This is a genomic window from Dehalogenimonas sp. W (genome assembly GCF_037094495.1).
GTDB lineage: Bacteria > Chloroflexota > Dehalococcoidia > Dehalococcoidales > Dehalococcoidaceae > Dehalogenimonas > Dehalogenimonas loeffleri.
Genome location: NZ_CP146612.1, coordinates 741,934 through 1,199,520 on the forward strand (window position 1 = coordinate 741,934; position 457,587 = coordinate 1,199,520).

General features: G+C 52.5%; 469 protein-coding genes, 5 tRNA genes, 2 rRNA genes, 1 other RNA gene, 5 pseudogenes and 4 riboswitches (2 of these 486 cut by a window edge). Of the genes and pseudogenes, 208 read left to right on the forward strand and 274 right to left on the reverse strand.

Annotated elements, in window-relative coordinates; genetic code table 11:
- The 7 genes from V8247_RS03805 to cysK all read right to left on the reverse strand — a co-directional run.
- Positions 1-155 carry the start of a sigma factor-like helix-turn-helix DNA-binding protein gene (locus V8247_RS03805; protein WP_338738932.1) on the reverse strand. It extends 211 nt beyond the left edge of the window, so 155 of the gene's 366 nt are visible here — the first part of the coding sequence; its start codon is at positions 153-155; its stop codon lies beyond the left edge, outside the window.
- Between the two features lie 307 nt (positions 156-462).
- Positions 463-1,071, reverse strand: coding sequence for an RNA 2',3'-cyclic phosphodiesterase (thpR, locus tag V8247_RS03810; RefSeq protein WP_338738934.1), 609 nt, complete (start codon positions 1,069-1,071; stop codon positions 463-465).
- On the reverse strand, positions 1,068-1,913 hold the full coding sequence (locus V8247_RS03815; protein ID WP_338738937.1) for an amidohydrolase family protein: 846 nt from the start codon (positions 1,911-1,913) through the stop codon (positions 1,068-1,070). The genes thpR and V8247_RS03815 overlap by 4 nt, the downstream gene beginning before the upstream one ends.
- Positions 1,914-1,936: 23 nt before the next feature.
- The gene (locus V8247_RS03820; protein WP_338738939.1) at positions 1,937-2,623 is read right to left on the reverse strand and encodes an endonuclease III domain-containing protein; all 687 of its coding nucleotides are present in this window, start codon (positions 2,621-2,623) and stop codon (positions 1,937-1,939) included.
- Entirely contained in the window at positions 2,593-3,066 is a 474-nt protein-coding gene (tsaA, locus tag V8247_RS03825) for a tRNA (N6-threonylcarbamoyladenosine(37)-N6)-methyltransferase TrmO (RefSeq protein ID WP_338738941.1), read from the reverse strand. Before tsaA ends, V8247_RS03820 begins: the two co-directional genes overlap by 31 nt.
- Positions 3,067-3,285: 219 nt before the next feature.
- On the reverse strand, positions 3,286-3,717 hold the full coding sequence (locus V8247_RS03830; RefSeq protein ID WP_338738943.1) for a DUF4395 domain-containing protein: 432 nt from the start codon (positions 3,715-3,717) through the stop codon (positions 3,286-3,288).
- Between the two features lie 176 nt (positions 3,718-3,893).
- Positions 3,894-4,898, reverse strand: a complete 1,005-nt coding sequence (gene cysK, locus V8247_RS03835; RefSeq protein WP_338738945.1) for a cysteine synthase A — start codon at positions 4,896-4,898, stop codon at positions 3,894-3,896.
- 267 nt (positions 4,899-5,165) lie between these two features.
- On the opposite strand from cysK, the gene V8247_RS03840 reads away from it, so the two are divergent.
- Positions 5,166-6,299 (forward strand): PLP-dependent aspartate aminotransferase family protein, encoded by a 1,134-nt coding sequence (locus tag V8247_RS03840; RefSeq protein WP_338738947.1) that lies wholly within the window; start codon positions 5,166-5,168, stop codon positions 6,297-6,299.
- 156 nt (positions 6,300-6,455) lie between these two features.
- On the opposite strand, the gene V8247_RS03845 is transcribed toward V8247_RS03840, so the two are convergent.
- From V8247_RS03845 to V8247_RS03860, 4 genes are all read right to left on the reverse strand, one after another.
- Complete coding sequence (locus V8247_RS03845) at positions 6,456-9,419, reverse strand: efflux RND transporter permease subunit (RefSeq protein ID WP_338738949.1); 2,964 nt, start codon at positions 9,417-9,419, stop codon at positions 6,456-6,458.
- Complete coding sequence (locus tag V8247_RS03850; RefSeq protein ID WP_338738952.1) at positions 9,416-9,913, reverse strand: MarR family transcriptional regulator; 498 nt, start codon at positions 9,911-9,913, stop codon at positions 9,416-9,418. Before V8247_RS03850 ends, V8247_RS03845 begins: the two co-directional genes overlap by 4 nt.
- 116 nt (positions 9,914-10,029) lie before the next feature.
- Positions 10,030-10,998: a calcium/sodium antiporter gene (locus tag V8247_RS03855; protein WP_338738954.1), complete on the reverse strand. Its 969-nt coding sequence runs from the start codon at positions 10,996-10,998 to the stop codon at positions 10,030-10,032.
- 185 nt (positions 10,999-11,183) lie between these two features.
- Positions 11,184-11,906, reverse strand: coding sequence for a DUF559 domain-containing protein (locus V8247_RS03860; protein ID WP_338738956.1), 723 nt, complete (start codon positions 11,904-11,906; stop codon positions 11,184-11,186).
- A 319-nt stretch (positions 11,907-12,225) separates the two neighbouring features.
- On the opposite strand from V8247_RS03860, the gene V8247_RS03865 reads away from it, so the two are divergent.
- The 5 genes from V8247_RS03865 to V8247_RS03885 are packed head-to-tail and all read left to right on the forward strand — an operon-like array spanning position 12,226 to position 14,789.
- Positions 12,226-12,552 (forward strand): PadR family transcriptional regulator, encoded by a 327-nt coding sequence (locus V8247_RS03865; RefSeq protein ID WP_338738958.1) that lies wholly within the window; start codon positions 12,226-12,228, stop codon positions 12,550-12,552.
- Complete coding sequence (locus V8247_RS03870; RefSeq protein WP_338738960.1) at positions 12,552-12,899, forward strand: DUF1048 domain-containing protein; 348 nt, start codon at positions 12,552-12,554, stop codon at positions 12,897-12,899. Before V8247_RS03865 ends, V8247_RS03870 begins: the two co-directional genes overlap by 1 nt.
- Before the next feature lie 9 nt (positions 12,900-12,908).
- Positions 12,909-13,250, forward strand: coding sequence for a DUF1048 domain-containing protein (locus V8247_RS03875; RefSeq protein WP_338738962.1), 342 nt, complete (start codon positions 12,909-12,911; stop codon positions 13,248-13,250).
- A 24-nt stretch (positions 13,251-13,274) separates the two neighbouring features.
- Entirely contained in the window at positions 13,275-14,030 is a 756-nt protein-coding gene (locus tag V8247_RS03880; RefSeq protein WP_338738964.1) for an ATP-binding cassette domain-containing protein, read from the forward strand.
- A gap of 3 nt (positions 14,031-14,033) precedes the next feature.
- Entirely contained in the window at positions 14,034-14,789 is a 756-nt protein-coding gene (locus V8247_RS03885; protein ID WP_338738966.1) for an ABC transporter permease, read from the forward strand.
- Positions 14,790-14,909: 120 nt separating this feature from the next.
- On the opposite strand, the gene V8247_RS03890 is transcribed toward V8247_RS03885, so the two are convergent.
- From V8247_RS03890 to V8247_RS03905, 4 genes are all read right to left on the reverse strand, one after another.
- Entirely contained in the window at positions 14,910-15,641 is a 732-nt protein-coding gene (locus V8247_RS03890) for an SDR family oxidoreductase (protein ID WP_338738968.1), read from the reverse strand.
- 44 nt (positions 15,642-15,685) lie between these two features.
- On the reverse strand, positions 15,686-16,135 hold the full coding sequence (locus V8247_RS03895) for a MarR family transcriptional regulator (protein WP_338738970.1): 450 nt from the start codon (positions 16,133-16,135) through the stop codon (positions 15,686-15,688).
- A gap of 274 nt (positions 16,136-16,409) precedes the next feature.
- A complete protein-coding gene (locus tag V8247_RS03900) occupies positions 16,410-16,934 on the reverse strand; it encodes a DUF4145 domain-containing protein (protein WP_338738972.1) in 525 nt (174 codons plus the stop codon).
- A gap of 497 nt (positions 16,935-17,431) precedes the next feature.
- On the reverse strand, positions 17,432-17,860 hold the full coding sequence (locus V8247_RS03905) for a MerR family transcriptional regulator (RefSeq protein ID WP_338738975.1): 429 nt from the start codon (positions 17,858-17,860) through the stop codon (positions 17,432-17,434).
- A gap of 150 nt (positions 17,861-18,010) precedes the next feature.
- Between V8247_RS03905 and V8247_RS03910 the strand changes: the two genes are divergently transcribed.
- Together V8247_RS03910 and V8247_RS03915 are read left to right on the forward strand one after the other, a co-directional pair.
- Positions 18,011-18,397 (forward strand): Rieske (2Fe-2S) protein, encoded by a 387-nt coding sequence (locus tag V8247_RS03910; RefSeq protein WP_338738977.1) that lies wholly within the window; start codon positions 18,011-18,013, stop codon positions 18,395-18,397.
- 187 nt (positions 18,398-18,584) lie between these two features.
- Positions 18,585-19,100, forward strand: a complete 516-nt coding sequence (locus tag V8247_RS03915; RefSeq protein WP_338738979.1) for a flavodoxin family protein — start codon at positions 18,585-18,587, stop codon at positions 19,098-19,100.
- 205 nt (positions 19,101-19,305) lie between these two features.
- Here the strand turns inward: V8247_RS03915 and V8247_RS03920 are convergent, their stop codons facing one another.
- Positions 19,306-20,934, reverse strand: coding sequence for a recombinase family protein (locus V8247_RS03920; RefSeq protein ID WP_338738981.1), 1,629 nt, complete (start codon positions 20,932-20,934; stop codon positions 19,306-19,308).
- Positions 20,935-20,942: 8 nt separating this feature from the next.
- Positions 20,943-21,755, reverse strand: a complete 813-nt coding sequence (locus V8247_RS03925; protein ID WP_338738983.1) for a hypothetical protein — start codon at positions 21,753-21,755, stop codon at positions 20,943-20,945.
- A 323-nt stretch (positions 21,756-22,078) separates the two neighbouring features.
- On the opposite strand from V8247_RS03925, the gene V8247_RS03930 reads away from it, so the two are divergent.
- The 14 genes from V8247_RS03930 (at position 22,079) to V8247_RS03995 (ending at position 32,132) form a co-directional block, all read left to right on the forward strand.
- Entirely contained in the window at positions 22,079-22,783 is a 705-nt protein-coding gene (locus V8247_RS03930) for a tyrosine-type recombinase/integrase (protein ID WP_338738985.1), read from the forward strand.
- The gene (locus V8247_RS03935) at positions 22,761-23,267 is read left to right on the forward strand and encodes a hypothetical protein (protein WP_338738987.1); all 507 of its coding nucleotides are present in this window, start codon (positions 22,761-22,763) and stop codon (positions 23,265-23,267) included. The genes V8247_RS03930 and V8247_RS03935 overlap by 23 nt, the downstream gene beginning before the upstream one ends.
- Before the next feature lie 481 nt (positions 23,268-23,748).
- The gene (locus V8247_RS03940; protein ID WP_338738989.1) at positions 23,749-24,267 is read left to right on the forward strand and encodes a hypothetical protein; all 519 of its coding nucleotides are present in this window, start codon (positions 23,749-23,751) and stop codon (positions 24,265-24,267) included.
- A gap of 243 nt (positions 24,268-24,510) precedes the next feature.
- Entirely contained in the window at positions 24,511-25,701 is a 1,191-nt protein-coding gene (locus V8247_RS03945; RefSeq protein WP_338738991.1) for a DNA polymerase III subunit beta, read from the forward strand.
- Positions 25,702-25,880: 179 nt separating this feature from the next.
- On the forward strand, positions 25,881-26,294 hold the full coding sequence (locus V8247_RS03950) for a hypothetical protein (RefSeq protein WP_338738993.1): 414 nt from the start codon (positions 25,881-25,883) through the stop codon (positions 26,292-26,294).
- A gap of 121 nt (positions 26,295-26,415) precedes the next feature.
- Positions 26,416-26,895 carry a hypothetical protein gene (locus V8247_RS03955; RefSeq protein WP_338738995.1) on the forward strand — a complete coding sequence of 160 codons (480 nt, stop codon included), beginning with the start codon at positions 26,416-26,418 and terminating at the stop codon, positions 26,893-26,895.
- Positions 26,896-27,323: 428 nt separating this feature from the next.
- Positions 27,324-27,944, forward strand: coding sequence for a CDGSH iron-sulfur domain-containing protein (locus tag V8247_RS03960; protein WP_338738997.1), 621 nt, complete (start codon positions 27,324-27,326; stop codon positions 27,942-27,944).
- A complete protein-coding gene (locus V8247_RS03965) occupies positions 27,899-28,006 on the forward strand; it encodes a CDGSH iron-sulfur domain-containing protein (protein WP_338739307.1) in 108 nt (35 codons plus the stop codon). Before V8247_RS03960 ends, V8247_RS03965 begins: the two co-directional genes overlap by 46 nt.
- Before the next feature lie 309 nt (positions 28,007-28,315).
- The gene (locus V8247_RS03970; protein WP_338738999.1) at positions 28,316-28,891 is read left to right on the forward strand and encodes an RNA polymerase sigma factor; all 576 of its coding nucleotides are present in this window, start codon (positions 28,316-28,318) and stop codon (positions 28,889-28,891) included.
- Positions 28,879-30,123, forward strand: a complete 1,245-nt coding sequence (locus tag V8247_RS03975; protein WP_338739001.1) for a DUF5667 domain-containing protein — start codon at positions 28,879-28,881, stop codon at positions 30,121-30,123. Before V8247_RS03970 ends, V8247_RS03975 begins: the two co-directional genes overlap by 13 nt.
- A gap of 64 nt (positions 30,124-30,187) precedes the next feature.
- Positions 30,188-30,604, forward strand: a complete 417-nt coding sequence (locus V8247_RS03980) for a hypothetical protein (RefSeq protein WP_338739003.1) — start codon at positions 30,188-30,190, stop codon at positions 30,602-30,604.
- Positions 30,605-30,659: 55 nt separating this feature from the next.
- Positions 30,660-30,821 carry a hypothetical protein gene (locus V8247_RS03985; RefSeq protein ID WP_338739005.1) on the forward strand — a complete coding sequence of 54 codons (162 nt, stop codon included), beginning with the start codon at positions 30,660-30,662 and terminating at the stop codon, positions 30,819-30,821.
- 29 nt (positions 30,822-30,850) lie between these two features.
- A complete protein-coding gene (locus V8247_RS03990) occupies positions 30,851-31,501 on the forward strand; it encodes a DUF2202 domain-containing protein (protein ID WP_338739007.1) in 651 nt (216 codons plus the stop codon).
- Between the two features lie 244 nt (positions 31,502-31,745).
- Complete coding sequence (locus V8247_RS03995; RefSeq protein ID WP_338739009.1) at positions 31,746-32,132, forward strand: NfeD family protein; 387 nt, start codon at positions 31,746-31,748, stop codon at positions 32,130-32,132.
- Between the two features lie 752 nt (positions 32,133-32,884).
- Here V8247_RS03995 and V8247_RS04000 read toward each other — a convergent pair.
- The 11 genes from V8247_RS04000 to V8247_RS09120 all read right to left on the reverse strand — a co-directional run bounded on the left by V8247_RS04000 (position 32,885) and on the right by V8247_RS09120 (position 44,638).
- Positions 32,885-33,754 carry a hypothetical protein gene (locus V8247_RS04000; RefSeq protein ID WP_338739011.1) on the reverse strand — a complete coding sequence of 290 codons (870 nt, stop codon included), beginning with the start codon at positions 33,752-33,754 and terminating at the stop codon, positions 32,885-32,887.
- A gap of 203 nt (positions 33,755-33,957) precedes the next feature.
- Positions 33,958-34,317, reverse strand: a complete 360-nt coding sequence (locus tag V8247_RS04005; protein WP_338739013.1) for a DUF6326 family protein — start codon at positions 34,315-34,317, stop codon at positions 33,958-33,960.
- A 59-nt stretch (positions 34,318-34,376) separates the two neighbouring features.
- Complete coding sequence (locus V8247_RS04010; RefSeq protein ID WP_338739015.1) at positions 34,377-35,363, reverse strand: NAD(P)-dependent alcohol dehydrogenase; 987 nt, start codon at positions 35,361-35,363, stop codon at positions 34,377-34,379.
- Between the two features lie 40 nt (positions 35,364-35,403).
- Entirely contained in the window at positions 35,404-36,111 is a 708-nt protein-coding gene (locus tag V8247_RS04015) for a DUF4386 domain-containing protein (protein ID WP_338739017.1), read from the reverse strand.
- Positions 36,112-36,143: 32 nt separating this feature from the next.
- The gene (locus V8247_RS04020; RefSeq protein WP_338739019.1) at positions 36,144-36,848 is read right to left on the reverse strand and encodes a DUF4386 domain-containing protein; all 705 of its coding nucleotides are present in this window, start codon (positions 36,846-36,848) and stop codon (positions 36,144-36,146) included.
- 55 nt (positions 36,849-36,903) lie between these two features.
- A complete protein-coding gene (locus tag V8247_RS04025; protein ID WP_338739309.1) occupies positions 36,904-37,584 on the reverse strand; it encodes an NAD(P)H-binding protein in 681 nt (226 codons plus the stop codon).
- A gap of 75 nt (positions 37,585-37,659) precedes the next feature.
- Entirely contained in the window at positions 37,660-38,334 is a 675-nt protein-coding gene (locus tag V8247_RS04030) for a DUF4389 domain-containing protein (RefSeq protein WP_338739021.1), read from the reverse strand.
- A gap of 134 nt (positions 38,335-38,468) precedes the next feature.
- Positions 38,469-38,741: a hypothetical protein gene (locus tag V8247_RS04035; RefSeq protein ID WP_338739023.1), complete on the reverse strand. Its 273-nt coding sequence runs from the start codon at positions 38,739-38,741 to the stop codon at positions 38,469-38,471.
- 225 nt (positions 38,742-38,966) lie between these two features.
- On the reverse strand, positions 38,967-41,480 hold the full coding sequence (locus V8247_RS04040; RefSeq protein ID WP_049760388.1) for a LuxR C-terminal-related transcriptional regulator: 2,514 nt from the start codon (positions 41,478-41,480) through the stop codon (positions 38,967-38,969).
- A gap of 433 nt (positions 41,481-41,913) precedes the next feature.
- Positions 41,914-43,866 carry a beta-propeller domain-containing protein gene (locus tag V8247_RS04045; RefSeq protein ID WP_013218933.1) on the reverse strand — a complete coding sequence of 651 codons (1,953 nt, stop codon included), beginning with the start codon at positions 43,864-43,866 and terminating at the stop codon, positions 41,914-41,916.
- 322 nt (positions 43,867-44,188) lie between these two features.
- Positions 44,189-44,638 (reverse strand): c-type cytochrome, encoded by a 450-nt coding sequence (locus V8247_RS09120; RefSeq protein ID WP_013218934.1) that lies wholly within the window; start codon positions 44,636-44,638, stop codon positions 44,189-44,191.
- Between the two features lie 388 nt (positions 44,639-45,026).
- Here V8247_RS09120 and V8247_RS09125 point away from each other — a divergent pair, with 388 nt between their 5' ends.
- The 7 genes from V8247_RS09125 (at position 45,027) to V8247_RS04075 (ending at position 52,464) form a co-directional block, all read left to right on the forward strand.
- Positions 45,027-45,275, forward strand: coding sequence for a helix-turn-helix transcriptional regulator (locus V8247_RS09125; protein ID WP_013218935.1), 249 nt, complete (start codon positions 45,027-45,029; stop codon positions 45,273-45,275).
- Positions 45,276-45,298: 23 nt separating this feature from the next.
- Positions 45,299-46,717, forward strand: coding sequence for a reductive dehalogenase domain-containing protein (locus tag V8247_RS04050; RefSeq protein ID WP_338739035.1), 1,419 nt, complete (start codon positions 45,299-45,301; stop codon positions 46,715-46,717).
- A gap of 180 nt (positions 46,718-46,897) precedes the next feature.
- Complete coding sequence (locus V8247_RS04055) at positions 46,898-48,361, forward strand: reductive dehalogenase (RefSeq protein ID WP_338739037.1); 1,464 nt, start codon at positions 46,898-46,900, stop codon at positions 48,359-48,361.
- An 18-nt stretch (positions 48,362-48,379) separates the two neighbouring features.
- Positions 48,380-48,598 (forward strand): hypothetical protein, encoded by a 219-nt coding sequence (locus V8247_RS04060; protein ID WP_013218939.1) that lies wholly within the window; start codon positions 48,380-48,382, stop codon positions 48,596-48,598.
- 769 nt (positions 48,599-49,367) lie between these two features.
- Positions 49,368-50,207 (forward strand): cation:proton antiporter, encoded by an 840-nt coding sequence (locus tag V8247_RS04065; RefSeq protein ID WP_338739041.1) that lies wholly within the window; start codon positions 49,368-49,370, stop codon positions 50,205-50,207.
- On the forward strand, positions 50,143-50,607 hold the full coding sequence (locus V8247_RS04070) for a cation:proton antiporter (protein ID WP_338739043.1): 465 nt from the start codon (positions 50,143-50,145) through the stop codon (positions 50,605-50,607). Before V8247_RS04065 ends, V8247_RS04070 begins: the two co-directional genes overlap by 65 nt.
- Before the next feature lie 213 nt (positions 50,608-50,820).
- A complete protein-coding gene (locus tag V8247_RS04075) occupies positions 50,821-52,464 on the forward strand; it encodes a cation:proton antiporter (protein ID WP_375340875.1) in 1,644 nt (547 codons plus the stop codon).
- 62 nt (positions 52,465-52,526) lie between these two features.
- Here V8247_RS04075 and V8247_RS04080 read toward each other — a convergent pair whose 3' ends face one another.
- The 7 genes from V8247_RS04080 to V8247_RS04110 all read right to left on the reverse strand — a co-directional run bounded on the left by V8247_RS04080 (position 52,527) and on the right by V8247_RS04110 (position 58,658).
- On the reverse strand, positions 52,527-53,009 hold the full coding sequence (locus tag V8247_RS04080; protein ID WP_338739047.1) for a CBS domain-containing protein: 483 nt from the start codon (positions 53,007-53,009) through the stop codon (positions 52,527-52,529).
- An 85-nt stretch (positions 53,010-53,094) separates the two neighbouring features.
- Complete coding sequence (locus V8247_RS04085) at positions 53,095-53,439, reverse strand: P-II family nitrogen regulator (RefSeq protein WP_338739049.1); 345 nt, start codon at positions 53,437-53,439, stop codon at positions 53,095-53,097.
- 5 nt (positions 53,440-53,444) lie between these two features.
- Positions 53,445-54,176, reverse strand: a complete 732-nt coding sequence (locus V8247_RS04090) for a DUF1538 domain-containing protein (RefSeq protein ID WP_338739051.1) — start codon at positions 54,174-54,176, stop codon at positions 53,445-53,447.
- On the reverse strand, positions 54,173-54,868 hold the full coding sequence (locus V8247_RS04095) for a DUF1538 domain-containing protein (RefSeq protein WP_338739053.1): 696 nt from the start codon (positions 54,866-54,868) through the stop codon (positions 54,173-54,175). The genes V8247_RS04090 and V8247_RS04095 overlap by 4 nt, the downstream gene beginning before the upstream one ends.
- Before the next feature lie 64 nt (positions 54,869-54,932).
- Positions 54,933-55,736, reverse strand: a complete 804-nt coding sequence (locus tag V8247_RS04100) for an ion channel (protein WP_338739055.1) — start codon at positions 55,734-55,736, stop codon at positions 54,933-54,935.
- Positions 55,737-56,043: 307 nt separating this feature from the next.
- Complete coding sequence (locus V8247_RS04105) at positions 56,044-57,027, reverse strand: hypothetical protein (protein ID WP_338739056.1); 984 nt, start codon at positions 57,025-57,027, stop codon at positions 56,044-56,046.
- A 14-nt stretch (positions 57,028-57,041) separates the two neighbouring features.
- Complete coding sequence (locus V8247_RS04110; RefSeq protein ID WP_338739058.1) at positions 57,042-58,658, reverse strand: DNA methyltransferase; 1,617 nt, start codon at positions 58,656-58,658, stop codon at positions 57,042-57,044.
- 208 nt (positions 58,659-58,866) lie between these two features.
- Between V8247_RS04110 and V8247_RS04115 the strand changes: the two genes are divergently transcribed.
- A complete protein-coding gene (locus V8247_RS04115) occupies positions 58,867-59,634 on the forward strand; it encodes an HNH endonuclease (RefSeq protein WP_338739060.1) in 768 nt (255 codons plus the stop codon).
- A 165-nt stretch (positions 59,635-59,799) separates the two neighbouring features.
- Here V8247_RS04115 and V8247_RS04120 read toward each other — a convergent pair whose 3' ends face one another.
- Positions 59,800-61,605, reverse strand: a complete 1,806-nt coding sequence (locus V8247_RS04120) for a fibronectin type III domain-containing protein (protein ID WP_338739062.1) — start codon at positions 61,603-61,605, stop codon at positions 59,800-59,802.
- 165 nt (positions 61,606-61,770) lie between these two features.
- Here V8247_RS04120 and V8247_RS09130 point away from each other — a divergent pair, with 165 nt between their 5' ends.
- Entirely contained in the window at positions 61,771-61,968 is a 198-nt protein-coding gene (locus tag V8247_RS09130) for a helix-turn-helix domain-containing protein (protein ID WP_375340881.1), read from the forward strand.
- 43 nt (positions 61,969-62,011) lie between these two features.
- On the opposite strand, the gene V8247_RS04125 is transcribed toward V8247_RS09130, so the two are convergent.
- Positions 62,012-62,677 (reverse strand): hypothetical protein, encoded by a 666-nt coding sequence (locus V8247_RS04125; protein ID WP_338739064.1) that lies wholly within the window; start codon positions 62,675-62,677, stop codon positions 62,012-62,014.
- Positions 62,641-64,035: a hypothetical protein gene (locus V8247_RS04130; protein ID WP_338739066.1), complete on the reverse strand. Its 1,395-nt coding sequence runs from the start codon at positions 64,033-64,035 to the stop codon at positions 62,641-62,643. The genes V8247_RS04125 and V8247_RS04130 overlap by 37 nt, the downstream gene beginning before the upstream one ends.
- A gap of 385 nt (positions 64,036-64,420) precedes the next feature.
- Between V8247_RS04130 and V8247_RS04135 the strand changes: the two genes are divergently transcribed.
- The 3 genes from V8247_RS04135 (at position 64,421) to V8247_RS04145 (ending at position 67,179) form a co-directional block, all read left to right on the forward strand.
- A complete protein-coding gene (locus tag V8247_RS04135; protein ID WP_338739068.1) occupies positions 64,421-65,599 on the forward strand; it encodes a hypothetical protein in 1,179 nt (392 codons plus the stop codon).
- Positions 65,600-66,095: 496 nt separating this feature from the next.
- Positions 66,096-67,010, forward strand: coding sequence for a hypothetical protein (locus tag V8247_RS04140; RefSeq protein WP_338739070.1), 915 nt, complete (start codon positions 66,096-66,098; stop codon positions 67,008-67,010).
- A gap of 16 nt (positions 67,011-67,026) precedes the next feature.
- Positions 67,027-67,179: a hypothetical protein gene (locus tag V8247_RS04145; RefSeq protein WP_338739071.1), complete on the forward strand. Its 153-nt coding sequence runs from the start codon at positions 67,027-67,029 to the stop codon at positions 67,177-67,179.
- A 255-nt stretch (positions 67,180-67,434) separates the two neighbouring features.
- Here V8247_RS04145 and V8247_RS04150 read toward each other — a convergent pair whose 3' ends face one another.
- Positions 67,435-68,235 (reverse strand): HNH endonuclease, encoded by an 801-nt coding sequence (locus tag V8247_RS04150; RefSeq protein ID WP_338739072.1) that lies wholly within the window; start codon positions 68,233-68,235, stop codon positions 67,435-67,437.
- A 516-nt stretch (positions 68,236-68,751) separates the two neighbouring features.
- Between V8247_RS04150 and V8247_RS04155 the strand changes: the two genes are divergently transcribed.
- From V8247_RS04155 to V8247_RS04190, 8 genes are all read left to right on the forward strand, one after another.
- On the forward strand, positions 68,752-69,273 hold the full coding sequence (locus tag V8247_RS04155; RefSeq protein WP_338739074.1) for a DUF488 domain-containing protein: 522 nt from the start codon (positions 68,752-68,754) through the stop codon (positions 69,271-69,273).
- Positions 69,274-69,298: 25 nt separating this feature from the next.
- Positions 69,299-70,099, forward strand: a complete 801-nt coding sequence (locus V8247_RS04160; RefSeq protein ID WP_338739076.1) for a hypothetical protein — start codon at positions 69,299-69,301, stop codon at positions 70,097-70,099.
- Between the two features lie 211 nt (positions 70,100-70,310).
- Complete coding sequence (locus tag V8247_RS04165) at positions 70,311-73,196, forward strand: SNF2-related protein (RefSeq protein WP_338739078.1); 2,886 nt, start codon at positions 70,311-70,313, stop codon at positions 73,194-73,196.
- 7 nt (positions 73,197-73,203) lie between these two features.
- Positions 73,204-75,054 (forward strand): DUF262 domain-containing protein, encoded by a 1,851-nt coding sequence (locus tag V8247_RS04170; protein WP_338739080.1) that lies wholly within the window; start codon positions 73,204-73,206, stop codon positions 75,052-75,054.
- Entirely contained in the window at positions 75,051-76,961 is a 1,911-nt protein-coding gene (locus V8247_RS04175; protein ID WP_338739082.1) for a site-specific DNA-methyltransferase, read from the forward strand. The genes V8247_RS04170 and V8247_RS04175 overlap by 4 nt, the downstream gene beginning before the upstream one ends.
- 24 nt (positions 76,962-76,985) lie before the next feature.
- Positions 76,986-78,002, forward strand: a complete 1,017-nt coding sequence (locus V8247_RS04180; protein ID WP_338739084.1) for a virulence RhuM family protein — start codon at positions 76,986-76,988, stop codon at positions 78,000-78,002.
- Entirely contained in the window at positions 77,999-80,977 is a 2,979-nt protein-coding gene (locus V8247_RS04185; RefSeq protein ID WP_338739086.1) for a DEAD/DEAH box helicase family protein, read from the forward strand. The genes V8247_RS04180 and V8247_RS04185 overlap by 4 nt, the downstream gene beginning before the upstream one ends.
- Positions 80,978-80,994: 17 nt before the next feature.
- The gene (locus V8247_RS04190; RefSeq protein ID WP_338739088.1) at positions 80,995-82,152 is read left to right on the forward strand and encodes a DNA recombination protein RmuC; all 1,158 of its coding nucleotides are present in this window, start codon (positions 80,995-80,997) and stop codon (positions 82,150-82,152) included.
- A 371-nt stretch (positions 82,153-82,523) separates the two neighbouring features.
- Here the strand turns inward: V8247_RS04190 and V8247_RS04195 are convergent, their stop codons facing one another.
- The 33 genes from V8247_RS04195 to V8247_RS04355 all read right to left on the reverse strand — a co-directional run bounded on the left by V8247_RS04195 (position 82,524) and on the right by V8247_RS04355 (position 104,717).
- On the reverse strand, positions 82,524-82,652 hold the full coding sequence (locus tag V8247_RS04195) for a hypothetical protein (protein WP_338739090.1): 129 nt from the start codon (positions 82,650-82,652) through the stop codon (positions 82,524-82,526).
- 49 nt (positions 82,653-82,701) lie between these two features.
- The gene (locus V8247_RS04200; protein WP_338739093.1) at positions 82,702-83,178 is read right to left on the reverse strand and encodes a hypothetical protein; all 477 of its coding nucleotides are present in this window, start codon (positions 83,176-83,178) and stop codon (positions 82,702-82,704) included.
- Positions 83,179-83,243: 65 nt separating this feature from the next.
- Positions 83,244-83,540, reverse strand: coding sequence for a hypothetical protein (locus V8247_RS04205; protein WP_338739095.1), 297 nt, complete (start codon positions 83,538-83,540; stop codon positions 83,244-83,246).
- A 76-nt stretch (positions 83,541-83,616) separates the two neighbouring features.
- Positions 83,617-84,030: a hypothetical protein gene (locus V8247_RS04210; RefSeq protein ID WP_338739097.1), complete on the reverse strand. Its 414-nt coding sequence runs from the start codon at positions 84,028-84,030 to the stop codon at positions 83,617-83,619.
- An 80-nt stretch (positions 84,031-84,110) separates the two neighbouring features.
- Positions 84,111-84,413: a hypothetical protein gene (locus tag V8247_RS04215; RefSeq protein ID WP_338739099.1), complete on the reverse strand. Its 303-nt coding sequence runs from the start codon at positions 84,411-84,413 to the stop codon at positions 84,111-84,113.
- A gap of 94 nt (positions 84,414-84,507) precedes the next feature.
- Entirely contained in the window at positions 84,508-84,720 is a 213-nt protein-coding gene (locus V8247_RS04220) for a hypothetical protein (RefSeq protein ID WP_338739101.1), read from the reverse strand.
- A 175-nt stretch (positions 84,721-84,895) separates the two neighbouring features.
- On the reverse strand, positions 84,896-86,041 hold the full coding sequence (locus V8247_RS04225; protein ID WP_338739103.1) for a hypothetical protein: 1,146 nt from the start codon (positions 86,039-86,041) through the stop codon (positions 84,896-84,898).
- 171 nt (positions 86,042-86,212) lie between these two features.
- On the reverse strand, positions 86,213-86,899 hold the full coding sequence (locus tag V8247_RS04230; protein ID WP_338739105.1) for a hypothetical protein: 687 nt from the start codon (positions 86,897-86,899) through the stop codon (positions 86,213-86,215).
- A gap of 374 nt (positions 86,900-87,273) precedes the next feature.
- Entirely contained in the window at positions 87,274-87,987 is a 714-nt protein-coding gene (locus V8247_RS04235) for a hypothetical protein (protein ID WP_338739107.1), read from the reverse strand.
- A gap of 2 nt (positions 87,988-87,989) precedes the next feature.
- On the reverse strand, positions 87,990-90,245 hold the full coding sequence (locus V8247_RS04240; RefSeq protein WP_338739109.1) for an MBL fold metallo-hydrolase: 2,256 nt from the start codon (positions 90,243-90,245) through the stop codon (positions 87,990-87,992).
- A 513-nt stretch (positions 90,246-90,758) separates the two neighbouring features.
- Complete coding sequence (locus V8247_RS04245; protein WP_338739111.1) at positions 90,759-91,532, reverse strand: DUF429 domain-containing protein; 774 nt, start codon at positions 91,530-91,532, stop codon at positions 90,759-90,761.
- 5 nt (positions 91,533-91,537) lie between these two features.
- On the reverse strand, positions 91,538-92,566 hold the full coding sequence (locus V8247_RS04250) for a DUF6236 family protein (RefSeq protein WP_338739114.1): 1,029 nt from the start codon (positions 92,564-92,566) through the stop codon (positions 91,538-91,540).
- Between the two features lie 112 nt (positions 92,567-92,678).
- The gene (locus tag V8247_RS04255) at positions 92,679-93,209 is read right to left on the reverse strand and encodes a hypothetical protein (RefSeq protein ID WP_338739116.1); all 531 of its coding nucleotides are present in this window, start codon (positions 93,207-93,209) and stop codon (positions 92,679-92,681) included.
- A gap of 9 nt (positions 93,210-93,218) precedes the next feature.
- Complete coding sequence (locus V8247_RS04260; protein ID WP_338739118.1) at positions 93,219-94,679, reverse strand: ArdC-like ssDNA-binding domain-containing protein; 1,461 nt, start codon at positions 94,677-94,679, stop codon at positions 93,219-93,221.
- A complete protein-coding gene (locus V8247_RS04265) occupies positions 94,679-94,984 on the reverse strand; it encodes a hypothetical protein (protein ID WP_338739120.1) in 306 nt (101 codons plus the stop codon). Before V8247_RS04265 ends, V8247_RS04260 begins: the two co-directional genes overlap by 1 nt.
- The gene (locus tag V8247_RS04270) at positions 94,962-95,675 is read right to left on the reverse strand and encodes a tyrosine-type recombinase/integrase (RefSeq protein WP_338739122.1); all 714 of its coding nucleotides are present in this window, start codon (positions 95,673-95,675) and stop codon (positions 94,962-94,964) included. Before V8247_RS04270 ends, V8247_RS04265 begins: the two co-directional genes overlap by 23 nt.
- Positions 95,675-96,145 carry a hypothetical protein gene (locus tag V8247_RS04275; protein ID WP_338739124.1) on the reverse strand — a complete coding sequence of 157 codons (471 nt, stop codon included), beginning with the start codon at positions 96,143-96,145 and terminating at the stop codon, positions 95,675-95,677. The genes V8247_RS04270 and V8247_RS04275 overlap by 1 nt, the downstream gene beginning before the upstream one ends.
- A 9-nt stretch (positions 96,146-96,154) precedes the next feature.
- Positions 96,155-96,757 carry a hypothetical protein gene (locus tag V8247_RS04280; RefSeq protein ID WP_338739126.1) on the reverse strand — a complete coding sequence of 201 codons (603 nt, stop codon included), beginning with the start codon at positions 96,755-96,757 and terminating at the stop codon, positions 96,155-96,157.
- Positions 96,758-96,766: 9 nt separating this feature from the next.
- Positions 96,767-97,153 (reverse strand): hypothetical protein, encoded by a 387-nt coding sequence (locus tag V8247_RS04285; RefSeq protein WP_338739128.1) that lies wholly within the window; start codon positions 97,151-97,153, stop codon positions 96,767-96,769.
- Positions 97,154-97,462 (reverse strand): hypothetical protein, encoded by a 309-nt coding sequence (locus V8247_RS04290; protein WP_338739130.1) that lies wholly within the window; start codon positions 97,460-97,462, stop codon positions 97,154-97,156.
- Between the two features lie 5 nt (positions 97,463-97,467).
- Positions 97,468-97,659 carry a hypothetical protein gene (locus tag V8247_RS04295; protein WP_338739133.1) on the reverse strand — a complete coding sequence of 64 codons (192 nt, stop codon included), beginning with the start codon at positions 97,657-97,659 and terminating at the stop codon, positions 97,468-97,470.
- Positions 97,660-98,916 carry a S8 family serine peptidase gene (locus V8247_RS04300; RefSeq protein ID WP_338739135.1) on the reverse strand — a complete coding sequence of 419 codons (1,257 nt, stop codon included), beginning with the start codon at positions 98,914-98,916 and terminating at the stop codon, positions 97,660-97,662.
- Between the two features lie 9 nt (positions 98,917-98,925).
- On the reverse strand, positions 98,926-99,681 hold the full coding sequence (locus tag V8247_RS04305) for a hypothetical protein (RefSeq protein ID WP_338739137.1): 756 nt from the start codon (positions 99,679-99,681) through the stop codon (positions 98,926-98,928).
- 13 nt (positions 99,682-99,694) lie between these two features.
- A complete protein-coding gene (locus V8247_RS04310; RefSeq protein WP_338739139.1) occupies positions 99,695-100,198 on the reverse strand; it encodes a hypothetical protein in 504 nt (167 codons plus the stop codon).
- Positions 100,199-100,669, reverse strand: a complete 471-nt coding sequence (locus V8247_RS04315) for a hypothetical protein (RefSeq protein WP_338739141.1) — start codon at positions 100,667-100,669, stop codon at positions 100,199-100,201.
- Positions 100,666-101,232, reverse strand: a complete 567-nt coding sequence (locus V8247_RS04320; RefSeq protein ID WP_338739143.1) for a hypothetical protein — start codon at positions 101,230-101,232, stop codon at positions 100,666-100,668. Before V8247_RS04320 ends, V8247_RS04315 begins: the two co-directional genes overlap by 4 nt.
- The gene (locus V8247_RS04325; RefSeq protein ID WP_338739145.1) at positions 101,229-101,405 is read right to left on the reverse strand and encodes a cytosine permease; all 177 of its coding nucleotides are present in this window, start codon (positions 101,403-101,405) and stop codon (positions 101,229-101,231) included. The genes V8247_RS04320 and V8247_RS04325 overlap by 4 nt, the downstream gene beginning before the upstream one ends.
- Complete coding sequence (locus V8247_RS04330) at positions 101,402-101,902, reverse strand: hypothetical protein (protein WP_338739147.1); 501 nt, start codon at positions 101,900-101,902, stop codon at positions 101,402-101,404. Before V8247_RS04330 ends, V8247_RS04325 begins: the two co-directional genes overlap by 4 nt.
- Positions 101,903-101,919: 17 nt before the next feature.
- Complete coding sequence (locus V8247_RS04335; RefSeq protein WP_338739150.1) at positions 101,920-102,507, reverse strand: hypothetical protein; 588 nt, start codon at positions 102,505-102,507, stop codon at positions 101,920-101,922.
- Positions 102,508-102,538: 31 nt separating this feature from the next.
- Positions 102,539-102,718: a cell division protein FtsH gene (locus V8247_RS04340; protein WP_338739152.1), complete on the reverse strand. Its 180-nt coding sequence runs from the start codon at positions 102,716-102,718 to the stop codon at positions 102,539-102,541.
- Between the two features lie 36 nt (positions 102,719-102,754).
- Positions 102,755-102,958 (reverse strand): cell division protein FtsH, encoded by a 204-nt coding sequence (locus tag V8247_RS04345; protein ID WP_338739154.1) that lies wholly within the window; start codon positions 102,956-102,958, stop codon positions 102,755-102,757.
- 142 nt (positions 102,959-103,100) lie between these two features.
- Positions 103,101-103,313 carry a hypothetical protein gene (locus V8247_RS04350; protein ID WP_338739156.1) on the reverse strand — a complete coding sequence of 71 codons (213 nt, stop codon included), beginning with the start codon at positions 103,311-103,313 and terminating at the stop codon, positions 103,101-103,103.
- Positions 103,314-103,619: 306 nt separating this feature from the next.
- Positions 103,620-104,717 (reverse strand): hypothetical protein, encoded by a 1,098-nt coding sequence (locus V8247_RS04355; protein ID WP_338739157.1) that lies wholly within the window; start codon positions 104,715-104,717, stop codon positions 103,620-103,622.
- 121 nt (positions 104,718-104,838) lie between these two features.
- On the opposite strand from V8247_RS04355, the gene V8247_RS04360 reads away from it, so the two are divergent.
- Positions 104,839-105,198: a hypothetical protein gene (locus V8247_RS04360; RefSeq protein ID WP_338739159.1), complete on the forward strand. Its 360-nt coding sequence runs from the start codon at positions 104,839-104,841 to the stop codon at positions 105,196-105,198.
- 10 nt (positions 105,199-105,208) lie between these two features.
- On the opposite strand, the gene V8247_RS04365 is transcribed toward V8247_RS04360, so the two are convergent.
- The 11 genes and pseudogenes from V8247_RS04365 to V8247_RS04415 form a co-directional block, all read right to left on the reverse strand.
- On the reverse strand, positions 105,209-105,436 hold the full coding sequence (locus V8247_RS04365; protein ID WP_338739161.1) for a hypothetical protein: 228 nt from the start codon (positions 105,434-105,436) through the stop codon (positions 105,209-105,211).
- A complete protein-coding gene (locus V8247_RS04370; RefSeq protein WP_338739163.1) occupies positions 105,426-105,671 on the reverse strand; it encodes a hypothetical protein in 246 nt (81 codons plus the stop codon). Before V8247_RS04370 ends, V8247_RS04365 begins: the two co-directional genes overlap by 11 nt.
- Complete coding sequence (locus tag V8247_RS04375; protein WP_338739165.1) at positions 105,671-106,456, reverse strand: C2H2-type zinc finger protein; 786 nt, start codon at positions 106,454-106,456, stop codon at positions 105,671-105,673. The genes V8247_RS04370 and V8247_RS04375 overlap by 1 nt, the downstream gene beginning before the upstream one ends.
- A 180-nt stretch (positions 106,457-106,636) precedes the next feature.
- On the reverse strand, positions 106,637-107,482 hold the full coding sequence (locus tag V8247_RS04380; RefSeq protein WP_375340882.1) for an ATP-binding protein: 846 nt from the start codon (positions 107,480-107,482) through the stop codon (positions 106,637-106,639).
- Positions 107,483-107,547: 65 nt separating this feature from the next.
- Positions 107,548-107,907 carry a J domain-containing protein gene (locus V8247_RS04385; RefSeq protein WP_338739170.1) on the reverse strand — a complete coding sequence of 120 codons (360 nt, stop codon included), beginning with the start codon at positions 107,905-107,907 and terminating at the stop codon, positions 107,548-107,550.
- Positions 107,908-107,909: 2 nt separating this feature from the next.
- On the reverse strand, positions 107,910-108,131 hold the full coding sequence (locus V8247_RS04390; protein ID WP_338739172.1) for a hypothetical protein: 222 nt from the start codon (positions 108,129-108,131) through the stop codon (positions 107,910-107,912).
- Positions 108,128-108,373 carry a hypothetical protein gene (locus V8247_RS04395; protein ID WP_338739174.1) on the reverse strand — a complete coding sequence of 82 codons (246 nt, stop codon included), beginning with the start codon at positions 108,371-108,373 and terminating at the stop codon, positions 108,128-108,130. The genes V8247_RS04390 and V8247_RS04395 overlap by 4 nt, the downstream gene beginning before the upstream one ends.
- The gene (locus V8247_RS04400) at positions 108,370-110,664 is read right to left on the reverse strand and encodes a DUF3854 domain-containing protein (RefSeq protein ID WP_338739176.1); all 2,295 of its coding nucleotides are present in this window, start codon (positions 110,662-110,664) and stop codon (positions 108,370-108,372) included. The genes V8247_RS04395 and V8247_RS04400 overlap by 4 nt, the downstream gene beginning before the upstream one ends.
- Before the next feature lie 7 nt (positions 110,665-110,671).
- Complete coding sequence (locus V8247_RS04405) at positions 110,672-111,772, reverse strand: hypothetical protein (protein ID WP_338739311.1); 1,101 nt, start codon at positions 111,770-111,772, stop codon at positions 110,672-110,674.
- Positions 111,772-111,993, reverse strand: coding sequence for a hypothetical protein (locus tag V8247_RS04410; protein ID WP_338739178.1), 222 nt, complete (start codon positions 111,991-111,993; stop codon positions 111,772-111,774). Before V8247_RS04410 ends, V8247_RS04405 begins: the two co-directional genes overlap by 1 nt.
- A gap of 19 nt (positions 111,994-112,012) precedes the next feature.
- A pseudogene (locus V8247_RS04415) lies at positions 112,013-112,219 on the reverse strand (helix-turn-helix domain-containing protein); the annotation flags it as partial.
- A 161-nt stretch (positions 112,220-112,380) separates the two neighbouring features.
- On the opposite strand from V8247_RS04415, the gene V8247_RS04420 reads away from it, so the two are divergent.
- The 3 genes and pseudogenes from V8247_RS04420 to V8247_RS09135 all read left to right on the forward strand — a co-directional run.
- Positions 112,381-112,782: a helix-turn-helix transcriptional regulator gene (locus tag V8247_RS04420; protein ID WP_338739182.1), complete on the forward strand. Its 402-nt coding sequence runs from the start codon at positions 112,381-112,383 to the stop codon at positions 112,780-112,782.
- The gene (locus V8247_RS04425; protein ID WP_338739184.1) at positions 112,779-113,711 is read left to right on the forward strand and encodes an ImmA/IrrE family metallo-endopeptidase; all 933 of its coding nucleotides are present in this window, start codon (positions 112,779-112,781) and stop codon (positions 113,709-113,711) included. The genes V8247_RS04420 and V8247_RS04425 overlap by 4 nt, the downstream gene beginning before the upstream one ends.
- A 9-nt stretch (positions 113,712-113,720) precedes the next feature.
- Positions 113,721-114,788: pseudogene (locus V8247_RS09135) on the forward strand (recombinase family protein); the annotation flags it as partial.
- A gap of 500 nt (positions 114,789-115,288) precedes the next feature.
- Here the strand turns inward: V8247_RS09135 and V8247_RS04440 are convergent.
- The 8 genes from V8247_RS04440 to ispD all read right to left on the reverse strand — a co-directional run bounded on the left by V8247_RS04440 (position 115,289) and on the right by ispD (position 119,953).
- Positions 115,289-115,364: transfer RNA gene (locus tag V8247_RS04440), tRNA-Ala, on the reverse strand.
- A 63-nt stretch (positions 115,365-115,427) separates the two neighbouring features.
- Positions 115,428-115,742 (reverse strand): YbjQ family protein, encoded by a 315-nt coding sequence (locus tag V8247_RS04445; protein ID WP_338739188.1) that lies wholly within the window; start codon positions 115,740-115,742, stop codon positions 115,428-115,430.
- On the reverse strand, positions 115,739-115,954 hold the full coding sequence (locus V8247_RS04450) for a hypothetical protein (RefSeq protein WP_338739190.1): 216 nt from the start codon (positions 115,952-115,954) through the stop codon (positions 115,739-115,741). Before V8247_RS04450 ends, V8247_RS04445 begins: the two co-directional genes overlap by 4 nt.
- Positions 115,955-115,977: 23 nt before the next feature.
- On the reverse strand, positions 115,978-116,646 hold the full coding sequence (locus V8247_RS04455; protein ID WP_338739192.1) for an SdpI family protein: 669 nt from the start codon (positions 116,644-116,646) through the stop codon (positions 115,978-115,980).
- Positions 116,636-116,935, reverse strand: coding sequence for an autorepressor SdpR family transcription factor (locus V8247_RS04460; RefSeq protein ID WP_338739194.1), 300 nt, complete (start codon positions 116,933-116,935; stop codon positions 116,636-116,638). Before V8247_RS04460 ends, V8247_RS04455 begins: the two co-directional genes overlap by 11 nt.
- Positions 116,936-117,267: 332 nt before the next feature.
- Positions 117,268-118,710, reverse strand: coding sequence for a cysteine--tRNA ligase (gene cysS / locus V8247_RS04465; protein ID WP_338739196.1), 1,443 nt, complete (start codon positions 118,708-118,710; stop codon positions 117,268-117,270).
- A gap of 69 nt (positions 118,711-118,779) precedes the next feature.
- The gene (ispF, locus tag V8247_RS04470) at positions 118,780-119,259 is read right to left on the reverse strand and encodes a 2-C-methyl-D-erythritol 2,4-cyclodiphosphate synthase (protein ID WP_338739198.1); all 480 of its coding nucleotides are present in this window, start codon (positions 119,257-119,259) and stop codon (positions 118,780-118,782) included.
- Between the two features lies 1 nt (position 119,260).
- On the reverse strand, positions 119,261-119,953 hold the full coding sequence (ispD, locus tag V8247_RS04475) for a 2-C-methyl-D-erythritol 4-phosphate cytidylyltransferase (protein WP_338739201.1): 693 nt from the start codon (positions 119,951-119,953) through the stop codon (positions 119,261-119,263).
- 128 nt (positions 119,954-120,081) lie between these two features.
- Between ispD and radC the strand changes: the two genes are divergently transcribed.
- Positions 120,082-120,831, forward strand: a complete 750-nt coding sequence (gene radC / locus V8247_RS04480) for a DNA repair protein RadC (RefSeq protein WP_338739202.1) — start codon at positions 120,082-120,084, stop codon at positions 120,829-120,831.
- Between the two features lie 53 nt (positions 120,832-120,884).
- Here radC and V8247_RS04485 read toward each other — a convergent pair whose 3' ends face one another.
- The 7 genes from V8247_RS04485 to V8247_RS04515 are packed head-to-tail and all read right to left on the reverse strand — an operon-like array spanning position 120,885 to position 123,860.
- Entirely contained in the window at positions 120,885-121,400 is a 516-nt protein-coding gene (locus V8247_RS04485; RefSeq protein ID WP_338739204.1) for a methylated-DNA--[protein]-cysteine S-methyltransferase, read from the reverse strand.
- A complete protein-coding gene (locus V8247_RS04490; protein WP_338739206.1) occupies positions 121,397-121,666 on the reverse strand; it encodes a hypothetical protein in 270 nt (89 codons plus the stop codon). The genes V8247_RS04485 and V8247_RS04490 overlap by 4 nt, the downstream gene beginning before the upstream one ends.
- 1 nt (position 121,667) lies before the next feature.
- Positions 121,668-121,844 carry a hypothetical protein gene (locus V8247_RS04495; protein WP_338739209.1) on the reverse strand — a complete coding sequence of 59 codons (177 nt, stop codon included), beginning with the start codon at positions 121,842-121,844 and terminating at the stop codon, positions 121,668-121,670.
- A gap of 7 nt (positions 121,845-121,851) precedes the next feature.
- Positions 121,852-122,346: a hypothetical protein gene (locus V8247_RS04500; protein ID WP_338739211.1), complete on the reverse strand. Its 495-nt coding sequence runs from the start codon at positions 122,344-122,346 to the stop codon at positions 121,852-121,854.
- 18 nt (positions 122,347-122,364) lie between these two features.
- Complete coding sequence (locus V8247_RS04505) at positions 122,365-122,901, reverse strand: HPF/RaiA family ribosome-associated protein (RefSeq protein WP_338739213.1); 537 nt, start codon at positions 122,899-122,901, stop codon at positions 122,365-122,367.
- A 20-nt stretch (positions 122,902-122,921) separates the two neighbouring features.
- Positions 122,922-123,614, reverse strand: a complete 693-nt coding sequence (locus V8247_RS04510) for a ComF family protein (protein ID WP_338739215.1) — start codon at positions 123,612-123,614, stop codon at positions 122,922-122,924.
- 21 nt (positions 123,615-123,635) lie between these two features.
- Positions 123,636-123,860, reverse strand: a complete 225-nt coding sequence (locus V8247_RS04515; protein ID WP_338739217.1) for a hypothetical protein — start codon at positions 123,858-123,860, stop codon at positions 123,636-123,638.
- Between the two features lie 232 nt (positions 123,861-124,092).
- Here V8247_RS04515 and V8247_RS04520 point away from each other — a divergent pair, with 232 nt between their 5' ends.
- From V8247_RS04520 to V8247_RS04535, 4 genes are all read left to right on the forward strand, one after another.
- A complete protein-coding gene (locus V8247_RS04520) occupies positions 124,093-124,734 on the forward strand; it encodes a GIN domain-containing protein (RefSeq protein WP_338739218.1) in 642 nt (213 codons plus the stop codon).
- A gap of 135 nt (positions 124,735-124,869) precedes the next feature.
- Positions 124,870-125,658, forward strand: coding sequence for a GIN domain-containing protein (locus tag V8247_RS04525; RefSeq protein WP_338739219.1), 789 nt, complete (start codon positions 124,870-124,872; stop codon positions 125,656-125,658).
- A 7-nt stretch (positions 125,659-125,665) separates the two neighbouring features.
- On the forward strand, positions 125,666-126,997 hold the full coding sequence (locus V8247_RS04530; protein ID WP_338739220.1) for a folylpolyglutamate synthase/dihydrofolate synthase family protein: 1,332 nt from the start codon (positions 125,666-125,668) through the stop codon (positions 126,995-126,997).
- 104 nt (positions 126,998-127,101) lie between these two features.
- Positions 127,102-127,947: a presenilin family intramembrane aspartyl protease gene (locus V8247_RS04535; protein WP_338739221.1), complete on the forward strand. Its 846-nt coding sequence runs from the start codon at positions 127,102-127,104 to the stop codon at positions 127,945-127,947.
- A 5-nt stretch (positions 127,948-127,952) separates the two neighbouring features.
- Here V8247_RS04535 and V8247_RS04540 read toward each other — a convergent pair whose 3' ends face one another.
- Genes V8247_RS04540 through fmt form a run of 4 tightly spaced genes read right to left on the reverse strand, consistent with a single transcriptional unit; the run spans position 127,953 to position 130,566 of the window.
- Positions 127,953-128,222: a LemA family protein gene (locus tag V8247_RS04540; RefSeq protein WP_338739222.1), complete on the reverse strand. Its 270-nt coding sequence runs from the start codon at positions 128,220-128,222 to the stop codon at positions 127,953-127,955.
- Entirely contained in the window at positions 128,170-129,249 is a 1,080-nt protein-coding gene (locus V8247_RS04545) for a GIDE domain-containing protein (RefSeq protein ID WP_338739223.1), read from the reverse strand. The genes V8247_RS04540 and V8247_RS04545 overlap by 53 nt, the downstream gene beginning before the upstream one ends.
- A 21-nt stretch (positions 129,250-129,270) precedes the next feature.
- Positions 129,271-129,615, reverse strand: a complete 345-nt coding sequence (locus V8247_RS04550) for a PAS domain-containing protein (protein WP_338739224.1) — start codon at positions 129,613-129,615, stop codon at positions 129,271-129,273.
- A 12-nt stretch (positions 129,616-129,627) separates the two neighbouring features.
- A complete protein-coding gene (gene fmt / locus V8247_RS04555; RefSeq protein WP_338739225.1) occupies positions 129,628-130,566 on the reverse strand; it encodes a methionyl-tRNA formyltransferase in 939 nt (312 codons plus the stop codon).
- A 208-nt stretch (positions 130,567-130,774) separates the two neighbouring features.
- Between fmt and dnaA the strand changes: the two genes are divergently transcribed.
- Positions 130,775-132,223, forward strand: a complete 1,449-nt coding sequence (gene dnaA / locus V8247_RS04560; RefSeq protein ID WP_338739226.1) for a chromosomal replication initiator protein DnaA — start codon at positions 130,775-130,777, stop codon at positions 132,221-132,223.
- 64 nt (positions 132,224-132,287) lie between these two features.
- On the opposite strand, the gene rpsT is transcribed toward dnaA, so the two are convergent.
- Positions 132,288-132,545: a 30S ribosomal protein S20 gene (rpsT, locus tag V8247_RS04565; protein WP_338739228.1), complete on the reverse strand. Its 258-nt coding sequence runs from the start codon at positions 132,543-132,545 to the stop codon at positions 132,288-132,290.
- A gap of 141 nt (positions 132,546-132,686) precedes the next feature.
- On the opposite strand from rpsT, the gene pyrF reads away from it, so the two are divergent.
- Genes pyrF through V8247_RS04590 form a run of 5 tightly spaced genes read left to right on the forward strand, consistent with a single transcriptional unit; the run spans position 132,687 to position 135,895 of the window.
- Positions 132,687-133,484, forward strand: coding sequence for an orotidine-5'-phosphate decarboxylase (gene pyrF, locus V8247_RS04570; RefSeq protein WP_338739313.1), 798 nt, complete (start codon positions 132,687-132,689; stop codon positions 133,482-133,484).
- A gap of 21 nt (positions 133,485-133,505) precedes the next feature.
- Positions 133,506-133,721 carry a DUF951 domain-containing protein gene (locus V8247_RS04575; RefSeq protein WP_338739230.1) on the forward strand — a complete coding sequence of 72 codons (216 nt, stop codon included), beginning with the start codon at positions 133,506-133,508 and terminating at the stop codon, positions 133,719-133,721.
- Positions 133,718-134,578 (forward strand): dihydropteroate synthase, encoded by an 861-nt coding sequence (gene folP, locus V8247_RS04580; protein WP_338739232.1) that lies wholly within the window; start codon positions 133,718-133,720, stop codon positions 134,576-134,578. Before V8247_RS04575 ends, folP begins: the two co-directional genes overlap by 4 nt.
- Positions 134,571-135,095 (forward strand): 2-amino-4-hydroxy-6-hydroxymethyldihydropteridine diphosphokinase, encoded by a 525-nt coding sequence (folK, locus tag V8247_RS04585; RefSeq protein ID WP_338739234.1) that lies wholly within the window; start codon positions 134,571-134,573, stop codon positions 135,093-135,095. The genes folP and folK overlap by 8 nt, the downstream gene beginning before the upstream one ends.
- Positions 135,092-135,895, forward strand: a complete 804-nt coding sequence (locus V8247_RS04590) for a patatin-like phospholipase family protein (RefSeq protein WP_338739236.1) — start codon at positions 135,092-135,094, stop codon at positions 135,893-135,895. The genes folK and V8247_RS04590 overlap by 4 nt, the downstream gene beginning before the upstream one ends.
- 125 nt (positions 135,896-136,020) lie before the next feature.
- On the opposite strand, the gene V8247_RS04595 is transcribed toward V8247_RS04590, so the two are convergent.
- Positions 136,021-136,644: a DOMON domain-containing protein gene (locus V8247_RS04595; protein ID WP_338739239.1), complete on the reverse strand. Its 624-nt coding sequence runs from the start codon at positions 136,642-136,644 to the stop codon at positions 136,021-136,023.
- 297 nt (positions 136,645-136,941) lie between these two features.
- On the opposite strand from V8247_RS04595, the gene V8247_RS04600 reads away from it, so the two are divergent.
- From V8247_RS04600 to V8247_RS04635, 8 genes are all read left to right on the forward strand, one after another.
- Complete coding sequence (locus V8247_RS04600; protein ID WP_338739241.1) at positions 136,942-137,718, forward strand: TIGR00282 family metallophosphoesterase; 777 nt, start codon at positions 136,942-136,944, stop codon at positions 137,716-137,718.
- Entirely contained in the window at positions 137,715-138,551 is an 837-nt protein-coding gene (locus V8247_RS04605; RefSeq protein WP_338739243.1) for a PHP domain-containing protein, read from the forward strand. Before V8247_RS04600 ends, V8247_RS04605 begins: the two co-directional genes overlap by 4 nt.
- Before the next feature lie 37 nt (positions 138,552-138,588).
- Positions 138,589-139,275 (forward strand): glycerol-3-phosphate acyltransferase, encoded by a 687-nt coding sequence (locus V8247_RS04610; protein WP_338739245.1) that lies wholly within the window; start codon positions 138,589-138,591, stop codon positions 139,273-139,275.
- A 503-nt stretch (positions 139,276-139,778) separates the two neighbouring features.
- Complete coding sequence (locus V8247_RS04615) at positions 139,779-139,997, forward strand: zinc ribbon domain-containing protein (RefSeq protein WP_338739247.1); 219 nt, start codon at positions 139,779-139,781, stop codon at positions 139,995-139,997.
- 217 nt (positions 139,998-140,214) lie between these two features.
- Positions 140,215-142,260 (forward strand): copper-translocating P-type ATPase, encoded by a 2,046-nt coding sequence (locus tag V8247_RS04620; protein ID WP_338739249.1) that lies wholly within the window; start codon positions 140,215-140,217, stop codon positions 142,258-142,260.
- Positions 142,261-142,319: 59 nt separating this feature from the next.
- Positions 142,320-142,739, forward strand: coding sequence for a hypothetical protein (locus V8247_RS04625; protein WP_338739252.1), 420 nt, complete (start codon positions 142,320-142,322; stop codon positions 142,737-142,739).
- 108 nt (positions 142,740-142,847) lie between these two features.
- A complete protein-coding gene (locus V8247_RS04630; protein WP_338739254.1) occupies positions 142,848-143,150 on the forward strand; it encodes a muconolactone Delta-isomerase family protein in 303 nt (100 codons plus the stop codon).
- A 132-nt stretch (positions 143,151-143,282) separates the two neighbouring features.
- Positions 143,283-143,657 carry a response regulator gene (locus tag V8247_RS04635; RefSeq protein WP_338739255.1) on the forward strand — a complete coding sequence of 125 codons (375 nt, stop codon included), beginning with the start codon at positions 143,283-143,285 and terminating at the stop codon, positions 143,655-143,657.
- Between the two features lie 59 nt (positions 143,658-143,716).
- Here the strand turns inward: V8247_RS04635 and ligD are convergent, their stop codons facing one another.
- On the reverse strand, positions 143,717-144,628 hold the full coding sequence (gene ligD / locus V8247_RS04640) for a non-homologous end-joining DNA ligase (protein WP_338739256.1): 912 nt from the start codon (positions 144,626-144,628) through the stop codon (positions 143,717-143,719).
- Between the two features lie 101 nt (positions 144,629-144,729).
- Between ligD and V8247_RS04645 the strand changes: the two genes are divergently transcribed.
- Positions 144,730-145,737, forward strand: coding sequence for an SDR family NAD(P)-dependent oxidoreductase (locus V8247_RS04645; protein ID WP_338736673.1), 1,008 nt, complete (start codon positions 144,730-144,732; stop codon positions 145,735-145,737).
- Positions 145,738-145,809: 72 nt separating this feature from the next.
- On the opposite strand, the gene V8247_RS04650 is transcribed toward V8247_RS04645, so the two are convergent.
- From V8247_RS04650 to V8247_RS04675, 6 genes are all read right to left on the reverse strand, one after another.
- The gene (locus V8247_RS04650; RefSeq protein ID WP_338736674.1) at positions 145,810-147,270 is read right to left on the reverse strand and encodes a B12-binding domain-containing radical SAM protein; all 1,461 of its coding nucleotides are present in this window, start codon (positions 147,268-147,270) and stop codon (positions 145,810-145,812) included.
- Positions 147,271-147,282: 12 nt separating this feature from the next.
- Positions 147,283-148,062 (reverse strand): radical SAM protein, encoded by a 780-nt coding sequence (locus tag V8247_RS04655; RefSeq protein ID WP_338736675.1) that lies wholly within the window; start codon positions 148,060-148,062, stop codon positions 147,283-147,285.
- On the reverse strand, positions 148,055-148,786 hold the full coding sequence (locus V8247_RS04660; protein WP_338736676.1) for a diphthine--ammonia ligase: 732 nt from the start codon (positions 148,784-148,786) through the stop codon (positions 148,055-148,057). Before V8247_RS04660 ends, V8247_RS04655 begins: the two co-directional genes overlap by 8 nt.
- Before the next feature lie 184 nt (positions 148,787-148,970).
- Positions 148,971-150,371 (reverse strand): reductive dehalogenase, encoded by a 1,401-nt coding sequence (locus tag V8247_RS04665; RefSeq protein WP_338736677.1) that lies wholly within the window; start codon positions 150,369-150,371, stop codon positions 148,971-148,973.
- A gap of 242 nt (positions 150,372-150,613) precedes the next feature.
- Positions 150,614-152,011 (reverse strand): reductive dehalogenase, encoded by a 1,398-nt coding sequence (locus V8247_RS04670; RefSeq protein ID WP_338736678.1) that lies wholly within the window; start codon positions 152,009-152,011, stop codon positions 150,614-150,616.
- A gap of 224 nt (positions 152,012-152,235) precedes the next feature.
- Positions 152,236-153,636 (reverse strand): reductive dehalogenase, encoded by a 1,401-nt coding sequence (locus V8247_RS04675; protein ID WP_338736679.1) that lies wholly within the window; start codon positions 153,634-153,636, stop codon positions 152,236-152,238.
- 289 nt (positions 153,637-153,925) lie between these two features.
- Here V8247_RS04675 and V8247_RS04680 point away from each other — a divergent pair.
- Together V8247_RS04680 and rlmN are read left to right on the forward strand one after the other, a co-directional pair.
- Positions 153,926-154,001, forward strand: a tRNA-Val gene (locus V8247_RS04680).
- A 93-nt stretch (positions 154,002-154,094) separates the two neighbouring features.
- On the forward strand, positions 154,095-155,198 hold the full coding sequence (gene rlmN / locus V8247_RS04685; protein ID WP_338736680.1) for a 23S rRNA (adenine(2503)-C(2))-methyltransferase RlmN: 1,104 nt from the start codon (positions 154,095-154,097) through the stop codon (positions 155,196-155,198).
- 3 nt (positions 155,199-155,201) lie between these two features.
- On the opposite strand, the gene mnmA is transcribed toward rlmN, so the two are convergent.
- The 11 genes from mnmA to V8247_RS04740 all read right to left on the reverse strand — a co-directional run bounded on the left by mnmA (position 155,202) and on the right by V8247_RS04740 (position 169,790).
- Positions 155,202-156,284, reverse strand: coding sequence for a tRNA 2-thiouridine(34) synthase MnmA (gene mnmA, locus V8247_RS04690; RefSeq protein ID WP_338736681.1), 1,083 nt, complete (start codon positions 156,282-156,284; stop codon positions 155,202-155,204).
- A 171-nt stretch (positions 156,285-156,455) separates the two neighbouring features.
- Positions 156,456-158,027: a nickel-dependent hydrogenase large subunit gene (locus V8247_RS04695; protein WP_338736682.1), complete on the reverse strand. Its 1,572-nt coding sequence runs from the start codon at positions 158,025-158,027 to the stop codon at positions 156,456-156,458.
- A 34-nt stretch (positions 158,028-158,061) separates the two neighbouring features.
- On the reverse strand, positions 158,062-159,111 hold the full coding sequence (locus V8247_RS04700; protein ID WP_338736684.1) for a hydrogenase small subunit: 1,050 nt from the start codon (positions 159,109-159,111) through the stop codon (positions 158,062-158,064).
- Between the two features lies 1 nt (position 159,112).
- Positions 159,113-159,910 (reverse strand): 4Fe-4S dicluster domain-containing protein, encoded by a 798-nt coding sequence (locus V8247_RS04705; RefSeq protein ID WP_338736685.1) that lies wholly within the window; start codon positions 159,908-159,910, stop codon positions 159,113-159,115.
- Positions 159,911-160,161: 251 nt separating this feature from the next.
- A riboswitch (molybdenum cofactor riboswitch) is annotated at positions 160,162-160,304 on the reverse strand.
- 152 nt (positions 160,305-160,456) lie between these two features.
- Positions 160,457-161,326 (reverse strand): PIG-L family deacetylase, encoded by an 870-nt coding sequence (locus V8247_RS04710; protein ID WP_338736686.1) that lies wholly within the window; start codon positions 161,324-161,326, stop codon positions 160,457-160,459.
- 27 nt (positions 161,327-161,353) lie between these two features.
- Positions 161,354-162,772, reverse strand: coding sequence for an acetyl-CoA carboxylase biotin carboxylase subunit (locus V8247_RS04715; protein WP_338736687.1), 1,419 nt, complete (start codon positions 162,770-162,772; stop codon positions 161,354-161,356).
- A gap of 149 nt (positions 162,773-162,921) precedes the next feature.
- Complete coding sequence (locus V8247_RS04720; protein ID WP_338736688.1) at positions 162,922-163,773, reverse strand: formate dehydrogenase accessory protein FdhE; 852 nt, start codon at positions 163,771-163,773, stop codon at positions 162,922-162,924.
- Positions 163,774-164,937, reverse strand: coding sequence for an NrfD/PsrC family molybdoenzyme membrane anchor subunit (gene nrfD / locus V8247_RS04725; protein WP_338736689.1), 1,164 nt, complete (start codon positions 164,935-164,937; stop codon positions 163,774-163,776).
- Positions 164,938-165,762: a 4Fe-4S dicluster domain-containing protein gene (locus tag V8247_RS04730; protein ID WP_338736690.1), complete on the reverse strand. Its 825-nt coding sequence runs from the start codon at positions 165,760-165,762 to the stop codon at positions 164,938-164,940.
- A gap of 3 nt (positions 165,763-165,765) precedes the next feature.
- Positions 165,766-168,852, reverse strand: a complete 3,087-nt coding sequence (fdnG, locus tag V8247_RS04735; RefSeq protein ID WP_338736691.1) for a formate dehydrogenase-N subunit alpha — start codon at positions 168,850-168,852, stop codon at positions 165,766-165,768.
- A 269-nt stretch (positions 168,853-169,121) separates the two neighbouring features.
- Positions 169,122-169,790, reverse strand: a complete 669-nt coding sequence (locus tag V8247_RS04740; protein ID WP_338736692.1) for a hypothetical protein — start codon at positions 169,788-169,790, stop codon at positions 169,122-169,124.
- Positions 169,791-169,897: 107 nt separating this feature from the next.
- On the opposite strand from V8247_RS04740, the gene V8247_RS04745 reads away from it, so the two are divergent.
- Together V8247_RS04745 and V8247_RS04750 are read left to right on the forward strand one after the other, a co-directional pair.
- On the forward strand, positions 169,898-170,371 hold the full coding sequence (locus tag V8247_RS04745; protein WP_338736693.1) for a ComEA family DNA-binding protein: 474 nt from the start codon (positions 169,898-169,900) through the stop codon (positions 170,369-170,371).
- Positions 170,372-170,374: 3 nt separating this feature from the next.
- Positions 170,375-172,738: a DNA internalization-related competence protein ComEC/Rec2 gene (locus V8247_RS04750; protein WP_338736695.1), complete on the forward strand. Its 2,364-nt coding sequence runs from the start codon at positions 170,375-170,377 to the stop codon at positions 172,736-172,738.
- A 4-nt stretch (positions 172,739-172,742) separates the two neighbouring features.
- Here V8247_RS04750 and V8247_RS04755 read toward each other — a convergent pair whose 3' ends face one another.
- From V8247_RS04755 to V8247_RS04765, 3 genes are read right to left on the reverse strand one after another with little or no spacing between them, the layout of a single operon-like run.
- The gene (locus V8247_RS04755; RefSeq protein ID WP_338736696.1) at positions 172,743-172,940 is read right to left on the reverse strand and encodes a ferredoxin family protein; all 198 of its coding nucleotides are present in this window, start codon (positions 172,938-172,940) and stop codon (positions 172,743-172,745) included.
- Between the two features lie 19 nt (positions 172,941-172,959).
- On the reverse strand, positions 172,960-173,550 hold the full coding sequence (locus tag V8247_RS04760) for a methyltransferase domain-containing protein (RefSeq protein WP_338736697.1): 591 nt from the start codon (positions 173,548-173,550) through the stop codon (positions 172,960-172,962).
- Positions 173,547-174,089, reverse strand: a complete 543-nt coding sequence (locus V8247_RS04765; protein ID WP_338736698.1) for a GNAT family N-acetyltransferase — start codon at positions 174,087-174,089, stop codon at positions 173,547-173,549. Before V8247_RS04765 ends, V8247_RS04760 begins: the two co-directional genes overlap by 4 nt.
- Positions 174,090-174,241: 152 nt before the next feature.
- On the opposite strand from V8247_RS04765, the gene V8247_RS04770 reads away from it, so the two are divergent.
- Positions 174,242-174,466, forward strand: a complete 225-nt coding sequence (locus V8247_RS04770) for a NifU family protein (protein ID WP_338736699.1) — start codon at positions 174,242-174,244, stop codon at positions 174,464-174,466.
- 139 nt (positions 174,467-174,605) lie between these two features.
- On the opposite strand, the gene V8247_RS04775 is transcribed toward V8247_RS04770, so the two are convergent.
- From V8247_RS04775 to V8247_RS04790, 4 genes are all read right to left on the reverse strand, one after another.
- Positions 174,606-175,823 carry an aspartate kinase gene (locus tag V8247_RS04775; protein ID WP_338736700.1) on the reverse strand — a complete coding sequence of 406 codons (1,218 nt, stop codon included), beginning with the start codon at positions 175,821-175,823 and terminating at the stop codon, positions 174,606-174,608.
- Between the two features lie 47 nt (positions 175,824-175,870).
- Positions 175,871-176,731: a hypothetical protein gene (locus tag V8247_RS04780; RefSeq protein ID WP_338736701.1), complete on the reverse strand. Its 861-nt coding sequence runs from the start codon at positions 176,729-176,731 to the stop codon at positions 175,871-175,873.
- Between the two features lie 27 nt (positions 176,732-176,758).
- Positions 176,759-176,968, reverse strand: coding sequence for a hypothetical protein (locus tag V8247_RS04785; RefSeq protein WP_338736702.1), 210 nt, complete (start codon positions 176,966-176,968; stop codon positions 176,759-176,761).
- A 111-nt stretch (positions 176,969-177,079) separates the two neighbouring features.
- Positions 177,080-178,267 carry a cofactor-independent phosphoglycerate mutase gene (locus tag V8247_RS04790; RefSeq protein ID WP_338736703.1) on the reverse strand — a complete coding sequence of 396 codons (1,188 nt, stop codon included), beginning with the start codon at positions 178,265-178,267 and terminating at the stop codon, positions 177,080-177,082.
- Positions 178,268-178,320: 53 nt separating this feature from the next.
- Here V8247_RS04790 and V8247_RS04795 point away from each other — a divergent pair.
- Positions 178,321-178,398 (forward strand) — tRNA-Pro (locus V8247_RS04795).
- 43 nt (positions 178,399-178,441) lie between these two features.
- Here the strand turns inward: V8247_RS04795 and mazG are convergent.
- Positions 178,442-179,215: a nucleoside triphosphate pyrophosphohydrolase gene (gene mazG, locus V8247_RS04800; protein ID WP_338736704.1), complete on the reverse strand. Its 774-nt coding sequence runs from the start codon at positions 179,213-179,215 to the stop codon at positions 178,442-178,444.
- Between the two features lie 399 nt (positions 179,216-179,614).
- Between mazG and V8247_RS04805 the strand changes: the two genes are divergently transcribed.
- A tRNA-Val gene (locus tag V8247_RS04805) sits at positions 179,615-179,691 on the forward strand.
- A gap of 330 nt (positions 179,692-180,021) precedes the next feature.
- On the opposite strand, the gene V8247_RS04810 is transcribed toward V8247_RS04805, so the two are convergent.
- Positions 180,022-181,356: a radical SAM protein gene (locus tag V8247_RS04810; protein ID WP_338736705.1), complete on the reverse strand. Its 1,335-nt coding sequence runs from the start codon at positions 181,354-181,356 to the stop codon at positions 180,022-180,024.
- Between the two features lie 936 nt (positions 181,357-182,292).
- On the opposite strand from V8247_RS04810, the gene V8247_RS04820 reads away from it, so the two are divergent.
- Positions 182,293-184,491 (forward strand): hypothetical protein, encoded by a 2,199-nt coding sequence (locus V8247_RS04820; RefSeq protein WP_338736706.1) that lies wholly within the window; start codon positions 182,293-182,295, stop codon positions 184,489-184,491.
- A gap of 140 nt (positions 184,492-184,631) precedes the next feature.
- Here V8247_RS04820 and V8247_RS04825 read toward each other — a convergent pair whose 3' ends face one another.
- The 7 genes from V8247_RS04825 to V8247_RS04855 all read right to left on the reverse strand — a co-directional run bounded on the left by V8247_RS04825 (position 184,632) and on the right by V8247_RS04855 (position 188,820).
- The gene (locus tag V8247_RS04825) at positions 184,632-185,060 is read right to left on the reverse strand and encodes a VOC family protein (RefSeq protein WP_338739315.1); all 429 of its coding nucleotides are present in this window, start codon (positions 185,058-185,060) and stop codon (positions 184,632-184,634) included.
- Positions 185,061-185,234: 174 nt separating this feature from the next.
- A complete protein-coding gene (locus V8247_RS04830; RefSeq protein ID WP_338736707.1) occupies positions 185,235-185,903 on the reverse strand; it encodes a class I SAM-dependent methyltransferase in 669 nt (222 codons plus the stop codon).
- Positions 185,887-186,168, reverse strand: a complete 282-nt coding sequence (locus V8247_RS04835; RefSeq protein WP_338736708.1) for a J domain-containing protein — start codon at positions 186,166-186,168, stop codon at positions 185,887-185,889. Before V8247_RS04835 ends, V8247_RS04830 begins: the two co-directional genes overlap by 17 nt.
- Positions 186,169-186,185: 17 nt before the next feature.
- Positions 186,186-187,340 carry a selenoprotein TsoY gene (gene tsoY, locus V8247_RS04840; protein ID WP_376797728.1) on the reverse strand — a complete coding sequence of 385 codons (1,155 nt, stop codon included), beginning with the start codon at positions 187,338-187,340 and terminating at the stop codon, positions 186,186-186,188.
- 77 nt (positions 187,341-187,417) lie between these two features.
- The gene (locus tag V8247_RS04845; RefSeq protein WP_338736710.1) at positions 187,418-188,119 is read right to left on the reverse strand and encodes a PIG-L deacetylase family protein; all 702 of its coding nucleotides are present in this window, start codon (positions 188,117-188,119) and stop codon (positions 187,418-187,420) included.
- Between the two features lie 38 nt (positions 188,120-188,157).
- Positions 188,158-188,490, reverse strand: coding sequence for a CGGC domain-containing protein (locus V8247_RS04850; protein WP_338736711.1), 333 nt, complete (start codon positions 188,488-188,490; stop codon positions 188,158-188,160).
- Between the two features lie 18 nt (positions 188,491-188,508).
- Positions 188,509-188,820, reverse strand: a complete 312-nt coding sequence (locus V8247_RS04855) for a metalloregulator ArsR/SmtB family transcription factor (protein ID WP_338736712.1) — start codon at positions 188,818-188,820, stop codon at positions 188,509-188,511.
- Positions 188,821-189,248: 428 nt separating this feature from the next.
- On the opposite strand from V8247_RS04855, the gene V8247_RS04860 reads away from it, so the two are divergent.
- Positions 189,249-191,156, forward strand: a complete 1,908-nt coding sequence (locus tag V8247_RS04860) for a propionyl-CoA synthetase (RefSeq protein ID WP_338736713.1) — start codon at positions 189,249-189,251, stop codon at positions 191,154-191,156.
- 89 nt (positions 191,157-191,245) lie between these two features.
- Here the strand turns inward: V8247_RS04860 and trpD are convergent, their stop codons facing one another.
- Positions 191,246-192,361 carry an anthranilate phosphoribosyltransferase gene (gene trpD / locus V8247_RS04865; protein ID WP_375340883.1) on the reverse strand — a complete coding sequence of 372 codons (1,116 nt, stop codon included), beginning with the start codon at positions 192,359-192,361 and terminating at the stop codon, positions 191,246-191,248.
- Positions 192,362-192,375: 14 nt separating this feature from the next.
- The gene (locus V8247_RS04870; protein WP_338736715.1) at positions 192,376-193,410 is read right to left on the reverse strand and encodes an alcohol dehydrogenase catalytic domain-containing protein; all 1,035 of its coding nucleotides are present in this window, start codon (positions 193,408-193,410) and stop codon (positions 192,376-192,378) included.
- 104 nt (positions 193,411-193,514) lie between these two features.
- Positions 193,515-193,702, reverse strand: a riboswitch (cobalamin riboswitch).
- A gap of 236 nt (positions 193,703-193,938) precedes the next feature.
- On the opposite strand from V8247_RS04870, the gene V8247_RS04875 reads away from it, so the two are divergent.
- From V8247_RS04875 to V8247_RS04915, 9 genes are all read left to right on the forward strand, one after another.
- Positions 193,939-195,879: a proton-conducting transporter membrane subunit gene (locus V8247_RS04875; protein ID WP_338736716.1), complete on the forward strand. Its 1,941-nt coding sequence runs from the start codon at positions 193,939-193,941 to the stop codon at positions 195,877-195,879.
- Positions 195,876-196,814 carry a respiratory chain complex I subunit 1 family protein gene (locus tag V8247_RS04880; RefSeq protein WP_375340884.1) on the forward strand — a complete coding sequence of 313 codons (939 nt, stop codon included), beginning with the start codon at positions 195,876-195,878 and terminating at the stop codon, positions 196,812-196,814. The genes V8247_RS04875 and V8247_RS04880 overlap by 4 nt, the downstream gene beginning before the upstream one ends.
- The gene (locus V8247_RS04885; protein ID WP_338736717.1) at positions 196,811-197,488 is read left to right on the forward strand and encodes a hydrogenase subunit; all 678 of its coding nucleotides are present in this window, start codon (positions 196,811-196,813) and stop codon (positions 197,486-197,488) included. Before V8247_RS04880 ends, V8247_RS04885 begins: the two co-directional genes overlap by 4 nt.
- Entirely contained in the window at positions 197,488-198,963 is a 1,476-nt protein-coding gene (locus V8247_RS04890) for a proton-conducting transporter membrane subunit (RefSeq protein WP_338736718.1), read from the forward strand. The genes V8247_RS04885 and V8247_RS04890 overlap by 1 nt, the downstream gene beginning before the upstream one ends.
- A gap of 10 nt (positions 198,964-198,973) precedes the next feature.
- The gene (locus tag V8247_RS04895; RefSeq protein WP_338736719.1) at positions 198,974-200,548 is read left to right on the forward strand and encodes an NADH-quinone oxidoreductase subunit C; all 1,575 of its coding nucleotides are present in this window, start codon (positions 198,974-198,976) and stop codon (positions 200,546-200,548) included.
- 2 nt (positions 200,549-200,550) lie between these two features.
- Positions 200,551-201,063 (forward strand): formate hydrogenlyase, encoded by a 513-nt coding sequence (locus tag V8247_RS04900; RefSeq protein WP_338739320.1) that lies wholly within the window; start codon positions 200,551-200,553, stop codon positions 201,061-201,063.
- A 165-nt stretch (positions 201,064-201,228) separates the two neighbouring features.
- The gene (locus tag V8247_RS04905; protein WP_338736720.1) at positions 201,229-201,501 is read left to right on the forward strand and encodes a PQ-loop domain-containing transporter; all 273 of its coding nucleotides are present in this window, start codon (positions 201,229-201,231) and stop codon (positions 201,499-201,501) included.
- A gap of 189 nt (positions 201,502-201,690) precedes the next feature.
- The gene (locus V8247_RS04910) at positions 201,691-205,077 is read left to right on the forward strand and encodes a PAS domain S-box protein (protein WP_338739322.1); all 3,387 of its coding nucleotides are present in this window, start codon (positions 201,691-201,693) and stop codon (positions 205,075-205,077) included.
- A gap of 114 nt (positions 205,078-205,191) precedes the next feature.
- Positions 205,192-207,162: an ABC-F family ATP-binding cassette domain-containing protein gene (locus V8247_RS04915; RefSeq protein WP_338736721.1), complete on the forward strand. Its 1,971-nt coding sequence runs from the start codon at positions 205,192-205,194 to the stop codon at positions 207,160-207,162.
- A 14-nt stretch (positions 207,163-207,176) separates the two neighbouring features.
- Here V8247_RS04915 and V8247_RS04920 read toward each other — a convergent pair whose 3' ends face one another.
- Complete coding sequence (locus V8247_RS04920; protein ID WP_338736722.1) at positions 207,177-208,010, reverse strand: glutaminyl-peptide cyclotransferase; 834 nt, start codon at positions 208,008-208,010, stop codon at positions 207,177-207,179.
- Positions 208,011-208,186: 176 nt separating this feature from the next.
- On the opposite strand from V8247_RS04920, the gene hcp reads away from it, so the two are divergent.
- Positions 208,187-209,752, forward strand: coding sequence for a hydroxylamine reductase (hcp, locus tag V8247_RS04925; RefSeq protein ID WP_338736724.1), 1,566 nt, complete (start codon positions 208,187-208,189; stop codon positions 209,750-209,752).
- An 85-nt stretch (positions 209,753-209,837) separates the two neighbouring features.
- Here hcp and V8247_RS04930 read toward each other — a convergent pair whose 3' ends face one another.
- The 4 genes from V8247_RS04930 to hrcA form a co-directional block, all read right to left on the reverse strand.
- Positions 209,838-210,827 (reverse strand): universal stress protein, encoded by a 990-nt coding sequence (locus V8247_RS04930; protein ID WP_338736725.1) that lies wholly within the window; start codon positions 210,825-210,827, stop codon positions 209,838-209,840.
- A gap of 171 nt (positions 210,828-210,998) precedes the next feature.
- Positions 210,999-212,921: a molecular chaperone DnaK gene (dnaK, locus tag V8247_RS04935; protein WP_338736726.1), complete on the reverse strand. Its 1,923-nt coding sequence runs from the start codon at positions 212,919-212,921 to the stop codon at positions 210,999-211,001.
- Positions 212,922-212,995: 74 nt separating this feature from the next.
- Entirely contained in the window at positions 212,996-213,514 is a 519-nt protein-coding gene (locus V8247_RS04940; RefSeq protein ID WP_338736727.1) for a nucleotide exchange factor GrpE, read from the reverse strand.
- 43 nt (positions 213,515-213,557) lie between these two features.
- Positions 213,558-214,604 (reverse strand): heat-inducible transcriptional repressor HrcA, encoded by a 1,047-nt coding sequence (gene hrcA / locus V8247_RS04945; protein ID WP_338736728.1) that lies wholly within the window; start codon positions 214,602-214,604, stop codon positions 213,558-213,560.
- A 156-nt stretch (positions 214,605-214,760) separates the two neighbouring features.
- Between hrcA and V8247_RS04950 the strand changes: the two genes are divergently transcribed.
- The gene (locus tag V8247_RS04950) at positions 214,761-215,210 is read left to right on the forward strand and encodes a hypothetical protein (RefSeq protein WP_338736729.1); all 450 of its coding nucleotides are present in this window, start codon (positions 214,761-214,763) and stop codon (positions 215,208-215,210) included.
- 53 nt (positions 215,211-215,263) lie between these two features.
- Positions 215,264-215,896 (forward strand): MBL fold metallo-hydrolase, encoded by a 633-nt coding sequence (locus tag V8247_RS04955; protein WP_338736730.1) that lies wholly within the window; start codon positions 215,264-215,266, stop codon positions 215,894-215,896.
- A gap of 58 nt (positions 215,897-215,954) precedes the next feature.
- On the opposite strand, the gene V8247_RS04960 is transcribed toward V8247_RS04955, so the two are convergent.
- From V8247_RS04960 to V8247_RS05020, 13 genes are all read right to left on the reverse strand, one after another.
- Positions 215,955-216,119: a hypothetical protein gene (locus V8247_RS04960; protein ID WP_338736731.1), complete on the reverse strand. Its 165-nt coding sequence runs from the start codon at positions 216,117-216,119 to the stop codon at positions 215,955-215,957.
- Positions 216,097-216,891, reverse strand: a complete 795-nt coding sequence (lgt, locus tag V8247_RS04965) for a prolipoprotein diacylglyceryl transferase (protein WP_338736732.1) — start codon at positions 216,889-216,891, stop codon at positions 216,097-216,099. Before lgt ends, V8247_RS04960 begins: the two co-directional genes overlap by 23 nt.
- A gap of 70 nt (positions 216,892-216,961) precedes the next feature.
- The gene (locus V8247_RS04970; RefSeq protein ID WP_338736733.1) at positions 216,962-217,864 is read right to left on the reverse strand and encodes a metal ABC transporter substrate-binding protein; all 903 of its coding nucleotides are present in this window, start codon (positions 217,862-217,864) and stop codon (positions 216,962-216,964) included.
- Positions 217,865-218,287, reverse strand: coding sequence for a Fur family transcriptional regulator (locus tag V8247_RS04975; protein ID WP_338736734.1), 423 nt, complete (start codon positions 218,285-218,287; stop codon positions 217,865-217,867).
- A gap of 82 nt (positions 218,288-218,369) precedes the next feature.
- Positions 218,370-219,773, reverse strand: coding sequence for an MFS transporter (locus tag V8247_RS04980; RefSeq protein ID WP_338736735.1), 1,404 nt, complete (start codon positions 219,771-219,773; stop codon positions 218,370-218,372).
- A 3-nt stretch (positions 219,774-219,776) separates the two neighbouring features.
- Positions 219,777-220,688 carry a dihydroorotate dehydrogenase gene (locus V8247_RS04985; RefSeq protein WP_338736736.1) on the reverse strand — a complete coding sequence of 304 codons (912 nt, stop codon included), beginning with the start codon at positions 220,686-220,688 and terminating at the stop codon, positions 219,777-219,779.
- Positions 220,689-220,797: 109 nt separating this feature from the next.
- A complete protein-coding gene (locus V8247_RS04990; RefSeq protein ID WP_338736737.1) occupies positions 220,798-222,177 on the reverse strand; it encodes a reductive dehalogenase in 1,380 nt (459 codons plus the stop codon).
- 400 nt (positions 222,178-222,577) lie between these two features.
- The gene (locus tag V8247_RS04995; protein WP_338736738.1) at positions 222,578-223,360 is read right to left on the reverse strand and encodes a metal ABC transporter ATP-binding protein; all 783 of its coding nucleotides are present in this window, start codon (positions 223,358-223,360) and stop codon (positions 222,578-222,580) included.
- Positions 223,353-224,207, reverse strand: a complete 855-nt coding sequence (locus V8247_RS05000) for a metal ABC transporter permease (RefSeq protein ID WP_338736739.1) — start codon at positions 224,205-224,207, stop codon at positions 223,353-223,355. The genes V8247_RS04995 and V8247_RS05000 overlap by 8 nt, the downstream gene beginning before the upstream one ends.
- Positions 224,208-224,291: 84 nt before the next feature.
- Positions 224,292-227,150 carry a fibronectin type III domain-containing protein gene (locus tag V8247_RS05005; protein ID WP_338736740.1) on the reverse strand — a complete coding sequence of 953 codons (2,859 nt, stop codon included), beginning with the start codon at positions 227,148-227,150 and terminating at the stop codon, positions 224,292-224,294.
- 88 nt (positions 227,151-227,238) lie between these two features.
- Positions 227,239-227,523 carry a DUF4342 domain-containing protein gene (locus tag V8247_RS05010; RefSeq protein ID WP_338736741.1) on the reverse strand — a complete coding sequence of 95 codons (285 nt, stop codon included), beginning with the start codon at positions 227,521-227,523 and terminating at the stop codon, positions 227,239-227,241.
- A gap of 118 nt (positions 227,524-227,641) precedes the next feature.
- Complete coding sequence (locus V8247_RS05015; RefSeq protein ID WP_338736742.1) at positions 227,642-229,021, reverse strand: reductive dehalogenase; 1,380 nt, start codon at positions 229,019-229,021, stop codon at positions 227,642-227,644.
- A 294-nt stretch (positions 229,022-229,315) separates the two neighbouring features.
- Positions 229,316-230,698 (reverse strand): reductive dehalogenase, encoded by a 1,383-nt coding sequence (locus tag V8247_RS05020; protein WP_338736744.1) that lies wholly within the window; start codon positions 230,696-230,698, stop codon positions 229,316-229,318.
- A gap of 313 nt (positions 230,699-231,011) precedes the next feature.
- On the opposite strand from V8247_RS05020, the gene V8247_RS05025 reads away from it, so the two are divergent.
- Together V8247_RS05025 and V8247_RS05030 are read left to right on the forward strand one after the other, a co-directional pair.
- On the forward strand, positions 231,012-231,299 hold the full coding sequence (locus tag V8247_RS05025) for a DUF370 domain-containing protein (RefSeq protein WP_338736745.1): 288 nt from the start codon (positions 231,012-231,014) through the stop codon (positions 231,297-231,299).
- 22 nt (positions 231,300-231,321) lie between these two features.
- On the forward strand, positions 231,322-231,900 hold the full coding sequence (locus V8247_RS05030) for a guanylate kinase (RefSeq protein ID WP_338736746.1): 579 nt from the start codon (positions 231,322-231,324) through the stop codon (positions 231,898-231,900).
- Positions 231,901-231,922: 22 nt separating this feature from the next.
- Here the strand turns inward: V8247_RS05030 and V8247_RS05035 are convergent, their stop codons facing one another.
- Together V8247_RS05035 and V8247_RS05040 are read right to left on the reverse strand one after the other, a co-directional pair.
- Positions 231,923-232,921, reverse strand: coding sequence for an inorganic phosphate transporter (locus V8247_RS05035; protein ID WP_338736747.1), 999 nt, complete (start codon positions 232,919-232,921; stop codon positions 231,923-231,925).
- The gene (locus V8247_RS05040; RefSeq protein ID WP_338736748.1) at positions 232,914-233,540 is read right to left on the reverse strand and encodes a DUF47 family protein; all 627 of its coding nucleotides are present in this window, start codon (positions 233,538-233,540) and stop codon (positions 232,914-232,916) included. The genes V8247_RS05035 and V8247_RS05040 overlap by 8 nt, the downstream gene beginning before the upstream one ends.
- A 98-nt stretch (positions 233,541-233,638) precedes the next feature.
- Between V8247_RS05040 and V8247_RS05045 the strand changes: the two genes are divergently transcribed.
- The 4 genes from V8247_RS05045 to V8247_RS05060 all read left to right on the forward strand — a co-directional run bounded on the left by V8247_RS05045 (position 233,639) and on the right by V8247_RS05060 (position 237,652).
- Positions 233,639-234,574, forward strand: coding sequence for a cation diffusion facilitator family transporter (locus V8247_RS05045; RefSeq protein ID WP_338736749.1), 936 nt, complete (start codon positions 233,639-233,641; stop codon positions 234,572-234,574).
- A 98-nt stretch (positions 234,575-234,672) separates the two neighbouring features.
- Positions 234,673-234,828 carry a hypothetical protein gene (locus V8247_RS05050; protein ID WP_338736750.1) on the forward strand — a complete coding sequence of 52 codons (156 nt, stop codon included), beginning with the start codon at positions 234,673-234,675 and terminating at the stop codon, positions 234,826-234,828.
- Positions 234,829-236,193 (forward strand): Trk system potassium transporter TrkA, encoded by a 1,365-nt coding sequence (trkA, locus tag V8247_RS05055; protein ID WP_338736751.1) that lies wholly within the window; start codon positions 234,829-234,831, stop codon positions 236,191-236,193.
- 7 nt (positions 236,194-236,200) lie between these two features.
- Entirely contained in the window at positions 236,201-237,652 is a 1,452-nt protein-coding gene (locus tag V8247_RS05060) for a TrkH family potassium uptake protein (RefSeq protein ID WP_338736752.1), read from the forward strand.
- 18 nt (positions 237,653-237,670) lie between these two features.
- Here the strand turns inward: V8247_RS05060 and V8247_RS05065 are convergent, their stop codons facing one another.
- Positions 237,671-238,606: a cation diffusion facilitator family transporter gene (locus V8247_RS05065; RefSeq protein ID WP_338736753.1), complete on the reverse strand. Its 936-nt coding sequence runs from the start codon at positions 238,604-238,606 to the stop codon at positions 237,671-237,673.
- Positions 238,607-238,758: 152 nt separating this feature from the next.
- Here V8247_RS05065 and V8247_RS05070 point away from each other — a divergent pair, with 152 nt between their 5' ends.
- A complete protein-coding gene (locus V8247_RS05070; RefSeq protein WP_338736754.1) occupies positions 238,759-239,259 on the forward strand; it encodes a rubrerythrin family protein in 501 nt (166 codons plus the stop codon).
- Positions 239,260-239,263: 4 nt separating this feature from the next.
- Here V8247_RS05070 and V8247_RS05075 read toward each other — a convergent pair whose 3' ends face one another.
- Positions 239,264-240,559, reverse strand: coding sequence for a CCA tRNA nucleotidyltransferase (locus V8247_RS05075; protein WP_338736755.1), 1,296 nt, complete (start codon positions 240,557-240,559; stop codon positions 239,264-239,266).
- Between the two features lie 119 nt (positions 240,560-240,678).
- Between V8247_RS05075 and V8247_RS05080 the strand changes: the two genes are divergently transcribed.
- The 8 genes from V8247_RS05080 (at position 240,679) to V8247_RS05115 (ending at position 247,731) form a co-directional block, all read left to right on the forward strand.
- Positions 240,679-241,284, forward strand: a complete 606-nt coding sequence (locus tag V8247_RS05080; RefSeq protein WP_338736756.1) for a hypothetical protein — start codon at positions 240,679-240,681, stop codon at positions 241,282-241,284.
- Positions 241,285-241,345: 61 nt separating this feature from the next.
- Positions 241,346-244,078 carry a DNA polymerase I gene (polA, locus tag V8247_RS05085; RefSeq protein WP_338736757.1) on the forward strand — a complete coding sequence of 911 codons (2,733 nt, stop codon included), beginning with the start codon at positions 241,346-241,348 and terminating at the stop codon, positions 244,076-244,078.
- 1 nt (position 244,079) lies between these two features.
- Entirely contained in the window at positions 244,080-244,679 is a 600-nt protein-coding gene (locus V8247_RS05090; protein WP_338736758.1) for a phosphatase PAP2 family protein, read from the forward strand.
- Between the two features lie 42 nt (positions 244,680-244,721).
- Positions 244,722-245,534, forward strand: a complete 813-nt coding sequence (mutM, locus tag V8247_RS05095; protein WP_338736759.1) for a DNA-formamidopyrimidine glycosylase — start codon at positions 244,722-244,724, stop codon at positions 245,532-245,534.
- Positions 245,531-246,439, forward strand: a complete 909-nt coding sequence (locus V8247_RS05100) for an EamA family transporter (RefSeq protein ID WP_338736760.1) — start codon at positions 245,531-245,533, stop codon at positions 246,437-246,439. The genes mutM and V8247_RS05100 overlap by 4 nt, the downstream gene beginning before the upstream one ends.
- Before the next feature lie 23 nt (positions 246,440-246,462).
- Positions 246,463-247,155 (forward strand): amino acid racemase, encoded by a 693-nt coding sequence (locus V8247_RS05105; RefSeq protein ID WP_338736761.1) that lies wholly within the window; start codon positions 246,463-246,465, stop codon positions 247,153-247,155.
- A 103-nt stretch (positions 247,156-247,258) separates the two neighbouring features.
- A complete protein-coding gene (gene rpsU / locus V8247_RS05110) occupies positions 247,259-247,462 on the forward strand; it encodes a 30S ribosomal protein S21 (RefSeq protein WP_338736762.1) in 204 nt (67 codons plus the stop codon).
- A gap of 134 nt (positions 247,463-247,596) precedes the next feature.
- Entirely contained in the window at positions 247,597-247,731 is a 135-nt protein-coding gene (locus tag V8247_RS05115; protein WP_338736763.1) for a hypothetical protein, read from the forward strand.
- A 107-nt stretch (positions 247,732-247,838) separates the two neighbouring features.
- On the opposite strand, the gene V8247_RS05120 is transcribed toward V8247_RS05115, so the two are convergent.
- From V8247_RS05120 to V8247_RS05150, 7 genes are all read right to left on the reverse strand, one after another.
- The gene (locus V8247_RS05120) at positions 247,839-248,828 is read right to left on the reverse strand and encodes a radical SAM protein (RefSeq protein ID WP_338736764.1); all 990 of its coding nucleotides are present in this window, start codon (positions 248,826-248,828) and stop codon (positions 247,839-247,841) included.
- A 21-nt stretch (positions 248,829-248,849) separates the two neighbouring features.
- The gene (locus V8247_RS05125) at positions 248,850-249,125 is read right to left on the reverse strand and encodes a hypothetical protein (RefSeq protein WP_338736765.1); all 276 of its coding nucleotides are present in this window, start codon (positions 249,123-249,125) and stop codon (positions 248,850-248,852) included.
- 71 nt (positions 249,126-249,196) lie between these two features.
- Entirely contained in the window at positions 249,197-250,672 is a 1,476-nt protein-coding gene (gene gltX, locus V8247_RS05130; protein ID WP_338736766.1) for a glutamate--tRNA ligase, read from the reverse strand.
- A 66-nt stretch (positions 250,673-250,738) separates the two neighbouring features.
- Entirely contained in the window at positions 250,739-251,254 is a 516-nt protein-coding gene (locus tag V8247_RS05135; protein WP_338736767.1) for an RDD family protein, read from the reverse strand.
- Between the two features lie 62 nt (positions 251,255-251,316).
- Positions 251,317-252,210 (reverse strand): RluA family pseudouridine synthase, encoded by an 894-nt coding sequence (locus V8247_RS05140; protein ID WP_338736768.1) that lies wholly within the window; start codon positions 252,208-252,210, stop codon positions 251,317-251,319.
- Entirely contained in the window at positions 252,203-252,664 is a 462-nt protein-coding gene (lspA, locus tag V8247_RS05145; protein ID WP_338736769.1) for a signal peptidase II, read from the reverse strand. Before lspA ends, V8247_RS05140 begins: the two co-directional genes overlap by 8 nt.
- Before the next feature lie 11 nt (positions 252,665-252,675).
- Positions 252,676-253,047: a TraR/DksA family transcriptional regulator gene (locus tag V8247_RS05150; protein ID WP_338736770.1), complete on the reverse strand. Its 372-nt coding sequence runs from the start codon at positions 253,045-253,047 to the stop codon at positions 252,676-252,678.
- Between the two features lie 309 nt (positions 253,048-253,356).
- On the opposite strand from V8247_RS05150, the gene argF reads away from it, so the two are divergent.
- From argF to V8247_RS05205, 11 genes are all read left to right on the forward strand, one after another.
- Positions 253,357-254,292: an ornithine carbamoyltransferase gene (argF, locus tag V8247_RS05155; RefSeq protein WP_338736771.1), complete on the forward strand. Its 936-nt coding sequence runs from the start codon at positions 253,357-253,359 to the stop codon at positions 254,290-254,292.
- Positions 254,293-254,466: 174 nt separating this feature from the next.
- Entirely contained in the window at positions 254,467-255,786 is a 1,320-nt protein-coding gene (der, locus tag V8247_RS05160; RefSeq protein ID WP_338736772.1) for a ribosome biogenesis GTPase Der, read from the forward strand.
- Positions 255,786-256,436, forward strand: coding sequence for a glycerol-3-phosphate 1-O-acyltransferase PlsY (gene plsY, locus V8247_RS05165; protein ID WP_338736773.1), 651 nt, complete (start codon positions 255,786-255,788; stop codon positions 256,434-256,436). Before der ends, plsY begins: the two co-directional genes overlap by 1 nt.
- A gap of 39 nt (positions 256,437-256,475) precedes the next feature.
- Positions 256,476-257,543: an NAD(P)H-dependent glycerol-3-phosphate dehydrogenase gene (locus tag V8247_RS05170; RefSeq protein ID WP_338736774.1), complete on the forward strand. Its 1,068-nt coding sequence runs from the start codon at positions 256,476-256,478 to the stop codon at positions 257,541-257,543.
- A gap of 202 nt (positions 257,544-257,745) precedes the next feature.
- Entirely contained in the window at positions 257,746-258,510 is a 765-nt protein-coding gene (locus tag V8247_RS05175) for a ubiquinone/menaquinone biosynthesis methyltransferase (RefSeq protein ID WP_338736775.1), read from the forward strand.
- A 1-nt stretch (position 258,511) separates the two neighbouring features.
- Positions 258,512-259,285, forward strand: a complete 774-nt coding sequence (locus tag V8247_RS05180) for a class I SAM-dependent methyltransferase (RefSeq protein WP_338736776.1) — start codon at positions 258,512-258,514, stop codon at positions 259,283-259,285.
- An 8-nt stretch (positions 259,286-259,293) separates the two neighbouring features.
- Entirely contained in the window at positions 259,294-260,388 is a 1,095-nt protein-coding gene (locus tag V8247_RS05185) for an iron-containing alcohol dehydrogenase (protein ID WP_338736777.1), read from the forward strand.
- Positions 260,372-261,298 (forward strand): prenyltransferase, encoded by a 927-nt coding sequence (locus V8247_RS05190; RefSeq protein ID WP_338736778.1) that lies wholly within the window; start codon positions 260,372-260,374, stop codon positions 261,296-261,298. The genes V8247_RS05185 and V8247_RS05190 overlap by 17 nt, the downstream gene beginning before the upstream one ends.
- An 11-nt stretch (positions 261,299-261,309) precedes the next feature.
- On the forward strand, positions 261,310-261,912 hold the full coding sequence (locus V8247_RS05195) for a methyltransferase domain-containing protein (protein WP_338736780.1): 603 nt from the start codon (positions 261,310-261,312) through the stop codon (positions 261,910-261,912).
- A 73-nt stretch (positions 261,913-261,985) separates the two neighbouring features.
- On the forward strand, positions 261,986-262,312 hold the full coding sequence (locus V8247_RS05200; RefSeq protein WP_338736781.1) for a hypothetical protein: 327 nt from the start codon (positions 261,986-261,988) through the stop codon (positions 262,310-262,312).
- Between the two features lie 124 nt (positions 262,313-262,436).
- Entirely contained in the window at positions 262,437-262,883 is a 447-nt protein-coding gene (locus V8247_RS05205) for a GatB/YqeY domain-containing protein (RefSeq protein WP_338736782.1), read from the forward strand.
- A 45-nt stretch (positions 262,884-262,928) separates the two neighbouring features.
- Here V8247_RS05205 and V8247_RS05210 read toward each other — a convergent pair whose 3' ends face one another.
- Positions 262,929-263,405, reverse strand: coding sequence for a MarR family winged helix-turn-helix transcriptional regulator (locus V8247_RS05210; protein ID WP_338736783.1), 477 nt, complete (start codon positions 263,403-263,405; stop codon positions 262,929-262,931).
- A 147-nt stretch (positions 263,406-263,552) separates the two neighbouring features.
- Between V8247_RS05210 and V8247_RS05215 the strand changes: the two genes are divergently transcribed.
- Complete coding sequence (locus V8247_RS05215) at positions 263,553-264,962, forward strand: reductive dehalogenase (RefSeq protein WP_338736784.1); 1,410 nt, start codon at positions 263,553-263,555, stop codon at positions 264,960-264,962.
- Between the two features lie 75 nt (positions 264,963-265,037).
- Here the strand turns inward: V8247_RS05215 and V8247_RS05220 are convergent, their stop codons facing one another.
- Positions 265,038-266,567, reverse strand: a complete 1,530-nt coding sequence (locus tag V8247_RS05220; protein WP_338736785.1) for a radical SAM protein — start codon at positions 266,565-266,567, stop codon at positions 265,038-265,040.
- A complete protein-coding gene (locus V8247_RS05225) occupies positions 266,554-267,300 on the reverse strand; it encodes an NYN domain-containing protein (RefSeq protein ID WP_338736786.1) in 747 nt (248 codons plus the stop codon). The genes V8247_RS05220 and V8247_RS05225 overlap by 14 nt, the downstream gene beginning before the upstream one ends.
- A 102-nt stretch (positions 267,301-267,402) precedes the next feature.
- Here V8247_RS05225 and V8247_RS05230 point away from each other — a divergent pair, with 102 nt between their 5' ends.
- Complete coding sequence (locus V8247_RS05230; protein ID WP_338736787.1) at positions 267,403-268,116, forward strand: C4-type zinc ribbon domain-containing protein; 714 nt, start codon at positions 267,403-267,405, stop codon at positions 268,114-268,116.
- 5 nt (positions 268,117-268,121) lie between these two features.
- Entirely contained in the window at positions 268,122-268,529 is a 408-nt protein-coding gene (locus V8247_RS05235) for a ribonuclease HI family protein (RefSeq protein WP_338736788.1), read from the forward strand.
- A gap of 39 nt (positions 268,530-268,568) precedes the next feature.
- Here the strand turns inward: V8247_RS05235 and V8247_RS05240 are convergent, their stop codons facing one another.
- The 9 genes from V8247_RS05240 to V8247_RS05280 form a co-directional block, all read right to left on the reverse strand.
- Positions 268,569-269,216 carry a metal-dependent transcriptional regulator gene (locus V8247_RS05240; RefSeq protein ID WP_338736789.1) on the reverse strand — a complete coding sequence of 216 codons (648 nt, stop codon included), beginning with the start codon at positions 269,214-269,216 and terminating at the stop codon, positions 268,569-268,571.
- Entirely contained in the window at positions 269,213-269,407 is a 195-nt protein-coding gene (locus V8247_RS05245) for a hypothetical protein (RefSeq protein ID WP_338736790.1), read from the reverse strand. The genes V8247_RS05240 and V8247_RS05245 overlap by 4 nt, the downstream gene beginning before the upstream one ends.
- On the reverse strand, positions 269,404-271,392 hold the full coding sequence (gene feoB / locus V8247_RS05250) for a ferrous iron transport protein B (RefSeq protein ID WP_338736791.1): 1,989 nt from the start codon (positions 271,390-271,392) through the stop codon (positions 269,404-269,406). Before feoB ends, V8247_RS05245 begins: the two co-directional genes overlap by 4 nt.
- 3 nt (positions 271,393-271,395) lie before the next feature.
- A complete protein-coding gene (locus tag V8247_RS05255) occupies positions 271,396-271,803 on the reverse strand; it encodes a transcriptional repressor (protein ID WP_338736792.1) in 408 nt (135 codons plus the stop codon).
- A gap of 222 nt (positions 271,804-272,025) precedes the next feature.
- Positions 272,026-272,760 carry a serine O-acetyltransferase gene (gene cysE, locus V8247_RS05260; RefSeq protein ID WP_338736793.1) on the reverse strand — a complete coding sequence of 245 codons (735 nt, stop codon included), beginning with the start codon at positions 272,758-272,760 and terminating at the stop codon, positions 272,026-272,028.
- Between the two features lie 42 nt (positions 272,761-272,802).
- Positions 272,803-273,147, reverse strand: coding sequence for a divalent-cation tolerance protein CutA (cutA, locus tag V8247_RS05265; RefSeq protein WP_338736794.1), 345 nt, complete (start codon positions 273,145-273,147; stop codon positions 272,803-272,805).
- Between the two features lie 34 nt (positions 273,148-273,181).
- On the reverse strand, positions 273,182-274,096 hold the full coding sequence (gene nadA / locus V8247_RS05270; protein ID WP_338736796.1) for a quinolinate synthase NadA: 915 nt from the start codon (positions 274,094-274,096) through the stop codon (positions 273,182-273,184).
- Entirely contained in the window at positions 274,086-274,865 is a 780-nt protein-coding gene (gene fdhD / locus V8247_RS05275) for a formate dehydrogenase accessory sulfurtransferase FdhD (RefSeq protein WP_338736797.1), read from the reverse strand. The genes nadA and fdhD overlap by 11 nt, the downstream gene beginning before the upstream one ends.
- A 3-nt stretch (positions 274,866-274,868) precedes the next feature.
- Positions 274,869-275,540, reverse strand: a complete 672-nt coding sequence (locus tag V8247_RS05280; RefSeq protein ID WP_338736798.1) for a methyltransferase domain-containing protein — start codon at positions 275,538-275,540, stop codon at positions 274,869-274,871.
- A gap of 353 nt (positions 275,541-275,893) precedes the next feature.
- On the opposite strand from V8247_RS05280, the gene V8247_RS05285 reads away from it, so the two are divergent.
- The 3 genes from V8247_RS05285 to aroF (V8247_RS05295) all read left to right on the forward strand — a co-directional run bounded on the left by V8247_RS05285 (position 275,894) and on the right by aroF (V8247_RS05295) (position 280,186).
- Positions 275,894-278,848 (forward strand): 23S ribosomal RNA (locus V8247_RS05285).
- 73 nt (positions 278,849-278,921) lie between these two features.
- Positions 278,922-279,039: ribosomal RNA gene (rrf, locus tag V8247_RS05290) — 5S ribosomal RNA — on the forward strand.
- A 130-nt stretch (positions 279,040-279,169) separates the two neighbouring features.
- Positions 279,170-280,186: a 3-deoxy-7-phosphoheptulonate synthase gene (gene aroF / locus V8247_RS05295; protein WP_338736799.1), complete on the forward strand. Its 1,017-nt coding sequence runs from the start codon at positions 279,170-279,172 to the stop codon at positions 280,184-280,186.
- 66 nt (positions 280,187-280,252) lie between these two features.
- On the opposite strand, the gene V8247_RS05300 is transcribed toward aroF (V8247_RS05295), so the two are convergent.
- The 4 genes from V8247_RS05300 to V8247_RS05315 form a co-directional block, all read right to left on the reverse strand.
- A complete protein-coding gene (locus V8247_RS05300; RefSeq protein ID WP_338736800.1) occupies positions 280,253-281,395 on the reverse strand; it encodes a GuaB3 family IMP dehydrogenase-related protein in 1,143 nt (380 codons plus the stop codon).
- 69 nt (positions 281,396-281,464) lie between these two features.
- Positions 281,465-283,291 (reverse strand): PAS domain S-box protein, encoded by a 1,827-nt coding sequence (locus V8247_RS05305; RefSeq protein ID WP_338736801.1) that lies wholly within the window; start codon positions 283,289-283,291, stop codon positions 281,465-281,467.
- Positions 283,292-283,409: 118 nt separating this feature from the next.
- Entirely contained in the window at positions 283,410-285,002 is a 1,593-nt protein-coding gene (locus V8247_RS05310; RefSeq protein WP_338736802.1) for an FMN-binding glutamate synthase family protein, read from the reverse strand.
- A 210-nt stretch (positions 285,003-285,212) separates the two neighbouring features.
- A complete protein-coding gene (locus V8247_RS05315; protein WP_338736803.1) occupies positions 285,213-285,572 on the reverse strand; it encodes a methionine-R-sulfoxide reductase in 360 nt (119 codons plus the stop codon).
- 70 nt (positions 285,573-285,642) lie between these two features.
- On the opposite strand from V8247_RS05315, the gene V8247_RS05320 reads away from it, so the two are divergent.
- The gene (locus V8247_RS05320; protein WP_338736804.1) at positions 285,643-286,848 is read left to right on the forward strand and encodes a PatB family C-S lyase; all 1,206 of its coding nucleotides are present in this window, start codon (positions 285,643-285,645) and stop codon (positions 286,846-286,848) included.
- 234 nt (positions 286,849-287,082) lie between these two features.
- Here V8247_RS05320 and V8247_RS05325 read toward each other — a convergent pair whose 3' ends face one another.
- Entirely contained in the window at positions 287,083-288,015 is a 933-nt protein-coding gene (locus tag V8247_RS05325; RefSeq protein ID WP_338736805.1) for a diacylglycerol kinase family protein, read from the reverse strand.
- 201 nt (positions 288,016-288,216) lie between these two features.
- Between V8247_RS05325 and V8247_RS05330 the strand changes: the two genes are divergently transcribed.
- The 4 genes from V8247_RS05330 to V8247_RS05345 are packed head-to-tail and all read left to right on the forward strand — an operon-like array spanning position 288,217 to position 290,612.
- Complete coding sequence (locus V8247_RS05330) at positions 288,217-288,693, forward strand: HIT domain-containing protein (protein WP_338736806.1); 477 nt, start codon at positions 288,217-288,219, stop codon at positions 288,691-288,693.
- The gene (locus tag V8247_RS05335) at positions 288,690-288,941 is read left to right on the forward strand and encodes a PLD nuclease N-terminal domain-containing protein (protein ID WP_338736807.1); all 252 of its coding nucleotides are present in this window, start codon (positions 288,690-288,692) and stop codon (positions 288,939-288,941) included. Before V8247_RS05330 ends, V8247_RS05335 begins: the two co-directional genes overlap by 4 nt.
- Entirely contained in the window at positions 288,919-289,854 is a 936-nt protein-coding gene (locus V8247_RS05340) for an ABC transporter ATP-binding protein (RefSeq protein ID WP_338736808.1), read from the forward strand. The genes V8247_RS05335 and V8247_RS05340 overlap by 23 nt, the downstream gene beginning before the upstream one ends.
- Complete coding sequence (locus V8247_RS05345) at positions 289,851-290,612, forward strand: ABC transporter permease (RefSeq protein ID WP_338736809.1); 762 nt, start codon at positions 289,851-289,853, stop codon at positions 290,610-290,612. Before V8247_RS05340 ends, V8247_RS05345 begins: the two co-directional genes overlap by 4 nt.
- 71 nt (positions 290,613-290,683) lie before the next feature.
- Here V8247_RS05345 and V8247_RS05350 read toward each other — a convergent pair whose 3' ends face one another.
- Positions 290,684-292,081: an MBL fold metallo-hydrolase gene (locus tag V8247_RS05350; RefSeq protein ID WP_338736810.1), complete on the reverse strand. Its 1,398-nt coding sequence runs from the start codon at positions 292,079-292,081 to the stop codon at positions 290,684-290,686.
- Positions 292,082-292,136: 55 nt separating this feature from the next.
- Positions 292,137-294,566 carry a DNA translocase FtsK gene (locus V8247_RS05355; RefSeq protein WP_338736811.1) on the reverse strand — a complete coding sequence of 810 codons (2,430 nt, stop codon included), beginning with the start codon at positions 294,564-294,566 and terminating at the stop codon, positions 292,137-292,139.
- Between the two features lie 647 nt (positions 294,567-295,213).
- On the opposite strand from V8247_RS05355, the gene V8247_RS05360 reads away from it, so the two are divergent.
- Positions 295,214-296,167 (forward strand): IS110 family transposase, encoded by a 954-nt coding sequence (locus tag V8247_RS05360; RefSeq protein WP_375340885.1) that lies wholly within the window; start codon positions 295,214-295,216, stop codon positions 296,165-296,167.
- An 80-nt stretch (positions 296,168-296,247) separates the two neighbouring features.
- Here the strand turns inward: V8247_RS05360 and V8247_RS05365 are convergent, their stop codons facing one another.
- From V8247_RS05365 to V8247_RS05380, 4 genes are all read right to left on the reverse strand, one after another.
- Entirely contained in the window at positions 296,248-296,712 is a 465-nt protein-coding gene (locus tag V8247_RS05365; RefSeq protein WP_338736813.1) for a universal stress protein, read from the reverse strand.
- A gap of 10 nt (positions 296,713-296,722) precedes the next feature.
- Positions 296,723-298,642, reverse strand: coding sequence for a cation acetate symporter (locus V8247_RS05370; RefSeq protein WP_338736814.1), 1,920 nt, complete (start codon positions 298,640-298,642; stop codon positions 296,723-296,725).
- Entirely contained in the window at positions 298,642-298,935 is a 294-nt protein-coding gene (locus V8247_RS05375) for a DUF485 domain-containing protein (protein ID WP_338736816.1), read from the reverse strand. The genes V8247_RS05370 and V8247_RS05375 overlap by 1 nt, the downstream gene beginning before the upstream one ends.
- Positions 298,936-299,544: 609 nt before the next feature.
- On the reverse strand, positions 299,545-299,985 hold the full coding sequence (locus V8247_RS05380; RefSeq protein ID WP_338736817.1) for a universal stress protein: 441 nt from the start codon (positions 299,983-299,985) through the stop codon (positions 299,545-299,547).
- A gap of 196 nt (positions 299,986-300,181) precedes the next feature.
- On the opposite strand from V8247_RS05380, the gene rnpB reads away from it, so the two are divergent.
- An RNA gene (rnpB, locus tag V8247_RS05385) (RNase P RNA component class A) lies at positions 300,182-300,550 on the forward strand.
- Positions 300,551-300,837: 287 nt separating this feature from the next.
- Here the strand turns inward: rnpB and V8247_RS05390 are convergent.
- Positions 300,838-302,616, reverse strand: a complete 1,779-nt coding sequence (locus tag V8247_RS05390) for a hypothetical protein (RefSeq protein WP_338736818.1) — start codon at positions 302,614-302,616, stop codon at positions 300,838-300,840.
- A 675-nt stretch (positions 302,617-303,291) separates the two neighbouring features.
- Between V8247_RS05390 and V8247_RS05395 the strand changes: the two genes are divergently transcribed.
- Together V8247_RS05395 and V8247_RS05400 are read left to right on the forward strand one after the other, a co-directional pair.
- The gene (locus tag V8247_RS05395; protein WP_338736819.1) at positions 303,292-304,695 is read left to right on the forward strand and encodes a reductive dehalogenase; all 1,404 of its coding nucleotides are present in this window, start codon (positions 303,292-303,294) and stop codon (positions 304,693-304,695) included.
- A 32-nt stretch (positions 304,696-304,727) separates the two neighbouring features.
- Positions 304,728-305,009, forward strand: a complete 282-nt coding sequence (locus tag V8247_RS05400) for a dehalogenase (protein WP_338736820.1) — start codon at positions 304,728-304,730, stop codon at positions 305,007-305,009.
- A gap of 100 nt (positions 305,010-305,109) precedes the next feature.
- Here the strand turns inward: V8247_RS05400 and V8247_RS09140 are convergent.
- Positions 305,110-306,041, reverse strand: a pseudogene (locus tag V8247_RS09140) (IS110 family transposase).
- 1,366 nt (positions 306,042-307,407) lie between these two features.
- Here V8247_RS09140 and V8247_RS05420 point away from each other — a divergent pair.
- The 3 genes from V8247_RS05420 (at position 307,408) to V8247_RS05430 (ending at position 308,288) form a co-directional block, all read left to right on the forward strand.
- A complete protein-coding gene (locus V8247_RS05420; RefSeq protein WP_338736825.1) occupies positions 307,408-307,635 on the forward strand; it encodes a hypothetical protein in 228 nt (75 codons plus the stop codon).
- 188 nt (positions 307,636-307,823) lie between these two features.
- On the forward strand, positions 307,824-308,045 hold the full coding sequence (locus V8247_RS05425) for a DUF4258 domain-containing protein (RefSeq protein WP_338736826.1): 222 nt from the start codon (positions 307,824-307,826) through the stop codon (positions 308,043-308,045).
- A 9-nt stretch (positions 308,046-308,054) separates the two neighbouring features.
- Complete coding sequence (locus V8247_RS05430; RefSeq protein WP_338736827.1) at positions 308,055-308,288, forward strand: DUF2283 domain-containing protein; 234 nt, start codon at positions 308,055-308,057, stop codon at positions 308,286-308,288.
- A gap of 243 nt (positions 308,289-308,531) precedes the next feature.
- On the opposite strand, the gene V8247_RS05435 is transcribed toward V8247_RS05430, so the two are convergent.
- Positions 308,532-308,840, reverse strand: coding sequence for a hypothetical protein (locus tag V8247_RS05435; protein WP_338736828.1), 309 nt, complete (start codon positions 308,838-308,840; stop codon positions 308,532-308,534).
- Between the two features lie 254 nt (positions 308,841-309,094).
- Positions 309,095-310,030, reverse strand: a complete 936-nt coding sequence (locus tag V8247_RS05440) for an IS110 family transposase (RefSeq protein WP_338736829.1) — start codon at positions 310,028-310,030, stop codon at positions 309,095-309,097.
- 417 nt (positions 310,031-310,447) lie between these two features.
- Here V8247_RS05440 and V8247_RS05445 point away from each other — a divergent pair, with 417 nt between their 5' ends.
- Positions 310,448-311,374, forward strand: a complete 927-nt coding sequence (locus V8247_RS05445) for a DUF2202 domain-containing protein (RefSeq protein WP_338736830.1) — start codon at positions 310,448-310,450, stop codon at positions 311,372-311,374.
- Positions 311,375-311,620: 246 nt separating this feature from the next.
- Here the strand turns inward: V8247_RS05445 and V8247_RS05450 are convergent, their stop codons facing one another.
- Positions 311,621-311,845 (reverse strand): type II toxin-antitoxin system HicA family toxin, encoded by a 225-nt coding sequence (locus tag V8247_RS05450; protein ID WP_338736831.1) that lies wholly within the window; start codon positions 311,843-311,845, stop codon positions 311,621-311,623.
- Positions 311,842-312,048: a type II toxin-antitoxin system HicB family antitoxin gene (locus tag V8247_RS05455; RefSeq protein WP_338736832.1), complete on the reverse strand. Its 207-nt coding sequence runs from the start codon at positions 312,046-312,048 to the stop codon at positions 311,842-311,844. The genes V8247_RS05450 and V8247_RS05455 overlap by 4 nt, the downstream gene beginning before the upstream one ends.
- A 744-nt stretch (positions 312,049-312,792) precedes the next feature.
- On the opposite strand from V8247_RS05455, the gene V8247_RS05460 reads away from it, so the two are divergent.
- The 5 genes from V8247_RS05460 (at position 312,793) to V8247_RS05480 (ending at position 317,048) form a co-directional block, all read left to right on the forward strand.
- A complete protein-coding gene (locus tag V8247_RS05460; protein ID WP_338736833.1) occupies positions 312,793-313,155 on the forward strand; it encodes a type II secretion system protein in 363 nt (120 codons plus the stop codon).
- A gap of 95 nt (positions 313,156-313,250) precedes the next feature.
- Positions 313,251-314,498, forward strand: coding sequence for a glycosyltransferase family 39 protein (locus tag V8247_RS05465; RefSeq protein ID WP_338736834.1), 1,248 nt, complete (start codon positions 313,251-313,253; stop codon positions 314,496-314,498).
- Positions 314,499-314,569: 71 nt separating this feature from the next.
- Positions 314,570-314,947 carry a type II secretion system protein gene (locus V8247_RS05470; RefSeq protein ID WP_338736835.1) on the forward strand — a complete coding sequence of 126 codons (378 nt, stop codon included), beginning with the start codon at positions 314,570-314,572 and terminating at the stop codon, positions 314,945-314,947.
- Positions 314,948-315,386: 439 nt separating this feature from the next.
- Positions 315,387-316,700 carry a glycosyltransferase family 87 protein gene (locus V8247_RS05475; protein ID WP_338736836.1) on the forward strand — a complete coding sequence of 438 codons (1,314 nt, stop codon included), beginning with the start codon at positions 315,387-315,389 and terminating at the stop codon, positions 316,698-316,700.
- A gap of 54 nt (positions 316,701-316,754) precedes the next feature.
- Positions 316,755-317,048 carry a hypothetical protein gene (locus V8247_RS05480; protein WP_338736837.1) on the forward strand — a complete coding sequence of 98 codons (294 nt, stop codon included), beginning with the start codon at positions 316,755-316,757 and terminating at the stop codon, positions 317,046-317,048.
- Positions 317,049-317,095: 47 nt separating this feature from the next.
- On the opposite strand, the gene V8247_RS05485 is transcribed toward V8247_RS05480, so the two are convergent.
- From V8247_RS05485 to V8247_RS05505, 5 genes are all read right to left on the reverse strand, one after another.
- Positions 317,096-317,533 carry a ferritin-like domain-containing protein gene (locus V8247_RS05485; protein ID WP_338736838.1) on the reverse strand — a complete coding sequence of 146 codons (438 nt, stop codon included), beginning with the start codon at positions 317,531-317,533 and terminating at the stop codon, positions 317,096-317,098.
- Positions 317,534-318,106: 573 nt separating this feature from the next.
- On the reverse strand, positions 318,107-318,463 hold the full coding sequence (locus tag V8247_RS05490) for a DUF1801 domain-containing protein (RefSeq protein WP_338736839.1): 357 nt from the start codon (positions 318,461-318,463) through the stop codon (positions 318,107-318,109).
- Positions 318,464-318,626: 163 nt separating this feature from the next.
- Positions 318,627-320,021: a HAMP domain-containing sensor histidine kinase gene (locus tag V8247_RS05495; RefSeq protein ID WP_338736840.1), complete on the reverse strand. Its 1,395-nt coding sequence runs from the start codon at positions 320,019-320,021 to the stop codon at positions 318,627-318,629.
- Positions 320,018-320,698, reverse strand: a complete 681-nt coding sequence (locus tag V8247_RS05500) for a response regulator transcription factor (protein WP_338736841.1) — start codon at positions 320,696-320,698, stop codon at positions 320,018-320,020. The genes V8247_RS05495 and V8247_RS05500 overlap by 4 nt, the downstream gene beginning before the upstream one ends.
- A gap of 105 nt (positions 320,699-320,803) precedes the next feature.
- Positions 320,804-321,418: a hypothetical protein gene (locus tag V8247_RS05505; protein ID WP_338736842.1), complete on the reverse strand. Its 615-nt coding sequence runs from the start codon at positions 321,416-321,418 to the stop codon at positions 320,804-320,806.
- Between the two features lie 331 nt (positions 321,419-321,749).
- Here V8247_RS05505 and V8247_RS05510 point away from each other — a divergent pair, with 331 nt between their 5' ends.
- Positions 321,750-325,130 (forward strand): PAS domain S-box protein, encoded by a 3,381-nt coding sequence (locus tag V8247_RS05510; protein WP_338736843.1) that lies wholly within the window; start codon positions 321,750-321,752, stop codon positions 325,128-325,130.
- Between the two features lie 128 nt (positions 325,131-325,258).
- Here V8247_RS05510 and V8247_RS05515 read toward each other — a convergent pair whose 3' ends face one another.
- Both V8247_RS05515 and V8247_RS05520 read right to left on the reverse strand, forming a co-directional pair.
- A complete protein-coding gene (locus V8247_RS05515; protein WP_375340856.1) occupies positions 325,259-325,552 on the reverse strand; it encodes a hypothetical protein in 294 nt (97 codons plus the stop codon).
- An 11-nt stretch (positions 325,553-325,563) separates the two neighbouring features.
- On the reverse strand, positions 325,564-325,848 hold the full coding sequence (locus V8247_RS05520) for a hypothetical protein (RefSeq protein ID WP_338736844.1): 285 nt from the start codon (positions 325,846-325,848) through the stop codon (positions 325,564-325,566).
- A gap of 636 nt (positions 325,849-326,484) precedes the next feature.
- Between V8247_RS05520 and V8247_RS05525 the strand changes: the two genes are divergently transcribed.
- The 3 genes from V8247_RS05525 (at position 326,485) to V8247_RS05535 (ending at position 329,660) form a co-directional block, all read left to right on the forward strand.
- Positions 326,485-326,805 carry a helix-turn-helix domain-containing protein gene (locus V8247_RS05525; RefSeq protein WP_338736845.1) on the forward strand — a complete coding sequence of 107 codons (321 nt, stop codon included), beginning with the start codon at positions 326,485-326,487 and terminating at the stop codon, positions 326,803-326,805.
- Positions 326,798-328,087, forward strand: a complete 1,290-nt coding sequence (locus tag V8247_RS05530; RefSeq protein WP_338736846.1) for a phage portal protein — start codon at positions 326,798-326,800, stop codon at positions 328,085-328,087. The genes V8247_RS05525 and V8247_RS05530 overlap by 8 nt, the downstream gene beginning before the upstream one ends.
- A 652-nt stretch (positions 328,088-328,739) precedes the next feature.
- On the forward strand, positions 328,740-329,660 hold the full coding sequence (locus V8247_RS05535) for a major capsid protein (RefSeq protein WP_338736847.1): 921 nt from the start codon (positions 328,740-328,742) through the stop codon (positions 329,658-329,660).
- A gap of 205 nt (positions 329,661-329,865) precedes the next feature.
- Here V8247_RS05535 and V8247_RS05540 read toward each other — a convergent pair whose 3' ends face one another.
- Positions 329,866-330,111 carry a type II toxin-antitoxin system HicA family toxin gene (locus V8247_RS05540; protein ID WP_338736848.1) on the reverse strand — a complete coding sequence of 82 codons (246 nt, stop codon included), beginning with the start codon at positions 330,109-330,111 and terminating at the stop codon, positions 329,866-329,868.
- Positions 330,108-330,314: a 2-oxoisovalerate dehydrogenase gene (locus V8247_RS05545; RefSeq protein WP_338736849.1), complete on the reverse strand. Its 207-nt coding sequence runs from the start codon at positions 330,312-330,314 to the stop codon at positions 330,108-330,110. Before V8247_RS05545 ends, V8247_RS05540 begins: the two co-directional genes overlap by 4 nt.
- A 476-nt stretch (positions 330,315-330,790) precedes the next feature.
- Between V8247_RS05545 and V8247_RS05550 the strand changes: the two genes are divergently transcribed.
- Positions 330,791-331,387 carry a hypothetical protein gene (locus V8247_RS05550; RefSeq protein ID WP_338736850.1) on the forward strand — a complete coding sequence of 199 codons (597 nt, stop codon included), beginning with the start codon at positions 330,791-330,793 and terminating at the stop codon, positions 331,385-331,387.
- 457 nt (positions 331,388-331,844) lie between these two features.
- Here V8247_RS05550 and V8247_RS05555 read toward each other — a convergent pair whose 3' ends face one another.
- The 3 genes from V8247_RS05555 to V8247_RS05565 all read right to left on the reverse strand — a co-directional run bounded on the left by V8247_RS05555 (position 331,845) and on the right by V8247_RS05565 (position 332,801).
- Positions 331,845-332,186: a helix-turn-helix transcriptional regulator gene (locus V8247_RS05555; RefSeq protein WP_338736851.1), complete on the reverse strand. Its 342-nt coding sequence runs from the start codon at positions 332,184-332,186 to the stop codon at positions 331,845-331,847.
- Positions 332,187-332,237: 51 nt separating this feature from the next.
- Positions 332,238-332,585 carry a type II toxin-antitoxin system RelE/ParE family toxin gene (locus V8247_RS05560; RefSeq protein ID WP_338736852.1) on the reverse strand — a complete coding sequence of 116 codons (348 nt, stop codon included), beginning with the start codon at positions 332,583-332,585 and terminating at the stop codon, positions 332,238-332,240.
- 63 nt (positions 332,586-332,648) lie between these two features.
- On the reverse strand, positions 332,649-332,801 hold the full coding sequence (locus V8247_RS05565; RefSeq protein ID WP_338739326.1) for a 2-oxoisovalerate dehydrogenase: 153 nt from the start codon (positions 332,799-332,801) through the stop codon (positions 332,649-332,651).
- Positions 332,802-333,298: 497 nt separating this feature from the next.
- Between V8247_RS05565 and V8247_RS05570 the strand changes: the two genes are divergently transcribed.
- The 3 genes from V8247_RS05570 (at position 333,299) to V8247_RS05580 (ending at position 336,002) form a co-directional block, all read left to right on the forward strand.
- Positions 333,299-333,538 carry a hypothetical protein gene (locus V8247_RS05570; RefSeq protein WP_338736853.1) on the forward strand — a complete coding sequence of 80 codons (240 nt, stop codon included), beginning with the start codon at positions 333,299-333,301 and terminating at the stop codon, positions 333,536-333,538.
- Positions 333,538-335,277 (forward strand): hypothetical protein, encoded by a 1,740-nt coding sequence (locus V8247_RS05575; RefSeq protein ID WP_338736854.1) that lies wholly within the window; start codon positions 333,538-333,540, stop codon positions 335,275-335,277. The genes V8247_RS05570 and V8247_RS05575 overlap by 1 nt, the downstream gene beginning before the upstream one ends.
- A gap of 518 nt (positions 335,278-335,795) precedes the next feature.
- Positions 335,796-336,002 (forward strand): hypothetical protein, encoded by a 207-nt coding sequence (locus V8247_RS05580; protein WP_338736855.1) that lies wholly within the window; start codon positions 335,796-335,798, stop codon positions 336,000-336,002.
- 10 nt (positions 336,003-336,012) lie between these two features.
- Here the strand turns inward: V8247_RS05580 and V8247_RS05585 are convergent, their stop codons facing one another.
- Complete coding sequence (locus tag V8247_RS05585; RefSeq protein ID WP_338736856.1) at positions 336,013-336,258, reverse strand: hypothetical protein; 246 nt, start codon at positions 336,256-336,258, stop codon at positions 336,013-336,015.
- 93 nt (positions 336,259-336,351) lie between these two features.
- Here V8247_RS05585 and V8247_RS05590 point away from each other — a divergent pair, with 93 nt between their 5' ends.
- The gene (locus tag V8247_RS05590) at positions 336,352-336,768 is read left to right on the forward strand and encodes a DUF6941 family protein (protein WP_338736857.1); all 417 of its coding nucleotides are present in this window, start codon (positions 336,352-336,354) and stop codon (positions 336,766-336,768) included.
- A gap of 87 nt (positions 336,769-336,855) precedes the next feature.
- Here the strand turns inward: V8247_RS05590 and V8247_RS05595 are convergent, their stop codons facing one another.
- The 11 genes from V8247_RS05595 to uppS form a co-directional block, all read right to left on the reverse strand.
- Complete coding sequence (locus V8247_RS05595; RefSeq protein ID WP_338736858.1) at positions 336,856-338,553, reverse strand: proline--tRNA ligase; 1,698 nt, start codon at positions 338,551-338,553, stop codon at positions 336,856-336,858.
- Positions 338,553-339,128: a hypothetical protein gene (locus tag V8247_RS05600; protein ID WP_338736859.1), complete on the reverse strand. Its 576-nt coding sequence runs from the start codon at positions 339,126-339,128 to the stop codon at positions 338,553-338,555. The genes V8247_RS05595 and V8247_RS05600 overlap by 1 nt, the downstream gene beginning before the upstream one ends.
- Before the next feature lie 31 nt (positions 339,129-339,159).
- A complete protein-coding gene (ispG, locus tag V8247_RS05605) occupies positions 339,160-340,212 on the reverse strand; it encodes a flavodoxin-dependent (E)-4-hydroxy-3-methylbut-2-enyl-diphosphate synthase (RefSeq protein ID WP_338736860.1) in 1,053 nt (350 codons plus the stop codon).
- 36 nt (positions 340,213-340,248) lie between these two features.
- The gene (locus V8247_RS05610) at positions 340,249-340,650 is read right to left on the reverse strand and encodes a four helix bundle protein (protein ID WP_338736861.1); all 402 of its coding nucleotides are present in this window, start codon (positions 340,648-340,650) and stop codon (positions 340,249-340,251) included.
- Positions 340,651-340,659: 9 nt separating this feature from the next.
- Positions 340,660-341,706, reverse strand: a complete 1,047-nt coding sequence (locus V8247_RS05615) for a site-2 protease family protein (protein WP_338736862.1) — start codon at positions 341,704-341,706, stop codon at positions 340,660-340,662.
- Positions 341,707-342,834, reverse strand: coding sequence for a 1-deoxy-D-xylulose-5-phosphate reductoisomerase (dxr, locus tag V8247_RS05620; protein WP_338736863.1), 1,128 nt, complete (start codon positions 342,832-342,834; stop codon positions 341,707-341,709).
- Positions 342,835-342,902: 68 nt separating this feature from the next.
- Positions 342,903-343,316, reverse strand: a complete 414-nt coding sequence (locus V8247_RS05625) for a PH domain-containing protein (RefSeq protein WP_338736864.1) — start codon at positions 343,314-343,316, stop codon at positions 342,903-342,905.
- A gap of 16 nt (positions 343,317-343,332) precedes the next feature.
- Entirely contained in the window at positions 343,333-344,031 is a 699-nt protein-coding gene (locus tag V8247_RS05630) for a YkgJ family cysteine cluster protein (RefSeq protein ID WP_338736865.1), read from the reverse strand.
- Between the two features lie 96 nt (positions 344,032-344,127).
- On the reverse strand, positions 344,128-345,492 hold the full coding sequence (locus V8247_RS05635; RefSeq protein ID WP_338736866.1) for a reductive dehalogenase: 1,365 nt from the start codon (positions 345,490-345,492) through the stop codon (positions 344,128-344,130).
- A gap of 323 nt (positions 345,493-345,815) precedes the next feature.
- Complete coding sequence (locus V8247_RS05640; RefSeq protein WP_338736867.1) at positions 345,816-346,607, reverse strand: phosphatidate cytidylyltransferase; 792 nt, start codon at positions 346,605-346,607, stop codon at positions 345,816-345,818.
- Positions 346,604-347,323: a polyprenyl diphosphate synthase gene (uppS, locus tag V8247_RS05645; protein WP_338736868.1), complete on the reverse strand. Its 720-nt coding sequence runs from the start codon at positions 347,321-347,323 to the stop codon at positions 346,604-346,606. The genes V8247_RS05640 and uppS overlap by 4 nt, the downstream gene beginning before the upstream one ends.
- Before the next feature lie 122 nt (positions 347,324-347,445).
- On the opposite strand from uppS, the gene rplU reads away from it, so the two are divergent.
- The 6 genes from rplU (at position 347,446) to V8247_RS05675 (ending at position 351,182) form a co-directional block, all read left to right on the forward strand.
- On the forward strand, positions 347,446-347,766 hold the full coding sequence (gene rplU / locus V8247_RS05650) for a 50S ribosomal protein L21 (protein WP_338739328.1): 321 nt from the start codon (positions 347,446-347,448) through the stop codon (positions 347,764-347,766).
- 17 nt (positions 347,767-347,783) lie between these two features.
- A complete protein-coding gene (rpmA, locus tag V8247_RS05655; protein ID WP_338736869.1) occupies positions 347,784-348,038 on the forward strand; it encodes a 50S ribosomal protein L27 in 255 nt (84 codons plus the stop codon).
- Between the two features lie 6 nt (positions 348,039-348,044).
- On the forward strand, positions 348,045-348,254 hold the full coding sequence (rpmE, locus tag V8247_RS05660) for a 50S ribosomal protein L31 (protein WP_338736870.1): 210 nt from the start codon (positions 348,045-348,047) through the stop codon (positions 348,252-348,254).
- 101 nt (positions 348,255-348,355) lie between these two features.
- A complete protein-coding gene (locus V8247_RS05665; protein WP_338736871.1) occupies positions 348,356-349,303 on the forward strand; it encodes a DUF1385 domain-containing protein in 948 nt (315 codons plus the stop codon).
- Positions 349,304-349,397: 94 nt separating this feature from the next.
- Entirely contained in the window at positions 349,398-350,291 is an 894-nt protein-coding gene (pdxS, locus tag V8247_RS05670) for a pyridoxal 5'-phosphate synthase lyase subunit PdxS (protein ID WP_338736873.1), read from the forward strand.
- A gap of 67 nt (positions 350,292-350,358) precedes the next feature.
- A riboswitch (molybdenum cofactor riboswitch) is annotated at positions 350,359-350,495 on the forward strand.
- Between the two features lie 480 nt (positions 350,496-350,975).
- Positions 350,976-351,182 (forward strand): molybdopterin-binding protein, encoded by a 207-nt coding sequence (locus V8247_RS05675; RefSeq protein ID WP_375340857.1) that lies wholly within the window; start codon positions 350,976-350,978, stop codon positions 351,180-351,182.
- Between the two features lie 29 nt (positions 351,183-351,211).
- On the opposite strand, the gene V8247_RS05680 is transcribed toward V8247_RS05675, so the two are convergent.
- The gene (locus tag V8247_RS05680; RefSeq protein ID WP_338736874.1) at positions 351,212-352,771 is read right to left on the reverse strand and encodes a DHA2 family efflux MFS transporter permease subunit; all 1,560 of its coding nucleotides are present in this window, start codon (positions 352,769-352,771) and stop codon (positions 351,212-351,214) included.
- 113 nt (positions 352,772-352,884) lie between these two features.
- Between V8247_RS05680 and V8247_RS05685 the strand changes: the two genes are divergently transcribed.
- Positions 352,885-353,637, forward strand: coding sequence for a YebC/PmpR family DNA-binding transcriptional regulator (locus V8247_RS05685; protein WP_338736875.1), 753 nt, complete (start codon positions 352,885-352,887; stop codon positions 353,635-353,637).
- Positions 353,638-354,138: a crossover junction endodeoxyribonuclease RuvC gene (gene ruvC / locus V8247_RS05690; protein ID WP_338736876.1), complete on the forward strand. Its 501-nt coding sequence runs from the start codon at positions 353,638-353,640 to the stop codon at positions 354,136-354,138.
- Positions 354,139-354,166: 28 nt separating this feature from the next.
- Here the strand turns inward: ruvC and V8247_RS05695 are convergent, their stop codons facing one another.
- From V8247_RS05695 to V8247_RS05705, 3 genes are read right to left on the reverse strand one after another with little or no spacing between them, the layout of a single operon-like run.
- A complete protein-coding gene (locus V8247_RS05695; protein WP_338736877.1) occupies positions 354,167-354,358 on the reverse strand; it encodes a hypothetical protein in 192 nt (63 codons plus the stop codon).
- Between the two features lie 35 nt (positions 354,359-354,393).
- Positions 354,394-356,037, reverse strand: coding sequence for a ribonuclease J (locus V8247_RS05700; protein WP_338736878.1), 1,644 nt, complete (start codon positions 356,035-356,037; stop codon positions 354,394-354,396).
- 37 nt (positions 356,038-356,074) lie between these two features.
- The gene (locus V8247_RS05705) at positions 356,075-356,713 is read right to left on the reverse strand and encodes a uracil-DNA glycosylase (protein ID WP_338736879.1); all 639 of its coding nucleotides are present in this window, start codon (positions 356,711-356,713) and stop codon (positions 356,075-356,077) included.
- 232 nt (positions 356,714-356,945) lie between these two features.
- Here V8247_RS05705 and secA point away from each other — a divergent pair, with 232 nt between their 5' ends.
- Both secA and V8247_RS05715 read left to right on the forward strand, forming a co-directional pair.
- Entirely contained in the window at positions 356,946-360,167 is a 3,222-nt protein-coding gene (secA, locus tag V8247_RS05710; RefSeq protein WP_338736880.1) for a preprotein translocase subunit SecA, read from the forward strand.
- Positions 360,168-360,245: 78 nt separating this feature from the next.
- Positions 360,246-360,959: a hypothetical protein gene (locus tag V8247_RS05715; RefSeq protein WP_338736881.1), complete on the forward strand. Its 714-nt coding sequence runs from the start codon at positions 360,246-360,248 to the stop codon at positions 360,957-360,959.
- Positions 360,960-360,986: 27 nt separating this feature from the next.
- On the opposite strand, the gene V8247_RS05720 is transcribed toward V8247_RS05715, so the two are convergent.
- Genes V8247_RS05720 through aroF (V8247_RS05780) form a run of 13 tightly spaced genes read right to left on the reverse strand, consistent with a single transcriptional unit; the run spans position 360,987 to position 373,497 of the window.
- The gene (locus V8247_RS05720; RefSeq protein ID WP_338736882.1) at positions 360,987-362,174 is read right to left on the reverse strand and encodes a hypothetical protein; all 1,188 of its coding nucleotides are present in this window, start codon (positions 362,172-362,174) and stop codon (positions 360,987-360,989) included.
- A gap of 54 nt (positions 362,175-362,228) precedes the next feature.
- The gene (locus V8247_RS05725) at positions 362,229-363,059 is read right to left on the reverse strand and encodes an aminotransferase class IV (RefSeq protein ID WP_338736883.1); all 831 of its coding nucleotides are present in this window, start codon (positions 363,057-363,059) and stop codon (positions 362,229-362,231) included.
- Complete coding sequence (locus V8247_RS05730) at positions 363,029-363,655, reverse strand: aminodeoxychorismate/anthranilate synthase component II (RefSeq protein ID WP_338736884.1); 627 nt, start codon at positions 363,653-363,655, stop codon at positions 363,029-363,031. The genes V8247_RS05725 and V8247_RS05730 overlap by 31 nt, the downstream gene beginning before the upstream one ends.
- Positions 363,648-365,069, reverse strand: coding sequence for an aminodeoxychorismate synthase component I (gene pabB / locus V8247_RS05735; protein WP_338736885.1), 1,422 nt, complete (start codon positions 365,067-365,069; stop codon positions 363,648-363,650). Before pabB ends, V8247_RS05730 begins: the two co-directional genes overlap by 8 nt.
- Before the next feature lie 19 nt (positions 365,070-365,088).
- Entirely contained in the window at positions 365,089-365,967 is an 879-nt protein-coding gene (locus tag V8247_RS05740; RefSeq protein WP_338736886.1) for a prephenate dehydrogenase, read from the reverse strand.
- 1 nt (position 365,968) lies between these two features.
- A complete protein-coding gene (gene pheA, locus V8247_RS05745) occupies positions 365,969-367,036 on the reverse strand; it encodes a prephenate dehydratase (RefSeq protein ID WP_338736887.1) in 1,068 nt (355 codons plus the stop codon).
- Complete coding sequence (gene aroC / locus V8247_RS05750) at positions 367,033-368,130, reverse strand: chorismate synthase (protein ID WP_338736888.1); 1,098 nt, start codon at positions 368,128-368,130, stop codon at positions 367,033-367,035. The genes pheA and aroC overlap by 4 nt, the downstream gene beginning before the upstream one ends.
- On the reverse strand, positions 368,123-369,379 hold the full coding sequence (gene aroA, locus V8247_RS05755) for a 3-phosphoshikimate 1-carboxyvinyltransferase (protein ID WP_338736889.1): 1,257 nt from the start codon (positions 369,377-369,379) through the stop codon (positions 368,123-368,125). Before aroA ends, aroC begins: the two co-directional genes overlap by 8 nt.
- Positions 369,360-369,890 carry a shikimate kinase gene (locus tag V8247_RS05760; RefSeq protein WP_338736891.1) on the reverse strand — a complete coding sequence of 177 codons (531 nt, stop codon included), beginning with the start codon at positions 369,888-369,890 and terminating at the stop codon, positions 369,360-369,362. Before V8247_RS05760 ends, aroA begins: the two co-directional genes overlap by 20 nt.
- A complete protein-coding gene (locus V8247_RS05765) occupies positions 369,887-370,717 on the reverse strand; it encodes a shikimate dehydrogenase (protein ID WP_338736892.1) in 831 nt (276 codons plus the stop codon). The genes V8247_RS05760 and V8247_RS05765 overlap by 4 nt, the downstream gene beginning before the upstream one ends.
- Positions 370,714-371,367 carry a type I 3-dehydroquinate dehydratase gene (locus V8247_RS05770; protein WP_338736893.1) on the reverse strand — a complete coding sequence of 218 codons (654 nt, stop codon included), beginning with the start codon at positions 371,365-371,367 and terminating at the stop codon, positions 370,714-370,716. The genes V8247_RS05765 and V8247_RS05770 overlap by 4 nt, the downstream gene beginning before the upstream one ends.
- Positions 371,367-372,443 carry a 3-dehydroquinate synthase gene (gene aroB / locus V8247_RS05775; protein WP_338736895.1) on the reverse strand — a complete coding sequence of 359 codons (1,077 nt, stop codon included), beginning with the start codon at positions 372,441-372,443 and terminating at the stop codon, positions 371,367-371,369. Before aroB ends, V8247_RS05770 begins: the two co-directional genes overlap by 1 nt.
- A 4-nt stretch (positions 372,444-372,447) precedes the next feature.
- A complete protein-coding gene (aroF, locus tag V8247_RS05780) occupies positions 372,448-373,497 on the reverse strand; it encodes a 3-deoxy-7-phosphoheptulonate synthase (RefSeq protein WP_338736896.1) in 1,050 nt (349 codons plus the stop codon).
- A 366-nt stretch (positions 373,498-373,863) separates the two neighbouring features.
- Here aroF (V8247_RS05780) and V8247_RS05785 point away from each other — a divergent pair, with 366 nt between their 5' ends.
- Together V8247_RS05785 and heR are read left to right on the forward strand one after the other, a co-directional pair.
- Positions 373,864-374,703 carry a porin PorA family protein gene (locus tag V8247_RS05785; protein WP_338736897.1) on the forward strand — a complete coding sequence of 280 codons (840 nt, stop codon included), beginning with the start codon at positions 373,864-373,866 and terminating at the stop codon, positions 374,701-374,703.
- Positions 374,704-374,840: 137 nt separating this feature from the next.
- Positions 374,841-375,611, forward strand: a complete 771-nt coding sequence (gene heR, locus V8247_RS05790; RefSeq protein WP_338736898.1) for a heliorhodopsin HeR — start codon at positions 374,841-374,843, stop codon at positions 375,609-375,611.
- Here heR and acpS read toward each other — a convergent pair.
- From acpS to nuoE, 4 genes are all read right to left on the reverse strand, one after another.
- Complete coding sequence (gene acpS / locus V8247_RS05795; protein ID WP_338736899.1) at positions 375,608-375,967, reverse strand: holo-ACP synthase; 360 nt, start codon at positions 375,965-375,967, stop codon at positions 375,608-375,610. The two genes, heR and acpS, sit on opposite strands and share 4 nt — an antisense overlap.
- The gene (fdhF, locus tag V8247_RS05800; RefSeq protein WP_375340886.1) at positions 375,964-378,639 is read right to left on the reverse strand and encodes a formate dehydrogenase subunit alpha; all 2,676 of its coding nucleotides are present in this window, start codon (positions 378,637-378,639) and stop codon (positions 375,964-375,966) included. Before fdhF ends, acpS begins: the two co-directional genes overlap by 4 nt.
- Positions 378,640-378,720: 81 nt before the next feature.
- Positions 378,721-380,589 (reverse strand): NADH-quinone oxidoreductase subunit NuoF, encoded by a 1,869-nt coding sequence (locus tag V8247_RS05805; protein WP_338736901.1) that lies wholly within the window; start codon positions 380,587-380,589, stop codon positions 378,721-378,723.
- The gene (gene nuoE, locus V8247_RS05810) at positions 380,577-381,080 is read right to left on the reverse strand and encodes an NADH-quinone oxidoreductase subunit NuoE (RefSeq protein WP_338736902.1); all 504 of its coding nucleotides are present in this window, start codon (positions 381,078-381,080) and stop codon (positions 380,577-380,579) included. Before nuoE ends, V8247_RS05805 begins: the two co-directional genes overlap by 13 nt.
- Positions 381,081-381,239: 159 nt before the next feature.
- Here nuoE and V8247_RS05815 point away from each other — a divergent pair.
- The 5 genes from V8247_RS05815 to V8247_RS05835 all read left to right on the forward strand — a co-directional run bounded on the left by V8247_RS05815 (position 381,240) and on the right by V8247_RS05835 (position 383,532).
- A tRNA-Met gene (locus tag V8247_RS05815) sits at positions 381,240-381,314 on the forward strand.
- Positions 381,315-381,478: 164 nt separating this feature from the next.
- Complete coding sequence (locus V8247_RS05820; RefSeq protein ID WP_338736903.1) at positions 381,479-381,649, forward strand: hypothetical protein; 171 nt, start codon at positions 381,479-381,481, stop codon at positions 381,647-381,649.
- A gap of 8 nt (positions 381,650-381,657) precedes the next feature.
- Positions 381,658-382,257: a LemA family protein gene (locus tag V8247_RS05825; protein ID WP_338736905.1), complete on the forward strand. Its 600-nt coding sequence runs from the start codon at positions 381,658-381,660 to the stop codon at positions 382,255-382,257.
- 51 nt (positions 382,258-382,308) lie between these two features.
- On the forward strand, positions 382,309-382,695 hold the full coding sequence (locus V8247_RS05830; RefSeq protein ID WP_338736906.1) for an NUDIX domain-containing protein: 387 nt from the start codon (positions 382,309-382,311) through the stop codon (positions 382,693-382,695).
- 39 nt (positions 382,696-382,734) lie between these two features.
- Positions 382,735-383,532 (forward strand): 2'-5' RNA ligase family protein, encoded by a 798-nt coding sequence (locus tag V8247_RS05835; protein WP_338736907.1) that lies wholly within the window; start codon positions 382,735-382,737, stop codon positions 383,530-383,532.
- A gap of 94 nt (positions 383,533-383,626) precedes the next feature.
- Here the strand turns inward: V8247_RS05835 and V8247_RS05840 are convergent, their stop codons facing one another.
- From V8247_RS05840 to V8247_RS05855, 4 genes are all read right to left on the reverse strand, one after another.
- Positions 383,627-384,496: a DegV family protein gene (locus V8247_RS05840; protein WP_338736908.1), complete on the reverse strand. Its 870-nt coding sequence runs from the start codon at positions 384,494-384,496 to the stop codon at positions 383,627-383,629.
- 75 nt (positions 384,497-384,571) lie between these two features.
- Entirely contained in the window at positions 384,572-385,465 is an 894-nt protein-coding gene (locus tag V8247_RS05845) for a cysteine synthase (protein WP_338736909.1), read from the reverse strand.
- A gap of 77 nt (positions 385,466-385,542) precedes the next feature.
- The gene (gene ispH / locus V8247_RS05850) at positions 385,543-386,397 is read right to left on the reverse strand and encodes a 4-hydroxy-3-methylbut-2-enyl diphosphate reductase (RefSeq protein ID WP_338736910.1); all 855 of its coding nucleotides are present in this window, start codon (positions 386,395-386,397) and stop codon (positions 385,543-385,545) included.
- Positions 386,394-387,041: a lysophospholipid acyltransferase family protein gene (locus V8247_RS05855; RefSeq protein WP_338736911.1), complete on the reverse strand. Its 648-nt coding sequence runs from the start codon at positions 387,039-387,041 to the stop codon at positions 386,394-386,396. The genes ispH and V8247_RS05855 overlap by 4 nt, the downstream gene beginning before the upstream one ends.
- A gap of 121 nt (positions 387,042-387,162) precedes the next feature.
- Here V8247_RS05855 and V8247_RS05860 point away from each other — a divergent pair, with 121 nt between their 5' ends.
- A complete protein-coding gene (locus tag V8247_RS05860; RefSeq protein WP_338736912.1) occupies positions 387,163-389,166 on the forward strand; it encodes a thioredoxin domain-containing protein in 2,004 nt (667 codons plus the stop codon).
- A 24-nt stretch (positions 389,167-389,190) separates the two neighbouring features.
- Here the strand turns inward: V8247_RS05860 and V8247_RS05865 are convergent, their stop codons facing one another.
- On the reverse strand, positions 389,191-398,016 hold the full coding sequence (locus tag V8247_RS05865; RefSeq protein WP_338736913.1) for a YDG domain-containing protein: 8,826 nt from the start codon (positions 398,014-398,016) through the stop codon (positions 389,191-389,193).
- Between the two features lie 15 nt (positions 398,017-398,031).
- A complete protein-coding gene (locus V8247_RS05870; RefSeq protein ID WP_338736914.1) occupies positions 398,032-398,439 on the reverse strand; it encodes a hypothetical protein in 408 nt (135 codons plus the stop codon).
- A gap of 333 nt (positions 398,440-398,772) precedes the next feature.
- On the opposite strand from V8247_RS05870, the gene V8247_RS05875 reads away from it, so the two are divergent.
- From V8247_RS05875 to V8247_RS05895, 5 genes and pseudogenes are all read left to right on the forward strand, one after another.
- The gene (locus V8247_RS05875) at positions 398,773-399,753 is read left to right on the forward strand and encodes a TerC family protein (RefSeq protein WP_338736915.1); all 981 of its coding nucleotides are present in this window, start codon (positions 398,773-398,775) and stop codon (positions 399,751-399,753) included.
- Positions 399,743-400,039, forward strand: coding sequence for a TfoX/Sxy family protein (locus V8247_RS05880; protein WP_338736916.1), 297 nt, complete (start codon positions 399,743-399,745; stop codon positions 400,037-400,039). Before V8247_RS05875 ends, V8247_RS05880 begins: the two co-directional genes overlap by 11 nt.
- Before the next feature lie 94 nt (positions 400,040-400,133).
- Positions 400,134-401,513 carry a 4Fe-4S binding protein gene (locus tag V8247_RS05885; protein WP_338736917.1) on the forward strand — a complete coding sequence of 460 codons (1,380 nt, stop codon included), beginning with the start codon at positions 400,134-400,136 and terminating at the stop codon, positions 401,511-401,513.
- A gap of 117 nt (positions 401,514-401,630) precedes the next feature.
- Positions 401,631-401,759, forward strand: a pseudogene (locus V8247_RS05890) (glutaredoxin family protein); the annotation flags it as partial.
- Positions 401,733-402,104: a PDZ domain-containing protein gene (locus tag V8247_RS05895; RefSeq protein ID WP_338739332.1), complete on the forward strand. Its 372-nt coding sequence runs from the start codon at positions 401,733-401,735 to the stop codon at positions 402,102-402,104. The pseudogene V8247_RS05890 and the gene V8247_RS05895, both read left to right, overlap by 27 nt.
- Here the strand turns inward: V8247_RS05895 and V8247_RS05900 are convergent.
- A complete protein-coding gene (locus V8247_RS05900) occupies positions 402,101-402,493 on the reverse strand; it encodes a nitrous oxide-stimulated promoter family protein (RefSeq protein ID WP_338736918.1) in 393 nt (130 codons plus the stop codon). The two genes, V8247_RS05895 and V8247_RS05900, sit on opposite strands and share 4 nt — an antisense overlap.
- A gap of 86 nt (positions 402,494-402,579) precedes the next feature.
- Here V8247_RS05900 and V8247_RS05905 point away from each other — a divergent pair, with 86 nt between their 5' ends.
- Complete coding sequence (locus V8247_RS05905; protein ID WP_338736919.1) at positions 402,580-403,320, forward strand: NAD(P)H-hydrate epimerase; 741 nt, start codon at positions 402,580-402,582, stop codon at positions 403,318-403,320.
- Positions 403,321-403,330: 10 nt separating this feature from the next.
- Here the strand turns inward: V8247_RS05905 and V8247_RS05910 are convergent, their stop codons facing one another.
- Both V8247_RS05910 and V8247_RS05915 read right to left on the reverse strand, forming a co-directional pair.
- Positions 403,331-403,585 carry a YtxH domain-containing protein gene (locus V8247_RS05910; RefSeq protein WP_338736920.1) on the reverse strand — a complete coding sequence of 85 codons (255 nt, stop codon included), beginning with the start codon at positions 403,583-403,585 and terminating at the stop codon, positions 403,331-403,333.
- 37 nt (positions 403,586-403,622) lie between these two features.
- The gene (locus tag V8247_RS05915) at positions 403,623-403,862 is read right to left on the reverse strand and encodes a YtxH domain-containing protein (RefSeq protein ID WP_338736921.1); all 240 of its coding nucleotides are present in this window, start codon (positions 403,860-403,862) and stop codon (positions 403,623-403,625) included.
- Positions 403,863-404,090: 228 nt separating this feature from the next.
- Between V8247_RS05915 and V8247_RS05920 the strand changes: the two genes are divergently transcribed.
- The 3 genes from V8247_RS05920 to thiE all read left to right on the forward strand — a co-directional run bounded on the left by V8247_RS05920 (position 404,091) and on the right by thiE (position 407,196).
- Entirely contained in the window at positions 404,091-405,224 is a 1,134-nt protein-coding gene (locus V8247_RS05920; protein ID WP_338736922.1) for a hypothetical protein, read from the forward strand.
- A 79-nt stretch (positions 405,225-405,303) separates the two neighbouring features.
- Positions 405,304-405,408: riboswitch (TPP riboswitch) on the forward strand.
- A 91-nt stretch (positions 405,409-405,499) separates the two neighbouring features.
- The gene (locus tag V8247_RS05925; RefSeq protein ID WP_338736923.1) at positions 405,500-406,561 is read left to right on the forward strand and encodes an AIR synthase family protein; all 1,062 of its coding nucleotides are present in this window, start codon (positions 405,500-405,502) and stop codon (positions 406,559-406,561) included.
- The gene (thiE, locus tag V8247_RS05930) at positions 406,561-407,196 is read left to right on the forward strand and encodes a thiamine phosphate synthase (RefSeq protein ID WP_338736924.1); all 636 of its coding nucleotides are present in this window, start codon (positions 406,561-406,563) and stop codon (positions 407,194-407,196) included. Before V8247_RS05925 ends, thiE begins: the two co-directional genes overlap by 1 nt.
- A 9-nt stretch (positions 407,197-407,205) precedes the next feature.
- Here the strand turns inward: thiE and V8247_RS05935 are convergent, their stop codons facing one another.
- Positions 407,206-407,781: a DNA-3-methyladenine glycosylase I gene (locus tag V8247_RS05935; RefSeq protein WP_338736925.1), complete on the reverse strand. Its 576-nt coding sequence runs from the start codon at positions 407,779-407,781 to the stop codon at positions 407,206-407,208.
- Between the two features lie 127 nt (positions 407,782-407,908).
- Between V8247_RS05935 and V8247_RS05940 the strand changes: the two genes are divergently transcribed.
- The 4 genes from V8247_RS05940 (at position 407,909) to coaBC (ending at position 412,126) form a co-directional block, all read left to right on the forward strand.
- Positions 407,909-409,552, forward strand: coding sequence for an NAD(P)H-hydrate dehydratase (locus V8247_RS05940; protein WP_338736926.1), 1,644 nt, complete (start codon positions 407,909-407,911; stop codon positions 409,550-409,552).
- Positions 409,536-410,303, forward strand: coding sequence for a type III pantothenate kinase (locus tag V8247_RS05945; protein WP_338736927.1), 768 nt, complete (start codon positions 409,536-409,538; stop codon positions 410,301-410,303). Before V8247_RS05940 ends, V8247_RS05945 begins: the two co-directional genes overlap by 17 nt.
- 264 nt (positions 410,304-410,567) lie before the next feature.
- Positions 410,568-410,948 (forward strand): hypothetical protein, encoded by a 381-nt coding sequence (locus V8247_RS05950; protein WP_338736928.1) that lies wholly within the window; start codon positions 410,568-410,570, stop codon positions 410,946-410,948.
- Positions 410,948-412,126 (forward strand): bifunctional phosphopantothenoylcysteine decarboxylase/phosphopantothenate--cysteine ligase CoaBC, encoded by a 1,179-nt coding sequence (coaBC, locus tag V8247_RS05955; protein ID WP_338739334.1) that lies wholly within the window; start codon positions 410,948-410,950, stop codon positions 412,124-412,126. Before V8247_RS05950 ends, coaBC begins: the two co-directional genes overlap by 1 nt.
- A gap of 569 nt (positions 412,127-412,695) precedes the next feature.
- On the opposite strand, the gene V8247_RS05960 is transcribed toward coaBC, so the two are convergent.
- The 3 genes from V8247_RS05960 to V8247_RS05970 all read right to left on the reverse strand — a co-directional run bounded on the left by V8247_RS05960 (position 412,696) and on the right by V8247_RS05970 (position 414,437).
- Positions 412,696-412,929 carry a hypothetical protein gene (locus V8247_RS05960; protein ID WP_338736929.1) on the reverse strand — a complete coding sequence of 78 codons (234 nt, stop codon included), beginning with the start codon at positions 412,927-412,929 and terminating at the stop codon, positions 412,696-412,698.
- A gap of 10 nt (positions 412,930-412,939) precedes the next feature.
- Entirely contained in the window at positions 412,940-413,587 is a 648-nt protein-coding gene (locus V8247_RS05965) for a hypothetical protein (protein ID WP_338736930.1), read from the reverse strand.
- A gap of 718 nt (positions 413,588-414,305) precedes the next feature.
- The gene (locus V8247_RS05970; RefSeq protein ID WP_338736931.1) at positions 414,306-414,437 is read right to left on the reverse strand and encodes a hypothetical protein; all 132 of its coding nucleotides are present in this window, start codon (positions 414,435-414,437) and stop codon (positions 414,306-414,308) included.
- Positions 414,438-414,675: 238 nt separating this feature from the next.
- Here V8247_RS05970 and V8247_RS05975 point away from each other — a divergent pair.
- Positions 414,676-415,025: pseudogene (locus V8247_RS05975) on the forward strand (cupin domain-containing protein).
- Positions 415,026-415,147: 122 nt separating this feature from the next.
- Here V8247_RS05975 and V8247_RS05980 read toward each other — a convergent pair.
- Positions 415,148-415,432, reverse strand: a complete 285-nt coding sequence (locus V8247_RS05980) for a helix-turn-helix domain-containing protein (RefSeq protein ID WP_338736932.1) — start codon at positions 415,430-415,432, stop codon at positions 415,148-415,150.
- A gap of 277 nt (positions 415,433-415,709) precedes the next feature.
- Between V8247_RS05980 and V8247_RS05985 the strand changes: the two genes are divergently transcribed.
- The 7 genes from V8247_RS05985 to V8247_RS06015 all read left to right on the forward strand — a co-directional run bounded on the left by V8247_RS05985 (position 415,710) and on the right by V8247_RS06015 (position 422,360).
- Positions 415,710-416,534 (forward strand): patatin-like phospholipase family protein, encoded by an 825-nt coding sequence (locus tag V8247_RS05985; RefSeq protein ID WP_338736933.1) that lies wholly within the window; start codon positions 415,710-415,712, stop codon positions 416,532-416,534.
- A gap of 59 nt (positions 416,535-416,593) precedes the next feature.
- Positions 416,594-417,304, forward strand: a complete 711-nt coding sequence (locus V8247_RS05990) for a helix-turn-helix domain-containing protein (RefSeq protein WP_338736934.1) — start codon at positions 416,594-416,596, stop codon at positions 417,302-417,304.
- A gap of 320 nt (positions 417,305-417,624) precedes the next feature.
- The gene (locus V8247_RS05995) at positions 417,625-418,044 is read left to right on the forward strand and encodes a hypothetical protein (RefSeq protein WP_338736935.1); all 420 of its coding nucleotides are present in this window, start codon (positions 417,625-417,627) and stop codon (positions 418,042-418,044) included.
- Positions 418,045-418,070: 26 nt separating this feature from the next.
- On the forward strand, positions 418,071-420,383 hold the full coding sequence (locus V8247_RS06000) for a hydrophobe/amphiphile efflux-3 (HAE3) family transporter (protein ID WP_338736936.1): 2,313 nt from the start codon (positions 418,071-418,073) through the stop codon (positions 420,381-420,383).
- A gap of 290 nt (positions 420,384-420,673) precedes the next feature.
- A complete protein-coding gene (locus V8247_RS06005) occupies positions 420,674-421,510 on the forward strand; it encodes a DegV family protein (protein WP_338736937.1) in 837 nt (278 codons plus the stop codon).
- A 114-nt stretch (positions 421,511-421,624) separates the two neighbouring features.
- Positions 421,625-421,909 carry a twin-arginine translocase TatA/TatE family subunit gene (locus V8247_RS06010; protein ID WP_338736938.1) on the forward strand — a complete coding sequence of 95 codons (285 nt, stop codon included), beginning with the start codon at positions 421,625-421,627 and terminating at the stop codon, positions 421,907-421,909.
- A gap of 109 nt (positions 421,910-422,018) precedes the next feature.
- Complete coding sequence (locus tag V8247_RS06015; protein WP_338736939.1) at positions 422,019-422,360, forward strand: cupin domain-containing protein; 342 nt, start codon at positions 422,019-422,021, stop codon at positions 422,358-422,360.
- Positions 422,361-422,368: 8 nt separating this feature from the next.
- On the opposite strand, the gene V8247_RS06020 is transcribed toward V8247_RS06015, so the two are convergent.
- The 3 genes from V8247_RS06020 to V8247_RS06030 all read right to left on the reverse strand — a co-directional run bounded on the left by V8247_RS06020 (position 422,369) and on the right by V8247_RS06030 (position 425,098).
- Positions 422,369-423,802, reverse strand: a complete 1,434-nt coding sequence (locus V8247_RS06020) for an ATP-binding protein (protein ID WP_338736940.1) — start codon at positions 423,800-423,802, stop codon at positions 422,369-422,371.
- Positions 423,799-424,482 (reverse strand): response regulator transcription factor, encoded by a 684-nt coding sequence (locus V8247_RS06025; protein WP_338739336.1) that lies wholly within the window; start codon positions 424,480-424,482, stop codon positions 423,799-423,801. The genes V8247_RS06020 and V8247_RS06025 overlap by 4 nt, the downstream gene beginning before the upstream one ends.
- 103 nt (positions 424,483-424,585) lie before the next feature.
- A complete protein-coding gene (locus tag V8247_RS06030) occupies positions 424,586-425,098 on the reverse strand; it encodes a hypothetical protein (RefSeq protein ID WP_338736941.1) in 513 nt (170 codons plus the stop codon).
- Positions 425,099-425,435: 337 nt separating this feature from the next.
- On the opposite strand from V8247_RS06030, the gene rsgA reads away from it, so the two are divergent.
- The gene (rsgA, locus tag V8247_RS06035) at positions 425,436-426,530 is read left to right on the forward strand and encodes a ribosome small subunit-dependent GTPase A (protein WP_338736942.1); all 1,095 of its coding nucleotides are present in this window, start codon (positions 425,436-425,438) and stop codon (positions 426,528-426,530) included.
- A gap of 87 nt (positions 426,531-426,617) precedes the next feature.
- A complete protein-coding gene (locus V8247_RS06040) occupies positions 426,618-426,812 on the forward strand; it encodes a hypothetical protein (protein ID WP_338736943.1) in 195 nt (64 codons plus the stop codon).
- A 62-nt stretch (positions 426,813-426,874) separates the two neighbouring features.
- Here the strand turns inward: V8247_RS06040 and V8247_RS06045 are convergent, their stop codons facing one another.
- Positions 426,875-427,981 (reverse strand): aminopeptidase, encoded by a 1,107-nt coding sequence (locus tag V8247_RS06045; protein WP_338736944.1) that lies wholly within the window; start codon positions 427,979-427,981, stop codon positions 426,875-426,877.
- A gap of 239 nt (positions 427,982-428,220) precedes the next feature.
- Between V8247_RS06045 and V8247_RS06050 the strand changes: the two genes are divergently transcribed.
- Both V8247_RS06050 and V8247_RS06055 read left to right on the forward strand, forming a co-directional pair.
- Positions 428,221-429,618: a reductive dehalogenase gene (locus tag V8247_RS06050; protein ID WP_338736945.1), complete on the forward strand. Its 1,398-nt coding sequence runs from the start codon at positions 428,221-428,223 to the stop codon at positions 429,616-429,618.
- A gap of 122 nt (positions 429,619-429,740) precedes the next feature.
- Positions 429,741-430,349 carry a hypothetical protein gene (locus V8247_RS06055; RefSeq protein WP_338736946.1) on the forward strand — a complete coding sequence of 203 codons (609 nt, stop codon included), beginning with the start codon at positions 429,741-429,743 and terminating at the stop codon, positions 430,347-430,349.
- Here V8247_RS06055 and V8247_RS06060 read toward each other — a convergent pair.
- Positions 430,346-430,969, reverse strand: a complete 624-nt coding sequence (locus tag V8247_RS06060; RefSeq protein WP_338736947.1) for a nucleoside monophosphate kinase — start codon at positions 430,967-430,969, stop codon at positions 430,346-430,348. The two genes, V8247_RS06055 and V8247_RS06060, sit on opposite strands and share 4 nt — an antisense overlap.
- A gap of 212 nt (positions 430,970-431,181) precedes the next feature.
- Here V8247_RS06060 and V8247_RS06065 point away from each other — a divergent pair, with 212 nt between their 5' ends.
- From V8247_RS06065 to V8247_RS06075, 3 genes are all read left to right on the forward strand, one after another.
- A complete protein-coding gene (locus tag V8247_RS06065) occupies positions 431,182-431,472 on the forward strand; it encodes a zinc-ribbon domain containing protein (protein WP_338736948.1) in 291 nt (96 codons plus the stop codon).
- 89 nt (positions 431,473-431,561) lie between these two features.
- Positions 431,562-431,948 (forward strand): fluoride efflux transporter CrcB, encoded by a 387-nt coding sequence (gene crcB, locus V8247_RS06070; RefSeq protein ID WP_338736949.1) that lies wholly within the window; start codon positions 431,562-431,564, stop codon positions 431,946-431,948.
- A complete protein-coding gene (locus V8247_RS06075; protein ID WP_338736950.1) occupies positions 431,948-432,292 on the forward strand; it encodes a DUF190 domain-containing protein in 345 nt (114 codons plus the stop codon). The genes crcB and V8247_RS06075 overlap by 1 nt, the downstream gene beginning before the upstream one ends.
- Here the strand turns inward: V8247_RS06075 and V8247_RS06080 are convergent.
- Positions 432,268-433,353, reverse strand: coding sequence for a dienelactone hydrolase (locus tag V8247_RS06080; RefSeq protein ID WP_338736951.1), 1,086 nt, complete (start codon positions 433,351-433,353; stop codon positions 432,268-432,270). The genes V8247_RS06075 and V8247_RS06080 overlap by 25 nt on opposite strands.
- A 183-nt stretch (positions 433,354-433,536) precedes the next feature.
- On the opposite strand from V8247_RS06080, the gene V8247_RS06085 reads away from it, so the two are divergent.
- Both V8247_RS06085 and V8247_RS06090 read left to right on the forward strand, forming a co-directional pair.
- Positions 433,537-434,076: a response regulator gene (locus V8247_RS06085; RefSeq protein ID WP_338736952.1), complete on the forward strand. Its 540-nt coding sequence runs from the start codon at positions 433,537-433,539 to the stop codon at positions 434,074-434,076.
- Positions 434,077-434,122: 46 nt separating this feature from the next.
- Entirely contained in the window at positions 434,123-435,637 is a 1,515-nt protein-coding gene (locus V8247_RS06090) for a PAS domain S-box protein (RefSeq protein ID WP_338736953.1), read from the forward strand.
- Here the strand turns inward: V8247_RS06090 and V8247_RS06095 are convergent.
- Entirely contained in the window at positions 435,634-435,915 is a 282-nt protein-coding gene (locus V8247_RS06095; RefSeq protein WP_338736954.1) for a DUF167 domain-containing protein, read from the reverse strand. The genes V8247_RS06090 and V8247_RS06095 overlap by 4 nt on opposite strands.
- Positions 435,916-435,992: 77 nt before the next feature.
- On the opposite strand from V8247_RS06095, the gene V8247_RS06100 reads away from it, so the two are divergent.
- Positions 435,993-436,493, forward strand: coding sequence for a CinA family protein (locus V8247_RS06100; protein ID WP_338736955.1), 501 nt, complete (start codon positions 435,993-435,995; stop codon positions 436,491-436,493).
- 16 nt (positions 436,494-436,509) lie between these two features.
- Here the strand turns inward: V8247_RS06100 and V8247_RS06105 are convergent, their stop codons facing one another.
- The 3 genes from V8247_RS06105 to V8247_RS06115 all read right to left on the reverse strand — a co-directional run bounded on the left by V8247_RS06105 (position 436,510) and on the right by V8247_RS06115 (position 440,122).
- Positions 436,510-437,844: a hypothetical protein gene (locus V8247_RS06105; RefSeq protein WP_338736956.1), complete on the reverse strand. Its 1,335-nt coding sequence runs from the start codon at positions 437,842-437,844 to the stop codon at positions 436,510-436,512.
- 231 nt (positions 437,845-438,075) lie between these two features.
- Positions 438,076-438,798: a ribonuclease PH gene (rph, locus tag V8247_RS06110; RefSeq protein ID WP_338736957.1), complete on the reverse strand. Its 723-nt coding sequence runs from the start codon at positions 438,796-438,798 to the stop codon at positions 438,076-438,078.
- A 52-nt stretch (positions 438,799-438,850) separates the two neighbouring features.
- On the reverse strand, positions 438,851-440,122 hold the full coding sequence (locus tag V8247_RS06115) for a glutamate-5-semialdehyde dehydrogenase (protein WP_338736958.1): 1,272 nt from the start codon (positions 440,120-440,122) through the stop codon (positions 438,851-438,853).
- A 137-nt stretch (positions 440,123-440,259) separates the two neighbouring features.
- Between V8247_RS06115 and V8247_RS06120 the strand changes: the two genes are divergently transcribed.
- From V8247_RS06120 to V8247_RS06145, 6 genes are all read left to right on the forward strand, one after another.
- The gene (locus tag V8247_RS06120; protein ID WP_338736959.1) at positions 440,260-440,688 is read left to right on the forward strand and encodes a DUF177 domain-containing protein; all 429 of its coding nucleotides are present in this window, start codon (positions 440,260-440,262) and stop codon (positions 440,686-440,688) included.
- 79 nt (positions 440,689-440,767) lie between these two features.
- On the forward strand, positions 440,768-440,995 hold the full coding sequence (gene rpmF, locus V8247_RS06125) for a 50S ribosomal protein L32 (RefSeq protein WP_338736960.1): 228 nt from the start codon (positions 440,768-440,770) through the stop codon (positions 440,993-440,995).
- A 36-nt stretch (positions 440,996-441,031) separates the two neighbouring features.
- The gene (fabD, locus tag V8247_RS06130) at positions 441,032-441,964 is read left to right on the forward strand and encodes an ACP S-malonyltransferase (protein WP_338736961.1); all 933 of its coding nucleotides are present in this window, start codon (positions 441,032-441,034) and stop codon (positions 441,962-441,964) included.
- Entirely contained in the window at positions 441,955-442,707 is a 753-nt protein-coding gene (gene fabG, locus V8247_RS06135) for a 3-oxoacyl-ACP reductase FabG (RefSeq protein WP_338736962.1), read from the forward strand. The genes fabD and fabG overlap by 10 nt, the downstream gene beginning before the upstream one ends.
- A gap of 14 nt (positions 442,708-442,721) precedes the next feature.
- On the forward strand, positions 442,722-443,132 hold the full coding sequence (nusB, locus tag V8247_RS06140; protein ID WP_338736963.1) for a transcription antitermination factor NusB: 411 nt from the start codon (positions 442,722-442,724) through the stop codon (positions 443,130-443,132).
- An 18-nt stretch (positions 443,133-443,150) separates the two neighbouring features.
- Positions 443,151-443,408, forward strand: a complete 258-nt coding sequence (locus V8247_RS06145) for an acyl carrier protein (RefSeq protein ID WP_338736964.1) — start codon at positions 443,151-443,153, stop codon at positions 443,406-443,408.
- Positions 443,409-443,537: 129 nt separating this feature from the next.
- Here the strand turns inward: V8247_RS06145 and V8247_RS06150 are convergent, their stop codons facing one another.
- Genes V8247_RS06150 through proB form a run of 3 tightly spaced genes read right to left on the reverse strand, consistent with a single transcriptional unit; the run spans position 443,538 to position 445,265 of the window.
- Positions 443,538-443,861, reverse strand: coding sequence for a hypothetical protein (locus V8247_RS06150; RefSeq protein WP_338736965.1), 324 nt, complete (start codon positions 443,859-443,861; stop codon positions 443,538-443,540).
- Entirely contained in the window at positions 443,858-444,130 is a 273-nt protein-coding gene (locus tag V8247_RS06155) for a hypothetical protein (RefSeq protein WP_338736966.1), read from the reverse strand. Before V8247_RS06155 ends, V8247_RS06150 begins: the two co-directional genes overlap by 4 nt.
- A 16-nt stretch (positions 444,131-444,146) precedes the next feature.
- Positions 444,147-445,265 (reverse strand): glutamate 5-kinase, encoded by a 1,119-nt coding sequence (gene proB, locus V8247_RS06160; RefSeq protein ID WP_338736967.1) that lies wholly within the window; start codon positions 445,263-445,265, stop codon positions 444,147-444,149.
- A 542-nt stretch (positions 445,266-445,807) separates the two neighbouring features.
- On the opposite strand from proB, the gene V8247_RS06165 reads away from it, so the two are divergent.
- Together V8247_RS06165 and V8247_RS06170 are read left to right on the forward strand one after the other, a co-directional pair.
- Positions 445,808-445,966: a hypothetical protein gene (locus V8247_RS06165; RefSeq protein ID WP_338736968.1), complete on the forward strand. Its 159-nt coding sequence runs from the start codon at positions 445,808-445,810 to the stop codon at positions 445,964-445,966.
- Positions 445,963-446,538 (forward strand): class I SAM-dependent methyltransferase, encoded by a 576-nt coding sequence (locus tag V8247_RS06170; RefSeq protein ID WP_338736969.1) that lies wholly within the window; start codon positions 445,963-445,965, stop codon positions 446,536-446,538. Before V8247_RS06165 ends, V8247_RS06170 begins: the two co-directional genes overlap by 4 nt.
- 356 nt (positions 446,539-446,894) lie before the next feature.
- Here the strand turns inward: V8247_RS06170 and V8247_RS06175 are convergent, their stop codons facing one another.
- Positions 446,895-447,755, reverse strand: coding sequence for a universal stress protein (locus V8247_RS06175; protein ID WP_338736970.1), 861 nt, complete (start codon positions 447,753-447,755; stop codon positions 446,895-446,897).
- A 121-nt stretch (positions 447,756-447,876) separates the two neighbouring features.
- On the opposite strand from V8247_RS06175, the gene V8247_RS06180 reads away from it, so the two are divergent.
- Positions 447,877-448,323, forward strand: a complete 447-nt coding sequence (locus tag V8247_RS06180; protein WP_338736971.1) for a YkgJ family cysteine cluster protein — start codon at positions 447,877-447,879, stop codon at positions 448,321-448,323.
- On the opposite strand, the gene V8247_RS06185 is transcribed toward V8247_RS06180, so the two are convergent.
- The 3 genes from V8247_RS06185 to V8247_RS06195 form a co-directional block, all read right to left on the reverse strand.
- Positions 448,301-449,392, reverse strand: a complete 1,092-nt coding sequence (locus V8247_RS06185) for a PilT/PilU family type 4a pilus ATPase (RefSeq protein WP_338736972.1) — start codon at positions 449,390-449,392, stop codon at positions 448,301-448,303. The genes V8247_RS06180 and V8247_RS06185 overlap by 23 nt on opposite strands.
- Before the next feature lie 341 nt (positions 449,393-449,733).
- Positions 449,734-450,057, reverse strand: coding sequence for an RNA recognition motif domain-containing protein (locus V8247_RS06190; RefSeq protein ID WP_375340858.1), 324 nt, complete (start codon positions 450,055-450,057; stop codon positions 449,734-449,736).
- Between the two features lie 97 nt (positions 450,058-450,154).
- Entirely contained in the window at positions 450,155-450,490 is a 336-nt protein-coding gene (locus V8247_RS06195) for a zinc-ribbon domain containing protein (RefSeq protein WP_338736974.1), read from the reverse strand.
- 459 nt (positions 450,491-450,949) lie between these two features.
- Between V8247_RS06195 and V8247_RS06200 the strand changes: the two genes are divergently transcribed.
- The 4 genes in view from V8247_RS06200 to V8247_RS06215 are tightly spaced (at most 10 nt apart) and all read left to right on the forward strand, a layout consistent with a single transcriptional unit that may run on beyond the window.
- Positions 450,950-453,835: an SNF2-related protein gene (locus tag V8247_RS06200; RefSeq protein ID WP_338736975.1), complete on the forward strand. Its 2,886-nt coding sequence runs from the start codon at positions 450,950-450,952 to the stop codon at positions 453,833-453,835.
- A 10-nt stretch (positions 453,836-453,845) separates the two neighbouring features.
- Positions 453,846-455,693, forward strand: a complete 1,848-nt coding sequence (locus tag V8247_RS06205) for a DUF262 domain-containing protein (RefSeq protein WP_338736976.1) — start codon at positions 453,846-453,848, stop codon at positions 455,691-455,693.
- Positions 455,690-457,567: a site-specific DNA-methyltransferase gene (locus tag V8247_RS06210; protein ID WP_338736977.1), complete on the forward strand. Its 1,878-nt coding sequence runs from the start codon at positions 455,690-455,692 to the stop codon at positions 457,565-457,567. Before V8247_RS06205 ends, V8247_RS06210 begins: the two co-directional genes overlap by 4 nt.
- Positions 457,568-457,569: 2 nt before the next feature.
- A protein-coding gene (locus V8247_RS06215; RefSeq protein WP_338736978.1) for a virulence RhuM family protein crosses the window boundary here: on the forward strand, positions 457,570-457,587 show its beginning. The gene runs 1,032 nt beyond the window's last position; the window shows 18 of its 1,050 coding nt (coding positions 1-18); it begins with the start codon at positions 457,570-457,572; the stop codon falls past the right edge of the window.

Below are 457,587 nucleotides of genomic sequence, written 5' to 3' on the forward strand. Positions count from 1 at the left end.
ATACGGCAGAGCTGAGAGCGGATCAGTTGGGAGACGCGCTGCTGGGAGAGGCCGTATTGCTCTCCGAGTTCAGCCAAATTTACTTCGGGGTGAGCCTGATGGTATTCAAATATCTCGCGGTTTCTTTTTCGGGTGTCGGTTTGGTAATTTTGCATGGCGGTTCTCCGTTTCTTAAGGACAACCTGCAAAAACTGACATTCACTTCCGGTTGAACCGGACGGTGTGAGGTGACGAAAAATCGGCAGCCGGTATTTGCCGAACTCTATTTGACGGCCCACGCCGGAAAGATCAAGGTTGTCCTTGTGGCAGATAATTGAGACGGGGGAAGGGGGCAATTTTCTTTTTTTAATGTGCTGTGTTTCTTCAGCACCTGCATTGTAACATGTTGCGATATATATATGTCAAGGTAAAATAAAACTAATTATTTAGCTGAAACGCCCAATCAGCCGGCCGGGTGCTACTTTAGGACCGCCCCTGGTTGCTGTCGCTTAATAAAAATTCAGCCAGCCGGGTGTAAATCGGGCCGGTCGGCGTCAACCGGCTTTGCATTAAACTTACTGTTTCCACTGTGAAAGCCGAACCACTGACGGGCAGGTTTTCTGAGAGCCGGGCGGCCAGTTGGTGACGCACATTAACTCCGGCGTCCCGGCGCAGGCGGGCCAGGGTCAGGTGTGGTGAAAACGGCTGGGTCTCTGCCGGGAATTCCAGTGGCCGCAGACTGTTTTCAATCTGTCGCTGAAGCTGAGTCAATTGGTAGGTCTCACCTTGCAGACCGCACCAGATAACTTCCGGCCTTTGGCGGCTGGGGAAGGCGCCCAGTCCGGCTAATTCAAGGCGGAAAGGCCTTGAGCGCGAGGTCGCTTCCTCAATGACTTTCTGCAGTTCGGGAATTCGTGTTACAGGTACATTACCCAGAAATTTCAGCGTCAGGTGGATGCTGTCGGGTGCTACCCATTTAATGCCCGGTTCCAGTCCCGGCGACAGCATATTCTGGAGGTCAGCTAATTCCTCGCGGATAGTGGCCGGCAGTTCAACGGCGATGAATACGCGAAGATGGTCCTCCGCCGTCATTCAGACAGCCCCAGCATGCCGGCTGCATTGCCGCCGGAGATACTGCGCATAGACCAGGTTGAGAGGTTGGTGGCGCGCAGTTCATCCAGGCATCGCCGCTGTTTCAGGAGCGGCCAGTCCGAGCCGAAGAGGATTTTATCTGCGCCGACGAGTTCACTCACCCGCTCAAATATCTCCGGCTGGTACAGAAAAGGTGAAGCGGCGGAGTCAAACCAGACGTTGGTCAGGGCTTTTTCCACTTCCGGCATCAGACCGTAGAAAGGCAGGCCGCCGCCCCAGTGCGACAGTATCAGCCGGAGGCCCGGATGGGCTTCAATGAAGGGAAACAGAACATCCGGGGTGAGGGTGCCTTTACCCGGATAGTGGTGTCCTACCGGTTCGTCGGCGTGGCAGGTCATGACCATACCCAGGTCGGTTAAGGTTTTAACCAGCGGCTTGATCAATCTTCGGTCGTTCAGGTCAAAGCCCTGTACATCCGGTCTCAGCTCTCCAAGCCCCCGGGCGCCGGCTACGGCACAGCGTTTGAGTTCAGCCAGCGCCGCTTGCCCTGCCGCAGGCTGGACGGAGACAAAGGGGATCAACCGGTCGGGATATCGGGATGCCGCCTCAAGAATGTAATCATTGGTGCGGACGCAAAGTTCGTGACTGCCCCAGCCGATATTAAGGATGACCGCTTTGTTCACGCCGCTGTCCTCCATCTCGGAGATCAAGTCTTCGGCCGTACGCAGTTTGGCTTTGGCGTTGCCGTACAGCTGCGCGAAACAGACATCATTAGCGGCGTATTCTTCCCGCCGCATGGTCACTTCCGGTGAAAAGACGTGGGTATGAACGTCAATAATCATCAGCTCAGTTTAACAGCCCGGAGTCACACCTTCAATGGATTTATTAATTTATCGGCGTCCCGGCAATCTATTCTCAGGCAACATTCGCTGCACCGCGGCCGGACTCGGCAGAAAGTCTTGGCATGGTTGACGATCAACGCGTGAAATTCATTGTAAAGTGCCGGGTCAGGCGTCAAGGCCGTGGTAAATAATTGCTGCCAGTCATCATAGCGGTCGGGGCATGGGGCGATACCCAGGCGGGAAAAGAGTCGTCGGGTATAAGCGTCAATCACAAAAAACGGCATCTCCAGCGCGTACAACAGAATGGAATCCGCGGTTTCCGGGCCGATGCCATGCACTCCCAGCAGTTCTTGTCGGAGTTCATTGGGGGCGACGGATTTTAAGGCCGTCGGGTCGTCATCAAGAGTTTCCAGCCATTCTGCCAGGGCCTTGAGCTTTTTAGCCTTGGCGTTGTAGTAACCTGAAGGGCGAATCAAAGCGGCCAGCTCGGCCACATCCAAATTCCGGAATGCCGCTGGAGACAATGATCCGGCTTTTTTGAGGTTGGCGACGGCTTTTTCCACGTTGCTCCAGGCGGTGGATTGGGTCAGGATAGCCCCGGCCATCATTTCAAACGGTGTTTCGGCTGGCCACCAGTTCTGAGGTCCGTAACACCTGAAAAGCGTATCGTAAACGTGGTTTAAACCTGCCGCTGGTGACGGGTCGCCCATTCCGGTGCGCTGGCTCCTTCCGCAGGCGAATCATAACCGGGGATAAAGGGTTTGATATCCAGTACCGGAGTGCCGTCAATGGCGTCCAGCCCCTGAACGAGCAGAATGTTATCCCGCCGCTCCAACAGCCGCACTGTTGCCCGCCCGATGGAGTTAGGGCGGTAAGGGCTGCGAGAAGCGAATACGCCTACCGGCGGCAGTTCCTTGCGGCCCCGCGGGTAAACCTTGAGCGCCATTTTCGCCGGGTCGGTAGCCTGATGCATCCACCAATACACCATGATATGAGAAAAGTCGGCCAGCCCGTCCAGACCCTCGGCCAATTCAGGCCTGATGACGATTTCCGCCACGATTTCCCGCCAGTTGAAGCCGTTCGCCGGCTTCTCTCTGATAGGGCTGTTAACCAGTCCTATCGGTTTAAGTTCCATTTTGAGTTCGTTATCCATTTTGCTCAATCCAGTTTACAGTATCCGGTTGTTAGTTGTCAGTGTTTCTACCGCAACCCGTTGCGATTGCTCCTGCCATAATACTGCCCTTTCGATTCTACAGCCCTATGAGTCAACGCTGAATCCGGACTTTATGGCAGAGTCTGCCGTTATCAACCGTTTGAGAACATAGGCAGGGAACAAAGTACACTGTTTTTATCGCCGGTTACGAACAGGTTTTTAGCTGGACGGAGTTTTAACCGAGATGCTGGATTTCAATAATTTATATTGATAGTACAGCACGCAACCGAGGCAGCGCCCGCCAAGGGCAAAGGACACGACCACGGCCAGCACTCCGGCCACCACGAAACCGGCAATCGTCAAACCCAGGGTAAAGAGGATGGCCGCCAGGCTTAAAAAGATAACCGCCAGGGTGTTGTTGAAGCGAGCCAGTTCGCGCGCTTCAGTCGGGGACCCGGCTATGAGGTTTTTAAGCAGAGGTTTGGCAATTTGGACAAATAGGTTAGCTTTGAGTCCAAATATCAGCCCTGCGAGTTCAATCAGCAGTAATGCTGTCAGGATCAAAGGGCTTTGGGTCACCACAGCCAGAACAACCAAAGCCACTATGCCGGTCTGATTCGCTCTTAAATAGGGGACGGGAATTTCTTTCATCATATATTCTTCGCTTTCATTAAATTCGTGCCGTTTATGTTGATTGCCGCTTACCAGCCTCTGTTGGCCGGCAGGAGTTCATCCGGCTGATTTCCTGTCCGGCGTGGACAACGATGGTTTCCAGTTTGTGAGCAGTCATTATCTTCTTATTTCCTTCTCTTTTTGTTAGCGGTTAACTATATTACCGGTGAATCCTGCGTCAGTCCCTGGAACAACCAGGTGCTTAAATAACGTTCCCCTGTGTCCGGCAGAACAGCTACGATAAGTTTGCCTTTGTTTTCTGGCCTTTTGGCCACCTGAATGGCCGCCCAGGCCGCGGCGCCGGAGGATATGCCGACCAAAATACCCTCTTCCCGTGCCAGTCGTCTGGCGGTATCGCCGGCATCTTCATTCGTTACCTGCACTACTTCGTCAACCAACTCTTTTTGGTAAATATCCGGCACAAAACCCGCCCCGATACCCTGAATCTTGTGGGGGCCGGGCGCCCCGCCTGAGAGAACTGGTGACAGCGTCGGTTCCACGGCTATGGTGTGAAAGCCGGGCTTGCGTTTCTTCAACACATCAGACACTCCGGTGATGGTTCCGCCGGTGCCGACACCGGCGACAAGAGTATCCACCCGGCCCTCGGTGTCCCGCCATATTTCCTCGGCCGTCGTCAACCGGTGGATCTCTGGATTGGCCAGATTTTTAAATTGTTGCGGAATAAATGAATTGGGGTTTTCAGCGGCCAGTTCCTCTGCCTTTTTAATGGCGCCTTTCATGCCCTCAGCACCTGGGGTCAACACCACCTGGGCACCGAAAATAGCCAAAAGCTGCCGTCGTTCAACCGACATGGTCTCCGGCATGGTCAGAATCAATTTATAGCCTTTGGCGGCCGCAGTGAAAGCCAGCGCAATACCGGTATTGCCGCTGGTTGGTTCTATAATCACCGTATCCTTGTTGATAAGGCCCTTTTCTTCAGCGGTTAACAACATCGCCACACCCAGACGATCCTTGACACTGTGCAGGGGGTTAAATGATTCAAGCTTGACTGCCACTTCAGCGCCGGCATCGCCGACAATTCTATTCAATCGGACCAACGGCGTATTACCGATGGTTTCGGTAATATCCCTGGCGATGCCCCGGGTGAGGCTGGGAATCTGGATTGATTTGTAACTGAGTTTTTCAATTTTGCCGGCCATGTTATTTCTCCCTTTCGTAAAGTTGACAAAAAAGATGTGATTTAACAACAAAGATATGATAGCAGAGGTAAAAATGTATTGTCAAATCCGGTGTGGTGAGTAGAAAGGTGATGACATGGTAGTGTATTCAGACCGGGCCGGTGTTCCGGCAAGATTTGACGCCATGGGGCTGGTTCTGGATAATATTGTGATTAAACAGATGAAAAATAACAACTATACGCGGGTGCAGTTCGCTGGTAGAACTGAAAAACCGTGTGGGAGGACTCAATGAATCTGGATACCACCGTCATCCATGCCGGCGACCGGCCGGATCGTCATTACGGCGCCTTATCGGTCCCCATCTATCAGACTTCGTCCTTCGTGTTTGAGGATGTCGGCAAGACCCGCGGTTATGACTATACCCGCTCCGGCAATCCGACCCGCAAGGTGCTGGAAGACACCATCGCCCGCCTGGAAGGCGGGCATGCCGGATTTGCCTGTGCTACGGGCATGGCGGCCATCGCCACCGTGCTACATCTGCTCAAGGCCGGCGACCACGTTATCTCCGGTGACGACATTTACGGCGGGACCTTTCGCCTGTTTGAAAGTGTCATGAGCCGCTTCGGGATTGAGGTCTCGTTTGTCTGTCTGAGGGATAAAGCAGCGCTTGAAGCCGCCGTCCGACCGAATACCCGGATGATCTGGCTGGAGACGCCGTCTAATCCATTACTCAATATTACAGATTTGGAGATGGTAGTAGCAGTGGCTAAGTCGCGGCATATCCTGACCGTGCTGGATAATACCTTTGCCTCACCGGTTTTCTTACAACCGGTTTCTTTCGGCATTGACCTGGTCGTCCATTCCACCACCAAGTATCTTAATGGTCATTGCGATGTGGTCGGTGGCGCTATTGTGACCACTACCCCGGAATTGTCGGAACGCGTGGGGTTCATGGTCAATGCTCTGGGGGTAGGGGAAGCGCCCTTTGACGCCTGGCTGGTGTTGCGGGGAATTGAGACTCTGCCGCTCCGGATGGAGCGGCATCAGGAAAACAGTCTGGCCGTTGCCCGGTTTCTCAAGGAACAGCCCGTCGTTGAGCAGGTCTATTATCCGGGACTGCCGGAGCACCCCGGCCATGAAATTGCCAAAAAGCAGATGACCGGCTTCGGCGGCGTCGTATCCTTTGAGGTCAAAGGCGGTCTGGAAGCAGCCTCAAATGTCTTACGGCGCCTGCGGCTATTCGCGCTGGCGGAGTCGTTGGGCGGCGCGGCGTCGCTGGCGGAACACCCGGCGACCATGAGTCATGCCTCTATGTCCGCCGAACACCGGGAGCGTGTCGGCATCAAGGACAATTTAATCAGGTTGTCAATCGGTCTGGAACACCCTGATGATCTGATTGCTGATTTGCAGCAAGCGTTGTAGCCTGTCGCAAATCAGCCGGTTACTCAGGCGTTAAGTCTGGCCGGACGACGCTCTTTGGGCGTCTCAATGGCTACGATGTTGGTGGGCAGAACTATCAGACTGGAAAAAAAACGGCGGGTGCATTGCACCCGCCGTTTTTGGTCATTAGTGTCAGACCTATTCCGCTTTAACCGGCACCCGGTTGAGCAGGCTGTAGACCACCGGTACCACATAGAGCGTTAGTGCAGTGGAACTTATCAGACCTCCAATCACCACGATGGCCAGTTCGCCGGCGATGATGGAGCCTTCACCGAATCCCAGCGCCAGCGGCAGCATGGCCAGTGCGGTGGATAGTGAGGTCATCAGAATCGGCCGCAACCGGATGTGACCGCCCTCCAGAATAGCATTGCGCGGGTTCATACCGCTGCGGCGGAGGTGTTCTATCAGTGTTATCAGAACGATGGCGTTGGTCAATACGATACCTACCAGCATTAAAAAGCCCATCATGGCTGAGATGCCCAGCGGATTGCCGGTGACAAGCAGCCCTGCCAGGGCACCGATGCAGGCCACCGGCAGGGACAACATGATGATGAAGGGATTGCGGAAGGAGCGGAAAGTAACGACCAGTACCAGATAGGCGATAATGATAGCTGCTCCGATGGCTAGAAACATCTGACTAAAGCCTTCGGTCATCTGCTCATAGACGCCGCCGATGGTGATTTCAACCCCGGATGGCAAGTTCAGGCCGTCCAGCTGGCTGATGATTTTGGCATTAACGGCGCCGACGTCCTTGGCGCTGATGGTGGCAGAGACGGTGGAAGCCGGCTGTTGATTGACCCGGAGCAGTTCAACCGGCTGGGGGACGAAAGAGACCGTGGCAATTTCACCCAACGGCGCGGTATGCAGCCCGCCGACCAATATTTGCTGCATCTGCTGAGGGCTTTGGACCCCGGCCAGCAGAGGTGACAGGAACAGGTCATAGTTATTATCATTTACTGTAACCTGGCCGACAACGGCACCGCGCGCCAGCAGGAAAAGCTCACCGCTCAGTGTCTCCGGATCAATGCCGTACTGCGCCGCGGCGGCCACATCCAGTTTAATATGAGGCTGCGGCACTACCTGAGTGACGGCCGACTGGATGTTGATCAGTCCCGAGATACCGGAGAGCATGTCAGTGATCGTGATCACCGCCTGATCCACCTCGGCCGGGTCACTGCCCCTGACGGTCAGTTCAAAAGCGCCGGAGCCGAATCCGGAACCCTGAGCCATACCCTCAATTCCGGAGGATACAGTGATTTCGGCATCAGGGGAGATGTTTTCGGTTAGAGTGCGCAGCATTTCGGCCTGAGTTTCCAGATCGGCATCCGGGTGCAGAACCACGGTGATGGCGGCGACATTGGAGTCACCGCCGGCGGCGGCCATACCGCCCATCATGCCGGCGGTACCGGCGGTGGTTTGGTAAGTCTGCCAGTCCAGATTGGTGTGGATTAGTTGTTCCACTTTACGGGCTGTGGCTGCGGTGGTATTCAGGTCCGTACCCAGTGGCATCTCCAGATTCACCACCAGCATTTTCTCGGAACTGGACGGCAGAAAGGTAGTGCCGATAATCGGTACCAGGCCGAAGCTGCCTACTACCAGCACGGCGGTGGTAATCATCGTAAAAGCGCGATGCCGTAGGGCCCAGTCCAGAGAAGGCCGGTAGGCCCGCTGGTACCAGGTGCCGCCCGACTCTATTTCCGCCTCCTTCTGAACCTCCTTGCGGCTGATGAAGCCCGACATGGCCGGGATTACGGTCATGGCAATAATCAGTGAGGCCAGCAGTGCGAAGGTAACGGTCAGGGCGAAGGGCGTGAAAAGCTCACCCACCATGCCACCGACAAACATTAATGGGATGAATACCACCACGGTTGAGATTGTGGCTGAGATGATGGGTGCCGCCACTTCTTTGATGCCGTCAATAGCGGCGGTTTTGAAGTCTTTGCCGTTTTCCAGATGCCGGAAGATGACTTCCAGCACCACGATGGAGTCATCCACCACCCGGCCGACGGCTAGGGCCATGGCGGAAAGGGTCAGCATGTTGATGGTAATACCGGCGGCATACATCATCAGGAAACCCGCTAGGACGCTCAATGGGATGGAGATGGCGGTAATCAGCGAAGCGCGCAGGACTCGCAGGAAGATAAAGATGGCTAACACCGCCAGGATGGCGCCAACGATGGCTTCCCGGTAAAGGTCGGCGATTGATTGTTCAATGAATTCAGATTGGTCAAAGATAGGCGTAATGGTAACGCCGGGCGGCAGGTTTGTGGAAATGAGGGCTATTTCTGCCATCACAGCGTTCGCCACCTCAACGGTATTAGCCTCCGTTGCCTTGGTGATCATGACACCGATGGAGGGACTGCCGTTGGTGGTGGTAACCGCGCTACCCGGGGCTGCGCCCAGGGAGATGAAAGCCAGGTCTCTCAGCAGCAGATCTGTCCCTAAAGGAGTGCTCAGTAACTCATCTAGTGAATTGAACTGGGAAGAGCCCAGTATGCCGGCAAGTTGTGCGGCGGAGACTCCAGCGTCTATCATGGCTTGAATGTCCGGGATTAGCACTGCCTGCTCTTCACCCCCGGTGACACTGGCGGAGAAGACACCATCAATAGAACTCAGTCGCGGGATGATATTATCTGCGGCGATATTTCTGAGTTCCGGCCCGGTCAGGTCGCCTGACAAGCTCAACATTACCACCGGCATGGCATCCAAACTGATCGGGAATAACTGAGGCGCCTGGGTTCCTGCCGGCAGGTTCAGGCCGGCCAGCTCACGGGAGATGGCTTCGGTAGCTGCCTCCATGTCAACGCCGTATTCGTAGGTGATGATCAGCATTGAAAGATTGGCGGAAGACACCGCGTTTATCTGCTTATAGTCACCGGCGCGGGCTACGGCCTGTTCCACCGGCTTAGTGACTTCCTCTACTACCTGCTCCGGAGTCGCCCCGGGATAAACAGTGATAACGCTGGTTACCGGCATCTCAATAGCCGGCATCAGCTCCACTTTCAGGTTTACCAGCGCCAGGACGGAAACGACGGTGATTACAGCCGCCAGGAAAAAGGTGGCCCAGCGGTTTTTTAGTGATAATCTGGTCAAAAAGCTCATTTAGTCTCCGTGATTCTTTTTGTTGCGGCTGGGCGGTTCCCGCCCTCTTCAAGGTTCAGTTCTGCTGCCGCCGCCAGCAGGTCGGCAATCCCCTGTTGCATATGTTCCAACTGGCCGACATTCATCTTTTCCAGGAGTTGGGTCATTCGGGCACTACCGATTTCCCACATCTGGCCGATAACTTTCTTTCCTTTAGCTGACAGATCGCAGATAACCGCCCGCCGGTCGGCGGGGTCGGCATATCGGACGATAAACTCGTGCTGGACAAGTCGGTCGGTGATACCGGTCATAGTGGCGGTGCTGACGCCCAGAAAGGCCGCCAGCGTGCTGACTCGTGAAGGTCCTTCAGTAGCCAGATACATGGCTGTCTTGAGCTGGGTCATCGTCAGATCCAGGTTAAGCCATTCCTGAGGCACGATCGGTCGAATGGTACGGAAAAAATGCTGGTGGGAATCCACCAACTGCTTGATGATTTCAGTCTTTTGTGACTCCATGACGCATGGCTCCGTTAATAAATATTACCTGTCGTGCTAATAGTTAGTAAGAAGCTAATTATAAATCAGAAAACGAAAGGCGTCAACTTGTAGCGTGATGAAGCGCGGGCGAAACCTTAAAACGCGGCGTTGACCAGATAGGCCATATAGCCTGTGAAAACCATCACTAACAGCGCCCCTTCAACTCGGTTGACCCGTCCCGGTCTCTTGCAGTTGTAGCCGATGGCGAATAACGACAGTGTCAGTAATCCCATGACCAGGAAATCCCGGGAAAGTACCTCAGGACCTACCGCAATCGGCTGAATCAATCCGGCGATACCCACTACTGCCAGGGTGTTGAAGAGGTTGGAGCCGATGACATTGCCCAGAGCCAGGTCGTGCTGGCCCTTGCGGACGGCGATTATTGAAGAAGCCAGCTCCGGCAGTGAGGTCCCGACAGCCACCACCGTCAGGCCGATGACCAGGTCGCTGACGCCGAAATTCTGGGCAATCTCCACCGCGCCATAGACCAGTAAACGGGAACTGACCACCAGCAGCACCAGCCCGGTCACCAGGCGGGTCAGCGCCTGACGCAGGGTGCACTGGCGGGTTTTCAGTTCCTGAGACACATCCTTGGTCAGGGCGTCGCCGGAGCCGGCGCGCCGGCCTTCCCTGATGGACCAGAACATCAAACCGCCGAAAACAGTAATAAGTACGATTGCGTTAAGACGGGATACCTCGTCGTCCCAGATCTGCCAGGCTGCCAGCGCGGTCACCAGAGTCAGTACGGGCAATTCTTTGCGCAGTATTCCGGAATTGAAAGGGATTGGGCTGATCAGCGCGGTCAGTCCCAGAATTAACGCGATGTTGGCGATGTTGGAACCGTAAGCGTTGCCGACGGCGATGCCCGGGTTCCCCTGTGCGGCCGACATGGCCGAAACCACCATCTCGGGTGCCGAGGTGCCGAAGCCGATTACCACCATGCCGATAAGCAGAGGCGCCATGCCGAAATGACGCGCGGTGGCTGACGCCCCGTCAATAAACCGGTTGGCGCTCCAGATGAGCAGTATCAGGCCGGATATTACGGCGATTATCGGAATGATCATAGTGCTGAATGTGCTTTGGGCTAACTGCTGAACTCTAAGATACCGAAAAAGCCTCCGTCGCCACTGAGGCTTTTTGGATGCCTATAAAAGATTTGATGGTGGAACCGGAGGGGATGATAGGTCGTACTTTTGAAGTGACCTTCAATCTAACTCAGTAACTTACGCTATTCTAATATTCGTTAATACTACCCGAGGCTTGGCGTTGCTGCGTCCCAGGCCAAATCGTACATCGCCTTCGCAACTTCATAGGCCATAGCTCCGGGGTGATTCCAGATTTCGCTCCCACTCAATCGGAATACACGAAAACCCTGACTGACTAATGCTCTATCTCTGGCTTTGTCACGGGAGGCTTGAGCCTTCGTCTTTTCATGAAACTCATGACCGTCACATTCTACAACAGCTCTGACTCTTGAAAAACTACTACCTGGTATTTCATGTCCCTTAAAGATTTCCCTAACATCAAAATTTGGCCACATCCCGTAGTGAGTTAGAGCAAAGTCTACTCTCATATCTGAGATTTGTGCTTGGGGGGCAACTAAAAGAGTTGGATCCGGTGTATTACTGATTCGTTCGTACTCCGCCCCTAGGTCAGGCTGAGGGGCGCCTAAATCAGGGACATAAGCAAGTGTAGTTAGCCAAAACGTGACTATAAAAACCCTTTCGATTGGTGACTCGCACTTCGCCAAGACTGTGTATAAACGTGAAAGTGCTGAATTATCAGAAAGACTCTGTATTGCAGCGCCTAATTGCGCGTGATATTCCCCTTCTTCAGGGGATATTTTCGGTAAACATGGCCAACTTGTCAGTGATTTAGTGTGCAAAACAAAATCAGCTGGTAGACCGCAATTATCAGCAAGCGCGTCAATTTGCACAAAGTCTTTTCTCAAAGCTTGAATAAGAGAATTCAACTGGTCTCCGCTATTGATTTGATATCATCTTAATTATTGTAGGCCAAAATGTAAAATCATTACAGAAAAGGACAATGTAAATAAAAGGTCGGTGCTACTTATTGGTACCTTAGGTCGGAAATCTTGAAGCTAAATTGAGCAGTGGGTATTTGACCCTCTGACCCTTGCGATGCGAACGCAATGCTCTTCCAACTGAGCGCATGCATACCGCTCCCAATTGCGGGAGAATTTTCGCTTGACAGCCCCGCTATAGAGTGATACTATATAGCGGTAGTAAGTGTCACAGCATACAAGTCTTACAATATAGCAAGGAGTCACTATGGGGGAGAACCTAACGGAAATGCTCAAAGGCGTGCTTGAGGGCTGCGTCCTTGAAATTATAAGTCGCAAGGAAACCTATGGCTACGAAATCACACGACGGTTGAATGCCCTTGGCTTCACAGATGTTGTGGATGGAACGGTGTACACCATCCTGATCCGGCTTGAAAACAGCAATCTGGTAGAGGTCACCAAAAAGCCTTCCATCATGGGGCCGCCGCGCAAGTTTTTCGTGCTCAACGACGCAGGGCGCAAGGAGCTACGGAAGTTTTGGGGAAAATGGGAGTTCGTATCATCAAAAATTAACGAGTTAAAGGAGAAAAAATAGTGAATTTCTGGGAACAAGTTACAGGTAGCGACATGACTAAAGGAATGAAAACTTTTGAATCGCGAGCCAAAAAGCTACCGGTGGATTATCAAGCGGCATGGGGGAAAATAAATGCTTATCTATTGACGCGCTCAGACTTTACAGGTCGCAATCTCATGCCGATTTTTGACGGTGTACTTGGCCTGCTTGAAGAAACGGCGGCGGAAGGTAAGAATGTCCATGAGGCTTTGGGCGACGATATCCAAGGCTTTTGTTCAGCTCTGGCCAGCGAGGAAGGAGCCAGGTCTTTTAGGGACAAATGGCGTGATCAACTTAACAAAAATGTCGCTAAAAAATTAAACAAATAGGAGGATAAAATGAGCATACAAGATATCATCGAAGGCAAAAAAGAGTGGCGAGCGCACATGGCGCGTGTCAAAAAGCTCCCTCAAGATTATCAGATTGTTTATAAAGAGATTCTAAAATATCTCTTTAAAGTCGGCCCTGTTGAGCTAACCGGCGCGACAGGGTTGCTCTCGGGGATTGTTGATCTTTTTGAAGAAGGGGCGGCTTTGGGAAAGGGTGTGCTTGAAGTGACGGGCAGTGATGTTGCGGCTTTCTGCGACGAGCTGATAAACGATTCAGAAACCAATGCCGACATTCTTCAAGAGACCGTTGAACAAGAAGTTATTAAGGCCATGAAAAAATCTTACGGATAAAACAAGTCAAAGGGGGATGTCGGAATGGAAATCGCAATCCAAGTAAAAGGGCTGCAAAAGTCATATAAGGAACTTCACGTACTAAAAGGGGTGGATTTTGAAGTGGAAAAGGGAAGTATTTTTGCCCTGCTCGGCCCCAATGGCGCAGGCAAAACAACCTTGATTAATATCCTTTCGACGCTTCTTAAGCCCGACAACGGTATGGCAACCGTCTGCGGTTTTGACGTTTTACAACAGCCGGATAAAGTGCGGCAATCAATCAGCCTGACGGGGCAGTTTGCTGCCGTGGATGGTATGCTCACTGGACGGGAAAACCTTATACTGATTGCCAAACTCCGCGATATTAAAACCCCCTCGCAGACGGCCGAAAGCTTGCTTGAGCGCTTTGGATTAAGCGAAGCGGCAAACAAGCGGGTAGGTAACTACTCCGGCGGCATGGTGCGCAGGCTCGACATCGCCATGAGTCTTGTCGGGACACCCTCTGTCATCTTTCTGGATGAGCCGACAGCGGGGCTTGACCCGGAAGGGCGGCTGGAAGTATGGAAAACCGTCAAGGAGCTTGCAGGAGGTGGAGTAACAATTCTGCTGACGACGCAGTATCTGGATGAAGCCGAACAGCTTGCCGACAGAATCGCCATCCTGCACAGTGGCAAAATCATCACCGCCGGGACCCTAGAAGAACTTAAAAAACAGTTCCCGCCCGCGAGGAAAGAATATATCGTAAAACAGCCTACTTTGGAGGAAATATTCCTCGCCATCGTCGGCAAAAAGGAGGAATAATAAATGATTTGTCAAACACGTATATTATTCGGACGCTTGGTGCGCCACATTCTGCGTAGCCCGGACACGATCATTACGGTTGCGCTCACTCCAATTGCTACGATGCTAATGTTTGTTTATGTGTTCGGCGGAGCGGTAAAAACGAGTTTGGGCGAAAATGTGAATTATGTGAATTACCAGTTGCCAGGCATACTACTGATCGCAATTGCCAGCGGCATAGCCTATACTGCCATGCGGCTTTTTATGGACAAGGAAAAAGGGCTTTTTGCGCGGTTTCATTCCATGCCCATCAAACGCTCGTCGGTGTTATGGAGCCATGTTCTGACCTCGCTTGTGTCCAACATGCTTACAGTCATAATAATTATACTTATCGGGTTCATTATGGGGTTCCGTTCAGGCGCAGGAATATTGGAGTGGCTCGCGGTGGCGGGGATTCTCATGCTGTTTACCCTGGCCTTAACATGGGCCGCGGTCGTTCCGGGGATTACGGGGAAATCAATGGAGGGCGCAACCGGATTTGCTTACCCGCTGATATTCCTGCCGTTTATAAGCTCGGCGTTTGTACCAACCGAGACGATGCCGTCGGCCGTTCGCGCTTTCGCCGATAATCAGCCGGTGACATCGATAGTGGAGTCTATCCGCGCTCTACTATCCGGTCAGCCGGTGGGCAACGATATTTGGGTTGCGCTTACATGGATGGTCGGGATTTTGCTCGTTGCTTATGTCTTTGCAATGAGGGCATACAACCAGCAGGTTTAAAAAGAGTAATTGCGGAAGTAGTGGTGGAGCCGGGGTATCAATAGGTAGAACTTCTGGCGACTTCAACCTGACTTTCAGCCTGAAACCGCTGTGATGGTTCGAGGATAAGCGCTACTCATGCTATAGGAATGACTTGTCCAGTTGATACATCGAGTAATCAATAGCGTCATAGCCGCCGTCAACAACCAGTTGTGTGCCGTTGATAAACCTGGCTTTATCCGACAGAAGGAATAGAATGGCGTCAGCAATTTCCTCTGGCTCAGCGTTTCTGCCTAGTGGTGTAATTTCAGCCGTCACCTCTGGTATGTACGGTTTGGCGCTCTCCGTATTCACCCAACCCGGCACAACCGCATTGACCCGCACGCCATATGGCCCAAAATTTGCCGCCAAGGATTGTGTAAGATTGATTTGTGCCGCTTTCGTGAGAGTGTAGGGGATGCTTGCGTAGGCCGCGTGGCGGCCGCCGTGGCTGGATATATTAACGATGGAGCCTCCCTTCACCAGATTTTTTCTGAGTCCGTGGCAAAGGCGTAATGGCGCGGTCAGATTTGCTTCGATTGCCTTGTCCCACTCATCGAAATTGAATTCTTCCCACGGTGAACCAAGTATCTCGGCAGCGTTGTTGATGATGCCAAACAATGGCTTATTGTTTAAACTCTTGATTGCATCTTCAACTTCATGTTTTTTTGATAGGTCAGTATGTAGCCAATTAATGCCGCTGAATTCAGGATTGCCGGCATCTATCTTCACTTTGTCCAGCCCATATACTTCATAGCCACTGTCACGGGCTTTTTGTGCGGTAACTTTACCAATGCCATTTGCGGCTCCGGTTATTATGATTGCCTTTGTCATGATTACTCACCTCATTTGACGCTAATATAGTTGCCCTATGGCAACTATATGGTTTTAAGCGACTCATTGTCAAGTGCGGCGGTAATCTTTACAGCCGTTCGGGCAAATTGTTCTGCTTCGTTGGTGGTTAAAACATTCAACGCGAGTTTTACATTATCGTGCTGACCTTTAAAGATGTTTTGAATTATTTGTTTCGAGAGACTCGTGAGATGGATTGTATATGAACGGTGGTCGTTTTTCGATGTGCTCGTCGAAATCAGTCCGTGGGCTTTGAGATATTTGAGGTATTTTGAGGTTGTCGGACGTGATAATCTCAATTCATCACTTATTTGCGAAGGTAAAATACTACCGTGTTCTTTGACAAGGGCCATGATATTAAAGTGGTTCCAGTTCAAACGAACCTGCTCATCACTTGCTAAGACACGTCGTGCGATAAGTACGTGCTGAAGATTGGTTAGAGCGTTTTCAAAGGCTTCTTCGTTTTTTGTATTCATGCGACTCTTAATTATAGCAATATTCATGATTCAATGTTATTAGAATATGGGCAAATGCCTTCCGCTTTCCTCATAGGTCTTCCTACACAAGATGTTGAGGAGGAAAAGCCTTGCGCGAAGGATGGCTAGAAGCGTCGTCGGATGTAGAGATTCAGTTGAGGAAAAGTTGCACAGAGATAGTAAAAGTGGAGCCGGGGTATCAATAGGTAGAACTTTCAACTTTGATTTCAGTTTGGCATAAAATTCGAATACGTGAAATAGATGAGAGCCAAAATCAGCTTATAAATAGTTCATTTAGCATTCGAACCGTGGTATAGATGACCAGCCGAGCTTCCTCAGGGTCTATTTTCTCTCGCCGATGAACGCCAATGTCACCGTAGCCTTTTATAGACGTGGCTAGGGCATAAATCTTCGCGCCAAGAAGGCCGGAACTTGTCGCTTCTTCCAGCATTTTTCCTAGAGGCTTGTCCTCAATACCTTTATCTATAAGCGAAAGCTGTAAAGCCCTACGACACATGGCAACGCAAGCTTTATAGCATTGGGAATAATTCGCTCTTTCTGCTTCTTCTATGTCCTCTTTAATATCGGCAGGGACTGAAGAATTGAGAAACTTAGATTGGGTGCCCGGTAGCGCTAAATCCAAACTTTGAATAAAGCCCTTATGCATTGTAATCGGTATTTCATGTTGGCACTCGAGGCAACGAATTATGCCGTGCAATTCTACATTTGTTTTGCACTCGATGTTAATCTGGTTGGAACTCTTCTTGCCGTAGCATTCTGGGCAGACTAATTGGGCCATCCTTACGACCTCCTTTCGCTTGAAGAAAAAATTATATCACATTGTTTATCTAGGTCTTCTTCGGAGAAGTCAAAGAATATTATTTGCCGCTGCTGTCGGGTCGGGCAGGAGTCCGGGTTTGGTTCTCGGTATCGTCCCTTCAAGCCCACCATTGATTTAGGTTCAGCCTGTTCACAAAAGTTTGTGAACAATTTACTGGAAAAGTTCATTGCCTCTCGTCCTGACGATTGTAGCCCGAGAACTATTGAGTTCTATCGGTTTACCCTTAGCAAGTATGTGGGCTATCCTCTAAGTCCCGAAGGTGTTAATGCCTATCTGAAATCTCTCACTTGTGTTAATGGCAAAGCTAGATACTACCAAGCTCTCAAAACACTCCTTTTATGGCTATATAGCAATGAGATTACTCATGAGAAGATCATCGACAAAGTACCTCCGCCTAAGATTCAAAAGAAGCTACTACCCGCAATATCCGGCCTCCGATAAAATGCACATATAAATCATAAAGCCTGTCCAAAATTTGGACAATCTTCTTGGCATGGTTCAATTTGACAATGGGAACACATTTCCACCTTCTTAATCGATGCTTCAATCTCCTTCTGAATATCATTGAGTTTCATTATCTCTGCCTTGGTTTTTACTTTTTGGATATTCAATAATTTCATTGTATGGTCCACGATACCCTGACGGGATTCAGCAGTCGCACCATATTTCATCAGTGTCTGAATTTCTTTAATAGGAAACCCGATGTGTCTAAGTCCTTTAATGAATTTAAGGCGATTTGCATCTTGAATGGTATACAGCCGCATACCACTGGCAGTATGCGAGGAAGGAGTAAGCAGCCCCTTCTCCTCATAAAATCCAATAGTCCGAACGCTCACTCCAACCTGTTTTGCAAGATCACCTATTTGAAGCTGTACAATAGCCAAAATCAACCTCCTGCTAATTACTACCGATTATAGTATTACATAATAACAATTGTCAATACCTTAGATGATATATATAACCTATGGTATTGACAACAACTATAAGTAGTGTTATAGTTAACCCCGAAACGAAAAATGAAACGGAGCAATAACATGGGTTTAATCCAGGCAATACTTGGTATCTGTGAAACACAGCCACTGAACAACGAGGTGTGGCAGGTTAAAGAAAAAAAAGCGTTAATCGACCTAGAAAAAGCAAGTGCTTTAAAGGGTAATAGTGCTGTCTATCTAAAAGGTAAAGGGTTAGCTAAGCCAATCCTTGTAATCCACACTGGTGATGAGTATCGTGCGTATACTAATCGGTGCAAACACATGGGCAGGAAAATAGACCTGGTACCCGGTGAGAACAAACTACGATGTTGTAGTTTAGGGCATAGTGAGTATGACCTTGATGGCAAAATACTAAAAGGACCCGCCAAAGAATCTATCAACAAGTATAAAGTGCGCACGAAAGATGGGTTATTGATTATAGACCTGTAATAAATAACCCTAGGAACTAAAAGAGTTGCCGGGGATATCCAAAACAGAACCCCAATAATAACTTAAGGAGGTTGGTAGGATGGCTGAAATGCCCAGCGAAGTGCTGGAACTGGTTAAAGATTAAGAATAATGTGGTAAGGAACGATGTCGAACTATTAATCATGAGTATATTTAAGGAGATCATAAAATGAAAGTATTAGTTACATATTTTAGTCAAACTGGAAATACGGAAAAGGTCGCTAAAAGTATCTACGAAGAAATATCCCAAGCAAATGATGTGGATTTGAAAAAGCTTGATGATGTCGGAGTTGAAGATTTTGCTGGATATGATTTCGTCTTCATTGGTTCGCCCCTCCATTCAGCCAATCTGGCTGCACCGGTCAAGAAATATTTGGCTAATATTCAGGCAGGTTCGAATCAAAAAATGGCTGGTTTCATAACCCATTTTTCTGCGGCTTATCCGAACCAGGACATGGAGGGATTTACAGAGCCTATCAAAGCAGTATGCAAGGAAAAAAAGATTGAATACAAAGGGTGTTTTGACTGCCAGGGATTTCTCGCTGAAGCCTTGCACGAACCAATAAAAACTGCTCTTAATCTATCTGACGAGGCATGGGGTGAAATGCATAAACAGATGACTGGACACCCTAACGAAGAAGACCTGATAAGCGCCAAAGCTTTTGCCAGAGAAGTTTTAAACTGATTTCAAATCCGTATACGCTAATTGTGTGATAAGTGAAGTTGGCTACTAAAACACAAATCTATCATAACGGAAAGGTGTGTGGTAAAATATCAGACACCTTTTTTTGAAGCAAGTTTTATTACCATTGAACAAACATAGGAACGTATAGATCTAGCCATAAGCAAGGGTGATGTACCCCGTATCAATAAAGAATGTCAAGCTATCTTCAATTGAGATATGACACCAAGAAATGTTGGAGCACCGGGATCAATTCCTTCTTGTCGAATAAGAGTTCGGGGACAGTCCCCCACGGCCCACCAAAGGTAACCATAGGCAGAACTGATACTTCCTCCTTTCCCCCGGATACCGGGATCGGCAAATTATAATAAATCGTTGCTGTTTCCTTGCCGACCTCGATCCTTTTTATGAACGAACGCAAGAAAGCTTTGCTTTCGGCAAAATCGGCCTCATCCAGCAACGTCTTTAACTCCTCAGCGAAAGCCTTGATTTTTACGGCATCAACATGGGTCACCCCTTGGGCAATGTCTTCAACTTCCACCACTAGTCTTCGCTTGCTCAGTTCTTCCTGCCGTTGACGCAATTCCCTGATCCGTGGAGCCAAGTCGTCAAGGCTCACTTTGCCTGTCTCCAGCGCTTCATACAGTTTGGACAGCCTGTTCTTGATCTCTTTTAATTCCACGTCAATCTGGACGAGTTGTTCTTTCAAGTTGCCGTGGTTTGAATCAAGATCTTCATTGACCAATTTCACCAGATCTTCTAACCAATCGTTGTTCAGGATTCGGCTTTTAACCTGATCGATGACTGCCTTTTCGAAGCGGTCTTTGGCTAGAGCCCGGGCGCTACAGGCTTCACTTCCCCTCTTGTTCCCTTGATTGCACATGTAATAGTAGTACTGGTGGGATTTAGCGCTCCTGCCGGTCATGGCATGACCGCAGGTGCAGAACAGAAAGCCGCTTAGAAGGTAGAAACTCGGCACAGTGCGCGGATGGATAATGGTTGGTTTTTTGGCACTCATCCGATTTTGAAGCTCAATAAAAGCTTCCTTACTGACAATTGCCGGTATCGCACTTTCTATTCTGACGCTATCGCTCTCTCTGCCCCGATGTCCACCCCAAACAAGGGTGCCACAATAGGCCTCGTTAGTCAGTATTTTATAGACGGTGGTTTTACCCCATAGCTGCCCGGTCGAAGTCTTTATCCCCTCACGATTCAGGGTTTTGGCAATTTCTTTGCTACCGATGTCTGTAAATGCCAGCTCAAAAATGCGGCGTATCGCACGCATGGATTGGCTTTCTTCGGCATCCGGTTCGAGCTTATACCGGGTTTTAGCTCCGTCCTGAACCGGCACTTTATGAAGGCCATAAGGCGGGTGGCTACCGTTATAGAAACCACGCTGGGTGTTTTCTTTTAAGCCCCGTTTAATGTCCTGAGCGAGGCTGGCGCTGAAAAATGAATCCATGGTTTCGATTACGCCTTCCAGAAGCTGACCAGACGGGCTGTCATCAAGTGGCTCATTGATCGAGATGACTTTGATGCCCCTACTCTTGAGTAGCGCCTTGTAGGTGATTGAGTCGAGTCTGTTTCGAGAAAACCTATTTAGCTTCCAAACTAGTACCACCTCAAAAGGTGGTTTGACAGATTTGGCCATGCCAATCATTCTTAAAAATTCTGGCCGGTCGGCGGTGCGGCCGCTCTCTGCTTCATCAACAAATTCCCGGACGATTTCATGCCCCTGCCTGGCAGCATAATCCCTTAGCGCCCGAAGTTGGGCTCCTATTGATAGATCAACGTCCTGAGAATCGCTCGAAACTCGGCAATAGATAACGACTTTCATCTTTCCTCCTAAATCGGGCAATAATCACAACGCCCTGGCAAAACACGCCGTAGCGTGATCGCCCACAAATCTTCGGCCAGATTTTTCTCAACCCGCTTCAGTTCGGAATGAGCTTTTTCCAACTCCAGATATTCGGGCCATTGCCGAACGCGCTTTTGCCACTTCTTAAGCATCAACCGCATGATAGGTATTTCGGTCGAGTCCATCTCGCCCATGCGGCTAAAACCCACCCCATAATTAACAAAACCCAGCTTGCTGGAACGTTCCTGAATCTCGTTTAAGTCCAGATCGAGTCCATGATACCCTTGAGCCCACTGCTCGGTTTGATGTTTAAAAAAGGCATCAACACCGCTCATTATCGCTGGGACTCGGTTACCGAATGGCCGCAGTTGCGGGTCAGATTTAAGTCCGGCAATTCTCTTCTCAATCCGATCATTGATATCGTTGATAGTCTTTTGGATGCCATCGAGTTTGGATAGATTTTCCCAGATGGGCGATCGTGGCAGGTGTTTCCGGAGAGCGATTTTGATGTGCTCTTCCTTGGGAGATAGATATTTGTCTTTAACCGGGGACTGCGGATTGAGTTTTTCAGCTACGGCGCACATATCTTGATAGTGGCTCTCGACCGCATCGCGCAGAACCGAACGCCGCATTTCTTTGGCTTCGATTTCCTGCCTGGCATGTTCAAGATGGACTTCCACTGTACGCTTGTCATAGCCATCTTTGTCGGCTATCTGTGCCGCAGATTCTCCCTGTTGGTTACGACGTAGCCAATCTTGGTCCTGTTCCGGGGTTACCGCCGGCTTTTTGATGCGTTTCAATTCGCTCCCTCCTTCGACAATTTCGCTTTACAGCTGAAACGATTCATATTGATAGGTGCAAATAAGTGCTGATTTACAAATGATAGTCTGCTTATAGGTGCTATATTGAAGGCGTCTAAATCTATCGAACATAGATTAATTGTAAATCTGGCTCAAAGATATGTCAAGAACCCAAGGGCCACAGACCCCAACCGATGCCAAGGTTATTTTGGCCAGCATCATCGCCAAGGCTATCAGGCGAGAATGGGCTGCGACAACTAGTACTGTGCCTCTGGCTCAATCTGAAAACGATCCCCTAGAAGCTACTGAAAATCGGTGTGAAAATGACCAAAGCATATCTTGAACTCGGAGAGGTCAGCCAATTGATCGAAGCCGCCACTAACCTGCGTGACCGGCTTCTACTAACGCTACTCTTTCACTTGGGCTGCCGGATCAGCGAGGCTTTGTCCATTAGCACCGATGATATCGACCTTATCAACGGGATCGTAACCATCAAGCACCTTAAGAGCCGAATCAAATTGAAATGCCCGAAATGCCAGGCAGCACTCGGGCTGAAGTCGGTATATTGCCCAAAGTGCGGCGAAAAAATCGAATCGGCGATCAAGGATCTAAAAGACTTCCGCAAACAGCGGGTTCTGCCTGTTGATGAAGAATTACTCGCCCTCATAAGTGAATATATCACCCGGGGCGGTCCGGTTAACCGTAACGGAAAAAGAATGCTATTCGGCATCAACCGGCACCGCGCCTGGCAGATCGTTAAGACTCTTGGCGAACAAGCCGGATTACCGCACATCGTCAACACCGAAACCGGCAAGGTACATAATGTCAGCCCTCACAAGCTCCGGGATGCTTTCGCCGTACATGCCGTGAAACACAATGATTCCGGGGACGGCCTCCGCATGCTCCAGGAGCATTTAGGCCATCAGAGCTTCAATACCACAGCCAAATACCGCAAGGTGGCCGGCGAAGAGCATCGGAAGTGGTACGACGATCTCTGGAAGAGCGATGGTAATTCAGCTAAGACCTAAGAAGGGTGGTTTCCTCCGGCCTTTCGGCTGCGGCTGGTTCATTAGAGAGTTCCTGTTAGGAAACGCGCCTTACGGATCGCCTACCGTCAACCCGATCGTCGGAGCTCCGCAGGCGGAGATATTCCATAGTTATAAGATCGCCATAATCAACGAAACGGCGATGGATCGGGCGGTGAGAATGGCGGAGAAAGTGGCGAAGAAACAAGACCAACGCTTTTCACCGGATCGGGTCGATGACCTGCTTAAAAAGATCACTCCAAGTATCCCCTATAAGACCACTGCCTGCCGCTATCATTCGTTTGTAGTTTACTTCTCAATGCTCAAAAGACTTGGCTGGGTAGAACCGTCAAGCCACACAGAGCGGTCGGCTTTTCAGGATAACTACCCTCAAGGTCCGGCACGGAAATACTATCGGTTGACACGGGTAGGGCTCGGGGCTGGAGACAGCGCCTGGGCGAATCCGCAGAAAGCCGAGAGGGGCTGAGCCAGTCGTCTCCTGAAACGAACAGCATCCGGCATTAATGGAATAGGCGGCGCAGTTTAAGTAAGCACCGCCGAACTGCCCAAACGGCCGACCATCAGGCCACCAAAGGCCGAAAGAGCCCCCAAAGGCGCCAAAAAGGTATTCCGGTATCCCCGCCGTTTGATTGCACAATTCACCTGGCCAATATCGGATTGTATTGTGGCAATTGGCGGTGAAACGCACTAAAAGGCCAATTCAGGCGCCATCCGGTGAGGAAAGAGCCCGAATTGTGTGATTAAGCCTTATCCGAAGCTAACCGATTTTTCTAATCCGCCATCGTGGATACGGGCATTGTTGTAAATAAAGGTTCATTTTGTAGCTGAACATAAGCGAAGATTGTTGGATGATGGGTGCTGGACTCTACCAGCACCTTAACAACTAAATTGCTATAAATCACTCACCTGAACGCTTGCCCCCTCTTTGAAAGGGGGTAGCAAACTACATGAAAGCACCTTCAGGATGTTCCGACGATCACAACAACCTTCCACTATCCTACAACCGCCTAACCGGAGACTGGCTTCTATATTATGCCGTCGCCAAACGCTTTGAATGGAAAATCCCGCCGCAAGACAAAGCGGACGTCCGGCACAGCATAATGATGGAGCTGGCAGACGCCCAGAACCGCAAGGGCGGCCTTCCCTTACCCGAAGCGGCAATGTACCGTATCGCCAGTTTCGAGGTGGCTGATTATTGGCGCAAGAAGAAACGGCAACCCGACCTTATCAGCCTCGACGAAGAGACCGCCGACAATGACACCGGCCTTGCCACAGTTCTACCCGATGATTCTGCCCTCGACCTCGATGCCTGGGTGGATGCCCGGACTTTCCTTTTGTCCTGTCCCAAGCGCCTAATCCAAATAGCCTTCAAAAAAGTGAACGGCATAACCCTCGAAAACGCCGAATATAAGTACATGAGCAAGTGGCGCAAACGTGAACAAAAAAAATTAGTGTTTTGTGGGTAAGGTTTTCACCCCTTTCAGCGGTTATATAAGTAGAAGCATTTAATTAGGCCAGCGAACGGCGGCTAGTTAAGGGCTTACTACTTTGCGAAGCCGATGGAGTTGCCCACTATCGGATAGCTAAAAGGGGGGAATACTATCGAACAACTTAATATCGAGGGCAAGCGTTCAGGTGAGGGTTTTATCGCACAGCGTCAAAGCCTTATAAGCGCCCTGAATAGAGCCTTAGCCGACAAGGTGAGCCTTATGGGCTTCACTTTAGGCCGCAAGGGCTTCCTTAGCTATCTTAGAGCCTTGGGCGGGAGCAACATCATCAAGATTGTCCCGTCAACCAGTGACGCCAGCGAATCGCGGGTCAGTGGTAAGTGCTTAAAGGTAGTCTGCGGCGCAAATCAGGCATACCTTACCAACAACGAATGGACCGGAGACAAGACGACTTCCGGCTACTGCGAGCTTAAGGTCAATCCGAGGTACTCGATTATCCCTAACCTCGGTGCTTTGGAGATGTCCGAGGCACTGGAGCGGGTACTTACTTTCACCTCAAGCCAAAGCTCGCGGCCAGTCCTTCAAGGCGTCTGCCTTAAGGCGGCAAACGGCAAGCTCGACCTTATATCCGCCGACGGCTATCGCCTCGCCATCGCCACACTCGACTTCAACGGCGAAGGGACAGCGGTTATCCATCGGGACGAGCTACGGGGTATCGCCCAGGCGCTTAAACGTGCCAGGCGGGTGCGCCTCGCCTTTGAAACGGACGAGGCAGCCAAGCGAACTTACCTTATCCTCGAAACGGAGCTTATCCGTTACCGATGGTCTGGAATGTCCGGCGACTATCCCGATCCTAAGCCGCTCATCCCAACCGCCTTCAAAACGTCGGTAAGCCTCGAAGCTACGGAAACGCTACGGGCTATCGCCAGTCTCAAAGTGCTGACCGATGTTAAAGGCTGTCCGGTAGACCTGTCCATCGGTGATGGTAAGGTCATTATGTCGGCAACCGACGACAAAGGCGTGACGGAGCTATCCGCCGAAACTTCCGGTGAACCAATACGGGTAAGGTTTGACGGCGGCTATTTTACCGACGCCTTGAAAGCCTGCGGCGGCATGGTGGAACTCAATATCACTGAGCCGCACTTGCCGACGCTCTTCAAGGCCGACGGCTTTCAACTTGTTGTCATGCCGATGGCGGTTGGTAAGCCGCAACCGAAGCCCGAAGCCTCGAAAGCGGTAGCGGCTAAGGCGGCGGAAGCGGTCAAGCCGGAAGCACCGAAAGAGGCGGAGACGAAGGCGCCAGAACCAGTTAAGGCAGAAACGCCGAAAGAACCGGAAGCCAAGCCGGATAAGGAAGCTGAAGCGGCTATAGCAGAGGCCAAAGCAATCACCGAGAAACCCAAGATGCCCAAGATTGCTAAAAAGATCGCCCGCGAAGCTGTCGCGGTTTAACCCAAAACTGAACGCTTGAACTCACAAAACAACCAACGCAATTAGCGGGGTGTGCGCCCCGCTTTTTGCTTTTTTAAGGGGGTATTCGTCTCCCCATGCGTGGGAACGGATACCCCCTTTTTTGTCTTAACGGGGTAGTTTCACCAATCTCAAATACAATTTTGAAGGAGACAATAACGATGAGGCAGGAATCATGCCAGGAACGGCTTAATTCGGAACTTCAGGATCGGCTGAAGGATATACGGACGCTTTGGCGGTTGTCTCAAAGAAATCCCGAGGTAACGCATCAGGAGTTAGGCAAGTTCGAGGAATACGGCTTAAGTTTCGACTATGTCGCCAAGGGCACTTTCCAAGACCAAAAGCGGGGGTATTTCCGCTGGCAATTATCTTGGGGCGGCCCCGCTGATGAGTTCCGCATTTACACGGATGAAAATCTCGACGCCGTTAATATCGAGTACTGGTTTCTGGATTGGAACGACGGAGCCAGTAAGAGGTTATCAGGGGGAGCCTTCAAACTACTCGATGAAATCTTCCAGTATTTCAAAGAGTTAGGCCTCGTGGAGGCCGAACGTTCCAAATCTTTAAGCTATTAGCTCTCAAACTACTTTGAGGATTCTTAAAGGGGATTTCCCGAAATCGGGAAGTCCCCTTTTTTATTGTCTCCATGCCGATGAAAAACCATCGTTTTTTAGACTCGAATGTTATAATTACATCATGGTTAAATCATTACTACTTAAACGTGAAAAAGCGTTGATCCACGAATGGATTACCAGGTTCATGGATTTCTCCGACATTATAGCCTATGCTTCGGGTTCAGATGTAGCTCCGAGTGAACAGGATCAAAACAAATACTCCGGGTTTCGTCACTGGTTCATCCAAAATGAAGCCGCATTTCTTCCACTTTGGTGGAAGTACCTTGAGGGCAAGAACCTGGAATCTGGTGGCACCACGGGCAATGATTTCGATTCAGATGGTGAAGAATCAGCCGCTTTTATCAATAATCCATTCGGCAATTACTACCACCCCAAAACCCTGGTGCAGACTTTCGTCCACTTAGGTTTACAAAAGCCCAACGTGAGTTGGGAGTCATGCGACGACCGGGCCGGAGACATGAGGACCGTTCTCATCGGCGTTTTGGGAATTGCTGTCGAGTTTTATCAGTGGGCGCTTGGGATGACGCGACCAGTAGACTAGTTCAATCGATAATTTCGAAGGTTGCCAGTTACACAACAACCTATCGTTAATGATCACACATAAGCAGAGAAGGTGTGATACTAGCCTGTATCGGGAAACAGAGGAGAGTCGGACTCTATCTAAATCGCAGGCTGGGATCTGGTCTTTTCTGGATATAACAACCGAGGGGCTTCATCAGCCCCTCGGTCAGTTTCGCAGAGAGCCACCCCAGGGTCTCCCGTGTTTCGGAGCGAGTTCGACGTCACGAGGAGGACTAAGACGGAAAGCCCTTGTTACAACCAAGGGACTTCCTCAGCCCCTCGGTAATTCTCGTAGAAACCCACTCCAGGATAAGTCGTGTTTCAGACCTAAATAAACTAGCGATTTACAAAGTACTATAATTGCATAAAGGCGATATTTATTTAACAAACAAATGAGAGGAGACCAGCATGGTGAAATCAACCGGTCAGAGATCCAAGAAATTTAAAATTGTGATCACCAAGGACGGCCCTTATGTGGTATCCGGAGGTGTGCCGCTTTCTGAACGTTTTACTTGCGTCGATAATGACGACCAGTGCCACGGCTGGAAAGAAGGGCAGAAATTTCCGATCCAAGAAAACTACGCACTCTGCAGATGCGGCCGATCTAGTACCAAACCCTTTTGCGACGGTACTCACGCCAAGATACATTTTAACGGTACAGAAACGACATCGCGCAGTCCGTACCTCAATCAAGCCGAGGAAATCACTGGCCCGGATCTGAAACTGACCGACGCGCAAGGTTTTTGTGCCAGCGCCAGATTCTGCCATCGAGCAGACGGGACCTGGACATTAGTAGAAAACTCGGATGACCCAGAATCCCGGAAAACAGCTATCGAAGAAGCGTGTGACTGTCCCTCTGGAAGGCTCGTTGTATGGGACAACGGTGGAAAAGCCATTGAACCTGAATTTGAACCGTCGATAGGTTTGGTGAAGGACACTCAGGCAGGTAAAATGGGCCCCCTTTGGGTTCGAGGGGGATTCCGATCGAGTCGGCTAATGGTCACACATACGAGGTCCGAAATCGAGTAACTCTTTGCCGATGCGGCAAAAGTTCGAACAAGCCGTTTTGTGATGGCAACCATCTGAAATAGTGGTTTATTGGATATCCACTCCATGAGCTCCCGTGTTTCAGGTATCATCTGACTCTCCCCCGTCTCCACCAGAAACATGACCGAGCCTTTAGGCGATGAGCCCACAGGCTCGTTTACTATGTGGATCTTGGATCTTCCTTAGTCGACGCGACCCATCGGTTATTTTTACTCCCGCCCGCTCAGTTATATCCCCATTTCCAAGCAGCGTTTCTTGCCCTTAATCCGGGAACCTCGTATAGTTCAGCTACTCTCCCTTTCCTGTAACAAATACCTTTCGAGTCCGTTTATCATTATGAATATGAGTATATAGTGGCAAATCTGAAATCCGAAGCTCATACATCTATCGCAGATATAGACTCCGCTGTTAAAGGGGATACGGCTGCGTTTGGTCGGCTATTTGATATGTATGTCGATGACATTTATAAGCATGTATATTACAGGGTCGGGTCGGCCCAAGACGCTCAGGACATAAGTCAACAGGTTTTCATCAATGCTTTTAAGGCTATCAGTCGATTCCGAAATACCAATACACCGTTCCTCGGCTGGTTGATGAGAATCGCTCATAACTTGATCGTTGACTATTATCGGTCCAAGAAACCCCAATCTAATTTAGACCCGGAATTGGATATCCGAGATGAAGCTGAGGATCCAACAAAAATATCCGAAAGACACGCAATTCAATCATTGCTGCAAAAAACCATTTTAAAGTTACCGGAGGCTCAACAACAAGTGATCTTATTTCACTTTATAGAAGGGTTTGATTATCCACTTATCGCCAAGATGATTGGTAAAAGTGAAGGTGCTGTCAGAGTACTGCAGCACCGGGGATTAAGCTCACTGCGTCGTTTGCTCGGCTCGAAGGAGACTATACTATGGGAAACATAGAACATATTCTGGCTAAATGCATTACCGATATTGAGTCCGGCAGTTCTGACATTAAAACTTGCCTGAACCGATATCCACATCACCGGCAGGAGTTGGAACATCTGCTTAAGCTCGCCGGTTCGATTCATCAGCCAGAAATCCCAATACCCTCGAATCAATGGAAGGCACTCACTAAAGCAAAAATATTTGAGGAAATTGCGCGGGAAAAACCCGTGCCTAATTTTTGGCAAAGATTTCCACCGTTACGATCAGTAGTAATGGCCGCCGTTGCTTTGATGCTGGTCACTTCAGGAGGTACTGTATATGCAGCCCAATCTGCTTTGCCGGGTGAAACGCTCTACGGTATAAAAACCGTATGGGAACAAGTCAGAATGGGTTTGACCTTTGGAGATGAGAGTCGATTTGACTATTCTTTGGTTCTGGCTGAAAAAAGGATTGATGAAATCAGGAACCTTGGTGTAGCTTTAACTGATCAGGTATCCCCCTCCTCTTCAAGATACCAAGAACACATCAGCATGGCAACCGATATCATGAATCAGGATGAAACGGGAGTACTGAGGGAGCGTTTCTGCCTAGCCCTGCAAACCCATTTATCAACCCTAGATTCAATCATAGATTCAACCGTCGGCCATATCAGGGTGGAACTCACCACAATGAGCGAGTTCCAATTTCAACAGCAGGCCAAAGGATTGGTCGCTTTTGCCGAAATCGACCCTGTGAAGGCTACCAAGCTCAATTTAGCTGCAATGGATTATCAATTGCTACGGGCGCAAATGATGGCTGAGCAAGGACACCAAGAAGATTCTTTAAATGCCCTCAACCGATATGGAGAACTCAAGCGGAATGGCCAGGGATTTGGTCGGGGGTCGGGACAAGAGACGATGGAGATAGATCGGCTGAACGCCGCCGCGACTAATGCCCAGCTTCAATGTCTAAGTGGTATGTATGCCAAGGCGTCAAATGAAAACATTTCCCTGATTGAGAAGGCGATGATTGGCGCCGCCGGAGATTATAAGCAAGCGGTGCAAAGTCTTAACGCTGCCGGGTATTCAGGAAAAATCCCCGATAGCCCGACCATACCATCCCAGATACCAGCAGTGCTCCAGCAACAGATCCAAACAGCCGCTTCCGAAGAACCATCCCAAGGTGGAGCAGATAATGATGACCAGGGTGATCAAGGGACTGGTTCCGGTGGTACGGGAGGTTCTTCTGGAGGTGGTAATGGTCGATAATAGTGTAACAAATTAGACTTTGTCCCCGTTAAACAGGATAGAAATATTAGAAAGGGGACAGACCATGGTCAACACACTCCTGGTAACACTGGCGGGGGCCGCAGTCCTGGTATCAACATCGGTGGGGGCGGTTGTTGCTTCAGAAAGTCAATCCAACACCACAACTGAGAGGGAACAAAACAGGTTGGTTGTTTGCGAAGAACCAATCCAAACCCAAGCTCAATTACGTGAAATGGAACAACTCCGCGATCAGTTACGTTCTCAGACGCAGACTCAAGACTGTCTTGATCTTGGGGCAGCGGAACAAAACCGGTTAGGCCAGAATGCCGATGTCAATGAATTAGGCGTCGGCTATCATGGATCAAGCGAAGTAGACCCCAGTTTAGCCTACCAATTGGGTGAACCTAAAAACGGTAATTCTTACGGTGAGTCAGGTGATGGCACTGGACCCGGCGACCAGCGTCAGTGGGGTAAATCTTAATTCCTGAAGACCAAGCATTTACCTCAATCAAAATAACACCTGGTAGGAGAAAACCATGAAAACAAAGGGAGCAATCCTAGTGATCGTAGGAGTAATAATCATCTCTATCGTAGCCGCCAGCCCCGTGGCCGCATCCGGTGACAAGGTGCGGGGTGAGAACGGCCAAGGTGAAGTTAATCAGTTACAGGTTGAGAACCCGTCGCCATTCCAGCCATAAAAACATATAAATATGAAAGGGCAACCAGTATGAATAAAATGACAAGAGTTGGTCTTGGTGCAACAACTGCGTTATTGCTAATCACATCCGTTGGAGCTATTGGACTGGCCGCAGGTAATGCCGGATACGGCAGGTATGGACAAGAGGCGCTAACCCAAGCTGTTGTTTGTGATTGCGTTTCTTCATTGTCCGACACTGAGGCACATGATGTGTTGTTTATGAGAGAAGAAGAAAAGGTCGCCCGAGATGTCTACCTGACTATGGCTAGTTTATGGACTTATCGGACCTTCAACAACATAAGCCAAAGCGAACAAAAACACATGGATGCCTTGCAAAACGTGATTGAACAATACGGATTGATTGACCCAGTGGGGAGCAACGGAGTAGGTGTTTTCACCAATAACGAATTACAGGGACTTTATGATGCTCTGATCGTTCAAGGGAGCGTTTCAGTCATCGATGCATTGAAGGTCGGGGCTGCAATCGAAGAAATCGATATTCTCGACCTCAGAGAATGCCTTGAAAGAACTGATAACATAGATATTCAAAGAGTGTACCAGAATCTTATCAGGGGATCCGAGAACCATCTTCGGGCATTCGTCAATGCTTTGGAGGTTCGAGGCCTAGTGTATGAACCACAGTACCTGTCAATAGCTGAATACAACTTAATCATCAATTAATTCGAAAAACAAGTAACTCTGAGCCTTAACGTCGTTTCCAGAGAAAATATCAATAACAACCGAGGGGCTGATGAAGCCTCTCGGTTGTTATTAAACCTCCTCCTCCTCGAAGCGGCGGACTCTGCTTAGAACACGACCTATCCTGGGGTGGCTCTCTGCGAAACTGACCGAGGGGCTGATGAAGCCCGAGGTACTGAATCACTCGCACGGCATGCTTTGGATCTAATGTCGTATAATTAATCTCATGAAGAAATTCAACTTTCGTCTATTCGCACTGGTTTTGGCCTCATTGGTGGATGAAGCGATATTGTTCATTATTGTATTGTGGCTTCTACCACTAGTCGGCATCGAGTTGCCGGTATGGGTCATTATTCTCCTGGCGGCAGTTTTTCTAGGAATTGGTATAGCAATCTACTTCTTGTTAAGCGGTAAACCAACTCTTGGTTTCGAAAGCCAAATCGGGATGAGGGGAATTACTGAGACACGAATTGCCCGCCAGGGTACAGTAAGAATTGGCAACGAGTTATGGTCAGCGGCAACAACGGGAGAAGCAATCGAAAAAGACACGCCGGTAGTTGTCATAAACCAAAAAGCATTAATTCTAATAGTCAGCCGCGAGTTACCATCATAACGCAATCCCGTTGATATCTGTTTGAGATTATGGCTCGATAAACCGGTAGCAGCCGAGGGGCTGAAAAACCCCTCGGCTGCTACTAGAACCTTTGGTCTTCATCTTACTGAGAGTCGGACTCTGCCTGAAACACGCCAGACATCGGATCTCGGCTTTGATGAGGGAAAGGCTGATAAAGCCTTTCCCTCACTGTTTAGCTTCGTCCTCCTGGGAGTCGGACTTTGCCTGAACCACGGGTGTTGGAGTTTGCGGTAGCCTAATCACTGTTTTAGCCCACACCCTTTGGCGCCTTAGACGGTGTTTTTCTAAGTATTCCGCGCAGTTTTGTCCCAATGTGGGTTGTGGCAACTGGGGCAAATTTTAGGTATTTCGACTCTGGCAACCCAATTATGACCACAGTGCTTACAGGTTTTTTCTTTAGAAGCGGGTAGTTTTTTCGCCATGGTTACTCCTTTTATCGCTCATATATGACTGTTTGATTAACTATACCACGGCATTGCCAGATTTATTTTCATACGTCGGACTCCACAGAAAACCCCAGGCGTAGGGGAGAATAATTCGAACAGAGAGGTTTTCCCTTTGTTTCTTTACTAGTCCTCCTCGAGGAGTCGGACTCTGTCTGAAACACGACCTGGACTCTATCTGTGCTTGAAATGGGCGGAAAAGCATTTGCCCTTTCCGCCCTTTAGTTTAGGTTTATCGCTGTCCTCCTCGGATTCTGATAACATTCACTAGGTTAAGAAAAGTCCGAACTAGGCTTTAGGTCTCAAGTTTTCAATTACTTTAATATCCACCCACCAGATATCCTCGTTTAGTGCGAAAAAAAGATATTTCCCGTCTGGCGATATATAGGCGCCTCCAGCCATGGGGTCGAAGCTGTGCTTAGTTAGGTCTATTGCGGCCTCCCAGGTTCCATCGGCCTTTTTGAAACAAACGAATAAATGGGTTCCTCCATCCACATCGAAGAGGATATAGCTGCCGTCTGGGGCGATACAGGGGTGAGCTTGGCTACCGAGATAAGTCGGAATGTCCAGGCGATCATATTTAATAAATTGACCTCCTTCGACCGTGACTTTTGCAAGGTGGGTTTGGCGATTAATATTCCATGATGACATGTCAGAAGTGTAAATGGTCCCGTCATGAGATGAACTCAAAAACATGCCTTGACCCGCATATTTTGGCTCAGACCATCTGTTTGGAACCCTTTCTACAAAATAATATGGCGGCAACCCAGTCTGTACTGGGGGATAAGGATGTTGCCACATAAAATACAATCTCTTGTTGTCAAAAGTCAGGTGTACTTCGCCGGCTCCATAGGCTGCGGTGGCCATTAATGGTTCAGGCGTTGTCCACTTACCATCAATTAACTTGGTGAATAATATTTTGGATGGGGCATCACCGTATTGACGCGAAAAATAATACTCTTTGCCATCTGGAGAAAAGGAGCCGGACCATTCGAATTGATTGGGATCAGAGACGATTCCCGGGGCGAATATTTGGGGTTCTGTCCCTGGTGGTTCTTGACTTAGATAGGAAGTGCTATGAGATTCTGATTGTCCACAACTTACGATGGCAAACAGCATAAGTAGAGCTAAGATGGTGTTTACTGTAATCTTCAGCACGGTATCCTCCTTGTTTTGGGGCGTAGGTTTTTCCACTTCTTTCAGCTGCAGCACCTCGGGCGGGCCCTATTGGGTGTAGACGATGGCTTTCATTTCAATCCTCCAGTAAATACTGGCTGGCACCTTCGGCAGTTATGGCGGATAGGTTGAAGTTACGGATGATCAGCCAGAATCCTGGGAACAATTCGTTTAGAACCATTGGGTTATGCCCATTTCCACGCATACCAGACAGTGACCACATTGAACCCCAGGCTGGCCGCTAACAGGAATCTATCGTACATCGATGGGTAACTGGGTAGGCCAACCAGGTTGAACAGGAAAAAGAAGGCGGCTACGATGATGTTCGCCCATCGACTCACAGACTGGGGCAACACCAGGGTCAGGAAAACCATCAGGATAGGAATCAACATCAAAACAGCGATCCCCAGCCACACCGACTGGCTGAAATTCATATTGGCCATCGATTTGGTAAAGTCGCCGCTGCAGATGCGCAAGACATCGTCGTAAAGGTAGATTAATGTGACGACAACCCAGGTTCCCGATAGAATGATTTTTGTGTCCATGATTTGATTACTCCTCAGCTGCAATGGTCATAAACGTAACACCCGTCGGCGTCCCGTTTTCATCTGTTAGCGGGTTCCATCGTGATGACTACCTTACCCCTGGCGTGTCCTTGTCCAAAATAGCGAAACGCTTCCACAACGTCGCTCAGGGGGTAACGTCTATCGATAACGGGGGTGACTTTACCGTCCTCAAGGAGCCCCCTGATATAATCCAGGTCCTTTTGTTTTGGTCTCGATGTTAATGCCGCCATTTTCTTACCCCCGGTCTGCGACATCCATCGTCCCAGGAGCATAGCTTGCATGATCTGAGCCAGGGCACCTCCGGCCACGACGTAAGTTCCCTTGGGACTTAACGCACGCTTGTAAGCTGAAAGCGGATGATATCCGTTAGCAGCAAAAATCAGATCATAGCGCTGGCCACTTCGGGTGAAATCTTCCTGGGTGTAGTCAATTACGTGATCTGCGCCGAGTTCGCGGGCCTGTTCCAAATTCTTCGTGCTGCACACAGCCGTGACTTCCGCCCCGAACGACTTGGCTATCTGCACCGCAAAGGTTCCCACGCCGCCGGACGCGCCATTGATCAAGACCTTCTGCCTTGGCTGAATTTGTCCGACATCCCGAAGACCGTGCAGGGCAGTGACCGCCGCCATAGGCACCGCTGCTGCTTGCTCGAATGTCATATTGGCCGGTTTCAACACCAGCGCGTTTTCTCGGGTGCACACGTACTCAGCAAAACCGCCGCATCCGCACTCGCATAAGTCCCCAAACACATCATCACCAGGTTTGAACTGCTGCACGTTTCTGCCAACCGCTTCGACCGTCCCGGCTACATCCTCTCCGGGTCTCGGGTTTTTCGGTTTGAGCAGCCCCCCGCCCATCAGGCGCACCAGGAAAACGTCGGCCGTCAGCGCATGCCAGTCAAAGGCGTTTACCGAGGCGGCATGAACTTTTATCAGGACTTCATCGTCTCTGGGCACAGGTTTTGCAACCTCTAAGAACCGAAGAGCATCGGGTGATCCGTATTTGGGGCTTACAATCGCTTTCATGATTTTCCCTCCTATTATGAATACGCTAACTTTTTCTCGTTCATTCTGCTTTCTCAGACAAGGAAGCGACCGCCGATTGATTGAAGCCTTTGGCGATCAGCCATACTGCCAGAACCATTTCCTGCAAGGCGAGCGGGACTGCCAGCAACACCAGCATGCCTGAAGGTGCTGAAATTCTTTCGCCCAATGCAATCGCCATAGTCATCGAGAACAACAGCAAGAGCCCGGCCAAACCCCAGCATGATAGCCAGCGAGGGATGAGTCTCGATCGATAGAGCACGTAGTAGTACATACCCGCGCCCAGGCAGAAGGCAATCACTCCAAGCACAAAGCCCGCCCAAACACGAACCGACACAATCAACTCGCCCAGGACTTGAATGGCTGGAGCACTCTGGGCCCCTGCGCTTGCATATTCCTGACTTAGCGATAATAGAGAGAACAAGCCGAGTACGCTGACAAGGTAGAACACCCCCTCAATAAGCCTGAAACCGACTGACCCAAGAGCTAGCCCTTCACCGTGTTTCCGCAGGACGGGGTAAAGCGAAATCGCGATACCGGCACTTCCGGCAGCCGCGACAAACGCAAGAAGCGCTCCCGCCACGATCAGGTTCTTGTTTGCAGCAATCTGAACAAGATAATCCGGAGCACCCACAATGGAGCCTGTAAGGGCATTGCCCAGTAGACCTGCCGCAGTCGCAATGATTAATAAAATTCCCGTGATGATAGCTGTCTTTTTATAGGTGTTCATTCTAGTTCTCCTTTTTTTACGGATAATTCCGATCAAAGCTGCTTGGCAGGACCTGAAGCGATTACCGATGGATTGAATCCTTTAGCAATCAACCAAACCGCCAGGACCATTTCTTGCAAGCCGATAGGGGCATTTAATGCTGTATTGAGATTGGTGAGACCAAAACTTGAATTGAAGGTACTATAGAGGGTTACTGCCAAACACAAAGCTGCTGCCAAAACCCCCCAACCGGATAACCAGCGGGGAATGAGTCTGGATTGATACAAAACGGCGGAATACAACAAAGTGCCAAGAGAAAAAGCGATGAGTACGATACTGCCATGCGCCCAATCCCGCAATGCCACCAGTGCGTTGCCCGACGCCTGATAAGACGATGCCGCCGAGGTCCCCGCAGAAACAAATTCCTGGCTCAATGTCAATAGAGACAACAGACCGAGAGTCCCGATTAAAACGAAAATACCCTCGACGATCCGGAAGCCAACCGCTCCCAGCGCCAGAGCTCCGTTGTATTTCCTCAAGATGGGATAAAGACCGATAGCAATACCGGCGCAGGTAGCTGCCCAGACAAACTCAATGAGTGATCCGGCAATGATTTGGTTACTATTTGATGCCAGCGTCGTGAGATAATCCTCGCCATCCAAAATGGGGTTTGAGATAGACATGCCCAAGATGCTGGCAACCGAGCAAGCTATGAATAGTATGCCTACTGTGATAGCGGTCTTTCTGTAGGTGTTCATTTTCTCCTCCTCGTTTGACTAAATAGTTGGATTCTCCGCCTATGTTCGGCACCTTCTACTGTGCGTAAGCGAGGGCCGAGGGAGTCTGGCGTCCCACAATCGCCGGGGCTTCGTGAATCAATTCGTCGTTTTTGAGTGCCTCTACCATGAACAGGGCGAAATCCACGCGGCGAGTCAAATTGCTCTTCAGAATGGGATCACCGACATGCCGGCTCCATACCGGCAAGCCCTGACTGTCCCCCTCTTCGAGATCGCTCCCGCGTACGACTGTCCAGCGGGTATTGCTGGCAAAAATCCGCCGGCAAGCTTCCACCTGGTCATCGATATCTATGATGCGAGTCAACCCCCCGAGCAGGCGGGCCAACTTTTCCTCTCTTTTCAGGGAACTCGGGTACACATCCCGACCATCACGGGTGATATGCCAGCCGCAAGAGAAGATGAGGCGCGCTCCCGGTTGGGCGAAATCAAGTACCGCCTGGGCCGTCCCGGATGAGTATTGGTGAGTACCCCAGGGAACCAGCACGGTGAGCACCCCGTCGCAGCCAGCGACAGCTTTTTTGATTACCTCGCGATTGTTCGTAGCACCGGGAATTAAAGTGATGCGTCCTTTGAATGCATCGAGCTTGATCGCGCTGCGCTCCCGGCAGACGCCAACTACCTCGTAGCCCCGATCAAGTGCCTGCTGCACCATGTATTTGCCGAGCTTTCCAGATGCCCCGATAATACAAACTTTCATTTTATTCTCCTTTAATTGATTATTGAGAAAATTTATTGAATTGGAAAATAATTTACGTGACATATAAATCCAATTTTAGACAGAACCCAAGCTAAACGGGGGATATTTATCAGTCACCAGTAGGAAGGCATAGGCTTGCACCCGCAGCCACCAACGGCTAACCCCGACGTTGAAGTTAAAGAGGCCCCTCGGGTATCGACCAGTCACCAGAATGGCAAACCAAGCCATGAACAAAGCAAGGAAGGCGGCAATACTGAGGAAAAACAAAACGAAATAATGCGGGATCGCGAGCAACCATTTGATCAGGGGATACCACCGATTGAGGTCAGTTTCTACGTTGGGGTAATCAATTTCCAGGTGGATAGACTGCTCGTCGACAGTGGACGGGTATCGGTCTGTAAGCAAGCCCGCATAAGCACCAACCCTGGCCTCGAATCGGGTCAGCTCGCGAGAAAAATCGAACCACCACCGTGGATAAAGCCGTCGAAAAAGGATCATTAATGCCGTGGCTAAAACAAGGCCAGCCACCAGCCCACCAACCGTCTCTTGAGTTTTCCTGATAACCTCACCGGCTTGATTGATGAAAACCGTGTTGGTGACCGTCTCACCAGCCCCCGAGATTAAGCCTAGGATAACCGCAATGGGAATGATCCAAAGTATTCGGAAGAAAGTTGTCATTCGATCTAGTTTTTGAGGATAGTCGATCTCGAGGCGCGCGGCATATCCGGCGGTTTTATTGTCAGTATTCATATATTTCTCCTTCAACAAACAAACAGTTAAGTTTCATTAAATTGGCCCTGAATATAATCGTGGTCGCCACTGGTTCGCCGGGACTTGACTTGGGTATTAGATGTTTTCCAAGGCAAACCTCCCTATTTCCATTACTATTTGGCATTCGACTGATCCGACTCGCAGTGTCCGAGGGGGCATATTGAGACCAACGGCAAGCCTAAATCACGCAATTTTTTGAGTAACCCATGCATCGCGGCCTGGTCTGTTACGGGGCCGGTTAAAAGCGTATCGCCGTTATCTCCCAGGGTAATGGTCAAGCCTTCAAACCAAACTGTCCATTGGCAGCCCAGATGCCCTTTGATCCTAATTTGATAGATTAGGGGTTTGTCCTGAGTCGGCTTGGGTTCGAATTCGTTTGACATCATCTTGTACCTCTTGTGGCTCATAACAGCCTCTGCCACTGATCTGATGTACAAGGAGTATAGAAACTACACAGTGTCAGCGTATAGACACTTAAGTGTTGGGCGGTGGTGTTGTTTTTGGTTGTCGAGGGGGAAGAAATTATGCAGAGTTAGGTTATTGCGAATCTCTGATTGGGCTTTGAACCTGTAGTTTGCCGGTGAATGAGTTTGTGTTCGACCGGCGCTAAGCTACAGAAGTCCAAATTCGCGGGCACGCGCTATAGCGCCGGTGCGTCTTTGAACTTGTAGTTTGTCGAAGATTTTCCTGTTGTGCCCCTTAACCGTGTCCAGGGCGAGGAAGACTCTTTCACAAATCTGCCGATTCGAGAGTCCTTGGGCCATTAGCCGTAGTATTTCTAATTCACGCTGGCTTAATGGTTCGATCAGGGGCTGGACAGATGGGCAGGGGGATAAATCAGGTTTATCACACGTCTTCTGCTTCTCAGCTTCAAATGCAGCCAGCAGTTTTCCAACATAGTCCGGCATATTCCCGTGAGCAGCCGCTTCTGAGAGTAATTTGGCCATGGGGGGACCTTCATCAACGAAGATACGGACGAAGCCGCCCGGTTCCGCCAGACTCAGAGCATCACTCAGTGCCTGGAGGGACTTATTATCATTTGATTCAGCGAAGACCTGCGCCTGGAGTACCAGGATTTTAATAGTTTCATACACCCAGCCGGCTTTCTCGGCTGCGATGAGGAGGCGAGTAAGTAAGCTCGACGCTTGGCGCAGACTAGCGTGAGCGCCGGCTGCGGTAGGGGCATGCCTGGCGCGGGCCAACAATACGCGCGCAAGATTAATATGGTGCAGATCGTAGTGGTAGCTGAGTTCGCCATCCACGCTCAGCCCGCTGGCGTCGACCCACCGGTTAAGATCATCCATTCGGCCTTTGGCCAGTAATAACCGCACGCGGCAATCGTCCAGCCAGCAGCGGACAAACGGATCCACCGGCGATTTATTCGCCACTTCTTGAGCCTTTTCAAAGGTGTCGTAGGCGCCGATCCAATTGTTTTGAGCCAATTGGAGCCGGGACAGCGCCACATATGCATCCGCCAAAACATCCGGATGACCCAGCTGAATACACTGCTCTATGCCTGGATGTAGCCACTGTTCGGCTCCCGCCAAATCGTTTTTTTCGCGCAGCACGTCGCCGAGCTTCACTTTAGGGAAACCGGCTATGGGTAATTGCTGGCCGCCGGCCATAGTAGCCAAAGCCAAGCCTTCATAATAGATACAAAGAGCTTCATCCAGCTTTCCCTGTTTAACTAGCTGCATGCCCACATAGCAGGATGGGGGCACAGCCAGCAACGGGTAGTTAGGCTGCAAGGCCACGGTTCTAGCTGTCTGGAATGCTTGTAACGAGGCATTGACGTTGCCTTGACCCCAATAGGCGCCACCCAAAGCCGTGGCTGTCCACCCCCGCATATAATCGCCCTCAGGCAGTTGCTGGATGGCTGCCTCTGCCATGGCCAGAACACGGGGAATATTGCCGCTCACTAAAGCAAGGTGAGCCCGAATGGCGGCGATGTAGCCTATAAGACGGGTAGTTTCCTCTACTGGCAGGGGGGAGCCCGGCCATGTCTGCTCGGCTAGTTGCAGAAATTCCTCGATACGATCTCTCGGCCCAGTCCAATAGAATGCCAATGACTGGTAAACGCACAACCAGGGTCGGGCCCGAATGACCGACTCGGGCAGGCCAGCCAACCAACCACTCAGTTTTGTCAGGTTGGTCTGCCTGTGAACCCGGTAGGCGAAATGCTGGATCAGATCAGCCGTATGCTCCCAATCGTGGCTGGCAAAGGCGTGAGCCACGGCTTCCTCAATCAGGTTTTCGCTCTCAAACCAGGCGCTGGCCCGGTGATGCAACTTTGGCACTAAAGCCGGGCTGGACTGCTCCAGGCGTTGGCGCAATAGTTCCGCAAAGAGATGATGATATCGGTACCAGCGCCGCTCGTTGTCCAGGGGAACGATGAACAGGTTGGCCCGTTCGAGATATTCCAGGGTTTCCTGCCCGGAAGTCGAGGAGTCGAGCGGAATAGTATCACAAAGGGGGCCGCAAAGGCGTTCGAGTATGGATGTGCGTAGCAAGAACGTCTGGATGCTTTCAGGTTGTTGACGCAGAACTTCTTCGACCAGATAGTCCAGGATGAAATGGTGGCTGCCGGTGAAAGACTTGATGAAATTGGCATTGTCTTGATGTCCCCGCATGGAAATCGCGGCTAACTGCAGCCCGGCTATCCAGCCTTCGGTGCGGGTTTCTAGTGCGGCAATGTTTTCCGCTGAAAGGTTGAGGTCCATCACCTGATTGAGAAACTCGGCGGCTTCGGCGGGCGTAAACCGCAAATCAGAGGCGCGCAGTTCGGTTAGTTGGTCACGGGCGCGTAATCGGGCCAGGGGTAAATCTGGATCCTCACGAGTGATTATAGCCACATGCATTTGTGGCGGCAGATGTTCAAGCATTAAGGCGATGGTATCGTCAATCGGTTTGGCATCAAGAACATGATAGTCGTCAAGTATCAGAACGAAATCGTTTTGGATGGCGGTGATTTCGTTGAGTAAGATGGTTAGAATCGACTCAATTGGTGGCGGTTGAGGGGATTGGAGCGCCCCCAAAACTCCTTCCCCAATTTTTGGGGCAATCATCTGCAAAGCTGCAACGAAGTATATAAGAAAGTTCGTGGGGTTTTTATCTGCTTCTCCCAAAGACAACCATGCTACAGGGCGCCCACAGCCTGCCACCCATTCGCTGATCAAGGTGGTTTTACCAAAGCCTGCAGGAGCAGAGACAAGGATTAGCTTGTGATGTAGACCTTCATTTAGGCGCTCGAACAGTCTAGCCCTGAGGACAACTTTAGACCGTGGTGGGGGTATGAAAAATTTAGTAGCTAAAATTGGTGTAGACATCGATCAAGAAATTCTTGTCAGCAGTCCAATGCTGAACAGGTTGTATTGTAGTTTCTTGATGGCTAGTTCGCAATATGATTAGAATTCTGTGATCAGTTGATATTTGGGGCGTGGCTGAAACCTCTTCGATTCAATGAGTCCGAGGAAACAACGTATTGAGTGAATGTTGGTTCACGCCCTCTGACGATTTGTTAGTTTTATAGGATTTAGTTAGAACCTTAGGCGAGCCTGTCTATTTCTGACCGAATGGCAACACCTTCAAATCCGCCATGGTGGTGAGGTCATTCAACTGCAGCCTCGATTGGGAAACGGTGTAAAGGACATTGCCGATGAACAGGCTGCGGGTGATCTCACCCGTCCCTCCATAGAAATACTGACCGCTCTTTTGAAAAGCATCGTTCGAATCGTAGTGGGTGACCTTACCTTTGATGGTGAAGCCGCCTTTCAGCGTCAGGTTGTATACATAGGCGCCCTGGAAGACGTATTCTCCCTGCATGTTCTTGGGCTGCCCCGGTTTTAACTGGGCTACGGTAACCGGCAGAACCAGCAAACCCGATTCCTTGTCGAAAAGGAAAGCTTTATGATCGGTGGCGGCCAGGCTCTCCGAGCCTCGGTCGCCGATGACTTCCTTGTAAACCTCGATCGGATTGGCGACGTCAGTGACATCGAAGAGAGCCAGCTTGACGCCCTGGATCGCTGTATAGTAGACGGCGTTATCCGTGTGGACCAAGTTGGCATCAATGCTTGGGTCAACTTCCTTGCCGATGCCGATCAAGTGAGTCTCATCGTAGGGTTCCAGGTAATCGCTGTAACCCGGTATCTTCAGCTTGCCCAGGATCTTCGGCGCGGCCGGTTGGGAAAGATCGATGACAAAGAGCGGATCAACGTGCAGGAAAGTCACCATGTAAGCGCGCTTGCCCATGAACCGGACGGCGTAGATGCTTTCCCCGGGAGCGACGTCTTCGAGAGCGCCGGCGGCCTTCAGGGAGGCATCCAGGACGTAGATGTTGTTGGTGGAGGTGTCGCGGTTATTCACGTAGCCGCTGATTGTGGTGGCGATGCGGAAGTAGCCGTTGTACTCGTCCATGGCGAACTGGTTCAGGATGTGTCCTTTGACTTTCCCGGTGGCGGTATAAGTAGCCTTGCCGCCGGACAGGGAGAACTTGGTGACAACGGTGCCTTGAGCGTTATCGGCGATGGTCATGCCGATTTCGCTGTAAGCCGGCCAGGAGGTCTGGGCGACATACAGGCTATCCATCGAGGCATAAACGTTTTCACCGCTGCCGACGACGACGGTCTTGCCGACCTCTTTATTCGTATCAATCATCGACATAGAGGCGATGGTAAGAAAGCTGGCAGCCTGAACGGGCGGGATATAGCCTATCTGGTTATAGCTCGCGACAGGCTTGAGATCACCGGAGGATGCGGTGCCGCCAAGAATCTCCCGGTATCCGGGGATGAGATCGCCGGCGATGGGTTTAGTCTGGATGTAGCTGGGATATGAGTTGACGACGAAATAAACGTCGGTGCCTATCTTGCGTGAGGTCAGGTAAGATCCCTCGATGTCGAAGCTTTTGAGAAGCTTCGGATTGGAACGGTCTTTAATATTGTAGAGTTTTACGGATACCATGCCGGTCCGGTAGGGATATATGGAGGAGATGCCCGATTTGGCATCGGCGGGCAGGATCGTGGGATAGCCTTGATCGCCCGAGGTGGAATAGGTGGAACCGAAGACTACCAGGCGGTCGTCGTCGATAAAAAGCTCCTGGGGGGTGAATCCGGCGATGGAGATCTGCCCGACGATTTTGGCTGATTCACCGGGGTAGGCTTGAGCCAGGTAAATGGTGCTGCCGGAAACAACATAAATGTACTTGCCGTCGGTTTTGACGATGTCAGCTTCATCCACGCCGGCGACCTGGACATTGGTACCGGAGTAAGAGACGCCGTTGGTTGCCTCCGCAGCGCCTGCTGCGGCCGGCGCCAGGATTGCGCCGTCTTTGGCATAGTAATTGCCGGAATTGCCCCTCGCTTGTGCCTGGGTGAAGGCGGAAACCAAAGCCGCTTCCGAAGTAAACGTGGGCAAGCCGGAAATGGGATCTTTCACCTCACCTGTCACACAGCCGGGGAGGGACAGGATGAAGATAAAAGCCAACATCCCCAAAATACCCAATACGGTCTTTTTCATGGAATATCAACCTCACGCGGAGTATCTACCTTATATAACGCAGATGGTGGCGTAAAGTTATCACTGGTTTCGCTTCCGGCAAGAAAAATGCGCGAGGGAATATCACAGCGATACATATTTACGGCTTGTTGCTTACCGTTATTGAACAAAACTGACTATTGTGGGATCAATACTTGCATGAGGGCTTCACTCGGGCGTCGAGGTAGGTGACGGCATTATTGTTGATCTAGGCGTACAGCCTATTATTTTAAGGACGTCTCAGGTTCGTAGTTCTCAAAGGGTCGGCGAGAGATACTGGGGTGATTGGAAACTGAATTCGGGGCTATTTCAAAATAATGCTGCTTAATTGAGCCTCGTTAAAGGGAGTACTACCTGTTATTGCATTAGATTGGATGAGCAAGTAACAGACTATATCAATGTGATTCTGTCGCGAAAGGCTACTTGCTGAACCAGGCGGCATCGCACTCGAGGTGTAGCCAAGCAGTAGTTGAGCATTTCCAAGATCAGATAGATGGGAGTTCGGTCCCCAAAGTGCGGGAGCCCTTACACCTTGGCCGTTATCACCGTGGCAACCGGCACATTTGGTGGTATAAAGCACCTGCCCACTTTGTGCCAGCTGTGCGAAAGTGACGGGTGCCGTAGTTGTGGTGGGTTTGGTTGTAGTCGTAGATGGTGTCGAACCACAGCCGGAAAACACTATCAGTAAAGATATTAACGGAACAACTACCAACCCCGACAAAACAAGTGATGGTTGCTTAGGTGATGTTCCCATTTCCCCGCTCCTCTATTATGTGCTGCCTAATCCACCACTTACATTATACTGAAATTATTTTCCCCGCCAAACTCAGCTTTGTATGGTCACGGCCTGATCCCAAGACTCGTCCTATTTAAAGAATGGAACTCTCTCTGAAACGCGGAATATTCTGGAGGGAGTCTTAGCGAGAACAACCGAGGGATGATAAGGTCTTTAATCACACTTTTTGTTAAAAGTGTTCAGTGCCTGCATATACAACCCAATCCGCCAGAAGGGATGATCCAACATCAGCCCCGAGATAACTATATGTAACCCTTGACCAATCCTAAAAACCGAGCTCCGCAAAATGGGGTATTGACAATATAGTGTATACCATATATTATATAGGATATAGGTTATATTTGTTATGAGTACTAATAATTCTTTAGAACATACAATTGTAAAGAGGTTGTCGGAGTACAGACGGTTGAGTGGTATTACTCAGCAAGAACTGGCTTCTCGAATTGGTACAAAACAGCCCGTTATATCTGAGTTTGAACGTATGATGAATTCACTGACATTGGGTTTCATTGAAAGAGTAGCAAACGCTCTTGGGGTTGAAATCAAAATCAGGATACAACCTGGCCATACTGATGACATATATGGAGGTTCCTAGTTCTGATTAGCTAAGAGGTCAATATGGATAGATACCATTCTTCGATCAGTAACAAGGATTTCATGCAAGGTCTTTCTTTGTCCGAAAAAGGCAAGGATAGTAGTGATGAATTTCGGGACTTGGACCAGATGTTGAGTGCATCGGAGTTAAATAAACCCTGGTTTATCAAAGATATCGACGTGCCTACTGTCGAAATCGATTTAAAATTACACAACCCATATCCTCAGTCTGCGAATGTATATAATATTAATACGTTTTTCAGATATCTAAACGATCCCAAAATAGAAGCGGAGATTATTAGTAATAGTAAACTCCGCGAAACAAATGGCATTCTGCAACAATTGCCTGGGAATTCTCTACGCGATATATCTCTCGTGAAGGCACTAATATCCGATTATTATTATGACTTACCTTCTCCCGTTGGGGGATTTCGCTCAATTCCGTCTCCCAAAGATTATGGGGTGCCACGCTGGGAAGGCAAGCCGGAAGATAATGCCAAGATGATCCGAACGGTGGCAAAAGCCATTGGGTGTTCTTATGTAGGAATTATCGATTTAAATGACCACAAATTGGGGCCTATTATAAATCTATTTTACTCAGAAATGGCTGTGAAATTTGAAGAGGGAATCGGAGACTATAAGCTTCAAGGCCTGAATACAATCTGTTACCCGAGCAATTGTAGATATTTGATCGTCCTTGTTCCACAAATGAAGAGTATCTATAAGAGATTCGGTAACTTCACTACACTGGCAACGGCTGGGCAAGATTCAACGGACAAGGTATTACATTTGGCAAAAATGATGAATTTCTTGCATGGAATTGGGTACCTGGGATTCGAAATAAGATCACCCCTTCCTCCTCTAGAAATATTAACCGGCATTGGAGAATATAACCGAACCCACGGACCACCTATCACACCGGCTTTTGGCAACGAATGTTTGTCTGGGACGTTTAGTATTCTCACGGACTTGCCTTTAGCGCCGAGCAAACCGATTGATATGGGGATCCTGAAATACTGTGAAAATTGCCTGAAATGCGCAGTCGCCTGCCCATCTGGCGCGATTGACAAAAACAAATTACCGAGTTGGGAAATTAACACAGGACCTTGGAACGCATCCAATGATCACAAAGGATACAAGAATAATTCTTTTAAATGCATGGAATTCATCGTAAATAATATTGCAACCGGATTTCGGCCAAGATTGATGGGCCATTGTATGAACTGTGTTTATTCTTGTCCGTTTACAAAAGCCAAGATGCTTGATTCTCACCTTAAACCGTTACCGAGTATAGTGCCCACGTTGAGTATAGACCGAGAGAACACCAGGCATTTTTGGGAGATTGACTTGCCAGAATTTGGAATGATGTCAATCCTTAACACACCGAGAATGGGTGAAAATAACGTTCGCGATGGGGAGGTGATGAAACACATTTCACAATAGAAATGATATAGAACAGCAATTCGCCCAAAACGGACTGACGGCTCCTGGCAGAGCCGTCAGTTAAGGAAGGAAAAGTACTGCGTCTTACAACAGTGTCTTGTCGCCTCCCTGTGTTCATTCTAGTAAACAAGGGTCACAGAGTCAAGGAACCAACAAAAATCAAAACATAAAAGAGGTAATATGAAATCGCATTCCACAATGAGTCGCCGAGATTTTATGAAATCTATAGGTTTAGGTTCTGCAGCCATAGCTAGCATGGGTGCAACCGCTCCCTTTTTCCATGATCTAGACGAAATGGCGGGCATAGGTGCTGCCGAAACTTTTAATTCCACGACATCTATGCAAAAACGTCCTTGGTGGGTTAAAGAAGTTGACATTCCAACAGTAGAAATCGACTTGAAACTACGCACGCCTTACGCCGGCCCTTCGCCATGCGAAGGAACATTAGACTCGAAAGACTCGATATATGTTACTAAAGAAGAGATGGCTGCTATCCGGGCTTCTCAAAAGAACAATGCCATTGAAGGAGCCAAAAACAACCGGCCAGGTTTTACATTGCGTGATCAAATTGGAGCCTGGGCCTCGTTAGATAGAGGACAAACGGGATATCTGAAATATCCGCCTGAAGGTTTTCGAACAATTAAAGTCACTCATGAAACTTTAGGTGTACCGAAGTGGGAAGGCTCCGAAACGGAAAACGCATTCATGATTCGAACTTTCCTGAGGCAATTTGGTGCAGGGGCGATTGGCTATGCTAGAGTGGATGATAACAGCGTAGGACCTCGTAAACCCCTTTTTAATACTCATGTTAGATTGGAAAACAACCCAGATTATAAGTATGACGCTAATGGAACATTTGTCATGCCTGAAAAGTGCAAGTATGCCATCGTAATTTATGATAGAAGTCCCCGAGATCCTAATAACTATCGTCGTACTGTGAATAGCCCTCAAGCCTTTGTATCAAACATGGAAAAATGTGAGTATGGTCATAAGCTTCAAAACTTCCTTTGGGGCTTAGGCTACCAGTCTTATTGGTTTGAAGACAGTACAACTAGTAAGTTTACTGGGACCCCAACTAATGTTTGGGGCATTCTCTCAGGTGTAGGAGAGTATAATCGAATTCACAATTCTGTTTCACAACCAGAAGGCGAGAGCGGCAATTTTGCAAGTATTCTTTTTACCGATTTGCCTTTACCCACTACTAAACCTATAGACTTTGGTGCCTTGGAATTCTGTAAAACTTGTGGGATATGTGCCGACGTTTGCCCAGCCGGAGCAATTCCTACAGTAGAAGAGTATAGAGAGCCAACTTGGGATCGAGCAACTGGTCCCTGGAGTGCTTCCAATGACCATAAAGGATATCCTAATAAATCCATTGAATGCGTAAAATGGTATTTTTCCTATGCAATTACAGGCTTCGCCCCTTCATCTCGCCCAGTTGGTGTGTGTCGTCGATGTTCCAGCCATTGTGTCTTTAGTAAAGATCATAAAGCTTGGATTCATGAAGTAGTTAAGGGTGTAGTGTCCACTACTCCTGTGATGAACAGCTTCTTTACTAAAATGGATACGCTATCCGGTTACAGTGACGTCATCTCAGATGAAGGCAGGGCTGAATATTGGCACCAGTACCTGCCCGCTATTTAAAATGAGAGAGGAAAAAACATGAAATTAAATATTGACTTTAAATGGTATCAATGGCTTTTTGGAGTGATTTCTCTTATTCTGGCATTTTTCTTGACTCATGAAATATTTGCTACCCTAGCAGAATCTCAGCCTGGCGTTGTCAAGGTACTTTCCTTGCTTATAGGAATCCCATTGATTATCTTCCTGTATCTGACCTTTGGTTTAAGGTCAGCCCTAAAAAAATCCAAATCTAACTAATCTCCCCAAAACTCAAAGCGCCCGTGTACGCTTTTTTAACAAAAAGCTACACGGGCGCTTCTATTTTATTGATCAAATGCGATAATAATTGGATAAGCTAGTAAATTTCCTGTCCACGAACAGGAACCAACGGTAGTAAATCTAACCTAATCGTAGGGAATGGTCTTGGCCAAGGTTAAAAACCAGCGCAGCGGTTCTGTGTATTGACTGCCAGCGCCCACCATTAAAGACTATTCCACACTCAAAGTGCAAAATGTTTCTTGAGTTAAGTTGTTGATCAAATGGGAGATGTTGTAAACATCTCCCATTTTGTTTAACCGGTCAAGAAACGACCTGCTGGAAGAAATATAGTCAAAGTCACAATTGCAGAAGTTGGGACCTTTCTACCAATCACAACCTGACCGAAGAAGACCCTCTCTTTCTATTTTGAATTTGGAGTAACTGATCCGGAAATCCCTGATAAGTTTGATAATTGGTGGCAAGCTTTCTGCACTGGAGCCGGCCGTGGTATGAAGTATACTCAGGTTCAAGTGGCCTAGCCCGATGATAATAGTTTCGCAAGCTAAAAGGAGCGCATGGGTTTATAACCCATGCGCTCCCCTCTGATGCAAATAGGCCATGCCTTCGTAACCCGGTATGGGGTATGTATCCTATATTTTATGTTTGTTCGAGCATGTTCATTCTGTTAAAATAAATTGCCGCCCAAGACGTCCGATGCTTTGGACAACTTCCAAACGTTTTTCTAACCCCACTAGATCAGGAGCATCCAATGCAGTTTTCTACCGAAGTCATTGCCGATTTCGCCATCATCATGACTGTTGGTGGACTGGCAACTTTCATTTTCCACCGACTCAAACAACCGTTGATCTTGGGTTATCTTATTGCGGGCATTCTCATAGGCCCCTATACTCCACCTTTTAGCTTCATCAATCAGCCGGAAGTCCTGGAAGCCGCAGCGGAATTGGGTGTTATTTTACTGTTATTTGGAATCGGTCTTGAGTTTCCTTTAGATAAACTGAGGAAGATCGGCATCAAAACCTATGCCGTTATCTCACTGATCGAGATAGCTTGGATGTTTGCGCTCAGTTTCGTTATCGGGCGCATGCTTGGTTGGCCTTTAATAGATGCCCTGTTCTTAGGAATCGCCTTGGCATCGAGTAGCACAGTTGTCATCGCCAAAGTTCTTACAGATATGGGGAAGCTTAAAGACACTTCCACCATGGTGATGATGGGCGTCCTGGTTGTGGAAGACCTGATTGTAGTGCTGATATTAGGACTTGTGACTTCGATTGTCGATGTTGGTTCGCTCAACGTAATCGATCTCTCGCTGTCGATCGGTAAAATGCTGTTATTCGTCGTCGGTTCATTGCTTCTCGGCCTGAGATTCATCCCTAAAGCCATCGATTGGGTGAATCACCCGGAAACGGGCGAGGGTCAAACCGAACATGACGAAGTAATCGTGTTTGCTGCTCTGGGATTCTGTTTCGGCCTTTCGGTGATCGCCAATATGATGGGACTCTCAATGGCCAATCGGGGCGTTCCTTATGGGTGTGATTATTGCCAGCGCCAAATCGGCCCACCGCATAATAATTCTGACTTCGCGCATTAAAGAAATGTTCGGCGCGCTGTTTTTTGTCTCGATCGGTGCTCTGATCGATATCACCCAGTTTCAAGTCTTTTTCCTTCCAGCCCTGTTGGTCATCGCGACGATGTTGTTTGGGAAAATCATTGGCTGCGGTATGGGTACAAAGCTAATGGGATATGACCTGTCGACATCCCTGAAAGTCGGCCTGGGAATGGGACAGGTTGGTGAGTTTGCCTTGATCGTAGCCAAGGCCGGTCAGGATCTTGGTGTGGTGAGCTCCTTCCTTTTTCCAATTATCGGTATGGCAGTCGGAGTCACCGCTTTCCTAACCCCGTACCTGATCAGATTTAGTTATCGGATTGATCCGGTTATGTTGTCCTCCCACTGGAATCAGATAAAAACCAGGTTCACAGATACAAAGTAATCCAATCGTGGTTCGTATCAGGTTTGGTTCTAGGTGATGCTACCTCGGGTTTCCCCAGGTTGGCGAAGGTCAGCCAATCTAAAGCCATAATCCCGGAAAACCGGGAAACGGTACCAACATGCAATTATAGGTTATCCTAAACACACACACACTGGAGCAGAGATAGAAAACTCAGTATCAGGGCTTGAAATCGTTATCGTGCTGATAGCGGCCGTGATCGGTGGCATCTTCGCCCATCGCTTGAAATTACCCGTGCTTCTCGGCTATCTATTCGCTGGCATGCTGATTAGTCCACATGGATTGGGTCTAGTGCAAGACACAGCCGCCATTGAAGATCTGGCTAACATTGGCGTTATCATGTTACTTTTCACATTGGGGCTTGAATTCTCATTCGACGAATTACGTCGTGTCGGTAAGGTGGCTTTTTTGGGCGGTACTGCCCAGGTGCTGTTAACCGGTGCCGCTGGCATCGGTCTTGGCAAGGCACTCGGTTGGGCTACCCCCGAAGCTATCTTTTTCGGTTTTCTTATTACCATGAGTTCGACGCTCGTCGTTCTTAAGCTGCTTCTTGAACGCAATGAACTCGATACGACCCACGGTCGCGTAATGATTGGTCTCCTTCTTGTAGAAGATCTTTTTGTAATTCCGTTAATGATCATCCTTCCAACACTAGGCACCTCTGGTAGCGATGTAGGTCCTGCGCTTATCGAAGCTGGCAGCAAAGCCCTGGGTTTTATGGTTGTGATGGTTGGTTTGGGCTTGTTTCTCCTACCTCGCATTCTAGATAGGATAGCTCAGGCTCGATCCAAAGAACTATTCCTTATTTCCGTAGTATCATTGACTCTAACTGCAGCCATCGCGTCGCAGTTCTTTGGCGTGTCTGCCGCGGTGGGGGCATTTATTGCAGGATTACTCATTGGCCGGTCGGTCTTCGCGAGGCAGGCGTTGGCTGATATTGTGCCCTTCCGTGACGCTTTCGGTGCCCTATTTTTCGTCTCGTTAGGCACTCTCGTCGACTTAAGGTTCCTGACCCAAAATCTCGGGCTATTGGCAGGGGTGGTAGTTTTCATAATCGCCGTTAAATTGGTTATTTATACCGCGATTCCTTGGGTATTTGGGTATAACGCCCGCACATCTCTGCTTACAGGTGCCGGTCTGGCACAAATTGGCGAGTTCAGTTTTGTCCTCGCCAGCGTAGGCGTAGCCTCGGGCATACTTCGCGACACAACCTACGCTCTAATACTGGGCGCAGCTATCGTCACAATGGTGCAGACCCCGTTCGCCTTGAGTATAGCGAATTTCACTTACCGTCAATTGCATCGTACGAGACTTGGGGGCCGATTGATCAATCATAGGCCGGAGACAGCCGACCAGCGGGTAATATCGCTATCTGGTCACACCGTAATTTGCGGTGGCGGCCGCGTGGCTGACATGCTTACCAACGTATTGTCACGTCGCAATTTGTCTTACGTTGTGATCGACCTGGACCCTCAGGTCATTTATCGCCTTAAAAAAGCAGGAATACCATGCATCTACGGCGACGCTAGTAAACCGGATGTATTGTCAGGGGCTGCACTAGAAAAGGCTAAACTCTTGGTTTGCACCTTTCCAAGTTTCCTGGACGTTGAACTTACTGTAATAAATGCCCGTGTCATTAATCCGAGGATAGACATCGTCGCCCGGGTAGAACGAGATCTTGATGCCGAAATTCTAAAAGGCATCGGAGTGAACGCGTTGGTCAAGCCACAGTTTGAGGTCAGCTTGGAAATTACCCGCCATGCTCTTCATCGATACGGGCTTACCACTATTGAGATCAACTACCTACTTAATAGTCTTAGGGAAGGTACGATGAGTTAAGGGAAAGTGTGTACCAAGGATTCAGTTTATAGTCTCGCCCAGCGAAGCGCCTGTGTATGGAACTAAATGATCGATGGTGGTTCCCGGTTATCGCTAATCTCGATCGCCTTCATGAGGATCTCCGACAATAGAAGATCTCCGATCACCCGTCCCTCATCATCCACTACCGGCAGAATATCCTCACCGGACTGAATCATTCGTTGAAATGCATTCTGAAGCGTATCGTTTAGTTTCAAACCGAATGATGTCCAATCACCACGAGCAACGCTCTTGGCTTGGACATCTTCAACCATCTCGCTGACCAGAGAATCCGGCTCGTTGTTTTGCCATTTGCCGAACAGTTCGTACTCCGCCCATTTCTGAATGGCCAGGCGCGAAACCATGCCTGTGAAGCGGTTTTGTGCATCGGTGAGAAAAATACCCTTGATGCCGGGATTGGTGGCGTAAATGGAGATGACACTCTTGAGTAATGCATTCTCATCGACCGTAACCGCAGCAGTTCCGTGAATAGGGTGAACGTCTTTGACCATCAGAGTCGCGCTCATTGTAACCTCCTCCCAAATCCGGTTGCGAGGCCTGTATCAACTGTTAGGTTGCAGCCAGTACCTCAATCATATCAAAAACCGAAGCTTACCTGTCTGATACGTCGTGGTGAGTGCCCAATTGGTGACATACCCCGACCACTTTTTCGATCGGAATGACAAAAGCTATGCCGGCGCCTGGATCTTCCAAGTCACATGAATCAACAATCTTGCTTAGTATTGCCTCAGTCTTGTCTGGATATGTCAGTGACAAGACGATCTCCTTCTCCGGTTCAATGGGAATACCCAGGATGCTTTGATGGGTTTCATGCACACCGACACCGCGGCCCATCAGAATGGTACCCCCTTCGGCTCCTGCCTTCATCGAACCCTCCAGCACTTTGTCGCCCCACCCCTTCCTGACAATTGTGACGATTAACGATACGTTTGCCATGTGGATTACCTCCGATAATAAATTCTAACACGCATTATTAACCCCAGGGTCATAACCGAAATGATCGGTGCCAGGGCAATTAACGCCACCAAACCCAGGCCGTAGATGATGGCATCCTGACTGCCGATTGCCGCTGATAACCCGAGTCCGAGTCCCAGCAGGAAGGTGTTGGCCATTGGCCCTGTAGCTACACCTCCAGCGTCGATGGCTATGGACGTATAATCTTTCTGACTGAACCAGAGCAACACCATAACCAAAGCGTACCCCGGGATCAGAATATTGAGGAGCGGGATGGAATAGACGATACGAGCCATGCCGAGCGCCACGAACATGGCCACACCGATACAGATGGCGTACAGGACAGCGGGTTTTCGGATGGACCCAGATGACGTTTCCTCAACCTGATCACACAGGATACGCACCGCAGGTTCTCCCAGGGTGGTCAAAAAGCCGAGGATGAAACCGAAGGGTATTATCATCCACTTATGGCTGAAATCACCCAGAGCTTCGCCAATCGCCTGACCGTAGGGCAAGAACCCCTCCTTCACCCCTTGCAGGAAAAGCACCAGTCCTACTGAGGCAATCAAGGTCCCCTTTAACAGGTTAAGGATGTAGCTCGACGGTAACCTGAGGAACAACACCTGGAACGCCAAAAGGATAGCGAGGAGCGGCAGCACCGCCTCCATCACTCCTTCGGCGGTGGTTAATAGACCGTCCAGGATGGTTATTTCTTTCACCCGAGAACGATTCCCATGATCATTACCGCAATGATAGGACCTATTGAGGCGAGACCGAGCAGCCCAAAGCCATCCGCAATTGCCGATTTTCCCGCTAACACTGAGCTGAAGCCAATACCCAGGGAAATGACGATGGGTGCGGTGAGCGCCCCGGTGGTTACACTGCCTGAATCGAACGCTAGCGAGACGTACTCAGCGGGGGTAAAGAGCGACAGAATGATGATGATGAGGTAACTGGCGGTAAGAAGGTGGGTAATCCGGAACCCCAAAATGATGCGCAGCATCGCCATGACCACGAAGAAGGCTACGCCTATACCGATAATATAGGTTAGATACCGCGCAGGGACAGCACCTTCGGTTATGATATCAGCCTGCCTGGCCAGGACAAGTACGTCCGGCTCGGCTATGGTGGTGGCAAAGCCTATCAGGAAGGCGACCGCTACGATCAACCAAAGGGACCGCCGATGGATCAACCCGGCGCCAACGATTTTCCCCGCGGGGAGTATGCCGGCGTCAATGCCCACCAAAAAGAGAACCATGCCGCTGATTGCCATAATCGTGCCGATCAGGAACTGGATGAACACCTCCGCTGCAGCGTCCACCAGGGTAAATTGCAGGACGATGATCACACCAATCAGAGGGCCGATGGCCTTGGTGACTTCGATTATCGTATGCCAGAGAAGCTTCCGCATCCGTGAATACTCCCGGAATACTAATAGCGGTAAGGGGCCTTGCTACAGGGGTTGCCCCCACCAACTAGGCCGCCTTGGTAATGCCGAACGGGTTAGACTCCAGGACCGTAAAGAAGAGGCTGGGATAGGTCTTTTCCAGATAGCGCATATGTTCCAGCCACAGGTTAACGAGTGGTCGATACACCTTTTTCATGTCGTTGGCTATATGGTTCAAGACCGCATCGGACATATCAACTAAATTTGGACGGGTTCTAAATTCATCTTTCAAATGGAAAATGGCGCGAAGTAGACTGCTGAATAGGGGATACTCCAAAACGTACGGGTCTTCCAAGAGCCTCAATAGAATGCGGCTGTCGAGCAGTTTATCAAGAGTATTCCAGTCGGAACGTCGCGGATCAATATTGAAAGAATGGCGTTTTAGAGTATCAGCGAGCTTTTCAAAATCTTCCGTAGTCCATACTTTTTCCGGTTGAGCTGGATCCCGGGTGCTCAAGAGTGCTGGATCGCACTGGCAAAGGAATCCGAGCAACTTACTTCCTATTTCGTTCAAGAAAAGAGCGGTGAGAGTATGACGTTGCTGCGCTTGATTTTTCTGCTCCCGGCGTTCGAGTACTATTCGAATGCTGGTGATGATCACGCTTGCGAAAAAGATGAAGCCGGTAACCACTAACCCCATAGCCAGCACCCGACCACCCGTAGTGACCGGCACGACATCGCCGTAGCCAACTAAGGTGATAGTACTTACAGTCAGGTAAAATGACTCTAATGGGGTAAACCCTTCCAAGGCTATAAAGCCTATCGTACCGATAGCAACGCCTATCAACAATAGGATAAAAGCTAATGAAAACCGTTTCAACGTGTCGATCACTCAGGTACCCCGGTTGAGTATTTGTCTTTCTTTTATCATAAAGTATCGTATTCCCGCTTCAAAATTCGCGATCCTAGCGTACCGTGTGTATTTTTTCCGCCGAGACTTCGCATCTCTCTTCTACAGGAGTGAACCGCTCATGATCGGAGGTTAGGAGTTTAGTGCCGCTTCGATGGTTGTTTGAGGTTAGGGCATCACTGGAAGAAAACTAGAATCGACATTGAGATGTGCATCTGAACAAGTCATAAAATGACGATTTGTGCAGGAGGGAAGACCATTTCTCAGGAAAAATGAATTTATGGAATATTCAGATTGATTCAAAACCCTTTGGACGGGCATGTGCAAAGAACCTCGGGAGACACTTTTGGGCCTCTAATCCATCGCGTTCGCTGAAAAAAGTAATATTCAAGTTTTCGATTCTGGGTGAAAGCCCAAAATTAGTAATTGAAGATACTCGTTGCCAAGCATTGTAGCATTGCAAACCATCGTCACTCGGCATTGGTAGTATCACAATATTCCCGGCGACTTTCACCCAAAGACTTCTAAGATCTAGAGGCATATTGATTCTGGCTATCCACTGGTTGCCCCCAACCCCAATTGTTTGAGGGACGATAACGCAAGGCCCCAATTGGGCTGTTTCATCTTTAGCGATAAGCTCCCTGAGCTTCGTTCCTGCGGGTGTGAAAGCATAGGAACACCCGCTAATGATATGTGCTGCAAGGTAGGCGGAGTGGAGTAGTGCCTGCCATGCTTTTGATAAAACAAAACCATAGTTTAAAGTGACATTGAACTGCCAATCCTTGGTTTGACTATGAACTAAATCATTCAAAGCCTGAGAGTGTTTTTGCGTATCTTGAATGTTATTCGCCTTAGGTACTCCAACGACTTGAACTTTGTCCTGGGTAAAAACAATGTTAGCTCGTAAAGGCACTAAGCTGGGGTCTTGCATTTGCATCGTGCCACGCAAGGGTTTTTCGTATTTGCCAGATTGATGCAATTGAAAAATCAAGAATGCCTTTAGATGACCTTGAAGTTCGCTTCCATAATGATTATTGCATCGTGCACAAGTTATCGTTGTCAGAGATCTTTCCCCAATGAGTCTGGCCGTTGCTCGAGGTGGTACGTGTTCGATGGAAAGATCTTTATTCAAGGACTCGAACCCAAAAGAAGTACCGCAAAGTGGGCAAATAATCGCGTCCTTAGTTTTATCTACTACGGAGGATAATTGCTTGCTCGTTTCATAGAAGAGGCCTTGGATTTTACGATCCCTGTTATTGATGTCACCCTTCATCTGAATAATATCGCTTAACTTAACTTTCCCTGCTCCCCTTGCTTCGTTTTCACCCGCTGCGCCTTGGCAAAAGTGGTGCTCACCTGTGCCTGCGGCGGCATCTCCACCGACTTGCCACTCATAATGTCCTCGACAGTCAATATCTGTATCTTGGGATAATCCTTGTTCCATACCGGCGAGTGGTAATACCCCGCCGCGATGGCTTCTTCTTTCATGTTGGCCGTCGCCGGTTCGATGCAGATGTAAACGCCGATCGCCTCGTCCGCCGCCACCGTCTGCAACTCCCGTATGTCCTTCACCCCCACGTGCCCGCCCTTGACCTGCACAATGACCCGACTCGGCTTGCCGGATGGGTCGTCGATGAACGTGATGACGCCGTCCACACCGTGATCTGCGCCCTTTTTCTTTTCGCCGTAAGGCCGCGCCCCGATGGTTCCTAAAGCCCACCATTGGAACTGGTACTTGTCGCGGCGGGCAAGGTCCCTTGCTCCGTCGAGGTCAGCGGGTTCTCCGATAACTTCAACGTCGAGGCCAGCGGTGTCCTTTAACCGCATTCGCATCAGGTTGATTGCAAGGTGTGTAACGTCAATGCCTATCCACCTGCGCTTGAGTTTCTGCGCTGCCACGATCGCCGTTCCGCAGCCGCAGAACGGATCGAGGACAATATCCCCTTCGTTCGTGGAATATTTAATAATACGTTCGAGAAGAGCTAACGGTTTTTGCGTTGGGTATCCAAGTCTTTCGGTTGCTTGAGCTCCGATGGGGCCTAGGTCGTCCCAAATATCTTGGAGCGGAGTACCCGGCATCTCGTCAAGATATCTTTTGTAGGCCGGCACCGCCCCAGGTCTGGTTTGAATAATTCGTCCCTGTTCGTAGAGTTCTTGCATCCGTTTTTGCGAGTAGCGCCAGTATCTCGTAACGCCGAGGAATTCGTATTGAGGGTTCCCTTTAGCGGCTCCGCCCGGGCCAGCTAAGTTATCAAGCCGATAGGTTCGGCCGGTTTCGGGCTCAATATGTTTATAGAAATTGCTGACATAATCCTCGTTATATTCGAGGAATTCCATGTTTGAGGTGTAATTATCAGATTTTGAATAGAAAAAGATCGTATCATGAAGCCGCCCGAGGTGTTTCGCTCCCTGGCCGGAATCGCTATGAGCGGAACTACGTTTCCAGATAATCTCATTCCGGTATTTCGTCGGCCCAAAAATCTGATCTAGCACCAGCTTGATGTAATGGCTCATCGTCGGGTCGCAATGAAGGTATAAGGAGCCGGTAGGTTTTAACACACGGTGCAGTTCCACCAGTCGCACCGTCATCATCACTAGGTAGGCCATCACGTCATTGTGCCCCAGCACATCGTGAAGCGCGCCAATCAGTTTGCTGACATTTATCGGGCACTTGGTGACAATCTGCTGGTAAGTGTCCTGCGCCGGTTGCGTCCAATGCCATGAATCGGTGAACGCCTCTATCTGCGCCTCGGACTCTATTCCGTGCTTGTCCTTGAACAGGATGTTGTAGTCGCGTTTACTGTTGAACGGAGGGTCCAGGTAGATCAGGTCAACGGATTCGTTGGGGATGTGCTTGCGCAGGATTTCGAGGTTGTCGCCGTAATACAGGACATTTGTGTCCATGATCCCGCCTTCGTGTTAAACTGGAGCAATTATACTAGGTGCACAAAGGGCTGTCATTCAGATTCATGCACTTTCAGCCCCGATGGTGCCTCGCTAGTTGTTCGATGCCGAGAAACCGATTGGAGGGAAAATCATTGGCAAATCTTGACAGGGTGTCTTGCCGACAACGGTCTGGGACGGAAGTTCACTACCAAGTACGAGGAATGTCATGATCGAAGTGAATTATGGTTTCTCAAAAGAAATTGGACAATGCATTTATTGCGGATCGACAGAAGAATTAACCGACGAACATATCATTCCCTTTTCATTAGGTGGTCGGTTTATATTGCGAAATGCAAGTTGTTTAACATGCAATAGAATAACAAATTCATTTGAAACCAAAATACTGCGAGATGGTGGGCAATTTGATTTAATTCGCTCGGTGGGAAAACTTCCTAGCAGGGAGAAGATACTACGACCGAAAGAGCATGATTTTGCGATTGAAGGTAATAAAGTCAAGGTTCCTGTTGAAAAATGCCCAGGCTTATTTATGATGCCAATATTCCGCCCACCAAGGTATATTGTTAACTATGATTCTTCGGTGAGCTGTGTACTCGGAGCAACACTTCATATATCAAAAGGCTCAGAAGAACTTCTCGCGGGTCTGGGTAATAAGGTCGAAGGGGAGTTAAAAAATGTGACGCGGCTTTTCCCAAGGTTGCTGGCTAAAATCGCTTACGGTATGGTTATATCTGAGAGAGGATTAGATGCGTTAGAAACAAATTTCGTATTGCCTTGTATTCTTGGTAAGCAAGACGATGCTCGCGAATGGGTGGGTTGCGAAAGAACTTCCGTATTGCCCAAGGATTCTTTATTCCATAATTTAGCGTGTTATGAAAAAGACGGCGTTATTGGGGTAACAATTAGATTATTTGCGAATTTCCAGACTCCCGAGTATCTCGTAATAGTTGGTAAACTCAAGTGTACTGGCAGCTGAAATATTAGTTACGGTGTTAATTAGAAATTCATAATTTAGTCGTCGGAAGTTACAGTCAACTTTAAAATGATCTCGGTTATTATCCGAGCATAGATCAACCTTTGTTAGAATGTCCGATTTCCGAAGAGCATGTGTTACTCATCGATTCGGTCGGCACTTGTTATTTTAATCCGTAACCTGGAGCCGCGGTGGATAAGTGGGCTGATCTTGTGACCAAATTGAGATTCCGTTTGTAAGCGAATAGTGATAACCCGAAGCTACATTCGGGGTAAAAGTAATCTCAATTGTTGTGGAATTGCCGTTATATGTGAAAGTAACATCCTTGGTTAACTGATCGGGGAACAAGCTAATGTCTCGGTATATTTGAAGCGTGTAGGCTCCGGCTGCTCCTCCGGTGACGGTAAGTTTGGCTGTAACGTTTTGCCCTACTCGGGCTGAAGTGACCTTCGCACCTGAAACATACCAGCCATCGAAAACGATTGATAAAGGACCAGATGCATTTATACTTTTAGTTGACGATTGAAAAACTCGACCCGATACAGCGAGCGAGAAAGTGAGCGTCCTCGCTCCTGGTTGGTCGAACCTCAAATTAAAAGTAACGTTTGTACTTGAGTTTCCACCGATGGCTACCTGTTGTGTTACAGGTTGAGTATTAGGAATTGTAGATTCCACAGTAAGCACAAGATCGACCTGATGTAATTCCGTGTTTACCAAAGTCACCGTGTAAGAGTATGTATTTCCTGCCAAGATTTGAGTTGGACCATCAACTGTACCTATTTTCACACTGGGATTCACGATAGGCGTTGCCCCTAGTGCCGGCTGCGTTTCTGACCATACCGAAAGCCATAGCTTTATATCTCCGTAACCCACGCCTTTAAACTGCTGTCCGATACCCCAGGCATTAGTTGAATTCAACAAGCCAAGATCGTAATAGCCAACAAGCTGATCACCGGTGGGGCCCAATACCTGTTGAATATCTGAAGCGCTCACTGGAATCCCCTGGGAGTTAGCCCAAAGCGAACCGAGAGAAGCCAAAATACTGCCAAAAGGTGAGGTAGTCATGCGGCTTACAGCCATTATGCTTACCCGGACGTTTTCGCTAGCACGATCAGTATGCCAAAGTGTTTGGTTTATCTTCTGAGTCATATAGTTCTGGAAATAGATACCTTGTTGTTGGAAGACCTCTGTATGCGGAGGGCTGACTCCGTCAGAGGTCAACACAATAAATGTTGTACCTAGGTATGACGTCAGCAGTCCCGATTTGTTGTCGGAAAGGACTGCATACTCAAGAGTGATATTCATCGGCGGATTCGGGGTTTTGGCTATGCAGCTTGCGCCACCGGATTCACCGGTACTGTTATACGCTTTGACAATGTAGGTGTATGTCTTGCCAGGTTGAAGCCCTTTATCTGGAAAAATATTGGTATTGGTATTTACTGTGCCGATCAAGCTGCCATCCCGATAAACTCGGAAACCCGACTCGTTACTAGAGTTGTCTGACCATTGAAGACTCACTGAGGATGAAGAAGGGGTTAAAGCAACAAGATTGGATGGTGGCGAGGGCGCCTGCATAGCCGGAACATTGAGAGTGAAAGTTGCGGCTCCCGATTCCCCACCTTCATTAAACGCCCTTACCTGATAGGTATAGGACGTTCCAAGGGTTAGGCCGGCGTCTTGGTATGTATTAGTTTTAGCGGGTAACGTGGTAATCAGTGTTCCGTTCCGATAGACCTTAAAACCCGTTTCGTCGGTCGAATTTACCCTCCAGGAAAGAAACACGGTATTCGAGTTTAATTGTCCATTCAATTCGGAAGGAGACAACGGGGCATTGGAGGTCGAAGTGATTGGAGAGACGGTCGTTGATTGTTGGTTATTTTGTATATTTTGAGGAGGAACAACGCTCGAACAAGCCGTTGCGACGACCAAGATAGACACCATGAAGAGCAAGCTCGTTGTTCTCAACATCGCCATGCCCCTTACCGCTTGTTATTTTATAAGGTCCTTCTTTGATGAGACAAGCGCCAGTAACCGCATCATAGCAATGCGTCTGATTGAAGTCAATATACATCAGATTCAGACCTAATAGTGCCCGCAACACCAAGATTAGATACCATCTGGGCAAAAAGGGAGCCAGATATGCCGAGGAAAAAGGTCGAAAAAGCTGACAAGGAACTCGACCGAGTGTATTTAACGTTTACTGAAGCTCAACGCTGCTTGGGTGTATCTCACGACACAATGTATAAGCTGATGAAACAAGGGTTGCCCTCTCACAAAATCGGCCGAAAGAGAGTGTTCCTCCAAGAGGAATTGATCCAATGGATTAAAGAGCATTAAGCGTTGGTTAATTAAAAACCAACCATGACTGACGCCGAGTGCGTCATTTAGTCGGAACGTCAACTGAAAGTCCTTGGAGTAGCATCGCCCGGTTCCCCAACATTAACTTAACCGCTCGTCTTCTTATATGCTCCCCGATTTCGAGGGCCAGCGGTGCGCTTTCGTTCAACAGTTCATCTTTCAGCCCCCGAATCAGCTGATAGAATTCTTCCACAGCGAACAAGAAGTAGCCTTTGGCCTTAAGCGCGACTATAACATCAGCCTCAACTCTCGTCGAATCTCGGGCTATTTGCGATATTGAAATAGCTTGGAATTCAAGCGGTTCGCCTCTAGCGGAAATCATGATGACACCGGAGGGCGCCTTTCTTTCCAACATCTGACGCGAGATCCTGAGCCCGTTATTGACAGGGTTTTTAGCACCTTTCATAGAAGCCGCCATCGCCCCACCTATTAGTCCAGCCACCCCACCTACCAGATCAGCCTTGGCTCGGCTGCAGGCGGCTGATGACTCGTGGATGTTGAGGCCATGGATTTCGTCTTCAATCCTGCATCGCAAAGCATCAAGAGATGTCAGTCGGTCTCGCCGCAACGTGCCTATCTCTGTGATTTCAATGAGTCTGGCCAGGTCCCTAAGAGTTGAATTCTGGATTTTTATACTGTTGATCAGACCGTCTACCTGGCTACACTGTTGATTATTTGTGGTTGCCATTGTTCCATCTCCTTCACGGCATTCTCGATAGCTACCTTTAATAGATAGGGCTGTGGACTAGAAGTGCCATGACGATTTAGCCAGTGCGCCATGGGTTTTAAGAGCATCAAACCTATCACCCGGACTTTGCCACCATCGGCAATATCCTCGTTCTTGGCCAGTGCTAACAACTGGTGCAACCATTCGTTGGCAGACACCATCGTTTCGTATTCGCCGATTTGCTGTCCAACATTTTGAGCGCCAGCAATCATCCTGTCGACCTCTTGAAGAGCTTCACTAATGCCTGATTGCAGTTTTGAACAGAGCTTTTCACCTGCCACCTGGGCGGATTGGTTGATCGTATCGATTGCCTTTAAGATTTTGTCGCTGGCGGCAGCGATGTCTTTCAAAAGCATATTTCGTTGGGCGTGGAGTTGGTTATTCGATGTCGTTAACGCTGACGATTCGGCCGTCCGTTCTGAGATGAGATGCTCGGCAGATGCTAATTCGGCGGCCTTCTTTTGGCAGGCAGACTCTATTCCCATGAGCTTGTCCATGGCTTTCAGTTCATTAAACAGCCGGTCCTTCAAATCAGATGGTTTTATTTTATGATGGAAAGCTACCTCCTTGACGTGCTGGGTGAAATCCCCCAATCCTTCAAGGGTGAAGCCCATGATGGCCAGCTTCTTAATGTCCTGACGGGCTTCGGTCAGTTGCAGATCCGCCAGGTGGGCCCGCTTCTCTAGCTCAGTGGTGCTTGAGATGATCTTTGCTTGATTGACATGGCTCTTTTCAATGTCTTTTTGGAGTTGATCGAAATGAATCTGTGCTTGTTGCTTACTCACGGTTAGCGTGTTTAAGGCATCTTGCGTCTGATCCAGCATCTTCTTTTTGGTTTGTAGTTCTTTCACTAACGGTTCTAGCTTGGTAACTTCGCTCTGGAGATTCGCCACTTTAGCTTCGACCTCCGGCACTGAAAGACCGGTGCTCGCCTGCATGTCATGCAATGCCAGTGTCGCCTTGGCAAAAGCCGAGGTATCGGTTCCGGGAGCAGCCACGCCTTTGATAACCGATTGGAACTTACCGAGTTCCGACGGCTCTATGTTGAGGCTAGCCAAAGTCGATAGCAGGGATATACCTACAACGACTTTAACCGGTGTTAGCTTGGCATTCTTCAGGTCAATCGCTGCTTCCCGTAAAAGGTCGATGTCTTCGGAAAGGTTGGCAGCCTCGGGGAATAACCCGCTCTTGAGATCGGCGACAACGTTGAAAACAGTTCCCTTGCTGACATTGTTTTTGACGGCGATTTCCTCATAACTGAAGCCGGCAAAATACATCCTAAGGACAGACACTACCTTGGTGGCGGATAGCTCTTTCATTGTGGGTTCTCCTATCGTTATTTATTAGGGGGTCTATTTGAACGCATTGAACAACATGAAAACATCACTTGAACGCCTGGAAAACGGTTATTGAACGCGATTTGAACAGACTATGAACAAGAACAAAGCCCCTGCTGAATCCTCAGCAGGGGCCTATAACGGGCTGTTCAGGTAAGGGCGAATTCTAGACTGAAAGTTCTGCCTATGGTAACCTTAGCTCCACCAAAGGGGACGATACCTAGAACTCCCCGGGCATCTAAAACAGACTGTTCAGGGAGAGTCTTTTCGATCACTTTCCTGTGGCCTTTAGTCTAGGATTTCATGTGAATATTGCCGCAGCAGTGTTGGCGTGTTATCCTGTTGTGCGATGATGTGGCCAGGACCGATGTTTCAAACCTACTACCAGCAAATAAACCGTATTATTCGTGAAAACATCGACAAAGAAGAATCGAAATACCTCCTCGAGGTCGATCCCGCCGAATATTTGGACTTTCTGGTTGAACAAACAAAGTGGGAAACACTCACGTGGGATGAGTCTCGGATGACAATAGAACCATTTTCTATTAAGGCCGAAAGGCGAGACGAATTTCACAGCGGTCGCACCTATCAGTTAGAAGAACATCGATTTCGCCTGAGAATTCCCTTATCGCATCATCCGCAGAGAAAAGAGTACTTCAAGTTTGGCCCCTCCACCTTCTGGGGAGCAGAACCAGCCTGGAAATTTGAAGATGACGTTCTTGTCCTCGAGGTTGAAATGAATGAACAAGCAGTCCAAAAAGGGGTTGAGCAAGTTCGCTTTTGGCTAGGCAATAGGAACAAGGAAATTGAAACCGGTAACAGCCAGTTAAGAGACCGAATCAAGCCAGTCTGGGAAGCCAAGAGGAAGCAGCTAGAGGAAAAGCAGAATACGACGCAGGCATTACTTCAGAACCTAAACATCCCATTACATCAGGATCTCAATGCAAGAGGAAGACCGGTAGAGATTAAGCCACGACAACTACGTACTGTCATAGAGAAGCCAAAAGCTACTAGCATACTTGAACCCACTCTGAACCGAGATGATGTCATGGCACTCGTGGACTTTATCGAACAATACACGCGTCAATTTGAGACAGCTCCGAAAAGTTACCAAAAAATGGAAGAAGAAGAACTGCGAGACCTTCTAGTAGGGATGATGAACGCCAACTACCCTAGAAGCACTACTGGGGAGACTTTCAACAAATTGGGCAAGACAGATATCTCTCTACGAGTAGATTCGGGTCAGACTTTGGTATGCGAGTGTAAATTTTGGTCCGGTGCCAAAGCGTACAATGATGCGATAGAGCAATTATTCAACTACCTTACGTGGCGCCAGAATTATGCTGTCTTGCTCCATTTTTGCAAGCTTAAAAACATGACCACTGCAGTGGAAGAGGGTAAGAGGGCAGTGGGTGCGAACACATCTTTTACGCCCGACACGATGCAAATGCAGTCGGAGACGCGCTTCACCAGTAGGCATACTCATCCCCAAGACACGAGAAAATCGTTGGAGATTTTTCACTTATTTGTAGATTTGAGTGTCTAGCTTAATCTCATCGCGAGGTAGTGGTCATAACCACTACTCCCCGGACACTCCCGCGTTTTCAAGACTGCCAACCAAAAGGGGACGATACCGAGAACTACCCGACATTCAAAAGACCGGCCGAGCAAAGTTTTTTCAACAACCTTCCCTTGGCCTTTACAGAACTGCAAACCCCACTAACTTTGTATGACATTCCCCCCGTAAACAGCCAAACCCTGACTTGGAGCACTCCGACATAATAAAATGGAGACGAACCCTGAAGCTAGACACATCGGGTTAAGAAGGTTTAGTGTCTACTATTGCCATCCGACCTCATGCCGAAGCAAAGGAATTGATTGAGCAATAGCGTAAGGAATACAATAGCGTGAGTGAAACCTCACAACTCACGTAATTACAAGCCACCGGCACCGGAGGCTATTATTATTACTTGTGGGAACGAGTTAAAAACTGGTATCGTCGTCGGAGGCAAGTCACTTGGGGGAATAGAATTCTAGTAGTTATGAAAATAGATAAGCAAAAACTACCCATATACATTAGCATAACTCTATCATTAATTACTTTCGGCGCAATATTTGGATTCGGGGCAATAGCTTTATCAATTATCTACAGGATATTTTTTCCTGTAGTCTTTTTGTTGTGGATATCCTCATTTCTGCTGTCACTGTCATGGAAAGAATTAAGGGGAATTTTATCTCCAAATGCCATAAACAGTGCTTTTATTATATACTTGGGAGCTATATTCATTTCGCTTTCACGATTTAAGACAGAAATCGCTGAAGGTAGCGTCGATATAAATATGATTGGCGTTGGATTAGCTTTAATAGCCATAGCTTTGGGATTAACAGCTCAGTTTAAGGAAAACAAGGAACAAGTGTTTGAAGCTAATAATTCGACAACAATTCTAGCACCAGAAGTATGCCAAGAAAATGATGATACCATAGATACTCAAGCATTAATGAGTATTGATGTAGTTCTAGACGAGGTGAGAAGGCGAATAGACTTTCAGTTTGAACAAATTGACGGGCTTGTTACCAAGTCGGGCATAGCTCTAGGTATTGCGGGTGTAATATTTACTCTGCTGGTTACAAACATCCTCGGTCAGTCAGACACAATTGCTAACCTATTCTTAGCCAAAATAGCCTTGATACCGCTTCTTATGTCGCTTAGTTTGTCCTTTATCCCGATATTCATAATGAAATGGGATAGGCCACCTGATTTGAACCGCTTGAGGGATTATTATATCGTAAAGGATATTGGAATCACTAAGCTCAATATAATCGATAAATGCTTGGAAGCTATAGACAATAATAAGAAGTTAATAGACAAGCTATTTCGCCTTATAAAATACTCGTACGTTCTCCTTTTTTTTGGATTTACATTATTAGCTGTCTGGATAGGAATTAATGTCTGGTAGGTGAGCATGCTAAACTATGAGTGAAAATAAGGAAAAAGAACATGGCAAAACAGGAAAAGAGGTCGAAGCCCCGCCAAGAAAAACAGACCCGAAATTGGCACAAAGGGTTGATTATACCGAAAAGTCCCGAAAAAAGGTTGTTATAAATATTAAAAAGGAAGACCTATGACAAACGAATCAGCCAAACCACAAGTGCAACCAAAACCAGCCGATAGACCTGTGCCACCAAGACAGAATGACCCATATCTTGGGGCAACTGAACAAAAGGGCGGTAAGCCGAACGGGGAAACAAGGCAAAATTAAGAACGACATATTGTCACGGACGGAATGATTTAATAGGGCTGGGCAGCACACCGATCAGTTTACTGGATTATTTCCCAACCGCCGATCAGGATTTTCATTGTGAGCCATTGGACTTGTTTCTTCACCAAGTACCGTCATGGTAGTACAAACACGACAGTTTGACACCTGTAATACATTTTTCGATATCTGGATCTGGCAAATCGCTGGATAGGCAAAGCAGCATAATATCAGTGCCAATTGAAAAGGCAAAAACCATCCCCCCTTTTTCTCTTTTGGCCAAAGAGTAGCGATAGCATTCAATCTCTTGCCGCCCTTCAACACCATCCCACATGATTGGACCTTTGAGGTCAGTTGTTCTTCCCTCTCGCCCACAATATATCGGCCAGAGGCTCTTGGTTAAACCAAAACGGACGAAGTTCCTTATTTGGTCAAATTCGGGACTTAGTGCGAAGTTGATATCATTCAAAGCCACAAATTCAAGGCCTACTTTGCCTAAGAATCTCCCAAGTATGCTCAAATGCCAAGGAGTGAAAACCAGAATATACCGCAATTTATCACGTAGTAGGTTTTCTTTTTGCCACCGATTGCTCACATCCATAGATGTGGAACCATCTTCATGGGCAGTGAACCCAACCCCGAATTCAGTGAAAGGATGAAAGGATGGAATCGCTCCTCTTTTTGGCGGATCAAGGTTCACGAACGGAAGGTGATTTCTCTTGGTTCGTATTCCGAGGTAGCTTCGCCAAAATGCTAAGTTGGTTTTTTCGAGAGCCGGTCGTTCAATTTCTGTACCGAAGTAATTTTGACATTTCTCGCAAATGACATTTTCTAGAATATCGATGTCATTACCGAGGGATTCCGGAATAATATGTTCTCTGGTTCGAAATATGCCTTCTGTTTTGCAGAATAGACAAACACTCATTGAGTGTATTCTAATACAACGGTTCAAAATTAAAAAATGGTAACCACTGTGGAATAAACATGGTAAGCGATTTTCGAAAAGCAACGTCTTGACTGTATTACTAACAAGGTATATATTAGCTAATAATATACTATTAGCGGAGTTTGCTTCATGGGAAAAGTCCCTATCACCGTCATGGGCTTTCGTTGCGAAAGATGTGGTCACGAATGGTTGCCACGCGACACGATGCGAGAACCAAAGGTTTGCCCTAAGTGTAAAAGCCCTTATTGGAATATTCCGCGGAAACAAACACCGATGACATACGACGAGTTTAGAGATCAGATCAAAAAAGTCCTTCTTAGTCACAACAAACCCATGACATGGACCGAAATACGAACTGAGGCTAAGCTTCCTCAAAGGTTTCCGAACAATCAATGGGTGCATCGTATGGAAAAAGACATGGGTTTGTTCCGGGAAAGAGATGACCATGGTATAATCCAGTGGCAAATAAATCCTGATTAGGAGAACTTCGACGTGTTGGATACCACCCTCAAGCTACCGGAAAAAACAGCGTCGGAACAGCGGTTAAGTAAAGCCTACTGGAACCGAAATCATTTCTCTGCTAACCCTGAGTTTTACACTATCGGTTACTCCGGGCAAACAATCCAGAGTTTTATCACTACTCTCCAAAAAGCTGGTGTAGCAACATTGATTGACATCAGATTTACACCGGTAAGCCGGTATAAACCAGACTTCAGTAAGACTAATCTGAAAAATGCCCTCGAAAGTAATGGCATCATCTATACTCATCGGCCCGATTGGGGTATTCCAAGAGATATAAGGGCATATGGCATAGGAAAAGATACGAGAAACGATATTTGGCGCTGGTATGATTCTAACGTTCTACCTAATATTGTCAGTGACAATCTTAACGAATTCTTCAACTCCTTGGAACACCCTGTGGCTTTGATGTGTGTTGAGCTAGACCCTACCGAATGCCACAGACACAGAGTGTTCTTGGAGCTTGAGCGGCGAGGATTTGGTGGGCGAGATCTTTAGGTATAGGCCCCAGAAAGGTACGTAGGTGGTTACCCGCGAAGAATGGGTTAAAAAGCGGATTCTCATCACTGTTCGCACGTACCCCACACCTTCGGCAAAGGGTATTGAAGTCTCATGCACAGCCGGAATCACTGAAGACGGCCAATGGATAAGGTTATTCCCCATCCCTTTTAGGTTCCTTACTGTCGACCAACGTTTTAAAAAATATCAACTTATTGAAGCAGAGGTCACTAAATCAAAGTCCGACCCCAGAGTAGAGAGTTACAAAGTAAATATTGATACAATTAAGATTATCAATGATGTCATCGGTACCAACAATGACTGGCAAGCGCGAAAGTTAAAAGTCTTCCGTCTAAAGAAGAGGTCACTTTGTGACTTACAGACTGAGCGTAATTTAAACCAAACTCCGACTCTGGGTCTATTCAAGCCAAGCCGAATCAAGCGGCTTATTATTGAACCTACTGCAATAGAATGGACTCCGGAGGAACTTGCCAAATTACGTCAATACCCGATGTTTGGAAAACTACCAAAGGAAGAACTTAAAAAAGTCCCCTACACATTCAAATATGAGTTTGAATGCGAAGGTGATGGGTGCAACTCTCACACGTTGTCATGTACCGATTGGGAGATGGGAGCTTCATATCATAGCTGGCTAGCGAAATATGGACCTGATTGGGAGAATCAATTCCGAGCCACTTTTGAAACTGAGATGATCGAAAAAAATGATACCCATTTCTATGTTGGCACCGTACATCAGCACCCTGATGCTTGGATTATTGTAGGGTTATTCTACCCGCCTAAAACCATTCAGCCTTCGTTGTTATAAGCCCTCGAAAACCCATGACGCTGCCTGCTTCTATCGAAACAAGAAAATGCGCCAAATGCATTTCCCTTACGGCACCATTTTCTTAATCCAATAAGTAATGAGAATTCAAATGGTCACAGACTACAGGATTGAACTGAACTCGTTTGAATGGTAAACTCAACCAATTTATGTGTGCCGAAGGATACTATACAACAACCAGTGACAAACTGGGATGAGTATTACCGATTATCACGCAAAACTCTATGCCCATGAACTGACTAGGCGCTGCTCTTCTGACAGTGTTGAAAAACTGACTTCAGTCCTCGCCGATGCTCAGGTTGATCTAAACCCTCATCAAGTCGAAGCGGCACTTTTTGCCTTCAGAAACCCCTTTTCTCGTGGCGCCATCCTAGCCGATGAAGTTGGCCTTGGGAAGACGATTGAAGCTGGTCTTCTTCTTTCCCAGAAGTGGGCGGAACGCAAACATCGCCTTTTAGTTATTGTCCCAGCCAACCTTCGCAAACAATGGAGCCAGGAACTTTCAGACAAATTCAATCTACCCTCAGTGATTCTGGAGAACCGCAGTTTCAACGATATGATCCGCTCCGGCAATCTCAACCCCTTCAAGCAAGAAGCCATTATTTTATGTTCATATCAGTTTGCCAAGAAGATGGAGCCTTACATTCGTCAGATACAATGGGCATTGGTAGTCATAGATGAAGCTCACCGGCTGCGCAACGTTTATAAAACCTCCAGCAAAATAGCCTCGGTTATCAAACAGGCCGTTGCCCCTTTCCCCAAAGTGTTATTGACTGCGACGCCATTGCAGAATTCCTTGCTGGAGCTATATGGACTTGTCAGCATTATCGACGATTATGCTTTTGGCGATTTGCGCAGCTTCCGAGCTAGGTTCACTCGGCTCAGCAATGAAACGGATTTTACCGACCTCAAAGAGAGACTCAAGCCAATCTGCAAACGCACCCTGCGCCGTCAGGTGCTGGAATATATCAAATACACTAACCGCCACGCCATCGTGCAAGAGTTCGTACCGAGCGACCAGGAGCAAAAACTCTACGATTTGGTTACGGAGTATCTTCAGTGCCCGACATTATACGCACTCCCCGCCAGTCAGAGGCAACTAATGACGTTGATATTACGCAAGCTCCTCGCGTCATCGACATATGCCATCTCTGCAACCCTCGAGGGATTGGCCAACAAGCTGGAAGCGGCGGCAATCGTTGCTGAAGCTGTCGATACTATGCCGGAAGATCTGCCAGCTAATCTTGAAGAACTTGATGAACTGGCGGACGAATGGGACGAGGATGAGAATGCCTCAACACCGGGCCAAAAAAACAAATTGGCTCCTGAACAACTCGCAGAGTTGCGCCTTGAGATGGCCCAACTGCGTGAATTCCATGCGCTGGCAAAATCAATCGTCAGGAATTCTAAAGGCGAAGTACTTCTCACCGCCCTGAGAAAAGGGTTTGCGGCTGCGTCTCATGCCCAGGAAAAGCAAGGGGCTACTACATTACAACAAAAAGCTGTCATATTTACGGAGTCACGGCGCACCCAGGAGTATTTGTTTAACGTTCTGCAACAAACCGAATTCGCCGGAAAGGTCATGCTTTTTAACGGCACCAATACCGATTCCCTTTCAAAGGGAATTCTTCAGCGATGGCTGGAAAAACATGCTGGCACCGATCGTATTAGCGGTTCACCCAGCGCCAATATGCGAGCCGCTCTAGTTGAGCATTTTCGTGACGATGCTTCCATTCTTATTGCTACGGAAGCGGCTGCTGAGGGCATCAACCTGCAGTTCTGCAACCTAGTCGTAAATTATGACTTGCCATGGAACCCGCAACGCATTGAGCAACGGATTGGTCGCTGCCACCGCTACGGACAAAAATACGACGTCGTGGTGGTCAATTTCTTGAACAAGAGTAACGCGGCTGATCAACGTGTTTATGAACTGCTTGACGAAAAATTCCGTCTTTTCAACGGGGTGTTCGGAGCCAGTGATGAAGTTCTTGGGATTGTCGAATCTGGCGTCGATTTTGAAAAGCGCATAGCATCCATTTACCAACAATGTCGAACACAGGAGCAGATTCAGTTCGAATTCGACCAGCTTCAAAAAGAACTCGAAGTTCAAATCGTTGAGGGACAGCGGGATGCCAGGGAAAAACTCTTAGATAATTTTGATCAGGAGGTGGTCGAAAAAGTTCGAATCCAGAGTCACGATTATCTGGATCGATTCAACGGCCTCTTATGGATGATTACCCAACACCTTCTTGGGGATTATGCCAATTTTGACGGAACGGCGCACACCTTCACCCTATTAAAAAACCCTTTCCCGAAGGAAACCATCCACCCGGGACCCTACCGAATGGGAAAAGCAGTTGATGATGTCAATACTTACCGCGTTGGCCACCCTCTGGCTCAGCGCCTGCTTAGTCGTGCTTCCTCGCTGCAAACTCCATCGGCGCATGTAGTTTTCGATTATGCCGGGAGCGGTAAGAATATTACTTGTCTGCAATCGTTTCTCGGGAAGTCTGGTTGGCTTCAATGCTGCCTATGTACCGTAACCGCATTGGAGACTGAAGACCACCTAGTGTTTGCAGGAGTAACCGATGAAGGGCAGTTACTTGATGACACACAATGCCGGCGCTTGTTTGATTTAGCAGGGCAAACTGAAAACACCTTAGCCTTGCCTGGTGAAATTTCCCAACGACTTGACCAGCAAGTTTCAGCCCGACGCCAAGAAATCCTTACGAGTATGGACAATCGAAACGGGCGATGGTTTGAAGTGGAGATGGACAAACTGGACAAATGGGCTGAAGACCGTCGCGTTTCTCTTCGTACTGAGTTAGAAGACCTTGACGATGCGCTTAAAGAAGCTCGCAAGGCAGCTAGGATGGCGCCCAATCTTCCGGACAAATTAGAACGGCAACGAGAAATACGCAAGTTTGAAACCAAGAGAGATGAAGCTTGGCGCAACTATGACCAGGCCAGCCGCGATGTTGATAGGCAGAAAGACACGTTGCTGGACGAGATCAGCCAGCGGTTACAGCAAGCAACCGAAAAGACGACGCTCTTTTCTTTGCGTTGGGTACTGACATAGGAGGCAAATGATGGATGGAATGACGACCTTCACCAGTGACAAGGAGTCTCTGCAGGATGTCTTGAAAGCGATCTCAACCGGGAAATACCAGTTGCCAGAATTTCAACGCGGGTGGGTCTGGGATGATGCCCATATCATGAGTCTTTTAGCCAGCGTCTCTTTGTCGTACCCAATTGGCGCCGTCATGATGCTAGAGAATGGGAATAAAGACGTTAGATTCAAACCACGGCCTGTCGAAGGTGTTGAACTAGCTTTACCGGTTGAACCTGAACGTTTCATCCTCGACGGTCAGCAGCGCCTCACCTCACTCTACCAAGCAATCATACTCAATCGGGCTGTAAAAACAAAGGACATCAGGAAGAAGGAAATCCTCCGTTGGTACTATATTGATATGGCCAAGGCTCTAAACTCAAATGGGGACAGGGAAGACGCTATCGAGAGCCTGCCGGAAGACAGGAAGATAAAGAACTTTAGGAACGAGATAGTCGAAGACTACTCTACTCCTGAAGCCGAATTCGAGCATATGTTATTCCCGCTCTCTTTGATCCTAGATTGCGCCAAATGGCGGTCCGGTTACAACAGGCATTGGGGTTATGACCCGCAGAAAACCGAATTCTTCGACACTTTCGAACGGGCAGTCGTTGATCGATTCAAACAATACCAAATCCCCGTTATCAAGTTGCTGAAAGAGACCCCGAAAGTTGCCGTTTGCCAAGTCTTCGAAAAGGTCAACACCGGTGGTGTATCGTTAACGGTATTCGAATTGGTTACTGCCACTTTCGCCGCCGACGGCTATAACCTTCGAGAAGACTGGGAGGGAAAACACAACGAACGAGGACACAAGATTGCCACCGGTCGCAAGGACAGGATACATAGCCAAATTGCATTGCGCTCTATAGGTGCTGATGAATTATTACAGGTCATTTCTCTTTTATCTACCTATATCCGGAAAAAGGAGGACTCAGGTGCAGCTGTTGGCTGCAAACGAGCAGATATTTTGAAACTCAAACTCGATGATTATAGAAAATGGGTAGAATTGGCCACTTCTGGATTTGAAAAAGCCGGGCGCTTCCTTTTCCAACACAAGATATTTTCCAATAGAGATCTTCCTTATGGAACGCAGATTGTCCCCTTGGCCGCTATTCTAGCGATTATTGGGGACAAAGCAGACACTGATGTGGTGCGTGCAAAGCTGGGCAGATGGTATTGGTGTGGCGTTTTCGGTGAATTATATGGTAGTTCCGTCGAAACACGTTTTGCCCGAGATGTTGTCGAGGTTATGAATTGGGTAAACGGCGGCCAAGAGCCATCAACAGTGTCAGAAAGTAACTTTTCCCCCGGGCGTTTCGACACTTTACGCACTCGTAATAGTGCGGCGTACAAAGGATTATACGCATTGCTTATGCAAGACGGTTGCCTGGACTTTCGCACTGGGGAACCCATTCAGGTCCAAACGTATTTTGCAGATATTATCGACATACATCATATCTTTCCTCATGATTGGTGCGTGAAGAAACATATCGAGTCCAAATACTCAGAATCCATTGTCAATAAAACCGCACTTTCATACCGCACTAATAGAATCATTGGCGGCAACGCTCCAGGCCAGTACTTGAAAGCTCTACGCGATAAATGTAGTATCGATGAAAAGCGCCAGGACCAGATACTTGTCACCCACCTTATTGATCCGGAAACCCTCAAGAAAGATGACTTTAAAAGCTTCTATAACAAGCGCAAAGAAGCTCTATTGAACAGGATAGAACAAGCAACCGGGAAGACGATCGGCCGACAGGCGCCGCCCCAAACCGAAAACGCGGACGCAGATGGCGAACTTACCGAAGAAGAGGAACAGGAATGACCGAACAACCAGAACACTTTGACCTGAACTCCCACCATATAGCGGAAGAAAAACAGGAAGAACTTCTGCGCCTTTTCCCAGAGGTCCGAACCGAAGGCGGTAAAATTGACTTTGAACGCCTCAAGTTGGCATTGGGTGAGATGGTAGATGTAGGTAAAGAACGCTATGGCATGAACTGGCCGGGCAAAGCCGAATGCTTCAGAACCATCCAACAACCAAGCATGGCGACTCTGCGCCCAGCCCCGGAAGAGAGCGTTAACTTCGATACCACCGAAAACCTGATAATCGAAGGCGACAATCTGGAGGTGCTCAAACTTCTTCAGAAGTCATATTTGGGCAAGATTAAAATGATCTATATTGACCCGCCTTACAACACCGGAAACGACTTCATCTACCCGGATAATTATACAGAGTCACTCCAGACTTACCTTGAATACACCGGTCAGGTGGACACGGAAGGAAAGAGGTTTGGTAATAACACTGATTCTGAAGGACGTTTCCATTCGAAGTGGGTGAACATGATGTACCCGCGGTTGTTTTTAGCAAAGAATCTGCTGAGAACAGATGGCATAATTTTTATTAGTATCGATGATAATGAAGCGGTGAATCTAAGGCGCATCTGTGATGAAATCTTCGGAGAAGAGAATTGCTTTGCTCAAATTCCCTGGCAATCCAGGACATCGGTGCAGAATGACACTGACCTTAGTATTCAGCACGAATACATAGTTGCGTATGCTCGCGTCCGTCGCCAAGAGCATCGCCGCTTAAAAGAATCAAATAACAACCTTTGGCATGATCTGCCGAGTTTCGCTGCCCACCCTTTACCTGCGGATAAGACAAGGTATGATAACCCGGATAACGATCCCAGAGGACCTTGGAAAGCTGATCCTTTCGATGCCCCAAATATCAGAGAAAATTTAACATATTCAATTGTTAACCCGAATACTGGTCAAGAACATTGGCCTCCTCCCGGAAGGTGTTGGAGGACGGAACAACAAAGGTTCAATGAGCTTCTACAAGACCGTAGAATAATATTCGGCAAATCCGGAGATGCACGTCCTCAACTTAAAGTTTTCTATGAAGAAAAGAAGGAATTCGGTGAAGTTCCGACGTCTTGGTTCGATGGAGCTTCATATGGCACAGTCACTTCGGCGACACAAGAACTTCAAGACCTATTCGGTGGGAATAGTCCTTTCCCATTTCCCAAACCAAGTTCATTAATCCGTGCTCTTTTAACCATCTCGACCAAACACGATGATATTGTCATGGACTTTTTCGCCGGTGCAGGTTCTACTGCCCACGCGGTTCTCGATGTGAACCATCGGGACGGAGTTAACCGTAAATTCGTAATGATTCAACTCCCCGAGCCGACCGCGCGTGAAGACTATCCAACAATCGCTGACATCTGCAAAGAACGCGTCCGTCGTGTCATCAAGAAACTGAACGCCCAGGATGCCGGCAAACTTGATCTTAACGGCGGCAAGAAACAAGACTGCGGCTTCCGTGTTTTCAAGTTGGCGGACTCCAACTTCAAGACTTGGAACGCCCACGGTTCTCAGGACTCGGCATCACTGGAAAAACAGCTTGAATTACATATTGACCACATCAAAGACGGACGCGATATCGACGACCTATTGTATGAACTGCTGCTTAAGAGTGGATTCCCGTTGACTACTCCTGTCGAAAAACTGACTTTAGCCGGGAAGGATATTATTTCCGTGGCTGAGGGGCTCATGTTCATCTGTCTGGAAAAGGAAATCAGCCTGGAACTTATCAAAGCCATGGCGGACAAGAAACCGGAGCGTGTGGTGTGCCTGGATGCCGGTTTCGTCGGCAATGACCAGTTGAAGGCCAACGCCGTCCAGATATTCAAGACCAAAGAGATCAAGAAGTTCGAGACGGTATAGATAGTGAGTAAAGATTTAATCCCCATGGAAAATGAAATCTTGCTGTATACCACGCCGGATGGAGTGGTGAGAGTTGAGGTATTCTATTCTGACGAGTCCTTTTGGTTAAGCCAGAAAAAGATGGCGGAATTATTTGGGGTTGAAGTCAATACAATCAATTATCACCTGAAAGAAATATACGCGTCCGGAGAACTGAGACCTGAGGCAACTATTCGAAAATTTCGAATAGTTCAAGAGGAGGGCGGGCGTCAGGTTAATCGTGAGATCGACGTTTATAATCTTGATGCCATAATCGCGGTTGGATACCGCGTCAACAGCAAACAGGCTACTCAATTCCGTATCTGGGCCACAGAAACCCTGCGCGAATTCATTATTAAGGGTTTTGTGTTAGATGACCAGAGACTTAAACAGGGCTCGCGTTTCGGTAAAGATTATTTTGATGAATTGCTGGAACGTATCCGGGAGATACGGGCGAGTGAACGACGCTTTTACCTCAAGATAGCCGATATCTATGAACAATGTAGCATCGACTACAATCCAAATGCTGAAATAACCCAAATATTCTTCAAAACCGTCCAGAACAAATTACATTGGGCAATCACCGGCAGAACAGCGGCAGAATTAATAGCCGAACGCGCGAAAGCTGATTCTCCTCACATGGGACTTAAAACCTGGAAGAACGCCCCGCATGGGAAAATATTAAAGTCCGACATCACAATAGCCAAGAATTACATGGGAGAACAGGAGATTAAAGCGCTAGAACGTATTGTATCCATGTACTTGGATTACGCCGAAAACCAGGCGGCTCGCCATATCCCGATGAAAATGGCCGATTGGATTGAGAAAATAGACGGATTTCTGAAATTCAATGAATACGAAATACTCACCAATGCCGGTAGTATTTCCCACGAAGTTGCTGTAAAAATCGCTCAAGGCGCTTGTGAAAAATTCAGGGTGATTCAGGACAGAGAATATATCAGCGATTTCGAAAAAGCTACTAAAAAAATCACTACTTCCAAGCCACGTAAGAAAAAAGAATGAAACTCCAATTTGACGCCAATCAGCAGTTCCAGCTTGACGCCGTAGCGGCGATTATCGATCTATTCGACGGCCAGCCACAGGGAGCGCCGGAATATGCCGTCATCAACTTGGGAAATATGGCGGGATTGTTCAGCGGGCAGGAACAGACGGAACTTGGAATCGGTAACCGCTTGCTGGTGGCAGAGGACAAACTGCGGGAGAATACCCGGAATGTCCAGATACGCAACGACATTGAAGCACCGGAGCATGAAGCACCGCTTGAATGCTCGGAACTGTTCGACGCGCCAGCCAATATGACCCGCCTCTGCCCCCACTTCTCGGTGGAAATGGAAACAGGCACCGGTAAAACCTATGTCTATCTCCGGACAATTTTCGAGCTATCACAAAAATACGGTTTTCAGAAATTCATTATTGTAGTGCCTTCCGTTGCTATTCGTGAAGGCGTACTGAAGAACATCGAAATAACCAAGGATCATTTCCGTGCCCTCTACAATAATATCCCGTTCGAGCACTTCGTCTATGACGGCAAAAAGGTCAACCAACTGCGCCAGTTTGCCGTCAGCAATACCCTCCAGATCATGATCATCAACATTGATGCTTTTCGCAAAAACTTTGCCGGCACAGAAGCGGAACAGAAGAGCAACATTATCTATAAGGAAAGTGACAAACTATCCGGGCGGCAGCCTATTGAGTTCGTTCAGGCGGCCAGGCCGATTGTCATTATTGATGAGCCCCAGAGCGTGGATTCCACAGAGAAGTCCCAGGAGGCCATTCGGGCTTTGAATCCACTTTGCACTCTTCGCTATTCCGCCACTCACAGGAATCCTTACAACCTTGTTTATCGTCTTGATCCTGTTCGGGCATTCGAATTGAAGCTGGTAAAACAAATCGTGGTAGCCAGTGCTGTAGCTGAAAACAGTGCCAACGATGCTTTTGTAAGAGTGGAAAGCATTGAGTACAAAAAAGGTGTCAAAGCTAAGTTGCGGATTCACGTTCAAACCAAGGATGGACCGAAAGAAAAAACGGTCACCGTGACCAACGGCGCTGACCTGTTCACTCTGTCCGATGAGCGCCCTTGTTATCAGCATGGCTTTTCTATGGCTGAAATTTGGGCTGAACCAGGTAACGAATTCATCAGGTTCAATAACGGAAAGCTGTTACGCCTGGGTGAAGAAATGGGCGGCCTTCGGGATGATGTTTGGCGGGCGCAGATAAAACACACTGTTAAAAAACATCTGGATAAAGAACTGCAATTACGTGGTCGCGGTATTAAGGTGCTTAGCCTTTTCTTCATTGACCGTGTAGCCAATTATCGTGACTACGATGAATCCGGCCAGCCGGTAGCCGGGAAATTCGCCAGGGCATTTGAAGATGAGTTCCATTCCTTGGCCGCATTGGAACAATATAAAGATCTGGATTGTGTTAAACACGCTATTGGAAAACTCCACAACGGTTACTTTGCCCAGGACAGAAAGGGCATCTTAAAAGACACCCGTGGGGATACTCAGGCAGATGATGAAGTCTATAACCTCATCATGAAGGAGAAGGAACGCCTCCTTACGATTGACGAGCCGTTACGATTCATTTTCAGCCATTCAGCTTTGCGTGAAGGCTGGGATAGCCCGAACGTTTTTCAGATATGCACCCTCAACGAAACACAAAGCGGCATAAAGAAACGCCAGGAAATCGGCCGCGGACTACGGTTGCCGGTGGATCAAAACGGCCTGCGGGTCTTTGATGACTCCATCAACAAGCTCTATGTCATGGCGAATGAAAGTTATGAGGATTTCGCCCGTAAGCTACAGACTGAATACGAAGAGGAGTGCGGAGTGACCTTCGGCAAGGTCCCGATAACAGCGTTTGCAAAATTGTGCCAGGTAGTTGACGGGCAAGAACAGCCGATCGGCCGGACAGCCGCCGATGTTATCAAGGCGGCTTTAGTTGATCAAAAGATGCTTGATACCGAGGGGCGTATCCAAGCGGCTTTTGATCCTAAACGGCTCGATTTCGAGCTGAAATTACCCGAAGCGCATAAAGATCTGGCTTCAGCTGTAATTGATTTACTCTCCGCGTATCAGATTGAACGGCATATCCGCAGAGACAAAGATGAACGGGTAAACCATCTTAAGGGTTTTCTGTTAGAAGAATCAGAGTTTAAAGCGTTATGGGAACAGATCAAACCTAAAACCACCTATCGGGTGGAATTTGAGACCGACGAGTTGGTTAGCCGGGCAGTAGCGGCGATCAAGCGAATGGAGCATATCGAAAAACCCAGGATCCATGTCCGTACCGGTCAAGTAAAAGTCACCAAAGGCGGTGTTGACACCATCGATATCGGGGTTGCAGAAGAACAGGTTTCCTTTGGTGCAAGGCCGGTGCCAGACCTATTAGCGTACCTTCAGAATCAGACTGAACTCACACGCTCCACCCTTGTTCGTATATTGAAAAGTTCAGGCCGTTTGGAAGATTTCTTTAATAATCCTCAACTGTTCATGGACACCGTCGCGGCGATATTGAAGAATGAACTCCACAGGCTCTTAGTGGACGGTATCAAATACGAGAAGATACATGGTGACGGGCCGGAAGCAGAATGGGAACAGCTCCTTTTTAAAAACGAAGAAATGATCAACTACCTGACGGCTTTGCAGGTTCAACATTCAATTTACGAATACGTTGAATATGACTCCGAAATAGAGCGGGAATTTGCGCGGCGGTTAGACCAGCGTGAGGATATCAAGTTGTTCGTGAAATTACCCAGATGGTTTGTAATCGACACGCCTGTTGGCAAATACAACCCGGACTGGGCGATCTTGAAGCATGACGTCAAGTCTCTGTATCTGGTTCGTGAGACCAAAGGCACCAGGGATTTTCTAAAATTGCGTAACAGCGAAGCTGACAAGGTGAGGTGCGGCGCCAGGCATTTTAATTCCATAGGTGTGCCGTTTGCGGTGGTCACGTCGGCAGATCAGGTATAACAGGAGGCTAAATCATTATGGAATATGTTCTGGTGTTTGCGTTGGGTCTTGCCGCTGGTTCGGCGATCGTATTCTTCGTTACAAAAAATCAACAGGTAAAAGGGGAGAGGCTAAAAAACGATATTGTTAATTCTTTCGACTCTATATCGCTTGCGGCTTTGAAGAGCAATTCCGAAGAATTCCTTAAACTAGCCAACGAGACGCTCTCTAAACAAACTAAAACCGGAGAAAAAGAACTCGAAACCAAAAAACAACTGATTGACCAGACCTACGATAATATGAAAAAGGAATTTGAGAAAGTCGGCAAAATGATTACCGACTTTGACAAGGAAAGCGCCAAAAGACTAACCAGTCTGGATACTAATTTAAAGGCTGCTACCGAAAATACACTTAAGCTTCATGAGACGACTGGGAAACTCCAAATTGCCTTGGCGAACAGTAAAGTCCGGGGCCAGTGGGGAGACCGGATAGCCGATGATATACTCAGATTGACCGGTTTTATTGAAGGAGTAAACTACGATAAACAATTAACAAACGATGGCTCCGGTACACGCCCTGATTATACGTTCCGCCTTCCCCAAGACCTAAAACTCAATATGGACGTAAAATTCCCTTTTGATAATTATCTCGCGTACTTAGCCGCGGAAACAGATATAGAGAAGGACAAGCATAAGTCCAGCTTTTTAAAAGATGTCCGTCAGCGGATTAATGAAGTCGCAAAAAAAGAGGACTACATTAACGTTAATAAAAATACTGTCGATTATGCACTGGTATTCATACCAAACGAGCAAGTTTATTGTTTTATAAATGAAAATGACCATAGACTACTGGATGATTCATTGAGGAATAAAGTAATTCTGTGTTCTCCTATGACGCTATACGCAATACTGGTAGTCATCAGGCAAGCGGTTGATAATTTCAACATGGAAAAAACAGCCTCAAGAATCCTAGCGCTACTTGGAACTTTCAATACCCAATGGCATAAATTCAAGGATTCCATGGATAGGATGGGTAAAAAGATCGACGACGCTCAAAATGAATTCCAGTCACTAGTTACAACACGCCAAAAAGCACTGGAACGGCCATTGGCTCAAATAGAAACTCTGCGTAAAGAGAAACAAATAGTTGAAGAGACGCTTCCTGAACCGGCGCTCGAAATTGAGGAATCAGTATAATGTAGGATTTCGCTGCGATCGGGTACCGTCATGACGAATTCGGTTAACCAGTGAACTTAGAAAATAAATAGGGGTTGGGCAATTCGCCCAACCCCTATTTCATTCTCATGGTTCCGACATCAAAACACTCAAACAATGCCGGCTGCTCCTTCTTCATAGCTTCCCCTGGCAAGTGCTGCCTTCATTGGCTTTTTCCCTTTCTGCTCGGGCATTCATTCGTTGCCGGTAGAGCCATGGTTTAAGACGATCCAACTTCCCCTTCTGATAATCACTGATTGAGTTGACTGCGATTTCAGGTGGAATGTCACTCACGTTCCAACGTTTATAGGCAATGGCCGCCAGACGCAAGCCTCGGCATCGGTGTCAGTATATTAGTCGTTTTTAAGGGACTCCACGTTCAGTGCCAGCTTCTCCAGTGTGACGGCCGTCTTGAGCCATTCGGGAATAGTGTCTTCCCAACCACCCGGAAACACAATGAGGATCTGTAAGGCATCCGACAAAATTTGAGATGCCCTGTTCCGCTGTGACGTTCAATTATGGTTTCTCCTTTCACTTAGTCCTAAATCTGGTGATGGCCAGACAGGCATAGTGTGACCGGTAACTGTTCATCGGGCTTTGTCCGAAGCCATTCCAGAAGTCCAGCAGAAAGTGATGATAACCCGGGTATTCCTGCTCCCGAATTGCCAACAAGTCATCGGCGAATATCCTGATACAAGCCCCCTTATTGCCGAAGAGAACGATAACTCTTGGCGGACAAGATTCATCCCGCTCTGTCCTAAAGCTTTCCACTTTAAGCTTGGATAGCTTCAGGTTATCGAGCCAGAAATGGCCACCGCCGGCACTGTATGAGCCAAGGAAAATGTCTTTACCCTCCAGTTCTTTGAGTATTTCCATGAGACGCTTTACGGCTGCCCGCTGCTTTTTCTGTAGTGGTATCTGAGCGGCTTTCCGGCTAAGTCTGACCGTAGTTCTTGGTTCCGGTTCGGCCAGCTTAACGTTCTGAAACAGATCGAGTTGACCCATCATGCTTGTTACCCCTTTCCTCCAGATTTTGGGCACAGGTATCCCTATGGACACTGAATTGACTGGGTTTAGGCCACCAGGACGAGTTGGTGGCCGCTTTCGATTCGTTTCTGCTCTTCCGCCGCGGCGCCGCTGGGTAAGGATTCACGGACGGCCTCGATTGAGCCTCGGATACTGTCGATGCGCTCTATGTTGATAATGAGACAGGCAAGGCGGCCATCGACATAGAGCGGGATGTCGGCTATCTTCCGGGCCTCGGTGGCCACTATCCTGGCCTGTTCCAGCGGCTCGGAGGCCTGTTCGATGAACCCATCAATCATGTCCATCGCCTCACTGACCTTGAGAGCACTCCACTTGATAGGCATAGCTTCATCTCCTTTCCAGGTACAAACAACCCTGTTATTCCTGCGTGATAACGGATGCGCAGCCCCCGCGAAACGGTTAATTGCCGAAAGACTGAGCGCGTTCGGTTTTGACCAGGCCGAGATCTTTGAAGTTCTGAAAGATCTCATTGAGTAAGGCGTAGTTTTCCCCAGACAAGCTCCGGCTTGCCCCGTCATACCAGTCTAAAAACCAGTATTCGATCTCAACGGCGTCGAGATTCTCGTCCATGTAGAAGCGAAACTCATCCGCCGGACCGCCCCAGGACAATTGCCAGCGGAAATAACCCCGCTTCTGGCCTTGGAACGTCCCCCTGGCCACGTAGTCACAGCTCAAACCGTATTCCCCGAATCGTCCCAGTTCCCGATGAGACGTTTCGGGGTTTCTTTGGTATAGTCGCCAGAGCGTCCGTATATCCCGCAGCCGGTCTTGAAGTTCCGCTTCAAGCCTTGCCTGGCATGATTTCTGCCGCATTTTTCACCTCCATTTGGGCAGACTTACCCCTTTGAATTTGCCGGCTTTGATAACCCTGAGCCGGCGGACAGGGGGCTTAGTTAGTACTCATCAGGGAAGAGAATCGTCGTTGCCGACCGGTCAGCCTCTGTGATGATCCAGATTTTGGGTAAACCTCCGGCCTCATAAGCGGAGAGTATTCTGAATCCTTGTTTCAGACTCAACTCATTCTCCTGTTTATCCGCCTCATCGATGTTGCCCCAGTCGCCTTTGGCATGGCGGTTCAAGGAACGGCGCATGAATTCAGCAAACTCCGGCTTCTCACCGGCTAAGGCATGAACTCCCCGGGTGGCCACCACCTGGCCCAATGGGACAACGGGATTGATTACCAGTAACGCATCCATAGCTGTCACCTCCCTTCTCGTGGTGTTTTAGGCAAAAGTAAGGGGCCGGTGCTTGTAACTTCCCGACCCCTTACCCACTCGACCTTTTCCGGTTCTATTCAATTTTCTGAGTACGTTCCTCCCCGTGCTTGTCGGCTAAATGCCTGGCGCAACCCGACTGGATGCTATCCGCCGTCGCTCCCATCTGGCTGAAAGCGCCGAGTTCCTCATCGTCGTGAAAGAGCGCCATTATGTGGTCGTCAAGATACTCCAGCCTGAAACCACGGCGGGCATATTCGCCGAGTTCCGGCGTTTCTTCTTGTGCCATTCTTAATCTCCTTTCTTCCTTGTGTCCTTGCCCATGCTTTCAGCCAAAAACGAAAGGGGGTATTCCCACCGCGAAGGGCAGGAATACCCCCTTAACAAAAATAAGCACAAAAAGGGGCTGTTACACCCCTTCAAGTGCGGCTGTTTTGCGAGTTCAAGCGTTCAGTTTTGGGCTGTCAGGCTACGGCTACCGGTTCTTTTACCTTGCCGTGTTTCTTGGGCTTCGGCTTGTCGGCTTTGGTAATGGCCTCGGCTTCGGCTACGGCTTGGATTTTCTCGGCTTCACCTTCGGGTACTGGCTCGGCGGGTGTCTCGACGGCTTCGGCTGGCTCTTCTGCCTTGGTTTCATCCTGCGGCTTCTGGCTTTCAGGAGTCAGCATCGGCATGACCACCAGCTCATAGTCCGGTGCTGTGAAAAGCATCGGCGATTTGGCGTCGCTGAGTTTCAGCTCTACCATACCGCCACAGGCCCTCAAAGCGTCGGCAAGATAACCCCCGTCAAGCCTTACCTTGACCGGTTCACCGGTGGTGTCGGCGGTTATTTCGGTTTCGCCCTTGTCGTCGGTGTTCGCCATGATGACCTTGCCATCCCCGATAATGAGGTCTATGGCATAGGTTCTGGAGTCGGCGATGACCTTGAGGGAGCTTACCGCCTTGAGCGCTTCATTGGTGTCGAAGCTGACACGGCTGGCGAAGTCGGCGGGTATGAGCTTCTCATAGTCTGGAAAGTTGCCGGCGCATCCCCGCCAGTCATAGCGGATTAGCTCCGTGTCCAGAAGTAGGCTCATGCCTTCAAGGCCGTCCCCGCTTTTCTCAAAGCCCATTCTAACCCGACGTGCCCGTCTAAGGGCACTGGTAACACCCCGAAGCTCGTCCCGATTGACAAGGACTTGACCCTCGTCCCCGTCGAAGTCCAGCTTCATTACGGCTAACCGGTAGCCGTCGGCACCTACTAGGTATAGCTTACCGTCTTGTACCTTGAACAGGACACATTGAAGGATTGGGCGGGTGTCCTCATTGGCGGTAAACGGCAGCACCCTTGTAAGGGCGTCCGAAAGCTCCAGTGCGCCGAGGTTGGGGCTGACCGAGTTTGAAGGGCTTACCCTGATGTCGCACAGCGTAAGCGGTGTCTTTTCGCCGACCCAAGCCATGTTCTCAAGGTAGCTGGTATTGGCTCCGCATACCACCTTCAGTCGTTTATCGGCGACCCGCGACCCGCTGGCATCACCGTTAGACGGAACAATCTTGACGATGTTCGACCCGCCTAATGACTTCAGATAGGTAAGAAAGCCTTTCCGCCCGATGGTACAGTCAAGTAACATCGCCCTTTCGGCGAGTGCCCTTGACAGTGCGTTTACCAGTACCGCCTTGTGCGCTAAAAAGCCCTGACCTGAACGCTTGCCCTCGATATTCAGTTGTTCTATTGTCTGACCCCCTTTTAGCTATCCGATAGTGGGCAACTCTACCGGCTTCGCTCAGTAGTAAGCTACCGGCTATCCGCAATTCGCTGGCATAGCCGACGCTCCTACTGTATAAGTTGCGGAATTGGGCTGATTCATAACACCCTCAAATAGTCTTTTTTGTTCCCGTTTCCGAAATCGGCAAAGATAGTTTAGTTCAACTTGTGTTAGCGGTTGCCCGTCCCGCCGCTTTTCGGCGATGGCGATTAGCCTGTCGGGACAATGTAGCAAGAAGGTGCTGGCATCAACCCATGCTTCGAGGTCCAGTGCCCTGTCATCGGCAATCAGATCGCCGAGTTCCGTGGTATTGCCTTCATCGTCTGTGACGGGCTTATTCAGGCTTTCGAGCTTGATAGCTTTAGGACACTTACCGAAAAGCCAGTCGGCTTTACACTTGTGCCGTTGCGCCTTGCTACAGTCCCCGCAGGTTAGGCCGTTGTCTTGCCGGTATCGCTTGCGCCAGTAAAGGGCTTGGGCACGGCTGGCGATACGATACATGGCGGCTTCGGTGAAAGGATGGTGCCCGTTGTTCCGTTCCACATCGGCAAGGGTGATGATTATATCGTGGAGCAGGTCATCCTTTTCGTCCGGCTTGGCCTTGTGGCTGAAACGGGATGCTACCTTATAGTAAGTAAGCCACTGGCCGGTAAGGTGGTCATACCGGTTGCTATTGCCGGTTTGCTTTGGCTTGACGCTTCGGCTAGACTTGAAGCTACGCAAGGCGGTTGTCTCTTTGGTCTGACAGGTGGCGACCTTTCCGCACCATCGGCAAACGCCTTGCCTTATTTTCTGCGCCCAAACCTTGTGACACTGACTACAGAAGCCCCCAGGCCGGTTGTATTCTCCGGCTACCGTTACGCTTGAACTCATGGTTCCCCCTTTCAGGGCAAGCGTTCAGGTCAAGGTTTTTTCGTATTCGGTTGTTAAGGTGCTTTTGTTTGTTTTTCCAGCTTCATTGTCAAACAAAAAGTCATTTTGAACACCCTGAAGAACTAGCACTTTTTACACCCCCTCTGGGGTTCTTCCAAGGGCACCGAAAAGAAAAAGCCTCCCGGAATCGGGAGGCTTCGCATGAAAATAGTCCCCTGGATTAATTACATATGAATGTCTCTGTGTTCGAGCGGAATGAACACCTCAACGATCCTGTCACTCAGGATGTGGTTTTCCAGCAAACCGAGTTCAGTTTTCATCAAGGTCAGATGCTTGCGCCAATCGAGTTCGGCTTCAGGTCCGCGCTGATTGATGTCACCCATGAAATAAAGAAACACCATCCATACAGGAATCTGTTGACTATTCAACCAATATAGATGAGCTAGGCGGTTGGCATATTGATAGTATTTTCCCAACCAATCGGTTTCTTTCTCCACGCCCAAAGCTTTTTTCGAAATCTCAAGACTAGCTTTAATCAAATTCAAGCTCTTTGCTTTAGCGCCGCAGACACTGGAGTTAGTTCCTAGCTCCGTAACGTGGCTTTTGGCTTCAACCAGGATGACCCCATGGCCATAATCCTTCCCGGGCACTGTCGCCAAGGCATCCCAGCAGGGACCAAGTCGCGGCCAAAATGATGAAAGGCATTCCCCCAATTGTGGTAGCCCCACTTGTGTTAGAAAAGCTGCGTCTCGATATTCGATGTATCCTTGGCTTTTGAGGGGAGACTTCCACTCAAATTGGCCATTCGCGTAATCTGAGAGAGATTGGCTTCGTGCCAGGATGAAATTATTCAGATCAATGCGGGGATCCCCGTTCACAAGACACTGAAGGTGAAACCGGCTACCTTTCACCGCTCTTCCGGAGTGTCTTCTTGCCATCCCTAGACCTCGGGATATTCCCCTAGTGCCTTTCCGGCTTCATGCAAAGGTGTTAAACTCTGCTCCCACAATGCGAGGCCGCCGAGTCGAATCCGTATTTGATCCCTAAATGGCAACTCCATCGCTTTGCGAACCATTTTGTCCTTCCAGACGCTGTTAGGATTATAATCAACCAGATAAAGAACCATTTCGATCTTACTGATGTCTCGTACCAGCGTCAATTTCTGTAACTGCGCAAGTTGTTCTGTTGTACGTTGAATAAGCCCGAGCGCAATCTTCTGCCTCAATATGAGCTCCAACTCGTCGCAGAGTGAATTCAGGTTACCCTTGATGTAATCGTAATATCGGGCCAATTGCTTGTGGGCATCTTTAATATCGTCATTGAGCGCGTATTTCACTTCGATTAGAGCTAGTTGGCCGACCGGCTTGTTCCCTCCACGGCGCAGCCGAGGCCACTTTAAGGCCACCAGGTCCCACCTGTCCGAACCAACGCCATATTGGTTGGCCAGAATGACATATTCGGAATTGTTGCGCTCCTCAAAGTTATTAGCCCTGATAATCATCTGCTCGTATTCGATCTCCATGCTGCTTTTCCCTCTGCTGGACACCCGATACATAAGATCAGGAACAATCGCCAAGTAAGCCTGAACATCGTCAGGGCGATTAAGGTATTTAGGCACCACCAGGCCTTTGGAAAAGGCCTCATGGATTTCAACCTTGTGATTTGAGCGTAAACAAAGAATGCTGTTCCCCTTGAAATAGATTCCAACAGCTTCATCAACCGGAGCGATTTCAGGCTGATGGGGATCGGCAAGCTGACCACGAAGCTCAAGATGCAGGTCTTTATTATTTTGAACCAATTCAATAAGCGGCCTAAAGATTCCATCTGGCAAGCTGAACTTTTCAAGAAACCCTGTCGAAAGAGCCCTGCACCGCGGTTCGGTGGTCTTGATTATCGTATCGAGATCCATGTTTTCGCCATCCTCCAATCTGACTGCATTCGAGAAAAGTTGCGTATATTTTTCAGGATGAAAAGTGTGAACTGGAATTACGCAACCTGGTTTGAGTGCATCAACCACTCTTTCCAAATCGCGCAGGTAGGCATGACCACTCGTGTGCACCTCGGTGAAACTGACCTCATTAGCCGCCAGGAAGTCTTTCAAGTTAGTCTTATCAAGGTAACCATGCCACATGGAATATATGGCTATGGCCTTGGTATGTGTCTTTAATTTTGTTGCGGCTATCCGGAAAATCCGATTGTCCTTTACCAGGAAGACTTTGTTGTCAGGCTCGGCTTGGATTTCTTCAAATTCGATCTTGGATCGTGCGTATTTGTAGAGAAGCTGTTTGTCTTCATCAGCTAACTTCTGGGCATGATAGTGGGTGAATAAGACACGTACACCATCCCAATCGAATTGGGGGATGCTTGAGGAGATTGTCCGAAGCTTGTCGAGAACGAAGGCGGTGTACAGATCGATCACTATAGTCCGGCCGTTTTTCCTCGCTGCTCGGAATATAGACACTAAACGGTCTAGATTCTGCGAGGATGCAAAGATATAAGCAAGGCCCCGATGAGTACTAAACAGGTCGGATAGCGCCTCTTCGACAGCAACCTCGTCTGGGTACGGTCCCTCTTCCCGCCCCAGCATAGAACCTTCCATTAACAGGACATCGACTTTTCTTGGAGGTCTTTCTAAGAGCCGGTCGAGTAGGATCATTTTTCGACCGTGTCCTCTGAAATCCCCTGTATAGAATAGACGATGACCGTCAGCGCTGATTAAAAAGGCTACCGCGTCAGGTGCGGAATGATCCATAAGGTAAGGTGTTATCGTGAATTCGCCCAGCCCAATAGGGTCCCATATTTTCAAGGGCTTGATGTTGTCAGTACTGACCTGAGTATCCAGAAAGGCGTTGGATACCTCGGCCAATGCCTGCGTTCCCCGGCTCATGAAAAGCGGAATCTGAGGGTTTACGAATCGAAGAAATCCGTAATGATCAAGATGGGAGTGCGATATCAGAATGCCGTCAGGCGCAGGTTCGTTTTCATCATATAATCCGGGCACTGCCGGCAGAATACGTTTTGATATAAGATCAGATAAGGTTAATTCCCGATATTTATCCCATTCGAACGGCGACATATCGCGATTCACCAAAGGCATTCCAATATCGAGAACGATCCGGGATTTTCCAGACCTTGATTTCAGTTCAATGCAGGTTCCGCCAATCTCACGCGTACCTCGATGGATCGTTATCTGCATTTCAGTCGAATTTTTCGAGTTACATTCATGGCAAACTTATCCTGGTTTGTGAGATCGACGCGCCAATAAACCCTGGTTAACATAGAATGTCTCAAGATCCGAGCTATTATCGTCATCCCGCATAGTGACAAATCCACCAAATCGGATCCGGCGCCAGCATTTTATCCCATCGATAAAGACCGGATTGTCGCCTTCTTCTGATAAGGAATCGAACTTAGCAGGCAATCCGAGTATGTTAAGAGCCCTTTGGTCGCACTGTCGGCAGACAATTCCGGGGTAATGGGTAGCCACTCTGGAATTTTGGATAGATTGGTTGCAGACACTACATGATTCGCTCATTTCATATCCTTCTCCAATAATATCGTCCTTGTCTTGGCGGCATAATAATACCCCAATGCTTAGAGTCTGGCTAGCAGCAGTAAATAATGTATTCGATCACTACCGGTCGCCGTCCATACGGCTCTCTGGAGTTGGTGGCGAAATACATATGAGCCGGCCTAACAAGCCTAGAATTCAATTAACGCAAGGCTGTTTGGGAACGTAAATGTAGCCATCTTCAACTGAACCGTAACACTTATGAGGAACCGAGTGCGAAAATAGTGCAGCAATGTATACACAAATAATCGAATCTAACACGTCTTCATTTGTTTTAAGCGCCTCTCCCGACAACGACCTAATATACGAATGATCAAGATATGTTTGAAATTCATCAATAATCGACAGAGAGATAACATTTGATCGGCCAAGCGCTTTGATATAGTTTGAAAGAATTACTTGCCCTTGTTTCTTCGCGTCCGTCGGCCCCTTCTTGTACGCTAACCGTTTCGGTAAACTGAAGATTTCTATAATCGCTGGATGGGGATAACATTCAATTTGAAATTTCCCATTATCAGCATGCCTCAGGTGTTCAAATCCAAGACTTTCGAGGTGACGTGACAATTCGACTCCTGCAGGATTGGGGTATCGCTCTAAATTCGAAGAGTGACATGAAGCACCTCGTCCTCCAAAATCAACACTCACTTGTCTCTCGCAGTGGCGTTGCCCAAAGGAATTCTGCATGACGAGCGGAGCGTCGATCGCGACTCCATATAGTTCCTCTTGAAGTAGGATAATTGATTTCAATTCGTTTAGGCCGCTCAACGCAGGGTGAATCCCGGTGACATTGAGATGGTGTCCCGAGAGTTCTCCTATAGATACTGCAGTGGGGTTTTTCTCGTTTTTCCACGCCAGATCGATCCCTGCAAGCATCATATCAACCTTGCCTCGGTTGCTGGTTTCTATTTCCAACGACTTCATCTACCACGGGGCACTCGTACTATTCCATTAGGCTGTGACATTTGGCGTCGAAGTAACGCGCCATAAGCAAGGGGATGGTTGAATAGTGAATTTCGTTGCTGCCTCCGCTCCAGATATGAATTAATGAGACGAGGTAAAGAAAACGCCCCCAGTCCAGCTGCTAGTGACTGATCGCCATGGAGATGAGTCACGATAGAACCACTAGCACCCATAATCGCCAAAACGTCTAATAACTCAACTCCAGGCCATGTCTCCTGCAGACGGCGCGAAATACACTCGATTTCGTTCTTAAGTTTATGTATGGCCATTTGCCGTTTTTCTTCGCGAAGATAACAATCACTGATCGCGGAAAGATCAATGAATAATTCTTCGACCTCGTTTCTAAAATGAGTAAGTTCAGCCCCGTATTTCTTTTTGAACTTAATGATACCTGGGATGTCTACATCACCTTTAGGAAAAGGAAACAGATCTTCGAGGACTGTCCTTCTCTGTGAATCCAGCAATGAGTACCGTCCATATGAACCGCCCCTTAACGTTTGTAAGCAAGATTCATCATTTGTAATTGGGACGCTGTCGATTTCAGGCAAGTTACCGAGGATACACGCAAGGTAAGACATGAAAGCATTGGCTACCCAAGGCTCCATCTCATACCACGGGTAATGCGCTGGAGTGGCTGCTCCCAATTCGACAAGATCCTCCGCAATATGACCGAGTTTTTCGATATGTATCGAAGTTTTTGAGTGTGTGGCATGTTGCCTAGGTGTTTTTCGTCGAATTCGCCTCTCGACGTAACTCAAAAATGGTAGGCCGAAGGCATCAATGTCTTCGATGAATTTGGCCGGAGTAACGGGATGGATTAGTCCCTCCTTCATGAGTATATGCATATGAGGGGGAAGCCTTTCAGGAGAATCCGCTAATTCAAATGGGACGATCGAACTCAATTGGTCCCAATACAACAACATGAGATATAGCCAGTTTCCTTCGGGCGGGCTGATATAGGGGAAATACAATGCTTTGGATCTCATTCCGGCTCTCCAATCTGAATGAGTGTTCATCGCCGGCATTGTATCATAGTTGTTATTACCTACGAAGGAAGTGCATCAAAATAAGGAGGCTCTAGTATTTGGTCCGATTTGACTACTTCTTCATATGGCTAGGCCCAATTTCAGGGTAGAGGGTAAAAAGCGGATTCGCCCAAGATTTATCTGCGGCAATCCGCCCAACAACGGTAAGGCGATAAAAAAGCCGTTCAGGAGCATCTGGATAATTCTCTTGAATCGAGGAATCCTCGCTTCTACCGGTCACTTCCACCCACCCCAACCGCTTCAACACCCCGAAATACATCAGGAACGAGTGGTACCGCATGTGCGTAAACTTCCGTGACACCTTTTTAAGCTGCTTCTGGTAGATTTCTTCGGCGAATTCCTCGGTGACATCCACGCCCCGGACCACCTGCTTGCTGATGATCCGCTCCGCGCGCTCCCTGGCGGTTGCCCTGGCCAGCGCCTCTTTGTATTCATAGTTGATGTCCGCTTGGGGAGCGCCGCGCTCCGGATCTATCCGCGGCGCACCTTCCGGCCCGTTTCCTAGAAGAAACTCCCGGATAAACCAGCCGCAGCCAAACGGCCGGAGAAAACCGCCACTTTTCGGTCTCAGTTCCATCACCATAAACCTACCTCAGGCCACCCCTACTGGCTTTTTCGCCAGGGATTCCATGCCCTCGATGATTCTGGTGGTCACCTGGCGAATCGAGGCCAGATTTTTCTCCAGGACTTTCTTGTCTTGCGCCCATAGAGCGACATAGGGGAAGGATCTCGTTCCGGTATCAAAACCAAAGTGAGCCCCGACAGCAAAGGCAGCACTTTCGGCAATCGTCTCGGCATCTCTCCTGGGGATGTGGAACACGCCTTCGGAGTAGTAATGCGCCACCTCATGAATCAGCGTTTTCAACTGCTGGGCGCGGGATTCTTCCGGCCGGACCCAGATTTCCTTGCCGGAAAAGTAGCCCTTGATCGCTGGATTCTGATCCGGCCGGGAATCAAAGCCGACAGATACACCCTGAATCCTGACAAGGTGAAGAATGTTATCGAAGAGCTCCTCATTGGCTTCACCGGTAAGCACCGGCACCTCGAATTCAGGTAGTGGTTTACCTTCGGTCTGGCTGACATCAAAAACATAGACCACCTTGAAGTAGATCGGGCGAATCATTTCGCGTTTCTCTTCCTCTTCGCGCTGTTCACCGGCTGGCTCAGTCATTTTGGCCGACTTCGACGGCATGCAAGGCGCTAGTATGGCGATCCCCTTTTCGCCCTTCTTCACCCAGCGGTAGAGGTCTTTCCAGGTGTTGAAACCGGCTACCCGGGTGGCGTCAGGCTTCTGCGCCGCGATCAGGATAAGGTTACCGATGCTGTAGTCATGGAATTTCGCCATGGTGAGCAGGAAATTTCGGAAATGCTCGCTACTCTGGATGCCTTCGACGCCTTCCTTGAGCTTCTTAAGCACCTCATCGATGCGGCGTTCCTTGGCTTCTGGTTCAATGGAGAAACTGTAATCCGGCACCGGCACGCCGACCCAGCTGACCATATCGTAGTTCCGGGGATAAACGATCTCGCATTTCGGTGACGTAACGGCCGCCGCCGGTAAGAGTTCGGGATCAGGGTTCTCGAACACGGTGTCAGCCAGGTGTTGCGACAAGCCGACCATGACGGCGCCAGCAGCCAACAAGCCGCCGAATGACACGAACGTACTCGCCCAATCCAATTCTTGTGCCGGGATTTCCGCGATCGCCAGCCAGCTCACCGAGGCCATATCGCCCGCTTCGATACCTTCCAGCTCGCCGGAGTTGACCTCGATGAAGTAACGCGCAGGTGATGCCGAGGTCACCAGGTAGCCCTGCGGTACGTTACGGTAAATCTCGGTCACAGTGAACGATTCCGAAAGAAAGGCGATATCAAGCAAGAATAGCATCGGAGATGTGGTTACCTCAATGATTCGCGAAAAGCCGAGATCAAAAAACATCCCGGTCCGCGCCTCAAGCGCCGGCAAGCCGCCCAAGCCTTGCACCAACTCCCAAGGGGTGGCCGCCACCGTGGCGACCCACTCTTTATCTCGTATGGTAACGTACACCTGTCCGGCCATTATCTCCTCCCCGGAATCCGTTTGATGCCGTTTCGCTTGCTTTCAAGGTCCAACTGCTTGTCCTCGAAGCCGGTGGTGCCGATGTCCGAACCGCCGAACATGGCCATGTCAAAGTTGCGATGCCACCTGGCCGAGGCCTTGAAATCGGTCTTCTCCTCGAACTTCTCGCCCCTTGTGCGCCGCGGCTTCATCCCGGGTGGGGCGATGGCTGCCAAGCCCTCAAGGTAAGACTCGCTGGTGGTGTCCTCGCGATAATTAATCGGGGCATTCACCCCAAATTCTTCATGGTTGGCATACCTGCCCATCAGGTTTCCCTCCTTGCCATAGTTTTCGGTACCACTCCTTCTGCTCTTCTCCGGAGACTTTACGATACTTCATGGTGGTGATGATGCTCTGATGCCCCAGGTGCTCCTGCAGTAGCCGGAGACCGTCACCCGAATCGTCATGCTTCACAGCATGCACGGCGAAAGCGTCGCGCAGCCGGTGGGGAGAGACGTTATGGGTCTTGCCGCTTTCGACGTTCACAAGGCGCGGTATTCCGGCGCGCTCGGCACAATCCCTGACGATTTGCCAGGCCCGGTTACGGCCAAGATCGAAGAGCATCTTTTCACCATTTCTGGCCACCGTGCCGCCGCGGCCGATGTATTCCTTGAGCAGACCGAGAGTGGTTTTATCCAGCGGCAGCGTCCGGAAACGGTGATGCTCCTTTTCCTGAGAAACCGCCTTCTCCACCTTCCGGCCGCACACCGGGCAAAACTTGTGCCCCTTGCCCAGCCTGGCGCCACATTCCGGACACAACAGCCGGATGCGTGACTTCAGGTGCTCGATGGTCACCGTGCCCCGACGAAAATCAAGGTCCTTCACCCTGACACCCAGCGCCTCGGATACCCGGCAGCCCAGGTGAAAAAGCAGACGAATGAGCAGCCGGTCCCTGAGATACACAGCGGCGCCTTCCAGTCTCGCCACTTCGTCGAGTTCAAGGTAAGTCTTACCCACTAGCTGGTCTCCTCACTCATTTGCTGCGTCATCGGCATGATGAGCCCCATCATCAAGAGCATCATCAGCATCGGCAGCATAGACGACAGCATGTCGCCGCCTGAAGCATTGCCGGTGACGATGATGACGTTATCCTGTTCAGCCACGGCGTTAGTGTCCTCGATCCAGACCCGGAGGCCGTAGGAGCCGTTGTCGATGCCACCGCTCGACTTGGGCACCAGCAGGAAATCGACCGAGGCCGAGCCTTCGGTTGGTTCCGAACTTGCCGCAAGCGGCACATCCGCCTGGCCGACGCAGGCGTTCACCAAGTGCTTGCCAAAGAGATTGGTCGAATAGGGTCCGGCCAGAAGCTTTACCGTTGTGTTCACGCCGATGACATATTTAAAGGCCACCGTCACCCTGAGGGTATCCCCGGCGTTGAAAGTCCCCGGCGAAAGCGCCATCGGCGCAAAGGCGATATCGAGTACCACCTGCCCCTCCTATACCTTGGCGAAGTCCGAAATCTTGAATTCGGTGATCGTCGGCTGGCTGCCGGCGATAACGAGGGCGTTCTCGTAGCCGAAGAGATAGTTGGTCGTCGCCTGACCGCCGATGCTCGGACTGCCGCCAAAAATCTTGACGTAGATGTCATCCCAGTTGGTGCCGACGTTGGATGGAATGGTGAAGATATAGGAATTGGTGACATTCGGGTACGACGGCGGTGTCGTTATCTGCGGGATACTAAAGGTGGTCTGTTGCACCAATTTTTCGTCGAAACCGAACATCCCGTTCGTGCCGATGCAGTAGTACCCGGTAACGCCGGTAACCGCCGGACCGGTGTACTTGAAAGAGATGCTCACCATCAGGCGGTCCCCCGGAGCCACCGCCACCTGCTTCGGCGCCGGATTCATGTAACTGAGCGGGATATAAACGCCGCCGGCCGCGGTGAAGAATTTTCCCGCCACCGGATCATAGAAAATGTGCTGGCCGGTGGCCGGATCGACATACCAGCCGGGCGCTACCGGGTCTTCAGCCAGGGCGATAGCGCCATTACCTTGCGCCGCAAAAGGCTTGAGTTCCAGATTGAGTGTTTTGAAAGCCATTTGTTCCTCCTATACCTTGATGAAATCCGCAATGCGGAAGTCCGAAATTATGGGCTGGCCACTTGAACCCAGATTGACCGTTTTAGCCATCTCGTCGTCGGCGTACCACCCTCCGTCAGCACCGTACCAAAAACTCTTGGCGCGAACGGTCACCTTCTGGCTGGGCATGTAGAAATAACCGGAAAATGGCCAGACCGCCTGCGCGTCGATATTGGCCCAGTCGGTCGGAAAGATGACTCCCGGTTGCGGGGAAACGCCGTAATCGAGCGCCGCTTCGACCCTGACGCCGATGGGCGCGGAATAGGTGTTTTTGACCCGGACGGTGATGTCCACCCGGCCGCCCGAAACAGCTTCCGATGGGGCAATGATCTCAATAATATCGGCATACTGCGCCATCTAGCCCTCCGGGTCATCCTTTCCAGAACTCTCCGCCAACGGGAAGCTGCCGTTGCCGAAATTGCCCGCCAGGCGGTTGCCGATGACGTCCACTCCGGCACCGCCCAGGAAGGCGTAGAAGATGCTTGCGATGTTCACCTGTCCGGTTGAGTCAACGCTGAGCGACAGGATCACACTAGCCAGGACGGTGCGGATCATCGACCCGCCGAACTTGCGGATGTTAAAGGTCTCGCCGCTTTCCAGCCAGCCCAGGAGCGCGGCGATAAAACCGCCAAATAAAGCTGCTAGGGCGATGTAAATTCTTTCCATAGTGGTTATTCCCTCCTTCGGGTGACGCAGATGAACTTGCCCCAGATGACGCCGCCCATAGCCACCAGACAGCTACCGGTGGTGGTCACCACCAGACCGAAATCGACTTTGGTGGCCAGTTCGATGCCGATACCTATACCGATCGTCGCAATGCCGACGAGCTCAATAACAATGGCCGCCATCATTCCCTTGTTCATTTAATTCGCTCCCATCACTCCGGCCATCAGCATCATGGCCGTCATCATTTGCATCATATCCGCCGTCTGAGTCGAAGGTGAGCTACCCGATGTCACCTGCCCGAGCATGGCACCCATGGCCGGCAGCCCGTAGCCGTAGGCGTTGTCCTTGTTTAGGGGGGCATCCTGCGGCTTGGTGGAAAAATACGGCGCCACGTCCCTGGCCAGCGTCCAGCGGTACTGCCAAGCTTCACCATAAGCCCGGCGTCCGCTTTCCCACAGAAGCCCGGTGAGTCCCGCCAGCATTGGCGCGGCGAAGCTCGTCCCCGATTTAACCACATACCCATCGTCATTCTTGTCCGACGCCATCTCAAGGTTCGTCCCCCAGATAACGAAATCCGGCTTGGTCTCGCCCTGTACCGTGGGCCCGCGGGAGGATTTCTCCCAGACGGCAAGCTCGCCATGCGTTTCTATGGCGCCGACAGCAACCACCTCCGGCTCGCAGGCCGGCAGCATCATCGTCGTCATTTTTGGTCCGGTATTGCCCGCCGCGGCGATCACGTCCAGTCCGTATTCGATACTGGCCGCCCGGCAGGCGGCGCGCACCGGATTGTCGGGATCGCCGTCATCCTCACCGCCGAGCGAGAGATTTATCACGTTGGGATACAGCTCATCGGCAGGAAAAAGACCTGACGTGCGGGCCTGCTCGGCCAGATCACATACCCGGTCGATGCCGAGCACGATAGCCTCATCCGTGGCGATACCCTCGTCGCCGATGACCTTGATATTCATAATCGAAGCGCCGGGCGAAACGCCGGAGTTGCCGCCGAGGGCGTGCATGCCGCCAGCGATTACGAAAGCTACCTGGGTGCCGTGGCCGTAAACGTCCGACGCCGTGGGCGATCCGGTAAAATTGGCCTCATAGACCACCTTGCCCTGCAGCGACTGGTGCGTCTTGCGGACACCGCTGTCCAAGACGGCTACCGTAAGACCGGTGCCCATGATCGGCGGGTTAAAATAGCTTCGGAGCAAATAGAAGACGTCGGATATACTTTCCACTACCGGAGTCTGGGTGACCACCTGGCTCGTGCTGTACTGCCTGAGAGCTTTGAGCGCAATCCCGGGAATGGCCGACAACCTGTCAACTTGCGCCTGGTCGAGTTCGCAAAACACCTGGCCGATCAGGCTGGCTTTCCGGATGTTCCGGGCGCCAATCTTCCTGGCCTCGGCTTCGAGCCGGTCGATCGATAAATCTTTAGAGATGAGGGCGTAGCGCATATCTTCTCCTTATGCAGGGTAGGCGAGCTGAATGGTATAGGTCACCTTGAGTTGACCCGTGTTGGGCACGGTGACCGTGGATGCCAGGACATCGCGCGAGAACATGACGCTACCGGTTCCGGCCGAGCTAAACTTGACTCTGCCGTACAGGGCGACCTCGTTGATCCCGATTTCAGCACCGGAGTTGTTGTTGATATAACGGATCAAGGTGTCGGTGAGCGTTTTCGTTGGCGCGTCGTAGTTCAAAGAATGAAGGTCCGACTGGGCATAGTCCATCTGCCCAGCGCCCGAGCCATTGGGGATTTCAGCGCCCAAAACGTGGCCTTCGAAAGATTCGGGAAAAGCGTTGGTGCCAAGTATGATGCCCTTCGTGGTAACACCCGGATCGGAGAGAAAGCCTGTAGAGGCGGACCGCTCGTTAACGTTGATGGCTTCATCCCAACCGGCGACCAGTTTAAAACCCCATCCCGAGCCGTTTGGATAGATATTGCCATTGGTCCACCGAAGTGAAATCGCTCCGGCTTCGAATAAATTAGTCCCCGTGAGGCCATAAGCGTTCATCTGGGAAAAGAGGAAGTTATAGGCATTTCGGTTCCAGGAATGGCTTCGTTGCCGGTGCGAGTGGATGATATCGCCATCTCCGTTTCGGACCTCCATCCCCAGGAATGTCCGGAAAACCGGTAGCTTCAGCTCGGTGCCCAACTTTTCAAAGCGACGATATTTACTCTCCAGTTTTGGATCTTCGGTATAATTCTCTTCTTGCATCGATGTCTCCTTCTTATACTAGTTGTGCTGTCACTCCGATGCCGGGCATCGGAATAGTTTCCGACAAAGATTCTGCCGCGCTCGTATCGTGCTCGACGCCTGTGGCAACAGAAATCCCCGGCGCCGAAATAGTGCGAGCCGCCCCGGTTGCAAAGCCGCCGCCAGAGTGATCTTCGGCGGTGGCGATACCCACGGAAGGCCTCGGCATTGAAAGAAGCGGCGGGTCAGCAACCCGGTTCACCGCGCCTGTCATATAGGCGATGAGTTCCTGGATATCCAGCCAGCCCGGGCGGCCTACCCCCTGATTAAGCGCCTTGAGGACGTTGTAGCCGGTGCCGTAGTTCAAAGGCAGTCGCTCGAACACGTTCTGGCCCCGGTAAATGATGTCGCCTGGCTGCATCAAGGCATCGATTCCGCCCAGGTTACGGATACACCTGGACTGCCAGTCTTTGTCGGTATCTATCTCAATTTCCGACAGCTTGGTCGCTCCCGACTTCGCTCTTAAAAGAAGACTCATCTACATCGCCTCCAGCATGAAGTCGTAGTCGACCGACTTGCCGTTGTCGGCCGGGTCGTTGCTCTTGATCGTCACCCGCAGCGGATCGTGGATCGCCCAGGTGCCGTTGACCACCGGCAGGCCCGGTGGGTCCGCCGCGGCGTCAAAAGACTGCTCATAGACCTTGCGCTCGGCACCGTTGATCTTCTTATAGAGCCTGACCGTCACCTGACTGCCGGAGAGGTTGTGGACGGCGATACTAAAGTCATGCAACTTGTACCTGGCGCCGGGAGCACCGGCCATTACCAAATTGCTTTCCGCTGTCTGCCAGTCGGCAACAGCCGAACCCTCGAACGGGCTCTCACCGGACAACTTGTCGGTCTGGCCTTTTACCGCTTCCAGTCTGGATTCGAGTCCGGCAATGGCCGACTCGATCGCCGTGAGGCTGGTCCTGGCTTTACCACCTTCGACGTAGAACTCACCCGGCATCATTCACCTCTCCCCACCGGCAGCTGCTTCAGAGATTTTCCTGCCGAATCGATCCGCTTGGTCTCTTCTTTTTTAGGCTTTAGAGCCGAAGCCACGATACCCACCATCAAGATCGGCAGCATCATGCCGAGAAGCAGGCTCCAGTCGAAGCCCGAAGAGCCACTGTTCCCCGGCGCGCCCGGCCAGGCCGGCGGCAGCACCGAACTGCTTGGCGCCACCAGCATGGTGGCCACCGAATCCACCACCTCACCGCTTTCTTTCTCATAAAGGAGCACCGTCAGCACCGCGTTCGTCTCGGTAAAGCGCAATGACCCTTTCAGCTGAACCAGATCCCCCGGCTTGGCTTTGAACCAGGCGTAGCCGGCAACCGGCAGCGCTTCCTCACTGATCTGTTGGCCGTCCCGCGAAAGCCGGGCGATGAGCGCGTATTCCTGCTCGCTCCCGCTGGGATTGGCCGCGTAAACAGACAGGCCAAGGTCGTAGCCGGGAGAGTAGTAAAGCCATGGCGGCAGATCCCAGAAAATGTCGCCCAGCGCGCTGCCCATCACCGACAAGGCTGGACTCATAGCGGGAACTCCACGTCTTCGCCCTTGAGGGCTTTTCTGACCAGTGACAGCGCCCAGGCGCTCATGGCGATCATCATGGCGAAGCCGATAATGCCCGAAAACACCGCCTGCCAGAACAGCGGCTGATAGCTTTCGGGGTAGTAACCCCGGTATTCTTCAGGGTAATGGTTCATGGTGATGCCTCTTTAAGCTTTTTGGGCTTGTCCGGCGCGGTCAGCGGCTTCATCACCTGCATCAGCACGAACATGACCAGTAGCATCATGCCCATGTTGAGAAGGGTGGATATAAGGCTTTTCACTTCCTCGGGTATCAGCCACCAAACAAGCGTGCCGACCAGCGGCGGCAGGGCGATAAAGCCGATGATCCCAGCGATGACCGGCAGCCAGGCCGCGCCTTTCTGCCAGGCGAGATAAACGGCAGGTTGGCCGGGATCCGCGTAAACGATGTATTCGTAACCCGGCCAGTGCTCGACGCCGGCATCCTCAAAAGCCTGCTCCAGCCGGGTAAGCGCCTCAGCCGAGGGAACTGCCTCGAAATCTAGCCGGGTCAAGAAAAGAGCACCCTCGTCGGCGCTTTCCTCAAGCGGGGCGAAGGTGCTCATTCCCTCGATACTGTCAGTCTGGCCTACAAGGATTGCCCGGTAGCCTGGCGGCGCCATCGCATAGGGCATAGTTTCCCTCCCTATGCTTAAACCAGGCGTCGTGCCTTACGGCCGAAGGGATTCAGGGTCACCTTGCGGTCGGCTGTCGCGCCGCCAGCGGCGGTCACCGTGGCCACCAGCGTCAGCTTGTCGCCACCAACCAGCCTGAGATCGGCCCCCAGTTGCCCGGCCGCGCCCAGATCATAGTCTTCGTCGTTTCCGGCCGCCTGATCGGTGCCGAGGTACTTCTTATCGACGGTATCCGCCTTGGGGAACTTCGAGACGCGGATATTGCCTGACACCTCGGCTTCGGTTATGAGGTTGAGGCGGTTAAGGTACCATACCTCTCCCGCCGGCACTTCAAGCTCCGCGGTTTTGACCACGTCCTGGGCGCTCAGGTCGGGGATGGTAACTTCAACCTTGTCGCGCTCATCGATGCGGTCCTCGGTTTGCAGAACCTCAGCGGAAAGGAGTGCCTCTCTGAGCACCTGAAGCGGCAACCCCATCCAGTAGCCCGATTCGTTGTCGTAAACACCGAGCAGCGACAACGACTGACCGAGCGGCGGCACCCAGCCCTTCGGAGGCCGCGTACCGGGATAGCCCGGGAGTTGCTGCGGAATGATCTCTTTTGTCATGAGTTTTTCTCCTCCTGTTCGCTGGAATCGCCTAGGACTTGCCGGTGATGCCCTTCATCATCGGCATCATGATGGCCATCATCATCACCATCATGATCATCGGCATCATCGCCGAGAACATGCTCGACATGTCGTTGGTCTGCTGCGGATAGTAGCCGCCGACGGTGCCGTACTGATACTGCTGGGGACGGGCCTGCTGTGTTACGTACATGTTTTAATTTCCTCCTGGTTCTATTCCTTTTTTGAATCAGTCTTTGGACGTGACGCCCTTCATCATCGGCATGATGATAGCCATCATCATCACCATCATGATCATCGGCATCATGGCGCTGAACATCCCCGAAAAGGGATCTTCAGTTTGGGTCGGATAGTAGGCGCCCGGCCCGCTTACCTGCATCGGGTTATACTGCCCCGGCGCCACCGGCCCGCTGATTTGCTGTGAAGTGAACATGGTTTCCTCCAACTTACTTTCGATCGAACTTACGGTGTTTGCCTGGTGCCGTCTCTCTCGGGTTGGTTCCCCTGTCGCCGCCGCGACGGCGGCAGGGGATCTCATATCAACCACAAGGAAAAGGCATCAGGCAGAGCAGGCGCTACTCGAACATGGCGCGCTTGTAGCCGCTCACCATGACCGGGCCCTTGCCGTCAACGCCGTCGCGATAGTGGTTTACCCGGCCTTCCTTCACCTTTTGACCGGTCGGCGCGATGCCGTTCATGCCGGTGCGGTAGGATTCAGGGGTTGCCTTCTCTTGGTAGGTGACGGGGACATTTTTCTCCAGGTCAGACCAGCTTGCGTACTTACCCATGCGGGCACCTCCTCTTTAGTCTCGGTCCGTTCGCGGCCGGGACATTTTTGGGGGTGCACTCCGGGCGGAAAGGCAAAGGGGTCAGCCTGAACCTTGCCGGTCCGGAGTGCTGACCCCTTATGCGAGCCTGTGAGCTGCCGCTGAATACAAATAGCCTCGTGAGCCAACTTCAGTCGGCAAGCTCACGAGGCTTACGGTTTTAGATTATACAGGCTGTATCTGACGTGTCAATAGGGCGAGGGTATTTTAGCTTTGGCTAGAAGAGGAATAATATCTTAGGTTGAAGAACCACATTCACTTCAAGGACTATTCGACCAGCTGGCGTTCTAGAAAGTATCGGTCAACCCACTCTTCATAAACTTCACCAAAATCTAACCCAACAGTCCTATAAAAACCAATTAAAAAATGGTTTCCATCGGTCATATATCGAAATATGTCTGTAAACAAGTAATCCCCATAACGACTGGATAGGTATTCGACGAATTCATAGGAGGTACTATATAGTTGAGATGCTCGCATAGATTCTGATGGGCTTCCATAAACAAGGAAGTTCTTGATGTCGTGGGTGTTCACGGATGACATCATCAGGTCAAGTCGTAAAAAAATTCGCTCTGGGAACCGCTGAAACCCTTTAAGACTGTCTTTGACAGCTAAGCCTTCATAAATACCTCGTGGAAACATCTCAATAGCAGCAGCCCCGAGCGTTTCATAGATAACCAGGTGGGAGATTTCATGACTTGGGGTTGGAGTCGTTATATTGGATTTCATCGAATCCCTTGCTTTTTCAGCAACAAGAAATAGCAAGGGTGATCCGTCATTCAACACGCTGAATGCACCATGAGCGTCGTTTTGTCCAGTATCCGATCGAAAATCAACAATGTTCGGATATAAATAAATGGTAATGCGATCATAAGTATTAGATGGTTTGTATTGTTTTCTAAGACGTTCAATTTCCTCTTGAAGAATTACTAACGTTGACCTGACACTCTCAACAGGAATTTCCCCTCTTAAAACAATCTCGAATTGTTTTTCAGCTCTTGCCAGAAGTGCTTCGGGCTTAATATGATCCTTGTAAATCCAAACCGAGGCCAGCATAAGGAGAAAAAAAGCCAAAAACACCAAAATGACTTTATTTTGCTTATTGTTGGCAGGTTTGCTAGCAGGACGATATCGAGACAAGTTTTTAAAAAAATTTTGGGTGAAAAATCCAGCCAGCACCAAAATGGCGAAGGCGGTAAAAGTTAATAAGATTGGATTCGCAATTTGACGGGGAAATAACATTTCAAGGTAGATGGCTCCGCACAGTAGCGTCAAAATTACGCAAAAAAAGAGAAGGAGAGTGAACTTGGCGATAAAGCTAAACACGGTTTGCAAAACCGGCCAAGTAGACAATATCTGCTTCATGTCTTCTAATCTTAGCATATAAAATTGAGGGCTAACCACGTGATACGATGACCTTGATGTTTGATACCAGGCAAATTATTATTACATCGCAACTTAATCTATCTGGCGAGGGAGTTAATTCGTGCAAAAACTTGCACCTGTTTTTCTGTGTGAATTCGTAATCGGGTTTGGCTTCCTTAGTGGTTTGTGGATTCATATAGGTATCAATCCAGAGACAGAAATAATTAGAGCTTTCGCAAGTGTGGCCGATGCTATTACTCCGGAAACTGGAATCTCATGGGTGTTCTGGCTGATTCCATTAGTAACGGTGGGTATGTCGTTGTGGTTGACTTATGTACTCGGGGGTATTTTAGGGTTATTAGCAGTCGGGCTTGCTTTCATAGCGGGTTTTTCTGTTGACACGGACTTTGGCCCACCTTTATTAGTGGTTGCTCTGATAATTGGATTGATTTCTTCAGCGATGTCTAATACCAATTCCTAAAATTTGACTCTTATTCTTCGAACATCGCCGCCTGCCAGTTCCGCCACTTCTTATCCTGGGCTTCAGCGTACTTCCGAACCGCTTTTTCCGCCCATCTTTTTTGCAGCAAAGCCAAAGCCTCGCTGCTTAACTGGCGAGTATTCGCCGGAGGATTTACCTCCTCCGGCGGGTTGTGGATCTCGTAATCAGCCCTCAGAAGAGCTGCCATAGCCAACATGGCGAAATACTTATTCCACATTGACGATCTTGCCCTTGATGCCGAACATGGTAGAAAAGCCCCAGGCCAGCTGATCACAAAGCTGGTCCACCGGCTCGCCCAGGTCGAGACTGTCTTTAGGGTTTAGAAGGTAAAACCTTACTTCGAGCCGGCCTTCTTTTCGGTGCTTGGTTATCTCCATGCCCATGTGTTGACCAACCTCTTGCGCCTGCTCCATTTGCTGCCGGCTGATGCCTGCCATACCCGGATTAAACATTACGCGCCTCCTTTCTTTTGCTCTGTCTCCCAGCCTTCAGGTATTTTTCCGCCGCCCCGGCCGGGAACCATCTGTTGTTCCATCATGCCCCACATCATGTCCATCACCTTATCGACCCGCTTGGCATAGGCTTCATCGACCGTCTTCGGCGGCGGTCCCTTGGGCAACTTCTCCTCGATGTAGCCCAACACACCGCCAACCGCCTCCTGGGCCGCTTCCCTGGCCATCTCTAAACTCGCACCCCTGGCTCTTACCGCCGCGGCATCGAGTTCCTCGCGCGAAGCATTGAGCACCCTGAGTAGCGGCTCAAATCGCTTAGCCTCCGCTTCGGCTTCCGTCTTCTGGATGTTGGCCAGCTCCATTACCAGTAGCATCGATGCCCGGAGTTTCATCATACCCCGCAGCTCGCATTGTTCTTCATAGCTGTCGCCCATGTAACGGCGTAAAACGGCCTCGGGGGAAATGACTTCGCTCTGTTTATAGGTCGCCGGCAGGCTGCTCGGTTGGGTATCGGCCGCCGGCGTCATCTTGGCTATCTCTTGCCTAACCGTCCTGTCCTTGAAGTGAAGCTGTTTTGTGAGCTGTTCAAAGCTGTAACCCTTACCCAGATATTCCCTGATTTCGGCGGCGATGCTCTCGTCATCCTTTTCGCCTTCCGCCTGTTCAGGAACATCACCCTCAGCATTAGACGGTTCAATATTTTTCGCCGGGTGGGCGCCCGACGTATGCCCGCCGAGCGCCTTGATCGACTTAAACTCTCTCCCGCAAATCTTGCATGTGTACATTTTCTACCTCCCCGGACTCGCCTCGTTCCTGTTTAAGGATTAATCGAACAGCCTGTGGAACGTACAGGCCACGACTACAGTGTAAATACCCGCTGTAGATACCCGTCTGTGAATACCCGAAAAAAACTTAAACACTATTCCCCCCTTGCCTCAGGGGTCACCCCCCTCCCCGATTGACTTTCACCCTGATCCGATTAACAACGCGATAGCTTTTTCTACCCCAAGTTGAGGCGCAAGTCTTGCCACCCGGATGGCATCCCGGACATTCTGGGTGAGCCCGTCCAGACGGCGGGCGATTTCCCCAGCCAGCTCCTGGTCGAGGCCTTCGGAGCGCACCAACACACCTCTCACCACCGTTAGAAACTCGGCCCTCCCATAGGGATCGAGCTTTCGAATGGCAAAGCGTGACCGTAGTTCCGGCGACAGTTTTTCGCAACGGTTGGAGGCGGCGATGACTCTGAGGGGGTTGTTGATATCGAGTTCACGGCCCCTTTTAGCCCGCACCAACCGTCCGCCTTCCATCATGGTCAGCAGCGCCGCGGTATCGGCGGCGTTCATTTTGTCGATCTCGTCTATAAGCAGAATCTGCGGTTCCCGCCCGGCCACCAGGTCCCACAGCCCGGCCTTTGAAGTCGCCGAACCGACCAGCCAGATAGCCTTTTCGCCTCCGGCTCTTTCGATGTCCCACAGAAAAAGCGTTTTGGCCAGCGCCGGTGGCCCGGTCAGCAGCACATGCACCGGCTTTTCTGCCAGAAGTGCCGCCCTGAGAAGCTCTTTCACGCCGTCATGGCCGATGATGTCCCCGAAAAGAGTGTCGGATATCTCTGGTTTTAATTCCTGGCGCGTTTCAGGAGGCGTAATTTCAGCCGAAAGAACGCTTTTGCCCAGTTCGCTCAACCGGTAGCCGGTATGGGAGTTGGATCGAAAGACATTATCAAGGTATCCATCCTTGAACAGCCGGGACAGCGTCGCCGGCCAAATCCTGACATGGCGCCATCCCCAGCCGATGCGATAGTCGTTCTCCATATCCACCGAGTCTTCAAACCGGGCGATTTCCGAAAGCAGTTCGATGACATCATCGTTTTTCACTTTTACCACCCCCTTTCCTGGCAGATCCGCCTGAAGGCTTCGGTTACTATCTGAGTCAGGTATTCGGTGCCGCTGATGCCGGCGGTATCGGGGTGAAGCTTTCGCAGGAGATCCAGATAACGCCGCCTAGCAAATTCTTTCGAAGCGGTGCGGTCGCAACCAAGAATTCGGTACGGGTCAAGAGCAGGCTGGTTTATCGGCCTGCTTCCGCCGGCACCTGACATATCCATGCCCAGCCGCTGGGCGAAACCGATGATGGTAGCCGGGTCAGCGGCGCTGGTAAAAAGCTCCGCCATGAAAGATTGAAGCTCGCACGCCAGGTCATGTTGCATGTGCCTGATACGGTTGAATCTGTCTTCCATGTTTACCACCAAAAATGACCAGCAAGAACTCCCAGGAAGAAACCGATGAGCATCAGCCACCAGTACTTGCCGCCGAGCCTTACAAGCAAAATGCCCAGGCCGAGGAATATAAGCATGTAAATCAGAGGCGCCTTTTTCTGGTCATCCCGAATGATCTCGGTCCACGGTTTGCCCCCTGCCGTTCGCCAGAACTTTTCGTAGAGCCTGCCCAGGAAATCGATCATTGCCTCACCCCTTTCTTCTTAATCCAGCCGCGTTCTTCCTGAGGGATGAGCGGCCCAAGTCTGACGAAGCAGGAACAGGCCTGGCAGATTTCGAGCGCCAGCGGTTCACCACGTGCCAGCCGGATGATGTCAATTCCACCGTTTGCGGCCTTATCGGACAACGGAAACCCTTTGCGGCAGTAGATTCTTTTGCCGTTCACCCTGGCATGGGCACATTCATAAAGTGTCCGTTTCTTCTTCATGTCACTCCCTTTGATTGATGTTCAGGAGCCGTATTCCCTACAAAACCTTTCGAACCCTTCAAACCTTTCGGGCCACGTTTGGGCTCACGATTGAAAGGTTTTTCGAAAGGTTTTTCCGCAGTTTCAACACCTTTCACCCTGTTTGAAGCTAAATCAGTTGATTTATCCGTTGTTTTTCCGAAAGGTTTTCCTGGATCTGTAAAACCTTTCGCCGAATCCGAAGCTGTTTCGAAAGGTTCGAAAGGAATGAAAGGTTTTTCACCCGATACGGGCGGCTCAAGCCTAAGCCCATACTGTTTAACCAGACTTTCTACCCTGACTTGATCCCAGCACACCACCCTTCGCCGGGTGGTGCTTCCCTTGTCTTTCTGAAAGCCCAGTCTCCGGGTCAGCCAGCCAGCTTTCTCCGGGTTAAGAGTAGGTGACTCCTCATCCATGGCGTCAGCTCTTACGGCGATGTTTTTGAGTGATAGTTCGTGCTTTTCCTGATGTAATTCGATCATGGCGGCAAGTACTCTGCCGGCATCGCTTTCCCGGCGCCGGGTATAAAGCGACTCTTGCAGCCGGTGGACGAAGCCGCCAAGGGCCTCCGCCATGGCATGGTCGCCGTTAAGCATGGCTTTCATGGGGATGAGTATCTCCTGAAGACGCGGCTGCAGGTTTGGTTCGAGCAGCTCGTTACCGAAGGTTTTACCTTTGAGGCGGCACAGGTTTTGCAGGCGAAAGGTTAATAGTTTTGAGCGTAACGTCCCGACCTCCTTATCGAACGATGCCGGCAGCACCCTTGGGATGTCGTCACGGGTGAGGGGCATCATTTCTGAAGTCAGGCAGCGGCTTTCGAGGGCCTCGTCGGCGAAAGGGAATCTTGTTGATAAAAGCTTCGGACCAAATACCTGGTAGCCTCGCGGGAACCATTTTCCGTTTTCTTTATCCGCCCGAAGGACCGGCATCCCCGGCCGATAGCCGTTATTGAGCAGTTTTACCATCTCCGTCCAGGCGGAGGAATCCTTGAAATCGGCTTCATCAAGCACCAGCGTGCCTCTGAATTGTTCCAGGATGCGAAAGATCGGCGACGGTGTCGTGGCGCCGGAGGCGAACATCGGGCGGAAGCAGATATTTCCGACCACTTGCAACAAGCGCGTCTTGCCGGTACCCCAGTCACCGATCACCCGGAGATACGGAATCGACGGGGCAAACTCATATACCCAGCTCAGAAGCACATAGAGTGAAGCGATCTCTTCGAAGTCAGCCGGCAACTCCATGTAGCGATGAATGAAACTCTGCACTTCACCGAATAGTTTGGCCTGTGAATCATAGGGCGCCGCGGCGGGGGCGAAATGTACCACTTGGCCGACCAACGGGTCATTCGTTGGCAGGTAAGTCACCTTCGAGGTGTCGTACTGCCACATTTTTTTGATGGCGCCGCCGGCCGAGATCATGAAATACCGGTCGTCTTCATCGACCACCATCTCGCCGACCGTGCCGTCACGAAGAATAAAGCCGGAGACGTAACATTCGCGCTCTTCCTCCTCCAACTTGAAATCGGTGACCAGCTTTTCAGCGTCGGCAAGGCAGTGTTGCAGCAGGTAGTCGTCGATACCGGTTTTCTGCTGATTTTCCAGTTGAGGTAATTGGATGACATGTACCGCTGCTCCCTTGCGCCGGATGTGTTCGGCGACATGCGACAGTGCTTTCCGTACCGGTTCCTTGGTTACGATGTCGGAGTCAAAGGCGAGATAGACGGAACGGTCCTTGAGGGCGATGTAATCCCAGTCGGCCAGAAACGTAACGCCGCCGAACTCATTCTTCCCTTTGAAGCCCCAGACGCCGGTGACGGATATGGCGCAGGCGCCGTGGCCGGCCAGGGCGTCAGCCTTCTTCGACCCCTCGGTGATCCATAAAGGCACCTTCGGATTGCCGAGATCTTTCTGACATCGAGGCGGGCAGTCGAGGCGATTGGCCGATCCAGCCGGAAGCTCATACTTTACCGTCTTGCCCTGGTTGTTGGTGCGGGGGTTGTCGGACCGGAGTTGAATGCCCGCGGCTGTGCCGTCGACACCCCAGAGTGGAATGAGGAGGCCGGGCACTCGCTGTTGCGCCGGGACAAAGCCGAGCCTGGCAAGCTCGGTTTTGTCTTCGACGCTCCGGTATTTCCGCTCCCGGATTATTTCAAGACCAAGGCCGCTCTGCTCATGAAGATGTTTAAAATGACTCTCCAGAAGCTCGGGTACAGCCTTGGAAAAAACGTCTCCGACAGCGGCGGACTGGCCGCTTGAATCTTTTCTTACCATGATCATCTTAGTAAGCGACGTCGCGTTGTACTGCCTTCAGAAAACGCTTCAGCCCCTCGGCGGAAAATTTACTTGGCGGCAAAGGCGAGTTGAAGTCGTCTAGTTCCGCTTCAATATGGCAGTGTTTCTCGAACCACCGCCTGATCTGATGGTCCCGGATGTCAAGGTGCCAGACTTTAGTCTTGGCCCTGTCCCATAACTCAATGAGTTCATTTTCAGTGACACCATCCTCCAGCCTGGTCTTGTCTTTGCCGGTCACTTCATAGGGGAAAAGGTCGTCAGGGGCTTCACTGTCCGGCGGCGGCAGTAACAAAGACTGGCTGGGCGCCATTCGGGCTAACTTCTGAGTTTCGGCCAGGGTATAGGCGGCACTCAGAAACAGAACCCGCACCATCTTTTTCCGACCCTCCACCTCCACTTCCTTTTCCACAAGCTTGAGGGACAGCGGAATCATCGACAGTCTTCCGCAGACGCTTTGAATGAGTTCGAGCATGGAGTTCACGTTGACGATGGAGTGGTATGAGCTGGTGTCGAGTTGATAGACGCCAAAACCCGGGCACTTGGGAATCAAAAACTGCAAGTTCATCACTCTCTTACAGCGGCCGGATTCGTAATAAGCGCACGTCTTGGGGTCGCAAGTGATCTCTCTAAGTTCGGTTTCCAAGTCCTTATGGGTGGCAATGCGACCGGTCCGGATATCCACCCTGGCTACTGCCGTCTCGCCGTCACCGCGGCAGATGAGGCCCCGGTATGCCGAGTAACACTTTAAGTATTGGCTGGCCCACTGGTGAGGTTCTTCGGTCGGCAGCATGATTTGAAGCTCGGTCGGTTTATCGCCGAAAACCTTCCTCACTTCATCCGGACAGACGAAATAGTCGGTGGGGACGGGATAGGTGAAGCCCTCGCTGGACTCTCTCTTAAGTCCCAGCCTGATCTTCCCCAGCCTCGGTAACCTGATGACTTCGGTGACTCCCTTGATCGGCATTTCTTTCTCCTTGATTTCGATTTCCTTGGACCTGGCCATATCTTTCAGATATACCTGGGCGATCATCCGGGCCAGTATCTTCAGCCCTTGATGCATTACCTGCCGCTCAGCTTCGGTCGACATCACCGTCCCTCCTGGATAGCGAATAGATTGTCATTCCCTGGCTGATCTTCCTCAGCTTCGGCAACCTGATGAGTTGGTTGACTCCCTTGGTCGGCATTTCTTTCCTCCTCTGTTTTGATTCTTCTCATCTGAGCCAGATCCCTTAGGTGAGCTCTTGCGATCATGCGGGCTAGTATGCGCAGCCCGTTCTCGTAATCCTCCATATCGGCTTCAATTGACATCACCGGCTCCATCTTCCTGGATAGTGAAAAAGTCATCGAACGAACAGCCTTTGAAATATTGGAGTAGAGCCTGGCGAACCGAAGCTGTCGGATTCTGTTTGCCGTTCAAGACGCGGGACAGGTAGCTTGCCGAAAGTCCGATCTCTCGGGCCAACAGTTTCCGTGACAAATTTTGGCGAAGCATTGCTCTTTCGAGGTTGTCCTTGTTCAAAATCACCTTGAACATGTGACACTCCTGGGGAATAAATAAGCACAATAGTAAAACATCACTCCCACTCCGGTCAAGGGCTATATGTCACTTCTATCGGAATAAACTTGCCAAATCCTTGCTTAAAAAGTGTTGCATTTATGACAGGTGTGTGCTATGATTGTGAACAAGGAGGGGCTATGCCAGATTTCGGCACTTATGTCAGACAGCTGCGAAAAAAACAAGGGTTGTCATTGAGGACCGTATCTCAGCAGACCGGCATCTCTTACTCTTATTTGTCCCAGATTGAGCAAGGCCGGAGAAACCCGCCCGGGCCAGATCTCATGAAACGTCTCGCGTCTGTCTATCAGGTGACGCAAAAAGACCTTCTGCGGGCGGCGGGTTATCTCGAGGAAAATAACGAACCGACTCTCAGTGACGAACAGGAAGTGGAGATGGCCTTCAATTACGTCATGAACGATCCTCGCTACAAATCAGGCACCCGGATGAACGGGAAGCTGACCCCAGAGGTGAAGCGTTTCGTGGTCGAGATGTACGAGAAGGCCACCGGGAAGAAGTTGCTGCCAGGATCAGGTGCGTGAAGACACTCAATGATCTGAGTGGTTTTTGTGATCACCTGGTCGGAAAATTTGGCAGTCCCGGCGATTGCACTGAGGATCAGAAAGCGGATGAGTTCAGACGGATCTATTTGAGAGATCTGCCCGTTAACCTCAGGTCGCTCAGGGCAATAGCTACGTGTTTAGGCATTCAGTTGAAGGGTCTGGAAACCATGCCACGAAATCTGAGGGGTTACCATGAAATATGCGACGACCGGAAATGTCTCTACTATCGTCATGACGACACGGCAAGCGGCATTCAGAATACCATCCTCCATGAGTTGAGGGAGATGATGGAAACCATGTTCGTCGAAGCGTATCCTACATATAAGCCGCTGAGGACAAGCGCCCGGCATATTGCCGCCAATCGATTTGCCTCCGCGGTACTGCTGCCGGAAGATGAATTCCGTGCCAATGTATTCAAAACCGGATTCGATGTTATCAGGCTCTCGCGAGGTTATTCCAAGAGCTGCTCCCAGGTGTTGCTTCGTATGGGTGAAGTGCTTCGCGGCAGACTGTTCTTCTATGGGTCTCTGTACGAACCGGACGATGCCGACGGGAATGACTGGGCGGTCACCTACTGGACCGGAAGCAATAACGATGACGCTGACTCGAATGTCTACGGCCTTGATGGGCTGTTCCCCAGGAGAGGAAGAAAGGCGTTGGCTGGTTCGCTGATTGGACTGACCGTAAAAACCGGACGTCCTCATCTGGTTGGGCGTATCACCCTGACGGACGAGAATGAATATTTCGATGGAGGGCTAACTGCTCTGGCTCAGCCGTTGACTGGTCGGAGTAGGCAGGTAGAGAAGGTAGCGATGGTGGCGCTGATGATTCAAGATAGCCACCTTTTCGATACTCAGATAGACAAAATTAATCCGGTTAAGCTGGAGCGTTTTCACCGGCATTTCTAAGGAGGGGAGATGGACAATCAATCAAGGACAGTCGCTTTGTACGCACGGGTCTCATCGGACAAACAGGATACAGATCTGTCGATTTCGGCGCAGCTCCGGTCAATAAGAGAGTACGCCACCAAGACCAACTATCGGATAGTTCGTGAGTTTATCGACGAAGCGGAAAGCGGGCGTACCGCCTTACGTCCGGCTTTCAAGGAAATGGTCGCTCTGGCACGCACTAAAACCCCACCATTTTCGGCTATCCTGGTCTGGAAGTTAAACCGCTTTGCCCGGAGCCGTGCCGACTCGATTACATACAAGACCCTGCTTCGTAATAAAGGCATTGATGTCATTTCGATTAATGAGCCGGTGGATGACAGCCCGACCGGTCGGCTTCTTGAAGGTGTCATTGAATCCATTGATGAATTCTACAGTGCCAACCTTGGCCAGGACATCCGGCGGGGTATGCGCGAAAACGCCTCCAGGGGCTTTTTCAATGGTAGCAAGCCTGCGTATGGGTTTCACGTTGTCCATGTCAAAGACGGCGACCGGATGAGAAACAAGCTTGAGCCTGATTCTGAAGACTCTTGCGCTGTTCAGACGGTACGGCGAATGTTCGATATGTCCGCGAAAGGCATGGGTTGTAAAGAAATTGCAAAGACTCTCAATGGTGAAGGGTTGCGCACTGAACGCGGTCAGCGCTGGGGCAGGACCACCATCTATAAGATACTCTCCAACGAGGCTTATATCGGTACGCTGGTCTGGGGGGACCGACCGGGTTGCATGGTGCGTCGTTGCGGTGAGAAACCGGTAAGAGTGGAAAACGCGTGGCCGGGTTTAATCGAACAGAAATTGTTTAAATCGGTTCAACATAAAATGGCTCAAAATAAGCCGCAGATTACCCATCCCAGGACGGTTCCGAGTTTTTATCTATTGAGTGGTCTGTTTCATTGCCGGTGTGGCGCGGCGATGACCGGCCATAGCGCTAAATCAGGTCGACATTTTTACTACCTTTGCTCGAAAGGAGCCAAGCAGGGCAAAGACGCTTGCGATGTGCGGATGTTGCCCAAGGAAAAACTGGAACGTCAAATCGTCCATGAACTGAGGACACGGGTGCTGACCGATGAAAATATGGAGAAAATGGCCATCCTCACCAACGAGGAGCTTCGTTCTACCTCAAGTGCTTTAAAGGAACAGCTTGACGTTATTGATGCCGAACTGGTCGATACCAAGGCTAGGCTGGCAAGGCTGTATGATGCCTTGGAGACAGGGAAAATCGGGGTCGATGACCTCGCGCCACGAATCGGCGAGCTGCGAGGTCGGGAAGCGGATCTAGAGAAAAGTCGTCTCAAGGCCGAGGAGGAAAACGACAAAGAGGAGGTAGAGTTGGTCAATGTTGACGCAGTTAAGAGGCGTGCCCGAGATCTGCGTCAACTTTTAGTCGATTCGAGCTTGACTGAAAGGAAGTCTTTCCTCAGGTCGTTTGTCAGAGAGATAAATACTGACGGACAATTTGTAAGGGTTAAATACAAACTCCCCATCGTGGTTGGACCGGATGGTGGAGGTTATGACGCGGTTCTACCTATTGATAATCTTGGTGGAGCCGGAGGGATTCGAACCCTCTACCTTTTGACTGCCAGTCAAACGTTCTCCCAAGTGAACTACGGCCCCCAGGAACAGATATGAAATATATCATATCTGCCCGATATTCTGCAACTGAAAATACCGTTTCGCCTATTCCAGGACGACTCCGGTGCCGTAGGCGATGGTCTCGGCCGCAGACTGCATGACCATAGCTGTGCCGAAGGACATGGAGATAACCGCGTTAGCACCCTTTTTCTCCGCATCTTCAATCATGCGCTGCAAGGCGGCTTCGCGGGCTTCAGCCATCATCTGGGTATACTCACTGATTTCGCCGCCCACCAGGCCGCGAAAACCGGCCATGATGTCCTTGCCGATGTGCTTGGCCCGGATGGTGGAGCCGCGCACCAGGCCGATGGTTTTGACGATGTTTCTCCCGGGAACGTTAGGGGTTGTTACTACGATCAATTGTCTACCTCCTCAAAATTTTCCTTTTTCTTTTGTTTCTGCCGGTCAACGATAGCCTGTGCCAGTAATAGAATCGTGCCCAGCAGGAAAGCGCCGGTGACCAGAATAACAATCCATGGTGTCTGTTCCGCTTCCGTGGCCATCAGCCAGACGAAACTGCCCAGCATGGCGATAAACGCCACGATGAACAGGCCGAAACCCAGTTGTTTCATTGCACCTCCTTTTCCGTTGCTAATTACCTGGTGAGTCCTTGACGCCGGTCAGGGTCGGATTTCCAGACAACATAAGAATAAATCACCAAATAGATAATCATGGCGAACATCAATCCGAATACCAGATAAAAGGCCCATTCCTGTCCGATAATACCCGACGCCGCCAGCAGCAGCCCTAAAATGACGAACAACCGCCCGCCGAGCCGGTGGGTCTTGTCCCAGGAAAGGTCGCTGGTCAGCGTCCACGGGGTGCGGATGCCGACAAACCAGGTAGGCTTGAGCTTGCCGAAATAGTTGCCCAGAATGGCCAGCAACAGTCCTACTATCACCATCACCACCAGGCTGATATCAATGCCGGAACCAAGTACGATGGCGATGATGGCACCGTGGATGGCGGCCATGAAAACAAGCATTACTATCCGGATGATGCGGTATACGTTGGCGAAGCGCTCGTAGTTGGTGCGTTTGGGATCAATCCGGGGGATGAACAGCAGCATCAGGTAGATGCCCACGGCCAACAGGGGCAACAGCATCAAGCCCTCAAACTTACCGCCGTAGCGGTCAACCTCGCCGTTAATACCCCAGTGGACGGGAATGCTGTCCGGGGCGCTGGACCAGCTTAACGCCGTGGCGATAAACATGCCGGCAATCAGCAGCAGACTCGGCCATTCCTGGCGCCAGTTAAGTTTCATCGGTGTGTCTCTTCTCTCCTTTGTTCTCGCCGATTTTAAGCACGCCCATGATAACAGACAGCGCTTCATCAATGACTGAGGCATTAAGGCTGTAGACGATAACGGTGCCCCGACGTTCTTCCTGTATCAGGTCAGCCGCTTTGAGTACGTTGAAATGACCGGAGAGGGTGGACTTGGCCAGTTGGAAATGGTCGGCGATTTCTCCGGCGGTCATCGGCCGTTCTCCCAGCAGTTTGAGTATCTTGCGCCGGGAGACGTCAGCCAGGGCTTTGAAAATGCTTTCGGTCATTTTTATAATTCGTTAAATACCGAAATAATAATATAAGAAGCAGACCGGGATGTCAACAGGTCGTGGTGGCCAGGCCGGCTATCAGGTAATGCTAAAAATATTTTTAGGAATTGGTAAAATGAGACATAAATTGGGTAAAATATACTGTATTATATGGTATAATATGTTCTGTTAATTTGGATGGAAAATTCGTCATTGGTGCGTTGGAAATAATACTGTGGCAAACGAGGAATTGTTTTTTGCGCTGACGAATGCGCTGAAACCGTTTTTCATTCGTAAAAAAGGATTCGTTGCCTTCGTTTTCCCGGTTGATTACCAAAAATGCTGCGGGCTTAACCCGCTTTGAACTCCCAAACCGGGCCCGCCGGGGTGTCCTTGATGATTACGCCGGCGTCATCCAGCCGGTTACGCAGGTTGTCGGCTTCAGCGTAATGTTTATCCCGTCGCAGTTCGGTGCGCAGCGTAAGCAGGTCTGTCATCGCCCGGGCGGTGTCGCCTTCCCAGTCAACGGCCCGGCGGCCGGCCGCCTGCCAGATTTCGGCGGCGGCCGCCAGTAAAGCGGTGTCGTCGCCGGTGGGGGCAGCGGTAGTTTCCAGACGCAGGCCCATCACCCCGCCCAGTTCCCGGAGCAGTGCCCTGGCCGGGGCGACGCTGCCGCCCACGGCCTCCAGCCGGTTTATCTCCCGGGCCAGGTCAAAAAGGGCGGCCAGGGCACGGGGGGTATTGAAGTCGTCATCCATGGCTGTCATGAACCGTTCCCGGTAGGGCTGACTGTCAAAGGAAGCGGCGCCGGTCTTGCCATGGCGGTCTTCAGCCGCCTGGGCCAGACGCCGGGCACCCTTTTCCGCCCCTTCAATGATTTCGTCGGCATAGGTCAGCGGGCTGCGGTAGTGGGAAGACAACACGAAGACCCGCAGGGCGTCGGCGGAGTATTTGGTCAGGGCTTCTTTGATGGTGATCAGGTTGCCCAGAGATTTGCTCATTTTTTCGCCGCCCAGCTGCAGCAGGCCGTTGTGCAGCCAGTAACGCACGAAGGGCTTCCGGCCGGTGAAGCTTTCCGATTGGGCGATCTCATTCTCATGATGCGGGAAGATCAGGTCGGCCCCGCCGCCGTGGATATCAATGGTTTCACCCAGGTACTTGCGGCCCATGGCCGAGCATTCAATATGCCAGCCGGGCCGACCTTGTCCCCACGGGGAATCCCAGGCTGGTTCGCCGGGTTTGGCAGCCTTCCACAGGACGAAGTCCATGGGATGTTCCTTGTCCTCGCCGATCTCAATGCGGGCTCCGGCTTGCATTTGTTCCAGGGTACGGTGGGACAGTTTGCCGTAGTCTTCTAATCGGGTAACGCGGAAATAGACCGAACCCTTGACTTCATACGCAAAACCCCTGGCAACCAGCCCCTCAACCAGTTCTAAAATGGCTGGAATCTCCTGAGTCACCCGGGGATAAACGTCGGCCGGCAGGATGTTAAGCGCGGCCATGTCGGTTTTGAAATCGGCGATGTTGCGGTCAGCCAACTCCAGCGGCGTCAGGCCTAACGGGACGGCCTTGGCGATGATTTTATCATCAACGTCGGTAAAGTTTTGCACATATTTGACCGGATGGCCCAGGTAACGTAAATAGCGGCGGATAACGTCAAAATTGATATAGCTCATGGCATGGCCGATATGCGCCGCGGATTGCGGTGTGATGCCGCAGACATACATCTTGACCTGTTCAGCCTGGGGGGTAAATTCTTCTTTTGTGCCGCTGAGGGTATTGGATATTTTCATCATTAATCCGTCTATGATACCAGAAATTAACCGTGGTTACTTAACGGGAGGGTTGAAGCGCCGAAGAAATTATCCGGTTGAGATGAGTACGGTCGCCCAGGCGGCCATGCCTTCCTCCCGGCCGACGAAGCCGAGTTGCTCGGTGGTGGTGGCCTTGATACTGACCGCGCCTGGTTCAAGGCCCAGCGCGTCAGCCAGATTGACCTGCATGGCCGGGATATGGGGGCTCAGCCGCGGTTGTTCCGCGGCGATGACGGCATCAATATTGCCGGTACGCCAGCCGGCCCGGGTCAGCATTTCGCCCACCTGCCGGAGCAATTCCAGGCTGGCGATGCCTTTGAATTGCGGGTCCCCCGGCGGGAAGTGCCGGCCGATGTCCCCCAGTCCCGCCGCTCCCAGCAGGGCGTCCATGACCGCATGGGTCAGGACATCGGCATCGCTCCAGCCGGTCAGACCGCTGGTAAACGGCACCGTTACCCCGCCCAGCACCAGCCGCCCGCCCGGTTCCAGGCGGTGGACATCGTAGCCGATGCCCGTTCGGAAATTCATGTTATTCGGCGTGTCTCCGCACGATAATCTCGGCGGCGGCCAGACTTTCCGGCGTGGTAATCTTGACGTTGGCCGGCGAACCTTTATACAGTTTAACCGGCACCCCCAGCCGTTCCACCAGAATTGAATCATCGGTCACCGTGCCGGAGGCGGCATCGTAAGCCCGACGGATCAGGTCATAGCGGAAAATCTGGGGGGTTTGCGCGTTCCAGAGATGGGACCGGTCCGGAGTCTCCTGAATAAAACTGTTTTCGCCGGCCAGTTTAATGGTGTCGGTGACCGGTACGGCGCACACAGCGGCGCCGGTGGCCTGAACTGCGGTCATGCCGTCTTCTATCTGCTCAACCCGGACCAGCGGACGGGCACCATCGTGGATAATCACCCATTTGATGTCGTCGTCGGCCAGGCGGTCCAGCGCTTGTTGCACCGAATCCTGGCGGCGTTCGCCGCCGGGAATGATATCAGTGACTTTACCCCATTTTTCGGAGTCGCTCAGTGCCTCCCCGGCAGCAAGGTTGTCGGGGCTGAGGACGACGATAATGCGGTCAACGACCTCGGCACACTCAAACGGAAATACGGCACGCGCCAGCACCGGACGGTTGCCCAGGTGGGCGAAGATCTTGTCTACTCCATGCATGCGCTCACTGCTCCCCGCAGCGGCGATAATTGCGGCTACACGTTCTTTGTTATACATGGCGGCATTATAAGGCATGATGGTGGATCAGCGCTAGGTACTAAAGAATTAGTACCCGGAGTATTTTTGGTTTTTCTGGATGGCAGGCTTGGCGGCCGCGGCTGAAAAGTGGTATAAACGGCGTGTTTATGCCGGAAAATACTGCTAATCAGGAACATCCTTCTGCCGGCCATCGCGAGCGGCTGCGGCAACGCTTTGATAAGGGCGGGCTGATCGCGCTGGCTGACTATGAAGCGGTGGAGTTGTTGTTGACGCTGGGCACGCCCCGGCGTGACTGCAAGCCCGCCGCCAAGGCCGCTATTAAGCGTTTTAAAACCTTCCGCGGGGTGCTGGAGGCAACTTCGGAGGAATTGCAGGAGATTAAGGGTATCGGCCCGGCCAACTCCGTTGCTATCCGGCTGGTGGCTGAGGCGGCGCGGGAGTTTTTGAAAGAAAAGGCTAAGGCTCAGGATTGGCCGGAAAGCTGCGTTACGCCGCGCCAGGTGTTTGATTATCTCTATTCCTCAATGTCCGGCCTGAAAAAGGAAGTCTTCAAGGTGCTGTATCTGAATAGTCAGAACCGGATTCTGGATATCGCCGAGATGTCCCGGGGTACGGTCAATGCCTCGGTGGTATGGGTCCGGGAAGTGGTGGAACAGGCATTGCGGCTGGGCGCGGCGGCGATGATCTTCGTTCACAATCACCCCTCCGGCGTCCCTTCACCGAGTCAGCAGGATCGGGACATTACCCGTGACCTGGTGTTCGCCGCCGCGACCATGAATATCCGGTCTCTGGATCATATTATCATCGGGGATAACTGCTACCACAGTCTGGCTTCGGAGGGCCTGCTGGACAAGTACAAGACAGAGTTCCAACAGTTGCGGGAAAACAGCCGGTAAGAGGCGGCCGCAACCAGAAGCTGGCCGGAACTCACTGATTCATCAGGCGCTGTTTAACCGGGTTTTTTCGGTTGTTCCATATCCAGTAGTTGCTGCTTGGCATCCAGCCCGCCGGTGAATCCGGTCAAAGACCCGTCAGCCCCAACGATCCGGTGGCAGGGAATCAGTATCGGCACGGGATTAGCGCCCAGTGCCCGGCCTACCGCGCGCGCCGCGCCGGGTTTGCCGAGCCGCCGGGCCAGTTCGCCGTAGCTGATTGTCTGGCCGTAGGGAATAGTGCAGGCAGCTTGATAGACCTGCTGCTGAAATTCGGTGGCGGCACTCAGGTCAAGTCCCTCCTTGAAGACCACCGGTTCACCGAGGAAAAAGTGCTTCAGGCGGTCGGCCAGACCGGCACCGCCGGCTTCGTGAGTGATGTCCTTTTCCTCAATGCCCAGCGCCGCCAGAGCGGATTGGCGGTTTTTAGCCGGCAATGTCAGCCGCTTGATACCCTGTTCGGTGATTTCAAGACCTGTCCAGCCGACGGCGGTTTCCACGACATCGTATTTTGACGCACTCTTAGTGTTCATGGCTGCCTCTTGTCATTTTGTTCATCCCGGCGCCGCTGCATGGCCGCGGCGAGAAAGATTAGACCTATGCCGGCCAGGATGCTGAAGATGATTTTGAAAAGTTGCGGCATATCCATACTGAGGAAAAAGGCTACCGTATAGACGGCGGTGATGACGGCCAGACCGTAGGTAATATGGTGGGCCTTAACCGGCTGGCCGCGGAACCCCCTGACCGAGAGCCAGACAATGAGGCCGAATGATAGGAGAATAGCGGCGGCGGTAAGCATATCAGTACCCCACTTCTTCAAAGTAACGGGTCAGCGAGGCAAACATGGCCACGGCCAGAATCAGGGTTGCCAGCTTGCCGGCGTCGGACATAAACCGCAGGTATTCCGCCGCCAGAAAACCGACACCGGCTAGTGACAGCAGTATGCCGAAGCCGTATAACACATAGGTGATTCTCATCCCGGTATTATCCTCCCGTAATCACTTTCGGCGGTACCGACAGCCGGCTTACACTGAAAATAACGCGTCGTTCCAGTTCGCCGTGTCTGATAATCAGAGTGTATTCCAGCGGGGTATCACCGTCCGCCGGAGCCAGTGTGGCCGTGGCAAAGGTGAAATTGAATTCCATGACGCCGAAGGCGTCAACCGTGAAATCCACCGCCAGCAACTCTGAAATCACCTGCTGGTTGCGTTCCACGGTGATGGTGAGGTGTTCGGCATAATTTGAGAACCCGCGGTTATCAATGGTATAGGTACCGGTAACCGAGTCGCCGTCGCCGAAGTAGGCGTAATTGAATTCTGATTGCCAGTAATCCGCTTCAAATACCTGATCGTAGCTCTCGCCTGGCCGTAGTTTTAACGTGTCGTATAACCCGAGATAGCCGTCTCCTACCAGTATGGCGATGATGCCCAGGAAGAAGACCAGCGCCAGATACAGGAAACGGTTTTTTGACTTTGTCATATTTAGTTAACCACCTTCTCAGGCCGCTTCGCTGAGGGTGAGGATAAAGCCGCCGTCGCCGCGCCGGCGTAACAGGTTGACCTGGCCTCGTTCGTTGTGGAACAGCATCATGTCGTCCCTTGAGTCACTCAGGGCGGCTACCGCTTCATCCACTGACATCGGTTTGGTGGCGTAGCGTTCAATCTCCACGACCGGACGCGCCTTACCTCCAGTCCCGGCAGCCTCGGGGACTTCCAGACGCTGGGTGTCCCGGCTGAATTCGGCGCCTTTGGTTTTAAAATCTTGAGCCTGGCGTTCAAGGATCGCCACCAGTTGATCTATCACACTGGGCAGACTGGCGGCGCGGCTTTCGGCGTTGATTACCGGGCCGAGGATGTCTAATGCAGCCCGGGCGATAAAGCGGTCTTTGGCGGCCTTGGTGGCCTGTTCGGTTATCTCCAGTTTCAGTTCTCTGGCCTGAGGCAGATGGCGGCCGATTTTGGCAAACTTACGCTCAATCTGCTTCCGGGTGGTTTCGGCCAAGGTCAGGTTCCTGGCGGTAATGATGATGTCCATGCGGGCCTCCTTGAACCTATTTAGATTTCGCGGGCCAGTGTCAGTGCCGTGACTCGGCCGGCTCCGGCGGCTGCCAGTACCCGGGCACAGGCGCTCAGGGTGGCGCCGGAGGTGGCGACGTCGTCAATCAGGAGGACGCTGCGCCCCGTTAATTTACTATTATAGCACTGAAAAGCATCAACTACAGCCCGGCGACGGACATCAACCGAGGCGCTTTCGGCCTGGGGCGGTGTCGGCCGGATCTTTTTGAGGGTATCCACAAAGACGGGGGTATCGGTCAGCCGGTGAATCATCAGTGCCAGCAGTTCCGATTGATTATAGGCGCGTTCCCGCAGCCGGGATTTGTGCAGGGGAACAGGTATCAGGGCGTCGGCCTGAAGGTCGTTATTTTTCAGGTATTCGGCCATAAAGCCGCCCAGCGGTCCCGCCAGGTCACGCAGGTTGTTGTACTTGAACTGATGCACCGCCTTCTTGACGATGCCTTCAAAACGGAAAACAGAGTGGAGTTGCGACAGTTCCGGCGCCAACTCATCACATCCGGAGTGATGATCCAGGCTCTTGCCGCAGCGGGGACAGAACGGGGGTTGTTGGAAAGGCAGATTCGGCTGACAGCGGCGGCAAATATAGGCGCCTTCGCGCCCGCAGCCCAGGCAATACCGGGGAAAGAAAAAATTCAGGAAACGGTCCTGACCTCCGAGCAGCCGGCCCAGCATGGTCAGCGCCGGGCTTCCGGACTAGTAATTGCCGGAATTGCGCTGACGCAGGTTGTTGGCGCCACTGCCGATGGGTTCGTTGATATAAACATCTCCATTGCGGATTTTTAAATTATAACCGCATTCGGGATTTGTGCAAACCCATGCTTTGTAATGGATAGCGGCTCCCTGGTTGCCAAAGTCGGAGAGGGGTACCAGGTCGCCGGTTTTACATACCTGACACCTGGGAAATCTGGTTTCGTCCACTGAGACTACCTCCCAACCGGGTTCTACCCGCTTGTTTCACTGAGATGGTAGTATATCTTATGTACTAATACCTTAGCAAGAATTTCCAGATGAGTCCATTGTGGTGCGGTAATTCGGTTCAAGTACAGGAACCCGGCGGACACAAGATGGCTGCCGGTGTTATAATTTTGACGATAAACGCCAATATGCAGGGGCATATTGGACTCTGGTCGTTATCCGAAGGAGGTGGCTCATGCCCCGCAAGGAATTTGAACTGGAAGGTTTTACGGCGGTTGAAGCGCGCAATGCCATGCAGGTGGAGATCAGCCGGGGTACCGGATACAGTGTGGCGGTTGAAGCCGACGATGAAATCATCAGGGAAATTGAAGTGGCAGTATCCGGCGGTGTGCTGAAGGCTAAATTTCGGACCAGACTGGGACATATCGGACTGCTGTTCAAACAGGTACCGTCGCCTAAACTCAAAATCACCATGCCGGAGCTGGCGGCTATTAAATTTACTGCAGCCACCCGGGGCAAGATAACCGGATTCACTGGCGTGGACAGTTTCACCGCGGAACTGTCCGGTGCCGGCAAGCTGACTGGCGACATGGACTGCCGTCACCTGAAGCTGGTGGGCGGAGCTGCCTCATTCTTTGAGCTAGCCGGTCGGACGGACACTTTGGATCTGTCGCTGATGGCGACCTCACATGCCAGTATGGAACAGTTGAAGGTGACTGATGCCCGGATAACACTGGGAGGGGCGTCCACTGTAACGCTGGATATTTCCGGGCGTTTGGATGCCGAGGTCACCGGGGCGTCCAGTCTCCGTTGGACAGGAACGCCATCGATGGGAGACATCAAGGTTACCGGGGCTTCCAGCCTCAGTCGAAAATGAAGACAGGCTGTTCTAAAGGACGGTCAAAATCTAGCCATTTGCCGGGTATCTGAAAACCCTTAGCGCTTTATAATGCTGGTATGTCCGGCATCGGAGATATAAAAGAGTGGGGTACTGGTACAAGGAGCCTTCAATATGCATAAAAAATTATTGGTCTTGTTATTGATTACCGGGTTGATGGTTTCGGTCACAGGTTGTTTTTCCATAAGTTGTTCCATCGGCAGTATCGTCGGCCGGGGTCCGGTGGAGACTCAAACCTTTGATTTTTCCGGCTTTACCCGGGTACAGGCGGCTACCGCATTTGAAGTGAATATTGTCCGGTCTGATGAATTCAGCGTCAGTGTGACCACTAATGAGAATATTTTTGACTATCTGGCGCTGGAACGCACCGGTGACACTCTTTACGTTCAATTGAAGGCCGGCAGCTATACTCTGGCCTCACTTAAAGCTACCATTACCATGCCGGATCTGTTCAGTGTTGACGTTTCCGGGGCGTCCAGTGCGACCGTGTCCGGCTTTAGTTACAGTCATGCCCTGACCTTAAAAGCCTCCGGCGCCAGCAGTGTTGAGCTGGCGGATATGCAGTCGGGTGAGCTGGAATTGCTGATTTCCGGTGCCTCCAGGATTACAGGGAGCATCAATTCCGGTAATGGTTCGTTCAATATCAGCGGGGTTTCAACTCTGGAAATTTCCGGTTCCGGCGGTAATCTGGTGGTGACCGGTTCGAGCGTTTCCAGCGTTATCCTGCGGGAATTTATCGCCGGCAACATTAGTGTCAGTTATTCCGGGGCGACTTCCGGTTCAGTTAATGCCAACGGCGAACTTGACGTTCTACTATCCGGGGCATCATCACTGCGGTACTTCGGCAACCCGACGCTGGGGGACGTCAATGTCAGCGGTGGTTCGTCCATCAACCAGGGCTGAGGACATAATGATAAATTCTGACTACCAGGCCGCTCTTGATTGGCTGTATGGCTTTGTGGATTTTGAGGTGGTGTCCCGGTCTCGGGACCCGGGCCGTTTTGACTTGCGCCGGGTGGCCTTGTTGCTGGATAAAACCGGTAACCCGCATCTGAATGCCCGGACGGTCCATATCGCCGGCAGCAAGGGCAAGGGCTCCACGGCTGCAATGATATACGCGGTTTTGTGTCGCGCCGGTTATAAAACCGGACTATACACCTCGCCGCATCTGGTGGAGACCACCGAACGTTTTAAGTTCAATGGCACTGATATTACACCGGCTGAGTTTGCCGGTTTGTCGGCACTGTTAGTCTCGCCGGTTGCCGCGATAAACGCTGAAGCCCGTTTTGGCAAACTGACTACTTTTGAAATCATGACCGTGCTGGCCTTCATGTTTTTTGCCGGTAAGGGGGCGGAATGGCAGGTAATTGAAACCGGTTTGGGCGGGCGGCTGGATGCCACCAATGTGGTGTCGCCGGTACTGTCGGTCATCACTCCCGTCAGTCTGGAGCATACTGAGGTGCTGGGTAGCACCCTGACTGAAATAGCCCGTGAAAAGGCTGGCATTATCAAGCCGGGCGTGCCGGTGGTTTGCGCGCCTCAGCAGCCTGAAGCGATGGCGGTCATTACTGCGGTGGCCGCCGACCGCAACGCTTCATTGGTTGAAGTTGACCCCGATGATTTGACGTCTTCAAATTATGCTTCAGGAGGGCAAAACTTTCGGCTGAAGGGCCGGCTGGCCGCTTATGACATTCGTTTGCCGCTATTGGGCTCCTATCAGCGAGTTAACGCCGCAACGGCGGTTACAGCGCTGGAGGTACTGGTGGCGCAAGCGCTGGTTTTGACCGGACGGGATATTGAACAAGGTTTGACGGCGGTGGACTGGCCGGGGCGCTTTCAGGTGGTGGGGCAGCAGCCGTGGCTGATTCTTGACGGAGCCCATTCACCCGCGGCTGCTGAAGAACTGAAACAGTCACTTCAGGCTTTTTTCTCAGAGCGGCCCCGCCCGGCGGTGCTGGTTGTGGGTGTTTCCTCAGATAAGGATATTGACGGTATGGCGGAGATACTGGGCCCGGAATTTGATAATATCGTAATTGTTCGGGCTGACCATCCGCGGGCAATGGAACTGGGCCGGCTGAGAGATGCCTTTGGAAACTGCAATCGGGTGATTTATCAGGCTGATAATGTTGGAGATGCGCTGCAACTTGGCCGGAGTCTGGCCGGAGCCGACGGTCTGGTCTGTGTCACCGGGTCTTTGTTTGTCGTGGGGGCGGCCATGCGGGTGCTGAAGCCGGTTGCTTGAGCTATTGATTCTGCCCCCGATGCTGTCTTTATTTACAGTTCTGACGTTATAAACATCGTTGAGGCATAGTCAACAATTAAGGGGTGAGTGCGTGATGGTGGCTGATGAAGATTAAGCCGGCGGTTTACAGTTTTTTAGCCATGGTCTTAAGCGGTATTCTGGCGATAACCGTTGCTTCGCGGCAATTACGTTTCATAGATGACGAGGGTATCGGCTTGCCACAGGTTTCCGCCGGCTGGCCGCTGGTGTATTTTTTTGGTGCAGTGGCGTTTATGAGCCTGACGCTGGCTTTTTTGCCGCTCAGCCTGCTGCGGTTGGCGGCTAAAGCGTTGTTTTTGGTGCTGTTTGGTTGGGGCGTTTTCGTGGTACTGGGACTGGCACTGCCGGTATATGCGGCAGGTGCCATTGCCGCCGTTGCGGCATTGGCGTGGCTGCGCTGGAGCCGTTTGTGGCTGCATGACTTGCTTTTGGGAATTGCACTGGCCGGTTATGGCGCGGTTTTCGGGATATTATTGTCACCGGTGGCTGCTTTGCTCATTATGGCGTCGCTTTCGGTTTATGACCTGATCTCGGTACGCTCCGGGCATATGATGTGGATGGTGAGCAAGTTAACCGGCGTGGAAGTAGTGCCGGCCTTCGTTTTTCCCGGTAATGCTGCTGATTGGCATCTGGCCGTGGGTGACATCCATCTGGACGATAAAGACACCCGAGATGTTTCATTACTGGGCGGTGGGGACGTAGGTTTTTCGCTGATAATGGTAGTGTCGGTGCTGGCCGCCGGGGGCGTTGCTGCTGCGGTTTTTATGGGCTTATGCCTGCTTTTAGGACTACGATCAGTTTATTGGGTGCAAAAGATATTCTTTAAGGGTGGCCCGACACCGGCCTTGCCGCCGCTGACAGTGGCTGCTACCCTGGGTTGGGGGATATTGGTGCTGCTCTCGGTCATCTAGCGGCCTCAGGCGGCTAGTTCTACCGTGACCGGGGCCCGTTCAAAACTTTCAGTCGCTAGTAACGGCCGGGGGACAAAACCGGCAATCCGCCCCAACCAGCGGTCAGGGATGACCTCCAATCTGGTTCGGTAAAAAGTCGCAATCTCATTGTAGTAGTCCCGGGCTAGCGCCAGGCGTTGCTCCGTCTCGGTCAAGGAGTGCTGCAAGGCCAAAAAAGAGCGATCAGCCTTTAAGTCCGGATACTTTTCCAAAACAGCCAGCAAATTGCGGGACAAACTTTGGGGAGGAGAAACTGCTGCCCCCTGCTGTATCGCTGGTTTCCCGCCGCAGTTCGGTTACCAACTGCTGCAGGCCGCTTTCGTGGCTCCGGTAGGCTTCCACGGCTCGCAGCAGACTGGGTATCAGGTCATGCCGCCGCTTGAGTTCTATCTCTATCTGTGACCAGCCCTGGTTGACTCTTTGGCGCAGGTGGACCAGGCTGTTGTAGGCGTTCCATAGCCATCCGAGCAGTGTCGCCACGGCATACAGGGCGGCACCGCCGACCAACAACTCACCGAGGGATGGGTGGTTGAGACTCTGGGCATTATATAACCAGAGTCCGCCAAGGCTGACGGCTAGGCCGAAGGCCAGCCACAGGCTATACCATAACCGGTAACGGCCGGAATGGTGGTCCTCTGCCTTAGTGGAGATTAAATAGAGAGGCATGTCTTTGCTCCGGGCAATTTCGGCAGCCACTATATCCCGGCGTTCCCTGGCCTGCCCGACTACATAAAGCGGACGGTACAGGGCGATGGCTTCCTCGGTGAAGCGCCGCCGGTGGGTGGAATGACTGATTCCCTGCGTCGGCCCTTTGTCATAATAAAGCGGGTCATTACGGCGGCATTCTTCCTTGAAGACGTTGTCGGCATGAATCTCAGCACCTTCGGGTAATATCCGGATCAGACCGGTGTCATCCTTTAAGAAGATAGGTACCATTTTGGTTTCTTCGGCAACGGTTTTCCAGCCACTCTCGGTTTTGGGGCGGCCTTTGGCGTCAAGACTGGTTCGCCGCCAGTGTTCCTCAACTTTGTAACGAAAATAGACACAGCTGGTGCCGGCAAGGTAACTGGTAAGCGGCGTGTCGCTTTCGGCGGTGCCTTTAATTTCCGCCAGGCCGATAAACACCCCTTTGGTTTTTGAAGTCGGGGTGTCGTTTATCAGACAACGGCGCCGGTAGAAATGGAAGGCCGCCAGCAGGCACCCTGATGCCAGAGCAGCCGTGAATAAAAGGATAAAAAAGGAGGCAGCGGGCTCGCCAGTCATTTGAAGATCAGCTCCGATTCGTTAATTGATTTCTTCAACCATCTCCACAAGGCCCTGGTATTGGCCCGATGGGTCACGTGCGGCCAGATAGCGCACTCTCAATTGCCGGCCGTCAGCCTTTTTCACTATGTGTTCCTCATTATCGCGCGCGCCGGAGCGGAAATCCGCCACCAGGCGGTCAATCGCCGCGTGGCTGTCTGGTTGGTGGCAACCACGGACGTCCCGGCCAAGGCATTCCGGCGGTCGTTTGAAGATACGGCAACGATTGAAGAAGACGATCTTATCGTCGGCATCCATAAAAGTCAGGTCAATCGGTAATGAATCCAACATTGCCTCAATGGCGTAGACGGGTAAATTTTCCAGCATTTTCAGCTCCTGCTACTCTAATATGGTGCCGATTAAACCACGCTGGCCGCGGAGGAACTCTGAAGCGGATACCGCGCGTTTACCTTCCATCTGCAACCGGCAGACCCCTAAAATCCCATCGGCGGTGGCGATACCCCAGGGTGCGGCGGCGGCGGGGGGGAGTTCAACAACGGTACCGGGTGCAACTGCGGTTGGCATGCTTATCGGGACGGTTTCTAACAATTTCAGTTGTTTACCGCCCCAGGTACCGAAGGCTCCCGGCCACGGCTGTAAGGCTCTGGCCTGACGCCAAATAACCACAGCCGACTGCCTCCAGTCAATGCGTCCATCGTCCTTGGTTAGCATGGGGGCGTAAGTGGTGCCCTCGGCTGGCTGAGGTACCTCGGTGATGGTGCCGGACTCAAGCTGGGGCAGGACATCCAGTAAGGCGGCGATACCGACAGTGGCCAGTCTTTCAGTCAGATAGCCGGTGGTATCATGGTCAAAGATCGGAATCATGGCCCGTGAATAGATGCCGCCGGTGTCTATTCCTTTGTCCATTCGCATAATGCTGATACCGCTGAAGTTATCCCCGGCGGCAATGGCCGCAGCGATCGGAGCGGCACCACGATGTCGCGGCAGCAATGAGGCGTGGATGTTCACACAACTCAGGCGCGGAATATCCAACACGGCCTGAGGCAGTATCAGACCGTAAGCGGCTACCACAATGACATCAGGGTTCAGTAATTGAAGCTCGTGCCGCGCTTCTTCACTACGGAGCGAATGCGGTTGTCGGATTTCCAGCTGATGCGACTCGGCCAGCCTTTTAATCGGGGATGAACTCAATGTCCGGCCGCGGCCGGCCGGTGCGTCGGGACGGGTATAAACCGCGGCTATTTGATAACCTTCGGCAATCAACCCGGCCAGAGCCGGAACAGCAAAATCGGGGGTGCCCATAAAAACTATTTTCATAATTGCCAGTACTATATTCCTAGGCGGGATTGTATCACCCTTTATTTATTTTTCACAACAGCTTTACAGCAGTCAGTCCGGGGCAATATAGTGAGTTCTGGAGAGTTTCAGCGAGATATATGGTGTCGCCAGCCATTGGATCGGGCGATATCGGCGCTTGCCCCTGTTATATGCGGACTGGTACTATGAATAAGGTTTTCACGACGGTGTGAGCCGGGCTGAAAAACCAATCCTGAAGACACTGGGCCGGGCATTTTTTTTGCCTGAAGGGTATTACTTCCTCTCAAACCATCTGGAGAAATTACGCTTGCCGACCGAAGAAACAACAATAAGCAATGATGCCGGCCAATTATGGGAGACGGCGCTGGGTGAACTGGAATGTTCGCTGAGCCGCCCTAACTTCCGCACCTGGTATATCGGTACGACCGGTCTGAATTACGATAATGGTCGTTTCGTTATTGGGGTTGCTAATACCTTCGTGGCTGAATATTTGGAGCGCAATCAGCGTTCGTTGATTGAGAAGACGCTGATTAAGCTCACGGGTTGCCCGAATATGGAGTTGACCTTCCAGGTTTTGGGGAATCCCCGCGGTGCCAGATCTTCCGGAAAGGCATCAGCGGTAACCAGAACGGCCACTCGTTGTTTCAATCCGCGGTATGATTTTGATTCTTTTATCGTGGGTAACTCCAATCGTCTTGCCCACGCTGCGGCGCTGTCAGCAGCTCAGCAGCCCGGTCGGAGTTATAATCCATTGTTTATTCACGGCCAAAGTGGATTGGGCAAGACTCATCTGCTTCAGGCAATCGGACAGGTCGCCTCAAACGAGGGGCGTAATGTCCGCTATGTTTCCGGCGAGCAGTTCACTTCGGAATTTGTCTCTGCCCTGAAAGAACGCCGCGCCGATGAGTTCCGGGAACTTTACCGCGGCGTAGATCTGCTGTTGATTGATGATATTCAGTTCATTGCCGGTAAGGCACAAACGGAAGAAAGTTTTTTTCACACCTTCAATGAATTACATAATTCCGGCAAGCAGATAGTCCTGTCAGCTGATTCGCCACCTCGAGCCATCTCCCAACTGGAAGATCGGCTGCGTTCCCGGTTTGAGTGGGGCTTGACCACGGAAATTGCTTCGCCGGATGAAAAAACTCGGCTGGCAATTCTCAAGGCCAGGGCGGAGGAAGCCGGGGAAGAGATTACCCCTGACGTACTGGACTATCTGGCTTCTGAAGTTATCCGCAACATTCGGGAACTTGAGGGTAATTTAAACCGGGTGCTGGCCTATTCCAGATTATTGCGCTCTGCGGTTACACCGGATCTGGCCCGGCGGGCATTAAAGAACATTGCCGGGGAACCGGAGGCGGCTCAAACCGATACTCCGGCACACTTGTTAGATACGGTGGCAGAGTGTTATGAAATAAACACCGAAGCCCTGGTGGGTCGCCGTCGGGATAAGGAAACTGCCAATGCCCGTCAAGTGGCGATGTATGTATTGAAATCACAGAATATCTGGTCGTTGAGCGAGATTGGCCGGATGGTGGGGGATCGTAGTGCGGCTACTGTCAGCCATGCGTGCGACAAGATCACCCGGGAACTGGAATTTAATCCATTACTAAAACGCAAAATCAACGATATTGAAGGCCGTATCAGACGAGAATAGGGCCGGAGAACAAAAAAAAGAGGGGTGAATTTCACCCCTCTTGGTATTTTGGTTTTATGTGTGACTAGGCGGCGTTGAGTTTTTTGGTCAAACGGCTCTTCTTGCGGGCCGCGGTGTTGGCATGGATAATGCCTTTCTTGGCGGCGATATCCAGCGCACTCTGGCTGGCGATAATGGCTGTCTTGGCCTCATCACCACCGGTCACTACCGCTTTTTCAGCTTTGCGAACTGCGGTTTTCAGTGCACTGCGAGCTGCTTTGTTGCGTGCGGTCTGCTTCGCTGAAGTTAAAATACTCTTTTTAGAACTCTTGGTATTGGCCAACGGACGCCTCCTGAAATATTAACCTGATGACAGAACAGGAATTATACACTATCAGGTATCGGGTATGCAACGGCAGGCAGACAATTATAAGTGTTTGTTTGGTATCTTGTCGGCATACCTCTATCCTGATAACATAAGATGATGAATTTTATTGAAAAGCTTACCGGCGCTGCGCGGGCTAATGACAGTTGGTTGTGTGTGGGGTTGGATCCTGAACTAGGCCGGTTGCCTTCCGGCACCAGCACCTTTGAGTTTTGCCGGGCCGTGATTGAGGCGACACAGGATTTGGCGTGTGCGTTTAAGCCCAACGCTGCTTTTTTTGAGGCGCTGGGTTCTGACGGTTGGACTATACTTAAGACAGTGATTGATGCTGTGCCTAAACACATTCCGGTCATTCTGGATGCCAAGAGAGGCGATATCGGTAATACAGCCGTTGCCTATGCCCGCTCAGCTTTTGAGCACCTGGGTGCTGATGCTGTAACCGTCAATCCCTATATGGGTTATGATTCGGTTAAGCCGTTCACGGATTACCCGGACAGGGGGGTGTTTGTGCTTTGCCGGACCTCCAATCCTGGTTCGGCTGATTTTCAATCCCTTGAATTTGATGGAAAGCCTTTATATCAGATAGTGGCGGATAAGGTCGTCAATTGGAATACCTTCGGTAATCTGGGACTGGTGGTCGGAGCGACTAAACCGGACGAATTAAGGACCGTCCGAGTGGCACACCCCGAATTGCCATTGCTGATTCCCGGAGTAGGGGCTCAGGGCGGCAGCCTGGAACTGGCGGTTAAGAATGGAGTCAACGCCACCGGAGAATTGGCGATAATTAACAGTTCCCGCCAGATTATCTACGCATCATACGGTGTTGATTTCGCCGCCGCTGCCCGGCAGGCGGCGCTTAATCTAAGAGACCAGATCAACTGGTATCGGAGAAAATAAACGGTTCGGGAAAGTGCTTCTATGACGGAGCGTGAAATTGTTGAATTCCGGCTGAATGATGTTCTCCGAATGCGCAAGCCTCACGCTTGTGGCGGTTACGAGTGGACAGTATATCGGCTGGGGGCGGATATCGGCATTGTTTGCGATTGTTGCCGTCGGCGATTATTGTTACCTCGGACAGATTTGGAAAAACGTCTGAAAACCTTCATTTCCAGAGGGCAGGAAAACCTGGAATGACTGAAATGTATATGAATCACCCAAAACCGACCCTCATCGGGGCCTCTATGTTTTACTGGGGGCAGCGCACTTTCATCATGGGTATCGTCAACGTTACACCGGACTCTTTTTCCGGTGATGGCCTCGCAGATAATATTGAAGCTGCGGTCGCTCAAGCCAAACGTATGGAAGCTGAAGGGGCGGATATTATTGATGTCGGCGGTGAGTCAACCCGGCCCGGAGCCCCGGAAGTCGATGATGAAGAAGAAATAAGGCGGGTAGTTCCGGTTATTGAGCAGCTGAAATCGGAAATTAAAATTCCGATCAGTATTGATACCTGTAAAGCCTCGGTTGCTGAGGCCGCCGTTACGGCCGGAGCTGATTTACTGAACGATGTTTGGGGTTTGAAGCGAGACAGCCGACTGGCTGAGGTGGCGGCTCGCCGCAATCGACCGGTCATTCTCACCGCTTCACAACGTGACGCCTCCGTCAGTGATATTATGCCGGCGGTTGAGGGGCATTTGAAATGGGCGATTGCTCAGGCTGAGGGTCTGGGGGTGGCTTCGGAAAATATCATCGTTGATCCGGGCTTTGGCTTCGGCAAGACAGTTGGTCAGAATCTGGAGATTATCCGGAAACTGGGCGAGTTGAAATCATTGGGCAAGCCAATTTTACTTGGTGTATCTCGGAAATCCACCATCGGGCGGGTGCTGGGTGATGTCCCTGCAGGCGAACGTCTGGAGGGAACACTGACGGCCGATGTGCTGGGTATCGCGCACGGCGCTGACATTATCCGGGTTCATGATGTCAGCGCACACGTCAAGGCTGTCAAGGTCGCCGATGCCATTGTGCGGGGTTGGATTGAAGAAAATGGATAATAATGAACTGAAACTGACATCGGCGGCGACAGCGTATCTGGGGTTGGGTTCCAACCTTGGTGACCGCTTGGCTAACTTGGAACGGGCGGTCGGGCTGTTGAGCCGGCCTTTGAAGATATTACGGATATCCCCGGTGTATGAGACGGAACCGGTGGATGTGCCGGAACAGGGTAAATTCCTCAATTTGGTAGTTGAAGCCCAAACTCATATCGCTCCGGCTGATTTACTGAAACTCATCAAGGGCATGGAGCAGGTGGTTGGCCGAGGTAAAGCTGGTTCCGGCCAGCCGCGAATCATTGATATTGACATCTTGTTATACGGCAATATCCGGGTGAATTCTGAAAATCTGGTTATTCCTCACCCGCGGTTATCCCGCCGGGCTTTCGTTCTGAGGCCGCTCAATGATCTGGTGCCGAAATTAAGACATCCCGGCAACCGGAAGACGATGGCGGAATTGCTTCTGGCTTTAGGTGATATAAAAGGGGTATACATTTATCCCGCGAGTGTGTCGCCGTGAAGTTGGGATTGGCGCTCTCCGGTGGTGCGGCCAGGGGGCTGGCCCACATCGGTGTGATAGAAGTTCTTGAACGTAATAATATTCCGGTTGAAGTGGTCACTGGTACCAGTATGGGGGCTATCATCGGAGCCGCTTACTCCCGTGGTTTATCGGCTGCGGAACTCAAAGCCCAGGCTCTGGACATCGGTTGGCAACAACTGGCACCACTGATTGAATTGAATCCGCTGCAGACCAGCGGTATCTTTGGTGTCAGGCGCGTTAAGCGCAAGTTAAGGAACCTGATTGGAGACCCTGATTTCAGTGATCTGGAAAAGCCTTTTGCCTGCGTGGCGACTGATATCTTTACCGGCGAAGCGGTGACTCTTTCCAGCGGTAAGGTGCTGGACGCAGTTCTCGCCAGCATGGCACTGCCGCTGATCTTTAAAGTGCCGAAGATGGGCCGCCGCTATCTGGTGGATGGGGGTATCACTGATCCATTGCCGGTTGGCGTTTGTCGTAATCTGGGAGCGGAAAAGGTAATTGCGGTCAACGTATTGAAAGATTTGGCCTTGTCGGTATCCAAGCGCAACGGTGTGGCAAGAGTAGAACTAAGACCGCCGAATATTTTTCAGGTGCTATCCCAGGTAATTTACATCGCATCCGGCCACCTGGCGGCTGCAGGGCTGAAGGAGGCGGACGTTGCCATTGAACCGGATATGACAGGTATTCATTTGGCGGACTTCAATCTGGCACGTCAAGCCGTTATTTGCGGTGAAAAGGCGGCTGAGCAAGCCCTGAAAGAAATAAGACAGTTACGGTAGCTAGCACCGAAGTCTGATATTGACTCTATCCGCGGCTGAAAGAAGTAATCAACTGCGTGATACGAAAAAAATACACCGTCCCGGAAACAGCCGGGACGGTGTATTTTTATTGTAAGATGTTTAGACTAAGGGTGTTCAATAGAGGCGGTTATATCTCCGAACCCAAGCAGCGAATGCTCCTCAAACGTGTTGTCCGAAGGGCCGATAGCCCAGATAAAGGCGTTTACACCGTTAACGATGCGGACGTCATAACTTTCCAAAGTGTTCAGATCACGCTTAAACTCAATGGTAGTGACCCCGTTAATTTCGCTGCCGGTGACGTCAAAAAGGTCATTCTTACCGTTATTGGCGGTGTCCGGCGGGTGGCTGCCGGAATAACCGGGACTATAGGAATCAACGGCAGTTACGTTGCCGTTTGAGTCAACGGTAAACATCCACAAGTCAGCTCCGGCTTTCTGAAGACTGGGACTGAGGGCGATGGCAATCCAGCCGGTGGTCCGCGCCTTGATACCGACGGAAATGGTACCGTCATCGTTGCTGGTGGCCACAGTGATAACATCGTTATAAGTGGTTTGGTGTTGGTATTTACCGCCGGTAAAAGCGATGGGGCCGGTGGGGCCGGTTGTCGTCGGAGGGGCGGAAGTTGTCGGGGGCGGATCGTCGCCACCGCAGCCGGCAAGCGCCAGACTGGCTGTTAATAGGACGGCAAATAACAAAAATAAAGTCCTGCGGAAGAAAGATAAAGTCATGATTAATCCTTTGCGATGAATTGAACATATTCTAGCACTTTTTATATGTTTTACAAGTTAACAAGAGTAACCATCAATACTGGAAAAAGGTAAAAAATCGCAACCTTGGTCTGATGATACCTTAAATACTAACAACGTTCACGGTCAAATCGGTTTTTCAGCGGTTGATCAAATATTTCTCTTTCGGCGGCAACCGGACTTATGGAGCTTTTTAGCATTGGAAATTGCCCAGCGTTGAACGTTTGCCCAATGAATGGCATAATAGCTTAAAAGGAAAAATACCCCGATAGGAATAATATGAAAATACTTTGCATCGGCGATATTATTGGCAAGCCGGGACGGCGTGCTGTTAAGGAAATACTGCCGGCACTCAAATTAGGATTGGGTGTTGAAGTGGTGATAGCAAATGGTGAAAATGCTTCGGGCGGTATCGGACTGACTCCGGACGTTGCTGAGGAATTGTTCTCGTACGGGGTGAATGCCATCACTTCCGGTAATCACATCTGGTCTCAATCTGAGATATTGCCTATGCTTGAGGGTGATGACCCGGTGGTGCGCCCGCTCAATTACCCGCCTGGCGTACCGGGTAAGGCTTGTACGATGGTAAAAGGGGTGATGGTAGTCAGTTTGATGGGCCGGACATTTATCAACAATCTGCTTGATTGTCCGTTCCGGGCTATGGACCTGCTGTTGGAAACAGTCGCTGACCGACCGAAACATATAGTGGTTGATTTTCACGCCGAGGCAACCTCGGAAAAGCAGGCTATGGGCTGGTATCTGGATGGCCGGGTTACCGCGGTAGTGGGGACTCATACCCACGTCGGTACTGTTGACACACGGGTGTTGCCGGGCGGTACGGCCACAGTAGCCGATATCGGTATGGTGGGTCCCTGGGATTCAATTATCGGTGACAGCAAAGATGACGTTCTAAGGCGCTTTTTGACCGGTCTTCCTAACCGGTTGTCGGTAGGAAAAGGCCGGGTAAGTTTTAACTCGGTACTTATTACCACAGATGCCGCCGGCCGGGCGCTGAGTATCGAACGGGTTGACCGGGAAACAGCGGCTCTGGCGTGAGCAGCAAGGTTGACCTGCATCTGCATTCCACCGCCTCGGACGGTGTGTATTCTCCGACTGAAATAGTGCGCATGGCTGCCGATAACGGTCTGGAGTATATTGCACTGACTGATCATGATTCGGTAGCCGGAATCGCTGAGGCACTGGCAGAGGCGGAAAAGCATCCTGGTTTGACGGTAATTCCCGGTGTTGAAATATCCACCGACATTGCGGCTGGGGACGTGCATATCCTCGGCTATTTTGTTGATTGGCGGAACCCGGATTTTGTACTGAAACTAAGCGGGATGAGGGATTCCCGGGAAGAACGGGGACAGGCAATCATCGTTAAACTGGCTGAACTGGGTATGCCTTTGGAATGGAGCCGCGTGAAAGAAATCGCTGGTGACGCCGTCATCGGCCGCCCTCATATCACTCAGGCTATGTTGGAAAAGGGCTACATATCCAGTTTTGCCGAGGCTTTTGAAAAGTATATCGGCCGCGATGGCCCCGCTTACGCTGAACGTATCAAACTCAGTCCGGCTGAAGCGGTGACTCTTATTGAATCGGCCGGTGGGTTGGCAGTGATGGCCCATCCGTTCACATTGCCTGACGTTGAGGTTTTAATTGAGGCGTTGATACCTGTTGGATTGGCGGGAATTGAAACTTATTATGCCGGTTACGGCGATTATGAGATTGAAAAGCTGAGGCGATTGGCCCAAAAATCGGGTCTGGTGGCTACCGGTGGTACGGATTTTCACGGCTTGGACCAGAAAACAGAAATGCCGATCGGCGGCCAGACGGTTCCCATGTCCGCTGTTAAAGGTTTATTGGGAAGGCTCAACCGGCAGCTATAGACCCATTGAGTCAATCTGAGAATTATTAGGAGACCGAATGTTGTTTTTGCTGGCGGTAGCCGCTTTTCTCCTGGGAAGTATCCCGGTTGCCTACCTGATTGCCCGCTGGACTCGGGGAATTGATCTGCGGAAATATGGATCCGGCAATGTAGGCTCTTCTAACGTCATGCAAGCCACTTCCAAGCGCTGGACGATTCCAGTGGCGGCGTATGACCTGGGAAAGGGTATCCTGGCAGTTTGGCTGGCGCGCTGGGCAGGGCTGGATATTGGTCCGCAGTTCATAGTCGGCCTGGCTGCCGTTGCCGGTCATAATTGGCCGGTTTTTCTGGGGTTCCGCGGTGGCCGGGGTATCCTGACCAGTCTGGGTGTCATTCTAGCCTTTTCTCCGTTGTTGGGCCTCACCGTGCTGGTAATGTCTTTCTCGCTGGCGCCTTTTAAGAATCTGTCGCTGGGTGTGTTTATTGCACTGTTGAGTCTGCCGGCGCTGAGTTATTTTCTGGCGGAGTTCTTTAGCATCGCCGAGCCCGTAGCCGTATCTGTCGGATTCAGCGTTCTCACTATTCTGGCGCTTGGCCGACGCCTTATCGGGCGGAGGTCTGAAATTGCCTCCGGGTTGCCGGTCGGGTCACTTTTATTGAACCGACTTTTATTTGACCGGGATATCCGAGACCGGAATACCTGGATTTCACGCTCCAAAGAGAATGGAAATAAATCACTGAGCTGAGTGTATCCAACTGGTGACTAAAGGCTGGGTAATCCCCCAGATTTCCCAGTCATCACACTTTCGGCCTTAGTCACTCCTTTTTCACAGTGCGTGGTGATAGGCCGGCGTCCGCTTTTCAGTTATAAAAGTGCCTATATTGGCAAAGGAAGTCGTTTTCAGTTTAGAAAACGAAGGATACGAAGCGCCATTTACGATTGAAAATAGTGCTCCGAGGATTCGTCCGAATGAGGAACAAAACAAGACCATAAAACTTCTATAAAAATACTTAGTAATTAGAACATATTATAGCATAGTCGAGCGGTATTGCGCAAGGGGCAATGTCACATGGCACTGTATTACGGCTGTCCTTTATTTTAGGGCCTCCCGTTTTTGCCGCAGATGACAAAATGAAGACTACCGGTTGTTGCCCTGAATCTCGCAAGGTGTTGTTGTACGGGGAGCTTTACCCAGCATTGACTCATCGGTGATTTGAGATTAGAATAATAGTCAGGAGAATTAATGATATGCCTATTTATGAATTCAGATGTATGGATTGCCGCAAGAAATTTGATCTTTTGAGGCCGATGAGCCAGTCAACGGAACCGGCCGAATGTCCGGTCTGTAAAGGTAACGCCCGTCGTATTGCCTCTACTTTTATGGCCAAAGGTTCCGGAGGCCAGAATCTCGGTGGTGGTGGCGGCTGTTCCAGTTGTTCCACGTCCTCTTGTTCCAGCTGTCACTAGGGTACCGACTAACATCCGCCGGTAGCTGAATTACGGGCTGCGTTTTTGGCTAACTGTGTCGGTTGAGGTGTTCGTCAATAACAATAGCTGAACTGTGAGCGCGCCTCCGATATCGGAGGCGCGCTTTTTATTTGCCGCTGTCACTACAGCCGTTACCGACTTTCCCGGTTGATGGCGTAAAATCATTTTTAGAGTAGGTTTATTCAAGGAGGCGGCAATGAGACGCGGGAATAAACAAAGCCATGCGCCGGTAAATAGCGCTGGAGTCAAACCGGCAGGGAATGACCACACTGGTCACGCAGAGGTCAGCGGCGGCCGTCACGCAGGACATGCTGTAGCTGATTTCGCCCGTCGGTTCTGGATATCGCTCGCCGTTACTATCCCTATTCTTGCGCTTTCCCCTCTGATTCAGGATTTCCTTAATTATAGAATTTCCTTCACCGGTGATGTCTATGTCCTTTGGGCACTGGCTGTTTTCATTTATTTCTATGGTGGTTGGCCTTTTTTAAGAGGTTTTTGGCGGGAAATGCAGGAACGCAATCCGGGAATGATGACCCTGATTGCCATGGCGATTTCCGTGGCGTTTATTTATTCCAGTGCCGTCACCTTCGGTCTGCCCGGCAAGGTGTTTTACTGGGAGCTCGCCACGCTGATTGATGTTATGCTGCTGGGTCATTGGGTAGAGATGCGTTCAATAATGGGGGCATCAAAGGCGTTGGAGGAACTGGCCAGGTTATTGCCGTCGGTTGCTCATCGGCTGTCTGCCCGCGGTACCACCGAAGACGTACCGGTAAGCGCTTTGGTTAAAGGTGACAGCGTCCTGATTAAACCCGGTGAAAAAGCCCCGGCCGATGGGTTGATTATTTCCGGTACTGGATTTGTGGATGAGTCAATGCTGACCGGGGAATCAGTTCCGGTGGGAAAACAGGCCGGGGATGACATTATCGGTGGCGCAGTTAACGGTGATGGCTCATTGACCATAACCATTACCGGAGCCGGCGAAGAGTCGTATCTGTCTCAAATGGCGCGCTTAGTCGCTGAAGCTCAAGCGGCTAAAAGTCGTAGTCAGGATACCGCAGACCGAGCGGCACGGTGGCTGACGATTATTGCGCTGACCGCAGGGGCGATGACTCTCATCGCCTGGTTGGCTTTTAGCAGTGAGGAAGCCGTTTTTGCAGTGGAGCGTATGGTAACGGTTATGGTTATTGCCTGCCCCCATGCACTGGGGTTGGCGGTGCCTTTGGTCATTGCCATGTCCTCCGGTATCTCGGCACGTAACGGTTTGCTGGTGCGTGACCGCAATGCCTTTGAACGCGCCAGAAAAATTGATGCGGTTGTATTTGACAAGACGGGTACCCTGACGCTGGGGAAGTTTGGCGTAACGGATGTCGTTATCTTCACTGAAGACTATAATCGGGACGAATTGCTGAAATATGCCGCCGGGGTGGAAGCTCATTCAGCTCATCCGATTGCCAAAGGGATTGTTGAGGCAGTCTCGGAGGCTTACCCGGTTGTTGATTTCAAATCGCTGTCCGGACGCGGGGCTCAGGGGAAGGTCCAGGGTAAGGATGTACTGGTAGCCAGCCCGGGTTATCTGGAAGAGCTCCAACTTGATTATGACCGCTCCAAGACAACGAAGCTTTTTTCACAAGGCAAAACTATTATATTCGTGATCATTGACAACCGGGTCACGGGAGCGGTTGCTCTGGCTGATGTTATTCGCCCGGAATCCAGAGAGGCCATCAACGGCCTGAAAAAACTCAATAAAAAGACATTGATGATAACGGGAGACCGCAAAGAGGTTGCTCAATGGGTGGCAGCAGAATTGGGTCTTGATGAGTATTTTGCGGGGGTATTGCCCGATCAAAAAGCAGCCAAGATCAAACAACTCCAGTCCCGTGGTCTTCTGGTAGCCATGACCGGTGACGGAGTCAACGACGCACCTGCTCTCGCTCAGGCTGATTTGGGAATTGCTATTGGCGCGGGCACGGATATTGCTCAGGCTACTGCTGATATTATTTTGGTTAAGAGTGATCCGCGAGACGTTCAGGCTATCTTTGAGTTGTCACGAGCCACTTATACCAAGATGGTTCAGAATCTGGGTTGGGCAACGGGCTATAATGCGCTGGCGATACCGGCGGCGGCCGGGGTCTTTGTGGCCTGGGGCATTCTCCTGACGCCGGCGTTGGGCGCGGCATTGATGTCCCTTTCGACCATCATTGTGGCGGTCAATGCCAGATTGCTCAGGTATCGGAAGAACTAACCGGGATGGAGTCAGTACGTTGTATGTAATATCGGAAAAATATATAGATGAGGTAAATTGTGGTGAAAAGAAGACGTAGGATTTTATTTGCGGGTGTTTTGGCCATCGGCCTGATCGCTGCCGGCTGCAGTCCGGCAACAACTGAATATCAACTCGGCCAGTCGTTTACGTTAGAGCCGGGTGAGACCGCAGCCATTAAAAATGAAGACTTAACCATAACTTTCAAAGAAGTGCTTAACGAAAGCCGTTGCGCTGACGGCGCGGTCTGTATCTGGCAGGGTCAGGTTCAATGTCTGCTCAATGTGACTGCTGACGGCAAAAATGAACAACTGACACTGACTCAATCCGGTTCAGGTACGGCATTTCAGACTTACCATCAGTACTACATTGAATTTGATGTGACACCCTATCCCAGTTTGGGAGAAGCCATAAAGGCTTCCGATTACGGACTGGAGTTGAAGATAAGCCTTATCGGGTGAAAATATTTTGATTTCAAGCCTGATGGTGATAAATTAAATAGACAGTAATAATAAAGCCTGGATAGACTATTGGCATCCAAAGCAAAAATATGAATGGAGGGTTTCACGATGAAGTATCTGGTATCCGGCGAGCAGGTAACCTCGGCCTCATCACACGAAGATCAGGTCAAATTTCTGGATGCGGCCAAAGACTGGGTGGCTAAAAGCAAGGCGGAAGGTAAAATAGAAGGGGCATACAGTTTTGTGGACGGCGGCGGCATGTTTATTGTTAACGCCAAGGACCATGAAGAGGTGACCGAATTATTGCTGACCTTTCCGCTTGGACCTTTCAGCAATCTGGACATCAGACCGCTTCTGGATTTTACCCGAAATGCCGATCTGACCATAAACGCGATTAAGAAGATTCTTTAAGCAGACTGGCTTATCAGCGAGGCAGGGCTCACCGTTATTCGGTGAGCCCTTTTTTAATTATTGTCCGGGCATATGAATCAATGTCCTGTAAAATCTTGCGCTTAAGCGTCGGGCAGGATATACTCTTTGCCAATGAATGCCAAAGTATTAATTGTTGATGATCAAGAGCAAATCCGTCGCCTGGTTGTAGGTATTTTGAACGGTGAATACGAAGTATTGGAAGCCGCCAGCGGTGAAGAGGCGCTTCAGGTGACCCGTGAGCAACTGCCTGACCTGGTGATTATGGATATCTTGATGCCGGGAATGGACGGACTGACGGCGTGCAGTCAGATAAAAAGCGATCCTGCCACAGCCGCAATACCAGTGCTGGTATTGACGATCATTGATTACGAATTAAACCGCCGCTTTGCTGAGAGCCTGGGCGCCGACGGTTACATTACCAAACCATTCACGCCGGATGAATTAAGAACTAAGATCGCCGAACACCTCAAACCGGCCACAGCGTAACGGTCCAGCGGAATTTGACGGGCTTCGTCAACATGAAAGATAAGCTGAGTTAGCCCGGATTAGCGGGAATTTCTATTTGCCTTCAGATTTTCTATCAAATGCAGGGCTTTAGTTAAGTCTTGTGCCTGAGTGTAAAGGTCTTTCCACGGATCAATCCGCCGGTTCAGCAATTCAAACACGTTCGTGATGTTATAGTAGCTTGAGTTCAGTTCCGCTTCTCCCAGCTCTTCCCAGGTTACCGGTACCGCAACCGGAGCGCCGGGTCTTGCCCTGATAGAATAAGGTGCCACCGCCGTCTGACCGTAATTGTTGCGGGCTGTGTCCACAAAGATCCGCCCCACTCGTTTGGCAATTCTTATTTCGGTAGTCAGATCTTTCGGGGAACGGCCGGTCAGCACCTCGGCTACATTCTGGGCAAAAGCCTTAACTCGTTGAAAATTCAGGGTTCTATCCAGTGGTACGGTAACATGTAATCCCCGCGAACCGGTGGTCTTAACAAAGCTTCGGATATCAAGTTCCAACAGCAACTGCCGAAGGTCAAAGGCAGCCTGTCTGACAGCGTTAAAATCGGCTTGGCCGGGGTCCAGATCAAACACCATTGCATCCGGATATAGAGGTTTATCAAAGCGCGACAGCCAGGGGTGGTAGGTAATTACCGCTTGCTGGGAAAAATAAATTAATGCAACAGTGGTGTCTGCGGCAGCATAATTGACGGTTTCGTCCCCGCTCTCTGTAGGTATCCGCCGGATCCACTCCGGGTAATAATCAGGAGTATTTTTTTGATAAAATCCCTCCTGATTGATACCATCCGGGAAACGTTGAAATGACAGTGGTCGGCCAGCCAGATGCGGCAGTATCACCGGGGCAATCCGGGAATAGTAACGGATAAGCTGTTCCTTGGTGATGCCGTCATCGGGAAACAAAACCTTATCCAGATGAGAAAGTTCAATCCTGTGACCGTTTATTTCCATTTGGACTTTGTCTTCCATGAATAAAATATACCAGTCACAGAACCGGATTTCCAAATTAGAGCGGCCAGAGTATGATAGACTGACATTTTTAGGAGAAATGGATGATTATTGAAAACGCCGGGCTGGACCCTGAGTCCCTTGGGGGTAACGTGGCGGTCGTTACAAACGCCGGGCAGGGTTTAGGACGAGAAACAGCGGTCAGCCTGGCTTTCATCGGTGCGTCTGTTGCTGTGGTGGATGCGGATGCCGCCGCTGGTGCTGAAACTGTCAGGGTGATAGAAAAAGCCGGCGGTCGGGCAATTTTCTTCCAATCAGAAGCCTTTTCTCAAGAACAGATGGCGCGGTTGTACCAGATGGTTTTGAAATCTTTTGGTAAAATTGACCTGCTTGCCATTGATGACCGGTGCTTAGGGGCAATGGAATTTCTGCCGGGGATGCTGGAACGACGCTATGGCGTTATTGCCATTGTCGGGAGTGAGCTCCCGGCGGTGATAGTCAAGGAAGAGTTAGTCAAACAGCTGGACGCTGACGGCCGTGTTGCCGTTTTTACATTTGATCCCGGCGGTGAAGGAAACGCTGAACTGGCTGGGGCTGGATTGGTGGGGGCGTTGCGTTTTGGACGTGTGTTTCACGGCAAAGCTGTTGATTGGGTCACCGGCCTGGCGAAGTTGGGATTGGACGCCCAGGGGCAGCAGGTGCCGGCTGAAGAAACTGTTGAGCTATCAGGTCCACCAGCCGGAACACCCGGAGCAATTGCCCAAGCCCTGGCTGAAGTGATGGCCGAAATTGAAGTGGAATATGAGCGTTTGTCCATTCTGGTGCGTCAGGTGGCCAAGCGAATGTTTTTACAGGGTACGGGGTTGAAAGTTGATGAATGGCGGGTTTATGCGTTTGAAATGAGCCAGGTTCTGACAGATGGGGTGGTGGATGAGGTACTCACCGGCGATTATCTGGAAAAATTAGGCCATCTCCGGGATTTTCTGGCCGCTCAGGAGGTTGAAGCACAGAACTGGGTTAAAAGTGATGAAGACCTGATCTCGGTGGTTGAGTCCCTGGCTTTTCGGCGTCAGGTGGTTAATGATTTGATGTCCGCACTCAGGCTGCTTTAACAAAATAAGCCGCCTTAAGTTAAGCCGCTGGTTGCTTATTTAAGCAACCAGCGGCTTTTACAACATCTGAAATTACTTGTTGATGGTCTTGGCGATGTTTTTGGTGCGTACATCGGTAGCTTTAAGTTTGGCTTCACTGGTATTTTTATTGAACATTACCGGCAGTGCATTTTTAATCAGTTCTCTGACGGCACCAAAGAACTCCGGCGGATTTTTTACCAGACTCAGGAAGAAGCGTTTGTTATGGCGCACCATAAACCTTACCCGCCGACTGGCATATGTGCGAGCGTATTCAGCAAAAGCATTGTTAATCATCTCATCCGGCACTTCGGACAGATTTGCCTGGGTAGCGGAGTGAAAAGCGAAGTGCGGCCAGTCAGCCAGCGTTTTAGGCGGGTCAATCAACTTGTGTTCCACGCAATAGTTATAAAGAGGTGTACCGGCATAGGGCACGAACCTCATATACAGGAACGGGGGATTGTCCAATTTTTTAAGAAAGTCACGGGTCAGGTTGAAGTCATCAACAGTTTCGGTGGGTAATGCCTCCATAATGTACAGCCGGGGCGAAACGCGATATTTTACCAGCAACCAGAAGGATTTTTCCATTTCATCCAGGTCAACACCTTTTTTGAGGAATTCCAGCATCCGCTTGGACCCTGTTTCCACGCCGATGCCCACGGCGGTGCAGCCGGCTCTGGACATGAGAGAAATATCTTCTTCCGAAAGGTCGGCACGAGCTTCGCAGTCCCATTTTACCTTGATCTTTTTGTCAATAATCAGCTTGCAGAATTGGTGCAACCGCTTGCGGTTGAAGGTAAAGTTATCCTCAAAGAAGCGGATGAACTTGATGCCATATTCTTTCTGTAAATGTTCCACCTGAGCGACGATGCGCTCGGCGGAGAAGTCGCCGCGATACCCGGCATGGAAAGCGGAATTATAACAGAAGGTGCAGCGGAAGGGACAACCACGGGAGGTGTTCAAACTGGCCGCCCAGTATTTACTGACGTCAATAAGGTGCCAGGCCGGGTCGGGCAATTCATCAAGATTTTTCAGTTCATTGCCTGCGGGATTGAGATGCACGCCTTGGGTATCTTTGTAGGCTAGACCCGGTATGTCATCCAATGCCGGCTTGCCGGTCTCAAGATGTTCTACCAGCTTCAGCAATGGTTCTTCTCCGGCACCACGGATAACATAATCAATGTAAGGTTCTGCAAGGGACTGTTCCGGGGTTGTGGAAGGGTGGACGTTGCCCCACACTATTTTTGCGTCGGGGAAAAGCTGTTTGAATTCCTGACTTTGAGCAATAGCCTGGCTGATATCGGTGCCGGTTAGCACTGAATAGCCGATCATCTCAGGATTGAAATCCATAAAATCCGCCGGTTTGGCGTTCCACAGTACGTTATCCAGGATTTTTACCTGGTGGCCGGCCTGTTCCAGTACGGCGCCCAGGAAAAGCAACCCGTTTGGAAAAACCGCGTAAGTTTTAAAACGCGGATTTACTTCGGTGCCCGGGTTGACTAATAAAACTCTCATATTTACCCTCTCCTAATAAACCCTGACCGGTGGGTCGCCGACTCGCGACATCTCGCCGGAAAGATAATTTACGGTATTTAAATGTTTCTTGGCAAGGTTTGCCGCCGTCTCAACTTCCTCGCCGGAAGGCGCGCGGTATTCCACACCATTCAGACTGATAAAACCATTGATTCTAAGCGGGATGGCTGGATTGACCGAGGCGATGAATTCGGCTGCTTTTTCTACTTCATCAGCCTCAATAATGCCGGGAATCAGGGTTATTTCCGCCTGTAGTTTTTTACCTGTTTCATATATTTTACGGAAATTGTGCAGAGCTTTCCTGTTATCGGCGGCCGTATATTCACGGTAGAGTTCCGGGGTAATGGCCTTGAGACTGACGATTATTTCATCAATGTTGGATATATCCGGCAGTACCAAGCCGTTGGTAAAGAGGATGTTGTAGGCCTGGTATTGTGTTTTTAGAGCTTTTGCTAGCGCCGGAAAACCCGGATCCAGCGTCGGCTCAATGCCTATATAGATGGCTCGTTCAATTGCTAATTCTTCAATCAAATACAATGTTTCCGGTAGTGACAGCAGCTTCTCCGGCGGGGATTCAGGTGGATTGGTCGCCAGACGTAACTGCCAATCCGGCAGCAGGGAAAAATCCAATTTTTCGCGCTGGCAATAGCAGCCGCGGCATTTAAGATTACACTCAGTCCAATGGTGAAATATTATGGATTTGTAACTGGGCTCATAGACGACGTGATATACCCTCAGGTCCACGACACCGTTTTCCGGTCGGGGATTAGTCATTGTGAAGGCTCCGGGGAGTAACTGCGGCCTTTGAGCCGGTACCAGTTTTTTCAACCAGACAGCAATCATGAATTCCCATGAACCAGTTTCCGTAAATTAAGACTGGTTCAAATTCGGTGATTTCTAAACGCTTGGCAAATATTGGGCCGTCAATGACCAGTGTGTGGTAATACCCCACCTGTCCGGAGGGAGAAGACTCAGCCCGGGCACGAAGCTCAGACAGGGTTTCATGATCCAACTTGCGACCCAACCATTCTTTGCCCAGGCGGGTGTCATCAACGACGATGATGATGGCGGTGAATCCGGAATCAATGAGGTCGGTCAGTAAGGAAGCTCGTCCTTCATCCCAAAGAGGTAATATAGGGGTAATGCCCGCCGGTTCACAAACACTATTAACCCAATTCAAATGTTTTTCGGCAAGATAATTCCCGACCGAAACATCTCCAAAAACACCACCGGTTATACCTTCGGCCTGGAATTTCTGGAGCATATCGCGGTAGCTGTCATTATAGGAGTCAACAGTGGTAATTGTCCGTGTAAGCGGTATGCCTAAAGCCTCAGCTTGAAGCTCAACGACCTGTGGTGGAATACGATGTGGCCAAACTTCGCCGGAGTGTTCGGTGACGATGCTGGCCAAACGGCGAATTCGGTGACCTGCCTTCTGCGCCCTGTAAGTGGCCAGACAGCAATCTTTACCCCCGCTCCAGGATACAAAAACGTCCATGGTGTGATGCCCTTTCGCAAAAAACGCGGCTGAGCCGCTAACGCAAAATTACTCCCCGTATTTTACCGCAAAATACATTATATAACCAGCCCTAACGAAGCAGTTATCGTATATAACAGCGACCAGGCAGAAGAAGAGGGCGGTCATTTGACCGCCCTCTTCTAAAATTTTTCACTTTGAGGTCTTACCACTGAAAAGTGCCGGCACCGTGAGTAACGTCTGGTTTCCAATTTTCAAGATCTCGGGTCCACCAGGCTTCAAGCTCTTCAGGGCTCTTGGGTTCGGCATATTGGAAAATGCGATCCATGCTCGCAAAGAAACCGTCAAAGATAGGAGTGGTGGCCGAAACTGCCCTGACCATAGGATGGACAAGACCTTCATTGGGATGGTTAAAAGGACAGAGAGTATGACAAACACCGCAACGGGACGGTGCGCCGGTTTCCTTACATTTGAGCCAATCGACGCGCCAGCCGCGGTACCCTGGTCGGTTCCCAGGGCCCATATCCCAAGTAGGCTCTTTCTGTTGTCCTAGCGCTTCTGAAGGGCATTTTTCGGCACAGCGCATGCAGGTTTCGCAGAACTTTGAGCCGCCGAAGTCGATGGGATTAGTGGGAGCCAACGGCAAATCGGTAATGATGTAGTTGGTGATACGGGTCTGGAGACCGGAACGTGGCGTCATCATGTAGGTAGCCCGGCCTTGTTCGCCAAGTCCAGAGAAGATGCCCAGTGCGACGTTGGTGGTAACTCCGGCTTTATAAGCATGGTAACCTAACGCTTTGATGAAGCGCATGGCTTGCCACTCGGTGTATCGGCCATCGCCGTAAGCACGATGAATGGCCGGGCGGCCTAGCGGCATTGGCATGGCCAGTTTGCCGGGGTAGGCTTCATCTTCGCGGAGCTGGTACAAGCCTTGGATATAGTTCTGTTGAACCGAATAAGTCAGAAGATATTTACATTTTGAAGGAATATGGTACACTTTTCCTTCCTGATAGCCTTTTTCGCTGGAATCAAAAACAACGGCACCTTTGGTGAAGATCTGGAGCATGTGGTCGTTGAGCTCCATGGCGCCGACCTGGTTGGCAGAAGCCAGGTGCAGGGCGGCCCGGAGCATGTTGGTGTTATCTTCGGCACTGCCTTCCCAGCGAGCTGCGCCTTTGTCTTGAGGCTGAGCGACGCCTGCCGGACCATCCCACGGGGCTGCTGGTTGTAGACCGGTGACCATGTCTGCCAGAGCAGCACAACGGACGTCTCGTCCGGGGATCTTTTGTACCAATCCATCCGAATCAAATTTTGCATCACGCTCTTTACGCCAAGCCGCATTTTCCGCGCTGGGGTTCGGCACCGGGTTGGCGCTGGAATCGTATTGTGTGAACAGCTTCCAGTCTACTTCAGAGGTGATGTGTTCCAATTCATTTTCCTTGACCCACCAAGGGTGACGGGCGGAGTTGCTGCCCGAGGTTGTCAGCTCATCAAGATCACTGAAAGAAGGCGCAACGGCAGCCGCAGCACCGATACCTGCTCCGGCTATACCGAGTCCTTTCATAAAATCACGACGGCTCAGTGTACTATGAAATTTGTTGCCCATTAACATTTCCTCCAACTCTATTTTGTTTAAGGTTGCATTTCGGTCTGCCCTGGGTGTCAGTTTGAATTAATCAACCTAATGATTCTTTAACTCCAAGTATTGTAGTATATTAACAAGGTAATGTATATCCGCCATTAGGCGTATTTATAATTAGTAAAAGATAACATAAGTTATATAATTAATAACACAAGAAGAGGGCGGCTAAAAAGCCGCCCTCTTCTGAAATACAGGTTGGAAATATTTTACCAGACGTTCTTACCGGAACCAAGGGTAGTGTCGCCATTCCAGCTATCCAGATCCCGGGTCCACCAAGCTTCCAGTTCTTCGTCAGACTTGGCTTCAGCGTAGCTGAAAGCGCGGTCCATGGTGGCGAAGAAGCTGTTGAAGATGGGGGTTGCCGCGGCTGTAGCACGGACGATGGGATGAATCAGGCCGTCAGAAGCATGGTTGAAGGGGCAGGTGGCCTGGCAGTTGCCGCAGGCCTGGGGAGAACCAAAGTCTCGACAAGTCTGCCAGTTCATGAACCAGCCTTTGTAGCCGGGCCGATTACCGGTGCTGACAGTGTCCCAGGATGTATCGTTTTCTTGAGAAATTGATTCGGACGGGCAGCGTTCACCGCAGCGGACACAGGTCTTGCAGAAAGTGGTCAATCCGGCGTCCATCGGCGGAGTAGCGGCCAGCGGCATATCGGTGAAGAAGTAATTGGTGTAGCGCACCATCAAACCGTAGCGGGGGGTGAGAAGGTGCGTTGAACGCCCCTGCTCGCCAAGGCCGGAGAAGACACCCAGGGGAACATTGGCTGTCACGCCGGCTTTGTATGTGCCGTAACCCAAGGTTTTTACCATACGCATGGCCATGTAGCCGACCTGAGCGGCGTGGGAGTAGGCGTGGCCGATGGCCTGGTTGCCGAGTTGCTTCTTGGTGCCATAACCGCCGGGATAGCTGTCATCCTTACGCAACTGGTAGAGGCTCTGGATGTAATGCTGCTGGGTGGTAAAGGTGAGCATGTATTTGGCTTTCTGGGGGATATGGTAGACCTTCTTTTCGTCCTGATAGCCGACATCAGAGGAATCAAAGACGAAACCGGAGGCATCGAAGATTTGACGTGTCTTCTCATTGACTTCCAAAGCTCCGGTGAGAACGGCACCGTAGGTGTGCAGGGCAGCCCGCATCATCTGAAGGTTATTTTCCCGGGTATCTTCCCATCGGACACCGTCAGCATATTTTGGTAAAGATGCTGACGGCCCATCCCAAGGGGCGTTAGGGCCGATGAAGCTGGAACCCTGGCCGAAAGCGGTGTCTCTCAACGAATCACCCGGGGTCTTGTTTTTAAAAGCGGCATACCCAAGAGCGTCATCACGGGCGGTGTTGGCTTCTCGTGCTCCGGATGATAAATCAGGCATAGGATTGGCCTTCCTATCAAAGGCCTTGAAAGTGTTCCAATCGATCTCTGTGGTGGGATCGTGATGTTCGCGGTCTTTGACCCACCAGGGATGGGACTGATTATTACCGGCAGAAGCCAGTTCATCCAAGTCCTTGAAACCGGGGGTGATGGTTGCGGCGGCACCCAAGCCGACGCTGGAAACGCCCAGCGCCTTCATGAAATCGCGACGACTGAGAGTTGTGTGGAATTTAGACATTTGAATCCTCCGAACAATAATAATTATAGATTACAGAATATATTCCGCAGGTATCTATTGGTAATTATTATAGGAGGTTGCATCACCTAAAACATCGTACCAAAGGACTAATCATTCTAAGCATTTTGGGTATAGCAGAAAGTACAAAAAAAACACGACTAAAGTATATATAATAAGAGGGGCGGCCATTTGGCCGCCCCTCTTTCTTTACTGAATTCAGAATGTTACCAGACGTTCTTACCGGAGCCGAGGGTGGTGTCGCCATTCCAGCTATCCAGATCCCGGGTCCACCAAGCTTCCAGTTCCTCGTCAGACTTGGCTTCAGCGTAGCTGAAAGCGCGGTCCATGGTGGCGAAGAAGCTGTTGAAGATGGGAGTAGCCGCGGCGGTAGCACGGACGATGGGATGAATCAGGCCGTCAGAGGCATGGTTGAAGGGACAGGTGGCCTGGCAGTTGCCGCAGGCCTGGGGAGAGCCAAAATTGATACAGGTTTGCCAGTTCATGAACCAACCTTTGTATCCAGGACGATTACCGGTGCTGGCAGTGTCCCAAGACGTATCGTTTTCTTGAGAAATTGATTCGGACGGGCAGCGTTCACCGCAGCGGACACAGGTCTTGCAGAAAGTGGTCAATCCGGCATCCATCGGCGGGGTTGCGGCCAGCGGCATATCGGTGAAGAAGTAATTAGTGTAGCGTACCATCAAACCGTAGCGGGGGGTAAGGAGGTGTGTTGAGCGCCCCTGCTCGCCAAGGCCAGAAAAGACACCCAGCGGGACGTTGGCGCGGACACCGGTCTTGTAGGTGCCGTAGCCGAGGTTTTTGACCATGCGCATGGCCATGTAGCCGACCTGAGCGGCGTGGGAGTAGGCGTGGCCGATGGCCTGGTTGCCGAGTTGCTTCTTGGTGCCATAGCCGCCGGGATAGCTGTCATCCTTACGCAACTGGTAGAGGCTCTGGATGTAATGCTGCTGGGTGGTAAAGGTGAGCATGTATTTGGCTTTCTGGGGGATATGGTAGACCTTCTTTTCGTCCTGATAGCCGACATCAGAGGAATCAAAGACGAAACCGGAGGCATCGAAGATTTGACGTGTCTTCTCATTGACTTCCAAAGCTCCGGTGAGAACGGCACCGTAGGTGTGCAGGGCGGCGCGCATCATCTGGAGGTTATTTTCGGCGGAGTCCTCCCAGCGTTTGCCTTCGGCATTGGCAGGCAGAGAACCGGCCGGGCCATCCCACGGAGCATTGGGCCCGATGAAGCTGGAGCCCTGACCGAAGGCATAGTCACGGACAGAGTCGCCAGGTGTCTTGTTTGCGTAAGCCGCCTTCTCAATAGCTGTGTCCCGGGCTGTGTTGGCAGCACGCGCCTCAGCTGAGATACTGGGCATCTTGTTGACGGTGCCATCATACGATTTGAAAGTGTTCCAATCAATTTCGGTGGTGGGATCGTGATGTTCGCGGTCTTTGACCCACCACGGATGGGACTGATTATTACCGGCAGAAGCCAGTTCATCCAGATCTTTGAAACCCGGAGCCAGAGCTGCGGCGGCTCCCATGCCGGCGCCAGCCAAACCGAGACTCTTCATAAAGTCGCGACGACTGAGTGTGGAATGGAATATTTTGGACATTTTGTAATTCTCCCTTTAAATATTTAATTTGTTGGCAAACGGTCTTTCCCGCAGTCACCGGTCTCTTCCTGTCGTCAGTTCTGGAATAACCCTCCTTTGGTAGGGGATGAAACTGTAACTACATAATATAGTAACTCATAGGTAACAAAATGTATATACGCATATAGGCGTATTTTTAATAAGGGTATGATAACCATAAGTTAATAACACTAATTAATAATAACGCAATCTATAAAATGAGAACGGTTTACAACGTAAGCTATTTGGGCTAAAATAGCCTTTACTGCTCGGGCGGCTAGTTCAGTGGTTAGAACGCCTGCTTCACACGCAGGAAGTCCGTGGTTCGAGTCCACGGCCGCCCACCATATCAACGTATTTCCTTGCACACCCCATTCACTTGGGAGCGACCCCAAAGACCTCCGTTCAGAGTAGCCAATAAAAGCTGGAAATTTGTCTTAATGTTACAGCCGAAAGTCAATATTCTGGATTATTCGCCTGCTCATCTGGCGGATTATTTGGAAAGCATCGGTGAAAAATCCACTCAATCTGGCTTGCTGATAAAGGGAATATTCAAGAGCCAGGTCACCAGTCTGAGCGAAATACCCGGTGTGAATTCGTCTTTGAGCGGTAAATTAGCAGAATATGCCGGGCTGGGGACACTTGACCCGCTGGAAGAACAGATTTCGGATGACGGCCTGACTCGAAAGATCCTTTTCCAGCTGGAGGACGGCAAGACCATAGAGTCTACGCTGATGTTTTTCAGGAATAGCAGCACGGGACGTGAAAGGCGCACAGTATGCGTTTCCAGTCAGGTCGGCTGCTCAATCGGATGTCGCTACTGCGCGACCGGTCGCCAGGGTTTTGAGCGTAATCTCCGGCCTAACGAAATTCTCAATCAGATTCTCTATTTTCTGAGGTGGTTGGGTGATACCGATGGGGATAACGGAAAAGGCTGGTTGAGCAATGTGGTTTTTATGGGCATGGGGGAACCGTTGGCCAATTACGAGAATGTCAGTCACGCCATCGCGATGTTAAACGATCAGCGGGGTCTTGGATTGGGAAGCCACCAGCTTACGCTGTCAACCTCCGGGTTGGTACCTCAAATCCGGCGACTGGCCGGGGAAAAACTTCAAGTTCAACTGGCAGTCTCGCTACACGCCGCCAATAACGACATGCGGGATTACCTGGTTCCGATCAACAAGAAATATCCCTTAGCCGAATTGATGGATGCTTGCCATGAGTATGCTGATAAGACAGGACGCAAGATATTTATTGAATATGCTTTGTTTGAAGGGGTAAATGATTCTGTCCTTGGTGCTACTGATCTGATTGCACTTTTAGATAATCTGGATTGTACCATCAACTTAATACCGGGTAACCTAACGTCACCTGAAAACTTTAAACCGACTTCAGTAGAGCAGGCAATGAAATTTCAAAGACAACTTATCAGCGGCGGATTCAGGACGATGCTTCGTATGGCTCGCGGGACGGATATACAAGCCGGTTGCGGGCAGTTACGGAGTCGTCGGCTGGACGGAGACCGAGTCGCTGCCGAGGAGTAGCCTTTACTTTCCGGTGATAATGCCGGAACCGACAACCACGTCACCATCATAAAATACAATTGACTGACCGGGAGCGGGGGCCATCTGGGGTTCCTTGAAGACAACATCAACGGCTGTGCCGTCAGTCACCGGTGTTATCTTCGCCGCCACCGGCCGGGCGCCGGAACGAATGCGTGCGGTGACACAAATCGTATTATCCAACCCATCAATGGAAATCCAATTCAAATCTCCGGCTGATAATTCGGAACGGTAAACAGAGTCTCTGCTGCCCACAATGACCGCATTACGCTCAGGTTCCAAGCGAATAACGTACAGGGGATCCTTAGCGGCTATTCCCAGCCCCTGACGCTGCCCGATGGTAAAATTGGCGATGCCGGAGTGTTGGCCGAGGGTATTGCCGGCTTCATCCAGAATGGGACCTGATTCTGCCTCATCACACATCAGTTGCCGGTATCCGCCGGCGATGAAATTCTGACTCTCTTCTTTTTCCGAAACCGGCAGCGTCAGCCGGGCAGCCAGTTGTCGTACTTCTTCCTTGGTCAGCTCACCCAGAGGAAAACGGACAATTTCCAGCTGTTCCTGAGACAACCTTGATAGAAAATATGATTGATCCTTGGCATGATTCAAGGCGCGCAGCAGCCGGTGTCGCCCGGATAGCGTTTCCCGGTCGGTTCGGGCGTAGTGGCCGGTTACGACGAAGTCAAAATCCAGGCCGGAATTCCTCGCTTTGTCCAGCAAAGCGCCCAACTTGATGCGCTGGTTACAATACACACACGGATTTGGTGTGCGGCCGGCGTGGTACTCAGCTTTGAAATGATCCAGTACCATGGCCTGGTATTCAGCTTTGAGATCAAAGACACGAAGTTCAATACCCAGTGCTGTCGCAACTGCCTGAGCATCCCGTACATCCTCGGCTTCACCCGGGCCGTAACAGCCGTGCTTATGACCGGCGGGGACTACGGATTCATCGCCGCCGTAAATGGTCATGATGATTCCAGTGACTTGATGTCCTTGTTCTTGCATCAGGGCAGCGGCAACTGCCGAATCAACGCCACCGGAGAGGGCGGCTAATATCTTACCGGCCATCAGAAAACCAGAAATTTATAAAATATTTTATCATTTGATTGTTATTAATAGAAGCATATAGAAAAATGAATTAAGCCGCAAACTCAGGGGCGATAAATCTTCGCCTCAAATGGAACCCGCCTCCGGTTAAGGAGGCGGGTGGATGCCTGTGTAGGTGTCAGAGTTGAAAAACTAGCAGATCTGGAACCGGCCTTTTTCGTGGCCTTTGGGGCTGACAACGTGGACGGCACAGGCCAGACAGGGGTCAAAAGCCCTTACGATGCGGACGACTTCAAATGGATTTGCCTCGTCCTTGACCTTGGCTCCGATAAGGGATTGTTCCAGAGCGCCGGGTTGGTCATTGTTATCCCGCGGCGAGCAGTTCCAGGTGGAGGGAACCACGCATTGGTAACGCTCAATCTTCTGGTCCTTGATGCTGATCCAGTGACCGAGGGCGCCGCGTGGGGCTTCCCAGAGACCCATGCCCTGGGCGGAATCGGGGATTTCGGTTTTAACGTTAACCGGTTCGCCGGGCTTGAGTTCATCCAGCCATTTATCCATGGCGTCGGCAACCATTTTACATTCCAAAGCTCGGGCGGCGTGTCGGCCCAGAGTGCTGAATAAGGCGGCTGGCGGGGCACCGAAATGGGCCAGGGTGTCATTAACCAGTTTCTGGGCTGTGGTGTCCCCGGCAAGATAAGCCACAAGAACGCGAGCCAATGGGCCGACTTCATAAACATTCCCATCATAACGGGGTGCTTTGAGCCAGGTATAGGCTCCGGATTTGTTGGGGTCATCAACAGTATCGGTGTCACCCGGGTAGCCCGAACCGCTGGAGAACCAGCCATATTTTACGTCTTCGGTTATTTTGCGGGGATCAAAAATACCCGCATTCAGTCCGGAGGCAATACCCTGGGGCAGGAAACGTTGGCGCTTGGCCAGGTCTTTTTCTTTACCATCAAGGTCAAAAACGCCATACGACAGGACATTGCCGCAGCCGAAACCCTGTTCAAAGTGATCAGAATAAGCCTCGGCAACCGCGATGACATCGGGGATATAGACTTCATCAGTGAATTTGCGCAGCTTGGTCAGTTTGGCGCGGAAGGCGGCGACATTGTCCTCAGTGGGTCCCTGAGTCGCTCCGCCGGCTACCAGAGCCGGGCTGTGGGGGATACGTCCGGAGAAAATCGCACTCATTTCGTGGGCGATACGCCGCATATTCAGCGCTTCAACGTAGTCCTGAACTGCTTTGACATTTATCGCCTTGGACAGCCGATAATCACCCTCATAACGCGGCCAGAAAGGCCCGAGCATGGAATTGTCACCAGCAGCCAAAGCCCGTCCGATAAATTGCTGAACCTTGGTCAACCCGGGATCGTTGCCGCTATAATCGGCAACGGCGGTAACATCAACATAATCCAGCGCGGCTAAGTGGTAGAAATGCAGGATATGAGATTGAATGTAGTTGGCGCCTTGGATCAGGTTGCGGATGATACGCCCGTTATCGGGAATCTTGTCGTCTACGCCCAGGGCGCTGTCAAGATTAAGGACGGCAGTCATCCCATGGGAGGTAGGGCAGACGCCGCAGATACGCTGGGTGTAATGCTGGGCATCGGTAGGATTGTGGCCTTTAAGAAAAATCTCAAAGCCGCGGAACATTGTTCCGGTGGAATGGGCGTCTTTGACAACGCCGTCCTCTACAACCACCTCAATCTTGAGATGGCCTTCGATTCGGGAAATCGGATCTATTACAATTTTAGCCATGTGTGTTTAGTTCTCCCTCTTCTTCCTCAAGATATCAGTGACCGGCATTGCCGGATTTATTTTTTGTAACGGCGAGGACTCCCATTGTTGCCAGAGTGGCACCGGCCAGACCCAAGGCAGCTTTATCGCCAATCTTGTCTTCAGTAATGTCCATCGGTTCGTGGATAGGTCCAAGTCCGGACGGGAAAGCCATCTCGGCACAGCCGATGCAGGGGGCCCCGGCTTCAATACACCAGCGGGTTTTATTATTCCACAACCGGTCATTGCAGTCGGCGTGGCAGATCGGGCCCTTACAACCCAGTTTGAACAGACAATCTGGATCACCGAATTTCTCTGCAAACTTGCCGGCGTCAAACTGACCTCGGCGCGGGCACTGGTCATGGATGAGCTTACTGTAAATAGTCTTGGGCCGCAGATCTTCATCTACTTCAACTGATTCAGGCCCGTCCATAAGCACCTGGGCCAGCGGCACCACCAACCAATCCGGGTGCGGCGGACAGCCAGTAATATTGATGACAGGGGTTGTGATGCCTTTTTGCTTGTAGAATTCGGCCACGCCCACAACTTCCCCGGGATTGGGAGGAGATGCGGAGATGCCGCCGGATGAAGCGCAGGTGCCGAGAGCAATGGTGGCGATGGCTTTTTTACCTAAGCGTTCAATGGTTTCGGTCATCGGGATGCCGTGGCCATCCTTTTCGCCAACTTCACAATAAATACCGCCGTCTTTCAGCGGAATGCCGCCTTCCACGATAAGGGCGAAAGGACCGGTTTCGGTGTCGTACAGGGCTTGCATGGCCAGGTCGCCCTGGGCGGCCATGACGGTATTGTGGAAACGCAGGCTGACATGGCTACCGGTGACAACCTCGGAGAGCAACAGGTCTTGAATGGTGACAGGGAAACCGTTGAGTGCGGATACGGAACAACCGTTACAGCCAGATCCCTGAAACCAGATAACCGGTACTTCATTCAAGCCGGCGGCAAAAAGTCGTTCAAATTCCGGATTCTTAAAGAGTGAAAGGCCTAAGGCCGCGGTAGAGCCGGCACAGAGTCCAACAAAGTTACGACGAGTCAGTTGTGTTGTCATTTTAACCTCGGTCCTCCTGGCTGGGTTGTTGGAGTGCTTCTGCCTTGAATTTAGCTTCCCGGCGGGTGCGGAAGAGATAGGTGCCGGTCAGGAACAAGGCGATGGCGGATATTTCAAGAGGAATCTTGCTGAGAAACTCCCTGGTCAACGGGGGGTAGAGTTCCTTTTCAACTTCAATGAAGCCGATTTCCTCTGGGGCGACCGAACTGATGTACATCACTGCGGTACCGCCGGCTTCATGTTCGCCGTAAATATGGTCGTAATATTTGTCAGGTTCGTTTTGAATTCGCTCATGCGCCAGCGCAATCATATCGGCGCGTTCTCCAAAGCGGATAGCTTTGGTCGGGCAGACATCAAAGCACACCGGATTTTCACCAACGGCCAGTTTACGGTCATTGCAGAAGATGCACTTGGAAATCTTGGGCCAGGGTTCATCCCATTCAAATTTAGGAATGTCAAAAGGGCAGGCGTTTTGGCAATAACGACAGCCGATACACTTGCCTTCCTCCCAGACGACGGCGCCGTTGGGTTCTTTGTGCAGAGCGCCTACCGGACAGACTGAGGCACAGGCCGGACTGAAACAGTGGAGACAGCGTTTGCTGACGCCGATGACCTGTGTCCGGTCATAATAGGGTACCTGATGCGCCTGTAAAACCACATAGTGATAAGCGTCAAGTTCCGGAGCGTCGTCCGTACCGGCGAACCGTTTGTCCTTAAGTTCGTAGAACTTGTGACATTCAACCTCGCATAACCGGCACAGGATGCACTTGGTAGTGTCAATGAGCATACCTACGGGCATATTGTAACTCCTTTCCCGGGTTTGTATTTAAGAAATTATTTCATCACGGAAATGACCATCAAAGCCCTGAGTTGGTCAATATGCGGTATTTCAATTCTGGATGAAGGTTGAAGGGAGAAGTTAACATAAATGTGAATCTTGTGATGCAAAGATTGATGCATTGAGCTGTGTCGCGGTTAAAGTTAGAAAGCAATAATATCATGGTTAATTATTAACTTTGGGGAGTTTTTACCCACACAACGGACCCGCACCAACGAATGTATGCAATCTCCTTTCCATAATGGGAGGCACCGCGATTTCTCAGCGTCACCTTTGAGGTAGTTACACTACCTGCCGGTCAACCGACCGTAGCAAATAACGCCCCAGGCCGGGAGACTCGAAGAATTACACTTTAATAATCGGAGCGATTTTAACACCGGTCATTAATAGTGTCAATAAGAATAGCGGACCAGAGGTTGGTATCAAGCGGGGTTCAGCCCCGATTGAGGTTAATAAAATCACCCCCCAGACCCCTGCGAAAGTGTCAAAGAAGCCAGACAATAGCCTCTAAACTCGGGGTGGCAAGTCTTGAAAAAGATCATTTTCCGTTTTGCCACCGCTTTGTTGGGGAAACGCCAGGCTAAAAACATCGTTGGCACCGCTGAATCTTTCCAAGAGGTTTGATACAGTGCGGCGTAGAGACCCCCCTTGCATCTGACTTTGGTGGCAAATGGAGGCTGCGTGACGAATCCGCAAAGAGCGCCTATCCAGCTTAATTACGGTTGTGGCGGGCAGCGTCTGATTGACGATGGTTGTCAGGTCAATGTCATGATTTCTTCCGAAACGCTTTGGGTCTTGCCCAAACAATGGTAAAAACCTGATGATTAACTTAAGTAAACGGTGCGGCATTACATTGTAATACAGTTTTTGTGGGCTGAAGGACTGACCGCAATGGGGGAATTGGCCGGCATCTCCGGCCGCGTGAAAGGCGGCGGTGGCAGCCTGATGGACCGCAACATGATCAGGATGACCATAATCACCGCGTGGATCATGGGTCAGCACGACCTGCGGTTTGACCTCACGAATGATTTTCACAATTCTGGCAGTGACGTCTGCTAACGGTGCCCTGAACAGGGATTCAGGATTTTGATTATCCGGGCTACCCGGCATACCTGAGTCGCGATAGCCGAGATAAAATACTTTTGCCAGCCCTAAAGCTTTTGCGGCACATTCAAGTTCCGACTGTCTTAAATCACGGATTGAAGGGAAGCCATTCAGGTATTTAGCCTCTACCGTACCTGATTCCCCTCCGGTGGCACAGACATAATATACACTGACGCCATTTTGGACGTAAAGCGCCAGCGTGGCGCCAGGCCCAAAACTTTCATCATCGGGGTGAGCGCCAACGAATAATAATCTCTTGGGGGTAGTGGTCATAATTCCTGTTCATAAGGAAACTGTTGGTCAGGATAATTCCTCAAATATGCGGCTCATACGAATCTGAGCAGGTTTGTCGCGCTCCTTCACCTTCTGCATATCCGCCAGCAGACTGACTTCACGGGCGATAAAGTCGGTATCCAGGTCGCCTGAAACGAAGCGGGGATTTTCCATAATCGCCTTGTGCAGTGTCAGATTAGTATCCACACCGACGATGATATATTCACTGAGCGCCCGACGCATTCGTTTGATTGCTTCATTACGATCAATGCCCCATGCCACGAGCTTGCTGATCATGGGGTGATAGCAGTCGGGAATATCATAGCCCTGGTGAACTCCGGAATCCACCCGGATACCAACGCCGCCGGGAGAACGGTACCCGGAAATCTTGCCCGGTGAGGGCATGAAGTTGCGCAATGGGTCCTCGGCGTTGACCCGGCACTCGATAGCCCATCCATAGTGTTTGATATCCTCTTGTTTGACGGATAAGTCCAAACCGGTAGCAATATTGATCTGTTCTTTAACCAGGTCAATCCCGGTGGTCATTTCGGTAACAGCGTGTTCTACCTGAATGCGGGCATTGACTTCCAGAAAATAGTAGCGCCCTTCCGAGAAAATAAACTCAATGGTTCCAGCACCCACATAACCGATACTCCGGGCCAGGTTGACGGCAGCCGTCCCCATTTGCTCGCGTAACTCAACGGACAATGCGGTGGAGGGTGCTTCCTCAATCACCTTGGAATGGAACCGCTGAATGGAGCATTCACGTTCACCCAGATGCACTACGTTACCCTTGGTATCTGCGAGGATCTGAAATTCAATATGCCGGGGTTTTTCAATGTATTTTTCAATATAAACGCTGGAGACCCCGAAGTATTTTTTTGCCATTTCCGGGGAAGAACTCAGCGCGCGCTGCAGGTCATTATCGTTGCGGGCGATGACCATGCCGATTCCGCCACCGCCGCCGGCCGGTTTGACGATCAGCGGGTAGCCGATATCGCCCAATTCGTCCTGAAGAACGGAAAAGTCAGCCGGGCATTCGCCGGTCCCCGGAATGACCGGTACTCCCGCCTTAACGGCCTCTTCCCGGGCGGTAATCTTGTTTCCGGTCAGTTCAAGGACACTCGCCGGAGGTCCGATGAAGACAATCCCGGCCTTTTCACATGCCCTGGAAAAGGCGGGGTTTTCAGATAGAAAGCCATAGCCGGGATGAATTGCCTCGGCACCGCTGGCTTTGGCAATCTCAATAATCTTATCCATATTGAGATAGGATAATGTGGCGGGGGCAGGGCCGAGTAAAAAGGCCTCGTCGGCGTAGCAAGTGAAAAAAGCATCTTTATCAGCCTCGGAATATACAGCAACGGTATTAATGCCCAGTTCGCGGCAGGCACGCATGACGCGTACCGCTATTTCACCGCGATTAGCTACAAGGATTTTGCTGATCATAAGCGGGTGTCTCCCTGAATGATTGTTCAGCTTATATTAACACAAACGGCGGGGTGTATTAAATAGAACCAACCAGCCCAGTCAGACAAAACAGCGGGAACTCAAATTAAAAGTTCCCGCTGTTAGGATTAGTTTGTTGAATGAATGGATCAGGCTGCCCGGCTATACCCTTCTTTGGTGGCTGCCATATCGATGTTTGCGGTTATGATGTCTTCAGCGGCTGGGACTGATTCACGCTGCAATTTACGTTCGTCTGTAGTTTTCAAGTATGATTTGCAGGTATCACAGACTTCGGCCATATGGGCCTTGTCATCACCTAAAGTCATTTGTCTGATTTCAACCCGCTCAGGGTTCTCGCACACCGGGCATTTATGGCGGGGATAGGGCCATTGACTACGGCACAGGCCGCAATAAAGCTTCCGGTAACCCTTTTCATCGTGTATAACCCCGTAACGGGCCGGTGAACCACAGAAAGGGCAGACACCCTTGGTCCACGGGACTTCCCGATTTATGAAAACCGGAAAATAAGATTCGGCGGCATGTTCATAAAAAGGTACCAGCAGATTGTGTAGAAAGAAAGCAATGGTTTCGGCATTGTAGCCACTGCCCTCGGCCAGGGCTTCAAGGTCAAGTTCGTTTTCCATCAGATTAGCAGCTATGGAGGAAACATCATCTCCTTGAAGCTGTGGCAGGTTCAAGATACGTTCAAGGGGAAAGGCTACACCTGCTGTGTCACTAAAGGCCGTTGCCATCTTTGCCGCAGCCTGCCGAAAAACATCACCGGGAATTGCCGGCACCTTGTCACCCAGGGCTGAGGTTTCGGCATTAAGGTTATCCATACCCCAGGCTGAAACGGCAGGAGCCGGTCCGAGACTGGCTCGAACCGACTCCTGAATATCCAGTATTCTTTGGTTTAGGCCGATAAGCGGCTCCAATTGAGGCTGCTCATTCTGATATTTTTGTAACTCAGAACGACAGATGGAATAATCAAAGCTACTCACTTAGGCCGGTACAACCTCGGGATCCATTTTAGCTACCGACGCCGGCAATCCGGCCTTTTGTTCTGATAAGACCGGCAGGTATTTGGCCGCCAGGCGGAAGACGTACATCGCACCGGCGACTAAACCTAAGGTGAAGATGAACTCCCATACAGTTGGGAAATACTCTCCAACCCGGGCCGGAGCGTGGGATACAACCAGGGTGCTGATGCGGTTAAGCATGATACCCAGGATGATCAGTCCCGAAATCCACATCAATCCGGCACGAGATTCCCGAACTTTCTTGATGGCGATAAGGATGATCGGAATTACGGCACCTAACGCAATTTCAGCTGCGAATAAAGCACCGAATTCATCCATAGCGAAAGCCGACAGATTACCGCCCTGAGCCAGGTCATAGAACCGGACACCAAGCCAGACCACCAGAATTCCGGCAGCTATGGGCATAAGCTTGGCGAAGACGTCCAGTCTGGTGGTCAGTTTCCATGATTTGGCAATAATCAGGCCAAAGAAGGTTAGCACTGCCAGACCGAGAGCCATGGCCGAGATAACAAACAGGTATCCCATCATATGCTGATGCCACAGCGGATGCTGATCCGGAGTAATCAGGAAGAGAGCACCCAGGGAAGATTGATGCAAGAATGACAGGATGATACCAAAAGAGACCAGCGGGATAGCCAGGAAGTGCTGGATTTTGGCCGCGCTTTTGAATCCGATACGTTCAAAAATATTGGGACTGAATTCAAGGTAGAGTACGGTGAGATACATCATGACGCACCACCCCACCTCAAACATGATGGAATTGTGTTGCCACATCCATAAGGGATGAACAATCAGCGGTGTCCGGCCGAGATCCACCGCGATACCGATGGCGCCAATGGTGTAACACAGTGCCGCAATCAGGATGGCCGGTTTTACCAGAGGTCGGAATGTCTCAATCCGGAAGATGTAGACCAGGGCAGCCAGCACGAAGCCACCGGCGGCGCTGGCAATATAGACACCGATGTCAAAGGCTACCCAAAGGCCCCATGGCCAGTTGTCAGACAGATTGGTGATTGCTCCGAGGCCGAAGACCAGCTTGGCAACCAGAACGCCGATGGCGCCCAGCCCAAGAAGAATCTGGACTACACCCCAGAAGCTGAACAACGGAATATTTCTGTTATTCACCTAGTGAGTTCCTCCTTTTCCGGAAGTTAATTCGCCTTTGGCTTTAAGTCGCATGGTGCGGAAGTAATAAGTTCCCGCTAAAAACACCGCAATACCCGCTATTTCATAAGGGATCTTTGAAAGGAAATCCCAAGTGAAATCGGGATGAGGCTCATTTTCCACTTCTGGAAAGCCGATGTCAAGTGGTGAAACGCCAGCCAGGAACATTACCTGAGTGCCGCCAGCTTCGTTTTCACCATAGATGTGATTATAGTATTTGTCCGGGCGTTGCTGAATGCGGTTTTTGGCCAGCGAAAGCAACTGTTCCCGTTCGCCGTAAAAAATGGCGCTGGGCGGACAGGTCTTGGAACAGGCGGGCTCCTCGGTGGGATTGCCGGTCTCGGCGCGGTCCCAGCACATGGTGCACTTGGCGATTTTGTTCCAGTTGTCAATATTGCCGTCCTCGTCGTACCAGGTGAACTTGGGGATGTCAAAGGGGCAGGCATTCTGGCAGTAGCGGCAGCCGATGCATTTGCCTTCTTCCCAGACGACCCGGCCGTTATCCAGTTTCTGGAGGGCACCGACCGGGCAGACCGACACGCAGGCCGGATGAATGCAGTGCATACAACGTTTGGAAACGAAGTGCCATGAAATTTCCCCGTTAGGTTTGGGGATCTCAAAGAACTCTACATGGACGTATGTATGCGCGTTTGTCTCAATCGGATTGGTCATGCTCGGGTTGTAGGAAGTTTCCACCGCCGGTTTCAGATTCCATTGCTTGCAGGCACTCTGGCAACCGCGGCAACCGGTACACCTGACTGTATCAATTAATAGTCCTTTAGCCATGGCTTAGCTCCCCCTCTTGATAACCGGAGGCTCAATGGGTTTGGCCCTGCCGGTGTATTTCGGCAAATCACCGCTGCCGACGCGCTCAATTTTGACCAGGAAAGCCTTGGATTCCGGAATGGTAGTGTTGGCATCGCCGGCATTGGGTGCGAGGGTATTGGCACTTTCACCGACGCTGAGCCCAGCCCAGCCCCAGTGCCAGGGCATACCGACCTGGTGGATGATTTTGCCGGCCAGATTGAAGGGCTTGAAGCGCTTGGTGACCATAGCTGCCAGTTCAATGCTACCGCGGGCAGAGCTGATTTTTACCATATCACCCTGTCCAATACCCTTTTCGTCCGCCAGCTCTTCGCTGATTTCAACAAAGGGTTTGGGTACCATTTCTACCAGCCACGGCAGATTGCGGGTCATGCCGCCTGACTGCCAGTGTTCTACCAGACGGAAAGTCGTGCAGACAATGGGATATTCAGCGCGTGACCCTTTAACATCCAAACCGCCTTCCCAGATGGTAAAGGTGGGGTTATCCTGCTGTCCGCTCATGGCGTTATCAACCGGGCTTTCCCACGGTTCATAGTGTTCCGGGAAAGGTCCATCAATCAAACCGGGGCCGAAGACACTGGCTACTCCGTCTGTCTTCATGATGAAAGGCAGGTTGCCGCCCAAGCCCATTGGAGGTGCCGCATTGTCGGGTACATCACCTTGCCAGGCCCCGGTTTCAGTATTCCACTTGATCACCGGTTTGGTCGGGTTCCAGGGCTGACCGTCAAGGTCAACCGAGCAGCGGTTATAGATGATGCGGCGGTTAATTGGCCAGGCCCAGGCGTATTTGGAGTTAAGTCCGATGTTGAATGGGCTGTCATCCAGGTCTCGGCGGGCGGCCAGGTTTCCGGTCTCGTTGTAGCTGCCGCAATAGAGCCAGTTGCCGCTGGTGGTGGTGCCGTCCGCTTTCAGCGAGACAAAATTGGTAACCAGCTTGCCAGTGGTCAGGTCATAACCGTTGTTTTCCTTGGCGACCTGGTGCGGATCAACGTGAGTACCGTAATCCCAGGCCATTTTGGTGATGGCTTCGCGGTTAGGGGCGCTCGCATCGGCATTATAAAGCTCACGCAGTTCCACCATAAGCTTGTTGATCATGTCCAGATCCGGCATGGCGTCTCCAGGCGGTTCAACTGCCTTGTAACGCCATTGCATCCAGCGGGAGGAATTAGTGACCGAACCTTCCTTCTCGTAAGAGCAGGCGGCCGGCAACAGGAATACTTCGGTATTGATGCTGGAGGGATCAACGCCCGGTCGTTTCCAGAAGTTGGCGCTCTCAATCTCCCACAGGTCAGAACAGATTACCCAGTCCAGTTTTTCCATGGCCTTGATGGTCTGGGTGTTATTCGGGCCGCTGACGATCGGGTTCATACCCCAGATCATCAGGCCTTTAATGCCGCCCTCATACATATTTTTAAACAGCGGGATCCAGGAGTAGTTTTTACCGGCATCGGCTTTAGGCAACCATTGATAACCGAATTCATTTTCCGGGGTGCCGTTATCGCCGTACCATGTTTTTAACATGCTGACGGTATATTTCGGCCGGTTCTTCCACCAGTTCAAACTCTTGGGGTCGTTTGAAACCGGCGTAGTACGGGTGTTGTAGGCGGCCAGGGTGACATCCGTATCCAGGAACATCGGCAGGTAACCCGGGAGGATATGGAACAACAGGCAGTAATCGGTGGCACCCTGTACATTAGATTCACCGCGCAGGGCGTTGATACCGCCGCCGGCAACACCGACGTTACCCAGCAAGAGCTGCAGAATGGAATAAGCGCGGATGATCTGAGCGCCGTAGGTGTGCTGGGTGGCGCCCATGGCGTACATGACGGTCATCGCTTTATCCGGCCTACCGGTTTCGGTGACCAGATCGGCAATTTCCTGGAGCTTGGCTTCGGGGATACCGGCAATTTCGTTAGCTTTGGCGAAGGTGTAACGGGAGAAATGCCGTTTCATGAGTTGGAAGACACAGTTGGGATCCTGAAGCGTTTTGTCCCGGATCGGAACGCCGTTTCCATCCAACTGGAAAGCCCAGGTGGATTTATTGTAGTTGCGAGTGGCTTCGTTGTAACCACTGAACTGTCCATCCATGTCAACCGGGCCCTTGAAATCCGGATTAACCAAGAACGGGGCGTTGGTGTATTCCTGGATGTAGGTCATGTTGTAGTGTTCAGGTCTGGCTTCAATATCTTTAATGACATAATTAATAAGTGCGCCGATGACCGCAATATCGGTTCCAGAGCGCATGGGGGCATAGATATCAGCCTTCGCCGAAGATCGGGTGAAACGGGGGTCAATTGAAACAATTTTGGCGCCGCTGGTTTGTGCCCGCAATATGTGAGTGTAAGAAGCCGGGTGATTCTCAGCGGGGTTGGCACCGATTATCAGAACAAGATTGGCATTCTGAACATCAGTCCAGTGGTTGGTCATAGCACCGCGTCCGAACGATTCCGCCAAACTGGCGACAGTGGAGGAATGTCAGAGGCGCGCCTGTGTCTCCATGTACACAATACCCAGACTGCGAAGCATTTTGACAAGGAGTTGGCATTCTTCGTTGTCAAAGCATGATGCACCAACCATGGCGATTGCTTCAGTCCGATTTACCAGATTACCCTTGGTGTTTTTTTCAATCCAGTTTTCATCACGGGTTTTCTTGATGCGTTTGGCCATTTCAGTGATAGCCCAATCCCATTCCTTTTCCTCCCACTCGGAGGCGCCGGGGGCACGATATTGGACTTTCTTTAATCGCCGTGGATTGTTGTGAATCTGGGCGATAGCCGCACCCTTGGAGCAGGCGCCGCCCTGATTGACCGGATGATTGGGATCGCCTTCAAGATTGGTCAGACGGCCCTGCTCATCTGTGTAGCACAGAAAGCCGCATCCTGAGGCGTCGTAAGGACAGATAGTGTAGGTTTCTTTCGTCCAACTGGGACGATCGTTCACCGGGGCGGCCGATACGGCCATGGGACCCCTGAAAAGGCCTGCGGTAGCAAAGAGTCCGGCAACTCCGCCGCTGGCCTTCAGGAAGTCCCGTCTGGTGACTTGAGACTTCATGGATACCCTCCTATTTTATTTTTAAATCATATACCTGCGCCGAATCATTACGGCGTATACTGAATTTACCGCGGCATCCACCCCTAGTACTAGTAAGGTACTAATCCCGCTGCCCGTAATAATAGCACCCAAAAGCATAACTGTAAATATCCGGTTTTAGCACCGCCAATTGTTTTTCCAACAATGTCTAAGGATTTCCGACAAAAAATAGTAATAATATTATAACCTGTAGGGCTTTGGATTCAAAATTCGTGATAAAAATAGGCAAGTTAGCGGGTTTTGCGTCGTCTCCGACCGATGCCTAGCAGCCGGCGTAACCATAAAGGCTGTGGTTTAATTGTGGAGCGTTCCAAGATTAATTTTTCATATTCCGCCGGTTTATAACTGCTGTCCCGAGGCTGCTGCGGCAGAGAAAAGCCTTTGATGCCCCACATTATGGTTACGTCCAATTTTTCCGGCAGCGATTGCCCTTCATCAACCAGATAAAATAATTCCACTCGTGTCTTGTCCGGCAGCAGGGTGAAAAAATCCCCCTTATGCTTTTCTTCACGGCGTTTTAACACTGCCAGCGGCGGAACATCCGCCAGGCCGATATGGGCCATAAGTTTATCCGGTTCCAGTTTAAGCTGACGCGGGGTCTGTCGGGATTGATAAACCTTGTTTTTCAAGTGGCAGAAATCAATCAGTGCGTTTGAATTGATGTTAATCAGTCTGAACTCGGGATTTGTTGATGAAATTGCAGTTATGGCAACACTCAGGTAAGGGGCGTTGGCCGGAGTGTTGAGAACGGCCGTTACTTTCTCCCAGACGGCGGATGGGAAGATCACGCCGCAAAGAGTGCCTTCATGATTAACGCCCCAGTACAGCACCTTTTTGGGCGCCGGCGCCGAAACAGCTCCGCCCCATAACAGCAGGTAGGTATCTTTCGCGGTGTTCATCAGGGTGTCATTTTATCGGGCTTTGCACGGTGCGTCAACGAGCAGGGAAGCCTTGACGAGATATCCACTTTAGGCTAGCCTTAGCTGATTTTCTGATGGGGGACGATATGAGGCAACTGCTCCGTAAAACGCTGATACTCACGGTCATTCTTTTATTGTGGTTACTTTCTGCCTGCGCAGCGGGCCCTTCCTACGTTGAGATTTATACCCCGCAGACAAATCCGGCCATTTTTGAAAATATCATTATTGAAGGTGACGTACAACTGCCCGGCATTTATCCGCTGACAGCCGGCGATACACTGGAAGCGCTGCTGGAGGCCGCCGGAGGTAGTACCGGTGGTTCAATTTTCAAGCTGGTGGTTGGGACTGACGCTAATGTATCGCAAAAGGTAAATCTAAATACCGCGCCGAATTGGCTGCTTACTGCCTTGCCCGGAGTCGGGGAGGCCAAGGCAAATGCCATTATTGAATATCGGGCGGCCAACGGGGCGTTTATCAATATCATGGAGCTCATGAAGGTGCCCGGTTTCGGCCAGGGGCTTTTTGACTCCCTCAAAGACTTGATTACGGTGGCGGGTTAAGCTGTGGCGCTGATTACCCTGTCGCTGGCCTGGGTGACGGGGGTTTGGTTGGGGTCCATGGTCACTCCCTCATTCTGGTGGTTGCTGGCAGCGGTGCTGCCCGGCATTTTGATCCTCCTGCGAAAATGGCGGCGTGCCGGATTTATTATCGGACTGGCGGTGCTTCTGCTCACTGGTGGCGCTTATTCCAACCAATCAGGGCTGGAGCCAGATGATGCAGGTCATATCTCCTGGTACACCGGAGGTGCCTATAATATTGAAGGCACTGTCAGCCGGATGCCGGAGGCCAAAGAAAAATCCCAGGCGCTGCGTCTGACTGACCTCGTAATTCAAACCGATAGTAACCGGCAGTGGGTTACCGGCGCGATGCTGGTCTATGTGCCTCCTTTCCCGGAGTTCGTTTATGGTGACCGGATCACCGTGTTTGGCCGCCTGTCGGAGCCGCCGATTTTTGAGACCTTTGACTGGAGCGCCTATCTGGTTCGTGATGAAGTGTATGCTACGGTGCTTTATCCGGAGGTCACCGCCGTTGACCCGGGCCACGGCAATTCTTTACTGGCTGGTATCTATAATCTGCGGCAGGCGCTGGCCGATGGAATGGAAAGTGTCCTCCCGGAGCCGCAGGCGTCTCTGGCTCAGGGTTTGACGCTGGGTATCCGGTCGGGCATTCCCGACGACGTCCGGCAGAACTTTGCCGACTCCGGTACTGCTCATCTACTGGCCATATCCGGGTTGCATCTGGGTATCATCGCCGGGGCGATATTGCTGGTTACCCGGGGGCTGCTGGGGCGCCGCGGCTATTGGTATGTCTGGCTGGCGATGGCCGGCATCTGGGGTTTTGTCATCCTGTCCGGTTTGGCGCCGCCGGTGGTCCGGGGCGCGGTGATGGCTTCTGTTTTTCTACTGGCCGAACTGTTCGGCCGGCAGAAGTCGGCGCTACCGGCCTTGTGCCTGACCGCGGCGGTTATGACGGCGGCTAATCCGCAGTTGCTCTGGTCGGCTTCATTTCAAATGACCTTTGGCGCCATGGCCGGGTTAATTTTCCTGTTGCCGCCACTGGAACACCTGGTTCGGCAACTGGCCGCCCGTTTTCCCGGAACCGGCAGCCGGTTCTACGGGATGGTATATTATCCTGCTGCCGGACTGGCAGTCACCACCGCGGCTATTGCTGGCGTCGCCCCATTAATTGCCTACTACTTCGGCGGTGTATCCATGACCGGCGGTATCGCCACGCTGGCCGCAATGCCAGTGGTGCCGCTGGTTATCTTCGGCGGGCTGGCCACCGGGGCGGTTGCTCTGGCCAGTAATTTGCTGGCCGTACCGCTGGCCGGGATAACGTGGCTCGGTCTGACCTATTTGCTGAATGTCGCCCGGGTATTTTCTCAGCCGTCAGTGCCCGGTTTTGGTGACTTTGATGCGCTGTTCATCTGGGGGTTTTACGCTGTCATGGCGCTGGCAGCCTGGCAGTTCAACCGCTGGTATCGGCAGCAGGGCGAGGCTGAACGGCCTAAAAAAGCGAATGGCTTTAACTGGAAAATGGCTGTACCTTCAGTGATACTGGCGGCGGTGCTGGTCTCGGCGGGGCTATTTACTCCCGCCGATGAGCGTTTACGGGTGGTCTTTCTGGATGTCGGGCAGGGAGATGCGGTGTATATTCGGACTCCGGCCGGTCAGGATATCCTGATTGACGGCGGACCTTCACCCCAACGTCTGGTCCAGGAACTGGGCCGTCAGATGCCTTTCTGGAACCGGACCATTGAACTGGTGGTGACCACCCACGCCGATGCTGACCATCTGACCGGGCTGCTGGAAGCCCTGAAACGCTATAAGGTCAATCAGGTGGTGCATTCCGGTGCTGCCGGCGACACCCAGCTTTATGAAGAATGGGCTGGACTGATTACTGAACTGGACATCCCTTATGACCAGGTCGGTGCGGGTCAGCGCATTCGGCTGGCGGGCAATCTGGAATTTGAAGTGCTTAACCCCTTTAACGGCACCACTGGTGATACTAATGAAGCCTCGTTGGTGCTGAGTCTGACTTATGACGAGGTATCCTTCCTGTTTACCGCCGACCTGCCGGCTGAGATTGAACGGGAACTAATCTATCGCCGGTTGCTGCCTGATATCACGGTACTGAAGGTGGCTCATCACGGCTCTGCCGGTTCCACCAGCAATGCTTTTCTGACCGTCAGCCGACCGGAACTGGCGGTGATTCAGGTGGGTAAGAACAGCTACGGCCATCCAGCAGCAGATGTGATAACGTCTCTGGAATCGTGGGTGGTCCCAGACGGCGTGTACCGGACCGATTTGTCCGGCACCATCGCCATGGTAACCGACGGCCGCACTATCTGGCTGGAACAGAACTAATACATCAGGCCGTCGGGTCAACCGTAATAGCCCCGGTAGGGCACTGGAACTCACAACCGCCTAATTGGTCGCATTTATCCGGGTCGGTGACCCGGCACGTATCGGTTTCCGGGTCAATCTCCAGTATCTGTCTGGGGCACATGGCCACACAGATGCCGCAGCCGGTACACAGGTCTTGTTCAATGGTAACTTTGTCTGCCAATTTGGGGATTCTCCTATGATTAATTTCTGATATAACGCAGTTCCACGGCACCGCCCATTACAGCAGCGCGTTTTTCAACTTTCAGGCCGATTTTAGTAGTCAGTGCCTCCAGTCCTCCCGCCGCCTGATAGGCCTTGAAGCAAGCGTAATGGTCGCCGCCGACCAGCCCCTCCAACAGGCGGATAAACCATTTGGCCGGAACACCGAAGTCCGCCAGCACCAGGACGCCGCCTTTTTTGACCACCCGCCGCATTTCTTCAATAACCTGAAGCTGGATTTCCGGCGGCTTTTCGTGGAGAGCCAGTGATATGGTAGCGTAATCAAAGGACCGGCTCTTGAATAGCAAGGCCGCTGCGTCGGCTGTCTGGAAACTGATGTTTTCCCGCCTGGTGCGCCGCTTGTTAGCTTCAGCCACGGCAATCATCCTTTCATCCAGGTCAATGCCGTAAACCTCCAGACCCAATCCGGCAATATGCATGGCCTGGTCTCCGGTACCGCAACAGACATCTAAAACCTTCTCCCCGGGCTGCATCCCGGCGAACTCCGGTATCCCTTTCCGCAAATCTTTCAGCGCTCGGTCAATAAACAGGGAATAGAACCTGGCCATCATCCCTGAAACTCTTCTTTTATTATGCTATACAATGCGGCGTCAAAGAACTCGCCGCGGTGCAGAAAAAACCGGCGGCGGCAGCCTTCATACTTCATGCCGAGTTTCTGCATCACCCGGCCGGAAGCGATATTGGGGGCGAGGTGATGGGCGATAACTGATTCCAGTCCCAGTGTTTTGAAGGCATACCTGATGACCGCCTGTCCGGCTTCGGTGGCATAGCGCTGTCCCCAATATTCGCGGCCGATCCAGTAACCCATTTCAGCGCGTTTATGTTCCGGGGTCAGCACCAGCCCGATGGCGCCGATGATGTTCCGGGTGGTTTTATCGGTGATGGCGAAGACAATCTCCTGGCCGAAATCAAACTTTTCCTGATGGGTGGATATCCATTCTGCGGCGGCATATTTAGGGTAGGGGTAAGGGATGGCCGGAATATAACGGGACAGTTCCTCGTTATCAGCCAGGCGGGTTACTTCATCGGCATCCGCGGTGGTGAAGGGCCGGAGCCGGAGTCTTTCAGTTTCAAGTGTTGGACGAATCATTTATTTACAAAAGTTATTATAGCATCGGGGCGGATTTCGGCCAATTTACCCGTTCGTCGTCTGTCGCCTTCGGTGTAATTGACACCTATAAACTTGTATGGTACTTTGAAGTATAGTGCGTTTGAGGCACGTTGAATTTAAAGGAGTTCCACATGCAGGAAAAGGTTAAGGAAGTTTTGGAAAAAGTCCGTCCCAATTTGCAGGCTGACGGCGGTGACGTTGAGTTCGTCAGTGTCAGTGAAGATGGTGTCGTCACGGTTAAGCTGACCGGCAGTTGCGCCGGTTGCCCCATGTCTCAGATGACCCTCAAGAACGGCATTGAGCGCCTGTTGAAGAAGGAAATCCCTGAGGTTAAGGAAGTCGTTTCTGCGGCCTAAGCCGTCTACTCGTCTTTCCACACTGAAGCCCGCTGGTTACAGCGGGCTTTTTGTGTTTAAAAATGACCGGTCGGGCGGGACAGGCATACTTGCCTCCGGCGGGTAAGGTCAAAGTTCCACCAGCGCCTGAACGCTGATGCTAGTCTTCGGTTTCCAGCTTGAAAGCCTCGTGGAGGGCCTGCACCGCTTCGGTCACCCGGCCTTTATCAATCAGGACGGTGATGCGAATCTCGGAAGTGGCAATCAGGCCGATATTGATGCCGGCATCGGTCAGGGTGCGGAACATCTTGGCGGCATAGCCGGGCGAACTCTGGATGCCGGTGCCCACAATGCTGACCTTGCCGATGTTGGGATCGGCGACGATGTCCGTAGCCCCCAGTTCCTCAGCGATGGGTTTAATGACCTCCATAGCACGTGGCAGGCAGGACTCGGCGACGGTGAAGGTCAGGTCGGTGATACGCTGGACGGAGGCGTTCTGCACGATGGTATCAACGCTGATGCCGGCCCGCGCCATCGGTTCAAAGACTGAAGCGGCGATGCCCGGCTTGTCAGGCACCCTGAGTAAGGTTATCTTGGCGACGTCCAGGTCATGGGCGATTCCGCTGATTTTATTTCTGAATTCCATCTTTCCTCCGTGAATCAGTGTGCCGGGATTATCATTGAAACTGGAAGCCACCAGGATGGGGATTTTGTATATTTGCCCCAGTTCCACGGCGCGGGGGTGCATGATCTTGGCCCCGTAGCTGGCCAGTTCCAGCATTTCTTCATAACAGATTTCTTTGAGCCGTCGCGCCTGAGGCACGACCCGCGGGTCGGCGGTATAAACACCGTCTACATCGGTAAAACGCTCACAGACCTCGGCTCCCAGTTTGGCTGCCAGGGCCACCGCCGAGGTGTCAGAGCCGCCGCGGCCCAGGGTGGTAACCTCCATGCCGTCGGTAATACCCTGGAAACCGGCGACGATGATAATGCGGCCTTCGTGGAGTTCCCGGTGAATTCGGCCGGGGTCAATATCGGTAATGCGCGCCTGAGAGTAAGAGCCGTCGGTCCGGATACCCGCCTGAGCGCCGGTCAGGCTGATGGCGTCATGGCCCAGATGTTTTAAAGTCATGGCCAGCAGGGTGGAGGAGACGACCTCGCCGGTGGACATCAGGACGTCCAATTCCCGGGGGTCGGGTTTGTCGGTGAGGGAGCGGGCCAGCTCAATCAGGTCATCGGTAGAGTCACCCATGGCCGAAACCACCGCGACCACCTGATTGCCTCTTTCCTTGGTGGCGATGATGCGGGCAGCCACGGCACGGATACGTTCCGCGCTGCCGACTGAGGTGCCGCCGTATTTCTGTACGATTATGGTCATATTACCTCACCCGAGACAGATTAATGTTGCTGCTTGTTTTCAAGGCCTTACCAATAGATAGTCGCCGCGCGGACAATCCCCATAGTTTCCCAGTAATAACCACCCAGGGTGTCCGCCAGCGCGTCCATTTCCAGCCGCAGGTCTTCCAGACGGTTGTACCAGCTTTTCAAATAGCTGTAGTTGTAACTTCCGGAGCTGACGGCCTGATTATATTCCGTGACCTGCGTTTCATAGTCTGCCCGGAGCGTCTCAAAACTTTCCAGCCGTTCCAGATACGTCAGGTAATCATTATAGAATGGCGAGGCGGCGACCTCAAGCGAGATAACCCCGTATTCACTTCCAATTTGGACATAGGCTACCTTGTCGTAACTGTCCGACAGCACCTGCCCCAGCCCCCGGCCGCCGGTGTCATAGGATGACGTGGCATCAATGACGACCAGCCCACGGTCAGTGGTTTGGAAGACGGTGGCGGCGTGGCCGATGGCGCGGTCAGTAAAATCAATCGCCACCCAGCCGGCGCGGATGCCGGCAGCTTCGGCGGCGTTGTGCAGATCCTGTGCGAAACCGCCGCACATATACAGGTCTTGCAGATAGGCGTTCCGGTCGGTGCTATCCGACCGGATAAAGGCTAACAGCTCAGCCCAGGTCGGATCCGAGGCCGCTGGATTATTAACCAGCTTTACCACCGGACCATCGGGATAAAGCACATAGGGAGGCTGGACGCCGTCATGCGCCAGAGCCCCGCTGATGGAATTGAGGCCGGCGGCTTGATCCGGCGCACCGAGGGTGACCGGCGGTGTTATCGGGTCGCCGATGGCTGGAAGCGACAGGGAACAGGCCGATAAGGCCAGCACCAGAACAACCAATGAGGCGGTCAGCCAACTGTGTTTAATATGCTTAAGGAACATTATTGCATTACCAATCCGGCGGTAAGGTTAGGACAGAAAGATGCCGGCGAGGACGGCGACAGCCACAATACCAATGATAATCCAGAACCAGACCGGCAGGCCGCCACCGGAAGGATTGTCGCCGCGATAACGCGGCCGGCCTTCGCGCCGGGCTTCGCAACAGGCGACGCAGGTACAGGCCGGCGGGTGACCGCCGTAACGGGCGGCGCGGTAGGTTTCATCTTCTCTGGGACACATGGCAAATACACCTCTTGGGACTCATTTTACAAGCAAATACTGAATCGCACGAACAAAAGGCTGTAAATTTCAGAATTACTCTGGTCCCGGGATCAGCCTCCTTGGGATTATTTAGCCTCTGACCACCATGCTCATCAGGTAGTGGCCTTCGGTGACCGTCATCTCGGTTTTCTGGGCTTCCGCCTCGGTAAAGCGCCGAGCGCCGGTGATGCGGACGCCGGAGCCCCAGATCATGAACGGCACCGGTTCGGCGGCGTGGGTGCGGATTGCCAGCGGCGTCGGGTGATCCGGCATGACCAGCACCCGCAGTTTATCTTTTTTGTAATCCCGAATCTGACTGATCATTTCCCGGTCAATATCCTCCAGGGCTTTGACCTTGCCGGCGGTGTCGCCGGAGTGAGCGGCTTCATCCGGGGCTTCCACATGCACGACCACCAGGTCATAATCATCCAGAGCTTTGAGGGCCCCGGCCATCTGGCCCCGGTAATTATTATCAATATTGTCGGTCACCCCCGGAATGTCCAGAATATCCATGCCCTGCATCTGGGCGAGGCCGCGGAGCAGGTCAACTCCCGAGGTTAAGGCGGAATTGATACCGTAGCGATCCTTAAAGGAAGGCATATCGGGCAGCGGGCCACAGCCCCAGAAGAGCCAGATACCGGTAGCTGGTTTTTCGCCGCGGGCGATCCGGGCGGCGTTGACCGGATGGTCTTTGAGTATCGGTTCCGAGTCCGCCATGATGGATCGCAGCAGACTGTTGCTGTCACCCTGCGGCAGGTATTCTGCCACCGGCTGGTCGGCAATGTCGTGGGGCGGGGTACAGGCCGCGTTAAGGGTGTCAGCGTGGCCTTTGAGTTTTAAAATATGCCGGTAGCCGACACCGGGGAAGAAAGAACGGTCAGCTGCGCCCAGTTTTTCGTTCAAAGTTTCAATGATGGCGGCGGACTCGGCTGAGCTGATGTGTCCGGCCGCGTAACTGCTCATCTTGCCGTCGTTGAGGGTTACTAGGTTAGCGCGGAAGACCACTTCATCATCTTCAACACTGATCCCCAGGCTTTTGGCTTCAATGGCGGCGCGGCCTTTATAGAAAACCCGGGGATTATAGCCCAATACGGACATACAGGCGCAGGCGCTGGAAGGCTCCATGCCTTCCGGGACGGTGCTGGTCATACCCACCGTAGCGCGGCGGGCCATCTGGTCAAGGTTAGGGGTGGCGGCCGCGTCCAGAGCCGTCTTGCCGCCGAGTGATTCCACCGGCCATCCGGAGGCGCCGTCAACGATGATTACGATGTATTTCATAAAGCTATCCTATTTGCTTTAGTCAAAACATAAAGCATATAATATCCATCTGGCGGGGCGTAGCGCAGCCTGGTTAGCGCGCAGCGTTCGGGACGCTGAGGCCGGAAGTTCGAATCTTCTCGCCCCGACCATTCTTCATTCAATCCACCTGTTACACCGTACATACTACCATAATCAGAGGGAATTTTCCGTTTTGATCCGCTCCCACAGCTCGTTCTGCTGCTCAAAAGTCAGTTCTTTGAAAGCCAGACCCTGCTCACAGCAGTAATTCTCCATGGCGCGAAAGCGCTGGTAAAACTTCCGTGAGGCACCCCGCAGAGCGCTTTCGGCGTCAATGCCCTGGCGGCGGGCGTAATTGACCATGGTGAAAAGAATGTCTCCGAATTCCTCTTCCTTTTCGGCCGCCGTAGCCGCCTGTTTCAGTTCGGCGACTTCTTCGTTCAGCTTATCCAGCACTCCGTCGTCAGTTGCCCAGTCAAAGCCGACTCTGGCCACCCTGCCCTGGATTTCCTGAGAGTAGGCCAGGGCGGGCATGGCTTTCGGAGCACCGTCCAGCATGGAAGCGCCTTGCGGGCGCTCCGCTTTTTTGATGTCTTCCCAGTGGCGCAAGACTTCTGAAGAATCGGTGGCATTCCGGTCGCCGAAGATATGAGGGTGGCGGCGGATTAGCTTGGCGGTGATGCCGGCAATAACGTCATTGATGGTGAAGGTGCCGGCTTCGGCAGCGATACGGGCATGAAAGACCACCTGCATCAAGAGGTCGCCCAGTTCGGTTTTCAGTTCGGTGGTGTCGCCGGCGTCCAGGGCTTCCAGAACCTCATAACATTCTTCCAACAACGAGTCGCGGATGGATAAGTGCGTCTGTTCCCGGTCCCAGGGACAACCTTCGGGCGACCGCAGCCGGTCAATGATGTCAACGAGCGTCTGGAAATCTCCGGCCTGGTTCAAGGTACCTCCTGTGAGCGAAGTGCATGTCCATTATACGCCGGTGGATGAGACCTGTCAGCCCGACAGCTTAAAGCAGCAGCCTTGAAGCCTGTTTACGGTCGTCAACCGACACTCTTCTTCAGCCGACAGTGGGGGGGTCTTGATGTGGTTAGCCCGTCATCATCAAGGTTCGAATCCTTGATGGAAAGCGAAGGAAACGACTCTACTATTTACGATTGAAAATCAGTTTCGGGACAAAAAACCGCATTAAAAACAATTCATACTAATATATACTGATAAAAACACAGAACATATAATAGCATATTATCCAGTGTTTGGCAAGGGGCAAATGTCTCATTTGAGAGAAATATTTTTCTTTTACAGTCGGCGGCATTTTGGGATAGAATATAGGCTCCTCAAGGGCGGTTAGCTCAGTTGGTTAGAGCACCTGCTTTACACGCAGGGTGTCACAGGTTCGAGTCCTGTACTGCCCACCAACCACTTGCAAAAATATAGCAAAAAACTAGCATAAGCTTGATTCATTCTTACGGAATTACCCAGATTACTTCGTTCTGTCTGTTAAAAATGTTCACCTGTTCATTCATGGGTATATACAGCTAAGACTGAGGGAGATTCAATACTGTTTTCAAACGGTGCTGGTAAATATTTGATTAATATCCAATCTATTAGCCATCTTTGACGGAGAGACGGGGAGAGTCGAACTTTTTCAGGAACAATATCTGATATCTGTGCTTGTACGGTCATTTAACCTATTTGGAGGGACATGCTAAATATTTTTCGGGAAGTGTTGCTCCGGCATGTTGGTTTTATTGAAGTGATTCAACCAGGTGGTCCAAGGTCAAATTTTTGGTGATGTAACAGCGATACGGACTAACCTGATCAATTGCCCCGGATTGATTGAGACACCCACCGGCGCAATGGTACCGGCAGAAGCAATCCCGGCATTCACTGAGGCTATCGATGTTCCTCGATCTAAGTAGAGCGCGAGTTTCAGCGTTGAAAATGAAGTGCCCCGTGTCGTTATCATAGTTGCCGTGGAAAAATATTCCGGCCTGAGGATCCTGCGGGTCGGTTCTCATATAACAGGCAGTAACCATCCCGGTCGGAGTCACGTTAAAGGCCGGGTCGGTGGCGTAACAATAACTTTTTCGAATGGACCCTCCCCGTGCACTACTGAACTCGATTCTAAGATCGTTGTCCCGACCCAACTTCTTGACTGCTCTGAAGGCTTCTAAGAAACGGTCGGCATCCGGGACATCAAGCTCTTGGCCCCGGCCGTGTTGATAAATTGGCTCGAGAGAAATCGCCTCAAACCCTGGGCGATTGGCCAGAACATCTATTATGCCCGGGAAGTATTGAAGACTGTCTTCGGTAACCGTGGACGAGATCCAGTACTTTTTACCGATTTTATCGATATAGTCAAAGGTTCTCAGGACATCATCGTAACTACCCTGCCCGTTACGCTTTGGTCTTAGTCTGTCATGGATTTCTTTTGTACCGTCCCAAGAAATGCAGAATTCATCCACATGTTCTGCCAGCCAGGCCAATCTTTGTTGGGAGAATACCCCGTTAGTGGTAATGCCGATGTATTTCTCAACGCCTTCCAGTTTAACTTTGGATTCAAAGTACTCTATCGTCGTTTGTACCATAGACCAAGCACAGGTCGGTTCGCCGCCGCCATGAAACTGCAGGTGGGCCACAGAGTGGTCTTCAGAGGCGTTTTTAATAATAAGATCTATTGCAGCGCAGGCAACGGTCTCGCTCATGGTTTGTGGTGTTTTGTTGTTATGGGAATAACAGTACACGCAATATAAATTACAGACATCAGTAAGAAGCAACCCCACTCGCGTAGGACGATAATCTGTTGATTGCTGAATATCCGGACTGTCCGGTACCGGTTCTGACGTTAATAAGCCAGCGGTTGATAGTGAATTGATGAATTTTTGGTCCGCGGAAGTCCTGGGAGTAAAACCCACTCCGTTGAGAGCTGTAATAATGGGTATGGCAGCCTGATTCAGGCTCAAAACCTGATGACTTTTAGGAAAATAGGCTAAGTGCAGATTCTGATGCTCAAGCAAGAAGCATTTCTCAACAAAACGCCCCGCGCTTTGTCTAACAGACAAGCTTTTCATATGCGACATTTATGTTTGACTAGAACTGAGAGTTACCTAAAAAGGTGCTCAAATAAATTATTCTTGTGGATCCTCACGCCACCCTATATCAGGGACCTCCAGTAGCATAGCCTTTTGGGTTAATCCCGGATTTCTTTACTGGGCCAGCCTTGATTACAGCTGGCTTTACGACTGGTTTAATGGGTTTGACGGGTTTCTTTTCCATATCAAGCCTCCATATTTGATTCGATACCAATTATACGCTCCCAATTCAAATGATGCTAGATGAATATGCTAAAAGTCGTAGACCGTCAATGATACTGGGAAGCTGCGTCTTTCGTATTATTCAGTCAACTGTGGATAAAGAGGACCAGCATTTTCAAGTGTGCAATGATACCAAGAATTGCAGGAGCACAGGGATCAGCCCCTTCTTTTCAAATAAGAGTTCGGTAACTGTCCCCCAAAGCGCACCATAACGTTCAATAGACAGAATTCCATCCTTGTCCTCTTTCAAACTTAACGGTGACGATACCAGTGGTAGTGTATATTCAAGGATTGCATTCGACGGTTGGTACTTTTGGGGCGCTGTGAGATTCTTGGGAACGCTATATAATCCCAATCTTCAACAATCACTCATTAACCCATTAGCTGTTGTTACTTCAAATTAATGCATTATCAGCGGTCACAAAACCCGCAGGGATGGCAGAACTCTCGCTTAATAAGGTCCCTATTCTGTCCAACTGATGGGGACCACCTCAGTTGGAGCTTCGTCGGTCATGGGTGGTGGCACTGGATTCTTATTTTGGTTAGAATAATCAGGAACGATGCAGAAGACTAGGCTTACGGTTCTGCGTATTGACTGTAAGTACCCAGTTTTCTAGCCTCCAAATAACAGTACTGTTCAATAAACAGAATATTTGCTCACTTACGATTGATATTCCATTTGTCCATGATAAAATAGTAAATATGTTAGAAGAATCAAAGGATTTCCATGACAAATTGAAGGTGATGAATCAGAAAGCACATTCTGATGCTGAGGCTTATTTTAGAGAATTAACAAAGCTAGTGGGTGCGCTGGACCCTGTGAAACTGCTGAGTCAGCTGACATTGACTTTCGGCACGGTACCAGAAGACCAATTTAACGATGAAAGTTCCGATGTTCACGAATGGGCGAGATGGCTCGGGTTTGTATCAGGGTACCTCTTAACACGTCCGTACCCTGCTAACGCTCGAAAAGAAGTTGACGGCAGAGACATCAAGGGCATTGAGGATTTACTGAAACAATATTTTATTTCTATATCACAAAGCCTGATAAGCGATGCCCCAAAGTCCGAAACAGGAGAAGTTGACGAAGTGGTCAGCCTCGCAAAAAATGATTCTTTTTTTGTTAGAGGAGAGTCATATCCTCATCAGCTGAAAGAAATGGCTTATGATATCTGGACTGAGCATGATGAATGGTTTGTTAAAAGTCTCGGGTTTACAATCAACGACGCACTGACTATATCAGAAGCCATAAAGGAGGAATGTAACCGTAGAATAAACGATGAAAAAGAATCCTGCAAGGTCCGAGCGCATCAGAATGTTGATGAATTAATCAAGCGTGGGGAAGCAAAGGAACATGACCGGAAGAATTTAGAGGCTAGTATGGGCTGCTACTACTATTTCGGAAACTCGGACGCTATTTTATCATTCACTTTAGATGAGATGGCCAGTTTCTCGGGTTTTCCAAAGGATAGATGCGAAAGGTATTTAAAAAGGTTAAGTCAAGGATTTGGATACAGAAACAAAAATCATCTTGACACATTCAATGATCCTCACTTGGCCCCTTGGGATTACAACACAATTTATGAACGGCCTATAGTGTGCCACGCCGAGAAGTATTTCATCCCAGTTCCCTCTGTGTTGAATGAAGTACTTCTTCACACATTTTTTTATGATATGATTGCGGACTCGAATTATTGGAAAAAGAATGGAGAAAAGAAATACGGGAAATGTCTGGAGCAGAAGACTGCTGAATTATTAAGAAGGGTTTTCCCACCTAGGGAAGTCTTGCTTAATCCGAAGTATCCGGGAGGGAACGAACTATGCGATGTTCTCGTTCTACACGATAGGAATGTCTTTATCGTTCAATGTAAAACGAAGCGATTAAGGTATGAGTCCAAGATTGGCAAAGACTCGCAGTTGATAAAGGATGATCTCAACAAAGCAGTAGCTGAGTCGTTTGAACAAGGTAGCCGTGCGAGGAAATATTTATCGAATAATCAGCCCACTAAGATACAGATTGAAAACGGTATCATAGAAATTGACTCCAAACAAATATCTAAACTGTTTCTTCTTAGCGTCACGTTAGGCAGTTACCCGCACCTGATCACCAGATTGGCAAACATCAACAAAACACTTAATCTGTTTTCTGATAATCAGTATCCCTGGGCTGTTTCACTATTTGACTTGGGAGTCTTAACAGACCTAATTGAATCTCCTTCTAGTTTCGTTCACTACGCCATGCGTAGAATGGCCATGGAGCGAACGAGATTTGACATTTTTGGCGATGAAATTGATATGCTTGGGTATTACTTCTCTCAAGGGTTGGTTTTCGAAACGGAACAGTACAAGAAAACGAATGCCCTTCTTTTGAATGGATTCTCCGACAACATAGACCTTTATATGTTTGAGAAACACGAGCTTGGAAGAAACCCTCAGAAACCGGTGATGACGGTACCTCCCAAGTTTTGGGAATACGTACGGTCTATCGAGGAACTGAAATCACCTTACAAGACTGATTGTGCAGTTCGGCTACTGGATTGTGACTATAGATTGAAAGAAGCTATTGTGCAAGCGTCTGAGAAAATAAGGGGGCAAACGAAGTCTGATGGTCTCCTGCATACTCTATCCATGGCCAAGGAAGACCAAAGTGTAGGATTTTCATTCACGACAATGCATGTGGAAAGTCTTGAAGAGTTGTACAGAAAAGTCCTCACATTTAGCAGTATGAAAAAATATGTGACTAGATGCAAGGAATGGGTGGGACTAGGGTGGAATAAGAATAGTGGTAAAGAAGTGGATGTCGCCGTATTCCTATCGTTTGACTGGCAGGAAGATTCTGTCATAGCCAAATTGGCTGCCGAGAATTTAAAGCCTGGAGAAATGCTAAATCCTGAAGGTTAATTCAAACGTCCTGGTTCTGTCTACTGTACGGTACCGCCCACCATTTTAGCCTAAATTAGGTAGTTGTATTCAATAGACAGGACGATACCAATTGGTGAATATGATCACTTTCTGTAGCACGGCTTCTAAAGGGAGATTGATTAGCTAGTCTCGCGCATCCATGGGGTATATACGACCCCAACCAGCAATCCTTCAGGTGAAAGAAACCGGGTAACTGTTTGCCCCCAAGGTTCCTTACGTGCGGTGACAAGAAGGCGATATCCCTGATTTCTTAACTCTTGTGTAGCTGTCTCAACGTTTTCAACATCGAATTCAATCCACGCTTGAGGGGCAGGAATATCTTCCGGCCACTTATCGGTGCCAAAACAGGAAAAGGCGGCCTGAGAGATTGGCCATAGCGCAAAATACTTGGCCCCTTCCAATTTTGCGGTATGAAGATAGCCACTTTCCATTTCATCAAAAGAAATACCGAGGGTATTTATGTACAGATCCCGGCTGGCTTTGGAGTCTTGAACAATCGGGCCAAATCCAGAAATAAACAAAACTTTGATGTTAGGCGGAATTATCATAGGAAAGGCAATTTTATCATAATCCAAATGCTGTTACTATAGCTTGAAAGACAGCGAAAAGGTGCTGTCTTTCGTACAGTACTGCCCACCAAAGGGGACGATACCGAGAACCGCCCGACATTCAAAACAGAATCAACTGGGAAGGATTCTTTCAATAACATTCCCGTGGCCCGATTAAAAAGAAGCGGGCTTCTGCCCAACAATCACATAAAACCCGGCGCCGGCATGATAACCGGTACGGGGCACTTCCTCCTCTGTGACTTGTTCCGGATCCTGAAAAAGTGTGGAAACCATCCTGTCAAAAGAAAAGCCGGCTTCGAGCATCATTTCAAGGACGCCAAGGAGACCAAAGAAGGTTGCTCGTTTGTAAATAGCATGCCCCGCTGCTTTTTTGTCCTGATATTGCCGGCCCCATCGGCTATTATTGGGGATCATCGCGATTACCACTTTGCCGCCGGGGATTAAAATTCGTTGGGCTTCTCTAAGAACCTTGATTGGTGATTGGACGAAACACAAGGTTAATATCAGAAAGACTGCACCGTAGGACGCCACATCAAACAAATGGTCTTCGCCTCCGGCCTGAAAAACCTGGACGCCACGGCGCTTGGCCAGCGCAAGCAGCCTGGTGGAAGGGTCTATACCCTTGTCAATTCCAAGCGCCTGTGCGAAGCGCCCGCTGCCGACGCCAATCTCCAGCCATGATCCGGGCAGATCGGGGAGAACGAGTTGCAAGGCCGCAAGTTCGGAGGCAAAAATCAACTTGCCCTCGCCATCAAACCAGTCATCGTAAGCCTCAGCGAAAGGATCAAAGGGCGAAACCATGCCTTCAGAAGCCACCATCATAGAACCGCTTAAGGTAATCCTGGTAGGGATCACACCTTAACACTGTGCCCTCATCAAAGCTATAGCGGTAGCTTTCAACGTAATCCATCAAGATCTTAAAGGCATGATTGACCTTCTTCATGGCCTCTCCGTCATCGCCGGAGGTCTTATCGGGATGATGAAGGTGTGAAAGGTGCCGATAGGCACCCTTAATCTCAGACATTGTTGCCGTCTCGCTTAAACCCAGAGTCTTTCGGGCGGAATCTATTGTCGTAAAGTCAGCCATAATTATCCCACATCAAGTTAAATCGTCCGATGAACCGAAAACGATCTGATGAATTTCAAGCAGATCAGGAAATAGATACCTACCGCCAGAATCACGCTAACGTAATTGATGGCTGCCAAGAGTGTGCTTTGAATGAGTAACCCCTGGACATATACTCCCAGAACCTGGGAGCCAACCAGCGCTCAAACAATACCCCATTGGGGAGGCGAATATTTGCTGCGTATAAAATGAGTCTTGAAATAGTCAGTCAGCAGCACAATAGCAAAAACGACCCAGGCCACAGCAGCCGCATAAGTAAGCCCGAGGGCTTGAGACGAAAAACTGGTTACATCAAACGAAAAGAAAGTTTGCAGTTGGGGCGGCATTCTGAACAGACTGATGCCGAAGAGGCATAATATGGGGACGAGCACGAAAAAGGCAGGCAGAATCGGGGTATCCGGCAACCTCCGAGCCCGGAGCTGATTTCTAACCAGATAAAACATCTTGGTTGCCAGAAGAACAAGCCCGACGGCTATGGTGACAAGGGTTGCCATTCCGGCCAATCTGGCGATGACCGGATCATTAGCAGTTATAGCAATCCCTGAACCATTAAGCGCCACCAAACCGAAGGCAAATACATCCGCCAGCCACCCGAAGTTGAATTTGCCAGTATCGACAGGACCTTTGGCAAGTACTTGAAGTACCTTGAACTCAAGCGAGAAAAGAGCGACGAAGAGAATGCCAAAAAAGACCAGCGACGGCAGCATCAACGATTGGAGTCCTGAAGCGACCTGAGGGACAAAGAATCCCACTGGCGCCCAGAGTACAATGGCGGACATCGCCAGTGAGCCGATAACCGGGAAGGTGGTAAAATTACGGTAGGGGTCATTGATCAGACCGATTACGGTTTGCCGTCCACTCAGCCAAGTGAATAGCCCTCTGAGAAAAATGCCCGTCAACAAGACATGAATGATCACAGCCGGGAACATTACCGCCACCAGCACTCCGTACAATACTAATTGCAGACCAGGGAGACTTGACCAGAAAATGTCGGTAAACCGGATAAATCCTTCCCCGTGCGGGACGGCAAACTGCAAGAAATTGAAAGCCATAAGCGCAATCCCCCCAGCTGCCAGGGATGCCTGAAAAAAGAGTGGATTGAAGTTACTTCGGACTAAACCAATCAAGTGCATTATTCCCTCCAATCTAATAGTACAAATACCGTTTTAAAGATAAGTCCCGGCAAGTGGGGTGCCCAGGGGTAGTGAGCTTACCGGCAGATAGAGCATTCGGGATGCAGTATTTTGAAGGGCTCTGCATACGAATACCCTTGTGTGTAACCGACATGGGAATTCCACTCCTCAACATGTCGGATGACTTCGTCGGGATCAGTCATTTGGCTGGCATGCTGCCGGATGGCCTCGATTTTCCGGTTGAAAGTTGAGCTGATATCTACCCAGGTGTCCGGTTGGTCGGTGCCGAAAAGGAAAATTTCTTTTATCTGGTGTACCTCAAGATTATTGCGGAGCTGTTCCGGGAAATATCGCATGTTGCCCGAGGCCATGACAGCATCAAGGGCTGCGAACCCGACGGTGCGGTGGTCGGTATGAAGCTGGTATGGACGCCAAGGGTCCCAGGTAAGTAATGTTACTGGACGGAATTGTCTTATCAGCCTTGTCAGGTTCGCGACGAATCCCCGATTGCTCGATAGCTCACCGTCCGGGTACTCCAGGAATGTCACCTCAGCGACACCGAGTATCGCAGCTGCCTGCCGTTGTTCCGACTGTCTCATTGTTACGAGGTCTTCCTTGTCAAGTTGTTCAATCTCGGCACCTTTGCTGCCGTCAGTGCAAACCACGTAACTTACCCTTCGGCCTTCGTTGGTCCACCTGGCGATGGTGCCGCCGGCGGTGAACTCAGCATCATCGGGATGGGCAAATATGACCATCACTTTTCCATTTATTTCAGTCATTGTGTTCACGTCCGTGTTGTGCTAACCGTGTCTGTCGCTCAGTGCGTGTAATCGATGATGCGTATGGTGTCGCCGACTTTACGCTCAATCGCCGGGCGCATCTGGTCGATATGCGGGCACGCGAAGCCTATCGGGTTGCCTCTGGTGATGCATGAGGCCAGCACGATGGTATCGGCACCTCTTTTGACCATCTCCGCTGCCCGGGTTACCGCCTTCTTACCAGGACAGCCGCCACAGGTATTCACCCCGACAATTTCAATGTCCTCTTCGATTTCTTCGAACGCCAGCTTTTTGGTATCCATAACCTTAAAACAGACCGTTGCCGGACACATATCCTCGGTCTGTAAGCATCGTATCAATCCTACCTTCATTTTTCGTATCCTCAAATATTATTGAATTAAAGCTGCGTCATGCCTGATTTGCTCAAACAGCATTTCCCGCATCATGTCAAAGCACCGGACAAGCTTGGGATTAACAATCCGGTAGTAGACCATATTACCTTCCTTTCGGGAGATCAGGATGCGACGCTCCTTCATCATGGATAAATGCTGCGACAGATTTCCCACATTAAGGCCCAGCTTGTGCGCCAACTCTGACACCGACAGCTCCCCATCCCTGAGAAGGTTGATGGCCTCCAACCTTTTAGCATGCGAAAATACCTGGCACATCTCTGCGTGGTATTGGTAAATCTCGTCTTCCATATATCCCCCTATAGTACTTAAGATAATACTAAAATACTATAATACTATAACGACGAAATGCCGTCAATTTTCCGATAATCCATTGGACGAAACTCCTCTTGGTATTCCAGATGCTGAAAGGGGATTGAAAGAATAGGTCTATCATAATCCACAGAGTAAAAAAACCCGGGATAAAAAATCAAAAATTCGCCAGATTCAAAGCGAGACTGACGGATAGAAAGCAATTTCCTGGAAATTTGACATATGTTAATCCAATAGCGACCTCAATACGGACCCTGTTAACATCGTGTAATTAGACCTGAGCAGCAAATCTTGCTATATTCTGAACGATCATTCAGCGGTTATCGCAGGTGCTGCCTTTCAATCTGGACAAGTATCAGGTGCTAACGGGACTGATTTCAGTATCCCCCACAGTAGAAGGAGGTGTCATGTCAGGACAATATGAGAAGGCTTTTCTTGAATCCATTGAGCACCCAGAAGCTTTTTGGGGGAAAGCGGCTGAGCAGATTCACTGGCACAAGCCTTTCCAGCAAGTACTGGATCAGTCAAAGGCCCCTTTTTACGATTGGTTTTCCGGCGGGGAATTAAATACCTGCTATAACGCTGTTGATGCGCACGTTAACGCCGGGAGAGGCGAACAGACTGCGGTAATCTATGACAGCCCGGTTACCAATACGATCACCAAATACACTTATGCTCAATTATTGGATAAGGTAGCTAAATTTGCCGGCGTCCTGGTGAACAACGGGGTAGTCAAAGGCGACCGGGTCATTATATATATGCCGATGATACCGGAAACAGTGATTGCCATGCTGGCGTGTGCCCGCATTGGCGCGGTGCATTCCGTGGTATTCGGCGGATTCGCCCCTCAGGAACTGGCGGTCCGTATCAACGATGCCCAGCCGAAGCTTATTCTGTCCGCGTCGTGCGGCATAGAAGGCGCCCGCGTTATTGAGTACAAGCCGTTATTAGACCGGGCGATGGATTTAGCAACTTACAAACCGGATAAATGCATCATTTTTCAGCGGCCTCAGGTCCGGTCTAATCTGTTTGAGGGCCGTGATCTTGACTGGGCGGAACAGGAACAGCACGCCGAACACGTCGGTTGCACCATGGTTAAGTCCACCGATCCCCTGTATATTCTCTATACTTCCGGGACTACCGGCATACCAAAGGGGATCGTCCGGGATAACGGCGGGCATGCTGTCGCATTAAAGTGGACCATGAAGAACATCTATAACGTAGAGCCGGGTGACGTATTCTGGGCCGGGTCTGATGTGGGATGGGTCGTAGGCCACTCTTACATCGTGTATGCCCCGTTGTTATACGGCTGTACTACGGTGCTGTATGAAGGCAAACCGATTGGGACCCCCGATCCGGGCGCATTCTGGAGAGTGATTTCGCAGCATAACGTTAAAGTGTTATTTTGCGCGCCGACCGTATTGCGGGCCATCAAGAAGGAAGACCCGAACGGTGAGTACCTGAAAAAATATGATCTTGCCGGTTTCAAATATCTGTTTCAAGCCGGCGAGAGACTTGATCCGGATACGTATCACTGGGCCAGTAATCTCCTGAAGGTGCCGGTGATAGACCACTGGTGGCAAACCGAAACCGGTTGGGCGGTTGCGTCTAACTGTGTCGGCCTGGAACTCTTGCCGATTAAGGCCGGGTCTCCGACGAAACCGGTGCCGGGCTATCAGGTCGTTGTCATGGATGAAGAAGGACAGGTGCTGCCCCGGGGAAAAGAGGGCACTATTGCCATCAAACTCCCGTTACCCCCGGGCAACCTGACAACACTCTGGCAAAATGACCAGAAATACAAGGAATCTTATCTGGAGCATTATCCGGGTTTCTATCTCACTGGCGACGGAGGATATTTTGATCAGGACGGATATATCTACATCATGGGCCGGATAGATGATGTGATTAATGTTGCCGGACACCGCCTTTCTACCGGGGCTATGGAAGAGATACTGGCCTCTCATGATGAAGTGGCAGAGTGCGCCGTTATCGGGGTGGCGGACGGTCTGCGCGGCGAAATTCCTCTGGGGTTTGTGGTGCTGAAAAACGGAGTGACCAAGGCTCCCGGTATTATTGTTCAGGAACTCATAAGTATGGTTAGAGACAGGATTGGGGCTTTTGCCTATCTGCGAAATGTGGCGGTGGTAAAACGGCTGCCGAAGACCCGGTCAGGCAAAATACTGAGAAGTACGATGCGTAAAATCGCCGACAGCCAGGCTTATGTTGTTCCGCCGACGATTGATGACCCGGTAATTCTGGGGGAAATAACCAGTTCTTTACAGACAATCGGTTATGCTGCGGGCACTCAGAGATAACCGGGTGAACCTTTGGCTTAGACCTGCGCCTAAGCCAAAGGTTTATGTGTTTTATGCGGGATTACCTGGTCCGGTGTGAATGATAGCTCTTATTGCACGGGTAATGCTTTCTCAACCCTCTCAATGATTTGATTCAGTGTAGCCGACCCGTTTGCCGGATTTTGGTTTTGACAACTCACCCATTGTCGCAACTTCGCCAGAGCCAGGCCGGAGGCGATTATCTCTTTTGCCGCCTTATAGCCTTCAACGATAGTGGACGTCTGTCCGCCGAGATACAGCAGCGGGGCGGCGTTCACGGCCACCATGTCCTCCCGGGCACCACCCAGTTTGCCTGCCAGCAGTTGGACCATCATGGCGGCTTCGGTCTCAAGGTCTCCCGGTACCAGTTCGCTGTCATCGGCCTCGGCAATATTAAAATCAGATGGTGTCATGGTAAAGGTGGTAATCCGGTTATCCTTGATTTCGGCAAAAATCGTTTCACCCAGGATTGAGACTTCATCCAGTCCCAGTCCTTTACCGTTGGACCCGTGGAAAATAAGGGCGTTAGTGTAACCAATTACTTTCATGAGTTCAGCCACCGGCAGCACCATGCCATGAGCAAAGACACCGCGCGCACCGTAGTGCGGCAGCGCAGGATTAGCAAGAGACGCCGAGATGTTAAGCGTACTGCCGAAATGGATCTGCGACAGAATCCTGAATAAAGCCTGCGGGTGGATCCGGGCGCTCATGCCGTTGAAAATCCCGATGCCGCATTGCTCCACGCTGGTTTTGACCATGAGCGCCGGGCATTCCACGTCCACGCCGAGCGCTTCAACCAGATCTATGGTGCCACAACGTGAAGACAGGGCCCGGGCTCCGTGGCGAGCCATGTAGTTCCCCGCAGCTGCCGATACCAGCGCCGCTCCGGTGCTGACATTGAACGTCTTGAAAGTGTCCATGCCGGTGCCGCTGTTTTCCAGCAGCGGTTTGGGGGTGACAGGTGATGCCTTCACCGTATCCATCTCGTAAATAGCTTCCCAGGCCCCGGCCATCTCCTCAGATGTTTCGCCCTTAGCGGATAAGGCTGCCAGAAAGGCCCCCTGCTGTAAGTCCGGTTGAGAGTTCGTCATCAGCTCATCGAACATCTCCCGGGTTTCCCGGCGAGTGAGGTTGCCTTTGCCGATAAGGCGTGAAATCCGGGCACCGAATTCTTTGTTTTCCATAATATCCTCCTTATTTTTTACGCATTGAAACAGACCATAGCCCGCAGCCCCTGGTGGTCATTGGTGTGCTCAATTCCTGCACTTATTTCGTCAATACTCAGTGTTTTGGTTATCAGGTCTTCAACCGGAAAGCCGCCGGCAATCAAGTCCAGGGCGGTGGTATTTTGTGCCGGAGTGGAACCGAAGGCCCCGGTTACCTCTAATTCGCGATAATGAATCTGGTTGATATCAAACCGCTCAAAACTCAAATCTTTACTGATGCCGGCAAACAGCGATAATCGCCCGCCTTCAACCAGAAGGGGAAGCAGATTAACAACCGGCAATGCATTGGAGGCCAGAAGGATAACATTGACGCCCCGGCTGCCGGTTTCGTCTGAAATCACCTGGGGAATTCGCTCCATACCGATGTTGATGACCCTGTCCGCCTGGGCTAATTCCCCCGCCAATTCCAGGCGACGGTCATCTATCTCGGTAATAAGAATCCTGGCGGCGCCAAGATGCCTGGCCAGACGGCTGTGCAGGAGGCCCAAGGGGCCCGCTCCCAATATCAGCACCGTGTCGCCTTGCCCGACTCTGGCCTTCTCCTGGGCGTTGATACAACTGGCCAGAGGTTCGCTTAACGCGGCCTGACTGTCGCTGACATTCCGGGGGATGAGATTGACTCCGCCTGAAGTAATGGAACTCTCCTCAAGTGAAATATACTCGGCGAAACCGCCGTCAGCGGAGAACCCCATGGTCTTTAACGAAATGCAACGGCGGGGTTCGCCGCGCCGGCAGGCGGAACAGTGACCGCAACTCAACCCGGGGTATATCTGAACTCTGTCACCCGGAACAAAACAGCTATTCCGGCTTTCATCCACCACCCCGGAAAGTTCGTGACCGGGAATTCTGGGGTAAACCAATCCCTGATGGCCCTTGAGCACCATCCTGGCGTCACTGGAACAGATGGCGCAGCAGACCACCCTTACCAGCAACCCTCCAGCCGGGCAAACCGGCCGGCTGAGGTGGTTGACCGACAGCATGTTGGGGCCTGATAGAATTGCCGCTTTCATTATTTCCCCCAATAAAAAATCCCCGGACCTGTTAAGGCCGGGGATAATACAAAAATCCCCGAACCTTCTGTGGTTCAGGGATTTACCTTCTCCCGAACTTTTCCTCGCGGGCTATATGCTACGGCAGGTCTTCTGGCTTCTGGCTCAAGCCTACTTCCGGCGCCTTCCCATCTTTTTCCAGAGATAGTGGCTGCTTGCCGGGTTCGTCACCAGTTACAGCGGCGGGACCGTATCCGAATTACACGGACTTCCCTATTAAGCTCTTGCGAGCACCGTACGCCCGATATTCAATTGGAGGGCATTTTAAGTGATTTAAGGGTGGTAGTCAAGTGAACCGAATACGAACTTTTAGGAACCCCGGATTCTAGTGAACAGGAATCGGCATTGATGCAGGCCTTTTGACAAGGCTAATGGGTGAGCATAAAATATTAGTCATTAGATTCATAAGCAGGGCTGTATAGCCGGGTAGTACTTATGGAAGTCCTCCAAGGGCTTCCTTCTGTTTTCTACCCTTTGGACATTAATAAAATGATACTGGGGCTTTTTTTAACCGGGGGAGTGTTTCTTCTGCTGGCAGCCATTGCGGCTGTGTTTGGCAGGGAAACGTCCGGGCTGAAACGCCGTCAGGCATCGCTGCTCCTGATAATAACCGGGTGCCTGGCCTGGTTAATTTCGTCCGGCTTGATTTTGGCCGCGGACTCAAGCCTGTATCTGGAACTTTATCAACTGACGCCCTCGCTAACTATTTCCTTCCACCTGGACCGGCTGGCGGCCTTTTTCATCCTGATTATCGCACTGGTGGCCGTTTGCGTCGCCATTTATTCATTCAAATACATGGAACACTCCGGCACCAACCGGCAACGAAATTTCATGGCGGCAGCCATGGCTTCTTTTATTCTGGCGATGGCGTTGACCGTGGCTTCGGCCAATTTTTTCTCCTTCATTTTCTTCTGGGAAATAATGTCGTTGAGCTCTTTATTTTTAGTGCTCTACGAACGAGACCACGCGGAAACGCCCAAGGCCGGCATCTACTACCTGGTAATGACTCAGTTTTCCACTTTGTTCCTGTTGCTGGGGGCGCTACTGCTGAATCTTTACACCGGGACGCTGGACATCACCGCCGCTGAAGGATTGCTGCCGGTTAACGCCGGCATTATCTTTCTGGTTTTCCTGGTGGGGTTCGGCACCAAAGCCGGGGTAATGCCCTTTCACAAATGGCTGCCGTTTGCCCATGCCGCCGCACCATCAAATATCTCGGCACTGATGTCCGGGGTGATGCTTAAGGTGGCGATTTACGGTTTGGTGCGCCTGATTCTTGACGTGATGACGCCGGAGTTGTGGTGGGGGATGGTGCTGCTGGGTTTCGGTACTGTTTCCGCAGTCCTGGGGGTTATTTATGCCCTCAAGGAACACGACCTCAAGAAATCATTGGCTTACCATTCCATAGAAAACATCGGTATCATCGTTATCGGCCTGGGGCTGTTTATTATTTTTAGCGTTTTCGACCTGAGGGTACTGGCGGAGTTATCTCTCTTCGGTGCCTTGTTCCACACCCTGAATCATGCGATCTTTAAAAGCCTGCTGTTCATGACCGCCGGTTCTGTGGTAGTGGCGACGCATACCAGGAATATTGAGGACATGGGCGGACTGGTGAAACGGATGCCGGGCACCGCGATCATCTTTCTCATCGGCGCTGCCGCTATCTCCGCCTTGCCGCCGCTTAATGGATTTGCTTCTGAATCGATGTTGTTTCAGGCATTTCTGGGGGCTTTCCAGTTGCCCAGTCAGGTGGTGGCGATATTGCTATTTGTGGCATTGGCGGCCTATGCGTTGATGAGCGCCCTGGCGGCGGCTTGGCTCGTCAGGGTATTCGGCGCGGTTTTTCTGGCATTGCCTCGTTCAACCAGCGCCGAACATGCCCATGAAGCACCCAGAGTGATGCTGATCGGCCCGGGTATTTTAGCCGGAATATGCGTGGTGCTGGGCATCTTCAGTTATCAAATCATCAGAGGCATAGGTTTGGAGTTACCTCTGCCGGACCTGCTGCCGATAAGTTTGATTATCATTATCGTTATTTTCGGGGCGGTTCTGGCGGTGCGCCGAACCAAAACCCCGGTCAGGATTTCCGAAACCTGGGCTTGCGGTATTCATCGGCAGACTGCCAAAATGGAATACACGGCGTCGGGTTTTTCCGAGCCGATCATTACCATTTTCAGCCCGATTTTCCGCACCAGAAAGACGGCGCAACGGAAATTTGCTGATAAAGCCAGGGCTATCGTCACAGGCGGCAAGGGGGAAATCCACTCTCTGCAATTCTTTGAGGAACATATTTACCTGCCTATTGCGAAACTGACCTACCGGATTGCGGGCTTTGTTTCTCGGCTCCATAACGTGGATCTTGATGCCTTTATCCTTTATACCTTCGTGCTTATCGTTATCATGGTGGCGGTGGCGGGGTGGTGGTTGTGATGCTGGAAACGCTGATCTATGTGATTCTTAATCTGGCGTTTGTCATTCTGATATCACCGTTGGTGATGATGCTGACCAGAAAGGTGAAGGCGCTGGCTCAGGGGCGGGTGGGGCCGCCGCTGCTACAGGGCTATTTTAATTTATTCAAATTGCTTCATAAGGAAATTATCTATTCGCCGAACGCCTCGTTTATCACCCGGCTGGCGCCTTACCTGAGTTTTGGCTTTGTCATGGGCGCGGCGGCGATGGTCCCGGTAGTGTTCATACCGTCCGGCGGCCTGACCGGTAATATAATCCTGTTTCTGTACCTCCTGGTGTCAGCCAAGTTCTTCATGGCTCTCACCGGCCTTGATGCCGGTTCAACCTTCGGTGGTATGGGCGCCTCCCGGGAAATGAGCCTTTCGGCCATCATGGAACCGGTCACCATTACCGCGGTGGCAGCTCTGGCTTTCGTGCTAAAGACGATTGAGATACCGCAGATGTTTGCGCTGACGACGGCGGGTTCGCTGGCGCAGTACCCGACGCTTATCCTGATTGCCTTATCGCTGTTTATTGTTCTGATTGTGGAAACAGCCAGAATACCGGTGGATAATCCGGAAACGCATCTGGAACTGACGATGATCCATGAAGCGATGACGCTGGAGCAGACAGGTCCTAAATTGGCGCTGATGGAGCTTTCGCACGGGGTAAAACAGACTGTCCTTATGGCTCTACTCATCAACATCATCTTTCCCTGGGGGCTGGCGACCGAGCTGTCTTTTTCCGGGGTTCTTCTGTCCCTTGTGAGTTTTGCCGTAAAAGCGGCAGTTCTGGCGGTGGTGATCGGCATTTTTGAGTCGGTGCTGGCCAAAATCCGCCTGTTCCGGCTGCCCAGCTTTATGACACTGGCGTTATTCTTTTCTTTTGCCACCATCGTTTTTGAGCTGCTGGCATGAACGAATTATTATTCACCGATGACCTGATAAAAATTCTGCTGGTGCTGGTATTGGGCACCGCGGCGCTGATTATCACTCAGCGTTCGCTGTTATCTCTATTCTCCATCTATTCCGTGCAGTCGGTTTTGTTAGCGATGATTGCGCTCCTTCTCTTTTCAGAAGAGGGTTTTACCAGTTTACTGTTAATAGCGGCTTTGACTATCGTATCCAAAGTGATCATCATTCCTGTATTCCTCAAACGGTTGCTGGCAGCCATGCCAATTAAACGCGATTTAGAGTTCAACTATCTGACACCGATAGGATCAATCATTCTGTCAGCGGTGCTGTTTTTCATTGTGTACCAGGCTTTTGTCGGTTTTTCTGAAGCGCTGGATGTCAGCCGATTGTTCATTCTTGGTGCGGTCATCGGAGTGTCGCTGACCTTGATGGGTATGATGGTTATCATGAGCCGCCGGAAGGTCATTACCAAGATAATCGGTTATCTTTCCATGGAGAACGGAGTGCTGCTTTTTTCGCTGTTTATCGCCGAAATGCCCTTTATTATTGAAGTGCTGATTGTGGTGGACCTGCTGATGATTATCATCCTGTCCGCCATTCTGGCGTTCGGTATTGATTCCAGCGTGGAGGCTTTCCACAAGCGATTGAATCAATTGGGGCTGGATTTTGAGGAATGATGGATAGCCTGATTATCTTCGCCTTCGCTCTGCCGGCAACCATAGTCGCTGCTTTGTCCTTTTATTATGGCCGCCATCGGGCCTCAGGCGACCATCGCAGACTGCTCAACACACTGGTGATTGTTGAGGCCGTCTGGTACCTGGGATTGAGTTCCTGGCTGTTAATGGCTGATAACCCACGGTTTTTAATGGACAACCATTATTTGTTTATTGATACGCTGGGCGGTTATGAAGCGGTTATAACCTCTGTTTTATTCCTGCTGGCCGCAGTTTATGCCCGCGGGTATATCGCCTCGCTGTTGGATTCAGATGAAATTGAGAGTTCACTACTGGGGGTGTTTTATGCTGCCCTGGCCTTGTTACCGCTGGTAATCATAATGGGATTTCTGTCTAATAATCTGGCGCTGCTGTGGATCTTTATTGAATTATCCACGCTGATTTCCGTGGTGCTACTGGTGACGCTTAAGGCGCGGGAGAATATTACCGCTGCTTTGAAATATGTTTTTGTGACTTCTACGGCGATGCTGTTTGCCTTTATCGGCATTATTCTTTTATTCGCATTGTCCCGAGAGGTGATAGTCGGCGGCAGTCTGAACTGGACGGAACTGATGGCAACGGCCTCAACTCTTTCCCCCCGTTTGTTCAGTTTTGCCTTTGTTTTTCTGTTCATCGGGTTTGCGGCCAAATCAGGGATTGTACCTTTCCATACCTGGTTGCCGGCAGCCTATGTCCGAGCGCCTTCGGTGGTGGCGGTGATGTACGGTGCCGTCATCAACCTGGGTCTTTATGCGGTCATAAGAATCTATGCCATTGGTCGGGCAGCAGGTGACGAGGCGTTTCTCCAGCCGATACTTATTGGGTTTGGCCTTGTCAGTATTTTGATAGGGGCGCTGGCCATCATCGCCCGAACCAATACCAAGAAGCTCATCGCTTTTTCCGGGGTGGAACAGGCCGGTTTGATATTGCTGGCGTTTGGACTGAGCACACCGGTAGCGCTGTTCTGGGCTTTGTTTCATAAGTTTGGTAACGCGCTGGTCAAAACCCTGCTCTTTTTCTCCGCCGGGATTTTTCACCGGCAATACCGGTCAAACAAGTATTTTGCGGTCAAAAACCCGTTCGGTGTACAGCCACTGGCAGCCTGGGGTTTGATTGCGGGCTCTGCAGCCGCCATCGGTGTACCGGCGCTGCCGGTATTTTTGGCTAAATTCAATATCCTGACCGTAGCGGCATCGGAGTCAGTCCTATTGTTCGTGGCGGTGCTGGTCGGTTTTCTACTGACGGCTGCGGGTTTCGGGTATTACCTGATTCGGGCCTTTTCCAATGAAACCAGCGATGATGGCGTACGATACCGGACTCCACTGGCAATGAAACTGCCGATCATAGCGACGCTTGTAGCACTCTTCACCATGGGTTTGTATCTACCGGGCTGGCTGGAAACGGTACTCAATAATATCGTGATTGATCTTGGCTGGTAATGGGGCAGTAGTGAATAGTTTAACTTTAGCGATAGAGCAACAGTTAAAGAAAAAGGGATTTGTCGGCCGGTCCCGCCGCGGCCGGGGCGGTGAGGTTTACCTGACGGTCAGCGTGGTTGCCCTGGTGGAAATCACAGGGATATTGAAAAGCCGTTCGGATGTCAGGCTGATCGGTTTGTGGGCGGCGGAAAACTTTGAGGGAAGCGGAATCTCACTTTTTTATTGCTTTGAACAACGGGGCAATAACGAACTTCTGATACTGGATATTCGCCTTATTGGTAATCAGGGACTCTCCATAGCCGCCGACTTTCCCGTGGCCAGTTATTTTCAGCGGGAAATCGCCGACGGATTTGGTGTTGTTTTTGAAGGTGCTTTTGATAAACGCCGTCTGTTTTTACATGACGCCTATCCCGATGACTTTCATCCGCTCAGGAAATCAGTTAAAAATGAGAAGATTGAACCAACGGCGGTGACCCCCAGGCGGGAATACCAGTTTCGGGAATTCACCGGCGAGGGGATGTATCAGATTCCGGTAGGACCGGTGCATGCCGGTATTATTGAACCGGGACATTTCCGTTTCAGTGTTATCGGGGAGACGATATTTAACCTGGAAATCCGTCATTTCTGGAAACACCGGGGGCTGGAAAAATTGGCGGAAGGCCGGACGCCGGACGCTGCGGTGTCTCTTGCCGAGGCGGTCTCCGGTGATGAGAGCGCGGCGAACGCCTGCGCTTTCGCGATGGCAATAGAAATAATCAGCGGTGCAACGGTGCCGAAGCGGGCGAACGCGTTGCGAGTGGTAATGCTGGAATTGGAGCGGATCTACTCGCATCTGGGGGGTCTGGCCGGCATGGTGACCGACGTGGCTTACCCGATGGGGGCGGCACCGTTTTTTATCCTGCGTGAAGAGATTTTACGCTGGAACGCCGAGCTGATCGGTTCCCGCTTTCTTAAGGGTATCATAGTGCCCGGCGGCATGAGCAAGGATATCAATGAAGACCGACTACGTGATTTGGTTACTTATATGGGGACCTTTGCCAAGCGGTTGGCCACGGCTTTGAAGACTACCCACGAATCCTCTTGGGCAGTTGACCGGATGGAAACGACCGGGGCAATCAAACCTGAGTTGATTGCCGCTTTGAATCTAACCGGGCCGACGGCGAGGGCTTCCGGCGACGGCGGCGATACCCGGCTGGACCACCCTTACGGAGGATATGAATCCATTTTTCTAAAGGCGATAACCGCCGTTGAGGGTGATGTATATGCCCGTTTTCAGGTGAAAGCTGGTGAAATAAGTGAATCGGTACGAGTTATCAAGGAGTCGGTTAAAGCCGCGGGCGATGGCCCGGTCAGAGTAGATTGTGTTCCCCGTAACGGTTATGCCGTGGCACTGGTGGAGTCAGCCCGGGGGCAGAACCTGCATTGGGTCTATGTTAAAGACGGTGTAATTGACCGCTGGAAAGTGCGCACGGCATCTTTCTGCAACTGGCCGGCCATAGAACACGCAGTCATAAATAATATCGTACCGGACTTCCCGTTGATCAACAAGAGCCTGAATCTGTCTTACGCGGGGAACGATTTATGAGTATGACCGTATTGTTAAGCAATATCTTCGGTGCCAAGCCGGCGATGAGGGTTGTGCGCTCGGATGAATCGTTTGAACAGGCGGGCAAGGCCCTTAAGAGTGAGATAGCACGCGTTTTCGGCCGCAGTCTGGCGATCCGGGAAGTGGATTCCGGCAGCGATAATGCCGCTGAAATTGAACTCAATAATCTGACGACGCCTTATTATGATATTGAGCGTTTTGGTATCACCTTTGTGGCCTCACCCCGGCATGCCGATATTATTGTCGTCACCGGTGCGGTGACCGTGGCAATGGCCGAAGCGGTGCGCAAGACCTATGACGCCATGCCTCAACCGGGCTGGGTCATTGCGGTGGGTGATGATGCCTGCGGTATCGGGATTCTCAACGACAGTTATGCCGTGCTCGGCGGTGCCGATAAGATATTGACGGTGGATTTCAAGATTCCCGGTAACCCGCCGACGCCCTGCGATATAATGGTGGGATTGTTGGGTTTTATAAAAGGACTTGGTGTGTAACGACTGCCGAGCCAGGATGACCGGTGGGGATAATTAGAAGCGAAGTGCCTAATTCTGGCAGGGGCAAAAAGTGTGATGTTATCCGCATTCTAAAACCCGGGGCGACTTGTGTATTACATGTTGCTAAATATTATATTAGACTTGTTGATGACTGGAGACTGAAATTTGGAGACTCAGGAATTGCTTGGGTTTATGGGTGGTCTGATAACGACCGGTGGATTTGTTCCTCAGGTTTGGCGGCTTTTCAAACTTAAAAGTGCGGTTGAAATCAGTCTGTTTTTTACGGTGTTCTTTGTTATTGGCATTTCATTCTGGCTGGTTTATGGAATCGTAGCTGGGTTGCCATCGGTTATTCTTTGGAATTCAATAACCTTGATTCTTGGTATGAGTATGCTTTACGCCAAGGTGAAATATGGTGGCCCCATTCACGATAAGTAGCGGGTACTGATTTTGTGTCTCACAGGTGACCGCTAGCCTGTAAGTTATATTTCCCAAAGGCCACCACCATCAATATAATGTTCCGGTTATTAACCTAATTAATACCGGGTATTAGGTCTTATGCTATAATGCTGGAAAATGTAGTCCGGCAATGACCTAATAATGACATATAGGAGCACCGATACGGTGATGAAGCTTTCTATCAGGTCTAAGATTCTGGTCAGCCTGTTTGCTCTGGTGATGCTGGTTATCCTCGGATTGTACCTGTCCTCCCAGAGTGTGCTGCTGGGCAGTTACCTGGAACTGGAACATGAGGCGATGCACGTCAATCTGGAGCGGGTTGGTTTGGCGCTGGATGACGAATTGACCAAGATGGGCGTAATCAACAGAGATTGGGCTGTCTGGGACGACACCTATGGTTTTGTTCAGGACGCTAATCAGGATTTCATTGACGCCAATATGGATAACGATACCCTGAGTAACCTTGGTTTGGATTTCATGCTTTTTGTACGCAACGATGGTGAGATAGTGTATGAAAAAGTTGTTGATCTGGATACCCAGGAAGCGGTGTCACTGCCCGAAGGGATCAAAGACTACTTTCAGCCCGGCAGTCATCTGTTGCAGCACCCCGTTCCCGACCATCTTTATCGCGAAATCATTACCGTCTCCGAGGGCACCTATCTGATAGTATCCGGCCCGATATTGCCGACCAGCGGTGAAGGCGGGATTGCCGGGAGCCTGGTGTTGGGGCGTCTGATTTCGGAACGACTGATTAACAACATTGCCCACATCACCCAAATCTCCTTTACCGTTTGGGATTATTCAGCCGATGCCTTACCTGGTGATATCAGCCGGGCCAAATTTGAATTGTCTGCCGAAGATCATTTTATAGAGTCCAGCGACAGCCAGACTCTGGCCGGTTATATTGCGATTCAAGATTACAACAGCCAGCCGGTACTAATTATCCGGGTGGAAATGCCGCGCGATATTTATCTTCAGGGACAGGCCACTGTTAATTTCTACCTCCTGGCCGCCGCCCTGGCCAGCATCAGCCTGGGGCTGATTATTTATTTGTTGATGGGGCGTCTGGTCATAAGACGGCTGAGCCTGCTGGCCACTCAGGTTCAAACGGCCGGCCAAACGGGGGTATTCCCCCAAGTCAGGATGGATTCAAAAGGCGATGAAATCAGTTTGTTGTCCGGGGAAATGGCGACCACTTTTCAAAAACTGAAAACCATCAATGAAGAGCTGAGTGAGTCCGAGGAACGCTACAAGGTGCTGGTGTCCCTGGGTACTGAGTCCGGTGAGGCCATCGTCATGCTGTCGGATGCGGATCATCTGGAGGGCAGGCAGGTATTTGTTAGTGATTCCTGGGCCAGGCTGACGGGTTACACTTTCGCTGAGTTAAACAGCATGTCGTTTTTTCAGTTGGTATCACCGGAGTTTCAGCAGGATTCTCTGAACCGGCACCGACAGAAAATCCGGGGGAATAGTCTGCCGGGGTTCTTCCAGATGACCATTCAAACCAAGAATGGATCCGAAGTACCCATTGAACTCACCAGTTCCATGACCATTTACCGTGGGCAGCCGGTGAATGTGTTGTACATTCGTGACATAACCGAACGCAGACACATGGAAGAGACGCTCCGGCGGGAAGAAGAGCAACTGGAGCGATTGCTCAATGATACGGTGGAGATCATTCAGAGCGTGGCTCCGGACGGGAAGTATATCTTCGTCAACCAGGCCTGGCATGACTTGCTGGGTTATACCGCAACCGACTTGAAACGGCTTACTCTGTTTGAGGTCATTCATTCAGACAGCCTGGAACACTGCAGGGAATTGTTCAACCAGATACTGGCCGGTCAGGCCAAGAGTAATGTCAGTGCCGGCTTTCTGGCCAAAGATGGCCGGGTGGTTAATGTTGAAGGCAACATCGTACCCCGGATTGAAGGCGGCAAGGTGACGGCCACCCATGGTTTCTTCCGTGACGTGACGGAGCGCACCCAGATAGAACAAGCCCGGCGTGAGAGTGAACGGATGTATGCCACGCTGGTGGACAATTTGCCCGGGTTTGTTTACCGGTGCGCTAATGACCGGAATTGGACCATGCTTTTTGTCAGCGATGGTTGTTTGCCGGTCACCGGTTATCGGCCGGAGGATTTTATCAATAATCAGCGATTGGCTTTTGGCGATATCATTCAGCCGGACTACCGGGAAGAGATATCTCAGCAATGGGAGGATGTACTCAGCCGGCGAGAGGCTTTTGAGAAGGAATACCCCATTACCACGGCTTCCGGAGAGACCCGCTGGGTTTGGGAACGAGGTCAGGGAGTGTTTTCCGACAACGGTGAGGTTCTTTTCCTGGAGGGTTTTATTACTGACATTACGGAGCGCCGGAGCGCTGAAGCCAAAGAGAAGCAACTCCGGGACAAGGCCGAAATGTCCAGCCGCCTGGCGGCGGTGGGGGAGATGGCAGCCGGTATCGCCCATGAGATAAACAATCCCTTGACCGGTGTCATCGGGTTTTCCGAGATGCTGATGACCCGCGAAGGCCTGCCGAATGATATTCAGGAAGACCTTAAGATTATCAATGACGGCAGCCAAAGGGTAAAGGAAATCATACGGCGCATGCTGATCTTTGCCCAGCAGTCCAAACCGTCCAGTCATTTGTCAGATATTCACGAACTCATTGAAAATACTCTGGAACTGCGGAGTTATGTCTTACGGACAGCCAATATTGAGGTGGTTCGCGAGTATGCTGCTGATTTGCCGCCGATTATGGTGGATCCCGGACAAATGCAACAGGTGTTTCTCAATTTGATCGTCAATGCGGAATATGCCATGAAGAATGCTCATGATCGGGGACTGTTGACTATCAGGACGGAACAGGTGGGCCAGTGGATTCGTATTACTTTTGAGGATGACGGCGGCGGTATTCCCGCCGAGGCTAAAACCAAATTGTTCCAGCCGTTTTATACTACCAAGGAACCCGGTGAAGGTACCGGGCTGGGCCTGAGCCTGTCCCGCGGTATTATTCTGGAGCACGGCGGTACTATTGAAGAATCAGGCGAAGCAGGTGTGGGTGCCAGGTTCGTGATCACTCTGCCGATGGTGACTCTGTCGGAGATAACCCAGGCGGAGCGTCCATCCGGTGAAACAGCCCGTACCACTGCCGCTCTACGGGATTTGCAGGTGCTGGTGGTGGATGATGAATCTTCCGTCCGATCCTACGTTAAAGCGATGCTAACGAGCAGCGGTAATCGGGTGGATGAGGCGGGGGCATACCAGGACGCCATGCAACTGCTGGCGGAGCGGGATTATGAGGTCGTCCTGCTGGATATCCGCATGCCGGGTAAAAGCGGCATTGAACTCTATTCAGAGATTACAGCCCTGTACCCTCATCTTTCCCGGCGAATTATCTTTATTACCGGTGACATTTCTGATCAGGGGATAAAAGAATATCTGGAGCAGCGGGATTTGCGCTGGGTAACCAAGCCCTTTGACCGGGCCACGCTGGAACAGCGGATTGGTGAGATGTTGCAGGATACTGAATCGGGCGAAGGTTCTTCGCCCTGAGATTAACCCTCAACATTCCTATCAGGAGTGGGTTTATTTAGGCCGTTAAGTCGTCAAGGGTGCGGCCCCGGTTCACATTACTCCGTTACCAAGGTTATAATAGGCTGACGTTTTATGCTCAGTCTGAATAATGTTTCCAAATCTTTCGGCGCCCGCTGTCTGTTCAGCGGCGTCGGCTTTCATATCGGCGCCCGTGACCGCACGGCTCTTTTAGGGCCGAACGGCGCGGGTAAAACCACGCTGTTTGAAATTATCAGCGGTACCGCATCGGCCGACGGCGGCACTATTACCCGGCCTAAGGACATCACCATCGGTTACCTGCGGCAGGAAGTGGACAATCGGTCGCCACGGCCGCTCCTGGAACAGGTAACGGCGGCTGCCGGGCATATAACATCATTGGAACATCGCATGAATGTGTTGCAGGAGGAGCTGGGCGAAGCGGATCCGGAAACCGACCGGACGGCGATACTCAATGAACTGGGGGAGCTGCAACACCGTTTTGAGGCCTACGGTGGCTATGACCTGGAGCAGACAGCCAGAGTGATTCTGACCGGGCTGGGCTTCAAGGAGTCGGATTTTAATAGGCCTTTGGGTAATTTCAGCGGCGGCTGGCTGATGCGGGCGGAGCTGGGCAAGATGTTATTGCAAAATCCTGATCTGTTGCTGCTGGATGAGCCGACTAATCACCTTGACCTGGAAACCCAGATGTGGTTTGAGAATTATCTGGCGGCTTATCAGGGGGCGGTGTTGCTGACCTCCCATGATAGGGCATTTCTGAACCGGGTAGTGACCCGGGTGGTGGCGCTGGAGAACGGGACGGCGGCGGTTTACCGCGGTAATCACGATGACTATGTCCTGACGCGGCAGCTGGAAATGGAAACATTGGAAGCGGCGGCGGCCCGGCAGGCAGTTAAGATTGAAAAGGAAACTCAGTTTATTGAACGTTTCCGCGCCAAGGCTACCAAAGCACGGCAGGTGCAGTCCCGCATCAAGGCATTGGACAAGGTTAAACGGATTGAAGTCCCGCGGCTGGTAAAACGGATTAACTTCAGTTTTCCGGAACCGCCCCGTCCCGGTGAAGAGGTTATCTGCCTGGAACACCTGCATAAAAGCTACGGTGATAATGTGGTGTATCGCGACCTGAATCTGACGCTGCGGCGGGGCGACAAGGCAGCGATTATCGGGCCGAACGGCGCCGGCAAGAGCACTTTGTTGAAGGTGCTGGCCGGGGTGCTGCCTTTTGAAAAGGGCCGGCGGCAACTCGGGTACAACGTGACCAGCGCCTATTACGCGCAGCATCAGCTGGAATTGCTGGAGCCCCGGAACACCATGCTGGCGGAGCTATGGCGGGCGGCACCGGATGCGGCGGATCAGAAGTTACGGGCGATACTGGGCGGCTTTTTATTCAGCGGCGATGATGCCTTAAAAAAGGTTGAGGTTTTGTCCGGCGGCGAACGGGCGCGGCTGGCGCTGGCCAAGATGCTGACGCAACCGGCCAACCTGCTGCTGTTAGACGAACCCACCAACCATCTGGATATTGCTTCCCGGGAGATACTGGCGGACGCGTTGCAGGATTACAACGGTACGCTGTGTTTTATCACCCATGACCGGACGCTGATCCGTCAGGCGGCCAACCGGATAATTGAGGTCAGGGACGGGCGGGCTGAGGTTTTTCCGGGCACCTATGATGAATATCTGTACCATCAGGAATCAGCCGGGGCGCCGCAGCCGTCCGGAGTCAAAACAGTCAACGGGCTGACGGTGGTCAAGCCGTCCTCTGGTCAACGTCAGCGCACCGGGGCGCTCCGCAATGAGTTTAATCGTAAAATTACACCAATCCGGAAACAATTAGACCGGATTGAACAGGATTTGGCGGCTGAAGAAGCCGACCTGGCCGTTATTGAAGCTGAGTTTGCCGGGTCTGACTCTTATGGAGATTCCAAAAAGGTGGTGGCCCGGATTGAGCGGCACAAGACGCTTAAAGAGAGCATCAAGCGCCGCACGGAGGAATGGGAACGGCTGGCCGCCGAGGAAGAGCAGCTCCGTAATAAGTTAGAGGCTGCGCTGGCGCAGTCTGTTGACTGACTTACCGCGAAGTGTCAATTTGGATGATCTACACTTACCAGCTCTATCTCAAAAAGCCACGGCCAAAGTTTCCCGGTGACGAACAACCGGTCACCGGCGGCGTCATAGGCAATACCGTTCAATATGTCTACGGGATTATTACCCTTTAATTCAGCTGTGAGCAGTCCGGTCAGGTCAATCCAGCCGGTAACGCGTCCGTCGGTCGGGTCTATGACGGCAATCCTGTCGGTCTGCCAGACGTTGGCATAAATCCGGCCGTTGACGTATTCCAGTTCATTCAACTGCGCAACCGGTGTTTCAGCATCGTGTACTGAAACGCTGCCGGTGATGGTAAATGTCTTCGGGTCCAGAAAATATAAGGTGGCGGTACCGTCGCTCATAATCAGCCGGCTGCCGTCATGAGTCAGCCCCCAACCTTCGGTGACATAACTGAAACTTTGCGTTACTTCAAAATTGTCCCGCTGGTAGACAAAGCCGGTGTTTGATTGCCAGGTCAGTTGTATGAGCGAATCCTGCCATAAAGCCAACCCTTCACTGAAGTAACCTGGGGCCAGTGTTAATGTCTGCGTGACCTGCCCGGTAACCAAGTCAACTTTGCGGAGTGAAGAATGGCCGAATAACCCGGTGCTCTCGTATAATATGCCATTGTCATAAACCAACCCCTGGGTGAAAGCTCCGGGATCATGAGGGTAGGTGTTGATGACCCGATAGGTGTAGTTGACGACTGAAGGCTGGTTGATACCAGGCGGGGTATTCGGAGCGCAGGCCGCCGGTGTGGTGACGATGACGGCCGCCAACAGTAATTGCAGCAACCATTTTATTGAACGGCGGGGTGTCGGCGGGGGCATATATTGCTTTCAGGTTCAAAAATATTCATCTAATCATACTCCCGCGGAACGGGAGCCGTAAATCAGACCTATACAGCAACTTGACCTATATCATGTTTGTTCCGGGCATTTTAGAATTATACTGGCTAAGTCGCGTTCCATGGGGACGTGAAAAAATTATAAAGGGAGTTTTTCTATTGAGCGACATGTTTTGTTTTCAGTGCGAGCAGGCAGTGGGCGGCAAGGGCTGCACCAAAGTGGGTGCCTGCGGTAAATCCGCAACTACTGCCGGCAAGCAGGATGAACTGACGGCGGCATTGGTTGACCTGGCGCTGGCGGTTGGGGATAAGACGCCTGAGGTGAGTACTGACAGTCTGGTTATGCGCGGACTGTTTGCCACGGTAACCAATGTTAATTTTGATGATTCGCGGCTGGATGAGCTTCTGGCTCAGGTGCGGGCTGAAACCCGCCGGCTGGGCGGCGGGCAAGATTTTGACGCGGCAGGATTGTGGCAGGGTGATGCCGACATCGTTTCGCTGCGTTCCACGCTGCTGTTTGGGCTGCGGGGTATGGCGGCTTATGCCTGGCATGCCTTTGTGCTGGGGAAAACAGATGCGGCGGTGACGGCGTGGCTGTATAAAGGACTGCGGGAAATGGCGGCGGAGCATACGGTTGCCGAGTGGCTGGGCCTGCTGATGGAATTCGGTCTGGTGAACCTGAAGTGTATGGAACTGCTGGATGGGGCCAATACCGGCGCCTTCGGTCACCCGGTACCGACCAAAGTCAGCACCGTTATTGAACCGGGCCCGTTCATCATTATCAGCGGTCACGACCTTTTGGACTTGAAAGAACTGCTGGAGCAGACTGAGGGCCGGGGAGTAAATGTCTATACCCACGGTGAAATGCTGCCGGCTCACGCCTATCCGGGATTAAAGAAGTACAGTAATCTAAAGGGCAATTTTGGTACCGCCTGGCAGAATCAACAGAAGGAATTTGACGCAGTTCCCGGTGCGGTGGTGTTCAATACCAACTGTCTGATGCCGCCGAAGCCGTCTTACGCGGATCGGGTGTTTACCTCTGCCGTGGTGGCCTATCCCGGACTGGTTCATTTGCCGGCAACCGACGGTCGGATTGACTATACGCCGGCGATTGAAAAAGCGCTGGCGCTGGGCGGTTATCAGGAATCCTGTGAACTGACCGGAATCAACGGCGGTAAGGAACTAACCACTGGTTTCGGCCGGGACGCGGTCATGGGCGTAGCCGGTGCCGTCATTGATGCAGTGAAAAGCGGTGCCGTTAAGCATTTCCTGCTGGTGGGCGGTTGTGATGGTGCCCGTCCCGGACGTAATTACTACACTGAACTGGTGGAAAAGTCTCCGGCGGACACGGTCATTCTGACGCTGGCCTGCGGCAAATATCGCTTCAACGACCTTGATTTGGGCACCGTGGGCGGGCTGCCGCGGCTGCTGGATATCGGGCAGTGCAACGACGCTTATTCAGCCATTAAGATTGCCCTGGCTCTGGCGGACGCCTTTGAGTGCGGCGTGAATGACCTGCCCCTGTCGCTGGTGCTGTCATGGTACGAACAGAAGGCGGTTTGTATTCTATTGACGCTGCTGGCGCTGGGCATCAAGAACATCCGCATCGGGCCGACCCTGCCGGCTTTCATTTCCCCCAATGTACTGGGAGTGTTGGTGGAGCAGTTCGGGCTGACCCCGGTGGGTACGCCTGAGGCTGATCTGGCAGCGATACTGGCAAAATAATAATTATTTGGTTAGAAACATGACAGGGAAGCGGGCACCCCACTGGGGTGCCCGCTTGGCCGTTAGTATTAATCAGTAAAACAGGTTATTCCGTGCCGGGTGGCTGCGGTTTTTCCGGCCGGAGCAACAGGACAGAAGCCTCCACCGTGCGCAGTATCCGGTCGGCAGTGCTACCCATGAGGTAGCGACCGATGCCGGTGCGGGCGTGGCAGGCCATGACAATCATGGCGGCACAGGTATCTGTGGTGTAAGCGGCTATTTCTTCCTCCGGCTTACCGGCGCGTACCTGATGGTTGACGGTAACGCCGGCGGCTTCCAGTGTGGCCCCGGATTGCTTCAGGTAAGCGGCGGCCTGTTCAAAATAAAGTTCCGCTTTATCGCCGGCTTTACACCAGGCAGGGTCAACCACGTTCTCCAGGAATGTCTGGCTGGGTTCGTCAGTGGTGGCGACGCGGCGCTCCGGGGCGACATGAACCAGATTGACGGTCATGCCCTGACCGGACATTTTGGCTGCCATATCCTCAACCACCCGTAAGGCGGATTCCGCCATGGCCGAACCGTCCAGCGGGACAACGATATTGCGGCAGATCTGACTTGGGGTTTTGGCGGCCTCACCATCCGGCCTGACCAGGAGTACCGGCATACCACAGCCATGGACGATGGCATCAGCCACACTGGATAAGGCCACCCGGCGCAAGCCCGAATAACCGTGAGTGGCCATTATGATGATGGAAGCGCCATGAGCGGCGGCGGCACCGATGATTTCTGAGGTAGGGTGCCCCAAGTCTTTGCTCGGAGTATCTTCCTCAATCAGGTCTTCTTCCTCAATTTCCGGCACCAGTAACGGCGTGACCGTCACATCCGGTCCGCCGCCGTCCAGTATGCGTGTTTGGAGATCGGCAGCGCGGGAGTTCAGGTAGCAACGGAAGAGGTTTTCATACTGGTCGGCGCCGGATTCCAGGACACTGACAAGGATAACCTGTGAACCCATGCGGCCGGCCATTTCCTCGGCACAAGGCAGGGCGACCTCGGCCAGTGTTGAACCGTCCAGCGGTACCAGTATTCTTCTGAACATGGCCTTACCCTCCTTTACCCATTATTGACTAAATACCCATATATAATAATAGCACGGCGGTAAAGATCTCCTGGCAATCAGCTGCAAGGAGTAAAGGTTTTTGGCGGTGTTTTGATAGAAGAAGGGAGGGGCAACGTACCCCTCCCTTCTTTTGGAATCACTTAAGCGTGATTAGACCTCGCGGAATTCACCCTCTACGGTGCCGTCGTCTTTGGGCGTTTCCCCGCCCTCAGCGGGTCCCTCGGCACCTTCAGCCCCAGGCTGCTGCTGCTGGGCCTGCTGACTGTAGACCGCGTTACCCATTTTCTGCATTGACTGATTGAGTTCCTCAATGGCGGCTTTGAGCGCCGGGGTGTCGGAGCCCTGAAGCGCCTGTTTTACGGCCTCAATCTTGCCGGTAACCTCGGTGGCTAACTCTTCCGGTACCTTGTCTTTGTTATCATTAAGCATTTTCTCGGACTGGTAGGCCAGGGTATCACCCTGGTTCTTGGCTTCAGCCAGTTCCTTGCGGGCGGTATCTTCGGCGGCGTGGGCCTCGGCGTCCTTTTGCATCTTCGCCACTTCTTCCTTGGACAAGCCGGAGGAGGAGGTGATGGTAATCTTCTGTTCTTTGCCGGTGCCCTTGTCCTGAGCGCGGACGGAGAGAATACCGTTGGCATCAATATCAAAGGTAACTTCAACCTGCGGCAGGCCGCGGGGGGCCGGCAGAATGCCGTCCAGCATGAAGCGGCCCAGGGTGCGGTTATCGGCAGCCATCGGGCGCTCACCCTGCAGGACATGAATCTCAACGCTGGGCTGGTTGTCCGCGGCTGTGGAGAAGACCTGACTTTTGCTGGTCGGGATGGTGGTGTTGCGCGGAATCAGGGGCGTAGCCACACCGCCCAGGGTCTCAATACCCAATGTCAGCGGGGACACATCCAATAGAAGTACATCAGAAACATCACCCTTGATAACGCCGGCCTGGATAGCGGCGCCGATAGCGACGACTTCATCCGGGTTAACGCTCATATTGGGTTCCTTGCCGAAGAACTCCTTAACCTTGGCGCGTACCAGCGGCATACGGGTCTGTCCGCCGACCAGAATGACCTCATCAATCTGGGCCGCTGTCTTGCCGGCGTCGGTCAGCGCCTGGCGGGAGGGGCCGATGGTCTTTTCCACCAGGTCGGCTACCAACTGCTCCAGCTTGGAACGGGTCAGAGTGATATTCAGATGCTTGGGGCCGGAAGCATCTGCGGTGATAAAGGGCAGATTGACCTCGGTCTGCTGGACAGAGGAAAGCTCAACCTTGGATTTTTCTGCAGCTTCCTTGAGGCGCTGCATGGCTGTCTTATCCTTGGACAGGTCAATGCCCTGGTCTTTCTTGTATTCGGCTACCAGCCAGTCAATGATTTTCTGATCAAAGTCATCGCCGCCCAGGTGGGTGTCGCCGTTAGTGGATTTTACCTGGAAAGTGCCGTCACCCAGTTCCAGAATGGAGATGTCAAAGGTACCGCCACCCAGATCATAGACCGCGACTGTTTCCTCCTTTTTCTTGTCCAGACCGTAGGCCAGAGCGGCGGCGGTGGGTTCATTGACGATACGCAGGACGTTCAGACCGGCAATCTGCCCGGCATCCTTGGTGGCCTGACGCTGCGCGTCATTGAAATAGGCCGGAACGGTGATGACCGCCTCGGTGACCTTGTCGCCCAGGAAGGCTTCGGCGTCCGCCTTGAGTTTTTGTAAAATCATGGCCGAAATTTCCGGCGGGGAATATTCCTTGCCGCCGAGAGCGACTTTGACCTCATTATTAGCGCCCTTGGTGACCTTGTAAGGCTTGCGCTTGGCGTCATCTTCTACCGGAAGTTCACGCCCGGCGGGTTCACCCCAGGTGCGGCCCATGAAACGCTTGATGGAATAGATGGTGTTATCCGGATTCAATACCGCCTGGTTCTTGGCCTGACGACCGACCAGTCGTTCGCCATTCTTGTTGACGGCCACGACCGATGGCACCAGACTGCCGCCTTCGGCTGAAGGGATAACTACCGGTTCGCCGGCTTGAATAACGGCGACCTCTGAATTAGTGGTACCCAGATCAATGCCTACTACTCTACCCATGGTTTGGAATCCTCCTTATTAAGTACGATTTGATTATACAACGGTAAAACGCTTAGTCAATAACAGTGAATCAGCTATTCGGTGATGTCCTCGCAGGCCACTTTGACCTGAGCCTGGCGCAACACCTTGTCCTTGTACATGTAACCGGTGGAAAGTTCATCAACGATGATGCCTTCTTCGCCCGGACAGCGGAGCACAGCTTCGTGAAAGGCCGGGTCAAAAGGCTGGCCGACGGTATTCATCGGGGTAACGCCTTCCTTTTCCAGCAGGGTGCGGAACTTTTTCTCAATTAACTGCATGCCCTGCACCCAGGAATTATCCGCCTGTTCCGGGGGGACGGCGGCCAGGGCACGGGAAAGGTCATCCAGCACCGGCAGGATGGATAGATAGGCCAGGCTCTTGCCGAAGCCGACCGATTCGGTCTTTTCCTGATCAGTGCGGCGCTTGTAATTAATGAAATCCGCCTGAGCACGTTTGAAGTTATTGAGGTTTTCCTCAGCACGGCTTTTTTCCTGTTCCAGCGCGGTATTCAGGTTTTCAAACTCTGCCTGAAGCGATTGCTCGTCGGAGCCTTCCGAATGTCTTTTTGTCATCAGTTTCCCCTTGTGTTAGAAAATTAGCTTGCGACGCCGGGGCTCAGACCTGATTTTCGTCAGCGACGGCACCGGGGTCGCGGCCGTAAAGTTCGGCGACCAGGGCGCTCATTACCAGCGATAGATAACGCACCGCGGCGATGGTTTTTTCATAGTTCATCCGGGTTGGGCCGATTACTCCCAGCATGCCGCGGGCCTCGTCGGCCAGCCCGAAGCTGCCCAGTACCACCGAGTAATCCCTGATGCTTTCCTCCCGGTTTTCCTGGCCGATGAAGACCTTGATATCTTCGTCAAATTCCTCTTCCGCCAGCATCCGGCCCAGGCGGCGTTTCTCCACCAGTTCCATCAGTGACTGGGCACGCTGGCTCTTGGCGAATTCCGGCTGTTCCAGGAGGTAGTTTAAACCTTCCAGGTAGGGTTCTTCGTTACGTTGCTCATCCTCGCCCTGTAACATCCTGACGACCGCTTCACGGACCTTTTTCTCGGTTTCGCTGAGGCAGAGGTTGTGCTGTTCAACCTTGCTCTTGCTCAGGCCATCGTAAGCCTCATTCAATTTACCAGATATAGTGTTGAGCTCAAACTGACTGATGGGGGCGTCAAAACTGACCAACTGCTGGCGTACCCGGGCACCGCGCATGATGAGCACCGCCAGCACCAGGCTTTCCTGCAGTGTGACCAGTTCCAAGTGATGGTATCGGGCGCTGGTCTGTTTGGGCTGGGTAACCACGGCTACATTATGAGCCCGCTGGGAAACCAGTCCGGCCGCCAGTGAAAGCCAGTTTTCCATCTCTTTTTCCACTTGATGGAAGAGATGATTGATCAGCGTTTGTTCCGCAACGGGCAGTCGTACATTTTTAATGCTCTCAACAAAGTAACGGTAGCCTTTATCCGAAGGTATGCTGCCGGCGGAATGATGGGGTTTGACGATATACCCCTCTTCCTCCAGGCGCCCCATCTCATTCCTGACCGTGGCGGAACAGACATCCAGGCCGCATTCGGAGATAACAGCCGAAGACGACACCGGTGCGGCACTGCTCACATACTGGCGGATTATACTGGAGAGTATTGTCTCAGAGCGTTGACTGAGCATAGATTTTATACCTGTTTAGCACTCTAACTGCTTGATTGCTAATGTTGTTAATTTAACACCATTAAGGTGATTTTGTCAAGGTTTGGAGCCGGATTTTACCGGGCGGTGTCTCAATAATGATGGTTTTAATTGGACGGCGGGGGTTATAATGGATGTATGAATAAGGCACAATTACTGATTATTATGCTGGTTCTGGGGCTGGCAGCGGCCGGATGCCAGGCGGCGGTTCAGTCACAAGCCCCGACCACTGATGGTGCGACCAATGACTATATCTCCGCGGTTCAGGCTATCGGTCTGGCCGAAAAGCTGATGCCTGAGGGTTATCTTGATCAGTTCACCTTAACCGCTGAACAAACCGGCGATGTCTGGAAAGTGAAGGCGGCGTTGTACCGCAACGTCCTGGTCGCTGAGGAGTTGGATTGGCCTGCCGGGGAGACCAGTTATTTAAATTATGGTCTGTTGCCGGAGGGGGAAGTCCGGATGCTGGTTGTGGAACTTGATGCCGCATCCGGTGAGGTTCGGCATCTGACAGCCTCGGATTCCCTATCCATGCCGGAGGGCGACCTCCCGAACGCCGTGTCACCGGCCTGCGGCGGCTGTGAATAGAGTTTGCCGGGAAGAGCTTTGACCGTTCAGTCCGGCCTTGTTATAATCGCGCCATGGAAATTAAATATCTCGGACATTCATGCTTCCGCATCAAGGGCAAAAATACCACGGTCATTACCGACCCGTTTTCGCCGGATACCGGACTAACGCTGGGGAAACAGACGGCTAATATTGTTACCGTCAGTCATCAGCATGCCGGGCATAATCATACCGAAGGTGTCGGCGGGACGCCGCGGATTGTCAGCCGGCCGGGTGAATACGAGATCGGAGACGCTATCATCATCGGCCAGGCTGCCTTCCATGATGCCGAAAAAGGGCTCATCCGTGGCAAGAATGTGGTCTTTGTGGTGGCGATGGATGAATTGACTATCTGTCATCTCGGCGACCTGGGGACGCCGCTCAAGGAGAGCGAAATAGAGGAACTGGGCAAGGTTGATATTCTGATGGTGCCGGTGGGTGACATGAGCGCGCTCAATGCCGCCGCCGCCGCCCGGCTGGTGCGCCAGATTGAGCCAGCTATCGTTATCCCCATGCACTACCAACTCCCTGACAACAACCGGGAACTGGAGCCGGTAGGGCGTTTTCTATCTGAAATGGGTACCGAAGGTATTGTGCCCCAGGCTAAACTGACGATCACGCGCAGCAATCTGCCGCTGACGACCCAGGTGATAGTCTTGGAAGTATAAGGTAATTTCTAAGAATTAGAAGCCCCCGCAAAGCGGGGGCTTTTTTTTATCACCGGATTTAGGAACCCGGGGGCTTATCCCGGCGGTCTTTCAGGCGGCTCTGTGCCAGGGAAGTCCAGCCCAGGACACCGACGGCGGTCATCACCGCCTCTTTTTCCTCGGTGCTGAGAGCCGGTTTTTGGGCCAGTTTAAGCAAAATATCAATGGCTGTCTTGTGGTCCATGGTCTTCTCCCACGACGGCGTCTGGTTGTTTTCGGTGCCGGTACCACAGGACGGCGACGCCGATGATGACCGCCGCGCCGGTAATCCAGCGTGCGGTGGGAATGCCGCCGACGGTCCAGACATCAATCTTAAAACCTTCCAGAATGAAACGTCCGATGCCGTAATAGATTAAATACAGGATGAAGATATCGCCGGTTTTTAATTTGTCGGCCCATTTTCGTCCGATAATCATCAGGAAGGCGAACCCGGACAGATTCCAAAGCGATTCGTACAGGAACATCGGGTGGAAGTGGGTGTATTGCTCAAACCCCGGCAGACGATTAACGGGATCAATAAAAATGCCCCAGGGGACGTCGGTAGGGTAACCGTAGAGTTCCTGATTGAAATAATTGCCCCAGCGGCCGACAGACTGGGCCAGGATGACGCCGGGGGCGATGGAATCCAGCCACGGCAGGGGGTTGAGCCGCCGCCAGGTGGTATATATCAACAAGCCGGCTACGCCGCCAATGAGGGCACCGAAGATACCCAGGCCGGCGCCGCCGATAATCTGACCGGGATTTTGTGAGTAGTAGCCCCATTGGTCAATGACATGGTAAGCCCGGGCGCCGATAACACCCATCGGCAGCACGATAAGGGCCATGTTAAACAAATGGTCCAGATTCAGGCCGCGACGTTTAGTCTCAATATAGGCGATTATTACGCCGGCCAGCGCGCCCAGCGCCAGCACGATGCCGTAGACATGGATAGTTAAAGGGCCGAGTTCAAATGCCATTGGATATTCTCCATCAAATCAGGGATACAGTGTTACCGGGTACTGTTCCGGGCCTGAGCATAATCTGTTCTTATTGTAACCCGTCAACGACCTTGGTGGTCAAATCTGACATAAAGGTGAAGTATGAACCGTCCGCAGGTAACCGGGTGGGTGCCAGTTCCATTACCTTGATGCCGGTGGCGGCCGATATTTGCTGCACTACGGAGGGTGAAGTGCCGGTTTCGGTAAAAATGGCTTTAACGCCGGAAATCTTGATCTGAGTGACCAGAGCGGCGATGTCTGAGGCGGATATCGCCGCCTGAGAGGACAGATTAGGTACTACTGAGCCGATGATTTCAAAGCCGTAGCGTCGGGCAAAATAGCCCATTGAATCGTGTCCGGTAACCAATTTACGGTCGGCAGGGGCGACGCCGCTGACCAGGTTTTCTATTTCAGCGTGGAGGCTGTCCAGACGGCTTTCCAAACTGCGGGCGGCGACTGCGGTGTTCACGCCCAGAGTGGCTTGTATAACCGGAGCCAGAGCAGTGGCGACGCTTTTTACAGCCAGTGGGTCCAGCCAGAAATGGGGATCGGCAGCCCCGGTTTCCTGTGCTTCCTCGTTCAGCTCGCCTTCACCAACATACCGGATTTCAATATGATCGGCGGCAGTGAAAAGGCGCACGCCCCCGGCTGCGGCCTTGGCCACGGCCGATTCAATGCTGACTTCCAGGTGAAGTCCGTTCCAGACGATAAGGGCGGCCTTGTTCAGCTTCTCAATATCCCGAGCCGATGGCTCCCAGTCATGGGGGTCGGCCCCGTCAGGCATCAGAATGGTCACATTGGCGGTATTACCGACCAGTTCTTTGACAACCGCTCCCAGGATTGAATGGGTAACAACGATGGATTGTTCGCTGACAGCTTTGCAGCCGACCACCAGTGTTGAACTGCTGACCAGCAGGAGCGCGAGTGCTGCCAATATCGACGGTCTTTTCATTCAGGCTTCCTGACAACTCCGGCAGTAACCGGCGAATTCCAGAGTATGTTCGGTGATGCGGAAACCGGTGTTCCGTTCAACGGCGGATTGCAGTTCCAGCGGACAATGGTCGGTAAAATCCACCACATTGCCGCAGCCGCGGCAGACCAGATGGTGATGGTGTTCCGGTGGGCCGGCTCTGAAGCTGATGTGGTCGCCGTAATTAAAACGGCAGAGCAGACCAAGTTTATCAAGCAAGGCCATCGTCCGATATACGGTTACCAATCCGATTTCCGGGTGGTCCGGCTTCAGTGCAGCGTGCAGGGATTGGTTGGTGACTGGATTAGCGCTTTTGACCAGGGCTGCAATCACCGCCCGGCGCTGGGGGGTTAATTTGTAACCGGCGGTTTTCAGCTGGTTGAGTAGTTGTTGTTGAGTGGACATTGCCCTATCTAAATGAAAAACGGTTTCAATTAGATGTTAACAAAGGTTCAGCCGTGTGTCAACAGCCTGAATGATGCGATGACTAAGAGTTGTTTTGAGAAAACTTATTGCCGCGGGGCCAGGAGGCGAATACACCGACCAGACATAAACCGGTGAACATGGCGAAGGCTACCCGCAGACTGGATACCAGCTCAACGTGGACTTCCGGTGAAATCTGGACCCGACCGATAATCAGGGCAAAGAGCAGCATCACGATACCGAGGGAAAACATCTGACCCACCAGGCGCATGGTGGACAGTGTGGCTGAAGCGATGCCGTACTGACGCCGGGGTACAGCGCCCATGACGGCCGAGGAGTTGGGGGAGGAGAAGAACCCGAAACCGGTACCCAGGATGATTAAAGCGGCAATCAGATAAAGCATGGCGGTGTTTTCGCTGATGAAGACCAGCATCGCCAGACCTGCCGTTGATAAACCCATGCCGATGGTCGCTAATGTTCGGGGATCAAAACGGTCAGCCAGCCGGCCGGCGTAGGGTGAAATAAAGGCCATCAGGATGGGCTGGGCCACTAAAATCAGGCCGGCTTCTGCCGGTGAAAAACCCTTGACGAACTGGAGATAAAGCGACAGCAAAAACCCTGTGGCGAAGGTGGCGGCGTAATTGATGAGGGTGGCGGCATTGGACAGGGCAAACACGGTGTTATAGCGGAATAGATTCAGTGAGAGAATCGGGTGCGGGGTGTGCCCTTCCAGAGCGATAAATCCCGCCATGCCTACGATACCGATAACGGTCAGGATGAAGCCGGTGGTATCCGGTAACTCTGAAAAGCCCAGCATCAGTGTTGTCAGGCTCAAGCCGTATACCACAGCGCCTTTCAGGTCAAATCGCTCGTTGCTGGCTTCCTGCCATTCGGTTTTCAGCCGGGTAACGATGAAAAACAGCGCCACCAGGGCGATGGCGGCGGTAACGAAAAAGATACTGCGCCAGCCGAAGGATGAGGTCAGCAGGCCGCCGGCGGTTGGTCCCAGTGACAGGCCGATATAGACGGCGGCGGCGTTGATGCCCAATACCCGGCCGCGCTCCGCGGGCGGATAGACAGAGGTCAGGATGGCGATGCCGGTGCCGAACAGCAGTGCCGCGCTGATGCCCTGAGCGGCCCGCAGGCCAATGAGCTGGGCTCCGTTTTGGCTGAAGCCGATGGCAACGGAAACCAGGGTGTAAAGCACCAGCCCGGAGATGAAAATACGGCGGCGGCCTTTGATATCGGCCAGACGGCCGAAAGGCAGAAGGAATACCGCTGCGGCCAGGATATAGGTCGTGGCGACCCAGCCCAGGGTGATTGCATCCAGACCGAATTCCCGGCCGATAACCGGCAGGGCGATATTGACCGAAGACCCCATGAACGGTGTCAGGAAGGAAGCTAGAACGGCGGCCGCCAGGGTCGCCCGCCGCACGGCGCGATTTGAGTTCTCGGCGGCGTCAGTCAAGGCTTACCTCGCTGCGCCGGTCAGGCAAGCCAGGTCGTTCAGGTTGTGCTGCCTCAGATAGGCGTCTAATCCATTAATAATGTCCAGCGGTGCCTGGGGGTTGACCAGGGCCGCGGTACCGACCTCGACCGCTGAGGCGCCGGCCATGATGAACTCCAGCGCGTCTTCGGCCGACATGATGCCCCCGCCGCCGATGATGGGGATGGACACCGCTCCGGCGACCTGCCAGACCATGGCCAGGGCTACCGGTTTGATGGCCGGACCGGAGAGCCCACCGGTGATATTGCCCAGCACCGGCTTGCGGTTTTTGACGCTTATGGCCATACCCCGCAGGGTGTTAATCAGTGATACGGCATCAGCGCCGGCTTTTTCCACCGCCCGTGCCAGCGCGGCGATATCGGCGGTGTTGGGAGTGAGTTTGATGATAATCGGCAGGGATACCGCTTGTTTAACGGCGGCAGTCACTGTCGCAGCGGATTCCGGCGTGGAGCCGAACTCCAGACAACCCGCTTTAACGTTAGGGCAGGAAATATTAATCTCTAACGCGGCGATACCGGGTATACCGTCAAGACGGCGGGCGAGCGACGCATATTCTTCCACCGAATCCGCGGCGATATTGACGATGACCGGGGTCGGCCATTGTCGCCACAGAGGGCTGTATTTTTCAATAACCGCCTCAACCCCGGGGTTTTGCAGGCCGATGGCGTTAAGCATGCCATAAGGCGTTTCCATGATGCGGGGCTGGGGGTTGCCGGCGCGGGGCTTCAGGGTGGTGCCTTTACAGATGAAAGCGCCGAGGTCGGCGATGTCATACAGGCGGTCCGGTTCATCACCGTAACCGGCAGTACCCGAAGCGGCAATGACAGGGTTTTTCAGTTTAAGACCGGGGAGCAGTTCTACGGAAAGGTTGGGCATGTGTTGATTATAAACCGCCTGTGGGGGGCGGGGCAAACGAGAGACGGGATAATATAGAGAAAGGCCTCCGCTGATTCGGCGGAGGCCTTTCTGAGGGTCAATTGAAGGATTAGTGATATTTCTGAGCGACATCGGAGCGGAGGCCACCGATGGGCTGAGCGGTAGTCCAAAACTCATCGGGGTCGCGCAGGCCGTAGCCCATGAGTTCGTCCATCTGGCGGAAGAATCCGTTGAAGACGGAGGTGGTGGAAGAAACAGCCTTGACGGTCTCGTGGACGATGGCGTCGGTGTATTTGGTGAAGGTGCAGACACCGAGGCAGCGGCCGGCAACGCAGGAGTCAGCGTCCATCTTCCAGGCGCGGCACTTGCGGGAATCTTCAAACCAAGCCTCGTGGCCGGGGTTGTTCCAGGGGCCGACGGTGTCCCAGGTGGGATTGGTTTCGTGGGACAGGGCACCCTCGCCGCAGTGGTCGGCACAGAGTTTACAGGTGTAGCAGAAGCGGCGCATGCCGGCGTCAATGGGCTTGTCGTTGGGCAGGGGCATATTGGTGTAGTAGCGGAAGATGCCGACAGTAGGGCCGTATTCGGGGGTAATCATCCGGTTCATGCGGCCCATTTCACCGAGGCCGGAAACACCGCCGAAGCCGCAGGCATTGCCGGTATCGTTGTGACCTTTGGCGAGACACCAGTAGCCGAGGGTGCGGACGAAGCCCTGAGTGCGCTCCTGGATATTGGCGGCGCGGCCGTAGCGGATCTGGGCCATCAGCCAGGTGGGATTGTATTTGAAGAGGTCCTGGGATTCCATGTTGGATTGGGTGATGACGTTCATGCAGTCATTGGGGTGGACCTGCTTGTCAGTGGTTTCATAGGGGGCGTCAACATCTTCCCAGACGAGTTGCTGGCGGTTGTTGGGGCCCCAGGAATAGGTAAGTTTGAAGGTAGTAGCCGGGTCCATCTGGGTGAAGCCGACGCTCATGGAACCGAAGAAGCGCATGGCGGTACGCAGGAGGGCGGCGTTTTCTTCGGGGGTGCCGTTCCAGCGGGGAATGCCCAGCGATTCGGGGGTAGAGGTATTGGGACCGATGAATGTATTGGAAACGGAACCGCGGTTAACGTTACTTGTAAATGCTTTATCAGCAAGAGAATAACCGGCCTTGTCCTGCGCGTTGTAACCTGCTTCAATCTCGGCCTTTTTATCCTTGCGGGCGTTCTGGTCTTCTACTGAGATATAGGTAGGCATATAGGTGCCGGCACTGCCGCGCATGGTGTCGCCTTCGCGGAAGCGTTTGTACTGGGTCCAGTCAACTTCGTTGGTGGTCTTGTCAACGGTTTTGACCCACCAGGGGCGATTGAAAGAGCCGGCCTGGATCATTTCATCAAGGTCATTGAATTTGGGGGCGACAAGGGAAGTGACGCCGAGGCCGGCCCCGGCAAAGCCGAGGGCTTTCATGAAATCCCGGCGGGAAACAGTACTGTGAAAATTAGACATTAAACTCTCCTTAATATTTCTCTTGCGGTCTTGCCCGCCGTCATCCGGTCTCTCCCGGAAGTCAGAGTCATTAAAACCTCCACGCATATAGTTGTTAATAACGACGTAATTATGATAACGCCTTTTAGTGTTTATGCCATCGTCCAAAAGGACTAGTGGCTCTAAGCATTTTGGGTATAGACAAAGGTATAAAAAATACGCGACTAAAGTATATTAATAAGAAAAATGAGACTAAAATATTCGGACCATGATAAGACAGCCGGTTTTGGAGTGCGGTGAAAAACAGCAGGAATAGTACTGCAGACGAGGATATCTTTGGACAAACAGGTCTATATTTACATGCAGATTTACGGTTGAAGGAGTTGCCGGATTTAAAAAATTCGGTGGTTTGTTGATATTCCTATTTTCGTTCGTGATCGTGACTGTGACCACATTCCAGAATTGTGATGGGTTTCTGGTTAGGGTCAATAGCTATACCAAAGGTGTCCATGAGTGACTGGGTGGTGATGACTTCAGCCGGCGGGCCCAGGGCTACCACCCGGTGCGCCATCAGCATGACCTGATGGCAGAGCGAGGCCTCTTCATGGATGTCATGGGTGGCCACCACTACGGCAGCGCCGCGACAGAGTTCATCCCGAGCGGCTTGAAGGTAGAGTTCCCGGCCGCCGGCATCAAGCCCGGAAGTCGGCTCATCCAGAATCAGCAGGTCGGCATGGTGCGCCAGTACCTGGGCCAGATAGATGCGCTGTTGCTGGCCGCCGGAAAGCGAACGCAACGGGGCATCAGCGAGTCCGGTGACTCCCATAACTTTCATGGCGTCCTGAACGCGGGCTTCATCATCTCCGGTAAATTGACCAAGTAGACCACGATGCGGAAAGCGACCCATGCGCACTACGTCAACCGCCCGCAGCGGCAGGACAAACCCGGAGGCGTGAAACTGTCCCAAATAAGCGATGCGTTTGGGCTGACGTCCCGGCCGGGAGTTGAAAACATTTATCTCGCCTGATAGCGGCGGCAGTAATCCGGCGATGGTTTTCAACAGGGTGGATTTGCCTGAGCCGTTGGTGCCGATGAGGGCGATTCCCTGACCGGAATTGAGCCCAAAATTAATATCTGCTACGACCGAAACGCCTTCGTAACCGATATTGAGGCTACTGGCGGCAATTACTGCTGAATCAGCCATCATGCCCTCCGGTTTCCGGCAGTGCGGCGCGCGGTTTAAGATTCTTAACGATAAAAACGGTAAAGAATATCAGGGTAGCCACCAGAATAACTGAGGCGCCGGCGGCCAGATTAAAGTGGTAACTTAATAGCAGGCCGATATACATTGACAGCGAGCCGAACAGCGCGGCCCAGGCCATCATGGCCCCGATGCGTCGGGCAATCAGCGCACCGGCCCCCGCCGGCGCTATCAACAGGCCGAAAACCAGCAGCGTGCCCACGGTCTGGAAAGAGATGATGATGGTCGCGGCAATCATTATCAGCATGATATTGTGATAGAGCCCGGACGAAAAACCAGCCACCTGAGCCTGTTCCGGATCAAAAGCCAGCAACAGGAAGCCCCGGGCGAAAATAAAGGCGACAAGGGCGATAATTAAAGTGGCGATAAATTGAAGCAGAATATCACTCCATGATGTCCCCAGTAATTCGCCAAAGAGGATGCGGGTCAGGTCACCGGAAAAAGAGCTTGATTGGGAGACGATTACCACGCCCAGCGCCAGCATCCCGACGAATAGCAGCCCGATAGCGGTATCCGACGACAGGCGGGAACGGCGGGTAATCAGGCTGACGCCGCCAATCATTACCGCAGCACCGATGGCGGCACCGATAATGCCTGAAAAACCCATAATCACCGCCAGAGCGATACCGGGCAATACGCCGTGAGCCAGGGCATCGCCGATAAAGGCCAATCCCCGCAACACCATAAATGTTCCGGCAACGGCGCAGGCCACTGACACCAGTATTCCGGCTGTCAGCGCCTGGGTCATGAAAAGATTATCGGAAAAAGGGGCAATCAGGGCGTCAAACATTGACGGGATAACCCCCGTTTTCCCAACAGTCAGGTGCGCAAGATTTCAGCATTTGCCGTCCATTATAGGTTCGTTGCCTCTGCCTTACAATACCCGGCGGTTTCTGACGGTTACAGCCAGTACCAACAGCAGCAGGACGATGGCACCGCCCATGCCGGCTAATGTCAGGCCGAGCCATTCAGGGATGGCCATTTCTAGCCCTTGGGGGACTGTAGTGGTGACGGTCGGTGTCGGTTGAGGGGGTTCTGGTACGGCCACCGGCGGAGCCACGGCAAAACCGGATACGGCGCTCCAGGCGGAGTTGGTGGCGGTACTTACCGCCCTGACTTTCCAGTAATAGGTTTTGCCCGCCTCAAGCGATGTTTCCGATTGCCAGGCGTTGCCGGCAATCGCCGTCTGATTGATTATAATCCCGGCGAATCCGGAGTCAGTCGCTACCATCAGGTCATAGGTGTCGGCATCGCTGACCGGTCTCCACTGGAAGATCGGTCTCAGTCCCAGGTCCACTGCCCCGGGGGCGGGGGTAATCAGCTCGGGTACGGTAAAAGTTCCGCCCAGGGCGGTGGTGAAAGACCACTTATCCGACCACGGTCCTGGTACCGGTGTGGCGGCACGAACACGCCAGTAATAAGTGGTATTCGGCTCCAGGTTATTCAGCTTTGCGGTTAGGGCGGTAGTTGTGTCTTCAAAAAGAGGTGACGACATACCTGTACTGTCATTGACCTGCCACTCATAGCTGCCGGCACCGCTGATTGACTGCCATTTGAGGTTAATGCCGGAGATGGCACCGGAGGAAAAATCACCCAGACCTCCGGCAGCGGCTGTTGGTGATGTCAGCTGCACCGGCTCCGCCAGGGTATCGGTATAGGTCATTATGCGTTGATTGGTTGTATCCAGCGTCCATATTTGGCGTCCGATGACAGCGATGCCCTCCAAGGTTGCACCGTCCGGCAAACCGGCGCGAGTCAGGAACCATGAGGCGTCATCGGATAATGCCCGAATCAGGCCGCCGGTAGTGTCGCTGATCTCGGTATAACTTGAGGCGTAGATGATGTTGTCCCTGGTTACGGCCAGCCCGCTGATCAGGGTATCAGCCGGCAAACCTGAATCAAGCCTGTCCCAGTCGGTACCACCGATGGTGAAACGGTGAATACCTTTATCCAAGCTATCATTTGCGGCATAAATTTTGCCGCTTGTACTGAAATCCGGATCAAAAACCAGCCGGATTTCGCCGGAAAGCGGTAGGTCGGGCAGCGAGGTGAAGGTGACGCCGGCGTTCGTAGAAATCAGGACTTTGCCGTCGTCAGCGGTGGCGACTAACGTTTGATCTGTTGTGAAAGCCGGGGAAAGTTCAAGCGCGGTTATCCGCTGGTCACCGGCGGCAACGGGGGTAAAGAACTGGGCGTCTCGGTGCCAGACTTGAGCCAGCGTACCGTCATCAGTGGAGAATATTAGCTGATTTGTATTTTCTACCGCCAACCGCGAAGAATTATTAATCGGAACCGGCAAGTCCAGAACTTCAAATGTCGTACCTTTGTTATCTGAAATCAGACAAATTCCGTTACCGGAGGTCTGTGCCAGAATATATAAAGATCCACTATCAGTGATGGTGATTTGCGGGACTTCGCTGATGCCGTATTCTCCGGCATCAAGGATCATTTGCCAGGACAAGCCGGCATTTTCTGTCAGCCAAAGAGTATGACCTGAATTGAAGCCCAACACATAAAGCGTTTGGTCGGAGGCATAATTCGGGGATGGCAGGACTTTTACCAGAGTGCCGGCGCCGTTTTGGTCAATCAAGGCGGTGGGTAACCAAGTTGAACCCTGGTCAACCGATTTATATATTCCGCTGCCGGCACCTGAAGACGCGGCATAAACTGTTCCTCCCAGGTCGGTTAAAGCCGAGATACTGTCGCCGGCAGGGTTCCTCACGGCTGTCTGCCAGTTAATGCCGCCATCGGCGGAATTATATACATTGCCCGATGCTGTGCCACCGGTAAGGCTGTAACTGCCGGATAAGCCTCTGACTGACATGCAGGTGAAATCCTCATTCAAGTTTGAAGCTATTGGAAAAACCACCGGAAGCTGTGGTCCTGCCTGGTAGAAACCCAGCCACACGCCGCCTTTATCAGCATCTCCACTGTCAATGCCGACATAAAATTGGGCATTGTTCAGAAGTGCGAAGTCTTCAGGCAAAACCAGGTTGCCGGCAATAGCCGTTACGCTGGCGGTGTCATCGTGTTTTAATTCGGTTTGACCCCAGATGCCGGCGTTGAAAACCATGATAAAAGTATCGTTGCCATCGGTGGCCAGCGCCAACAGCGTGCGATCAGTCTCAAAGGTCGGAGAAAAACTGACGTCCAGGGCATCATAGCTGCCAATACCGGTATCTATCCAGCTGCCGGAGAAGGCGGTTTCATCGTATAAATAGACGCCGCCCGACATTCCCGGAGCCGTATCGGTTACGGAAACCGCGATAAGGTTGCCTTGTGCCCGGCGGTAGATAGACATACCGGTAACCTGCTTGTCGGGACCTCCCGGTTGGGAGGCTATTTGTTGGAAAGTCCCGCCGTCGTCTATGGAACGGAATACGGCTGTTTCAGTGGCATAATAGATATGACCTTCGGCAGTTATGTTCAGGGCGACCGGAATATTGATTGAAGCGTACACTCTGGTGAATTTATCATCTGAGGTATTGGTTCGGAATAGCCCTCCACCGTCCCCGGTGACCCAGGCATAAAGCCGTCCGTACTGGTCGGTAGTCAGGTGAGTCACATCGGTCCCCGGCGCCAGTGCCCAACCGCCGGCAGCTTCCGTTCGGGGGAGGGGTATTTCCGACCAGCGGGCGTCAGCAGCGGCAGAGGGATGAGGATTGGGAATCAGCAGGAAGGTCAGGGACAGGAGCAGAGAAGCGGCCAGACGGGTGAAAGAAGTAGTTTTCATGGAGCGCATTTTACGAGGCAAATGACGGGGCGTCAAGAAACTGCCGGCGTGATTCAATCCGGCTGGTGAAAGCAGTCAGTAAGTAAAGCTATTCCGGTAACTCTGCTCCGCTGCCGCGAGAACCTGAATCATCCATTTTTTCCACTTCAATGGTACATTCAGTCACCAGCGCGGCAAAAGCACCGATTGCGGCCAGTACCGGGGCTGCCAGAATACCGACCGCCGCTACCGGAGCGCCTACCGATAGCGGGATGTCTATAATGGTACGCCCGTCATGGATTAGTCTCACCCGCCGGATGTTGCCCTCCCGAATCAGTTCCTTGATTCTGGATAAGACTTTGTCACCGGATACGGTAAATTTCTCAGTTGCCATTTCAGCCTCCTGGCAGATTTCTTATCTTCTACTATAGCACTCGTCAGGGCGTGTTGGAAGCGCTAAAAAAAGGCCTCCGCCGAATCAGCGGAGGCCTTTCTGAGGGTCAATTGAAGGATTAGTGATATTTCTGAGCGACATCGGAGCGGAGGCCGCCGATGGGCTGAGCGGTAGTCCAAAACTCGTTGGGGTCGCGCAGGCCGTAGCCCATGAGTTCGTCCATCTGGCGGAAGAAGCCGTTGAAGACGGAGGTGGTGGAAGAAACAGCCTTGACGGTCTCGTGGACGATGGCGTCGGTGTATTTGGTGAAGGTGCAGACACCGAGGCAGCGGCCGGCAACGCAGGAGTCGGCATCCATCTTCCAGGCGCGGCACTTGCGGGAATCTTCAAACCAGGCCTCGTGGCCGGGGTTGTTCCAGGGGCCGACGGTGTCCCAGGTGGGATTGGTTTCGTGGGACAGGGCACCCTCGCCGCAGTGGTCGGCGCAGAGTTTGCAGGTGTAGCAGAAGCGGCGCATGCCGGCGTCAATGGGCTTGTCGTTGGGCAGGGGCATGTTGGTGTAGTAGCGGAAGATGCCGACAGTGGGACCGTATTCGGGGGTAATCATCCGGTTCATGCGGCCCATCTCGCCGAGGCCGGAAACACCGCCGAAGCCGCAGGCATTGCCGGTATCGTTGTGACCTTTGGCGAGACACCAGTAGCCGAGGGTGCGGACGAAGCCCTGAGTGCGCTCCTGGATATTGGCGGCGCGGCCGTAGCGGATCTGGGCCATCAGCCAGGTGGGATTGTATTTGAAGAGGTCCTGGGATTCCATGTTGGATTGGGTGATGACGTTCATGCAGTCATTGGGGTGGACCTGCTTGTCAGTGGTTTCATAGGGGGCGTCAACATCTTCCCAGACGAGTTGCTGGCGGTTGTTGGGGCCCCAGGAATAGGTAAGTTTGAAGGTAGTAGCCGGGTCCATCTGGGTGAAGCCGACGCTCATGGAACCGAAGAAGCGCATGGCGGTACGCAGGAGGGCGGCGTTTTCTTCGGGGGTGCCGTTCCAGCGGGGAATGCCCAGCGATTCGGGGGTAGAGGTATTGGGACCGATGAATGTATTGGAAACGGAACCGCGGTTAACGTTATCAGTAAAAGCTTTATCAGCTAATGTATAACCGGCCTTGCTCTGAGAATTGTAGTTATATTCAACCTCCTTTTTTTTGTCCTGACGGGCCTTCTGATCATCCACCGAGATGTAAGTAGGCATATAGGTACCGGCGCTGCCGCGCATGGTGTCGCCTTCACGGAAGCGTTTGTACTGGGTCCAGTCGACTTCGTTGGTAGTCTTGTCAACGGTTTTGACCCACCAGGGGCGGTTGAAAGAGCCGGCCTGAATCATTTCATCAAGGTCATTGAATTTGGGGGCGACAAGGGAAGTGACGCCAAGGCCGGCCCCGGCGAAGCCGAGGGCTTTCATGAAATCCCGACGGGAAACGGTACTGTGAAAATTGGACATTAGAATCTCCTTAATATTTCTCTTACGGTCTTGCCCGCCGTCATCCGGTCTCTCCCGGAAGTCAGTCTGGCAGTGTGTCCTCCTTAAATAAAATCCAACCCACTTAATATAAGTTAAGGATGCTTACCTTACAGTATTTATTATCAGTTAAAAAGGAGAATCGGTCAATACGCCAAATGGCGTAATTATAATTAGAATATCTTAATAAAAATTGGGGAATTGTAATTTCAAAAATACAAAAGGGAAGGGAGGGGCAACTTAGCCCCTCCCTTAAGAGATTTACTGTTAAAAGAACTAGTAGTTTTCCAGGCCGACCGAGCCTTCCACGCCGAAGATTGGAACCGGCTGCTCCCAGAAGGTGGCCGGGTCTTTGAGACCGTCGCCGTAGAAGATATCGTCCATGCTGCGGAAGAAGCCGTTGAAGAGCGGAGTAGTAGAAGCAATGCCTTTCACAAAACTGTGAACCGAAGCCTTCTCGTACTTGGTGAAGGTGCAGACCGAGAGACAGCGGCCGGCATTGCAGGTGCCGGGCAGCATCTTCCAGGCACGGCATTTGCGGGAATCTTCAAACCATTCTTTGTGGCCGGGATTGTTCCACGGGCCGGAAACATCCCAGGTCGGCTCCTTCTCAAAGGAGATGGCACCTTCGCCGCAACCGTCAGCGCATTTCATGCAGGTCTGGCAGAAGCGCATGAAACCGGCGTCAATGGGTTTTTCATCGGGCAGGGGCAGGTCGGTGACATAACGGAAGACACCGACCGTGGGACCCCATTCGGTGGAGATCATGCGGTTCATGCGACCCATTTCACCCATACCGGCCATAACGCCGAAAGCCGGGGCGATGCCGGTACCGTTACCGCCCTCAGACAGAGCGTAATAACCCAGAGAAGTCATGAAGCCCTGGAATAGCGACTGAATCCACTGACCGCGGGGATAGCGGATTTGCACCTGGAGGGGAGTGGGGTTGCGTTTCCAGAGTTCCTGACTTTCCTGATTGACAACGGTGATGACCCATTTGCACTTGCGGGGGTAGATTTGTTCGGTGGAGGTTTCTGATGCCGTATCCACGTCGGCAAAGGTGTATTTTACCTTGTTGTTAGGCCCGTACTCGTACATCAGCTTCATGGTGGTGTCTTCATGGAGCTCGGTAAAACCAACGGCCATCATGCCGTGGAAACGGAGGAAGGTGCGGACCATCGCGGCATTCTCTTCTTTGGTGCCTTCCCATTTGGGGACGCCGGTTTTTTCCGGTGAATTAGCGGCTGGTCCCAGGAATGTATTGGCACTTAGGCCCTTGGTAGCATTACCAGCGAAAGCGTAGTCACGGGTGGTGTAGCCGGGTTTCTTTTCGGCTTTCCACGCAGTCTCAGTTTCTGATTTATCGGCCGCCCGGCGTTTCTGTTCATCAGCGTCGATATAAGTCAACTGATATTCGGTACCTTTGCCGCGCATGGTGTTGCCTTCACTGAACTTCTTCATTTGAGTCCAGTCAACTTCAGAGGTGGGATTGTCAACGGTGCGGGCCCACCAGGGGCGGGAGATGCTGCCGCGGGAAATGACATCGTCAAGGTCCTTAAAACCGGGAGCCGCCAGAGCGGCGCCGCCGACACCAGCGGTAGCAAAGCCGAGCCCTTTCATGAAATCTCTGCGGGAAACGGTGCTGTGAAAATTGGTCATTAGAATCTCCTATAATTTAATCTTTTCGCGGTCTTTGCCCGCTGTCATCCGGTCTCTCCCGGAGGTCATTAAAGAAGGGAATTCTCCTTTCAAGTATTTATAAACTAAGAAAATATAAAGAAACTTAGCTCAGATGGAATGTATTATCCACCAAAACCTAATCAAAGACAATACGCCATATGGCGTATAAATAATTAGGAAATGATAACCTTGTTATTTCCCGGCGGTCTGGAGGCGATAAATCGCCGGTTGCCTTTAGCTCAGCTTTAGCGATAAAATAATAAACCGCATTTTGCCCGGGAAGAGGACTTATATGGCTATTGAACTGGTACACATCGGGTTCGGCAACATTCTGGCAATGAATCGCCTGATCGCCATCGCTCCGCCTAACTCCGCTCCAATAAAGCGGGTTATCCAGGAAAGCCGCGGCAAAGGGATGTTGATTGACATGACCAACGGCCGCAAGACCAAGGCGGTGTTATTTACTGATTCCGGGCATGTGGTGCTGGCCGCGCTAGCACCGGAAACGATTACCGGCAGGGTGACGGTTGGTCGTGGTGCGGCTAAAACCGAAGTGGCCGAGGTTCCGCTTGACCTTTAGTCGGCCGAATTTATCGCCGGTCATGGTGGTATTGTCAGGGCCTTCCGGGGTCGGCAAGGACGCCGTGTTGGCGCGGATGAAGCATCAGGGATTATCCTTGGATTACATCACTACCGCTACCACCCGGCCGATACGTCCCAAAGAAATTGAAGGCCGGGACTATTATTTCTACAAAAAGGAAGATTTCCGCGCCCTCATTGATCAGGATGAATTGCTGGAATGGGCGGAAGTTTACGGCAATTATTACGGCGTGCCCAAGGCTCCGGTGCGTGAGTCATTAAAAAATGGCCGGGACGTCATGGTCAAGGTAGATGTTCAGGGGGCGGCCAGCATCAAGCGGATGGCGCCCGAGGCGATCTTCATCTTTCTGTTGCCGCCGTCTCTGGAGGAATTGAATAAGCGGTTGTCACACCGTCTGACCGAATCTCCGGAAACGCTCAAAAGGCGGCTTGATACAGCCCCAAAGGAATTGGCTGAGCTTCAGATGTTTGATTACTTTGTGGTCAATGAAGAAGGCCGGATTGACCAGGCTGTTGACACCATTTCGGCTATTATTACTGCTGAAAAAGCCCGGATTCATCCTCGCCGGATTGACCTTTAGCACAGCCGAAAACCGCGCTAAATCAGAATAGCTTCAGGATTGAAGCCACGAGAAAGGCCAGTGCGCCGCAGGCCGGAAAAGTCACCACCCAGGCGGTTAGAATATTGCCTGCCACGCTCCAGCGCACCGCCGAAAAACGGCGGGTGGCCCCGACGCCCATAATAGCTGCGCTCATTGAATGGGTGGTGCTGACCGGAATACCCAGATTGGACGCCAGTTCAATGATGCCGGCCGCGCCGGTCTGAGCGACAAAGCCTTGCGCCGGTTTCAGGTTGGTGACTCGGAAACCCAGCGTCTTCATTACCCTCCAGCCGCCGATAGCGGTGCCCATACTGATGGCTGTCGCCGACACGATGATAACCCACCACGGAATGCCGTCCCATAATCCGCTGTTGCCGGTGTAAATCACCAGGGCCATGGTGATAACGCCGATAGGCATCTGCCCATCATTTTTACCGTGGGTATAGGCCATAAACATAGAGGACAGCACCTGACCGTTGGAAAAGATGTGACGGATTCTTGAAGGCAGACTGTCCTTGAACAACCAGTAGACCGCCAGCATCAGGAAGAAGGCTCCGACAAAACCCAGCATCGGCGCGGTGAATACCGCCGAGATGATTTTACCCAAGACAGTTATATTCACAGCGTCAAAACCGCCCACTGCCAGGCCGGCAAAAGCCAGACCGGACACCAGGCCATGGGTCAGGCTGATTGGCAGGCCGAAAAAGGTAGCCGCACCGCCCCAAATCACAATAGCCGCCAGGGCGGCGATGATAACATTAAAGGTGATGAACTCGGGATGCAGGATGCCCTTGCCGATAGTGGCGGCGACAGCGGTGCCGGTGGCCGCGCCCAGCAGGTTGGCGAAAGCCGCCATGATAATGGCCGTCCGTGGCGACAGCACCCGGGTGCCGACGACGGTGGCGATGGCGTTGGCGGCATCGTTCATGCCGTTAACGAAGCCGAGACCAACAGCCAGGACAACGATAAAGATTAGAACGCCTAAAGCGGCTTCAGGCATTCTTCAGGGCAACCCCTTCAAAAACGTTGGCCACGTCTTCGCAACGGTCAGTAGCGCTCTCCATGGCTTCAAAAATCTCTCGCCATTTGATTACGTCGGCCATATTCTGTTCGTCAAATAATTCCACCAGCGCCGCCCGGAACTCCTGGTCGGCCAGATTCTCCAGCCGGTTGATTTCAATACAGTGTTCAAACAGTTTTTTCATGGTAGCGGTTTTGCGGAGTTTGGGCGCCGCGGCGGCTATTTCCCGGGCGGCCGTGACAATCAGCCCGGCCAGGCTCTGGACCCGGGGGCCGGGTGTGCCGACTTTATACAGCAGCATATAGTCCGCCGAGGAGTGAATAAGATCGGTAACATCATCCATGGAATGAGCCAGCAGGGCGATGTCTTCGCGGTCAAAGGGGGTGACGAAGCTGCGGTGCAGCAGGGCGATGATCTGGTGGGTGACTGAGTCTCCGGCGTGCTCCAGGTCGGCTATTTTGGATATTTTATCCGGTACATCACGCCAGTCATCTACCAGATCCTTGAAGGCAACGGCAATCTCCACCATATTGGCGGCGGCAGCCTCAATAAGATCAAAAAATTTTTCCTCACGGGGCATAAGTGAAAGCTTGACCACCGGCGCCTCCAGGCTTCAGATTAGACAATTACTTAATAGCTGTTATGATAATAGGAAAGAGCTAAAAAAACAACCGTTAATTTCGCTCAGGAACAACCATGCAGCAACACACGCACTCCCATTCCGCCGGTGGCCGGTTGAAGTTGGGAATCATCATCTCCAGCTTAATATTCTTAGCCGAGATAATCGGTGGATTATTAGCCAATAGTCTGGCGCTGCTGTCAGACGCCGGTCATGTCCTGACTGACATCGTGGCGCTGTCGCTTTCAGCCTACGCCCTGCGTCAGGCCCAGAGACCCCCAGACCACCGCATGACCTTCGGTTATCACCGGTTGGGGGTTGTGGTGGCGGTAGTCAATGCCCTGGCGATCTTCGGCATCGCCGGTTTTATTATCTATGAGGCGGTACAACGTCTGCAGGCACCGCCGGATGTGGACAGCCCCGTCATGCTGGGTGTGGCGGTCATCGGTCTGACGGCCAATCTGGTGGTGGCATTTTGGTTGCGGGAAGCGCAGAAAGAAAGTATCAATATTAAGAGTGCTTTCCTTCATGTCGTCGGCGACGCACTGGCTTCAATCGGAGTCATCATCGGGGCGATAATCATCATGCTTACCGGTCTGACGGCCGCTGATGCCGTCGTCAGCGTGGTTATTGCCCTGATAATTGCGGTTTCCGCCTGGGGGATTCTGTCCGAAGCGGTCAAGGTATTATTGGAGGCGGCGCCCGGTCATGTCAACCTGGTGGTGCTGGCCGGGGAGATTGCAGCAATTCCGGGTGTTGAAGGTGTTCACGACCTTCATGTCTGGAGCCTGACGCCTCAGCTCCATGCTCTTTCGGCTCACATTGTCATCGGCGACCGGATGACCTCGGAAACGGCCAGAGTCAGGGGTGACGTAGAACGGCTGCTGGGCGACCAATATGGCATAACCCACACAACTTTACAGGTTGAATGCCTTAATTGCGGCCCGGGTGGAATTCTCTGTAATCCGGAGAACGGCAATCACCTGTTGCCGCCACACCAACCAGATCAATGACCGCTGGAATCGTCATGGGGTTGACATCACCACAGTTAAGGCCTAAAATGCCCCTTCAGTTGAATATGACGATACAAAGCAAATCGCTTGAGAGGGTCATGAAAACAGAATCATACGTTCCGGGGCAAGCTACAACCCCCCGCCCCGGCGACCGTGTCATCCGCATCCATCGTCAATCCTCCGGTAAATTGTCAGGCTTTCTGCATCATGTGGCATCCCTGCTGCATCTGGGGAGAACGCCGAGGGTCAGGTAAATGAGGATCATTATTGCCGGCGGCGGGGTCGTTGGTTCCAATATCGCCGAGCTGCTGTCCGTTGAAAATCATGACGTAGTGGTCATTGAAGAATCAGCCGCTCTGGTGGAAACAATTCAACGCCAACTTGATGTGCAGGTAATCAAGGGTAATGCGGCGACGCCACGGATTCTGCGCGAGGTTGAGGCCAACCGTGCTGACCTGGTACTCGCAGTTACCGATTCCGATGAAACCAACATGGTTATCTGTTTCATCGCCAAGGAAATGGGAGCCGCCCGGACTGCCGCCCGTATTCGCAATCCTGATTACAGCGGTTATTTTCAGCTGCCGGCTAAAAGTCCCGGCGCGACCCGGCGTATCGTGCGGCCCAAGAGCCTGGGTATTGACATATTTATCAACCCGGAAGCCGAGATGGCTGCGGAAATCCTGTCCATTTTAGCCGGGTTCTACTCTACCCCGGCTGAACAGTTCGGTGATGGAGTGGTGCAACTACGCGAATTCAAGGTTGAAGACCAGTCGCTGTTTGACAAAAAGCTTGCTGATATTAAAGACTCCATCCCGTTTCATATCGTGGCGGTCGGCCACTCTGACGGCGGCGTCATTGCTCGACCGGATGTAGTACTACATGAAGGTGATACCATCTATATTGCCGCCGCCGGCGACCAACTGGAGAGACTGGGGCGGATATTTGCGATTCCCAAGCGGCCGACCCGCAGTGTCGCTGTTATCGGCGGCGGTCGGGTCGGATGTCTGGTAGCCGAAGGTCTGGCGCGGCGGGGTGTCCGGGTCAAACTGGTGGAGCGTGATCAGGATAAAGCCGAAGAGATCGCTGCTAAACTGGAAAATATTTCCGTACTGCAGGGTGACCCCACTGAACGTGATTTTTTGGTGCAGCAGGGCATCGGCAATGCCGATGCGGTTGTCGCGGCCACCGAAAATGATGAACTTAATATTCTAGCCAGTCTGCTGGCCAAAAACCTCGGCGTTGGCCGTACTTTGACGGTAATTAATAAACCGGACTATATTCCTCTGGCTGAGGCCGCCGGCATTGATGTGGCGGGGTCTCCAGCTATCATTGCGGCGCGGAAGATTGCCCATTATGTTTTGCGTGGCGGCGCGATCGCTGCTGCGGTATTGGAACAATCTACTCTGGAAGCGATTGAGTTCGTGGTTACCCCCGTGGCGGCACTGGCCGGAAAGATGCTGTCGGAGGTGACCATTCCCGACGAATCAGTCGTTGCGGCCATTATCAGGAACGGGCGGCCTGTCGTGCCGCCGGATGACGGCGTTATTGAATCCGGTGACCACATTCTGATGATTTCCACCCTGGCGGCGATCCCGGCAGTGGAGAACCTGTTCAAGTAACACGGTTATGAACTTAATCACCATCGTTCATTTTCTAAGTCTGCTGGTCACGCTGCTGGGCGGTGTGATGGCCGTACCGACGGCCCTTAGTCTGGTTCAGGGCGAACCATCAGCCGGCGCCATGTCGGCGGCTACGATTATTACGACCTTCGGTGGCGGGTTGGTTTTCCTCTTGACCCGTTCCCGGCGTCAGAAACTGGCCCAGCGCGATGTTTTTGTCCTTGTCGTTGCTGCCTGGGTGGCGGCTTGCATATTCGGGGCGTTACCGTATTACTTCTCCGGAGCGCTTCCGACTTTTCTGGATGCCTTTTTTGAAGCAATGAGCGGCTTCACCACCACCGGGGCCACGGTGATGACGCACATCAGCGATCAGTCCCAGGGTATTCTGCTGTGGCGTTCCCTTACCCAGTGGTTGGGCGGCATGGGCATCATCACTCTCTTTGTCGCTTTATTCCCACTGCTGGGCATTGGTGCCGCGCAAATGGCCGATGCCGAGATGCCGGGAGAAGCCGGCGAGCGAATGACCTCCCGTATCCGGGAGACCGCCAAAGTATTGTGGCTAATTTACATCAGTTTTACTGTTCTGTGTTTCGGTTCGTTGATGGTCGCCGGATTACCCCTTTTTGACAGCGTTAATATTTCACTGACCACTTTACCCACCGGTGGCTTTGCGCCGGTCAATCTGAGTATTGAGGAATACGGCAATACCGCGGTGCAGCTTATCGTTAATTTCTTCATGCTGCTGGCTGGTATCAATTTTGCCCTGTTCTACTATCTTTTTATGAAGCGAAAGCCGGGCAAGCTTTTCAAAAACCCTGAGTTTCAGCTTTACATAGGGCTGATGGCGGCGGCAATATTGTTCATTACCTTTAACCTGGTGGTTAACGATGTGATGCCGTTTGCCGATGCCCTGCGACAGGGCAGTTTTCAAGCCACCTCCATCATGACGACTACCGGTTATACCAGCGCCAATTATGATACCTGGCCGGTTTTCAGCCGAGCGATAATTCTGATGTTGATGGTCGTTGGCGGCTCAGCCGGGGCAACCGCCGGCGGTATTAAGGTTATCCGGCTGCTGGTTCTCATCAAGTATTCTTATCGCCGGGTGGTACTAGCCTTCAACCCCAACGCAGTTATCCCCTTGAAGGTTGGTGATACGGTCATGCCGGAAAAAACCGTCTCCCGGATTATGAGCCTGACCGTGCTGTATCTGGCCATTCTCTGGGGCGGCTTTTTGGTGATGAGTGCGCTTGGCCTTGATATTGAAACCGCTTTATCGGCAGTTGTCTCCGCTATTTCCAATGTCGGTCCCGGTCTGGGCGGCGTCGGTCCCTACGAAAACTTTGCCTGGATACCGGATGCCGGCAAGGGAGTATTGATCGTATTGATGCTGGCCGGGCGGCTGGAACTGTTTACCCTGCTGGTGCTGTTTGTACCATCATTCTGGCGGCGGTATTAAGCCACATGGATTCAGTTATTAACCTGCTTGCCGCCGGGGTTTCTTTCTGGTTTTTCTTTCCGGACAGGTAACGGCGCACAGGGGACAATTTTCATCTTCGCATGGTTCAACATGCAACGTAATTTCCAGCATCGGCAGTCTTGATTTCAGGTCTTCCTCCAGGTGGTCGCATACCCGATGGGCTTCGTCAACCGACAGATATCGGGGCATGACCAGATGGAGTTCGGCAAAACGCTGGGAGCCCGCCTTACGGGTGCGGAGGCCATGGAAACCGGCCAGTTTCTCCCGATGAGCGTTGATAATGTCGGCAATTACTGCCTGTTCTTCATCCGGCAGCCCGGTATCAACGATACTGCCGAACGATTTCCGGAGAATATCATAAGCCGCCTTGATGATGATGAGCGCTACAAAGATAGCAATCACCGGGTCCAGAATCTCCAATCCGGTTAACTGGACCAGCGCCAATCCGATCAGTACCCCGGCAGAGGTCATGACATCCGTCCTCAGGTGCTGGCCGTCAGCTTCCAGGGCTACAGACTCCGTGGCTTTGGCGACCTTGAATAGTCGGCGGCTGACCAGGGTATTGGCGACGACCGAAACCAGCATGACTGCAATACCCCAGCCCAGCATTTCTACCGCCGCATTGTGCAGGATGCGGTTGACTGCCTCGTATATTATCCACACGGCGGCGATAAAAATCAGTACCGCTTCAATAGTGCCGGACACATTTTCCCACTTGCCGTGACCGAACGGGTGCTCCTGGTCAGCCGGCTTGTCGGCGGCACGCACCCCGAAAAAAGCGATTATGGCCGCCACCAGATCCAGGGCGGAATGAATTGCCTCGGCCAGGATGCTGACGGCACCGGTCATGATGCCGGCGATCACCTTCAGGATGATCAGAGCGGCATTGGAGGCGACGGAAATAGCGGCGGTGCGGCTTTTCAGGTGACTCATTAATCCTTATCCAAGAATATTTTAGGCCTTCAAATATCGGGCCAAAGTGGAAAAATGTCAAATTAGTTCATTCGGCAATGATACGCGGGGATTAGGGCTTGGCTGCCAGGCCGCCATCGGTTATTATTTACAAGGTATTAAGGAGGGATGTTATGGGAAACACGGAACAGAATCTGGCCGCCGCTTTTGCTGGAGAAAGCCAGGCCAGCCGGAAATACTTGTTTTTTGCTGAGAAAGCCGAGACGGAGGGATTGCCTCAGATAGCCCGCCTCTTCCGGGCAGCTTCAGAGGCCGAGACGGTTCATGCCCGGAACCATTTGAGGGTTATCAAGGGGATTGAGGACACGTCGTCAAACCTCAAGGCGGCCATCAGCGGGGAACAGCATGAATTCAGCTCCATGTATCCGGATTTCATTGAGCAGGCCCGGAAAGAGGGACAGGAGCGGGCTGAACTCAGTTTTCAGAGTGCCAATGCGGTAGAAAAAATCCATCATTCACTCTTCCAGAAGGCTTTGAATGACGTCGGCCTGGGGATGAAAATTGAAGAGAAACCGTATTTTGTCTGCCAGGTCTGCGGCAATACCGTCCTTGAGGTGCCGGATAATTGCCCCATTTGCAACGCGCCCCGGACGTCATTCAAAAAGGTTGATTAAACCGCTACAGCCGGTTTATTGAGTCTTCTCCCGGCTGGGCGAGAAAAGCCAGCCGGGAAACAACGAAGTCTGCTTCTTCGGTGCGGCTGGTGATTCGGCCGTCCAGCCGCCGGTCCCTTATCTCTTCCAGTAATCGTCCGATTTCAGGCCCGCGGGGGACGCCCATCGCCTGTAACTCATCTCCGGTAAGTTGCGGGGCAACCTGAGCCCAAACGGAAATGAACTCCTGGATGTTCCGGCGGGCGCGGTCCGGCAGCGGAGTCGCCAGGGCGGCCTGCAATACCGTTGTATCCAGCCCGGCCAGCAGTGCCGTCAAACGGGATGGCGCCGCCTGGATTGAATTCAGCAGGGGCAGCCCTTCACCGATGACGGTGGACTCTGCCAGTACCCGATACTGTTTTCGGGTTAAGCGGAGCGTTTTGGCCAGCGCCTCTTTCTGCTGAGGGGTCAGGCGCCAGCACAGGAGCGCCAGGTACAGAAGGGGCGACGGTTCCCCAAACAACAACCTGGCCTGTTGAAAGGCGGCTGCCAGCCAGGCGTCGCCCTGAAAGACGGGGTGCCATAATTTGAGTAATCCCAGGCTATCGGCCCGCTGAAGGGCTTTCTCCGGTTCCGGTTCGCCAAGAGCGCATTCTAGTTCGTAGCGCTGCCGGTCCGGCGTAATTGCGGTAATCATGCCCCGATCCCGCTGGAAAAGTTTGAGGGTTTCGGCTTCCAGCGTGAATCCCAGCCGTTGTTCGTAACGCACCGCCCGCCATAATCGGGTGGCGTCGTCAATAAAACTGTGGGGATGGAGGACCCGAATCAGCCCGGCGTTCAGGTCGTCCCGGCCGTGGTGAAGGTCAATCAATTCCCCGCAATCATCCGCATTCAGCGATATCGCCATGGCGTTGATACTGAAATCCCGTCGTATCAGATCGGCCCTGATAGGGCCCGGTCGCACCGTTGGCAGGGCGCCGGGACGGGCGTAGGTTTCCGCCCGGCTGCGGGCCAGGTCCAGGTGATAGCCGTTCAATAGAAGCCGGGCGGTATTGAAGCGGTGATGCACCGTTACCTGTTCATCACTGGTTGCCAGTGCCTTAGCCAGTTCAATGGCGTCGCCTTCCACGGACAGGTCCAGGTCAAAGCCGGACCGGCCCAGCAGGATATCCCGCACTGCCCCGCCAACCAGATAGACCCGGTAGCCGTGCTCCGCAGCAGCGGTTGTGGCCCGGCGCAGAAGGCCTGCGGCCAGCGGGGGCAAGGCCTGTGTCAGTTTTTCGGCGAGATTTGTCGGCATTTCCATGTTTTGTCGGGACATATTATAGCATGGAGGTTTAACAATTTGGCGTTGTGCCGGTTCCGAGGGGCGAACCGTTTAATACCGAGCGGAATAATAATAATAATCTTATTTATGGCTGAATTTCCTTGATTAGGCGGATGACCGATGATAATATTGGCTCCGAGGAGTACATTAACGTGCGCTTACAGCAATACGACCCTCCGAAATCAATTCCCTATACCCGACTTTTGGATTCCGTGGTACGCGGCTTTGCCGAAATCAGGAAGCCGGAAGACATTATCAGGGTTCTGGGTGCGGATTATCTGACGGATATCACGCATACTCCGGAACTTGAAGGCGGGGCGGGCATCAGGCTGTATGATGGCGGTGATGAACGGGTATATCAGTTCAAGGAAACCGATGACCGGGGCGGCACCCTTGATGTTGTCTTTAACCACGGCCGGCTTGAGAGTTTCAGCGCCCGGTTATATTTTTCCGGTATGTGGGGCAAGCTCCGGGCGACTGCGTATTCCAGTTTGAGATTTGCCCGGTTAATCCACGGCTATGTCGGCCGAAGCAATGTCCGCTATGACGACACAACCCATTACTTTTATTGTTACCGCGACGGGCTCATAATCAGTTATACCCACCAGTTGGAACTGGGCCTGCCGTCCCTAAGTACCTATATCGTCAGTCGTCAGGATTGCGGCCACTGCGCGGTTGGGGAAGAACGGCGGCAGCTTGCAGTATGCTCCTGCTGCTGAATCAAGCTGGAAACATCTAAAAAAACCGCCTTGAATGGCGGTTTTCTGTTATAATTCGGGTATGAATACGCCGCTTCTTGTCATCTTTGATGCCTCTGCACTGGTCCACCGTGCCTTTCATGCTTTCAAGTATAGCCGGCAGTTAACTGTCAGTAAAACCGGCGAGGTTACCAGTGCTGTTTTTGGTTTTACCAATATCCTGCTCAAGGTACTTGCTGACCTCAAGCCCGATTATTACGCTATTGCCTTTGACCGCAAGGGGCCGACCTTTCGGCATGAGTTATCGGATAAATACAAAGCTCACCGGCCGGAGACCGCGCCGGAGCTGATCGCGCAACTGGGCCGGGTGCGGCAAATGGTGGAGGCCTTTGATATTCCGATATTTGAACAGCAGGGCTATGAAGCTGATGATTTGATCGGGACACTGGCCGGCTGCGCCGTCAGGGCCGGGACCAGGGTCATCATCGTTACCGGAGATGCCGATGCCATGCAGTTGGTCAACGATGATATCAAAGTCCTTTATCCCAAACCGGGCGGGACATTTTCCGACACCAGATTGTTTGATGCTGAAGCTGTGAACGAGAAATTTGGCGTGCCGCCGTCCCTGGTAGCGGCTTACAAAGCTCTGGTGGGTGACACCTCGGATAATATCAAAGGGGTGCCGGGCATTGGTCAGAAGACAGCGGTTAGACTGCTGAACGACTATGACGGTATTGACGCTATATATGAGAATATTGAGCTGATTCGGCCGGAAAAACTGAGGGAAACGCTCCGGCGGGAGGAATCCGCAGCTCGTCAAAGTTTGACGCTGTCCACTATTGTGACCGACCTTCCGGTGGATTTTAAGCTGGAACAGTGCCATGCCGGCCGTTTTAACCGTGAAAAAGTCGTGCCGCTGTTGCGGGAACTGGAGTTTACCTCTTTAATCAATCGGCTGCCGCAACCGCCTTCGGCCAGTGCCTCTGCGGAGGTGCCGTCGGTACTGCCGCCGCCGGAAATTGACTGTCGTTATCAGCTGGTTGATACGCCGGAGCAGCTGGCGGCCCTGGCGGCGCGGCTGACTGAAGCCGGGCGGTTTGCCTTGGACACCGAGACCACGGGATTAGACACAATGACGGCCGAGCTGGTCGGTCTCTCAGTAGCGCCCGCGACCGGCGAAGGTTATTACCTGCCGGTAGGCCACCTTGAAGCTGTCGGTCGGCAATGGTTGATTTCCGAGCTTTCAACCGCCCTGGATCCGGTTTTAGCCGATCCCAATATCAAGAAAATCGCTCACAACGCCAAGTACGACCTGCAGATACTCAGGCGGGCGGGTTTTACTGTAGCCGGGCTGGATTTTGATACCATGCTGGCGGCTCATTTGCTGGGAGAGAAGTCGTTATCGTTAAAAGGGCTGGCCTTTAGTCGTCTGGGAGTAGAGATGACGCCGATCACCGCGCTGATCGGCGAAGGAAAAAGGCAGATATGTATCTCACGGTGTGACCTCAAGGAAACCGCTGATTATGCCTGCGCCGACGCCGACATGACCTTCCGGCTGTATGAGTTGCTGGCGCCGGAATTGGAACGGGAAAATCAGTCCCGCTTATTCCACGAGGTAGAGATGCCGCTGGTGCCGGTCATCATGGATATGGAAAGTGCCGGTATCACCCTTGATACCGGCCTGCTGAAGGGGATGTCCGGGCGGCTGGCGGCGCAACTGGAGAAAATTGAAACCGGTATTTATGAACTTGCCGGACATCCCTTTAATATCGCCTCACCCAAACAACTGGGGGCTGTACTTTTTGATGAACTCCATCTGCCGACAGGCCGCAAAACCCACACCGGTTATTGTACCGATGCCGCAGTGCTGGACGAGCTTAAAGACCAGCATGAAATCGTCCGCCTGATTCTGGAGTACCGCACCCTGGCGAAATTGAAATCCACCTATGTGGATACTCTACCGGTGATGGTGGCTGCTGAAGACGGGCGTCTGCATACCAGTTTCAATCAGGCGCGGACGGCGACCGGGCGGCTGTCCTCCAGCGAACCAAATTTGCAAAATATCCCGGTACGCGGCGAACTGGGGCGCGAAATCCGCCGGGCTTTTACGGCACCGCCGGGACACCTGTTGTTAGCCGCGGATTATTCTCAGATTGACCTGAGGGCGCTGGCCCACCTGTCCGGTGACCGCGAGTTGATCAATGCTTTTCAGAATGACGATGATATTCATACCGCCACTGCCATGCGGCTGTACGGGCTGCCTCAGGCAGAGATTACACCAGATATGCGGCGGTTCGCCAAGACCGTCAATTTCGGTGTGATTTACGGTATGAGCGGCTACGGGCTGGAACAGGCGACTGAACTTACCCGGGAGGAATCAACCAGATTCATTACGACCTATTTTGAGCGTTATCCCGGGGTTCGGGCGTATCTTGATGCCACCAAGGGACAGGCGCGGGCCCGCGGTTATGTGGAAACCATCCTCGGCCGGCGTCGCTATATACCGGATATCAACGCGGCCAACCGTCAGGTACGGGAAGCGGCGGAAAGAATGGCCATCAATATGCCGGTGCAGGGTACGTCGGCGGACATCATTAAGGTGGCCATGCTGGACGTCCGCCGGGAAATGGCCCGGCAAAAACTGCAAAGCCGACTGCTGCTGCAGGTCCACGATGAACTTATTTTTGAAGTACCCCAGCAGGAAATGTTCTTTATGTCGGAACTGGCCCCGCGCCTGATGGCCGAGGCGGTTAAACTGGATGTACCGCTTAAGGTTGATCTGAAATATGGGGCCAACTGGGGAGAGATGGAATAGGGTGCGCTCTTTCCCTGTCATCGGTTATTTTATAATTCTGTTTTTTTTCGTGGTGCTGGCGGGATTGGCGTGGTATAGTCCGCAACCGTTTGACCGCTGGTTGTTTGAAACAGTCCAAGGCTGGCAGGGGCCGGTACTTGACCCGCTGATGCGAATGGTGCAATTTCTCGGGGAGACCGGTCCTTCAATAGTGTTGCCGGGCATTGTTGCGGTCTGGCTCTGGGTCAGCGGTCACCGGCAAGAGGCTGTTTGGCTGACGGCGGCACTGGCGGCGGAGTCACTGCTGGCCGGCGGGTTGAAAGGCCTGATTGACCGCCCCCGGCCGAATGGCGGCGACTTCAGTTTTGTGTCCGGGCATACCGCTTATTTTACTGTCTTCAGCGGCTTCCTGTTTTTCCGGCTGAAGAAGATTGTCGCCGACACCCGGTGGCTGACCGTCTGGCGGGTTCTTCTGACGGCGCTGCTGGTTCTGACTGGTATTTCCCGGATGTATCTGGGGGTTCACTGGCCGACCGACGTACTGGGCGGATTTATGCTGGGAGTGCTGGTGCTGATTCCGGTTTTGTGGCGGTTGAACGGCCAAGTTCAACGGGCGATTTAACCGGGGTAATTACCGGAATTATATTTAAGGCGAGGGGGAATCATGCCTGAATTACCCGAAGTTGAGACGGTTACCAATGAGCTAAGGCCGTATGTTACCGGCCGGCGTATTGTTGAAGTTAAGGTTTACTGGCCAGGAACGGTAAAAGGTCATACACCGGAAGAATTTATTGCCGGTCTGGAGGGGCAAACCGTTGACGGAGTTTACCGGCGGGCTAAATATATCGTCTGGAATCTGTCCGGCGGGTTGAGGCTGTTGACCCATCTGAAAATGACCGGCTCCCTGATTGCTGCGGCGCCGGGAAGTGACGCGCCGCCGTATAACCGGGTGGAACTAACGCTCGACGATGGCCGGAAAATCTATTTCAGGGACCCGCGGAAGTTCGGCCGAATGAAACTGATTGCGGGGATCCGCCCTCTGGATGAACTGGGGCCGGAGCCGCTGGAGCCAGCATTTACCGCCGGGGTTTTTGAGTCTATTTTAAAAAAACGTAAAAGCCCCATCAAGCCGACGCTGCTGGACCAGACGCTGATCGCCGGTATCGGTAACATGTATGCCGATGAATCATTGTATGAGGCGAGAATTCACCCGCTTCGGGCGGCTGACAGCCTGACAGGCGAGGAGTATCGCACGCTGCACCAGGCTATCCAGCATATTCTCCAGGCGGCCATTGACAGCAAGGGTGCCAGTATCTCCAATTACATCCGCCCCGGCGGGGAACTGGGGCACGCCCACTTTGCCTTTAAGGTCGCCCATAAGCGCGGAGAACATTGTGACCGCTGCGGCACGCTGCTGGAGCGGATTGTCGTAAGAGGCCGGGGCACCTACCTTTGTCCTTCCTGTCAGCAGTTATGAGCGATTGGGTTCTGATTGCCGTTCTGGGTACGGTGACGCTGGGTGCGGTGAATGTCCTTGACAGCCATCTTATCGGCCGTCGCCTGCCGTCGCTGCGGGCCTTTCTGTTGCCGGCCAGTACTTTTATTCTGCTCTTGACGCTGGTGGTCATGTTTTTGGCCCCTTTGCCGGTCGGGGTCAGCGGCGGAACGCTGGCAGCGGCGATTGCCTCCGGAATCATCAGGGCGATATCCATTGTGCTGCTGTTGAATATCTATCGCTCAGAGGAAGTGTCCTGGGCGGTGCCGGTGTATCATACCTATCCGGTATTTGTGGCGCTGATGGCGGTGCCGTTTCTGGGCGAATCACTGGGTCTGCTGCAATGGCTGGCCATCGGTGTCATGGTCAGCGGGACGCTGCTAATCGCTATTCGCCGCAACGCAGCCGGCGGGATTCGCTGGCTAGGCAGGCCATTGTTGCTGCTTCTGGCGGCGGCCTTGTTAAATGCTGTGGCTGATGTGACCGGAAAATACGCGCTGGGGGAAATTTCCTTCTGGAATATGTACTGGATCGGTTCGTTGTGCCTGGTGGTCATGTTCCTGGGTTTTTCATTACGGCGTTCAGTGCTTCGTGAGGTACTAGCCCTGCCTCGCCTCGGCCGGCTGGGTGCGCTGATGGTGTTCAATGAAACACTGGCTATGGTTGGAATTCTGCTGGTGTTTCAGGCGATGGCTCTGGGGCCGGTTTCGCTGGTGTCGGCCATAACCGGTGCCCGCCCAATATTTGTCTTTTTCCTGGCGCTGGCGATTAACCGGCTGTTGCCGGGGTCGCTGTTGCGGGTGGATACAGGCCGGCGGGCGGTGCTGCTGCGTCTGGCGGCGACGCTGCTTATTGGGATCGGTATCGCGTTGATCTATCTGGCTTAATAAATATCTGGAGTGAACAAAATATGAAAACAGTCGGTCTTCTGGGGGGCATGAAATGGGAGTCAACCGGACATTATTACCGGTTGATTAACGTCGGTGTGTCTCAGCAAGCCGGAGGCACTCATTCTACCAAAATATTTCTGGGCAGTTTTGATTTTGACGAAATTGAGCGGCTGCGCACCGTCGGTCAGCGGGCTGAGGCGGTGGCTTTATTGTCGCGGGCGGCCGATTCTCTGAAGGGAGCGGGGGCGGATTATCTGGTTATCTGCGGCAATGAGATGCACTCTATGGCAGATGATATGACAACGCCCTCTGCCGCTTCACTGCTGCGTATTACCGATGCGGTGGGTGAAGCGTTGCAACAACAGGGATTGCGGCGGGTGGGGTTGCTGGGCCCAGGATTTTTTGTCAGTGAAGCCCTGGACCGACGCCGGCTGGCCGAACAGTTTAATCTTGAAACGTGCCTGCCGGAAACTGCTGACCAGCGGGTAATTGATGGCATTATTTGTGATGAGCTGGCTCACGGTGTTATCAATGACACCTCCCGCCGCACCTGTTTGGCCGTCGCTCAAAAATTGATCAATCAAGATCTGGAAGGTCTTATTCTGGGGTGTCCGGAACTCACGCTTATCATAACCTCCGAGGATGTCGCCGTACCGGTATTTGACTCGTTGGAAGTGCATGCCGGGGTAATAGTGAAGCGGTTGACCGTGTAAAACCAGTGCCGTTGTACTTGACAGCCAGCTCCGGAAAGTTCAGAATAAGATGTTGTCCTTTCAGGATGATACTTATTCCCAGATAGGAAGTAGGTGATTCTTTTTGACCGAAGTCAGACCGGAATATAATGAAAGTTTTGAAGGTATGCTCAAGCGGTTCAACCGTAAGGTTCAGCTTGATGGCATTATCCGCGAATCCCGCCGGCGTGCCCGTTTTGAAAAACCGCTAACCCGGCGCAAGCGTAAGGAAACAGCTACCCGGCGCGCTGCGATCAAGGCCGCCCGCAAGGTAGCAGGCCGAAGATAGGTTTAGCTTAACAGGAAAAATCCGAAGCCCCCGCTTTAGAAGCGGGGGCTTCGCCAGTTCCAAACCCCGCATTTTTGGTTTTGTAGCTGCGGACATGATATAATGCCAACTCAGTTTGTCAGGAGAAAAATAACATGGTGAAACAGGCCGAAATGGACAAGAAACCGGTGGAACTCAAGACATTTATTGAGAACGTCAATAAAAAAGACAAGGTCAGTGGTCACAAGATCCACTTTGCCTTCTGTAACCGCAAACGCAAAGGCGGCTAGTTCAACCCGCTGGTTTCACAAGTTACAATAAAACCCATCGCGAAAAAAGCGATGGGTTTTTCTATTATCGTGAATTATTAAGGGCTGGAAAACCTGTAACCGCCCGGTCAGCCCCTTTCAAACGGGTGGTCTTCACGGTTGAAATCCGGCAGATAATAGTCCTGGGAGCTATCATCCTGCAACCAGCCGTTTTCCATTCCCAGCACGTCCAGCAGATTGATCACCCGGCGGTATTCCGCCGCATTGATGCTGCGGGACAGAAGCGGTACTTCCAAAGCCCGGTGACGGGGTGTGTACTGGGCCATCAAGCTGATTGGAACCGAGCGCGAAAGTTCACCGGCGATCCACTTAACACTGGCTTCACTGCCGGCCAGGTCATTAGGCAGAATCAGATGCCGGATGATAAGCCCGGAAACGGCGATGTCGTCCTCATCCAGCTCCAGTTCGCCCGTCTGGCGGTACATTTCTTTAATCGCCGCCCGGGCGGTCGGCACATAATGCGGCACGTCCGAAAGCCGTGCTGCCAGATTGGAATCGGCGTATTTTAAATCGGGCAGGTAGATACTGATGACGCCTTCCAGTTCCGCCAGCGTCTCAACGTCATCATAGGCGTTGGTATTATAGACCAGCGGCAGGCGCAGTCCCTGGGGCACCGCTTCAAAGATGGCCTGCAAAATCTGCGGGATGTAATGCGTCGGCGATACCAGATTGATATTGTGGCAGTTAAGTTCATTCTGCAGGTACAGCATTCGGTTGGCCAGGCGTGACGGGGACACCTGATTGGAGCGCTGGCGGTCAGGATCCTGCGATATCTGATGGTTCTGACAGTACACGCATCTCATATTGCAGTTGCCGAAAAAGATGGTGCCGGAACCGCGGCTGCCGCTCAGCACCGGTTCTTCGCCGTGGTGGGCGCATACTGAAGCGACAGCCACCAGCTTGCCGGCGTTGCAGGAACCGGTTTCATTCTTCAGTCGGTTGGCGCCGCAACGGCGGGGGCAGATGTCGCATTCTTCCAGCCGGGCTTCCAGCCGGGCAGCCCGGCGTTCCAGTTCGCCGGATTCGTAAAGTTCAATATAGGGTGGCGGTTGAGCCAAAATGGTCTCCTGACGGCCTGTTTAGTGCCCTTTTCCCGGGAGTTTGCCTTGTTCCCTGAGGACGTGTTCAATATTGCTGCGAACCGTGGCGCAGTCGGCCTCGGTCTTTAGCGCAAGCAGTTTGACTACTCCCGGCCAGGCTTGTTCTTCAGACTCGCGGCTGATGAAGGGGACGCTACCCTTCTTAACATCGGCTTTGCGGAACATGGCCTTGTTGTCAATGGAGTCCCAGTAGGGGATGATACCGAATTTGACCAGCCAATCCAGGGCATCCTGAGCGGTTAGCGAACTTGGCATAGCTTAAGTTTTACCCTCCTTCTTCTAACTTCTTAACTTTAGCGTTATTTCCTTTGGAGAAGCAAGCCCGGTCAGAGTCCGGCTTGTTCTAGTAACTGTCGTACTTTAGCTACGGCTGCATGAAGGCGTTTGGTGGTGCGCTCCCGCCCCAGCACCGCCATGGTCTCAAATAGCGGCGGTGAGACGTTCTGCCCGGTGACGGCTACCCGCAGACTACCGAAAAGTTGTCCCGGCTTGAGTTCTAATTCTTCGGCCAGGCTGCGGAGGCTGATTTCCATGGCATCAATGGTAAACTCCGGCATAGCTTCAATCCGGGCAAGCGAGGTTTCCAGCGCGGCCAGCGTCGGGGCCGCCGTCATTTTCTTGCCGATGAGGTCGGCAGGTAAATAAGCCAGTTCGTCGGTGAAAAAGAAACGGGTCAGCTCCGGCTGGTCCCGCAATTCTCCCAGTTTTTTCACCCGCTCCTGAACCAAGGCCAGCGCGTTCTTGACATAAACACGGTCAAAGTCGCCGGCTTCCGGTATTCCGGAAGTCAGAAAAGGTGTGGCGCGGTCGGTGAACTCATCCAGACTCAAGTCCCGGATGTAAACACCGTTCATCCAGTCCAGCTTTTCTACGTTGAAAATGGCGGCGGTTTTGGAAACGCGGTCAATTGAGAAATTTTCAATAATCTGCCCGATAGTCATCAGTTCGGTCTTGTCATCCAAAGACCAGCCCAGCAGCGTCAGGAAATTAAGCATGGTTTCCGGCAGATAACCTTGTTCCTTGTAATCAATAATGGATACCGCACCGTGGCGCTTGGACAGTTTGGAACGGTCGGTGCCCAGAATCATCGGCAAATGGGCGAACAATGGTGGTTCATAGCCCAGAGCCCGGTAGAGCATCACATGGCGTGGGGCGCTGGACAGCCATTCCTCACCGCGGATGACATGGCTGATTTTCATCTCGTGGTCATCCACGATATTAGCCAGGTGGTAGGTGGGAAAGCCGTCGCTCTTGAGTAATACAAAGTCATCCAGCAGGGAGTTGTCAAAGGTGACTTCGCCCCGAATCAGGTCGTTAAAGGTGGTGTTGCCGGACAACGGCACCTTGAATCTAACTACGGATTTAAGGCCTTCACCGGTAATAGTCTCCCGATCCCGACAGTGGCGGTCATAACCGGGTGGCAGCTTGGCGGCGGTTTGGGCGGCTCGCAACTCTTCCAACCGTTCGGAGGAACAGATGCAGCGGTAGGCGAAGCCGTCGGCGATGAGTTTTTCAGCCGCCGCCTGGTATTTTCCCAGCCGTTCGGACTGAAAATAGGGCCCGTAATCCCCGCCCTTTATCGGGCCTTCGTCCCAGTTCAGACCCAGCCAGCGCAGACCGTCAAGGATGGCGTCCACTGCGCCTTCAACGTATCTGGTGCGGTCGGTGTCCTCAATCCGAACCAGGAAACTGCCGCCGTGATGCCGGGCGAACAGCCAGTTAAATAAGGCGGCGCGGATGTTGCCGACATGCGGGTAGCCAGTGGGTGAGGGTGCGTAACGCACCCTGATTTGCTTGTTCATCATACCTCTGGTGTGAATAATACCGGTCTTTTTTATCGTCCTGTTCCGGGTCAGGAACGGCGGGAATCAGGCACCCGCCGGCGGTGCGGCTCTCTCAGTTTCCGGCAGCCGGGGCACCTTGACGACATAAGTCTCCGCTATTTTATCATGCCAGCCCTGGCGGCGTTCATCAAAGGCGATCCACAACAGACCGAAGAAAAGCGGCAAGGTGGAAACTATTGTACCCAGCAACCGGGTGATGCCGTGTCCGGTGTCTACGTCGGTACCGTCGGTGCGGATTAACTTGATGCCGGCAGTAATCATGCCCAGCGTCTGGCCGCGCCAGGCCCACAAGGCCACGAAATATACACCGCTGAGCATTGCGGACACCGGATTGGCGATGGCCACAAAGGGAATGGCTAGCAACGGCACATCAATGAAACCGCTCAGGTCAAAGAAATTACCGAAACCGAACCAGTGAAACGGAGTCAGGAACGAGGCAACGGCGCCCAGAACCGACAGGTCAATAATGAAAGCCCCGAATCTTCGCCAGAATCCGGCGAATTCCAGAGCCAGCGGTGCTTTGTTCTTCTCAGAAATCAATCAGGACTCCCGCGGATGCTCGGATAACCGGGGCATATTATACAACGAAGGCGGAGCCGGAGCTAGGTCAAGCCGGACAGGGGCACGGCCAGATCAGCGGGCAGGTCCGAGGAAAAGGTCATTGCCGCCCCGGTTACCGGGTGCCGGAAGGCGAGACGGTGAGCGTGCAGGAACTGCCGGGGGAATCTTTCTGACTTCACACCATAAGTTGTGTCGCCCACCACCGGATAGCCGATGGCCGCCAGATGGACGCGAATCTGGTGTGTTCGGCCGGTAAATATACGGATTTCCAACAGTGTGTGGCCTTTGAACCGCTGCACAACCTTAAACTGGCTGCGGGCTTCCCGGCCGTTTTCGGTCACTGCCATCTTCTTCCGGTTGACCTGAGCCCGGCCGATGGACGCTTCAATAATCCCTTCGGCCGGTTCTACGTTGCCTTTGACCAGCGCCAGATAAACCTTGGTCACCTCCCGGAGTTTGAACTGCTCTGAAAGAGCCGCCTGAATCTGCCTTGAGCGGGCCACTACCATCAAACCGGAAGTATCTTTGTCCAATCGGTGGACAATGCCCGGCCGTTCCCCACCGGCTTCAACCAGTTCAGGGAATCTGGCCAGGAGGGCATTCAGGAGCGTCCCTGAGGTGTGGCCGGGTGCGGGATGGGTGGTTAGCCCGGCGGGTTTGTTAATCACCGCCAGGTTGGCATCTTCATAGACAACCTCAACATGGATGTTTTCTGCCATCGCTTCAATCGGCAGCGGTGGAGGAATCTCCAGTGAGATGAGGTCGCCGGATTTCAACGGATGAGACGGCTTCACCGGTGACCCATTGACTGTTATCCGGCCTTCCCTGATCAATTCCTGAATATGGGCTCGCGACAGGTCCGGTACCTTACCGACGAGGTATTTATCCAGACGAGCCCCGTCGGCATCGGCGGTTAGTTTCTGTGATTCAGTCATCTCGATTGTCCGTATGATTTTCTGACCGGAGGTAAAGGACGGCCAGAGCGGTCATGCCGACCACCAGTGCCGAATCAGCAATATTGAAATTCGGCCAGATTCCGGCGCTCAGGAAATCGGTGACATAGCCGTAATAGATACGATCAATCAGGTTGCCCATAATGCCGCCGGCGATCAGCCCCAGCGTCAGACGGCCCCAAAGGCTGTTCAGAAAAGCGATACGGCGGGAGATAATCAGCCAGACAATTACAGCGAAAGCCGCGATACCGATGGTTATCAGCAACGGACGGGCGTCCTGAAAGATGCCGAAGGCCGCGCCGGTATTATGAACATAGACCAGCCGAAAAAAACCCTCAGCAGGGATACTCTCTCCCAGTGTCATGCCGCTGCGCACCAGGTGTTTGGTCAACTGGTCAACAGTCAGGACCGCGGTGAAGGCCGCATAGGGCAGCATCATCCGGTGCCCTATGCCGGCCGGGTCTGCTTGGATTTGCAGGCCATGCATTGCTTGGCGTAGGGCAAAGCGACCAGGCGCGCCGGGTCTATGGACTCGCCGCATTTTTCGCATTTGCCGAAAGTGCCTTTTTCCAGCTTCTGCAGGGCACTTTCAACCTCGGCCATCTGGTCCAGTACACGTTTTTCCAGCGCCAGACGGTTTTCCAGGTCGGCGGTTTCGGTAGCTTCTTCCTCTCGTTTGCCGAAAGGTGAACCCTCACGCCGGTCCTCCTGAGGTGCCGACGCTTTGAGCGATTCAAATTGCTCCTTCAACCGCGCCAGGTCTGTCTTCAGGCGGTCGTTTAATTCTTGATAGAGGGCTGTCTCTTTTTTGGTTGTCATTGTAAGTCCTCTCGGCTTATTTTAATATGACTGGGTATAATCGGGTAGTTCAGGGTAATCGGGAAGTGATGCTGCCGGCTGGAGAGTGGAGTTTTAGCGCCGGTAAGGCACTGCGGCGACTGCGCCGCATAAAAATGCGGACGGAAAACCGGAGAAATACTTCAGACTGTCTGTGGCGGCACAGCCCGGTCGGTTCATTAATAACATCTTAGCCCTAGTGTAGAACAAAACCCGGCTTAAGGCAACAAACAAAATCACACCCTCCGGCTTGTGATATACTGTAGCATCATTTATAAACGGTGAATACCTATGAGATCTAAAGACCTGCTTTCAATTTCTGATTTGGAAAGTCATGAGATACGCCTATTGCTGGCCGACGCAACGGCACTGAAGGCCGAACCGCGGCAAAATACGCTGGCGGGCAAGACGCTGGCACTGGTGTTTGAAAAGCCGTCGCTTCGGACCCGGGTCAGTTTTGAACTGGCTATAAAGCAACTCGGAGGGGAGGCCATCTACCTTTCGCCGGCTGAGGTTGGCCTGGGCAAGCGGGAAAGCGTGGCCGATGTTGCCCGGGTACTGTCCCGTTTTGTGGATGCCCTGGCGGTACGCACCTTCAGCCAGGGAACCCTGGAAGAACTGGCCCAGTGGGCTCGCGTCCCGGTAATTAACGCGCTGTCCGATACGGAACATCCCTGTCAGGCACTGGCTGATCTGCTGACGATATTTGAGCATAAAGGCGAGTTTCCCGGACTGAAGCTGGCCTATGTGGGCGATGGCAATAACGTGGCGGTCAGTCTGGCGCTGGCGGCGGCCTCGGTCGGACTGAATTGCACTGTTGCCACTCCCAAAGGCTATGAGATGCCGGCGGCGGCGGTCAGGCAGGCACGGGCGCTGGCGGCAACCAATAGATGCGTTTTCAATGCCGTTAATGACCCCGCTGAAGCCGTAAAAGGCGCTGATGCCGTCTATACCGATGTCTGGATCAGCATGGGACAGGAAGCCGAGAATGAAATTCGGCTAAAAGCCTTTGCCGGTTATCAGGTGGATGAAGCGCTGGTAAGTCAGGCCAAGCCGGATGCGCTCATTATGCATCCGCTGCCGGCGCACTATGGCCAGGAAGTGGCGGAAGGTTTGCTGGATCGGCCGCAATCGGTGGTATTTGATCAGGCCGAAAACCGGCTGCATGTTCAGAAAGCCCTGTTAGCGGATATGCTGGGCGGGTTGCTGATGTCCTGGGCGGCTTAACCGGCAACAACCCGCAGGGCCGGTAGGCAGGTATGGTACAATTGAAGTAGTGAACAGGGCCGGATTTCACCGGTTAATCCTTGGAATTTCACAATATGAAAGGGCTGGAAGCGGGCCTGGTGACGCCGAAAAATTTCCGGTTCAACGCCCGATTTTACATATATTTAACTTATTATGAATAATATACCGACCGTGGCCATCGTCGGCCGGCAGAATGTAGGTAAGTCTACACTGCTGAACCGGCTGACCGGCAAGCGACAGGCCATCACCGAAGACCTGCCCGGCACTACTCGTGACCGGCTGCACGTTCCCATGAATTATGCCGGCCGGGATTTCGTACTGGTTGATACCGGCGGCATGGTGCGCGGCGAAGATGGTGATTTCATTACCCATGCCGTCAATGACCAGGTAAGATTGGCGATGAAGGAAGCTTCGTTGATCCTTTTCCTGACTGAAGCCAAGACCGGTTTGACGCCTCAGGATGAGGAAGTGGCCGATGAAGTACGCCGCAGCGGCAAACCGGTGATCATGGTGGTCAACAAGGTAGACAATACCCGGTTAACCCACCACGCTGCGGAATTTCATGCCCTGGGATTGGGTGAACCGATGCCCATTTCAGCCTACCACGGACGCGGTGCCGAAGACTTGCTGGACCTGGTCGTGGAAATGCTGCCGCCGGAGGAAAAAGCCCCTAATGAACCTGACCGATTGCAAATTGCCATCGCCGGCCGGGCTAATGTGGGTAAATCATCGCTGTTGAATGCATTTATCGGGGAAGAACGAGCCATTGTTTCCGCTGTGCCCGGCACTACCCGGGACGCGATTGATACACCTATTGACTTTGAAGCCGGGGGTGTGGTACTTATAGATACTGCTGGCATCAGGCGGCGCGGCAAGATTGAACGGGGTATTGAAGAATACAGCGTCATCCGTTCGTTACATGCCATTGACCGGGCCGACGTGGTTCTCATCGTCCTTGATGCCGGTGAGCCGGCGACCGCCCAGGACACTCACATCGCCGGCTATGCCAGGGATAAGTGCCGCGGTCTGATTCTGGTAATTAACAAGTCTGATCTGCTGAAAGAAGTGGATATGGCTAATTTTGATAGAAATATGGCGTCCCGCTTCAAGTTTATTCCCTATGCCCGTCGTCTCTATGTTTCTGCATTGACAGGGGAAGGGCTTGAGGGGGTGATTCCCGCAGCTTTTGAAGTGCAGCAGGAGCGCAAAAGGCGCATACCTACCCCTGAGCTTAACAGCCTGATTCGCCATGCCCTGGCCCGACATTCGCCGCCCAGCGCTCACGGCCGGGTGCTGAAGGTGCTTTATGCTACTCAGGTAGGAGTCTGCCCGCCGGAGATTGTATTTTTTGTTAATGACCCGGCTCTGGTTCATTTTTCCTTTGAACGCTTTCTGGAGAACCGGTTGCGGGAAACCTACGGTTTTGCCGGGACGCCGATTAAACTGACCTTTAAGGGCAGAGGTGAAAAATAATGTTCGCGACTGAGTTTTTAGTCGTTCTGATAGCTTCCTATCTTATCGGCAGCATTCCGATCGGGTATCTGATTGCCCGGCGCAAGGCAAAGATTGATATCACCACTCACGGCAGCGGCCGCACCGGGGCGACTAACGTCCTCAGAACACTGGGGCGCAAAATGGCGGCTTTGGTCGCCTTCATGGACATGCTCAAGGGTGTGGCGGCGGTGTGTTTGGCGGGGGTGGTCATCGGCCATGAGTTTGTCCTCATCGGTGACTATCATATGGGGCTGCTGATGGTGCAGGTTATGGCGGCGCTGGCCGCGGTAGCCGGTCATATCTTCCCGGTCTTTAATCGTTTCAAGGGCGGGCGTGGTGTGGCGACCTTCTTCGGTGGGTTCATTGCTTTATATCCGCTGGCGGCGATATTTGGCGGCGAGATCTTTATCATCAGTATCGGGCTGACCGGCTTTGCGTCGCTGGGCAGTATTGCCGGGGTAACCGGGGCGTACGCCATCATGATTCCGCTGTCGCTGATGAGCGGGCTGCCGGTAGAGTACCTTATATATTCGCTGGTTGGTGCCGTGGTTATCATCATCATGCACCGTGATAATATTCAGCGTTTAATCGCCGGGAAAGAACGAAAAATTTCTGAAAAGGCGCGTTAAGCGATTGGATCCGGCCAACCTTAACAAGGCGGTTCTTCAATGCCTAAAATAGCCGTTATCGGCGCAACAACCTGGGGTATAACGCTGGCCTCTGTATTGTCCCGCAAAGAGGCTGGAATCCGTATTTTGGCCCGGACGGAAGAAGAAGCATCCCGCGTCCGGCAGAGTATTTTCAAGGCCTCCAAACTACCGGAAAGCTTCGTGTTACCTTATGGCATCAGGGTTACTGCGGATGTTGAAGAGGCGACCCACAATACCGACGCTGTTATCCTGGCGGTGCCGTCGCAGTCCATGCGGGCTAATTTAGAAACGGTGTCGCCGTTTTTCAGCAAGCGGACGCTCATTATATCGGCCGCTAAAGGGTTGGAAATTGCCAGCGGCAAGCGCATGACTCAGGTCATCAAAGATGAAACCCGTAAAGAACATCACGCCAATATCTGTGTCCTCTCCGGCCCTAATCTGGCCTGGGAGATACTGGCCGGAAAACCGGCTGTGGCCGTGGTGGCTGCCGAGAACGAATCCCGTGCCCGCCGGGGCGTCAAGCTGATCAACGCGCCTGATTTCTGCGCCTTCACCAATACCGACGTGATCGGCGTGGAACTGGGCGGCGCGCTTAAAAATATCATTGCCCTGGGAGCCGGCGTCGTGGACGGGTTAGGCTACGGCGATAACACCAAAGCGGCGCTGATGACACGCGGACTGACTGAAATTACCGCCCTGGGCACGGCTTTGGGCGCCAATCCGCTGACCTTATCCGGACTGGCGGGTCAGGGTGACCTGATTGCGACCTGTTCCAGTAAGCTGTCCCGCAATCATCAGGTTGGGGAGCGCCTGACCCGGGGAGAAGCCCTCAAAGACATTGAAGCCACCATGAGCGGGGTGGCCGAAGGTGTGGCTACCACACTGGTGGCCTGGAATCTGGCCCAGAAACTGGGCATTGAGATGCCGATTACCGAAAGGCTCTACCGGGTGCTGTATCAGGGTGAAGATGTCCGGGCGGCGGTCAAAGACCTGATGGCAGCCGTAGCCGGCCATGAACTGGCCGGGCGTAAATGGAATTTGTTTAACTTATTTCGCCGGCGCAAGAAGCCGGAGATAACCTTTTAGGGCGCAGGGAGTCGTCTCTAAGAGGGGCTGCGTGATGTTAAAACAGCGGTTTTTAATTTGACATGACCGGCTTTGAACCCTATTATTTAGTACTATTCATAACATTTCAAAGACAGTTATAAGGTAATGCCAATCACGCCCGATTATACCCGATGGGTATATGGCGGCGTTTGTTTTGAGAATTAAGGGCGAAGGAGAGTTCATGGAGACAATCGCGCCGGTACAAGACCCGGGTCTGGAATCCGAAGAAGCCAGAAAACGTAAGAAATACATGGTGGACCTGTTTGTGGTTCAGGCCAAAAACTATGACTTTCACGATGATATTTACGGTTTTTACGCTCACCGTTTGTGGGTGAGGACCATGGTCAAAATCATAGAGAAGTTTATGAAGGGCAAAAAGCGGGCCGATATGCTGGATATGGGTTGCGGCACCGGGTTTGTGACCTTTAATGTGGCCCGTAAACTCCCCAGCATTGATATTGAATCATTTGACCTGTCCCCCGATATGATTGCCGTTGCCAAGGAACGCTATGAAAAGGGTTTCAAAGGCCGCAAAATCAAGTTCTGGGTGGCGGACGCTGAGATTCCGTTCGGGGTCAACAAATACGATATCGTCACCACGTCCTTCGCTTTCCGCAACTTTGCCAATAAGAACCTGGCGACCAAAAATGTATTCAATGCCCTTAAACCCGGCGGTATTTTCATTATTCAGGACCTGACCAAACCGGAAAAACACCCGATGAAGGGCCTCTACGCTTTTTACATGAAATATATCCTGCCGATTATCGCCCGGATTCTCGGGACTGAGAAATCAGCCGCGGGCTGGCTCAAGAAGAGCACCGATTTTATGCCGAAAAATGCGCAGCTTCAGAAAATCCTGGAGGATGCCGGCATGGTCAACTGCTATTATAAAAGCCTGTCCGGCGGTATTGCCTGTATCGTCGTCGGCTACAAGCCGGAGGCTTAGCATGGGGGAAGGGACGATAGCAGCGGGGCAGCACCTTCAAGACCCGGGTTTTGAGTCTGAAGCAGCCAAAAAGCGCAAAGCGTATATGCTGGAGCTTTTCGGCTATCAGGCCCCCAAGTATGATCTTCATGACGATATCATCGGTATGGGTATTCATCGCCGGTGGGTCAAGGATGTCCTCAAGGTTATCGGTCATTATAAAAAAGACAAAACAGAACTGAAGATGCTGGATCTGGCCTGCGGCACCGGCTTCGTCACCTTCAATACCACGCGCAATTTTCCGGAATTAAAGATTGATGCCTTTGACCTGGTGCCGGAAATGGTTGAGGTGGCGAAAAAACGTTACGACAAGGCCTTTAAGGGTAGGGACATTAATTTCTGGGTGGGCGATTCTGAAGTGCCTTACGGTGAGAATAAGTATGACATCATCACCACCTGTTTTGCCTTCCGTAATTTTGCCAATAAGAACCTGGCCGCACAGAATGTGTTCAAGGCGCTTAAGCCCGGCGGTATCTTTATCATTCAGGATATGACCAAGCCGGAAAAACAACCTTTGCGCGGTTTATATCTCTTTGCTCTGAAATACCTGTTGCCGGTCATCGGCACGATTCTGGGGACAGCCAAGGGGTCGCCGCGCTATCTTTATCATTCGGTGATGTTGTTGCCGAAAAACACCGACATCGCCAAAATACTGACTGATAACGGTTTTACCGATGTATGGCACAAATACCAAAGCGGCGGTATGGGGACCGTTGTGGCGGGCTATAAGAAATGAAGAGGGACATGGCAGAATTACAGACCTTTAAATATGACATCGGCGGCGGACGCTTCCGTTCCATCTACCTGGGTCGCGACATTCTGGACCAACTGGCCGATTGCGCGGGTGGTCTGGGCGCCGATAAGTTTTTCATCATTACCGATGACAACGTGGCCGGTGCTTTTCTGGAACCCGTCAAGGCGGAACTGTCGAAAGTAGCCGAAACCCATGCCCTGATATTTCCCGCCGGTGAACAATCCAAGACCCTGACCACGCTGGAAGAGCTGGGTGCCAAGGTGCTTGACGCCCGCGCCACCAAGTCCAGTGTGATTGTCTGTCTGGGCGGCGGCGTGGTGGGCAATCTCGGCGGTCTGCTTTCCGCCCTGCTGTTCCGGGGTATCCGCTTTTTCCATATTCCCACCACCATGGTGGCCCAGATTGATTCGGCCATCGGGCAGAAGCAGGCGGTTAATTACAAAAGGGGCAAGAATCTCTTCGGGCAGTATTACCCGCCGGAATTCGTGTTTATTGACTTCGGTTTTCTGCGAAAACTGCCGGAGCGACAGATTAAAGCCGGGCTGGCTGAATCGGTTAAGCACGGTTTGTGTCAGGAAGAAACCTTTTTTGAATACATCAATCAGAGAGCGCCGGAGTTTTCCTGGGATGATATTGAGTATATCTCGGCCCACACTATTGAACTGAAACTGGAACTGCTGGTTATTGATCCGTATGAGGGCAAGCTGGATCCGCAATTGGAACTGGGCCATACCATCGGTCATGCGCTGGAGATCAGGAAAAACGGCCAACTGCTGCACGGTGAATCCATCGCCATCGGCATGACAGTTGAATCCCGTATTTCGGTGGCTCAGGGTTTCATGGAACCGGAACTGGCCGAACGTATAGAAGCTATTTTCCAGAAAATTGGTCTGCCGACCCGTATTCCGGCCGACATTTCCATTGATCAGATTTTGGAGACGCTCACCTTTGATAATAAGCGGCGTACCGCCATTAATGACTTTTTCCTCCTTGAAAAATTCGGTAGCTTCCACAAGGAGAACGGCAAGATTTCCTGCAAAGTTCCGGAGCCGCTGCTGAGACAGGTTCTTGAGCGCTGCTACTAGCCCGGTTGCGGTACCCTTTAATTACTGGGTACAGGCTGCCCGACTGAAATTTCTGCCGCAAGGCGTTCTGCCGGTCATTATCGGCGGCGCGGCGGCCGTGTCGCAAGAGGTTTTTAACCCCGGTTATTTCGTGCTGGCTTTTATCGCGGCAGCCGCGGTGCAAGTCGGTCTGACCATGTTTAACGATACACTGGATTTCCAGTACGGCACCGACCGTTCAACCCCCGGGGCCAAGAACCCCTTTTCCGGTGGCTCCGGTGTGTTGACCACCGGCCGTATTCAGCCGCGACAGGCGATGCAGGTAATCATCGGGCTATATATACTGGCTCTGGTCATCGGTATTTACTTCGCCTTTGTCGTCGGCATCGCCAGCCTGGGTATTGCGGCGATTGGGGCGGCTATCTCCATTGTTTATTCGGCTCGGCCATTTCGGCTGGCTTATCGAGGCCTGGGGGAGCTGGCTATGCTGATCGGCTACGGCCCGGTGATAACCGGCTGGGCTTATTATATCCACGCAGGGGTGTTGACCAGTGATATCCTGTTGATTGGGCTGATTCCGGGCTTGAGCATGTGGACGATGATTCTGATTAATGAAATACCGGACTATGCTGAAGACCGGCAGGCGGGTAAGAAAAACCTGACCTACCGGCTGGGGCCGGCCGGGGCTAAAAATCTTTTTATCGGGTCACTGGCCGGGATTTATATTTTTATTGCCTGGTTATTGATAATCGGCGTCTTGCCCGGAGCTGCCGGGCTGGTTTTCGGCGGTCTGCCGCTGGCTTTTGCCGCCGCCCGCGCCGCCCATCTTCATTATTCCAATCCGCTTAAAGTAGCCGCGGCCAACAAATATATGGTTCTGGTCTATTTTGTTACCAATACGGCGGTGGCCGCAGGATTATTAATAGGATGAGAGGTTGAGCCATGGTAGAACCTAAATTTTTTGAGACGATTGCTCCGGCATATGACTTTCTGACCAGGTTGTTCATGGGCGGGACTTATGAAAGCATGCGTAAACGGATGCTTAACGAAGATACCTCCCATATGGATATTCTGGACCTGTGCTGCGGCACCGGTTATATCTGTAACACGATTGAAGCCAGACGGATAGTTGGCTTGGATCAATCCGACGCTATGCTGGCGCGTAACGCCAAGGTGAAGCGGGAAAACAAAACGCTCATCAAAGGCAATGCCTACCAAATGGATTTCAAGCCGGAAGAATTTGACCGGGTCTACAATTCCAGTGCCTCTCATGAGTTTAAACTTTTTTCGCGTCTGATTCAGAAGAGCTACGAGATACTCAAGCCGGGCGGCAAGTTAATCATTTTTGATATTTACCAGCCGAAAAACCCGATTCTTTCCTTTTTCATGAATACCTTTGTCCGTTATGTGGTTGAGCGCGGCATTATGTTTGTGCATACCAAGGATGAATGGCGTAAAATGCTTCAGGATGCCGGTTTTATAATTGAAGAGCTGGACGTGGTTCGGGGATTGTATATATTCGCCCGGGTCAGGAAGCCGGAATAAGGAGTAATTGTTAATTACCACGATAAAAGTGGTATAATACCGCTTCAGAGAAAAAGGAGGGAACTATCAAATTATGGGATTGACACTGGGTGAAGCCATCAGGCACATTGTCAACAAAAACTATGCGATAGTGTCCGCCGACCTCTTTGATGAGTGTCTGGGACGCAAGTATGAGGGAACTGCCAATGTGCCGGCCAAAGAAAAAACGACCTGGCCGATGAAAATTGAAGAAAAGCTCAAGGAAGTACACCAGGTGAAGTTGGGCGAGGGCGAGTTCAAATGGACCCGTCAGGATATTGGCTCCGATACCTACCTTGACGTCAAACTCTGGCTGGAGGATGAACTGGGCTTGCCGCATAAGGAAGTTGACCGCGGTTTCAAGCTGGGTGTAAGCAATTAGACCAGCTTATTCAGGTTAATTGACCGGCCGCCATGAGGCGGCTGGTTTTATTTTAAGCCGTGGTGTTGACACTCGCCACTGCCCTGCCTAGAATCTGTTAGTAATTAAATGAGGAAGTAATGATATGAGCCTTAAATTAAGTCTGGCAACGGAACTGAAAGATGCCCTGCGTGCCGGGGAGAAATGTAAGCTTAACACCCTGCGGTTGATCATGTCCGCTATCAATTATGCGGAGATTGAGCAGCAGAAGGAATTGGATGATGCCGCAGTTCATGTGGTTATCAGCAAAATGGCCAAGCAGCGTCGGGAGAGCATTGAGGCTTTTCAGTCCGGCAATCGGCCGGATCTGGTGGCTCTGGAGCAGGCGGAACTGGATATTCTGGAAAACTACCTGCCGAAGCAGCTCAGCCGCGAAGAAATAACTGTTGAAGCCAAAAAAGTCATCGCTGAAACCGGCGCTGCCGGGCCGCGGGATATGGGCAAGGTGATGGGGAAACTGACCCCGATGTTGCGGGGCAAAGCCGATGGGAAAGAAGTGGCGGCGGTGGTGACGGAGTTGCTGAAGCAGTAGCCGGTAAGGTTTTTCGGGTTATTGTATTCGCCAGGCGTGCAACGGTTAGGCGTCAAACACACTGTCGTGAGGATGCTTGCGTGAAGCCTGCAAGGACTTGATTTCTGACTTTATCAATTTATCTAAAATCTCCTGCAAGGATGTTTGTTCCTCCGGGGTCAGGGCACAAAAAATAGAAACGAAACAATCGGTCATTAAAACCGGGTCAAATGCGTGTTTACCAGCCTCTGTTATTCTTACCAGATGTTTACGGGTGCCGGGAACAACACTGGTGCTGACAAGCCCCTTGTCTTTCAACCTGCCGACCAGACGAATGATGGTGCTTCGTTCTTTGAGAGTCATAACCATCAAATCTTCAATCAGGTAATCCCTGCCATCGTATATTGTGTGCAACAGAGCCCCTTGCTCCGGCGGCATGGACTTAACATGGGCCATCTCTCTGATCAATATCCGGTCCATCAAAGTTTTTGACTGAGCCAACAGGCAACCCAGTTCAATTTCTTGTTTGAAGTAATGGTTCAATTGATTACTCCCTTGTATTCTCCGTGCTGTTTGATTATACACCAATAAAAAATACGCATAAAGTACTAATTCTAAAGTACGATGACAAAATATAATGATGAGGTGTATTATTACATGTAAGAATAAATTACCTTAAGGAGAAAGAAAATGACAGTCAGGTTCCACTCAACAATTTCCCGCCGTGATTTTATGAAAGGACTCGGGTTGACCGGCGCCGGGTTAGGTGTTGCGGCGGCTGCAACTCCCGGTTTTCATGACCTGGACGAGTTAGTCGGTTCGTATGAACAAAAGCGTGATTGGTGGATCAGGGAACGGGATTATGAGGACATTACTACTGAAGTAGATTGGGATGTTTATCAGGCATATGACCCTAAAACTCACCCCGCAGTGCCGGTCTCGGATGCAGTCAGGGCGGCTACTCAGGCACGGGTGGCCAAAGACAAGTCCGAGGGACTTGCAGGGAGGCTGCCCGGTTATGATCGGCGCGGCATGGCATGGTACTCCGCCTCAGGTCAATTTAACTTCAGCGTGCCGTGGACCGGTTCCAACAGTTACTGGAAACCTTCAGAAGGTGATAATGCTGTTCCGTATAATGAAAGTTCCGATTATAACCTTCAGGTGTTGAGGGCTGCCTTTCATTCATTCGGCACACCGGCGGTCGGGGTGATTGAATTGAACGAACACATGAAGCGCTTGTTCAATAAAGGACTGTGCGTGTGGGAAGATATTGATGAACCGTTCCAGGATGAACAGAAACTGTACCATATACCCAACAAATGCAAATGGCTCGTGGTTTGGGAGAGTCAGATGACTCAAAGTCAGGGCACGTTTGGGTATTCCAAAAACCCTGATACTCTCAGCGGCTACGGTTCATCTGTGCCTTTGGGCAGAATGGATATGCAGGGTTATGACTGGGCCGGATCGGTATGGAACCGCGCCACTTCTTTTATCAAGGGACTGGGATACTATGCTCTCAGGCCTGGTGGTATGATGCCATCGCAAAATACTGCTTATGGCGTTTTTGCTGGCCTTTCCGAGCAAGGGCGGCCTCACTATCGCATGAGCCCCGGTTGGGGGCTTTGCAGCCGCTACGCTGATTCGGCGATTACTGATATGCCTTTAGCCCCGACCAAACCGATTGATTTTGGCGGTCACCGCTTTTGTAATACCTGCAAACGTTGTGGTGAGGTCTGCCCGAGTCAGTCAATTGACATGTCCGATGAGCCCAGTTGGGATACGGTAGTGCCCCGTAATAATCCTGGTATCAAGGCCTTCTGGATGAACTGGGATACCTGTTCCGGTTTCGGCGCTCCGGTGAACTGCGGAATTTGTCAACCGACCTGCCCCTTTAACCATCCGTCCGAGGCCATTATTCATCCGGTTGTCAGGGCTGTCGCCGGCAATACCGGTATTTTTAACGGTTTCTTTGCCACAATGGATAGAACCTTTGGATACGGAAAAGTGCGTTCTGAGGATGAAATGGAAGCCTGGTGGACCCGAGACCTTTCAACATTCAAGGGCGATACCATCAATGGTGCCGGTAAATTTAACTGGTAGTGTTACCGTATCACGGCTGTTTATAAGAATAGAAGGGGGATGGCTCAAAGCCATCCCCCTTCGGGTTTTCCAGTGCTACATCTCCACCACGCCCCACGGCAATGCCTCATTATCATCATAACGCCGGTGGGCGTAATCTTCGGTTGACAACCCTTGCTGTTTCATCGCCCGCCGCCAGCCGGCCAGAGACATCCGGTCCATTGTCTCTATTACTGCTGCCAGGCGTTCGTCACCGCGGGACAGGGCGGCCTGAACCAGCCCCCAATCCACGTTGTCCGGTTTGACCTTGACGCCCCGGGGCGCCAGACTCCGGCTCAGCATCTCAAACCGCCGATTGATATCGGCAGCAGCGGCCATCGGTTGCCGTTCAAATGAAGTTTGAGGTTTGGGGACAAAGGCGGAAACATTCAGGGACAGGAGTAACCGGTATTTGTCTGCCTCAGCTTTACAGCGGAGTACCAGCGCCGCCAGATCAGCTGCGTCTTCATCCTTTTCTTCAGGCAGGCCGACCATGGCGTAGAGGGTCAGCTGCCGGATACCGGCGGCGCCGATTTTGCCGACCGCCTCAGCCACATCATCGTCGGAAAACCCTTTGCCGATGGCGCGGCGCATGTGGTCGCTTCCGGCTTCCGGGGCAATGGTCAGGCTTTTTACGCCGCCTTTTACCAGTTCGGTAATCACCTCAGTGGAAATCGGTTTGACTCTCATGGAACCCATTGACAGGCTGAAGCCCATTTCCCGTAAACATCGCAGCAGCTCCAATATCTGCGGATGTTCACTCACCACCGGGCCGACCAGCGCCACCCGGTTGCGGTACTTCAGGTTTTTTGCGGCTTCACTGAGCAACACCTCAACTGAACGCCAGCGGAAGGGGCAAAAAGCCCCGGCCACCAGACAGAAGCGGCAGGCAAAACGGCACCCCCGCTGAACTTCCAGCAGGTACATGTCGCCGAATTCAGTATCATCGGTAAATACCTGGGTGCTGACCGGGAAGCTGTCCATATCGGCCGTATAGAGCCTCTTGACCGCGTGTTTGCTGTGCCCCGGCACATATATGCCGGGCAGAGTTGCCAGTTGGGCCAGAAGTTGGTGACGCGGGGTGGTGCCACCGGTTTTTAGGGTATCCAGCAATCCCGGTAGTATCGCTTCCGCCTCACCAATGCAGACGGCATCAAAAAAGGCCGCAGTCGGGGCGGGATTGGCGGTCAGGGTGGCACCGCCGCCGATGATCAGGGGGTGGGATTCGTCCCGGTCACGGGCGTAAACCGGCAGACCGGCGGCGCGTAAAATCCGGGGAATATTAAAATAGTCCAGTTCCCAGGATACCGAAAAAGCCAGAACGCTGAAATCGGTTAACGGGCGGCGGCTTTCAACCGACAGAGCCCCGCTGGTTGACAGTTCCTGCTCATCCCAGAAGACGCGCTCGGCCAGAAAATCCTCGCGGTTGTTAAACCACTTATAGAGGGCATGTATGCCCAGGTTAGACATGCCGAGACGGTAATTGTTCGGAAAGACGATCGCCGCCGGCACTTGGCCGCCCCAATCTTTCAGGACAGCGCCGGACTCGGCTTCAAAACGGTCTTTGAGCGCCCTATTCCAGACCATCGGGGTTGCCCCGCTGGGGTAGCGGCGGAAAAGGCGGTGGTTGATTGGGAGTTGGAGATGACGGTGTTTGAGCCGGGGTAGTCGTTCCGTTGCCGTTCACCGCTGGCGTACTTTGAGTGTTATCGTCTTTATTCACCGGGCGTTGCTGCGGCCGTGGCCGACGGGCCCGGCGGGAGCGTTGCGGACCCGGTGTTTTCCAGGTACCCCGGAGCATGTTACCATCAATGACGTGAACCACGTCGGCTACTTTCCGCAACGGTACGGAGGTGCGCTCTTCACCGAAAAGTGCGACTTCAACGTGTTTGCCGTAATCCTTGATTGCCTGCAGGGCGCCGACGAAGTCGGAATCTCCGGCCACCAGAATGCCGGTGTTGTAATTGTTCTTGAAGCAGTGGGTCAGCATGTCGGTGGCCAGCATCACGTCCACCCCTTTTTCAAAGGGCGGCGTATTGGGCCAGCCGCTTGTATAGACCAGCCTGCCTAATCTTAATTCGGTATAGGGCATCGCTTCAACACCGTCAAAGAAAACCCGCTGGTCCTTGTAGCGCTCCGGCTCCTCCCGCTGGCCGACTTCCACGTTGTAGTAATAAATGCGCACCAACCGGCGTTTGCCGACCAGTTTGGCGCAGAACTGGGCCAGGTCAATATCCGAACGATGAAAATGGGCTTTTAGTGAATGATACATATTGGACCCGTCAATGAAAATCATGACGCGATCATCTTGGTCGGTCAAGGAAATACCTCCTGTGTCAATATGTTCATTATAAGCCGTCAGGAAAGGAATTACTAACGCCCGTCCATTGACACGATGACAGACGGATTGTATTAAGCGGTCTTGAAACCGTACAATATACCCATGAGCGTTCCCAGGTTGCTGTCCCAACTGCAGGAAACCGACATTGCCCTTGCTGAACGGCGTCAGCAGGCGGCAGCGTTTAAGGCTGAATTGGCGGCCGACCCGCTGGCCGTGGAGCGTGCCGCCATCGCAGCTAAAAAGGACGACCTGGAAAAACTGCGTCATGATCTGCGGGAGATAGCGGCGGAAGTTGATGACTTTTCGGCCCGTATCAAGCACCACGAGGATCAGCTCTACAGCGGGCGGGTCACCAGTCCCAAGGAACTATCGGCGCTGCAGAAGGACATAGATCTGTTAAAAAGCCATCGGGCACCCGGTGAGGAACAGGAACTTAGCCTGATGGAAACCATTGAAGAAACTGAAAAGGCCATTGATGACGCCGAAATCGCTTTACAGCGGCATAAAGAAGCCCTGTCGCGCCGCCGTGTTGAATTATCCGCCGGACTGACCAAACTTGAGGCGGAGTTAGCCGGGTTGGAAAAACATCGCCAGGAATTGTCGGCGGAATTATCCCCGGCGGTCAATACTCAGTATGATCTGCTGAAGAAGCAAAAAGGCCGGGCGGTGGCCCGTCTGGAGCAGGGCGTTTGCCGGGGTTGCGGTATTGCTGTGACCACCTCCTGGATGCATCGCGCCCGCGCCGGCGAAGTAGTCGGCTGCCCATCATGTGGCCGTATTTTATTTTTGGAGTAATTCATTTGACGCAACTTATTGCCAACTCCGACGGCGCCAGCCGCGGCAATCCCGGCGCAGCCGCGCTGGGGGTTATTATAAAAAATCCAGCCGGCGAGATAGTCCTGGAAGTCAGCCGTTGTCTGGGACGCCTGACTAATAATCAGGCCGAATACGCGGCGGTTATCGTAGCGTTGGAAGAAGCGCATAAACTGGGGGCCGATGAACTCCTGCTTAAAGCTGACTCAGAACTGGTAGTTAAGCAGCTTAGCGGTCAGTACCGGGTAAAAAATGCCGGTCTGGCACCTTTATATGCCAAAGTTAAGGCTCTGGAAGTCAAATTCAAAAGCGTAAAATACCGCTATGTTCCCCGTGAGCACAACCGCGAAGCCGATGCCCTGGCCAACCGGGCGCTGGACGGCAAAATTAACTGATTTCACCCCTTGACTATGATGTTAACCGTTTGGCGTAGTTCAACTTTCCTCGGTTAATCTGACGTAAATGGCATCGCCGATCTCCCGGTCGGTGGCGAACTGGCTGTTGCCGGCCTGAAATACATAAGACGGGAAGGTCTGGATAAGTTTAACCGGTGCACCGGGCAGTATGCCCATGGCCATCAGCTTTTGCAGCTTACCGGCCTCCGGCGCGTACAAGTAGGCCACCTTCCCCTTTTGCCCGGGTTTCAGTTCCGACAGCGGCGAAACCAGTTTGTGCGGTTTGGTGGAAGCCTGTTCACAGCATTTACCGGGTGGAATCGGTTTATTGTGCGGACAAACCTTGGGGTGTCCCAGCAGAACGCAGATGTTTTCGTCCAGCCCCTTGTCCAGTAGATGTTCAAATTTACAGGCCTTGTCATGCATCACCCGGTCACGCGTCCCCAGAACGTCATAAAGCAGTCTTTCCGCCAGACGGTGACGCCTGACTACGCTGCGCGCTTCCGGAAGACCTTTTTCGGTCAGCGACAGGCTGCCGTCACCGGCGCTGACGACCAACCCGTGTTCAATCAGCTGGGCCAGTGTCTGCCGACCGCGGAATTCGTCAGCACCGATACTGGTCTTTTCTTCCAGGGTCTTTATCCAGAGCGCTTCCAGTATTTCTTCGCCATGCTCATCAATATTCACGGTTTTCTCCTCAGTTTCCTTATCGTTGAAATCAGCCGGGACTCAGCCGGTGTTTCATAGGCGCAGTTAGGACAGCGTACCAGCCGGCAATTTTTACCAACCGGACAGGAACCGCAAAAAGCAGTTCCGGCGGCGGCGTCAAATTCGTGGCCGCAGTAGGGGCACTTCATGGTTTCATTGTTTGTGGTCACAGATTAACCCCCAGCAATTTTAAAGTCCGGTCAAGCACCAGGCCGACCAGGAAGGCGAAGGGGAAGATAAATCCGGCGATAGCCAGGGCTGTTTTCCAGCCACGCTCCTTAATCATGACCATGAATTGGGCGATACAGGGTACGAAGAGCGTCATCACCACCGCTGAAACCAGCAGCCCGTTACCAAACAGAATACCTTCGGTGGCCAGGTCATACAATCCGGCAGCGCCGAAGTCACGGCGGAAAAAGCCGATAATAAAGGCCACCGCCGCCTCAGCCGGGATGCCGACGAATTCAATGACTGGTTTGAGTGCGTTGATCAGTATATCCAGCAGTCCGACCGCGTCGCCGGCCCACAATACCACGCTGGCCAGCAGGAAGAAGGGTATGACTTCCATTAAATACCATTCCAGCCGGGCATAGGTCTTGGTCAGCACGTTGGCTAAACGCGGCAGGCGCAACGGGGGGATTTCCATGTAAAAACTGGCGCGTTCTCCGGAAATCAAACGGGAAGCCAGGTAGCCAACCAGCAGGAAAACCAGCAGCACCACTCCCAGCCAGGTTAGAATCATGCCGGTTGAGACCGACAAGATACCGAAGATAACACCCAGCTGAGCAGAGCAGGGAATCGCCAGTGCCAGCAGCAGGGTGGTGATGACGCGCTCTCGTTTGGTCTCCTGGGTTCGGGTGACGATGGTGGCCATGGTGTCGCAGCCCAGCCCCAGGACGATGGGGATCACCGCGCGGCCGTTCAAGCCGATGAACTTGAATAACCGGTCTACCAGCATGGCCAACCGGGGCAGGTAACCGGAATCCTCAATTATGGAAAAGATGATAAAGAAGGTGCTTACAATCGGCAGGATTATACCGATGGCATAAGTGAGGCCCAGGGTGATGACGCCGTAATCGCCGATAAACAAGTCGGCGATAATTTTTACCGGAATCAGATTGCCTAAAACATCCTGAAGCCAGGGGTTGATATACTGGCCGAAAACGACTTCCTCCAGCCAGCCGACCAGCGTGCCGGCACCGAAGACGCCGACGAAGAAATACATCACCATCAGCACCGCTGCCAGGATGAGACTCCCGGACAGGGGGTGCATCATGGCGCGGGACAGCTTTTCCCGGAAAGGCGGCTTGTCGTCCGCCCGCTGGGTCATGACCTTTCGGACCATTTGCTGGGCTGCCCGCTGCTGGCTGACCGCCAACAGATACGCCGGGGTCTGGTTTATTGAGGCACGGACTTCGCTGATGATTTTCTCAATGGCTTTGATATCAGCTCCGTCATCAGTGAGTAATTGAAGTATCTGGGTATCGTCCCGAAGCAACAGCAAGGCGATGGCGCGGGGCGACAATTTGCGGACCGCCGGTTGATTTTTAACCAACGGCAGGAGCGCAGCCACGGCCTGTTCAATAGTGTTATCGTAAAATACCGGCAGATTCAGGCAGACCGGCTGGTAGTTAAGGACAGCCTGCTTCAGTTCATTGATGCCGCGGCCCAGATTAGCCGCGGTTTTCTGCACCGGCACTCCAAGTTCAATGGACAGCAGGTCGGTATCAATATCAATTCCCAGGGCTTGCGTCTCGTCCATCATGTTCAGCACCAGGATTACCGGGAGCCCCGCTTCAATCAGCTGGTAGGTGATGGGCAGCATCCGCTCCAGGTTTTTGGCATCCACCACATGAAGCACCACATCCGGTTTCTCCTGTAACAGGATTGCCCGGGCGACCCTTTCCTCCTCGGTGATGGAATGCAGGGAGTACATGCCGGGGGTATCAACGACTTCCACGTGATGGCCGTTAAAACTGGTCCGACCGCGAAAGACATCCACCGTAGTTCCGGGGTAATTGGAAATGACTACCCGGCGACCCGTCAGACTGTGAAAGACAGAACTTTTTCCGACATTGGGGCTGCCTACCAGGGCGACCTTAAGGGTGCCGGCGGCAGCCGCTGGTTCAGATGATGGATTGTGGCAAGTGGACATGGATTATGCTTTCTGCCGGCACTCCGGGCAGAGCCCGGAGAGGTTTATTTCGCAATTTTTGATCTCAAAGCCGTTTGCCGCGGGGATACGGGCAGTGATTATATCGGCGACCGGCAGGCTGAACTCAATAACCTTGCCGCATCCGGAGCAAATCAGGTGATGGTGCTCATCCCGGCGGGAAATCTCGTAGTGGTGATGGTTCTCGTCCAGGTGGCGCTCCTCTATCAGCCCGTTTTCCTTGAATTTTTGCAGTACCCGATAAACGGTTGACAGCGACAGCCGGGGCAATTGCTTTCTGGCGCGCTGATGAATTTCGTCGGCATCAAGATGCCCGCCGCCCCGACGGATGATCTCCAGGATTACCGCCCGTTGTCCGGTACTTTTCAGTTCGGTGTTACCCAGCGGGGTCATACTGCCTCCATGTCTTCGGGAATTGAAAAGCAAATGCTAATCATTTGCAATAAGTATATCAGCAGCATCCCGCGGGGTCAAATGCCGTCTGGGATTTAAAAGAGAACCATGGCAAAAACAGCCGAAGCTTTGGTTCAGCAGTATGTTTTACGCGCTACTAATCGGCCGGACTGGCATCTTCGTGGCTGCCACTCCTTGTGCTCGGGACTGAACGGTGGGCAGCTAAATACCGCCGCCTTCATCAAACTCACCGTCTTCAAACTCCCGTTCAATCTCCCGGCGTTTTTCCTTGAGGTCGTCAACCGGTGCAATGATGCCGCCCAATTCTTCCAGTGCCGCGCAGCGTTTCTCAATCTTGGCCTGTTCGGCCATGATATAGCGTACGGCCTCGGCTACCGGGTCCGGCAGTCTGCCGTGTTCAAGGTCCGTGACCGTTTGGGGTTTGTGCTCATCCACCACTCGTCCCGGGATGCCGACCACCGTCGCCCCCGCCGGTACGTTTTTTACCACCACCGACCCGGCGCCGACGCGGGCGCCTTCGCCGATGAGAATATTGCCCAGGACCGTGGCGTTGGAGCCGACCACCACATTATTGCCGATAGTGGGGTGCCGCTTGCCTTTGGAGAGTGAAGTGCCGCCCAGCACCACGCCCTTATACAGGAGGACATCGTCGCCGATTTCGGCCGTTTCACCGATAACCACGCCCATGCCGTGGTCAATAAAAAAACGGCGGCCAATGGTGGCGCCGGGGTGAATCTCAATTCCGGTCAGAAAGCGGGCGATATGAGACAACAGACGCCCCAGGAAATGCCATCTGACCTTCCAGAACCAGTGACTGAGCCGGTAGCCCCACAATGCATGGAGACCGGGATAGGTAAAGATAACCTCCCAGAAGCCCCGGGCGGCCGGGTCTTTGGCATAGACGTTGCGGATATCTTCCCGTATGGTATTAAACATGGTTTTATTCTGGTTATTATACGCCTGACGCAGCCGGATTTACTATGACGCCGCGTCGTTCTCCGGCCCGACCGATTCATCCAGCCATTTCAGGTATTCCCCGCTGCCGCCGATTACCGGCAGTGCGATAATCTCCGGAGTCTGGTAGGAATGAACTTCCTTGACCGTTTCAATCAGGTCAGCCAGCAAAGCTGAAGTGCTCTTGACGATGAGCAGGTTTTCGGTCTCGTCGGTCACCTGTTCCTGCCATCGGAAAATGGAACTGACGCCGTTGATGATATTGACACAGGCGGCTTTGCGCTGTTCCAGCAGAACCCGGGCAATCAGCCGGGCTTCTTCCGTATCGGCGGCGGTGATGAACACCACGACGTGCCGGCAATTATCCATAATGGCCCTCCCTGGGTTCGGACCGGAGGCGATGTCAGGCTTTGATCGCCAGCATCCGCTCAATGGTGAGTCTTGCTCGGTCCGCTATTTCTTCCGTCACGGATACTGCGTGACTTTCTGTTTCCAAAGCGGTCAGTATCTTATCCAGAGTGATGAGTTTCATGTTGGGGCAGACGGCCTGCTCCGAAACCGGGTAAAAGCGCTTGCCTGGGTTTTCCTTGCGGAGCCGGTGAATAATGCCCATTTCGGTGCCGACGATAAGTTCGCTGATTTCCGGGCGTTGGGCAAAGCGGATCATGCCGCCGGTGGAGAGTACCTCATCAGCTACCGCGGTTACCTCCGGACGGCATTCCGGATGGACAACCGCCGGGGCGTTCGGGTGCTCGGACTTGAGTTCCAGGATATGTTCCGGCAGTATCCGGGCGTGGGTGGGGCAGTAACCGGGCCAAAAATGGATATGCTTGCCGGTTTGCTGTTGCACATAGTATCCCAGATACTGATCCGGCACGAAGATAATCTCGTCGTCCGGCAGGCTGCTGACGACTTTGACGGCGTTGGCGGAGGTGCAGCAGATGTCGCTTTCCGCCTTGACTTCGGCGGTGGAATTGACATAACAAACAACCGGACGGCCCGGCAACTCGTCTTTCATACGGCGCAATCCGGCCGCGTCAATCATATCGGCCATGGGGCAGCCGGCGTGGCTGTCCGGTAGTATTACCTTACTGCCGGGGGCGATGATGGCGGCCGTTTCCGCCATGAAATGAACTCCGCAGAATACGATGAGTTTGGCGCCGGTGGCGGCTGCTTTCTGCGCCAGTTCCAGGGAGTCGCCGACAAAATCGCCGATGTCCTGGACTTCGCCCAACTGGTAGTTGTGCACCAGAATGACGGCATTTTTTTCTTTTTTCAGCGCGTTGATTCGGGCGGTAATGTCAGTATTATTCTGCATAATCAATCCTTTCCGGATGTGCATACACATTCATCCGGTGCCCGCGGACAAAACCGATGAGCGTGATGCCCAGCTTTTCCGCCAGTTTGACGCCGGAATCGGTCGGGGCACTGCGGGAAACCAGTACCGGCATACGCCGTCGGGCGGTTTTCAACAGTATTTCAGATGATATCCGGCCGCTGACCAGTAACATCTTATCGCCGGTGGCGATGTTATCCAGCAGACAGCGGCCGAAAACCTTATCCACGGCGTTGTGCCGCCCGATGTCTTCGGAGAACAGTTCAATTGTATCACCGCAGGCCAGCGCCGCGGCATGGACGCCGCCGGTGGATTTGAAGATTTCACTTTGCTCCTGAAACGCCCGCATCAGGCGGTATATCTGTCCGGGCCGGACGGTGAGCGATGATTCCACCGGTGGGCTGGCGACGTCGGCGGCGGAATAAAAGGTCGCGCCGCGGCCGCAACCGGAAGAGATGAAGCGCTTCCAGATTCGTCCGGCTTCGCCCCGGTCCCGGGCAATGACCCGTGCGATCCCGCGGGTCTCATCAAGGGTCAGCGACAGGATATCCCCGGCGTTTTCTATCAGGCCTTCGGCGGCCAGAAATCCCGCGGCGAGATAACGTTCTTCCGCAGGGGAACACAGCATGGTGACCAGTTCCGTATCGTTGAAAAAAATAGTCAGGGCCGCTTCCCGCACCACCTCATCCTCCAGCGATTCGGGTGAGTTTTCGTTGATTCGGGTGATTGACAGCGACACGGTGTTTTCCATGGATCAGCGGTCCTTGTCGGCGGAGATGATTTGAAACATGCCCCCGAGGGGCGTTTTCTTTTCCTGCAGATTCAAACCGGCCGCCGCCACTTCAGCCGCCAGTTCGCCCCGCATCATCTTATAGGCGATGTCATGTTCAAACACGCGGACAAAGGCGCCGATGGTCTGACGGGCCGGGAAATAACGGGGCAGGTGGTAATCCAGCGTCAGGAATTTACCTCCGGGTTTGAGTACCCGCAATACCTCTTTTAAAGCGGCTGCCCGGATATCCTTCGGAATTTCGTGCAGCCCGTAAGAGCAGATGACGTGGTTAAAGGAATTGTCGCTGAAAGGCAGGCTGTCCACGCTGGCGAGCTGAAAGCTGACCCAGGAAGCCACGACCTTCTTCCTGGCCACCGCCAGCATATCCGGGGATAGGTCCACACCGGTAACGTGGCCCTGATCCACTTCAGGGGCGATGATGGCCGTGGTGGAGCCGGTGCCGCAACAGATATCCAGCACCCGGTCGGAAGATTTAATCCCGGCCATATTGACGAAATTCTGCCGGAAACGTTTTTCGCCGCCGAAGGGCAGGAAAGAGATGGTGACCACCCGGTCATAGAGCCGGGACCAGCGCCGCCAGAAAGATACGCTGTAATATTCAGGAGTTTTTACGGGTGAAGTTGTTTCTGCCATGTACGCTCCATCATTTTTGTTATATAAGGAAGATAATGGCATTATAGATATCCCAAGCCGGGTAAGGCAAGCCCCGCCGAGACCGGGCGGCGGATTTTAGATTTTGCTAAAAAAAAGTCGCAGAAGAGTTGCGCTAAAGCTGACTGTACCCTTGACATGGTTTGGTGGGCTATGCTATTATTCTCTTCGCGTTTGAAAATATGATGATAAACAACAGAGCAACATAGAGCGCAGGAAACGGTGTTAACCAAGACGGCTTGGTGATAAACACCAGGCCGTTTCTTATTTATAATGAACCTTTAAAACTGAATATCGCCAACAAAGAATAGTAAGGTTATCTCAAATCTGAAGCAAGTCAAGCGGGAAAGAGCGCACGGTGGATGCCTTGGCATCAAGGGGCGATGAAGGACGCGGCAAGACTGCGATATTCCTCGGCTAGCTGTCTAGCAAGCTTAACCGGGGGTTTCCGAATGGGGCAACCCGGCCAGGTAAAACCTGGTCACTCTCAGCTAAACACATAGGCTGAGTAGAGGCAACCTGGGGAAGTGAAACATCTCAGTACCCAGAGGAAAAGACAAGATTCTCTTAGTAGCGGTGAGCGAAAAGGGAACAGCCCAAACCTCATAAGCTAAGTGGTTTAACGGCCTAAGCTTACGGGGGGTTGTAAGACAGATTATGTCCGGCGTTAGACGGGCAGAGGAGTTACAAACCGAACTCTAGTTGAAGGTCTCTGGAAAGAGCCACCATAGACGGTGATAGTCCGGTAAACGAAAGAGCTAGGCTCCTCAATCTGATCTTGAGTACCACGGGACACGCGGAATCCTGTGGGAAGCAGCCATGACCACATGGCAAGGCTAAATACTCTTGATGACCGATAGTGGACTAGTACCGTGAGGGAAAGGTGAAAAATACCCCGAGAGGGGAGTGAAATAGATCTGAAACCGTGCGCTTACAAGCAGTCGGAGCTCTTCTTCGGAAGAGTGACGGCGTGCCTATTGAAGAATGAGCCGACGAGTTAATCTGTGTAGCATGGTTAAGCAACTACGTTGCGGAGCCGTAGCGAAAGCGAGTCTGAATAGGGCGTTGCGTTGCACTGATTAGACCCGAAGCCGGGTGAGCTATCCATGGTCAGGGTGAAGCTTCGATAATCTCGGAGTGGAGGCCCGAACCGGTCAACGTTGCAAAGTTGTCGGATGAACTGTGGATAGAGGAGAAATTCCAATCGAACCCGGGGATAGCTGGTTCTCCTCGAAATGTATCTAGGTACAGCCTCGGATGTTCGCTTATGGAGGTAAGGCACTGGATGGACTAGGTGGGAGAGATCCTGTCGAATTCAACCAAACCAAGAATGCCATAAGCTCAAGTCCGGGAGTGAGACTATGGGGGCTAAGCTCCGTAGTCGAAAGGGAAACAGCCCAGACCATCAGCTAAGGTCCCTAAGCACAGACTAAGTGGTAAAGGAAGTTGGACTACACAGACAGCCAGGAGGTTGGCTTAGAAGCAGCCATCCTTTAAAGATAGCGTAATAGCTCACTGGTTAAGTGGTTCTGCGCCGACAATCCAACGGGGCTCAAGTCTGTTACCGAAGCTATGGATCACGATTCGTCGTGATGGTAGAGGAGCGTTCCTCTCGCAGTGAAGTCGTTACGTGAGTGACGGTGGAGCGTGGGGAAGTGAGAATGTCGGCATGAGTAGCGTAAGGTGTGTGAGAAACACACCCACCGTAAACCTAAGGTTTCCTACGCAAGGTTAATCCGCGTAGGGTTAGTCGGGCCTAAGCCGAGGCCGAAAGGCGTAGAGCGATGGACAGCTGGTCATCATTCCAGCACCGCCGCTGTGGAGGCAAAGGGGTGACACGGGAGGATAGATTAGGCATACCCATTGGACATGGTGTGTCACCGGTCAAAGGCGTTTGGGGGCAGGCAAATCCACTCCCAAGTTAAGTTGAAGGCCGGGGGAAGTTGCGGAGAGATCCAAGACGATCTAGTTGAGTCCATACCGTCAAGAAAACCCTCGTTGCCAATGAAGCAGTGGCGCCCGTACCGCAAACCGACTCTGGTAGGTGGGGGTAAGTGTCCCAAGGTGATCGAGATAACCCTCGTTAAGGAACTCTGCAATTTAGCCCCGTAACTTCGGGATAAGGGGTGCCGTTCTCTGAACGGTGACACTAAAGGGGTCCGAGTGACTGTTTATCAAAAACATAGGTCTCTGCTAAAGCGTAAGCTGATGTATAGGGGCTGATACCTGCCCAGTGCTGGAAGGTTAAGGGGAGAGGTTAGCGCAAGCAAAGCTTTGAACCGAAGCCCCAGTGAACGGCGGCCGTAACTATAACGGTCCTAAGGTAGCGAAATCCCTTGTCGGGTAAGTTCCGACCCGCACGAATGGTGTAACAACTTGGACGCTGTCTTAACGAGGGACTCGGCGAAATTGAATTACCCGTGAAGATGCGGGTTTCCCGCCACTGGACAAGAAGACCCCGTGGAGCTTTACTACAACTTGGCACTGAAATTGGGTTTATCATGTGTAGGATAGGTGGGAGGCAGTGAAGTTCCGACGCCAGTCGGGATGGAGCCAGCGTTGAAATACCACTCTTGATGGATTTAGTTTCTAACCCTGGAGCAAGCCAGGGGACAGTGTCTGGTGGGTAGTTTGACTGGGGCGGTCGCCTCCCAAACAGTAACGGAGGCGCCCAAAGGTCTCCTCAGGGTGGATGGAAATCACCCGTAGAGTGCATTGGCATAAGGAGGCTTGACTGCGAGACCAACAAGTCGAGCAGAGACGAAAGTCGGGCAAAGTGATCCCACGGTTCCTTGTGGAAGGGCCGTGGCTTAACGGATAAAAGCTACCCCGGGGATAACAGGCTTATCTTGCCCAAGAGTTCACATCGACGGCAAGGTTTGGCACCTCGATGTCGGCTCGTCGCATCCTGGGGCTGTAATCGGTCCCAAGGGTTGGGCTGTTCGCCCATTAAAGCGGCACGCGAGCTGGGTTCAGACCGTCGTGAGACAGGTCGGTCTCTATCCGTGGTGGGCGTCCGGAGATTTGAGGGGGGCTTTCCGTAGTACGAGAGGACCCGGAAGGACGGACCAATGGTGTATCAGTTGTTCCGCCAGGGGCATTGCTGAGTAGCCAAGTTCGGTACGGATAAGCGCTGAAAGCATCTAAGCGCGAAGCCGGCTCCAAGATTAGATCTCCCTTCCTTCGCGAGAAGGATAAGACCGCAGGTAGACTACCTGCTTGATAGGCCACAGGTGTAAGCATAGTAATGTGTTCAGCTAAGTGGTACTAATGGTCAAGGGCTTGACTTGCTTCAGAGTTGAGATAACTGAATTATTTGAAGGCGATATTTAGAAGGTTCACATTAACATTGTTAAAGAGTCTTCTGGTGATTAGAGCGATGTGGCACCACCCGTTCCCATCCCGAACACGGCCGTGAAACGCATCAGCGCAGACGATACTGAGGGGGCGACCCCTTGTGGAAAATATGCCATTGCCAGGAGACTTTTTATATTTTACTCGCAGCCTTGTCTTTAGACAGGGCTGTTGGTATTTCCGCGGCAATTACGGCCGATATTGGTGTCAACGCGCGGGTCAACTGTGATAGAGTAATAACGGAGGCTGAGTATATTATGATTGTGGAAATGAAAACCGGTGCCCCCGGGTTTGAGGTGGATGCCGTGGTGGATAAAGCTAAGTTGCTGGGATTGAACGTTCAGCTTAACCTGGGTACCGATAAGGTAGTGGTAGCCCTGTTGGGGAGCAACACCGGTTTTATCGACACCGACCAGTTTGCCGTACTGCCGGGGGTGGAAAGCGTCACCCGGATAATGAAGCCGTATAAGCTGGCTTCCCGGGAATTCCGGAAGCAGAATTCTGTGGTGACTATTAACGACGTTCAGGTCGGCGGTCAACAGCTTGTGGTGATGGCCGGCCCGTGCGCGGTGGAAAGTGAAGCGCAATTGACCGAAGCAGCCGGTGTGGTTAAAGATGCCGGAGCGGTTATCCTCCGCGGCGGTGCCTTTAAGCCCCGCACCTCACCTTTTAGTTTTCAGGGGTTGAAGCAAGCCGGTTTGGAATTGCTGGACAAGACGCGGCAGAATTTCGGTCTGCCGGTTATTACTGAAGTTGTGGACGCACAAGATGCCGAGATGATGGCTGATTACGTGGATATTTTTCAGGTTGGCTCCCGGAATATGCAGAACTATTCACTGTTGACCTGCCTGGGCAAAATCCGGCGGCCGGTGGTGCTGAAACGCGGTTTCGCCTGCACCATCACTGAGTGGCTGACCGCGGCGGACTACCTGCTGTCTGAAGGTAATGAACAGGTAATCCTGTGTGAGCGGGGCATCAGGACCTTTGAGGATTCTACCCGCTTTTCACTGGATATATCTTCCATCCCGGTGATTAAAAAATACTCTCACTTACCGCTGGTGGTGGATCCCAGTCATGCGGCCGGGCATTATTCACTGGTGCCGGCACTGGCCAAGGCCGCGATCGCTGCCGGAGCCGACGGCCTTTTGATTGAAATGCATCCCGACCCGCGCAAAGCGCTGGTGGACGGTATTCAGTCATTGTCGCCGTCAGATTTCCGGCAGCTGATGGCTGATCTAAAACCCATTGCCGCTGCCGTGGGTCGCACGTTGTAAGAACTACTGGATAATAAAAAAAGAGGGGCTGTAATGCCCCTCTTTGTATTTGTCAGGGAAATGTAATTAGACGCTGTTGGAAAGCTGGTAGCTTTTGCCTTCGGTGGTGATGGCCGGAGCGATAACCATTTCGGCTTTCTGCATCTCACGGATGTCGGCAGCCCCGCAGACGCCCATAACGGTTTTCAAGGCTCCGACAAAGTTCTGGCTGCCGTCTACCATAGAAGTGGGGCCGAACAATATCTGTTCCAGTGAACTGGTGGTCCCAACCTTGATACGGGTGCCCCGGGGCAGGGAGGGGTGCGGGTGGCTCATACCCCAATGGTAACCGTGGCCAGGGGCTTCCTGAGATTTGGCGATGATGGAACCAAACATGGCGGCATCAGCACCGGCGGCGATAGCCTTGCAGAAATCACCGCCTTTTTTGAAGCCGCCGTCAGTGATAATGGTGACATAACGGCCGGTTTCAGCTAGATAGGTTTCCCGGGCGGCGGCGCAATCCATGGTGGCGGTTATCTGCGGCACGCCCAGCCCTAATACCTCCCGTGAGGTACAGGCGGCGCCGGGGCCGACACCGACAAAAATACCGGCGACACCTTCGCGCATCAATTCCAGTGAAGCGGAATAGCTGACGGCATTCCCGACAACCACCGGGATTTTCAGGCTGGAACATAATTCGGAAAAAATCAGCCCGCGATAGCTTTTGGATACATGCCGGGCCGTGGTAACAGTGGAAGCAATCACCAGTATATCCGCTCCGGCCTCGGCAATGACCGGGGCCAGCCGCTTGGCGTTGGCCGGCATGATAGCCACGGCAGCAGTCCCGCCGGCGGCTTTGATGGCCTTGACACGCTCGGCAATGAGGTCGTCTTTAATCGGCTCGGTGTAGATTTTCTGTAATAGGGCGGTTACTTCAGATTGGGGCGTCTCGGCGATTTGGGCCAGGACGGCTTCAGCGTCATGATAACGGGCTTGAATGCCCTCGCCGTGCAGTACGGCCAGGCCGCCGAACTGAGACATTTTTATCGCCATGTTGACGTCGGTTACGGCGTCCATGGCTGCGGCGATTACCGGGATTTGGAACTCAATATCGGCGATTTTGAACCCGACATCTGTTTGCTCCGGGTTGATGGTCATGTCTCCCGGGACGATGGCGACTTCATCAAATCCGTAGGAACGGCGAAGTTCTTTGAATTGGGGATGGGTCATAGAGGCCTCCTTGTTTAAGGAGCAATTATAGCAACAAGGCCCTTTTATGGTCAAGCAAAAACGGGTTTTTTACTCCGGTCGGTCTGCTGCCGGCGCCAGCCGCGGCAGTTCAATGATGAACGAGGCACCCCCGCCGGATTGGTTTTCCGCTCTGATAGCCCCGCCGTGCTGCTTGATAACGCCGTGGCTGATGGACAACCCCAGACCGGTCCCCTGGTCAACTTCCTTGGTGGTGAAGAAGGGATCAAACAACCGGTCCAGGTTCTCCGGCGCGATGCCCGGTCCGTCGTCAGTAATGACTATTCGTACCCAGTCATTCTTCTTGTCGTAACTGGTCGTGATGGTCAGGGTTCCCCGCTGATGAGCCTTGAGCATGAAAAATTCGGCGTTAATGACGATATTCAGGAAAACCTGTTGCAATTGGAAGGCATCGGCGGTTATTTCCGGCAGGTCAGGATCCAGATGGGGGATGACCTCAATATTGTTCAGTTTGGTGTCATAAGCCCGCAGCGCCAGCACCCGCTGGATGACTTCGTTGACGTTAAGCAGTTCTTTCACCGGGTTGTGGCGGCGGGCAAAGACCAGCAGGTTCTTGATAATCTCTGCCGACCGGCGGGCTTCCGAATGAATTATCTCCACATCTTTGCGGATATTGTCTGGCAGGGCGGATTCCAGCAGCAATTCGGAAAAGCCCAGAATGCCGGTCAGCGGATTATTGATTTCATGTGCGACCCCGGCCGCCAGTTCGCCGACTGAAGCCAGCCGGTTGGTGACCATCAGTTGTTCCTGCATGCGGCGGCGTTCGGTAACGTCCTGAGTGATGTGGACGCTGGCGATAACCTCGCCGTCAGGGCCGAACATCGGGTAGGTGGAAACCATCGTATAGGTACCTTTTTCGGCGTTGTGGATTTCCACTTCTGCTGCCTGGCCGGTTTCCAGTGTCTTTCGGTGCGGACAGGAATGAACCGGTTCCGAGGTGCCGTGGCTGACTTCATAGCAGGTTTTGCCGATAAGTTCGCCCGGCGTCATCTTCATGGCCTGGGCGAAGGCCTGATTTACTCTCAGAATCCGGTAATTCTTATCCTGAATGGACACCGGGGTAGTGATGGCATCAAAAGTCGCCCGCCACTGTTCCGCCGCCTGGAGCAGCCGGGACTCCATTGTTTTGCGCTCGGTGATATCCCGTACTACGGAAAGGTACAGGGTGCGGCCGTCCTGCGTAACCGTCTGAGAACTTATTTCCACTGGAACCCGGCGGCCATCTTTGGTGACATGAATCCGCTCAAAAACCACATGTCCGTCATGGCGCAATTTCTGCTTAACGACCTCGGCGTCAGTTAATTCATTCGGGTCGTCCAGTACCTTGGGGCTGAGCAGCAGAAATTCCTCGCGGGTATAACCCATCAGTTTGCAGGCACCGTCGTTGACTTCAACAAACCCGCCGCGGCCGTCATCGCCGATTTCATGAAAATAAATGGCGTCGCTGATACTGTTAAACAGCAGGCGGTACTTTTCCTCTGACCGGCGGATTTCCTCTTCCGCCTGGTGTCGTCGGGTGATATCGGAGATAACGCCGAGGACACTGTGGGTTCGGGCGTCATACTCCGCTTCGGAATGGATCACCGCTATCTTCTGGTCACACGGGCGGCGGATTTTGAATTCAACATTGTAAGGTTTTTCCCCCGATATCAGTTCCGATAATGCCTGGTCCAGTATCGGACGAAACTCCGGCAACGGAATTCGTTGAATATCGGTCATCGTCAGCGGGGCATCCGGGGACAGTCCGTAGATGCGGCGGGCATTGGCGGAAACCTCAAACCGTTTTTCGTCCAGCCGCAATTCCCAGAAGCCGAAGCCGGCAATCTGTTCCGCGCGTCTAAAAAATTCCTGTTTCATTTCTTGATGCTTATTCAGCGGCCGATAAAATTGGTAAGATAATGGACTTTTGAGACTGATTTGTCAAAAAAGCGGGTGCTCCATCGGGGCACCCGCTTCAAATCGGCCTTGCTGGGAATCAGCCGTCCAGGATATCCAGCGCTTCCTGCCGGTAGGCTTCCATGACGTAAGGGATGCCGGAAACCTTGGCGCATTCTTCAGTCAGTGACATCAATTCGCGGCGGGAAATCGCCGGCAAATTGAAACAGCGGGCGCCGGCCATCAGTTGCTGCAGGCCGACCCGCAGTTTTTCGGCGTAACTATAGATACCGATGGCGCCCAGCGGGATGTTCTTGATTTCATTAGCCCCGACCAGTTCCTTGACGTCTTCGTAGTGGACGAAGATTTCTTCTACCGATGCCCCGAACTGGCCGACGGTGCGCGGCAATTTGCCCTCAGCCAGCCAGCCGGTGATATTTTTACCCACCATGCCGGGAATCATCAGGGCGCGGCCCATGCAGACGGCTTTGGTGAACGGTGCGCCCAGGGCAAGCGCCTTAAAGACGCCGTCTTCACTGGAAAAGCCGCCGGCAAAAGCCAGATCCGGCACCCGCTCGCCTTTATCCGCCAGGCGTTGGGCAAACTCCCGGGCGGCGGCGTGGAGGTAGACGCTGGGAACGCCCCACTCTTCCATCATGCGCCACGGGCTCATGCCGGTGCCGCCGGGCGCGCCGTCAATGGTAATCAGGTCAATTTTGGCTTTGGCCCCCCATTTGATGGCCATGGCCAGTTCCCGCAGAGAATAGGCGCCGGTCTTGAGCGTAATGCGGGTGAAGCCGATCTTACGTAATCGTTCCACTTCGGCCATGAAGCTCTCTTCACTGATGAAGCCCAGGCGGCTGTGGCGTTCAAATTCCTTGAGCGAGCCGTCCTTGAACGCATCAACATTAACGTGGTCGGACGGGTCGGGGGTCACGATATAGCCGCGGCGCTGCAGTTCCCGGGCGCGTTCCAGACTGCTAACCTTGATTTCGCCGCCGATGCACTTGGCGCCCTGACCCCATTTGAGTTCAATTGTATTTAAACCGTGCTTGCTGTGAACATACTCCGCCACGCCCAGCCGGGTATCTTCCACGTTCATCTGGACTAGAATTTCCCCCATATCGCGGTGGTAACGTTTATAGGTTTCAATGCGGCGGTCCATGTCCGGGGATTTGGATACCTTGCCGTTGCCGTCAAGTTCCAGTTGCGGGTCTATCCCGCAGACATTTTCGCCGCAGACCAGGGTCACCCCGGTGATGGCGGCCCCAATGGCAAAGTGCTCCCAGTATTTACGGGCGATTTCCGTAGAGCCCAGCGCTCCGGTAAACACCGGCACGCGCATTTTAACCTTTTCGTCCCAGCCATATTCGGTGGAGGTGTCAACCCCCGGGAAAGTGGCGGTATCCGGCGTGGCGACCACGCCGTCAGGCAGGCCGCGGCCGCCAAAGGCATAACCCTGGATATTAAAGTGGGAATAGTCAACGGGATAATCCTTGTCGGCCCCGGCGGTAACGCTGCCGAACGGGCCGGGATAAATCAGCTCCCGGCCGCGGAAGGTGGATTTGAAGACCTCGCAGTTGCCGGTGCAGTCATCGGTGCAGCGGGAGCACAACCCGCTCATGGGGACAACGTTTTTGGAACGGTTGGTGGTCTGGGTGGCGTCATTGCCGTTGGGGCGCTGTAGATTCATAATTAAATCTCCTTTTTTAATGCCCATATACGGCAATATACTGCCGTATATTACGGGCCTATTATTACCACCATATTACATGCTTGTCAAACGCCGGATATGAAAAGGCGATGTCTAAAAGCGGGGTGGTCAGGCAGGAGTTGGGAGTGGTTGTTAAACGGCAAGAAAGACCAAATATTGTCAATAAAGACACCGCAAAAGAACAGCGGGCTATTCGGCGATGAACTTGATGGACAGGGAGTTTACGCAGTGGCGAGTGTCCTTGGGGGTAAAGTGTTCACCGGTAAAAACATGGCCCAGATGGCCGCCGCAGGCGGCACAGATTATCTCAGTCCGCCGACCATCGGCGTCAGGCACTCTGGTAACCCGTCCCGGAATCTCTTGATCAAAACTAGGCCAGCCGCAGCCGGAGTGGAACTTGCTGCCGGATTGATACAGCGGGGTGTTACAACGACGGCAGACGTAGGTTCCCGGCGCGGTGGTGTTTTCATATTCGCCGGTGAACGGGGGCTCGGTGCCTTTACGCAGAATGACTTCTTCTTCCGCAGACGTCAGTTTATTGAATTCCACGTTTTCACCTCCCTCGTTCTATAATGACATTATAAACTCTTTTTCAGGCAACACGACAACAGGAGTAAGTATGGTGCATTATGACTTTGACCGGCCGATTCTCCGGACCGGTACCGATTCCGTCAAATGGGACCTCCGCAAGGAAGTTTTCGGCCGGGCGGATGTGATTCCCATGTGGGTGGCCGACATGGATTTTGCGGTGGCCGAACCGATAACCGAGGCCCTGCGCCGCCGTACGGAACACCCGGTGTACGGCTATACCCGCGTGCCCAATACCTTGCTCAAGGCGATAATCGCCCGGTTGAAGCGTAAATATAGCTGGAAGGTGCAGCCGGAGTGGCTGGTCTTTACGCCCGGCGTGATTCCGGCTATTGCCGCGGCGGTCCGCGCCTATACTCACCCCGGAGATGCCGTGGTCATGGCCGACCCCGTCTACCACCCTTTCTGGTCGGTGGTTCCGGACGCCGGCTGCCGGATCAGCGCCAGCCCGCTTAAACTGACTGACGGCCGGTATGAGATGGACTTTGACGACCTGCGGCAGCGGTTCAAGGCGGGGGACAATCCCTTTCGGCCGGGCCCGCCGGCCAGAGCCATGATTCTGTGTAATCCCCATAACCCGGTGGGGCGGGAGTGGAGCCGCCCGGAGCTGATTGAGGCCGGACGGATTGCCATTGACGCCGGGGCGGTGGTTATTTCTGACGAAATCCATTGTGAACTGCTTTTTGACGGGGTGCAGCATACCCCGTTTGCCGCTATTTCCGAGGAGTTTGCCCGGAATTCGCTGGTCTGCCTGTCGGCCACCAAGACCTTTAACCTGGCGGGGTTGGCGGCCTCGGTGATTGTCATTCCCGACGTCCGGCTGCGGACGGAATTTCAGCGCGCCCGCGGCAGTCTGATGCCGCAGCCCGATGTGATGGCGCTGGCGGCTCTGGAAGCTGCTTATAACTATGGGGATGAATGGTTGGCACAGCTTTCAGCATATCTGCAAGGGAATCTGGATTACTTGATGAATTTCGCGGCGCAGCGCATCCCGCGCCTCAAAGTCATTAGACCGGAAGGCACTTATTTAGTCTGGCTGGATTGCCGGGCATTGGGATTAGATAAACAGCAGTTGCGGGATTTCTTTATCACTCAAGCCGGTGTCGGTCTGGATGACGGCAACGCCTTCGGCCCGGGCGGGGCGGGCTTTCAGCGGATGAATATCGCCTGTACCCGGGCTACGCTGGTTGAGGCGCTGGAACGGATTGAACTGGCGGTAAACCAACTGGACTGGTAATAGGGGCACCCCTCAGCCGGCCGGTGGATTCAGCTTGAGCGAACCGTTTTCTACCGCGCCTACGGCGCGGCGCGCCAGCGCCAGGTTTCAGCCCTTATCCTGGGCGCACCAGATCTCGCATTCCTCGGCGGTGGCTTTGTCAGTGTAGGTCAGGCCGCAACGGCCGCAGGCGTAATAGACTCGGCCGTCGTGCTGGTATTCTGTCATTTATGCCTCCTTCCGGTGTAAATAAAATCAGATAATTACGTTCAGCGCCCCCGGCACCAGCGACAACCGGAAGGCCCCTTCGCCGATAATCTCGCCGTCGGCCTGGAGCAGCAACCGTTCCGTGGAAGACAGGGTGATGACCGCGGCCCGTTCCACGCTCACCTTGGGGTGGGTGATGTGGGTGCCCCGGTAGACCCGGGGGAAGGCCTGAATCAGCTCCACCTTCCCGATATCGCCGATGGTCAGCACGTCAAAGAGCTGATCGCCCAGCTCGGCGTCGGGAGCTACTTTCATGCCCCCGCCGAAGTAACTGCCGTTGGCGATGATTATGGACAACACCCGGTGGATATTTTCCTGGCGTTCATCGCATTTTATTTTGACCGGGCGATTTTTGTAACCGAAAAGGGTAGCACCGACGCTTAAAATATACGACACCGGCCCCCGCAGCAAGCGTGATATCTTCGCCTTGGCGGAGGTGGTTTCGGCATCAAAGCCGACCCCGGCAGCGTTGATAAAATAACGGCTTTTCGCCTCGCCGTTTTCCTTCCATTCAATAAGGCCGGCGTCCACCTTGAGCCGCTGGCGGCTGAGCAGGTGATGGCAGGCCCGGTCGGGATTACGGGGAATACCCAGCGAGCGGACAAAGTCAGAACCGGTGCCGGTATTGATGACCCCCAGATCCACCGGCATCAGCGGTTTAATCGGCAGTGCCGCCGTCAGCAGGCCGTTGATCACTTCGTTGATGGTGCCGTCGCCGCCCACGGCGACTACGTTTTGAAACCGCGCCTCCGCCGCCTCTTTAGCCAGTGCGATGGCGTGCCCCGGAGCCTCGGTGAAGATGAATTCGTAATTGATACCCAGTTCGTCCAGCTGACGCTTGATATGCGGCCAGCGCCGGGCAGTGGTGCCGGAACCGGCAGCCGGGTTGATGATCAATTTGGTCTTGAGGCTGTTGGGCATGGCCGTGCTCCTATAAACTCAAAGCGCCCAATTCTATCACATAAACCGGACGGCGAATATTTAACCTGTCCTTTCGGCCGGTATAAAAACCAGCCTGGCGGCCGTGGTCGCCGGAGTGAATCCAGTGTATTATCAGGCTTGACACTAATGCGATGAAGAGTATAGTATTTCGTAAAATAGCGAAATAATGGCAGGCAGACTATGGAACAATTGTGGGCGCCCTGGCGGGCGAAGTTATTTGAAAATTATCAAGGCGACGGTTGTATTTTCTGCGATCTGCCGGCCGGCGGGGATGATGCCAAAAACCTGATTCTGTACCGGGGTGAAACGGCCTTCGTCATTATGAACGCTTATCCCTACGCTGCCGGGCACCTTATGGTGGTGCCCCTCCGGCATGTTGACCGGCTGGCGGCGCTGACCGCAGCAGAACGTCAGGAAATTATGGAACTGGTCACTCGGTGCGAGACGGTACTCACCGCAGCCATGAAACCGGAAGGCTTAAATGTCGGTTTTAACCTGGGTAAGGCGGCCGGTGCCGGCGTGGACGCCCATCTGCACTGCCATATCGTACCGCGCTGGGTCGGTGATACCAACTTCATGCCGGTTATCGGCCAAACCAGGGTCATCAACGAATCACTGGAAGCCACTTATAACAAATTGAAGGAGCAATTATCATGAGCGAAGCTGATCTGGCGCTGATTAAGGACCTGTTGCCGCTACTGATACCGATCATCATCATTGAACTGGTGCTGGTGGTGGTGGCCTTGCTGGACCTGTCCAAGCGACAAAAGGTCAAGGGTGAAAGCAAGGTGGTATGGGTGCTGATAATCATCTTCCTGAACCTGATTGGTCCCATCATCTATCTGGTCTGGGGCCGCCACGGTGAGAATGAGGAGGGCCCGTATGACTCCGGCTATAAAAACTGAAGGGCTGTCCAAACATTTCGGCAGCATTGCCGCGGTTGATAATCTTGACTTGGAAGTGCCGGAGCGGGCGGTTTTCGGTTTTCTGGGCCCCAACGGCGCCGGCAAGACCACCACGGTCAAAATGCTGACCGGCCTGTCCCGGCCGACGGCCGGCCGCGCCTTTATCTGCGGTGAGGAAGTGTTCCAGAGTTCAGTTGCCGTCCGCCGTAACTTCGGCTTCCTGCCCGATGTCCCGGCTTTCTATGACTGGATGACCGGCACTGAATATCTGTATTTCGCCGGTGAACTGTACGGCATGGACTATCGGGAATTGAAAAAACGCGCCGCTGAACTGCTGGACGTGGTGGAACTGCAAAAAGCCGGCAACCGCAAGGTCGGCGGTTATTCCCGCGGTATGAAACAGCGGCTTGGTATCGCTCAGGCGATGCTTAATCACCCCAAAGTGTTGTTTCTGGATGAACCGACCAGCGCCCTGGACCCCATCGGCCGGCGCGATGTACTGGATCTGATCAGTCGGCTTAAGGAAGAGGCTACCGTCTTCATGTCCACCCACATTCTGTCTGATGTGGAACGGGTCTGTGACTCGGTCGCTATTATCAATAACGGCAAGCTGGTGGTCACTTCTACCGTTGAAGAATTGCGGACCAAATACGCCCGCTCGGTTTTTGAAATGGAGTTTGCCGAGGACTTTGCGCCGTTTATGGTATCGCTGGAAAAGCAGCCGTGGTTCGTCAAAGCCGAACGGGTGGTCAGCAACGGTGCCCCGACCGCCCGCGTCACCACCGATGACGTGGCCGTCGCCCGCCGTGAACTGCCGCGGCTGATCGCCGCCAGCGGTCTGACACTGCTGCGGTATGAGCTGACCCAGCCCAGTCTGGAAGATATCTTCGTTGAGGTGGTCAAAGCATCATGAACGGCTTTAAGACGCTCCTGTCCAAGGAATGGCGGGAACAATTCCGCACTTTCCGGCTGTTAATCGTCTCCGGTATCTTTCTATTCTTCGGTCTGCTGACGCCGGTGATGATTAAGTATCTCCCGGAGATAATCAAACTGGCCGGGGAAGACCTGGGCACTATTGAACTACCGCCGCCGACCGCGCTTCAGGCACTGACGGAGTATTCGGCCACGGCGCTTCAGATGGGGCTGCTGGTGGCTGTTCTGGTGACTATGGGTGCTATCGCCGCTGAGCGCCGCAGCGGCACCGCGGCCATGACTTTGTCCAAACCCGTCGGTACCGGCGCTTTCGTTACCGCTAAAATGCTGGCCATCAGCTTCAGCTTTATCATCGGTCTGGTGCTCGGCGGCATCGGGGCCTACGGCTACACCTGGCTGCTGATTGAGGAGGGTAATCTCGGCGGCTTTATCGGCCAGACTGCCTTGCTTGCCGTCTATCTTATGTTCTGTATCAACGTGACCCTGATTTTCTCTGCTGTGTTCAAAAATTCCCTGGCCGCCGGTGGCGCAGCTATCGCGGTTTTACTGGCCGGAGCCGGCCTGGGTGCCGTGCCCTGGGTCGGCCGGGTCATGCCCGGCTCATTGACCAGCTGGGGCAACCATCTGGCGGCCGGTGAGTCCGGCGGTGCTGAATGGCTGGCGCTGGCGGTAACGGTGGTGCTGATAATCGGCGGTACCTGGCTGGCCGCGTGGATTCTGAAAGGGAAAGAGATTTAACCAGGTCTCAAAAAGGCAGATAACGAAAAGCAGAACCGTTCATCTTTGAGATGAACGGTTCTGCATTTTTTTTACAGTTCAAAACTCTGCCGGTACTCCGGTGTGCTGACCTCCCAGCCGGTGCGTCGGCGCAACTCCCCGGCAACAGCGGTGGCGGCTTCCTCTTCCCCGTGGGTTATAAAAATACGCCGCGGCGCCTCGAGTATTTGCGATGCCCAGTTCAAAAGCTCGGTGCGTCCGGCGTGGGCCGACAGGCCGTGCAGTTGCTCAACCTTCGCCCTTACCTCATACTCATGGCCCAAAATGCGCACCGGATCAGCCCCGTTGACAATCACCCGCCCCAAGGTTCCGCGGGCCTGGTAGCCGACGAACAGGATGGTGTTTTCACTCCGGGAGATATTATTAACCAGGTGGTGCTTAATGCGCCCGCCGTTGGCCATGCCGGAACCGGCGATGATGATGCTGGAGCCCTTTTCTTTGGCGATGGCGCGGGAATCGGCCGCGGAGCCGGTCAACGTGAGGCCGGGAAATTCAAATGGAGACCCCTTCTTGAAGCCTTCAATATCCCCGCCCCAGAGTTCCGGATGCCGGGAAAAAATCTCAGTCAGCCTGATAGCCATCGGGCTGTCCACAAAAACCGGGAGCTGAGGGATGCTCCCGTCCTTAAACATTGTTTTCAGGAAATACAGCAGTTCCTGGGTGCGTTCCAGGGCAAAGGCGGGAATCACGATGTTGCCGCCGCGTTCGGCGGTTTCCTTGATGACCGCACCCAGTCTGGCTTTGACGTCCTCGGCCGGCGGGTGTTCCCGGTCGCCGTAGGTGGATTCCATCACCAGATAGTCCAGTTTGGTCGGCGCGTCCGGCGCGTCCTGAAGCAGCCGGTCAGGCCGGCCGATATCCCCGGAAAAACAGATGGTGCGCGCCTCGCCGCCGGACTCAAATTCCAGGTACACCATGGCCGACCCCATGACGTGTCCCGCATTGAACAGGGTGGCAGAGATGCCGTCCAGTTTCAGCTTTTTATTGCGTTCCAGCGGCCGGAACAGCGGCACGCAGGCCTGGGCATCCTCAACTGTATAGAGCGGTTCTTCGGGAAAAGGCGTCTTGCCGCGGCGGCCTTCACGGGTATGGCGGCGTTTCTTGTTGTCGGCGTCTTCTTCCTGGATGCGGGCAGAATCCAGCAACATTACCTCCGCCATTTCTAGGGTGGCGTCGGTGGCATACACCGGGCCTTTGAAGCCGTCGTGCACCAATTTGGGCAGCAGGCCGCAATGGTCAATATGAGCATGGGTCAGGAAGACGGCATCAATCAGTGATGGTTCCAGCGGTGACGGATTCCAGTTACGGGACTGAAAATCACGTTCCTGGTACATACCGCAATCCACCAGCAGCTGGGTATTGGTGTCTTCAAAGAGATAGCGGGAGCCGGTCACGTTGCCGGCGGCGCCGAGGAAAGTAAGTTTAGGCATAAATATAAGATAGCCTAAAACCGAGGTTAGCACAAATCAAGCCGGGGCGGGGATGTTAGTAATCGTCCTCCGGCACTTCCGCCCCGCCGTCATCCAGCTCATCTTCCAGCGCTTCCCGCACTTCATCAGCCAGTCGGGCGGCCCGGGGGTAGCCGATATGCAACTTGCGTTGCAGGAAGGAGGCGGACACGGTGCCGGTTTGCCGCGCCAAGTTCATGGCGGTATCAAAAAGAGAGTCCCGGCTGTGCACGGTATCCACCGCCCCGCCGGGCAGCGTCGCCGCCGGAATATCTTCAATCTTGAGAATGGGTGCCTGCGGCTCCGGATTCTGACCGTTCCAGAAATACACCAGCCGTTCGCTTTCCAGGTCGGACACAAAGCAGCCCTGGAGGCGTTTGGGTTTGGCGGCGTCGGTCGGCAGGTACAGCATATCGCCGCGGCCCAGCAGTTTCTCGGCCCCCACCGAATCCAGAATGGTGCGGGAGTCCACCTGCGAGGTGACGGCAAAGCTGATGCGGGTGGGGAAGTTGGCTTTGATCAAGCCGGTAATAACATCCACCGAAGGCCGCTGCGTGGCCACCACCAGGTGGATGCCCACGGCACGGGCCATCTGCGCCAGCCGGCACAGCAGGTGTTCCACATCATCCAGACCGGCCATCATCAGGTCAGCCAGTTCGTCTATCACCAGCACCAGATATGGCATCTTCTCTTCGCCGGCCTTTTTATTATAAGCGTCAATATTGCGGGCGGCCACGTTAGCCATCTGCTTGTAGCGCCGGTCCATCTCGCCGGCCAGCCACTTGAGCGCCCCGATAGCTTTATCAACGTCCACGATAACCGGCGCCGCCAGGTGGGGCATGGAATTATAGGGCGTCAGTTCCACCCGTTTGGGGTCAATCATAATGAATTTGACCTCGCTGGGCGTGTTGTTCATCAGGATGCCGCAGATGATGGCGTTCAGGCACACCGTCTTGCCGGAACCGGTGGAACCGGCAATAAGCAGATGCGGCATTTTCGCCAGGTCGCCCACCACGGCTTCGCCGCCGGCGCCCTTGCCCAGCGCCACCGCCAGCGGTGCCTTGGTTTTAAGTTTTTGGAAAGCGGTGGTTTCCATCACCGTGCGCATGGACACGCTGCCCAGCAGGGTATTGGGCACTTCAATACCCACCAGTGATTTGCCCGGAATCGGTGCTTCAATGCGGATAGCCGGTGCCGCCAGCGCCAGCGCCAGGTCATTGGCCAGTGAGGAAATGCGGTCCACCTTGACGCGGGTGCGCCCGGTTTCCACCTGACGGGTGATGGTGTTGCCGTCCTTGTCCTTTTCTTTGATTTCCTTAATGCGGCGGTCCCAGCCCGGTTCCACGCCGAACTGGGTGACCGTCGGCCCGGCGTTGATCTGCACCACTGTGCCTTCCACGCCGTAGCTGCCCAGGGCATCTTCTATCATGCGGGCGCGCTGCTGGTTGTCAGCCTCGCCGTATTCAATCTCCGGGGTATAATCCAGAATATCCATCGGCGGCAGCCGCCAGCCGTCCGTCGCCAGCAGGGAGGCGGTTTCGCCGTATTTGCGCCAGACGTCCTGCGCCACCTGCTTCAGGTCACGCACTTCCTCTTCTTTGTCTTCCGGTTCTTTTTTATCGGCTGCCTGACCGGCTTCGGCCGCATTAGCTTTAGCGCCTTCGCCCTTTGCCGGGGTCGTAACATCGCTCTCCACGAAAATAGAGGACGGTATCGCCGTGGCTTCCGGCGGTTGAGGCGGTTTGGTTCCCGGCGGATGTGGTCGGGCAGTTGTCATTGACGGCCGGAATTGCCCCTGACGGTGCGGCAGGCTGTGTGATGGCGGGTAAGTGCGGAAGGCGCTGCCTTCGGTCTGCGGCGCTTCTTTGGGCACCCGGAACGGCCGGGACACGGCATTACCCAGCCCCTTGATGGCCGCCCAGGCCACGGCGGGCACCAGCAAGACAAAGGCCGCCAGCACCAGCCCGATAACCCGTCCCCAGCCGCCGGCACCGGTATCGGAGCCGATAATCGCCAGGCCGAAGCTGCCCCCGGCACCACCCAGTGCCAGCAGTCCCCAGCCGGCCAGCAGGAGAACCAGCGCCCCCAGCCAGCGATACCAGTAGATGAAAGTCGTCTTGCGGGCAAAGGCCGCCACTGCCTCACGTTTGAAAATGGCGATGGCGATGATGATACCCAGAATTACCAGCAGCAGACCCCAGCCGAAAACGGCGGCGGTGCCGGAGAATAGTTGATTCAGGAAGGTTTCCACCGGTGCGCGCTGCCAGATAACCAGCGCCGCCAGGGCTACAATCAGCAACGCCCAGCCGAACCACGAACCGGCGCCGTTCTTGCCGCCGGCCGGCTTATACGGCCGCGCCGCCCGGGCGGTTTTGACCGTCTTTACCGGTTTGCGCACGGCCGGTTTGGCCTTGACCGCCTTGGTTTTGGCAGTCGGTTTAGCTTTATCGTTCTTCTTAATTGACATAAACGCCTAGAGTTTATCAGCCGGAGCCGAGATTGTAAAGAGTTATTACACCAGCCATTCTACCACCAGCCCGGATTCCGGTTTGAAGCGCCGAAGCAGTTCCGGCCCCCAACGTCTTTCCCAAGGCGCACCCGCGCCTGTGGCAATCCTGCAAGAATAGCCTGACCTATCCGATACTCGTAACTGTAAACTGTAAAGCTGAAAGCTGATAGCCCGCCAGCGATATTAGGATTTGCCAGTCGCCCCCGCCGCGTCATTGCGAGCCGCAGCGAAGCAATCTCGGTCCCTGTTTTGGTCATTTAATATTTGAATTTAGATATTGTTTAGGATTTAGAAATTTAAGATTAGGATTTTTCAGCTGACTGCCGATGGCTAACACCTGCCTGAACACAAAGAAGCCCGCCGGCATTTGCCGGCGGGCTTCTCTCAACTCTATTTCAGGGGCCCACGTTTCTGGGTTACTTGTATCTTTAACTAAATAGTAAAATATCTGTTAACGGGAGACAGACCGATGATTACTAGGTGCTCCAACACCGTTAGACAGCGGGGTCGTCTCCCGAATAAGCCCGGAAAGCCCGAACAGTTGCATGGGCCATTAAAGCCCGTATCTGCAAGGATGGGATAAGGGAAAAAGGAGATGCATGGAAATGGAAAGTTTTGTCGGCATCGATATCTCCAAAGCCACCATTGATGTAGCGGTACACGAAAACAAGGAGCACTGGACCTTTACTAACGACGAAAATGGTATCAAGAAGCTGGCCAATCTGATGCGTAAAGTATCCCCCAGCCTGATCGTCATGGAGTCCACCGGCAGTTACGAAGTCGCAGCGACTTATGAATTGAGCGCCCGCGGTTTCTCTGTGGCGGTGGTCAATCCCCGCCATATCAGAGACTTTGCCCGCTCTACCGGTCTTCTGGCCAAGACGGACGGCCTGGATGCCAGAGTCATTGCTCGTTTTGCCGCCACCATTAAGCCGTCACCCCGGATTTTGCCGGATGAAGACACTCAGAAGCTGGCGGCGATCATGGCCCGGCGCAGGCAGGTAGTAGCTATGCTGACGGCGGAAAAGAACCGCCTGGGTCAAGCAAACCATACCGTAAAAGAACGGATTAAACAGCATATTAGCTGGCTGGAGCAGGAACTGGATGATATCAACAAAGAGTCGGGGAGCATGATAGAAAGCAACACTGAGTGGAAAGAGAAAAGCGATATCATGCAAAGCGTACCTGGAGTAGGTCCTAACCTGTCTCTGACTTTGCTTTCTGACATGCCTGAACTCGGCAACCTGAACCGTAAAGAGATTGCGGCATTATGTGGTTTGGCGCCATTCAATCGTGACAGCGGTCAAAGGCGAGGCCAACGGTCTATCTGGGGAGGCCGAAGCAGCGTACGCGCTGCTATTTACATGGCTGCTTTTTCAGCTGTTCGCTGGAACCCTTTGCTGAGAGAATTCTATCAACGCCTGGTGGACTCGGGCAAACGGCGCAAGGTAGCCCTGGTGGCCTGTATGCGTAAATTGCTTTGTATATTGAACGCTATGCTGAAAAACAGGACTGTCTGGAACGCCCAAATCATGCATCCGTTGGTTGCTTGTCATTAGGATTCCATTACAGTTGCTGTCTACTGTAAACTGCTTACTGTAAACCGTAACCCAAATAGCTGACAGCTGAAGGCCAAAAGCTAACCCCCCTTCGCCCGGATCACCATCGTCGGAATATCGCTGATTTTGACCACCCGGTCGGCGATACTCCCCAGCGCCCAGCGCTTGATGCCGGAGAAGCCGTGAGTGGACATAGCAATGATATTAGCCTTAACCTCATGCGCCGCCTTAACGATCTCCTCGGCCACATCGCCGACCGCCACCATGGTAGTAACCTTGATACCCTTGGCTTTCAGCGGGGCGGCTGTTTGGTTCAGGTAAGCCATCGCCTCAGCCTTAACCTCTTCCAGTTCATGTTCTTCCAGCGGCACCTGGGCGCGGCGGTCCCGGGTCAGCGCGTTGTAAGTCAGTCCGGAGACCACTTCCAGCAGCGTGACTTCGGATTCCGTTTCCGGGGCCATCTTGACCATAATGTCTTCCACGTTGGTCAACACGGTTTCCGCCAGCTTGGAGCCATCCAGGGGGACTAAGATTCGTTCGTACATCGCGCCCTCCTTATACCTTGGATTCTAGCATGTCTTTTTTCTTTGTCAACAGAGACACCACCACCAGTGTCAGGAAGGCCAGCGGTACGGAGATGATGGCCGGCTGGCTGATGGGCATCGGCGCATCGGCGGCCGGCAGTTTATAGACCTGGGTGAACACGTCCGGCGACAGCAGAATCATCGTCAGTGAGCCGACCAGACCGACAATGATGGAGGCAATCACGCCCTGAGCGGTTACCCGGTTCCAGAACAGAATCATGATAATCGCCGGCAGGTTGGCTGAGGCCGCAATGGTAAAGGCCCAGCCCACCAGGAACGATACATTCATATGCTGGAAGGCCAGCCCCAGTCCCATGGCCAGTATACCGACAAAGATGGCGGTGGCCCGCCCGACCAGTACCATAGCGTTATCCGACATCTTGACTTTAAGCGTCTTGTGGGCCAGGTCAATGGCCACCGCACCGGAGGCCGCCACGATCAGGCCGCTGACCGTGCCCAGAATCGTTGCAAAGGCGATGGCGGAGATAATGGCAAAGATGCCGATACCGAAAGCTCGCGCCAGCAACGGCGCCGACATATTTTCGTTGGTGAGGTCAATGACCCCGCTGGTCATCGCCCCCAGGCCCAGGAAGAAGGTCAGCAGGTAAAACAGGCCGATAGCCCCCACCGCCACAATGGTGGATTTACGGGCAAAGGCCGGGCTGGGCACGGTGTAATACCGGATGAGGATATGCGGCAGCGCCGCGGTGCCCAGGAACAGCGACAGCATCAGCGACACAAAGTTCACCCGGTCGGCGGTGCTGGCGCCCTTGGCCGGGTCAATCTTGAATTTCTGTCCCGGTACCAAAATATCGGCGCCCTGAGTGGGTACCTGGTAATAGACGGTGGCGGTCGCCTCGCCGTCCTGAATCTTTTGGCTGCCCCAGCGGATGACTTCGCTGTCCTTAATGACACCGAAGAAGGAGAAAAGGTTCACCGGCCCGGTCTCGGCATTAACCTGACCTTCAATCTCACTCAGGTGACCCACCGGGAAGAACAGGCCTTCCTCCTTGGGCGCGCCGTTGTACATGTCGGTCCCCGTCGGGGAGGTCACAATAGACTGCGCCTGGGTCAGCACGCCGTCGGCGGCTTCCAGTTTCCAGTAGTTAACCAGGCCGTTGTGTTCCGCCTTAACAAAGGTGCGGTTGTTGACGGTGAATTCTTCCAGCAGGGTAAAGGAGTTGTCGGCCACGGCCAGACTGCCCGGCGTGGTATTGGTCAGTTCCAGCGTCTGCAGGTTGTTCAGCGGGCTGTCCGGGTCGCCGGGGGCGGTGGAGAAACCGTTGACCAGCAGCAGCACCGTCAGGATCAGGGAAAACAGCACCAGCAGTCCGCCCTTGATGAACTGCACCCAGGTGGTGGAAGCCATGCCGGCGGTGGCGACGATGAGAATAACGATACTGCCGACAATCAGCACACCGGCCTCAAAAGGCAGGCCCAAAAGCGGCGTAATCAGCGCCCCGGCGCCCACCATCTGAGGAATCAGGTAGAACAGGGACACCACCAGGGTGGACACCGCGGCGGCGAAAACCACACCGCGGGACTTGAATTTGGCATCAATGGCCGAGGCAAAGGTGTACTTACCCATGCGCTTGAGCGGCTCGGCCACCACAAAGAGGGCCACCATCCAACCGGCCAAAAAGCCGATGGAATAGAGGAAGCCGTCAAAACCGTACAGGGCAATCATGCCGGCGATGCCGAGGAAGGAGGCGGCGGAGAGATAATCGCCCGCAAAGGCAATGCCGTTGACCGACCAGTGGATATTGCCGCCGGCGGCAAAGTAGCCGGAGGCTGATTTGGCGCGCTGGGCAAACCAATAGGAGATACCCAGCACCGCTAGGACAAACATGATAAAGATAATGACTGCCAAAGGTTCGGCGGAGTAATTCATTAAACCTTATCCTCCCGTTCGTGAGTCACCGGGTCGTCATGTTTTTCCTTATTGGAACAAAGCTTGTTGTAGACGACGGCCAGGACAATTGCCAGGATGATGATGAAGAAGCCATAGACGATGGAAATGTTCAGGTCACCGACATCGGTGGCCATGAACGACGGGCTGATGACGCTCATCAGTACAAAGCCCATGTAGATGGGGGTGAAAATGGCAAACATAATCAGCCCCAGTTTGGACTTGTACGACCCGGATTTTTCCACCTTCCAATCCGTTGAAGGTCCGTGGTTCATAAAAAAACGCCTCCTTGAAGAAAAGAAATTTTTGGTAGCGTGAATACTGGTGCGGGGGTAATATGATTTATTATGGTTTTGTGTTTAGTCTTACTGGCTCCTGATAACCGGGCCGGGCATGTCCCGACCAACGCCCCTCTTCCCCTCACTACCTCCGGTTATTTGTGTGTTATTTCGGTCCTTATAATTTTGGTATTTGATATTAGGATTTCCCGGCAGGGTCTACTGCCAACTTCTACCGTCATTGCGAGGCTCTGAAGCAATCTCGGTGCCCCATAGCTGAAAGCTGATTGCTGACGGCTGAAAACTCGCTCTCCCCCAGTCATTGCGAAAGCGCGTAAGCGCTTGTGGCAATCTAAAACCCACTTCCATTCTGTCATCCTCGGCGAACGCCGGGGATCCACTCCCCATTATTGTAAACGGTCTACTGTCTACTGATTACTATCAATCTCGCCGTAGGGGCGAGTCATGCCTCGCCCGCCCCGTCATTGCGAGGCTCTGCCGAAGCAATCCCGGTTCCCTTATTGAAATATTGGAAATTGGTAGTATTTGTAGTATTGGTAGTATTTACCCGGTACTCATAACTGTCTACTGTAAACTGAAAACTCTTTACTCTTTCCCCACCCGTATCATCATCACCGGAATCCGGGAATGCCGCACCACCCGCTCCGCCACACTGCCGATGAGCCAGTTAGCCGGCCAGCTACGGCCGTGAGTGGACATGGCAATGATGTCCACATTTAACTCTTCCGCCATCTTGATGATGGTGTTGGCCGGGGAGCCTTCGCGCAGGTGGGCAGACACCTTGAAACCGGCGGCCTTCATCTCTTTGGTAATCTTATCCATATAGGTAACGGCCTTCTGGCTCTGCTCCGCCACGGTTACCGCGGCAATAGCTGGATCTTCAAAAGCGAACTCCTGGGCCGGATTGGCCGCAATATTCAGCAGGGCAATCTCGGCGGCTTCGGAATAAGCCAGCGCCTTGACGTGGGGCAGTACTCCTTCGGCAGTCTTAGAACCATCAAGGGGTACCAGTATCTTCTTGTACATCCGGATTGGTGTCCTTTACGTTTGATATTTCGTCCGACCTCGGCCAAAACCTGACGTGGAGCGTGACCTGAGTCCTAATCCTTTGGAAAACCACGGTATCATACAATAATCAGGGCCCCCGGTGCCAATTACATCTTGTGCTGTCAGTCCCCGGCACAATTGACATAAAACCATCTTTGCGATACAGTTAGCCCGCCAAGCAGAGCGGGCAGCCGCCGCGGCATTTATTTGCCGGGGAGGAAAGTCCGAGCTCCACAGGACAGGGCGCCGGGTAACCCCCGGGAGGGGCGACCCTATGGAAAGTGCAACAGAAACATACCGCCAGCGGCCCCGCAAGGGGTGCGGGCAAGGGTGAAATGGCGAGTTAAGAGCTCACCGGCGTACGGGAGACCGTCCGGCCGTGAAAACCCCGCCTGGAGCAAGGCCAAATAGGGGAACATATGGCGTGTGTCCGCGCTGTTCCCGGGTTGGCCGCACGAGCCTGCCGGTAACGTCAGGCCTAGATAGATGGCTGCCGCCCTTCTTCGGAATGGTACAGAACTCGGCTTATAGCTCTGCTTGGCAATCCCCCCTCGCCCGCCCCTTTTCTGTCATTACCCGCGAAAGCGGGTAATCCACGTCCCTGGTTACTGTCTACTGTCTACTGTCAACTGCCAACTGCAAACTAAACAGCTGACTGCTGACAGCTCTCTCCCCATCGTCATTGCGAGGCCGCCCTGGCGGCCGTGGCAATCTAAAAACCCGCTTCCATTCTGTCATCCTACGCGAAAGCGTGGGATCCACGTCCCCGGTTACTCATTACTGTTCACTGGCTACTGTAAACTAAATAGGCTGTAAGCTGACTGCCGCCGCCTATTTCCTTGTAAAGCCATGACAATTAGCGCAGTCGTATCCCTTTTCTTCGGAATGCAACTGGTGCATACGGTAGTAGCTCAGGTTTTCGCCGGACTTGTCCGCGTGACACTGGGTACACACAACGTCAGTGGAATCCTTCAACACATAACCCAGAGCCTTAAGGTCAATCCTGGCCGTACTTTCATGGCAGGCGCCACACAGCAGGGCTTCCTCTTTCGGGGCCACTTCATGGTTCAGCATCAAGTATTCATCGGCGATGATCCATTCCACCAATTCAGAGGCGCTGTAACCCATATTGACCAACCCGGCAATAGCGGCCGCATTGCCGTCGCCCGTCTTAAAGAACACACTGGTATCCAGAGCGATCAACTGGCCCAGATTCGGGGCGTACGGTTGCTCTGAAGTCTTGTATTTGAAAGCGTACAGCTTGCTGGCCGGGTCGTTGAGCGCCCCCAGCGGTCGACTGATGGATATGTGGCAGGTCAGTGGATTTTCAACGACCTGATCGTACATATTATACATATAGCTGTTTTTGTTCCAGAAAAGGTAAACCGGTGTAACGTCGTTGGCCAGATGGAGTTCCGGTTCATATTTGGTGCCGGTATATTCATTCTCCAGCCAGGTCCGGTGTGTCTCCGTCGCCTCGGAAGCGGCGGTATCGTCGGCATTCTTGCCGTAAATCGGTATATGGCAGGTCTGGCAGGCTACTTTATCAACATGGTTGTTGACCCCCTGGACTTTGTGGCCGGTTGAAGTCAGTTTATCTTCGTGGCAATCGGTACATTGCGGCACTATCAGAGAATCACTTACTCTCAGGTCGCTGCCCCGGCCCGGCGCCCGGTGATCATTGAAAATATGGCAGTCCACGCACTCCAGGTTGGCCCCGTTGGTCGCCATGTGGACGTCAAAATTAACATCGCCGGTAACGGCATGAGCCAGTGACAGGTCGCCGCGTTTCAGGGAATCACCCCCGCCGCCCTTGGCATGGCACTGGAGGCAATTCGCTTTCACCGGGCGGTGAACGGTCTGAGCGGCTTCGTCCATGGTTATCGTCATTTTTGCCGTATCCGGCTGGAAAATACCGTTCACTTCCACCCGTTTGTAGGCCTGCTGGTGACAGATCAGGCAGTCAATGTTCTCCAGTTGTTCCTGGGTTTGTTCCGCCGTCGGCTCCAGTCCCAGACCTACATGGCAATTCCCGCAGGTTTCCCAGTTGCCCAGAATGTTAATGCAGAAGGTGTTGAACGCCCCGGCGATCTTACCTTGCAGTGCCGGCCCGATCGTGGTTCCCTGGGCAGTGCCCAGGCTGATTCCGGCCCACTGATAATGGACGGATTCATGCATGTCTTTGGCTTCTTCAATGTGGCAGGACAGGCAGGTGTCCACTCCCTGCCAGGAAATGTATTCGTGCGGATTATCACTCAGCACGGATTGCAGATTAGTCACCAGTGTGCCCCCGTTTTCCAGGTTGAGCGTCACCGCGGTGCCGCGGGGCAGGTGGTTCAAAGGCTGAGTGGTGATTCCCAATTGGGAAGAGTGGACATCGTTAATCTGGGTATGGCAGTAACAGAGGTATTCAGCAGTCTCATAGGACAGAGATTCGCCGGCTTCGTTTAGAATGGTAATAGTGTTGCCGTTAATCTCTTCAAGGGTTCCGGTAACCTGGGCCGGCAGCGGTTCGGGTTCCGGTTCGGTGGTACATCCGGCCGCAAAGGCTGCCGTCAGCATCAACAGGAAGAAGAAAGCTATCAGATATATCTGTTTCGTTCGGCTCATTTGATGTGACTCCGGAATGCCCCACCCAGACTATCCCTGCTTCATCGAGCGGTATTATATCTTTAGACCTATATACAGTCAAATAAAAGTCCCTTCCGGTTCAATATATCGCCACTGTCGGCCATCCCGGTCCCCCCTATTTTGTTGTCTTTGCGAGGCCGCCCTGGCGGCCGTGGCAATCTAAAACCCACTTCCATTCTGTCATTACCCGCGAAAGCGGGTAATCCACGTCCCCGGTTTCTCATTACTGTTCACTGGCTACTGTAAACTAAATAGGCTGAAAGCTGACTGCTGACAGCTTCACCTCATCGTCATTGCGAGGCTTTGCCGAAGCAATCCCGGTTCCCCGTTTTGGTCCTTTAATATTTGAATTTTGATATTGTTTTGGATTTAGAAATTAGAGCTTAGATATTCGCAGCTAAAAGCTGATTGCTGATGGCTGAAAGCTCACCATCGTTAAGATTTATGACTCCGTTAACCCGTTATTTACTCCCTGGTTATCATACTCTTACTAAAACTAAGCATGTTGGCGGATACCCAAATTAACATTCTGTTATTATAATGATAGTAAGTTGAAATATAGAATAGAGAAGGAGGGGATGAAGCAATAGAATATAGCTTTGTTTCAACTGACAAATACCAACAACATTCGTATTTTAAGAAAGAGAGGGTAATATGGGTAAATTCCATCACACGGTAAGCCGCCGTGATTTCATGAAAGGGCTCGGTCTGTCGGCCGCCGGACTCGGCGCCGCCACAGTCGCTAATCCCGGCTTCCATGACCTGGACGAAGTCACGGCCTCCGCCGGCGGCGAACTTAAGCGCGCCTGGTGGGTCAAGGAAAATGATTTTGGCAATCCGGCCACCTTGGAAATCGACTGGAGTCTGGTTAAAAGACCGGACCGCTCCAAGATCTCCACTTTCCCTTATCGCAACAGCACTCATCCCACTGCCGTTTACAACAAGGAACATTTTGCTGAGTTACAGAAATCAGTCATTCAGCACGCCGCCCCGGATTGGGAAGCTGACAGTATTCAGGACTTGGCCATGAGCGGCGCCACTCTGGCGCTCCGCTTCTACAACTACTACACCCCCGCCGGCAAAACCATGTTCATGGGCTATCAAAACTCCCCGACCCCGGCTGACCGCAACATGGCGCGCTGGGAAGGCAGCCCTGAAGAGAATATCCGCCTGCTCCGTCACGCTTCCCGCTTCTTCGGTGCTTCCAGCCTGAGCGTTACTTTACTTGATGAAGACACCAAGAAACTGATCTTTGAAAAAGAATCCAATGGTAAGGCTTATGTCTTCCGTGATGTCGCCGATGTTGAAGAAACGGCGACGGAATACATCATTCCCAACCGATTCAAATACATGATTACCTGGACCCACCTCCAGGCCACCGAGTTGACCCTGCGCGAGCCTTCCACCCTTGGTCAAAGCGCCAGCAATATGGCCTACAGCCGCTTACCTTTCATCTCCGTTCAGATGCAGGAATTCATTCGCGGCCTGGGTTACCACGGCATCAACGCCTGGAGCGGCGAGATGGCGTCATCCAATCCCTTCGGTGTGCTGTCCGGCGCCGGTGAACACGGCCGCTTTGGTTTTGCGGTCATCACCCCGGAACTGGGTTCTATGGTACGCGGTATGTGCCGCATGCTGACCGACCTGCCCCTGGAGCCCACCAAGCCGATTGACGCCGGTATATCCCGGTTCTGTCTGACCTGTGCCACCTGCGCCAAATTCTGTGCCTTCGGCGCGCTGTCGCTGGAAGATCCTTCCTGGGAATCCCTGAAGGAAGCCGATACCGGCGTGCCTTACAGCCCGGACGGGTTCAAGGGCTGGCGTCTTAACACCGTTAAATGCGCTAACTGTACCGCCTGTCAGGCCTTCTGCCCGTTCAACTCGTCGGGCCGCTCCAGCTTCATTCACGAGTTCGTAGCCGGTACTTCTTCCATCACCCCGATCTTCAACGGCTTCTTTGCCAACATGGAAGAAGCCATGCACTACGGCAACAAAGATCCGCGGACCTGGTGGGAGAATGAAGAGTACCTGTACGGCATCAATCCCAAATTCATCTAAACTGATAATTTACTTTTGAAAGGAGCTAAAATATGGAACTAACACCTCTGTGGATAGTAATTACCGCCGTAATCGTTCTCGGCCTGGTTCAGCTTTTCGGCTGGATCAAAAAGAATGATGCCAAACCGGCCTGGTGGGTCTGGGGACTGGGCGCCATCGGTCTGCTGCTGGTACTGATGGCCATCCAGCACTATGTCGGTACTATGGCTGAAATGTACCCCACCGCCGCCGTAATGGGTGCCGCCCTCTTCATCGTTCCCGGAGTCATCCTCCTGGGTCTCTTTGGCTGGCGTCTCTCGGCCTCAAAGTCGTAAGACACAGAAAAACGTTGTATCCGAAAAGGGGAGGCGCACCGCGCCTCCCCTTTTCCTTTTCTGCCGTGCGGCCGTGGCATTTCCGTAGCAACTGTCTTGGTTAGGCATATTTCCACTCAGTACGGTGTTTGATAATTGCATTCAAGATGGTAAGTAGACGTCTCATGCAAGCGACCAGTGCCAGCTTTTTCGCTTTACCGTGGCTCAGGAGGTGATAATAGAACTCGCTGATTAAGGGATTGTACCGAATACCTACCAGGGCCGCCATGTAAAGTGCAGCCCTGACCGTGGCCCGGCCTCCCCAAATCATTCGTTTGCCTCTCATGGCTCCGCTGTCTCTATTGAATGGTGCCACGCCAACCAAAGCTGCTATCTGTTTACGATTCAGGGTGCCCAGTTCAGGCAATTCAGCCAGAATAACCGCAGACAGTACATTACCGATGCCCGGCACGCTCTTTAACAACTCGTCCTTTTCACGCCATACCGGACTGTTTTGAATCATCTGCTTCAAATCATCGTCTATGCGGCTGAGTTCCTCACGCAACCATGCGATGTGAGCAAGAATGTGGAGTTTAATTTCTTCATGATAAGGTTTGTCCACGGGAAGTCTCCGCTTTGACCATATCAGATAACTGGCGGCGCCGGCTTACTGTAGCCTTGAGCCTCAAGGCCTGGTCATCGTTCACCGGCCGTATTGCCGGCTTGATGACCGCCGCGAAACTGGCAATGACCGATGCATCAATCTTGTCTGTCTTGGCCAATTTGCCTATTGCCCGGCGTATTCCCTGATCTGGCGGGCATTGACGACCACCACTTTTACGCCTTCAGCGGCCAGAGCCACGGTCACCGGGATTTCATAACCGCCGGTCGGCTCCAATACCACCAGTTCCGGGGAGTGTTTGCTGATTAGGGTCAGCAATTGGCTGATGCCCTTCTCATCATTGGAGAATTGCCATGAAGACTCATCGGGGTTTGCCGCCACATCCAGCGGTTTTTGGAGACATCGATGCCGAAATAACAGAGCGTTGCCATGAGATTTCCTCCTGTCTCTCCCTTCCTTGCGTATACGGGCTGAGAATCCTCGCCCCGACAACTGTTCGGGATCTGGAGAGGTATTTCGGCGCGGCGACCCATGCTACGAACGGTCTTTAAGACCAAGGGGCGAACGGCCTGCCGCGCTTCACTTAATGATAGCACTGTCTCAAGATACAAGGGGCGAGGCATGCCTCGCCCGCCTGGTAATAAGGCTGAAACCTGATTGCTGATGGCTGACAGCTCGCTCCCCTCCGTCATTGCGAGCCTGCGCCGAAGCAATCTCGGTTCCCTTATTCAAATATTGGAAATTGGTAGTATTTGTAGTATTGGTAGTATTTCCCGTTACTGTCTACTGTAAACTAAAAAAAAGCTGACAGCTGATTGCTGATGGCTGACAGCTCGCTCGCCCCTCCGTCATTGCGAGCCTGCGCCGAAGCAATCTCGGTTCCCTTATTCAAATATTGGAAATTGGTAGTATTTGTAGTATTGGTAGTATTTCCCGTTACTGTCTACTGTAAACTAAAAAGCTGACAGCTGATTGCTGATGGCTGACAGCTCGCTCCCCTCCGTCATTGCGAGCCTGCGCCGAAGCAATCTCGGTTCCCTTATTCAAATATTGGAAATTGGTAGTATTTGTAGTATTGGTAGTATTTCCCGTTACTGTCTACTGTAAACTAAAAAGCTGACAGCTGATTGCTGATGGCTGACAGCTCGCTCCCCTCCGTCATTGCGAGGCCGCCCTGGCGGCCGTGGCAATCTAAAACCCACTTCCGCTCTGTCATCCTACGCGAAAGCGTAGGATCCACGTCCCCGGTTACTGTTTACTGAAAACTAAAAAGGCTGAAAGCTGACTGCTGATGGCTGATAGCTTGCCAAGTTTGTTATTTGATGCTTAGAGCTTGGGATTTCCCGCCCAGCGGGCCTGTCATCCTACGCGAAAGCGTGGGATCCACGTTCCTGGTTACTGATAACTGCCGATTGTCAACTGTAAACTGTAAACTGCCACCTTTAGTGCTTGGGATTTGGAATTCCCTGCCCAGCGGGCCTGTCGTCCTCGGCGAAAACCGGGAATCCAAAAAAGCTGATAACTGACTGCTGATGGCTAATAGCTCGTCAGGTTTTGATCCTTTAATATTTGAAATTTGATATTGTTTTGAATTTAGAAATTAGGGATTAGATATTCCCGGCTAAAAGCCGGGCCTCCCCCTGTCCACCCTTGCCATAACGTGTTGATATTAAAAGAATGCGAGATAATCAGATGGCAATAGGGCATTAGGGGTGGACATCAGTCCACTAAATCCTTGAGAATCCCCCGGAACGACATTGCACCGCCATCAATAGCACCGGTTATAATACCCCCCATATGACTCACCCGCATCTTCACGAATTTGTCCTCCACTGCGCTGAGCGTGCCGGACATGAATGGCTGGATCTCTACGACGAAATGTGCCGTACCGCCGCGCGCCGTAAATATCGCGGCCTGGGCTACGCGGAACTCCGGGCCATGGGCTTGCCGCTTGATTTAAACGGTCTGGATATCACCGCCGCCCTGGTGGACGAGGTCCTCAATAAACCCGCCGACGCCGGCTAGCGTCCTTATTCCCTCGTCCCTGCAACCCGCAACGAAGCAATCTCGGTTCCTAAAGGAGTCTGTCATCCTACGCGAAAGCGTGGGATCCACGTCCTCATTACTGAAAACCACAAACCGGGCGTTTTGGTAGTTGACATAGCACTCCCCCTGGTGTTAAATAATCGTGTGAAAGGGACTACTACACAGCTTTGACTCCCGATAAACTCCCTCATTACTCCCTTCATGCTATTGAACGTATGATGGAAAGGCACATCACCAAAGCTGAAGTTGAGTTTGTTCTGAACAATCCGGAGGAAACCCGTTCAGACCCAAAGGGCAACATTATCCAGGTAGCTTTCCCCGGCGGCAGGCGGATAAAAATCGTGGTTTCCAGGGACAGTAGTAACTTCATCATCACCGCCGCCGATTAAGGAGACAACATGTTGATTCAATACGATAAAGAAGCCGACGCCATATATATCAAATTCAAGCAGGGCAAGTATGCCTACGGCAAGGAATTAGATGATCTGCGCCGTGTGGATTATGACTCCAAAGACCGGCCTATCGGTGTTGAGCTGTTATGCGTCAGCCGTGGTATTGATACCATGGACCTCCCCCGACGCCCTGAGATTGATGAATTACTCGCACAACAATGTTTCAAGGTGCTGGTTTAAACATCCGCCGAAGCAATCCCGGTACTCTTATTCAAATATTGGAAATTTGTAGTATTGGTAGTATTGCCCGTTACTGCCTACTGCCGACTGTCAACTGTCAACTGTAAACTGCCATTTTTAGTGCTTGGGATTTGGAATTCCCTGCCCAGCGGGCCTGTCATCCTACGCAAAAGCGTGGGATCCACGTTCCTGGTTACTGAAAACTGTCAACTGTTCACTGTAAACTAAAAAGCTGCCCGCTCGTCAGGCTACACTCACTGACGATCTTGTACCGGCGAAGGCCATCATCGGCAAAGAACCGGGTTCCACGGTCAAACAGCGGAATTCATCGGGGGATAACCTGATCAGATGACCATTGACTAAAAATTCTATCCAGGTTATCGGTCGGTTAACATCATCAGGGTTGAGAACCACAGGGATTACCCTGGTAATCTCAAACTCGTTGTCCATCACCAGCCCGATGCGGTTACACCATTTATGAAAGGACGGGCTGCCCTTGATTCCGTTAACCTTGTAAGTCTGACCTGGGCGTAAGCTGGTTAAATCAATCATGCTCGTCCATCCCCTTTCTTTTTTAGTGTCCGTTATTGATGGTACAACACGCCCATTGTGAAATCATATTCGTAGTCTTACCTATTTTTCAGGATAATCAACCCCTAAATCAAACCGCCCGAACCACTGATTACTGAAAATGGACCGTTGCCTGCTTACGGCTGACAGCTACTGAACTGTTTACTGTCTACTGTGGACTATCTAATGGCAGATTTAGTGCTTGGGATTTGGAATTTCCGTAGCAACTGTCTTGGTTAGGCATATTTCCACTCAGTACGGTGTTTGATAATTGCATTCAAGATGGTAAGTAGACGTCTCATGCAAGCGACCAGTGCCAGCTTTTTCGCTTTACCGTGGCTCAGGAGGTGATAATAGAACTCGCTGATTAAGGGATTGTACCGAATACCTACCAGGGCCGCCATGTAAAGTGCAGCCCTGACCGTGGCCCGGCCTCCCCAAATCATTCGTTTGCCTCTCATGGCTCCGCTGTCTCTATTGAATGGTGCCACGCCAACCAAAGCTGCTATCTGTTTACGATTCAGGGTGCCCAGTTCAGGCAATTCAGCCAGAATAACCGCAGACAGTACATTACCGATGCCCGGCACGCTCTTTAACAACTCGTCCTTTTCACGCCATACCGGACTGTTTTGAATCATCTGCTTCAAATCATCGTCTATGCGGCTGAGTTCCTCACGCAACCATGCGATGTGAGCAAGAATGTGGAGTTTAATTTCTTCATGATAAGGTTTGTCCAGACGGGAAGTCTCCGCTTTGACCATATCAGATAACTGGCGGCGCCGGCTTACTGTAGCCTTGAGCCTCAAGGCCTGGTCATCGTTCACCGGCCGTATTGCCGGCTTGATGACCGCCGCGAAACTGGCAATGACCGATGCATCAATCTTGTCTGTCTTGGCCAATTTGCCTATTGCCCGGGCGTATTCCCTGATCTGGCGGGCATTGACGACCACCACTTTTACGCCTTCAGCGGCCAGAGCCACGGTCACCGGGATTTCATAACCGCCGGTCGGCTCCAATACCACCAGTTCCGGGGAGTGTTTGCTGATTAGGGTCAGCAATTGGCTGATGCCCTTCTCATCATTGGAGAATTGCCATGAAGACTCATCGGGGTTTGCCGCCACATCCAGGCGGTTTTTGGAGACATCGATGCCGAAATAACAGAGCGTTGCCATGAGATTTCCTCCTGTCTCTCCCTTCCTTGCGTATACGGGCTGAGAATCCTCGCCCCGACAACTGTTCGGGATCTGGAGAGGTATTTCGGCGCGGCGACCCATGCTACGAACGGTCTTTAAGACCAAGGGGCGAACGGCCTGCCGCGCTTCACTTAATGATAGCACTGTCTCAAGATACAAGGAGCGAGGCATGCCTCGCCCGCCCGGTAACCAGGCTGATAGCTGATGGCTGAAAGCTGAAAGCTCGTCACGTTTTGGATTTAGAAATTAGAGCTTAGATATTCGCAGCTAAAAGCTGACTGCTGATGGCTGACAGCTCGCCCCTCCGCCCTTGCTTGCTTTCAGTAGTATAATATCAGGGTAAGTGATGCTCTTGTTAAGAGTTGGAAGTTGTCTTAAGCCAGGGGAGGTCGGGCGATGTTTAAAAGAATCAGCTATCTCATGTTGGTGATTGCGTTCGTTTCCATGCTGGTGCTTGCGGCGTGTTCCCAGGACTCTGCTGATGTTAACAATCCCCCACCCACCACTCCGGCCATCACGGATGCTGACAAAGAAGGCATCGTTTATATCTATGAACTGGAAAAGTTAGCCAGGGATGTCTACCAGCACTTCTACACCACCTGGGGATCGCCTGTCCTGAATGTTATCAGCGGCAGTGAGCAATCCCACATGGATATCATGAAAGAACTCATGGATAAATATAACCTGGCTAATCCGGCTGCCGGCAAAGGTAGTGGTGAGTTCAGCACCAGTGACCTGCAACAAATGTACAACGCCCTCATCCTGAGCGGTTCAGCCTCAGAGATTGATGCCCTGCTTACCGCAGCTGAGATTGAGGAATTGGACATCATAGACATCGCGGAAGTCGTGGCTAAAATAGATAAATTTGATATCGTCTCCGCCTTCAATAAATTAACCGAAGGCTCCGAGAATCATTTAGGGATATTTACCGCCAAATTAAAAGAACTGGGCGTGGAATACCAGCCGCAGCACATCTCTCAACAGGAGTTTGACCGGATTATTGCCACGGTGACCACCCCCACCGCTACCAGTACCCCTGTGATTGCCACCTTCAGTGAACTGGCGCTGAAAGGTAAATTATCCTATAACGGTAACTGCTTTAACTGCCACGGCAACTCTTTATCTACCGGGCCTTCCAGTGTTGCCATTTTAGCGTCATACCAGAACGCCCAAGGCCTGCTGGCGCGGATTTCCACTATGCCGACAAGAGGCCAGCAGGATGAATGGGAAGTAATATCCTATCTGCTCCTGGAACATAATTGGGTTTCCGGCGATGCGGTATTTAATAAAGACACCCTGTCTCAGATATTATTAACGCGGTGATCAAAGTGCGCGCTGACTGCTGACTGCCCACCCATCCGTCTTTGCGAGGCCGCCGCGGCGGCCGTGGCAATCTCGGTCCCTCAGGGGTTTGTCATCCTACGCGAAAGCGTGGGATCCACGTTCCTGGTTACTGTCTACTGTAAACTGTTCACTGTAAACTAAACCGCTGACTGTTGACAACTCGTCACATTTAGAAATTAGAGCTTAGATATTCGCAGCTGAAGGCTGACAGCTACTGAAAACTAATCACAACAATTTCAGTAATTCAGCTTGAGAAAGTTCAGTATCTCTCATGATCTTTTTCATCAAACCGCGGCCAATGGTTTCGCCTTTGTGAACCGGCACCACCGTCGCCCTGCCGTCCGTATGAGCCAGATACACATGACTACCGCGTTGTCTTAGTATTGAAAAACCGGCCTTTGATAGCGCCTTAATCAGCCGTTCCCCGGTCAATGCCGGAATTCTGCTCATACCGCTATTTTCTGAACACCAATGAATTGAAGCCCTTCCCCAAGATCATCTTCAGTTTCAAGGCATAACAACACGGCTTCCTTGATCCGGATCATTAATTTGTCCAGTGTCTTGGCCTGGGTATGGCAGCCGTGGAGTTGCGGAACACTGCCTACAAAATACCCGTCTTCATCCTTTTCAATTACAACAGTGAATTCTTTCATTCTAGAGTCCTTATTTCACCCGGCCGCCGAGGCCATGGCAGGAGGAAAATATGTTGTTTATAGCTGTATACGATTCCAATATCCAGTATAAATCCGTATTGCCTAAATATCAACCGAAATCTGACTCGGCGGCAGCCGGGGATCTAAAAAGCTGAAAGCTGACTGCTGACGGCTGACGGCTGACAGCCCCCCCCCTCGTCTTTGCGAGGCTCCGCCGAAGCAATCCCGGTACTCTTATTTAAATATTGGAAATTTGTAGTATTGGTAGTATTTGCCTCGCCCGCCGGGTAACTAGGCTGATAGCTGAAGGCTGATGGCTAATAGCTCGTCAGGTGTTGGTCATTGTGATTTTGGTATTTGAAATTGTTTTGGATTTAGAAATTAGAGATTAGATATTCCCGGCCAAAAGTTTCACCCACCCCGTCTTCGCGAGGCTCCGCCGAAGCAATCCCGGTACTCTTATTTAAATATTGGAAATTTGTAGTATTGGTAGTATTGGTAGTATTGGTAGTATTGGTAGTATTTGCCATTCCGGCTCTTGACACTTCCCCGTTTCCGTTGTATTGTATTAGAACATAGTTCTAGTACCATGGTACTGTGGTGTCAGAAATGTGAACCAATAGGGTCGTACTAAGATACTATTGACTATACTCAAACAGTAACACTATAATCATTTGTACTCTCTGGAAACAAAATATAAACATGGGAGTAAAGTCTGAGGACTGAAAGGTGGTGACAAACAGAATGAAGTTCCTAGAAAATCTAAAAATGAAAAAACTCCGCAAGGGCCAGAAAGGCTTCACCCTTATTGAGCTTTTGGTGGTCATTGCCATCCTGGGCGTCATCGCCGCCGTGGCCGTGCCGAATATCATCAGCTTTATTGGGAGTGGTGAGACTGAGGCTGCCGCTGCTGAATTGCACAATGTAACAGTCGCAGTTACAGCGGCGTTAGTTGCAGGTGATGGCACTATTATCGGCTATTCTAACGTTGTAATTCCTGCAAAAACTACACCTGCCAACGACCCTGGCACCTATCTATTAAGCACTACTCAGTGGAAGTATACAATCGGTACTACCGGTACGATTGCTCAAGGTGCCAAAGCTTAAAGAATTTTTGTTCGTTCAAGCTCTAATACTGAGCCTCCCTTGGGAGGCTCAGTATTTTTGAATAAACACCAGTTAACCTTTAAGCTGACAGCATTGTGAAATCGATTTATTATTTTTACGGTGGCCTGATGGTCCTAGTTGGGCTTTTTCTAGCCGCTCATTTTGCGGTTGTCGCTTCGCCGACGACTCCGTTCTTTGATGAAAAATACTACATAGTAGATGCCCGCCATATTATCGCAGGTGACGGCACCGACCGGATAGAACACCCACCCCTCGGTAAACTGATTATCAGCTCCGGCATCTTGATATTCGGTGATAATCCCTTCGGCTGGCGTATCATGCCGGTGCTGTTCGGTGCTGCCTCCATTGTCCTGCTGTATCTCATCTGCCGTCGCTTGAATCTGGGTGGGCGGGCGGCTTTCTTTGTCACCTTCCTATTTGCGCTGGAAAACCTGAGCTTTGTTCAGTCCGGTATCGCCATGCTGGACGTTTTCAGCGTTACCTTTATGCTGGCTTCTTTCTATCTCTATTTGCGGGGTAACTGGCTGTCCAGCGGTGTATTTATCGGGCTGGCCGGGCTGGCCGGGCTGGCCAAGCTAACCGGTTTCCTGGCTTTACCCATCATCGCCTTGCACTGGCTGCTTACCAACCGCCGAAAGGTTCGCCGTTTCGCCCTTTCCCTGGCCGCCGCCCCGGCGGCCTATCTGGCCGTTCTGCCGCTATTGGACTGGGTCATCTGGGGCAAGTTCATCAATCCGGTTACTGAAACCAAAACCATGCTGGACGTGTTAAGTGCTTCCACCTTCGCTAATCTGCCGTCGGAGATGCTCAGCCGTCCCTGGGAGTGGCTGACGCAGATTGAACTTATCACCTATTGGCCGGAGCCGCACTATCTGGCCATGCTCAGTCCCACATTACTGCTGCTCTGGCTTCCTGCCGCTATATATACCGTCGCTAAATTGAGGGATAAAGCCCCCTGGGCGTTATTCGCTGCCGTCTGGTTTGCCGGAACGTACCTGTTATGGATACCGGCTACCCTGATTACCGACCGCATCAGTTACATCTTCTACCTCTATCCGGCAGTCCCGGCCATTGCCCTGTTCACCGGTTGCGCCTTGCTGGCTCTGGAGAGCCGTCTGCTGCGTGACCGGTTAGTCTGGCGGGTCAAGGTCGGGCGTTGGCTTATTACCGTGGTGGCCCTTATTCACCTGGGCTTGTTTATCTACCTGTCGCCCCTTCCTTACTGGGGCAAACTGGTGTTTGGTTTGGCGTTCTATGTTCTGCTGCGGTATTATCTGAACAGGGCTGACAATGAACCGCTCAATACTGAGGTATTGACATAAAAAATCATTCGGTTATAATAACTAGAACAAATTAGAACACCCCTGTATTTTGAGGGTCATGGAGGCGGTCTATGAGTAAAGTTAGGCGACAGAGCGGATTCACCCTTATTGAAATACTGGTCGTTGTTGCTATTCTTGGTGTCATCGGTGCTTTCGCTATTCCTAATATTCTTTCGTTTATGGGTAGAGGTGATGTCTCTGCCGCTAAAACCGAACAGCATAACCTCACCGTTGCCGCCAGTGCGGCGAAATATGCGGTTGAAAATGGGGAAGCCGCCAGTTTCGGCTTTGATGCCACTGCCAAAATTTGGGACCCCGACGCTGAAGGTCTGGACAAAGGTGACCCGGCTTATTACCTGGATAAGGTCACTAAGTATCAGTGGGCGGTCAGCAGCACGGGTACTGTAACCCCCGGTTCCGCGGCTGACGGTAATCCCATCGGCAGCTAATGTGCCGCCACCCACCCGTAGGGGCCGAACTCAGATCGGCCCGCCCGGTAAAAGCGCTGAAGGCCCCCCCTCGTCATTGCGAGCCTCCGGCGAAGCAATCTCGGTACTCTTATTCAAATATTGGAAATTGGTAGTATTGCCCGTTACTGATTACTGTTCACTGTAAACTAAAAAGCTGAAAGCTGATCGCTGACAGCTCACCCCCCCCTCGTCATTGCGAGCCTCCGGCGAAGCAATCTCGGTACCCCGTTTTGGTCATTGTGATTTTAATATTGGGATTTGTTTGTTATTCGGTGCTTAGAGCTTGGGATTTCCGTAGGGGCGAGGCATGCCTCGCCCGCCCTGGTAAAAATCTGATAGCTGACTGCTGATAGCTGATGGCTCACGACCCCCCCCCGCCCGCCTTGCCCTCCGCCGTTCATCTTGCTAATCTTACGGCGTGAATCTTCACTTTTTCCGTAACACCCTCATCGGCCGGCATCCGTCGGTCACCGCTTTTATCATCGCCCATATTGCCATCTTCGCCTTCGTCTTTAACTCCGGTTTTTATGCCGACTATGTTATTGATGCCTTTGGCATTTTTCACCAATATGCCGCGGATATCCTGAACGGCCAGTTGCCGTACCGGGATTTTGCCGTGGAATACCCTCCCGTTGCCCTGTTGCTGATGGTTATCCCGGCGCTGTTTGGTGACGGGTATGCCTCTTTCTCCACCGCTTTTGTTGCCGGTATCATTTTTATTGATCTGCTGACGCTGGTCTTGCTGGCGGGCTTGTCCCGCCGCTTGGGGCTGACCGTCTGGAAGACGCTGGCGGTTTACACGCTAGCGCTGCTGGCCGTCGGGCCTATTGTCTCGCTCCGGTACGACCTGCCGGTGGCGGCTTTGACCCTTCTGGCTGTCTTTGCCCTCATCGTTGGCAGAAATAAAACCGCCTGGGTTGTCCTGGGGCTGGCGGTCATGGCCAAGCTCTATGCCGTGGTGCTGGTGCCGCTCTTTCTATTGTGGCACTGGCGCCGGGGGGAAAAGCGGGCGCTGGTACACGGCAGTCTGGCCTTCGGTATCACCCTGGCGGTATTGTCGGCGGTGCCGCTCGTGATCAGCGCCGGGGGCTACATTGATTCCTTCCTCTATCATTCTGACCGGCCGATTCAGCTTGAATCCCTGTATGCCTCGGTCATGCTGGCCGGTGATCGCCTGGGCTGGTGGGTGGCGGATACCTTTTATTCCTTCGGCTCGGTTAATGTTGCTGCACCGGGTGCCGGTTTCTTCGCCTCGTATTACTGGCTGTTCGTCGGTGCCGGTTTACTGCTGGTCTATTGGCTGTTTGACCGCTTTCTGGTCAGAACCGAGGGTGTAAAGAACAAAAAAGGGGAGCGGGATAATGCGCGGGCACTGGGGCTGGTGGCTTTTTCCGCGGCGGCAATAACGGTGTTTATGGTGTTCAATAAAGTCCTGTCGCCGCAGTTCATCATCTGGCTGCTGCCGCTGGTTCCTCTGTTGTGGCGGGCCAGTCGGTTATCCTGGGTGATATTGTTTGTTGTCGGCTGGCTGACGGCTTATGTCTATCCGCTCCATTACATTGAACTCCAGTTGGGCGAAGGGGCGGTCACCTGGGTGCTGCTGGCGCGGAATGTCCTGCTGGTTGGGCTGGTGTTTACGCTGGTGCGCGGCATCATGAAAATGAAATCATTGGATTACCATGGACCGATCCTCCAGCGGAATGGCAAAAAATTCGGTAAAAGTACCTATTGACAAATCATGCCGGCAGTAATAGATTTATTAGTAATCAGGTCTGGGAGGTGACGTATGCGTAAAACATTCAGGCCGGTAATCTTGGTTCTGTGTCTGGCGCTGCTGCTGGTGATGGCCGTGGCGGTGCCTGTGGCAGCCGCTCCGGGTGGTGTTAAGGGGCCGCCGGAGAAAACCACAATCGTCGCGCCCACTGTCGGCGGTCCGGTTGACGGTGTCGTCAAAGCCCCGGTGGCTATGGTTCCGGACAAAAGCGCCCTGCCGCCTTTTGGTGGTGAATATCCCGGCGAAGGTGAGCCCAGTCTTCCCGGAACGGTCTTCTGGGATGAAGGGGATGACCTGGAGGTCTGACGAAAAACCATAAATCGTGACGGGTGGTAGCGTTTTAAGTGGCCTCGTCACCCTGCGGCTTGTTGCCGCTTCAGGTAATCCAAGATCTCCTGCGCCACTTTAATGTGCCATTCTTCTTCTTTGGCGATCTCCCGGAATTTAGGTTTCAATCCTTCCGGCAGCAGTCTGACTACCTCGCTATGCATCTGATGCGCCAGTTCTTCCCGCGCTTCCTGATCTTCAAACATCTTAACCAGGTCGCCGTCATCGGGGAAGGACTCAAAGTTCCATTCTGCCTTGCCGCCCAGTTTTTCAATGGACGCAGCTACCGTGTCGGCGTGTTTCACTGAGGCGGCGGACAGGTGCATGACCTTGTCCCTGATGACGGGATCCTTAAAGGCATTGGAGATGCGCGGCAGGTGGATGATGATGGAGTATTCCAGGTTGAGGGTGCGGTTCAGGAGCGTGATGACCTCACTGTAATCGGGCTGTGCCGTTTTACCCATCGGTGCCTCCGTCCAGCAGCTTTTTAAGTAGTCAGGCGTGATTATACTCCCGGTCATGCCCGTTGCCAAACGGCTGGCTGGCACCTTGCAGGCAGGGATGTAGCTTGTTGCTTAAAAGAGCAGCATCCGGCAGGATTGCTTACCTTGAGGATTGGAGAAGAATCATAGAAAAAACTTGAGAGAGAACCACGGAGGAATCAACACCCTCGCGATGCTCGCTCTTCTTGATACAGTCTAATGCTATCATAAAATCAGAAGTTGTCAATCTCACAAGAATAGCCTGCCAATCACGGTACTCTTATTCAAATATTTGAAATTGGTAGTATTTGTAGTATTGGTAGTATTACATTCCCCCGGTACTCATAACTGTTTACCGCCTACTGATTACTGAAAACTGCCGGCTTTGGCGCTTGGAACCTGGAATTTCCGTAGGGGCGAGGCATGCCTCGCCCGCCCGGTTGGTCTGTCATCCTACGCGAAAGCGTGGGATCCACGTCCCTGGTTACTGTTTACTGCAAACTGTCTACTGTAAACTAATCAGCTGAAAGCTGATTGCTGACGGCTGATAGCTAACTAACCCTCTTCCCCCACCCTGAACTCCGTTATCCGCCGCACCAGGTCATACGGCACCGGCTTGCCCAGCGGGAATTGCGCTGAGCCCTTAGCCTTTTTGTAGGGTGCCAGTTCCTTATCAAAGGCGGTGATGCCGGACGGGGTAGGGTACAGGCCGATGTGATGTTTGAAGGCGGCGAAGTGAATCAGGTTTTTCCCCTTCAGTTTGAAAGTGGGCATCTGATACCTGATGGCCTCAACGGCCTCCGGCGCGGCGGCGCTGATGGTGCGCCGCATTTCCTGAAGGATTACCTGCACCTCTTCAGGGAACCTGGCGATGTATTCGTCAATGGTTTGGGGTGGGTTTTTATTATCCATGACAGTATTCTAAGGCGATTTGGACTGAAAGCCAAGAACAAAGCTGTAAACACCGAAAGTTCCATAAGCACAACGTGTCGTCACCGGACTTTACGATCGCAAGTGTCCAGTACCCTCCACCTGACATTGATGTAAGGCGTCAGGGTTATTCACTCATGATTATTTATGGAGGATCAATCCCCGGCAGGGAAACCAGGAATTCGGCACCGGTACCCGGCTTGCTTTTTGCCTCAATACTGCCTTGATGGGCCAGGACAATTTCTTTACTGATGGCTAACCCCAGTCCTACTCCGGTTCTTAGCCCGTTAATCTGATAGAAGCGGTCAAATACTCTTTCCAAATGATCCGGATGAATTCCCGGACCTTCATCAATGACTGAGGTTATTATTTTCTTGTCAGTGTTTCGGGCCTCTATCCTGACCTCGGAGAAAGAAGGGCTGTTTTTTACGGCATTATCCAGCAGATTATTGAAGACCTGTTCCAGCCGTTCCGCATCGCCCTGTATCCATAGTCCGGATTCGGCTGTCAATTTCATGGTAATGGATTTATCAGCAGCCGCAATGCTTAACAGATCAATGGATTGCTGCAGGATTTCTGTCATGTCGCATTTACTAAACTGCATCTGAAACTGACCTGACTGAAGACGGGACAGATCCAGGAGTTCGTCAATCTGATGCCGCAGTCGGCGTGACTCATTGTTAATGACCAGCGCGGCCTTGTTGCGGGTAGTGTCATCAGCCGCGGTGCCGTCAATCAGTGCCTGAGAAAATCCCTGAATGGCGGTCAGCGGGCTTTTAAGCTCGTGTGATATATCGGCTACAAAATGCTGTAGTTTTAGTTGGTAGGCCTCAACCTTATCGGCCATGCGGTCAAAACTCCGGGCCAGATTACCGATATCTCCGGGTTCCCTGGATTTGATCCGGTATTTGTAATCACCCCCGGCAATTGTGTCGGCGGCCAGAATTACCTCTTTGACTGGTCGTGAAACTGAGCGTGCCAGCAACAGGGCCAGAATCAGGGATCCGGCCAGGGCGATGATGCCGGCCCAGAAAAAAGGTCGGATCAACCCTGACACAATAGCCCCGATTTTCGGTTGCGGTATTGCCACCACCAGTTGCTGGGCTTTGATGAGCTGTTGGGGCGCCTGTCCCAGGGGATAGGCGGCGTATAGAAAAGCCTCACCGCTGTCGGCCACAAATTCACCGGTCGTTGCCTGTGTAATGCCCTGAGGAAAAGAACCTTGAGCGACTGAAATCGGGCCTTGATCCGCCGGAGCGATCTGACGTAACACCGAGCCGGTTCTGCCGACAAAAAAGATAGTTACCTGATTGGTGTCTGCCTGCTCCTGCAGATTTTCCACTAATTCGGTGACCGTGGTGCCGCCCCTGACCAGGGAAACAATCTGGACGCTGATCGGTCTGGCCGTGTCCTGGAGGCTTTCCAAAGCCAACCGGTCGGCATATCCGCGAAGCAGTATCGTGCTGCCTAAAGCCGCCAGCGATAAGGTGACGATGACCGCCAGTGAATAGGTAAGGAACAATCTTAAACGGAGACTCATGGAATTTCCTTTACCGCTTTTACCTTGTAGCCGATACCGCGCAATGTCTCTATCTCAATGCCGGTATCTTCGAGTTTAGTCCGCAGATGATTGATATGAACATCCACGGTGCGGGTATCCCCATAATAATCATACCCCCATACTTTATTGAGCAGCGTCTCCCGACTGAATACGACACCTGGCTGGCGGACAAGCGTCAGCAGGAGTGTGAACTCCTTGTGTCGTAAAGGAATAACCGTACTATCCGCTGTTACCTGGCGTCCGGCAATATCAATATCCAATCCGCCCAGCTTGATGACTTCGGGCGTTGCGCCCATATTACTGCGCCGGAGTAACGCCTTGACCCGGGCTAGCAGTTCATGAGGATTAAAGGGTTTGGTCAGGTAATCATCGGCGCCGGACTCCAGGCCAACGATCTTATCAATGTCCTCACGACGGGCGGAAAGCATAAGCACCGGTACCTGACTGAACCGGCGCAATCTTTTTAGAACCTCAAAGCCGTCAATATCAGGCAGCATGATGTCAAGTATTATCAGGCTGGGGCTGGCAAGGGTAATCTGATTAATTGCTTCAATTCCGCTGGCCGAACTGACTACCTTGTAGCCCTCCCGTTCCAGATAAAGTCTGGCCAGCTCCACAATATTGGGTTCATCGTCGATAATGAAAATCGTATCCATAATCCACTTAGCATTATAACCGAGCCGAATTGATAAATGAATACAGGCCGGATTTTATCTTGCCGGCCTGTATATTGTACTCAAACCTAATAACCTACCTGATTTTCAGCCGGTACTAACCGGCGGCGTCCAGCCCGGATGGGCGTCATCCCAGGCTTTAAGGATCTGATTGGCCTGTCCCTGGGTGATGCGGTCATTGTCGACGAGGCGGTCCTGCAGGGCGACCACGCGGTCGCGGTTCTCCATCTGGAGGATGCGGTCAGTAAGTCGTTCAATGAGGGGCTTCCAGTCCGGATGAGCGTCATCCCAGGCTTTGAGGATCTGATTGGCCTGTCCCTGGGTGATGCGGTCGTTGTCGACGAGGCGGTCCAGCAGGGCGACTACGCGGTCGCGGTTCTCCATCTGGAGGATGCGGTCAGTAAGTCGTTCAATGAGGGGCTTCCAGTCCGGATGAGCGTCATCCCAGGCTTTGAGGATCTGATTGGCCTGTCCCTGGGTGATGCGGTCGTTGTCGACCAGGCGGTCCAGCAAAGCGACCACGCGGTCGCGGTTCTCCATCTGGAGGATACGCTCGGTGATTTGTTCCAGCGTTACCTCAACATTACTTGCTGCCCTTTCATTTGCCGGTGGCGCATCGGCGGCAAAGGTAGTGACTGCACCGAATGTCAGTGCCGCCAGAGCCAGTGTTAAGGCTACGAATCTGATAATGTGTTTGTTCATAATCCCTCCTTCTGAGACCATGATAGCAACCAGATGTTATCGCAGTATTATCCGAATGTAAAATGTTTGTAAACTGCGGCAATCAGTCATCCTCAGCGCAAGCCGGGGATCAACAACGTAATGTCATCCTACGCGAAAGCGTGGGATCCACGTTCTTGGTTCTTGATTACTGAAAACTGCTAACTGTTCACTGTAAACTAAAAAGCTGAAAGCTGGCCGCCGGGCCAGCTTTCAGCCGTGATCATGTCCCATCAACGGCAGATTGTACACACGGTGTATAATTACGTTGTGGCACTATTCAGGGCTTTTTAAATGAGGTTGAAAATTGCCTGTGAAAATCTCAATTGTGATAAAAGTGGTTACCCTGGTGGTGCTTTCTGTTTTTATACCTACTTCGGCCGTGGCATATCTCGGATCACACCAGACGTCAGAAATCGTCAAACAAGACAATATTACTCATAATCAGAGTCGCTCTGAACTTATCGCTGATTACACTTCCAACTATTTTGCCACCATCAAAGCCCATTTGGTGGTTTTTGCCGGCCGCCCGGACATTATTGAAGCGGCTAATACGGGTAATTTCGCGCCGGTTCAGAAAGCAATAACCTCTTTTGCTGAAACGCAACACTCCCTGGAATCGGTGGGGATATTTGATCCGGACGGTATCTTAAAAGTACACAGCATCGCCGCTACGTCCATGATCGGAGAGTCGTTCGCTGACAGAGATTGGTTTAACACTGTCGTCTCCACGGGTATGCCTGATTTAAGTGCCCCTCTGGTTTCCCGTGTTACCGGGAATCCCATAAGTCCTTGTGGTGTTCCCATAATCAATGAATCCGGCGAATTAATAGCCATACTCAGCGGCGATATTTCCCTCAATGGTCTCATACAGGCACTAAATCTGGATGGGTCGCCTACTCATCACTCAACAATAATAGACCTCAGATCGGGTATCGTTGCCGCTGACTCTGTTGAATCTCACCTCATGGTTTTATTTGAGAGTGAATACCAGGAAGCTGTAAACCTTATGAGAACCGGCGTAGCCGGAAATATAGAAACGGTAATCCAGGGAAATCCATCAAGGTTGGTGAGCTTCACACCGTTACACGATCTTCCGCTGGGCGTGTTGGTCAGCACTCCGTTGTCGGCTATAGCGGAACAACTTTCGGTGCTGAATCGGCAGGCGGCGATGACCGCAGCCGTCACCGGTGGCATTGCTGCCTTGCTGGCGGCTTTTCTGGCATTTAACTTTACCCGGCCGATACGCCGCCTTACCCGCTCGACACAGGAAATTGGCCGCGGGAATTTCAATACCCCGCTCAATATCCACAATTCTGATGAAATCGGCGTGTTGGCTACCGCGTTTCAAGATATGGCTGCACAATTACAAACTACGCTGGTGTCGCGTGACCAGCTTCAGGCCGAAATAGCTGAAAAACTGCTCACCGAGAAGAAATTATCGGCTGCTGCCGATGAATGGCGTTCAACCTTTGACTCCATCTCAGACATGGTGGCTATCGTTGATTCAAACCATAGAATAGGCAGAATTAACCAGGCTTTCGCCGACAAGCTCGGCAAATCCCCCCAGGAGCTTATCGGTAAACACTGTTATGAAGTAATACATAGCATGAATCAGCCTCACCCGATGTGCCCGCATGCCCGGACACTGGAAACCTTGAAAGTAGAATCCAGCGAGTATTTTGATACAAAATTGAAAATCTGGGTTGAAGCCGTTTCATCACCCGTCTTTGATGCCAAGCAGCAACTTATGGGTTCTGTTCACATCATCAAGGACATCTCGCAGCGGAAGCAGGCGGAACAAGAATTGAAAGAGATGTCTGTGCACCAGCAAACCATCCTTTCGGCGGTTCCCGATATTATCATGGAGGTTGATAACAACAAGGTCTATACCTGGGCTAATCAAGCCGGGTTGGACTTTTTTGGCGATGATGTGGTCGGTAAGGACGCCTCATACTATTTTGAGGGGGAGCAGACCACCTATGACATCGTTCAGCCGGTTTTTGATGGTACTGAGAATAACGTGTATGTTGAAAGCTGGCAGCGGCGGCAAGACGGCCAGAAGCGCTTACTCGCCTGGTGGTGTCGGTCTTTGAAGGATAGCCATGGGAAAGTCATTGGCGGGCTTTCTGTCGCCACGGACATCACTGAACGCAAAGAATCGGAAATTAAGCTTCTAGAATCAAAAGAACAATTGAATAAAGCCCAGATGATCGCCCATTTGGGTAGCTGGGTGTGGCATATCCAGACAAACCAGTTGGAATGGTCGGACGAGATGTTCCGCATATTTGGCATTGAAAAGGACGGCTTTTCGGGAGATTTGCCGGATGTCATCGGCCGAGCCATCCATCCGGATGACCGCTCAGCAGTAGAAGCATCAAATCTGGCTGTTATCAGCGATAAAAAGCCGGTCCCCTTGGAATACCGGATAATTCGGCCGGACGGCAATATTCGGACAGTTTGGGCTGAGGCCGGCGAACTGATACTCGGCGATGACGGCCAACCAGCGATTCTGTCGGGCATTGTCCAGGATATTACCGATCAGAAACTGGCGGAAGCAGAGCAACGGCAACTCCAGGACAAGGCCGAGATGTCATCTCGCCTGGCGGCGGTAGGGGAAATGGCTGCCGGCATTGCCCATGAAATTAATAATCCATTAACGGGAGTTATTGGGTTTTCTGAACTGCTCTTGGAGCGTCCGGGCATCCCTGATGATATAAAAGAAGAATTGACCATCATTAATGTCGGGTCTCAGCGGGTCAAAGAAATCGTCAGACGTATGCTGACTTTTGCCAGGCAGGCCAAACCGGTCAAAAGTGCGGTGTCTATTGAAGAACTATTGGAAATTACCCTGGAGCTTAGAAGTTACGTTTTAAAGACGGCTAATATAGAAGTGATCAGGGATTATGCTCCGGATTTGCCATGGGTTATGGCAGATGCCGGTCAGTTGCAACAGGTGTTTTTAAATCTTATCGTCAATGCTGAGTATGCTATGAAAAAGGCTCATGATACAGGTGTATTGACCGTAAAGACGGCGCATCCAGACGGTTACATCCGTATTTCAATAACAGACGACGGATCCGGGATGACCGATGAGGTAAAGAGCAAATTGTTCCAGCCGTTCTTTACAACCAAAGAACCGGGAGAAGGTACCGGGTTAGGCCTGTCCTTGTCTTTGGGTATCATCAATGAGCATGGCGGTAGCATCAGAGTTGAAAGTAAGCCGGGCACAGGGACAACATTCTTTATTGAATTACCGGTCACTCAATTGGACACAATTCCACAAGCCAAGCCTGAAAGCGTCCATAGTGAGCAGGTAATGAGAAAATCACGGATTCTGGTCGTGGATGATGAGCCATCAGTGGGATCACTCATTAAAACAATATTGAATAGTCAGGGGCATGAAGTCGTGGTTTGTCAGGACCCACAGCAGGGTTTGGACAGACTGTCTGAAGGCACATTTGATTGTATTATCCTGGACATCCGGATGCCGGGAATGAGCGGCATTGAATTATACAACCTGATCAAACAACGTTGGCAAACACTGGCTGACCGGGTGATGTTCGTGACGGGCGATACCTCAGATTTGGTAACCCGAGAGTATCTAAAAAGCCATGATATTCCTTATATTGTCAAGCCATTTGATCGAACAAATTTTCTTGATGCGGTTAATAAATTATTGTCACTGAAGTAACCCATCACCCCCGTCATCTTTCATCCTCGGCGCAAGCCGGGGGTTCGGCGATATACTCATCAATGGTGGCGGGTATTTTGTCTTCTGTCATACCGGAATTTAGCCCAATGCTTAGAGAAACAAAGTACTCAGGGATGGGGTGTTATGGCGATGATGGTGATATGGTCTTTTTCGGGGCCGTAATACCAGAAAACCCGATAAGCCGCTGGAGTGTTATTTTCCGCGTAGGCCTCAAAGACCTTCTCACCCTGTGGGCCTTTTAAACTGGTGAATTCATGTGTCTCCAGACTGGGATGGCGGGGGTTGGCAGCTAACAATTCAATAGCTTTTTTAACTGCTTTGTAGCGCTTATCTTGTGCGGGGTCTTTCTTCAGTCTAAGGTAGGTTTCTCTGGCTGGTGCTGTCCAGTATATTTCAAACAAAACAGATGGCCTTAGAGTTCATCCGGATCAATTTTGATAATATCACCGGAAACGGCGGCTGCCAGACCTCGGCGGACGGCTGTTATGGCTTCATCGTCGGCATACAGCCAGGCTTCGGAAGCGGGGATATTGACTTGCGGATCAAGTACAATCTGACCCAAACGGTTAGCATAGATTCGGTAGGTGACGCCTGGCGGCAACTTGGTTTTCTTTAACAACACCCGATGTTTGGCGTCTGGTTTAACACCCTCAGCTACTGGTTCAAATTGCGGATCCTTGATGATTTCAACTGTCATATCGGTTATTCTAACAATAGTGGGACACAATTACAAGTAGGAAATACCCACAAACTGCAAATTGTTAACTGTAAACTCTTAAAACCGCCATTGCGAGGAGCGCAGCGACGCGGCAATCTAAAACCCACTTCCATTCTGTCGTCCTCGGCGCAAGCCGGGGATCCACGTTCCTGTTTACTGATAACTGTCAACTGTAAACTAAAAAGTTGAAAGCTGAAAGCTGACGGCTGATCGCTGACAGCTTCACCCATCGTCCTTGCGAGGCTACGCCGAAGCAATCTCGGTTCCCTCGTCAGCTGTCATCCTACGCGAAAGCGTGGGATCCACGTTCCTGGTTCTTGATTACTGAAAACTGCTAACTGTTCACTGTAAACTAAAAAGCTGAAAGCTGACAGCTCGCCAGCACATCCATCCAAAAATAAATCCCCAAAATGAGACATTTGCCTCTTGACAAATATAGAACAGTAATACTATACTATTAGCCGTTCCATCTAGAACTGGCACCACCTGCCAACAGCCGCGGTCGCGGCACAAAATATCACCGGGATTAAGACAGGCGGTTTTTTGTGGCTTACATAAAGAACTAATGTGCTTGTAATAACCGGTACCGGGGAAATCCTGACTGACGAGAGGCTGATGAGAGACGAGACGCTTGCGGAAAACGAGTATGACCCGGATGACCTGCCCCCGGAATACATGACCTACCAGGATGAAGGCTGCGAGGAGGCTCCGGCCTGTCTGGAGTGCCCGCTCCCGCATTGTATCCATGACGGGCTGCTGTTGCGTCAGGATCAGGTGAAACAACGCCGCCTGGACATGGCCCTGAAACGCCTCGCCGGGGCCGGTGTCGCGGAGATTGCCGCGGAATACCATGTCACTCGCCGGACGGTCTCCCGCGCCATTGCTGATTACCAGCAGGGCCGTATCACTGCAACAGGAGGTGCCGCCGGTGAATGAAAATCTGAATGCCGGATTCAATGTGGATGATGAGCGCCGCCGCCGCTACCGGGAAATGCTGGATGTTTACCGTGGCCGCCAGTGGCCGGGGCGGGCAGCCGGGGAACGCCGCCTGACCTTTAACTACGCCGCGGCGGCGGTGGATAAACTGAGCGCCTATCTGATGAACGGGCTGGCGGTGCGGGTGGCCGAAAATACCCCCGCCGGGCAACAAGCCCAGAACTTGCTTAACCGCTGGAGCGCCGCTAACTGCCTGGACCGGCTGGACTATGAAACCGAGGTGGATACCGCGGTGCTTGGTGACGGCTGTTACCGTTTGGGCTGGGACGAAGTTACCCGGTCGGTGCGGGTCACCGCGCCGGACGTGTGCGGCCTGGAGGTGGCTTTCGGGCTGGACGGCGTCACGCCGGAGATGGTGCGTGCCGGATACCGGCTGTCGGCTGAAGCCGCCGCCCGCGCCTGGGGCATCAAGGTCGCCTCAGCCGAGGTGGAAGTAACCGAAAGCTGGACTGCCTCCCACTTTGAAGTCAGCTCCGGCGGCCTGACCGCAGCGGCGGGCGATAATCCCTACGGCTTTATCCCGTTCATCGTGTTCCCTAATCTGTCCCGGCCCAAGTCGCCCTGGGGCACTTCGGATCTGGAGCCGCTGATGGAGGCGCAGCGGGAGCTTAACCGGGCGGTCAGCCAACTCTCCCGGATTCTGGAACTGTCCGGCAATCCCATCGCCGTGCTGGAGAACGTGGAATCCTCTTCGTACATCGCCGTCTCGCCGGGGGCGGTCTGGCACCTGCCCGAAGAAGCCCGGGCTTACCTGCTGGATTTATTGCAGGGCGGCGGCGGCCAGCTTCACCTGAACTACATTGACCTGCTGTTCCGGGTGATGCATGACCTGGGCGAGGTGCCGCGGGCCGCCTTCGGCGGTCTGGGGCGGGATGTCTCCGGCGTGGCGCTGGAACTGGAAATGCAGCCGCTGTTGCATCGGGTCTGGCGCAAGCGCCTCATCCGCACCGGGGTCTACCGGCGGCGGGCGGAAATGGCCCTAAAGCTCTATGCCCGGCACCTGGACCTGGAGCTGGATGAGGTCACGGTGGAGGTCAACTGGCCGCCGGTGCTGCCGCGGGATATTACCGCAATGGTGGCTAACGAGAAAACGCTGGTGGCCGCCGGCCTCCGCTCCCGCAAGGGCGCCATGACCGGCCTGGGCATCCCCGACCCGGAACAGGAATTCGCTGACTGGCTGGAAGAGGAGAAGGCCATAAAGAAACAGGAATCCCAAAGCTGATAGCTGAAAGCTGACTGCTGATGGCTCGTCCCTTCCCGTCATTGCGAGCCTCCGGCGAAGCAATCTCGGTACCCTTATTCAAATATTGGAAATTGGTAGTATTTGTAGTATTGGTAGTATTGCTCGTTACTGATTACTGTCTACTGTGAACTAAATAGCTGATAGCTGATAGCTGACTGCTGACAGCTCGTCCCTTCCCGTCATTGCGGGTGTAATTATCAAAAAGTGTTGCTGATATGTGAACCGAAATGCCTGTATTCATAGCTAATGTTGGCTTAAAATGAGCTATTTTCCTGTTTTGATCTTCAAGCACTCGAAGATTTGTGTTGCCCATATCCGTGAAAAGATACCATGGGTGTTGCAGTATGAACGTAAACCCAAATGGTAAAACAGCCTCAGGTAAATAAATAACGAGCAGGACAGCAACACAAAATGACATTTATACCCATTGCGAGGCCGCCGGGGCGGCCGTGGCAATCTTACAAGAATAGCCTGAGAACGTATTTGTAGGGGCGAGGCATGCCTCGCCCGCCCGGTAAAAAGCTGATAGCTGAAAGCTGACTGCTGACAGCTCGTCACGTTTAGGATTTAGAAATTAGAGTTTAGATATTCGTAGCTGTTCGCTGACAGCTCAAACTGAAAGGAGTACCACATGGCCTTAACCCTGTCCGAAGCATCAAAACTATCCAACGACCTGTTACTGGAGGGCGTGGTGGAAACCATGCTCAAAGACTCGCCGGTTCTGCGCCGCCTGCCGTTCATTGAAATTACCGGCAACGGCCTGACCTATAACCAGGAAAAAACCCTGCCCGATATCGCTTTCTACGATGTCGGCGAAGACTGGGCGGAAAGCACGCCCACCTTTGAACAGAAGACGGCGCACCTGAAAATAATGGGCGGCGACGCCGACCTGGATAACTTCCTGAAGACTACCCGCTCCAACTTTCAGGATCTTCAGGCCGCCATCATCCAGCAGAAAGCCAAGGCCCTCAAGGACAAATTTGAAGAGGTCTTCATCTACGGCGACGCCGCGGCCAATGCCCGCGAGTTTGACGGTCTGCGCGCCCTGTTAGGCACCGGGGCCGGCGGCGAACAGGTGCTGGCCGCCGGTTCTTCCGGGGCTGACCTGACGCTGGATATGCTGGACGAGCTGATTGACCTGGTGCGCGGCGGTAAGCCGGATATGCTCCTGATGAGCCGCCGCACCCGCCGCAAGGTTTCGGCGCTGGTGCGGGCTTCCGGCGGTGTGCTGGAAATGGACCGGGACGCTTACGGCAACTTTATTCAGTGCTGGAACGGCGTCCCCATCGGCGTCAATGACTGGATAAAGGATACCCACATCGTCGCCGGCGGCGTGGAAGCGGCGGTCACCGGCGGTGACTGTTCCACCGTCTTCGCGGTACAGTTCGGTGAAGGGGCGCTGTCCGGCCTGTCCAGCCCGGGCTTGATTCAGGTTAAACACCTCGGCTCACTGGAAAACAAGGACGCCGCCCGCACCCGCATCAAGTGGTACTGCTCGCTGGCGCTCTTCTCCGCCGTCAAAGCCGCCGCCCTGATCGGCATTACGGACTAGTCTGATAGCCTGCAATGAAGGGTCCGTCATCCTCGGCGAAAGCCGGGGATCCAGGGAGCTGAAAGCTGATAGCTGATAGCTGACTGCGGACAGCTTCACCCATCGTCATTGCGAGCCTCCGGCGAAGCAATCCCGGTACCCGTTTTGGTCATTTAGTATCTGAATTTATTTGTTATTTGGAGCTTGGTATTTCCCCCATAGCGGGCTATTTGAGGAGAACAAGTGCCAATTCTTCTTTATCCATACTAAGGTATGAGGCAACTTCAGTGAGAAGGGCGTTTAGAGTCCCGATTCTCAGCGGTTTGTGAAGGGGGATCGTGACATGATGTTCCTGACCGGTGTGATTGGAGGTCAGTCTCAGATGACTGCCGCTCTGACGGGTTATTGCGTAACCAAAGGTTTTTAGAAGATCAGCTAATTCGGCACCACTGGTATCTCTGGGGAGCCTCAAGCCGGGATAACCTCTTCCCTTACCTGATGAAGTCTAATCATCGGTGGCGTGGTTTCATCCCCGAAGTGGCATTTGGTGGCATCGCGTATCTGGTCTTTAAGCTGGTTGAAGTCATCCGCTTCGGTAAAGATGGCGTGACCCAAAGCACGGGCAGTGTAACCGCCCTCTGGGGCTTCTTCTACTAAAAAGATAATTTCATTCATTCGTTTCACTATTTCAGATTAATCACTAAGGGCTTAATTGTCAAGGAAGATAGCTGACAGCTGAGGAAAATTAGTAGCGCTTGTGGCAATCTGGCAGGAACAGCCTGCCAACCCCGGTATCCGTTTTGAATATTGAAACTTGGACATCTGAATTTGTTTGTTATTTGGTGCTTGGAGCCTGGAATTTCCGTAGGGGCGAGGCATGCCTCGCCCGCCCGGTTGGTCTGTCATCCTACGCGAAAGCGTGGGATCCACGTCCCTGGTTACTGTTTACTGACAACTGTCAACTGTAAACTAAAAAGCTGATAGCTGAAAGCTGACAGCCGTCCCACCCCGCCCTTGCGAGCCTCCGGCGAAGCAATCCCGGTTCCCTTATTCCATTATTGGAGATTGGTAGTATTTGTAGTATTGGTAGTATTCCCCCGGTACTCTTACTGTCTACTGTGAACTGAATACTGAAAACAAGGAATAACAATTTGACCTTAACTGAACTTCGCACCCTCGTCCGCACCGACCTCGCCGACACCAACGCCGCCGCATACCGCTGGGATGACGCCGCCCTTGACCGTCACCTCAAGCGGGCGGGGGCGGAATACTCCCTGGCGGCACCGCGGCAAATGACCATGACCCTGAATACCGTCGCCGGCAGCCGGGAACTGGACATAACGGTACTCACCGGGCGGGTGAATATTGAATCGGTGGAATACCCGGCCGGACTGGAACCGCGGTCCATCCGCCGCTTCAGCACCTGGGCGGAACGGCTGACCGTTGAGGACGGTCCGGTGCCCGACGGCACTCCGATCAGGATCAACTTCGGTGTGCTGCACCTGCTGGATGACACCGGCACGACTATCCCCGTCGCCCATTATGAGGTCGTGGCGACCGGCGCGGCAGCCTATGCCGCCATTGAATGGGCGGCCCATGCCGTGAACCGGGTTAACAGTGGCGATGACGCCGCCGGCGGCTACTTCCGCTGGGGCTCGACCCGCCTGGCGGCTTTCCAATCCGCCCTGTGGCAACTGGGGCAGGGAAGGAGGCTGAAAACCGGAAAGCTTTTCCCGACTGGCAGCTAATCTCGGTAGTCTTATTCAAATATTGGAAATTGGTAGTATTTGTAGTATTGGTAGTATTCCCCCGGTACTCTTACTGTCTACTGTGAACTAAAAAGCTGATAGCTGAAAGCTGATAACTGATGGCTGACCGCTGCTTTTCCCGTCTTTGCGAGGAGCGCAGCGACGCGGCAATCTAACACCCATTTCCATTCTGTCATCCTACGCGAAAGCGTGGGATCCACGTTCCTGATTACTGATTACTGCCGACTGTCAACTGTAAACTAAAAAGCTGACGGCTGAAAGCTGACAGATCTCTCCCCATCGTCATTGCGAGCCTCCGGCGAAGCAATCTCGGTACCCAATAGGAGTTTGTCATCCTACGCTAAAGCGTGGGATCCACGTTCCTGGTTACTGAAAACTGCCAACTGTCTACTGTGAACTAAAAAGCTGAAAGCTGACTGCTGACAACTCGCCGGTTTCAGGGCTTGGAGATCAGAATTTCCCGCGTAGCGGGGCTTGGCTGAGTCTTCCGATTATCGGGAGACTCCTTGGGAGTGAGCGTGAATTCCAGACCCAATGCCTCGGCCACTTTGATGAGCGTCTCAAGTCGGGCGTTGTTGTCACCGGCTTCTAAACGTGAAATGGCTGGCTGCCGTGTGCCAATGCGTCTGGCCAGTTCACGTTGGCTAATTTTGAGTTCATTCCGGCGATGAATCAATTCTGTAATAAGTGCATATTTAGGCGCCAGCTCTTCGTAGGCTTTCCTAATGCCCGGTCGGTTAAGGAGTTCGGCTTCAAATTTATCGTAATCGGTATTCATAATATATCCTTAATAGAATATATAACATATTCGTTATCACTGGTCAACCGGTCAGGACCAACGCTCTATATAATCGGCCAGCCGTTTTTCTGCTGTTTCAATGGCTTGTTCATTTAATTTATCGGTCTTTTTCAAAATACCATGCAGCAGGAGGAATTGTTTTTCGGGAATGGCACTGTAAAGGATGCGGAAATAATCAGATCCGTGGTGAATTCTCAATTCTCTGATTTTGGAATTGATCTTTTTAGAAATAGGCATTTCCAGTTGAATATTGAATAGCCGCAACAGTTTTAGATTATGAAGTATTTCCGCTATCGCACTGTCGGATTGGCAAAGAATGAAATCCTTTACCGGTTGGTTTCCATTCACATCGGTATAGAAAATAGGTGTCCATTCCATAATGGGCGGGATTATAACATTTACGACTGCCAGGTAAAATAGCTGACGGCTTACGGCTGAAAGCTAAGTGACCCCAAAGTGGCATTTAGTGGCATCGCGTATCTGGTCTTTAAGCTGGCTGAAGTCATCCGCCTCAGTAAAGATGGCGTGACCCAGAGCACGGGCAGTGTAACCGCCCTCCGGAGCTTCTTCAACCAAAAAGATAATCTCATTCATTCGTTTCACTATTTCAGATTAATCACTCAGGGCTTAATTGTCAAAGCTGAATGCTGACAGCTCGTCAGGTTTAGGATTCAGAAATTAGAGCCTGGAATTTCCGTAGGGGCAAGGCATGCCTCGCCCGCCCGGTAAAAGCTGATAGCTGAAAGCTGACGGCTGACAGCCCGCCAGTGAGATTAGGATTTTTCAGCGGAAAGCTGCACCCAGCGTCATTGATTTGTCGGCGGAACAATGATGTTTGCCTGTTTGCTAATCGTAAAGGATGGAGTCGTTTCATTCGCTTTTCGCTCGTAAGACGAAAGACCTTTACTAACCCAGCCCTTGCATACTATCTTTGCGAGCCTCCGGCGAAGCAATCTCGGTACCCAATAGGAGTTTGTCATCCTACGCGAAAGCGTGGGATCCACGTTCCTGGTTACTGATTACTGCCGACTGTCAACTGTAAACTAAAAAGCTGAAGGCTGATAGCTGAAAGCTCGTCGAAAGGAAACAAATTGAACCCATACAAACTTCTCTGGTCCCGCCTCGGCGGCCGCCCCTGGACCTACATCATCCGTGACCTGTGGCACCGCTTTGAATGGCTGTGGATCATCGGCCTGCTCTTAACCGGCTACTGGCTGGGGCACCGCGGCTATGACCACATGCTGGTGCTGCTGGTGGCCTTTAACCTGGGCTACGTCGCTGGCCACGTCTTCTGGGGCACCGAATATGTGCCCGGACAGCAGGGCGAATAATGCGCCCGTTGTCCGCAACCCTCGCCGCCGCCCAGCGTGCGCCGTCGCGCGAGCCGCATCTCAGGGCCGTTATCACCCGCCGTCGGCTGGAGTGGCAATCCATATATGCCGGGTCGGAAACTGATTACCGGCACGCCGCGGTCTTTACCACCGGCGGCAGCCTGATCAGCGCCCGCATCACTCCGCCCGCTGATTCCGGCCGGCTCTACCGCCGGCGTACTGCCGCGCCGGGCTTTGACGCCGATTTCAGCCAGTGGGTCAATACCGGTCAGTCGGGTGCGGTCAACGTCGCCGCGGCTGCCGGTGTCGCCGAGGCCTCTATCCTGTGGCTGGGCACCGACCGTGGCATCCGCCGCATTACCAGCGCTGACGACGGCTTAACCTGGAGCAGCAGTCCGGAGCTGATTGACTATGCCCCCACCACTGCCGTGGGCGGTCTGACAGCGGTTTACGACGCCGACGACAATCTGACCGTCTTCTTCACCGACCAGACCACCCTGTACGTCAAGCCGCGTCTTGGAGATATCTGGCAGCCGCGCCTGCCCTGGGATAAGGCCACCGGTGTCCTGACCGGCTTGTCCGGTGTGTATGATGCCGGGTTTCGCCTGGCGCTGACCGGCCGGACGGCAGGTGGTGATTACCGGCTGTGGACGCTGACTTATGCCGGCGGTCTCTGGGGCGAGCTATTTGAAATCGCTGCTTCCCCCGTGGGCGAAGGCTATGAGTTTCGTAACGCCTCGCTGGCCGGGCCGGACAGCCGCCGCTGCGCCTGGGTAGAACAAAAATTCAGCGGGGAGGAACCTTACCACCGCGTCTACCTGACCGCCGGGGTGCCGGGCGCGCCGTTTGACGCGGGGCTGTGGACGGCACCGGAATCGCTGCCGATGACCGCCGAATATGGTTTCACCATTCTCCAGCGGGAAAACGCGGTGTGGCTGGTTTCGGCCGACCAGGTATGGCGGGCGGTGATTGATCCTGCCGGTCTTGATGTCTCCGCAGACATCAAATCGGCGGTGCTGGCCCTTCAGCCATTTACCGGCCGTTTGCAGTTGGCGCTGGATAACGCCGCCGGCAGGTACGATGCCCCGGCCTTCGGCATCGGCGACACCCTGGCGTTCAGTCCGGGTTACATAACATCTGCCGGTGCCGAGGTCAGCAGCGGGCTGACTTTCACCATTGCCGCTGTGGAACTCCGCCGCGCGCCGGGTGAAGCCCTGCTGGCCATTACCGCCGAAGACAACTGGGCGGCCCTTAGTAACTGGCAAACCAGGAATCAATTGCGCTGGAACGCCGGCCATAATATCCGGGATATCCTGGCGTGGCTCCTGGGGCAGGTAGGGATCAGGCTGGAGGTGCTGTCCGCCTCGGCGGCGGTCACCGGGCAGTATCCGGACTTTATGATTAACCCCGGCGGCGACGGCCTGGCCGCCGTTAAACGCCTGCTATCCGGGGTGCCGGACCGGCTGTTTATAGAGGGTGATACCGCGTTTCTGCTGAACCCGGAACCCGGCGCTCCGGCGGTTTATGAATACGGCACTGAACACACTATCTTCCGCCGCCGCCTGGCGGCGGGCGGCAGCACGCGCGGTGAAATCACCGTACCACCCAACTGCCCCCAGCAGTTATTTGACACAGTAATCGTAGACGGTACCGCTTACCGGGTAACCGGAATCAATCTGGACTACCGCGCAGATAAAGGAAAATACATTATGGTCTTGCAGTTATCTGAGGACGGCTAATCACCTTCGCCACCCTTGACGAAGCAGTCTCGCTATTCTCATTCAAATATTGGAAATTGGTAGTATTGGTAGTATTTGTAGTATTTTACCGTCTTTGCGAGGAGCGCAGCGACGCGGCAATCTTACAAGAACAGCCTGCCATCCTCGGTACTCGTTTTGAATTTATAAACTTGGACATTTGAATTTGTTTGTTATTTGGTGCTTGGAGCTTGGGATTTCCCGCACAGCGGGCCTGTCATCCTCGGCGAAAGCCGGGGATCCACATCCCTGGTTACTGAAAACTGCCAACTGTCTACTGTGAACAAAATAGCTGATAGCTCGTCCCCGCCGCGTCATTGCGAGCCGCAGCGAAGCAATCTCGGTTCCTGTTTTGGTCCTTTAATATTTGAATTTAGATATTAGAATTTCCGTAGGGGCGAGGCATGCCTCGCCCGCCCGGTAAAAGCTGAAAGCTGAATGCTGAATGCTGAAAGCTCGTCAGGTTTAGGATTTAGAAATTTGATATTAGGATTTGCCTCATGATCTCCCAAGCCCAACTAATAACCTTCAACCCCGCAACCTATACCGCCGTCATCAAACCGGAAGGCTCTGCCCAGTCTTATCTTGAGGGCGTCACCGTGGCAAAAAACATCCCCGCCGCCGAAATGATCCCGGGCCGCAGTCTGGCCGTTCTGTTCTTTGACCGCTACCGGGCCGCCGAGGCCGTCATCATCGCCGTGTGGTAGCCTTCAGACGTTACGAAACCGGCGGCGCGGTGGCCTCCAGATTGCGGCGGCAGCGCAGGCACAGCATGCGGCAGTTGTGCATATCCAGCGGGGCATCGGGATTGATGGGGTAGTAATGCGCCTCGGTGTAGCGCCAGAAATAGACCTTACAGCGGTCGTTGGGGTGTTCCTTGCAATCGGCGGTGCATTCGCAATGCGCCCCGGCGTTCTGGTAGGCGTGCAGCTTCACTGCATCGGAAAATTCATAGTCAGCCATCATCCACCTTCCTAAGGAGGATTATAGACTCCGTCGGGCTTAAGTCAAGATAAATTTATTGACAGCCCGCTGGGCCACTCCTACAATGGCCGTATGGATGAACAACAGGAAGAAGCAAAAACGGGTCAGGGCAAACCGGTACTCATCGCCGCGCTGGTGTGCGACGTGGCGGTCAAGGACCCGACCAGCGGTAAAATATCGCTCATCGGCATCTTTGACCGGGTTCATGTCAATAAGTTTCCCGCCAAGCGGCCGGTGTCGCTCTACGCCAAGCTGACTGAGGCTGAAGGCGAATATGAATTCCAGGCCCGGTACGTCTATGCCGGCACTGGAGAAAAGCTGGCCGAGGCCAAAGGTAAATTTAATTCAAAAGACAAGCTGGGTACGGTGGAACTGAATCTGCAATTCCCGCCGCTGCCGATAACCGCCGCCGGCCGCTACGACTTCCAGATCTGGGTCAACGGTGCTTTCCTGGGCCAGACCTTTATTGACGCCGCCGAGATGGGGTGACGTTATGTGTCACGACCCACTGTAACCCGGTATTGAAATTCAATACCGGACTGATAAATCTTTAATTGATAGCCGGTTGAACGGACTTTATTGCGCTGTCATCGCGGCTTTTACCGCCGCCATTACACCTTCAACCGACACCAGCTCAAACGCCTTCTCACTGCGCCGCTTAACCTCCACGCCGCCCTTGTCCAGAGAGCGGGGGCTGATGGTCAGCCGCAGCGGCATGCCCAGCAGGTCGGCGTCGTTGAACTTGACCCCGGGTGATTCCGCCCGGTCATCATACAGCACCTCAATACCTGAAGCGGTCAGGTCGGCGTACAGCTTTTCCGCCTGGGCTTTGACCGCTTCATTGTCCAGTCCCAGTCCCACCAGATGCACCTGGTAGGGGGCGATGGGCAGCGGCCAGATGATGCCCTTGTCGTCGTGGTTCTGCTCTATGGCGGCCGCCAGCAGCCGCCCGACGCCGATACCATAGCAGCCCATGATGCAGGGTTTCTGGTTGCCCTCGGCATCGGTATAGACGGCGCCGAAGGTTTCCGCCAGGAAGGTACCCAGCTTGAAGACGTGTCCCACCTCAATGCCGCGGGTGGCGTCCAGCGTGCCGCCGCAGCGGGCACAGGTCTTACCGACGGCCGCCGAGGCGATATCAGCGGTCTTGTATGGGGTGAAATCCCGGCCCAGGTTGAGGTTTCGCATATGCCGGCCGGTGACGTTAGCTCCGCCGACATAGTTATAGCCTTCAACCACCGAATCGTCCGCGATTACCTTGCCGGAGAAGCCGACCGGTGAGGCTGAACCGGCTACCAGACCGGCGGCTTTAACTTCCTCAGCCACGGCCAGCCGCAGGTCGGCGGCCTTGAGTGTGTTTTTGAGCTTGACTTCGTTAATCTCCAGGTCGCCGCGGACGACGGCGATGATAAACTCGCCGTCGGCAACGTAAAAGACGCATTTGAGCATCTGGGCCTCGGCCATCCCCAGGAAGGCGGCTACGTCTTCAATGGCTTCCTTGCCGGGCGTGGCGACCTCTTCGGTCGGCCGGGCTTCCTCAGTCGCCACGCTGCCTTTGTTGAAGACGGCTTTTTCCTTATTAGCGGCGTAGCCGCAGCCGGAGCAGAAGATGACCTCGTCCTCACCGGACTCGGCCAGCACCATGAACTCGTGCGAGGCCTTGCCGCCGATAGCCCCGGAATCGGCCTCAATGGCCATGGCCTTCAGGCCGCAACGCCGGTAGATATTTTTGTAGGCTTGCACCATTAACTGATAGCTGACCTCCAGGCCGGCCTCATCGGCGTCAAAGGAGTACATATCTTTCATGATGAACTCGCGAACCCGTATCAGGCCGCCACGGGGGCGGGGCTCGTCGCGCAGCTTGGTCTGAATCTGGTACAGCCGCTGCGGCAGGTCGCGGTAGGATTGGATGTAATGGGAAGCCAGGTCGGTGACCACCTCTTCATGGGTGGGCCCCAGAGCCAGCGTCCGTTCCTTGCGGTCTTCCAGCCGGAACAGGTTGTCCCCGAAGGCAGCACCGCGGCCGGATTTCTCCCACAGCTCAATCGGCTGGAGCACCGGCATGGCAATCTCCTGACTGCCGGCGGCGTCCATCTCATCACGGATGATGTCCATGATCTTGCGCACCGAGCGCCATGCCAGCGGCATGTAGGTATAGACCCCGGCGGTCAACTGGTTGATCATACCGGCGCGCAGCAGCAGCCGGTGGCTGACGGTCTCCGCCTCGCCGGGAATCTCACGCTGGGTCTTGCCGAAAAGCAGGGAAAGTCTCATTAATTACCTCTGTTTTTTTCTTGGAAACGTATTTCCTCAATGGTGCGCGGTTTCAGCTCCGGTTGCTGCAGGTGTTCCACCAGCTCTACCTTTTCTTCGCCCCAGCTGAACCAGATGGGGATACCGCGGTGTTTGAAATGGCTGAGTGAGCGGCGGGTAAAATCCTCAAAATCATCGCAGAAAAATCCCCGGCGCTCGGTTTCCTGCCGCAGGTAGGGCAGCAGCCGGTACCAGCAGCGGATGGCGGTGGGGCCGCCCAGCGTCTCAATGGCCAGGTTCTCGTTAATCTCCCGGTTGCGGGTGACCGCGCCCAGCAGGTTAAACCAGTCCACCAGGTGGTCAATACGCACCCGCTGGTAGTCAGCCAGGGTATTCCAGGCGTCATGTTTCACCCCGTAGATGCTGCGGATGACCGCTTTGAAATCGTCGCTGCGGAAATCCCGGAAAAAATCCAGCGCCAGTTTGGCGTCATCGCGGCGCCGGAACTGGAGATACTTGTTGATGGCAAAGAAAAACCCGATGGCCAGAATAATAACGGAGATGGCGCTCAGTGCCTGCCAGAAAGTTGCGTCCATGATGCCCTCCAGACTGTTGGGTGGCTATATTCTAGAAGTTTTCAACTTCTTTTAAAAGCGCGCTCAGAAATTCGGCTTCGGTTACTACCCGAACCTTCTCGCCGCGGCGGAACAGGATGCCCTGGCCTTTACCGCAGGCGATGCCGACATCGGCGTCGGCCGCTTCGCCGGGGCCGTTGACCGCACAGCCCATGACGGCTACCTTGATGGGCTTGGTAACGGTCTCCAGCGCTGCGGCCACCTGCTCTGCCAGACTGACGATGTTCACCTCAGTCCGGCCGCAGGAGGGGCAGCTGACCAGCACCGGGCCGTGCTGCCGGAGATCAAGGCTTTTCAATATCTCATACCCGGCGCGGACTTCTTCCACGGGCGGCGCCGACAGCGACACCCGGATGGTATCGCCGATGCCCTCGGCCAGCAGCGTGCCGATACCGACGGCGGACCGGATAATGCCGGTGCGGGCGGTACCGGCTTCGGTCATGCCCAGGTGCAGCGGGTAGGGTACCAGGGCGGCGATTAACCTGTAAGCCGCCACTGTCTCCGGCACGTCAAAGGCCTTGAGGGAAATCTTAATCAGGTCAAAATCCAGGCTTTCCAGCAGTCTGACCTGAGCAAGTGCGGAGTCCACCATCCGCCGGTGCAGCGGCTGGTCCGGTTCAAATTCAGGCGGTAATGAGCCGCCGTTGACGCCGATGCGGATTGGTACCTGCCGTTCTTTGGCTGCCAGCACCACCTGCTTCACCCGGTCGTTATCGCCGATGTTGCCGGGGTTGATGCGCAGGCCGTCTACTCCGGCAGCAATGGCGGTCAGCGCCAGCCGGTAGTCAAAGTGGATATCAGCGATAACCGGGATGGGGCTTTGCCGCTTGATGTCGCGCAGTGCCTCGGCAGCCGCGGCATCCGGCACGCCGCAACGGATGATCTCGCATCCGGCGTCAGCCAGTTGCCGAATCTGGGCGACGGTGTCGGCCACATCACGGGTGTCGGTCTTGGTCATGGACTGGACGGTAACCGCCGCCCCTCCCCCGACGGTCACCCCGCCGATGGTGATGGCGTTGCTTTCCCGGCCTTTTATCAGAGTCATAACAAGTAAATCCTGCTGATTTCTAATCTCAAATTATTATTTTGGAGGGCTGATTCTGGTATGGTTGATGATCGTGCTGATAATTGCGGTTATTTCATGGCCTTCCTGGATTATCGGTCCCATTTTATGAGCCAGATTATCATTGGTATCGCCGATCAATCTTAACCAGAAAGTGGTTTCTTTGGCCTCTTTCCTGACTATTGAGTAACAGTGAATAAAATCCTTTTTGGTCAGGCTTCCATCGGCCTCCTGGTCATTAGCTCCGATAGACGTGACGCACCTTAATAGCTGATTACTTATTATGGCATTAGAAGTTGTCTTTGGCAGTGTATCTACGAGTTTAATCGTTCGTAGTATGAACTGGTATATCCTTTCATGAATATCATAAGTTGGTTTGTCAGTTATTGAATTATTGGTAGTATTTGTGGCATTTGACATTGGTAGTATTTACCCGTTGCCCACGATTCTCATTATATCGTTAAACGTAACCAGGATGATGAGCGAAATCAGGAAGGCGAACCCGATAAAGTGGATTTTGCCTTCCGTTTGCGGGTCAATCCGCTTGCCGCGGCGCGCCCACTCCACCACCACGAAGGCGATGCGGCCGCCGTCCAGCGCCGGAATCGGCAACAGGTTCAGGATAGCCAAATTAAGTGACAGCAGCGCGGTGAATTCCAGCAACGGCGACAGTCCGGCCCGTGCAACGTCACCGACAATGGTGGCGATACCCACCGGCCCGGCCACCCCGCCCTCGGCGGTGCCGGCAATCATGGACAGAATACTGTTCTTGAATAGCACCAGCAGGTCAACGCTTTCATTGAAACCCCGGCCAATAGCCTGGAAGAACGGTACGCTTTCCCGTTCAATCACCACGTCTTTGGTGGTAGTTTGCAGGCCGACCGCGCCCTGGTCAGCCGGCGGTTCCCAGCGCGGGGTGACCGTCACTATTGAAGTAGTGCCGTCGGCATGGCGAATAACCATCTCCGAGGCTTCACCCAGGTTCATGAAGATGACGCGGCCCAGAACGGCGTTGTTGTCCAGTTCCCGGCCGGCGAAGCTGATTACCGTATCTCCCGCCACAATGCCCGCCGCCGCGGCGGGTGAATCCGGGGCGACCTCTACCACCTCAATGGCGCCCCGGGCGACATCGTGAGGGATAAGAAAGGCCCCGGTCAGCAGGATGAGCGGCAGCAGGGCGTTGATGACAGCCCCGGAAGCCAGTACCGTTATCCGCTTGGCGTGGCTTTTGGATGCCAGTGAGTCCGGCGCTTCGGGGTCTTCCTCACCGGACAGCTTGACGAAGCCGCCCAGCGGCAGCAGGTTGACGGAGTATTCGGTCTCACCCCGTTTGACGGCGAAGAGGCGCGGCGGGTAACCGACGCCGAATTCGTTGACCTTGACCCCGAACGCCTTGGCGGTGAAAAAGTGCCCCGCCTCGTGGGCCAGCACCAGGACACCCAGCACCAGGATGAAAGCTAATAATGTGAACAGCAATTAAAGACTCCTTGTCAGCTCGGTAACTTTTTGCCGCGCCCAGTGTTCCGCTGCGGCTATACTATCTAACGACGGGGTTCCCGTCGGGTTATGTTCCTCAAGAGACTGTTGGATCAGGCGGGCGATATCCCCGAACCCTATCCGTCCGGCCAGGAACCGGTTGACCGCTTCTTCACCGGCAGCGGCCAGCACTGCCGGGTAGGTATTACCTTTTTTACCGGCTTCAATAGCCAGTTTCAGGCAGGGAAAGCGTTGGTAATCCGGCGGGGCGAAATCCAGCTGACTGATTTTTGACCAGTCAGCCCGCGGCAGATTATCGTTACCCCAGCGCTCCGGATAAGAAAAGGCGTATTGGATGGGCAGGCGCATATCCGGCGGCGAAAGCTGGGCCTTGATGGCGCCATCGGCGAACTCTACCATGGAATGCACGATGCTTTGCGGGTGGATGACCACCTCAATACGGTCGTAATCCAGTCCGTACAGCCGGTGAGCTTCAATGACTTCCAGTCCCTTGTTGAGTAGGGTGGCGGAGTCAATGGTCACTTTCCGGCCCATTTTCCAGGAAGGGTGAGCCAGCGCCTGTTCCGGAGTTACCGCCGCAATCTGGTCCAAAGTGAAGGTGCGGAACGGGCCGCCGGAGGCGGTCAGGAGCAGTTTCTCCGGCGGCGACGTCTCGCCCACCAGACACTGCCAGATGGCTGAATGTTCGGAATCCACCGGGCGAATCTGAGCGCCGTACTTTTTGGCTTCCGCCATGATCAGGTCGCCGGCGGCCACCAGGCATTCTTTATTGGACAAGGCGATGATTTTGCCGGCCCGGGCTGCCGCCAGTGCCGGGGCTAAACCGGCGCCGCCCGGCAGTGCGATGACGACAATATCTATAACAGGGTGTGCTGCCATTTCTACCGGTGACAGGCATTTCAGGTTGCCGGGTTGGAAGTCTGGGTTGAGACAGGAAACATATTCCGGTTTAAATTCGGACACCTGCTGCTGGAACTCCGGCAGGTTGTTCCCGGCGGCCATGGCTTTTACTCGCAGTCGGTCGGGAAACTGCCTGATAACGTCAAGTGTTTGCCGTCCGATACTGCCGGTGCTGCCCAGAACAGCCAGATTAAGCGGAGAATTCATTACATAATAGTACCGTAAAAGGGGGTTCCGGGGCTAATCGGAAGAAGGGGAGATGTACCGGAAAGGCCTTAGTTTTGAAGGTTAGGACATCGTGACTTTAGTTCAGCCAGAAAAGACTCGCGGTTTGCCGGAGATATATAAGTCGTGCCGGAAAAGTAGTGCTTGCCATGCCGGATTTCAATCATATCGCTGGATAAGGCCATTGAAGAAGCCAGGCTTTTGAAGGGCTTCGCTGAAGTGATGCGCCCATAAGGAATACGTTCAAAGAACGGCCCCATCCGTGCCAGCAGGTATCTGTCATGGAATTCGTAATAAGTCCCGAACCAGACCCACAGTATTAAGGCGATACCCAGCAGACTTGCCGGCACAATAAACGCCCGCATTTCGGAAGGACTGATAACCACTGACACGCTTAGAATAGCCACCACTCCCCAGAGCAGAACGCTGAATCCGGTACTTTTACCTGATGGGTAGCGCATCATCTGAAAGTTCCTTTTGTTAAAATGGTGATTTGGCCTTGGCCTTCATGTAAGCCAGATCGTCCGGATGGATGGTTCTGGATTCATAATTGGCTCGTATCAGATCCAGATCTTTCAGGTCAAAGCGCGGTTTGCCGGCCAGCCGACATTTTTCCAGATGAGCGTAGAAATCCTGCATGAACAGGTTGACGGTGACATAAAACTCCCGGGCGGCGGGACAGTGCATCAGCAGGCCTATGCCTTCTTCGTCACCGGTATCCGGATTACGGGTGATGTTGAACGGGAATAGCCGGCAACCGAAAGGCCGCATCTTGTAACGGGTACATTTACTGCCGCTCAAGGCAGGGCAGGGGTATTTCAAGTAGGTCTTGCCGGCCCGTTTTTCCAGCCGGTAATAGCTTTTAAGCGTCAAGATTTCGTCCCGGGATAATACTACGCCGCGGTCCCAATGCCTTTCGTTCGGCCGGCAGCACTGACCGCACTGCTGGCATTTCAGGAAACTGGACACCAGGTATAGAGGCAGGAAAGACATCAACGACCATTCCGCCGGGCTGGCGGTCTGGCGATTGAAAGCCGGCAGATTAACCCCGATGATACGGCTGGTGCCGTGTTCTGCCAGCGCCCGGTCCCATCGGTCTTCCAGAATTTCGCGGGTCAGTAGTTCCGGTTCGCCCGCCGGGCTACCTGCGCCGGCAGACGGGTTATCGTTCGTATCCATGATGGTATTTTACCATTCAAGTCCGTCAGGGGGCTACTGGAGACGAACGAACGGCGGGCATTTGCCCGCCGTTCGTATCATAACCGGGTTTGTAAACTAGTGGGGATAGTAACCCGTGTGGGTCAGGAAACCGAATTCCGGCCCGACGGTGCCCCAGAACTGATCAACATAATTATCTCTGGAATGCGCGTCTACACCGCCGCGGTTCTGGCCGTAACCCATGAAGTCGTCCATATTGCGGAAGAAGCCGTTGAATAACGGCGTGGTTGAAGAGACACTCTTGATAACGGTGTGGATCATGCCGCCATCGTTGAGGATGGAAGTGAATGGGCAGTTGGCCAGACAGACGCCGCAGTAACCCGGTGCCCAGTTGGACTTGTAGGTGTTGCACTTGGGGTAAAGGAAGTCGTAATGTTTGATACCGGTCACCAGATAGGGCTGGCCGACCTCCCATGACGGCTCATCCGCGAAGGAGATAGCCTGGGGGACGCAGGTGTCGGCGCACTTCTTGCAGGTCTTGCAGAAGCGGGAGATACCGGCGTCAATGGGTGGTGTGGGCGCCAGGTCAAAGTCGGTCAGGAATGAGTCTGAACGTCGCAGGACGTTGCCGTGCTGCGGCATGATGCAGTTGATGCCGGTGCGGGAGATTTCGCCGATACCGGACAGCAATGTGTTGACCCCGGCGCCGCAGGAGAGGTTGTTGACCTTATAGCCCATGTTCTTGACGAACTGCTGAGTCTGGGCCATGGCGTTGGTGGATAGGATATAGCCGTAGGGGTTGGTAACCATGCCGGGGGCAGTGCGCATGGCTAGTTGCGGATGACGAACAGCCAGCACGAATGCATTCCGTGTATCGGTAGGCAGGTTCAGTTCAGCCCACATGGCCCTTTCAGTCTTGCTATTGAGTTCCCAGACACCCTGAGAGATAGAGCCGAAGAAACGGGAGGCGACGCGCATCATATGCAGGTTCTCTTCCGGAGTGCCCTGCCACTTGGCAACACCCAGGTCATCCGGCCCAAGGCCGGTATAGCCGGAGCGGGCGCCGTTGTTTATTGAAGCAGTTGCGTTTTTCAAGCCTTGGTCGCGCAGTGTCATACCTGCAACCTTTTCCTGGGCCCATTTCTTGTTGAGTTCGGCGGTATCGCGGGTGCCGTACATTCCGTCAACCATGGCGTACATTTCCTGAACACCGTTGTCCCATTCGGCGGATTTGCCGGCGCCGAATTTACCGGAGCGGTCAAACCGGGTGAGAACGTCCCAGTCAATTTCCATGGTGGGGTTTTCAAAATCGCGGTCCTTGACCCACCAGGGTTTTTTCCATTCTGTGGTGGACGCGGCCATAACCTCGTCCAGGTCGTGGAACTGGGGGGCGACCAGTCCGGCGGCGCCGAGGGTGGCGCCGGTCAGGCCGAGACCTTTCATGAAGTCGCGGCGTGATATTGTGGCATGAAATCTAGGCATAAAATATACTCCTCACTATTAATGATTTGGGTTTGAAATTTGGTTTGCGGTCTTTGCCGCGGTCATCCGGTCTCTCCCGAAGGTCCCTGGTGAAGACAATACCTCCTTTGCTGTGTCTGGCTGGTAATGTGGCGACATAAACATAGCGGTAACAAATAGTCACCAAGCCGCAAATATTATGCGGCTGAGGCGTTGTGAAGTCAATACGCCATTTGGCGTATATATAATAAGAATTAAGTTACCGAAAAGTGAATAATAAGAATACCAGGCAGCCGGCATCAACCAAATCAGGTTGGAATAGCTGTCGTACCAAGGGTATTATCTTATTGGATGAAGATGATAACGTAATAATAGACCAGCACGGCGGCGAAGACCACCGAGTCCATCCGATCCATAAAACCGCCGTGGCCGGGGATACTGTTGCCGGAGTCCTTGATGGCCATGTTGCGTTTGAACAACGATTCTACCAGATCGCCAGCCTGACCGACCGCGCTGGCCGCCAGGCCGAGCAGTCCGAGTTCCAAATAGCTGGCCGGCAGGTCAAACACCGCTTTGAGAATTAAGGCCATGATGACGGCACATACAGCACCACCGACCGCACCCTCCCAGCTTTTGTTCGGGCTGATGGACGGCGCCATTTTGTGTTTGCCAAAGACCCGGCCGATGAAGTAGGCAAATGTATCTGAAGCGGCGGTTACACCCAGGGCAAAGAAAACCCATTCCCTGCCGCCGTCCAGCCCGCGCAGCGCGACAATAAATGACAACAGCCAGCCGATATAGATGACCCCGGCCAGCGTCCAGGCCCAGCGGATGAATGCTTGCGAACGGTCGCCGGGTTTAAGCAGGTAAAGTAAAGACCCGGCGACGAAAGCGGCTAATAACGGTTCCAGGCCGTTGTCAAAATGCGGGCTGATAATAAATAGCACGGTGCCCACAGTGCCGATGACCGCAAACGGTTTGGCTTTGGTCAGGCCGACAACCTGATTAAATTCGCGGAGGGCCATCACGCCCCAGAAGATGACTCCGGCTGTCAGCCAGGGCAGGGGTTCGTCAAGCCAGATCAGCGCCAGCGCCAGCAGCGCCAGGACACAGCCGGAAATAACCCGTTTCTTCATTGCGGTTGCAGCCCCCCGAAACGCCGCTGCCGTCCGGCGTAATCGGTCAGCGCTTTTTCTATTTCCTGGTCATTGAAGTCCGGCCACAGAGTATCGGTGAAATACAGCTCGGCATATGCCGATTGCCATAACAGAAAATTGGACAGGCGCTGTTCGCCCCCGGTGCGGATGACCAGGTCCACGTCCGGCATGCCGGCGGAATCCAGCAGACGGCCGAATGTTGTCTCATCCAGGTCATCGGGTTTGATGCCTTGCCGGATAGCCTTACGGCCGGCTTCAATAATTTCGGTTCGGCCGCCGTAGTCAAAGGCAAAACCAGCCACCGCCCCGGTATTTTGGTGGGTTTTTTCCACTACCCGGTTGATACCGTGTTTCAAGCCCGGGGGTAATCGGTCCAGCCGTCCGAGGTGGCGGATAACCACGTTGTGTTCATCTAGTTTCCGGGTGGTTTCCTCCAGCGCCTCTGCCAGGAGCTTTAGTAGACCGCTGACTTCTGCGGCCGGCCTTTTCCAGTTTTCGGTGGAAAAGCTGAATAAGGTGATATAGGCGACCCCGGCGTCGGTCAGATAATTGATGACCTCCGGGATATTTTTTAAGCCGGCCTGATGGCCTGCCAGCCGCTCAAGGCCTTTATTAACCGCCCAACGGCCGTTGCCGTCCATGATAATGGCCACATGGCGGGGCGGGGTAAAAGACCGGTTGCTGTTTTGGTTCATTATATGCAGCTATTTTAGGCTTATTGGGCGGTTGGGGCAAGGCTTCGCCCCGCTGTCCCTCCACTTGCATGGAAATATCCGGATTGATATAATGGCAAGTTGTTTAATTCTGGAGGTGTGTCATTTACGCAATAGTTGAATCTGGTGGTAAGCAGTATAAGGTAACTGAAGGTCAGGTCTTTGATGTTGACCGCCTTGATGTTGAGGCCGGCGGTACCGTTGAATTTGAAAGAGTTTTACTTTTTTCTGACGGTGAAGCCATCACCACCGGTAAACCTACGGTTGAAGGTGCCAAAGTGGTTGCCAAAGCTGAAGGTAACGGTATGGGGGAGAAGGTTCGCGGTCTGCGTTACAAGAACAAGACCCGGGCGCATACCCGCACCGGCGGTAGGGCTCTTTTTACCCGGCTCAAGGTTGAGAGTATCGTCGCCCCGGCGAAGTAATTAAGGAGAATTTTTAAATGGCTCATAAAAAAGGCGGCGGTTCAAGCCGTAATGGTAGAGATTCAAAACCCAAGATGCTGGGCGTTAAGCGCTATGCCGGTGAAAAAGTTTTGGCCGGTACCATTCTGGTCCGCCAGCGCGGCACCCCGATTAAACCCGGCGAAAACGTCGGTGTCGGTCGGGATCACACTCTGTTTGCTTTAGCTGACGGTGTGGTGGCCTACAAACCTACCAGCAATAACAGGAGGATGGCCAGCGTTCAGACTGGTTAACTGATTATGAAAGAAAAACTGCATCCCAAATATTTCCCGGAAGCCAAGGTGACCTGCTCTTGCGGCAACGCTTTTACTCTCGGTTCCACCAAGCCGGAGATCAAAGTAGAGCTTTGCAACAAGTGTCATCCGTTTTATACCGGTGAGCGCCGCATGGTGGATACTGCCGGTCGCGTTGATCGTTTCAAACAGCGCTACGGCCTCAAGGATAAGTAAATAATCCCTTTACGGGTCAATAAAAAAGGGGCGGTTTTAAGCCGCCCCTTTTTGTTATCAGTTATTCTTCTTTGTTAGGGTGTTTTAAGTTTAGGTAAATTATGGCACAAAAATTTTATTACGGCGGCCAGGCGATTATTGAAGGCGTAATGATTCGCGGCCGGAAATCCCTGGTTTCTGCGGTGCGTCGCCCCAAGGGTGACATTGTCGTAGAGTCCAGGCGGCTCCCTAAAATATATACCGGCAAATTGCGGCAGCTGCCGTTTGTGCGGGGGATTGTTGTCCTGTTGGAGGCGATGGTGCTGGGCATTCAGGCGCTGATGCATTCTGCTGACGTTGCGCTGGAAGAAGAATCTGAAGAAATTTCGCCCTGGATGATGTGGGGACTGGTCGGGGTATCAACCGTGGTCTCAATCGCCATTTTCTTTTTAACACCGTTGTTTGTCACCCGGATATTTGACCAATGGCTGGAATCGGCTATTCTATTTAATATCGTTGAAGGCTTGATCAGGTTGCTGTTATTCGTCATTTATTTGAAACTTATCGGACGGATGGCCGATATTCGCCGGGTATTTGCCTATCATGGCGCTGAACATCAGACAATCAATGCCTTTGAGCACGGGGTTAAGCTGGAGCCAACGCTGGTGCGAGATTTCTCCACCGCCCATACTCGTTGCGGTACCAGCTTTCTGCTGGCGGTGATGGTTATCGCCATTGCTGTTTTCAGCCTTCTGGGTAAGCCGGAGCTCTGGCTGATGGTGTCTTCCCGAATCTTATTGTTGCCGGTTATTGCCGCTTTGAGCTATGAGTTCACCCGTTTTGCGGCGGGTCATGGCGGTAACGCTGTGGTGCGCTTCCTGACGCGGCCCGGGATGTGGCTACAGTCCATGACCACCCGCCAGCCGGAACTGGCTCAATTGGAGGTCGGCATTGCGGCTCTGAAACGTGCTTTGGTTGATGACGATCCAGCTCTGGCCGCAGAACTTTATCCAACCCCTGTTGAGACAGCAGCGGATGATGCACCGCAAGGGGACGAACCGTTGACTTGAAGGGCATCACCTTGCCGCCTAAATTGTCATAAATACTATGAAAATAGTAGAATTATAGCTTACCAAAACTAACCGATAAAGAAGGGCCATAGATATGGAAAAAGAAATTACTACCGGAACATTTAAAGTAAAAAGCGGCCTGGCGCAAATGCTTAAGGGTGGGGTCATTATGGATGTGACTACCCCGGAGCAAGCCAGGATAGCCGAAGACGCCGGTGCTTGTGCCGTAATGGCTTTGGAGCGCGTACCCTCTGATATCCGGGCGGCCGGCGGGGTCGCCCGCATGGCTGACCCCACCATCATTAAACAAATTATGGAAGCGGTCACCATTCCGGTCATGGCCAAGTGCCGTATCGGTCATTTTGTGGAGGCCCGGGTGCTGGAGTCCATGGGTGTGGATTTCATAGATGAATCCGAAGTACTGACTCCGGCCGACGAATCGTTCCATGTGTGGAAAAAAGACTTTACGGTGCCGTTTGTTTGCGGTTGTCGCGAACTTGGAGAGGCATTACGCCGTATCGGCGAAGGTGCCGCTATGATTCGTACCAAGGGTGAACCGGGCACCGGCAACGTAGTTGAAGCTGTCCGCCATATGCGCGCGGTCCAGGCTGGAATTCGGCGAGTGGTAGCGGCACCGCCTGAGGAGCTGACGGCGCTGGCCAAGGAGCTTAATGCACCATTTGAATTAGTTCAGCAGTTGCATCAAACCGGCAAGCTGCCGGTCGTGAACTTTGCCGCCGGCGGTATTGCAACCCCGGCTGATGCAGCGCTTATGATGCAACTCGGAGCTGAGGGTGTTTTTGTCGGCTCCGGTATTTTTAAATCGGCGGACCCGTCCAAGCGTGCCAAAGCCGTGGTTAAAGCCACTACTCACTATCAGGATGCGGCTATCATCGCCGAAGTTTCAGAAAACCTGGGTGAGGCGATGCACGGTTTGGAAATCGGCCAGATACCTGTCGACCAGCTGATGGCCAAAAGGGGCTGGTAGGCCGTTCCTTCCCCCATTCGTTGACAGCTATTAGTATTTGGTTTAGAATCTACTAACTTCCGCCGGAAAGGCGGCAACTCTTCGAGTTGCGGTAACCTACCGCGCAAGTCATGGTTCCGTGACCGGTGAACCGAAAGGTTCCAAGGGTACAGGTGGAAACGCCGGTGCCTCCCGTATTTGGAAAGGAGAGCCGATGAAAAGAATCTATTCGTGTGTGGAGATGCCTATTTCGTAGGTGTCTCCTTTTGTTTTCATTGGTTTCATTTGAGACCTTTCCTGATATGCCGGAGAGTTGCCTCTGTGCGGCGCAAGAAATAATGCGCGGAGGTTTATTTCAGGGAGCGGAACAGGGCGATTGCAGACGGTTACCGCAAGTCTCCCGATTATGCCGAGTACCCTCCCGGCGGACATCGGTTGTAGCAGAGGTAATCAGCTGCCAACACTGACTTGTCAGGTTGGGAATTTAACTTGTTTACAGTCAATTATCAGCAGGGAACTCTATTATTCAAGGCACCGGCATGCCTCGGGATAAGTAAGACATCAGGATTTCTGCTGGAGCAAATTCACGCTCGTTCCGCTCCCCACTCTTCAGCCCTCTGGAATAACAATTTCAATCGCAGCCGGTTCAAAATCATATACTATGGTGTATAATAGTGACATATGAAACTTGGCGGGAGGATTATTATGATCAGCGCTCGAAATCAATTCAAAGGCACGATTAAAAACGTTAAATTAGGCACGGTGATGGCTGAAGTCGTTGTTGAAGCCGGCGGGATGGAAATTGTCAGTTTAATTTCCCTCGCTTCCGTTGAATCAATGAATCTCAAAGTCGGTGATACGGTAACTACCATTATCAAATCAACCGAAGTAATGGTTGCTAAGGAACTTTAACGTCGGCGGTTTTGATTATGGTGGCTGGCTTAAGCTGCTGCCGTTGTGGTGCGCCTCGGGTGATAATTGATAAATAACGCCGCCGCCGCTCCGGCGATGCAAACCCACATGGCTACCGTCATGGCGGAACTTAACGCCAGAGAGAACTGCTCCGTCATCACCTGACTGATCAGCGTTTTTAAAAATTCCGGAGCGTCCGAGGTGACCGCTCCAGCCATTCCGCCTTCGCTCACGCCCTTCAAAATGGCGTCCTTGGCCGTTTGCGGCATAAAAGGGATACCTTCAAAAAAGATCCTCAGGTTGTTGACCATGTTGAATTGAAGCACTGCCCCCAGCACGGTAATCCCCAGCGTGGCACCAACCTGGCGCATGGTGGTCAGAATCCCGGAAGCCGTTCCGGAACGGGCCAGCGGAGCGGAGGCCATTACCACCGATGAGAGGGGGGCCATGACCAAACCCAAACCCAAACCGGCTAATCCCAGCGGCCAGGCCATCATTGCGGCGGGGACCTCCGGGTTTATTTGCGCCAACAGTGAGAAGGCCAGTGCCACCATTACCATGCCGGCAGACATCAGAAAACGCATCTGCAGGCGGTCTGCCAATCGTCCGGCCACCGGCGAAATAATCATTAAGGCTAATGATAGCGGTAGCACCACCAGCCCAGCATCCATCGGGGAGAAATCCCTGATCGCCTGAAGATACATCACTGAAAGAAATATCAAGCCTACCAGGCAGAACATAACAATTAATCCCAGAATGTTGCCAGCGGTAAAGGAGATGTTGCGGAAAAACACCAGGGGTATCAGGGGTGTGCGGGCTTTCGCTTCAATTACCAAAAATGCCGCCGCCGCGATGATGCCGGCACCGAATAATCCCAGCGTCACTACCGAAGTCCACCCCAGTGCTTGCCCCTCAATCAGTGCAAAGCTAATGGCACCTAATGCGATGGTGGCGGCGATGATACCCGGAAAATCAATCCTCCGAGTGGCGTTGGGGTCACATGATTCGGGTACTATTTTAAACGCAGCCACCAGTGCCGCGATACCCAGCGGGATATTTATCAGAAACACCCATTGCCAACCCAGTGTCCCCACCAGCAGGCCGCCGATGATCGGGCCCAGTGCGGCCGCCGCGCCAGCCGAGGCTCCCCAGATGCCCATGGCCAGGCCCCGCTGACCGCTTTGAAAGGTAATGTTCAGGATAGAGAGGGTCGCCGGCATCATAGCCGCACCGCCGGCTGCCTGGGCTATCCGTCCGGCTATCAACCAGCCGATATTTGGCGCCAGACCGCACAGGAGGGAAGAAACGGTGAATACCAGCAGGCCGCCGGTGAAAAGCCGTTTGCGGCCAAAAATATCCCCCAGCCGGCCCATGGTAATCAACAGTATTGCGAATACCAGCACATAGGCGTTGAGCACCCACTCGGCGTCCGCCAGTGAGGCCGGCAGTCGTTCCATGATGTCCGGCAGGGCGATGTTCACAATGGTGACATCCAGGTTTATCATGAACAGCGCTGCTGAAAGTACCGCCAGCACCAGCCATTTACTATATTGGGCTGGTGTGGTGCCGGTGGATTTCAGGTTCATCATGGAAGTCCAATTCTATAGGGGCTTCCCCAGACTGTCAAAACGTTCCAGCTTCTCGGTTTCAGTTTAAAATGTTAGAATAGCGGACGTAGAAAACAACCCGCGAGGAGTAAGCTATGTCTGGACATTCAAAATGGGCTACCATAAAACACCAGAAAGGCGCGGCTGATGCCAAGCGCGGGCAACTCTTCACCAAACTCTCCCGCGAAATCATCCTGGCCTCCAAAGAAGGCGGGCCGGACCCTGATATGAATGCCAGACTGCGTCTGGCGGTTCAAAAAGCCAAAGACGCGCGCATGCCCTCCGACAATATTGACCGGGCGATTAAAAAAGGCAGTGGACAGCTTGAGGGCGAAACCTTATTGGAACTCACCCTGGAGGGCTACGGACCGGGTGGTGTGGCGGTGCTGGTTCACGCGGTATCAGACAACCGTAACCGGGCTATTCAGGAAGTGCGTCATCTTTTTACCAAGAGCGGCGGCGCCATGGGCGAAGCCGGCTGTGTCGCCTGGATTTTTGATTCCAAAGGCACCATAACTGTTCCGGCTGCCGGACAGGATATTGATGAATTGACCCTTGAAGTCATTGATGCCGGGGCTGAAGACGTTAAACCCGATGAAGAATATTTAGAAATTATTACCGCACCTGATCAGTTGGAAGCCGTCCGGCAGGCGATTGAGGCTAAAGGCCTGACCATTGAAAATTCCGGCCTGGACATGCAGCCGAAAACCCAGATAGAGTTGGACGATGATACTGCCATGCAGGTGCTCAAGCTATTGACAGCCATGGAAGAATTGGATGACGTGCAAAATGTCTATTCCAACGCTGATTTCTCTCCCGAGGCCCTGGAAAAGTTTCAGGCTGCCTAGATGAGGGTTTTGGGCGTTGACCCCGGCACCCTGCGTCTTGGTTTCGGTGTCGTTGACGCCGAAGGGGCCTCGGTGGTCTATGTCTCCAGCGGAACGGTGAAGTGCTCTGATAAGCTGCCGGTGCCGGAGCGCCTGAAACTGCTCTATGCTGAACTGGAAAAAGTCATTCGCTTGCACAAGCCTGATTGTGCCGCCGTGGAGAGTCCGTTTTTTTCAGTAAACGCCCGCTCTGCACTGGCAATCGGCAAAGCTCAGACAGTGGCCATTCTGGCTGCGGTCAATGCCGGTCTGGAGGTTTTTGAATACCCCCCGGCTTTAATTAAATCACATATTGCCGGTTTCGGCGCCTCAACCAAGGACCAGGTTACAAGCATGGTGATGCTGCAGTTGCGGTTGACCGAACCCCTCTCCTCACCGGATGCCGCCGATGCTCTCGCCTGTGCCTTGTGCCACATCCAGGAAGCCCGCAGGACAGCGGTCATTCGCGCTTCTCAGGCTTGATTTAAGCCGGGCTGCCAAGGTAGCGAGCCTACTTGCCGGACCATCGGGAAGTTACAAGCCGGTAACCCAGATGGATAAAGGCCAAACCCACGATGGCTACCACCATTTGAAGAGCCATGTTTTCAGCGGCAAAGGCAACGTATTCTGTTTCCAGAACCACGTTAATCAGGATCACAATCCCTATTATGCCTGAGACTATTCCAACCGGTATTTTCCACATTATCAGCCCCCTGTAATTCCGGAATCGGGCAATCCTTAAACTGTCACCAATACCGGCAACACCATCGGTCGCCGCCGGGTTTTTTCGTAATAGTATTTTGCCAGCAGGTCCCTTACCTTGTTGGAAATAACGGCCGAATCAGCAACGTATTGGGTCTCCGTATCAAACATCTTTACCACCAGATCCCGGCTGGATTCAATGAGCGCCTTGCCGGTGTCCGGATCAACAAAACCCCGCGAGACGATATCCGGCCGGACGACCAGGTGTCCGGATTCAGCGTCAAGGGTGACGATGGCTACCACGATGCCGTCCTGAGCCAGCATTTTACGGTTCCTCAGCACTACGCCATTAATATCACCAACGGAAATACCGTCAACATAAACGTTGCTTGCCGGGGCGTGGCCGACTATTTTACCGCCCTGCGGGCTTAATTCAAGTATGTCTCCATCTTCAAGGGTGAAAATATTTTCTTTGGCAACCCCCATCTGTTCTGCCAACTGGGAATGCAGTTTCAGATGACGGTATTCACCGTGCACCGGTACGAAGTACTGAGGCCGGATGAGGCTCTGGAGCAGTCTTAATTCTTCCTGAGAGGCATGACCATGCACATGGACCTTGGCCACCCGGTCATAAAAGACCTGGGCTCCCAGCTTGAACAGGCTGTCAATCGTTTTGGAAACAACTGATTCGTTACCAGGTATGGGCGAGGCGGAAATGATAATGGTATCATCCTTTTTGATCTGCACCTCACGATGTTCCCCGTTGGCAATCCGCACCAGGGCAGATGTTGGTTCACCCTGAGATCCGGTGGTGATCAAGGCCACGCGGTTGGGCGGTAACCGGTTCATTTCAGAGAGTTCGCCGATAAGTCCATCAGGGGCTTTCAGATAACCCAGCCTGAGGGCCATTTTAACGATTTCACTCATACTCCGGCCGGCAATGAATATGCGGCGGTTGTACTTGACCGCAGCGTCCATCACCTGTTGAATACGGGCGACCAGCGAGGCGAAAGTAGTGACAATTACCCGGCCCGGAGCGTTGGACATGACTGCGGAAATGGTCTCGCCGACTACTTTTTCCGATGGGGTGTAGCCCGGAATTTCCACATGAGTGGAGTCCGCCAGTAACAACAGAACGCCTTCGGAACCTATCTGGGCCAGACGGGACAGGTCGCATGTTTTACCGTCTACCGGAGTATAGTCCAGTTTGAAATCCCCGGAGTGTACGATGGTGCCGACGGGAGTTCGGATTATCAGTCCGGCCGCATCTGGAATGGAATGGCACATGGCGACGAATTCAACGCTGAAAACGCCGAGCTTGATGACATCGCCGGCTTTGGTTTCATGCACCTTGTTGCTGGCATGAACCCGGGCTTCCTTGAGCTTAACGGTAATCAGTCCGTGAGGCAGCGGCGCACAATAAATCGGGGCGTCCAGTTGAGGCAGGATGTAGGGCAGCGCCCCGATATGGTCCTCGTGACCGTGGGTGATGACGATACCCCTGATCTTGTCCTTGCGTTCCAACAGGTAGCTGATGTCCGGAATGACCAGGTCAATTCCGGGCATATCTTCCTCAGGGAACATCAAACCGCAGTCAATGATCATGATGTCATCACCATATTCAATGACCATCATGTTCTTGCCGATTTCACCCAAACCGCCCAGCGGGATTAAGCGCAAACGGTTAGCTTTTCGGCCTGTGGTGGCTGGTGACTGACTAGAAGTTGAAGAGGTCAAGCTGCCGGACGGCTGGTTCCGCCGCCCGGTTCTGGGTGGGTTCTGGTTTTTCACTTTGTTTTAATTCCTTAATTATTATTGGTAATTTGGCTATATCAGCCAATATGGTGGTTCTCAGGTTGCCCTGGTGCAGGGCGGCAGCCGGGTGATACATGGCGAAGCAAATCAAATCGCCTTGTTTTTCCCACTGGCCGTGAATCCGGCTGATGGCTTTACCGGGGAAAAACCGGTTCATGGAGTATCGGCCGAGAGTGACGATAACCTTAGGTTTAATTATCTCCAATTGCCGGTCCAACCACGGTTTGCAGGCTTCTATTTCCTCCGGCAACGGGTCGCGGTTGCCCGGCGGCCGGCTCTTGATGATGTTGGTGATAAACACATCTTCCCGTTTAAGACCGATTGATTCAATCAATGTGGTCAGGAATTTACCGGCGGCGCCGCAAAAAGGCCGGCCGGTATTGTCCTCATTGAATCCCGGGGCTTCGCCGATAAACATTATCTCTGCCTCCGGATTGCCCTCACCCGGCACGGCACAATTTCGCGTCCCGGCCAAAGCGCATCGCTGACAGCCTTGGATTTCCCGGGCAAGATTATCAAGCAGGCTGGATTGGTCGGTCATGGTTAATTATCTTCTTGAATGCGTTGCCTTTCAGGCATATTAACACCCGTGCCCGTTTGAGTCAATCGGCGGTACCTTTCCGTCAGCTTTTTAAAGACTCAGTTCAGCAGGCTTATAATATAGGATAACTCAGCTGTCTCCTTTTTTATGATATGGTAGAATACATAATTAGTGTTCCAACGTTATACATAGTGAAGTCAGCCCCTTCCGGGAAAAAAAGAGGTTTTTATAAATGTTCAAGAAATTATTTGGCGGCATGGCGGATTCCAACGAAAAGGAAATCAAGAAACTGGGGCCGCTGGTTGAAGCAGTTAACCGGCTTGAGCCGGAATACCATCAACTGACCGATGATGCCTTGAAGGCCAAAACCGCTGAGTTTAAAGCCATGATTCAGGCTGAGTATGCTGACCTGGCGCAGGATATTGAAGTATTAAGAAGCCAGTTGGCAGTTACTGTCGGCCCCAACGAGCGCAATAAAATTAAAGATAAGATTCTCACCCTGGAGAATGCCTGTTTTGAAGCCGTCATGCCCCAGGCCTTTGCCGCTGTGCGGGAAGCCGCCCGGCGCACTTTGGGTCTGCGTCATTATGACGTTCAACTTATCGGGGGTGCGGTGCTGCATGGAGGTAAAATCGCTGAGATGAAGACTGGTGAAGGTAAAACGCTGGTGGCCACGTTGTCGCTGTATCTTAATTCCTTGCTGGGCAAGGGCGCTCATCTGGTCACTCAGAATGATTATCTGGCCCGCCGTGACGCCTACTGGATGGGTCCGGTTTATCACGCCCTGGGCGTCACCGTGGCATCAATCTATCCCATGCAGACGCCGGATGAGCACCAGCCGTCACGCCTTTATGACCCCACGTATAACTCCGGCAAGGACAATGATCCCTGGCTGCACTATCGACCGGTCAAGCGTCAGGAAGCCTATGCTGCCGACATCACTTACGGCACCTCGGCGGAGTTCGGCTTTGATTATTTACGGGATAATATGGTGATGGATCTCACCGGTGTCGTCCAGCGCCCGGAGGGTCCGTATTTCGCCATTGTGGATGAAGTGGATAACCTGTTGATTGATGAGGCGCGTACGCCGCTGATTATCAGTGCCCCGGATGTTGAAGCCGGTAAATTGTACGAATCGTTTGCCAAACTGGTGACCCGGTTACGTTCCGGAGAAGATTATGAGCCCAAGCAGAAAGAACGCCAGGCCGAATTGACCGAAGAAGGCTGGATTAAGTTTGAGAATCTGGTTAAACGTGAGGGACTGCTGAAAGCCGAGAGTGTTTATGACCCCCAGAATGCGCCGCTGATCCGGCACCTGCGTAATGCGCTTGCCGCCAAAGAGTTTTATCAGCGTGACCGGCAATATGTGGTGGACCGCGATCCCGACGGTGGTGTCGGCATCGTAATTGTTGATGAATTTACCGGCCGCAAGATGGTCGGACGCCGTTATTCGGAAGGTTTGCATCAGGCGATTGAAGCTAAAGAAGGGGTGAAAATCCGGCAGGAAACCAAAACCTACGCCTCCATCACTATCCAGAACTACTTTCGGATGTATGACAAGCTCTGCGGCATGACCGGTACCGCTCTGACTGAGGCCGAAGAATTTTCCCGCATTTATAACTTGGAAGTCGTGGCGGTGCCCACCCATCGGCCCATTATCCGCGATGATCATACTGATTATATCTACAAGGATCTGGCCTCCAAGTTCAAAGCGGTGGTGCGTGAAGTAGAAGAAACCCGTGCCGCCGGCCGGCCGGTGCTGCTGGGTACGGTATCCATTGAGAACTCCGACCTTATCTCCGACATGCTCAAACGCAAGGGGATTGCCCATGAAGTCCTGAATGCCAAGAAACATGAACGGGAGGCGGCTATCGTTGCCGAGGCGGGCAAACCCAGTGCCGTCACCGTGGCCACCAACATGGCCGGCCGCGGCGTGGACATCATTCTGGGCGGCAAGCTGGAGGGTTATGAACCCCTGGCTGACCTGAAGGAACATCTGGCCGATGAAATCGCCAAAGTGCCGCAGGTCCGGGAAAAACTGGCCGCATTTGAAGCAGGAATCGCCAAAAACGAAGCGGAAATTGTTCAAATCCAAGGGCAAATCAACACCAAACGCCTGGAGCTTATCCAGGAGATAAAAGCCGATCCTGAAGCGGCGGAACACAGTGGCCGGCTCGCTGAAATTGCCGCCCTTGAAACCCAGCTTGCAGATATTGCCGGGAAATACCTGGCTGACTACAGCGCTCAGGTAGCCGTCCTGGCCGGAGAACTGCCGGAAAGCCCGAAAAAACTGGAGTGCAGTATTGATACCGGGCTTTGCCGGAAAGTCATTGACAAGGAAGGCAAACACTTTAAGGATTGGCTGCAATACTATATTGCCGTCGTCAAGGCCGGCGGCCTGCACGTCATAGGAACGGAGCGCCATGAGGCTCGCCGCATTGACAACCAGCTCCGGGGCCGCGCCGGCCGCCAGGGTGATCCCGGTTCGTCCCGTTTCTTCGTTTCCCTGGAAGATGACATCATGCGTCGTTTCGGCGGCGATATGGTTCGGGGATTGATGGAGCGTTTTGGTTTTGATGAAAATACCCCCATTGAAAATAAAATGATTTCCAACTCCATTGAAAACTCTCAGAAGCGGGTGGAAGGCTACAATTTTGATATTCGCAAGAACCTGGTGGAGTATGACGACGTGGTTAACAAACACCGCGAGATTATCTACGGGGAACGTCACAAGATACTGGCCGGGGCGGATCTCAAGTCCAATATCTTGAACATGGTTCACCAGGAAATTGACGATATTGTGGCGAGCCGCCTGTCCGGGCTGGATTATCAGGACTGGGACATTGACGGACTGACGGCTGATTTGGGAGGCGTTATGCCCCAGCCCGAAGGCTTCACGGCGGACGTCATCGCCCGGATGTCTGCTGAAGAAGTCGCCGATTTTCTTAAGGCCGGTGCTACTGCTTTGTATGACAAGAAGGAGCAGGAACTTACCGCGCCTGTCATGAGGCAAATAGAGCGTCATTTGATGCTCCGGGTTATGGACGGGTTGTGGATAGAGCATTTGACCTACGTTGAACATCTCCGCTTGGAAGCTGGTTGGCAAACGCTCAGGCAGATAAAAGCGGTAGATGCGTATAAAAATCAGGGTTTTGCTGCTTTTCAGGACCTGCTGGACGGTATCAGACATGATGTGGTGCACACCATATTTAAGGTTCAGGTCGTCAAACAGGGTCCGGGCACAGCGATGCCGGCCGGTGCTCAAGCCAAACAAGCACCGCTGGCTGCGGCCGTTTCAGCATCGGCCGCGGCGGTTTCGTCTCCCATGCAGGCGGTGGCTGCGCCTCAGAACGTTACTCGGGCAGTTAAAGATGCTGAAGGTCATAAGGTTGGCCGCAACGATGATTGCCCTTGTGGTTCCGGGAAAAAATTTAAGAAATGCTGCGGCGCCTGATCTGTACGCCGGATTTGAAGGGTCGGCCACACTTTCGGTCGGCCGGCAGCGTTATCAGCGGCCGGAGAAATTAGCGTCATGACCAGGGAAACTGAGCAGAAAACTGAAATTACCCCGAGCGCGGCGGCGGCCGTCAACCGGTTGCGGGCAGCGATTGAAGGCGGGCAGCACTGGTACCCGGCGATACTTGAGGCGGCCGGTTACTGGCCGGAGGGCGACGAGAGTTTTGACGGCCGGGTGTACCGATATCTCATCGCCGGTGAGGCCTTTGATTTGCTGTTGCTGGCGGAGCGGGTCTCCGGTGCAGTGCCTGATCTGATTCCGGAAGCAGAGCAGGTTGACCTGTTGTTTAATTCCCAGCCGCCGATGGATTTAACCGCGGCGGAGATGCGCCGCCTGATGGGGCCGACTCGTTACCAACAGCACCTTAACTATTTTTACGGTGTCACCGTGGAGGAGGCGTTGATTCTGGCGACTCAGGATGAAATCAGGAAAGAAGAACGCTCCCTGGTGATTAAGGGCTACGATACCATTGACGAGAGCTTTTTAAGATTGTATGAAAACTCCCGTCCGGAACTGCTTAAACTGTTTCGCCGGGAACGCGGGGAGCGTCCTAACCGCTCCCTGAAACTGTCTGAAATGCGGGAGTTTACCTACTGGCTATTCAAATTTCGCCTGAGGCGGACCGATAAAGCGCGGGTAGCTTCGGACACCAAAAAGGCGTTAGCCCGGCTGAAAAGATTTCCCGGTAAAAAAGCTGATTTCGGCTTGGGGGCGCTGCTGGGAGTTTAGCAGATTGCTTCCGGCGATGGTGTCGGGTCAGCGTTTCAGTGCCGGCGGTTGCGTCCGGTCAAGCTGTGCCAGAATGATGCCGGTGATACCCAGGGCACCGATCAGGATACTGAACAGCAGGAAGGGGCGGATAGCGCTTTCCACCAGTCCGGGCAACCATAGATGAACCGCAGTCGGTACGCTTCCGAAATCGGTATTGATACCAATGGCGGCGTTGGTGGCCATAACAGTCACAAAACCAACCAATCCGGTGATAAACAAGGTCAAACCGGTGTAGAAATACCATTTACGGCGTTCCCGCAGCACCAGGTATGCCGCGCTGGCCAAAGCGGCAATTGCGACCAGCAGGCCAAGAAAACCGAAACGGTAATAATTGACATAATCTTTAATTTGCGCCAGATCCACTTGTAACTCCATCAGAGCCTGGTTGATGGCTTCCGGAGTGCCTTCAAAGGCGGCCGAATCAATTTCAATCACCGCGGGCAGACCGGCAGTTAATTCATAAAAAAAGAAATCATTGAAGGCCATCTGTCGTTGCAATGGCGTCAGGTTGCTGACCTCCGGCGGCGGGAAACGGTTATAGACGTCAAACAACGTCTGGTACATCACCGCTAGCGGCTCCCCCAGGTCAATGGCAATAGTCAGCGTATCGCGCTGTCCCAGCAAATATTCCTGTAACGGCGTCACTACCTCCCGGAGTGTAGTCTTGAACCAGCCGTCCAGTTTGACGGTGGCATCGTCAATATAGTCGGTCAGGTAGGAAAATACCGGATTAATCTGGTCGCTGATGTTACGCTGAACCATTTCTTCGGTCAGGTCAGCCCAGTCAATACGGTCAGCCAGGGAATACAGTAATTCCGGATCCAAAATAGTTTCGCCCAGAGCAACCGGCAGCTCAAGAGTATCGGTGCGGCCGAGCAGGTAATCGTAGAAGCGGTTAACGGCTTCGGCGACCGCCTCTTTTAACTCGACAGAATATTCCGGAAGTTCTGTTTGCAGAAAATCATGAACTGCCTGTGGGGTTTCACGAAAGGAGCCGCTGGCGAGCACTTCTTCCCGAACTACATCAGCAACATCAAGTTTCTGTATCTGACCGTTGATAAAACCGGGGTTCAGCACGGTAAAATTGGCGTTGATGCTGAGACCCAGTATCAGCACCAATAAAAACAACAAAAAGGCCATGACCCCCAGGCCGATGCCTCTGAAAAATACCATGTTACTCCAGATATGCTGCTAATTCCAAGACTAATTATCACGGCTGATAAGTGTTTAAGTCAAGCTGGCGCTCACTGTTGAACGGTATGCCCGATGTAATTCAGCGGTAATCGTCCCGGCCCTGCCGTTGGTGACCACTGTCCCGCCGATAGACGTAAGAGGCATCACTTCAATCAGGCTGGAGGTAATGAACACCTCATCGGCGTTGGTGAGGTCTTCAAGGGTTATCCGCCCTTCAATCGTCCGGATACCCAGTGTACGGGCTATTTCCAGTATCGTGACACGGGTGATTCCCGGCAGAATACCGGCTTCCGGGTCAGGGGTACGCAGCACTCTGTCTTTGACCAGAAAAATATTACCCCGATTGGTTTCCGCAACCTCGCCGTTCTCATTGAGCAGTATCGCTTCGTCGGCGCCTTGACGGTTTGCCTCAGCCGCCGCCAGGGTGTTTTCAATCTGATTAAGTGTTTTGTAGCGGTATATCGGTGACTTGGAATAGCGGCGGATGGCGACGACGGTTGCCCTCAGTCCGTTTTGGTAGTCTGCTTCCGAAGGTGGCTGATAGGTCTCAACGGTGACTGATACTGTCATCCGGCCGCCATAGCCGGCGGTAATCACCGGCCGGACCCTGGCGGTGGTCAGCCCTGACGCCTGGAGCGTCTGGCCGACGGCGTTTTTGACTGTGGTCATATCAACTGCAATCCTTAAATAGGCGGCGCCGGCCTGCATTCTCTCCAGATGGCTTTCCAGCCGGAATACCCGGCCGTTGTAACCACGCAAAGTCTCAAACACTCCGTAACCCTGGCGAAAGCCGGCGTCGTTGATGCCCACGGTGGCCTCACTTAAAGGCGAGATTATACCGTTGGTCCAGGCTGCATCCGGCATGCAGTTAACTCCCTCCGTATTGCTTTGGTTACGGTTAAAAAATTATACAATAAGTCATGACCGACCACAGTCATGACGGATTCCGGGTGAAACTGGACACCCTCAACCGCAAAATTCTTATGACGGATTCCCATGACCGTATCACCCGATACGGCACTGATTTCTAATGCCTCCGGTAAATTGCCCCGGTCAACTGCCAGTGAATGATAACGCCCGGCTTCAAATGGATCAGGCAAGCCGGCGAATATCGTCTGGCGGTCGTGATAAACCGGAGAACTCTTGCCGTGCGTCGGCGGTGATGCCTTGATGATGTGGCCGCCGTAAACCGCCCCGATACACTGATGCCCCAGGCAGACACCCAGAATTGGGATCCGACCGGCGAAGCTCTTGATGACTGCATTGGATATTCCGGCCGTGTCCGGGGTGCCGGGGCCGGGGGAGATGATCAGATGTCCGGGGTTAAGGTCGCGGATTTCCCTGAGGGTTATCGCATCGTTTCTAAAGACCCGGGGGGTATAGCCTAATTCACCGACATATTGTGCCAGGTTGTAGACAAAGGAATCGTAATTATCAATGATGACCACAGACTTATTCATCGGACGCCCCCAGCGCCTGGAACATTGCCCAGGCCTTGTGCCGCGTTTCCTGGTATTCTGTTTCGGGGTCGGAGTCATAGGTCACCGCCCCGCCTGTTTGAAAAAACGCCTGATTTTTCCTGGTGACGATGGTTCGAATGGCGATATTCAAGTCCATATCGCCGTTGAATCCCAGGTAACCGATGGCCCCGGTATATATACCGCGGCGGTGTGGTTCCAATTCCTCAATTATCTCCATGGCTCTTACCTTGGGGGCACCGGTGATAGAGCCGCCGGGGAAAGCGGCTTTCAACAGGCTGATACCATTTTGGTCTGCCCGCAGACGGCCGGTAACCGAGGAGGTCAGATGAAACACTGATGGGAAGGTTTCCAGCACCGCCAGGTCGGTAACGCTCACTGAACCGTAACAACAGACCCGGCCCAGGTCATTGCGCTCTAGGTCCACGATCATCATATTTTCAGCCCGGTCCTTTTCACTGGCCAGAAGTTCGGCAGAGATTATGGCGTCTTCCGCTGCGTTTTCGCCGCGCCGGCGTGTGCCTTTGATGGGGCGGGTTTCAACAGTATTGCCGCTGAGTTTAATGAAGCGTTCCGGTGAACTGGAGACTACACTGAATCCGCCGCCGTCCAGATAGGTAGCAAACGGGGCTGGATTGATCCGCCGCAGGCGCTGGTATAACTCTGCCGGCGGGATTTTCAGTTCAACAGTAAAACGTTGTGACAGGTTTACCTCAAATATGTCGCCGGAGATGATGTAATCACGAGCCCGGGCCACGGTAGCGAGGTAGTCCTCATAGCTGAAGTTGCTTTCAATTCGGGGGATTGCCGGAACGGATAGGTTGGTGCTGCAGGGAGTAATGACGCTGCTGATGCGCCGTTTGAATTCTGCCGCACGCTCCCGCGCCGCCTGAGTCCGTCCGGCTTCATCTGTTTCCGGGAAGCCGTTGCTGATAATGTAGCCGCGCTGCTCTCGGTGGTCGTAGGCGTAGACTAAGTCATATAAGCCGAAGCGGCATTCCGGGAGTTTAAGGTCGTTTACTGTCCGGCGGGGAATTTTTTCCAGCTGCCGTCCAGCGTCATAACCAAAATAGCCCACTGCCCCGCTGCAAAACGGCACCGGACTGTCCGGTGCCTCCAGAGCGAACGTTTTAAGCACTCGGCCGATCTCGTCAAAGGGATTACCCTGACGATGTTCTATCAATTGATTGTTGCGGGATACGGATATTCGCCGTCCCCGGCTGGTGATAAGTGCGAAAGGCCGGCTGCCGATGAAGGAATACCGGCTTTGCCGGTCACTGGTCAGGGCGCTGTCCAGATAAAAGACACCGGGATCGCCGCTCAGTATCTGAAAAATATCTGCAGGGTCAATGCCGGGATTCCATTCTTCAATCAGCGGCTGTCGTCGTTGGGTCATGGCTGCCCTTCCAGCGGCGTCATTCCCGGCGGCGGTTGGCCAGATGATAGAGTTTCTGGTAAGAGGCCCCAAAGTCCGGATTGGCCGCTTCCAAGGTGTTTTTTAAGTTGCTCATGCGGTTGATAAAATCTTCCCGGCGCCCGTCCCGGACCAGACCTGCCCATTCGACCGCCTTTTCCCCGAAGAGTATTTCCATTTCGGGCAAGGCCGGCAGATTAAGTTGTAGCGAAGCATACAATGCCGGGTCTTCCGACAGGACGCTCTCCACCAGTGTTAACAGCGCTTTATAGGTGATACCGCCGGCATCACTCATTTCGGTCAGTTTATCCAGGCTGACCAGCGCGTCAGCGGTTACAATGGCGATAAAATGGGCCAGTCCCAGCGATATGGACATCAGCCGGTCGTGTTCTTCAGGTGAAGTGATGCGCACTCGGGCTCCGCGGGTGGTCAACCACTCGTCTACCTTAACAGCCAGTAGCTGTTCTTTGTCGTTGGTGGGGGTCAGGATGATATTCTGGCCGTTCAGGCTTTCGGCGCCGGGCCCGAACACCGGATGAACTCCCAGTGTTTGTGTCTGTCCTAAACTGCGTTGCATCGCCGCCACCGGCATGACCTTGACCGAGGTCAGGTCAAAGACCATTTGACCGGCGTGCACATGCGGCGCCAGCTCGCCGCAGACCGTTTCAAAGCTGTCCACCGGCACTGAGATAATGATAATGTCGGCCATGGCCGCGCTGTCTAGCCGGTCGGTCGCCGCCACGCCGATTTCCACCGCAGCGGCCGCCAGTTTGTCCTTATCACGGCCGATAATGCTGACGCGGTGCCCCTGATTTTTCAGCAGCCGGGCAAACCAAGCCCCCATTTTGCCGTAACCACCGACTATCGTGATGTTTTTCAAATTATCGGGCCCTCGGATATGATCCCAGAATCTTAATGAAGAGAACATGGTCTTCCAGCGCCGGCAGGGCGGTCAGAAAACTGGCATCCTGCCGATGCCCCTCAAAATCAAGATAGAAGTTGTATTCCCAGGCTTTTTTGCGGGTCGGGCGGCTTTCAATTTTAGTCAGGTTTATCTTATGTTCTGCCAGCACCCTTAGGAATTCATACAGCGCCCCAGGACGGTGCTTGACGGCGAAGACCACTGAAGTTTTATCATCGCCGGAGGGTGGGGCGTCCTTGCGTCCGATGGCGAAGAAACGGGTAAAGTTGTTGGGGTTGTCCTGGATATCCCGCGCCAGGATTTTCATACCGTAAATGGCCGCGGCGCGTTCGCTGGCGATAGCGGCGCCATCGGCGATATTCTGTTCTTTTATCATTTTAACCGAACCGGCTGTATCGTAAGAGGGCATGAGTTCAAAATTCAGTTGACGTAAGAAATTACCGCACTGCCCCAGTGCCTGCGGGTGCGAATAGATCCGGCGCACCGAGTCCAGTGTTGCGCCGGGGTTGCCGATCAGGCAGTGGTTGACCCGCAGATGCAGCTCGCCGGAAACCATCAGACTGGATTCCAGCATCAGGTCATAGGAACGGGAAATACTGCCTTCAATAGAGTTTTCCATGGGGATGATGCCGAATTGCACCCCGCCGCCTTCAACTTCCCGGAATACGTTCTCCAGTGTTTCGCAAGCCTTGACTGAGGCCCGGGAGCCGAAATACTGAAAAGCCGCCTGCTCGGAGTAAGCCCCCGGTTCCCCCTGAAAGGCAACACTGCGTGACTGCCTTTGCCGGGCCAGTTTGATAATAGACTGATATAATTCCACCACTTCATCGGCGGTCATGCCTCCGGCGGCACCGACCCCGGTCACATGTTCAATGACCAGCCTCTCCCGTCCCAGGTCCTGAGGCGGGACTTCGCCGGCGGCCTTTTCCCGGCCAATGGCTTCGGCGATGGACAAGCGTTCGGCCAGCAGTTTAACGATCCCGTCGTCCAGTTCATCAACCCGGCGACGCAGTTCTTCAAGGCTCATTTGATAATCCTTCCAATAAATCCGCCGCGCAGGGCCAGATCGGCCAGCACCACCGCGGTCATTGATTCGGCGACCACTGCCGCCCGGGGTACTATACATGTATCATGGCGGCCGCCGACTTTAAGCGTTGCCTCTTCACCGCTGGTCAGGTCAACGGTACGCTGCTCCTTGGCGATGGAGGGGGTAGCCTTAACCGCCAGGCGGGCAATCAGCGGCATGCCGTTGCTGATACCGCCGAGAATGCCCCCGGCATTATTGCCGGCAGTCCTGACCCGGCCGTCCACCATCGCAAACGGGTCGTTGCCGTCTGAGCCGCTCATCCGGGCAACCTCAGCCCCGGCCCCGAATTCCACAGCCTTGACCGCCGGGATGGCAAAATAGGCCTTCGCCAGACATCCCTCCAGTGTGTCAAAGACCGGTTCACCCAGGCCGACCGGTAAGCCGGTCGCCCAGGCTTCAATGACGCCGCCGACGGAATCACCGGCGCGCCCGGCGGTTTTAATGGCGTCTATCATCCGGGTTGCCGCTGCGACATCGGCGCAACTGACCTCATTTTCAGCCATGATTCGGCGGATTTCACTAACATCGTCGGGCGGATCAGCCTTGATACCGCCGATTTCCACCACATGAGCCACGGTTTCAATACCGATGGTAGCCAGTAGTTTTTTAGCCACGGCTCCCGCCATGACAAAACCGGCGGTAATCCGGCCGGAGAAGCGGCCGGAGCCGCGCCAGTCGTGAAAACCGCCGTATTTTTCCCAGGCGGTAAAGTCGGCGTGTCCCGGTCGGATAAGCTTGATTACTTTTTCATATTCGGAAGAATCAATATTTCGGTTCCAGATAGACATCATGATCGGCGCTCCGGTCGTCCGTCCGTTAAAAATGCCGGAGAATATCTCCACCCGGTCTTCTTCCTTGCGCGCCGTCGCCAGCGGCCGGTTGCGGCCGCTTTTGCGTTTGTCAGCTTCCTGTTGGATATCTTCAACGGTTAGCGGCAGTCCGGCCGGACAGCCGTCAACGACGATGCCGATGCAGTCACCGTGACTTTCGCCGAAGCTGGTAATGCGGAAAATTTCGCCCAGGGAATTATTCACTCAGAATCACCTTTCCTCCGGCCTGCTGAAAATCCTGCCAAAAGCCGGGATAGGTTTTATTAACACATTCTGCCCCTTCAATGACACTATCCCCGCAGACCGTTGCCAGCATGGCAAAGGCCATGGCGATACGGTGGTCATCAAAACTGTCAATGACCGCACCGTGCGGCCGGCCGCCGGTTATCAGGAGCCGGTCATTGTCCTCAGTAACGGCAATGCCCATACGTTTTAGATTTTCGGCCACCGCTCTTACCCGATCTGATTCCTTTATTCTGGCCCGGCCCAGCCCGGTCAGGATGCTGACGCCATTCGCCGCCGCGGTTAAGCAGGCAATGGTGGGTAGCAGGTCAATGGCCTCGTCAAGGTTAACCGTTAAGGCTTTTAAAGGTGTCGGCGCAACGTTGATTACCTTATTGCCTGTCGTTACTCCGGCCTCCAGCCGTTCAAGGCAGTTTAACATGAAACGGTCGGCCTGAAAACTATCAGGATTCAGCCCGGAGACGCTTATCGGACCGGCAAGGGCGCCCAGTCCCAGGAAATATGATGCCCCGGACCAGTCGCCTTCCACCGTATAATCGGCCGGTTGATAAGTTTGCGGAAGGACGCTGAATGCCGTCATGGCAGCGTCATGTTCTACCTTAACGCCGAAATATTCCAGGTATTCAATGGTCATCCGCAGGTAATCCCTGGACCGGGCCGGGGTCGTCAGGTTGATCTTCAGGCCTTGGACAAACCGCGGCGCCGCAATCAGCAAACCGGAAATAAACTGGGAACTGACGTCGCCCGGCAGCGATACCACCCCGGCTTTGATCCGGTCGCCGGGAACCAGCAGATAATCCAGCCCCTGTTCCGCCGTTATGCCCAGTTGTTTTAAAATAGCCGGCAGCAGGGTCATCGGCCGCCGCGCCAGACCGGGGGCAAAGGTGATTCGGCTGCGGCCGTCAAGCGTGGCGCACAGGGGTGCCAGGAAGCGCAGGGTCGCCGCAGACTGCCGGCAGTTGAGGGGCTGCGGTGACGCTTGCAGCCGGCCGCCGGTTATTATCCAGACTCCAGGTTGCCGTTCAATGCCGGCGCCGAGTTGTTCCAGTACTTCCGCGGCTGCTTCGGTGTCGTCGGATATCAGCGGATTGATGATCCGGCTGGTGCCGGCGGCCAGAGCCGCAGCGAACAACGCCCGGATGGTATAGCTCTTGGACGGCGGGGCGTGGATGGTGCCCGCAACGGTGCTTTTACTGATTCGGGCTTTCATTAATATCCAGTTTCCTGATTATTTCATCAATAACGGCGGCGAAGGGCCGGTTGCCGGTGCGGACGGTAATATCCGCAGCCGCTTCGTACAGCGGTCGTCGGGTCGCTTCCAATTCCCTGATAAACTGTTCCCGGTCCGGCCGGTCCAGCAACGGACGCTTGCGGCTGAACGCCAGCCTGTCGTTGAGGGCGGCGGTGCCGGTCTGGAGGTAGACGACTGTTGCGGCCGACTTCAACCGTTCAATATTTCCCGGCCTGGCCACCACGCCGCCGCCGCAGGCGATAACGGAGTTCTCCGCGATATCGCTCACAGACGTAATCACCGCTGTTTCAAGGTCGCGGAATTCGGTTTCGCCGCCGGACTTGAAGATATTGACGATACTCATCCCGGCCTGCTGTTCAATCAGATGGTCTGTTTCAATAAAATTCCGTCCCAGTCGGCGCGCCAGCCGTTTGCCCACGGTGGATTTACCGGAACCCATAAAGCCGATCAACGCAATATTGCTTTTCATACCAATGCCGCTTCGGCCGCCTGCAGCATTACTGCCAGCGGTGCCGGTTGCCCGGTCCATAGTTCAAATGAGAGCGCCCCCTGAGCTGCCAGCATCTCCAGACCGCCGATGACGGCGCAACCGGCCGCCTCGGCCTCCCGCATTAAACAGGTGCGGCGGGGACGATAAACGGTGTCAAACACGGTCAGATCCGGCCTCAGCCATTCTTGCGGCAAGGGCGTAGCCGCCTCCTCCGGACTCAATCCGACACTGGTGGCGTTGACGACCAGTACCGCGCCTTCAAGAGCCTGCCGATAACCTTCAGCGGACGTTTCAAATGCCCGCGTTCCGGTTTCAGCAGCCAGGGCTCTTGCCGTGCTGAAAGTGCGGTTGATGACCGCTACTTCGGCACCGGCGTCCTTCAGGGCAAAAACAACCGCTCTGGCCGCTCCACCGGCGCCCAGAACAACCGCCTGTCTGCCTTCAGGTTCAAAACCGCTTTTTCTGAGGGCGGCCAGAAATCCCGGCGCATCGGTGTTGTAACCGGTCAGCTTCCCGTTCTGATTGACGATGGTATTGACAGCCCCGATACGCTGCGCGGCGGCGTCCACTGCATCAAGGAGCGACATCACTGCTGTTTTGTGGGGTATAGTAATGTTGGCCCCCCGCAGGTTGGCCCCCCGCAGGCTGCTGACGGCGGCCGCCAGATGGTCGGTCGTTACTCTTAAAGCCTCGTAGGTGTAAGGGAGTTGTCGCTCGCGAAAGGCGGCGTTGTGCATCGCCGGCGAAACTGAATGCGCCACCGGGTCGCCGATCAGAACCACCAATTTGGTATCCGCTGTCATCATGGTTTTAATAAACGGTAGATTTCCGCCAGTTGTGCTGCGGTCAGTTGGCCCGGTGCCGATTCGCGGCCGGATTCCAGCGCCGCATAGGTGAATTCCGCCCCGGCCAGCGGTGCCAGCACCCGGCTGAGCAGCCCTGCTTCCCCCATACCGAAGACGGTCAGCCGGCAGCCCTGGAATTCCTGATAAAGCCGTAGCAGGTTAAGGTTGTCCTCAATGCCGTGAGCCGTACTCACCAGCTTACAGATATCAGCCCCGGCAGCGATGGCTTGGCCGATAATGCCTTTAAGTTCTGCGGGCGGCGGGGTTAATTCAAAATTATGGTACGAAATCAAACAGCGGGTTTTCTTTTTTACCAGTTCCGCCATCTTTTTCAGATTTGGCGTGGCCAGCTCCAGATCAATGATGGCGGCGCCCAGATTCAGCGCCTTCAGCAGTTCTTCCTTGCGCTGAGCTTCACTGCCCTGCCAGGCGCCGCCCTCAGTTGCCAGCCGGTTGCAGGCCAGCCAGGGTTTGTTAAGGTGACGCACCACCTCCGGCCAGGCCTCGCCGATGAGGTCTATTCTGACTTCAAAAAGGTCGGTCGCCGGCGCGGCGGCGGCAATGGCTGCCGTATCGGCCCGGGTGATGACGGTACAGACAACCGGTTTCATCAGCGTAATACCTCGGCAATGATCTCCGGGTTGACATCAGTGCGGGCGGTTACGGTACCGATACCGGTCGGCAGGATGAATTTCAGTTTGCCGTTATCTATTTTTTTGTCGTGAAGCATGGCCCGCATTAAAGCCGGGCTGGCATTTTTGGCAACCATGGACACCGGCAGACCGGCGGCCATGATAACCTTTAAAATACGTTCCAGATCATTCCCGCTGAGCATGCCCAGCCGATAGGCCATCCGGGAGGCAGCCGCCATGCCTATCGCAACTGCTGTGCCGTGGCCGACCTTGAAATTGGACACGCTTTCCACGGCATGGCCGAAGGTATGCCCGAAATTCAGGATGTGCCGCAGTCCCCGGTCACCTTCGTCCTGTTCCACCACGTTTACCTTCACCTCGGCAGCCCGGTGTACGGCGTAGGTCAGGGTTTTGACATCCCGATTCAGCAGTACCGGCATGTTGGCTTCCAGAAAGGCAAACAGCACCGGGTCGTGGATTACCGCACTTTTGATGACCTCAGCCATCCCATTGCGGATTTCCTTGAGCGGCAAGGTCAACAGGGTAGTGGTATCACTGGCCACCAGGCGCGGCTGATAGAAGGCCCCGGCCATATTTTTCAACCGGCCCACGTTCACCGCCACCTTGCCGCCGATACCGGAGTCCACCTGGGCCAGCAGCGTTGTCGGTATCTGCACAAACGGCACGCCGCGCTGATATGTAGCGGCCACGAAACCGGTCAGGTCGCCGATGACACCGCCGCCCAGCGCCAGAATCGGCGTGGTGCGTTCCACCTTTCGGCGCGCCAGGCTTTCATAGAGCTTACCGGCGGTGGTCAGGGATTTACTGGCTTCGCCGTCCGGTACAGTGATCACCTCCGGTTCAAATCCGGAACTTGTCAGGGTTTCGGTCAATCCCGCGGCATAAAGCCGCCCCACCGTCGGATTGGTAATCACCACCACCCGGCCGCTGCTGTTCCGTTCGGCCAGCAAATCGCCTGTTTGCCCCAGCACTCCCTCGCCGATACAGACGGGGTAAGATCGTTCCTTGAGATTAACGTGTATCTGGTAAGTCATAGCCTTATTTTACGGTAATCTGACGTATCTGTCTTGCCAATCCGATGATTTCCTTAAGTTCAGCCGGGCTGATCATCTGGGAGGCATCGCACAGCGCTTCTTCCGGTCGGTCATGCACTTCAATCATCAGCCCGGAGGCTCCGGCAGCCATGGCTGCCAGGCTCATCGGCCTGATCAGGTCGCGCCGGCCGGTAGCGTGGCTGGGGTCAACAATGATAGGCAGGAATGTTTCCTTCTGCACCACCGGGACCGCCGACAGGTCCAATTGGTAGCGGGTGTAATTTTTGCCCTTGCCCACCGGCACGATACCGCGTTCACACAGAATGATGTCTTTGTTGCCCTCGGCGGCGATATATTCGGCGAAGGACAGGAATTCTTCAATTGAGGCGCCGAAATGCCGTTTGAAGATAATGGGCAATTTTGTCCGGGCCGCGGTTTGCAGCAAATCCTGGTCGTACATGTTGCGGGAGCCGATCTGGATAATATCTACATACTGGCTGACCAGAGCCGCCTGGGCCTCGCCGCGCACCTCGGTCACTACCGGCATGCCGAATTTTTCACCGGCCTCTTTGAGCCAGGTCAGCGCCTCAATAGCGCCGGCTTCCCCGGAGGCACCCAGTCCCTGGAAGGAATGCACGCTGGAGCGGGGTTTGAAGACGCCGCCCCTCAGAATATGGGCGCCGGCTTCTTTCGCCTGTTCGGCAATCCGGAACAGCGCATCCCGGTCTTCTACGGCGCAGGGCCCGGCGATAATTACCGGCTCATCGCCGCCCAGTTCCACGTTGCCGATTTTGACGATGTGGGTCCTGGTCTCGCCGTAGGCATTGGAATACTCCCGGTTTATCAATTTGTAGGGCGCTTCAATCATTCTGGCCTCCTTCACTCCCGGTAAGGCTGCCAGATGGGCAAAATCAACCTGCCGCTCATCGCCGACCAATCCGATGACCGTCAGGTGCTGTCCGTGCGACACGTCGGTGCGCAGGCCGACCTTGGTCACCTCGTCAATGACGTGCTGGAGTTGTTCCGGGCTGGCATCCTTTTTCATGATAATCATTTCCTGTTCTCCTTTTTCGTTATCCTCGTAAACTAAAAAATCCTCCCGTTTGGGAGGATTTACTGCCTGAATGCTTCTTATGTTTTAGGTGCTGTTACGCAGAAACGCCAAACCTCCCTGTTGTGCCCTTGGGGCACCAGGTAAAGTAATAATAGGCGTAAAAGCTTTGTGCGACCATTTGAATGAAGAATAACACGAGGCGGGCAGGGTGTCAAGGCAGGGTTGTCGTTGCCATTCTCCAGGCTGGGTATATTAGAATGAAAGTTAAATAAAATCTATTGACAATGGCTTGTATTGTTCCTATGATGATTATCATTAACATAATTGAACAGATATTCAATCTGTTCAAAAAAGAAAGGGGTCCAAATGCGGCGTATACTGGTGTCTCTTGGCGCTGTCCTGCTCGTCTTTGCCTTGGTCTGGTTGTATCTCATTTTTCCCGGCATGGCCAAACTCCCGGCTGATTATGAAAAGGTGTATCGGTTTGAAGGAACGGTTCAGGTTTTTAATCCGGCAACCGGGACCCTGGTGCCGATCAATACCAAAATGGATCGGACTCTGAACGCAACAGAGGTCAACGACAATGATGCCCTGATTCTGCAACAGGTCATTAAGTTCACCGAATCTACTTCAGGCGTGCCTTTGTCGGCGATTAATCCGGCTTTAGCTGCCCTGGACTCTACTGAAACCTACGCGGTGGATCGCACCACTCGCGCCAATGTCGCCGGCGGCGACAAGTCTCGCAGCGGTCAGTTCACCTTCCCGGCTGATACCCAGCAGGAAACCTATCAATTCTGGTCGGCGACCACTGGTAGCTCCCTGCCTGCGACATTCGTCGGTGAAGAGACAATTAATGGCGTTAAAGTCTATGTTTTCAAAATTGACAGCAAGGGGAATGCTTATCCCAACGCTGCCAACGGTGCCCCTCAAACCGTGGACGTAGCCACCACCATCAAGGTTGAGCCGGTCAGCGGAACTCCGGTGTACACTACGTCCAAAACCACTATTATCATGCAGGCCGGGGCGACCACCTTCATCCCGGTGCTGATCAACGAAAGCACCTTTACTCAGGCAACTGTTGACGAAGCCGCGGACGAAGCCGCTTCCAACCGCAGTCTGATTCTGTGGGCCAGTGTCTACGGTTTCTGGGCAGCCATCGGGCTGGGCGTTATTCTGGTTCTGATCGGTTTCCTAAAGAAGTCCTGAAAATCGTTTAGTCAATCAGAAATAGAATGTACGGGGGTTCTCTTCGGAGAGCCCCCGTTTTTATTAGCCAAAAATTGTAATGACTTTTACGAAAAACCGGATATAATTATTGTATATTAAGGGCGGGAGGGGACAGAATGGAACACGACCTGAAGTACCGTAAACTGCGTACCTGGAACCTTATTATGGGTGGGCTCCACCTGATTCAGGCGGCGGTGATATTTGCCCTCAGTCGGGACTTCACCATGCCGGTAACCAGTGCTTTTCTTAATTTTGATCAAGCCACTCAGTCTTTGAAACCGGTGACGGACACGGTTTTTAACCTGCCCTTCGGCGGGGGCGTGGCTTTGTTTCTGCTTATTTCGTCAATCGCCCATTTCACTATTGCCTCGCCAAAAGTATTCCCCTGGTATGCCAGGAACCTGTCCAGAGGCATCAATTACGCCCGGTGGTTTGAGTATTCACTCAGCGCTTCGGTAATGGTGGTGCTGATAGCCTTATTAAGCGGTTTGTCCGATATCGCCGCCTTGTTGAGCGTCTTTACCCTGACCGCGGTGATGAACCTGTGCGGCCTGTTGATGGAAGTGCGTAATCAGACTACTGCCAAAACTGATTGGGCGCCTTTCTGGGTGGGGTCACTGGCCGGGATAATTCCGTGGCTCGCCATCGCCTTCTATTTCTTCGGTTCCATTGCCACTGCCGATGGTGCCGTGCCGACTTTTGTCTATTTCATTCTGCCGATACTCTTTGTCTTTTTTAACCTTTTTGCCATCAATATGTGGCTGCAATACAAAAAAGTTGGCCGCTGGGCGGATTACCTTTACGGTGAGCGGGTTTATATTCTGCTGAGTCTGCTGGCTAAGTCAGCGCTGGCCTGGCAGGTGTTTGCCGGGACGCTGCGGCCTTAAACAATGCCCGATACCACCGCCGCGGCGTAATCTCGGCTGTGGGAGAGACTGACGGCCAGGTCGGTGATGCCTAATTCCAGGGCTCGCGACCTGGCCCGCCCATATAAAGTTATTGCCGGTCGGCCGCCGGGTTCGGCGGTGACTTCAATATCACGATAAATTAGTTCGTTCACTCCCAGCGCCTTGACCGCTGCCTCCTTGGCGGCGAAACGAGCTGCCAGTGACGGTAGTTTTCCGCGGTAAAGCCTGAGTTCCTCGGCAGTATAAACCCGGCCAAGGAAACTGTCTCCCCAGCGGCCGACAGCCTGTTCAATGCGGCTGATTTCTATAATGTCCACGCCCAAATATTGCTTCATGACTTAATCACCTTTATCAGTTTGACCGCCGCCACTTTGTATTCCGGGATCCCGGCCACCGGGTCGGCTGCCGGAGAGGTCAGGATATTGGTGGCGGTTTCCGGGAAATGAAAGGTCATAAAGACCACCCCCTCAGCCAACTGATTCTTTACTTCAGCCTGAGCCGTAATTTCACCGCGGCGGGAACTGACCTTGATGGTATCACCATCACTGATATTGAGTCTGGCGGCATCGTAGGGGGCTATTGCCAGCGTTTCCTGCGGTTGCAGCGTGAGCAGTCCGTTGACCCGCCTGGTCATGGTGCCGGTGTGGAAGTGATACAGACTGCGGCCGGTGGTCAGAATAAAGGGATATTCAGCATCTGTTTGTTCGGTCGATGGCCGGTATTCAATTGCCTTGAACTGTCCCTTGCCACGGGTAAAGCGTTCGGTATGCAGCACCGGCGTCCCCGGATGCGTTGCCTCGGGGCATGGCCATTGCAGTCCGCCATCGTTCAATCGGTCATAGCTGATCCCCGCATATGACGGGGTAAGCGCATTTATTTCGCGGAATATCTCTGCCGGCCCTTCATAATCAAACCCCCGGCCGCCCAGCCGTTTACCCAATTCGGCGGTAATCCACCAGTCCGGCCGGGCATCACCCGCCGGCTTTACGGCGCGGCGGATTCTTTGCACCCGCCGCTCGGTGTTGGTGAAAGTACCGTCTTTCTCCGCGAAACTCACGGCCGGCAGCACCACATGAGCCAGGTCGGTTGTCTCGGTCGGGAATATATCCTGAACAATCAGCAGTTCCAGTTTCGCCAGCGTCTGCCTCACCCGGTTGGAATCGGCGTCGGACAGCGCTAGATTATCACCCACCAGGTACAGGGCTTTGATGCGGCCCCGGTCAATGGCGTCCATGATTTCCGGTATGGTCAGTCCGGGTTGTTGCGGCAGTTTCACCCCCCAGGCGGCTTCAAACTTCTGCCGGCAAGCCTCAACGGCTGTTTCCTGATAGCCGGGATAAACATCGGGCAGTGCCCCCATGTCGCAGGCGCCCTGAACATTATTGTGGCCCCGTAAAGGGTTGACTCCGGCGCCGGCCCGGCCGAGGTTGCCGGTCAGCAGCGCCAGGTTGGCGATGGCTGACACGTTATCGGTGCCGTGAGAGTGCTGGGTGATGCCCATGGCGTAAAAAATACCCGCTGGTTTAGCGGCAGCGTACATTTCGGCCGCCGCCCGTATGTGGTCTAACGGCACGCCGCTGATCGCAGCGGCATGGTCAAGGTCAAAACCCCGCAGTGTTGCGGCCAGGGCCTCAAACCCCTCGGTGCGGTCAGTGATAAAAGCTGAATCGTAAAGCCCCTCATCAATGATCACCTTGCACATGGCCGAAAGCAGCAGCACATCGGTACCCGGTCTCAGCTGAAGAAAGATATCAGCCTGGCTCCCCAGCGGTATCTTTACCGGGTTTATCACGATCAGGCGGGCGCCGCGGCGGACGGCCTTTTTGATCTCAAATCCGATTACCGGGTGCGTTTCAGTGGTATTGGCGCCGATAATCAGCAAACAGCCGGCATCCTTGATATCGCCGATGGAGTTGGTCATGGCGCCGGAGCCGAAGGCCGTAGCCAGTCCGGCCACGGTGGGGCTATGGCACAGCCGGGCGCAATGGTCCACCGTGTTGGTGCCCAGAACCGCCCGGGCCAGCTTCTGAATCAGGTAATTCTCTTCGTTGGTAGCCTTGGCCGAGGCGATGACCGCCGTTTCCTCCGGACGATACCGGATCAGTTTGGAACAGGTATGTTCCAGGGCTTCTTCCCAACCGGTCGCCACCTGGACGCCGTCCCGGTTTTTTACCAGCGGCGTGGTCAGGCGTTCCGCATGGTGGACAAATTCCTTTATCCCGTAGCGGCCTTTGACGCACAATCTGCCGTTGGAAGCCGGATTGGCTTCATCCCCTGTCACTCCGGTAATTCTGCCGCCCCGGATTTGTAGTTTTATACCGCAACCCACGCCGCAATAGGGGCAGATGGTGGCTGTTTCTGAATCAGGTTTTACATAATCTTTAGGCACCAAGGCGGCGGTCGGGCAGTGAGCCACGCATTCGCCGCAGCTCCGGCAGTTGGTTTCAATCAACGGACGGGCGGCGGCCGTCCCCACCCGGCTTTCATAGCCGCGATCAATAAGTTCAATGGCGTTATTGCCGGTTATTTCGTCGCAGGCCCGGGTACAGCGGGCGCACAGGATACAGTAATTGCGGTCCAGGCGGAAAAACGGATTGGAGTCGTCAACGTCCTGAACCCGCCCGGAATGGGGCAGGCAGCGTTCGGTGAAGCCCAGATAGGCCGTCACCCGTTGCAGTTCGCAGTTCAGGTTTTTAACACAGGCCAGACAGTCCAGCGGATGCTCAGCCAGCAGCAGGTCAAGTACCGTCCGGCGGGCATCGGCCAGCGCCGGTGTATCGGTATGCACCACCATGCCTTCGGCCACCGGGGTAGTGCAGGCGGTCGGCAGGCCGCGCATCCGGTCTATCTCCACCACGCAGAGCCGGCAGCCGCCGTAGGGCTTGAGGTCCGGGGCGTAACACAGGTTGGGGATGTAAATCCCGGCGTCCCGCGCCGCTTCCAGCACCGTCTGCCCTTCAACGGCGATGATAGCTTGATCGTCAATACTGAGTTTAATCATCGTTATATCTTCGGTAGGCAACTTTTAGAAGGTCGATAATGAATCCATCGGCATTTATCATGTATTTTACATTCTGACATCTGGATTTTATCGTACTTCCACCGCTTCCATCTTACACACGTCACGGCAAATACCGCAGCGGTTGCACTGCGCTTCGTCCAATATCACCGGGACGCGTTTGCCGGCAAAGGTAATCGCCTGCGCCGGGCAGGCCTTGACGCAGAGCCGGCAGCCGTTGCACTTGTCATTGACGATGGCATAGGTAATCAAGGCTTTGCACACCCCGGCCGGACAGCGCTTGTGTAAAATATGGGCTTCGTATTCCTCCCGGAAATACTTCAGGGTGGTCAGTACCGGATTGGGCGAAGTGCCGCCCAGGGCGCACAACGAAGTTGCCTTGATCTGTACGGCCAGGTTTTCCAGCGTGGGGAAATCCTCCGGCCGTCCTTCACCGGCGGTTATCCGGTTCAGGATGCCTAGCATCTGCCGGGTGCCTGAGCGGCAGGGCACACATTTGCCGCAGGACTCGGCCTGAACAAATGACAGGAAGTAGCGGGCCACATCCACCATGCAGTTACCCTGATCCATGATGATCATGCCGCCGCTGCCCATGATGGCGCCGGATTTTACCAGCGATTCGTAATCAAGACCGATATCGGACAGTCCCGCCGGTAAACAGCCGCCGGAAGGCCCGCCGATTTGGACCGCTTTCAAACTCCTGCCTTTGGGCACCCCGCCACCGATGCCGAAAACCACTTCCTTCAGCGGCGTACCCATGGGGACTTCAATCAATCCCATATGGTTGATGTTGCCGGCCAGGGCAAAAACACAGGTGCCGCGGCTCCGGTCGGTGCCGATGGCGGCGTATTCTTCGGTATTGCCCGCCAGGATGTAGGAAGCCATCGCCAGCGTTTTGACGTTATTGATATTGGTGGGTTTGCCCCACAAACCGGAAACGGCTGGGAACGGTGGGCGGGGCCGCGGCATACCGCGCCGCCCCTCAATGCTGGCGATAAGCGCCGTTTCCTCACCGCAGACGAAAGCCCCGGCGCCCTCTTTGATGACAATGTCAAAATCAAAACCGGAGCCCATGATATCATGTCCCAGTAAACCGTTTTCACGGGCTTGCAGCACCGCATGCTTAACCGTAGTGACCGCCAACGGGTATTCGGCGCGGACGTAGACATAGCCTTCGGCTGCGCCCACCGCATACCCGGCGATAATCAGACCTTCAATGACTGAATGCGGGTCGCCCTCCAGAATGGATCGGTCCATAAAGGCTCCGGGATCGCCTTCGTCGGCATTGCAAATGACGTATTTCGGTGAGCCGGCAGCATCACGGCAATACTGCCATTTCTGCCCGGTAGGGAAGCCCGCGCCGCCCCGGCCGCGCAGTCCTGAAGCCATCATCTCGTCAATAACCTGTTGCGGGCTGAGCGCCGTCAGTACCCGGTGCAGTCCGGTATAGCCGCCGCGGGCGATGTAGTGGCTGATGCGCAGCGGATTGACGTGACCGCAGTTTCTGAGTGCAATGCGTTTTTGTCCCCTGAGCATGGGCATCTCATCAAGCGTCGGCACGCCGTCTATCCTGCCTTCGCCGACGGTGCATAAGGCCAAATCCGGGCGCGGGTTGCCGTTACCGATGTAGTCTTCAATGATGCTGACGGCTTTTTCCGGGGTCATGAAACCGTAACTGATACGGGGCATGCCGGGTAATACGATATCCATGGTCGGCTCGGCATAACACATGCCGAAGCAGCCCACCTGGGTGATGGTGGCCTTGATATTGGTTTTGTCCAGCGCGGTATTAATGGCATCCAATACGCTCATGGCGCCGGAAACTTTACCGCAGGTGGCGGTGCCGATGAGGATATGGGGTGTCCGGCTTTGAATCAGCCCCTGCCATTCAGCTTTGGCTTCAGTCTGGAGGGTCGTAAAATCCGTTACGGCCGGCATGTGCAGCCCGTTCCGTTCTTCTTCCGGCTGGTCAGCGCATCAAGTATCTTGCCGGCGGAGGTTTTACCATGGATATCTTCGTTCACCAGCACCACCGGCGCCAGGGCACACGCGCCGATACAAGCCACTGTTTCCAGTTCGTATTCCAGGTCGGGGGTGCTTTCGCCGGGTTTGATGTCAAGTTGCCGTTCCAGCTCACTCAAAATGCGTTCCCCGCCGCCGACATGACAGGCAGTGCCGCGGCAAACCTTAATGATATTCCGCCCGGCTGGTTTGAATTTAAACTGGGTGTAAAACGAAGCCACGCTGTAAACCGTGCTTTCCGCCAGCCCCAGTTGCTCCGCTGCAGCAGTGATGGCCTCCGGCGGCAGGTAGCCCAGTTGCTGTTGGAGTGATTGAAGCAGAGGAATCAAATTGGCGCGGTCACGGCTGAAGTGCTCGGTGGCGGCGTTAATGGCCTTTTCGCTTATCGTTGGCTGGGTCAGCTTCATAAACCGCCTGACGGATAAAATATCGTTGGAAGAAACTGGTGAGGACTAAGCTAATTATAATCTATCCCCCCTGAGGCGGCAAAGGCTGAGTCCGGGGATGAATCCTGATTGACAATACCTGCGGCCTAATTATAGAATTACCCTTCAGAAGTTCACCACGGCATCGTAGCTCAGTGGTAGAGCAGGGGACTCATAAGCCCTTGGTCGGTAGTTCAAATCTACCCGATGCCACCAGTAACCCCAAATGTATTAAATCCTTTTTCGTGCGACCAAATCATCTTTCGATCTTCAGTTTATATTATCTCTAGGCACTCAGTTAATGCTTTTCTTTTGGAAATAACTGTTGACAATAAAGTAACACCATGATATATAATGATATAAGATGTTAGAGGTAAATTATGGCCAAGATACAAATTGATCTATCACCTCAGGAAGACAAGATTGTGGAAGTCTATAAGCTTATGAATAATTTGAAGACTAAACAAGAAGCAGTGAAACGTATGATTCAATATTTTAAAGTTGAGATCAAACCCAAGAATGTGGAAGAGAAAGACTATTATTCGGTATAGGAGGCACCATGGACGGTGGAGTTATTGCTTTAACTGTGGCGGTTTTGGCCTTGATTTTGGCGGGTATTCTGGTCCGTCAGTGGGTCTCTGTTTACAACAAATTTCAGTATTGGATCAATCGCGCAAAGAGGAAGTTTGCTGACGTTGATATCATTATGCAGGAAAGGCTGGACAAAATCCAAGCCTTGTCCCAGATAGTCAAAAAGTATGATATTCACGAATGGAAAGTTCTAAAAGATACCATTGAAGCTCGAAGTCAATGGACCAAAGACACTCCTCTTAACGAAATGGTCAAAAACACTTCGGAGATTGAAAACAACTACCTCAAGATTCAAGCAGTTTTTGAGAAGTATCCTCAAATTAAAGCTGATCGACTTCATGCCAGCCTGATGGCCAGTGATGCCGGAGTGGAACGGCGGTTACGGAAGACCAGACTGGAATATAATCGTGTTGCCCAGCAATACAATGAGAGAGTGGCGAGATTTCCAAGAAATTTAGTCGCTAAATTTCATAAATTCTATCCGTTTGAGTATCTGGTATTCCAAGTTCAAGAACGAGAAGAACCACAACAAGCTTTTGATCCCAAAGGAATTTTTGCAGACAACTAGATGAATTTCAGCCACTCTCATGTATCAATCCGGCGCAGGGGTACTGCGATTGTGGAAACTGAACGCGGTATTCTTGTTACTGCCGGTCGGTCTGGAAAATTCCTTTTACCGGGAGGGGGAGCTGAGAGTGGGGAAACAAGAACCAAAGCCGCAGTGAGAGAATTGAGAGAAGAAACCGGGCTGAAAGCAAATTCAGTAAAATTTTTGTTTAGATATCAAGGCTCAATTAACACAAAGAAAAACGGGACACGCTGGCGGGACCATCACACTGTATGTTTAATCAGAGCCTATGGACATGCCACACCAAGACATGAAATCAAACTGGTTGCTTATTATACGCCAGGATGCGACATCAATATTTCCAGGACCACCAAAGCGATAATTGAAAAATATTACCGGGAATTCAGGAATGATTGCATGTTAACAGAGAATTATTAATTGGACAAATATTTCATAGAGATTCGGATTTTAGGGTCAATGAAGTATGAACTTAAATCATTGACCTCCTACATTCGGAGGCAAGTCAAGTTGGGGCGAGGGGTAAAACATGTACCTCATATTTCTATTGTCTATAATCCGACGCCCTCACAAGGACGTAGGTATGAAAAGAGGCTTATATCTGACTTCATCTCAATTTGTTCAAAATATCCATTGATGGAATTCAGATTTAATGGTTATGGGAGGTTCAGAAATTCTTCAGCTAGAGAACCTGCAAAGGACGTCGCTATGGTTAAGATTGACGTACCTGAGTCAATCCTTGCCTTCCGCTGGGACCTTATTTGCAGATTGCGGGATTATTGCGAGCTCCACCCCAAATTTGATCAAAAACGAAATGATTATAGTCCACACGCAACATTGGCTCTGAATTTAAAGCCGCAGACGTGTGACAGAATCGAAAATAAACTCAGACAATTACCGCCACCCCAAAAGCATTACTATTTAGCTCGGGCGACGCTCTTAAAGAACAGCAAAATTTTGTGTGAGTATGACTTTGCTTTACGGAAATCGTTAAATCGGGCTGAAGCTTTGGATAAACGTAAAATGAGGCAGACTCTTGCCGTCATCGGTGAACGTATTGAAGAGAAAAATGGATTCAGGACTGGCTTTCAAAGGAATGTTCTTATTGGCTTGGGCCTCGGCAGTATTCTCTTGGCTGGCCTAAGCTGGGTTTCGCAGGGGCTGTTTGGTTTGAACGCAATGGTGAGCAGTCTGGCGTTGTTGGCCTGCAGTGTAATATTTTTCTATTCTGCTCTGAGCCGGAGAAAAAGCAGATAATTTAAGGCTCAATTCCTGAAAACCATCAGTCAATAACCTGAAATACACGGTATTCAGGTGTTCCATTCAAACAGGGTACTATTATCGTTAATTCCTACGGTATCTCCGCAAAAACCCCCTCGGGTGCAAAGGCAATGCCTACCATGCTGGGTCCTGTATGTGCGCCGAGTACCAGAGACATCGGTCCGCCGGGCAACCAGGTGCACTTGAAGCGGGCATCAATCAGATCATGGAGTTTTGAGGCGCCTTCAGGGTTGAAGGCATGGAGCACCTGAATTCGAAGGGCGCTGCCTTCAGGATGCTGGCGGGCAATCAGATCAACCAGTCCTTCCATAGCTTTGTTAAAAGTGCGTACCCGACCAAGCTGGATATAGGTGCCGCCCTTCTTTTCTACGCCGATCATCGGTTTGATATCCAGTAACGAAGCTATCGTCCCGGTTAGATGGCTGATTCGCCCGCCGTGAATCAGGTATTTTAATTCTTTAAGCGTATAAATGCTGTCACTGGCATCGCTGATACGTTTTAATAGCGCCAAAATTTGGTCTTTTGCCCATCCGGCCTTTGCGGCGGCTGCCGCCGCTTTCACCTGCCAGCCGGCCGCGGCTGATAAAGTCTTGGTATCAATATGGGTAATGTTGGCCTCCGGCACCAGTTTGGCGGCTGCCTGGGCAGAGTTAAGTGTGCCGCTCAAGCCGGATGACATATGGATGGACAGGATGTCGGGGTCGTTAGCCGCGACGCTTTTATACACCTCGGCGAACGCTCCAACCGATGGCTGAGAAGTGATCGGCAACTGTTTTGATGCTTCCAGCAACGGGTAGAATTCTTCCGGAGTGATGTCCAGGCCTTCGCGATAGCTTTTGCCCTCCAGAGTCACCACCAGAGGGGCAACGCTGATATTAAGTTCATTCAGTTGTTCCGAAGACAAACCAAGATCCGTGCCGCTGTCAGTCACAATTCTCATTTATTTACACTCCGGTAATGAATATTCCCGTATCAGTATAGCATAAGAAAATCAAAGACAATATCGGAAGAAATCTTACTCTTGAAATAATTTGGTAGACAGATATTTCTCACCCCGGTCAGGGAAGATGACCACAATGGTGCCGGACTCAATCTTCCGGGCAATTTCAGCAGCGGCATACAGCGCCGCGCCGCTGCTCATGCCCACAAAGATGCCCTCTTGCCGGACTATCTGCCGGGTCATTTCATAGGCGTCTTCGGTCTCTACCATGATAGTGATATCAATCTGTGAGGGGTCGTAGATGCTCGGGACGATAGCTTCGTCCATATTCTTCAGGCCCTGGATGTAATGCCCTTTCACTGGGTGAGCGCTGACGGTTTTAATCTGCGGATTATGCTCCTTCAACACCTTGCCGACCCCCATGATGGTGCCTGATGTCCCCAGCGAGGAGACAAAATAGTCAATTTTACCGCCGGTCTGGCGCCAGATCTCTTCACCGGTGGTGCGGTAGTGGGCCATCTTGTTGTATTCATTGGAGAACTGATCCGGCATGAAATACTTATCGGGATTAGCTTTGGTCAGTTCCCGGGCTTTGAAAATGGCGCCGTCGGTACCCAGCGCGCCGTCAGTTAAGGTGACTTTGGCTCCGTAGGCCTTGATCATCTGCCGGCGCTCCACCGAAACTGCGTCGCTCATGACGATTTCAACATCATAACCTTTGACGATACCAATCATCGCCAGGGCCAGGCCGGTATTGCCGGAAGTTGGTTCAATGATGGTTTTATTTTTGGTCAGCCGCCCTGCAATCTCCGCCTGCTCAATCATGCTCAGGGCAATCCGGTCCTTGATGCTGCCGGAAGGATTAAGCCCCTCCAGCTTGGCATAGATAACGGTATCAGGATTGGGATTAAGCCGGTTAATCCGGACGATAGGGGTATTGCCGATAGTCTGGAGTATGTTTTCGGCCAAATCAGTGTCCTTCCTGAAGTTGATTGCCGGATGTTCCGGCTGCCGACCATCTTTTATTTAACCGGACAGATCTCAGTTCAAAGTGGCAGCTGGTTCAATTCTGCCAGACTCCGGGCCACCTCATCAATGGTTTGCGGCGCGGTGGAAGCTCCGGCGGTAATGCCCACCAGTGCTTTGCCTTCAAACCAGTCCGGGTTTAATTCCCCGGCGGTTTCCACCAGATGAGTTTCGGTTACCGGCCGGCAGAGTTCCACCAGGTGCCGGGTGTTGGCGCTGTGGTGGCCGCCGATGACCAGCATCAGGTCAGCCTTCTCGGCCAGCGCCAGGGTCGCCGCCTGCCGCCGCCGGATATCGTGACAGACGGTATCCACAATGCGTAGTTCTGCGTCCTTGACCAGTGCTTTATCAATCACCGCCTGGGCAAATTTAATAAAGCTGGCCGGAACCTGAGTCGTCTGAGACAGCAGACCCACATGCCGCGGCAACTCAATCCGGTCAAGGTCTGCCAGCGATAAGGTGGCCATGCCGCGCCCTTCCGCCCAGCCCAGGATACCCTTGACCTCCGGATGATTGACATCACCGTAAATGAGCGTAAAGAAGCCGGCCTCGGCCAGTCGGTGGGCTGCTTTCTGTGCCCGCTGCACAAACGGACAGGTAGTATCCACCACTTCAATGCCGCGGGCTTTGATGGCGTCCAGTACCTGGGGTCCGACGCCGTGGGAACTTATAACCACCGTATTACCGGTAACCTCAGTAATGTCCTTGACCACCCGGACTCCCAGGCCCTCCAGGCGGGACATCACCTGCTGGTTATGCACCAGTGCTCCCAGTGTTTCTATGCCGCCCTTTTCCCGGGCCACCTCTTCCAGTGTCGCCAGGGCGCGCTTGACGCCGAAACAAAAACCCAGGTCGGGCGCACGTTCTACCTTCACGGCTGGGGCTCCCCGTAAATGCCCCGGTACTTCGGCGGCAGTAAATCAGCGATGGCTCGCATTATCTGGTCGCCGTAAGCTGCCAGGTCATCCTTGTCCGGTTTTGAGTCGGTCACCGTCATCTTAAATGGTTGACCGATGATGATTTTTACCCGGTGCCGTTTCAAAAACCACCATTTGCCTTTGATCGTCTCAGTCCCGATTAAAGCTACCGGCACTACCGGTGTCTTGAAAGCCGCCGCCAGATAGCCCGCGCCGGGCATGGCCGCGGTCAGCTCGCCGTCGGGATTGCGTTTGCCTTCCGGGAAGATAATCAAGGCACCGCCTTTTTTTATCACCCGGGCTGAAGCCTTAAACGAAGCGCCGGAAGCCCCGTCGCGGTTGAGCGGGATGGCCCCGGAGCCTTGCAGGATTTTGCCGAAGGTGCGGTTTTTGAACAGTTCCTTTTTCGCCAGGAAATATACCCCGTAGCGCGGTAGATGCAGGCCTAACAGCGGCGGATCGGCGGAACTGACATGGTTGGCGCAGATAACCAGCGGCACGCCGTCCGGCATATTTTCCTTGCCGGTTACCTCTACCATGGTCAACAAAAACATGACGCGGGCGCTTAAGCGCACCAGCGGATAATACCATTCTAGTTTCATTGACGGTGATTATAGCTTCTCCCTGCCCGGCTCACAAACTTATCAGATATCGCCCGGTATTGGCGCTTCGGCGTTTGTGCGTTACACTTAAGCAGAGGGATTGCAACAAGGAGAGAGAATAATGTCCAATCATCTGGCCGGTTCCTCCAGTCCGTATCTGTTGCAGCACGCTGATAATCCGGTGGACTGGTACCCCTGGGGTGATGAAGCACTGGCGCGGGCGAAACAAGAAAACAAGCCGATACTGCTGAGTATCGGTTATTCCGCCTGCCACTGGTGCCATGTTATGGCGCACGAGAGCTTTGAAAACGAGGCCACTGCGGCGCTGATGAACCGGCATTTCATCAACATCAAGGTTGACCGGGAAGAACGCCCGGATATTGACAGTATCTACATGGCTGCGGTACAGGCCATGACCGGCCACGGCGGCTGGCCGCTGACCGCCTTTTTAACGCCCGACGGCCGCCCTTTCTACGGCGGTACCTATTATCCGCCGGAAGAGCGTCACGGTTTGCCGGCTTTCTCCACCATTTTAGAGGCGGTGGCCGAAGCCTTCCGCGAACGGCCGTCTGAAGTGGAAAGCAGTGCCGGGAAACTTCTGGCGGCTATTGAAGAAAAACCGGCGGATACCGCCGGGGCGGCACTGTCACCGGATATACTCAACCGGGCTTATCAGGCTTTACAGCGGGCTTTTGATACTAAATTCGCCGGCTTCGGCGGCGCGCCTAAGTTCCCTCAGCCCCTGGTGCTGGATTTTCTGCTGCGGTATTACCTGCGCAGCAACACTCCGCGAGTGCTGGAGCTAGTGGAACAAACGCTGGAAGCGATGTACCGCGGCGGTATCTATGACCACCTGGGCGGCGGCTTTCACCGCTATGCGGTTGACGCCGAGTGGCAGGTGCCGCACTTTGAAAAGATGCTTTACGATAATGCCCTGCTGCCCCGGGTTTATCTGCACGCTTTTCAGCTTACCGGCAAAACGGAGTACCGGCTGGTGGCGGAAGATATCTATGATTACGTGCTTCGGGAAATGACTGACCCGGCCACTGGCGGTTTTTACAGCAGCCAGGATGCGGATTCTGAAGGGGAAGAAGGCAAGTTCTACATCTGGACACCGGATGAGCTGAAATCAGTCCTCGGCGATGGCGCCGCGGCATTCATTCAGCGGTTCGGGGTGACCGAAGCCGGCAACTTTGAAGAGCGTAATATTCTCCACCTGACCGGGGAATTCAAGGCTGACCTGATAACTGCGGACCAAGGTAACAAGGAAAAACTGCGCCGGGAGCGGGAAACCCGGATTCATCCCGGCAAGGATACCAAGGTTCTGGTTTCCTGGAACGCCATGATGCAATCCAGCCTGGCGGAAGCTGGATGTGTGCTGGGTCGGGATGACTATCTGGCGGCGGCAGCCCGGAACGCCGGGTTTATACTGGATAATTTGCGCTCCGGGGAAACCTTACGCCATACCTCCTCCGTCGCTGAGGGGTTCCTGGAAGATTATGCCCTGCTGACCGACAGCCTGCTCTGGCTGCATCAGGCAACCCTGAACCCCCGCTGGCTGTGTCAGGCAGTGGCGCTGGCGGATACCATGCTAGACCGTTTCTGGGACGAAGATGAATCTGTTTTCTACGATACCCCGGCTGGTATGTCCGGTCTTTTCAAACGGCCGCGGAGTTTTCAGGACGGGGCGGTGCCTTCCGGTGCCGCTTCCGGCGCGCTGGCGCTGCTGCGTTTGTCGCGGCTGACTGATGACCGCCGATACTGGCAGACCGGCGGCACAGCTCTTCGCGGCGTGGCGGAATACCTGGGACGTTACCCGTTGGGATTCGGGCAGTGGCTGGCCGCGCTGGACTTTTACCTGGGGCCGCAACAGGAAGTGGCGGTCATCGGCAATACTGCTGATTCAGCCGCACGGGCGCTGGCAAATACCGTCTGCCGCCGTTATCGGCCCAATACCGTCCTTGCTGCCCTGAACCCTGACGACCAGGAAGGTCTGTCTGATTTACCGCTGTTCCAGGACCGCACTCAGATTAACGCCCGCCCAACCGCCTATGTCTGCCGTAATTTCAACTGCTTTCCACCGGTAAACACGCCGGAGGATCTGGAACAGGTGCTGGAGTTATAAGGCCTTGTCATATCAGCTGTTTGTTTATTTGCGTCTCTTGGTAATTATAACGATTGCTAACAACAAGGCCAGTCCGATACCAATACCAACGATGATTTGGAGCCAGTTGGGCTCATCCGGATTTGGGCTGGGACCGATGGATTCGTCCAATGGCGTACCCTCCGTCGTTGGTGGTGGGTCACTTGATGACGGCGGGGGTGCGCTCGTTGTCGGCGGGGGCTCGCTGGTCGGTGGCGGTTCGCTGGTTGCTGGCGGTTGTTGTGGTTCCCCGATTAATGCAAATACCGTGAAGTGATTTATTTCCACCGTTATCGTCTGGTCTTGGGTGTTGAGAGTGCCTTCCAGTTTGACCCAATCACTACCATTCCACCACGCAATATGTAACTTATTTTCATCAATTCCTTGTGGAATAGTTTCGCCGGCATAATTTATTGTGAAGGTGATTGCCGGACTGAAGGTCGCTCCGTTGGGGCCCAGTTCAAACCCTAGTATCAGCGCACTGTCGGAAGGGGCATCGGGCAGAGACGTCGGTTGGCTGGCGAATAGAGAGAACAGGGCATTTCCAGAGGCATTCAATATATAAGTACCGGGTGCAATATGGATAGTCAGGTTTCCGTCATTCGTTGTTAAAGTTCCTCCGGTGATTACATACCCGTTGCCATTGATGACCGGATAGGTGCCTGTGAAACCTGACCCATTCATTTGGACACCCAGTGGACCGCCAGTGGATGGCGGATTAGTTACGTTAATATCCAATGAATCCGAGTTGCTAATAGCGTAGGTTGCGTCGCCGGAATACTCAGCGGTTATGGACCTGTTGCCACTGGCCAACTCAGTCGTGGTAAGAATTGCAACACCGTCGACTATGTCTACTGGTGCGCCAATTATAGCTGTATTATCCCTGAAGGTTACCGTGCCAGTAGGAGTGCCTGATACGGAGGCAACTGTAGCGGTCAGCGTTACTGAATCCCCTCTGATAATAGCCGTTTGACTAGACACCAACTCTACTGTGGTTGGGATTTTATTCACTTCCAGAGTTACCTCAGCACTAGTGCTGTTGAAGTTAGCGGTGTCGGCTGGAGTAAATACAACCGTTAATGTATGTGTGCCGACTGGCAAAACAGTCCCTGTAGCAGGGTCATAGACGAAGGAACCGGCTACCGGGGTATCTGTATCGGTAATAACCGCCTCTGCGTTTAGTTGTGTCTCATCCAATGCCGTTCCGAGAATAATATCCAGTGGGTCTGACCAGACGATAGCCGGTGTGCCTTTGTTGATAGTCAATGTGGCGTTGGCACTTCCATGGTAGTTGGTTTCATTTATTACTGCCGAAACATCATAGCTGTCAACATCAATCGGTAGTGTTGAATTGCCGTCGTATGTGACTGTAACCGTAAGGTCGCTCGGGTCGGTAGTTACTGTTACTGACTTTTCGGTTCCATCATAGTCTTGCGTCAGGTCGTTAATCACTACTGTTGCAGTTGCCTTTTCAATCTCACCAGTGGCGACAGGTGTGAAGGTAACAGTGTAGTTATCGCCGTTATTGCCGTCGGACACAGAGCCGGAAGGAGTAATGGTTTTACCAGTTCCGGCATCGGCTGTATCAAAAGATTGAATAAAACCGGAGGTATCACCGGAAGCCAGTCCCGGGGAAATAGACGGTGTCTCATCGGAAGAAGTGGTACCGTCATAGACCTTGGAGTCGGTAACGGCGGTTACCGTAATTGCTAGGGCGGTAATCTCACCGGAAGTATCGTTGACGAAGGTGACGGCGTAGTTATCGCCGTTATTGCCATCGGAAACAGAGCCGGAAGGAGTGAGTGTTTTGCCGGTACCGACGTTTTCATTATCAAAGGTTTGAGACCAGACGGCAGAATCACTGGAAGCCAGGGAGCCGGAGGTGATGGTGGGCGTACCGTCTGAGGTATTATCGCCGTCATAGACCTTGGAGTCGGTAACAGCAGTTACTGTGATTGCCAGGGCGGTAATATCGGCGGAATCGGTAGCTGAGGTAGAGGTGAGGGAGTAATTCGTGGAGTTGGTACCGGAGATAGAGATACCGGAAACGGTGACGGTTTTACCGGTCCCGACGTTTTTGTCGTTAAAGGTAGCACTGGTAGAAGAAATGGTGATGGTATCCCCCGAGAGTTTATCGGAAGACAGGGCAACAGAAGCGGTATCAGTGCCATCGTAGGTTTTGTTATCGGCGACGGCGGTTACTGTAATTGCTAGGGCGGTAATCTCACCGGAAGTATCGTTGACGAAGGTGACGGCGTAGTTATCGCCGTTATTGCCATCGGAAACAGAGCCGGAAGGAGTGAGTGTTTTGCCGGTACCGACGTTTTCATTATCAAAGGTTTGAGACCAGACGGCAGAATCACTGGAAGCCAGGGAGCCGGAGGTGATGGTGGGCGTACCGTCTGAGGTATTATCGCCGTCATAGACCTTGGAGTCGGTAACAGCAGTTACTGTAATTGTCCGGGTGGTGATCTCGCCGGTGGAGACCGGTGTGAAGGTGACGGCGTAGTTATCGCCGTTATTGCCATCGGAAACAGAGCCGGAAGGAGTGAGTGTTTTGCCGGTACCGACGTTTTCATTATCAAAGGTTTGAGACCAGAGTGCTGAATCACCGGAGGCCAGGGAGCCGGAGGTGATGGTGGGTGTGCCGTCTGAAGTATTGTCGCCGTCATAGACCTTGGAGTCGGTAACGGCAGTGACGGTTATGGCCAGGGTGGTAATCTCACCAGTGGTGACAGGTGTGAGTGTCACGGCGTAGTTATCGCCGTTATTGCCATCGGAGACAGAGCCGGAAGGAGTGAGTGTTTTGCCGGTACCGACGTTTTCATTATCAAAGGTTTGAGACCAGAGTGCTGAATCACCGGAGGCCAGGGAGCCGGAGGTGATGGTGGGTGTGCCGTCTGAAGTATTGTCGCCGTCATAGACCTTGGAGTCGGTAACGGCAGTGACGGTTATGGCCAGGGTGGTAATCTCACCAGTGGTGACAGGTGTGAGTGTCACGGCGTAGTTATCGCCGTTATTGCCATCGGAGACAGAGCCGGAAGGAGTGAGTGTTTTGCCGGTACCGACGTTTTCATTATCAAAGGTTTGAGACCAGAGTGCTGAATCACCGGAGGCCAGGGAGCCGGAGGTGATGGTGGGTGTGCCGTCTGAAGTATTGTCGCCGTCATAGACCTTGGAGTCGGTAACGGCAGTGACGGTTATGGCCAGGGTGGTAATCTCACCAGTGGTGACAGGTGTGAGTGTCACGGCGTAGTTATCGCCGTTATTGCCATCGGAGACAGAGCCGGAAGGAGTGAGTGTTTTGCCGGTACCGACGTTTTCATTATCAAAGGTTTGAGACCAGAGTGCTGAATCACCGGAGGCCAGGGAGCCGGAGGTGATGGTGGGTGTGCCGTCTGAAGTATTGTCGCCGTCATAGACCTTGGAGTCGGTAACGGCAGTGACGGTTATGGCCAGGGTGGTAATCTCACCAGTGGTGACAGGTGTGAGTGTCACGGCGTAGTTATCGCCGTTATTGCCATCGGAGACAGAGCCGGAAGGAGTGAGTGTTTTGCCGGTACCGACGTTTTTAGTATCAAAGGTTTGAGACCAGGCCTCGGAATCACCGGAGATTATGGAGCCGGAGGTGATGGTGGGCGTACCGTCAGAGGTATTATCGCCGTCATAGACCTTGGAGTCGGTAACGGCGGTTACCGTAATTGCCAGGGCAATGATATCAGCGGTAAGACCTGAGGGTTGGGTCAGAGTGTAATTTGCGGCTTCACTGCCGCTCAGAGCCAGGCCGGAAACAGTAACCGGCTTGTCGGAGCCGACGTTTTTATTATCAAAGGCGGCGGAATAACCGGCGGTATCAAGGGTGACGGTATCACCGCTTTCCACGCCGGTAAATGAATAGCCTGAAGTGGTTAGAGTGGTGTCAGCATCCCCGTCGTATGTTTTATCATCGGCGGTGATGCCGTCAACGGTCAGGGTTTTCGGGTTGACGGTCAGGGTAGCTGCGGCGGAGGTGTCGGTACCGGATGTATTAGTGAAAACAGCGCGGTATTGATTGCCGCTGAGGCTGACGGGAGGTTTGGTTACGGTCAGGGAAGATGTGGTTTCGCCGGAGATATCGGACCAGCTACTACCGGAGTCGGTGCTGACCTGCCACTGGATGGTGGGAGAGGGATCACCATTGGCGGCGGCGGAGAACACGGCATCATTGCCGTAAATTACGGTCTGGTCATCCGGGTCATCAGTTACGGCGGGTGCCGGATCATCCAGAATAGTAAAGATGCCGGTATTGTAAGTAATACTGTAATTACCCAAAGCCCCGGCTGGGCTTAAAACCGCACTGATTACATAATCACCGGAAGTCTCTCCATTTTCGCGGGAATAAACGGCAGTAATATTATCAGTTACGATGAAACCGTTGAGAATTCCCGTCAGTACCGGGTCAGCGGCACCGACTATTTTGCTTTTATTGTTAGGTGTCACAGATGATGTTTTGGCGGTAATATTGGCCGAATCGGTAGCTGAGGTAGAGGTGAGGGAGTAATTCGTGGAGTCGGTACCGGAGATAGAGATACCGGAAATGGTGACGGTTTTACCGGTTCCGACGTTTTTATTGTCAAAGGTAGCGCTGGTGGAATCTAATGTGAGAGTATCACCAACAACTTTATCGGAAGACAGAGTAACGGATGCGATATTGTCGCCATCGTATATCTTATCATCGGCGACGGCGGTAACCGTCAAGTCACGGGCGGTAATATTGGCCGAATCGGTAACTGAGGTAGAGGTGAGGGAGTAATTCGTGGAGTCGGTACCGGAGATAGAGATACCGGAAACGGTGACGGTTTTACCGGTCCCGACGTTTTTGTCGTTAAAGGTAGCACTGGTAGAAGAAATGGTGATGGTGTCCCCCGAGAGTTTATCGGAAGACAGGGCAACAGAAGCGGTATCAGTGCCATCGTAGGTTTTGTTATCGGCGACGGCGGTTACTGTAATTGCCAGGGCGGTAATCTCACCGGAAGTATCGTTGACGAAGGTGACGGCGTAGTTATCGCCGTTATTGCCATCGGAAACAGAGCCGGAAGGAGTGAGTGTCTTGCCGGTACCGACGTTTTCATTATCAAAGGTTTGAGACCAGACGGCAGAATCACTGGAAGCCAGGGAGCCGGAGGTGATGGTGGGCGTACCGTCTGAGGTATTATCGCCGTCATAGACCTTGGAGTCGGTAACAGCAGTTACTGTGATTGCCAGGGCGGTAATATCGGCGGAATCGGTAGCTGAGGTATAGGTGAGGGAGTAATTCGTGGAGTCGGTACCGGAGATAGAGATACTGGAAACGGTGACGGTTTTACCGGTCCCGACGTTTTTGTCGTCAAAGGTAGCACTAGCGGAATCCAGTGTGAGAGTATCACCAACAACTTTATCGGAAGACAGAGTAACGGATGCGATATTGTCGCCATCGTATATCTTATCATCGGCGACGGCGGTAACCGTCAAGTCACGGGCGGTAATATTGGCCGAATCGGTAACTGAGGTAGAGGTGAGGGAGTAATTCGTGGAGTCGGTACCGGAGATAGAGATACCGGAAACGGTGACGGTTTTACCGGTCCCGACGTTTTTGTCGTTAAAGGTAGCACTGGTAGAAGAAATGGTGATGGTGTCCCCCGAGAGTTTATCGGAAGACAGGGCAACAGAAGCGGTATCAGTGCCATCGTAGGTTTTGTTATCGGCGACGGCAGTGACTGTCAGGTCACGGACGGTAATAGTGGCGGTAAGACCTGAGGGTTGGGTCAGAGTGTAATTTGCGGCTTCACTGCCGCTCAGAGCCAGGCCGGAAACAGTAACCGGCTTGTCGGAGCCGACGTTTTTATTATCAAAGGCGGCGGAATAACCGGCGGTATCAAGGGTGACGGTATCACCGCTTTCCACGCCGGTAAATGAATAGCCTGAAGTGGTTAGAGTGGTGTCAGCATCCCCGTCGTATGTTTTATCATCGGCGGTGATGCCGTCAACGGTCAGGGTTTTCGGGTTGACGGTCAGGGTAGCTGCGGCGGAGGTGTCGGTACCGGATGTATTAGTGAAAACAGCGCGGTATTGATTGCCGCTGAGGCTGACGGGAGGTTTGGTTACGGTCAGGGAAGATGTGGTTTCGCCGGAGATATCGGACCAGCTACTACCGGAGTCGGTGCTGACCTGCCACTGGATGGTGGGAGAGGGATCACCATTGGCGGCGGCGGAGAACACGGCATCATTGCCGTAAATTACGGTCTGGTCATCCGGGTCATCAGTTACGGCGGGGATGCCGCCGATGTTGAAAACGGCATCTGACGTATCGTTGACTGTTAAATCGGCTATCGCGCTCACTCGTATCAGCGCCTGAGAGGTCACATCACCGGACACGGTCCAGGCGTGGGTGCCATCATTGGCTGTATTGGCCACAATGTCTTCCCAATCGGTGCCATTGTTTCGGGATAACTCAATATGGACATTACCGAGTATTCCGGTAGTAGTCCAGGCAATGGTGTATTCGGAACCGATATTCCATGTTTCCCCGCCGTCAGGGTATGTGACCGTAACATTGGAGGCCGCCCCGGTTCCCTGAATATTGAAATTATAGGGGTTTTCGTTGCTGTCATTGTTGGCAATGCTGATGGTCGCGGTGCGAACGCCGCCGGCACTAGGGTCAAAGGTTATCTGGAAGGTCGTAGTATTCCCGGAGCTGACCGGTGAATCGGGCTGGACGGTGACTGTAAAGTCAGAACTGTGTGTTCCGCTTACAGCCACTTTGGGTGTGCCACTCAGGGTGAGGTCCGCAAATCCGGTATTTTCTACGGTAAAAGTGCGGACTACCGTTCCGCCGGTAACGGCAATGCTTCCGAAGTCGGTATGGTCGGCTGAGGAAGGTGTTGTGTCGCCATCGGCGATACCAACCTCGTTACCTTTTACATTGATTTCAGGCTCAGCCAGCGAATTCGGCAGAAAGATTCTTCCGTTACCGTATATAGAGTCATCACCGGCGGTTCCCATGTCAACGGCGTTTGATTCAAGATATGCCCTGACTTGCGCTGGTGTCCAGTCCGGATTGGCCTGGAGTATCAGCGCCGCCGCGCCAGCGGCAATCGGGGTCGCCATGGAGGTTCCCCCCATTACATAATAGTCGGCGGTGCCACTGTTTCCATTGTTTTTAGTTGAATTATTTTCGTTAGGGCTATTGTTGGAAATCCATGCTGGGTCCGGTGAATTTAGTACGTCACTATCACGTGTCGAAATGATCGCTGTTCCAGGAGCCACAATATCCGGTTTCAGAGGTGCCCCGGTATCTACTCTGGGACCCTGGCTACTAAAAGTCGCAATTTGATTGATGGTCTCTCCAGAAGTGTATGAATAAGGCGTATTAGTGTAATCCCACCAGGTTACTCTTGTCGTATAAGCTCCGACCGCTATGGCTCCATCCGCTTCAGCGGGAGAACCCAGAGTATATGCCGGGTCGGGGCTGGAGAATGTGGCTGTTCCATAACCGTAATAAATAAAATACAAGTGAAAGAACTGGGAGGTAGATGAATTGTTGATGACTTTTAAGTAATAAGTTCCCGCTCCTACTAGAAGGTCAGCCCATGATCGTTCACTTTCGGTACCTCTCGTACTTTCCGTTTGTGATAAGTCAGTTGAAGCCAACAATGTGTGGCTGGAATTGTAATACCGGAGTTCCAGGTCATTGTTAGTGCCCAGACCGTCGAACCACACCATGTTGTAATATAAATCAGTACTCCCACTTGGGACATTTATCTCAATAAAACTGGACTCGCTATTTCCGGCCACAGTTCCCGAATAATGAAATCCATCGTTTGCATCATTCCCCGCTGAGATGAACACCACCGCACCTTGGCTGACGGCATAATCAACCGCCTGACTTTGAGCATCAGTGCCGTCATGATGGTCGCTCCATCCACCATAACTCATGGTAATTATGTCGGCATTATAGATATCTACTGCGGCAATGATCGCATTGACGATTGCCGCCGAAGTTGCACCACTGGTTGCATCACTCCCTACCTTCAGAAATACCATATCCGCTCCAGGCGCCGAACCGGCATAAACGCCGCTGGAAGCGGTGCCTCTGCCTAAAACACTACCGGCAACATGGGTGCCGTGACCGTTGACCGTGTTGGCTACGATATCATCCAATGTCGGGTATGCTGAATAGTCCATGGAGGCGGTTACAGCACCGGCAAAGTCCGGGTGCGTCAGGTCAATCCCGGAATCCAGAACGGCGATGGTGACTCCCGAACCATCAAGACCGTATGTATTCCGTAAATTCAGGACATTTGCGGCCTGAGTACCCAGATCGTTATGAGCTTCATTAGCCCGCTCGGCGGTATCCATCTTGGCTACGTAGTTTTTTTCGGCCAGTTCGGTGATTTTGTCCACCGGGGCATCAGCGGTCAAAAAACCGTTCGGATGGACTCCGACGGGTGGAACCCAGGAGTCCGCATTGACGATGACTCCCATACTTGTCAGTTCCGCCAGTTGTCCGGGCCCCGGCATTTCGTTGAAGTAAAGGAAAATCTTTTGGTTGTGGATACTGGGATTGGGCATGCCCGTAGCTTCCAATATCCGGAGCAGACCGGCGGCTTCAGCATCTGACTGTGCGGCGGCCATTCCTCCCATACTTGTTATCTGTTGTTTGGCATTCACCTGCATGGAAAGCAGGCCGCTGATTTTACTAGCGGCTGCTCCAGGATTAGAGTCGGCACCGAAAGCGGGGGTATATCCACTGCTAAAAAAAACCTGAGCTATCAACAATATCAAGCCCATAACCGCTATCGCTTTGAATTTCATCCGTGGCCTCCTAAATTATCCTGGTTTACTATGCGGCTCTGATTCCCGTTCCGCTGAATCCAGTTTGATTACGTAATCTTTCGCCGCCAGTTCATCTATGTTTTCAACAGGTACTTTCGCGATCAAAAAACCGGCAGGGTGAACTCCTACCGGTGGTATCCATGAATTAAGATACAAAGTAATTCCTAGTGACTCCAGTTCTTGTTGCTGCGTGAGGGTCGGTAGATCATTAAGGTAGATAAACACTCTTTGAATACTGAGATCATCCAAGTTTAAACCTAATTCGCTCATAGTTTTATAGCGGTCTTCGGAAGGTTTTTCTAGTTGTTCCAGTCGCAGATTGATTTCCTGGAGAAGTGTCTCACTGCTTTTAATTTCCAGTATATCGTCGTTATTCTGAATGCAAGACACTGTTGTCAGCATCACAATCGCGATAATCGTGGTAATGACTTTAATAACGTTCCTGTCTCCCGTCGTTATTTGTAACTATATTTAAACCGTATTATCCAATAATGACCATATGTAATTATTGGATAATACTTACCAAAGCCACATAAAACCGGTTCATTGTACTCCTGTTTATGGGGTATGGCAATACTTTTCGTTTGAATGTTGATATTAGAAATGAAATACAACTCTGGTTGTTAGCTCTTCCGTGATTTTACAACCCCCGCCCTCTGGGCTATACTTTTGCTTCAGTATTGATAACCCGCTGTTATTGTTCCCCTGAGTTTCTTTGTAACGGAAGGACACTTCATGGACATCGGTATCTGGCCCTGGATTCTTTTCAATGCCTTCTTGATTACCATGCTGGCGCTGGACCTTTTTGTTTTCCACCGCCATGCTCATGTTATCAAGCTGAAGGAAGCTGTCGGCTGGGTCGGGCTGTGGATCAGCCTGGCTGTCATATTTGGTCTGGGCCTCTGGGTTTTTGCCGGTTCCCATCACGCTTTGAATTATTTCAGCGCCTATGTGGTGGAAGAGGCGTTGTCGGTGGACAATCTCTTCGTCTTCCTGATGCTGTTCACCTATTTTTGTGTGCCCCGGGAATATCGTCACCGGGTGCTGTTCTGGGGTATCATCGGTGCTATTCTTATGCGGGCTGCCTTTATCTTCGGCGGTATTGCGCTGATCAACAGTTTTCATTGGATAATCTATGTCTTCGGCGCTTTCCTGGTGTTCACCGGTATTAAGATGGGGATGAAAAAAGAAGAAGACCCGCATCCGGAAGCCAACCCGGTACTTAAACTCCTGCGCCGCTTCCTGCCGATGAGTCATCAGTATGACGGCGGTAAGTTCTTTACGGTTGAAAACGGCCGAAGGCTGGCTACGCCGCTTCTGGCGGTGCTGGTGGCGGTGGAAACCACCGACATCATCTTCGCCGTAGATTCCATTCCGGCGGTGCTGTCCATCACCACTGACCCGTTCATCGTCTACACCTCCAACATGTTCGCCATCATGGGCCTGCGCAGTATTTATTTTGCCCTGGAAGGTTTTGCCGACCGGCTTTACTACCTGCACTACGGTCTGGCTACCATTCTGGTTTTCCTGGGCTTCAAGATGTTGATTTCCGGCATTTACCACATGCCGACGCTTCTGTCCCTGCTGGTAATTGCCATCGTGCTGGGCATTTCTGTCATCGCCTCGCTGAAACGGCCGCCTCAGCCGGAACTGCCGCCGGAATCACCGTTTTGTGAAACCGGGTTTATGGATGACTTTGAGAAAGATGACCGGTAAACAGTATCTGGATCTGGTGCTGGATAAACTCACGCCGCTCGGTGCGGTGACCGGTAAGAGTATGTTCGGCGGTTTCGGAGTGTTCCGTGACAGCCGGATGTTCGGTCTTATTTCCGGGGACGTGCTCTATCTTAAGGCCGGGCAGACCAACCTCGCGGAATATACCAGTCGTGATTGCCCGCGTTTCAAACTGATGCCTTATTACCAGGTACCGGCGGATGTTTTTGAAGATGATGACCAGCTCAGGCAGTGGGCTCGCCGTTCTATTGAACTGAATCAACTTTAATTTTTCTCGCTATGCCTGTTGTCGGCAGCAGAAATCCACAAAAAATCCATAATTTCCACATATTGTCTCTACCATCAGTCGCTATTATGGGCTAATGAATACATTTGCCCCATTTCGCCGGATTCTATTGTCCCTGGTTCTGACCACGGCCGCGGTTATATTCGCCGCCACTCCACTTCTGGCCTGTGAAATTGCCATTAAGCCGGACAAGACCGGAGGTGCGGTTGGAGAGACCATCAAGCTCAATGTAACTGTTGAGCTGACTCACCGTAATTGTCCGGTACCGATGGAAGATACTCAATTCAAGACTTCAAATAATTTAGCCCTGGTGAGTCAAACACCATGGGTCGCTGCCGGACGCGAAGTATACACGACGGTACTGACTGTTCAGATACTGGCTGCCGGACCGGCCAAACTGGAGATTGTCAGGGACTGTATCAAAGAGGGCGGTTACGCCTCCATAACCCTTAATGCCGGGGCCGGTGGTGAGGCGGACAGTCCGGTTGTAGCCTTGCCGATTTCGGGTGACGGGTCATCCGATACCGGAATCATCACTACCAGCACTGATATGTCGTCAACAGCAGAACTAACATGGCCGGAGGCTTTTAAGAGGGCGTTAAGCCAACCGTTTATTTGGGCTTATCTGGGATTAACCGCCTTTGCCTACGCCGCCCTTTTAATGCGTAAGCGCCGCTGGCGTTTCATTTCACTGGCGTTTTCCATGGTCTATCTGGGATTCTTTCTGGGCCTGTGCCCCTGTACCATCGGCGCTTTACAGAACGTCGTTCTTCACTTAGGTGACGCTAAAGAATATCTGGCTCATTTTATTATTCTGGCTATACCTGTTGTGTCCACCTTATTTTTAGGCCGGATTTTTTGCGGCTGGATCTGCCCCATGGGGGCGGTGCAGCAGTTTCTTTACCGACGGGACTTGAGCTATAAATTACCGGAAGGACTGGGTGCTAAACTCCGGCATCTGCGTTTTGTCGTGCTGGCCGGGATTATCGTTGCCGCCTTATATACCGGCACCACCGCCTTTGCCGAAATAGACCCGTTTAAGTCACTTTTTAATGCACAGATTGCTCCGGTGCCGACGACCTTGCTGGTTGTGTTGATCGCGGCGTCAATCTTCATCTTCACCCCGTGGTGTCGTTTCCTCTGCCCCATGGGCGCCGTTCTGTCGGTCATCGGCCGGTTTGCCCGGCGTGAACTCAGTTTTAAGGCTGAATGCAAAAATTGCGGTGCATGCGCCCGGACGTTTTGTGATTATAAGGCCATCTCACCCGGCACGGCGTTGCCGGTTATCGCCCAGAATGAATGCGCCCGCTGCGGCGAATGTATCTCCCGATGCCCGCGTGACAGTATGGACTATGAGGTTCCACGCCGGTCTTGCGGTGAGGTTGCCAGGGCTCCCGCGGGGGCCGTTCCTGAGTTGGCTTTGAAGGTGGAGGCTGCCGCTTCAGAGTCCGGCTAGACACAAAAATGACCGGGAATATTTTGTTTAAGATTACTTTCACGTTATACTGATTTTAGAGGATGTATTGACATGAAAGTAACTGTTTACACCACCCAGACCTGACCGCACTGCCACACCGTGAAAGGGTTCCTTTCACAGCAGGGTATTCCCTTTACCGAGGTTGATGTTTCGCGTGACCAGGCCGCTGCTCAGGACCTGATGCGCCGCACCGGACAGATGGCGGTACCGGTTACCGACATTGACGGCCATTTGATTGTGGGTTTTGATCGCCGTCAATTGGAATATTATATCGCCCAGTCTAAAGCCGCCGCCCCCCGATTCGGGGCCTCGGTGGCGGATGCCGCCAAATATACCTCAGCTCACGGCATGAAGGTGGAGCAGGGGGCTTATGTCGGAGCCGTGCGCTCCGGACAACCGGCGGCGGAGGCCGGTTTGAAACCTGGCGACATTATCACCGGCATAGACGCTGCCAAAATTAAAAGTGCCGCCGACCTGAACAGCGCCCTCAGTGGTCTGCAACAAGGCGCCAGAGTGCGCATCACTTTCATCCGGGACGGTCAGCCTCGTCAGGCGGAGGGGCGGCTCTAGGGTGAATCCGGCCGTAAAAAATCCAGCGGCTTTTTCCGCCGCCGGTCAATAATATGCGTCAGCGCCATCAACGGGTGGCGCAGGGTCATCCGCGGCCCGGCGTACCTCATTACTTCTCTCACCCGCTGGCGCAATTCCGGCTTGTAACAATGTACCGGGCATAAGGCGCAGACGGTTTTGCCTTCACCGAATGGGCACTTATCCAGTCTCTTTACCGCGTACTCCCCCAGTTCCCGACATTCAAGACAATTGTCGGGTTGCTGATGATGGCTCCGGCAATACATATCTATCATCACCAGGATGGTAATCGTTTCCCGCCTCAGGCGGGGACGTTCCTTGAAAAGTCCCTCGGCATTGACTGTGTATTGCTTTAATTTTCCGGCGCTCACCTTTTGATTATACTGGAAGTGTTTCCGGACGGACAATAACAGCAGTGTGTTAAAATACGCTATTAATCAACGGAGAACTCAATATTATGCTGCGGCGCTTTATCACCGATACCGGATATGAATTGGAACCTATCAGTGTCGCCGTCATGCGGGAGATTGACCGGCTTGCCGTTGAGGAAACCGGTCCTAACCTGTTCCAGATGATGGAAAATGCCGGGCGTAATCTGGCGGAACTAACCCTGAAAATCCTGAGCGGTGAGTGGCCTCAGTCTCGGATTCTTGTCCTCGCCGGCACCGGCGGCAATGGGGGCGGCGGGCTGTGCGCCGGCCGTCACCTGGCCAACCGTGGCATACCGGTCAGCTACTGCCTGACTGATGCGCACGCGCTGTCGGGGGTTACGGCCTGGCAACTAAAACTGCTGGTCGCCGCCGGAGGCCAAGAGGTTGCTCCGGGTGACCCGGAAGCCGGGAAAGCAGATATTATTCTGGATGCGGTCATCGGCTACAGCCTCAAAGGCGCCCCCTCCGGCCGGGCGAAAGAACTCATTGAATGGGCTAATGCCTTACCGGCCAGGAAAATCTCGTTGGACATTCCTTCCGGCGTGGATGCCGACAACGGCGGTTCCCCGGGGGCATATGTCCGGGCGGACTATACGCTGACGCTGGCCTGGCCGAAGACCGGACTCACGCCGGAGAAAACCGGTAATTTGTGGCTGGGTGACCTGGGTATTCCTCCGTCGGTCTACGGCAGAGCGGGGCTGGCTAATTACACCAGTCCCTTTAATCACCGTTATCTGATTCCCTTGACGGAAACACCCCAAGTTTAACCCTTGGCGTTCAGTCCAGCTTGGCCAGCATATCGTGCCGGTATTTTTCGGCACTCTTTTTAACGGTCTCACCGGCCTCTTCGGCGCGTTCTTTGACCTGTTCGCCGAAGTGTTCAGCCCGGTTTCTGAATTCGTGAGCCTGTTTCTGCAGATTCCGGCGAGTTCGCCTGCCGGGTTGAGGTGCATACAACATGCCAATCCCCACTCCGATAGCAGCTCCAGCCAGGAGCCCCAGTACAATGCCTCCCATTGAATCGTTGCTCATTTCAAAGCCTCCTTTCCTGTGATTTGGTTGTTGGTATTCAGGCCGATACCGCGGCCTTTTTAAGGTGGCTCTTCACCTCACAATTAACCTCTTCAAAACGGTCCACCAGATCATCACTGAATTCTTCGGCGCGGTCGCGCAACTCCAGCACCCGGTGTTTAAGGTCTTCTCTGATTTCGCGGCCGGGGCGCGGCGCGTACATTAACCCCAGACTGACGCCGATGGCAATGCCGGTCAACAGACCCGATAGTAAACCACCTGAATTATTATTGGACATTTACGTTCCTCCGTCGCAATTATTTTCACTTTATAAAACGCATTTGAGGCGTCTGAGTTAGTTCTGCCTTTACCGTACATTATAAATCCAATTTACCTTCTTGTGAATCCGTAAAACTACGCAATTCACGGCTTTTGCATACTCAGGCGCCTCATTCCCGCGGTATTTTACTTCACCGTTTTTTGCGATATGATGGTAGAGACAACGTTTGGTTTCAGGAGGTTGGATATGGAACTGCTGCATCGGGAAGATTTGTTGGAACTGTTGAAAAAACCGGCAAGTCCGGCGGTCTCAATCTATCTGCCGACCCACCGCACCGGCGACACCGGGGCGGATGCCATTGCATTCCGGCACCTGCTGGCGGAGGCCGAGCAACGTCTGACAGAAACCGGCGTCAGGGCTCCCGTGGCCCGGAAAATGCTGGCCCCCGCCCATGAACTGTTGTCGGAGGCCTTGTTCTGGCAATACCAGGAAGAAGGCTTGGTTTGTCTGGTGACTCCTTCATCCTTTGGCTATTACAATCTGCCTTTTACGGTGCCGGCGACCGTAGTCGTGGCGGATGAATACTACATCAGGCCGCTGTTGCCGCTTCTGGCCGATGACGGCATTTACTATCTGCTGTCTTTGAGCTTGAACAATGCTGCCTTGTTCCGGGTCCGCTGGCTGGCCGGCCGGGAAATCATCCTTTCGGAAGAGTCGCGGAGCCTGGCTGGGGCTAACCAGCATGATGACTCAGAAAAACCCCTGCAATATCACACCACCGGCTCCGGCCCCGCCGTGTTTCACGGCCAGGCCGACCCGGAAGATTTCAATAAAGTTCATATCACGCACTTTTTACAGAAACTAAGCCGGGAACTGGAAAAAGTATTGGCCGCCCAGCGGGCACCCCTGGTGGTGGCGGGCGTAGAAAACATTCGGGCTATGTTTCGCGCGGAATGTGCCTATGCCAACATTTTACCGGAAGGGATTGAGGGTAATCCCGACCGGATGACGCCGGAGCATCTGCGGAATGAAGCTTGGCAAATCGTCAGCCGTCATTTTGAACGGCGGCGCCGGCAGGTGCTGACCCAGTATCTGGAGGAAGCCCGGCCGGAACGGTCGGTTAACGGGCTGGAACCGGTGTTGTTTGCCGCCGCCGACGGCCGGGTGACCGCCCTTTTCCTGAAGGAAGGGCTGGAGGCCTGGGGGAGCATTGACCTGGGCGAAAGACAAATAGAGACTACCCCAGCTTCGGCCGCCGGCAGTGTGGATCTGGTGGAATACGCCGTAAGGCAAACGCTCATGACCGGCGGTGATATATATATCCTGAAAACCGAAGAACAGCCGGAGGCAGCGGAAATCGCCGCGTTACTGCGGTACTAAACGCCGCCGGAGTCGTAATTATTGCCGGCAGCGGTTGCCCTGGCCGGGGCTTTACTGTTATCATGGGGGCACAATTTAATATCGTTACTGGGGGAGCTGAAAAGCTGAGAGTTCCGGTCTGGCCGGACGACCCTTGGAACCTGGTCTCGGTAATGCGAGCGTAGGGAAGTAGCAGCACTCAGACCGGAAGACCTTTTCTTCTGGTTTTCTTTTTTGAAGCTCCCCTGCCTCCCCCGGTGCCAGGCCTCCGGTAATCTGATGCAGAAGGAGACATTATGAGCGCAGACATGCCTGAAATCGGTAAAATTTCCCCGGATATCTTTCGGGAGATTATTTTCCCCCGTCTGGGAGCACAAAGCGACACTGTGCTGGTGGGGCCGCAGCACGGCGTTGACGTCGGCATCGCCGAGATTGGCGGGCAGGCGGTATCCTTTACCACCGACCCGGTTTTCATCGTGCCGCAGTATGGCTGGGAGCGGGCGGCCTGGTTTGCCATCCATATCATCGCCTCGGACTCTGCCACCAGCGGCCTCAAGCCCAAATACCTGTCTATTGATCTGAATCTGCCGATGGAGATGTCCAAGGCTGAGCTTGAACTCATGTGGGAGGTGATGCACCGGGAATGTCTTAAGATGGACATCAACATCATCACCGGCCATACCGCCCGCTATGAAGGCTGTAATTACCCTATGGTCGGCGGGGCCACCATGATCGGCGTCGGCGGGTTGGATGAATATGTTTCCCCCAGGTTTGCCAAAGCCGGCGATGCCGTTATTATCACCAAAGGCCCGGCCATAGAAGCCTGCGGCATCTTCGCCGCCTTGTTCCCTGGTCGGATAGCCGCTGAGTTCGGGCAGGAGTTAGCCCGCCGGGCTGAAGACATCTTCTATCAGATGTCGGTGGTGGAAGACGCCATGACCGCTGTCGCTGTCGGCGTTCGGGATAACGGTGTTACCTCCATGCACGATGCTACTGAGTGCGGTATCTGGGGCGGTTTGTATGAAGTTGCCCAGGCGGCTGGACTGGGCGCGCGGATTGATAAGGATCGGATTGTGGTTGCCGAGGGCGTGCCGGAAATTTGTCGTTTATTCGGCATTGACCCTTATGCCGCTATCAGTGAGGGTAGCCTGATTATCACCTGCCGCGCCTGCAAAGCCGGCGAGATCGTGGCCGCGCTGGCCGGCAAAGGCATCGCCGCCTCGGTAGTTGGTGAACTGACCCCGGCGGACAAGGGTATGGTGCTGGTGGAACAGGGGCAGGAAAAACAACTGGTCCACCCCATCGTAGACCCCTTCTGGAGGGCCTTCTATGATGCCGCGGCGCAGGGCGATGTCTGATGCGTACCTTGCCAGATACTGATATTTATGCCGTCCTGTCCGATGAGTATTCCCGCGGACGCGGCAATGTGGAGACTGCCCGGTTGCTGCTGGAGGCCGGGGTTAAAATCATTCAGTATCGGGAGAAAAACTTTGCCGTTCAACGCCGGCTTGAGGAATGTACCGCCGTCAAACGGCTCTGTGCCGCCCACGGCGCCTGTTTCATCATCAACGATGATGTTGATTTGGCACGGGCGGTGCAAGCTGACGGCTTGCACCTGGGTCAGTCGGACACTCGTCCGGAGGAAGCCCGGCGCCTGATCGGCGACAAGATGCTGCTGGGTTACTCGGTAACTACGCAGTATGAGATTGACCGGGCAAAAAATATTCCCGGCATTGATTACCTCGGCGTCGGCCCCGTCTTTGCCACCGGCACCAAGCCGGATGCCGCTTCACCCGGCGGCCTGGCATTGCTGGATTATGCCCTGGCTAATTCAGATCGTCCCATTGTCGCTATCGGCGGCATTAAACTGGAACAGGTGACGGCCCTTACCCGCCGCGGTGTCCGTTATCTGGCCATGGTTTCCGAATTGGTGGGGGCTGAAGATATCCGGCAGAAGGTCGTTGACATCCGCGCCGTCATCGCCGGATGCTGACAGGTGTTATTATTGCGGCTGATGTGCCAATTTGGGGAACCTGAAGCAGTCAACCAGATGGTCGTTGACAATACCCACTGCCTGCAGATGGGCATACACGATGGTTGAGCCGACAAACTTGAAACCGCGTTGTTTCAGGTTGGCACTGACCTGATCCGATAGTTCCGTGCGGGCAGGCAGTTGCTCCATCGTTTGCCGGCCGCCGACCATTGGCTGGTTAGCCACAAAACCCCACAAATAGCGGTCAAAACTGCCGTATTCTTGCTGTACTTCCAGAAAACGGCGCGCGTTGTTGATCGTGGCGGTAATTTTAAGACGGTTACGGATTATGCCGGCGTCATTCAACAATTTCTCTATCGCCTTATCATCAAATTCAGCGATGACTGCCGGGTCAAAGTCGGCGAAAGCCGCCGCAAAGTTCCCTCGTTTTTTCAGCACTGTCAGCCAGCTCAGCCCGGCTTGAAAGGCCTCTAACACCAGAAACTCAAAATGTTTCCGGTCATCATGCACCGGAACGCCCCATTCAGTGTCATGATATTGAATCATTAACTCCCCGCCGGTTATAGCCCAGGGACAACGTTTCATAAGCAGCCTGACCTTATTTAATAATTTGTGGAACCAGTGTGCCTCAGTATTATGCTGTCCGAGGGTGTCCTTAGCAAATCCATGGTTAATTTATTCTGTGATATCTTGATATTCAGGTGGAAATCTGTTGACCGCCGCATATACCACTGCTACACTTCAATACATGAAGCTGGTTACTGCCGCAGAAATGAGAGTTCTGGAACGGCGCGCTGTTGAATCCGGCATTTCGTTGCTGGAGTTGATGCGCCGGGCCGGCCGGGCGGTCGCCGAAGATATTACGCGCGTTTTTCCCCTCACCACCGATAAAAGCATAATCGTGCTGGTGGGGCCGGGCAATAACGGCGGGGACGGTCTCGTTGCGGCGCGCCATCTTAAGAAAGCCGGAGCGCTGGTGTCGGTATTTATCACCGGGCAGCGGGCAGCCGATGACATCGTCTATCGTGAAGCGCTGGCCGCCGGGTTAACGCCCATCAGTATAAGTCTGGATATCGGGCTGGAGCGGCTGACTCAGGCACTGACCGAAACGGATTTCGTCGTTGATGCGGTGTTTGGAACCGGCATGCTACGCCCGATTGACGGCAGTCCCGCGGCGGTCCTGACTGCGGTCGCCCGGGAAAAGTGCCGGCGTCCTGAGCTGACGATTGTAGCCGTAGACCTGCCGTCCGGCCTCAATGCCGATACCGGTGCGGTTGACCCGGTGACCCTCAAAGCTGATTTAACCATTACTCTCGCTAATCCCAAGCAGGGTTTGTTTCTGTTTCCCGGGGCGGATTACACCGGTTCGGTTAGTGTTGCCGATATCGGGATTCCGGCCGGTTTGGATGAAGACCTTGCCGTTGAACTCCTCACCGATGAATTGGTTGCCGCTTTACTGCCCTGGCGTCCTGCCGACGCCAATAAAGGCGCCTTCGGCAAGGTGCTGGTCGTAGCCGGGCCGCCGGAGTTTTGCGGCGCCCCCGTTCTGGCCTGTCAGTCAGCGTACCGCAGTGGTGCCGGGCTGGTCACACTGGCCCAGCGCTGTGGCTTACACCCGGTTTTCGCAGCTAAACTGACTGAAGTTACGCATCTCCTCCTGCCGGAAACAGCCGCCGGGGAACCGGCGCCGGAGGCGGTGGAGCTGATTACTGAGCGCCTGGGCGAAATCGCCGCGCTGGTAATCGGTCCCGGTTTAGGTAAAGACCCGGTGACCTCGCTTTTTTTTAACGGTATCCTGTCCGGACTGGATCACCCAATGTCGCCGGATCTCCGGCCCGGCAGCGCCCGGTTGCCTGAAGTGGTGCTTGACGCCGACGCCCTGAATATTTTGGCGGTGACACCGGACTGGTGGCAGGAACTCCAGCCTCATTGTGTCCTGACGCCGCACCCGCGGGAGATGTCCCGGCTGACCGGGCTGGCGGTGGAACTGATTCAGGCCGACCGTGTCGGCACCGCCTGTCGCTACGCTGAACTGTGGCAGCAGATTGTGGTGCTTAAAGGTGCGCATACCGTCGTCGCTGCGCCGGACGGCCGGGTAGCCGTTTCCCCGTTCGCGAATCCGGGTCTGGCTACTGCCGGCACCGGAGATGTCCTGGCCGGGGTCATCGGCGGTCTGCTGGCTCAAGGGCTGACTGCATTCGACGCCGCCCGGGCCGGCGTCTATCTTCACGCTGCGGCAGGGGAATCGGTGCGGGCTGATCTCGGCGAAGCCGGGATGGTCGCGTCTGACCTGTTGCTGCTCATCCCCCGGACCATCAAAGCCCTTAAGGAGAATTTTCATGCTGCTGGTAATTGACATCGGCAATACCAATATTTCCATCGGTGTTTATGACGCGGACCGGCTGGCGCTCAGCCTGCGCGTGGCCACGGTAATTAACCGGATGCCGGATGAATATGCGGCTCTTCTGCTGCAATTGCTTGACATAAACGGTATCAAAGCCGAATCCATCAACAAGGTCGCTCTGTGTTCCGTGGTGCCGCCGCTGACCGATACCTTTGAGGAATTGAGCCGCCGTTACTTTAAGGCCGAGCCGCTGATTGTCGGCGCTGGAACTAAAACCGGCGTTAAGATTCGTATGGACAATCCGCGGGAAGTCGGGGCTGACCGCATCGTCAACGCCGCTGCCGCCTATCAACTTTACAAAACGGCGTGTATCGTTGTTGACCTGGGGACGGCTACCACCTTTGATACCGTTTCCGCCGACGGCGAATATATCGGGGGTGCCATCGCGCCCGGTCTGAATACGGCTGCTGAAGCTCTGACCTCCCGCGCTTCCATGCTGCCCCGTATTGAGCTGCACCGGCCGGAAAAAGCTATCGGCACCTCCACCGTCAAAGCCATGCAGTCCGGTCTGATTTTCGGCTACGTCGGTCTGGTAGAGGCTGTTATCGGGCGGATCCAGGCGGAGCTTCCTTCCCAGGCTACGGTTATTGCCACCGGCGGTCATGCCGACCTTTTGGCCGCCGAAACCCGGATTTTTAATACGATAAACCATGATCTGACGCTCTACGGCCTGCGCCTGATATACTATATGAACCGGGCATGACATGATGAACCGAACATTAATATCAGACTGCCATGTGTTATTGCGAAGCCGCCGAAGCGGCTGTGGCAAACTCGGTTCCTATTTGGGATTTGGCATTTGGGAATTAGAATTTCCCGTAGGGGCGAGGCATGCCTCGCCCGCCAGGTCAACACCTTCTCTCCCCGTCATTGCGAGCCTGCGGCGAAGCAATCTCGGTTTCTTTCCCATCGTGACGCTGAAGTCGGTTTACTCTCGGTCACTCGTCGAAATTCGGAGCAGATTGCTATGATTCACATTATTGACGACTATTTCCTACTCGCCGGTGCGGCGGTTGCCGTCATCTGGGGCATCGTGGCTGTCTATCTCACCCGCTCAATGGTCCGTCGTGCCGCTGAGTCCGGCAATTCTGGTCTGATTACCTCATTATGGCTGGCGCGCAATTTACTGGTAGTCTTCGCCGGTCTGCTGGTTTTCGGTATTATCACCACGCTGGGTACGGAGAACTCCGTTGCCCAACCCTTTGCCATGCTGGCGGGGATGACGATCATCGTGCTGGTGCTTTTAACCGCGCCCCGCGCTTATACCATCATGCCGGTTGCCGGTAAAATAGGGGTGCTTTTGGAACTGCTGGCAGCTATACTGATACTGGTTGGGAGCGTTATATGATTCTAGAGGGTAAAACCGTCGTTCTGGGCGTTACCGGATCAGTAGCTGCCTATAAAGCTGCGGACATCGCCTCCAAACTCACCCAGAACGGCGCCCGGGTGGAAGTGGTCATGACTGATTCCGCTCAGCGCTTTGTCACTCCCCTGACCTTCCGGGCTATTACCAATCGTCCCCCGGTGACTTCCATGTGGGATATGGCCGGAGAATACTCCATTGAGCATGTTTCCCTGGCTGAGGCCGCCGATGTTATTCTTATCGCTCCGGCTACCGCCAACACCATCGCCCGGCTGGCTTACGGTTTCGCCGATGACATGATCTGTTCCACGGTGCTGGCGACCAAAGTCCCCGTCATCATCGCTCCGGCCATGAATTGCACCATGTATGAGAACGCGGCCACTCAGGAGAATATCCGGAAACTGAAAGACCGCGGCGTTATTTTTGTTGAACCGGAAACCGGCCATCTGGCTTGTGGTACCGAGGGTAAAGGGCGGCTGGCTGCTGCGGATGTTATTCTCGGTGTGCTCAGGCATACGCTGGCTCAGGGCGGCACTCTGGCTGGCAAGACGGTGGTCGTCACCGCCGGTGGTACCAGAGAAGCTGTTGACCCGGTCAGATATCTCGGCAACCGGTCATCCGGCAAGATGGGTTATGAACTGGCGCTGGCCGCCCGGGATCAGGGGGCTGCGGTTAAACTGATTGCTACTACGGATTTACCGGCTTCCGCAGGTATTGAGGTCATCCGGGTGGAAACCGCTGCGGAAATGCTTTCGGCGGTTCAGTCAGCCGTCAAAGGCGCTTATGCCCTCGTCATGGCCGCCGCCGTCGCCGATTACCGGCCGGTGGCCGCGGCCACGGATAAAATTAAAAAAGGTAGCGGCGAGTTTGATTTGAAGCTGGAGTCGACGGAGGATATCCTGTCGGCGGTTAAAGGTGATTTCATCCGCATCGGTTTCGCTGCTGAAACCGGGGATTTAATCGCCAATGCCAAGAAGAAACTGGCCGCCAAGAATCTTGACCTCATCGTTGCCAATAATGTCACTGTTCCCGGCGCCGGTTTCGGCGCTGATACCAACAAGGTTACTCTGCTGTTTAAGGACGGGCGGGTTGAAGACCTGCCGCTGATGAGTAAGCGGGAAGTGGCGGAGCGGGTGATGGGGGAGATGGCGCCTGGAGAATGAAAGCAAATTTATTCGAACGTATTTACTACTGGGCAAATATACAGATGACAGTGCAAATAGACCGTAGCTTTCCATCACGCGAAGAGACAATTTTTAGAAACCTTTCCAAACAATTGGATAGAGCCTTTAGCCAATTGCAAACGAAGAATATAATGATGGTCTTACTAAATCGACTACCGAGTGTCGTTTATACCCATATCTCGTAGTTCTTTGTTCTTCTGGATATTCATCAATGTATTGGCATGCTAAGCTTTTATCTCGTAGCAATCGTTCCCATGGATCATACTCCTCATATATTAAACTTTTCCCTGTCGTGGTGTGTGATAGGATGCATTTAATACTGCGAGCGTTCCACAACTCTTCCGCTGGTTCATCCAAAACTAAGGATTGTAAATGGTCTTCATAGTTTTCAACTCTCTCGTTCAATTTTTGTGCATTGTGGGCTAATTCAATCCCAAGTTGTTGAATTTCGCTGTATATTTTGTGCCTAGTCCGAGCTCGATAAATCGACAATACAACACCAATAAACACGAGACATAGTAGTACAATATCAGTAATCATGATTACTCTTATTTCCTCTGAATCAATTTTTGAGTTACCTCAAACAGTTTGGTGTCGTGGTTTGCCATTTGGCTATGTAATGTGTCCATGTGTTTATTAAAGTTTAGCATTTGATCACGAAGTGCTTTGAGTTCTGGAGTTCCATTCCAATTTCTTACAATTTCAACTATCCAATACACTACTATGAATACCCCCGCGGTATTGGCAGATAGTTGAATCCATTCGCTCAGGGTTGATTGCATTGTTATCGTCCTAAATGGGAATTATTTTATGACCCAAATCATTTTTAACTGTTTGAAAAAGGGCTTTTAGTTCCTCTAAATTTGATATAGATTCATCAACATCCTTCTCATCTAACTGGAAACTAACAACGTCATTTTCGCCACTTTCCTTTGAAATTGTCATTTCAACAAGGCCAATGGGAACGTAGCCGATAATTGATTTATCATGGCGCTCTACTGCCCGAAGATCGCATCGTACCTGCATATTGCTGAAAAATGGTAAAATTGAGGTAGCTACAATTTTGGCCATAAGAGTTTTTTCCTGTTTTTCATCGGGGCTGAATAGGGTTTTAAGACGAGCATCACACTTGAGAGATAACGAGTCCGCAAAATCACAAACCTCACGAAAAGCTATGTCGGCGGAAAGGCCAGTAACGAAAGCCCTTGAACGTAAATATTCAGCGACGTTGAACGCACTTCGCGATTTTTCAATAGATAATTTGAGCTTTTCCGCAACGTTCTCAACAAGCTCATCCGAAACATCAAAGGCAGGTTGTTTCAGTATGGTATCGATGACCTCATCAATTTCGTGCTTAGAAAGAGACACCAGCTCCTTGAAATCTCTTTGAAAACCCGAAGACTTAGTGAGGTTTTTAAAAATAAGTTTGTTTTCGGCCATAGATATTCCCTCTTTGGTTCAGGTTAAGTAATTCTTGCATGGGATACCTCCTATGTCAAGATATGATGTGGGTCATAGATGTGTAAATAGAATATGTGATAATTGATTACTTCATCGCGCCGATACCGTTTTAAGTAGTTACTGTTGTTTGTGCAGTAATTTGGAGTTTGCGCTCCCCCTGTTAGTGAGGTAAGGGGGTCTTGACTGAAGGAGTCACCTTGTTTGACTGCAAACTCATACACCAATCCCCGGACGAGGACAGTATAATCCCCCCTTATAAGCGTTTCATTGGGTCTTGGTTACCAGGCCCTATGTACCTTGATGATTTGGCCGGAAAAAAAGCTGGCCTTGCTGGAGAGACCGTGATATGTGGAAGCTTGATATTGCATTAGCTAGAGGCGGCATCAACTGCTGTGTCAGTAATGGCTTATCACTTTGTTTTAACGACGGGTATTCATTTTGAAAAGTTCGTCAAGGCAACAAAATATCAATCTCAATCAACCGAAGTAGCCATCCTCTTCTGCTTATATCCCAGCCCGATAAAATAGAATCCGCCAATCATTGACGCAATATGAAATACCACCGCCGGTATCTGTGACCAGACGGTCAGGCCTTCTTTCGCGGCGACCGCCGCGACAATAGTGCCGGCTCAGACAATGCCGATTACCAGCAGGGTGTAACCTAATCCTTTATAAAATGAACTCATGTCATCCTCTCCTTAAGTCTGTCCCACGGCTTCAATGAACATCCACAGTGCCAGCAGGGCGAAGGTGCCATGGAAGGCGTAGCCGACCATTGAATTCTTGCTGAATGGTTTCTCTTTTTTGCGGAACACGCCCGCCATAATCATGACTATTCAGACAAGCTGTAAGATGAAGAAGAATACTGTGCCAATCCACCAGCCCATATTTGTCGCCTCCCCTTATAGTTATTATCTTTAACCGTTTATGATAATAGTCTTCGGCGAGGCGCAAAGCAATAGACTTTCTTGTAGTTTTTACCTGTTCTTTCAGGCAGGAATGGTTGATTCCGCCGTTTTGGCGAAGCTGTGGTAAACTGAATTAATTGACTTGTTATTGGAGAATAACATGACCGAAAAAGAATCCCTGATATCCAAAGCTCTTGACCTGGCCGAACTTATTGCTTACCAGCCTGGAGCCGTAGTCAGCCGCACGCTGACCGATAAGCCCGCGGGCACTATTACCCTGTTTGCCTTTGATGAGGGGCAGGACTGTCGGAGCATTCCGCGCCCTATGATGCCTTCGTCTATGCCGCGGATGGGACGGCTGACGTCACCATCGCCGGTAAAGTAAACCAGGTCAGCAAGGGGCAGATGATAATCATGCCGGCTAATGACCCTCACGCATTGCGCGCGACCGCGCCGTTCAAGATGCTGCCGGTCAATCAGCTTCATGATCTGATGCTCCTCATCGGCTAGCTCTCTGGGACGATAGTAGTACCCGGAACGGCTGATACCCAAGAGCTCGCACCGGCGGCTGACCGGCAGCTCTTCCCCGGAGATCTCCGGGGCTGCTACTTTGCTGCGTCGTTCCTCGATACTCAGCGACGCAGTACATGCTCTAAAAAATCCTTCTCTACCTTAAGCTGGCCAATCTGCTGGTACAGCTGGGCAACCAGGTTTTCATCCTGTTGCTGCTTACGAGTATGCCCTTCGCTGAAGATACTGGCGGCTTCGTCCTGAAGGGCCTTTTTCCATTTGGTGACCTGAGTCGGATGAATCTGGTGCCGGGCGGCGATTTCAGCAATGGTTTGCTCCCCTTTGAGCGCTTCCAAGGCTACTTTGGCCTTGAAGGCCGGATTGTGGTGTCTGCGGTTTCCTTTCATGTTCTGCTCCTTTTCTTACCTTATTCTAAGAGCAGTTTTCCACCTTAACAACCTGTCCGAATTTTGGGGACCACCTCAATATCCTCGCAATGGCACAATGTTAGCGTCAACCTAAATTTGACGCCGGTCGTGAACTATATTACCATATATTTTGGTTTCTTTGGATTTATTAAACCACAATAGAGTTATCCTGGCAAATGACACGTCTCATGGGAAAGCTATGAAAGTTGTGGAATGGAGGCCAAAGAATCATAAGCAGTAGATAAGGGTTGTATTATTGGATAGCGTATTTCCAGAAAAAAAGATCGGTTTGGCGCTCAGCAGTGGTGCCGCAAGAGGTTTAGCCCATATTGGCGTACTGGCAGTATTAGAAAAAGAAGGGATTCCAATACATATGATTGCTGGCACGAGTATGGGATCCCTTGTAGGTGCTGTTTACGCGGAGGGGCAAGCTATTAATCGGATGAAACAATTAGCAGTAGAATTGGGGCATGAAAAATTCTCCTTCTTCACAGACCCGGCCTTGCCAAAATCCGGTTTGATTCGCGGACGAAAAATAGGGAGCATGTTGAGATCAATTATCGGCGACGTTGAATTTCAAGATTTAAAAATACCGTTTGCCTGTTCAGCCACTGATATAGTTAACAATCAAGAGGTTGTGATCAAGCAGGGTCTGATATGGGAGGCTGTACGGGCCAGTTGTTCAATTCCGATACTATTTACGCCGGCTAAATTTGAAGGCAGGTATCTGGTTGATGGCGCGTTGGTCGATCCGTTGCCGGTGAAAGTATTAAGGGAGATGGGGGCAGATTTCGTTATTGCCGTGAATGTAATACCCGCCGATCAAGATGCGAATTCTGAGATAAGTAATGACACTAGGACGTCAAATTGTCCCAACATCATAAGCATAGCAATCCAAACCGTTAATATTGTTAGTAGTCGAGCATTAATGCAAAGTTTAAATGGAGCGGATGTGATAATCGAACCGCGGGTATCCCATATTAATTTTGGGGCCTTTCACCGTGCCGATGAGTTTATTACCAAAGGTGAACAGGCCGCTCAGGCCTCCATTTTTGAGATAAAAAGATTGTTGACCCGTTGATCTTTCCCTGTGCTAAATTTTCGGTGTATAATGCGCCTAACTGGGGGCAAACAAAGGCTATGAAACTTACGTTTAGGCAGAAGGTATTTCTTAGTAAACTCCTCGACACTTATCGGGACATGCAAGAACCAGTTCATTATAGTGTCATTGCCAATCGCCTGGGTCTCAACAATTCCACAGCTTATGATATGTTAAGGATGCTTGAGCAAAAAGGAATGGTAGTTTCTGTTTACGATACCCCCAAGGAAACTGCCGGACCTGGACGGTCCAGTATACGTTTCCTTCCCACGGCGCAGACTATTGAGCTTTTTTCTCATCTGGCGGGCGACATACGAGAGCAAGAAAAGTGGGACGATATTAAAACCCGTGTTTTGACAAACTTAGGAAAGGGAGAAGGGAAAGATTACAAAGATATCTTAGATGACTTACTTATCAGGATACCTGAACCGAGTTCATCACTTGTGCAATGCGCTGAAGTTATAACGGCCTTATTACTCCAACTCAGGGAATCAAAACAGGATTTGATTGAGCAAGGTTCATTGGATAATCTACTGAAGGCACCAACCAGCAAGCTACGCATGAGTATTCTGGTCGGGCTCATTTTGGGGCTATCATGCGCCGATAAGAGAACCCATGGATTTATGGAACGTTATCAAGCATACGCTGAAAAATATGAAGCGTCGCTTCAGGAATTAAGTCGCGACAGTTTATCCAAACTACATCGGTTTACCCGTGACGTCTGGCATATTCTAAGAACTCCAACGGGTTAATTTTTATTTAATATTTTGGTTTTTTTGGATATTATGTTATTGTAGGTTAACTTCTACATAGCAAAACAATAAATCAGTGGACTTCTCACAGAGTTTTAATGTGAACCAAATTATGAGGTCAGACAATGCCAAGCACCATATCTGAGACCGACAGAATAGCCAAAATAACATCCTACGTGCTGCATCCGTATGTGATCTTTATCCCAATCATAATTTTACTAGCTATTAGGTTTGGCCCTGAAGCCTGGGTTAAGTGGAGCATCATTGCCCTATTTCCAGCCTACTTCGCCCCTCTCTTATACATGCAAGTGAGAGTTGCTATGGCTACGCGTACCTCCGGGACCAGAATAACCCATCGGGCGCTGTTCCGGGAACAACCCAGGGAAATGTTCTTTTTGGTATGCCTATTTAGTTTACCCAGTTCGTTGATACTATACTCTTTTAAGGCTCCTTTGAGCATTATTGCCACCTTGGTGGGGCTTGGCTCGACGGCCTTATTAATAACTTTTATCAATTTACGCTATCGAGCCAGTTTCCACTTGTCTCTTTTTACCAGCGTGGTTACTTCGGTCGTTATTTTATTCGGACTACCGGCGTTAGTTGCCGCCGCTTTTATCCCGCTACTGGGGATTTCCCGTTATCAGTTGGGAGAGCACACTCCTTTACAGTTAGTGACCGGGTTTATCGTTGGATTTGCAATTACTGCGGTCGTTTTTCAGGGAATGAATCTTATCTACTAAGGTAAAAGTCAAGAAAAGGAGCAAAGATGGAACAATTCTTCAGAAAGTTGGGTATGTTCATTGAGAGCAAACGCCTGTTGGTAATCGCTCTCAGTGTCATACTTCTTATAGCAGCCCTCTTTGGTACCTCGCAACTCAAGCTGGCAACCGGTGTTGAAACTTACCTATCCACTGATTCCCAAGCCTACCAGGATTATACGAGGTTCAACCAGCATTTCGGCAGCAACATAGTAGTAGTATTGGTGACGGGTAATGATTTAACACAACTACTTCAGCCTGCCAATATAGCAGCGATGGAATCTATCGAGAACCAGATGGGATTGAATCCAAATGTTGTTTCCGCCCTAGGTCCTACTTTCTTTATAAAACAGGCGGTTGCTCAACAAACTGGTAGCCCCGATTTACCGCTTGACCCCGCAATTCTTCAATCTATTGTCGTAGATCCTCAGAGTGGTCAAATTACCCCGTTTTTTATAAGGGTCTTGCCTGACGCTCAGCATGCTCTTATCGCCATAACCCTGGCAGGGGATTTATCAATCGCTGAACAAAATCTGGTAGCCGGAGAGATTGAGAAACTGGTAGGTGATGCCGGCTTTTCCGGGGTAGAGACTGTGGTCACTGGTATGCCTGTTGTCTTGAGCCAGATAGAAGATATGATGTCCAGCAGCCTGCTAAATATGCTACTGGTATCTACACTATTAATGCTGGTAATCCTGTCCCTTGTCTTCAGTGTTCGTGGGTTATTTGTCTGGAGATGGTTGCCGTTAGGAATTGTTCTTATCGGTATTATATATACCTTTGGCACCATGGGTGTGCTTGGTGTTCCTATAACTATGGTTACCATGGCGGCGTTTCCCATAATAATAGGCCTTGGAGTAGACTACGCCATCCAATTCCATAACAGATACGATGAGGAGGCCAGACGGGGTGAAACTGTAGCCGAAGCTATTGTTGATTCAATTACTCATATTGGTCCGACAATTGGCATCGCTATTATTGCGGCTTCGCTTGGTTTTGCGGCATTGTTCTTCTCACCCGTGCCTATGGTTCGTGATTTTGGTCTTCTGTTGATAATTGGCGTGGTAGCCACCTATCTGGCAGCAATATTTTTACTTATGGGTATCCTGTATATGCATGACCGCCGTAAAGTAAACCAGGCGTCAAAAAACGGCGGGATGATTAAAACCAAGGCAGAGAAGGCCGGCTTTGTGGAAAGAGGCCTCGGAAAACTTGCGCCGTGGGTGATTAAAAATCCGGCAATAATTATCCCACTGGCTTTAGTGCTAACCATAAGCGGCCTGATAAGTGACTCTAAGATTGCTACCGAAACTGAAGAGACAAATTTTATCTCTCAGGACGTTCCTGCGCTGAAAAATCTGATGGCTTTAGGGGAAATAGCTGGTGGTGTCAGTTCGGTTAACATACTAATTGAATCTAGTAATACTACCGACCCGACAGTTTTAGCCTGGATGGTGCAGCTGGAACAGCGCATTGCCTTGGAACAGTCCGATTTTATTACGGATACGGCCAGCATTGCCGACTTAGTCCTTCAGGCTACCGGCGGTATCATGCCTGAAAGCTCAGAGCAAGTCAAACAAATCCTCGCCCAACTCCCTGTACCCATCAAACGCAACTTGATTAACGATGACTACTCTGCCGCGAATCTTGTCATTAATATTGAACAGGTGGAGTTAGTCAGGATACAGGAAGTAAGAAACCAATTGGCTGGGTACATAGTCAATCCGCCTGGTGATGTAAATGTCTTCCTGACAGGAACGCCCATAATCGCGATCGAACTCTTTAACGCCCTGACCGAGGGGCGGATACAGATGACGCTCATCGGAGTTGGTTTGATCTTTTTGGTCCTATTTATCCTCTTCAAATTCAATCTGCTGCGTGCCCTGCTAGCAGTCTTACCGATAGGACTCATCCTAGGCTGGTCAAGCGGAATAATGTATCTCTTCGAGATCAAATACACCCCCCTCACCGCCACCCTCGGTGCGCTGATCATGGGTATCGGGGTGGAATTCACTATCTTGCTGATGATGCGGTATTACGAAGAGAGGCGCAAAGGCGAAGGGCCTGAAGAAGCGATGACCACGGCCATGACCAAGATCGGTCGTGCCATTATCGCCTCAGGTCTTACTGTGATCGGTGGCTTCGGCGCGCTATTAATCGCTAAGGATTTCCTGATATTGCGTGACTTTGGCATAGTCACCATGATCAATGTCTTCTTTGCCTTGGTCAGCACCCTATTCGTATTACCGGCTCTAATCGTCTGGGTAGACTCCCGACGAGAGAAAAAACAACGCCTGGCTGTAAAATCAGGACGAAAATAAGGAGGAGAGTATTAGTAAATACGGTCTGTTTAAGTGGTCAATCAAAATATATAGGAGGGTGCAATGAGGAGAATCAAAGCGGCTTTACGGTGGTTGTTCGACAAGATGATGGATCTCATTGTCAGCTTATGGAATTGGAAGGTAAAGGTTTGGTTTCGCATGGGATGGTCACGACCGCTAAATGTTAAGGGCAAAAAGAAATAATCTGGCTAGATTTAGCGGTATTTGTCGAATATGCCTTTTAGAAGCAAGGATTATTGGTCATATACTAAAATAAAAGGAGTGTTACTATGGCTGTTGTGGTAGTTACTGATAGTACCGCCGATATTCCATCACAATTGGTAAAAGATCTGGGCATTGTGGTAATCCCTTTATACGTGATCTTTGGTAGCAAATCATATCGCGGCGGGGTTGATATAGCCGAGGATGAGTTCTATCGGAAGCTTTTGCACGAGCCTGTGCTGCCAAAAACTTCCCAGCCTACCCCGCAGGATTTCATAGATGCCTATACACAGCTCGCCAAGGAAGCCGACGGGATCCTTTCTATTCATATATCTTCTAAAATGAGCGGCACAATCAATTCCGCCGAACAAGCCAAAATGTTGGCCAAGCTTACGTGCCCTATTGAAGTTATTGATTCCCAAAATCTATCCATGGCGTTAGGTTTGATTGTTATAGCTGCCGCCAGAATGGCCAGGGCGGGCAAGGGACTGACTGAAATCGCCGATGCCGTCAGAAAGACGATGCCCAATACCAGATTGCTGATCCTTTTTGACACACTGGAATACTTAGCTAAGGGCGGGCGGATTGGCAAGGCTAAATCAATGCTCGGCTCAATATTGAATGTTAAACCACTGCTGACACTCAAAGAGGGTGAATTTGTGCCAGCGAGTCAGGCGCACAGTCGCACCAAGGGCAAGGAAAAACTGTTGGAGTTCGTAAAGAGTGTTAAAGATATCCAAGACCTGGCAGTTTTATACAGCACCACTCCTGAAGAGGCTAAAGAACTAGTCGCCAGCATCACGGCAATCTCCAAAGTCTCCATAATCATCGCCCGTGTGGGTCCGGTGTTAGGCGTTCACAGTGGGCCAGGGGCGCTAGGTATCGCATTGCGAACGAAAAGCTAGGTTGCTGTCCTTGGCGGTCATAGTATAAAAAGAGCATCAGTCGATGAGCTAACCTGCGATTTATATATACTTCCTGAAGTTACAACAGGTAGGAGTTGAGAGGTAGTAACAAAAATGGACTTCTTCGGCATGGGTACTTTTGAGATTATTACTATTCTCGTTGTAGCTACTCTTATTTTCGGTCCCAATCGTATCCCCAAATTCGCAAAAAAGGCTGGGGAGTTCATGCGTAGTTTTCGAAAAATGACCAGTGACATGACCAAGGAGTTTGCCAAGGCCGTTGATAGTTCACCATCTAAACCCTCTGGTACTGGCAAATCTCCTGACTCTTCCATCAGCATGGGCTTAGACAAATTTTTTAACCCTAAAGGTAACAAATATAGGGCTTATCCAGTTTAGAAGAGTGGTAAGTTGCCAAAAATTACGGCACTAAAGCACTGTGTCCGCCTGATGATAAACGGCGAAGCTGTGGTAAACTGAATTAATTGACTTATTATTGGAGAACAACATGACCGAAAAAGAATCCCTGATAGCCAAAGCTCTTGACCTCGCCGAACTCATTGCCTATCAGCCGGGAGCCGTAGTCAGCCGGACGCTGACCGATAAACCCGCGGGTACCATTACCCTGTTTGCCTTTGATGAGGGGCAGGGACTGTCGGAGCATTCCGCGCCCTATGATGCCTTCGTCTATGCCGCGGACGGGACGGCTGACGTCACCATTGCCGGTAAAGTAAATCAGGTCAGCAAGGGGCAGATGATAATTATGCCGGCTAATGAGCCTCACGCATTGCGCGCGACCGCGCCATTCAAGATGCTGCTGGTGATGATCCGGTCAAAGTCTGAAGCTTAGAGGTTATTTCATACCGGCAGGGTGACGGTAAAAGTGGTGCCTTTGCCCGGTGTGCTTTGTACGCTGACCCGGCCGTCGTGGGCGGTAACCATCTGTTTGACTATTGCCAGTCCCAGTCCGGCGCCGCCGTCGTCGCGGGAACGTGAGTCCTCCACCCGGTAAAAGCGGTCAAAGATGTGTTTCAGATCTTCGGGCGCGATGCCTTCGCCGGTATCAGATATGCTGACGCTGACCGCCGGTTGGCCATTCAGTTCCCCTTCGCCCAGGTGTACTTCCACAGTGCCGCTGTCCGGCGTATGGCGCAGGGCATTGGACAGCAGGTTGCTTAAGACCTGTTCCAAACGGACCCAATCGCCGGAAATCGCGGGCAGGGTGCCTGGGTCATGGCATCGGAGGGTAATGCCTCTGGCTTCGGCCAGGGAGCGGAACTGCTCCAGTTTGCGGCAGGCCAGCGTGCCCAGGTGGATGGTGGATTTCCCCAATTTCAACTGCCCCGCTTCGGCCAGTGACAGGTCTCGCAGGTCGGCGATGAGCCGGGTCAGTAGTACGGATTCTTCCTTAATGGTGCCCAGTTGATGTTCGTCTGTCGGCAGGACGCCGTCCAGCATCGCGTCTACCGTACCGTTGATGACGGTCAGTGGTGTTCTTAATTCATGGGCCACATCAGCCAGCAGTCTCTTGCGGGATGATTCGCTTTTTTCCAGCGCCTCAGCCATTTCATTGAACGATTCAGCCAGCCTGCCGGTTTCATCGGCTGAAGATACCTTTACCCGGTGAGACAGATTGCCGGATGCCAGTTCCCGTGCTCCGGTGTTGAGGGCCCGGAGAGGCCGGCTGATCTGGGAAGCCAGCACGATGGCTATGACGATAGCGACCGCCACCGCCAGACCGCCGGAAATCCACAGCCAGCGGTTAGTCTGGGTTAGGAAATCTTCTTCAGCGTTGGAGACTACCACGGTGCCGCCGCCGCCGATGCTGCCGGAACCGGGTCCGCTACCCATTCCCGATCCCATACCTGACCCCATGCCGCCGGTACCCCCGGTATGCCCGGCGATATAATAAAACTGGCCGATGACGGTGCGGGGTCGGTACAACTCTACATAATATGGGCCGAACAGACTTGTCTGGCTGACCTTAACGCCGACCAGTTCTCCGCCGGTATCAGCCACGATGGTGCCGCTGCTGTCAGCCAGAATCAGCCGGTCACCGGTAAAGGCCAGGAAGGACGTCATGATTTCACCAACATCTTCCCATGAATTATTGTTCTGCAGGTAATAGACGGCCAGCGTATTGCCAATCGCTTCCGAGAACGACGGATTGGTGGACACATAAGTCTGGAATTCACTTTTAGTGTACTGATTGGTCAGCCCGGCCATAATAGCCACGGCGATGACGGCCACCAGTACCAGGGCTGCCCCCAGCTTCAATGACAGGCTTTTCACCGGCTCGCCTCTAGCTTGTACCCGGCGCCGTATACGGTATGAATATAGGCCGGTCTATCGGGGTCGGGTTCTATTTTCCGGCGCAGGTTTTTAATGTGGCTGTCAATGGTGCGTTCATAACCTTCGTAAGAGTCGCCCTGAAGCCGGTCAAGTATCTCTGAACGGGAAAATACCCGTCCGGGATAAGCCGCCAGGAGTTTTAGCAGGTCAAATTCGGTAGTGGTCAATTCTATCGCTTTGCCGCCGATGTCGGCTTGGCGACGTTCGGTGTCAACGGTCAGTTCTCCGATACGCATGACCGGAATAAATGACCTTTGCTCGGTCCGGCGCAGGATAGCCTTGATCCGGGCTACCAGTTCCCGTCCTTCAAATGGTTTGGTGACATAATCATCAGCCCCCAGTTCCAGCCCGACGATTTTATCGGTAAGTTCGTCGCGGGCAGTCAGCATGACGATCGGGGTGTCGGATTCTTGACGGATAATCCGGCAGAGGTCGTTGCCTGACAATTTGGGCAGCATCAGGTCCAGCACGACCAGGTCCGGTTTTTCCAGCCGGTAGGTTTTCAGTCCGGTTTCTCCGTCGGTTGCTGTCAGCACCCGGTAGCCTTCCTTTTCCAGGTAGGCCCGGACAATGTCTATGATCTTGCGCTCGTCGTCAATGACCAGAATCTTTTTTGTCATATTCATAATATAAACCTGTCTGCCGTCCCAAGGCAATGAAGGGGGACGGTTTTGGTAAACCGACCCCCTTCACTAAGGAGAGAAACCTTCAATTAAGCAGGTTTTACCGTCCCATGCGGCCCATGCCGCCGAAACCGGCGCGGACACCGTCTTCAGCCGGGACTTCACCGGTTAGACAACCGCCGAAGCCTCTGGGACCAATCTGGGAAGTGATTGAGAGCCTGATGCTTTCGCTCATGTTCTGGAGCATCAGTTCAGCCTGTTCCGGGGTTAGCCGTCCGGCTTCCACCGCTGCGGCCAGCACCTCTTCCCGTTCTGCCAGAATGGCAGCTACCAGGGCATCTTCGCTTACGCCTTTGGCCGCGGCGATTTCCGCCAGGGTCTTGCCGTCGGCACGCAGATCGTAGAGTTCTTCCGCAGTCAGGCTCAGGAGGTCGGTGAGTACTGCTGAATTACCGCCGAAACCACCGAAACCACCCATGCCGAAACCCGCACCCGGACCGGCGCACAACAGTTCATCAGTGTCCTCCGCGGCAAAGGCTACGGTACTGAAACCGACACCCAGCGCTACCACGGTCAGGGCTACCGCTGCTATTTTCCAAGTCTTTTTCATCATTGTCACCACCTTTCGTTGTTTATTTCTATGCTTTCATCATAGCAATTGATTGTGGAGGAAATATGGAGGCGGTTTGTTGATTTCAAGGAGAAAAATTGTATTGTTGACTGGCGGCGATGGTGTTATAATTCCTGCAATAAACTTAAGGAGGGGTATCTGGTGACTGTCCGAAAATCTTCATCTGCCGAATCATGCCCCTGCGGGTCTGTCTGAGTTAACCTGTGTTTCATCATTGGACCGTTCCTGCCCGGGAACGGTTTTTTCTTTGTAAAGCCTGTAGGGGATGATTCGGTGCTTTTCGTTATAAAATAAGAAAGAATCGGAGAAATTCCCTGAGATGGAATCATTGAATTCAAAAATAGATTACCCCGCCCTTGGCTGGGATGCCTCTTTCGGCGAATTGCCGACACCGGAAGCCGGTGTTGCCGCCCGCGTCGTGACTGAAAATCGGGGGCATTTTGTGGTGCTCGGTCCGTCCGGTGAGTCTGCCGCCGTGTTGGCCGGGGCACTTCGTAAAAATCCCGAACTCCGGCCGGCGGTTGGTGACTGGGTGGTCATGGGCTTTGAAGGTTGTGCGGGGGTGCCGACCATTCATCGTGTTTTGGCGCGGAAAAGCAAACTGTCCCGGAAGGTAACCGGGCGGATGACCCGCGAGCAGGTAGTCGCCGCCAATCTGGATACGGTGTTTATCGTCAGCGGTCTGGATGGCGGCCGCAATCTGAATCTGCGCCGTATTGAGCGTTACCTGGTTTTTACCTGGAACAGCGGCGCCGTTCCGGTCATTCTGCTCAACAAGGCTGACCTGCACGGCGATAATACCGCCTTTGTCCGGGAGGTTGAAGCCGTTGCCGGAGGTGTGCCGGTTCAGGCCGTTTCGGCGCATGATGGTACCGGGTTGGATTTTGTCCGGAGTTACCTGGGGCCGGGGAGGACGATCGGCTTCGTCGGCTCGTCCGGAGTCGGTAAGTCGGCCCTCACTAATGCATTGATCGGCCAGGTCACTCAACTCACCGGCGATGTCCGGCAGGGGGACCTGACCGGGCGTCATACCACTACCCGGCGGCAGTTGCTGCTCGTGCCGGGCGGCGGCATGATAATTGACACTCCCGGGATGCGGGAGCTGCAACTCTGGTCGGAAGACGAAGATCTGAACGATGCCTTCGGTGATATCGCCGCCGCTTCCCGGCAATGCCGTTTCAAGGATTGTACTCATACGGTAGAGCCGGGGTGCGCCGTGAAAGGGGCTGTAGACGACGGAGATATTCAGACCGCCCGGCTGGAGAGTTATCATAAACTGAGCCAGGAAATTGAGCACCTGGCCCAACGGGAGTCTTATCTGGGCCGGCTGGAAGAAAAAGCGCGGGGGAAAACCTTCGGGAAAATGCTGAAAACCTTCAATAAAACGAATCGGAAGCAAGGCGGGACGCTTTAGTCAATGCAGGTGACATAAGTTACTTACATCACGCCGGCAATACCTTAAAATGGGCTCACCCTGAATTAAAGGTGAAACGGAGGTCGGATGATGTATAAGATTAAGAGTTGCCCCCGCTGTCAGGTTGGTGACGTTTTCGGCTCCAGTGATGAATATGGTGCTTATGAACAGTGTTTTCAATGCGGCTGGGTGAACTACGGGGATAAGGTGTTGAGCCAGAAAGAGGCTGAGGCGGAGAAACTGGAGGCGGTCGGCTCTAAAGATAGGCGCGGCCGTCGCTAGGGTTCATTCAGCGGTGTAGCCCTAAGGGGAGGCAGTTTTAACTGCCTCCCCTTTTTTTTTGGTTAAATCTCAATGACAAAGGCGCCGTTTTTGAACAGCAGATCGCCGTCCACCCGAATCTCCCCGCCCTGCCGCAGATCACAGACCATATCCCAGTGGATGGCGGATTCGTTGACTGAACCGGTTTCCGGGTAACCAGCCCCCAGCGCCAGGTGAAAACTGCCGCCGATCTTTTCGTCAAAAAGTATCTCTCCTGTAAACTTGGTAATTCCTTCATTGGTGCCGATGGCGAATTCGCCCAACCGGCGGGCGCCCTCGTCGGTTTCCAGTGTTTTCAAGAGAAATTCTTCATTCTTTTCGGCGGTAGCCTTAACTACTTTGCCGTTTTCAAACCACAGCCGGATTCCAGCCACTTCACGTCCGCTCTCAATGGCGGGATAGGAAAAATAGACATGACCGTTGGCGGAGTTTTCCACCGGTCCGGTAAAAACCTCGCCATCCGGCATATTAAATCGCCCGTCGCATTTTACAAATGAGCGTCCGGCGATGGACAGGGTCAGATCGGTGCCTGGCGCGGTGATATGAACCTCTTTGCGGCCTTTGAGCCAGTCAATGACCTTTTGCAGTTTATCACTCTGTTTTTGCCAGTAACCGATCGGGTCGCCGGGGTCCGGCAGACAGGCGCCATAGACAAAATCCTCATATTCTTCCAGACTCATTTCGGCGTCCTGGGCCATGGCGTTGGTCGGGAAGGGGGCTACTACCCAGTTGAATTCTCCCGCAGCCGACCGCTTCATCATTGTTTTCATCAGTTCGGTGCGCGCCCGGTCGGAAATTACCATTTTCTCCGGGTCAACCCCGGATAGTTTTTTGGTATTGTCTTCCGCCAGAATGGCGAAACGGGCATCGTAGTGCTCGGTGACATGCCGCTGCGGTTCGTGAATAAACCGGAGTTGCTCATCAGTAGCGTGGCGGTAGAGCAGATCCTCAAAGTCGCCTCGCGGCAATACCAGCGGGTGGCCGCCGGCCTTTAACACCTCCTGATAAATGGCGCGGGCCAGCGGCAGTGCGCTGGTCGGGGCGTTAATGACGGCCTTGTCGCCGGGTTTGATTTTGGTGGAATATTTTACCAGCAGTTCAGCCAGTTGTTGGATTCGCGGGTCAACCATAGATATTGTCTCCTTCTCAATAACGGGTCTCTTTATTTTAATCCGCATGCGGTAGGAAGACAAAAAGACTGTAAATTAAGGAAAATAACACTAGGTAAATATATACTAATAATAAATACGTCAAATGGCGGATAGTAATTGGTCGTAACATCGGATATATTATTCATTGCCCCTAAGGGCGACCTGGTAACGGCTGTGGTCCGCCGGGTATCAGAAAAATTAAATGGAGGAAAAATAGAGTGACCAATTTTCACACAACGGTGTCCCGCCGGGACTTCATGAAGGGCATCGGCCTCGCTGGTGCCGGCCTTGGTGCCGCCGCAGCCGTAGCTCCGGTCTGGCATGACCTGGATGAAGTTACCAGCTCATCAGCCCAGTTCAAGCACCCCTGGTATGTCAAGGAGCGGGAATATGATGATCCCACCTTGGAAGTTGATTGGAACGTTTTTGATCGTATTGACCGGACTGTTTCTGTTCTGGGCGTAAAAGGACGTTTGACCGCTACCAACGCTGCTCATGGTGCCCTTCACCCGGAAATTCAAAAATACATTGACATGAAGAAGAATGGGCGCGATATTGAGTACATGAAAGAGAAATTCCCCTCTTATCAAGGACCGAGCCTAAGAGATTACTCCTTGGCTGATGCTAACATAGCTTCCCGTCGGCTTGGGAGGCCTGATTTTACTGGTAACTATTCCGGATTAACTATTAAGACTCCTGAAGACCGCAATATGACAAAGTGGCAAGGAACCCCGGAAGAAAATCTTCAAACGATCACCAATGCCTTCAAGTTCTTTGGTGCCACTCGCATCCGGGTCATGGAATTGACGGAAAAAGGCAAGAAGTTGGTCTATAAAAACGAATCCTCTGGTAAACCTTATAATTTTAAAGATGCCGCCAAACCTGAAGACACTGGTTCGGAATATGTGATCCCTAATACCGCCAGATACCTTATTAATTACGCCTGTCTGGAGGCGACCGACCACGTTAGACAAGCGCCTGGTCCCACTTATTCAGGTTATTGTCACGGTGAAAAAGTATCCGCAAACGTCCATTACTTTCTGGGTTCCATGGGCTTCATGCACATTGAAGCCGGTGGTTTCACCCCCGCGGCCGGTGTCGGCGCTTTTGCCGGTACCACCGAACATTCCCGCTCCGCCATGGTAGGCACCTCTTACTCTCACGGCAACCTGTTCCGCTGGATGGGCCGTGTTATCACCGATATGCCGCTGTCGCCCACCAAACCGTATGATGCCGGCATCGCCCGCTTCTGCGTGGACTGCATGACCTGTGCCGATAACTGTCCATACGGCAGTATGCCGCTGGGTGATAAAATGTGGGAACATGAGAGCCCTGAAGAAGAAAAAGTCAAGAACTATGTTGCCGGTTACAAGGGCTGGAGGCTTTTCAACTTCCGTTGCCCGCGCTGCAAGGGTTGCCACGGCACGTGTGTATTTAATGGTGGTAATGAGGCGGTAATCCATAATATCGTCAGAACAACCCAGTCTATTACTCCCATTTTCAATGGCTTTTTTGCTGACATGGAAGAAATGTTTGGTTATGGTACCCGCAATCCGGATGTCTGGTGGACTCATGAAGTTCCCACCTTCCAGTTTGACCCGACCTACCTGTTCTAATTCGGCATATCCGGTCTTCCAGGGGGCGGCTCATATGAGCCGCCCCCTTTTTTCTTGCTGATTTACCGTAATCAGGTTAAGATAACCGTGGTCTTGAATTTATTTGGTTCGTTGGAGGGATTATGCCGTCAAAACTCTCCAGAGTGTTGTCAGTTGAACTGAAACTCAGTTATTACCTCATCAAATGGATTTTTCAGCAGGATCGTCTGGCGGCGGATGAATACACCTACCACAAGAAATCCGCCGCCATGGCCCTGACCTTCGCCTTGATTTTCGTGACTCCCGTGGCCATTGTCCTGCTGGCGGTTATTTTGTCTCAGGACTGGCTGACCTGGGTTCTCAGTATTGCGGCAATCTACGGTCTGTATTGGACGGTCGGTTTGTACGCCTCCATGGTGGCCTTGCCGCATAAGCTCGGAGCGGACGCTTTCATTATTCGCTACGGCGCTTTGGCCTCGGTCAATATTCCCTATGCCGATATTGAGACGGCGGAATTAAGCCTTGAGGGGATTGCGCAAGGGGGTGACGGCCTGAAATTTGACGACCGGGCCCCCATCGCCTATTTCAGCGTCGGCAGCACCACCCGCATTAAGCTGTCCCTGCGGCAGCCGGTAACGCCGGAGTTATGGCGCCGCCCGACCCAGCCGGTCAGCACCATTTTCCTGAATGCCGACCGGCCGGACCTTTTGGTGGAACGGCTTCAGGAAAAATCAGGGACTGCGGCGGGCTAAAAGTCAGTCAGTCGTTCGTTAAGCGCCTTTAAGGCGTCTTCCGCCGTGGTCGCCGCACCGACCGGCAGACGGATTATCCGGGCCCGGCCCTTGCTTTCATAATAGTCCAGCAGCGGCAGAGTCCGTTCGTTGAAGATGGTGAGTCGCCGTTTGACCTGCGCCAGCTCGTCATCTGAACGTTCCCGGCGGTCGCCGCCGGTATCCCGGGCAATCCGCTCAAAGACTATCTCCGGTGTACCGTCCAGCACCACAATCGTATTGATGTGAAGCAGTTTCTCCAGCGCCGCCGCCTGACCGGTGTGCCGCGGCAATCCGTTCATGATGATGATGTCGGTCGCCGGGTTCAGACCGTCCGCGATAAACCCGGTCAGCAGTTTCTCGGCAATGCCGAAGTGCCGGTCCTCCAGCAGTGCCCCGCTGCTCAGCGATGCCCGTACTACCGCCAGTTCCTCTTCAGTGAGTATCCCGGAAGGTCTCGCAGCATAGTTTCTCAACCGGCTGCCGAAATCAAAGTGACGGGCTTTGTGTCCGTGGACGCCCCTGACCTCCAGCAACTCCCCCAGCGGGGTCTTGCCGGACCCGGTCGGTCCCAGTATCAATATCGCAGTCGGTAAAGCCAATTGGATCTCCTTGGTCGGCCGGTTGCCGCCCGTACGCCGTGGCCTTGCCGGGCGTAGCTGTCCAATCCTGTTGGTATTTGACACTCAGCTTGCGCCGTGGCATACTCTAGGGCGGTTGAAAGATGGTATTCCAATTCACCGTGGTTTGTCCCGTGATCCGGATGACCAGACCGTAAACCAAAGTATAAACAAAAAAGGAGCACAAGTCATCCATGGCACAAGACAGAACCATCCAATGCGCTGATTGCGGCACCGATTTTATCTTCAGCGCCTCAGAACAGGAATTCTTTGCGTCAAAGGGTTTCACCAATGAGCCCAAGCGCTGCCCGACCTGCCGGCAGACCCGAAAGCAGACTCGCGGTGGAGCCGGGATGGGCGGAGTTCGCCAGATGTTCCCCGCGGTGTGTGCATCCTGCAACCAGGAAACCGAAGTTCCCTTTGAGCCCCGCAACGGTCGCCCGGTCTATTGCAGTGACTGTTTTGCTAAATCCAAGACCGAATAAACAGAATAAAATAATGTTAAAGACAGCCGGAACCCTGACTCAGGGTTCCGGCTTTGCTTTTACCCGGCTTAAATCAATAAAATAGCGTTATGAATATTGTACTGATGATTGGCGTCGCCGGAGCATTGGGAGCGGTCTCCCGATACGCTTTATCCGGTTCGGTTTATGCTTTGTTGGGCCAGAGCTTTGCCTACGGCACTCTGGTGGTCAATGTGCTGGGCAGCCTGGCCATCGGCCTGGTGATGCAGTTGGGTATAGCCACCGATATGTTCTCACCGAATGTCCGCACCGCCGTAGCGGTCGGTTTCCTGGGTGCTTTTACCACCTTTTCTACTTTCAGTTATGAAACCGTGCAGATGATACAGGACGGAGCCTGGGGTCCGGCGCTGCTGAATATTCTGGCTAACGTGACTATTTGCATTATCGCCGTACTGGCCGGCGTTTATCTCGGAAAATTAATCGGCGGAGGTGCCTGATGCGGAAAATAGAAGGCGAACAGGTCCTGATGCGGATTTTTATCGGTGAGTCTGATACTGCTCACGGTAAACCGCTGTATCTGGTGCTGACCGAACTTTTCAAGGAAAAAGGTCTGGCCGGCGCCACGGTACTCCGGGGTATCACCGGCTACGGCGCCCGCAGTCACATTCACTCTACGCACCTGCTGCGGCTGTCCCAGGATTTACCGGTGGTCGTGGAAGTAGTTGATTCTCAGCTACACCTGGATGCGGTCCTGCCGCAAATTGAATCCTTGATGGGTGACGGCCTGATAACCATGGAAAAAGTCAGGGTATTGCGCTACGGGCCGGTTTCAGAGATATAACTGGCCAGAGTCGGTGAGGTTTGGGCCAGGATTGTGGCGGCCGCGGTATCATCTTTCAGGTAAAGGTCAAAGAACGCCAGCGAGTATGTGATAATCACCTGCAGCTGGGAGTCTTCATCAATAGCCGCCGGGACCCAGCCGAGGCCTGAGTCGGTTTCAGAAAAAGTAAAATGGTCGGCGTTTTTGACCACCAGGTCGTAGTAAGGCGGATTAACCCCGTCGTTGAGGTACCAGAAATTGTCTTCCGGCCGGTTCAGCAATACGTCCAGTTCACCCTTCATGGACATGATCGGAATGTGCACATTGCCGTAATTATCCTCAAACGGGTAGGAAGGGGCAGACAGCATCAGTGCGGCTTTGATGCGGCTATCCAGTCGGGACGGGTCGTTGCTGCCGCCGATCAACCCCAGCGTGGTCAGACCGCCGAATGAATGGCCGCCCATAGCGATGGCACCGGTATCAATACTACCGGCAAACAACGAAGCCTCGCGGCCATTTTCCTGAACCATATATTCCAACAAGGCTTCGGCGATGGGGAAACGGTAGGTATTAAAATACTTCTCATATACCTGATGCACATAGTCGTCTACCCCGTTGCTGTTCTGTAAGTTCCCCAGCTTCAGCAGGTCAAAAAATCCGGACCATATATTGTCATCAAAATGCACCGAAGCCACGATGTAGCCTTCCGCGGCCAGGGCTTCCTTGAGATACAAAGACTGCATTTCACTGGCGTTAAAACCGTGATTGAAGATTATCAGCGGGAAAGGTCCTCCGGTCTCAGCCACCGCGCCGTCTTCCGCCAGGTAGCTTTTGGGGCCGTTGCTGTAGGTGTATTCAAAGACTTCATCAGATGTCGGATACCAGACCGCGGCGTCAAAGGTTTTTGAAACGCCTTCAGGGTCGGTGTAGTCAAACTGAAGAGTATGGATGCCGACATCGTAGGTCCGTTCCGGAACCGGATACTCTCCTGCCGCCGGACCGAGCTGAGGCAATAGCAGCACTGCCAGAATGACCGCCAGCCGCTCTGTCGCCGCCAGACCTAATACCAAAGGTAACTTCATGTGATAATTATATCACTAATGTCCCCCGGCTGACATCCGGTACGATTGAGTATGCCGCGGGTACTATCGCGGACGGCGGAGGTAAAGAATTAAAACCTGGTTAGCGCTTGACGCAAATTGTCTAAAATAGTATATTCAGGGCTGGATATATTTCCAATATTAGACGGTTGAGGAGGCCTTGAGATGCCTGAGCTTATGACGGTTAGAGAAGTCGCAGATTACCTGCGGGTAACCCAAAAAACGGTGTACCGCTTGTTACAGAAGGGAACCATCCCGGCGCTGAAGGTCAGCCACAGCTGGCGTTTTGACAAGGCCGCCATTGATGAGTGGCTGAAATCCACAGCGGTCGGGGCCAAGACCTCTATCCTGGTCATTGACGATGACCAAACCATCCGGGACCTTTTCCGGGATATTCTGGAAGACGCCGGGCACCATGTTGTCACCGCCGGCAGCGGCGCTGAAGCGCTGGAATATATCAAAGCCAAGGACTTTGCGCTGGTCTTCCTGGATCTCAAGATGCCGGGTATGAACGGTGCCGATGTTCTCAGAAAAATCCGCACCATTGATCCGGAATTACCGGTCACCATTATCACCGGTTTTCCGGATAGCGAAAATATGGCCCAGGCGCTGTCCCAGGGCCCCTTCGGCGTTATGAACAAGCCTTTCGGTGAAGCTGACGTCTTGAACGCGGTCAAGAGTTTCATCCGCATAGACCGTAGCTGAAACAGCCTTTCAGGATGCATTATTTCACGGAGGACCACTTCGGCCCATGACCAGTAACGGTAATAAAAACCAGTTTTCGCGGGAAGAGATTGAGCAGCGGCTGCTCAGTGACCCCACCATTCTGTTCCGTACCATGTTTGAGCGCTCCGGTACCGCCAAAGCCATTCTGAATAAAGAAGGCATCATCGTGATGGCCAATGAAACCCTGGCCAGACTGGTGGACTTGAGCGTTCGGGATATTGAAGGCAAACATTCCTGGTTTGAGTTCGTCGCTGAACATGACCGCCGCAAGGCTCAGGAGTATCACAATCTGCGGCGCAGCCATCCGGGGCTTGCCCCGGAGCGTTACGAGTTTATTCTGACCGACCGGAACGGTGCCGGCCATGACATTGAAATCAACGTCGCGGTGTTTCCCGGGACCGATCTGTCGCTGTTATCCATGGTGGAGGTTACCCATCTTAAAACCGCCCAGGAAATGGGGCGGTTGACCCGTTTTGCCGTGGAGAACGCCGGCGAAGCCATTTTCTGGCTGGATGCAAAGGGCGCCATTCTCTACGCTAACGGCGCGGCCACCCGCATGTTCGGCTATAATATCGGTGTTTTAATGTCCAAATCCATTCAGGATCTGGATGCCGTGACTGCCAAACGGGACTGGAAGAAGAAGCTGGCGGACCTGAAGCAAACAGACTCGCTGGTGTGGAATACGGAATACCGGCGCAACGACGGCCGGGTATTGCCGGTTGAGGTGCTGTTAAGTTTCATCCAACTGGGCGATAAAGGCTACTACTGGGCGTTTATCCGGGATGTCAGTGAGCGCGTTGAAGCAGCGGAACGCGAAAAGCAGCTTCAATCGGAGCTTAATCTTTCGGGGCGGCTGGCCTCGGTGGGCGAACTGGCCGCCGGCGTCGCCCATGAAATCAATAATCCGCTGACCGGCATTATCGGCTTTTCTGAGCGGCTGCTTCGTAAATCCAGCGATGAAAAAATGACGACCGACCTCAAGCGCATTCATTCAGAAGCGCAGCGGGCAGCCAAGGTGGTGCAGAATCTGCTGACCTTTGCCCGCCAGCGGGAGCCGCGCAAGGAACCGGTGGATGTTAACGAGATACTGGCGGAATCACTGGAACTGCGGGAATATGAACTCAAACAGCTTGGCATTCAGGTGGTTACCCATTTTGCCGACCTGCCCGGCATCAGCGCTGACTATTACCAGCTGGAGCAGGTCTTTGTGAATCTGATAATCAACGCCGAGCAGGCCATCACCACCTCAGGCAAGGGGGATCGGCTGAACATCTCTTCCGGTGAGATGGACGGCTACATCGTGGTTACCGTTGCCGACAATGGCCCGGGCATTAAACCGCGTGACCTGAAAAAGGTTTTTGACCCGTTTTTCACTACCCGGGGTGATGAGGGCGGCACCGGGCTGGGGCTGTCTATCTGCCACGGTATTATTGAAGAGCACGGCGGCCGGATCAGCGTCGCCAGCGAACCGGGTGAAGGGACCACCTTTACCATTTCACTGCCGCTGGAAACCGAAGCAGACCGCGCATCCGAAGGCTAGTCCTCGCCCGCCAGCCGGGCCATGATTTCCGCTTCGGTTAAGCCGCTGACAGCTATCGCTTTTTGACGCGCGGTCTGCCCCCGGATTACCTCAATATTGCTCTTCGGAATACCCAGTACGTCCGCCAGTAGTGCAACCACCGCCTGATTGGCCTTACCGCGTTCCGGCGCGGCGGTCACCCGGAGTTTGAAATAATCTCCAACGCGTCCGGCTACGGCATTCTTTGAAGCGCCGGGTTGCACGCGGATATTGATGATGATTCTATCGTCAGCGGACATTTTATCTCACACTCAGCATAATCAACCGGCGGCGGTTATTCAAGCTTTAATTTCCGTTCTGTTATAATCAACACAACATGAAAAATGACGGGCAGGGTGAATTGAATCTCTCAGAACCGGAAGTCCTGGCCGGTAAGCTGTTGCGGGAAAAGGGGTTAACCATCGGTACGGTGGAGTCGGCCACCGGCGGTCTGCTGGCCGCCCGGATTATTGGCGTCCCCGGGGCCTCGGATTATTGCCGGGGCGGTATCATAGCTTACCACAACGAGGTCAAGATGAGTCTGGCCGGGGTTAAGTACGCCACCCTCCTGGCTTTCGGGGCCGTCTCCGCCCGGGTCGCCGAGGAAATGGCCGCCGGCGGCCGTCAGCGCCTGGGGGTGGATATCTGTATTTCCGATACCGGCATCGCCGGTCCGGGCGGCGGCAATGACAACAAACCAGCCGGTCTTTTCTATCTGGGTCTGGCCACTGCCGAAGGCGTTCGCCATCGCAAGTATATTTTCAAGGGTTCCCGTCAGCAGAACCGGACCGCCGCGGTCAATGCCGCGCTGGAATGGCTTCTGGAAGAATTGGCCTGACCGCTGTTTTCACTAATCAAACAGCCGCGGGTTGAAGTCGCCGACCAGTTTTCATGGTAATCAGCAAAGCGGCCAGAATTATCAGGTCAACGTAGAAAAAATAGTTGCCGAGACTGCGCCAGGCAAAGAACATTGGCAGTATTGAGAGCAACAATCCCGTTTCAGCCAGCCCTCGGCCATGCTGGAAATACCATAACAACCCGCCGGCAAATGCGGCGGCCTCCAGAATGGTGAATAAGGTGGAAGACCCGATGTGAAATATTCCGGTTTCTACCAGGCTGACCAGGCCGACGCCCATGGGGTAAAGTTCGTCAACCATGGGGGCAAATACCGACGACAGCCAGAGTCCCGGACCCGCGAAGATGAACGGCAGGTTGAACGCAATAAAAACACCGGCGGCGATGGCCGCACCTCTGAAAGCTTGTCTCCATCCCCAACGATGATAAACGTAAATCACAGCGAATGGCAACAGGAACCAGGCGGTTTGATAAGCTGCCGTTGCCACCCCGATCAATGCCATGGCGGTTTTGGGTTTTTCAGGAATTAATATCCAGCCCATCATCATAAAAGGCAGTATGATGACTCGTTTATCCAATCCGATAATACCGGAGACCCAGATTTCCGTACTGACCACCAGCGCCAGCGCAAAGATTAGCCTGTTTCTGGAAGGAATGCGCCACAGGGCATATCCGGCTGTAGCGATCAGGAAAATTGCCAAAATCACTTGTAAGGTGTCTATTCCCGCCAGCATGAACGGCGCAGTCAGCAGGAAAGACCCGGCCGGATAGTTAAGGCGGGATTCAAGTTCAACCGGTATGGTGTCCGGCGTCAGGGCTGATTCGTTCCAGAGTTCCAGCAATTGTTCCTGGCTTGGATAGGGGAATACCTCAACAAAGCGCCCTGCCTGCAGCGGGGTCAGGTGAATATAGGGTCCCTCAAATTCATCCATGGCCGTCAGGACGTTGGATACCGCGTAGGGATTTTCACCTTCCATGAAGTTTTCGGTCGCCTGATGGGTAAGGGCCGCGCCATCGGAATACCGGGGTTGAGCTTCCAGCGAGGCCAACAATTCGCTGATTGGTTCGGGGAAATCAGCCGCATGGATGATTTCCGATTTTAAGCCGATGTATGATCCGGCAATGGAAACTCCGATTAATGCCAGCACCAGCACCGCGACCTGGGCTGTCTGCCGTAACCGACTGGCAAATCGGTGCAGATAGACGTCGGTCTGCGGCAGGGTGACCAGCCATAACACCCCAAACCATAGCAGCCAAACCACGATACCCCAGGCTGATTTAGCCTGGGTGACGGAATAGGTGTCCCCGGTCAGTGAGGAATAGCCGAGTTTCAAGATGATGGAAATAAAGAAAAGGCTGATTCTGGGGCTGGCGGATTTGAGAATATTTATTAGAAAACTCCGTTAAGTCTTAACTCTATTTCAATATTATATTCTAAAAATCGGCATACGCAATTATCGTCCTTAGCGTCACCGCTGCTAATCGACATGAGTTCAGTTATTGTAAAACCGGACCGCTGCGGTCAATGCCGCGCTGGAATGGCTGCTGGAAGAACTGGCTGGGGACTAAATTCCGGCCAGTATCGCGTTCTGTATTTCAAAGATTTCCCGGATACCCTTTTCAGCCAGATTAAACACTGAGTCCATGGTGTCGCGGGAAAACGGTTTCTGTTCCGCGGTCCCCTGGATTTCAATAAACTCACCATTGGAGTTCATCACCAGGTTGAAGTCAACATCGGCACCGCCGTCTTCGGCATAAGTCGGGTCCAGCAGGATGGCATTATTTCGGATGACCACGCTGACCGCCGCTACCTGAGTCACCAGCGGCATCTTCTTCAGCACCCCCATTCTGACCAGTTTGTTAAAAGCCAGATACAGGGCGACATAACTGCCGCTGATTGCGGCTGTGCGGGTACCGGCATCGGCCTGGATGACGTCACAATCAACGGTGAAACTGCGCTCGCCCAGCCCCGCCAGATCGGTAACCGCCCGCAGAGAGCGGCCGACCAGTCGCTGAATCTCCTGACTGCGGCCGGACACTTTGCCCTGGGTTGATTCGCGCGGTGTCCGGGAAGAGGTGGCCGCCGGCAGCATGGCATATTCGGCGGTGACCCAGCCGGTTCCGGAATTCCTTAAAAAACCCGGCACCTTTTCTTCCATGGATACCGAGCAGATTACCCGGGTGCGGCCTTGTTCAATCAGCACCGAGCCATCGGCAAAGGCCTGAAATCCGGGAGTGATGGTAATCGGGCGTAAAACCGCTGCTTCGCGGCCGTCAATTCTGGACATAAAACTACCTTCCAATCAAATATTAAAAAATTCTGGTGCGGGAACTTCAGCTTCAGGGGCGGACGGTGCCTGAGCCGTAAACCAGCCATTTGTAGCTGGTGATTTCCTTCAGCCCCAGCGGTCCGCGGGCATGCATCTTCTGGGTGGAGATACCAATCTCCGCCCCCAGACCAAATTGAGCGCCGTCAGTGAAACGGGTGGAGGCGTTGACATAAACCGCCGCGGCGTCCACTTCGTTGAGAAAACGCTGGGCGTTGGAATAATCTTCGGTAACAATGGCCTCGGAGTGGCCGGAGCCATAGGCGGAGATATGCCGGAGTGCCCCGTCCAGGTCATCCACCACCCGGACACCGGCAATCAGCGCCAGGTATTCCCGGCTCCAGTCATCGGGCTCCGCCGCTGCCAGCTTCAGGTTCGGTCGGCCGGACAGGATGGCCAGCGCCCGTTCATCACAACGCATTTCCACGCCCGCCTGCGCCCATTCGGCGGCAATCAGCGGCAGATACTCCTCAGCGACAGCCTGATGGACGATAAGCGTGTCCATGGCATTGCATACCGTCGGGCGCTGCACCTTGGCGTTATAAGCAATAGCCACGGCATCCTTAATTTTGGCAGCAGCATCAACATAGGTGTGGCAGACGCCGATGCCCCCGGCCACCACCGGAATGGTGGAGGTTTCCTTTACCGATTTGATCAGCCCGGCCCCGCCGCGGGGGATTACCAGGTCAATCAGGTCGCTCATATGCAGCAGTACCGGCACCAGGGCCCGGTCGGTGTCATCAATGAATTGCACGGCCTCCGGGCTGATGCCGCTGCGGGTCAGTGCGTCATGAATGATGTTGACCAGTACGCGGTTGGAGTGAATGGTTTCCTTACCGCCGCGCAGAATGACGGCATTACCGGCCTTAAGGCACAGCGCCGTGATATCCACGGTGACGTTCGGCCGGCTTTCGTAGATAGCGGCAATAACCCCCAGCGGCACCCGTTTCTTGCCGATGACCAAGCCGTTGGCGTGGGTGCGCATGTCAAAAATCTCGCCTACCGGGTCGGGCAGGGCGGCCACGGTGCGGACGTCGGCGGCAATAGCCTTGATCCGGCCTTCATCCAATATCAGGCGGTCCAGCATGGCGGCGTTCATGCCGCCGGCGGCCGCTTCGGCCTGATCCCAGGCATTGGCTTCAATAATCGCTCCGGCGTTGTGTTCCAGCGCATCGGCCACGGCCAGCAGGGCGGCGTTTTTAATATCGGTCGGCATACAGGCCAGGCGGGCGCCGGCCGCTTTGGCCTGGCAGCCCTGGTCCCGCAGTTTTTCTTCAGCAGTCATGGCATTTCCCCGTTCATTTATCTGCCAAGTATAGTTTATACGGGGCGGTTCCGGCAATGCGGCAACGTGCCTGAGAGGGTCAGGTTTGCGTAAAGCGGCCCCTTTTTCTATAATAGACCACTTGTGGAGGTGGCGACGTGCTGGAATTCAACGTAGCTCAACTGGAGAAGTCCCCCATCGGCACCACCAGGGAGTATGAACTTGATGACCGGATGGATTACGACGGACAGACGACCCGGGTCACCGGCCGGGTACTGCTGACCCGGACCAACCGTTCAATTCTGGTCAAGGCTGATCTGGCGGCAACGGTGCCGCAGGAGTGCTGCCGCTGTCTCAGCCCGTTTGAAGGCAGGGTGAGCTTCACCATCAATGAGGAATTTTTTCCCTTGATGGATGTTACCAGCGGTCTGCCGTTGGCGCCGGATGAAGAAGGCGGAGACTTCATAATTGATGGACATCATGTGCTGGATTTAACTGAGGCAGTGCGTCAGTACCTCATTTTGTCCCAACCCATGAAGCCGTTGTGCCGCCCGGATTGCCAGGGGATACTGCCTGGTCCTGCATGAGCCGGAAGCCCCGGATTTATGGTATATTAAATACTCGTCAAAATAATATTGAAATAAAAGAAAACGGAGACCTAGCACCATGGCCGTACCTAAGAGAAAAGTTACCCCGGTTCGTCAGGGCAATCGCCGCAGTCACCTGGCGCTGAAAGAAAAACAACTGGTTGAGTGTAAGCAGTGCCATCAGCTTACCTTGCCTCATCGCGCCTGCACCGTTTGCGGCAGTTACAACGGCCGCGTTGTTCTGGACATTGAGGGCAAAACCCAGAGAAAAGCTGAAAAAGCCCAGAAGGCCAAGGAACAGCAATAATCGTTCCGGTCATCAGTAACGCTCAGGGGGATATCGGTGGACAAACCTAAACTGGCTTTCGTCTTTCCCGGTCAGGGCGCTCAGGCGCCCGGTATGGGGCAGGACGTATACGATGAATTTGACGCCGCCCGCGCCGTTTTCAAAGCTGCCGATGACCGGCTGGGTTTCGCCATTTCCAAACTGTGTTTTGAAGGCCCGGAAGATAAGTTGAAGGAAACGGCCATCGCCCAACCGGCGATGGTCACCGCCAGCCTGGCTTATCTGGCCGCGGCCCGGGACATGGAAGTACTGCCGCAGCCGGATTTTGTGGCCGGCCACTCGCTGGGTGAGTACACTGCTCTGGCGGCCGCCGGGGCGCTGGAGTTCGCCGATGCCATTCAACTGGCCGCCCTGCGGGGCCGCTTGATGCAGCTGGCGTCTCAGGAATCCCCCGGTACCATGGCCGCAGTCATGGGCATCAGTGAGACTGACCTGGGGGTCATCGCCGCTAACGGCGGTATTTATATCGCCAATTACAACAGTCCCGGCCAACTGGTGATTTCCGGTGCCCGGGAGAATATGGCCGGAGTCATGGAAACCCTCACCGCCAAAGGCGCCCGGGTAATCCCGCTGGCGGTGTCCGGTGCTTTTCACACCCCCCTCATGGCCGGGGCCGCTGATGGCCTGGCCAAAGTGGTGGAGCGGCTGGAGTTCAAGGACGCAGCAGTGCCCATTATTGCCAATACCAGCGGCCAGCCGATAACCGCCGCCGAAGATATCCGGGCGGAACTGCTTAAGCAGTTGACCGAAAGCGTCTACTGGCAGAAATCAGTGGAATACATGATTGCTGAAGGCGTGACCACTTTCGTAGAAATCGGTCCGGGTAAAGTCCTGACCGGTTTGATTCGCCGCATCAGCCGGGACGTCCGCACCATGAATATCGGTGATGCTCAGTCTATCAAGAATATGCAGGCGGGCGCGTGGAATTAGCAAAAAAACTGACCGGTAAGACCGCCGTCGTCACCGGTGCCGGACGCGGTATCGGCCGTGCCGTTGCCCTGCGGCTGGCCGCGGAAGGCGCGTCGATGGTGCTGAACTCACTCAGTGACAGCGCGGCCAATGTCGCCGCGGAAATTACTGCGGCCGGCGGTCAGGCGGTGGCGGTTCGCGGTGACGTTTCCAAAACTGAAGAGGTGACTGCTCTGATTGAGTCAGCCGTGACCGCCTTTGGCCGGCTGGATATTCTGGTTAACAACGCCGGCGTCACCCGGGACAATCTGCTGTTGCGCATGAGTGAAGAAGACTGGGACGCCGTGCTGGACACCAATTTGAAAAGCGTTTATCTCTGTTGTCGCGCCGCTCTGAAACCGTTGCTGAAAAGCCGGGACAGCGGCCGCATCATCAATATTTCCAGTATCATCGGTCTGAGCGGCAATGCCGGTCAGGTTAATTATGCCGCCTCCAAGGCCGGCATCATCGGGCTGACCAAATCGCTGGCTAAGGAACTGGCTTCCCGCCGGATTACCGTCAATGCCGTTGCGCCGGGGTTCATCGTTACCGACATGACGGCCGGTATGAATGAGGAAGCCCGGGAAGCGCTGGTCAAGCGTATCCCGCTGGGCTCGCTGGGGACTCCGGAAGACGTAGCCGCCGCCGTGGCTTTCCTGGCCTCAGAAGAAGCCCGCTACATCACCGGCCAGACACTGACCGTTGACGGCGGCATGACCCTTTAATCGGGGTTTAAGTTATGCCCAAACGCCATCAAGCTCGCATTGTCGCCCTGAAATCCCTCTTTGAAATTGACCTCACCGGGCATCCCGCCGAAGAGGTTATTGACCGGCAACTGGAGACTGCGGAGCTTACCGCGGAGATTGCCTTACTGGCGCGCGCTATGGTGACCGGGACTCTGGAAAATCTGGAAGAAGCCGACGGCATCATTCAGCGGCTGGCGCCAGCCTATCCGGTTACACAGATGGCGCCGGTTGACCGCAACATCCTGAGGCTTGCAATATACGAGGTTTTACACGATAATAATGTCCCGGTACGGGTAGCCATAAACGAAGCGGTGGAGCTGGCCAAGGAGTTTGGCGCTGACAGTTCCGCTAAATTTATAAACGGGGTGCTGAGTACCGTATCTACCCTGACTCAGCGGGAGTAATAACACGGAGGAAAATGGATGGCCGCAATTTTTGAACGGGTTAAGAAAATCGGTGTGGAACAGTTGGGCGTTGAGGAAAAAGACGTCACCATGGAAGCCAGCTTCACCGATGACCTGGGTGCTGATTCACTGGATCTGGTTGAACTGATCATGGCGCTGGAAGAAGAGTTTTCTACCGAAGCCGCCAAGATTGAAATCCCCGATGAGGACGCCGAGACCCTCAAGACCGTCAAGGACGTGGTGGAATACCTCAAGGGCAAAGGCGTTACCGACTAAACCGCCCCCTTTTTTTGACCGGTTTCGTTGGTTGTTCGTTCATTCAATAATTTGTGCAGATGCGACCGGCCCTGGTCGCGGTACCGCTGTTCTGGAATTAAAAGCCCGTCCGGTTAAACCGGACGGGCGCTAGAACTCTATCTGAGGTTTCTGACGGCCGCGCAGGCCGGACAGCCGCCCCCGGCCGTTGAAGGAATACTGGTAGCGTCCGGCTTTGCCTTGCGGCAGGCCGGTAGAACTAATAAAAATGTCGCCGCGGCTGCCGTCTTCAAACTCCATGACGAACTCACCCATGCTCTTCAGTTCCTTGCTGGCCACAAAATCGCCCCACCACTTCATGCGGGTGAATCTGGTGCCCTGGGTGGACATCATCTGGTAGCGGATATCGGCTACCGGCTTGTCAATATCCTTGGCGTACAACCGGGCGGTGCCGCCGCTGTACTGGACGGTCATGCGGCTTCCAGACGGCTGACACCCCGGAAGTAGTAATAATAGCGCGGCGGGATACCGTGAACCGCTTTGTTCACCCGTTTCTTGATAGAGCAGGCGCCGCGCCGTCCGTCGGCCATTTCAATATAATAACCGGCGCCGTCCGGAACGCGGGTGAATTCCATAAATATCAATTCGCCCCACCAGCCGCTCTGATCGTCGCTCTGCAGCCGGTATTCCACTTCACCCAGCAGTTCGCCGCCGCCGTGATTGTACAGTTTGCCTATTTCCATTCTTAAAAAACCCCTTCTAACAGATAACCAGATTATTGTGGTGAATGACCTCAGCGCCGTAACTGCGGCTCAAGGTCTCGGCAATCTTGCCGGAATGCAGGCCTTTGATGCGCTCGGTGTCCGCCGCATCATAATTGGCGATGCCGTAACCCAGTAAGACCCCTTCGCTGTTCAACACCCGAATGATGTCGCCGCGTTTGAAGGTGCCATCCACACCGGTAATGCCCGCCGGCAACAGACTGCCGCAGCGCCCCACCGCCTGAGCCGCCCCCTCGTCTATGCTTACCCGGCCCTTGACCGCCAGACCGGACAACAGCCATCGCCGGCGGGCGTCAGGTTCTCCCTGAGGCAGGAAGTGCGTTCCCGCTGCCTCACCGCCGACAATTCGGCCGATGATGTCCGGTTCCCGGCCGGAGGCGATAACCACCCGTACTCCGGAGGCGGTCGCCAGTCGGGCGGCCTCAATCTTAGTCACCATGCCGCCGGTGGCGGCGTCGCTCCAGGTGCCATCGGCCAGTGCTTCAATATCCGGAGTAATGCGTTCCACCAATGGAATCAGCCGGGCATTTTTATCGCTTCGCGGGTTGCCGGTATATAATCCGTCAATATCGCTGAGCATCAACAGCAGGTCGGCATCAATCAGGTTGGCCACCATGGCCGACAGATTGTCGTTGTCGCCGAACTTGGCTTCTTGAATTTCATCCACGGCCACTACATCGTTTTCGTTGATGATGCTGATGACGCCGAGTTCCATCAGAGCCAGCAGGGTATTGCGGGCATTGAGATAACCGGAACGGTCGTTAAGATCGGTCCGGGTCAACAGCGCCTGGGCTACTGTCAGGCCGTGGGCGTTAAATAAGCCGTCGTAGACATTCATCAGGCGGCTCTGGCCGACCGAGGCCAGCACCTGCCGGTAGGGCATGTCGCGCAGCTTTTTGTATAACCCCAGTTTCTCCTTGCCGGCGGCGATAGCTCCGGACGTCACCACCGCAATTTCGGCCCCGCCGGCCGCCAGCCGGGCAATCTGCGCTACCAGTTCGCCCATGACCAGTTGGTCAAGCCGGCCGCTGCCTCCGGTCAGGAGGTTAGTGCCCAGCTTGATGACGATGCGGCGGTAACAGAGTTTTACGTTCATTTGAATAGCTGATTTGTCCGCTATTATAACAGGATTCCAAATATCATTGCGAGGCTCCGCCAAAGCAGTCCCAATACCAAAGGCTCAAAACACCTGAGTTTCGTTCGTGGTGAGCTTGTCGAACCATGAACGGGCTCCTGAATACTGCCGTCTACTGAAAACTGCATGCTGACCGCTGATAGCTGAAAGCTGATAGCTACCATGGATTTTAGTATTTGATATTGTTTGGGATTTAGAGCTTGGAGCTTGGGATTTCCCGCGCAGCGGGCTATGCCTCGCCCGCCTGGTAAAAAGCTGAAAGCTGACCGCTATTAGGCACTCCGTTCCGTTCGTGGTGAGCTTGCCGAACCATGAACGGGATCCCGAATACTGTTTACTGTCTACTGAAAACTATCCGATCGTCTTTGCGAAAGCGCGCAGCGCTTGTGGCAATCTTGCAAGAACAGTCTGCCAACACCAGTACCCCTTTGGCTTTTGTAATTTTAGTATTTAGAGCTTTGATATTATGATTTTAGGTTATATTCCTTTACAATATTCCTGTTATGGGTAATTCCGAAGAAAAATCATACCAAACCCGCCAGGAACGCCGGGACAAAAAACGCGCCGCCCGGCACTCCCGGATGACCCACCACGGCAAATCCATTGCCCTTATCTACCGTCACAGCGTTGAAAAGCGCACCGGCGGGAAGGAGGCCATATGAATCAGGACAACCACTTTAGCGTGAAAATGTCCGGCCGTCTGGATAACCCCGACCGGATCGCCGAACTGCGAATACCGGAATTACTGGCCGAGGTTGGCTGCGTTGAAGCCGGTATGGTGTGTGTGGACCTCGGCGCCGGTACCGGCACTTTTACCCTGCCGCTGGCCGAACTGGCCGGTCCAACCGGACAAGTCTATGCGGTGGATGATTCCGGGGAATTACTGGATGTCATCAAAGGTAAACACCCGCCGCCGAACGTAACTCTGATTCAGGCTGACTTCACCGCCTCCGGCCTGGCATCCGGAATGGCTGATTTCTGTCTGGCCGCCTTCGTCCTGCATGAAACCAAGTCCCCTGACAAACTGCTGACGGAAGCCTACCGGCTGTTAAAATCCGGCGGCCGGCTGCTGGTGATGGAATGGCGAGCGGAATTTGATTCTCCCGGTCCCCCGCAACACATCCGGGTCTCGGCTTGCCGTTCGGCCCGGCTGTTTCGGGAGGCCGGCTTTACTGAATTCAACTTTCTCAACTGGACATCAAAGCATTACTACAGTACCGCTGAAAAACCCTGATGGCTGATGGTTGACCGCTGCTAGCTGATAGCCCCCCCACCGACGTCATTGCTTGTGGCAATCCGGAGGGTATTAGCCTGCCATCCCCGACACTGAAAACTGTTGACTGTTGACTGTCTACTAAATGCTGACGGCTGAAAGCTGATAGCTACCAGCCCCCGTTTCGGTCATTCGGATTTGGGTATTTGATTTTGGCTGTTATTTGGTGCTTGGAGCTTGAGATTTCCGCAGGGGCGAGGCATGCCTCGCCCGCCTGGTAAACAAGCTGAAAGCTGACAGCTCGTCAGTTTAGATCATTGTAATTTTGGTATTAGATATTGTTTTGGATTTAGAAATTAGGTTTTAGATATTCTTCGCTAGGCTCCCGGCCTCACCACCAGCACCGGCAGGGTGCCGTATTGCACAATCTTTTCGGTAACACTGCCGAATACCCAGCGCGACAGGCCGGACAGCCCGTGAGTGGACATGGCAATCAAGTCAACCCCATTCTCAGCGGCGTAATCGTTAATCAGTTCTGTCGCCGCGCCGGTCTTGACTACGGTGCTGACGCTGATGCCCTTCTCCCGCAGTTCCGCAGCTCGGCGGTTGAGAAAGCCGGTGGCTTCCTCTTCAATCTCGGCATCATTAATCGGCAGGGTATAAGCCCCCAGACCGTCAATACTGGGCATGTAGCGTACCGGTTCCACCACCTGAATCAGCACCACCTCCGCGCCCAGAGCCGGTGCCAGGTAGGCCACCATGTCCAGCGCAGCCTGACCGATGCCGGAGCCGTCCAGCGGCACCAGTATCTTTTTAATCAGCGGTTTTTGATCCGGTGCCGGTGATTTCACCAGCAGCAGCGGTTTTTCCACCGTGGTCAGCATTTTACCGGCGGTCTTGCCGATCTGAGAGGCCCCCTTGCCTGAAACGCCGTGGGCGGAAAGGATAAGCAGGTCGGCATTCTGCTCCTGCATAAAGCGGGGAATCTCGTCCACCGCTTTGCCGCTGATCAGGTGGGTCTGCCATTTGTTCTGCTGTCCGGGGAACCGTTCGGCCAGCCGTTGCGCTAGTAATTCCAGGTAGCTTTGGAACAAATTGGCGGTATCTCCGCCTTCATCAACCGATACCAGGTCCACTTTGGCGTCCAGCGCCTCAATCAACGCTAGCCCGTAGGGCAGGGTGATTTCGGCATCTTCCGAGCCGTCCAGCGGGATGACTACCTGCTTGATCTGTGTCATGGCGGACCTCCAAAGAGTCTTTAATGCTGCTTTAGTATAGCATTATCCAATTAGCCGGCATATCCAGTTTAACGTATAATAGCCTTAATCACCCCGTTTGATAGAAAGTACATGACATAAAATGACGGTTCAATCCTCCGAAATTACCTGTTTCTGTTGCGGCGTCTGCTGTGCCAAATACCAGGTCCAGATGCCGCTGGCGGAAGCTCAGGCTATCGCAACCCGGCTGGGCCTTACCTGGGAGGAGTTTGAGCGTGATTATCTGGACCCTGCCTGGCCCGGCGTCCGCACGGTGATCGCCCGGCATACCGGCGGGCGGTGCGTCTTTCTGGAACCGCAACCGGGCGGGCGGGTCTTTTTTTGCCGCATTCAACCTTTTAAGCCGGCGGCCTGCATTGACTGGCAGGCGGACCTGGCTAAAGGTGACTGTCAGGCCGGCCTGGAGCGTTACTGGCAACTGGGCGTTGACGCCGAAAGCCGCCTTACCGGCACGGCGAAGGACCTGGCGGAGTTTAAGAATCTCCTGAAAAATTTAGCCGGCGGCGCTACTCAAGCTGGTCGTGATTGACCCGGCCGGCCTGGGAACTCAGGTATTTTTTGACCTCATTGGAATCATTGCAGTAGGCGAACAGCGATTTTAATGTTATCTGTCCGGCCTTATATAGGTCAGCCAGTGCTTCGTCCAGGGTAATCATGCCCAGTTCCCGGTGGGTGGTGATGATGTTATGCAGGTGGTGTACTTTGCCTTCGCGCACCAGGTTCTTCACTGCCGGATTGGCCAAGAGTATTTCCACCGCGGCCACCCGGCCCGGCCCGTCGGCCCGCGGCACCAGTGACTGGCAGGCCACCGCGATTAAGAGTGAGGCCAGCCGGGCCTCGGCCAAATGGCGCTCATGCGGTGCAAACAGGTCAATAATCCGTTCCAGCGCCTGAGGCGCGGAAGGTGCGTGGCTGGTGGACAGCACCAGGTGCCCGGTTTCCGCCACCGACAGGGCTGCCGCCGCCGTATCGGCGTCACGGATCTCACCCAGCATGATTACATCGGGGTTCTGCCTCAGCACATGCCGGAGCGCCGCCGTATAAGATTCTGTATCATCGCCCAACTGGCGCTGGGTAATGGCTGACTTGATGCGGTGATGCACGTATTCCACCGGGTCTTCAATAGTGATGATATGCCGGCCGCCGTTCTGGTTCATATGGTGAATCATGGCCGCCAGCGTCGTGCTCTTGCCGCTGCCGGTCGGTCCGGTCACCAGAATCAGTCCCCGGGGCTGGGTGACCAGTTCTTTGAATATCTGAGGTAGTTCCAGTTCGTCAATGGTCATGATTCGGGGCGGTAAAATCCGGATGGCCAGACTGATGCCGTTCATCTGCCGGGCGACATTACAGCGGAGCCGCCCGAAGTCATCCAGGGAATAGGCGAAGTCCAACTCTTTGGTCAGCAGGAATTTCTGACGCTGATCCTCGTCGGTTAACTGAGTCAGGGCGACATCAATGTCGTGCGGCTCCAGTTCCTTTTCGTCGCCAAGCGGTTCCAGCTCACCGTCAATCCGCACCAGAGGCGGACTGTCAATGACCAGTTGCAGGTCGGAGGCGTGAAGCCCACCGGCCTTCCGGATGAGCGCTACAACGTCCATATTTCCAGTGTAGTCCGCCAATGGCCGGAATACAAGGGGTTTTGTAAAAAAATATGATAAAAATATTTGTCCCGGACAGATACAGGTAAAATGACAACATATATCGCCGGTTGCGGCTCATATCTCGTCAGCGATCAGCCGATTTTCCGCTCTGTCAAACTAAAGTAAAATACGTTAGGTGCCAATAAGGTGTGTCGGTAAAAATGAAAATACCGTTGAAATTCGGGCAAGACGTTATAGCGGGGACCCGCGGTTATTCAGAAGGAGGAAACTACCGGGTTTGGAGAGGTGTCAGCTTTCACAGGCCACGATGCCTGAAAGTTGTCAGCCGGAATAACTTGTTAATTATCGGAAGACGTGTCGGTGACTACCCGCCCCCGTCGCCGCCGTTCTTTGATCGGGTCGGATGATATCGGCATAGCCTCAATGGCGTTAATCGTTTTCCCCCGGAAGATTTTACCGTTCAATCCGGCGATGGCGGAATTCCCCTCGTTGATTGACGGCATCTCCACATAGCCGTATCCGGCGGCATGACCGTTGCCCAGGTGCTGATCATTTTTAAGCATTACCCGGGTTACCGCACCGAAACGGGTAAATATGGTGCGCAATTCGCTTTCGGTTACACTGGGGGCCAGGTTGCCCACATAGATATTTATTGTACTCATGATGGTTCTCCTACATCTCAACTGATAAACTGTCAGTTGAGAATTAAAGTAAAACAGGCCGGATTTCTCCGGCCTGTTTTGTTTAACACCTGATTAATTATCGGGCGTTGACTTTGCGGTAGCAGTCGCTGCAATAAACCGGCTTGCCGTTACGGGGTTCAAAAGGAACCTCGGTTGACTTGCCGCAGTCGGAACAGGTGGCCGGGAACATCTGCCGGGCACCGCCGCCAAAGCTGTTGCGTCCGCCGCCGAAGCCGCCGCCGAAACCACCGCCGCTGTTGCCGCGTTCAGCCTTGCGGGCTGTACGACAGCTGGGGCAACGTTTGGGTTCATTGGTGAAGCCTTTTTGCGCGAAAAATTCCTGATCTTCAACACTGAAGGTGAAGGTGGAGCCGCAGTCGCTGCAGGTTAAGGATTTGGGTTGAAAAGCCATAGTATGGATGACCTCCTCTCTTTAATACTCGTTAGGGCTGGTCATCCAATGCTTTTTGAATCTAAGGGCGATTCAGAATTTCGTGTAATAACCTAAACTAACTGTATTCACTATACAGCATCCTGACGGGGATTGCAAATGCTGGTGACTGGCCCGTGCAAAGAGGCCGCTACCGCTTTCGGCGGTCCCTCATATGAGTCATTATGAGACTACGGTGAAGCAATCTCGGTAATTATTTCCCTGCATCATACTCAGCGAAAGACGAGGATCTCTCCATCTAATAACACATCTGTTATTGTAAAACTTGTATGCGAAAGTGCAAATCCTGAAATTGATAACTAATCTTGATATATGTTTGAGTTCATGTAAACGATTCAATCAAGATTGAACTCAGCACCTCTGAGTGGTAAACTCAGCCCAATTTATATCTGGTGATACTAAACTCCAGTGACGGCTGAAATGAATCTTACTGACTACCACGCAAAACTCTATGCCTATGAACTGACTAGGCGCTGCTCCTCCGACAGTGTTGAAAAACTGACTTCAGTCCTCGCCGATGCTCAAGTTGATCTAAACCCACATCAAGTCGAAGCGGCTCTTTTTGCCTTCAGAAACCCCTTTTCGCGTGGCGCCATCCTGGCTGATGAAGTTGGCCTCGGGAAAACGATCGAAGCCGGCCTTCTTCTTTCACAAAAGTGGGCTGAACGTAAACGTCGTCTTTTAGTTATTGTCCCAGCCAACCTTCGCAAACAATGGAGCCAGGAACTTTCAGACAAATTCAATCTACCCTCAGTGATTCTGGAGAACCGCAGTTTTAACGATGTGATCCGCTCCGGCAATCTGAATCCTTTCAAGCAAGAAGCCATTATTTTATGCTCATATCAGTTTGCCAAAAAGATGGAGCCTTACATCCGTCAAATACAATGGGCATTGGTAGTCATAGATGAAGCTCACCGGCTGCGCAACGTATATAAAACCTCCAGCAAAATAGCATCAGTTATCAAACAGGCCGTTGCCCCATTCCCCAAAGTGCTATTGACTGCGACGCCATTGCAAAATTCCTTGCTGGAGCTATATGGGCTTGTCAGTATTATCGACGATTATGCTTTTGGCGATTTGCGCAGCTTCCGAGCCAGGTTTACTCGGCTCAACAATGAAACAGACTTTACCGACCTCAAAGAGCGACTCAAGCCAATCTGCAAACGTACCCTGCGCCGTCAGGTGCTGGAATATATCAAATACACTAACCGCCATGCCATCGTTCAAGAGTTCGTACCGAGCGACCAGGAGCAAAGACTCTACGATTTGGTTACGGAGTATCTTCAGTGCCCGACCTTATACGCACTCCCCGCAAGTCAGCGGCAACTAATGACGTTGATATTACGCAAGCTTCTCGCGTCATCGACATATGCCATCTCTGCAACCCTCGAGGGATTGGCCAACAAACTGGAAGCGGCGGCAACCGTTGCTGAAGCTGTTGATACTTTGCCGGATGATCTGCCAGCTAATCTTGAAGAACTAGACGAGCTGGCGGACGAATGGGACGAGGATGACAATGGCTCGACATCCGGTCAAAAAAGCAAATTAACTCCGGAACAACTCGCAGAGTTACGCCTTGAGATGGCCCAACTGCGTGAATTCCATGCCCTGGCTAAATCAATCGTCAGAAATTCTAAAGGTGAAGTACTCCTTACCGCCCTGAGGAAAGGCTTTGCGGCTGCGTCTCATGCCCAGGAAAAGCAAGGGGCTGCCACCTTACAACAAAAAGCAGTTATATTCACAGAGTCACGGCGCACCCAGGAGTATTTGTTTAACGTTCTGCAACAAACCGAATTCGCCGGAAAGGTTATGCTTTTTAACGGCACCAACACCGATTCCCTCTCAAAGGGAATTCTTCAGCGATGGCTGGAAAAACATGCCGGCACCGATCGTATCAGCGGTTCACCAAGCGCCAATATGCGCGCCGCTCTAGTTGAGCATTTTCGTGATGATGCTTCCATTCTCATTGCTACGGAAGCGGCTGCCGAGGGCATCAACCTGCAGTTTTGCAACCTGGTCGTAAATTATGACCTGCCATGGAATCCGCAACGCATTGAGCAACGGATTGGCCGCTGCCACCGCTACGGGCAAAAATACGACGTCGTGGTAGTCAACTTCTTGAACAAGAGTAACGCCGCTGATCAACGCGTTTATGAACTGCTTGACGAAAAATTCCGTCTTTTCAACGGGGTGTTCGGCGCCAGTGATGAAGTCCTTGGGATTGTTGAATCCGGCGTCGATTTTGAAAAACGCATAGCATCCATTTACCAACAATGCCGGACCCAGGAGCAGATTCAGTTCGAATTCGACCAGCTTCAAAAAGAACTTGAGGTTCAAATAGTTGAGGGCCAGCGGGATGCCAGGGAAAAGCTGTTGGATAACTTCGATCAGGAGGTGGTCGAAAAAGTTCGAATCCAGAGTCACGACTATCTGGATCGTTTCAACGGCCTCCTGTGGATGATTACCCAACACCTTCTTGGGGATTATGCCAATTTTGACGAAACGGCTCATACTTTTACGCTGTTAAAAAATCCTTTCCCTAAGGAAACCATTCACCCGGGCCCCTATTGCATGGGAAAGGCAGTTGATGATGTCAATACTTACCGCGTTGGCCACCCTCTGGCTCAGCGCCTGCTTAGTCGTGCATCCTCGCTACAAACTCCATCTGCGCAAGTAGTTTTCGATTATGCCGGGAGCGGGAAGAATATTACTTGTCTGCAATCGTTTCTCGGAAAGTCTGGTTGGCTTCAATGCTGCCTATGTACCGTAACCGCATTGGAGACTGAAGACCAGCTGGTTTTTGCAGGATTAACCGATGACGGACATCTTCTTGACGATACACAATGCCGCCGCTTGTTTGATTTAGCGGGGCGAACTGAAAACACCTTAGCCTTGCCGGGGGAGATTTCACAACGGCTTGACCAGCAAGTTTCAGCCTGCTCCCAGGAAATACTTACAAGTATGGACACTCGAAACGGGCGGTGGTTTGAAGTGGAGATGGACAAACTGGAAAAATGGGCTGAGGACCGTCGCGTTTCTCTCCGTACTGAGTTAGAAGACCTTGATGATGCGCTTAAAGAAGCTCGCAAGGCAGCCAGGATGGCGCCCAATCTTCCGGACAAATTAGAACGGCAACGAGAAATACGTAAGTTTGAAACCAAGAGAGATGAAGCTTGGCGCAACTACGATCAGGCCAGCCGGGATGTTGATAGACAGAAAGACACGTTGCTGGACGAGATCTGCCAGCGATTACGGCAAGCAACCGAAAAGACGACACTCTTTTCTTTGCATTGGGTACTGACATAGGAGGCAAATGATGGAAGGAATGACGACCTTCACCAGTGACAAGGAGTCTCTGCAGGATGTCCTGAAAGCAATTTCAATCGGGACATACCAGTTGCCAGAATTTCAACGTGGTTGGGTTTGGGATGATGCCCATATCATGAGTCTTTTAGCCAGCGTCTCTTTGTCGTACCCGATTGGCGCCGTCATGATGCTAGAGAATGGGAATAAAGACGTTAGATTCAAACCACGACCTGTCGAAGGTGTTGAACTAGCTTTACCGGTTGAACCTGAACGTTTCATCCTGGACGGACAGCAGCGGCTCACCTCACTCTATCAGGCAATCATACTCAATCGGGCTGTAAAAACAAAGGATATCAGAAAGAAGGAAATCCTCCGTTGGTACTATATTGATATGGTCAAGGCTCTGAACTCAAATGGGGACAGGGAAGACGCTATCAAGAGCCTGCCGGAAGACAGGAAGATAAAGAACTTTAGGAATGAGATAGTCGAAGACTACTCGACTCCTGAAGCCGAATTCGAGCATATGTTATTCCCGCTCTCGTTGGTCCTCGATTGCGCAAAATGGCGTGCTAATTACAACAAGCATTGGAGTTATGACCCGCAGAAAACTGAATTCTTCGACACTTTTGAAAGGGCGGTCGTTGATCGGTTCAAACAATACCAAATCCCGGTTATCAAGTTGTTGAAAGAGACCCCGAAAGTTGCCGTTTGCCAAGTCTTCGAAAAGGTCAACACTGGTGGCGTATCGCTAACGGTTTTTGAACTGGTTACTGCTACTTTTGCCGCCGATGGCTATAACCTTCGAGAAGACTGGGAAGGTAAACACAACGAGCGAGGACACAAGATCGCTAGCGGTCGAAAGGATAGAATACATAGCCAGATTGTATTGCGCTCCATAGGTGCCGATGAATTATTGCAGGTCATTTCTCTTTTATCTGCCTATAGCCGGAAGAAGGAGGACTCAAGTGCAGCTGTTGGTTGCAAACGGACAGATATTTTAAAACTAAAACTGGATGATTACAAAAAGTGGGTAGAATTAGCCACTTCTGGATTTGAAAAAGCCGGACGTTTCATTTTCCAACAAAAAATATTTTCCAATAAAGATGTTCCTTATGGAACGCAACTGGTCCCTTTGGCCGCCATTCTAGCGATTATTGGGGACAAAGCAGATACTGATTTGGTCCGTGAGAAACTAGGCAGATGGTACTGGTGTGGTGTTTTCGGTGAATTATATGGCAGTGCCGTCGAAACACGTTTTGCCCGCGATGTTGTCGAAGTTATGAATTGGGTAAGCGGCGGTCAAGAGCCATCAACAGTCTCAGAAAGTAACTTTTCCCCCGGGCGTTTCGACACTCTGCGCACTCGTAACAGTGCGGCGTATAAAGGATTATACGCATTGCTTATGCAAGACGGTTGCCTGGACTTTCGCACAGGGGAACCCATTCAGGTCCAAACGTATTTTGCAGATATTATCGACATACATCATATCTTCCCTCATGATTGGTGCGTGAAAAAACATATTGAGTCCAAATACTCAGAATCCATTGTTAATAAAACCGCGCTTTCGTACCGCACCAATAGAATCATTGGTGGCAACGCTCCAAGCCAGTACTTGAAAGCCCTACGCGATAAATGTAGTATCGCTGAAAAACGACAGGATCAGATACTTGTCACGCACCTAATTGATCCAGAAACCCTTAAAAAAGATGATTTTAAGAGTTTCTATGATAAGCGCAAAGAAGCTCTGTTGAAGAGAATAGAGCAGGCAACTGGTAAAGCAATCGGCCGACAGGCTCCGTCCCAAATTGAAAATGCGGACGCGGAAGGCGAACTCACCGAAGAAGAGGAACAGGAATGACCGAACAACCAGAACACTTTGACCTGAACTCCCAACATTTATCCGAAGATAAGCAACAGGAACTTCTACGCCTTTTCCCAGAGGTCCGAACCGAAGGCGGTAAAATTGACTTTGAACGCCTCAAGTTGGCATTGGGTGAGACGGTAGACGTAGGTAAAGAACGCTATGGTATGACCTGGCCGGGCAAAGCCGAATGTTTCAAAACCATCCAACAACCAAGTATGGCAACTCTGCGTCCAGCCCCCGAAGAGAGCGTCAACTTTGATACTACTGAAAACTTGATTATTGAAGGCGACAACCTGGAAGTGCTCAAACTGCTCCAGAAGTCATATTTGGGCAAGGTTAAGATGATCTATATTGACCCGCCCTATAATACCGGCAATGACTTCATATACCCGGACAATTACACGGAGTCGCTTCAGACTTACCTTGAATACACCGGGCAAGTGGACTCTGAAGGCAGGAAGTTCGGGAATAATACGGATGCTGATGGCCGTTTTCATTCCAAGTGGATGAATATGATGTATCCGAGATTGTATCTTGCACGGAACCTGCTAACGACAAGTGGCATTGCCTTTATTAGTATTGATGACAATGAAATTGATAACCTTAGAAAGCTCTGTAATGAAGTATTTGGTGAATCAAATTTTCTTGCCCAAATAATTTGGCAGAAAATACATAGCACGAAAAATGATGCCAAGTATTTTTCTGATACTCATGAATATATTTTATGTTATGCAAAAAATATAAATGATGTTGAAATACAATTACTACCAAGAACTGAGAAAATGGATAATAGGTTCTTAAATCCCGATGATGATTCGAGGGGCCCGTGGGCTTCGGGAGATTTGGTTGCCAATGAGATTAGAAAAGATGGAAATTATGATGTGATGGGGCCAACTGGAAAAACCTTTAATGTACCGAGTGGAAAGCACTGGGTATATTCACAAGAAAATATGAAAACGTTAATTAAAGAGAATCGAATCTGGTTTGGTAAAAATGGTGACGCATTTCCAAGGTTAAAGAGGTATTTATCTGAAGTTCAACAAGGAAGAAAAAGTGATACGTTATGGCTGGCAAATGAAGTGGGACATAATCAGGAATCTACCCGCGAAGTCAAATCGATTTTGGGTTATGGGTATTTCGAGACGCCAAAACCAGTTAGATTAATTAATAGATGCGCATTATTAGCCCTTAAACCCACTGATATCTGCATTGATTTTTTTGCTGGCTCTGGAACTACTGCTCATGCTATTCTTGAATTAAACCAAACAGATTTTGGAAATCGCAAATTTATACTTGTTCAACTTCCCGAAAAATGCCCTGATGACTCTGAAGCCCGAAAGGCTGGCTACGAGGATATCAGTAAGATTACTGAAGAGCGTGTTCGACGTGTCATCAAAAAGCTAAACGACCAGGACACAGGAAAATTGGACCTCGATGGTGGAATTAAGCAGGACCGCGGTTTCCGTGTCTTCAAACTTGCGGACTCCAACTTCAAAACATGGGACGCCCACGGTGCCCAGGACACGGTATCGCTGGAAAAACAGCTTGAATTACATATTGACCATATTAAAGACAGCCGCAATGAAGATGACCTATTGTATGAACTGCTGCTTAAGAGTGGATTCCCGTTGACTACGCCTGTTAAAAAACTGACTGTAGCCGGGAAGGATATTTATTCCGTGGCTGAAGGGTTGATGTTCATCTGTCTGGAAAAGGAAATCAGCCTGGAACTCATCAAAGCCATGGCAGACAAGAAACCGGAGCGGGTGGTGTGCCTGGATGCCGGTTTCGCCGGCAATGACCAGTTGAAAGCCAACGCAGTACAGATATTCAAGACAAAAGAGATCAAGAAGTTCGAGACGGTATAAGAATGACAGACAGAAAAAAC

Excerpts from the sequence above, each read along its gene's own strand:
- V8247_RS05820 (WP_338736903.1), top strand. The coding sequence starts at position 381,479 with ATGGCCAAGATACAAATTGATCTATCACCTCAGGAAGACAAGATTGTG.
- V8247_RS05150 (WP_338736770.1), bottom strand. The coding sequence starts at position 253,047 with ATGACAACCAAAAAAGAGACAGCCCTCTATCAAGAATTAAACGACCGC.
- V8247_RS04110 (WP_338739058.1), bottom strand. The coding sequence starts at position 58,658 with ATGGACACAAATGTCCTGTATTACGGCGACAACCTCGAAATCCTGCGC.
- rsgA (WP_338736942.1), top strand. The coding sequence starts at position 425,436 with ATGGAATCATTGAATTCAAAAATAGATTACCCCGCCCTTGGCTGGGAT.
- V8247_RS06065 (WP_338736948.1), top strand. The coding sequence starts at position 431,182 with ATGGCACAAGACAGAACCATCCAATGCGCTGATTGCGGCACCGATTTT.
- V8247_RS05785 (WP_338736897.1), top strand. The coding sequence starts at position 373,864 with ATGCGGCGTATACTGGTGTCTCTTGGCGCTGTCCTGCTCGTCTTTGCC.
- V8247_RS05720 (WP_338736882.1), bottom strand. The coding sequence starts at position 362,174 with ATGGTATTTTTCAGAGGCATCGGCCTGGGGGTCATGGCCTTTTTGTTG.
- V8247_RS04910 (WP_338739322.1), top strand. The coding sequence starts at position 201,691 with ATGAAGCTTTCTATCAGGTCTAAGATTCTGGTCAGCCTGTTTGCTCTG.
- V8247_RS06190 (WP_375340858.1), bottom strand. The coding sequence starts at position 450,057 with ATGAGTACAATAAATATCTATGTGGGCAACCTGGCCCCCAGTGTAACC.
- V8247_RS04780 (WP_338736701.1), bottom strand. The coding sequence starts at position 176,731 with ATGTTCCTTAAGCATATTAAACACAGTTGGCTGACCGCCTCATTGGTT.
- V8247_RS03830 (WP_338738943.1), bottom strand. The coding sequence starts at position 3,717 with ATGAAAGAAATTCCCGTCCCCTATTTAAGAGCGAATCAGACCGGCATA.
- aroB (WP_338736895.1), bottom strand. The coding sequence starts at position 372,443 with ATGACTTACCAGATACACGTTAATCTCAAGGAACGATCTTACCCCGTC.
- secA (WP_338736880.1), top strand. The coding sequence starts at position 356,946 with ATGTTCAAGAAATTATTTGGCGGCATGGCGGATTCCAACGAAAAGGAA.
- V8247_RS05640 (WP_338736867.1), bottom strand. The coding sequence starts at position 346,607 with ATGAAGAAACGGGTTATTTCCGGCTGTGTCCTGGCGCTGCTGGCGCTG.
- V8247_RS06090 (WP_338736953.1), top strand. The coding sequence starts at position 434,123 with ATGACCAGTAACGGTAATAAAAACCAGTTTTCGCGGGAAGAGATTGAG.
- V8247_RS04875 (WP_338736716.1), top strand. The coding sequence starts at position 193,939 with ATGATACTGGGGCTTTTTTTAACCGGGGGAGTGTTTCTTCTGCTGGCA.
- V8247_RS05590 (WP_338736857.1), top strand. The coding sequence starts at position 336,352 with ATGGATGAACAACAGGAAGAAGCAAAAACGGGTCAGGGCAAACCGGTA.
- nusB (WP_338736963.1), top strand. The coding sequence starts at position 442,722 with ATGCCCAAACGCCATCAAGCTCGCATTGTCGCCCTGAAATCCCTCTTT.
- V8247_RS04095 (WP_338739053.1), bottom strand. The coding sequence starts at position 54,868 with ATGCGGAAGCTTCTCTGGCATACGATAATCGAAGTCACCAAGGCCATC.
- V8247_RS05840 (WP_338736908.1), bottom strand. The coding sequence starts at position 384,496 with ATGAGAATTGTGACTGACAGCGGCACGGATCTTGGTTTGTCTTCGGAA.
- V8247_RS05520 (WP_338736844.1), bottom strand. The coding sequence starts at position 325,848 with ATGACAGTTGAAATCATCAAGGATCCGCAATTTGAACCAGTAGCTGAG.
- aroA (WP_338736889.1), bottom strand. The coding sequence starts at position 369,379 with ATGAAAGCCCGAATCAGTAAAAGCACCGTTGCGGGCACCATCCACGCC.
- V8247_RS05680 (WP_338736874.1), bottom strand. The coding sequence starts at position 352,771 with ATGATGAACCTGAAATCCACCGGCACCACACCAGCCCAATATAGTAAA.
- V8247_RS05320 (WP_338736804.1), top strand. The coding sequence starts at position 285,643 with ATGGTGCATTATGACTTTGACCGGCCGATTCTCCGGACCGGTACCGAT.
- V8247_RS04265 (WP_338739120.1), bottom strand. The coding sequence starts at position 94,984 with ATGGGCAGGTATGCCAACCATGAAGAATTTGGGGTGAATGCCCCGATT.
- V8247_RS06040 (WP_338736943.1), top strand. The coding sequence starts at position 426,618 with ATGATGTATAAGATTAAGAGTTGCCCCCGCTGTCAGGTTGGTGACGTT.
- V8247_RS05555 (WP_338736851.1), bottom strand. The coding sequence starts at position 332,186 with ATGAATACCGATTACGATAAATTTGAAGCCGAACTCCTTAACCGACCG.
- V8247_RS04165 (WP_338739078.1), top strand. The coding sequence starts at position 70,311 with ATGAGTATTACCGATTATCACGCAAAACTCTATGCCCATGAACTGACT.
- V8247_RS04215 (WP_338739099.1), bottom strand. The coding sequence starts at position 84,413 with ATGGATGCGTTACTGGTAATCAATCCCGTTGTCCCATTGGGCCAGGTG.
- thiE (WP_338736924.1), top strand. The coding sequence starts at position 406,561 with ATGCGTACCTTGCCAGATACTGATATTTATGCCGTCCTGTCCGATGAG.
- V8247_RS05070 (WP_338736754.1), top strand. The coding sequence starts at position 238,759 with ATGGGAAACACGGAACAGAATCTGGCCGCCGCTTTTGCTGGAGAAAGC.
- rph (WP_338736957.1), bottom strand. The coding sequence starts at position 438,798 with ATGTCCAGAATTGACGGCCGCGAAGCAGCGGTTTTACGCCCGATTACC.
- V8247_RS04500 (WP_338739211.1), bottom strand. The coding sequence starts at position 122,346 with ATGACAAAGTCAAAAAACCGTTTCCTGTATCTGGCGCTGGTCTTCTTC.
- V8247_RS05490 (WP_338736839.1), bottom strand. The coding sequence starts at position 318,463 with ATGGATAATAAAAACCCACCCCAAACCATTGACGAATACATCGCCAGG.
- ligD (WP_338739256.1), bottom strand. The coding sequence starts at position 144,628 with ATGGAAATAAACGGTCACAGGATTGAACTTTCTCATCTGGATAAGGTT.
- V8247_RS05575 (WP_338736854.1), top strand. The coding sequence starts at position 333,538 with ATGCGCCCGTTGTCCGCAACCCTCGCCGCCGCCCAGCGTGCGCCGTCG.
- V8247_RS06195 (WP_338736974.1), bottom strand. The coding sequence starts at position 450,490 with ATGGCTTTTCAACCCAAATCCTTAACCTGCAGCGACTGCGGCTCCACC.
- V8247_RS04870 (WP_338736715.1), bottom strand. The coding sequence starts at position 193,410 with ATGAAAGCGGCAATTCTATCAGGCCCCAACATGCTGTCGGTCAACCAC.
- uppS (WP_338736868.1), bottom strand. The coding sequence starts at position 347,323 with ATGAACCAAAACAGCAACCGGTCTTTTACCCCGCCCCGCCATGTGGCC.
- mnmA (WP_338736681.1), bottom strand. The coding sequence starts at position 156,284 with ATGGCCGGTAAGATATTAGCCGCCCTCTCCGGTGGCGTTGATTCGGCA.
- V8247_RS06210 (WP_338736977.1), top strand. The coding sequence starts at position 455,690 with ATGACCGAACAACCAGAACACTTTGACCTGAACTCCCAACATTTATCC.
- V8247_RS05000 (WP_338736739.1), bottom strand. The coding sequence starts at position 224,207 with ATGTTTGACGCCCTGATTGCCCCTTTTTCCGATAATCTTTTCATGACC.
- V8247_RS06045 (WP_338736944.1), bottom strand. The coding sequence starts at position 427,981 with ATGGTTGACCCGCGAATCCAACAACTGGCTGAACTGCTGGTAAAATAT.
- V8247_RS04645 (WP_338736673.1), top strand. The coding sequence starts at position 144,730 with ATGATTATTGAAAACGCCGGGCTGGACCCTGAGTCCCTTGGGGGTAAC.
- V8247_RS04335 (WP_338739150.1), bottom strand. The coding sequence starts at position 102,507 with ATGACAAAAGAGATCATTCCGCAGCAACTCCCGGGCTATCCCGGTACG.
- V8247_RS04615 (WP_338739247.1), top strand. The coding sequence starts at position 139,779 with ATGCCTATTTATGAATTCAGATGTATGGATTGCCGCAAGAAATTTGAT.
- V8247_RS04505 (WP_338739213.1), bottom strand. The coding sequence starts at position 122,901 with ATGGACATCATCATTACCGCCAGGAACCTGACCTTGGCCGAAACCACC.
- V8247_RS04860 (WP_338736713.1), top strand. The coding sequence starts at position 189,249 with ATGTCAGGACAATATGAGAAGGCTTTTCTTGAATCCATTGAGCACCCA.
- V8247_RS04145 (WP_338739071.1), top strand. The coding sequence starts at position 67,027 with ATGAGTGAAAATAAGGAAAAAGAACATGGCAAAACAGGAAAAGAGGTC.
- V8247_RS05910 (WP_338736920.1), bottom strand. The coding sequence starts at position 403,585 with ATGAGCAACGATTCAATGGGAGGCATTGTACTGGGGCTCCTGGCTGGA.
- rpmE (WP_338736870.1), top strand. The coding sequence starts at position 348,045 with ATGAAAGAAAAACTGCATCCCAAATATTTCCCGGAAGCCAAGGTGACC.
- V8247_RS05255 (WP_338736792.1), bottom strand. The coding sequence starts at position 271,803 with ATGACCCCGCTGGGTAACACCGAACTGAAAAGTACCGGACAACGGGCG.
- V8247_RS04575 (WP_338739230.1), top strand. The coding sequence starts at position 133,506 with ATGACGGAGCGTGAAATTGTTGAATTCCGGCTGAATGATGTTCTCCGA.
- V8247_RS05725 (WP_338736883.1), bottom strand. The coding sequence starts at position 363,059 with ATGCCGGATGCAGCCTGGACCAACGGTATAATCTCGCCTTTAAGTGAG.
- ruvC (WP_338736876.1), top strand. The coding sequence starts at position 353,638 with ATGAGGGTTTTGGGCGTTGACCCCGGCACCCTGCGTCTTGGTTTCGGT.
- V8247_RS04070 (WP_338739043.1), top strand. The coding sequence starts at position 50,143 with ATGGGTGTGATTATTGCCAGCGCCAAATCGGCCCACCGCATAATAATT.
- V8247_RS05915 (WP_338736921.1), bottom strand. The coding sequence starts at position 403,862 with ATGTCCAATAATAATTCAGGTGGTTTACTATCGGGTCTGTTGACCGGC.
- V8247_RS04055 (WP_338739037.1), top strand. The coding sequence starts at position 46,898 with ATGAAATCGCATTCCACAATGAGTCGCCGAGATTTTATGAAATCTATA.
- V8247_RS03840 (WP_338738947.1), top strand. The coding sequence starts at position 5,166 with ATGAATCTGGATACCACCGTCATCCATGCCGGCGACCGGCCGGATCGT.
- V8247_RS05100 (WP_338736760.1), top strand. The coding sequence starts at position 245,531 with ATGAGCGATTGGGTTCTGATTGCCGTTCTGGGTACGGTGACGCTGGGT.
- V8247_RS04025 (WP_338739309.1), bottom strand. The coding sequence starts at position 37,584 with ATGAAAGTTTGTATTATCGGGGCATCTGGAAAGCTCGGCAAATACATG.
- pabB (WP_338736885.1), bottom strand. The coding sequence starts at position 365,069 with ATGACCCAACGACGACAGCCGCTGATTGAAGAATGGAATCCCGGCATT.
- V8247_RS04020 (WP_338739019.1), bottom strand. The coding sequence starts at position 36,848 with ATGAACACCTACAGAAAGACCGCTATCACAGTAGGCATACTATTCATA.
- V8247_RS06150 (WP_338736965.1), bottom strand. The coding sequence starts at position 443,861 with ATGACCGTCCAGTACAGCGGCGGCACCGCCCGGTTGTACGCCAAGGAT.
- V8247_RS06155 (WP_338736966.1), bottom strand. The coding sequence starts at position 444,130 with ATGGAAATAGGCAAACTGTACAATCACGGCGGCGGCGAACTGCTGGGT.
- V8247_RS04530 (WP_338739220.1), top strand. The coding sequence starts at position 125,666 with ATGATAAATTCTGACTACCAGGCCGCTCTTGATTGGCTGTATGGCTTT.
- V8247_RS05080 (WP_338736756.1), top strand. The coding sequence starts at position 240,679 with ATGACCGATGATAATATTGGCTCCGAGGAGTACATTAACGTGCGCTTA.
- V8247_RS05325 (WP_338736805.1), bottom strand. The coding sequence starts at position 288,015 with ATGCCCAACAGCCTCAAGACCAAATTGATCATCAACCCGGCTGCCGGT.
- V8247_RS03975 (WP_338739001.1), top strand. The coding sequence starts at position 28,879 with ATGGGAAACATAGAACATATTCTGGCTAAATGCATTACCGATATTGAG.
- V8247_RS05770 (WP_338736893.1), bottom strand. The coding sequence starts at position 371,367 with ATGAAACCGGTTGTCTGTACCGTCATCACCCGGGCCGATACGGCAGCC.
- V8247_RS05695 (WP_338736877.1), bottom strand. The coding sequence starts at position 354,358 with ATGTGGAAAATACCGGTTGGAATAGTCTCAGGCATAATAGGGATTGTG.
- V8247_RS06005 (WP_338736937.1), top strand. The coding sequence starts at position 420,674 with ATGGCTGTTGTGGTAGTTACTGATAGTACCGCCGATATTCCATCACAA.
- V8247_RS03895 (WP_338738970.1), bottom strand. The coding sequence starts at position 16,135 with ATGAATACAAAAAACGAAGAAGCCTTTGAAAACGCTCTAACCAATCTT.
- V8247_RS04350 (WP_338739156.1), bottom strand. The coding sequence starts at position 103,313 with ATGGGTAAGTACGCAAGCTGGTCTGACCTGGAGAAAAATGTCCCCGTC.
- V8247_RS06145 (WP_338736964.1), top strand. The coding sequence starts at position 443,151 with ATGGCCGCAATTTTTGAACGGGTTAAGAAAATCGGTGTGGAACAGTTG.
- V8247_RS04485 (WP_338739204.1), bottom strand. The coding sequence starts at position 121,400 with ATGAACACTAAGAGTGCGTCAAAATACGATGTCGTGGAAACCGCCGTC.
- V8247_RS04550 (WP_338739224.1), bottom strand. The coding sequence starts at position 129,615 with ATGCTGGAAAATTTACCCGTCTACGCCATTGAGGCAATGTTGGATTCA.
- V8247_RS05625 (WP_338736864.1), bottom strand. The coding sequence starts at position 343,316 with ATGATGCGCTACCCATCAGGTAAAAGTACCGGATTCAGCGTTCTGCTC.
- V8247_RS04620 (WP_338739249.1), top strand. The coding sequence starts at position 140,215 with ATGAGACGCGGGAATAAACAAAGCCATGCGCCGGTAAATAGCGCTGGA.
- V8247_RS05505 (WP_338736842.1), bottom strand. The coding sequence starts at position 321,418 with ATGAACAAACACATTATCAGATTCGTAGCCTTAACACTGGCTCTGGCG.
- V8247_RS04175 (WP_338739082.1), top strand. The coding sequence starts at position 75,051 with ATGACCGAACAACCAGAACACTTTGACCTGAACTCCCACCATATAGCG.
- rlmN (WP_338736680.1), top strand. The coding sequence starts at position 154,095 with ATGTTACAGCCGAAAGTCAATATTCTGGATTATTCGCCTGCTCATCTG.
- V8247_RS04310 (WP_338739139.1), bottom strand. The coding sequence starts at position 100,198 with ATGAGTCTTCTTTTAAGAGCGAAGTCGGGAGCGACCAAGCTGTCGGAA.
- V8247_RS05195 (WP_338736780.1), top strand. The coding sequence starts at position 261,310 with ATGGTAGAACCTAAATTTTTTGAGACGATTGCTCCGGCATATGACTTT.
- V8247_RS05175 (WP_338736775.1), top strand. The coding sequence starts at position 257,746 with ATGGAGACAATCGCGCCGGTACAAGACCCGGGTCTGGAATCCGAAGAA.
- V8247_RS04460 (WP_338739194.1), bottom strand. The coding sequence starts at position 116,935 with ATGACCGAAAGCATTTTCAAAGCCCTGGCTGACGTCTCCCGGCGCAAG.
- V8247_RS05015 (WP_338736742.1), bottom strand. The coding sequence starts at position 229,021 with ATGTCCAATTTTCACAGTACCGTTTCCCGTCGGGATTTCATGAAAGCC.
- V8247_RS05370 (WP_338736814.1), bottom strand. The coding sequence starts at position 298,642 with ATGAATTACTCCGCCGAACCTTTGGCAGTCATTATCTTTATCATGTTT.
- V8247_RS03935 (WP_338738987.1), top strand. The coding sequence starts at position 22,761 with ATGGTAATTCAGCTAAGACCTAAGAAGGGTGGTTTCCTCCGGCCTTTC.
- V8247_RS04390 (WP_338739172.1), bottom strand. The coding sequence starts at position 108,131 with ATGATCGATTTCCTGGGCAGGCTCTACGAAAAGTTCTGGCGAACGGCA.
- V8247_RS05220 (WP_338736785.1), bottom strand. The coding sequence starts at position 266,567 with ATGGTCTGGAATAGGGCGCTCAAAGACCGTTTTGAAGCCGAGTCCGGC.
- V8247_RS05435 (WP_338736828.1), bottom strand. The coding sequence starts at position 308,840 with ATGATTGATTTAACCAGCTTACGCCCAGGTCAGACTTACAAGGTTAAC.
- V8247_RS04280 (WP_338739126.1), bottom strand. The coding sequence starts at position 96,757 with ATGGCTTTCAAAACACTCAATCTGGAACTCAAGCCTTTTGCGGCGCAA.
- V8247_RS04080 (WP_338739047.1), bottom strand. The coding sequence starts at position 53,009 with ATGAGCGCGACTCTGATGGTCAAAGACGTTCACCCTATTCACGGAACT.
- heR (WP_338736898.1), top strand. The coding sequence starts at position 374,841 with ATGGAACACGACCTGAAGTACCGTAAACTGCGTACCTGGAACCTTATT.
- V8247_RS04770 (WP_338736699.1), top strand. The coding sequence starts at position 174,242 with ATGCAGGAAAAGGTTAAGGAAGTTTTGGAAAAAGTCCGTCCCAATTTG.
- V8247_RS05375 (WP_338736816.1), bottom strand. The coding sequence starts at position 298,935 with ATGAACCACGGACCTTCAACGGATTGGAAGGTGGAAAAATCCGGGTCG.
- V8247_RS04120 (WP_338739062.1), bottom strand. The coding sequence starts at position 61,605 with ATGGCGATGTTGAGAACAACGAGCTTGCTCTTCATGGTGTCTATCTTG.
- V8247_RS04345 (WP_338739154.1), bottom strand. The coding sequence starts at position 102,958 with ATGTTCACTTCACAGCAAATCAGCGGGCCGGTGGCGCCGGGGCAGTAT.
- argF (WP_338736771.1), top strand. The coding sequence starts at position 253,357 with ATGAGATCTAAAGACCTGCTTTCAATTTCTGATTTGGAAAGTCATGAG.
- cysK (WP_338738945.1), bottom strand. The coding sequence starts at position 4,898 with ATGGCCGGCAAAATTGAAAAACTCAGTTACAAATCAATCCAGATTCCC.
- V8247_RS03930 (WP_338738985.1), top strand. The coding sequence starts at position 22,079 with ATGACCAAAGCATATCTTGAACTCGGAGAGGTCAGCCAATTGATCGAA.
- V8247_RS03815 (WP_338738937.1), bottom strand. The coding sequence starts at position 1,913 with ATGATTATTGACGTTCATACCCACGTCTTTTCACCGGAAGTGACCATG.
- plsY (WP_338736773.1), top strand. The coding sequence starts at position 255,786 with ATGTTCGCGACTGAGTTTTTAGTCGTTCTGATAGCTTCCTATCTTATC.
- V8247_RS04405 (WP_338739311.1), bottom strand. The coding sequence starts at position 111,772 with ATGTCGACCGAAGCTGAGCGGCAGGTAATGCATCAAGGGCTGAAGATA.
- dxr (WP_338736863.1), bottom strand. The coding sequence starts at position 342,834 with ATGAATTCTCCGCTTAATCTGGCTGTTCTGGGCAGCACCGGCAGTATC.
- V8247_RS04845 (WP_338736710.1), bottom strand. The coding sequence starts at position 188,119 with ATGACTGAAATAAATGGAAAAGTGATGGTCATATTTGCCCATCCCGAT.
- V8247_RS05715 (WP_338736881.1), top strand. The coding sequence starts at position 360,246 with ATGACCAGGGAAACTGAGCAGAAAACTGAAATTACCCCGAGCGCGGCG.
- V8247_RS05860 (WP_338736912.1), top strand. The coding sequence starts at position 387,163 with ATGTCCAATCATCTGGCCGGTTCCTCCAGTCCGTATCTGTTGCAGCAC.
- V8247_RS05885 (WP_338736917.1), top strand. The coding sequence starts at position 400,134 with ATGAATACATTTGCCCCATTTCGCCGGATTCTATTGTCCCTGGTTCTG.
- V8247_RS05330 (WP_338736806.1), top strand. The coding sequence starts at position 288,217 with ATGGAACAATTGTGGGCGCCCTGGCGGGCGAAGTTATTTGAAAATTAT.
- V8247_RS05935 (WP_338736925.1), bottom strand. The coding sequence starts at position 407,781 with ATGAAACGTTGTCCCTGGGCTATAACCGGCGGGGAGTTAATGATTCAA.
- V8247_RS05920 (WP_338736922.1), top strand. The coding sequence starts at position 404,091 with ATGGAACTGCTGCATCGGGAAGATTTGTTGGAACTGTTGAAAAAACCG.
- V8247_RS05760 (WP_338736891.1), bottom strand. The coding sequence starts at position 369,890 with ATGAAAAGCAATATTGCGTTGATCGGCTTTATGGGTTCCGGTAAATCC.
- V8247_RS04220 (WP_338739101.1), bottom strand. The coding sequence starts at position 84,720 with ATGGCACAAGAAGAAACGCCGGAACTCGGCGAATATGCCCGCCGTGGT.
- V8247_RS04060 (WP_013218939.1), top strand. The coding sequence starts at position 48,380 with ATGAAATTAAATATTGACTTTAAATGGTATCAATGGCTTTTTGGAGTG.
- V8247_RS04825 (WP_338739315.1), bottom strand. The coding sequence starts at position 185,060 with ATGATAATTCCGCCTAACATCAAAGTTTTGTTTATTTCTGGATTTGGC.
- V8247_RS04330 (WP_338739147.1), bottom strand. The coding sequence starts at position 101,902 with ATGCCCTATGCGATGGCGCCGCCAGGCTACCGGGCAATCCTTGTAGGC.
- V8247_RS05600 (WP_338736859.1), bottom strand. The coding sequence starts at position 339,128 with ATGGACGCAACTTTCTGGCAGGCACTGAGCGCCATCTCCGTTATTATT.
- V8247_RS04290 (WP_338739130.1), bottom strand. The coding sequence starts at position 97,462 with ATGGAAAGAATTTACATCGCCCTAGCAGCTTTATTTGGCGGTTTTATC.
- V8247_RS05460 (WP_338736833.1), top strand. The coding sequence starts at position 312,793 with ATGAAGTTCCTAGAAAATCTAAAAATGAAAAAACTCCGCAAGGGCCAG.
- V8247_RS03855 (WP_338738954.1), bottom strand. The coding sequence starts at position 10,998 with ATGATCATTCCGATAATCGCCGTAATATCCGGCCTGATACTGCTCATC.
- V8247_RS05970 (WP_338736931.1), bottom strand. The coding sequence starts at position 414,437 with ATGATTATGGCGGGCGTGTTCCGCAAAAAAGAGAAACCATTCAGCAAG.
- V8247_RS05765 (WP_338736892.1), bottom strand. The coding sequence starts at position 370,717 with ATGATGACAGCGGATACCAAATTGGTGGTTCTGATCGGCGACCCGGTG.
- V8247_RS05610 (WP_338736861.1), bottom strand. The coding sequence starts at position 340,650 with ATGTCAAATGCCACAAATACTACCAATAATTCAATAACTGACAAACCA.
- V8247_RS05635 (WP_338736866.1), bottom strand. The coding sequence starts at position 345,492 with ATGCCTAGATTTCATGCCACAATATCACGCCGCGACTTCATGAAAGGT.
- V8247_RS05305 (WP_338736801.1), bottom strand. The coding sequence starts at position 283,291 with ATGAAACAGGAATTTTTTAGACGCGCGGAACAGATTGCCGGCTTCGGC.
- V8247_RS04885 (WP_338736717.1), top strand. The coding sequence starts at position 196,811 with ATGAACGAATTATTATTCACCGATGACCTGATAAAAATTCTGCTGGTG.
- V8247_RS04510 (WP_338739215.1), bottom strand. The coding sequence starts at position 123,614 with ATGCTGGGCCGGCTGCTCGGAGGTCAGGACCGTTTCCTGAATTTTTTC.
- V8247_RS06165 (WP_338736968.1), top strand. The coding sequence starts at position 445,808 with ATGGGTAATTCCGAAGAAAAATCATACCAAACCCGCCAGGAACGCCGG.
- V8247_RS04400 (WP_338739176.1), bottom strand. The coding sequence starts at position 110,664 with ATGGTAAGAAAAGATTCAAGCGGCCAGTCCGCCGCTGTCGGAGACGTT.
- dnaK (WP_338736726.1), bottom strand. The coding sequence starts at position 212,921 with ATGGGTAGAGTAGTAGGCATTGATCTGGGTACCACTAATTCAGAGGTC.
- V8247_RS05365 (WP_338736813.1), bottom strand. The coding sequence starts at position 296,712 with ATGTACGAACGAATCTTAGTCCCCCTGGATGGCTCCAAGCTGGCGGAA.
- V8247_RS04705 (WP_338736685.1), bottom strand. The coding sequence starts at position 159,910 with ATGCCCGTAGGTATGCTCATTGACACTACCAAGTGCATCCTGTGCCGG.
- V8247_RS04045 (WP_013218933.1), bottom strand. The coding sequence starts at position 43,866 with ATGAAAAAGACCGTATTGGGTATTTTGGGGATGTTGGCTTTTATCTTC.
- V8247_RS04010 (WP_338739015.1), bottom strand. The coding sequence starts at position 35,363 with ATGAAAGCGATTGTAAGCCCCAAATACGGATCACCCGATGCTCTTCGG.
- V8247_RS04960 (WP_338736731.1), bottom strand. The coding sequence starts at position 216,119 with ATGGACCACAAGACAGCCATTGATATTTTGCTTAAACTGGCCCAAAAA.
- V8247_RS04995 (WP_338736738.1), bottom strand. The coding sequence starts at position 223,360 with ATGGCTGATTCAGCAGTAATTGCCGCCAGTAGCCTCAATATCGGTTAC.
- V8247_RS09130 (WP_375340881.1), top strand. The coding sequence starts at position 61,771 with ATGCCGAGGAAAAAGGTCGAAAAAGCTGACAAGGAACTCGACCGAGTG.
- V8247_RS03960 (WP_338738997.1), top strand. The coding sequence starts at position 27,324 with ATGGTGAAATCAACCGGTCAGAGATCCAAGAAATTTAAAATTGTGATC.
- ispD (WP_338739201.1), bottom strand. The coding sequence starts at position 119,953 with ATGTATAACAAAGAACGTGTAGCCGCAATTATCGCCGCTGCGGGGAGC.
- V8247_RS04545 (WP_338739223.1), bottom strand. The coding sequence starts at position 129,249 with ATGACTGGCGAGCCCGCTGCCTCCTTTTTTATCCTTTTATTCACGGCT.
- V8247_RS09125 (WP_013218935.1), top strand. The coding sequence starts at position 45,027 with ATGAGTACTAATAATTCTTTAGAACATACAATTGTAAAGAGGTTGTCG.
- V8247_RS04150 (WP_338739072.1), bottom strand. The coding sequence starts at position 68,235 with ATGAGTGTTTGTCTATTCTGCAAAACAGAAGGCATATTTCGAACCAGA.
- V8247_RS05060 (WP_338736752.1), top strand. The coding sequence starts at position 236,201 with ATGAACTTAATCACCATCGTTCATTTTCTAAGTCTGCTGGTCACGCTG.
- V8247_RS03940 (WP_338738989.1), top strand. The coding sequence starts at position 23,749 with ATGAAAGCACCTTCAGGATGTTCCGACGATCACAACAACCTTCCACTA.
- V8247_RS03885 (WP_338738966.1), top strand. The coding sequence starts at position 14,034 with ATGATTTGTCAAACACGTATATTATTCGGACGCTTGGTGCGCCACATT.
- V8247_RS03910 (WP_338738977.1), top strand. The coding sequence starts at position 18,011 with ATGGGTTTAATCCAGGCAATACTTGGTATCTGTGAAACACAGCCACTG.
- V8247_RS06075 (WP_338736950.1), top strand. The coding sequence starts at position 431,948 with ATGCGGAAAATAGAAGGCGAACAGGTCCTGATGCGGATTTTTATCGGT.
- V8247_RS05350 (WP_338736810.1), bottom strand. The coding sequence starts at position 292,081 with ATGCCTAAACTTACTTTCCTCGGCGCCGCCGGCAACGTGACCGGCTCC.
- V8247_RS04635 (WP_338739255.1), top strand. The coding sequence starts at position 143,283 with ATGAATGCCAAAGTATTAATTGTTGATGATCAAGAGCAAATCCGTCGC.
- V8247_RS04325 (WP_338739145.1), bottom strand. The coding sequence starts at position 101,405 with ATGAACCATTACCCTGAAGAATACCGGGGTTACTACCCCGAAAGCTAT.
- rpmF (WP_338736960.1), top strand. The coding sequence starts at position 440,768 with ATGGCCGTACCTAAGAGAAAAGTTACCCCGGTTCGTCAGGGCAATCGC.
- V8247_RS04200 (WP_338739093.1), bottom strand. The coding sequence starts at position 83,178 with ATGATGGGTCAACTCGATCTGTTTCAGAACGTTAAGCTGGCCGAACCG.
- V8247_RS05500 (WP_338736841.1), bottom strand. The coding sequence starts at position 320,698 with ATGGATACGATTTTCATTATCGACGATGAACCCAATATTGTGGAGCTG.
- V8247_RS05010 (WP_338736741.1), bottom strand. The coding sequence starts at position 227,523 with ATGGCAACTGAGAAATTTACCGTATCCGGTGACAAAGTCTTATCCAGA.
- V8247_RS05980 (WP_338736932.1), bottom strand. The coding sequence starts at position 415,432 with ATGAAAGGAAACCGCAGACACCACAATCCGGCCTTCAAGGCCAAAGTA.
- V8247_RS04420 (WP_338739182.1), top strand. The coding sequence starts at position 112,381 with ATGCCAGATTTCGGCACTTATGTCAGACAGCTGCGAAAAAAACAAGGG.
- V8247_RS04190 (WP_338739088.1), top strand. The coding sequence starts at position 80,995 with ATGGAATATGTTCTGGTGTTTGCGTTGGGTCTTGCCGCTGGTTCGGCG.
- V8247_RS04125 (WP_338739064.1), bottom strand. The coding sequence starts at position 62,677 with ATGGCAACCACAAATAATCAACAGTGTAGCCAGGTAGACGGTCTGATC.
- V8247_RS05140 (WP_338736768.1), bottom strand. The coding sequence starts at position 252,210 with ATGACTGAATCACAGAAACTAACCGCCGATGCCGACGGGGCTCGTCTG.
- V8247_RS04535 (WP_338739221.1), top strand. The coding sequence starts at position 127,102 with ATGAAGATTAAGCCGGCGGTTTACAGTTTTTTAGCCATGGTCTTAAGC.
- fmt (WP_338739225.1), bottom strand. The coding sequence starts at position 130,566 with ATGAAAATAGTTTTTATGGGCACCCCCGATTTTGCTGTTCCGGCTCTG.
- V8247_RS04900 (WP_338739320.1), top strand. The coding sequence starts at position 200,551 with ATGACCGTATTGTTAAGCAATATCTTCGGTGCCAAGCCGGCGATGAGG.
- V8247_RS06100 (WP_338736955.1), top strand. The coding sequence starts at position 435,993 with ATGAAAAATGACGGGCAGGGTGAATTGAATCTCTCAGAACCGGAAGTC.
- V8247_RS04520 (WP_338739218.1), top strand. The coding sequence starts at position 124,093 with ATGCCCCGCAAGGAATTTGAACTGGAAGGTTTTACGGCGGTTGAAGCG.
- V8247_RS05875 (WP_338736915.1), top strand. The coding sequence starts at position 398,773 with ATGGACATCGGTATCTGGCCCTGGATTCTTTTCAATGCCTTCTTGATT.
- V8247_RS06200 (WP_338736975.1), top strand. The coding sequence starts at position 450,950 with ATGAATCTTACTGACTACCACGCAAAACTCTATGCCTATGAACTGACT.
- pdxS (WP_338736873.1), top strand. The coding sequence starts at position 349,398 with ATGGAAAAAGAAATTACTACCGGAACATTTAAAGTAAAAAGCGGCCTG.
- V8247_RS05030 (WP_338736746.1), top strand. The coding sequence starts at position 231,322 with ATGGTGGTATTGTCAGGGCCTTCCGGGGTCGGCAAGGACGCCGTGTTG.
- V8247_RS05535 (WP_338736847.1), top strand. The coding sequence starts at position 328,740 with ATGGCCTTAACCCTGTCCGAAGCATCAAAACTATCCAACGACCTGTTA.
- V8247_RS05895 (WP_338739332.1), top strand. The coding sequence starts at position 401,733 with ATGGCGGTACCGGTTACCGACATTGACGGCCATTTGATTGTGGGTTTT.
- V8247_RS04760 (WP_338736697.1), bottom strand. The coding sequence starts at position 173,550 with ATGATGGCCAGGTTCTATTCCCTGTTTATTGACCGAGCGCTGAAAGAT.
- V8247_RS04450 (WP_338739190.1), bottom strand. The coding sequence starts at position 115,954 with ATGAAACAACTGGGTTTCGGCCTGTTCATCGTGGCGTTTATCGCCATG.
- V8247_RS04990 (WP_338736737.1), bottom strand. The coding sequence starts at position 222,177 with ATGTCTAATTTTCACAGTACTGTTTCCCGCCGGGATTTCATGAAAGCC.
- V8247_RS05395 (WP_338736819.1), top strand. The coding sequence starts at position 303,292 with ATGGGTAAATTCCATCACACGGTAAGCCGCCGTGATTTCATGAAAGGG.
- V8247_RS04365 (WP_338739161.1), bottom strand. The coding sequence starts at position 105,436 with ATGTGGAATAAGTATTTCGCCATGTTGGCTATGGCAGCTCTTCTGAGG.
- V8247_RS04140 (WP_338739070.1), top strand. The coding sequence starts at position 66,096 with ATGAAAATAGATAAGCAAAAACTACCCATATACATTAGCATAACTCTA.
- V8247_RS05835 (WP_338736907.1), top strand. The coding sequence starts at position 382,735 with ATGAAGTATGAACTTAAATCATTGACCTCCTACATTCGGAGGCAAGTC.
- V8247_RS04920 (WP_338736722.1), bottom strand. The coding sequence starts at position 208,010 with ATGCCCCCGCCGACACCCCGCCGTTCAATAAAATGGTTGCTGCAATTA.
- V8247_RS04915 (WP_338736721.1), top strand. The coding sequence starts at position 205,192 with ATGCTCAGTCTGAATAATGTTTCCAAATCTTTCGGCGCCCGCTGTCTG.
- V8247_RS05960 (WP_338736929.1), bottom strand. The coding sequence starts at position 412,929 with ATGCAATCAACCCTGAGCGAATGGATTCAACTATCTGCCAATACCGCG.
- V8247_RS06010 (WP_338736938.1), top strand. The coding sequence starts at position 421,625 with ATGGACTTCTTCGGCATGGGTACTTTTGAGATTATTACTATTCTCGTT.
- V8247_RS04835 (WP_338736708.1), bottom strand. The coding sequence starts at position 186,168 with ATGGCTGACTTTACGACAATAGATTCCGCCCGAAAGACTCTGGGTTTA.
- V8247_RS04830 (WP_338736707.1), bottom strand. The coding sequence starts at position 185,903 with ATGATGGTGGCTTCTGAAGGCATGGTTTCGCCCTTTGATCCTTTCGCT.
- V8247_RS04820 (WP_338736706.1), top strand. The coding sequence starts at position 182,293 with ATGTTAGAAGAATCAAAGGATTTCCATGACAAATTGAAGGTGATGAAT.
- V8247_RS04765 (WP_338736698.1), bottom strand. The coding sequence starts at position 174,089 with ATGATTCGTCCAACACTTGAAACTGAAAGACTCCGGCTCCGGCCCTTC.
- V8247_RS04105 (WP_338739056.1), bottom strand. The coding sequence starts at position 57,027 with ATGAAGGGTGACATCAATAACAGGGATCGTAAAATCCAAGGCCTCTTC.
- V8247_RS05675 (WP_375340857.1), top strand. The coding sequence starts at position 350,976 with ATGATCAGCGCTCGAAATCAATTCAAAGGCACGATTAAAAACGTTAAA.
- V8247_RS05170 (WP_338736774.1), top strand. The coding sequence starts at position 256,476 with ATGCCTAAAATAGCCGTTATCGGCGCAACAACCTGGGGTATAACGCTG.
- V8247_RS04240 (WP_338739109.1), bottom strand. The coding sequence starts at position 90,245 with ATGCAGATAACGATCCATCGAGGTACGCGTGAGATTGGCGGAACCTGC.
- V8247_RS04710 (WP_338736686.1), bottom strand. The coding sequence starts at position 161,326 with ATGACCACTACCCCCAAGAGATTATTATTCGTTGGCGCTCACCCCGAT.
- V8247_RS04315 (WP_338739141.1), bottom strand. The coding sequence starts at position 100,669 with ATGATGCCGGGTGAGTTCTACGTCGAAGGTGGTAAAGCCAGGACCAGC.
- V8247_RS05965 (WP_338736930.1), bottom strand. The coding sequence starts at position 413,587 with ATGGCCGAAAACAAACTTATTTTTAAAAACCTCACTAAGTCTTCGGGT.
- V8247_RS05380 (WP_338736817.1), bottom strand. The coding sequence starts at position 299,985 with ATGTACAAGAAGATACTGGTACCCCTTGATGGTTCTAAGACTGCCGAA.
- V8247_RS05630 (WP_338736865.1), bottom strand. The coding sequence starts at position 344,031 with ATGGATACGAACGATAACCCGTCTGCCGGCGCAGGTAGCCCGGCGGGC.
- V8247_RS06115 (WP_338736958.1), bottom strand. The coding sequence starts at position 440,122 with ATGACTGCTGAAGAAAAACTGCGGGACCAGGGCTGCCAGGCCAAAGCG.
- V8247_RS05005 (WP_338736740.1), bottom strand. The coding sequence starts at position 227,150 with ATGAAAACTACTTCTTTCACCCGTCTGGCCGCTTCTCTGCTCCTGTCC.
- V8247_RS05430 (WP_338736827.1), top strand. The coding sequence starts at position 308,055 with ATGTTGATTCAATACGATAAAGAAGCCGACGCCATATATATCAAATTC.
- V8247_RS05050 (WP_338736750.1), top strand. The coding sequence starts at position 234,673 with ATGAAAACAGAATCATACGTTCCGGGGCAAGCTACAACCCCCCGCCCC.
- V8247_RS05125 (WP_338736765.1), bottom strand. The coding sequence starts at position 249,125 with ATGCCAAGTTCGCTAACCGCTCAGGATGCCCTGGATTGGCTGGTCAAA.
- V8247_RS06180 (WP_338736971.1), top strand. The coding sequence starts at position 447,877 with ATGACGGTTCAATCCTCCGAAATTACCTGTTTCTGTTGCGGCGTCTGC.
- V8247_RS04730 (WP_338736690.1), bottom strand. The coding sequence starts at position 165,762 with ATGGCTAAAGGACTATTAATTGATACAGTCAGGTGTACCGGTTGCCGC.
- V8247_RS05450 (WP_338736831.1), bottom strand. The coding sequence starts at position 311,845 with ATGAGCAGAATTCCGGCATTGACCGGGGAACGGCTGATTAAGGCGCTA.
- V8247_RS05075 (WP_338736755.1), bottom strand. The coding sequence starts at position 240,559 with ATGTCCCGACAAAACATGGAAATGCCGACAAATCTCGCCGAAAAACTG.
- V8247_RS05420 (WP_338736825.1), top strand. The coding sequence starts at position 307,408 with ATGACTCACCCGCATCTTCACGAATTTGTCCTCCACTGCGCTGAGCGT.
- V8247_RS05455 (WP_338736832.1), bottom strand. The coding sequence starts at position 312,048 with ATGAAAGAATTCACTGTTGTAATTGAAAAGGATGAAGACGGGTATTTT.
- V8247_RS04340 (WP_338739152.1), bottom strand. The coding sequence starts at position 102,718 with ATGTACGTAACACAGCAGGCCCGTCCCCAGCAGTATCAGTACGGCACC.
- V8247_RS04665 (WP_338736677.1), bottom strand. The coding sequence starts at position 150,371 with ATGGGCAACAAATTTCATAGTACACTGAGCCGTCGTGATTTTATGAAA.
- V8247_RS04670 (WP_338736678.1), bottom strand. The coding sequence starts at position 152,011 with ATGTCTAAATTCCACACAACTCTCAGTCGTCGCGATTTCATGAAGGCG.
- V8247_RS06015 (WP_338736939.1), top strand. The coding sequence starts at position 422,019 with ATGACCGAAAAAGAATCCCTGATAGCCAAAGCTCTTGACCTCGCCGAA.
- V8247_RS04085 (WP_338739049.1), bottom strand. The coding sequence starts at position 53,439 with ATGGCAAACGTATCGTTAATCGTCACAATTGTCAGGAAGGGGTGGGGC.
- V8247_RS04135 (WP_338739068.1), top strand. The coding sequence starts at position 64,421 with ATGTTTCAAACCTACTACCAGCAAATAAACCGTATTATTCGTGAAAAC.
- V8247_RS05950 (WP_338736928.1), top strand. The coding sequence starts at position 410,568 with ATGATTCACATTATTGACGACTATTTCCTACTCGCCGGTGCGGCGGTT.
- V8247_RS05020 (WP_338736744.1), bottom strand. The coding sequence starts at position 230,698 with ATGACCAATTTTCACAGCACCGTTTCCCGCAGAGATTTCATGAAAGGG.
- V8247_RS03845 (WP_338738949.1), bottom strand. The coding sequence starts at position 9,419 with ATGAGCTTTTTGACCAGATTATCACTAAAAAACCGCTGGGCCACCTTT.
- V8247_RS05180 (WP_338736776.1), top strand. The coding sequence starts at position 258,512 with ATGGGGGAAGGGACGATAGCAGCGGGGCAGCACCTTCAAGACCCGGGT.
- V8247_RS05485 (WP_338736838.1), bottom strand. The coding sequence starts at position 317,533 with ATGGGTAAAACGGCACAGCCCGATTACAGTGAGGTCATCACGCTCCTG.
- V8247_RS04250 (WP_338739114.1), bottom strand. The coding sequence starts at position 92,566 with ATGAGATCCAAAGCATTGTATTTCCCCTATATCAGCCCGCCCGAAGGA.
- V8247_RS04015 (WP_338739017.1), bottom strand. The coding sequence starts at position 36,111 with ATGAACACCTATAAAAAGACAGCTATCATCACGGGAATTTTATTAATC.
- V8247_RS04810 (WP_338736705.1), bottom strand. The coding sequence starts at position 181,356 with ATGTCGCATATGAAAAGCTTGTCTGTTAGACAAAGCGCGGGGCGTTTT.
- V8247_RS04785 (WP_338736702.1), bottom strand. The coding sequence starts at position 176,968 with ATGTGTCCCAGAGAAGATGAAACCTACCGCGCCGCCCGTTACGGCGGT.
- V8247_RS04255 (WP_338739116.1), bottom strand. The coding sequence starts at position 93,209 with ATGGTGATGGAACTGAGACCGAAAAGTGGCGGTTTTCTCCGGCCGTTT.
- V8247_RS04210 (WP_338739097.1), bottom strand. The coding sequence starts at position 84,030 with ATGCGGCAGAAATCATGCCAGGCAAGGCTTGAAGCGGAACTTCAAGAC.
- V8247_RS05045 (WP_338736749.1), top strand. The coding sequence starts at position 233,639 with ATGCAGCAACACACGCACTCCCATTCCGCCGGTGGCCGGTTGAAGTTG.
- V8247_RS04030 (WP_338739021.1), bottom strand. The coding sequence starts at position 38,334 with ATGAATACTGACAATAAAACCGCCGGATATGCCGCGCGCCTCGAGATC.
- V8247_RS04380 (WP_375340882.1), bottom strand. The coding sequence starts at position 107,482 with ATGGAGAACGACTATCGCATCGGCTGGGGATGGCGCCATGTCAGGATT.
- aroF (WP_338736896.1), bottom strand. The coding sequence starts at position 373,497 with ATGATTATCATGAAAAAGGATGCCAGCCCGGAACAACTCCAGCACGTC.
- V8247_RS06000 (WP_338736936.1), top strand. The coding sequence starts at position 418,071 with ATGGAACAATTCTTCAGAAAGTTGGGTATGTTCATTGAGAGCAAACGC.
- polA (WP_338736757.1), top strand. The coding sequence starts at position 241,346 with ATGAATACGCCGCTTCTTGTCATCTTTGATGCCTCTGCACTGGTCCAC.
- V8247_RS04205 (WP_338739095.1), bottom strand. The coding sequence starts at position 83,540 with ATGCCTATCAAGTGGAGTGCTCTCAAGGTCAGTGAGGCGATGGACATG.
- V8247_RS04305 (WP_338739137.1), bottom strand. The coding sequence starts at position 99,681 with ATGCAAGAAGAGAATTATACCGAAGATCCAAAACTGGAGAGTAAATAT.
- V8247_RS05580 (WP_338736855.1), top strand. The coding sequence starts at position 335,796 with ATGATCTCCCAAGCCCAACTAATAACCTTCAACCCCGCAACCTATACC.
- V8247_RS05470 (WP_338736835.1), top strand. The coding sequence starts at position 314,570 with ATGAGTAAAGTTAGGCGACAGAGCGGATTCACCCTTATTGAAATACTG.
- V8247_RS04235 (WP_338739107.1), bottom strand. The coding sequence starts at position 87,987 with ATGGCAAGAAGACACTCCGGAAGAGCGGTGAAAGGTAGCCGGTTTCAC.
- V8247_RS05565 (WP_338739326.1), bottom strand. The coding sequence starts at position 332,801 with ATGAATGAGATTATCTTTTTGGTTGAAGAAGCTCCGGAGGGCGGTTAC.
- V8247_RS06025 (WP_338739336.1), bottom strand. The coding sequence starts at position 424,482 with ATGACAAAAAAGATTCTGGTCATTGACGACGAGCGCAAGATCATAGAC.
- V8247_RS04660 (WP_338736676.1), bottom strand. The coding sequence starts at position 148,786 with ATGGACGTTTTTGTATCCTGGAGCGGGGGTAAAGATTGCTGTCTGGCC.
- V8247_RS03875 (WP_338738962.1), top strand. The coding sequence starts at position 12,909 with ATGAGCATACAAGATATCATCGAAGGCAAAAAAGAGTGGCGAGCGCAC.
- V8247_RS04790 (WP_338736703.1), bottom strand. The coding sequence starts at position 178,267 with ATGAAATACATCGTAATCATCGTTGACGGCGCCTCCGGATGGCCGGTG.
- V8247_RS05065 (WP_338736753.1), bottom strand. The coding sequence starts at position 238,606 with ATGAGTCACCTGAAAAGCCGCACCGCCGCTATTTCCGTCGCCTCCAAT.
- acpS (WP_338736899.1), bottom strand. The coding sequence starts at position 375,967 with ATGAAGCAATATTTGGGCGTGGACATTATAGAAATCAGCCGCATTGAA.
- V8247_RS04455 (WP_338739192.1), bottom strand. The coding sequence starts at position 116,646 with ATGAAACTTAACTGGCGCCAGGAATGGCCGAGTCTGCTGCTGATTGCC.
- V8247_RS05705 (WP_338736879.1), bottom strand. The coding sequence starts at position 356,713 with ATGACCGACCAATCCAGCCTGCTTGATAATCTTGCCCGGGAAATCCAA.
- V8247_RS03900 (WP_338738972.1), bottom strand. The coding sequence starts at position 16,934 with ATGGCCCAATTAGTCTGCCCAGAATGCTACGGCAAGAAGAGTTCCAAC.
- lspA (WP_338736769.1), bottom strand. The coding sequence starts at position 252,664 with ATGCTGCCCTATGCGGCCTTCACCGCGGTCCTGACTGTTGACCAGTTG.
- V8247_RS09120 (WP_013218934.1), bottom strand. The coding sequence starts at position 44,638 with ATGGGAACATCACCTAAGCAACCATCACTTGTTTTGTCGGGGTTGGTA.
- V8247_RS05345 (WP_338736809.1), top strand. The coding sequence starts at position 289,851 with ATGAACGGCTTTAAGACGCTCCTGTCCAAGGAATGGCGGGAACAATTC.
- V8247_RS04495 (WP_338739209.1), bottom strand. The coding sequence starts at position 121,844 with ATGAGAATCACCTATGTGTTATACGGCTTCGGCATACTGCTGTCACTA.
- V8247_RS05035 (WP_338736747.1), bottom strand. The coding sequence starts at position 232,921 with ATGCCTGAAGCCGCTTTAGGCGTTCTAATCTTTATCGTTGTCCTGGCT.
- V8247_RS06080 (WP_338736951.1), bottom strand. The coding sequence starts at position 433,353 with ATGAAGTTACCTTTGGTATTAGGTCTGGCGGCGACAGAGCGGCTGGCG.
- V8247_RS04285 (WP_338739128.1), bottom strand. The coding sequence starts at position 97,153 with ATGGCGCAGTATGCCGATATTATTGAGATCATTGCCCCATCGGAAGCT.
- V8247_RS04375 (WP_338739165.1), bottom strand. The coding sequence starts at position 106,456 with ATGTACACATGCAAGATTTGCGGGAGAGAGTTTAAGTCGATCAAGGCG.
- V8247_RS06185 (WP_338736972.1), bottom strand. The coding sequence starts at position 449,392 with ATGGACGTTGTAGCGCTCATCCGGAAGGCCGGTGGGCTTCACGCCTCC.
- V8247_RS04395 (WP_338739174.1), bottom strand. The coding sequence starts at position 108,373 with ATGAAGAAGAAACGGACACTTTATGAATGTGCCCATGCCAGGGTGAAC.
- V8247_RS04955 (WP_338736730.1), top strand. The coding sequence starts at position 215,264 with ATGGAAATTAAATATCTCGGACATTCATGCTTCCGCATCAAGGGCAAA.
- V8247_RS05545 (WP_338736849.1), bottom strand. The coding sequence starts at position 330,314 with ATGAATGAAATTATCTTTTTAGTAGAAGAAGCCCCAGAGGGCGGTTAC.
- feoB (WP_338736791.1), bottom strand. The coding sequence starts at position 271,392 with ATGTCCACTTGCCACAATCCATCATCTGAACCAGCGGCTGCCGCCGGC.
- V8247_RS03880 (WP_338738964.1), top strand. The coding sequence starts at position 13,275 with ATGGAAATCGCAATCCAAGTAAAAGGGCTGCAAAAGTCATATAAGGAA.
- V8247_RS05440 (WP_338736829.1), bottom strand. The coding sequence starts at position 310,030 with ATGGCAACGCTCTGTTATTTCGGCATCGATGTCTCCAAAAACCGCCTG.
- V8247_RS03945 (WP_338738991.1), top strand. The coding sequence starts at position 24,511 with ATGGGCTTCACTTTAGGCCGCAAGGGCTTCCTTAGCTATCTTAGAGCC.
- V8247_RS04600 (WP_338739241.1), top strand. The coding sequence starts at position 136,942 with ATGAAAATACTTTGCATCGGCGATATTATTGGCAAGCCGGGACGGCGT.
- V8247_RS04065 (WP_338739041.1), top strand. The coding sequence starts at position 49,368 with ATGCAGTTTTCTACCGAAGTCATTGCCGATTTCGCCATCATCATGACT.
- V8247_RS03995 (WP_338739009.1), top strand. The coding sequence starts at position 31,746 with ATGAAGAAATTCAACTTTCGTCTATTCGCACTGGTTTTGGCCTCATTG.
- V8247_RS04630 (WP_338739254.1), top strand. The coding sequence starts at position 142,848 with ATGAAGTATCTGGTATCCGGCGAGCAGGTAACCTCGGCCTCATCACAC.
- V8247_RS04050 (WP_338739035.1), top strand. The coding sequence starts at position 45,299 with ATGGATAGATACCATTCTTCGATCAGTAACAAGGATTTCATGCAAGGT.
- V8247_RS04715 (WP_338736687.1), bottom strand. The coding sequence starts at position 162,772 with ATGATCAGCAAAATCCTTGTAGCTAATCGCGGTGAAATAGCGGTACGC.
- V8247_RS05355 (WP_338736811.1), bottom strand. The coding sequence starts at position 294,566 with ATGTCAATTAAGAAGAACGATAAAGCTAAACCGACTGCCAAAACCAAG.
- lgt (WP_338736732.1), bottom strand. The coding sequence starts at position 216,891 with ATGGCATTTGAACTCGGCCCTTTAACTATCCATGTCTACGGCATCGTG.
- V8247_RS05730 (WP_338736884.1), bottom strand. The coding sequence starts at position 363,655 with ATGAATAAGTCTGTGGTCATCATTGATAATTACGATTCCTTTGTCTAC.
- V8247_RS05560 (WP_338736852.1), bottom strand. The coding sequence starts at position 332,585 with ATGGAATGGACACCTATTTTCTATACCGATGTGAATGGAAACCAACCG.
- V8247_RS06170 (WP_338736969.1), top strand. The coding sequence starts at position 445,963 with ATGAATCAGGACAACCACTTTAGCGTGAAAATGTCCGGCCGTCTGGAT.
- V8247_RS05865 (WP_338736913.1), bottom strand. The coding sequence starts at position 398,016 with ATGAAATTCAAAGCGATAGCGGTTATGGGCTTGATATTGTTGATAGCT.
- pheA (WP_338736887.1), bottom strand. The coding sequence starts at position 367,036 with ATGAGCCTTGAAGAACTGCGTCGCCGGGTTGATGAACTGGACGACGGG.
- V8247_RS04295 (WP_338739133.1), bottom strand. The coding sequence starts at position 97,659 with ATGAACAAGGGAATGATGGCGGCCATTGTTATTGAGCTCGTCGGCATT.
- V8247_RS04850 (WP_338736711.1), bottom strand. The coding sequence starts at position 188,490 with ATGAAGGTAGGATTGATACGATGCTTACAGACCGAGGATATGTGTCCG.
- V8247_RS06030 (WP_338736941.1), bottom strand. The coding sequence starts at position 425,098 with ATGATGAAAAAGACTTGGAAAATAGCAGCGGTAGCCCTGACCGTGGTA.
- V8247_RS04650 (WP_338736674.1), bottom strand. The coding sequence starts at position 147,270 with ATGAGAGTTTTATTAGTCAACCCGGGCACCGAAGTAAATCCGCGTTTT.
- V8247_RS04890 (WP_338736718.1), top strand. The coding sequence starts at position 197,488 with ATGGATAGCCTGATTATCTTCGCCTTCGCTCTGCCGGCAACCATAGTC.
- ispG (WP_338736860.1), bottom strand. The coding sequence starts at position 340,212 with ATGACTCTGATAAAAGGCCGGGAAAGCAACGCCATCACCATCGGCGGG.
- V8247_RS05215 (WP_338736784.1), top strand. The coding sequence starts at position 263,553 with ATGACAGTCAGGTTCCACTCAACAATTTCCCGCCGTGATTTTATGAAA.
- V8247_RS04490 (WP_338739206.1), bottom strand. The coding sequence starts at position 121,666 with ATGCTTACCGCCGCCGCTATTCTCCTATCATTCGGCCTCATTGTCTGG.
- thpR (WP_338738934.1), bottom strand. The coding sequence starts at position 1,071 with ATGACGGCGGAGGACCATCTTCGCGTATTCATCGCCGTTGAACTGCCG.
- V8247_RS05480 (WP_338736837.1), top strand. The coding sequence starts at position 316,755 with ATGCGTAAAACATTCAGGCCGGTAATCTTGGTTCTGTGTCTGGCGCTG.
- V8247_RS05335 (WP_338736807.1), top strand. The coding sequence starts at position 288,690 with ATGAGCGAAGCTGATCTGGCGCTGATTAAGGACCTGTTGCCGCTACTG.
- V8247_RS05905 (WP_338736919.1), top strand. The coding sequence starts at position 402,580 with ATGCTGCGGCGCTTTATCACCGATACCGGATATGAATTGGAACCTATC.
- V8247_RS04975 (WP_338736734.1), bottom strand. The coding sequence starts at position 218,287 with ATGTCCACTCAACAACAACTACTCAACCAGCTGAAAACCGCCGGTTAC.
- V8247_RS05990 (WP_338736934.1), top strand. The coding sequence starts at position 416,594 with ATGAAACTTACGTTTAGGCAGAAGGTATTTCTTAGTAAACTCCTCGAC.
- V8247_RS04985 (WP_338736736.1), bottom strand. The coding sequence starts at position 220,688 with ATGCCCAACCTTTCCGTAGAACTGCTCCCCGGTCTTAAACTGAAAAAC.
- V8247_RS05595 (WP_338736858.1), bottom strand. The coding sequence starts at position 338,553 with ATGAGACTTTCCCTGCTTTTCGGCAAGACCCAGCGTGAGATTCCCGGC.
- V8247_RS04185 (WP_338739086.1), top strand. The coding sequence starts at position 77,999 with ATGAAACTCCAATTTGACGCCAATCAGCAGTTCCAGCTTGACGCCGTA.
- V8247_RS05400 (WP_338736820.1), top strand. The coding sequence starts at position 304,728 with ATGGAACTAACACCTCTGTGGATAGTAATTACCGCCGTAATCGTTCTC.
- V8247_RS04740 (WP_338736692.1), bottom strand. The coding sequence starts at position 169,790 with ATGAACACCGCGAAAGATACCTACCTGCTGTTATGGGGCGGAGCTGTT.
- V8247_RS05685 (WP_338736875.1), top strand. The coding sequence starts at position 352,885 with ATGTCTGGACATTCAAAATGGGCTACCATAAAACACCAGAAAGGCGCG.
- V8247_RS05340 (WP_338736808.1), top strand. The coding sequence starts at position 288,919 with ATGACTCCGGCTATAAAAACTGAAGGGCTGTCCAAACATTTCGGCAGC.
- V8247_RS03950 (WP_338738993.1), top strand. The coding sequence starts at position 25,881 with ATGAGGCAGGAATCATGCCAGGAACGGCTTAATTCGGAACTTCAGGAT.
- V8247_RS06095 (WP_338736954.1), bottom strand. The coding sequence starts at position 435,915 with ATGTCCGCTGACGATAGAATCATCATCAATATCCGCGTGCAACCCGGC.
- V8247_RS04170 (WP_338739080.1), top strand. The coding sequence starts at position 73,204 with ATGATGGATGGAATGACGACCTTCACCAGTGACAAGGAGTCTCTGCAG.
- V8247_RS05205 (WP_338736782.1), top strand. The coding sequence starts at position 262,437 with ATGAGCCTTAAATTAAGTCTGGCAACGGAACTGAAAGATGCCCTGCGT.
- V8247_RS04225 (WP_338739103.1), bottom strand. The coding sequence starts at position 86,041 with ATGTTACTTGACTGTACCATCGGGCGGAAAGGCTTTCTTACCTATCTG.
- V8247_RS05105 (WP_338736761.1), top strand. The coding sequence starts at position 246,463 with ATGAAAACAGTCGGTCTTCTGGGGGGCATGAAATGGGAGTCAACCGGA.
- V8247_RS06205 (WP_338736976.1), top strand. The coding sequence starts at position 453,846 with ATGGAAGGAATGACGACCTTCACCAGTGACAAGGAGTCTCTGCAGGAT.
- V8247_RS03985 (WP_338739005.1), top strand. The coding sequence starts at position 30,660 with ATGAAAACAAAGGGAGCAATCCTAGTGATCGTAGGAGTAATAATCATC.
- V8247_RS04695 (WP_338736682.1), bottom strand. The coding sequence starts at position 158,027 with ATGGCTAAAATTGTAATAGATCCGATTTCCCGAATCGAAGGCCATCTC.
- V8247_RS04355 (WP_338739157.1), bottom strand. The coding sequence starts at position 104,717 with ATGAAGCAGATATTGTCTACTTGGCCGGTTTTGCAAACCGTGTTTAGC.
- hrcA (WP_338736728.1), bottom strand. The coding sequence starts at position 214,604 with ATGCTCAGTCAACGCTCTGAGACAATACTCTCCAGTATAATCCGCCAG.
- V8247_RS05880 (WP_338736916.1), top strand. The coding sequence starts at position 399,743 with ATGACCGGTAAACAGTATCTGGATCTGGTGCTGGATAAACTCACGCCG.
- V8247_RS05200 (WP_338736781.1), top strand. The coding sequence starts at position 261,986 with ATGGGATTGACACTGGGTGAAGCCATCAGGCACATTGTCAACAAAAAC.
- radC (WP_338739202.1), top strand. The coding sequence starts at position 120,082 with ATGCCGGAAAATACTGCTAATCAGGAACATCCTTCTGCCGGCCATCGC.
- cysE (WP_338736793.1), bottom strand. The coding sequence starts at position 272,760 with ATGTTTAATACCATACGGGAAGATATCCGCAACGTCTATGCCAAAGAC.
- V8247_RS03850 (WP_338738952.1), bottom strand. The coding sequence starts at position 9,913 with ATGGAGTCACAAAAGACTGAAATCATCAAGCAGTTGGTGGATTCCCAC.
- V8247_RS04950 (WP_338736729.1), top strand. The coding sequence starts at position 214,761 with ATGAATAAGGCACAATTACTGATTATTATGCTGGTTCTGGGGCTGGCA.
- folP (WP_338739232.1), top strand. The coding sequence starts at position 133,718 with ATGACTGAAATGTATATGAATCACCCAAAACCGACCCTCATCGGGGCC.
- V8247_RS04595 (WP_338739239.1), bottom strand. The coding sequence starts at position 136,644 with ATGACTTTATCTTTCTTCCGCAGGACTTTATTTTTGTTATTTGCCGTC.
- pyrF (WP_338739313.1), top strand. The coding sequence starts at position 132,687 with ATGAATTTTATTGAAAAGCTTACCGGCGCTGCGCGGGCTAATGACAGT.
- V8247_RS04385 (WP_338739170.1), bottom strand. The coding sequence starts at position 107,907 with ATGGAAGACAGATTCAACCGTATCAGGCACATGCAACATGACCTGGCG.
- V8247_RS05525 (WP_338736845.1), top strand. The coding sequence starts at position 326,485 with ATGAGAGACGAGACGCTTGCGGAAAACGAGTATGACCCGGATGACCTG.
- V8247_RS03890 (WP_338738968.1), bottom strand. The coding sequence starts at position 15,641 with ATGACAAAGGCAATCATAATAACCGGAGCCGCAAATGGCATTGGTAAA.
- V8247_RS03915 (WP_338738979.1), top strand. The coding sequence starts at position 18,585 with ATGAAAGTATTAGTTACATATTTTAGTCAAACTGGAAATACGGAAAAG.
- V8247_RS05855 (WP_338736911.1), bottom strand. The coding sequence starts at position 387,041 with ATGAAACTAGAATGGTATTATCCGCTGGTGCGCTTAAGCGCCCGCGTC.
- V8247_RS03920 (WP_338738981.1), bottom strand. The coding sequence starts at position 20,934 with ATGAAAGTCGTTATCTATTGCCGAGTTTCGAGCGATTCTCAGGACGTT.
- V8247_RS04300 (WP_338739135.1), bottom strand. The coding sequence starts at position 98,916 with ATGCGCTACGCCCTCATCTCTAAAGATTTATCGATCGACCGGCTCGAA.
- V8247_RS05390 (WP_338736818.1), bottom strand. The coding sequence starts at position 302,616 with ATGAGCCGAACGAAACAGATATATCTGATAGCTTTCTTCTTCCTGTTG.
- V8247_RS03865 (WP_338738958.1), top strand. The coding sequence starts at position 12,226 with ATGGGGGAGAACCTAACGGAAATGCTCAAAGGCGTGCTTGAGGGCTGC.
- V8247_RS05805 (WP_338736901.1), bottom strand. The coding sequence starts at position 380,589 with ATGCCGGCCGTAACGGATTTTACGACCCTCCAGACTGAAGCCAAAGCT.
- V8247_RS05360 (WP_375340885.1), top strand. The coding sequence starts at position 295,214 with ATGGAAAGTTTTGTCGGCATCGATATCTCCAAAGCCACCATTGATGTA.
- V8247_RS04745 (WP_338736693.1), top strand. The coding sequence starts at position 169,898 with ATGAGGCAACTGCTCCGTAAAACGCTGATACTCACGGTCATTCTTTTA.
- V8247_RS05185 (WP_338736777.1), top strand. The coding sequence starts at position 259,294 with ATGGCAGAATTACAGACCTTTAAATATGACATCGGCGGCGGACGCTTC.
- nadA (WP_338736796.1), bottom strand. The coding sequence starts at position 274,096 with ATGCAGAATAATACTGACATTACCGCCCGAATCAACGCGCTGAAAAAA.
- V8247_RS04655 (WP_338736675.1), bottom strand. The coding sequence starts at position 148,062 with ATGACTAATCCCCGACCGGAAAACGGTGTCGTGGACCTGAGGGTATAT.
- V8247_RS05945 (WP_338736927.1), top strand. The coding sequence starts at position 409,536 with ATGCTGCTGGTAATTGACATCGGCAATACCAATATTTCCATCGGTGTT.
- V8247_RS04775 (WP_338736700.1), bottom strand. The coding sequence starts at position 175,823 with ATGACCATAATCGTACAGAAATACGGCGGCACCTCAGTCGGCAGCGCG.
- V8247_RS04410 (WP_338739178.1), bottom strand. The coding sequence starts at position 111,993 with ATGTCAATTGAAGCCGATATGGAGGATTACGAGAACGGGCTGCGCATA.
- V8247_RS04320 (WP_338739143.1), bottom strand. The coding sequence starts at position 101,232 with ATGAGTCCAGCCTTGTCGGTGATGGGCAGCGCGCTGGGCGACATTTTC.
- V8247_RS03820 (WP_338738939.1), bottom strand. The coding sequence starts at position 2,623 with ATGGGCGACCCGTCACCAGCGGCAGGTTTAAACCACGTTTACGATACG.
- V8247_RS06055 (WP_338736946.1), top strand. The coding sequence starts at position 429,741 with ATGCCGTCAAAACTCTCCAGAGTGTTGTCAGTTGAACTGAAACTCAGT.
- V8247_RS04370 (WP_338739163.1), bottom strand. The coding sequence starts at position 105,671 with ATGTTTAATCCGGGTATGGCAGGCATCAGCCGGCAGCAAATGGAGCAG.
- V8247_RS05495 (WP_338736840.1), bottom strand. The coding sequence starts at position 320,021 with ATGAGTCTCCGTTTAAGATTGTTCCTTACCTATTCACTGGCGGTCATC.
- V8247_RS05870 (WP_338736914.1), bottom strand. The coding sequence starts at position 398,439 with ATGCTGACAACAGTGTCTTGCATTCAGAATAACGACGATATACTGGAA.
- V8247_RS04700 (WP_338736684.1), bottom strand. The coding sequence starts at position 159,111 with ATGACAACACAACTGACTCGTCGTAACTTTGTTGGACTCTGTGCCGGC.
- cutA (WP_338736794.1), bottom strand. The coding sequence starts at position 273,147 with ATGGATAATTGCCGGCACGTCGTGGTGTTCATCACCGCCGCCGATACG.
- rpmA (WP_338736869.1), top strand. The coding sequence starts at position 347,784 with ATGGCTCATAAAAAAGGCGGCGGTTCAAGCCGTAATGGTAGAGATTCA.
- mutM (WP_338736759.1), top strand. The coding sequence starts at position 244,722 with ATGCCTGAATTACCCGAAGTTGAGACGGTTACCAATGAGCTAAGGCCG.
- gltX (WP_338736766.1), bottom strand. The coding sequence starts at position 250,672 with ATGAACAAGCAAATCAGGGTGCGTTACGCACCCTCACCCACTGGCTAC.
- V8247_RS05310 (WP_338736802.1), bottom strand. The coding sequence starts at position 285,002 with ATGAATCTACAGCGCCCCAACGGCAATGACGCCACCCAGACCACCAAC.
- fdhD (WP_338736797.1), bottom strand. The coding sequence starts at position 274,865 with ATGGAAAACACCGTGTCGCTGTCAATCACCCGAATCAACGAAAACTCA.
- trkA (WP_338736751.1), top strand. The coding sequence starts at position 234,829 with ATGAGGATCATTATTGCCGGCGGCGGGGTCGTTGGTTCCAATATCGCC.
- V8247_RS04005 (WP_338739013.1), bottom strand. The coding sequence starts at position 34,317 with ATGGACACAAAAATCATTCTATCGGGAACCTGGGTTGTCGTCACATTA.
- cysS (WP_338739196.1), bottom strand. The coding sequence starts at position 118,710 with ATGAAAATATCCAATACCCTCAGCGGCACAAAAGAAGAATTTACCCCC.
- der (WP_338736772.1), top strand. The coding sequence starts at position 254,467 with ATGAATAATATACCGACCGTGGCCATCGTCGGCCGGCAGAATGTAGGT.
- V8247_RS04035 (WP_338739023.1), bottom strand. The coding sequence starts at position 38,741 with ATGATGTCAAACGAATTCGAACCCAAGCCGACTCAGGACAAACCCCTA.
- V8247_RS05300 (WP_338736800.1), bottom strand. The coding sequence starts at position 281,395 with ATGACCCATCCCCAATTCAAAGAACTTCGCCGTTCCTACGGATTTGAT.
- V8247_RS04260 (WP_338739118.1), bottom strand. The coding sequence starts at position 94,679 with ATGGCCGGACAGGTGTACGTTACCATACGAGATAAAGAGTGGGTCGCC.
- V8247_RS04940 (WP_338736727.1), bottom strand. The coding sequence starts at position 213,514 with ATGACAAAAAGACATTCGGAAGGCTCCGACGAGCAATCGCTTCAGGCA.
- V8247_RS03955 (WP_338738995.1), top strand. The coding sequence starts at position 26,416 with ATGGTTAAATCATTACTACTTAAACGTGAAAAAGCGTTGATCCACGAA.
- V8247_RS05280 (WP_338736798.1), bottom strand. The coding sequence starts at position 275,540 with ATGGCAGAAACAACTTCACCCGTAAAAACTCCTGAATATTACAGCGTA.
- ispF (WP_338739198.1), bottom strand. The coding sequence starts at position 119,259 with ATGAATTTCCGAACGGGCATCGGCTACGATGTCCACCGCCTGGAACCG.
- V8247_RS04675 (WP_338736679.1), bottom strand. The coding sequence starts at position 153,636 with ATGTCCAAAATATTCCATTCCACACTCAGTCGTCGCGACTTTATGAAG.
- V8247_RS04930 (WP_338736725.1), bottom strand. The coding sequence starts at position 210,827 with ATGTTCAGAAGAATACTGGTACCGCTGGACGGTTCAACACTGGCCGAG.
- folK (WP_338739234.1), top strand. The coding sequence starts at position 134,571 with ATGGATAATAATGAACTGAAACTGACATCGGCGGCGACAGCGTATCTG.
- V8247_RS05445 (WP_338736830.1), top strand. The coding sequence starts at position 310,448 with ATGTTTAAAAGAATCAGCTATCTCATGTTGGTGATTGCGTTCGTTTCC.
- V8247_RS03980 (WP_338739003.1), top strand. The coding sequence starts at position 30,188 with ATGGTCAACACACTCCTGGTAACACTGGCGGGGGCCGCAGTCCTGGTA.
- V8247_RS05025 (WP_338736745.1), top strand. The coding sequence starts at position 231,012 with ATGGCTATTGAACTGGTACACATCGGGTTCGGCAACATTCTGGCAATG.
- tsaA (WP_338738941.1), bottom strand. The coding sequence starts at position 3,066 with ATGGATAACGAACTCAAAATGGAACTTAAACCGATAGGACTGGTTAAC.
- V8247_RS05115 (WP_338736763.1), top strand. The coding sequence starts at position 247,597 with ATGGTGAAACAGGCCGAAATGGACAAGAAACCGGTGGAACTCAAGACA.
- V8247_RS05995 (WP_338736935.1), top strand. The coding sequence starts at position 417,625 with ATGGCTACGCGTACCTCCGGGACCAGAATAACCCATCGGGCGCTGTTC.
- proB (WP_338736967.1), bottom strand. The coding sequence starts at position 445,265 with ATGAACGTAAAACTCTGTTACCGCCGCATCGTCATCAAGCTGGGCACT.
- nuoE (WP_338736902.1), bottom strand. The coding sequence starts at position 381,080 with ATGAAGCTGACCCAGCCAACGATAAGCGAAAAGGCCATTAACGCCGCC.
- V8247_RS05925 (WP_338736923.1), top strand. The coding sequence starts at position 405,500 with ATGAGCGCAGACATGCCTGAAATCGGTAAAATTTCCCCGGATATCTTT.
- V8247_RS04180 (WP_338739084.1), top strand. The coding sequence starts at position 76,986 with ATGGAAAATGAAATCTTGCTGTATACCACGCCGGATGGAGTGGTGAGA.
- V8247_RS04115 (WP_338739060.1), top strand. The coding sequence starts at position 58,867 with ATGATCGAAGTGAATTATGGTTTCTCAAAAGAAATTGGACAATGCATT.
- V8247_RS04130 (WP_338739066.1), bottom strand. The coding sequence starts at position 64,035 with ATGAAAGAGCTATCCGCCACCAAGGTAGTGTCTGTCCTTAGGATGTAT.
- V8247_RS04525 (WP_338739219.1), top strand. The coding sequence starts at position 124,870 with ATGCATAAAAAATTATTGGTCTTGTTATTGATTACCGGGTTGATGGTT.
- V8247_RS04855 (WP_338736712.1), bottom strand. The coding sequence starts at position 188,820 with ATGGAAGACGAGATTTACCAATACCACGCAGAGATGTGCCAGGTATTT.
- V8247_RS05585 (WP_338736856.1), bottom strand. The coding sequence starts at position 336,258 with ATGGCTGACTATGAATTTTCCGATGCAGTGAAGCTGCACGCCTACCAG.
- crcB (WP_338736949.1), top strand. The coding sequence starts at position 431,562 with ATGAATATTGTACTGATGATTGGCGTCGCCGGAGCATTGGGAGCGGTC.
- V8247_RS04610 (WP_338739245.1), top strand. The coding sequence starts at position 138,589 with ATGTTGTTTTTGCTGGCGGTAGCCGCTTTTCTCCTGGGAAGTATCCCG.
- aroF (WP_338736799.1), top strand. The coding sequence starts at position 279,170 with ATGATTGTGGAAATGAAAACCGGTGCCCCCGGGTTTGAGGTGGATGCC.
- V8247_RS06175 (WP_338736970.1), bottom strand. The coding sequence starts at position 447,755 with ATGACACAGATCAAGCAGGTAGTCATCCCGCTGGACGGCTCGGAAGAT.
- V8247_RS05665 (WP_338736871.1), top strand. The coding sequence starts at position 348,356 with ATGGCACAAAAATTTTATTACGGCGGCCAGGCGATTATTGAAGGCGTA.
- V8247_RS03990 (WP_338739007.1), top strand. The coding sequence starts at position 30,851 with ATGAATAAAATGACAAGAGTTGGTCTTGGTGCAACAACTGCGTTATTG.
- V8247_RS05825 (WP_338736905.1), top strand. The coding sequence starts at position 381,658 with ATGGACGGTGGAGTTATTGCTTTAACTGTGGCGGTTTTGGCCTTGATT.
- V8247_RS06085 (WP_338736952.1), top strand. The coding sequence starts at position 433,537 with ATGCCTGAGCTTATGACGGTTAGAGAAGTCGCAGATTACCTGCGGGTA.
- V8247_RS04970 (WP_338736733.1), bottom strand. The coding sequence starts at position 217,864 with ATGAAAAGACCGTCGATATTGGCAGCACTCGCGCTCCTGCTGGTCAGC.